The organism is Saccharopolyspora erythraea, assembly GCF_018141105.1.
GTDB classification, from domain to species: Bacteria; Actinomycetota; Actinomycetes; order Mycobacteriales; family Pseudonocardiaceae; genus Saccharopolyspora_D; species Saccharopolyspora_D erythraea_A.
Genome location: NZ_CP054839.1, coordinates 3,309,749 through 3,763,715, shown reverse-complemented (window position 1 = coordinate 3,763,715; position 453,967 = coordinate 3,309,749). Strand labels below are relative to the sequence as shown.

Annotated in this window: 428 protein-coding genes, 10 pseudogenes and 1 riboswitch (2 of these 439 cut by a window edge); of the genes and pseudogenes, 210 read left to right on the top strand and 228 right to left on the bottom strand. The window is 70.1% G+C overall.

From position 1 onward, the window contains the following. The 5 genes from HUO13_RS17265 to HUO13_RS17245 form a co-directional block, all read right to left on the bottom strand. Positions 1–966 carry the 5' portion of a sugar porter family MFS transporter gene (locus tag HUO13_RS17265; RefSeq protein WP_211902334.1) on the bottom strand. Its footprint begins 474 nt before the window's first position, so 966 of the gene's 1,440 nt are visible here — the first part of the coding sequence; the start codon lies at positions 964–966; the stop codon falls past the left edge of the window. 142 nt (positions 967–1,108) lie between these two features. Continuing rightward, positions 1,109–2,098: a TIM barrel protein gene (locus HUO13_RS17260; RefSeq protein WP_211902333.1), complete on the bottom strand. Its 990-nt coding sequence runs from the start codon at positions 2,096–2,098 to the stop codon at positions 1,109–1,111. A 91-nt stretch (positions 2,099–2,189) separates the two neighbouring features. After that, complete coding sequence (locus tag HUO13_RS17255; protein WP_249124948.1) at positions 2,190–3,389, bottom strand: Gfo/Idh/MocA family protein; 1,200 nt, start codon at positions 3,387–3,389, stop codon at positions 2,190–2,192. A gap of 589 nt (positions 3,390–3,978) precedes the next feature. Continuing rightward, the gene (locus HUO13_RS17250) at positions 3,979–4,956 is read right to left on the bottom strand and encodes a LacI family DNA-binding transcriptional regulator (RefSeq protein ID WP_211902332.1); all 978 of its coding nucleotides are present in this window, start codon (positions 4,954–4,956) and stop codon (positions 3,979–3,981) included. A 319-nt stretch (positions 4,957–5,275) separates the two neighbouring features. After that, entirely contained in the window at positions 5,276–6,388 is a 1,113-nt protein-coding gene (locus HUO13_RS17245; protein WP_211902331.1) for an NADH:flavin oxidoreductase/NADH oxidase, read from the bottom strand. 144 nt (positions 6,389–6,532) lie between these two features. Between HUO13_RS17245 and HUO13_RS17240 the strand changes: the two genes are divergently transcribed. Beyond that, positions 6,533–6,886 (top strand): ArsR/SmtB family transcription factor, encoded by a 354-nt coding sequence (locus HUO13_RS17240; RefSeq protein ID WP_211902330.1) that lies wholly within the window; start codon positions 6,533–6,535, stop codon positions 6,884–6,886. A 96-nt stretch (positions 6,887–6,982) separates the two neighbouring features. Here the strand turns inward: HUO13_RS17240 and ilvA are convergent, their stop codons facing one another. Beyond that, complete coding sequence (gene ilvA / locus HUO13_RS17235) at positions 6,983–8,248, bottom strand: threonine ammonia-lyase IlvA (protein ID WP_211902329.1); 1,266 nt, start codon at positions 8,246–8,248, stop codon at positions 6,983–6,985. 29 nt (positions 8,249–8,277) lie between these two features. Here ilvA and HUO13_RS17230 point away from each other — a divergent pair, with 29 nt between their 5' ends. The 5 genes from HUO13_RS17230 to HUO13_RS17210 all read left to right on the top strand — a co-directional run bounded on the left by HUO13_RS17230 (position 8,278) and on the right by HUO13_RS17210 (position 13,348). Next, positions 8,278–9,087: an IclR family transcriptional regulator gene (locus tag HUO13_RS17230; RefSeq protein ID WP_249124947.1), complete on the top strand. Its 810-nt coding sequence runs from the start codon at positions 8,278–8,280 to the stop codon at positions 9,085–9,087. Positions 9,088–9,284: 197 nt separating this feature from the next. Then, a complete protein-coding gene (locus HUO13_RS17225; RefSeq protein WP_211902328.1) occupies positions 9,285–10,655 on the top strand; it encodes a GntP family permease in 1,371 nt (456 codons plus the stop codon). Between the two features lie 38 nt (positions 10,656–10,693). Then, positions 10,694–11,935 carry a CaiB/BaiF CoA transferase family protein gene (locus HUO13_RS17220; protein ID WP_211902327.1) on the top strand — a complete coding sequence of 414 codons (1,242 nt, stop codon included), beginning with the start codon at positions 10,694–10,696 and terminating at the stop codon, positions 11,933–11,935. After that, a complete protein-coding gene (locus HUO13_RS17215; RefSeq protein ID WP_211902326.1) occupies positions 11,932–12,885 on the top strand; it encodes a hydroxymethylglutaryl-CoA lyase in 954 nt (317 codons plus the stop codon). Before HUO13_RS17220 ends, HUO13_RS17215 begins: the two co-directional genes overlap by 4 nt. 106 nt (positions 12,886–12,991) lie before the next feature. After that, positions 12,992–13,348 (top strand): DUF4186 domain-containing protein, encoded by a 357-nt coding sequence (locus HUO13_RS17210; protein WP_211902325.1) that lies wholly within the window; start codon positions 12,992–12,994, stop codon positions 13,346–13,348. Between the two features lie 22 nt (positions 13,349–13,370). Here HUO13_RS17210 and HUO13_RS17205 read toward each other — a convergent pair whose 3' ends face one another. Together HUO13_RS17205 and HUO13_RS17200 are read right to left on the bottom strand one after the other, a co-directional pair. After that, positions 13,371–14,165, bottom strand: a complete 795-nt coding sequence (locus tag HUO13_RS17205) for a pectate lyase (protein ID WP_211902324.1) — start codon at positions 14,163–14,165, stop codon at positions 13,371–13,373. Between the two features lie 179 nt (positions 14,166–14,344). Then, positions 14,345–14,902, bottom strand: a complete 558-nt coding sequence (locus HUO13_RS17200; RefSeq protein ID WP_249124946.1) for a CGNR zinc finger domain-containing protein — start codon at positions 14,900–14,902, stop codon at positions 14,345–14,347. 82 nt (positions 14,903–14,984) lie between these two features. On the opposite strand from HUO13_RS17200, the gene HUO13_RS17195 reads away from it, so the two are divergent. The 5 genes from HUO13_RS17195 to HUO13_RS17175 all read left to right on the top strand — a co-directional run bounded on the left by HUO13_RS17195 (position 14,985) and on the right by HUO13_RS17175 (position 20,847). Beyond that, positions 14,985–15,677, top strand: coding sequence for a haloacid dehalogenase type II (locus tag HUO13_RS17195; protein ID WP_211902323.1), 693 nt, complete (start codon positions 14,985–14,987; stop codon positions 15,675–15,677). Between the two features lie 358 nt (positions 15,678–16,035). Beyond that, on the top strand, positions 16,036–17,268 hold the full coding sequence (locus HUO13_RS17190; RefSeq protein ID WP_211902322.1) for a diguanylate cyclase domain-containing protein: 1,233 nt from the start codon (positions 16,036–16,038) through the stop codon (positions 17,266–17,268). Positions 17,269–17,455: 187 nt separating this feature from the next. Next, positions 17,456–19,588, top strand: a complete 2,133-nt coding sequence (locus HUO13_RS17185; protein WP_211902321.1) for a putative bifunctional diguanylate cyclase/phosphodiesterase — start codon at positions 17,456–17,458, stop codon at positions 19,586–19,588. A gap of 149 nt (positions 19,589–19,737) precedes the next feature. Further along, positions 19,738–20,250, top strand: a complete 513-nt coding sequence (locus HUO13_RS17180; protein WP_249124945.1) for a hypothetical protein — start codon at positions 19,738–19,740, stop codon at positions 20,248–20,250. 78 nt (positions 20,251–20,328) lie between these two features. Further along, on the top strand, positions 20,329–20,847 hold the full coding sequence (locus tag HUO13_RS17175; protein WP_249124944.1) for a hypothetical protein: 519 nt from the start codon (positions 20,329–20,331) through the stop codon (positions 20,845–20,847). Between the two features lie 16 nt (positions 20,848–20,863). Here HUO13_RS17175 and HUO13_RS17170 read toward each other — a convergent pair whose 3' ends face one another. The 7 genes from HUO13_RS17170 to benA all read right to left on the bottom strand — a co-directional run bounded on the left by HUO13_RS17170 (position 20,864) and on the right by benA (position 31,594). After that, complete coding sequence (locus HUO13_RS17170; RefSeq protein ID WP_211902318.1) at positions 20,864–21,640, bottom strand: ABC transporter ATP-binding protein; 777 nt, start codon at positions 21,638–21,640, stop codon at positions 20,864–20,866. Next, complete coding sequence (locus HUO13_RS17165) at positions 21,637–22,653, bottom strand: FecCD family ABC transporter permease (RefSeq protein ID WP_249124943.1); 1,017 nt, start codon at positions 22,651–22,653, stop codon at positions 21,637–21,639. Before HUO13_RS17165 ends, HUO13_RS17170 begins: the two co-directional genes overlap by 4 nt. Further along, entirely contained in the window at positions 22,650–23,549 is a 900-nt protein-coding gene (locus HUO13_RS17160) for an ABC transporter substrate-binding protein (RefSeq protein WP_211902317.1), read from the bottom strand. Before HUO13_RS17160 ends, HUO13_RS17165 begins: the two co-directional genes overlap by 4 nt. Before the next feature lie 205 nt (positions 23,550–23,754). Next, a riboswitch (cobalamin riboswitch) is annotated at positions 23,755–23,950 on the bottom strand. Positions 23,951–24,014: 64 nt separating this feature from the next. Continuing rightward, positions 24,015–26,717: a helix-turn-helix transcriptional regulator gene (locus tag HUO13_RS17155; RefSeq protein ID WP_211902316.1), complete on the bottom strand. Its 2,703-nt coding sequence runs from the start codon at positions 26,715–26,717 to the stop codon at positions 24,015–24,017. Between the two features lie 88 nt (positions 26,718–26,805). Further along, on the bottom strand, positions 26,806–29,544 hold the full coding sequence (gene benC / locus HUO13_RS17150) for a benzoate 1,2-dioxygenase electron transfer component BenC (RefSeq protein WP_211902315.1): 2,739 nt from the start codon (positions 29,542–29,544) through the stop codon (positions 26,806–26,808). A 125-nt stretch (positions 29,545–29,669) separates the two neighbouring features. Next, positions 29,670–30,188, bottom strand: a complete 519-nt coding sequence (benB, locus tag HUO13_RS17145) for a benzoate 1,2-dioxygenase small subunit (protein WP_211902314.1) — start codon at positions 30,186–30,188, stop codon at positions 29,670–29,672. An 11-nt stretch (positions 30,189–30,199) separates the two neighbouring features. Beyond that, positions 30,200–31,594: a benzoate 1,2-dioxygenase large subunit gene (gene benA / locus HUO13_RS17140; RefSeq protein WP_211902313.1), complete on the bottom strand. Its 1,395-nt coding sequence runs from the start codon at positions 31,592–31,594 to the stop codon at positions 30,200–30,202. Positions 31,595–31,849: 255 nt separating this feature from the next. Here benA and HUO13_RS17135 point away from each other — a divergent pair, with 255 nt between their 5' ends. The 4 genes from HUO13_RS17135 to catC are packed head-to-tail and all read left to right on the top strand — an operon-like array spanning position 31,850 to position 35,069. After that, entirely contained in the window at positions 31,850–32,752 is a 903-nt protein-coding gene (locus HUO13_RS17135; RefSeq protein WP_211902312.1) for a LysR substrate-binding domain-containing protein, read from the top strand. Positions 32,753–32,754: 2 nt separating this feature from the next. Further along, positions 32,755–33,858, top strand: coding sequence for a mandelate racemase/muconate lactonizing enzyme family protein (locus tag HUO13_RS17130; protein ID WP_211902311.1), 1,104 nt, complete (start codon positions 32,755–32,757; stop codon positions 33,856–33,858). A gap of 31 nt (positions 33,859–33,889) precedes the next feature. After that, on the top strand, positions 33,890–34,747 hold the full coding sequence (gene catA, locus HUO13_RS17125; protein ID WP_211902310.1) for a catechol 1,2-dioxygenase: 858 nt from the start codon (positions 33,890–33,892) through the stop codon (positions 34,745–34,747). A 31-nt stretch (positions 34,748–34,778) separates the two neighbouring features. Further along, on the top strand, positions 34,779–35,069 hold the full coding sequence (gene catC, locus HUO13_RS17120; RefSeq protein ID WP_211902309.1) for a muconolactone Delta-isomerase: 291 nt from the start codon (positions 34,779–34,781) through the stop codon (positions 35,067–35,069). Between the two features lie 36 nt (positions 35,070–35,105). On the opposite strand, the gene HUO13_RS17115 is transcribed toward catC, so the two are convergent. Beyond that, positions 35,106–36,350 (bottom strand): sensor domain-containing diguanylate cyclase, encoded by a 1,245-nt coding sequence (locus HUO13_RS17115; protein ID WP_211902308.1) that lies wholly within the window; start codon positions 36,348–36,350, stop codon positions 35,106–35,108. Positions 36,351–36,549: 199 nt separating this feature from the next. Between HUO13_RS17115 and HUO13_RS17110 the strand changes: the two genes are divergently transcribed. After that, positions 36,550–37,209: an HAD family hydrolase gene (locus HUO13_RS17110; RefSeq protein WP_211902307.1), complete on the top strand. Its 660-nt coding sequence runs from the start codon at positions 36,550–36,552 to the stop codon at positions 37,207–37,209. Between the two features lie 250 nt (positions 37,210–37,459). Here the strand turns inward: HUO13_RS17110 and HUO13_RS17105 are convergent, their stop codons facing one another. The 7 genes from HUO13_RS17105 to HUO13_RS17075 form a co-directional block, all read right to left on the bottom strand. Next, positions 37,460–37,783, bottom strand: coding sequence for a CU044_2847 family protein (locus HUO13_RS17105; RefSeq protein ID WP_211902306.1), 324 nt, complete (start codon positions 37,781–37,783; stop codon positions 37,460–37,462). Between the two features lie 187 nt (positions 37,784–37,970). Next, a complete protein-coding gene (locus HUO13_RS17100; protein WP_211902305.1) occupies positions 37,971–41,099 on the bottom strand; it encodes a type 2 lanthipeptide synthetase LanM family protein in 3,129 nt (1,042 codons plus the stop codon). 67 nt (positions 41,100–41,166) lie between these two features. After that, positions 41,167–41,316, bottom strand: coding sequence for a hypothetical protein (locus HUO13_RS17095; RefSeq protein ID WP_211902304.1), 150 nt, complete (start codon positions 41,314–41,316; stop codon positions 41,167–41,169). A 167-nt stretch (positions 41,317–41,483) separates the two neighbouring features. Further along, the gene (locus HUO13_RS17090; protein ID WP_211902303.1) at positions 41,484–43,010 is read right to left on the bottom strand and encodes an FAD-dependent oxidoreductase; all 1,527 of its coding nucleotides are present in this window, start codon (positions 43,008–43,010) and stop codon (positions 41,484–41,486) included. Between the two features lie 4 nt (positions 43,011–43,014). After that, positions 43,015–43,932 carry an AurF N-oxygenase family protein gene (locus HUO13_RS17085; protein WP_211902302.1) on the bottom strand — a complete coding sequence of 306 codons (918 nt, stop codon included), beginning with the start codon at positions 43,930–43,932 and terminating at the stop codon, positions 43,015–43,017. Positions 43,933–44,093: 161 nt separating this feature from the next. Beyond that, complete coding sequence (locus tag HUO13_RS17080) at positions 44,094–45,257, bottom strand: amidohydrolase (RefSeq protein WP_211902301.1); 1,164 nt, start codon at positions 45,255–45,257, stop codon at positions 44,094–44,096. Then, positions 45,254–46,819 (bottom strand): GMC family oxidoreductase, encoded by a 1,566-nt coding sequence (locus HUO13_RS17075; protein WP_211902300.1) that lies wholly within the window; start codon positions 46,817–46,819, stop codon positions 45,254–45,256. The genes HUO13_RS17080 and HUO13_RS17075 overlap by 4 nt, the downstream gene beginning before the upstream one ends. Before the next feature lie 127 nt (positions 46,820–46,946). On the opposite strand from HUO13_RS17075, the gene HUO13_RS17070 reads away from it, so the two are divergent. Then, complete coding sequence (locus HUO13_RS17070; protein WP_211902299.1) at positions 46,947–47,417, top strand: GbsR/MarR family transcriptional regulator; 471 nt, start codon at positions 46,947–46,949, stop codon at positions 47,415–47,417. A 118-nt stretch (positions 47,418–47,535) separates the two neighbouring features. On the opposite strand, the gene HUO13_RS17065 is transcribed toward HUO13_RS17070, so the two are convergent. The 8 genes from HUO13_RS17065 to HUO13_RS17030 all read right to left on the bottom strand — a co-directional run bounded on the left by HUO13_RS17065 (position 47,536) and on the right by HUO13_RS17030 (position 54,547). After that, positions 47,536–47,943, bottom strand: coding sequence for a hypothetical protein (locus tag HUO13_RS17065; protein WP_249124942.1), 408 nt, complete (start codon positions 47,941–47,943; stop codon positions 47,536–47,538). A 74-nt stretch (positions 47,944–48,017) separates the two neighbouring features. Beyond that, on the bottom strand, positions 48,018–48,689 hold the full coding sequence (locus HUO13_RS37500; RefSeq protein ID WP_249124941.1) for a 4-carboxy-4-hydroxy-2-oxoadipate aldolase/oxaloacetate decarboxylase: 672 nt from the start codon (positions 48,687–48,689) through the stop codon (positions 48,018–48,020). 36 nt (positions 48,690–48,725) lie between these two features. Next, complete coding sequence (locus tag HUO13_RS17055) at positions 48,726–49,934, bottom strand: aspartate transaminase (protein ID WP_211902298.1); 1,209 nt, start codon at positions 49,932–49,934, stop codon at positions 48,726–48,728. A 20-nt stretch (positions 49,935–49,954) separates the two neighbouring features. Then, positions 49,955–50,698: an SDR family oxidoreductase gene (locus HUO13_RS17050; protein WP_211902297.1), complete on the bottom strand. Its 744-nt coding sequence runs from the start codon at positions 50,696–50,698 to the stop codon at positions 49,955–49,957. 44 nt (positions 50,699–50,742) lie between these two features. Further along, complete coding sequence (locus HUO13_RS17045; RefSeq protein WP_211902296.1) at positions 50,743–52,053, bottom strand: MFS transporter; 1,311 nt, start codon at positions 52,051–52,053, stop codon at positions 50,743–50,745. Continuing rightward, positions 52,050–53,057, bottom strand: a complete 1,008-nt coding sequence (locus HUO13_RS17040; protein WP_211902295.1) for a biotin-dependent carboxyltransferase family protein — start codon at positions 53,055–53,057, stop codon at positions 52,050–52,052. The genes HUO13_RS17045 and HUO13_RS17040 overlap by 4 nt, the downstream gene beginning before the upstream one ends. After that, positions 53,050–53,760: a 5-oxoprolinase subunit B family protein gene (locus HUO13_RS17035; RefSeq protein WP_211902294.1), complete on the bottom strand. Its 711-nt coding sequence runs from the start codon at positions 53,758–53,760 to the stop codon at positions 53,050–53,052. The genes HUO13_RS17040 and HUO13_RS17035 overlap by 8 nt, the downstream gene beginning before the upstream one ends. Before the next feature lies 1 nt (position 53,761). Beyond that, the gene (locus HUO13_RS17030; RefSeq protein WP_211902293.1) at positions 53,762–54,547 is read right to left on the bottom strand and encodes a LamB/YcsF family protein; all 786 of its coding nucleotides are present in this window, start codon (positions 54,545–54,547) and stop codon (positions 53,762–53,764) included. A 342-nt stretch (positions 54,548–54,889) separates the two neighbouring features. On the opposite strand from HUO13_RS17030, the gene nac reads away from it, so the two are divergent. The 5 genes from nac to gndA all read left to right on the top strand — a co-directional run bounded on the left by nac (position 54,890) and on the right by gndA (position 60,297). Further along, positions 54,890–55,804: a nitrogen assimilation transcriptional regulator NAC gene (nac, locus tag HUO13_RS17025; RefSeq protein WP_211902292.1), complete on the top strand. Its 915-nt coding sequence runs from the start codon at positions 54,890–54,892 to the stop codon at positions 55,802–55,804. A gap of 141 nt (positions 55,805–55,945) precedes the next feature. Further along, on the top strand, positions 55,946–56,944 hold the full coding sequence (locus HUO13_RS17020) for a 2-hydroxyacid dehydrogenase (protein WP_211902291.1): 999 nt from the start codon (positions 55,946–55,948) through the stop codon (positions 56,942–56,944). Beyond that, positions 56,941–57,711: an SDR family oxidoreductase gene (locus HUO13_RS17015; protein WP_211902290.1), complete on the top strand. Its 771-nt coding sequence runs from the start codon at positions 56,941–56,943 to the stop codon at positions 57,709–57,711. Before HUO13_RS17020 ends, HUO13_RS17015 begins: the two co-directional genes overlap by 4 nt. 29 nt (positions 57,712–57,740) lie before the next feature. Further along, on the top strand, positions 57,741–58,760 hold the full coding sequence (locus HUO13_RS17010) for an L-idonate 5-dehydrogenase (RefSeq protein ID WP_211902289.1): 1,020 nt from the start codon (positions 57,741–57,743) through the stop codon (positions 58,758–58,760). A 97-nt stretch (positions 58,761–58,857) separates the two neighbouring features. Continuing rightward, positions 58,858–60,297 carry an NADP-dependent phosphogluconate dehydrogenase gene (gndA, locus tag HUO13_RS17005; RefSeq protein WP_211902288.1) on the top strand — a complete coding sequence of 480 codons (1,440 nt, stop codon included), beginning with the start codon at positions 58,858–58,860 and terminating at the stop codon, positions 60,295–60,297. Positions 60,298–60,313: 16 nt separating this feature from the next. Here the strand turns inward: gndA and HUO13_RS17000 are convergent, their stop codons facing one another. The 4 genes from HUO13_RS17000 to HUO13_RS16985 all read right to left on the bottom strand — a co-directional run bounded on the left by HUO13_RS17000 (position 60,314) and on the right by HUO13_RS16985 (position 65,583). Then, complete coding sequence (locus tag HUO13_RS17000) at positions 60,314–62,182, bottom strand: FUSC family protein (protein WP_211902287.1); 1,869 nt, start codon at positions 62,180–62,182, stop codon at positions 60,314–60,316. Between the two features lie 176 nt (positions 62,183–62,358). After that, on the bottom strand, positions 62,359–63,312 hold the full coding sequence (locus HUO13_RS16995; protein ID WP_211902286.1) for an HpcH/HpaI aldolase/citrate lyase family protein: 954 nt from the start codon (positions 63,310–63,312) through the stop codon (positions 62,359–62,361). Then, positions 63,302–64,516: a CaiB/BaiF CoA transferase family protein gene (locus HUO13_RS16990; protein WP_211902285.1), complete on the bottom strand. Its 1,215-nt coding sequence runs from the start codon at positions 64,514–64,516 to the stop codon at positions 63,302–63,304. The genes HUO13_RS16995 and HUO13_RS16990 overlap by 11 nt, the downstream gene beginning before the upstream one ends. Positions 64,517–64,659: 143 nt before the next feature. After that, the gene (locus tag HUO13_RS16985; protein ID WP_211902284.1) at positions 64,660–65,583 is read right to left on the bottom strand and encodes a LysR family transcriptional regulator; all 924 of its coding nucleotides are present in this window, start codon (positions 65,581–65,583) and stop codon (positions 64,660–64,662) included. Between the two features lie 65 nt (positions 65,584–65,648). Here HUO13_RS16985 and HUO13_RS16980 point away from each other — a divergent pair, with 65 nt between their 5' ends. Next, on the top strand, positions 65,649–67,094 hold the full coding sequence (locus HUO13_RS16980; protein ID WP_282976723.1) for a CitMHS family transporter: 1,446 nt from the start codon (positions 65,649–65,651) through the stop codon (positions 67,092–67,094). 88 nt (positions 67,095–67,182) lie between these two features. Next, complete coding sequence (locus HUO13_RS16975; RefSeq protein ID WP_249124940.1) at positions 67,183–67,623, top strand: hypothetical protein; 441 nt, start codon at positions 67,183–67,185, stop codon at positions 67,621–67,623. Positions 67,624–67,641: 18 nt separating this feature from the next. Here the strand turns inward: HUO13_RS16975 and HUO13_RS16970 are convergent, their stop codons facing one another. Next, complete coding sequence (locus HUO13_RS16970) at positions 67,642–68,940, bottom strand: PP2C family protein-serine/threonine phosphatase (RefSeq protein WP_249124938.1); 1,299 nt, start codon at positions 68,938–68,940, stop codon at positions 67,642–67,644. A gap of 368 nt (positions 68,941–69,308) precedes the next feature. Here HUO13_RS16970 and HUO13_RS16965 point away from each other — a divergent pair, with 368 nt between their 5' ends. Together HUO13_RS16965 and HUO13_RS16960 are read left to right on the top strand one after the other, a co-directional pair. Beyond that, a complete protein-coding gene (locus HUO13_RS16965; protein WP_211902282.1) occupies positions 69,309–69,737 on the top strand; it encodes an STAS domain-containing protein in 429 nt (142 codons plus the stop codon). Positions 69,738–69,866: 129 nt separating this feature from the next. After that, on the top strand, positions 69,867–70,022 hold the full coding sequence (locus HUO13_RS16960) for a DUF6131 family protein (RefSeq protein ID WP_211902281.1): 156 nt from the start codon (positions 69,867–69,869) through the stop codon (positions 70,020–70,022). 40 nt (positions 70,023–70,062) lie between these two features. Here the strand turns inward: HUO13_RS16960 and HUO13_RS16955 are convergent, their stop codons facing one another. The 4 genes from HUO13_RS16955 to HUO13_RS16940 form a co-directional block, all read right to left on the bottom strand. Further along, positions 70,063–71,220 (bottom strand): VanZ family protein, encoded by a 1,158-nt coding sequence (locus HUO13_RS16955; protein WP_249124936.1) that lies wholly within the window; start codon positions 71,218–71,220, stop codon positions 70,063–70,065. 29 nt (positions 71,221–71,249) lie between these two features. Beyond that, positions 71,250–72,245, bottom strand: coding sequence for a YdcF family protein (locus HUO13_RS16950; protein ID WP_211902280.1), 996 nt, complete (start codon positions 72,243–72,245; stop codon positions 71,250–71,252). Between the two features lie 144 nt (positions 72,246–72,389). Further along, positions 72,390–73,592 (bottom strand): MFS transporter, encoded by a 1,203-nt coding sequence (locus HUO13_RS16945; RefSeq protein ID WP_211902945.1) that lies wholly within the window; start codon positions 73,590–73,592, stop codon positions 72,390–72,392. A gap of 213 nt (positions 73,593–73,805) precedes the next feature. Next, complete coding sequence (locus HUO13_RS16940) at positions 73,806–74,468, bottom strand: ArsR/SmtB family transcription factor (protein WP_211902279.1); 663 nt, start codon at positions 74,466–74,468, stop codon at positions 73,806–73,808. A 131-nt stretch (positions 74,469–74,599) separates the two neighbouring features. Between HUO13_RS16940 and HUO13_RS16935 the strand changes: the two genes are divergently transcribed. Beyond that, positions 74,600–74,941, top strand: coding sequence for a VOC family protein (locus tag HUO13_RS16935; protein ID WP_211902278.1), 342 nt, complete (start codon positions 74,600–74,602; stop codon positions 74,939–74,941). Between the two features lie 34 nt (positions 74,942–74,975). Here HUO13_RS16935 and HUO13_RS16930 read toward each other — a convergent pair whose 3' ends face one another. Together HUO13_RS16930 and HUO13_RS16925 are read right to left on the bottom strand one after the other, a co-directional pair. Then, complete coding sequence (locus tag HUO13_RS16930) at positions 74,976–75,899, bottom strand: hypothetical protein (RefSeq protein WP_249124935.1); 924 nt, start codon at positions 75,897–75,899, stop codon at positions 74,976–74,978. A gap of 92 nt (positions 75,900–75,991) precedes the next feature. Beyond that, complete coding sequence (locus HUO13_RS16925) at positions 75,992–76,234, bottom strand: hypothetical protein (RefSeq protein WP_249124933.1); 243 nt, start codon at positions 76,232–76,234, stop codon at positions 75,992–75,994. A gap of 46 nt (positions 76,235–76,280) precedes the next feature. On the opposite strand from HUO13_RS16925, the gene HUO13_RS16920 reads away from it, so the two are divergent. Then, positions 76,281–77,360, top strand: a complete 1,080-nt coding sequence (locus HUO13_RS16920) for a (Fe-S)-binding protein (RefSeq protein ID WP_249124930.1) — start codon at positions 76,281–76,283, stop codon at positions 77,358–77,360. A 61-nt stretch (positions 77,361–77,421) separates the two neighbouring features. Here HUO13_RS16920 and HUO13_RS16915 read toward each other — a convergent pair whose 3' ends face one another. Continuing rightward, positions 77,422–78,336: a LysR family transcriptional regulator gene (locus tag HUO13_RS16915; RefSeq protein WP_211902275.1), complete on the bottom strand. Its 915-nt coding sequence runs from the start codon at positions 78,334–78,336 to the stop codon at positions 77,422–77,424. A 72-nt stretch (positions 78,337–78,408) separates the two neighbouring features. Between HUO13_RS16915 and HUO13_RS16910 the strand changes: the two genes are divergently transcribed. The 6 genes from HUO13_RS16910 (at position 78,409) to HUO13_RS16890 (ending at position 83,896) form a co-directional block, all read left to right on the top strand. Further along, entirely contained in the window at positions 78,409–79,578 is a 1,170-nt protein-coding gene (locus tag HUO13_RS16910) for a M24 family metallopeptidase (RefSeq protein ID WP_211902274.1), read from the top strand. Between the two features lie 46 nt (positions 79,579–79,624). Continuing rightward, the gene (locus tag HUO13_RS16905; protein WP_211902273.1) at positions 79,625–80,806 is read left to right on the top strand and encodes a mandelate racemase/muconate lactonizing enzyme family protein; all 1,182 of its coding nucleotides are present in this window, start codon (positions 79,625–79,627) and stop codon (positions 80,804–80,806) included. 152 nt (positions 80,807–80,958) lie between these two features. Beyond that, the gene (locus tag HUO13_RS38105) at positions 80,959–81,084 is read left to right on the top strand and encodes a hypothetical protein (RefSeq protein ID WP_282976718.1); all 126 of its coding nucleotides are present in this window, start codon (positions 80,959–80,961) and stop codon (positions 81,082–81,084) included. A gap of 141 nt (positions 81,085–81,225) precedes the next feature. Continuing rightward, the gene (locus tag HUO13_RS16900) at positions 81,226–82,257 is read left to right on the top strand and encodes an ABC transporter substrate-binding protein (protein ID WP_211902272.1); all 1,032 of its coding nucleotides are present in this window, start codon (positions 81,226–81,228) and stop codon (positions 82,255–82,257) included. Positions 82,258–82,287: 30 nt separating this feature from the next. Next, positions 82,288–83,094: an ABC transporter ATP-binding protein gene (locus HUO13_RS16895; protein ID WP_211902271.1), complete on the top strand. Its 807-nt coding sequence runs from the start codon at positions 82,288–82,290 to the stop codon at positions 83,092–83,094. A gap of 67 nt (positions 83,095–83,161) precedes the next feature. Next, positions 83,162–83,896: an ABC transporter permease gene (locus HUO13_RS16890; RefSeq protein ID WP_211902270.1), complete on the top strand. Its 735-nt coding sequence runs from the start codon at positions 83,162–83,164 to the stop codon at positions 83,894–83,896. Positions 83,897–83,957: 61 nt separating this feature from the next. Here HUO13_RS16890 and HUO13_RS16885 read toward each other — a convergent pair whose 3' ends face one another. Genes HUO13_RS16885 through HUO13_RS16875 form a run of 3 tightly spaced genes read right to left on the bottom strand, consistent with a single transcriptional unit; the run spans position 83,958 to position 85,877 of the window. Further along, the gene (locus HUO13_RS16885; protein ID WP_211902269.1) at positions 83,958–84,383 is read right to left on the bottom strand and encodes a TIGR03668 family PPOX class F420-dependent oxidoreductase; all 426 of its coding nucleotides are present in this window, start codon (positions 84,381–84,383) and stop codon (positions 83,958–83,960) included. After that, positions 84,380–85,210, bottom strand: coding sequence for an LLM class F420-dependent oxidoreductase (locus HUO13_RS16880; RefSeq protein ID WP_211902268.1), 831 nt, complete (start codon positions 85,208–85,210; stop codon positions 84,380–84,382). Before HUO13_RS16880 ends, HUO13_RS16885 begins: the two co-directional genes overlap by 4 nt. Before the next feature lie 37 nt (positions 85,211–85,247). Then, a complete protein-coding gene (locus HUO13_RS16875; RefSeq protein WP_211902267.1) occupies positions 85,248–85,877 on the bottom strand; it encodes a TetR/AcrR family transcriptional regulator in 630 nt (209 codons plus the stop codon). A gap of 77 nt (positions 85,878–85,954) precedes the next feature. Here HUO13_RS16875 and HUO13_RS16870 point away from each other — a divergent pair, with 77 nt between their 5' ends. Continuing rightward, the gene (locus HUO13_RS16870) at positions 85,955–86,950 is read left to right on the top strand and encodes a DMT family transporter (protein WP_211902266.1); all 996 of its coding nucleotides are present in this window, start codon (positions 85,955–85,957) and stop codon (positions 86,948–86,950) included. On the opposite strand, the gene HUO13_RS16865 is transcribed toward HUO13_RS16870, so the two are convergent. Together HUO13_RS16865 and HUO13_RS16860 are read right to left on the bottom strand one after the other, a co-directional pair. Further along, the gene (locus HUO13_RS16865; protein ID WP_211902265.1) at positions 86,943–87,536 is read right to left on the bottom strand and encodes a class F sortase; all 594 of its coding nucleotides are present in this window, start codon (positions 87,534–87,536) and stop codon (positions 86,943–86,945) included. The two genes, HUO13_RS16870 and HUO13_RS16865, sit on opposite strands and share 8 nt — an antisense overlap. Next, on the bottom strand, positions 87,533–88,138 hold the full coding sequence (locus tag HUO13_RS16860; protein ID WP_211902264.1) for a hypothetical protein: 606 nt from the start codon (positions 88,136–88,138) through the stop codon (positions 87,533–87,535). Before HUO13_RS16860 ends, HUO13_RS16865 begins: the two co-directional genes overlap by 4 nt. Before the next feature lie 573 nt (positions 88,139–88,711). Between HUO13_RS16860 and HUO13_RS16855 the strand changes: the two genes are divergently transcribed. Genes HUO13_RS16855 through pqqE form a run of 4 tightly spaced genes read left to right on the top strand, consistent with a single transcriptional unit; the run spans position 88,712 to position 90,813 of the window. Beyond that, positions 88,712–89,110 carry a DoxX family protein gene (locus HUO13_RS16855; RefSeq protein WP_211902263.1) on the top strand — a complete coding sequence of 133 codons (399 nt, stop codon included), beginning with the start codon at positions 88,712–88,714 and terminating at the stop codon, positions 89,108–89,110. 39 nt (positions 89,111–89,149) lie between these two features. Further along, positions 89,150–89,347 carry a pyrroloquinoline quinone precursor peptide PqqA gene (gene pqqA, locus HUO13_RS38100; RefSeq protein ID WP_349253377.1) on the top strand — a complete coding sequence of 66 codons (198 nt, stop codon included), beginning with the start codon at positions 89,150–89,152 and terminating at the stop codon, positions 89,345–89,347. Positions 89,348–89,366: 19 nt separating this feature from the next. Continuing rightward, the gene (gene pqqD / locus HUO13_RS16845) at positions 89,367–89,729 is read left to right on the top strand and encodes a pyrroloquinoline quinone biosynthesis peptide chaperone PqqD (protein WP_249124926.1); all 363 of its coding nucleotides are present in this window, start codon (positions 89,367–89,369) and stop codon (positions 89,727–89,729) included. Continuing rightward, positions 89,722–90,813 carry a pyrroloquinoline quinone biosynthesis protein PqqE gene (gene pqqE / locus HUO13_RS16840; RefSeq protein WP_211902261.1) on the top strand — a complete coding sequence of 364 codons (1,092 nt, stop codon included), beginning with the start codon at positions 89,722–89,724 and terminating at the stop codon, positions 90,811–90,813. The genes pqqD and pqqE overlap by 8 nt, the downstream gene beginning before the upstream one ends. Before the next feature lie 107 nt (positions 90,814–90,920). Here the strand turns inward: pqqE and HUO13_RS16835 are convergent, their stop codons facing one another. Both HUO13_RS16835 and HUO13_RS16830 read right to left on the bottom strand, forming a co-directional pair. Continuing rightward, positions 90,921–91,982: a tetratricopeptide repeat protein gene (locus HUO13_RS16835; protein ID WP_211902260.1), complete on the bottom strand. Its 1,062-nt coding sequence runs from the start codon at positions 91,980–91,982 to the stop codon at positions 90,921–90,923. A 56-nt stretch (positions 91,983–92,038) separates the two neighbouring features. Next, entirely contained in the window at positions 92,039–92,530 is a 492-nt protein-coding gene (locus HUO13_RS16830; RefSeq protein WP_249124924.1) for a YceI family protein, read from the bottom strand. Between the two features lie 131 nt (positions 92,531–92,661). Here HUO13_RS16830 and mug point away from each other — a divergent pair, with 131 nt between their 5' ends. Then, entirely contained in the window at positions 92,662–93,213 is a 552-nt protein-coding gene (gene mug / locus HUO13_RS16825; protein ID WP_211902258.1) for a G/U mismatch-specific DNA glycosylase, read from the top strand. Positions 93,214–93,260: 47 nt separating this feature from the next. On the opposite strand, the gene HUO13_RS16820 is transcribed toward mug, so the two are convergent. The 9 genes and pseudogenes from HUO13_RS16820 to HUO13_RS38370 all read right to left on the bottom strand — a co-directional run. After that, positions 93,261–93,683 carry an SseB family protein gene (locus HUO13_RS16820; RefSeq protein WP_211902257.1) on the bottom strand — a complete coding sequence of 141 codons (423 nt, stop codon included), beginning with the start codon at positions 93,681–93,683 and terminating at the stop codon, positions 93,261–93,263. Positions 93,684–94,048: 365 nt separating this feature from the next. Beyond that, positions 94,049–94,891 carry a formylglycine-generating enzyme family protein gene (locus HUO13_RS16815; RefSeq protein ID WP_211902256.1) on the bottom strand — a complete coding sequence of 281 codons (843 nt, stop codon included), beginning with the start codon at positions 94,889–94,891 and terminating at the stop codon, positions 94,049–94,051. A 170-nt stretch (positions 94,892–95,061) separates the two neighbouring features. Then, on the bottom strand, positions 95,062–97,422 hold the full coding sequence (locus HUO13_RS16810; RefSeq protein ID WP_249124922.1) for a family 43 glycosylhydrolase: 2,361 nt from the start codon (positions 97,420–97,422) through the stop codon (positions 95,062–95,064). 54 nt (positions 97,423–97,476) lie between these two features. After that, a complete protein-coding gene (locus HUO13_RS16805; RefSeq protein ID WP_211902255.1) occupies positions 97,477–98,985 on the bottom strand; it encodes a sulfatase-like hydrolase/transferase in 1,509 nt (502 codons plus the stop codon). Beyond that, positions 98,982–99,977, bottom strand: coding sequence for an aliphatic sulfonate ABC transporter substrate-binding protein (locus HUO13_RS16800; RefSeq protein ID WP_211902254.1), 996 nt, complete (start codon positions 99,975–99,977; stop codon positions 98,982–98,984). The genes HUO13_RS16805 and HUO13_RS16800 overlap by 4 nt, the downstream gene beginning before the upstream one ends. Positions 99,978–99,994: 17 nt before the next feature. After that, complete coding sequence (locus tag HUO13_RS16795; protein WP_211902253.1) at positions 99,995–100,822, bottom strand: ABC transporter ATP-binding protein; 828 nt, start codon at positions 100,820–100,822, stop codon at positions 99,995–99,997. Then, positions 100,819–101,628, bottom strand: a complete 810-nt coding sequence (locus HUO13_RS16790; RefSeq protein WP_211902252.1) for an ABC transporter permease — start codon at positions 101,626–101,628, stop codon at positions 100,819–100,821. The genes HUO13_RS16795 and HUO13_RS16790 overlap by 4 nt, the downstream gene beginning before the upstream one ends. A gap of 12 nt (positions 101,629–101,640) precedes the next feature. After that, positions 101,641–102,867: an ROK family transcriptional regulator gene (locus HUO13_RS16785; RefSeq protein WP_249124920.1), complete on the bottom strand. Its 1,227-nt coding sequence runs from the start codon at positions 102,865–102,867 to the stop codon at positions 101,641–101,643. 672 nt (positions 102,868–103,539) lie between these two features. Continuing rightward, positions 103,540–103,689, bottom strand: a pseudogene (locus tag HUO13_RS38370) (SDR family oxidoreductase); the annotation flags it as partial. On the opposite strand from HUO13_RS38370, the pseudogene HUO13_RS38365 reads away from it, so the two are divergent. Beyond that, positions 103,626–103,904, top strand: a pseudogene (locus HUO13_RS38365) (SDR family NAD(P)-dependent oxidoreductase); the annotation flags it as partial. The pseudogenes HUO13_RS38370 and HUO13_RS38365 sit on opposite strands and share 64 nt — an antisense overlap. Before the next feature lie 72 nt (positions 103,905–103,976). Here the strand turns inward: HUO13_RS38365 and HUO13_RS16770 are convergent. Next, positions 103,977–104,720: a dienelactone hydrolase family protein gene (locus HUO13_RS16770; protein ID WP_211902250.1), complete on the bottom strand. Its 744-nt coding sequence runs from the start codon at positions 104,718–104,720 to the stop codon at positions 103,977–103,979. 242 nt (positions 104,721–104,962) lie between these two features. Beyond that, positions 104,963–106,153, bottom strand: a complete 1,191-nt coding sequence (locus HUO13_RS16765; RefSeq protein WP_249124918.1) for an MFS transporter — start codon at positions 106,151–106,153, stop codon at positions 104,963–104,965. 95 nt (positions 106,154–106,248) lie between these two features. Between HUO13_RS16765 and HUO13_RS16760 the strand changes: the two genes are divergently transcribed. Then, entirely contained in the window at positions 106,249–107,334 is a 1,086-nt protein-coding gene (locus HUO13_RS16760) for a LacI family DNA-binding transcriptional regulator (RefSeq protein ID WP_211902248.1), read from the top strand. A gap of 136 nt (positions 107,335–107,470) precedes the next feature. After that, on the top strand, positions 107,471–108,343 hold the full coding sequence (locus tag HUO13_RS16755) for an SAM-dependent methyltransferase (RefSeq protein ID WP_211902247.1): 873 nt from the start codon (positions 107,471–107,473) through the stop codon (positions 108,341–108,343). A 23-nt stretch (positions 108,344–108,366) separates the two neighbouring features. Here HUO13_RS16755 and HUO13_RS16750 read toward each other — a convergent pair whose 3' ends face one another. The 4 genes from HUO13_RS16750 to HUO13_RS16735 form a co-directional block, all read right to left on the bottom strand. Beyond that, a complete protein-coding gene (locus tag HUO13_RS16750) occupies positions 108,367–108,741 on the bottom strand; it encodes a nuclear transport factor 2 family protein (RefSeq protein WP_211902246.1) in 375 nt (124 codons plus the stop codon). 86 nt (positions 108,742–108,827) lie between these two features. Then, a complete protein-coding gene (locus tag HUO13_RS16745) occupies positions 108,828–109,457 on the bottom strand; it encodes an MBL fold metallo-hydrolase (RefSeq protein ID WP_211902245.1) in 630 nt (209 codons plus the stop codon). Next, complete coding sequence (locus tag HUO13_RS16740) at positions 109,457–110,539, bottom strand: S-(hydroxymethyl)mycothiol dehydrogenase (RefSeq protein WP_211902244.1); 1,083 nt, start codon at positions 110,537–110,539, stop codon at positions 109,457–109,459. Before HUO13_RS16740 ends, HUO13_RS16745 begins: the two co-directional genes overlap by 1 nt. A 144-nt stretch (positions 110,540–110,683) precedes the next feature. Next, positions 110,684–111,136, bottom strand: coding sequence for a YkvA family protein (locus HUO13_RS16735; protein ID WP_211902243.1), 453 nt, complete (start codon positions 111,134–111,136; stop codon positions 110,684–110,686). Positions 111,137–111,371: 235 nt separating this feature from the next. Between HUO13_RS16735 and HUO13_RS16730 the strand changes: the two genes are divergently transcribed. Then, positions 111,372–112,400: a sodium:calcium antiporter gene (locus HUO13_RS16730; protein ID WP_211902242.1), complete on the top strand. Its 1,029-nt coding sequence runs from the start codon at positions 111,372–111,374 to the stop codon at positions 112,398–112,400. A 47-nt stretch (positions 112,401–112,447) separates the two neighbouring features. On the opposite strand, the gene pqqC is transcribed toward HUO13_RS16730, so the two are convergent. From pqqC to HUO13_RS16700, 6 genes are all read right to left on the bottom strand, one after another. Then, positions 112,448–113,134: a pyrroloquinoline-quinone synthase PqqC gene (pqqC, locus tag HUO13_RS16725; protein ID WP_211902241.1), complete on the bottom strand. Its 687-nt coding sequence runs from the start codon at positions 113,132–113,134 to the stop codon at positions 112,448–112,450. Positions 113,135–113,136: 2 nt separating this feature from the next. After that, positions 113,137–114,030, bottom strand: a complete 894-nt coding sequence (gene pqqB, locus HUO13_RS16720) for a pyrroloquinoline quinone biosynthesis protein PqqB (RefSeq protein WP_211902240.1) — start codon at positions 114,028–114,030, stop codon at positions 113,137–113,139. Positions 114,031–114,117: 87 nt separating this feature from the next. Then, complete coding sequence (gene pqqA, locus HUO13_RS16715; protein WP_009942740.1) at positions 114,118–114,228, bottom strand: pyrroloquinoline quinone precursor peptide PqqA; 111 nt, start codon at positions 114,226–114,228, stop codon at positions 114,118–114,120. A gap of 85 nt (positions 114,229–114,313) precedes the next feature. After that, complete coding sequence (locus HUO13_RS16710; RefSeq protein WP_211902239.1) at positions 114,314–115,999, bottom strand: PQQ-dependent dehydrogenase, methanol/ethanol family; 1,686 nt, start codon at positions 115,997–115,999, stop codon at positions 114,314–114,316. 13 nt (positions 116,000–116,012) lie between these two features. Continuing rightward, positions 116,013–116,477: an MSMEG_3727 family PQQ-associated protein gene (locus HUO13_RS16705; protein ID WP_211902238.1), complete on the bottom strand. Its 465-nt coding sequence runs from the start codon at positions 116,475–116,477 to the stop codon at positions 116,013–116,015. A gap of 731 nt (positions 116,478–117,208) precedes the next feature. Next, a complete protein-coding gene (locus tag HUO13_RS16700; RefSeq protein ID WP_211902237.1) occupies positions 117,209–117,913 on the bottom strand; it encodes an Rv0361 family membrane protein in 705 nt (234 codons plus the stop codon). Positions 117,914–118,093: 180 nt separating this feature from the next. Between HUO13_RS16700 and HUO13_RS16695 the strand changes: the two genes are divergently transcribed. Then, positions 118,094–118,822 (top strand): hypothetical protein, encoded by a 729-nt coding sequence (locus tag HUO13_RS16695; protein ID WP_211902236.1) that lies wholly within the window; start codon positions 118,094–118,096, stop codon positions 118,820–118,822. A gap of 42 nt (positions 118,823–118,864) precedes the next feature. Here the strand turns inward: HUO13_RS16695 and HUO13_RS16690 are convergent, their stop codons facing one another. From HUO13_RS16690 to HUO13_RS37490, 3 genes are all read right to left on the bottom strand, one after another. Continuing rightward, positions 118,865–119,107 carry a hypothetical protein gene (locus HUO13_RS16690; RefSeq protein ID WP_432757842.1) on the bottom strand — a complete coding sequence of 81 codons (243 nt, stop codon included), beginning with the start codon at positions 119,105–119,107 and terminating at the stop codon, positions 118,865–118,867. A 49-nt stretch (positions 119,108–119,156) separates the two neighbouring features. Continuing rightward, positions 119,157–119,456 (bottom strand): hypothetical protein, encoded by a 300-nt coding sequence (locus HUO13_RS16685; RefSeq protein WP_211902235.1) that lies wholly within the window; start codon positions 119,454–119,456, stop codon positions 119,157–119,159. 376 nt (positions 119,457–119,832) lie between these two features. Then, positions 119,833–120,345, bottom strand: a complete 513-nt coding sequence (locus tag HUO13_RS37490) for a hypothetical protein (protein ID WP_249124916.1) — start codon at positions 120,343–120,345, stop codon at positions 119,833–119,835. Between the two features lie 433 nt (positions 120,346–120,778). Here HUO13_RS37490 and HUO13_RS37485 point away from each other — a divergent pair. The 3 genes and pseudogenes from HUO13_RS37485 to HUO13_RS16670 all read left to right on the top strand — a co-directional run. Continuing rightward, positions 120,779–121,093: pseudogene (locus tag HUO13_RS37485) on the top strand (RNA polymerase sigma factor); the annotation flags it as partial. Positions 121,094–121,376: 283 nt separating this feature from the next. Beyond that, entirely contained in the window at positions 121,377–121,757 is a 381-nt protein-coding gene (locus HUO13_RS37480; protein WP_249125248.1) for a zf-HC2 domain-containing protein, read from the top strand. A 214-nt stretch (positions 121,758–121,971) separates the two neighbouring features. Then, positions 121,972–122,427, top strand: a complete 456-nt coding sequence (locus tag HUO13_RS16670) for a VOC family protein (protein WP_211902234.1) — start codon at positions 121,972–121,974, stop codon at positions 122,425–122,427. Here HUO13_RS16670 and HUO13_RS16665 read toward each other — a convergent pair. Beyond that, positions 122,388–122,732: a hypothetical protein gene (locus tag HUO13_RS16665; protein WP_211902233.1), complete on the bottom strand. Its 345-nt coding sequence runs from the start codon at positions 122,730–122,732 to the stop codon at positions 122,388–122,390. The two genes, HUO13_RS16670 and HUO13_RS16665, sit on opposite strands and share 40 nt — an antisense overlap. A 227-nt stretch (positions 122,733–122,959) precedes the next feature. On the opposite strand from HUO13_RS16665, the gene HUO13_RS16660 reads away from it, so the two are divergent. Both HUO13_RS16660 and HUO13_RS16655 read left to right on the top strand, forming a co-directional pair. Beyond that, the gene (locus HUO13_RS16660) at positions 122,960–124,174 is read left to right on the top strand and encodes an IS110 family transposase (RefSeq protein ID WP_211896904.1); all 1,215 of its coding nucleotides are present in this window, start codon (positions 122,960–122,962) and stop codon (positions 124,172–124,174) included. Positions 124,175–124,400: 226 nt separating this feature from the next. Further along, positions 124,401–124,934, top strand: a complete 534-nt coding sequence (locus HUO13_RS16655) for a GAF domain-containing protein (RefSeq protein ID WP_211902232.1) — start codon at positions 124,401–124,403, stop codon at positions 124,932–124,934. 22 nt (positions 124,935–124,956) lie between these two features. Here HUO13_RS16655 and HUO13_RS16650 read toward each other — a convergent pair whose 3' ends face one another. After that, positions 124,957–125,514 (bottom strand): DinB family protein, encoded by a 558-nt coding sequence (locus HUO13_RS16650; protein WP_211902231.1) that lies wholly within the window; start codon positions 125,512–125,514, stop codon positions 124,957–124,959. A gap of 288 nt (positions 125,515–125,802) precedes the next feature. Here HUO13_RS16650 and HUO13_RS16645 point away from each other — a divergent pair, with 288 nt between their 5' ends. Then, positions 125,803–126,006, top strand: coding sequence for a three-helix bundle dimerization domain-containing protein (locus HUO13_RS16645; protein ID WP_211902230.1), 204 nt, complete (start codon positions 125,803–125,805; stop codon positions 126,004–126,006). Positions 126,007–126,053: 47 nt separating this feature from the next. Here HUO13_RS16645 and HUO13_RS16640 read toward each other — a convergent pair whose 3' ends face one another. Continuing rightward, a complete protein-coding gene (locus tag HUO13_RS16640; protein WP_211902229.1) occupies positions 126,054–126,377 on the bottom strand; it encodes a hypothetical protein in 324 nt (107 codons plus the stop codon). Positions 126,378–126,797: 420 nt separating this feature from the next. On the opposite strand from HUO13_RS16640, the gene HUO13_RS16635 reads away from it, so the two are divergent. The 5 genes from HUO13_RS16635 to HUO13_RS16615 all read left to right on the top strand — a co-directional run bounded on the left by HUO13_RS16635 (position 126,798) and on the right by HUO13_RS16615 (position 132,691). Continuing rightward, positions 126,798–127,403, top strand: coding sequence for a 2Fe-2S iron-sulfur cluster-binding protein (locus HUO13_RS16635; protein ID WP_211902228.1), 606 nt, complete (start codon positions 126,798–126,800; stop codon positions 127,401–127,403). Next, entirely contained in the window at positions 127,400–128,383 is a 984-nt protein-coding gene (locus HUO13_RS16630; RefSeq protein ID WP_211902227.1) for an FAD binding domain-containing protein, read from the top strand. The genes HUO13_RS16635 and HUO13_RS16630 overlap by 4 nt, the downstream gene beginning before the upstream one ends. 10 nt (positions 128,384–128,393) lie before the next feature. Beyond that, a complete protein-coding gene (locus tag HUO13_RS16625; RefSeq protein WP_211902226.1) occupies positions 128,394–130,619 on the top strand; it encodes a xanthine dehydrogenase family protein molybdopterin-binding subunit in 2,226 nt (741 codons plus the stop codon). Positions 130,620–130,767: 148 nt separating this feature from the next. Then, positions 130,768–131,400, top strand: coding sequence for a TetR/AcrR family transcriptional regulator (locus tag HUO13_RS16620; RefSeq protein ID WP_211902225.1), 633 nt, complete (start codon positions 130,768–130,770; stop codon positions 131,398–131,400). Then, positions 131,393–132,691: a macrolide family glycosyltransferase gene (locus HUO13_RS16615; RefSeq protein WP_249124914.1), complete on the top strand. Its 1,299-nt coding sequence runs from the start codon at positions 131,393–131,395 to the stop codon at positions 132,689–132,691. The genes HUO13_RS16620 and HUO13_RS16615 overlap by 8 nt, the downstream gene beginning before the upstream one ends. Positions 132,692–132,709: 18 nt before the next feature. Here HUO13_RS16615 and HUO13_RS16610 read toward each other — a convergent pair whose 3' ends face one another. The 4 genes from HUO13_RS16610 to HUO13_RS16595 all read right to left on the bottom strand — a co-directional run bounded on the left by HUO13_RS16610 (position 132,710) and on the right by HUO13_RS16595 (position 137,544). After that, positions 132,710–133,330, bottom strand: a complete 621-nt coding sequence (locus HUO13_RS16610) for a PaaI family thioesterase (RefSeq protein ID WP_211902224.1) — start codon at positions 133,328–133,330, stop codon at positions 132,710–132,712. A 39-nt stretch (positions 133,331–133,369) separates the two neighbouring features. Continuing rightward, the gene (locus tag HUO13_RS16605; protein ID WP_211902223.1) at positions 133,370–134,323 is read right to left on the bottom strand and encodes an NAD-dependent epimerase/dehydratase family protein; all 954 of its coding nucleotides are present in this window, start codon (positions 134,321–134,323) and stop codon (positions 133,370–133,372) included. Between the two features lie 82 nt (positions 134,324–134,405). Continuing rightward, a complete protein-coding gene (serA, locus tag HUO13_RS16600) occupies positions 134,406–136,016 on the bottom strand; it encodes a phosphoglycerate dehydrogenase (protein ID WP_211902222.1) in 1,611 nt (536 codons plus the stop codon). Positions 136,017–136,128: 112 nt separating this feature from the next. Then, positions 136,129–137,544 (bottom strand): phosphopantetheine-binding protein, encoded by a 1,416-nt coding sequence (locus HUO13_RS16595; protein ID WP_249125133.1) that lies wholly within the window; start codon positions 137,542–137,544, stop codon positions 136,129–136,131. 437 nt (positions 137,545–137,981) lie between these two features. Here HUO13_RS16595 and HUO13_RS16590 point away from each other — a divergent pair, with 437 nt between their 5' ends. After that, positions 137,982–138,278 carry an ArsR/SmtB family transcription factor gene (locus tag HUO13_RS16590; RefSeq protein ID WP_211902938.1) on the top strand — a complete coding sequence of 99 codons (297 nt, stop codon included), beginning with the start codon at positions 137,982–137,984 and terminating at the stop codon, positions 138,276–138,278. Next, a complete protein-coding gene (locus tag HUO13_RS16585) occupies positions 138,275–138,664 on the top strand; it encodes a VOC family protein (protein ID WP_282976689.1) in 390 nt (129 codons plus the stop codon). Before HUO13_RS16590 ends, HUO13_RS16585 begins: the two co-directional genes overlap by 4 nt. A gap of 93 nt (positions 138,665–138,757) precedes the next feature. On the opposite strand, the gene HUO13_RS16580 is transcribed toward HUO13_RS16585, so the two are convergent. From HUO13_RS16580 to HUO13_RS16570, 3 genes are all read right to left on the bottom strand, one after another. Then, positions 138,758–139,090, bottom strand: coding sequence for a hypothetical protein (locus HUO13_RS16580; protein WP_211902220.1), 333 nt, complete (start codon positions 139,088–139,090; stop codon positions 138,758–138,760). A 152-nt stretch (positions 139,091–139,242) separates the two neighbouring features. Beyond that, positions 139,243–140,667 (bottom strand): GGDEF domain-containing protein, encoded by a 1,425-nt coding sequence (locus tag HUO13_RS16575; protein ID WP_211902219.1) that lies wholly within the window; start codon positions 140,665–140,667, stop codon positions 139,243–139,245. Between the two features lie 345 nt (positions 140,668–141,012). Continuing rightward, positions 141,013–141,642, bottom strand: coding sequence for an MBL fold metallo-hydrolase (locus HUO13_RS16570; RefSeq protein WP_211902936.1), 630 nt, complete (start codon positions 141,640–141,642; stop codon positions 141,013–141,015). A 397-nt stretch (positions 141,643–142,039) separates the two neighbouring features. On the opposite strand from HUO13_RS16570, the gene HUO13_RS16565 reads away from it, so the two are divergent. Then, positions 142,040–142,387 carry a bifunctional 3-phenylpropionate/cinnamic acid dioxygenase ferredoxin subunit gene (locus HUO13_RS16565; RefSeq protein WP_211902935.1) on the top strand — a complete coding sequence of 116 codons (348 nt, stop codon included), beginning with the start codon at positions 142,040–142,042 and terminating at the stop codon, positions 142,385–142,387. A 461-nt stretch (positions 142,388–142,848) separates the two neighbouring features. After that, positions 142,849–144,690 carry a BCCT family transporter gene (locus tag HUO13_RS16560; protein ID WP_211902218.1) on the top strand — a complete coding sequence of 614 codons (1,842 nt, stop codon included), beginning with the start codon at positions 142,849–142,851 and terminating at the stop codon, positions 144,688–144,690. Between the two features lie 128 nt (positions 144,691–144,818). On the opposite strand, the gene HUO13_RS16555 is transcribed toward HUO13_RS16560, so the two are convergent. The 8 genes from HUO13_RS16555 to glyA all read right to left on the bottom strand — a co-directional run bounded on the left by HUO13_RS16555 (position 144,819) and on the right by glyA (position 153,656). Then, positions 144,819–145,355: a putative immunity protein gene (locus HUO13_RS16555; protein ID WP_211902217.1), complete on the bottom strand. Its 537-nt coding sequence runs from the start codon at positions 145,353–145,355 to the stop codon at positions 144,819–144,821. A gap of 180 nt (positions 145,356–145,535) precedes the next feature. Further along, a complete protein-coding gene (locus tag HUO13_RS16550; RefSeq protein WP_211902216.1) occupies positions 145,536–146,162 on the bottom strand; it encodes an MBL fold metallo-hydrolase in 627 nt (208 codons plus the stop codon). Beyond that, entirely contained in the window at positions 146,162–147,244 is a 1,083-nt protein-coding gene (locus HUO13_RS16545; protein ID WP_211902215.1) for an S-(hydroxymethyl)mycothiol dehydrogenase, read from the bottom strand. Before HUO13_RS16545 ends, HUO13_RS16550 begins: the two co-directional genes overlap by 1 nt. Before the next feature lie 151 nt (positions 147,245–147,395). Next, positions 147,396–147,995, bottom strand: a complete 600-nt coding sequence (locus HUO13_RS16540) for a sarcosine oxidase subunit gamma (protein WP_211902214.1) — start codon at positions 147,993–147,995, stop codon at positions 147,396–147,398. Continuing rightward, the gene (locus HUO13_RS16535) at positions 147,988–150,831 is read right to left on the bottom strand and encodes a sarcosine oxidase subunit alpha family protein (protein WP_211902213.1); all 2,844 of its coding nucleotides are present in this window, start codon (positions 150,829–150,831) and stop codon (positions 147,988–147,990) included. Before HUO13_RS16535 ends, HUO13_RS16540 begins: the two co-directional genes overlap by 8 nt. Next, positions 150,828–151,103 (bottom strand): sarcosine oxidase subunit delta, encoded by a 276-nt coding sequence (locus HUO13_RS16530; protein ID WP_211902212.1) that lies wholly within the window; start codon positions 151,101–151,103, stop codon positions 150,828–150,830. Before HUO13_RS16530 ends, HUO13_RS16535 begins: the two co-directional genes overlap by 4 nt. Positions 151,104–151,113: 10 nt before the next feature. Further along, complete coding sequence (locus HUO13_RS16525) at positions 151,114–152,346, bottom strand: sarcosine oxidase subunit beta family protein (RefSeq protein WP_211902211.1); 1,233 nt, start codon at positions 152,344–152,346, stop codon at positions 151,114–151,116. Beyond that, positions 152,346–153,656: a serine hydroxymethyltransferase gene (glyA, locus tag HUO13_RS16520; protein ID WP_211902210.1), complete on the bottom strand. Its 1,311-nt coding sequence runs from the start codon at positions 153,654–153,656 to the stop codon at positions 152,346–152,348. The genes HUO13_RS16525 and glyA overlap by 1 nt, the downstream gene beginning before the upstream one ends. A gap of 399 nt (positions 153,657–154,055) precedes the next feature. On the opposite strand from glyA, the gene HUO13_RS16515 reads away from it, so the two are divergent. The 4 genes from HUO13_RS16515 to folP all read left to right on the top strand — a co-directional run bounded on the left by HUO13_RS16515 (position 154,056) and on the right by folP (position 159,034). After that, positions 154,056–156,527 carry a GcvT family protein gene (locus HUO13_RS16515; RefSeq protein ID WP_211902209.1) on the top strand — a complete coding sequence of 824 codons (2,472 nt, stop codon included), beginning with the start codon at positions 154,056–154,058 and terminating at the stop codon, positions 156,525–156,527. 101 nt (positions 156,528–156,628) lie between these two features. Beyond that, complete coding sequence (locus HUO13_RS16510) at positions 156,629–157,249, top strand: cyclodeaminase/cyclohydrolase family protein (RefSeq protein ID WP_211902208.1); 621 nt, start codon at positions 156,629–156,631, stop codon at positions 157,247–157,249. Beyond that, positions 157,246–158,127 carry a bifunctional 5,10-methylenetetrahydrofolate dehydrogenase/5,10-methenyltetrahydrofolate cyclohydrolase gene (locus tag HUO13_RS16505; RefSeq protein ID WP_211902207.1) on the top strand — a complete coding sequence of 294 codons (882 nt, stop codon included), beginning with the start codon at positions 157,246–157,248 and terminating at the stop codon, positions 158,125–158,127. The genes HUO13_RS16510 and HUO13_RS16505 overlap by 4 nt, the downstream gene beginning before the upstream one ends. A gap of 7 nt (positions 158,128–158,134) precedes the next feature. Beyond that, on the top strand, positions 158,135–159,034 hold the full coding sequence (gene folP / locus HUO13_RS16500) for a dihydropteroate synthase (protein ID WP_211902206.1): 900 nt from the start codon (positions 158,135–158,137) through the stop codon (positions 159,032–159,034). A gap of 11 nt (positions 159,035–159,045) precedes the next feature. On the opposite strand, the gene HUO13_RS16495 is transcribed toward folP, so the two are convergent. Next, positions 159,046–159,720, bottom strand: a complete 675-nt coding sequence (locus HUO13_RS16495; protein WP_211902205.1) for a GntR family transcriptional regulator — start codon at positions 159,718–159,720, stop codon at positions 159,046–159,048. Between the two features lie 135 nt (positions 159,721–159,855). Between HUO13_RS16495 and HUO13_RS16490 the strand changes: the two genes are divergently transcribed. Together HUO13_RS16490 and purU are read left to right on the top strand one after the other, a co-directional pair. Next, a complete protein-coding gene (locus tag HUO13_RS16490) occupies positions 159,856–161,229 on the top strand; it encodes an L-serine ammonia-lyase (protein WP_211902204.1) in 1,374 nt (457 codons plus the stop codon). A 10-nt stretch (positions 161,230–161,239) separates the two neighbouring features. Beyond that, entirely contained in the window at positions 161,240–162,088 is an 849-nt protein-coding gene (gene purU / locus HUO13_RS16485) for a formyltetrahydrofolate deformylase (protein WP_211902203.1), read from the top strand. 102 nt (positions 162,089–162,190) lie between these two features. On the opposite strand, the gene HUO13_RS16480 is transcribed toward purU, so the two are convergent. Then, entirely contained in the window at positions 162,191–162,400 is a 210-nt protein-coding gene (locus HUO13_RS16480) for a PDZ domain-containing protein (protein ID WP_211902202.1), read from the bottom strand. A gap of 115 nt (positions 162,401–162,515) precedes the next feature. Between HUO13_RS16480 and HUO13_RS16475 the strand changes: the two genes are divergently transcribed. Beyond that, entirely contained in the window at positions 162,516–163,064 is a 549-nt protein-coding gene (locus HUO13_RS16475) for a DM13 domain-containing protein (protein WP_211902201.1), read from the top strand. On the opposite strand, the gene HUO13_RS16470 is transcribed toward HUO13_RS16475, so the two are convergent. The 6 genes from HUO13_RS16470 to HUO13_RS16445 all read right to left on the bottom strand — a co-directional run bounded on the left by HUO13_RS16470 (position 163,024) and on the right by HUO13_RS16445 (position 170,455). Further along, complete coding sequence (locus HUO13_RS16470) at positions 163,024–164,238, bottom strand: DUF2332 domain-containing protein (protein ID WP_211902200.1); 1,215 nt, start codon at positions 164,236–164,238, stop codon at positions 163,024–163,026. The genes HUO13_RS16475 and HUO13_RS16470 overlap by 41 nt on opposite strands. A 249-nt stretch (positions 164,239–164,487) precedes the next feature. Further along, on the bottom strand, positions 164,488–165,324 hold the full coding sequence (gene fdhD / locus HUO13_RS16465) for a formate dehydrogenase accessory sulfurtransferase FdhD (RefSeq protein ID WP_211902199.1): 837 nt from the start codon (positions 165,322–165,324) through the stop codon (positions 164,488–164,490). A 67-nt stretch (positions 165,325–165,391) separates the two neighbouring features. Continuing rightward, entirely contained in the window at positions 165,392–167,674 is a 2,283-nt protein-coding gene (locus HUO13_RS16460) for an FdhF/YdeP family oxidoreductase (RefSeq protein ID WP_211902198.1), read from the bottom strand. A gap of 307 nt (positions 167,675–167,981) precedes the next feature. After that, positions 167,982–168,884, bottom strand: a complete 903-nt coding sequence (locus HUO13_RS16455) for a LysR family transcriptional regulator (RefSeq protein ID WP_211902197.1) — start codon at positions 168,882–168,884, stop codon at positions 167,982–167,984. A gap of 45 nt (positions 168,885–168,929) precedes the next feature. Further along, entirely contained in the window at positions 168,930–170,108 is a 1,179-nt protein-coding gene (locus HUO13_RS16450; RefSeq protein ID WP_211902196.1) for an NAD(P)/FAD-dependent oxidoreductase, read from the bottom strand. Continuing rightward, complete coding sequence (locus tag HUO13_RS16445; protein WP_211902195.1) at positions 170,105–170,455, bottom strand: bifunctional 3-phenylpropionate/cinnamic acid dioxygenase ferredoxin subunit; 351 nt, start codon at positions 170,453–170,455, stop codon at positions 170,105–170,107. Before HUO13_RS16445 ends, HUO13_RS16450 begins: the two co-directional genes overlap by 4 nt. A 328-nt stretch (positions 170,456–170,783) precedes the next feature. Between HUO13_RS16445 and HUO13_RS16440 the strand changes: the two genes are divergently transcribed. The 3 genes from HUO13_RS16440 (at position 170,784) to HUO13_RS16430 (ending at position 174,390) form a co-directional block, all read left to right on the top strand. Next, complete coding sequence (locus HUO13_RS16440) at positions 170,784–171,869, top strand: S-(hydroxymethyl)mycothiol dehydrogenase (RefSeq protein WP_211902194.1); 1,086 nt, start codon at positions 170,784–170,786, stop codon at positions 171,867–171,869. Positions 171,870–172,066: 197 nt separating this feature from the next. Further along, positions 172,067–173,185: an aromatic ring-hydroxylating oxygenase subunit alpha gene (locus HUO13_RS16435; protein WP_211902193.1), complete on the top strand. Its 1,119-nt coding sequence runs from the start codon at positions 172,067–172,069 to the stop codon at positions 173,183–173,185. A gap of 305 nt (positions 173,186–173,490) precedes the next feature. Beyond that, a complete protein-coding gene (locus tag HUO13_RS16430) occupies positions 173,491–174,390 on the top strand; it encodes an aldo/keto reductase (RefSeq protein ID WP_211902192.1) in 900 nt (299 codons plus the stop codon). Here the strand turns inward: HUO13_RS16430 and HUO13_RS16425 are convergent. The 11 genes from HUO13_RS16425 to HUO13_RS16375 form a co-directional block, all read right to left on the bottom strand. Beyond that, positions 174,341–175,486, bottom strand: a complete 1,146-nt coding sequence (locus tag HUO13_RS16425) for an IS701 family transposase (protein WP_211902191.1) — start codon at positions 175,484–175,486, stop codon at positions 174,341–174,343. The genes HUO13_RS16430 and HUO13_RS16425 overlap by 50 nt on opposite strands. 287 nt (positions 175,487–175,773) lie before the next feature. Beyond that, complete coding sequence (locus HUO13_RS16420; protein ID WP_211902190.1) at positions 175,774–176,112, bottom strand: hypothetical protein; 339 nt, start codon at positions 176,110–176,112, stop codon at positions 175,774–175,776. Next, positions 176,109–178,139 carry a glycogen debranching protein gene (locus HUO13_RS16415; protein ID WP_211902189.1) on the bottom strand — a complete coding sequence of 677 codons (2,031 nt, stop codon included), beginning with the start codon at positions 178,137–178,139 and terminating at the stop codon, positions 176,109–176,111. The genes HUO13_RS16420 and HUO13_RS16415 overlap by 4 nt, the downstream gene beginning before the upstream one ends. Next, on the bottom strand, positions 178,136–179,965 hold the full coding sequence (locus HUO13_RS16410) for an AGE family epimerase/isomerase (protein ID WP_249124912.1): 1,830 nt from the start codon (positions 179,963–179,965) through the stop codon (positions 178,136–178,138). Before HUO13_RS16410 ends, HUO13_RS16415 begins: the two co-directional genes overlap by 4 nt. Before the next feature lie 5 nt (positions 179,966–179,970). Beyond that, positions 179,971–180,573, bottom strand: a complete 603-nt coding sequence (locus HUO13_RS16405; protein WP_211902187.1) for a DJ-1/PfpI family protein — start codon at positions 180,571–180,573, stop codon at positions 179,971–179,973. 95 nt (positions 180,574–180,668) lie between these two features. Further along, on the bottom strand, positions 180,669–181,121 hold the full coding sequence (locus HUO13_RS16400; RefSeq protein ID WP_211902186.1) for a hypothetical protein: 453 nt from the start codon (positions 181,119–181,121) through the stop codon (positions 180,669–180,671). Between the two features lie 10 nt (positions 181,122–181,131). Then, positions 181,132–182,754 carry a thiamine pyrophosphate-binding protein gene (locus HUO13_RS16395; protein WP_211902185.1) on the bottom strand — a complete coding sequence of 541 codons (1,623 nt, stop codon included), beginning with the start codon at positions 182,752–182,754 and terminating at the stop codon, positions 181,132–181,134. 21 nt (positions 182,755–182,775) lie between these two features. After that, on the bottom strand, positions 182,776–183,603 hold the full coding sequence (locus HUO13_RS16390) for a type 1 glutamine amidotransferase domain-containing protein (RefSeq protein ID WP_211902184.1): 828 nt from the start codon (positions 183,601–183,603) through the stop codon (positions 182,776–182,778). A 45-nt stretch (positions 183,604–183,648) separates the two neighbouring features. Then, on the bottom strand, positions 183,649–184,338 hold the full coding sequence (locus tag HUO13_RS16385; protein WP_211902183.1) for an EthD domain-containing protein: 690 nt from the start codon (positions 184,336–184,338) through the stop codon (positions 183,649–183,651). A gap of 28 nt (positions 184,339–184,366) precedes the next feature. Next, on the bottom strand, positions 184,367–184,675 hold the full coding sequence (locus tag HUO13_RS16380) for a muconolactone Delta-isomerase family protein (protein WP_211902182.1): 309 nt from the start codon (positions 184,673–184,675) through the stop codon (positions 184,367–184,369). Positions 184,676–184,697: 22 nt separating this feature from the next. After that, the gene (locus HUO13_RS16375) at positions 184,698–186,131 is read right to left on the bottom strand and encodes an ankyrin repeat domain-containing protein (RefSeq protein WP_211902181.1); all 1,434 of its coding nucleotides are present in this window, start codon (positions 186,129–186,131) and stop codon (positions 184,698–184,700) included. A 349-nt stretch (positions 186,132–186,480) separates the two neighbouring features. On the opposite strand from HUO13_RS16375, the gene HUO13_RS16370 reads away from it, so the two are divergent. Next, positions 186,481–187,350, top strand: a complete 870-nt coding sequence (locus HUO13_RS16370; protein ID WP_249124911.1) for an oxidoreductase — start codon at positions 186,481–186,483, stop codon at positions 187,348–187,350. Positions 187,351–187,407: 57 nt separating this feature from the next. Here HUO13_RS16370 and HUO13_RS16365 read toward each other — a convergent pair whose 3' ends face one another. From HUO13_RS16365 to HUO13_RS16350, 4 genes are read right to left on the bottom strand one after another with little or no spacing between them, the layout of a single operon-like run. Next, positions 187,408–188,271, bottom strand: coding sequence for a helix-turn-helix transcriptional regulator (locus HUO13_RS16365; RefSeq protein ID WP_211902180.1), 864 nt, complete (start codon positions 188,269–188,271; stop codon positions 187,408–187,410). 58 nt (positions 188,272–188,329) lie between these two features. After that, positions 188,330–188,617, bottom strand: coding sequence for a putative quinol monooxygenase (locus tag HUO13_RS16360; protein ID WP_211902179.1), 288 nt, complete (start codon positions 188,615–188,617; stop codon positions 188,330–188,332). 17 nt (positions 188,618–188,634) lie between these two features. Continuing rightward, positions 188,635–189,501: an LLM class F420-dependent oxidoreductase gene (locus HUO13_RS16355; protein WP_211902178.1), complete on the bottom strand. Its 867-nt coding sequence runs from the start codon at positions 189,499–189,501 to the stop codon at positions 188,635–188,637. Positions 189,502–189,549: 48 nt separating this feature from the next. Further along, on the bottom strand, positions 189,550–190,989 hold the full coding sequence (locus HUO13_RS16350) for an MFS transporter (RefSeq protein ID WP_211902177.1): 1,440 nt from the start codon (positions 190,987–190,989) through the stop codon (positions 189,550–189,552). Between the two features lie 357 nt (positions 190,990–191,346). Between HUO13_RS16350 and HUO13_RS16345 the strand changes: the two genes are divergently transcribed. The 10 genes from HUO13_RS16345 to HUO13_RS16300 all read left to right on the top strand — a co-directional run bounded on the left by HUO13_RS16345 (position 191,347) and on the right by HUO13_RS16300 (position 204,606). Next, positions 191,347–193,308 carry a maltotransferase domain-containing protein gene (locus HUO13_RS16345; RefSeq protein ID WP_211902933.1) on the top strand — a complete coding sequence of 654 codons (1,962 nt, stop codon included), beginning with the start codon at positions 191,347–191,349 and terminating at the stop codon, positions 193,306–193,308. Next, positions 193,301–195,040: a maltose alpha-D-glucosyltransferase gene (treS, locus tag HUO13_RS16340; RefSeq protein ID WP_211902176.1), complete on the top strand. Its 1,740-nt coding sequence runs from the start codon at positions 193,301–193,303 to the stop codon at positions 195,038–195,040. Before HUO13_RS16345 ends, treS begins: the two co-directional genes overlap by 8 nt. Further along, positions 195,037–196,404 carry a maltokinase N-terminal cap-like domain-containing protein gene (locus HUO13_RS16335; protein WP_211902175.1) on the top strand — a complete coding sequence of 456 codons (1,368 nt, stop codon included), beginning with the start codon at positions 195,037–195,039 and terminating at the stop codon, positions 196,402–196,404. Before treS ends, HUO13_RS16335 begins: the two co-directional genes overlap by 4 nt. Next, the gene (gene glgB, locus HUO13_RS16330) at positions 196,394–198,268 is read left to right on the top strand and encodes a 1,4-alpha-glucan branching protein GlgB (RefSeq protein ID WP_211902174.1); all 1,875 of its coding nucleotides are present in this window, start codon (positions 196,394–196,396) and stop codon (positions 198,266–198,268) included. Before HUO13_RS16335 ends, glgB begins: the two co-directional genes overlap by 11 nt. A 24-nt stretch (positions 198,269–198,292) precedes the next feature. Next, positions 198,293–198,481 (top strand): hypothetical protein, encoded by a 189-nt coding sequence (locus HUO13_RS16325; protein ID WP_211902173.1) that lies wholly within the window; start codon positions 198,293–198,295, stop codon positions 198,479–198,481. A 404-nt stretch (positions 198,482–198,885) separates the two neighbouring features. Next, the gene (locus tag HUO13_RS38360) at positions 198,886–200,841 is read left to right on the top strand and encodes a toxin glutamine deamidase domain-containing protein (RefSeq protein ID WP_211902172.1); all 1,956 of its coding nucleotides are present in this window, start codon (positions 198,886–198,888) and stop codon (positions 200,839–200,841) included. A 61-nt stretch (positions 200,842–200,902) separates the two neighbouring features. Next, positions 200,903–202,213, top strand: a complete 1,311-nt coding sequence (locus HUO13_RS16315; RefSeq protein ID WP_211902171.1) for a YrhB domain-containing protein — start codon at positions 200,903–200,905, stop codon at positions 202,211–202,213. A 159-nt stretch (positions 202,214–202,372) separates the two neighbouring features. Then, the gene (locus HUO13_RS16310; RefSeq protein ID WP_211902170.1) at positions 202,373–202,807 is read left to right on the top strand and encodes a universal stress protein; all 435 of its coding nucleotides are present in this window, start codon (positions 202,373–202,375) and stop codon (positions 202,805–202,807) included. A gap of 138 nt (positions 202,808–202,945) precedes the next feature. After that, positions 202,946–203,770: a universal stress protein gene (locus HUO13_RS16305; RefSeq protein WP_211902169.1), complete on the top strand. Its 825-nt coding sequence runs from the start codon at positions 202,946–202,948 to the stop codon at positions 203,768–203,770. Positions 203,771–203,781: 11 nt separating this feature from the next. Then, the gene (locus HUO13_RS16300) at positions 203,782–204,606 is read left to right on the top strand and encodes a universal stress protein (protein ID WP_211902168.1); all 825 of its coding nucleotides are present in this window, start codon (positions 203,782–203,784) and stop codon (positions 204,604–204,606) included. A 56-nt stretch (positions 204,607–204,662) separates the two neighbouring features. On the opposite strand, the gene HUO13_RS16295 is transcribed toward HUO13_RS16300, so the two are convergent. Together HUO13_RS16295 and HUO13_RS16290 are read right to left on the bottom strand one after the other, a co-directional pair. After that, positions 204,663–205,673 (bottom strand): Acg family FMN-binding oxidoreductase, encoded by a 1,011-nt coding sequence (locus tag HUO13_RS16295; RefSeq protein WP_211902167.1) that lies wholly within the window; start codon positions 205,671–205,673, stop codon positions 204,663–204,665. A gap of 61 nt (positions 205,674–205,734) precedes the next feature. Continuing rightward, positions 205,735–206,739: a zinc-binding alcohol dehydrogenase family protein gene (locus HUO13_RS16290; RefSeq protein WP_211902932.1), complete on the bottom strand. Its 1,005-nt coding sequence runs from the start codon at positions 206,737–206,739 to the stop codon at positions 205,735–205,737. A gap of 200 nt (positions 206,740–206,939) precedes the next feature. Here HUO13_RS16290 and HUO13_RS16285 point away from each other — a divergent pair, with 200 nt between their 5' ends. The 9 genes from HUO13_RS16285 to HUO13_RS16245 all read left to right on the top strand — a co-directional run bounded on the left by HUO13_RS16285 (position 206,940) and on the right by HUO13_RS16245 (position 217,031). Beyond that, the gene (locus HUO13_RS16285; protein ID WP_211902166.1) at positions 206,940–207,365 is read left to right on the top strand and encodes a universal stress protein; all 426 of its coding nucleotides are present in this window, start codon (positions 206,940–206,942) and stop codon (positions 207,363–207,365) included. A 342-nt stretch (positions 207,366–207,707) separates the two neighbouring features. Then, complete coding sequence (locus HUO13_RS16280; RefSeq protein ID WP_211902165.1) at positions 207,708–207,917, top strand: hypothetical protein; 210 nt, start codon at positions 207,708–207,710, stop codon at positions 207,915–207,917. Between the two features lie 284 nt (positions 207,918–208,201). Beyond that, complete coding sequence (locus HUO13_RS16275; protein WP_249124909.1) at positions 208,202–209,020, top strand: SAM-dependent methyltransferase; 819 nt, start codon at positions 208,202–208,204, stop codon at positions 209,018–209,020. Positions 209,021–209,299: 279 nt separating this feature from the next. Continuing rightward, complete coding sequence (locus HUO13_RS16270) at positions 209,300–210,622, top strand: purine-cytosine permease family protein (RefSeq protein WP_211902164.1); 1,323 nt, start codon at positions 209,300–209,302, stop codon at positions 210,620–210,622. A gap of 22 nt (positions 210,623–210,644) precedes the next feature. Next, positions 210,645–212,195, top strand: coding sequence for a hydantoinase/oxoprolinase N-terminal domain-containing protein (locus tag HUO13_RS16265; RefSeq protein ID WP_211902163.1), 1,551 nt, complete (start codon positions 210,645–210,647; stop codon positions 212,193–212,195). Next, positions 212,195–213,265: a DUF917 domain-containing protein gene (locus HUO13_RS16260; RefSeq protein WP_211902162.1), complete on the top strand. Its 1,071-nt coding sequence runs from the start codon at positions 212,195–212,197 to the stop codon at positions 213,263–213,265. Before HUO13_RS16265 ends, HUO13_RS16260 begins: the two co-directional genes overlap by 1 nt. A 10-nt stretch (positions 213,266–213,275) precedes the next feature. Then, on the top strand, positions 213,276–214,382 hold the full coding sequence (locus HUO13_RS16255; protein ID WP_211902161.1) for a DUF917 domain-containing protein: 1,107 nt from the start codon (positions 213,276–213,278) through the stop codon (positions 214,380–214,382). A gap of 61 nt (positions 214,383–214,443) precedes the next feature. Next, a complete protein-coding gene (locus tag HUO13_RS16250) occupies positions 214,444–215,523 on the top strand; it encodes a DUF917 domain-containing protein (RefSeq protein WP_211902160.1) in 1,080 nt (359 codons plus the stop codon). Continuing rightward, positions 215,520–217,031: a PucR family transcriptional regulator gene (locus tag HUO13_RS16245; protein ID WP_211902159.1), complete on the top strand. Its 1,512-nt coding sequence runs from the start codon at positions 215,520–215,522 to the stop codon at positions 217,029–217,031. Before HUO13_RS16250 ends, HUO13_RS16245 begins: the two co-directional genes overlap by 4 nt. Positions 217,032–217,109: 78 nt before the next feature. On the opposite strand, the gene HUO13_RS16240 is transcribed toward HUO13_RS16245, so the two are convergent. Then, positions 217,110–217,628, bottom strand: coding sequence for a DsbA family protein (locus HUO13_RS16240; RefSeq protein WP_249124907.1), 519 nt, complete (start codon positions 217,626–217,628; stop codon positions 217,110–217,112). 155 nt (positions 217,629–217,783) lie between these two features. Between HUO13_RS16240 and HUO13_RS16235 the strand changes: the two genes are divergently transcribed. Both HUO13_RS16235 and HUO13_RS16230 read left to right on the top strand, forming a co-directional pair. After that, entirely contained in the window at positions 217,784–218,185 is a 402-nt protein-coding gene (locus HUO13_RS16235; protein ID WP_211902157.1) for an ArsR/SmtB family transcription factor, read from the top strand. Beyond that, complete coding sequence (locus HUO13_RS16230) at positions 218,175–220,175, top strand: heavy metal translocating P-type ATPase (RefSeq protein WP_211902156.1); 2,001 nt, start codon at positions 218,175–218,177, stop codon at positions 220,173–220,175. Before HUO13_RS16235 ends, HUO13_RS16230 begins: the two co-directional genes overlap by 11 nt. Before the next feature lie 90 nt (positions 220,176–220,265). On the opposite strand, the gene HUO13_RS16225 is transcribed toward HUO13_RS16230, so the two are convergent. Beyond that, positions 220,266–220,406, bottom strand: a complete 141-nt coding sequence (locus HUO13_RS16225) for a hypothetical protein (RefSeq protein ID WP_211902155.1) — start codon at positions 220,404–220,406, stop codon at positions 220,266–220,268. Between the two features lie 71 nt (positions 220,407–220,477). Between HUO13_RS16225 and HUO13_RS16220 the strand changes: the two genes are divergently transcribed. Further along, on the top strand, positions 220,478–221,374 hold the full coding sequence (locus HUO13_RS16220) for a LysR family transcriptional regulator (protein WP_211902154.1): 897 nt from the start codon (positions 220,478–220,480) through the stop codon (positions 221,372–221,374). A 7-nt stretch (positions 221,375–221,381) separates the two neighbouring features. On the opposite strand, the gene HUO13_RS16215 is transcribed toward HUO13_RS16220, so the two are convergent. The 4 genes from HUO13_RS16215 to HUO13_RS16200 are packed head-to-tail and all read right to left on the bottom strand — an operon-like array spanning position 221,382 to position 224,968. After that, complete coding sequence (locus HUO13_RS16215) at positions 221,382–222,230, bottom strand: carbohydrate ABC transporter permease (RefSeq protein WP_211902153.1); 849 nt, start codon at positions 222,228–222,230, stop codon at positions 221,382–221,384. Continuing rightward, positions 222,220–223,173: a carbohydrate ABC transporter permease gene (locus HUO13_RS16210; protein WP_211902152.1), complete on the bottom strand. Its 954-nt coding sequence runs from the start codon at positions 223,171–223,173 to the stop codon at positions 222,220–222,222. The genes HUO13_RS16215 and HUO13_RS16210 overlap by 11 nt, the downstream gene beginning before the upstream one ends. After that, positions 223,170–224,018 carry a metallophosphoesterase gene (locus HUO13_RS16205; protein WP_211902151.1) on the bottom strand — a complete coding sequence of 283 codons (849 nt, stop codon included), beginning with the start codon at positions 224,016–224,018 and terminating at the stop codon, positions 223,170–223,172. Before HUO13_RS16205 ends, HUO13_RS16210 begins: the two co-directional genes overlap by 4 nt. Next, the gene (locus HUO13_RS16200; protein ID WP_249124906.1) at positions 224,015–224,968 is read right to left on the bottom strand and encodes an ABC transporter substrate-binding protein; all 954 of its coding nucleotides are present in this window, start codon (positions 224,966–224,968) and stop codon (positions 224,015–224,017) included. The genes HUO13_RS16205 and HUO13_RS16200 overlap by 4 nt, the downstream gene beginning before the upstream one ends. Before the next feature lie 162 nt (positions 224,969–225,130). Between HUO13_RS16200 and istA the strand changes: the two genes are divergently transcribed. Then, positions 225,131–226,777, top strand: coding sequence for an IS21 family transposase (gene istA, locus HUO13_RS16195; protein ID WP_211902930.1), 1,647 nt, complete (start codon positions 225,131–225,133; stop codon positions 226,775–226,777). Next, positions 226,774–227,571, top strand: coding sequence for an IS21-like element helper ATPase IstB (gene istB, locus HUO13_RS16190; protein WP_249124905.1), 798 nt, complete (start codon positions 226,774–226,776; stop codon positions 227,569–227,571). The genes istA and istB overlap by 4 nt, the downstream gene beginning before the upstream one ends. A gap of 74 nt (positions 227,572–227,645) precedes the next feature. Here istB and HUO13_RS16185 read toward each other — a convergent pair whose 3' ends face one another. The 6 genes from HUO13_RS16185 to HUO13_RS37465 form a co-directional block, all read right to left on the bottom strand. Next, a complete protein-coding gene (locus HUO13_RS16185) occupies positions 227,646–228,170 on the bottom strand; it encodes a GNAT family N-acetyltransferase (protein WP_211902150.1) in 525 nt (174 codons plus the stop codon). A 66-nt stretch (positions 228,171–228,236) separates the two neighbouring features. Further along, positions 228,237–228,782: an extracellular solute-binding protein gene (locus tag HUO13_RS16180; protein ID WP_249124904.1), complete on the bottom strand. Its 546-nt coding sequence runs from the start codon at positions 228,780–228,782 to the stop codon at positions 228,237–228,239. A gap of 26 nt (positions 228,783–228,808) precedes the next feature. Next, the gene (locus tag HUO13_RS16175) at positions 228,809–229,909 is read right to left on the bottom strand and encodes an ABC transporter ATP-binding protein (RefSeq protein ID WP_211902149.1); all 1,101 of its coding nucleotides are present in this window, start codon (positions 229,907–229,909) and stop codon (positions 228,809–228,811) included. Positions 229,910–230,168: 259 nt separating this feature from the next. Continuing rightward, positions 230,169–231,086: a hypothetical protein gene (locus tag HUO13_RS16170; RefSeq protein WP_211902148.1), complete on the bottom strand. Its 918-nt coding sequence runs from the start codon at positions 231,084–231,086 to the stop codon at positions 230,169–230,171. A gap of 9 nt (positions 231,087–231,095) precedes the next feature. After that, complete coding sequence (locus HUO13_RS16165; RefSeq protein ID WP_211902147.1) at positions 231,096–231,572, bottom strand: glycine-rich domain-containing protein; 477 nt, start codon at positions 231,570–231,572, stop codon at positions 231,096–231,098. Positions 231,573–231,702: 130 nt separating this feature from the next. Further along, positions 231,703–232,044, bottom strand: a complete 342-nt coding sequence (locus HUO13_RS37465) for a hypothetical protein (RefSeq protein WP_249124903.1) — start codon at positions 232,042–232,044, stop codon at positions 231,703–231,705. Between the two features lie 338 nt (positions 232,045–232,382). Between HUO13_RS37465 and HUO13_RS16155 the strand changes: the two genes are divergently transcribed. The 3 genes from HUO13_RS16155 to HUO13_RS16145 all read left to right on the top strand — a co-directional run bounded on the left by HUO13_RS16155 (position 232,383) and on the right by HUO13_RS16145 (position 234,769). Beyond that, positions 232,383–233,765 (top strand): helix-turn-helix domain-containing protein, encoded by a 1,383-nt coding sequence (locus HUO13_RS16155; protein ID WP_211902146.1) that lies wholly within the window; start codon positions 232,383–232,385, stop codon positions 233,763–233,765. Positions 233,766–233,776: 11 nt separating this feature from the next. Further along, positions 233,777–234,151 carry a hypothetical protein gene (locus tag HUO13_RS16150; RefSeq protein ID WP_211902145.1) on the top strand — a complete coding sequence of 125 codons (375 nt, stop codon included), beginning with the start codon at positions 233,777–233,779 and terminating at the stop codon, positions 234,149–234,151. Between the two features lie 195 nt (positions 234,152–234,346). After that, positions 234,347–234,769 (top strand): hypothetical protein, encoded by a 423-nt coding sequence (locus HUO13_RS16145; RefSeq protein WP_249124902.1) that lies wholly within the window; start codon positions 234,347–234,349, stop codon positions 234,767–234,769. 2 nt (positions 234,770–234,771) lie between these two features. Here the strand turns inward: HUO13_RS16145 and HUO13_RS16140 are convergent, their stop codons facing one another. Further along, positions 234,772–235,140 carry a substrate-binding domain-containing protein gene (locus HUO13_RS16140; protein WP_249124901.1) on the bottom strand — a complete coding sequence of 123 codons (369 nt, stop codon included), beginning with the start codon at positions 235,138–235,140 and terminating at the stop codon, positions 234,772–234,774. A gap of 34 nt (positions 235,141–235,174) precedes the next feature. Then, positions 235,175–238,948 carry a helix-turn-helix domain-containing protein gene (locus HUO13_RS16135; RefSeq protein ID WP_211902144.1) on the bottom strand — a complete coding sequence of 1,258 codons (3,774 nt, stop codon included), beginning with the start codon at positions 238,946–238,948 and terminating at the stop codon, positions 235,175–235,177. Positions 238,949–239,296: 348 nt separating this feature from the next. Here HUO13_RS16135 and HUO13_RS16130 point away from each other — a divergent pair, with 348 nt between their 5' ends. Together HUO13_RS16130 and HUO13_RS16125 are read left to right on the top strand one after the other, a co-directional pair. Further along, positions 239,297–239,647, top strand: coding sequence for a PadR family transcriptional regulator (locus HUO13_RS16130; protein WP_249124899.1), 351 nt, complete (start codon positions 239,297–239,299; stop codon positions 239,645–239,647). Beyond that, on the top strand, positions 239,647–240,378 hold the full coding sequence (locus tag HUO13_RS16125) for a hypothetical protein (RefSeq protein WP_211902143.1): 732 nt from the start codon (positions 239,647–239,649) through the stop codon (positions 240,376–240,378). The genes HUO13_RS16130 and HUO13_RS16125 overlap by 1 nt, the downstream gene beginning before the upstream one ends. Here HUO13_RS16125 and HUO13_RS16120 read toward each other — a convergent pair. Beyond that, positions 240,327–240,584 (bottom strand): annotated as a pseudogene (locus HUO13_RS16120) (integrase core domain-containing protein); the annotation flags it as partial. The gene HUO13_RS16125 and the pseudogene HUO13_RS16120 sit on opposite strands and share 52 nt — an antisense overlap. Positions 240,585–240,804: 220 nt before the next feature. Between HUO13_RS16120 and HUO13_RS16115 the strand changes: the two are divergent. The 10 genes from HUO13_RS16115 to HUO13_RS16070 all read left to right on the top strand — a co-directional run bounded on the left by HUO13_RS16115 (position 240,805) and on the right by HUO13_RS16070 (position 248,632). Then, positions 240,805–241,530 (top strand): IclR family transcriptional regulator, encoded by a 726-nt coding sequence (locus HUO13_RS16115; RefSeq protein WP_249124897.1) that lies wholly within the window; start codon positions 240,805–240,807, stop codon positions 241,528–241,530. A 207-nt stretch (positions 241,531–241,737) separates the two neighbouring features. Next, positions 241,738–243,093 carry an MFS transporter gene (locus HUO13_RS16110; protein WP_211902141.1) on the top strand — a complete coding sequence of 452 codons (1,356 nt, stop codon included), beginning with the start codon at positions 241,738–241,740 and terminating at the stop codon, positions 243,091–243,093. Beyond that, entirely contained in the window at positions 243,090–244,154 is a 1,065-nt protein-coding gene (locus HUO13_RS16105) for an aromatic ring-hydroxylating dioxygenase subunit alpha (RefSeq protein WP_211902140.1), read from the top strand. The genes HUO13_RS16110 and HUO13_RS16105 overlap by 4 nt, the downstream gene beginning before the upstream one ends. Next, positions 244,151–244,402, top strand: coding sequence for a hypothetical protein (locus HUO13_RS16100; protein WP_211902139.1), 252 nt, complete (start codon positions 244,151–244,153; stop codon positions 244,400–244,402). The genes HUO13_RS16105 and HUO13_RS16100 overlap by 4 nt, the downstream gene beginning before the upstream one ends. A gap of 16 nt (positions 244,403–244,418) precedes the next feature. Further along, the gene (locus HUO13_RS16095) at positions 244,419–245,387 is read left to right on the top strand and encodes a PDR/VanB family oxidoreductase (protein ID WP_211902138.1); all 969 of its coding nucleotides are present in this window, start codon (positions 244,419–244,421) and stop codon (positions 245,385–245,387) included. A 74-nt stretch (positions 245,388–245,461) separates the two neighbouring features. Then, on the top strand, positions 245,462–245,767 hold the full coding sequence (locus HUO13_RS16090; protein WP_249124896.1) for a hypothetical protein: 306 nt from the start codon (positions 245,462–245,464) through the stop codon (positions 245,765–245,767). A gap of 95 nt (positions 245,768–245,862) precedes the next feature. Then, complete coding sequence (locus HUO13_RS37460) at positions 245,863–246,537, top strand: YbhB/YbcL family Raf kinase inhibitor-like protein (protein WP_249124893.1); 675 nt, start codon at positions 245,863–245,865, stop codon at positions 246,535–246,537. Between the two features lie 126 nt (positions 246,538–246,663). Then, entirely contained in the window at positions 246,664–246,804 is a 141-nt protein-coding gene (locus HUO13_RS16080; RefSeq protein ID WP_211903429.1) for a hypothetical protein, read from the top strand. A 437-nt stretch (positions 246,805–247,241) separates the two neighbouring features. Beyond that, a complete protein-coding gene (locus HUO13_RS16075; RefSeq protein WP_349253375.1) occupies positions 247,242–247,634 on the top strand; it encodes an STAS domain-containing protein in 393 nt (130 codons plus the stop codon). Positions 247,635–248,140: 506 nt separating this feature from the next. Further along, positions 248,141–248,632, top strand: a complete 492-nt coding sequence (locus tag HUO13_RS16070; protein ID WP_211902135.1) for a GtrA family protein — start codon at positions 248,141–248,143, stop codon at positions 248,630–248,632. Between the two features lie 58 nt (positions 248,633–248,690). Here HUO13_RS16070 and HUO13_RS16065 read toward each other — a convergent pair whose 3' ends face one another. Continuing rightward, positions 248,691–249,320, bottom strand: a complete 630-nt coding sequence (locus tag HUO13_RS16065) for a hypothetical protein (RefSeq protein WP_211902134.1) — start codon at positions 249,318–249,320, stop codon at positions 248,691–248,693. Between the two features lie 137 nt (positions 249,321–249,457). Between HUO13_RS16065 and ribA the strand changes: the two genes are divergently transcribed. Beyond that, entirely contained in the window at positions 249,458–250,147 is a 690-nt protein-coding gene (gene ribA, locus HUO13_RS16060; protein ID WP_249124889.1) for a GTP cyclohydrolase II, read from the top strand. A gap of 25 nt (positions 250,148–250,172) precedes the next feature. On the opposite strand, the pseudogene HUO13_RS16055 reads toward ribA, so the two are convergent. Both HUO13_RS16055 and HUO13_RS16050 read right to left on the bottom strand, forming a co-directional pair. Further along, positions 250,173–250,463 (bottom strand): annotated as a pseudogene (locus tag HUO13_RS16055) (3,4-dihydroxy-2-butanone-4-phosphate synthase); the annotation flags it as partial. 12 nt (positions 250,464–250,475) lie between these two features. Then, on the bottom strand, positions 250,476–250,997 hold the full coding sequence (locus HUO13_RS16050) for a MarR family winged helix-turn-helix transcriptional regulator (protein WP_211902133.1): 522 nt from the start codon (positions 250,995–250,997) through the stop codon (positions 250,476–250,478). Between the two features lie 55 nt (positions 250,998–251,052). Between HUO13_RS16050 and HUO13_RS16045 the strand changes: the two genes are divergently transcribed. The 7 genes from HUO13_RS16045 (at position 251,053) to HUO13_RS38095 (ending at position 255,080) form a co-directional block, all read left to right on the top strand. Beyond that, positions 251,053–251,538 (top strand): flavin reductase family protein, encoded by a 486-nt coding sequence (locus tag HUO13_RS16045; RefSeq protein ID WP_211902132.1) that lies wholly within the window; start codon positions 251,053–251,055, stop codon positions 251,536–251,538. 32 nt (positions 251,539–251,570) lie between these two features. Continuing rightward, positions 251,571–251,711, top strand: a complete 141-nt coding sequence (locus HUO13_RS16040; protein ID WP_211902131.1) for a hypothetical protein — start codon at positions 251,571–251,573, stop codon at positions 251,709–251,711. Then, the gene (locus HUO13_RS16035) at positions 251,708–252,697 is read left to right on the top strand and encodes an Ldh family oxidoreductase (RefSeq protein WP_211902130.1); all 990 of its coding nucleotides are present in this window, start codon (positions 251,708–251,710) and stop codon (positions 252,695–252,697) included. The genes HUO13_RS16040 and HUO13_RS16035 overlap by 4 nt, the downstream gene beginning before the upstream one ends. Continuing rightward, positions 252,690–252,974 (top strand): hypothetical protein, encoded by a 285-nt coding sequence (locus tag HUO13_RS16030; protein ID WP_211902129.1) that lies wholly within the window; start codon positions 252,690–252,692, stop codon positions 252,972–252,974. The genes HUO13_RS16035 and HUO13_RS16030 overlap by 8 nt, the downstream gene beginning before the upstream one ends. Positions 252,975–253,125: 151 nt before the next feature. Next, positions 253,126–254,025 carry an FAD-binding protein gene (locus HUO13_RS16025; RefSeq protein ID WP_249124886.1) on the top strand — a complete coding sequence of 300 codons (900 nt, stop codon included), beginning with the start codon at positions 253,126–253,128 and terminating at the stop codon, positions 254,023–254,025. A 65-nt stretch (positions 254,026–254,090) separates the two neighbouring features. Beyond that, entirely contained in the window at positions 254,091–254,705 is a 615-nt protein-coding gene (locus HUO13_RS16020; protein WP_211902128.1) for an NIPSNAP family protein, read from the top strand. Between the two features lie 252 nt (positions 254,706–254,957). Then, positions 254,958–255,080, top strand: a complete 123-nt coding sequence (locus HUO13_RS38095; RefSeq protein ID WP_282976659.1) for a hypothetical protein — start codon at positions 254,958–254,960, stop codon at positions 255,078–255,080. Positions 255,081–255,107: 27 nt separating this feature from the next. Here HUO13_RS38095 and HUO13_RS16015 read toward each other — a convergent pair whose 3' ends face one another. After that, positions 255,108–255,815 (bottom strand): alpha/beta fold hydrolase, encoded by a 708-nt coding sequence (locus HUO13_RS16015; RefSeq protein WP_249124884.1) that lies wholly within the window; start codon positions 255,813–255,815, stop codon positions 255,108–255,110. A gap of 295 nt (positions 255,816–256,110) precedes the next feature. Here HUO13_RS16015 and HUO13_RS16010 point away from each other — a divergent pair, with 295 nt between their 5' ends. The 5 genes from HUO13_RS16010 to HUO13_RS15990 all read left to right on the top strand — a co-directional run bounded on the left by HUO13_RS16010 (position 256,111) and on the right by HUO13_RS15990 (position 262,079). Beyond that, entirely contained in the window at positions 256,111–257,190 is a 1,080-nt protein-coding gene (locus HUO13_RS16010; protein ID WP_211902127.1) for a WD40 repeat domain-containing protein, read from the top strand. Between the two features lie 89 nt (positions 257,191–257,279). Further along, the gene (locus HUO13_RS16005; protein WP_249124882.1) at positions 257,280–257,885 is read left to right on the top strand and encodes a TetR/AcrR family transcriptional regulator; all 606 of its coding nucleotides are present in this window, start codon (positions 257,280–257,282) and stop codon (positions 257,883–257,885) included. Continuing rightward, the gene (locus HUO13_RS16000) at positions 257,882–259,534 is read left to right on the top strand and encodes a CocE/NonD family hydrolase (protein WP_211902125.1); all 1,653 of its coding nucleotides are present in this window, start codon (positions 257,882–257,884) and stop codon (positions 259,532–259,534) included. Before HUO13_RS16005 ends, HUO13_RS16000 begins: the two co-directional genes overlap by 4 nt. Before the next feature lie 319 nt (positions 259,535–259,853). Continuing rightward, positions 259,854–261,149, top strand: coding sequence for a cytochrome P450 (locus HUO13_RS15995; protein WP_211902124.1), 1,296 nt, complete (start codon positions 259,854–259,856; stop codon positions 261,147–261,149). Positions 261,150–261,392: 243 nt separating this feature from the next. Continuing rightward, complete coding sequence (locus HUO13_RS15990; RefSeq protein ID WP_211902123.1) at positions 261,393–262,079, top strand: DUF3159 domain-containing protein; 687 nt, start codon at positions 261,393–261,395, stop codon at positions 262,077–262,079. 26 nt (positions 262,080–262,105) lie between these two features. On the opposite strand, the gene HUO13_RS15985 is transcribed toward HUO13_RS15990, so the two are convergent. Then, positions 262,106–262,996 carry an NAD(P)-dependent oxidoreductase gene (locus tag HUO13_RS15985; RefSeq protein ID WP_211902122.1) on the bottom strand — a complete coding sequence of 297 codons (891 nt, stop codon included), beginning with the start codon at positions 262,994–262,996 and terminating at the stop codon, positions 262,106–262,108. Between the two features lie 157 nt (positions 262,997–263,153). On the opposite strand from HUO13_RS15985, the gene HUO13_RS15980 reads away from it, so the two are divergent. From HUO13_RS15980 to HUO13_RS15970, 3 genes are all read left to right on the top strand, one after another. Then, positions 263,154–263,483: a winged helix-turn-helix transcriptional regulator gene (locus HUO13_RS15980; protein WP_211902121.1), complete on the top strand. Its 330-nt coding sequence runs from the start codon at positions 263,154–263,156 to the stop codon at positions 263,481–263,483. Positions 263,484–263,604: 121 nt separating this feature from the next. Then, entirely contained in the window at positions 263,605–263,982 is a 378-nt protein-coding gene (locus HUO13_RS15975; protein ID WP_211902120.1) for a PH domain-containing protein, read from the top strand. A 49-nt stretch (positions 263,983–264,031) separates the two neighbouring features. Beyond that, the gene (locus HUO13_RS15970) at positions 264,032–264,631 is read left to right on the top strand and encodes a WD40 repeat domain-containing protein (protein WP_211902119.1); all 600 of its coding nucleotides are present in this window, start codon (positions 264,032–264,034) and stop codon (positions 264,629–264,631) included. A 29-nt stretch (positions 264,632–264,660) separates the two neighbouring features. On the opposite strand, the gene HUO13_RS15965 is transcribed toward HUO13_RS15970, so the two are convergent. Genes HUO13_RS15965 through HUO13_RS15955 form a run of 3 tightly spaced genes read right to left on the bottom strand, consistent with a single transcriptional unit; the run spans position 264,661 to position 267,538 of the window. Then, on the bottom strand, positions 264,661–265,122 hold the full coding sequence (locus tag HUO13_RS15965; protein ID WP_211902923.1) for a MarR family winged helix-turn-helix transcriptional regulator: 462 nt from the start codon (positions 265,120–265,122) through the stop codon (positions 264,661–264,663). A gap of 41 nt (positions 265,123–265,163) precedes the next feature. After that, a complete protein-coding gene (locus tag HUO13_RS15960; RefSeq protein ID WP_211902118.1) occupies positions 265,164–266,657 on the bottom strand; it encodes an acyl-CoA synthetase in 1,494 nt (497 codons plus the stop codon). A gap of 20 nt (positions 266,658–266,677) precedes the next feature. Further along, on the bottom strand, positions 266,678–267,538 hold the full coding sequence (locus HUO13_RS15955) for a p-hydroxycinnamoyl CoA hydratase/lyase (protein ID WP_211902117.1): 861 nt from the start codon (positions 267,536–267,538) through the stop codon (positions 266,678–266,680). Between the two features lie 252 nt (positions 267,539–267,790). On the opposite strand from HUO13_RS15955, the gene HUO13_RS15950 reads away from it, so the two are divergent. Then, positions 267,791–268,513 carry a MerR family transcriptional regulator gene (locus HUO13_RS15950; RefSeq protein WP_432757841.1) on the top strand — a complete coding sequence of 241 codons (723 nt, stop codon included), beginning with the start codon at positions 267,791–267,793 and terminating at the stop codon, positions 268,511–268,513. 27 nt (positions 268,514–268,540) lie between these two features. Here the strand turns inward: HUO13_RS15950 and HUO13_RS15945 are convergent, their stop codons facing one another. The 3 genes from HUO13_RS15945 to HUO13_RS15935 all read right to left on the bottom strand — a co-directional run bounded on the left by HUO13_RS15945 (position 268,541) and on the right by HUO13_RS15935 (position 272,766). After that, positions 268,541–269,002 (bottom strand): NUDIX hydrolase, encoded by a 462-nt coding sequence (locus tag HUO13_RS15945; RefSeq protein ID WP_249124881.1) that lies wholly within the window; start codon positions 269,000–269,002, stop codon positions 268,541–268,543. Between the two features lie 111 nt (positions 269,003–269,113). After that, the gene (locus HUO13_RS15940) at positions 269,114–271,036 is read right to left on the bottom strand and encodes a S9 family peptidase (protein WP_211902114.1); all 1,923 of its coding nucleotides are present in this window, start codon (positions 271,034–271,036) and stop codon (positions 269,114–269,116) included. Between the two features lie 107 nt (positions 271,037–271,143). Beyond that, positions 271,144–272,766 carry an alpha/beta hydrolase gene (locus HUO13_RS15935; RefSeq protein ID WP_249124880.1) on the bottom strand — a complete coding sequence of 541 codons (1,623 nt, stop codon included), beginning with the start codon at positions 272,764–272,766 and terminating at the stop codon, positions 271,144–271,146. A 455-nt stretch (positions 272,767–273,221) separates the two neighbouring features. Between HUO13_RS15935 and HUO13_RS15930 the strand changes: the two genes are divergently transcribed. Next, entirely contained in the window at positions 273,222–274,679 is a 1,458-nt protein-coding gene (locus HUO13_RS15930) for an aspartate aminotransferase family protein (RefSeq protein WP_211902113.1), read from the top strand. A 59-nt stretch (positions 274,680–274,738) separates the two neighbouring features. Here the strand turns inward: HUO13_RS15930 and HUO13_RS15925 are convergent, their stop codons facing one another. The 5 genes from HUO13_RS15925 to HUO13_RS15905 form a co-directional block, all read right to left on the bottom strand. After that, the gene (locus HUO13_RS15925) at positions 274,739–275,845 is read right to left on the bottom strand and encodes a mandelate racemase/muconate lactonizing enzyme family protein (protein WP_211902112.1); all 1,107 of its coding nucleotides are present in this window, start codon (positions 275,843–275,845) and stop codon (positions 274,739–274,741) included. 153 nt (positions 275,846–275,998) lie between these two features. Continuing rightward, positions 275,999–278,422, bottom strand: a complete 2,424-nt coding sequence (locus HUO13_RS15920; RefSeq protein WP_211902111.1) for an aldehyde dehydrogenase family protein — start codon at positions 278,420–278,422, stop codon at positions 275,999–276,001. 144 nt (positions 278,423–278,566) lie between these two features. After that, positions 278,567–279,655: a mandelate racemase/muconate lactonizing enzyme family protein gene (locus tag HUO13_RS15915; protein WP_211902110.1), complete on the bottom strand. Its 1,089-nt coding sequence runs from the start codon at positions 279,653–279,655 to the stop codon at positions 278,567–278,569. An 83-nt stretch (positions 279,656–279,738) separates the two neighbouring features. Next, positions 279,739–280,830, bottom strand: a complete 1,092-nt coding sequence (locus HUO13_RS15910; protein WP_249124879.1) for an alcohol dehydrogenase family protein — start codon at positions 280,828–280,830, stop codon at positions 279,739–279,741. Positions 280,831–280,869: 39 nt separating this feature from the next. After that, a complete protein-coding gene (locus HUO13_RS15905; RefSeq protein ID WP_211902109.1) occupies positions 280,870–282,285 on the bottom strand; it encodes an LLM class flavin-dependent oxidoreductase in 1,416 nt (471 codons plus the stop codon). 388 nt (positions 282,286–282,673) lie between these two features. On the opposite strand from HUO13_RS15905, the gene HUO13_RS37455 reads away from it, so the two are divergent. Beyond that, positions 282,674–283,447, top strand: coding sequence for an ATP-binding cassette domain-containing protein (locus HUO13_RS37455; RefSeq protein ID WP_282976652.1), 774 nt, complete (start codon positions 282,674–282,676; stop codon positions 283,445–283,447). Here the strand turns inward: HUO13_RS37455 and HUO13_RS15895 are convergent. Continuing rightward, a complete protein-coding gene (locus tag HUO13_RS15895) occupies positions 283,344–284,558 on the bottom strand; it encodes a bifunctional 3,4-dihydroxy-2-butanone-4-phosphate synthase/GTP cyclohydrolase II (RefSeq protein ID WP_211902108.1) in 1,215 nt (404 codons plus the stop codon). The two genes, HUO13_RS37455 and HUO13_RS15895, sit on opposite strands and share 104 nt — an antisense overlap. A 384-nt stretch (positions 284,559–284,942) precedes the next feature. Here HUO13_RS15895 and HUO13_RS15890 point away from each other — a divergent pair, with 384 nt between their 5' ends. Genes HUO13_RS15890 through HUO13_RS15875 form a run of 4 tightly spaced genes read left to right on the top strand, consistent with a single transcriptional unit; the run spans position 284,943 to position 289,154 of the window. Beyond that, entirely contained in the window at positions 284,943–286,244 is a 1,302-nt protein-coding gene (locus tag HUO13_RS15890) for a flavin monoamine oxidase family protein (RefSeq protein WP_211902107.1), read from the top strand. Between the two features lie 54 nt (positions 286,245–286,298). Beyond that, on the top strand, positions 286,299–286,802 hold the full coding sequence (locus tag HUO13_RS15885; protein ID WP_211902106.1) for a flavin reductase family protein: 504 nt from the start codon (positions 286,299–286,301) through the stop codon (positions 286,800–286,802). 44 nt (positions 286,803–286,846) lie between these two features. Beyond that, positions 286,847–288,376, top strand: a complete 1,530-nt coding sequence (locus tag HUO13_RS15880; protein WP_211902105.1) for an aldehyde dehydrogenase (NADP(+)) — start codon at positions 286,847–286,849, stop codon at positions 288,374–288,376. 7 nt (positions 288,377–288,383) lie between these two features. Then, positions 288,384–289,154 (top strand): 2-keto-4-pentenoate hydratase, encoded by a 771-nt coding sequence (locus HUO13_RS15875; protein ID WP_349253384.1) that lies wholly within the window; start codon positions 288,384–288,386, stop codon positions 289,152–289,154. A 112-nt stretch (positions 289,155–289,266) separates the two neighbouring features. Here the strand turns inward: HUO13_RS15875 and HUO13_RS15870 are convergent, their stop codons facing one another. After that, positions 289,267–291,582 (bottom strand): transketolase-like TK C-terminal-containing protein, encoded by a 2,316-nt coding sequence (locus HUO13_RS15870; protein WP_211902103.1) that lies wholly within the window; start codon positions 291,580–291,582, stop codon positions 289,267–289,269. 132 nt (positions 291,583–291,714) lie between these two features. On the opposite strand from HUO13_RS15870, the gene HUO13_RS15865 reads away from it, so the two are divergent. Then, entirely contained in the window at positions 291,715–292,191 is a 477-nt protein-coding gene (locus tag HUO13_RS15865) for an Lrp/AsnC family transcriptional regulator (RefSeq protein ID WP_211902920.1), read from the top strand. A gap of 48 nt (positions 292,192–292,239) precedes the next feature. On the opposite strand, the gene HUO13_RS15860 is transcribed toward HUO13_RS15865, so the two are convergent. After that, the gene (locus tag HUO13_RS15860) at positions 292,240–293,310 is read right to left on the bottom strand and encodes a LysR substrate-binding domain-containing protein (protein WP_249124878.1); all 1,071 of its coding nucleotides are present in this window, start codon (positions 293,308–293,310) and stop codon (positions 292,240–292,242) included. A 31-nt stretch (positions 293,311–293,341) separates the two neighbouring features. Between HUO13_RS15860 and HUO13_RS15855 the strand changes: the two genes are divergently transcribed. Genes HUO13_RS15855 through HUO13_RS15845 form a run of 3 tightly spaced genes read left to right on the top strand, consistent with a single transcriptional unit; the run spans position 293,342 to position 297,028 of the window. Further along, the gene (locus HUO13_RS15855) at positions 293,342–294,733 is read left to right on the top strand and encodes a M20 family metallopeptidase (RefSeq protein WP_211902102.1); all 1,392 of its coding nucleotides are present in this window, start codon (positions 293,342–293,344) and stop codon (positions 294,731–294,733) included. Further along, positions 294,730–296,004 carry an MFS transporter gene (locus HUO13_RS15850; RefSeq protein ID WP_211902101.1) on the top strand — a complete coding sequence of 425 codons (1,275 nt, stop codon included), beginning with the start codon at positions 294,730–294,732 and terminating at the stop codon, positions 296,002–296,004. Before HUO13_RS15855 ends, HUO13_RS15850 begins: the two co-directional genes overlap by 4 nt. A 13-nt stretch (positions 296,005–296,017) precedes the next feature. Further along, a complete protein-coding gene (locus tag HUO13_RS15845; RefSeq protein ID WP_211902100.1) occupies positions 296,018–297,028 on the top strand; it encodes a 1-aminocyclopropane-1-carboxylate deaminase in 1,011 nt (336 codons plus the stop codon). 78 nt (positions 297,029–297,106) lie between these two features. Here HUO13_RS15845 and HUO13_RS15840 read toward each other — a convergent pair whose 3' ends face one another. Then, on the bottom strand, positions 297,107–298,438 hold the full coding sequence (locus HUO13_RS15840; protein WP_211902099.1) for an MFS transporter: 1,332 nt from the start codon (positions 298,436–298,438) through the stop codon (positions 297,107–297,109). Between the two features lie 502 nt (positions 298,439–298,940). Here HUO13_RS15840 and HUO13_RS15835 point away from each other — a divergent pair. Then, on the top strand, positions 298,941–299,735 hold the full coding sequence (locus HUO13_RS15835) for an IclR family transcriptional regulator (RefSeq protein ID WP_211902098.1): 795 nt from the start codon (positions 298,941–298,943) through the stop codon (positions 299,733–299,735). Between the two features lie 112 nt (positions 299,736–299,847). Next, positions 299,848–300,798, top strand: a complete 951-nt coding sequence (locus HUO13_RS15830; protein ID WP_211902918.1) for an alpha/beta hydrolase — start codon at positions 299,848–299,850, stop codon at positions 300,796–300,798. A gap of 39 nt (positions 300,799–300,837) precedes the next feature. On the opposite strand, the gene HUO13_RS15825 is transcribed toward HUO13_RS15830, so the two are convergent. Then, on the bottom strand, positions 300,838–302,097 hold the full coding sequence (locus HUO13_RS15825) for an ATP-binding protein (RefSeq protein ID WP_249124877.1): 1,260 nt from the start codon (positions 302,095–302,097) through the stop codon (positions 300,838–300,840). Between the two features lie 332 nt (positions 302,098–302,429). Here HUO13_RS15825 and HUO13_RS15820 point away from each other — a divergent pair, with 332 nt between their 5' ends. Further along, positions 302,430–303,560, top strand: coding sequence for a 2-methylaconitate cis-trans isomerase PrpF family protein (locus HUO13_RS15820; RefSeq protein WP_211902096.1), 1,131 nt, complete (start codon positions 302,430–302,432; stop codon positions 303,558–303,560). 67 nt (positions 303,561–303,627) lie between these two features. On the opposite strand, the gene HUO13_RS15815 is transcribed toward HUO13_RS15820, so the two are convergent. Continuing rightward, positions 303,628–303,948: an EthD family reductase gene (locus HUO13_RS15815; protein WP_211902095.1), complete on the bottom strand. Its 321-nt coding sequence runs from the start codon at positions 303,946–303,948 to the stop codon at positions 303,628–303,630. A gap of 79 nt (positions 303,949–304,027) precedes the next feature. Further along, the gene (locus HUO13_RS15810) at positions 304,028–305,152 is read right to left on the bottom strand and encodes an acyl-CoA dehydrogenase family protein (protein WP_211902094.1); all 1,125 of its coding nucleotides are present in this window, start codon (positions 305,150–305,152) and stop codon (positions 304,028–304,030) included. A gap of 292 nt (positions 305,153–305,444) precedes the next feature. On the opposite strand from HUO13_RS15810, the gene HUO13_RS15805 reads away from it, so the two are divergent. Both HUO13_RS15805 and HUO13_RS15800 read left to right on the top strand, forming a co-directional pair. After that, positions 305,445–307,463: an FAD-dependent oxidoreductase gene (locus HUO13_RS15805; RefSeq protein ID WP_211902093.1), complete on the top strand. Its 2,019-nt coding sequence runs from the start codon at positions 305,445–305,447 to the stop codon at positions 307,461–307,463. Positions 307,464–307,537: 74 nt separating this feature from the next. Further along, positions 307,538–308,296 (top strand): SDR family NAD(P)-dependent oxidoreductase, encoded by a 759-nt coding sequence (locus HUO13_RS15800; protein ID WP_211902092.1) that lies wholly within the window; start codon positions 307,538–307,540, stop codon positions 308,294–308,296. 121 nt (positions 308,297–308,417) lie between these two features. Here the strand turns inward: HUO13_RS15800 and HUO13_RS15795 are convergent, their stop codons facing one another. The 14 genes and pseudogenes from HUO13_RS15795 to HUO13_RS15735 form a co-directional block, all read right to left on the bottom strand. Further along, positions 308,418–309,446 (bottom strand): MBL fold metallo-hydrolase, encoded by a 1,029-nt coding sequence (locus tag HUO13_RS15795; protein WP_211902091.1) that lies wholly within the window; start codon positions 309,444–309,446, stop codon positions 308,418–308,420. 20 nt (positions 309,447–309,466) lie between these two features. Next, positions 309,467–310,969 carry a class I adenylate-forming enzyme family protein gene (locus HUO13_RS15790; protein ID WP_249124876.1) on the bottom strand — a complete coding sequence of 501 codons (1,503 nt, stop codon included), beginning with the start codon at positions 310,967–310,969 and terminating at the stop codon, positions 309,467–309,469. A gap of 131 nt (positions 310,970–311,100) precedes the next feature. Further along, positions 311,101–311,499: a hypothetical protein gene (locus HUO13_RS15785; protein ID WP_211902090.1), complete on the bottom strand. Its 399-nt coding sequence runs from the start codon at positions 311,497–311,499 to the stop codon at positions 311,101–311,103. Positions 311,500–311,519: 20 nt separating this feature from the next. Further along, entirely contained in the window at positions 311,520–312,335 is an 816-nt protein-coding gene (locus tag HUO13_RS15780; RefSeq protein ID WP_211902089.1) for an enoyl-CoA hydratase/isomerase family protein, read from the bottom strand. Beyond that, on the bottom strand, positions 312,332–313,129 hold the full coding sequence (locus HUO13_RS15775; RefSeq protein ID WP_211902088.1) for an SDR family NAD(P)-dependent oxidoreductase: 798 nt from the start codon (positions 313,127–313,129) through the stop codon (positions 312,332–312,334). The genes HUO13_RS15780 and HUO13_RS15775 overlap by 4 nt, the downstream gene beginning before the upstream one ends. After that, positions 313,126–313,902 (bottom strand): SDR family oxidoreductase, encoded by a 777-nt coding sequence (locus HUO13_RS15770; protein WP_211902087.1) that lies wholly within the window; start codon positions 313,900–313,902, stop codon positions 313,126–313,128. The genes HUO13_RS15775 and HUO13_RS15770 overlap by 4 nt, the downstream gene beginning before the upstream one ends. Beyond that, on the bottom strand, positions 313,899–315,116 hold the full coding sequence (locus HUO13_RS15765) for an acyl-CoA dehydrogenase family protein (RefSeq protein ID WP_211902086.1): 1,218 nt from the start codon (positions 315,114–315,116) through the stop codon (positions 313,899–313,901). The genes HUO13_RS15770 and HUO13_RS15765 overlap by 4 nt, the downstream gene beginning before the upstream one ends. A gap of 59 nt (positions 315,117–315,175) precedes the next feature. Beyond that, positions 315,176–316,135 (bottom strand): phosphotransferase family protein, encoded by a 960-nt coding sequence (locus tag HUO13_RS15760; protein WP_211902085.1) that lies wholly within the window; start codon positions 316,133–316,135, stop codon positions 315,176–315,178. After that, positions 316,132–317,349, bottom strand: coding sequence for an acyl-CoA dehydrogenase family protein (locus HUO13_RS15755; protein WP_211902084.1), 1,218 nt, complete (start codon positions 317,347–317,349; stop codon positions 316,132–316,134). Before HUO13_RS15755 ends, HUO13_RS15760 begins: the two co-directional genes overlap by 4 nt. An 11-nt stretch (positions 317,350–317,360) precedes the next feature. Then, positions 317,361–318,503 (bottom strand): thiolase family protein, encoded by a 1,143-nt coding sequence (locus HUO13_RS15750; protein WP_211902083.1) that lies wholly within the window; start codon positions 318,501–318,503, stop codon positions 317,361–317,363. Further along, entirely contained in the window at positions 318,496–318,783 is a 288-nt protein-coding gene (locus HUO13_RS15745; RefSeq protein ID WP_249125130.1) for a Zn-ribbon domain-containing OB-fold protein, read from the bottom strand. The genes HUO13_RS15750 and HUO13_RS15745 overlap by 8 nt, the downstream gene beginning before the upstream one ends. A 15-nt stretch (positions 318,784–318,798) precedes the next feature. Continuing rightward, positions 318,799–318,885: pseudogene (locus tag HUO13_RS37450) on the bottom strand (zinc ribbon domain-containing protein); the annotation flags it as partial. Between the two features lie 4 nt (positions 318,886–318,889). Beyond that, positions 318,890–319,678 carry an enoyl-CoA hydratase/isomerase family protein gene (locus HUO13_RS15740; RefSeq protein WP_211902081.1) on the bottom strand — a complete coding sequence of 263 codons (789 nt, stop codon included), beginning with the start codon at positions 319,676–319,678 and terminating at the stop codon, positions 318,890–318,892. 83 nt (positions 319,679–319,761) lie between these two features. Next, positions 319,762–321,066, bottom strand: coding sequence for an MFS transporter (locus HUO13_RS15735; protein WP_211902080.1), 1,305 nt, complete (start codon positions 321,064–321,066; stop codon positions 319,762–319,764). Between the two features lie 130 nt (positions 321,067–321,196). On the opposite strand from HUO13_RS15735, the gene HUO13_RS15730 reads away from it, so the two are divergent. Beyond that, positions 321,197–322,234: an NAD(P)-dependent alcohol dehydrogenase gene (locus HUO13_RS15730; RefSeq protein ID WP_211902079.1), complete on the top strand. Its 1,038-nt coding sequence runs from the start codon at positions 321,197–321,199 to the stop codon at positions 322,232–322,234. Between the two features lie 12 nt (positions 322,235–322,246). On the opposite strand, the gene HUO13_RS15725 is transcribed toward HUO13_RS15730, so the two are convergent. The 3 genes from HUO13_RS15725 to HUO13_RS15715 are packed head-to-tail and all read right to left on the bottom strand — an operon-like array spanning position 322,247 to position 324,707. After that, complete coding sequence (locus tag HUO13_RS15725) at positions 322,247–322,618, bottom strand: nuclear transport factor 2 family protein (RefSeq protein WP_211902078.1); 372 nt, start codon at positions 322,616–322,618, stop codon at positions 322,247–322,249. Between the two features lie 59 nt (positions 322,619–322,677). Beyond that, positions 322,678–323,826, bottom strand: coding sequence for an acetyl-CoA C-acetyltransferase (locus HUO13_RS15720; protein WP_211902077.1), 1,149 nt, complete (start codon positions 323,824–323,826; stop codon positions 322,678–322,680). Between the two features lie 47 nt (positions 323,827–323,873). Further along, the gene (locus tag HUO13_RS15715; RefSeq protein WP_249124874.1) at positions 323,874–324,707 is read right to left on the bottom strand and encodes an SDR family NAD(P)-dependent oxidoreductase; all 834 of its coding nucleotides are present in this window, start codon (positions 324,705–324,707) and stop codon (positions 323,874–323,876) included. Between the two features lie 227 nt (positions 324,708–324,934). Here HUO13_RS15715 and HUO13_RS15710 point away from each other — a divergent pair, with 227 nt between their 5' ends. After that, entirely contained in the window at positions 324,935–325,969 is a 1,035-nt protein-coding gene (locus HUO13_RS15710) for an NAD(P)-dependent alcohol dehydrogenase (RefSeq protein WP_211902076.1), read from the top strand. A 44-nt stretch (positions 325,970–326,013) separates the two neighbouring features. Here the strand turns inward: HUO13_RS15710 and HUO13_RS15705 are convergent, their stop codons facing one another. The 3 genes from HUO13_RS15705 to HUO13_RS15695 form a co-directional block, all read right to left on the bottom strand. Further along, positions 326,014–326,667 (bottom strand): TetR family transcriptional regulator, encoded by a 654-nt coding sequence (locus HUO13_RS15705; RefSeq protein ID WP_211902075.1) that lies wholly within the window; start codon positions 326,665–326,667, stop codon positions 326,014–326,016. Positions 326,668–326,825: 158 nt separating this feature from the next. After that, the gene (locus tag HUO13_RS15700; protein WP_211902074.1) at positions 326,826–328,169 is read right to left on the bottom strand and encodes an MFS transporter; all 1,344 of its coding nucleotides are present in this window, start codon (positions 328,167–328,169) and stop codon (positions 326,826–326,828) included. Positions 328,170–328,340: 171 nt separating this feature from the next. Next, a complete protein-coding gene (locus HUO13_RS15695; protein WP_211902073.1) occupies positions 328,341–329,090 on the bottom strand; it encodes an IclR family transcriptional regulator in 750 nt (249 codons plus the stop codon). Positions 329,091–329,233: 143 nt separating this feature from the next. Here HUO13_RS15695 and mhpD point away from each other — a divergent pair, with 143 nt between their 5' ends. The 5 genes from mhpD to HUO13_RS15670 all read left to right on the top strand — a co-directional run bounded on the left by mhpD (position 329,234) and on the right by HUO13_RS15670 (position 335,130). Then, entirely contained in the window at positions 329,234–330,046 is an 813-nt protein-coding gene (mhpD, locus tag HUO13_RS15690; protein WP_249124873.1) for a 2-keto-4-pentenoate hydratase, read from the top strand. Further along, positions 330,043–331,008, top strand: coding sequence for an acetaldehyde dehydrogenase (acetylating) (locus HUO13_RS15685; protein ID WP_211902072.1), 966 nt, complete (start codon positions 330,043–330,045; stop codon positions 331,006–331,008). Before mhpD ends, HUO13_RS15685 begins: the two co-directional genes overlap by 4 nt. After that, positions 331,005–332,039, top strand: coding sequence for a 4-hydroxy-2-oxovalerate aldolase (gene dmpG, locus HUO13_RS15680; RefSeq protein WP_211902071.1), 1,035 nt, complete (start codon positions 331,005–331,007; stop codon positions 332,037–332,039). Before HUO13_RS15685 ends, dmpG begins: the two co-directional genes overlap by 4 nt. A 309-nt stretch (positions 332,040–332,348) precedes the next feature. Further along, positions 332,349–333,878, top strand: coding sequence for an AbgT family transporter (locus HUO13_RS15675; RefSeq protein ID WP_211902070.1), 1,530 nt, complete (start codon positions 332,349–332,351; stop codon positions 333,876–333,878). A 25-nt stretch (positions 333,879–333,903) separates the two neighbouring features. Continuing rightward, positions 333,904–335,130, top strand: coding sequence for a M20 family metallopeptidase (locus tag HUO13_RS15670; RefSeq protein ID WP_211902069.1), 1,227 nt, complete (start codon positions 333,904–333,906; stop codon positions 335,128–335,130). 57 nt (positions 335,131–335,187) lie between these two features. Here the strand turns inward: HUO13_RS15670 and HUO13_RS15665 are convergent, their stop codons facing one another. Both HUO13_RS15665 and HUO13_RS15660 read right to left on the bottom strand, forming a co-directional pair. After that, the gene (locus HUO13_RS15665) at positions 335,188–336,075 is read right to left on the bottom strand and encodes a sugar phosphate isomerase/epimerase family protein (RefSeq protein ID WP_211902068.1); all 888 of its coding nucleotides are present in this window, start codon (positions 336,073–336,075) and stop codon (positions 335,188–335,190) included. 37 nt (positions 336,076–336,112) lie between these two features. Continuing rightward, positions 336,113–336,301, bottom strand: coding sequence for a hypothetical protein (locus HUO13_RS15660; RefSeq protein ID WP_211902067.1), 189 nt, complete (start codon positions 336,299–336,301; stop codon positions 336,113–336,115). Between the two features lie 60 nt (positions 336,302–336,361). Here HUO13_RS15660 and HUO13_RS15655 point away from each other — a divergent pair. Next, positions 336,362–337,126, top strand: a pseudogene (locus HUO13_RS15655) (IclR family transcriptional regulator); the annotation flags it as partial. A gap of 31 nt (positions 337,127–337,157) precedes the next feature. Here HUO13_RS15655 and HUO13_RS37445 read toward each other — a convergent pair. Beyond that, positions 337,158–337,826 (bottom strand): TetR/AcrR family transcriptional regulator, encoded by a 669-nt coding sequence (locus HUO13_RS37445; protein ID WP_249124871.1) that lies wholly within the window; start codon positions 337,824–337,826, stop codon positions 337,158–337,160. A gap of 140 nt (positions 337,827–337,966) precedes the next feature. On the opposite strand from HUO13_RS37445, the gene HUO13_RS15650 reads away from it, so the two are divergent. The 3 genes from HUO13_RS15650 to HUO13_RS15640 all read left to right on the top strand — a co-directional run bounded on the left by HUO13_RS15650 (position 337,967) and on the right by HUO13_RS15640 (position 342,798). Next, positions 337,967–339,547 carry an AMP-binding protein gene (locus HUO13_RS15650; protein ID WP_349253383.1) on the top strand — a complete coding sequence of 527 codons (1,581 nt, stop codon included), beginning with the start codon at positions 337,967–337,969 and terminating at the stop codon, positions 339,545–339,547. A 121-nt stretch (positions 339,548–339,668) separates the two neighbouring features. Then, entirely contained in the window at positions 339,669–341,999 is a 2,331-nt protein-coding gene (locus HUO13_RS15645; RefSeq protein WP_211902064.1) for a CaiB/BaiF CoA-transferase family protein, read from the top strand. Positions 342,000–342,012: 13 nt separating this feature from the next. Beyond that, a complete protein-coding gene (locus tag HUO13_RS15640) occupies positions 342,013–342,798 on the top strand; it encodes an enoyl-CoA hydratase/isomerase family protein (RefSeq protein ID WP_211902063.1) in 786 nt (261 codons plus the stop codon). Between the two features lie 53 nt (positions 342,799–342,851). Here HUO13_RS15640 and HUO13_RS15635 read toward each other — a convergent pair whose 3' ends face one another. Together HUO13_RS15635 and HUO13_RS15630 are read right to left on the bottom strand one after the other, a co-directional pair. After that, a complete protein-coding gene (locus tag HUO13_RS15635) occupies positions 342,852–343,187 on the bottom strand; it encodes an indolepyruvate ferredoxin oxidoreductase subunit alpha (RefSeq protein ID WP_211902062.1) in 336 nt (111 codons plus the stop codon). A 21-nt stretch (positions 343,188–343,208) separates the two neighbouring features. Next, a complete protein-coding gene (locus tag HUO13_RS15630; RefSeq protein WP_211902061.1) occupies positions 343,209–344,195 on the bottom strand; it encodes an NAD(P)/FAD-dependent oxidoreductase in 987 nt (328 codons plus the stop codon). 261 nt (positions 344,196–344,456) lie between these two features. Between HUO13_RS15630 and HUO13_RS15625 the strand changes: the two genes are divergently transcribed. From HUO13_RS15625 to HUO13_RS15585, 10 genes are all read left to right on the top strand, one after another. Then, positions 344,457–345,683, top strand: coding sequence for a Rieske 2Fe-2S domain-containing protein (locus tag HUO13_RS15625; protein WP_211902060.1), 1,227 nt, complete (start codon positions 344,457–344,459; stop codon positions 345,681–345,683). Positions 345,684–345,724: 41 nt separating this feature from the next. Beyond that, on the top strand, positions 345,725–346,681 hold the full coding sequence (locus HUO13_RS15620) for a hypothetical protein (RefSeq protein ID WP_211902059.1): 957 nt from the start codon (positions 345,725–345,727) through the stop codon (positions 346,679–346,681). Continuing rightward, the gene (locus HUO13_RS15615; RefSeq protein WP_211902058.1) at positions 346,678–347,994 is read left to right on the top strand and encodes a M20 family metallopeptidase; all 1,317 of its coding nucleotides are present in this window, start codon (positions 346,678–346,680) and stop codon (positions 347,992–347,994) included. Before HUO13_RS15620 ends, HUO13_RS15615 begins: the two co-directional genes overlap by 4 nt. Positions 347,995–348,007: 13 nt before the next feature. Next, positions 348,008–348,895 (top strand): alpha/beta fold hydrolase, encoded by an 888-nt coding sequence (locus HUO13_RS15610; protein ID WP_211902057.1) that lies wholly within the window; start codon positions 348,008–348,010, stop codon positions 348,893–348,895. Beyond that, positions 348,892–349,020 (top strand): hypothetical protein, encoded by a 129-nt coding sequence (locus HUO13_RS38090; RefSeq protein ID WP_282976631.1) that lies wholly within the window; start codon positions 348,892–348,894, stop codon positions 349,018–349,020. Before HUO13_RS15610 ends, HUO13_RS38090 begins: the two co-directional genes overlap by 4 nt. Before the next feature lie 29 nt (positions 349,021–349,049). After that, positions 349,050–349,904, top strand: coding sequence for an alpha/beta fold hydrolase (locus HUO13_RS15605; RefSeq protein WP_211902056.1), 855 nt, complete (start codon positions 349,050–349,052; stop codon positions 349,902–349,904). Then, positions 349,904–350,869, top strand: a complete 966-nt coding sequence (locus HUO13_RS15600) for a quinone oxidoreductase family protein (protein ID WP_211902055.1) — start codon at positions 349,904–349,906, stop codon at positions 350,867–350,869. The genes HUO13_RS15605 and HUO13_RS15600 overlap by 1 nt, the downstream gene beginning before the upstream one ends. 76 nt (positions 350,870–350,945) lie before the next feature. Beyond that, on the top strand, positions 350,946–351,740 hold the full coding sequence (locus HUO13_RS15595; protein WP_211902054.1) for an IclR family transcriptional regulator: 795 nt from the start codon (positions 350,946–350,948) through the stop codon (positions 351,738–351,740). Between the two features lie 211 nt (positions 351,741–351,951). Next, positions 351,952–352,680, top strand: a complete 729-nt coding sequence (locus HUO13_RS15590) for a GAF and ANTAR domain-containing protein (RefSeq protein WP_211902053.1) — start codon at positions 351,952–351,954, stop codon at positions 352,678–352,680. A gap of 306 nt (positions 352,681–352,986) precedes the next feature. Further along, positions 352,987–354,546, top strand: coding sequence for an alanine/glycine:cation symporter family protein (locus tag HUO13_RS15585; RefSeq protein WP_211902052.1), 1,560 nt, complete (start codon positions 352,987–352,989; stop codon positions 354,544–354,546). A gap of 92 nt (positions 354,547–354,638) precedes the next feature. Here HUO13_RS15585 and HUO13_RS15580 read toward each other — a convergent pair whose 3' ends face one another. The 5 genes from HUO13_RS15580 to HUO13_RS15560 form a co-directional block, all read right to left on the bottom strand. Further along, positions 354,639–357,182: a PEP/pyruvate-binding domain-containing protein gene (locus HUO13_RS15580; protein ID WP_249124868.1), complete on the bottom strand. Its 2,544-nt coding sequence runs from the start codon at positions 357,180–357,182 to the stop codon at positions 354,639–354,641. Between the two features lie 213 nt (positions 357,183–357,395). Beyond that, entirely contained in the window at positions 357,396–358,187 is a 792-nt protein-coding gene (locus HUO13_RS15575; RefSeq protein ID WP_211902051.1) for an SDR family NAD(P)-dependent oxidoreductase, read from the bottom strand. Positions 358,188–358,206: 19 nt separating this feature from the next. Then, on the bottom strand, positions 358,207–358,587 hold the full coding sequence (locus tag HUO13_RS15570; RefSeq protein ID WP_211902050.1) for a hypothetical protein: 381 nt from the start codon (positions 358,585–358,587) through the stop codon (positions 358,207–358,209). Between the two features lie 33 nt (positions 358,588–358,620). Beyond that, complete coding sequence (locus HUO13_RS15565) at positions 358,621–359,790, bottom strand: acyl-CoA dehydrogenase family protein (protein WP_211902049.1); 1,170 nt, start codon at positions 359,788–359,790, stop codon at positions 358,621–358,623. A gap of 421 nt (positions 359,791–360,211) precedes the next feature. Next, on the bottom strand, positions 360,212–361,516 hold the full coding sequence (locus HUO13_RS15560) for an aspartate aminotransferase family protein (protein WP_211902048.1): 1,305 nt from the start codon (positions 361,514–361,516) through the stop codon (positions 360,212–360,214). An 84-nt stretch (positions 361,517–361,600) separates the two neighbouring features. Between HUO13_RS15560 and HUO13_RS15555 the strand changes: the two genes are divergently transcribed. Next, entirely contained in the window at positions 361,601–362,527 is a 927-nt protein-coding gene (locus tag HUO13_RS15555) for a LysR substrate-binding domain-containing protein (protein WP_211902047.1), read from the top strand. Positions 362,528–362,536: 9 nt separating this feature from the next. Here HUO13_RS15555 and HUO13_RS15550 read toward each other — a convergent pair whose 3' ends face one another. After that, positions 362,537–364,207, bottom strand: a complete 1,671-nt coding sequence (locus HUO13_RS15550; RefSeq protein WP_211902046.1) for a tetratricopeptide repeat protein — start codon at positions 364,205–364,207, stop codon at positions 362,537–362,539. A gap of 353 nt (positions 364,208–364,560) precedes the next feature. Between HUO13_RS15550 and HUO13_RS37440 the strand changes: the two genes are divergently transcribed. Then, on the top strand, positions 364,561–364,893 hold the full coding sequence (locus tag HUO13_RS37440; protein WP_349253382.1) for a citrate/2-methylcitrate synthase: 333 nt from the start codon (positions 364,561–364,563) through the stop codon (positions 364,891–364,893). Between the two features lie 46 nt (positions 364,894–364,939). Here HUO13_RS37440 and HUO13_RS15540 read toward each other — a convergent pair whose 3' ends face one another. Beyond that, on the bottom strand, positions 364,940–365,887 hold the full coding sequence (locus HUO13_RS15540; protein ID WP_211902045.1) for a LysR family transcriptional regulator: 948 nt from the start codon (positions 365,885–365,887) through the stop codon (positions 364,940–364,942). Between the two features lie 118 nt (positions 365,888–366,005). On the opposite strand from HUO13_RS15540, the gene HUO13_RS15535 reads away from it, so the two are divergent. After that, positions 366,006–366,875, top strand: coding sequence for an alpha/beta fold hydrolase (locus HUO13_RS15535; protein ID WP_211902044.1), 870 nt, complete (start codon positions 366,006–366,008; stop codon positions 366,873–366,875). Beyond that, positions 366,872–368,293, top strand: coding sequence for an MFS transporter (locus HUO13_RS15530; RefSeq protein ID WP_211902043.1), 1,422 nt, complete (start codon positions 366,872–366,874; stop codon positions 368,291–368,293). The genes HUO13_RS15535 and HUO13_RS15530 overlap by 4 nt, the downstream gene beginning before the upstream one ends. Here HUO13_RS15530 and HUO13_RS15525 read toward each other — a convergent pair. Both HUO13_RS15525 and HUO13_RS15520 read right to left on the bottom strand, forming a co-directional pair. Continuing rightward, a complete protein-coding gene (locus HUO13_RS15525; protein ID WP_211902042.1) occupies positions 368,290–370,122 on the bottom strand; it encodes a CocE/NonD family hydrolase in 1,833 nt (610 codons plus the stop codon). The two genes, HUO13_RS15530 and HUO13_RS15525, sit on opposite strands and share 4 nt — an antisense overlap. A 29-nt stretch (positions 370,123–370,151) precedes the next feature. Next, entirely contained in the window at positions 370,152–371,012 is an 861-nt protein-coding gene (locus HUO13_RS15520; protein WP_211902041.1) for a MurR/RpiR family transcriptional regulator, read from the bottom strand. Between the two features lie 177 nt (positions 371,013–371,189). Between HUO13_RS15520 and HUO13_RS15515 the strand changes: the two genes are divergently transcribed. Together HUO13_RS15515 and HUO13_RS15510 are read left to right on the top strand one after the other, a co-directional pair. After that, positions 371,190–372,731, top strand: a complete 1,542-nt coding sequence (locus HUO13_RS15515) for an AbgT family transporter (RefSeq protein ID WP_211902040.1) — start codon at positions 371,190–371,192, stop codon at positions 372,729–372,731. A gap of 23 nt (positions 372,732–372,754) precedes the next feature. Continuing rightward, positions 372,755–373,972 (top strand): metal-dependent hydrolase family protein, encoded by a 1,218-nt coding sequence (locus HUO13_RS15510; RefSeq protein WP_211902913.1) that lies wholly within the window; start codon positions 372,755–372,757, stop codon positions 373,970–373,972. Positions 373,973–374,130: 158 nt separating this feature from the next. Here HUO13_RS15510 and HUO13_RS15505 read toward each other — a convergent pair whose 3' ends face one another. After that, the gene (locus HUO13_RS15505; RefSeq protein WP_211902039.1) at positions 374,131–374,712 is read right to left on the bottom strand and encodes a hypothetical protein; all 582 of its coding nucleotides are present in this window, start codon (positions 374,710–374,712) and stop codon (positions 374,131–374,133) included. Positions 374,713–375,063: 351 nt separating this feature from the next. On the opposite strand from HUO13_RS15505, the gene HUO13_RS15500 reads away from it, so the two are divergent. Then, on the top strand, positions 375,064–375,741 hold the full coding sequence (locus tag HUO13_RS15500) for a GOLPH3/VPS74 family protein (protein WP_211902038.1): 678 nt from the start codon (positions 375,064–375,066) through the stop codon (positions 375,739–375,741). 79 nt (positions 375,742–375,820) lie between these two features. On the opposite strand, the gene HUO13_RS15495 is transcribed toward HUO13_RS15500, so the two are convergent. After that, complete coding sequence (locus HUO13_RS15495; protein WP_211902037.1) at positions 375,821–377,794, bottom strand: FAD-dependent oxidoreductase; 1,974 nt, start codon at positions 377,792–377,794, stop codon at positions 375,821–375,823. A gap of 116 nt (positions 377,795–377,910) precedes the next feature. Between HUO13_RS15495 and HUO13_RS15490 the strand changes: the two genes are divergently transcribed. Continuing rightward, entirely contained in the window at positions 377,911–378,840 is a 930-nt protein-coding gene (locus tag HUO13_RS15490) for a LysR family transcriptional regulator (RefSeq protein WP_211902036.1), read from the top strand. A 484-nt stretch (positions 378,841–379,324) separates the two neighbouring features. Here the strand turns inward: HUO13_RS15490 and HUO13_RS15485 are convergent, their stop codons facing one another. The 5 genes and pseudogenes from HUO13_RS15485 to HUO13_RS15465 all read right to left on the bottom strand — a co-directional run bounded on the left by HUO13_RS15485 (position 379,325) and on the right by HUO13_RS15465 (position 383,369). Beyond that, positions 379,325–379,744, bottom strand: coding sequence for a VOC family protein (locus HUO13_RS15485; RefSeq protein WP_211902035.1), 420 nt, complete (start codon positions 379,742–379,744; stop codon positions 379,325–379,327). Positions 379,745–379,900: 156 nt separating this feature from the next. Then, positions 379,901–380,362 carry a PEP-utilizing enzyme gene (locus tag HUO13_RS15480; protein WP_249124865.1) on the bottom strand — a complete coding sequence of 154 codons (462 nt, stop codon included), beginning with the start codon at positions 380,360–380,362 and terminating at the stop codon, positions 379,901–379,903. Between the two features lie 53 nt (positions 380,363–380,415). Continuing rightward, positions 380,416–380,622: pseudogene (locus tag HUO13_RS38355) on the bottom strand (PEP/pyruvate-binding domain-containing protein); the annotation flags it as partial. A gap of 453 nt (positions 380,623–381,075) precedes the next feature. Next, positions 381,076–381,534: a hypothetical protein gene (locus HUO13_RS15470; protein ID WP_211902034.1), complete on the bottom strand. Its 459-nt coding sequence runs from the start codon at positions 381,532–381,534 to the stop codon at positions 381,076–381,078. A 563-nt stretch (positions 381,535–382,097) separates the two neighbouring features. Then, positions 382,098–383,369 carry a hypothetical protein gene (locus HUO13_RS15465; protein WP_211902033.1) on the bottom strand — a complete coding sequence of 424 codons (1,272 nt, stop codon included), beginning with the start codon at positions 383,367–383,369 and terminating at the stop codon, positions 382,098–382,100. A gap of 467 nt (positions 383,370–383,836) precedes the next feature. On the opposite strand from HUO13_RS15465, the gene HUO13_RS15460 reads away from it, so the two are divergent. Then, a complete protein-coding gene (locus tag HUO13_RS15460; protein WP_249124862.1) occupies positions 383,837–385,450 on the top strand; it encodes an FAD-dependent oxidoreductase in 1,614 nt (537 codons plus the stop codon). 152 nt (positions 385,451–385,602) lie between these two features. On the opposite strand, the gene HUO13_RS15455 is transcribed toward HUO13_RS15460, so the two are convergent. Further along, positions 385,603–387,003 (bottom strand): DUF1254 domain-containing protein, encoded by a 1,401-nt coding sequence (locus tag HUO13_RS15455; RefSeq protein WP_211902032.1) that lies wholly within the window; start codon positions 387,001–387,003, stop codon positions 385,603–385,605. A gap of 110 nt (positions 387,004–387,113) precedes the next feature. Between HUO13_RS15455 and HUO13_RS15450 the strand changes: the two genes are divergently transcribed. The 4 genes from HUO13_RS15450 (at position 387,114) to HUO13_RS15435 (ending at position 391,290) form a co-directional block, all read left to right on the top strand. Beyond that, entirely contained in the window at positions 387,114–388,430 is a 1,317-nt protein-coding gene (locus HUO13_RS15450) for a DUF1254 domain-containing protein (protein WP_211902031.1), read from the top strand. 290 nt (positions 388,431–388,720) lie between these two features. After that, entirely contained in the window at positions 388,721–390,067 is a 1,347-nt protein-coding gene (locus HUO13_RS15445; RefSeq protein WP_249124861.1) for an MFS transporter, read from the top strand. A 355-nt stretch (positions 390,068–390,422) separates the two neighbouring features. Then, entirely contained in the window at positions 390,423–390,932 is a 510-nt protein-coding gene (locus HUO13_RS15440) for an SRPBCC family protein (RefSeq protein ID WP_211902029.1), read from the top strand. A 184-nt stretch (positions 390,933–391,116) separates the two neighbouring features. Then, positions 391,117–391,290: a hypothetical protein gene (locus HUO13_RS15435; RefSeq protein ID WP_211902028.1), complete on the top strand. Its 174-nt coding sequence runs from the start codon at positions 391,117–391,119 to the stop codon at positions 391,288–391,290. Between the two features lie 209 nt (positions 391,291–391,499). Here HUO13_RS15435 and HUO13_RS15430 read toward each other — a convergent pair whose 3' ends face one another. After that, positions 391,500–391,808 carry a tetratricopeptide repeat protein gene (locus HUO13_RS15430; RefSeq protein WP_249124860.1) on the bottom strand — a complete coding sequence of 103 codons (309 nt, stop codon included), beginning with the start codon at positions 391,806–391,808 and terminating at the stop codon, positions 391,500–391,502. A gap of 284 nt (positions 391,809–392,092) precedes the next feature. On the opposite strand from HUO13_RS15430, the gene HUO13_RS15425 reads away from it, so the two are divergent. Then, the gene (locus HUO13_RS15425; protein WP_249124859.1) at positions 392,093–392,761 is read left to right on the top strand and encodes a class I SAM-dependent DNA methyltransferase; all 669 of its coding nucleotides are present in this window, start codon (positions 392,093–392,095) and stop codon (positions 392,759–392,761) included. A 91-nt stretch (positions 392,762–392,852) separates the two neighbouring features. Here HUO13_RS15425 and HUO13_RS15420 read toward each other — a convergent pair whose 3' ends face one another. Next, entirely contained in the window at positions 392,853–393,929 is a 1,077-nt protein-coding gene (locus tag HUO13_RS15420) for an ArsR/SmtB family transcription factor (RefSeq protein WP_211902027.1), read from the bottom strand. A gap of 117 nt (positions 393,930–394,046) precedes the next feature. Here HUO13_RS15420 and HUO13_RS15415 point away from each other — a divergent pair, with 117 nt between their 5' ends. From HUO13_RS15415 to HUO13_RS15385, 7 genes are all read left to right on the top strand, one after another. Continuing rightward, entirely contained in the window at positions 394,047–394,889 is an 843-nt protein-coding gene (locus HUO13_RS15415; RefSeq protein ID WP_211902026.1) for an alpha/beta hydrolase, read from the top strand. Further along, positions 394,886–395,872, top strand: a complete 987-nt coding sequence (locus HUO13_RS15410; protein ID WP_211902025.1) for a Bug family tripartite tricarboxylate transporter substrate binding protein — start codon at positions 394,886–394,888, stop codon at positions 395,870–395,872. The genes HUO13_RS15415 and HUO13_RS15410 overlap by 4 nt, the downstream gene beginning before the upstream one ends. Further along, the gene (locus HUO13_RS15405) at positions 395,869–396,390 is read left to right on the top strand and encodes a tripartite tricarboxylate transporter TctB family protein (RefSeq protein WP_211902024.1); all 522 of its coding nucleotides are present in this window, start codon (positions 395,869–395,871) and stop codon (positions 396,388–396,390) included. The genes HUO13_RS15410 and HUO13_RS15405 overlap by 4 nt, the downstream gene beginning before the upstream one ends. 2 nt (positions 396,391–396,392) lie before the next feature. Further along, positions 396,393–397,898 (top strand): tripartite tricarboxylate transporter permease, encoded by a 1,506-nt coding sequence (locus HUO13_RS15400; RefSeq protein ID WP_211902023.1) that lies wholly within the window; start codon positions 396,393–396,395, stop codon positions 397,896–397,898. A gap of 435 nt (positions 397,899–398,333) precedes the next feature. Further along, a complete protein-coding gene (locus tag HUO13_RS15395; RefSeq protein WP_211902022.1) occupies positions 398,334–398,825 on the top strand; it encodes a DUF2975 domain-containing protein in 492 nt (163 codons plus the stop codon). Beyond that, positions 398,825–399,046, top strand: coding sequence for a helix-turn-helix domain-containing protein (locus tag HUO13_RS15390; RefSeq protein WP_211902021.1), 222 nt, complete (start codon positions 398,825–398,827; stop codon positions 399,044–399,046). The genes HUO13_RS15395 and HUO13_RS15390 overlap by 1 nt, the downstream gene beginning before the upstream one ends. Positions 399,047–399,466: 420 nt before the next feature. After that, positions 399,467–399,811 carry a hypothetical protein gene (locus HUO13_RS15385; protein ID WP_211902020.1) on the top strand — a complete coding sequence of 115 codons (345 nt, stop codon included), beginning with the start codon at positions 399,467–399,469 and terminating at the stop codon, positions 399,809–399,811. A 104-nt stretch (positions 399,812–399,915) separates the two neighbouring features. On the opposite strand, the gene HUO13_RS15380 is transcribed toward HUO13_RS15385, so the two are convergent. Further along, positions 399,916–401,112: a Gfo/Idh/MocA family protein gene (locus HUO13_RS15380; protein ID WP_249124858.1), complete on the bottom strand. Its 1,197-nt coding sequence runs from the start codon at positions 401,110–401,112 to the stop codon at positions 399,916–399,918. Between the two features lie 189 nt (positions 401,113–401,301). Here HUO13_RS15380 and HUO13_RS15375 point away from each other — a divergent pair, with 189 nt between their 5' ends. Continuing rightward, positions 401,302–402,081: a helix-turn-helix domain-containing protein gene (locus HUO13_RS15375; RefSeq protein ID WP_211902018.1), complete on the top strand. Its 780-nt coding sequence runs from the start codon at positions 401,302–401,304 to the stop codon at positions 402,079–402,081. A 44-nt stretch (positions 402,082–402,125) separates the two neighbouring features. Here HUO13_RS15375 and HUO13_RS15370 read toward each other — a convergent pair whose 3' ends face one another. The 5 genes from HUO13_RS15370 to HUO13_RS15350 are packed head-to-tail and all read right to left on the bottom strand — an operon-like array spanning position 402,126 to position 408,711. Then, positions 402,126–403,214: an ABC transporter ATP-binding protein gene (locus HUO13_RS15370; RefSeq protein WP_211902017.1), complete on the bottom strand. Its 1,089-nt coding sequence runs from the start codon at positions 403,212–403,214 to the stop codon at positions 402,126–402,128. 13 nt (positions 403,215–403,227) lie between these two features. Continuing rightward, positions 403,228–405,366: an alpha-galactosidase gene (locus tag HUO13_RS15365; RefSeq protein WP_211902016.1), complete on the bottom strand. Its 2,139-nt coding sequence runs from the start codon at positions 405,364–405,366 to the stop codon at positions 403,228–403,230. Between the two features lie 46 nt (positions 405,367–405,412). Continuing rightward, complete coding sequence (locus tag HUO13_RS15360; RefSeq protein WP_211902015.1) at positions 405,413–406,774, bottom strand: ABC transporter substrate-binding protein; 1,362 nt, start codon at positions 406,772–406,774, stop codon at positions 405,413–405,415. A gap of 51 nt (positions 406,775–406,825) precedes the next feature. Continuing rightward, entirely contained in the window at positions 406,826–407,782 is a 957-nt protein-coding gene (locus tag HUO13_RS15355; protein WP_249124857.1) for a carbohydrate ABC transporter permease, read from the bottom strand. A gap of 11 nt (positions 407,783–407,793) precedes the next feature. After that, positions 407,794–408,711, bottom strand: a complete 918-nt coding sequence (locus HUO13_RS15350) for a carbohydrate ABC transporter permease (RefSeq protein WP_249124855.1) — start codon at positions 408,709–408,711, stop codon at positions 407,794–407,796. Positions 408,712–409,116: 405 nt separating this feature from the next. Here HUO13_RS15350 and galT point away from each other — a divergent pair, with 405 nt between their 5' ends. Continuing rightward, positions 409,117–410,193 (top strand): galactose-1-phosphate uridylyltransferase, encoded by a 1,077-nt coding sequence (gene galT / locus HUO13_RS15345; RefSeq protein ID WP_211902014.1) that lies wholly within the window; start codon positions 409,117–409,119, stop codon positions 410,191–410,193. A 23-nt stretch (positions 410,194–410,216) separates the two neighbouring features. After that, positions 410,217–411,359, top strand: coding sequence for a galactokinase (gene galK / locus HUO13_RS15340; RefSeq protein ID WP_249124853.1), 1,143 nt, complete (start codon positions 410,217–410,219; stop codon positions 411,357–411,359). 164 nt (positions 411,360–411,523) lie between these two features. Here the strand turns inward: galK and HUO13_RS15335 are convergent, their stop codons facing one another. Next, on the bottom strand, positions 411,524–412,705 hold the full coding sequence (locus HUO13_RS15335) for an epoxide hydrolase family protein (protein WP_211902012.1): 1,182 nt from the start codon (positions 412,703–412,705) through the stop codon (positions 411,524–411,526). 193 nt (positions 412,706–412,898) lie between these two features. Here HUO13_RS15335 and HUO13_RS15330 point away from each other — a divergent pair, with 193 nt between their 5' ends. The 3 genes and pseudogenes from HUO13_RS15330 to HUO13_RS15325 all read left to right on the top strand — a co-directional run bounded on the left by HUO13_RS15330 (position 412,899) and on the right by HUO13_RS15325 (position 414,184). Beyond that, a complete protein-coding gene (locus tag HUO13_RS15330) occupies positions 412,899–413,474 on the top strand; it encodes a CGNR zinc finger domain-containing protein (RefSeq protein WP_211902011.1) in 576 nt (191 codons plus the stop codon). A 25-nt stretch (positions 413,475–413,499) separates the two neighbouring features. Beyond that, positions 413,500–413,629 (top strand): annotated as a pseudogene (locus HUO13_RS37435) (NAD-dependent epimerase/dehydratase family protein); the annotation flags it as partial. A 69-nt stretch (positions 413,630–413,698) separates the two neighbouring features. Continuing rightward, the gene (locus HUO13_RS15325) at positions 413,699–414,184 is read left to right on the top strand and encodes a GNAT family N-acetyltransferase (protein ID WP_211902010.1); all 486 of its coding nucleotides are present in this window, start codon (positions 413,699–413,701) and stop codon (positions 414,182–414,184) included. Positions 414,185–414,244: 60 nt separating this feature from the next. Here the strand turns inward: HUO13_RS15325 and HUO13_RS15320 are convergent, their stop codons facing one another. Further along, positions 414,245–415,261: an Lrp/AsnC family transcriptional regulator gene (locus HUO13_RS15320; RefSeq protein WP_211902009.1), complete on the bottom strand. Its 1,017-nt coding sequence runs from the start codon at positions 415,259–415,261 to the stop codon at positions 414,245–414,247. 120 nt (positions 415,262–415,381) lie between these two features. On the opposite strand from HUO13_RS15320, the gene HUO13_RS15315 reads away from it, so the two are divergent. Together HUO13_RS15315 and HUO13_RS15310 are read left to right on the top strand one after the other, a co-directional pair. Continuing rightward, on the top strand, positions 415,382–416,578 hold the full coding sequence (locus tag HUO13_RS15315; RefSeq protein WP_211902008.1) for a M20 metallopeptidase family protein: 1,197 nt from the start codon (positions 415,382–415,384) through the stop codon (positions 416,576–416,578). After that, on the top strand, positions 416,571–417,845 hold the full coding sequence (locus tag HUO13_RS15310; RefSeq protein WP_211902007.1) for an MFS transporter: 1,275 nt from the start codon (positions 416,571–416,573) through the stop codon (positions 417,843–417,845). The genes HUO13_RS15315 and HUO13_RS15310 overlap by 8 nt, the downstream gene beginning before the upstream one ends. Before the next feature lie 109 nt (positions 417,846–417,954). On the opposite strand, the gene HUO13_RS15305 is transcribed toward HUO13_RS15310, so the two are convergent. Together HUO13_RS15305 and HUO13_RS15300 are read right to left on the bottom strand one after the other, a co-directional pair. After that, positions 417,955–418,272: an NAD(P)H-dependent oxidoreductase gene (locus tag HUO13_RS15305; protein ID WP_282976613.1), complete on the bottom strand. Its 318-nt coding sequence runs from the start codon at positions 418,270–418,272 to the stop codon at positions 417,955–417,957. Positions 418,273–418,361: 89 nt separating this feature from the next. Continuing rightward, complete coding sequence (locus HUO13_RS15300; RefSeq protein WP_249124852.1) at positions 418,362–419,165, bottom strand: TetR/AcrR family transcriptional regulator; 804 nt, start codon at positions 419,163–419,165, stop codon at positions 418,362–418,364. Between the two features lie 92 nt (positions 419,166–419,257). On the opposite strand from HUO13_RS15300, the gene HUO13_RS15295 reads away from it, so the two are divergent. Further along, the gene (locus tag HUO13_RS15295; RefSeq protein ID WP_249124850.1) at positions 419,258–421,009 is read left to right on the top strand and encodes a right-handed parallel beta-helix repeat-containing protein; all 1,752 of its coding nucleotides are present in this window, start codon (positions 419,258–419,260) and stop codon (positions 421,007–421,009) included. On the opposite strand, the pseudogene HUO13_RS15290 reads toward HUO13_RS15295, so the two are convergent. The 3 genes and pseudogenes from HUO13_RS15290 to HUO13_RS15280 form a co-directional block, all read right to left on the bottom strand. Next, positions 420,982–421,404 (bottom strand): annotated as a pseudogene (locus HUO13_RS15290) (helix-turn-helix domain-containing protein); the annotation flags it as partial. The gene HUO13_RS15295 and the pseudogene HUO13_RS15290 sit on opposite strands and share 28 nt — an antisense overlap. A 110-nt stretch (positions 421,405–421,514) precedes the next feature. Further along, a complete protein-coding gene (locus HUO13_RS15285; RefSeq protein ID WP_249124848.1) occupies positions 421,515–422,375 on the bottom strand; it encodes a spermidine synthase in 861 nt (286 codons plus the stop codon). 41 nt (positions 422,376–422,416) lie between these two features. Beyond that, positions 422,417–423,337 (bottom strand): MBL fold metallo-hydrolase, encoded by a 921-nt coding sequence (locus tag HUO13_RS15280; protein ID WP_211902004.1) that lies wholly within the window; start codon positions 423,335–423,337, stop codon positions 422,417–422,419. 207 nt (positions 423,338–423,544) lie between these two features. Between HUO13_RS15280 and HUO13_RS15275 the strand changes: the two genes are divergently transcribed. From HUO13_RS15275 to HUO13_RS15255, 5 genes are all read left to right on the top strand, one after another. Further along, a complete protein-coding gene (locus tag HUO13_RS15275; RefSeq protein ID WP_211902003.1) occupies positions 423,545–423,784 on the top strand; it encodes a hypothetical protein in 240 nt (79 codons plus the stop codon). Continuing rightward, positions 423,771–425,174, top strand: coding sequence for an amidase (locus HUO13_RS15270; protein ID WP_211902002.1), 1,404 nt, complete (start codon positions 423,771–423,773; stop codon positions 425,172–425,174). Before HUO13_RS15275 ends, HUO13_RS15270 begins: the two co-directional genes overlap by 14 nt. 28 nt (positions 425,175–425,202) lie before the next feature. After that, positions 425,203–425,778, top strand: coding sequence for a TetR/AcrR family transcriptional regulator (locus HUO13_RS15265; protein ID WP_211902001.1), 576 nt, complete (start codon positions 425,203–425,205; stop codon positions 425,776–425,778). Positions 425,779–425,913: 135 nt separating this feature from the next. Then, on the top strand, positions 425,914–426,417 hold the full coding sequence (locus HUO13_RS15260) for a TetR/AcrR family transcriptional regulator (RefSeq protein ID WP_211902000.1): 504 nt from the start codon (positions 425,914–425,916) through the stop codon (positions 426,415–426,417). 106 nt (positions 426,418–426,523) lie between these two features. After that, on the top strand, positions 426,524–427,474 hold the full coding sequence (locus HUO13_RS15255; protein ID WP_249124846.1) for an NAD-dependent epimerase/dehydratase family protein: 951 nt from the start codon (positions 426,524–426,526) through the stop codon (positions 427,472–427,474). A gap of 88 nt (positions 427,475–427,562) precedes the next feature. Here the strand turns inward: HUO13_RS15255 and HUO13_RS15250 are convergent, their stop codons facing one another. After that, complete coding sequence (locus tag HUO13_RS15250; RefSeq protein WP_211903428.1) at positions 427,563–427,772, bottom strand: hypothetical protein; 210 nt, start codon at positions 427,770–427,772, stop codon at positions 427,563–427,565. A gap of 249 nt (positions 427,773–428,021) precedes the next feature. Here HUO13_RS15250 and HUO13_RS15245 point away from each other — a divergent pair, with 249 nt between their 5' ends. Then, positions 428,022–428,648: an alpha/beta fold hydrolase gene (locus HUO13_RS15245; protein ID WP_211901998.1), complete on the top strand. Its 627-nt coding sequence runs from the start codon at positions 428,022–428,024 to the stop codon at positions 428,646–428,648. 86 nt (positions 428,649–428,734) lie between these two features. Here the strand turns inward: HUO13_RS15245 and HUO13_RS15240 are convergent, their stop codons facing one another. Further along, on the bottom strand, positions 428,735–429,220 hold the full coding sequence (locus tag HUO13_RS15240) for an NAD-dependent epimerase/dehydratase family protein (protein ID WP_349253381.1): 486 nt from the start codon (positions 429,218–429,220) through the stop codon (positions 428,735–428,737). A 105-nt stretch (positions 429,221–429,325) separates the two neighbouring features. Here HUO13_RS15240 and HUO13_RS15235 point away from each other — a divergent pair, with 105 nt between their 5' ends. Both HUO13_RS15235 and HUO13_RS15230 read left to right on the top strand, forming a co-directional pair. Beyond that, on the top strand, positions 429,326–430,810 hold the full coding sequence (locus HUO13_RS15235; protein WP_211901997.1) for a WD40 repeat domain-containing protein: 1,485 nt from the start codon (positions 429,326–429,328) through the stop codon (positions 430,808–430,810). A gap of 76 nt (positions 430,811–430,886) precedes the next feature. After that, on the top strand, positions 430,887–431,648 hold the full coding sequence (locus tag HUO13_RS15230; RefSeq protein WP_211901996.1) for a VOC family protein: 762 nt from the start codon (positions 430,887–430,889) through the stop codon (positions 431,646–431,648). Positions 431,649–432,079: 431 nt separating this feature from the next. On the opposite strand, the gene HUO13_RS15225 is transcribed toward HUO13_RS15230, so the two are convergent. Together HUO13_RS15225 and HUO13_RS15220 are read right to left on the bottom strand one after the other, a co-directional pair. After that, positions 432,080–432,742 (bottom strand): response regulator, encoded by a 663-nt coding sequence (locus HUO13_RS15225; RefSeq protein ID WP_211901995.1) that lies wholly within the window; start codon positions 432,740–432,742, stop codon positions 432,080–432,082. Then, a complete protein-coding gene (locus HUO13_RS15220; RefSeq protein ID WP_249124843.1) occupies positions 432,730–433,869 on the bottom strand; it encodes a sensor histidine kinase in 1,140 nt (379 codons plus the stop codon). The genes HUO13_RS15225 and HUO13_RS15220 overlap by 13 nt, the downstream gene beginning before the upstream one ends. A gap of 296 nt (positions 433,870–434,165) precedes the next feature. Between HUO13_RS15220 and HUO13_RS15215 the strand changes: the two genes are divergently transcribed. Next, positions 434,166–434,804: a GOLPH3/VPS74 family protein gene (locus HUO13_RS15215; RefSeq protein ID WP_211901994.1), complete on the top strand. Its 639-nt coding sequence runs from the start codon at positions 434,166–434,168 to the stop codon at positions 434,802–434,804. A gap of 461 nt (positions 434,805–435,265) precedes the next feature. Here the strand turns inward: HUO13_RS15215 and HUO13_RS15210 are convergent, their stop codons facing one another. From HUO13_RS15210 to HUO13_RS15200, 3 genes are all read right to left on the bottom strand, one after another. Then, on the bottom strand, positions 435,266–436,030 hold the full coding sequence (locus HUO13_RS15210; protein ID WP_211901993.1) for a hypothetical protein: 765 nt from the start codon (positions 436,028–436,030) through the stop codon (positions 435,266–435,268). A gap of 522 nt (positions 436,031–436,552) precedes the next feature. Further along, on the bottom strand, positions 436,553–437,422 hold the full coding sequence (locus HUO13_RS15205) for an AraC family transcriptional regulator (RefSeq protein ID WP_211901992.1): 870 nt from the start codon (positions 437,420–437,422) through the stop codon (positions 436,553–436,555). A 394-nt stretch (positions 437,423–437,816) separates the two neighbouring features. Beyond that, positions 437,817–438,311, bottom strand: a complete 495-nt coding sequence (locus HUO13_RS15200; protein WP_249124841.1) for a DUF1772 domain-containing protein — start codon at positions 438,309–438,311, stop codon at positions 437,817–437,819. 8 nt (positions 438,312–438,319) lie between these two features. Between HUO13_RS15200 and HUO13_RS38085 the strand changes: the two genes are divergently transcribed. The 3 genes from HUO13_RS38085 (at position 438,320) to HUO13_RS15185 (ending at position 440,234) form a co-directional block, all read left to right on the top strand. After that, on the top strand, positions 438,320–438,658 hold the full coding sequence (locus HUO13_RS38085) for an alpha/beta hydrolase fold domain-containing protein (protein ID WP_211901991.1): 339 nt from the start codon (positions 438,320–438,322) through the stop codon (positions 438,656–438,658). A 112-nt stretch (positions 438,659–438,770) separates the two neighbouring features. After that, positions 438,771–439,577, top strand: coding sequence for an alpha/beta fold hydrolase (locus HUO13_RS15190; protein WP_211901990.1), 807 nt, complete (start codon positions 438,771–438,773; stop codon positions 439,575–439,577). Positions 439,578–439,670: 93 nt separating this feature from the next. Then, positions 439,671–440,234: a dihydrofolate reductase family protein gene (locus HUO13_RS15185; protein WP_211901989.1), complete on the top strand. Its 564-nt coding sequence runs from the start codon at positions 439,671–439,673 to the stop codon at positions 440,232–440,234. Between the two features lie 482 nt (positions 440,235–440,716). Here the strand turns inward: HUO13_RS15185 and HUO13_RS15180 are convergent, their stop codons facing one another. Further along, positions 440,717–441,490, bottom strand: a complete 774-nt coding sequence (locus tag HUO13_RS15180) for an alpha/beta hydrolase (RefSeq protein ID WP_249124839.1) — start codon at positions 441,488–441,490, stop codon at positions 440,717–440,719. A 325-nt stretch (positions 441,491–441,815) separates the two neighbouring features. Further along, positions 441,816–442,445, bottom strand: coding sequence for a TetR/AcrR family transcriptional regulator (locus HUO13_RS15175; protein WP_211901987.1), 630 nt, complete (start codon positions 442,443–442,445; stop codon positions 441,816–441,818). Positions 442,446–442,501: 56 nt separating this feature from the next. On the opposite strand from HUO13_RS15175, the gene HUO13_RS15170 reads away from it, so the two are divergent. After that, a complete protein-coding gene (locus HUO13_RS15170) occupies positions 442,502–443,587 on the top strand; it encodes a DUF2855 family protein (RefSeq protein WP_211901986.1) in 1,086 nt (361 codons plus the stop codon). A gap of 313 nt (positions 443,588–443,900) precedes the next feature. On the opposite strand, the gene HUO13_RS15165 is transcribed toward HUO13_RS15170, so the two are convergent. The 3 genes from HUO13_RS15165 to HUO13_RS15155 all read right to left on the bottom strand — a co-directional run bounded on the left by HUO13_RS15165 (position 443,901) and on the right by HUO13_RS15155 (position 445,935). Then, entirely contained in the window at positions 443,901–444,116 is a 216-nt protein-coding gene (locus HUO13_RS15165) for a hypothetical protein (RefSeq protein ID WP_211901985.1), read from the bottom strand. A gap of 5 nt (positions 444,117–444,121) precedes the next feature. Continuing rightward, positions 444,122–445,051, bottom strand: coding sequence for an SPFH domain-containing protein (locus tag HUO13_RS15160; protein WP_211901984.1), 930 nt, complete (start codon positions 445,049–445,051; stop codon positions 444,122–444,124). A gap of 113 nt (positions 445,052–445,164) precedes the next feature. Continuing rightward, entirely contained in the window at positions 445,165–445,935 is a 771-nt protein-coding gene (locus HUO13_RS15155) for an IclR family transcriptional regulator (protein ID WP_211901983.1), read from the bottom strand. Positions 445,936–446,000: 65 nt separating this feature from the next. On the opposite strand from HUO13_RS15155, the gene HUO13_RS15150 reads away from it, so the two are divergent. Genes HUO13_RS15150 through HUO13_RS15135 form a run of 4 tightly spaced genes read left to right on the top strand, consistent with a single transcriptional unit; the run spans position 446,001 to position 450,091 of the window. Continuing rightward, entirely contained in the window at positions 446,001–446,987 is a 987-nt protein-coding gene (locus tag HUO13_RS15150; protein WP_211901982.1) for a 2-dehydro-3-deoxygalactonokinase, read from the top strand. Then, the gene (locus HUO13_RS15145; protein WP_211901981.1) at positions 446,978–447,592 is read left to right on the top strand and encodes a 2-dehydro-3-deoxy-6-phosphogalactonate aldolase; all 615 of its coding nucleotides are present in this window, start codon (positions 446,978–446,980) and stop codon (positions 447,590–447,592) included. The genes HUO13_RS15150 and HUO13_RS15145 overlap by 10 nt, the downstream gene beginning before the upstream one ends. Before the next feature lie 40 nt (positions 447,593–447,632). Beyond that, complete coding sequence (dgoD, locus tag HUO13_RS15140; RefSeq protein WP_211901980.1) at positions 447,633–448,781, top strand: galactonate dehydratase; 1,149 nt, start codon at positions 447,633–447,635, stop codon at positions 448,779–448,781. Positions 448,782–448,786: 5 nt separating this feature from the next. Next, complete coding sequence (locus HUO13_RS15135; protein WP_211901979.1) at positions 448,787–450,091, top strand: MFS transporter; 1,305 nt, start codon at positions 448,787–448,789, stop codon at positions 450,089–450,091. A 277-nt stretch (positions 450,092–450,368) separates the two neighbouring features. Here the strand turns inward: HUO13_RS15135 and HUO13_RS15130 are convergent, their stop codons facing one another. From HUO13_RS15130 to HUO13_RS15115, 4 genes are all read right to left on the bottom strand, one after another. Continuing rightward, positions 450,369–451,340, bottom strand: a complete 972-nt coding sequence (locus tag HUO13_RS15130) for a sugar kinase (protein ID WP_211901978.1) — start codon at positions 451,338–451,340, stop codon at positions 450,369–450,371. After that, the gene (locus tag HUO13_RS15125) at positions 451,337–451,984 is read right to left on the bottom strand and encodes a bifunctional 4-hydroxy-2-oxoglutarate aldolase/2-dehydro-3-deoxy-phosphogluconate aldolase (RefSeq protein WP_211901977.1); all 648 of its coding nucleotides are present in this window, start codon (positions 451,982–451,984) and stop codon (positions 451,337–451,339) included. Before HUO13_RS15125 ends, HUO13_RS15130 begins: the two co-directional genes overlap by 4 nt. 20 nt (positions 451,985–452,004) lie before the next feature. After that, positions 452,005–453,249 carry a D-mannonate dehydratase ManD gene (manD, locus tag HUO13_RS15120; protein ID WP_211901976.1) on the bottom strand — a complete coding sequence of 415 codons (1,245 nt, stop codon included), beginning with the start codon at positions 453,247–453,249 and terminating at the stop codon, positions 452,005–452,007. Positions 453,250–453,343: 94 nt separating this feature from the next. Further along, positions 453,344–453,967 carry the 3' portion of an MFS transporter gene (locus HUO13_RS15115; protein WP_211901975.1) on the bottom strand. The gene runs 777 nt beyond the window's last position, so 624 of the gene's 1,401 nt are visible here — the last part of the coding sequence; its start codon lies beyond the right edge, outside the window; it ends in the stop codon at positions 453,344–453,346.

Sequence of the window (453,967 nt, the reverse complement as noted above, 5' to 3'; positions counted from 1 at the left end):
GACGACCGACACCACCGACACGACACCGTTGGCGATCGTCGCGGTGATCGACGCCTCGGTGCCCAGCCCGGTCGCCCGCAGGATGGTCGGCGCGAAGTACATGATCGAGTTCACGCCGGTGAGCTGCACCGCGATGCCGAAGACCACGCCGACGACGACGAGCTTGCGGATCCACGGGACGCGCAGGTCGCCCCATCCGCCTTTCTCCTGCGTCGCCGCCTGCTGCGCCCGCTGCTTGATCTCGGCGAACTCCGCCTGCGCCGCCTCGGCCCGCCGGATGCGCTGCAGCACGGCCAGCGCCTCGCCGAAGCGCTGCTTGGAGGCGTACCAGCGCGGGCTTTCGGGCATGAACAGCATGCCCAGGAACAGCAGCACGGCGGGCAGCGAGGCGAGGCCGAGCATGTAGCGCCACGCGTGCTCACCCGGCCAGAGGTTGGCGATCACCGCGTTCGAAGTGTACGCCAGCAGCTGACCCGTGACGATCATGAGCTCGTTGTGGGTCACCAGCTGCCCTCGCCGGGCCGCCGGAGCGATCTCCGCGATGAACATCGGAACGGTCGCCGAGGCGCCGCCGACGGCGAAACCGAGCACGAGGCGGAAGACCACCATGATCGCGGTGGTGGGCGCCAGGGCGGTGCCCAGCGCACCGGCGAAGAAGATCACGGCGAGCAGGAGGACGGTTCGCCGCCGCCCCTGCCAGTCCGACAGCCGGCCACCGAACAGGGCGCCGAAGGCCGCCCCGAACACCAGCGAGGACGTCACCAGCCCCTCGGTGACCGGTGTGAGGCCGAGACCTCCCTGCTCCGGGCCCAGTTCCATGAACGGCAGCGCCCCGGAGATCACGCCGGTGTCGTAGCCGAACAGCAGCGCGCCCAGCGTCGCCACCGCCGCGATGACGCGGACGAACCGCGTTGGCGTGTCCGCGGCAGGAGAGTCCGGCGTGGCGAATGAGGTTCGCGGTGTCATCGTGGCCCCGCCCCTCTCCCCGCGACGCGCGGTGGGTCCGGCGGCGAGCCCACGGCGCCCCGGTCGGCAACGGCGTTCGGCCCGGCGGCGGAGCGCTCCGCCGCCCGAGCACGCGGTGCGTGTTGCGCGTTCGCCGCTGTCCTCATCGCTGACTCTCCTGGCCGAGCGGGCTCACCACCGGCCTGCCCGCCGCCGGGCGCTCGCTCCCGCTGAGGCCGCACCCGGCCAGATACTCGCGCGTGCGGACGGCGATGGGAAGCGGCACGTCCGGAGCGCACGGGTAGAGGTCCTGCTCCACGATCACGAACAGCTCCGCGTCCAGGGACGACAACGCGTCGACGACCTCCGCGGGGTTCGGCACACCGGCCGGGGGCTCGACGCAGACGCCCCGCTTGACCGCCTCGCCGAAGGAGAGGTCCTCGGCGGCGACCTGCGCGAGGACGTCCGGGTCGACCTGCTTGATGTGCACGTACCCGATGCGCTCGGAAAAGCGGCGGATGAGGTCGAGGTTGTCGCCACCGCCGTAGGACACATGGCCGGTGTCCAGGCACAGGTTCGCGTACCGGGAGTCGGTCTCGTTGAGGAACCGCTCGATCTCGGGCTGGGTCTGGATGTGGCTGTCGGCGTGCGGGTGCACGCACAGCCGCACGTCGTAGTCCTCCAGCAGGATCTTGCCGAGCTCGTCGGCCGCCTTGCCCACCGTGGCCCACTGCTCCGCGGACAGCTCGGGGTTCTCGGTGTAGCCACCGGTCTCCTCGTCGCGGTATCCGGGCGGGATGAACACCAGGTGGTGCGCGCCGACGGCGGCGGTCAGCTCGGCGACCTTGCGGGTGGTCGCCAGCATCTCTTCCCACTCGTGCGGCCGGTGCAGCGCACCGAACGTCGTACCACCGGAGACCTTCAGTCCCCGCGAACCGACCTCCTCGGCAAGCCGCTTCGAGTCGGTCGGCAGGAAGCCGTGCGGTCCGAGCTCCAGCCACCGGTATCCGGCCTGGGCGAGCTCGTCGAGGAACTGCGTGAAGTGGACCTGCTGCTCGTCTTCCGGGAACCACACGCCCCAGGAGTCGGGTGCGGTGCCGAGGCAGAGGTTGCCCGCCACGGTGCGGGCGGCGGGCCGGGACGGCGTTGTCATGGGATGAGCCCTTTCGATCGGCATGGGGGTTGAAGAACGCGTCGGTCTGGTCAGGGGAACCGGCTCCGCGCCGGGCGGAGCCGGCCGGGCCTCAGGAGACTTCTGCGGAGATCGAGGCGGCGGCGACCTCGGCGGTCGAGCCCGTCTCGGCGGCCTCGACGACCGCCTGCTGGATCCGCAGGTTGTGCAGGCCGTGGTCGAGCGGCATGCACGCCGGGAGCTCCGACCGGCCCTGCACCTCGTCCAGGAACGCTCGCGCCTGGAAGACGAACGAGTCGTTGTGGCCGAAGCCGATGCTCGCGCCGTCGAAGGGCATACCGCCACCTACCAGCGGGTGCGCGGGCCCCAGGTGCACGCGCCGGAAACCGTTGTTCTCACCGGAAACCCGGTCGTCGGCGACCCAGATCTCCGACGGCGTGCGCGCGTCGAACACCACCGTTCCGCGCTCGCAGAACAGCTGGAAGCCGGGCGTGTTCGGGTGGCCGAACGCCACGCGGGAGACGGCGATGGCACCGGTCGCCCCCGAGGCGAACCGGACGGAGTAGTTCGCCTCGTCGTCGTTCTCGACGGCGGCGACCTCGTCGCCGACCTCGGTCTGCTGGTGACCGGTCACGTGACCGAGCGGCACCGGGCGGGTCGCGACGCGGGTGGTCAGGTTCGCCCCGCCGACCGAGGCCATCGGCCCGCACACGAACTCCGCCATGTCCGCGATGTGCGACCCGACGTCGGCCAGCGCACCGGAGCCCGGCCCACCGCGGTAGCGCCAGGCCATCGGAGCCTTGGGGTCGCTGCCGTAGTCGGCCCAGTAGTGACCGTTGAAGTGCAGCGGAGCACCCAGGTCTCCCGACCGCACCATCTCGGCGATGGCCCGCACGCCAGGCGCGAACCGGAAGGTGAAGCCGACCCGCGCGAGCGCGGAGGACCGCTCGGCGGCCTTGATCATCGCGACGGCGTCCTCGGTGCTGGGCGCCAGCGGCTTCTCGCACAGCACGTGCTTGCCGCGCGCCAGCAGCTCCTCGACGATCTCGCGGTGCAGGTGGTTGGCCACCACCACGCTCACCACGTCGATGTCGGACGCCTCGGCGACCGCCTGCCACGACGTCTCGGCGCGCTCGAAGCCGTAGCGGCGAGCGGTGTCGGCCGCGACCTCGCCGTTGAGGTCCGCGATGGCGACCAGCCGCACGCCTGCGAGTCCGGCGCCGAAAACCGTCTGCGCCGACCTGTACCCGTACGCGTGCGCCCGACCGGCCATGCCCGCGCCGATCACCGCGACGCCCACCGTGTCCTGCACTCGTCTGTCCTCCCGTAGACCGTGCCGCACATCAGCGGCAGCGGGTCTTTGAATCGTGCTATTAACTCGTGCTAAGTCAGCGTGAACTGCGCCACGGTGATTTGTCAAGACATACTTGGCCGGGCGTGCACGAGCGGCGGTCTCCGGCCGTCGGCGGATTCCGGCTCGACGACAGCCCTGCCCCTTGCGATCGGCGGATTCAAGCTCGCTGACAGCCCTACCCCTTGCGAACGGCGGACTCAGGCTCGATGACAGCCCTACCCCTTGCGATCGGCGGACTCAGGCTCGATGAAAGCTCCTCCGTGCCGAATGGTTCATCGCCTACGAGGGACGACGGATCTCGCCACTGGGGCGCCCGGGCTCGGGGGCACCGGACGGCGCGGATGCCGCACGAGAGGGAGCGCTCTCGCGCTCCGCCGTGCAGGACAGGAGGGGCGTTCCCGTTAGGCCGGAGTCACCGACAGAGCGGATTGCTCCGCCAGACCGATCCGCCGCCAGACCGATCCGCCTCCAGACCAGATCCGCGACCGCCGCCAGACCAGATCCGGGACCGCTGCCAAACCCCGATCCGCCGTCCGGGCGGTTCCCGTCAGGCCGGAGGGGCCGTCGTGCCGCGCACGACCAGCCGCGGAGCCAGGGTCACCTTCCTGGCTTCGGTACGTCCCGCTTCCAGCCGGTCGAGCACCGCATCGACCGCGAGCTCGGCGAGCCGGGCCGCGTCCTGGCGAACAGTGGTGAGGTTGAGGAACGGCAGCCGGGCCACGCTGCTGTCGTCGTAGCCGACGACCGAGAGGTCGCCCGGAACGTCGACCCCGGCACGCACCAGCGAGTCGATCAGCCCGAGTGCGCAGTCGTCGTTGGCGGTGATCACCGCGGTCGGGCGGCCGGTGCGCTCCAGGAGTTGCTGCGCGGCCGCGGCGCCCGCTTCGCGGGTGTAGTCGCCGGGGATGATGTCGGCGTGTCCGGCGAGCCCGTGGCGCTTCATTCCCGCCCGGTAGCCGCGGCGGCGCTCGGCCGCGCCCGGCCGGTTGCCCGCGTCGACGTGGGCGATGGCGCGGTGGCCGAGCTCCACGAGGTGGTCGACGGCCTGGCGGATGCCCTTCGCGTCGTCGCTGCGGACCACGTCGAGGGACTTGTCGGCGACGGGGCAGGCGAGCTGGACGGCCGGGAGGTGGGCGGCAACGGCGCCCAGCGGGGCGGTGCCGCTCTCGGTGTCCAGCAGGATCAGCCCCTCGCAGCGGTGGCTGACCAGCTCCTCGACCACGCGGTCCTGCTCGCGGGTCGGCGTGAGCGCGCCGAGCGCGAGGTCGTAGCCGCGCGCAGCGGCGCACGAGTAGAGGTGCTCCACCAGCTCCACGTGGAACGGCTCGCGCATCGTGAACACGACACCGAGCTGGAGGCTGCGCTGACGCCGCAGCAGGCGAGCGGAGGTGTCGGGCGCGTAGCCCAGCTCGTCGGCCGCGAGCAGGACTTTCCGCCGGGTCTCCTCGCTGGGCCCCTCCAGTCCCCGCATCACCATCGAGACCGTGGGCCGCGACACGCCCACGCGCGCGGCGACGTCGCTCATCGTCGGCCGCCTCGACCCGCCCGCGCCGTTCGAGGCGATCTCCTGGCTCGTGATGGCCCCGCTCCTCTCCCCCACCGCACATCGCGGGCCCGGCAACCGGCAGGGGCCCGCACGGAGGCCATCATATCGTCCTGACTCGTACTAATAGCTCGAGCTAACGAAGTGCTGGCAGTGCAGGGCGGCACCACGAGCCGGCGCCGAACCGGGAATCGCCTGGTCGCACGGCTCGGCACGGTGCGAGAGAGGGATGACGCACCTTCCGGCCCGCCGGTCGGCCGGTGCCCGCGCGGACCCGGCCGACCGGCATGGCCGACGGTTTTCAGCCTGCCTTGCGGCGGCCGACGGCGTAGCCGTACTGGTCGGGCCACCGCGGCTGCTCGCCGAGCTCCTCGGCGGCCCGGTGCGCCCAGTAGGGCTCGCGCAGCAGCTGGCGGCCGAGCATGACCGCGTCCGCCCGCCCGGAGGAGACGATCTCCTCCGCCTGCGCGGGCTCCAGGATCAGGCCGACCGCCGCCGTGGAGATGCCGGCCCCGTCGCGGACCTGGGCGGCGAAGGGAACCTGGTACCCGGGCGCGGGCTTGATCTCGGCATCGGGCACCAGGCCGCCGCTGGACACGTCCAGCAGGTCCACCCCTCGCGCCTGCAGCTCCTTGGCCAGGCGGACGGTGTCCTCGCCCGTCCAGCCCTCGCGCGGGTCCGAGGGGTTCTCGGTCAGCCAGTCCGTGGCGGAGGTGCGGAAGAAGACCGGCAGCTCGTCCGGCCACACCGCCCGCACCGCGTCGACGACCTCCAGCGCGAAGCGCAGCCGGTTCTCCAGCGAGCCGCCGTAGGCGTCGGTGCGCTTGTTGGACACCGGCGACAGGAACGAGTGGATCAGGTAGCCGTGGGCGCCGTGCAGCTCGACCACCTGGAAGCCCGCGGCCAGCGCACGCCTGGCCGACTCGGCAAAGTCGCGCACCAGCTGCTGGATCTCCTCCGCGGTGAGCTCGTGCGGGACGAGGTGGTGGGCGAAGGGCTCCGCGCTGGGCGCGACGGGCTGCCAGCCTCCGTCGGCGGAAGCCAGCGGCTGGTTGCCGCGCCACGGCTTGTCGACTGAAGCCTTGCGGCCGGCGTGCGCGAGCTGGATGGCCGGCACCGAGCCGTGGGCGCGGATCGCCTCGGTGACACGGGTGAACGCCTGCTGCTGGCGGTCGTTCCAGAGGCCGAGGTCCCACGGGCTGATGCGGCCGTCGGCTCGCACCCCGGTGGCCTCCACCATCACCAGCCCCGCTCCGCCCACGGCCCGGGTGGCCAGGTGGGCGAGGTGGAAGTCCGTCGGAGCACCGACGTCCTCCCCGTCGGCGGCGGCGGAGTACATGCACATCGGCGACATCCACACGCGGTTCGGAATCTCCAGCGACCGCAGCGCGAGAGGCGCGAACAGAGCACTCACCAGTAGTTCTCCTCGTAGTCGGGGTGTGACTCGCGGGGCCTCGAGGCGACCAACGGCTTGTACGCTACTCGCCGTACTACGAGGCTTGTCAAACTACGAAGGTGTTCGTACTTTGTGGGATGAGTCGCAAGTACGGAGGTCCCGATGTCCGCCACCGAGCGAGCCACCGCGTCCGGTCGCCGGCTGGCCCACCCCGAGCGGGAGGAGATCCGCCTGGAGGCCGTCCTGCACGCGCTGGCCGACCCCGTGCGCCTGCGGATCGTGCGCGAGCTGGCCGACGGGCACAGCGAGATGGCCTGCATCGCCTTCGGCCTGCCGGTGAGCAAGTCCACCTCGACCCACCACTTCCGGGTGCTGCGCGAGGCCGGCGTCATCCGCCAGCACTACGAGGGGACCTCGCGGATGAGCCGGCTGCGCCAGGACGACCTCGACGCGCTCTTCCCCGGCCTCCTCACCGCCGTCCTGCAAGCGCACCGGCGGTCGCCGCACCTGGCATGAGCTGCCAAGGTCCGGCCGCGCCAAGGCATCGCGCGGCACGGACCCCGGCGGCGATCGAGGAACACCCGCTGAAGGGGCCGGCTCTCCCGCGTGGGATCAGACGAGGAAGGTGAACAGCGGGCTGTCCGGTGGCACGCGCTCGACGCGGTGCGGGACCTTCTCCATCCGCCGCATGAGGGGCTCGAGATCCTCGGGCGCGCCGAGCTCGATGCCGACCAGCGCCGGACCGGTTTCGCGGTTGTTGCGCTTGACGTACTCGAACAGGGTGATGTCGTCGTCCGGCCCGAGCACGTCGTCGAGGAACCCGCGCAGGGCACCCGGCTCCTGGGGGAACTCCACCAGGAAGTAGTGCTTGCGGCCCTGGAACACCAGCGCCCGTTCGACGATCTCGGCGTAGCGGCTGACGTCGTTGTTGCCGCCGGACAGCACGCAGACCACCGTCGCGCCCGGTTCGAGACCGAGGCCGGAGTCCAGCGCCGCCGCGGCCAGCGCGCCCGCGGGTTCGCTGATGATGCCGTCGGACTGGTACAGGTCGAGCATCTCCACGCAGATGCGGCCCTCGGGCACGGCGACCATCCGAGGCGTCCGCGACGCCGTGATCGCGTAGGTGTGGGTGCCGACCGTGCGCACCGCGGCGCCGTCGACGAACGGGTCGATGTCGGTCATCGTCTCCGGCCGCCCGGCGTCCAGCGCGAGCGCCATGCTGGCCGCGCCGGCGGGTTCCGCGCCGATGATCCGCACCTCCGGGTGGGTCTCGCGCAGCCAGGCGATGGTGCCCGCGAGCAGCCCGCCGCCGCCCACCGGGACCACCACCGCGTCCGGGGTGCGGCCGAGCTGATCGACGACCTCCCGGACCACGGTGCCCTGGCCCGCGATCGTGCGCGGATCGTCGAAAGCGGGGATCAACGTCGCGCCCGTCGAGTAGGAGTACTCCTTGGCCGCCGCCGCGGCGTCGTCGTAGGTCTCGCCCTCCACGATCATCCGCACGTGCTCGCCGCCGAACGAGCGGACCTTGTCGCGCTTCTGCCGCGGCGTCGTCCTCGGCAGGTAGACCCGGGCGCGCACGCCCAGCGAAGCGCACGCCAGGGCCACCCCCTGACCGTGGTTGCCCGCGCTCGCGCAGACCACGCCGCGCTCGCGCTCCTCGGCAGAGAGCTGGGCGATGAGGTTGTAGGCGCCGCGCGCCTTGTAGGAACGCACGGCGAGCTGGTCCTCGCGCTTGAGCCAGACGTTCAGTCCGTACCGCCCGGACAGCCGCTCGCTGCGGTGCAGCGGGCTCGGCCCGATCACGCCCGCGAACCGGCCGGCCGCCGCCTCCACGTCCGGAGCGCCCACCACACCGGACTCGCTGACCTCGCTCACCAGATCTCCTCCTGCCGTATCTTCGGGACATGGCTGCCCGAGACGAGCCCGCGCCGCACGCTACCGAGACGGGTACCGGTACCAAGCAGGCCCCGTTGCTCGTCCTGGGCAAGATCGCGGAGATCCTCAACGCGTTCACCCTCGCCCGGTCGTCGATGACCCTTCGTGAGATCCAGCAACGGACCGGGCTGCCCGCGTCCACCGTACAGCGCCTGGTCACGAACATGGTCGCCCACGGGTTCCTCGACCGCGCGGGGGACAAGATCCGGATCGGTGTCCGGATGGCCTACTGGGCGGGCGCCGCCGCCAAGGACCTCGACGTGCTCGAGGTCGTCAACCCGGTGCTGAAGAACCTGCGCGACCAGACCGGCGAGACGGCGTGCTTCTTCCGCGCCGAAGGCACCCAGCGGGTGTGCGTCGCGGTCGCCGAGACCCACCACGCCCTGCGCCGGGAGATGTCGGTGGGCAAGATCGCGCCGATTCCCGTCGGCTCGTCCGGGCGTGTGCTGCTGGCGTGGAACCCCGAGCTGGCCGAGCGGGTGCTGCAGGAGGAGCTGCCGCAGCTGACCGACAGCACGGTCACCGACCGCGACGAGCTCCGCAGGCTGCTCAAGCAGACCCGCGCCGAGGGGTACGCCATCACCGTCGGCGAGCGCATCGACGGAGCCTCCGGGCTGGCGGCCCCGGTGTTCGACTCCGCGGGCGACCTGCTCGGGGCGCTGATGATCCAGGGACCGACCCTGCGCATGCCCGCGGAGAAGTGCGTCGAGTGGGTGGACACGCTGGTGGAGCACGCCGAGCAGATCACCCGCGCGATCGGTGGCCGCTACCCCTCCTGAGCCCCGCGCTCGGCTCGTCGGACGAGATGGCCGCGATGCCTGACACGCGCCCCTTCCCGCTCCCCTGACCGCATGCGCATCGGATACTTCCGATCTTGTATTGACTCACATCGTGGGCAAGTGCTCATAATGCGGGTAATATTGCTGCTGAATGCGCGCAGCGAAGTGCAACGGAGCACGGAAGAACGGACGCGCGAATGTCTGACACGGCAATCCTGATCAACACCGCGGTCGCGGTAGCGGCCATCGTGGTGCTGATCGTCAGGTTCAGGTTCAACCCGGTCGTAGCCCTGGTCCTGGGCTCCTGCTACCTCGGGCTCTCCGCCGGCCTCGGAGCCGAGGAGACGGTCACCGCGATCACCAAGGGTTTCGGCGACATCATGGCCGAGATCGGCCTGCTCATCGCGTTCGGCGTGCTCATGGGCGCCGTCCTGCGCGACCTGCGCGCCATCGAGCGGCTGGTGGACGCGCTGCTGCGCGCCGTGGGGCCCCGGCGCATCCCGCACGCCATGGCCCTGACCGTCGCGACCTTCCTGCAGTCGATCTTCCTCGACGTGCTGCTGGTGATCTCGGCACCGCTGGCCAGGGCCATCGCGCCGAAGCTCGGCCGCTACGGGACCGCGCGGATGGCCACCGCGCTGGCCATCGGCCTGGAATGCGGAATCGTGTTCACCGTGCCCGGTGTCGGCGCGCTGGCGCTGGCCGCGCTGCTGCACGTCCCGCTCGGCACCTACCTGTTCTACGGGCTCGTCGTGGTGATCCCGACCGTGGCGATCTCGATCTCGGTGACGACGTTCGCGCTCACCCGCGGCTGGTGGAAGCCGGAGGTCGACGAACTGCCGCTCCCCGACACCGCCGCCGCTCCCGCCGCACAGGTCCGCAGCGAGGGGCCCGGCACCCTGGCCGCACCCAGCACGCGCAGGCAGGCCCCTCTCCTGCTGTTGTTCACGCCGCTGCTCGTCTCGCTCGTGCTGATCGCCGCGGGAGCGCTGGCCGACGTGCTCGAATGGAAGAACCCGGTGGTCTCCTTCCTGTCGAGCCCGGTCGTGGCCCTGATGCTCGGCCTGGTCGGCACCTGCTTCATCGGCAGGCGGTTCATCGGCCAGCCCGCCGTCGAGGAGTCGCTCGGCCGCGGGCTGCGCGACAGCGGCCAGATCCTGCTGCTCAACGGTGTCGGCGGCTGCCTCGCCGGAGTCATCCAGCAGACCGGGCTCGGCGACATCCTCGGAAAGCACTTCGCCGCCGACACCTGGGCCCCGCTGGTCCTGGTCTGGCTGATGGCGGCCGTCCTGCACGTGGCGGTCGGGTCGGTGACGATCTCGGCGATCACCTCGGCCGGCCTGCTGGCACCGCTGGCACCGGTGCTCGGCCTCGACCCGGTGCTGATCGCGCTGGCCGCGGGCGCCGGATCGCTGTTCATGGTGCACCTGACCAGCAACACCTTCTGGCTCCTGCAGTCGCTGCTGGGCCAGACCACCCGCGGCACCCTCAAGACCTGTTCCGCAGGCGTCTCCGTCGCCTCGGTCGTCGCGATGGGCCCGGTCCTGGCACTCAGCCTGGTCCTGTGACCGGCGGCGCCCGGACCCCGATCGAAGAAGGGGGAACAATGCGCAACGACAGCACCCCGCTCCCGCTGGAAGGCGTGCGCGTCCTCGAACTCGGCAACTACATCGCCGCTCCCACGGCCGGGCGGATGCTGGCCGACTTCGGTGCCGAGGTGATCAAGGTGGAGCGCCCGGAAACCGGTGACGAACTGCGGAACTGGCGGCTCTACGCCGGGTCGGTCTCGATGCTGTTCCACACCGTCAACCGCAACAAGAAATCCGTCGCGCTGGACCTGAAGGAGCCACGCGGGCGCGACATCGTGCTGGAGCTGGTGCGCCACTGCGACGTCGTCATCGAGAACTTCCGTCCAGGCACGCTGGAGAGGTGGGGGCTGGGCCCCGAGACGTTGGAGGGGGTCAACCCCGACCTGGTCCTCGCGCGCATCTCGGGCTTCGGCCAGACCGGTCCGCTGGCCGGCCGGCCCGGCTTCGCCGCGGTGGCCGAAGCGATGGGCGGGATGCGCGACCTGGTGGGTGAGCCCGACCGTCCGCCGTCACGCGTCGGAGTGTCCATAGGGGACTCGATCGCGGGCCTGCACGCCGCCTTCGGCATCGTGGTCTCGCTCCTTCGGCGGTCGACGGCGCCCGGCACCGAGCGGCGACCGCTGGCCGAACGCGTCGTCGACATCGCGCTGCACGAAGCGGTCTTCTCCGTGATGGAGTCCCTCGTGCCGGACCACCTGGCCTACGGCGTGCAACGACGGCGGGCCGGCGGCCGGATGGAGGGCATCGCCCCCACCAACGCCTACCCCTGCCTCGACGGCACCAGCGTGGTCATCGCCGGGAACGGGGACTCCATCTTCCGCCGGTACATGCACGCGATCGGCAGGCCCGACCTCGCCGACGAACCCGACCTGCAGACCAACGCGGGGCGGTGGGCGCGGCGCGACGAGCTCGACAGCGCGATCGAGGCGTGGACCGGCGCGCACACCCGCGCGGAGGTGCTGGAGGCGCTGGAGACCGCCGGAGTCCCCGCCGGGCCGATCTACACCGCCGCCGACATCTGCGCCGACGAGCAGTACCGGGCGCGCGGGATGATCCAGACCCTCGAGGTCGACACCGGCTCCGCGCAGCCCGCCGAAATCGGGTTCCCCGGTGTCGTGCCGGTCATCGGCCGCTCATCGCTGCCGCTGCGCTCACCCGGACCGGGAATCGGCGAGCACACCGGCGAAGTCCTCCGCTCGCTGCTGGGGCTGGACCCCGAGGAGATCGCGGACGCAGTCCACCAGGAGGTGCGCAAGTGACCACCGGCCACACCTTCCAGCCCAGTGCCGCCCTCCGCGACGTGACGTTGCGAGACGGCCTGCAACTCACCGGCAAGCAACTGTCCACCGAACGCAAGGTGGCGGTCGTCCGCGAACTGCTGCGGCTCGGCGTCCCCAGCGTCGAGATCGGCTCCCTGGCGCGCCCCGACCTGGTGCCCTCAATGGCCAACACCCTCGAAGTCGTCGAGGAGCTCACCGCCGACGAACTGGCCCGCTGCTGGGTCTGGGTGGCCACTCCGCGCCACGTGCAACTCGCGGCGCAGGCCGGCGCGGTCGGTTTCCAGTACTGCCTGTCCGCCTCCGACAAGCACAACCAGGCCAACATCGGACGGTCCACAGAGGACAGCCTCGCCGCAATGCCGCGAGCGGTCGAGCACGCCCTCGACGCGGGCGGCCGCATCCAGCTCTGCATCGCCACCGCGTTCACCTGCCCCTTCGACGGCCTCGTACCCGAGCAGCGGGTGTTCGACATCGCCACCGACCCCCGCACCACCGGTGCCGCCGACATCGTCGTCTGCGACACCCTCGGGCAGGCCGTCCCGGCGCAGGTCACCGACCTGATCAGCAGGATCGCCCAGCACTCGCCCCCGCGCCGGATCGTCTACCACGGACACGACACGTGGGGCCTCGGCACCGCCAACTCGCTGGCCGCCGCCGCGGCCGGGGCAGACGAGGTCGACGGCGCGCTCGGCGGCCTCGGGGGCTGTCCGTTCGCGCCGGGCGCCGGCGGCAACGCGGCCACCGAGGACCTCCTCTTCGCCCTGCGCCCGGACTGGCTCACACCCGCCGCCTTCGCACGGCTCGTCGAGCTGTCCGGCGAGCTGCTCGACGAGCTCGGCGAACCCAACCGGTCCCGCGCCGCCCAAGGCGCCCGCTCCAGCGCCACCGCCTTCCCTTGGGCGCTCGCCGAACGGGAAGCCCGCCGCTGACCGGTCACCGTGGCCCGGGGCAATGCGCGACGAACGTCTGGCGCCGGCGGCCGGCAGTCCGACAATCGGGAGTGCCTGAGCACCCGACAAGGGCGGTGGGAACCCGATGGACGACATCGACGACCGGATCGACGTGATCGCCCGGCACCCGTTCCGGGCGAAGTTCCACCTGCGCGGGCGGGAACGGGCGACCGCCGAGCTGCGCGACATGCGCACGTTGCGCCTGCACGCGCGGGAGTTGATCTTCAAGCGGCTGGCGCCCGCGGCGCCGTACAAAGACGGGAAGCAAACGCCCTACCGGGGTCATCCGGTGTTCGTCGCACAGCACGCGACGGCGACCTGCTGCCGTACGTGCCTGCAACGCTGGCACGACGTCCCGAAGGGACGCGAGCTGACCAGGGAAGAGCAGACCTACGTCGTCGACGTCATCTGCCGCTGGATCGAACGGGAACTCGCGGCCTGAAGTGTTGCGCGCCGGCGATCACTCACTCGTACCTGATGTCGTCCGGGTCGTACTTGCACTGGTCGCTCGGCCCGCTGCCGACGTGGTCGGGTTCGCCGTCGGTGACACCTTCGTACCAGCCGCAGATCTCCATCTCACGGTCGCCTGCCACGGTGATACCGCTGAACGTCGCGGTGTCGCCGTAGTTGACGTTGATGCCGGCGAGGCTGCCGCCCGGAGCGGTCGCGGTGACGTTCTCCAGCCGGACGTGCCGCTCCTGCGGGTTGTTGCCGCAGTTCCCACAGGCCCGGTACAGCTTGCCGAAGCCGGAGACCGCGAAGTTCCGGATGATCACCGTGCCCGCGCCGTTGTGCTGGAACACCTTGTCCTCGGCGCGGGCCGCGCTGCCGCCTTCGATCGTCATCGTCGCGCCCGCGTCCTCGCCCTTGAAGGTGGCCGCGTCCTCGCCGACGTCCTCCCAGACCACGTTGCGCAGGGTGCAGGCACCCAGGCAGTGCACCCCGTCGGCGGCGGGTGCGCCGATCACCACGTCGGAGAGCGTGGCGCCGTCGGCCAGCTCGAACATCGCGGGCTGGTCCTCGCCCTGGCCGCCGTCGCCGAGGTCGCCCACCCCGAAGTAGCGGTCGTTGTTGCCGTCGAAGACCTCACCGGCCCCGACCTCGATGGTGGCGTCCACCGGCACGTCGGCGCGGGGCGGAGGAGCGTCGGCGGCACCGCCGGCGGCCGTCGCGGCCATCGTCGCCGCGGCGAGCGCGGACACCGCCAAGGCGGAAAGCAGTTTGCGGGGTCGCACGAACCTGATCGCGGGAAGCGTCATCGTCACCTTCTCCAATACGCGAGAACTGTTCGCGTAAATAGTAGAAAGTTTGACGACCCCACCCGGTGCTACTTCCGTGCGGATCACTTCGCGGATTTCCCAACCCGGGCAGCAGTCCGCGCCCCAGCGCGATGGCGAACACCGGGACGCAGACGCCGATGCTGTCCCCGCCGTTGGCGTCAGGACTGCCCCTCGGCCGTGGTCGCAGCCCGCCTGCGAGCCCGGTAAGCCGCGGCCTTGACGCGGTTGCCGCACTCCTCCATCCCGCACCAGGCGCGCCGGGCGCCGCGCGAGCGGTCGAGGTAGATGCGAGTGCAGCCGGCGCGACCGCACTCCTTCAAACAGGCATGCGGATCGGCGAGCACACCGATACCGCTTCTGGCTATCTGCGAGAGAACTGCGGGCAGGTCCCCCGACATGCGCAGACCGGCGTCGCTGAGCTCGATCGCGGGCACCGGACCGGCGGCCGCGTCGTTGACGATCTCGAGACCGCCCGGATCGAACGGCCGATCAAGCACCCGATCAAGAGCGAGCCGGTAGATCGCCTCTCGCAGCGACAGAGCGGACTCGAAGGTGGCGAGGTCGGCGGTCACGCGGCTCGGAAGCTCCTCGCATTCGGCCACCCACCGCTCGAGGTCCGCGGGCACGGCCAGGGCGTCTACGGGCTCGCCCCGACGAGACCCCACGGTCCCGGCCAGGTCCAGGGCGGGGTTGCCGCTCACGAACGCGAAATCCACGTCACCATCTTGACTGGTGACGATTCACGAGGCAAGAATCGTCACCAGTCAAGGTGGTGACGCGAGCCGAAACGGAGAACACATGGCCGAGATCCGCGATATCGAGGTCGTGGTCTTCGACGTCCTCGGAACACTGGTCGACGAACCCAGCGGCCTTCGAGCGGCGATCCGCGACGCATTGCCCGCTTCCGGCGATGCGTACGTAGACGAGCTTCTCACCGCTTGGCAGGAGCACGTCGAGTCCGAGCAGCAACGCATCGGGCAAGGGGACCGCGCGTACGCGAACAGCGAGGTCATCGACGAAGAGGCCGCTCGGCGGGTGGCCGACCACGCCGGACTCACCGATCCGGCGACCATCGCGCGGCTTGCCTCAGCAGGTCAGCGCCTTCCGGCCTGGGGCGACTCCGCCGCCGCTCTCGAACGACTCGCGCGGCACTTCCCCGTGCTGGGCCTCTCCAACGCCAGCCGCACCGCGCTGCCGCGACTCAACGCACACGCCGGGCTGCGCTGGCACCAAGCCCTCTCCGCCGAAGCCGTCAGCGCCTACAAGCCGGCACCGGAGGTGTACCGGCTCGCCGTCGACACCGCCGGATGCGCCGCAGAGCGCGTGCTCATGGTGGCGGCTCACGCCTGGGACCTCCGCGGAGCGCAGGCGACCGGCATGCGCACCGCCTACGTCCGTCGGCCGGTCGGCGACCCGCCGACGAGTTCCGATGTCTTCGACTGGCAGTTCGGCGGACTCGACGAACTGGTGACCGCACTGACAGCGACGTAGGCAGCGGCTGCTGCGAACTCGCGCGGCGGTCACCGTCCTTTGTGGTCTGATCGGCCCGCGCGAGCTTCCGCGGGCACCTCGCCGGAGGTCGGGTCGTCCGCACCGAGCCGATAGACCTTGAACGGCACGCGGAGCACGTGGTTGGCGACATTGCGCACGGGCACACCGCCTGCCGTGGTGCCGTGCTCGCTGCCGTGGTGGGCGCGTCCGTGCACCGCCCGGTCGACCCGGCTGCTGTCGATCGACCGGGCCGCTGCCGGGCATCGAACCCGAAAACCGTGCGCACGTCGGCCTGCACGTAACCCACAAGAGTTAACCAGCAGATGCCGTCCGTGGTAGCGGGCCTACCGTCGGTGCCATGCCGTTACCGCGCCCAACCGGCACCGACGCGGTTCCGTGGCGCGCCGTCTGCGACCAGGCCGCGTCGCCGATGACCGTGCTCGACATGCAGGGGCGCTTCCTCTACGTCAACCAGGCTCTGTGCCGGCTGCTGCGTTGCGACCGCGAGGAGCTCGTGCGCAACCACCGGAAGTACTTCATCCACCCGGACGACCGGGCCGCCGCGGAACTGTTCAACGAGGTGGTCGCGGCCCCGTCGGGCGAGGTCTGCCGCGAGTTCCGTTGCGTGCGCTCCGACGGCGCGGTGATCTGGTTGCTGTTGTGCGCGTCGCTGGTCCGCGACGACGGCGGCAGGCCGGTCTGCGTGACGACGCACGCCCAGGACATCACGGAGCGGCGCGAGTCGGAGGCGCGGTGGCAGCAGACGTTCACCCGCGCACCCATCGGCATGGCCCTGCTCGACACACGGGGGCGCTGGACGGAGGTCAACGCGGCGCTGTGCAGGCAGCTCGGATACAGCTGCGAGGAACTGCTGGCCGTGGAGCCGTCCGACCTGACCTATCCCGGCGACGACCCGACCGCCGCGGTCGCCGACGTCGTCGAGGGCCTGAAGGACACCGCTTCCCTGGAGACCTGCTTCCGGCACAAGCTCGGCTACCCCGTCTGGCTGTTCGTCCGCATCAGCGCCGTGCAGGGGCCCGACGGCCACGCCGCGTACCTCGTCGGCCAGTACGAGGAGATCGGCGACGGGCGGATGACCGACGACCACCTGGCCCACCTGGCGTTGCACGACCCGCTCACCGGGCTGGCCAACCGCGTCCTGCTCACCGACCGGCTGGACCAGAGCCTGGCGGAGCTGCCGCGCACCGGCGGTGTGCTGGCCGTGCTGCTGGTGGATCTGGACGAGCTGAAGCTGGTCAACGACCGGCACGGGCACCTCGTCGGTGACCAGTTGTTGATGTCCGCCGCAGACGCGCTGTTGCGCGCCGCCCGTCCCGGCGACACCGTTGCCCGCTTCGGGGGTGACGAGTTCGTCGTCGTCAGCCGGGTGGTCGACCAGCAGGCGGCGGAAGCGCTCCGCCGCCACGTCGAAGGGTTCCTGCACGACGAGATCGACGCGTCCGGCATCCGGCTGCCGCTGCGCGCGAGCGTCGGGCTCGCGAGCACCGCAGACCCGTCGACCTCGAGGAGCGACCTGCTGCACGCCGCCGACCAGAGCATGTACAGCCGCAAGCACCAGTCCCAAATCTGAGTGCGGCCGGGTAACCGAGCCGTGGCTGGTCGACGGCGCCTGGAGTTGCCGGTGTTGCGCGACGTAGCACTGTGGACATGAGTGGTATACGTGCCGAGCCGACCCCGGGCGTAGCGGCGCCGCCGGAATCGACAAGGTTCAAACCGGGCAGTCCTGGGGTACAAAAGGTGCCTCCCGGGAGGTAAGGGTGAATCCGGAACAGTCAGGTGGTTCCCACGACCACGGCGTGCAGGCCAGCGTGGCCAAGGTCCTCGCCGCCGAGGACATGCGCGAGTACGCGATCTTCTCGCTGGACGCCCGCGGCCGCGTGGCGAGCTGGAACGCCGGTGCGCAGCGGGTGAAGGGCTACCGCAGCGAGGAGATCATCGGCAAGGACTTCTCGGTGTTCTACCCGCGCGAGCTGGCCGAGTCCGGCTACCCGCGGTGGGAGCTCGAGCAGGCCGCGCAGGACGGCTTCTTCATCGACCGCGGGTGGCGGGTACGCAAGGACGGCAGCCGCTTCTGGGCGCACGTGGTGATCACCGCCCAGCGCAGCCCCGACGGTGTGCTGGACGGCTTCATCAAGGTGACCAGGGACGAAAGCACCGCGCAGGTCCGGGAGCACTCGTCCCGGCGGCAGTTCACCGACCTGTTCGAGCTCGCCTCGACCGGGATCGGCCTCTTCGACGACGCGGGGCGGCTCCTCGACGCCAACGTGGCGCTCACCGACCTGCTCGGACTCCCGTTGCCGCAGTTGCGCGACAAGATGGACCGCGACTTCCTGCACCCGAGCGACGAAGGGAACGGCGGCCTGCTGCCCAGCACCTCGCCGCTGCGTTCTCCGGGTGGTGTCGGTGGACCGATCCCGCACCGGGTGCTCACGACGTCCGAAGGCGAACCGGTCCTGTGCCAGGTGCACAGCAAGGCGTCGGTCGACGCGGAAGGCGGCCGCTCGTGGCTGGCGATCTTCCACGACGTCACCGAGCAGGTCCGCCGCACGGAGGTCCTGAGCTTCCAGGCCACCCACGACGAGACGACCGGACTGCTCAACCGCCGGGGATTCGAGGAAGCGCTGTCCTCGCTGCTGGCCCCGGACGCAGACGGCGACGTCGCGGTGCTGTTCTGCGATCTGGACAACTTCAAGCGCGTGAACGACGCCCTGGGGCACGAGGCGGGCGACGAGCTGCTCGCGGCGGTGGCCGATCGCTTGACCACCGAGCTACCGCCGAAGTGCACGGCCGCCCGCTTCTACGCCGACCAGTTCGTCGTCGTCTGCCCCGACGTGGACGCGGTCGGCGGGCGCGAGGCCCTCACCAAACACGTCGGGAACGTGTTCCGCATGGTGGTGCCGCTGCGGGAATGGCGGGTGCACGTGTCGGCATCGGTGGGCTCCACCGTGGTGCAGGACCACGGCACGCCCATCACCGAAATCCTGCGCCGCGCCGAGGCCGCGATGATCGAGAACCGCTTTCGCAGCCACGGGCGCCTGCAGCTCGTGCGGCGCGACGGCAGGCCCGCCGAGCCCCACACCGATCAGCTCACCCTCGAACACCACCTGCGCGAGGCACTGGCCGACGACCGCATCGACCTGCACTACCAGCCCGTCATCGACAACGACGGAGCGGTCGTCATGGCCGAGGCGCTGCTGCGCTGGTCGGATCCCGAGCTCGGACCGGTCACGCCGGACGTGGCGCTGGGGGTCGCCGAACGCGGCGGCCTGCTCACCGACCTGGACCGCTGCGTCCTGCGGAAAGCGCTGCACACGTCCGTCGGCCTGCGGCGTCCCGACGGGCGTCCCATCGCCGTGAGCGTCAACCTCAGCGGCCTGCACCCCGACCGACCGGAGTTCGTCGAGGAGGTCCTCGCCGCCGTCGACGAAGCGGGTGCCGACCCCGCGAACCTGGTCCTGGAGATGGTCGAGACCGTCCTGGCGGAGCTGGGGCCGAAACCGCAGCGAGCCGTGCGCGAGCTCGTCGACGCCGGCGTCCGGTTCGCCATGGACGACTTCGGCACGGGGTACTCGTCGCTCGCCCGCCTACGCGACCTGCCCACGCAGATCCTCAAGCTGGACCGGATGTTCGTCGGCCAGGTCTGCTTCGACCCCGCGAACCTGGGCATCACCCGAGCCGTTGCCGAGCTGGCCCGGACCATGCGGCGCCAGTGCATCGCCGAGGGAGTGGAGAACGCCACCCAGCACCACCTGCTCCGCGCGATCGGGATCGATGCCTACCAGGGCTTCTACTTCTCCCCGCCGTTGCCGGCAGGCGAGTTCCGCGACTTCCTCGCCACCACACCGATGCAGACGCCCCCGCACCTGGACCCGCACGGTCCGGAGAGCTGATCAGCGCGCGGGAACCGGCAACTGCCGCTCGGCGTTCCGGGAGCGCCGGTATCTCGGTAGGCTCCTGCACGCCCACGAGGTTCGGGCCGGAACGGGAGCCGATTGTGCACAGCAACGCAGGACGCCGTTGTGGTTCTCTGGTCGCGCTCTTGGGCGCGTTGGCGCTGACCGCCTGCCAGTCCGCCGGACAGGAGCACGCACCCACCCCGACCGGCGCCACCGACGCGCAGCCCGCACCCGCGCTCGCCGCCGCCGACGGCCGCGACTACGCGGCTTGCGCGGACGGAAACTGCGAGGTGCTCGTACCGGGCCCGGTCACGCTCCCGCTCGACGGGCGTGCCGGTTTCAACGAGCTCGTCATCCACCGCGTGGAGGGCACGGCAATCCACTTCGATCTGAGAGGCGCCGAAAGCGGCGCATCGGGCTCGCTGTCCATGGGCTGCATCTCGACTTTCCACTCCGGCGGGAACGGCTCTTCCTGCAGCACCGCACCACGGCCCGCGCCCGAGCCGGTGGACGGAACCCTCGCCATGCAGCTCGCCGACGCGCGCGACGGTCAGGTGGTGCTCCGGCTCGTGTCCGGCGAGCCCGGCCCGCCCCCGGCATCGCTGTTTCCCCGCATCCCCGTCTTCCGCCCGCACATGCCCTTCGGTGACAGCTGACGTTCCCCGCCATGCACCCGGAAGATCGACCGCTTGGCCGGTATCCGGCGTGAGGCACGGCGGATAGTGTTCGTCCACGTGGGCGGGGAAACCGGACTGGGTGCACTGGTCGACCGCTTCGCCGTGGACGGCGTGCGTCGCGGCCGCATCGCCGCGACCCTCCTTCTGCTCGGACTCGTCACCACCGTTCTCTTCGTGGTGCTGGCGATCCCCACGTACGCGAACTCGGTCACGGGTGACGACGTCGTGCCGAGCGTGGGCCTCGGCGCCGGTGTCGGCCTGCTTCTCCTGGGCGGCTGGCAGGGATGGTTGTCCCTGGCCCGCCGCGGTGAGTCCTTCCAGCTCCACGAGGGCGGCCTCGTCCACTCCTACCGCGGGAGAGAGGTCCGCGCCGTGCGGTGGGACGACATCGCCGACATCACCGACCACGCCAAGGACACCGCGCTCGCACGGCTGCTGGGTGGCGACGTGAACTGCCGGATCAAGCCCACCGAAGGAAAGGCCGTGGTCATCACCGGCCTAGTCGACGGCGCCGAGTACCTCGTCGCGGCCGTCCGGCGGGCGGTGCAAGACCGTCCGCCGCACACCCAGGCTTGACGAGAGGCGCGCGGCTTCAGCAGGACGGCGCCGAAGCCGTTCCCACGAAGCGGATGTGCGGACGCCCGTCCGGGCGGCTGATCTCGCAGTCCATGCCGTAGACCGAGCGGACCAGGTCCTCGGTGAGCACCTCGGCCGGGCTCCCCGCGGCGACGACCTCACCTCGCCGGAGGACCACCAGCGCGTCGCAGAACGACGCGGCCAGGTTCAGGTCGTGCAGTGCGACGACAGCGGTCACCGGCAGCCGCCGCACCAGTTCCAGCAGCGCGAACTGGTGGGCGATGTCGAGGTGATTCGTCGGCTCGTCCAGCAGCAGTTCCGACGGCTGCTGGGCCAGCGCGCGGGCGATCTGGACGCGTTGCCGCTCCCCACCGGAGAGGGTGTGCCAGCGCCGTTGCGCCAGCGCGGTGGCGTCGGTGCGCGCGAGAGCGTCGTTCACCGCCTCCACGTCGGCGGCCCTCGCGGGCGCCCACGCACCGCGGTGCGGTGTGCGGCCCAGCGCGACGACCTCGGCGACGGTGAGATCGAGCTCGGTGCTCGTCTCCTGCTCGACCAGCGCTATCCGGCGAGCGAGCGAACGACGGCCGATACCCCCGATCTCGTCGCCGTCGAGTAGAACGCCGCCCGACGACCGCCGCCGCAGACCCGCGAGCAACCGCAGCAGGGAGGACTTGCCGGAGCCGTTGGGGCCGAGCAGCCCGAGGGTCGACCCGGACTCGACCTCGACGGTGATCCCGTCCAGGATGACGGTCCCGCCGAGGCGCCACGACACGTCACGGGTCTCGAGTGTCACGACATCCCCCGTTTCCGCACCAGCAGGAAGGCGAAGGCCGGCACGCCGACCAACGCGGTGATGACTCCCACCGGAACCTCCTGCGGCGCGGCGACGGCACCGGCCAGCGAGTCCACCCACACCAGCAGGATCGCGCCCAGCACGGCGGTGGCCGGCAGCAACGCGCGGTGCCGGGTACCCACCAGGAACCGGGCGGCCTGCGGCAGCACGAGTCCGACGAAGCCGATGGCGCCCGAGGATGCCACCAGGGTCGCGGTCACCAGCGCGGTGCCCGCGAGCAGGAGCCCTCGTACGCGTTGCACGGCCACTCCCAGCGAGGCGGCCGAGTCGTGACCGAAAGCGAAGGCGTCCAGCGCACCCGCCTGCGACTGGCACAGCAGCAGGCCCAGCGCGCACACCGCGCCCGCGAGCGCGACGTCGTCCCATCGGGCCCCGGACAGGGAACCGAGCAGCCAGAACAGCACGCCCTGGGTCTGCTGGGCGTCGGCGGAGGTCATGACGATGTATGAGGTCAGCGCGGAGAACAGCTGGCTGCCCGCGACGCCGGCGAGGATGACGCGGCTCGTGCCGCCGCCCGCGAGCGCGGCCAGCGCCATCACCAGGGCGAAGGCGACCAGCGCGCCGGCGAACGCACCGACGGCCAGCCCGATCGCGCCCGCGCCCGCGCCGAGCACGGCGACCACCACCGCACCGGTGGACGCCCCCGACGAGATCCCCAGCAGGTACGGGTCCGCCAGCGGATTGCGCAGCAGCGACTGCAACACCGCACCGCAGACGCCCAGGCCCGCGCCGCAGATCGCCGCCAGCAGCGCCCTGGGCAGGCGCAGCTCCCACACGATGCCCTGCGCGATGCGGGAAACGTCGGTGGTGCCCAGCCCGAGCCGCGCCCGGACCACCTCGGTGACGTCACCGACCGAGATGTCGGCCGGTCCCACGGTGAGCACGACCGCGACCGACATCACCAGCACGGGCAAGCCACCCGCGACAAGCCAACGGGCCCGCGTGCGGATCACCCGTGCCGCTCCATGGCGACGAGCTTGTCGGCCAGCGCCTCGATTCCGTCGACGGTGCGCATGCTGACGTTCAGCGCGGTGCCGCTCATCGGGATCCAGTCCTGCCGCCGCACTGCCTCGAGCTGCGACACCGCGGGGTCGCCGCGCAGGAAGTCCACCTTGGACCTGAGGCTGTCGCCCTCCTGGTCCCTGGTGAGGTCGCCGAGCACCAGAACCGTCGGCTCGCGGCTCAGCACGTCCTCCCAACCGACCTGGGGCCACATCGATGCCACGTCCCCGTAGGCGTTGCGCACGCCCAACGCGCGGGCCATGATCCCCGGAGAACCGGTTCCACCGGCCACGTAAGGCGATTCGGTCCTGGCGAACCAGAACAGCACCGACTGCTCGTCGCGCGACCGCAACCCGGCCACGCGGGCTTGAGCGGCCGCGACCCGCCCCCGCAACTGGGCGACGAGGGCATCACCGCGCTCCGGCACTCCGAAGATCGTGGCGATCTCGTGGACCTCGCGGTAGATGTCGTCCAGCTCGGTCGGCCTGCCCAGCGGCGCCTCCTCCGGCAGGCAGTTGCTAGGCGAGAGGTAGGTCGGCACGCCCAACTGCGCGAACCGGTCCCGCGAGGCAACGCGCTGGTCGGTGAAGATGGCGTGGTACGCGCCCAGCACGATGTCGGGCTCGGTCGCCAGCACGCCCTCGAACGACGGGGTGTTCTCCGCCAACCGGGGCACTCGCGCGTTGGCCGCGGCCAGGTGCGGCGCGACGGGTTCGGTCCAGGTCGCGGTCCCGACCATCCGGTCCTGCAGTCCCAGCGAGAGCATGATCTCGGTCGTGCTCTGGTTGAGGCTCACCGCACGCCGCGGCGGTGTCTCGACGACGACATCGCGATCGCAGTTGCGCATGGCAGTGGACTGCCCTGGCGGGGCACTTCCCGTGGGCGGCGCTGAACATCCGCAGAGGGCGACCGCGACCACACCGGCGAGCAGGGTCTTGCGCCCTGGCCGGGCAAGACGACGCCGGCGCGCGAAAAGAGAGAACAGCAGCATCCGTGTCCTTCGCTCGGGCTCGTACGCGAAGCCGCAAGGGGCGAGTCCCCGCACGCCCGGGCGGGCGCGCGGGGAACCAGCAGGTCTTCGGACTCGGGCGCAATCCGGAACGGGGAGCCTTCCCGGGAACCGCTCCCAGTGGCGGGCCGCACGCGGCCCTTCCCCGTCCGCCGCCCCTACCGCTGCGCGTCAGTTCCGGCTTCCGACCGGATTCCCTGACCCGTTCACCGGGTACGGCTGGCTCGCAGGCACCCTAACCGACACGATCACGTCCGCCCAACCAACGTGAGCCTTCTCGCAGCGGCGCGAACCGGCCGGTGCTCATTCCCGGTTCGGTTCCTCCGAAGCGCCGCGCAGGGCCGCGAGCTCGGCCCGGGAGCGGATGCCGAGCTTGGTGTAGATGCGGGTCAGGTGGTACTGGACCGTCTTGGTGGACAGGAACAGTTCCGCGGCGGCCTCCCGGTTGGACAGTCCGCGTGCGACGAGCCGGGCGACGGCCTCCTCCTGCGGGGTGAGCTCGTTGAAGGCCCGCTCCGCGCGCAACGCGTGCACGCCGCCTGCTTTGAGCTCGCGGTCGCACCGCTCCACGTAGGTCGCGGCGCCCATGGTGGCGAAGCCGTCGCGGGCGGTGGTGAGGACCGCGTCCGCCTCGCGGCGCTTCCCGGCCCGCCGCAACGTCTGGCCGTAGGCGAAGGCGACGCGCGCGTGGTCGTAGCGCAGCGGAAGCCCTTCGAGCAGTTCCAGGGCCTGCTCGAAGGCGGCCGCGGCCGCGGCCGGATCGCCCTGCGCGCCCAGCAGCCGGCCACGGGCCGCCGCGAGCCGAGCCCGGGCGGAGGCGTGCTCGCGCGCGGCCGCCAGCCGCTCGTGCGGCAGCAGGAACGCGTCGGCCTCCTCGTGGCGTCCTTCCAGCACGAGGGCGTGGGCGTACATGTCGTGCCACGGCCAGTGGCCGGGTTCGTCGATGCCGGCGGCGGCCCAGGACTGGGTGAGCGGATGCAGGGCTCGCAGCACGCCTGCGGAGTCGGCGCGCGCCTCGGCGACCTGCGCCCGGGCCAGGTAGGTGGGGACCCGCATGATCTCGTAGTCCTGCGGTCCGGCGTCGCAGCGCAGCAACGCCTGCTCGGCCTGCTCCCACTCACCGCGCAACGCGTGCACGGTCACCTCGGTCCAGTGCAGCAGCGGACCGGTGAGGACGATGCCGCTGCGTTCGAGCAGAGGCGCCGCGTCGCGCACGGTGCGCATCGCGTCGTCCCACGCCCCGGCGAGGAACTGCGCGCGTGCGAGCCAGGCCCGCGCCCACAGCGAGATCCGGGTCGAACCGCCGAGGAAGGTCGTCGGCACGGCGCTTTCCAGCTCGGCGCGCGCGTCGTCGACCGCGTCGGTGAGCAGGTTGAGCCAGCCGCGGGCCATCATCACCCGCTGGGCCTGCGCTCCGTGGCGAACCCGCTCCCCCAGGCGCGCGTAGTCGCGGCGCGCCTGGCGAGCCCGTCCCGTCGCGGCCAGCCCCAGCCCGCGGATCGCGGCGGCCTCGACCGCGGCTGGCGCCTCCGGCCCCGCCAGCGAGATCGCCCGGTCGGCCCAGGTCACGAGATCGTCGGCGCGGCAGCGGACGAGCGCGTGCAGCACGTAGCGCTGGCAGATCAGCGCGGCGACGTCCGGGTCGCGCTCGGCGTTGACCAGCCGCCAGGCCCGGCCGAGCCGGGACTCCGCCTCGGCCACCCGCCCGCGGACGACGGCCAGGTAGCCCAGCACCGCGTTGCGCAGCGGCGTCTCGCGCAGGCTCTCCACCTCGGGAACGAGGGCGGCGGCCGCGAACACGTCTCCGGCCCCGATCAGCGCGTCGACGGCGCGGCTGATGCGGCTTTCCCGCTCCAGCCGGTCCTCGGTGAGCCGGCTCGCGTCGATGAGCAGTGACGCGGCCTCCGCCCACGCCCCTTCCGATGCCCGCTCGGTGGCCAGCGCGTCGAGGCGATCGGCGACGGCGGGGTCCGGCACGGGACTCGCGGCGACGAGGAGCCGCAGTTTGCGGGCCGGGTCGTCGACCAGGCCGGCCGCCCGGCGGTGCAGGCCGGACCTGCGGCCCGGTGCCAGTGCGGCCAGCACGGCGGCGCGCACCATGGGGTCCGCGGGACCGACCTCGGTCAGCCCACGAGCTGCGAGGCAGACCAGCCCCGTGGCGCAGGCTTCGTCGAGAACGGTCAGCAGGCCGTCCTCGACACCCGCCAGCAGCGCGGCGTCGCGGACCGCTGTGCCCGGTCCCAGCACGGCAGTCGCCTCCACGAAACCCCGAACGGCCGGCGAGCAGCCCGCGAGCAGTTCGCGCACCCGTGCGGCCACCGCGGCGGGGGCCGGAAGCCCGGGGTCGAAACGCGTCCACGTCGCAGCGGGAACCTCGTCCAGCAACTGCGCGATGTGGCGTGCGACGCCCTGGGTGTGGTGGCAGAGCCGTTCCGCGATCGACGGGTGCAACACGACCCCGCGCGCCGCCGCGAACTCGTTGACCTGCGCGGCGGTGAGCGGGCTCAGCCGGATCTCGGCGGTGGCGATGCGCGGCAGCAGCTCCAGGGTCGCCGCCCGGGCGCGCGGGTCGCCGGTGACCGCGAACGCGACGACGAGCAGCCGGGCCCGCGGATGGTGCCGGACGACCGACGCCAACGCCTGGAGGGATTCCTCGTCAGCCCAGTGCCCGTCGTCCACGACGGCGACGGTCGTGCCGTCCGACGCGGCGAGCCGGTCCGCCACGCGCTCGGCGACGGCCACCGGGCCGGCCCCGACGTCGAGGTCCGGCTGCATCTGCGCGACGACCCCGTAGGGCTGGCGCGACTCCCACGGCGCCGCCGTGGCCCACCACGCGGGTCCCTCGTGCCGGGCCAGCAGCCGCCTGCCGAGCGTGCTCTTGCCCGTGCCCGCCGCGCCGCTCACCACGACGAAGCCGCAATGGTGCTCGCCGGCCCGGAGCACCAGGCCCTCCAGATCGGCGAGGGCGTCGCCCTGGCCGATCAGCGGCTGCGCGGGTCCGGTCACACGCTCACAGTAGATCGGCCGGCATCGAGGTGCCCCCTTCGGCGACGGGGTCGTCCCCGCACTGCTGGGCCGCCGTCCGTGCCCGGCGTCAGCCCGGATCCCCTCCGGCTACGGGCAGCACCGTGCCGGTGATGTAGGAGGCTTCGTCGGAGGCCAGGAACGTGATCGCCGCGGCCTGCTCGTCCAGGGACCCGTACCGCTTCATCAGCGAGGAGCTCACCGTCTGGTCGATGTGCGCCTGGAACCACGCCTTCTGCTGATCGCCGACCAGCGGCGGCCCACCGCGGGAGACGCGGCGCGGCGGCGCGTCCGTCCCTCCCGGCGCGGTCGCGACGACCCTGATTCCCGCGTCGGCGTACTCGAACGCCAACGACGCGGTGATGGCGTTGACGCCGCCCTTGGCCGCCGAGTACGGGATCCGGTGGATTCCGCGCGTCGCGGCCGAGGAGACGTTCACGACGACCCCGCTTCCCTGCTCGGCCATCGACGGCAGCACGGCCCGGCAGCACCACAGCGCGGTCATCAGGGAACGATCGATCTCCGCCCGGATCTCCTGCTCGGTGAACTCGGTGAACGGCTTGAAGCAGATGGCCCCGCCGACGTTGTTGACCAGCACGTCGATCCGGCCGAAGCGGGCGAGCGCACGCTCGGCCACCGTGGCCGCACCTTCCCAGCTCTCCAGGTCCGCGACGACCGCCAGCGACTCGCGACCGTCGGCGCGCAACTCCTCGGCCAGGCCGGTGACCAGGTCGGACCGGTCGGCGAGGACGACCGTGCCGCCTTCGGCACCGATCCGGCGGGCCGTGCGTTCCCCGATGCCCTGGGCCGCGCCGGTGACCACGACGACCTTGCCGTCGAACCGGCCGGGGCTGACGAACGCGGGCCGCCGCGCCTGCTTGGCGTCGTCCATCGCCCGGCGGGTGGTGATCTTGGAGCGCTCGGCGTGCTCGGCGACGAGGCGGCGCGCGGTCTGCCGGTCGCCCTCCTCGAACGCGGTGACGATGTCCAGGTGGTCCTGCGTGCACCGCGGGTGGCACCAGCTCGCCCCGCGCAGGGTCTCGGCCATGTGCCCCTTCACCCCGAGCGCCTGGTACGCCTGCAGCAGGTGCTCGTTGCCGGTGAGGGTGAACAGGTAGTCGTGGAACGCGGCGTTGGCCTCGGTGAACGCCGCGGCGTCGACGAACCGGTCGCCTTGCACGTAGGGCTCGGTCGCCTCCGCCAGCAGCCGGTAGCCCGCGAGCTGCTGGGAGGTGAGCCTGCCGATGGTGATCTCCAGGGCGCCCAGCTCGAGCGCCTGCCTCGCTTCGAAGACCGCGTCGGACTCGTGCACGGACGGGTGCTCCTCGCCGATCTCGTAGCCGCCGGGCGTCGCCCGCGGTGCCGACAGCGGCGCGATGTCGTCGCGCGCGGGCAGCATCTCCTGTCCCGCGACCGCCCGCGCGGCGCCCGCCGGTCGCAGCGGTTCCCCGGCGTCCGGCGCGCGTACACCTGCACTCTCACCCGGCCAGATGGCCTGGCCTGCCACGGCGCGCATCGTGGCGTCCTCGTCGGCCTGCGGCCGACCGCCGCCAGGGCCGGACGGTCGCATGTGCGCGGGCGGGAAGACCTTTTGCCCCGCCAGCGCACGCCCCTCCGCGGCCCCGACACCGACGGGCTCCCGCATGTCGACCTGCGACGCCTCGACCTCCGGGGCACCGCATTCCGCAGCGGCCGCGGCCACCGGAGTGGCCTCCTTCGCCTGAACAGGCTGGGTTTCCGGCACGGCTTCCGGTTCGGGCGCGGCGGATGTCTCCGCGGCGACGGGCTCGGGCGCGGCCGGAGCGCTGGAGAGCGCGAACTTCTCGAAGTAGAAGCCCGTCGGTTCGACACCGCGCTCCGCGAAGTGCTCGCGCACCGCCTCCACCATGGCCGGTGGGCCGCACAGGTACACGGCCACGTCGCCGCCGTGCAGGTGCTCGTCGCGGATCAGTCCGGTCACGTACCCCTTGTTGGGTGCCGAGCTGCCCGGGTCGGCGACGCAGTAGTCCCACGTCAGCCCCGGCACCTGGTCGGCCAGCTCGGCGAGGGTGTCCATCTCCACGAGGTCGTCGTCGGTCGTCACCCCGTAGACCAGATGAGCCGGGCGGGTGGAACCGGTGGCCCGCATGGTGCGCAGGATCGACAGGACCGGGGCCAGCCCGGTGCCACCGGCCAGCAGCAGCACCGGACGCTCGGTCTCCCGCAGGAAGAAGCTGCCGTTCGGGCCGGTGAATGCGAGCTCGTCCCCGACCGCGGCCCGCTCGGTCAGATACCGCGACATCACGCCACCGGGCGTGAGCTTCACCAGGAAGGTCAGTTCCTTGTCGTCCGGGGCGTTGCTGAAGGAGTAGGAGCGGGTCTCTCCGGTACCGGGCACGGCGATGTTGACGTACTGGCCGGGCAGGAACGCCAGCTCCTCCCGCTCCGGCGTCTCCACCGCCAGCGCCACGGTCGTCGGCGACAGCCGCTCCAGCCCCGTCAACCTGGCGCCGTAGGTGGCCGCCCGGGTCTTGGCGACCTCCGAGGTGCTCGCGATCCTCAGCACCAGGTCGGACTTCGGCCTCATGCTGCACGGCAGCACGTACCCGGCGGCTGCCTCGCCGGCGGTCAGCGCGTCGTCGATGTAGGTCCCGCCGTCGTAGCTGCCGGACTCGCAGAACGCCTTGCAGGTACCGCACGCGCCGTCGCGGCAGTCCAGCGGGATGTTGATGCGCTGCCGGTAGGAGGCGTCGGCGACCGTCTGGTCCTCGGCGCAGGTGATGAAGCGCGTGACACCGTCCTCGAAGGACATCGCGATCTGGTGGCTCATGGAAACACTCCCCGCCGGCTCAGTGCCTGATTTCGATCTTCGAAGCGGCGTAACCGCTTGGCCCACCCCCGCAGCCAAGGTTCCGCCACCGGAACCGCTGCGCGATCCGAGTTCAAGACCGCCTCTCAGAAGTGGTAGACGTCGACGACGTGGTGGATGTAGTCGTTCTTCAGCACCACGGTCTTGCGGCGGATCAGCGGCGCCTCGCCGGAGAAGTCGATCGTGTAGAACGAGGTTCCGTAGTAGGGGTCTACGGTCTTGTACCGGAAGTACATGGTGTGCCAGTTGAACCGCACGTCCACCAGGTCGCCCCGGCGTTCGATGACCTCGACGTTGCTGATGTTGTGGCTGGTTCGCGGTTCGGGGATGGACGTGGCGCTGGAGCGCTCGGTGCGGATGCGGAAGACCCGGTCCTCCAGGCCGCCCTTGTTGGGGTAGTAGACCAACGAGATGTCGGTCTGCGGGTTCTCGGTCAGCAGGTCGTCGTCGCCCCAGGACGGCATCCAGTAGACGACGTCGTCGGCGTAGCAGTCGAGCCACTTCTCGAACTCGCGGTCGTCGAGGTAGCGGGCCTCGCGGTAGAGGAACTGCTCGATGTCGTTCTGGGTGATGCTGCTGGTCGCGGCGTCGGCGGTGGCGGTCATCGCGGTACTCCTCACGCGTTGTCGGGGACGAGGGCTTCGGCGTCCTGGCCGGACCGGCGCTCCTCCCGGTCGACCGCCTCTCGCATGGTCTGCAGCCAGTAGCCGTGCTGCACCGGGTAGAGGCCCTCGTCCTCGTTCTTCTGCCCGGCCGAGAGCACGTCGTGCATGCCGAGCGACTCGGCCACCTCGTCCGGCCCGCTCAGCCAGTGCCGCGCACCGCGGCTCATGTCGTTCCAGGGTGCTGCGCCCGCGCGGAAGGTGAGCTGACAGGAGCGGAACTCCTCGAGGTCGTCCGGGGTGGCCATGCCCGAGGCGTTGAAGAAGTCCTCGTACTGCCGGATCCGGTGCGCCCGCGCCGCCGCGCTCTCGCCCTTCGGGGCGATGCAGTAGATGGTCACCTCGGTCTTGTCCGGCGCGATCGGGCGGAAGTGCCGGATCTGCGTGCTGAACTGGTCCATCAGGTACACGTTGGGGTACAGGCAGAGGTTGCGGGAGCCCTTCACCATGAACTCGCCCTTGGCCTCGCCGAACTCGCGCCTGAGCTCGTCCATCTGGTTCCACAGTGGACGGTCCTGCGGGTTCGCCGCCCACGTCCACAGGCACAGGTGCCCGCGGGGGAACGACCAGTAGCCGCCGCCGGACTTGCCCCAGCCGCCCGCGTCGAGGGCCTTGGTGTCGTTCTTGGACTCGCCCGTGCCGCGTCGCGCGGTGGTGGCCGCGTAGTTCCAGTGCGTGGCGGTGACGTGGTAGCCGTCGGCACCGTTCTCGGCCTGCACCTTCCAGTTCCCGTCGTAGGTGTAGGTCGATGCGCCGCGCACCACCTCCAGGCCCTCCGGGGACTGGTCGACGAGCATGTCGATGACCTTGGTGGTGTCGCCGAGGTGCTCGCCCAGGCTCGGCACGTCCGGGTTCAGGCTGGCGAACAGGAAACCGCGGTAGCCGTCGAACCGGGCGACCCTGGTCATGTCGTGCGAGCCGGCGGTGTCGAACGAGTCCGGATACCCGGCGCCGTCGGGGTCCTTGACCTTGAGCAGCTTGCCGTCGTTGCGGAACGTCCAGCCGTGGAACGGGCACGTGAGGGTCAGCCGGTTGTCGGTCTTGCGGCGGCAGACCATCGCGCCGCGGTGCGCGCAGGCGTTGATCAGGCAGTGCAGCTCGCCGTCGCGGTCCCGGGTGACGACCACCGGCTGACGTCCCATGTAGGTCGTGAAGTAGTCACCCGGATTCGGGATCTGGCTCTCGTGCGCGAGGTAGATCCAGTTGCCCTCGAAGATGTGCTTCATCTCCAGCTCGAAGATCTCCTCGTCGGTGAAGATCCGGCGGTTCGCCCGGTGCACGCCTGCGTCGCGGTCATCGACCACGGCGTCGGCGAGGACGGCCCGGAGATGGTCCAGCGTCTCGGTCATGGGTCCTCCAACGGCCTCGATCGGCTCTGATCGGCCTGGCGGCGGCACGTGGCCGCCCGGCATGACCGCAGACCATGGCAGCAGGTGGCGGCGGTCACACCAGGCGAATGCCTAGTCCTGACCCAGGGTGTAATTAATCGATGTCATTTATCAATCACGCGAAAACAGCTCCTTGTCCTGACTCAATTCCGGTGCCTACCGTGCATTCAGCGAGGGCACCGGCACGTCGGCGTGGAGCTGGAGGGAGGTCCGACGATGGAACTGCGACACCTGCGCTACTTCACCGCGGTGGCCGAGACCTGCCACTTCGGCCGGGCCGCCGAGCGGCTGCACGTGGCGCAACCCGCCCTCTCGCACGCCATCCGGCAGTTGGAGGCCGAGCTCGGCGCACCCCTGTTCACCCGCACCACGCGCCAGGTGCGGCTCACGCCGGCAGGCGAGTTCCTCCTCGGCGAGGCGCGGCGGGTGCTGGGCGCGGTCGACGACAGCGTGCGGGGCGTGCGCCGCATCGCCGACGGCCGTGGCGGCCTGCTCCGGGTCGGCTTCACCGGTACCGCGGCGTTCTCCCAGCTGCCCCGGATCGCCCGCGTGGTCAGGCGTGAGCTGCCCGGCGTCGCGCTGGAGATCCACCCGGACCTGCTCACCCCGGCCCAGTGCGACGGGTTGCGCGACGGCGACCTCGACCTCGGCGTGCTGCGCCCGCCGTCCCGGGGCGACGGCATCGAGCTGCACACGATCGAGGTGGAACCGCTGATCCTGGCCGTGCCCGCCGACCACCGGCTCGCGGTCGAACCGGAGCTGTCGGTGGCCGACCTCAGAGCCGAGGACTTCATCGTCTACGCGGGCAAGGACTCGGTGGTCAACGACGCGGTGCTGCGCAGCTGCCAGGCGGCGGGCTTCAGCCCGCACCGCGAGCACGAGGCGGCGGGCACCGCCGTGCTGCTCGCGCTCGTCGCAGGCGGCCTCGGCGTCGCGGTCCTGCCCGCGTCGGCCCGCGCGCTGCCGCTGGCCGGTGTCGTGTTCCGCGACCTGGCCGACGCCGGCAGCGTCGAGCTCGCACTCGCCTGGCGGCGCGACGACGACTCCGCACTCCTGCGGTCGGTCCTCGAAGTCCTCGAGACCGCCCTGCCCGCCGAACCGCACCCCAGCGAGGTCTGACGTTGAAGATCACCAGTATCGAGGCGATCCCCTTCGCCATCCCCTACCGCAAGCCGCTCCGGTTCGCCTCGGGCGAGGTGCACGCCGCCGAGCACGTGCTCGTCCGGGTGCACACCGACGACGGGATCGTGGGGGTGGCCGAGGCGCCGCCCCGGCCGTTCACCTACGGCGAGACCCAGGCCGGGGTGGTCGCGGTGATCGAGAAGATCTTCGCGCCCCAGGTCGTGGGCCTGAGCCTGCTCGAACGCGAGACCGCCGCGGCCCGGCTGGGCCGCACCGTGGGCAACCCGGCGGCCAAGGCCGCGATCGACATGGCCGTGTGGGACGCGCTGGGCCGCACCCTGGACGTGCAGGTCACCGAACTTCTCGGCGGCTACACCGACCGGATGCGCGTCTCGCACATGCTCGGCTTCGACGAGCCCGCCGCCATGGTGGCCGAGGCGGAGCGGATGCGCGCCCGGCACGGCATCACCACGTTCAAGGTGAAGGTCGGACGCCGCCCGGTCGCCCTGGACACCGCGGTGGTGCGGGCCCTGCGCGACGGGCTCGGCGACGACGTCGAGCTCTACGTCGACGGCAACCGCGGCTGGACCGCCTCGGAGTCGGCGGTGGCGATGAAGGAGATGGCCGACCTCGGCCTGCTCTTCGCCGAGGAGCTGTGCCCGGCGGACGACGTGCTGGGACGGCGCTGGCTGGTGTCCCAGCTCGACGTGCCGTTCATCGCCGACGAGTCCGCCGTCACCCCGGCCGACGTGACGCGGGAGGTGCTGGCCGGCTCGGCGACCGCGGTCAGCGTCAAGACCGCGCGCACCGGCTTCACGCACTCGCAGCGCGTGCACCACCTCGCCGAGGGCCTGGGCCTGGAAGTCGTGATGGGCAACCAGATCGACGGCCAGCTGGGATCGGTCTGCACGGTCGCGTTCGGGGCGGCCTACCGGCTCACGTCCCGCCGCGCGGGCGAGCTGTCCAACTTCCTCGACATGAGCGACGACCTGCTCACCGAACCACTGGACATCCGCAACGGCGAGCTGGCCATCCGCCCGGGCGCCGGCCTCGGGGTCGAGATCGACCCCGCGAAGCTCCGGCACTACCGCCAGGACACCTGACCCGCACGAAAAAGGAACCGAGGAGGACCCCATGTCCACCACCCACGACGCACCCACCGCGGCCGCCTCCGGCGCAAACGCCACCGAGCGGTTCAAGTCCGACAAGACCTCGGGCGCCGCCGCCACGCCGTCCGAGCGCGTGGACCTGCTGGCCCGCGAGGTGCTGGAGGCGGTCCACACGACCATCCGCGAGCACAAGGTCACCTACGACGAGTTCAACGCACTGAAGGCGTGGCTGATCAGCGTCGGTGAGGACGGCGAGTGGCCGCTGTTCCTGGACGTGTGGGTCGAGCACGTCGTCGAGGAGGTCGCCACCGAGCACCGGGAGGGCAACAAGGGCACCATCGAGGGCCCCTACTACGTGCCCGGCGCACCGGAGCGGGGCGCGCGCGGCGCGGTGCCGATGCGCGACGGCGAACCCGGCACGCCGCTGGTCTGGAGCGGCCGTGTCACCTCGACCGACGGCAGCGCCCTCGGGCAGGCGTCGATCGAGCTGTGGCACGCCGACGCCCACGGCCTGTACTCGCAGTTCGCCCCAGGCATCCCGGAGTGGAACCTGCGCGGCACGTTCTCGGCGGACTCCGACGGCTCCTTCCAGATCACCACCGTCCGGCCCGCGCCCTACCAGATCCCGACCGACGGCGCGTGCGGCAAGCTGATCGCCGCCGCGGGCTGGCACGCATGGCGCCCGGCGCACCTGCACGTCAAGGTGTCCGCGCCGGGGCACGAGCAGCTCACCGCGCAGCTGTACTTCCTGGGAGACCAGCACAACGACGACGACATCGCCTCCGCGGTCAAGCCGGAACTGGTGCTCGCGCCGAAGCCCGCGGACGACGGCCGCAGCGAAACCGTGTCCTACGACTTCGTGCTCGACCCGGTGCGGAACTGACGAACTCGGTCCCCTGATTGGAGACTCACCCATGCTGTTCCACGTCCGGATGGATGTGCACCTCCCCCACGACCTCGACCCCGACATCCGCGCCGACACCGTGGCCCGCGAGAAGGCCTACAGCCAGCGGTTGCAGCGCGCCGGGAAGTGGCCGCACCTGTGGCGCATCGCGGGTGAGTACTCCAACATCTCGGTCTTCGACGTCGAGTCGACCGACGAGCTGCACGAGCTGCTCTCGGCCCTGCCGCTGTTCCCGCACATGACGATCAAGGTCACGCCGCTGGCCACCCACCCCTCCAAGGTCACCGACGTACCCACCTGAGGCGCGGAAGTCGGCGCCCGGCCGGAAGCCGCTGCTCTACCCGGAGCGCTGCTTGCGCGCGTACATGTCGCGGTCGGCGCCTGCCAGCAGGTCGCGGGAGGCGGCCGAGGCGCTGCGGGTGGTCGCCAGTCCCACGCTGGCGGCCAGGTCGATGCGATGACCACCAGCGGTGGCGGTCCGGTTCAGCCGGTCGGTGATCCGGGCGTGCAGCGCCTCGGCCTCGCTGTCGTCGGCGACGCTGGCGAGCACGACGAACTCGTCACCCCCGGTGCGGGCCACGGTGTCGCTGGGGCGCACGCTGCCCTGCAGCTCGCGCGCCGCGGCCTGCAGGACCTGGTCACCGGCCTGGTGCCCGTAGCCGTCGTTGATCTCCTTGAACCGGTCGAGGTCGACCAGGAACACCGAGAGCACGCCTCCCCGTTCGCCGAGCTCGGCGAGCTCGTGCTGGAACCGGTCGATGAGCAGGGCGCGGTTGGCCAGGCCGGTCAGCGGGTCGTGCAACGCCATGCGCGTCAGCTCGGCCAGGCGTTCCTCGCTCACCCGCCCGTCGTCTCCAAGCGCCTCGTACTGCCCGACCATGTAGACCGGCCGCTCCTGGACCCCGCGCACCACGCTGACGCGGGCCAGCATCCAGAACGGGTGCCCGTCGTGGTGGCGCAGGCAGACGTCCACGCTGCCGGTGTCGGCGCGGCCCTCCCGGAGCTCGGCGTTCAGCTCCTCCACCTGCCTCCGGTAACCGTGGTAGATCAGGTCGATCACGCGTCGTCCCACCAGCTCCTCGCGGGGATAGCCGACCATCTCGCAGAACCTGCCGTTGACCTCCACGAAGTGCGTCCGCATGTCCAGCAGCGCCATGCCGATCGGGGCGTGGGCGAGGGTGCGCCGCCAGAGCAGCTCGGACTCCTTGCGCGCGGTGATCTCCTGGATCTGGCACAGCAGGAACACGGGGCGGCCGTCGCGGTGCCGGATGAGGGAGCTGGTCACCAGCACCCAGATGACCGTGCCGTCGGCACGCACGAGGCGCTTCTCCACCTCCGCGGACCGCTGGGATCCGGCCAGCATGCGCTCGATCGCCTGCCGGTCCAGCATCGGGTCGCCCGGGTGGGTGACATCGCGCGGAGCGCGGCGCAGCAGGTGCTCGGCGTCGTAGCCGAGCAGGCGGCACAGAGCCGGGTTGACGTAGACCAGACGGCCCTGCAGATCGACGATCGACACGGGGCCCGCCGCCTGGTGCAGAACGGTTCGCCACGGGACTTCGGCGGCCAGCGTGGAACTCTCCATCGGCTACCTGCAAACAGTAGTGCTCGTGCCCTTCCATCCCCGGGTACCCGCTACCGGCGAGTACACGCCGGTGCCGCCTGTGAGTCTTCGCGCTGCCATGGCGACCCGGAAGACTCGCACCACGTACCCGCGCAGGCCGTTTCACCCGCGACCACACCGGGTACGCCCCGAGGAACGCGCATCGGAGGTGGGTCTTTTCGTGCCTGACACGGCGGTGTTCGACATCGACGGGACGCTGGTGGACTCGAACTACCAGCACGCGCTGGCCTGGTTCCGCGCCTTCCGCCGGTTCGACCTGACCATGCCCGTGTGGCGCCTGCACCGGGCCATCGGCATGGGCGGCGACCAGTTCGTGCAGCACGTCGCCGGGGCGCGGGCCGAACGCGAACACGGCGACGACCTCCGCAAGGCGCACGGGGATGAGTTCGACCAGCTGGTCGACGAGGTCCGACCCCTCGAAGGGGCACGAGACCTGCTCGAGGAGATCCGGCGCCGGGGCTTCCGGCTGGCGCTGGCAACCTCGGCCGAACGCGCCCACGCAGAACACTTCCTCGACCTCCTCGGCGGCAGCACCATCACCGACGACTGGGTGACCTCCGCGGAAGTCCAGCGGACGAAACCCGCGCCCGACCTCATAGACGCCGCCATGCAAGCCGTCGACGGCCGCAACGCGGTCTTCGTCGGCGACTCGGCGTGGGACTGCTACGCCGCGCGCCGCCTCGGCATCCCCACCCTGGGCGTTCGCACCGGCGGATGGGCCGAAGCCGAACTGTTCGACGCCGGCGCCGTCGCCGTGTACGACTCCCTACCGCAGCTGCGATCCGCACTGGACCACACCCCTCTCGCGGCAGCCGACTGACGGGTGGTCCGAGCGATGAGGCCGCCGGAGCGCGCAGCACTGCTCATCCGGCGCACGGGCGCTTGTGGTCGGCGTCCGGGAACATCTGCTTCTCCTGCTCGGTGAACTCGCGATCGGCGAACCGGCACGGTCGCGGAGCCACATCTCGGGATCGAGCGGGATCGGCGCCGCAGCCGGGTCCGCGATCACGGTCTCCTCGAACTGGTCGAGCACCAGCACCGCGCCCGCGCCAACGTCCGGGATCTCGTCGTCATGAGTCCTCGACGACCCCGTTCCACTCCAGGGTGACGTTGAAGTTCGCCTCGCCCGCGGACTTCGCCACCGCCAGGCTCGCCTCACCGGTGACCTTGATGCCGAACTGCACGTTGACCTTCGACGGCGGCTGCTCCATCGCCCGCAGCTCGCCGAGCACGGCCTCGGCCGCCGAGCGGATGCTGCCCATGGCCTTCTGCACCGTCTCCGACGCCTGCACGACCCTGCCGCCCGCGCCGACCGGGATGGCACCGTGGCCATCGGCCGACTCGACGAGGATCTCGCCGCCGTCCTCCAACGGCATGCTGACCAGCTGTGCCATTTCTGCGCTCCCGTGCTCGGGAAATGGGGACCTGATCGCAGGGCGAGGTGTTCACCTGCGTCGCTCGCGGTCTCCTCAAATCGCTCCTGAAGAGCGCGTCCGGCGCAGCGGGCCGCCGACCACATCCGGCGGGCGGGCGATTCCCCGGCTGGTGCTGGTCGGCGGACTCCCGGACACCTGCCGACGTTCAGGCAGTGCGCTCCAGCGTGAGGATCGAGGGAACCCGTTCGGGGCGGGCGAGCCGCAACAGCTCGTACCCGACACCCGCGGCACCGCCCAGCAGCCCGGGAGAGAGCACGTCTCCCGCGTCCGTTTCGGCAATCCGGCCATCGGAGTTCCTCGCCCAGGTCGCCGCATCGGCACCGATGCGCATCGCCGCGTCCCGCCAGTCCTGGCGACCGGTCACCCGTGCGCCTTGCAGCAGTGCCTCCGCCACGCCGAGATCACCGTGGCAGAGGGTGTAGCGGCGGCCGAGCTCGGCGCTCAGGCAGGACCCCACCGCCTCTTCCAGGTCCCGGACGAGATTCGCGCGCTCGTTCTTGCGCAGCACCGCGGCGCGAGCCAGGGCCAGTCCCGCGGCACCGTTGCACCACGTCGGCCACTTCACGGCCGCCGGACCGCAGGCACGCTCCCACTCGCAGGCACGATCGAACACGGCACGGCATCGGTCCACCAACTCCGGCCAGCACCCGAGGTCGTGCGCGACATCGGCGAACTCGTGCAACGCATAGGCGATTCCCGACGTGCCGTGGGCGAACCCCGTCGTCGAACGCTTCTCGCCGTCGAGGTCCCACACGCATCCGTCCGAGTCGCCGCGCACATCTCGCAGCAGCCGCTGAACGTGCCGTGCGGCCGTAGCCGCAGCGCGGTGCCGGAGCGGGTTTCCCTGGTCAGCGGCGACGCGGGAGAGCACCAGCACGATCCCGGCTGCTCCGGTCAGCAGGTCCAGCCCTTCGACCTCGTCTCCGAGCTGGTCGAGCACGGCCTCGGCCCGGGTGCGAAGCCGCTGGTCACCGCTGTGGTGGCCGAACAGCCGCGTGACGTGCAGGTCGCCTGCGAGTCCGATCAAGGCACCTCGGTTGCCCTCGTGCAGTTCGGCGGGATCACTGCCGATCCAGCTCTCCCACAGCTTCTCCCGCACCCGCACGACTTCGGAGGTGCCACCGGTCTCCCGGCAGAGCGTGTCGAGGAAGAGCAGGACGCCCGCGGTGCCGAGATACAGCGAACCCCCGGCCGGAAGGACCTTCCACCGCTCGTTCTCGTCCAGGGTCACGCTCAGCCACGAATGCCCGTCGCAGCTCATCCGCGCGATCCACTCCGCGAGCGCCGTGGCCCCCGCCACCAGGTGCGACTCACCGCCCGGTGCGTCGTCGCGGCGGGCATGGTGCTCCACCTTCCCCGCCGAGTGCGCGCGCCGGCCGTGCGCGTTGAGCTTCCCGCAGTACACGGCGGCCTCTGCCGCCCATCCCAGCGCTTCGTCTCCGACCGCGAGCCGGCTTGCCCGCTCGCGGAAGTGGTCGATGGGGGAGGCCGCGTAGAAGTCCTCGATCACGCTGCCGTCGCATCCGATCAGGTCGCGCCGGTCCGCGTGGACCTCGAAGTACGGGATGTCGCCGCGGAGCAGAGCCGCCCGCTCAGCGGCGTAGACGGTGCGCTGGTGCACCGCATCGGCGTGCACCGGTTCCTGGAGCAGGCATTCGAAAGCGCCCTCGGCGAGGAAGGCGTTGTGCAGGACCGCCGGATGCCGCAACGCCTGGATGACCTGGACGTACTCGGCGGTGGGACGCAACAGGACCCGTACCGGTGTCCCCGAGAGCAGCGATTCGACCGCCGGGTCGGCCGCGAGGTCACCGGCGATCCGGGCGAGCGCGGCGGAGGTCCCGGCCATGCCCGAGAGGAACTGCCGGTCGTGTTCGTACGGGTCGACATCCACGCCGTCGTCCCGTCTGGGAAGGCTCGCCGCGGCGGGAAGTCGCACGACGCGGGTGGTCGCGCGCATGTCACCGGTGCCGGGGAACGCCCAGCCGGGCGCCCGCCACTCGGCTCCTCCGGCTCCGCCGCCGAAGGCCGAGATGTCGCGCACGTGGTCGACGTCGAGCGTCGCGTCGACGGGCAGCACACCCGTCGACATCGGTGACTCGCGAAGGATTTCCGGGCGCGTCCGCCCGGTTGCCCCGTTCACGGGTGAGAGCAGCGTCTCGCAGTCGACCAGGAAGGGCCTGCCGCCCGAGGCCACGATGTTCGCCGAGTGCAGGTCTGTGGCACCGAGCAGCCACACCACCGCTTGCAGCTCGCCCAGCCGCCGGTAGTGGTCGGCGACGTCATCCGCGGTGCGGCAGGGCTTGGGGTCGATCCACTCGGTCCAGCCGTATTCCCCCTGGTCGATCACCTCGGGCAGGAACACCTCGGCGGACACGCCGTATCGCTCTTCGAGCACGCACAGCAGGTCGCGCAGCACCCGCATCGCGCGCAACGACCGTGGTTTGTAGGCGACGGCCCCTTCCTCGAAGACCACTCGGGCGACCCCGCGGCCGCCGTTGTGCGCGTCGCCGAGCCCGGTCTCCACCCACGTGACCGTGAGCCGGTCAGCGCCCAGCAGCCCGGCGAGCGCGTCGTGGTCGCGGTCCAGGCGGAGCGCGAACTCAACCGCCGCGGCCGCCCAGTTGCGCAGCCGGACGCGCAGGAACCGGGTCAGCAGCGGGTAGCGGGCGAAGAAAGCCAAGCGGCTGCCCGAATCCGCGCATACAGCGGCCAGATGATGCGCGAACCAGTTCAGCTCGGACGGCGCCTCACCGGCGAGCCGCTGCGCGGCCCGCATGTCCACGACGAACGCGCCGACCACCGTCTGCAGCAGGGATGGCGGTGGCCTGCGGAGCCATTCCCGGCAGGCAACGCGCGCCATGTCGGCGGACCGGACTCCCGGATGCCGGGCGACCTCCCGCAAGGCGTGCTCGCGCGCGGCTTCGACGAGCGGGGCGATGACGTCGTGGACCGCGCTTTCCCAGTCCTCAGCATCGTGTTCGGCGGTCCGCTTCCATGCCCGCAGCACGTCGTCGAGCTCGCCGAGCACCTCGGCGAGCGGATGTCCTGGGCCGATGCGCCGCTCTCCCACGAGACGACGCAACTCGGCCCCTGACCGGCCGTCGAGCGAAGCGGGCACCGCCGCGGTGAGCCCGTCATCGGCGTGCCAGAAGGCCATCGCCGCGTCGAACCTCTTCAGGACCTCGGGCCGGGCCGGACCCCCGGGCGGAAGATCCAGGTACTCGCCGAGCGTGAGTGCGTCCTCGCCGAGCGTGAGTGCGTCCTCGCCGATCATCGGTGCCTCCACCCGAGTTGGTGCGGTGGATGGCCGCACGACGGCGGCCATCCACCGGACAGGTCGGTCAGGTGCAGCAGATCGGGTAGTCGGTGAAGCTGGCGTCCGCCGGCGTCGTGCTCCGGTCCTCGAGCCGCTGGGTGAGCCCCGGCGCCTGCCCCACCGGAGAATCGACACCTGCGAGCAGTTCACCAACAGCGTTGGAGAGATCTTCCATAACGGCCTCCAATCACGTTGTCGTCACGCCCCGGGATCGGGGTTGACACGATCGTAGGTTCCGCCAGGAGGCATTGATCAACATTGGCGACAAGGTGCCAAATACGGGTTGACGGCGAGCGCAAGCACCGTTTGCCACTCAAGCGCGGGTCTCGGCGAGGTCGAGGGTCAGGAGTGGCCGCGAAGGCGTCGGGCCAACGACGTGGCCGGGCTCGCGGAAACCCGTCGGCGCGCCGCCGGGAGCCGGCCGGCGATGGCGTCGTCGAGCAGTGCGCCGACCGTTTCCTGCGCGCACGTCCTGTTGGCGCCGATGCCGCCCGAGGGGCCGCGTTTGATCCATCCGACGACGTAGGTGCCCGGCTGGCCGTCCACGCGGCCGCCGGTGTGCGGGATGGTGCCGCTGCCCTGGTCGAAAGGCAGCCCGGGCAGCTCGGTTCCCCGGTAGCCGATCGCGCGCACGACCAGGCCGGAGCTGATCTCCACGTCGTCGTTCCGCCCCGAGACGCGGAGCCCGCGAACCTGTTCGTCGCCCAGGAACTCCCGCGGCGCGGAATGGAAGCGGAACACGATGCGGCGCTGTCCCCGCGGCGGCGGAGCGGACCAGTCGACGGCCTCCCGGGTGGCACCCCGCAGCAAGCTCGCCTTGCTGCCCGCGGGTGCGCCGTCGATGGCCTCCGCGATACGCGGATCGTGGGTGTCCACGACGAGTTCGATGTCTTCGCCCTGGGTGAGGGCGAGCAGTTCCGGCATCGTGCAGGCGGATTCCCGCGGACCGCAGCGTGCCAGGAGCACGACCTCGCGCACCTCGCTCGAACGCAGCCGCGCCAACGCGGCGCGGGAGATCGTCGTGCTCTCCAGCGCGTCCGGCTCCGCGGTGAGGATTCTGGCGATGTCGAGGGCGACGTTGCCGTTGCCGACCACGACCGCTCTGCCTGCCGAGAGGCCGACCGCGTCGGCGGAGACGTCCGGGTGCCCGTTGTACCAGGCCACGAGGGTGGTGGCGGCGATGCTGCCGGGCAGATCCTCCCCCGGAACGCCGAGCCGTCGCGCGGAGGAGGCGCCGACCGCGTAGATCACGGCATCGTGCCGCGCGGCCAGCTCGCCGGCGGTGACGTCCTTGCCGACCTCGACGCCCAGTCGCATCCGCAGCCGGGGGTGGGTGTGGAAACGGGTGAAGGTCTCGCCGATCTTCTTGGTCGACGGGTGGTCGGGCGCCACGCCGTACCGCACGAGCCCGCCCGCGACGGGCAGCCGGTCGATCAGAGTGACCCGCGCGTTGGTGTGCAGCAGCAGGTCCTCCACGGCGTACATGCCCGCCGGGCCGGTGCCGACGACCGCGACGTCCAGCTGTGGGAAGTCGCCGGGAATGGTGCGGGTGAAGCGCGGCGGCCCCCAGCTGTGGAAGTTCGGGGCCACGTCCGCCGCCTTCGGCGAGGGAGTCCTCGCCGCGTAGTAGGCCGCGTTGACCTCGGCGTAGGGCTTGAGCGGCCCGGTCAGGTCCTCCACCGGGAAGATCGCCTCGACCGGGCAGGCGTCCGCGCAGGCACCGCAGTCGATGCAGGTGGCCGGATCGATGTGGAGCATCTCGGCGGCGCCGAAGTCCGGCTCGTCGGGCGTGGGGTGGATGCAGTTGACGGGGCAGACCTTCACGCAGGACGCGTCGTTGCAGCAGGTCTGGGTGATCGCGTACGCCATCGGCTCAGATGAGGTTCGCGCGCTTGTAGAACCACAGCGACGCCCTGGTCAGCAGGCCCGCCGAGCCGAGGAACTCCATCAGTCCCGAGCAGCTGGATCGCAGCATCGACTTGTGGTGCTCGTTGTGCCTGGCCTCGCGGATGGCGCGCTCGGGCTCGAGACCGGCGTTCTCGTACACCTTCCTGCTCACCATGCTGGTCACGATGAAGTACGAAGCGCCCGCGACCACGACGGCGTTGATCTGCCGCCGCAGCCAGCTCGCCCCCTCCAGCCTGGCCCTGGTCTCCTCGCGGGCGAACTTCATGTGCCGCGACTCCTCGACGACGTGGATGTTGTTCACGGTCCGCACGAACGGGACGACCCGTTCGTCGCGCATCCAGTCCCGCTGCATGACGTCGAGGACCTCCTCGGCGACCAGGATCGCGGCGTAGGCGGCCTCCCCGAATGCGACGGTCTTGAACACCCGGCCGAGCTCGACCACCAGCCGCCTCGGCCGGTACGCGGGCGCCCGCAGCTTCTCGGCGCCCCTGGCGAACATGATGGAGTGCCTGCACTCGTCGGCGATCTCGGTCAGCGCCCACTGGAACGCGGGATCGGTCGGGTCCTTGGCGTAGAAGTCCCGGAGCACCATCTGCTGCAGGATCATCTCGAACCAGATGCCGGTGCTGGCCACCGATGCGGCTTCCTGCCGGGTCAGCTCGCGCTGCTGCTCCGGCGTCATCTCGTCCCAGTACGCCGTCCCGAACAGCGTGCTCCACTCGGGACTCGCGCCGTGGTACGAGGTGTCCAGCGGGGTCTCCCAGTCCACTTCCCGGACCGGGTCGTAGGACAGCATCTCCGATGAGCGCAGCAGCCGGTCCGCGACCTCCTGGCGGTCGGGCTGCGACGGGGCGGCGTGGTCCCGGGCGGTGCTGCTCGTCATGGGTACTCCTCCGAGGACGGCGGCTGGTCTCGTCGAGCGGTGACTGCTCGGAGCGACCGCACCAGCATCGATGACATTCACAACTGTGTCAATGGTCATTGTCACCAAGCTGGCGACCCGTTCACCAGGAGCCGCACCGGTTCCGCGGTTGGTGAGCGCCGTCAACCGCCGGCGCGGTGGAGATTGCCGACGTCGGCGGCGGTCCACGCGAGCGCAACTGCCCCGTCGAGGACGGCACGGTCGGCTGCCGGCGTGGCACAGGCGGCGGCGAACTCGGGCTGGTGGTTGACGGCGGGCAGGCAGTCCAGGCCGAGCATCGGGTGGATCGACGGGACGCGGTGCGACACGTTGCCCATGTCCGTGGCCGCTCCGACGAGCGGCCCCTCGCCCGGCTCGGGGAACCGGCGTCCCAACGCGGTGGCGTTGGCCTGGTAGAGCGCCACCATGTCGCGGTCGTGCACGAGGTCGGCGTAGTCCGGACAGCTGGGCCGGATCTCCAGCTCGCACCCGGACCCCACCGCCCCGGCCTCGAAGCAGGCGAGCACCCGGCCCTTGAGCGCGCTCAGGTGCTCGGACGAGTCCGAACGCACGATCCAGTTTCCGGTGCTGCAGTCCGGGATCACGTTCGCCGCGAGACCTCCGCCGGTGACGACGCCGTGGATCCGCTCGACCTCGCGGGTCTGCTGGCGCAGCAGGCCGATCGCCACCTGCGCGATCGTCATCGCGTCGGCGGCGTTGACTCCAAGTTCCGGATGCGCGCCCGCGTGGGCCGGCCGGCCCCGGTACTCGACGTCGAAGACCGACACCGCCGACCCGCGCAACGCCGCCGCCTCCTGCGCGGCCGGGTGCACCATCATGGCGGCGTGAGCCCCGTCGAAGGCTCCCCGTTCGAGCATCAGGACCTTCCCGCCACCACCCTCTTCGGCGGGCGTGCCCAGCACGGTGACGGTGAGTCCCAGGTCGTCGGCCACGCGGGCGAGACCGAGCCCCGCGCCGACGGCCGCGGCGGCGATGATGTTGTGCCCGCAGGCGTGCCCCATCCCCGGGAGCGCGTCGTACTCGGCGCACACCACGACGTGACACGGCCCGGTCCCGGCGATGGCGCGCACCGCGGTGGGCAGGCCGTAGCAACCGTGCTCGACGTCGAAGCCGCCGCCGGCCAGCGCTTCGGCGACCCAGCGGCTGGCCCGCACCTCCTCGAAGGCCAGCTCCGGGTTTGCGTGGATGCGACGTGACAGGCCGACCAGCTCCGCTTCCGCGGCCCGGACCCGTGAGGCGATGTCGCGCTTGACGGTGTCGGGAGCCGTCGGCGGGATGGCGGTCATGCGAGGCGGTCCGCCATCAGCTCACCGGCCATGATCGCGGTCAGGTTGGTGTTGGCGCGCGGCACGGACGGGAAGACCGAGGCGTCGACGACGCGCAGCCCGCCGACGCCGAGGACCCGGCATCCCGGGTCGACCACGGTGGCCGGGTCGTCCGGGTCTCCCATGCGGCAGGTGCTGGTCGCGTGCTGCGCGTCGGACGCGGTGGCGAGCAGGTGGTCGTCGAGCTCGGCGTCGTCGTCGAGCACGGACAGCAGCGCCGTGTTGACCCGCTCGAACGAACCGTCCGAGATGGCAGAGACGGCATCGCCCCGGGCCATGTCGACCAGCGCCCGGATGCCCGCGCGCAGCCGGGCGCGGTCGCGTTCGTCGGAGAGCATGGCCAAGCGGACTTCGGGCTGAACGCGCGGGTCGGCCGAGGTCAGGGTGACCGATCCGCGCGACCACGCCTGGTTGACCCACACCCCGAACGCGCCGGCGCCGAAGCGCAGGTCGGCGCTTTCCATCGACAGCACGTCCTGGTTGAGCGACACGAACATCATGTCGTGCGGCTGGGCATCGGGGTGGTCACTGGTGTAGCGGACGCAGACGTTGGTGTGGCGGTCGTCGGGCGTGCGGATGGCCGACGCCTCGCTGAGCGGGATCGCCACACCCACCAGGGGATGGTCCTGCAGGCCATGCCCGACCGGCAGGTCCGCGACGACGTCGATGCCCAGTGGTCGCAGGTGCCGGGCCGGGCCGATTCCCGAGCGCATCAGCACGGCAGGCGAGTGCACGGCCCCCGCGCTGAGCACGACGAGGTCCGCTCGTTCCTCGACCGGGACCCCACCGGCGAGGTAGCGCACGCCCGTCGCCCGGCCGCCGCTGGTCACGACCCGATCGACGAGGGCGCCACCGCGGATGGTCAGCGCCCCGGCCTCTCGCGCGGACTCGAGGTAGCCGTCGTTGACCGTGACCCTGCGACCGCCACGGGAGTTGACCGGATACGGGGAGACCCCGCGCGCACCCGGCGCGTTGACGTCCTCGGCCCAGCCGTGGCCTGCCGAAAGCGCCGCGGAGCACAGCGCGGTGTCGACGGAACCCCAGTCCTCCCGCGGAATCCGGTGGATCGGGGTCGGCCCGCCCCTGCCGTGGTAGGAGGCGTCGCCGAACTCCTCGTCGTCCTCGGAGCGGCAGAAGTAGGGCAGCACGTCCTCCGGGGACCAACCCGCGCAGCCCCACCGCGCCCAGTCCTCGAAGTCCTCCACCGGCGGCCTGATCGCGATCTGCCCGTTGATCGAGGAACTGCCGCCGGTGCCGCGGCCCCGCCAGTACAGGGCGGCCTCCTGCTTGTCGGTCCTGGTCGCGAGCAGGTCGGTCCACACCAGCTCCCGGGCCGCCTCCGGGTCGGTCAGCGCGCGGACGGGGTTCGGCGAGCGCCACACCTCCGGCATCCGGGCCGAGCGGTAGTCCGGGCCCGCCTCGAGCAGCAGAACCCGCCTGCCCGCCGCGGCCAGCCGGCTCGCCAGCGGCGCACCTGAGGACCCGGCACCGACCACGATCACGTCCCAGCCGTTCTTCGTCATGCAGGACCTCCGGAGGATTCACCGGCGACATCCGAGGAGTGGGCCACCGCTGTCCGGGTACTATGAGCCCGCCAGCAACTCTCAGTCAACGGTGAATTCTCACTTTGAAGTGAAACCAGGAGCTCGCGTGTCCGACACCAGCTCTCGTCCCAGCGGCAACGAACTGCTGCTCGACGACTTCGCCAACGTCATCGGGCCGACGATGGGCTGGCCCCCGATGGCGGGCCGGATCGCGGGCGTGCTGCTGCTCAGCGAGGAGCCCATGACCGTCCAGCAGTTGCAGGACGAGCTCGGGGCCAGCGCCGGGTCCGTGTCGGAGACGACCCGCCTGCTGATCACCAACGGCGTGGTCCGGCGGTTCAAGCCGCCCGGAACACGGCACTACGTCTACGAATGGCGCCCGGACGCGTGGTCGGCGTGCCTCGGCCACCAGCTCCGGCAGACGGAGCAACTCCGCGACCTGGCCCATCGCGCCCAGCAGGAGGCGCGGACGCTCCCGTCCCTCCAACGGCGCCGACTGCGCGAGATGGCCGCCTACTACGACTTCATGGTCGCGCGGCTGAACTCGTTGCTCGAGGAATACGGCGCGCTCACCTGAGCGCACAAGCCGCTCGAGCGCGGGTACTTCCGTGCATGGGCGGACGCGTCATAAGGCACGCCTGCGATCAACTGATCGTCCCGGAATGCCACCGACCCTGGAGCCGGGCGGAGTCCGGTCATCGGCCGCCGGTGAACTGGTCGTCGGGAACGAAGATCCGGCCGGCGTCGGCGAAAACCAAACCGACGCCATCAGGAAGCCAGTCGACGCGCATGTTCTGCGCATCCCATCCGTCGGGGACCTCCACGACGTGCCCGTACGGGGTGTCGCTGTTCACCGCCCGGCCCAGCCACACCTCGTAGCCCTGGACGTCGCCGAGGTGGTTGTCGATCCGGGCGAGCACGACCCCGTGCCCCGATTCGCCCGCGTAGACCAGACCAGCAGGAGCCGCGTGGGCCTGCAGCCGCACCAGAACACGCGCGTCGTCAAGCCACCACCAGCCGATGGCCAGGACGATGCCGAGCACCGCGCCGACGAGTACGAAGACGACGTTCATGGGAAGGCCGGAGGCGCGACGCTCGTTCATGCCGAGATTGTGCAGCGCCGCGCCACGGCGGTGTACGTTGCCCTGCGATGCGGTGCCTTCCGCCGCGCGGCAGATCACTCTTCCAGGATCAGGCCCTTCGCTTCGAGTTTGGCCGCAAGGCCGCTGACCTCGATGACGCTCCTGCCCGAGCGGTAGGCCGCGATGTAGCCCGCCTCGGCCTCCTCCCTTTCCCGGGACTTGCGGATCGCCTCGGCGAGGTCTTCTCGCCGGACCACCACGATTCCGTCCGCGTCACCGCGAACCACGTCGCCGGGCCGGACGATCTCGCCACCGATCAGCACCGGTTCGTTCAGCGGGCCGACCGTCTCCTTGACGGTGCCCTTGATCGACACGCTGTAGGAGAACACCGGGAACCCGAGCCTGCGCAACTCCTGCGTATCGCGGACACCGGTGTCGGTGACCAACCCGGCGATCCCCTTCGCCTGGCAGGCATTGGCCAGCACGTCGCCGAAAGACCCCGCCTCGGCGTACTCCCCTGCCGACACCACGATGACGTCGCCGGGGCGCGCGTGGGCGATCGCGACCTGGAGCATGATGTTGTCGCGCGGCGCGCAGGACACCGTGAACGCCGGTCCGCAGCAGGACATGTTCCGGTCGACCGGTTTGATGGTCGAGCTCAGCGCGCCTAGCCTGCCTTGCGCCTCGTGGATCGTGGCCGACGAGTACTCGCCCAGCTGAGCCACCAGTTCGGGATTCGGGCGGTCGATCTTGGTGGTGACGCGCATTTCTGGCGCTCCTCTTCTGGTCTGCTCTCGGCGTGGTCAGGACAGCTCGGCGCAAGCCCGGCCGATGCGTGCTGCCGCCTCGGCGAGCACGGCGCTCGACGTGGCGAAGGAGATGCGGAAGTAGCCCGGTGACCCGTAAGCCGCACCGTGGATCACGGCGACCTGCTGCGTTTCCAGCAGATACCGCGAGAAATCCTCGTCCGTGCCGATCACGCCACCCTGCGGAGTGCGTTTGCCGAGCAGCCCGGTGCAGTTGACGAACAGGTAGAAGCCCCCTCGGGGGGTGGTGCAGGAGATCCCCGGGATGCCGCCGAGCGCATGCAGCACCTCGTCCCGGCGGCTCCGGTAGGTTGCGACCATCTCGCCGACGAAGTCCTGCTTCCCGCCGAGCGCGGCGACCGCGGCCGCCTGGCTCACCGAGGACGGGCACGACGAGATCTGCGACTGGAGCTTGTTGATCGCCGCCACCAGGTCCGCGGCGCCCGCGCCGTAGCCGATCCGCCAGCCGGTCATCGCGTAGGTCTTCGAGACGCCGTTGGTCACCAGCACCCGGTCCCGCAGCCGCGGCTCCACGCCGACGAGGGTGGGCGCCTGGCCCGCTCCGTACCAGATCTCGTCGTAGATCTCGTCGGTCAGCACCCGGACGTGCGGGTGGGCCAGCAGGACGTCGGCCAGTGACCGGAGTTCCGCGGTGTCGTACGCGGCGCCGGTGGGGTTGCCCGGCGCGTTGAGGACCACCCAGCGCGTCCTCTCGGTGATCGCGTCCGCCAACTGCCGCGCGGTGAGCTTGAACCCGTTCGACTCGGCGCACTCCACGATCGACGGAGTGCCGTCGTTGGCGAGCACCATGTCCGGGTAGGAAACCCAGTACGGGGCAGGGATGACGACTTCGTCACCGCTGTCCACAGTGGCCATCAGAGCCAGGAAGATGACCTGCTTGGCCCCACCTCCGACCGTGATCTGCTCGTCGGGGTAGTGCGTGCCGTGGCGCTGGGCGAGCTTGGCCGAGATCGCCGCGCGGAGCTCGGGCGTGCCGTTGACCGGTGTGTACTTGGTGTCCCCGCGCCGGATCGCCTCGATCGCGGCGAGCTTCACGTGCTCGGGGGTGTCGAAGTCGGGCTCGCCCACCGTGAGGTCCAGGATCTCGTGCCCCTGGGCCTTGAGTTCGCGCACCCGTTGCGCGGCGGCGGTGCTCGGTGAGGGTTTGATCCGCCGCACCCGCCGGGCTGTCGGTGTTCCGCTCATCGTTCGTCGTCTCCTCGCGCTCAGTCGGCGCGCCGCTCGAAGCTGAGTCCGCCTGGCACCTGGAAGGTCGGCAGGATTTCCACGTGCCCGATGTTCACGTGCCGCGGCGAGTCGATCGCGAAGTCGATCGCGTCGGCGATGTCCTCCGGCTTGAGCGACTCGTAACCGTCGTAGAACCGCCGCCGCGCCTCCTCCATGTCCCCCAGCAGACGGCCGAAGATCTCGGTTTCCACGCGCCCCGGGCAGATTTCGGTGACGCGGACCCGGCGGCCGTACCCGTCGACGCGGAGCTGGCGCGACAGCGTGTGCACGGCCGACTTCGTCGCGTGGTAGATGGTGTTGCCGCCGAAGTTGTAGACCGCGGCGATCGAGGAGATGTTGACGATGTGCCCGAGGTCGCGTTCGATCATGCCGGGCATGACCAGGCGCACCAGGTGCAGCACGGCCTGGATGTTGACCGCGATCTGCTCGTCGACGGCGAACTCGTCGGCGTCGAGGATGTTGCCCGACCGGGACACGCCGGCGTTGTTGACCAGGACGTCGATCTCCAGCCCCGCCAGCACCCTGGTCAGCTCGGCGGTGTCGGTGATGTCGACCGCGTGCGGCGTGCAGCCGGTGCGCCGGGCCAGTTCGCCGAGCCGCTCGGCGTTGCGGGCCACGGCGTGCACCTGCAGCCCCTGCTTCGCCAGCCGCTCGACGACCACCGCGCCGATCCCGGTCGAGGCACCGGTGACCAGGGCGGTCCTGTAGTCGGAAAAGGGCATGTCGGATAGCTCCTCACGAGTTGGTGGTCGAAGTGCCGGTCGGACTAGGCGTCCTGGAGCGGGAGGTGTGCCCGGTCGGACACCATGGAAACCGCGATGAGAGTGCCGATGGCGGTGATCACCGCGTAGAAAGCGGGCATGTAGGTGTTCCCGGTCTGTCCGATGAGGAATGTCATCAGCAGCGGGGCGGTGCCGCCGAAGATGGCGGAAGAGACGTTGTAGCCCAGGCCGTAGGCGGAGTAGCGGACGCGGGTGGGAAACAGCTCCACCAGGAGGATGTGGATGACGCCGGTGTGCCCGGCGAACACGACGGCCATGACGCAGGCACCCAGGGCCGCGAGTCCCACGTCGCCGGAGCTGATCAGCGCGTAGCAGGGAACTCCCGCGATCGCCATGGCCACCGCCGCGCCCCCGATGACCTTCTTGCGGCCGATGCGGTCCGAAAGCGCACCCATGAAGGGGATCGCGACGGAGATCGCCACCAGGCTGGCCGCGGTGACGAGCAGACCCTGGACGGTGCTGAACTCCAGCTCCTTGGTCATGAACGTCGGCATGTAGGCGAACAGCACGTAGTAGCCGGAGCCGTTCATCAACGGGATGAACAGCGCCAACCACATCGCCCGGCGGTGCTCCGCGGAGGTGAACGCCTCCTTGAGCGGGTTCCTCGACAGCTCCCCCTCTTCCTTCAGGCGGGTGAAGTTGGGGGTGTCGGTGATGCGCCTGCGGATGTAGATGCCGGTGATGCCCAGCGGGATGGCCAGCAGGAACGGGATCCGCCAGCCGAACGACTCCATGCGCTCCGGCCCGAGACCGCTGGTCATGGCCGCGGCGATCAGCGTTCCGGTCAGCAGCGAGAGGAACGAGGCGATCTGGGCGTAGCTGGTGTAGAGGCCGCGTTTGCCCTCCGGCGCGTGCTCGGCGAGGAACGTCATCGCCCCGGCCGCCTCACCGCCGACCGAGAAGCCCTGCAACACCCGCATCAGGATGAGCAGGCACGGGGCCGCGATCCCGATGGCGGCGTAGGTCGGCAGCAGGCCGATGACCGCCGTGGCGACGCTGATCAGCATGATGACGAAGACGAGCATCCGCTGCCTGCCGATGCGGTCCCCGAGGTGGCCGCAGATGATGCCGCCGAGCGGGCGGAAGAAGAACGAGATCGCATACCCCACGAAGACCAGCAGCACCGCGTTCTGCGAGTCCGGGAAGAACACCAGGGCCAGCGTTCCCGCCATGAAGCCGAAGATGCCGTTGTCGTAGAGCTCGGCGAAGATCCCGATGCAGCCGGCGAGGGTGATCCGCCGCGCGGTTCGGGAGTCGACCTTGTTGGGTACGGCCTTCGGGGCCACGGCAGTCATGGTGTCTCCCTTGCTGGTGCGTGCGGGGTGAGCGTTGGGATCCGGAGCGCGTCGAACACGTTCGACACGCGTTTTCGCAGAGCGCGCAGGGCGTCGCGCCGGGCCCGGCAGGCGGCCACGGCCTCGCCGATGCCGCGTCTGCGGAACCGGACGCGCTGGCCGGGCCGGACCTGGCCGAGAGCGCAGAGACCGGTCGCGGTGACCACGGCGAGCACCGGGTAGCCGGCCGTGACACCGCGACCGCGGTGCAGCACCAGCAGTTCCTCGCCCGCGGGCACTTCGACGGCTCCGACCGGGACGCCGCGCGAGAGCACCTCGCCGCGGGCCACCCGCTGCGGCACCTCGCCGCGCATGCGCAGACCGATGTGGTTGCTCTGCGGGCTCACGGTGTACTCGGCGCTGAACAGCCTCGCCGCCGAAGCACCGAACTCCGCGATGTCCGGGCCTTCGGTGACGTCGATGGTCCAAGATTCCCCGAACAACGGGACCGGTGCACCGAGCTGGAAGACCGGGTGGCGCAGGACCGGGTGGTCGATCGGCGCGAGGCAGCCGCTGATCGCGAGCTCGTCGTCGTCGCGCAGCGAGCGGCCGAACCCGAGGATCGTGTCGGGTGCGCAGCTCCCCAGCAGCGACGGCGCCTCCAGCGAGCCGCGCAGCGCGAGGTAGACCCGCGCGCCGAGCCGGATGCCCGCGACGCGCACGGTCTGGCCGGGACCGACCGCGACCGGCTCCCACTGCGGTCGCCGGAACCCGTCGACGGTGACATCGGCGGGTGCCCCGGTGACGGCGATGAGCACATCCGTGCCGGGGGTGCAGCTGAAGTCCAGCATCGTGATCTCGACCAACGGCGCGCCCTCGTCGTTGCCCACCAGCACGTTCGCGACGCGTGCCGAGTACTGGTCGAGAGCGCCGTTGACCGGCAGCCCGTGCCTGGAGCGCCCGAACCGGCCGAGATCCTGCACCGTCGAGATGCCCGCCTGGTGGATCACGAGGTTGTCAGCCATCGACGGCCGCCAACGGTGCACCGGCGTGCTCGTCCCACTGCTCCGGGCGGATCGGGACGAAGCGGAAGCGGTCTCCCGGCCGGTACGGGGTGAGGCGCTCGGAGCCGAGGTCGAGCACCCGCAGCGGAGTCCGCCCCAGCAGCGGCCACCCTCCGGGAGAGCGCAGCGGGCAGATCACCGCTTGCTTGCCGGCCACCGCCACCGAGCCCGGTGGGACGCTCGTCCTGGGCGAAGCCAGCCGTGCGACCGGCGCGGGGAACGGCGGGCCGTCCATCATAGGTGCGCCGACAGGCGCGCCGAGGCACCGGACGGTCAGGGCGGTGCCGGAGTGCAGCTCGATCACCTTCTGCTCGGTCAGCCCGAGTTGCGCGGCGACCTCCGGCAGGTCGGGCCCGTGCTCGCCGCCGTAGACCACGGGAACGACGAACAGCTTCGACGCCCGCTCGACCGGGCCCTCGGCCAGCCGGGCGAGGGCGTCCGCCAGTCCCCGTCGGACGGCCTGGTGGTCGGTGTCGGTGCAGTCGAACTCCACGAGCAGGGAGTCGTAGGTGGGCACCAGCCCGTGCACGCCCGCCAGGCGCGCCTCCTCGAGCACATCGGCCAGGTTGTGCACGACCTGCCAGCGCAGGTTCGCATCGCCGTGCACCGCCTTGACCACCACGGCCGAATCGCCGCAGTCGCTGATCGTCACGCGGTGTCCCACGTCAGGCTCCCCTCCTGGCGCGCAGCACCTCGGGCAGCGGTGCGGTCACCACACCCGCCGACAGCAGTTCCGCGCGCACCTTGCGCGCCACTGCCACCGCGCCGGGGGTGTCGCCGTGCAGCAGCACCGTGTCGCACTCCACCGGGATGGCATTCCCGCCGACGCTGTGCACGACGCCCTCGGTCACCATCCGCACCGTGCGCTCGGCGATCTCGGCCTCGTCGTGGATCACCGCACCGGGACGCGTCCGGGGCACCAGGGTGCCGTCGTCGGAGTAGGCCCGGTCGGCGATCCCGACGATGGCGACCCGCAGGCCGCGGGCCCGTGCGGCCTCCGCGAGCGCACCGTCCTGCGCCAGCACGATCAACGACGGGTCGAGGGCGGCGACGGCGTCGGCCACCGCACCGGCGTAGTCGGGCCGCGTGGCCACCAGGTTGCCCAGCCGGCCGTGCGGCGCGACGTGGTTGACCCGGGTGCCGTGCGCGGCGGCGAACGCCTGGAGCGCGCCGACCTGGTAGAGCACGTCGGTGCGGACCTCGTCGGGCGCCAGCTCCATCGCGCGCCTGCCGAAACCGACGAGGTCGGGGAAGCTGGGGTGCGCCCCCGCGGAGATACCGCGCTCGACGCACGAGCGGATCGTGGAATCCATGGTGCGGGGGTCGCCCGCGTGGAAGCCGCAGGCGATGTTCGCCGAGGTCAGAACCTCCAGCAGCGCCTCGTCGTCACCCATGGTGTAGGCGCCGAACCCCTCTCCGAGGTCGGCGACGAGATCGACCATGTGCGTCATTTCGTCCTCCGGGGGAACGAATTCCCAATCGCATTCTTCGTTCGCGGCGAGCGCCTGCTGAATTCGGCCGCCGGCAAATCAACTCGCGGCAACAATTCTTCGCCGAGATTGCCGGGAACTCCGCCTCGCCGAACGGTTCGCTTCGCGTTTCAGTGAACGTAATCCGACTCCTCGGGACCGACAAATACGGGTTGCGCGTGACGTGATCGGTGTTGCTTATGACGGCGGTCGCCGCTGGCCAGGCGGCCGCCGCGACCACCCGCGCGAGCAGCGTATCCACAGCTCAGAGCGCCGAACACCCCGCACGTATGATGTGCTGCACTCCAGTGAGAAGGGCTGCGGATGGACACCAGGCGCCTGTATTCGTTCATCAAGATCGTCGATGCCGGGAGCATCACCCGCGCCGCCGACATCCTGCGCATCGCCCAACCCGCGCTGAGCCAGCAGGTTTCGGCGCTGGAAACCCAGTTCAAGCAGAAACTGCTGATCCGCAGCAAGCGCGGGGTGGCCCCGACCGAGGCGGGCCGCGCGCTCTACCGCCACGCCCAGCTCATCCTGCGCCAGGTCGACCAGGCCCACGCCGCGGTCTCGGTGTCCGGGAACGCTCCGGCGGGCAGCGTGTCGGTGGGCCTCGCCCCCTACAGCACCGGCGCGGCACTCGCCCTGCCGCTGCTGCGGGCCGCGCGGGAGCGCTACCCGAACATCCTGCTGCACATCAACGAGAACTTCGGCGGGGTCATCAGCGAGGCGATCATGACCGGGCGGATGGACATGGCGTTCATCTACGGCGCGGGTCCCATCCGAGGCGTCCGGTTCGAGCCGATGCGCACCGAGGATCTGTTCCTCATCGCCACCCCCTCCATCGCCCCGGCCGCGACGGCCGGCGAGGTGGCCGTGGCCGAGCTGCGCGACGTCGGCCTGCTGCTGCCCAGCCGCATCCACACCATCCGCCAGGTCGTCGACGCCGCGTTCCACAAGGCCGGCCTCGAACCGGCCGTCGTCGGGGAGATCGAGTCCGTGCTGACGCTGGTCAGCGCCGTCCGCGCCGGTGTCGGCGCGACCGTGCTGCCGTGGTCGGCGGCCAGCGCGATCATCGACGTGCAGAACCTCGCGGTGCGGCGGATCGTCGACCCCGAGATCGAGGTCGAGCTCTCCCTGTGCACCTCCGACCACCAACCGCTGTCCGAACCCGCCCTGGCGGTGCACGACCTGTTCCACGAACTGATCGAGGAGTTCGACCGCCCCGGCGACGAGTGAACGGGCAACCATGCCCGGCACCGATAGCGTCACGCAAAACCGGTATTTGTCGCTCCCCCTCCGCGCTGCCTAGTTTCCTTCACACGCGTTCCACTGCCGTGGATCACGCCCATGCGCACCGGCCTCGATGAGGAGTTGACCATGACGCAGCGCGTGCTCAGCACCCGCCAGGAACTTCCCGGCGGCGGCCTGGCTCGCCTCGGGACCCACGTCGATGTCGTCCCCTGGACAGGAGCGGGCAAGCCGGAACCGGCCGAGCTGGCCGGGCTCGCGAGCGGCGCCGACGGCATCCTCGCCCTGGGCAACGACCGCATCGACGCCGAACTGCTGGACGCTGCGGGGCCGTCGCTGCGCGTGGTCGCCCTCGCGAGCATGGGATTCGACGCGGTCGACCGCCAGGCCGCCGCCGAACGGGGCGTCGTGGTCACCCACACGCCCGGGGTGCTGGCCGAAACCACCGCCGACCTCGCGTTCGCCCTGTTCCTGATGGCGCGGCGCAGGCTCGGTTCGGCCCGCGACCGCCTGCACGCGGGCGGGTGGGACCTGTTCAGGATGGACGACTACCTGGGCCTGGACGTGTTCGGCGCGACGCTGGGCCTGGTCGGCTACGGCCAGATCGGTCGAGCGGTGGCCCGGCGCGCGGCCGGTTTCGGCATGCGAGTGCTCCACCACGACCCGTTCGCCCCGGAGGACGACGACCTGTCCCACGCGGTCGGCTTCCCCACGCTGCTCGCCGGGTCCGACATCGTCTCGCTGCACGTTCCGCTGACCGAGTCCACCCGCGGCCTCATCGGCGCGGACGAGCTCCGTGCCATGAAGCCGACCGCGACGCTGGTCAACACCTCGCGCGGCGGTGTCGTCGACGAAGCGGCGCTGCTGGCCGCGCTGCGCGACGGGGTGATCCACTCGGCGGGGCTGGACGTCTTCGAACGAGAGCCGCGCGGGGCGGACGTGGCCGATCTCGTCGAGCAGTCCCGGCTGGTCGCCCTGCCGCACGTCGGATCGGCCACCGAGGCGACCCGGGCGGCGATGGTCGACCTTGCCGTGGACAACCTCTTCGACGTGCTCTCCGGCCGCCCCGCCCGCACCCCGGTCCCCGGCTCCGCCGCGGTGCCGGCCGCGGAAGGGGTCGTGCGGTGAGCCACCCCGTTTTCGACGTCAGCGGAAGGGTCGCCGTCGTCACCGGATCCAGCAAGGGCATCGGCCGCGCACTCGCGCGGGGCCTGCTCGAAGCCGGCTGCACGGTCGTCCTCAACGGTCGCGACGAGCCCAGGCTGGAGCGGGCCCGGGAGGAGCTGGCCGAGCTCACCGGCGCGACCGTGCACGCGAGCGCGTTCGACGTGACCGATCCGGCAGCGGTCTCCGACGGCGTCGCCGGCATCGAGGAGCGCGTGGGCCCGGTCGACATCCTGGTGAACAACACCGGAGCGCAGCACCGCACGCCGTTCACCGAGTTCGCCGATGCCGACTGGTACCGGCTGCTCGACACCAACCTCACCAGCGCCTTCCTCGCCGGACGCGAGGTCGCGCGGCGGATGGTGCCGCGCGGCAACGGCAAGATCATCAACGTCTGCTCGGTCCAGAGCGAGCTCGTGCGGCCCGGCATCGCCCCGTACTCGGCCACCAAGGGCGGCCTCAAGCAGCTGACCAGGGGCATGTGCGCCGACCTCGGCCCATCGGGGATCCAGGTCAACGGGCTCGCCCCGGGCTACTTCGAGACCGAGCTGACCGCCGCCCTCGTCGCCGACGAGGAGTTCAGCGCCTGGGTGCGCGGCCGCACGCCGGCCGCCAGGTGGGGGCGGGTCGAGGACCTCGTCGGCGCCCTGCTCTTCCTGGCCTCACCCGCCTCCGACTTCGTCAACGGCCAGCTGCTGTACGTCGACGGCGGCATGACTTCCGTTCTCTGACCGTCGATCCCTGTGGAGGAGCGATGTCCATGCGTGCATGTGTCGTACACGGTGCGGGTGACCTCCGCGTCGAGGACCGGGACCCGGTGCCACCGGGCCACGGGGAAATCGCGGTCTCGACCGCGTTCGGCGGCATCTGCGGTTCGGACCTGCACTACTACCACCGCGGTTCGGTCGGCGATTTCCGCCTGCGCGAGCCCATGGTGCTCGGCCACGAGGTCGTCGGGCACGTCGCCGCCACCGGGCCGGACGTGGACGGGCCCGGCGTCGGCACGCCCGTGGCGATCCATCCGGCGACTCCGTGCGGCGCATGCCCCGAATGCGCCGGGAACCGGCGCAACGTCTGCGCCCGGAGCCGCTATCTCGGCAGCGCCGCCCGGACGCCGCACGTGCAGGGTGGTTTCATCCAGCACCTCGTCGTGCCTGCCGACCAGGTCCGCCCGCTGCCCACCGGGCTGGACCTGCGCCGAGCGGTCGTCGCGGAACCGCTCGCGGTCGCCCTGCACGCGGTGCACCGCGCAGGCGATGTGGCAGGCCGGCGGGTCCTGGTCACCGGCGCGGGGCCGATCGGCTGCCTCACCGTGGCCGCGCTGAAGAACGCCGGCGCGGCCGAGATCGTCGTGACCGACCTGCTCGACGAGCCGTTGGCCATCGCCGCGGCCGTCGGGGCCACCTCGACGGTCCGGGCGGACGGAGCGGATCCAGACCAGCCCGACATCGCCATCGAGGCGTCCGGGTCGGCGGCGGGCCTGAGCACGTGCGTGCGGACCGTTGCGCGCCGCGGCACGGTCGTCCTGCTCGGCCTGCTGCCTCCGGGCGAGACGGGCTTCCTCGGAAACATCGTGGTCACCCGGGAGATCGAGATGCTCGGCGCGTTCCGCTTCGACCGGGAGTTCGACGAGGCGCTGTCGCTGCTGGGCGAAGGTCTGCACGTCGATCCCGTGCTGACCCACACCTTCCCGCTGGCCGAAGCGGCCGCCGCGTTCGACATCGCCGGGAACCGGGCCCTCGCCTCGAAGGTCCTGCTGGACCTCACCGACCCGCGGTGATCCCTCCGAGCCTGAGTCCGGCCACCGGCCCCACGGGCGCCGCGGCGCGCCGGGACGCAGACTGGCGGGCGTCGCCCAACCCCACGGGAGCAACCGCATGAGCACTTCAGCCCAGATCGGCGTCACCGGGCTGGCGGTCATGGGCCGCAACCTCGCCCGCAACTTCGCACGCAACGGCTACGCGGTCGCCGTGCACAACCGCACCGCGGCGAAGACCCGCGAGCTCATGGACGAGTTCGGCCACGAGGGCGAGTTCGTCGCGACCGAGTCGGCCGAGGACTTCGTCGCCGCGATGGAGCGCCCCCGCAGGCTCGTCGTCATGGTGAAGGCCGGCGACCCCACCGACGCGGTGATCCGGGAGTTCGCCCCGCTGCTGGAGCCGGGCGACCTGATCATCGACGGCGGCAACGCCCACTTCGCCGACACCCGGCGCCGTGAGCGCGAGCTGCGCGAGCACGGCATCCACTTCGTGGGCACCGGCATCTCCGGCGGCGAGGAGGGCGCCCTGCACGGCCCCAGCATCATGCCGGGCGGCTCGGACGAGTCCTACGCCTCGCTCGGCCCGATGCTGGAGAAGATCGCCGCCAAGGCCGCCGACGGTGCACCGTGCGTGACCCACGTCGGCGCGGACGGCGCCGGGCACTTCGTCAAGATGGTGCACAACGGCATCGAGTACGCCGACATGCAGCTGATCGCCGAGGCCTACCAGCTGCTGCGCGAGGTCGCGGGCTTCTCCCCGGCCCGGATCGCCGAGATCTTCCGCACCTGGAACACCGGCCGCCTGGACTCCTACCTCATCGAGATCACCGCAGAGGTGCTGTCCCATGTGGACGCCGCGACCGGCGAACCGTTCGTCGACGTCGTCGCCGACGAGGCCGAGCAGAAGGGCACCGGCCGCTGGACCGTGCAGATCGCGCTCGAGCTGGGGGTGCCGGTGTCGGGCATCGCCGAGGCGGTGTTCGCCCGCTCGCTGTCGGGCCACACCGCACTGCGCGAAGCCTCCCGCGGGCTCGCGGGGCCCGCTCCCGCAACGCTGGGCGAGTCCGAGGCCGCGGCGTTCGCCGACCAGGTGGAGCAGGCGCTCTACGCGTCGAAGATCGTGTCCTACACGCAGGGCTTCCACGAGATCGCCGCCGGAAGCGCCGAGTACGGCTGGAACATCGACCTGGGCGCGGTCGCCGCGATCTGGCGCGCCGGCTGCATCATCCGCGCCGCGTTCCTCGACCGCGTCCGCGCCGCCTACGACGCGCGCCCCGACCTGCCGAGCCTGCTCTCCGACGAAACCTTCGCCCAGGAGATCGGGGCAGCCCAGGACGACTGGCGGTCGGTCCTGGTCGCCGCCACCCGCCAGGGCGTACCGACACCGGGTTTCTCGGCGGCGCTGGCCTACTACGACACCCTGCGCGCCGGCCGGCTGCCGGCGGCACTCACCCAGGGGCAGCGGGACTACTTCGGCGCCCACACCTACCGGCGCACCGACCGGGAAGGCGTGTTCCACACCCTCTGGAGCGGCGACCGATCCGAGGTACCGGTCTGAACCGTCACCCCCACACCTACGCCGCGCAGACCTCGGTGTAGACGCGCTCCAGATGCGCGCGCAGGACCTCCGGCGAAGCCCCGCCGTCACGGACCTGTCGCGTGGCGCTGCGCATGCCGGAGACCAACCGCTGCGCGTGCTGCAGGCGGTCGTCGCCGATGTGCCCGCCCAGCAGCGCGCGTTCGGTCGCGGCGTCGACGACGCGTTCCAGCAGGATGACCGTCGGCCACCAGCGTTCCGCCCGGCCCGCGGCCGGTTCCATCAGCTGCTGTTGCAACGCCGCCCGCAGATCCGACAGGTCGCGGTAGGTGCGGCGCCGCAGGGCGGAACGGCCCTGCGCGACCCCCGCCAGCGACAGCGACACGTACTCCGACACGGTCTCGGTCACCGCCGCGATCCGGTCCGCGAGATCGGCACGTGGTTGCAACGGGCGTAGCAGCGCCACGACGCCGAGCACGATCGCGCAGCCCGCGAGCGAGTCGACCAGCCGGACGGTGGGCAGGGCGTCGGCGAACAGCTCCGACTGGCTCATCTGCAGCAGCACCAGCGCGGTGACGACCGCGGTGAAGACACCGTAATGGCGGCTCAGGGCCACCGGGAGCGCGGCGGCCAGCGCGGCGGTGAACACCACGAGCACCCAGCCCGGCGGCACCAGCGCGAGCAGCACCAGCGCGAGCAACACGCCCACGACGCTGCCGAGCGCGCGCAGCACGGTGCGCGCGAAGACCGAGCCCGAGTTCGGTTTGAGCACCAGCGCGACCGTCAGCGCGATCCAGTGCCCCTGGTCGAGGCCGCCGACCAGGCCGATGCACTCGGCCACCGCCAGGCACAGCGACATGCGCAGCGCGAGCAGCCAGGTGGTGCGGCCGAAGGTCACGCTGCCGCGCCACACCCGCAGCCTCTCCCTCACGCTCCGGCTGCCTCCGCGCACCCGCACCGGCTTCGCCCGACGCCATGCGGCGATCAGGTCCGCGATTCCCGCGTCCAACGCCCGCACCGTCGCGGCATCGGCCGCGGGGGGCCGGTGCGGCGCGGGGAGGTCACCGCTGCGGACGCTGCGCGCGAGCTCCCGCAGGGCGGCCACCACCCGCTCCGGCGGCCGGTCTCCGGAGTGCGTCAACGCGACCGCGGCCTCGACGATGGGCGTGACGCGGGTGAGGACGACGTAGAGCCGGTCGTGGACCCGGCTGCGGGACGTCGACGCGCCGCCGAGCAGGATGTCGTGCGCGGTGTTGAGCGCCCGGGTCAGGTCCTGGCGGATACCGATCGCCCGGTCGGTCCCGGCGGCGTCGAACATCCGCACCGTCGTGTCGAACACCCTCGCCACCGCCTCCCTGGCCGGGGCGGTGCGGCGAAACGGCCATGTCGCCGCGACCATCGCCACCAACAGCACTTCCCCGCAGAGGAACCACAGGACCTGCGCGCCGAGCCCGAGCGACTGGGAGTGCTGACCGGTCGCGACCACGCAGAAGGTGAGCATCTGCGCACCCGCCGCGGCCCAGAGGTCCCCCATCCGGCTCGACAGCACCGACACCAGCGACACCGCGACCACGGTCGCCGCGGCCCACCACGGGCCTGCGGCCCCGGCCCCCGCGGTGAAGCCGATCGCACCGAGCACCGCGGTCAGCCCGACGCGGCGCAACCGGTGCCGGTAGGAGGTCGTCAGGTCCGAGAAGCTCACGCACAGCGCGCCGACCGAGGCGAGCACGGCCTCCTCCACCCGGCCGGTCGCCAACCCGGCGATCTGCGGTCCCCCGATGCCGACGGTCGCCGCGCACACCCGCGTCCAGTCCCGCGAGTACGGGGCCGGGCGCAGCATGCGCACCAACCACGCCGGCAGCAGGCCGCGCGGGCGCCTGGTGGCGGGGAGCGCATCGGTGATCACACGCACGTCCCTTCGGGCCGGGATACGCGCTCCACGCCGAGCGGCGTCTGTGGACTGTGCGTCCGATTCTGACCGCGACCGGCGCCGGAAAGCCGCCCAACGCCACGGGCATCACAAGTTGCCGTCGATCACACCGCAGCAGCTACCGGGACCGAGCCCGAAAGGTCACCGTGCTCTCAGTGCTCAGGCGCACCCGGCGAGTCAGGGCCGCGTTCGCGGGCGTGTCGCCGCAGGGTCAGCCGGGCCGTGGCGACCATGGCTTCGTCGACCATCTCCCCCTCGAACGACACCGCGCCGACCCCGTGCGCCTGGGCTTGCTCCACAGTCGCGACCAGGCGAGCGCAGCGGTCGAGCTCCTCGGGGCCGGGCGAGAAGACCTCGTTGATCACGGGGACGTGCGAGGGGTGGATCGCCATCATGCCCTCGTAGCCGAGATCCCGGTTCTGCTCGGCGAAGGCGCGTAGTCCGCCGAGGTCGTCGATCCGGGTCCACAGCCCGGTGACCGGATGCGGCACCTCCTCCGCCCGGGCATCGAGCAGGACACGGGCACGCAGCGCCAGCGTTCCGGTCCCCTCCGGAGTCCAGCGGTAACCGACGGCGCGCTCGACGTCACCGCCGGGGGCGGTGAGCGCGCCCAGGTACGCCACGCGCGGAGCCGCCGCGGCGATGTCCCGCGCGTCCCGCAGACCTCGAGCGGTCTCCAGCAGCGGGACCAGGGCGATCCGGCCGGCGGGGAGGCCCGCCTCGCGTTCGCACCAGCCGAGCAGCCGGTCGGCCAGCCACACGTCTCGCACGCTGCTCACCTTGGGAAGCACGATCCCGGAAAGACCGGGACGCGCGATCGCGCGCAGTTCGCCGACCGCCTCCCAGCCGTCGAGCGCGTTGATGCGGACGAAGACAGCCATGTTCCCGAACGCGTTCGCCTCGGCCTGCGCGACGGCTTCGGCGACCTGGCCGCGGGCGTGCGGCTTCCGCGACTCGGGAACCGCGTCCTCCAGATCGAGGATGACCGCGTCGGCGCCGGACTCCCCCGCCTTGCCCAGCCATTCCACCTTGGTCCCCGGCACGAACAGCAGCGAGCGCAGGGCGGGACGCGCCTGCGGCGCTCGGGCGCCGGTCTCAGATGGCACCGTTGTTCTCCAGATCCGCGACGTCCTCATCACCCAGCCCGAGCCACTCCCGGTACACGAGGTCGTTGTCCTGCCCCAGATCCGGGCCGGTCCGCCAGATCCGGCCCGGGTTCCGCCTGAAGTGCGGGAGGACCGCCTGCATCCGCACCGGGCCGAGTTCGGGATCTTCGACGGTGACGATGTCCTCGCGCTCGGCGTAGACCGGGTCGGTGGCGATGTCGGCGGCGCTGAAGACCCGCGAGGCCACCACCTCGTTGCGCACGAACTCCGCCAGGCACTCGTCGGTCGAGCGCTGCGCGATCCAGTCCCGCAGACCCTCGTCGAGCCGTTGCCGACCGGCGTGCTGCTGCTCCGTAGTGGCGAACTCGTCCTCCGGCAACCCGAGCAACCGGGCCACGTTGCGCACCGAGCGCGGCGTCGCGGAGGTCACCGTGATCCACTCGCCCTCGCGGGACTGGTAGGTGTTGATGACCGCGGCGGGGGCGACCGCGAGCTGGTTTCCGGCTCGCTGCGGCACCGCGCCGAGCTGGTCGTGCATGATGACCTGCCACTCGACGAGCCGGAACAGGGGCTCGAACAGCGCGAGGTCGATCCACTCGCCGTCGAAGTCCGGGTCGTGGTCGCGGCGGTGGAGGGCGGCGAGCACCGCGTAGGCACCCATCAGCCCGGTCACCGCGTCGCCGTGGGAGAAACCGGTGTGGACGGGCGGGCCGTCCGGGTGGCCGGTCAGGTGCACCACGCCACTGCGCGCCTCGCCCATCTTGCCGAAGCCGGGCTCGTCGGCGTGCGAGGAAGTGGCTCCATAGCCGGAGATCTGCAGCAGCACGGCCCTCGGGTTGATGCGGTGCACGGAATCCCAGTCGAGCCCCCAGGTGCGCAGCCGCCCCGGGCGGAAGGTGACGATCACGACGTCGGCCCACGCGACGAGCCGGTGGGCCACGGCCCGGCCGGCTTCCTGGCGCAGGTCGAGCGTGACCGACCGCTTGTTGCGCCCGGCGACCTTGAACCACAGGGGAACACCGTCGCGCTTCGGCCCCATGCCGCGGGCCGCGTCTCCCGTTCCGGGCGGCTCGACGTGCACGACGTCCGCGCCTTGGTCGGCGAGCATCGACCCGGCCATCGGCCCGGCCACGACGTGCGCGAACTCGACGACCTTCAGCCCGCGAAGCTGCCCGTGCCCGGTCGTGTGCTGCTGTGAGGCCATGGCCGCTCCTCGCCGTCCGCGGTTGCCCACCACCCGGCGGACTTCCGGGTGGATCGGCTGCAAGCCTGCCCAACCGCGGAAATGCTTGTCGAGCAAAGGAAGACCATAAATCCATGCGATCTCGGCATGGATCGCCGTCCGGATCAAGCCCAGGAAACCCCGGCGGGCAGGTCGCGCCCCTCCTGCCGGAACTCGTCGAGCATCTCCAGGAACCGGTCCGCGGCAAGCGGACGGGTCCGCTGCGCGCGCAGCGCGATGTCCAGGCGCCGGTCGACATCCGGCTCCACGAGCGGCCGGGTCACGACGGGCCCGGCTCCCATGAGGGGCAGGACCAGCGCGGGCAGCGCCGATACGCCGAGGCCCGCGGCGACGAGCCCGCCCACCGTCGCCACGCTCGACGCCTCGGCCGCCGGAGCCGCATGCGCGTCGATCTGGGCGAACGCCGCGTCGGTGAGCCGCCGCACGCTCGAGTCCCGCCCGACCGCGAGGAACGGCTCACCCGCGAGGTCAGCCCAGGCCACCTCCGGTGCCTCGGCGAAGGGGTGGTCGGGCGGCAGCACCGCGACGAAGCGGTCCCGGACCAGGGGCCGCTGCTCCAGCTGGTCCGAGGGCTCGCCGACCGTGGTGATCGCGAAGTCGGCGTCACCGGAGAGCACGCGGCCGAGCACCGACCGCTCCAGGCCGTCCATGATGTGCACCGCCACCCGCGGCCGTTGCGCGCGGAAGGCGGAGATCACCTGCGGCAGCAACACCGCCGCGACCGAGGGCAGGGTCGCCACCGCGACCGCACCGGACTCGCCGAGCAGGAACCGCCGCAGGTCCTGCATGCCTGCCCGGTGGGCGTTGACGATCCGCTCCGCCACGCGCAGGGCCTCGGCCCCGGCGGCGGTGAGCTGGACGTTGCGGGTGTCGCGTTCCAGCAGCCGCGCGCCCAGCAGCCGCTCCAGGTCCGCGACCGCGCGGCTCAGCGACGACTGCGACACGTGCAGCTCCTCCGCGGCTGCGGTGAAGCTCGCCGCGCGGGCGACCGCGGCGTAGGCGGCGAGCTGGCGCAGGGTGGCCTCCATGGCCGCGCAGCATAGGCCGGAATCCGGCGATTGATGCCCGGATCGCATGGATAAATGCGAATCCGATGCTGGACATCGATCTGTCGCCGCGCGGAAACTCTTCGGCAACGCACGGCGCCCCACCGCCCACACCGCTCGCCGTCCCGCACGAGCCGCTCTACGAGAAAGCGAGCGAGACCATGCTGGCAGCCCTCGGCTTCACCACGGTCGGCCTCTTCCTGCTGCTCACCATGACCAGGCGAGTCTCGGTCCTGGTGGCGCTGGTCCTGCTCCCGGTCCTGGCCGCGCTGGCGGGCGGGTTCGGAGCAGAGCTGGGGCCCGTGGTCCTGGAAGGGCTGTCCACGGTCGCCCCGACCGGCATCATGATCGCCTTCGCGGTGCTCTACTTCAGCCTGATGGTCGACGCCGGCCTTTTCGACCCCCTGATCCGCGTCATCCTGCGCATCGCCGGGAACGACCCGCGGTGGGTCGCCGTCGGCACCGCCGTCCTCACGATGTGCGTAGCCCTCGACGGCGACGGCGCCTCGACGTTCCTCATCACCGTTTCCGCGCTGCTGCCCGTCTACAAGCGACTGGGCATGCGCCCGCTGGTGCTGACCGGCGTCGTCTGCCTGGGCGCGGGCGTGATGAACATGGTCCCCTGGGGTGGCCCGACCATGCGCGCGATCGCGGCGCTGAAGCTCGACAGCTCCGAGATCTTCACGCCGGTCCTGCCCGCGATGGGCCTGGGCATCGCCTGGGTGCTGGTGGCTTCCTACCTGATCGGTCGCCGCGAACGGCACCGCCTCGGCGCGCTCGGAGTTCCTGTTCCGCGGGACGAGGCGGAACGAGACACGTCCGCCCAGGTCAGCGGCGACGGTCCCGGGACGATGCGGGCGCCCGCATCGCGGCGGACCTGGCTGACCGCGTTCAACCTGACCCTGACCGCCGTCCTGCTCGTCAGCCTGGTCCTGGAGCTGATGCCGCTGCCGGTGCTGTTCGTGCTCGGGTTCGCGATCGCGCTGCTGGTCAACCACCCCACCTGGGAACAGCAGCAGGCAGTGCTGGACCGGCACGCCAAGAGCGTCGTCCTGGTCACCACCATGATCTTCGCCGCGGGCGTGTTCACCGGAGTCCTCTCCGAGACCGGGATGATCAGCGAGATGGCCAGGGCACTGGTGTCGGTCGTGCCCGCCTCCCTCGGCGGTCACCTGCCGGTGCTGGTCGCCGTCACCGGCATGCCCCTGAGCCTGGTGTTCACCCCGGACGCCTATTATTACGGCATCCTCCCCGTACTCGCCGAGACCGCAGGCGCGTACGGACTCGCGCCTGCCGAAGTCGCCCGAGCCGCCGTTCTCGGCCAGATGACCACCGGGTTCCCGCTGAGCCCGCTGACCGCGTCCACCTTCATCCTGGTCGGGATGAGCGGGGTGCAGCTCGGCCGTCACCAGCGCTTCATCTTCGGATGGGCCTTCGCCACCACCCTCGTCATGACCGCAGGCGCACTCCTGACCGGCGCGTTCACCCTCTGATCAACAGTGGCGACGGGCTTGTTGCCGAACTCCGTTCGCCCTTCTGGAGGCTGGTCGTCTCGTCGAGCCGCTGCGAAACTGCTCGGCTATGACAACACGGCGGCGGGCCGCGGTCGCCCTGACGTGGTGCGCCTTGGCCGCCTTCCTGAGCGGATGCTCCGCAGGCGACGAACCGGCCCCGCCCGGCGAGCCCACCGTGTCGCCGAGCACCGCCGTGACGAGCGCGGCCGCATCGAGCGAAGCCACGCCCTCGCCCACGGTCGACAGCGCGGGACAGGCGTGCGACGGTGTGAAAGCGATCGAAGCCAACGGGTTCCGGACCAACCCGCAAGAGCTGTACGACGCGGCCGAGGCGGGCACCAGGTCGTCGGTCCCGGCCATCAGCGACAAGGCGCGACTGCTCGCCGCGTACTCGGCGATGGCGTCGGCGTCCATCCAGACCGGCGGTGACCCGGCACAGCACATGCGGCAGCTGGGCGGGATGGTGCTCGACCTGCTGGCGGCGTGCCGGGAGAACGGCCACGGGTAGCGGGACTGCGCCTCGGCGTCAGCTCGCTGTTGACTTCACGCTCAGCGCCAGGAGTGCCACGTCGTCCGTCGGTCCCGGGTCGAACCCGGCGAGCAGGCCGGTCAGCTCGCTGATCTGCTCGCTCGCCGAGGCGCCGGGGTTCGACGCGAGGAACGCCTTCAGGCCCTCCTCGCCGAAGAACTCGCCCCCGGGCCGGGCCTCGGTGAGGCCGTCGGTGTAGAGCAGCAGGGTTTGGCCTTCCCGCAGGTGCAGGCGGCAGGACTCGAACTCCGCATCCGGCAGTGCTCCGACCAGCATCCCGCCCGGGAAGACCTCCTCGACGACACCGCTGGCCGAATGTGTGCGCAGAGCAGGCGGATGGCCCCCGCCTGCCAGGGTGATCTCGAACCCTCCTGTGGACTCGGGCCGCAGGAGTCCGAACAGCACGGTGCAATGCTGCGGCACGTTCGGGTCCAGCAGCAGCGCGGCGTTCAGCTCGGCCAGCACCGCGGCCGGGTCCTGGCTGTGCAGCGCGGCCGCACGCAGGGTGTAGCGGGTGAGCGAGGTCACCGCGGCGGCCGGTGCACCGTGGCCGGTGACATCACCGAGGAAGAACGCCCACCGGCCACCGCCCAGGGCGAACACGTCGTAGAAGTCGCCGGTCACCTCGGCGGGAGACGCGGCGTGGTAGTGGCAGGCCACCTCCAGGCCGGGCACCGGAGGCAGCGACGGCGGCAGCAGGCTGCGCTGCAGGGCGGAGGTGATGCGCTCCATCTGGGAGCGTGCCCGCCGTTCCTTGCGCAGGGTCAGCTGTGCCGAGCGGCGCAGCTCCAAGGCGTCCACGACCACCCCGGCCAGCTCGCGGAGCGTGTCCAGATCGTCCTGACCGATCTGGCGGGGACGGGTGTCGAGGACGTCGACGGTGCCCAGGCGATACCCGTCGGAGGTCGTGATCGGCGCGGCGGCGTAGAACCGCACCCCCATCTCGCCGTGCACCAACGGGTTCTCAGCCGTGCGCGGGTCGGTCAGGGCATCGGTGACCACGTACGGCTCGTCCTGCTGGATCGCCGAGGCGCACAGGCCGGGAGCGCGCTCGATCTCGGCCACCCCGTCCATGCCGTGGGTGGCCTTGAACCAGATCCGGTCGGCATCCACGATCGAGACCGTTGCCACCGGTGCCCGCAGGAGCTTCGCCGCGAGCGCCACGACACGGTCGAAGGCCCCGTCGGATGGGGTGTCGAGGATGTCGTAGCGGGCCACCGCCGCCAGCCGCGCGGCCTCGGTCGTTCCCGCGGCACGGGCCGCTGCGTCGCTGACCGCGGCGTTGTCCGATAGCACCTGAGCTCGCTCCACCTTCACAGACGTGGTCGCTGTCCGACCGGATGCAGGCACGCTGCACCGCGACCGGACAGGCGGACCGCTGACCGGAAGGCGCGACGGTCCCGACTCTGTTCCTCGGCTGGCTGCTCAACCGGCCCCGAGCCTAACCGACCGCAGATCATCCACGGCATCCGAGCGGGCCTCCGGCGCGACGACCGAGGACGGACGCCACAGGATCGCTGGTGGCGGCCGGTGGCCCGGTAGGTTTGATCCGCGGCTGTCGGGGTACTAGATCTTCGGCGCGAGCAGCGGTGCTCGGCGTCCAGGCCGCGGCCGGCGTGCTGGTCCGGGCCGCGGAGCAGTGCGGAAGAGGAAGGGCGGCAACGATGACCGTTCAGCAGCTGGGCTCGCAACTCCCGGAACCCGTGGTGCCCTCGCCGAATCCGGTGCCGGGCGTTGTGTTGCGGGGCAACGTGTTCCGGCCGCAGCCGGATGCGCTCGTCATGGCCGTGGAAGGCGAGGTGTCGCAACGCTGCGCGGACGAGCTGGAGGCGGTGCTGCGGCCGAGACCGGACGCGGCGGTCCGCTACCTCGTGGTGGATCTGAGCCGTGTCCACCGGTTGGGCATCGCCGGGCTGCAGTTGCTCACCCGCGCCTACATGACCACCCGGAGCGGCGGTATCGGCCTACGAGTCGTGGTCGCCACCGAGGAGGTCCGGGACGCCCTGCGGACAGCCGGGCTCGACGTCGTCCTCGACTGCCGCCCGAACGTCGCGGCGGCCCTGGTCGACGATCAGCGCCGCGATGAGTGGTGAGGCCGGGGAAAGAACGTCGAATTTCCTTCTCCAGAACCGCATTTTTCATCCGGCAGCATGATTCCCGAGGGCCGTTTCCGGGTACTCCGGGGAAGACAGCCTTCCGCCAGCCAACTCCGGGGAGAAGACGTGATCACTCTTGGTCTGATCTTGCTGATTCTGGGCGTCGTGCTCAACATTTCCATCCTCTACACGATCGGCGGCATCCTGCTCGCGGTGGGGCTCGTGCTGTTCGTGCTGGGACGGACGGGAACCAAGGTCGGCGGACGGAACCACTGGTTCTGACCGGCGCTGCGGGGCCGGATACCGGGGTCGGCTTCTGACGTCAGACGCTCACGGCCTCCGGCTGCCGGATCGGCGCTCGGGCGTCCGTCAGCCGCAGTCCTGCGACGGAGCAGGAAAGACCCCGGTATCCGGCCGTGGTGAACAGTCCGACGAACGAGGTCACCGCGAAGACGATCCCCACCAGGCCGAACACGATCAGCACGGGCGGCCCGCCGGGTATGTCGGCGATCCGCACCGACAGGAGATATCCGCCGGTACCCGCGAGACTGCGCACCAATCGCGCCGCAGCGCCCGGCGAACTCCCGTAACCGGTGATCACCCGCAAGTGCACGGCTCGCTGACCAAGGCTGGTCGCGCTGCCCGCCATGGGAAGCACGATGACGAGCACGAACCACGGCAACCAGAGGCCGACCAGTTGCGCCGCCTGGTAGCCGGGGAGGCGGTCGATCGGACCGAGCTCGGTGAGCAGCCCACCGTGCACCGTGATCACCAGCGCGCTGCCGATCCCGCTGACCAGAACACCGGCGAGGTGGAGGATCAGCAGGTCGCACAGGGAAGCCAGGAGCCGCCTGGACCTGGTCACCGGACGCGGCGTCCCCGGCTCCTCGGTGATCCGCTGCCCGGGCACCGCGCGGAGGACGGGTGCCGCCAACGCACCGGCCAGTCCCCCGAGCCCGTTCGCCATCAGATCGTCCACATCGAACAACCGGTAGGGGCACGGGTACAGGAACCAGATTCCGGTCACCTGCGTGACTTCGATCAGCAACGACACACCCAGCGCGATGAGCGCGGTGACCGGCACGCTGCGCCGGAACATGTGCCGGACGAACATGCCCAGCGGCGCGAAGAGCGCAACGTTCAGCACGACCTGCGTCAGCGCCGGGTTGCGCAGGGTCGCCACCAGGCCGCTTCCGGATGCCTCCTTCTGCATGTCGCGCAGGAAGTTGAACGGAATCCACTGCGGCGCGCCGGCACTGGAGGTGGCGCAGAAATCCGGTGTCACCGCGGGGAAAGGGACCAACACGTATGCGATGAGACCCAGGCCGTACAGCAGACCGGCGAAGGCCAGTCCGGCGTGGCCCGGGCCGAGCTCACCACGTCGCCGGTACTGCCGCGCGACGTACGGAACGAACAGCGCAATCGCCAGCACCAGACCGATGGCGACCGCCAGTACCCCAGGCACCAGTCGCGTACTCACAACACTTTCCCCTCTGTACGCAGGTCCGCTCAGAGCGCGGAGACGACGCTGGTGCTGGCCAGGAGCAGGCAGACACCGATATTGACCACCCGGTGCGCCAGGAACACCGCCACGAACTCCCGGATCGTCGCGCTGGGCAGGAAGTAGCGCGCCGTGCGCGAGCCGATCACCTGCGCGTTGACCTTCTCGCCACGGGCGATGCGGGCCGCCCGCATGACGTGGAAGCTGTTGGTGACGACCAGGCAGCGGTAGTCCGGACGACGCTCCTGCATGAGCGCCTTGCTGAACCGCAGGTTCTCCTCGGTGCTCCGCGACTGGTCCTCGACCAGGATCCGGTCCTCCGGGACGCCGTGGGAGATGAGGTAGTCGGCCATCGCGCGCGCTTCGGGAAGGTCCTCGCCGGGCCCCTGACCGCCCGAGGTCACCAGCACGGGATGGCGGCCCTTGGACTCTTCGGCCTCGAACGCGGTGCGTCCCCGGTCGAGCCGGCTGGCCAGCAGCGGCGGCACCCGCGAACCGATCAGCCCCGAACCGAGAACCACGATGAAGTCGACGTCGTGGCGATGCCGGATCCTGCCGTAGACGAACGAGTACAGCAGGAAGCAGACGAACAGCAGCGACACGTACGCGAGCACGTCGCTCACCGCCTCCACCGCGACCTGCAGCGGTAGCCAGCGGGTGATGTTGGCCAGTGCCTTGACGGCCACGATGCCGATGATGCCCAGACCGGCGGCCAGCGACAGCAGGTTCGCCGGCCGCCTGCCCTCGCGGCGCATCATCGTCACGCCGTTGACGATCAGGAACCCCGCCAGCACCAGGGTGATCAACGGAATCGTAAGCAGCAGCATCAGGAGCAGGACGGACGCCGCCCACTCCGAGTACGAGCTGAGCTCCACCAACACTCCTCCGGCCAGGAAGACGAGCGCGAGGAAGAGATAGAGACCGTTGCGCACGAGCCGCCGGTCGTAGAGGAAGGTGACCAGGAAAAGCAGCAGGAATACCCCGGCGACCCCGAAGAAGAGCATGATCCGCAGGCTATCCGATCGGGCTCGGGCCGATCCGCGCACTCGACCACTTGTGATCTTGGTACTGATCGCGGGCGCGGCTTGACACCACCCGGACCCCGCCACGTCGAGCCCACGGCTGGGAAGATCGGCGCGCGCTCGCCGCTACGCACTCGACGTGGACGGGCGCGGGCGAGCGGTCCACGCGACGGCCGGGATGATGGCCAGGCCCAGGATGCCGCCTGCGACGGCCAGCGCGCTGAAGCCGCTGGCCGCCACGACCAGACCCGAGGCCATGCCGCCTCCCGCCCCGGCGAGGGCGATCGCGACGTCGACGGTGCCCTGCGTCTTGGCGCGGGTGGCCAGCGGAACGGTGTCGGTGATGATCGCGGTGCCGCTGACCAGACCGAAGTTCCAGCCGAGCCCGAGCAGGGCGAGCGCGAGCGCCAGCAGCCCCACCGAGTGGGGCGGCGCCAGTGCGGCGAGCAGGCCCGAACCCAGCAGGGTGAGCCCGGAGGCGGCGGCCACCGCCAGGCGCCCGAAGCGGTCGACGAGCATCCCGCTGAACGGCGACGGCAGGTACATCGCGCCCACGTGCACGGCGATGACCAGGCCTGCGGCGCCGACACCCTGGCCGTGGTGCTGCATGTGGATGGGCGTCATCGTCATGACGGCGACCATGATGAGCTGGGTCAGCACCATGACGGCCGTGCCCAGCAGCAGGAGCCCGCTGCGTCCGGCGGGGTCGGCCGGTTCGTCCGCACCCCCGTTGGCGGCGCTCGTGCGCTCCGCGGCGAGCGAACGCGCAGTGAGCAGCGGATCAGGCCGGAGCATGATCCACAGCACGATCCCGGCCGCGGCGTAGGCGAAGGCGGCCAGGATGAACGGCCCGGCCAGCGACGGGATGCCCACGGCGTCGGCCACCGAGCCCATCACCGTGACCAGGTTCGGTCCCGCGACGGCACCCGCCGTGGTCGCCACCAGCACGGTGCTCACCGCCCGGCCGCGATGGTCCGGTTCGGCCAGATCGGCTCCCGCGTAGCGGGCCTGGAGGTTGGTGGCGGTCCCCGCGCCGTAGACGAAGAGCGAGAGGAAGAGCAGGAGCACGCTGCCGGTCGCGGCGGCGATGACGACCCCGAGGCTGCCCACGGCACCCACGACGTAGCCGGCGGCGAGCCCGGTGCGACGGCCCAGGCGCTGCGACGTGCGACCGATGACGATCGCGGCGACGGCGGAACCGATGGTGAACAGCCCGCTGGGCAGGCCTGCCAGGCCGGTGCTGCCGAGCATGTCCTCGGCGAGCAGGGCGCCGACGGTGATACCGGCGGCGAGCCCCGCTCCACTGAGGACCTGAGCGCCCACGAGCACGGCGAGGATGCGCCTTTGGTCCGGGTGAACAGCGGCGGTCACAGGTCTGCCTTTCGGTGGCGGGGATGAGCTGACGCGGCCGGGGGCAGCGGAGTCGGAAACCCGGCCGTGCGCGAGCGCCGCCGGCGCAGCGGGCTCGCCCCCGGGGGCGACGCGGCCGTCATCATGCTCGCTGCCGGGAGGTCGCTGCCGTGGTCGCGCGCGTACCGGTGGTCACGCCGTCTCCACCGGCAGTTCGGCGAGCCGCCATTCGAGCATCCCGTCCGCCAGGCGGCGCGCGGTGCGGCCGCGCGCGGTGAGCAGGCGCACGGCGTCGTGGGCGAGCACGCAGTAGCTCCCGCGGCAGTAGGCGACGACCTCCTGGTCGGCGGGGATCTCGCCGAGCCTGCCGGCCAGCTCGTCCAGCGGGATCGACACCGCCCCCGGGACGTGGCCCGCCTGGTACTCCTCGCGCGGCCGCACGTCGAGCACGACCACGTCGCCGAGCCCCACCCGCCGCAGCAGCTCCTCGCGGCTGACGCGCTCGGCGCCGTCACCCACGCCGAAGTAGCTGGCGCGGGCGGCTTCCACGTCGGGCAGGTGCGCATCGGCCACGGCGCGGACCAGCGCGTACAGCGCGGCCACGTCGGTCCCCGCCAGCCGGTAGTGCACCTTGGTGCCCTCCCGGCGAGTGGCGACGAGGTTCGCCTGCTTGAGGGTCTGCAGGTGCGCCGAGGTGGTCGTCATCCCCAGCTGGGCCGCGCGCGCCAGCGACTCGACCGTGCGCTCGCCCTGCGCGAGCAGGTCCAGCAGTTCGAGCCGCTTCCCGCTGGCCAGCGCCTTGCCGACACGCGCGAACTGATCGAAGAGAGCCGCCTTCGCGCCCTGTTCCCCCATCGCTGCTCCAATCTTCCGTGGAATAGCGTACAAGAGATCGATGCCCAGGACAGCGGGCCGAAATCAGGGCGTTCCGCGTCGGCGTCGCGCTCGATTGCCCACCGAGAACCGGCAGTCCCTAACCTGACCTGATGACCGTAGACCTGTTCGCGGGCGTCCCCGTCCGCGACTTCGCCACGGCGGCGGCCTGGTACGAGCGGCTCCTCAGCGCCCCGCCGGCCTTCCTGCCCAACGACACCGAGGCGGTGTGGGAGCTCGCCGAGCACCGGTACGTGTTCATCGAAGTGCGTCCCGACCACGCCGGGCACGCCATGCACACCGTGTTCGTCAGCGACTTCGACGCCCGCATCTCCCAGATCGCCGAGCGCGGTCTGGAACCGGCCGAGCTCGAGACCTACTCCAACGGCGTCCGCAAGGCCACCTTCCGCGACCCGGACGGCAACGAGATCGGTTTCGGCGGCGCGCCGGTCTGACCGGGACGGCCCTCGCCGAAGAACCGGTCCGCCTTCAGCGGGCGGGGTGGGCTTTCCACGCCTTCTTCCCGGGATTCGCCACGAAGAGCCAGCCGATCATGCCGACGGTGACGATCAGCAACGTCCACGGCTGAACGAGGTCGACCATCTCCCGTGCCCAGCCTTCCACGACGACCTCAGCGGGTTGTGCCCCGGACAGGTCGGCGCCGGTGGCGAAGCGGTACAGCAACTCCATCCGCCACCCGACAAGAGCCAGCAACGACACCTGCATCCCGATCCCGAGCCCCAGCACCACACGCGCGCTGCGGTTGCGCAACGCGCGGTCCAGCTCGGCATCGGCGCTGGACGAACGAGTCCGCGCCGACCAGAGCACGAACGCGACGAGCAGCACCACCAAAGCGGTACCTGCGAACGGAACCGCGATGGGCGCACCGGTGTGTTGCTTGTTCTGCGCCGCCAGGAGAAGCACGTTCGGCGTGATGTGCGGCTGCGCCTGGAGGTCGACCAGCCCGAACGCGAATGTCGCCAGCACGAGTGCGCTGAACAAGCCCACGCCCCAACGCGGGGCGACATCGGCGAGGTGGAGCCGCAACGGCTGCAACTCCCGAGTGCGCGCAACGGTGAGCAGCTCCGCGATTACAGCGCCGAAGAAGAACATCGCCACCAGGGCGAGGTAGCCACCTTGGCCGGTCTTGTCCGCCTGTTCCGGCTCCGGCGGCAAGAGCAGTCCGCAGCAGACTCCAGCCACCACGTACAGCAGGGGGTAGCAGGCCAACCTGAGCCGCCGGTAGTGCAGGACCGCCTCGACCTGGTCAGCGCTGGGTTCGGGAACTCCCCACCTCCGCGCGAGCTTGCGGGCGCGTGCGCGGTCCGACCACAACGCGACCGCGAACCCGAGCACGAACACCGTCGGCAGTGCCAGACGGCCGAGTCCGTCGGTCAATGCTTCCCAATCCACTGCGGAACTCCCTCGGCGCGGCTGCGACTCGGCCCGGACCGTATCCATCAGCGCGACGCCGTGGTCCCGTCTTGACCGTGTCGTGATGCCCGTCACGAGGCCGAGCCCCAATTCAGACCACTGTGGACCGTCGACGGAAACACACCGACGCTGCTTTCCGTTCGCACTTGCGCGCCTTGGACGACTTCGGTGAACAGCTCCGTCACGGCCCTGACGGCTGCCGGTTGCGTGGGTTGCGCTCGCCGGACGAGGACGATGTGCCGCTCGATGCGTTCCACGAGCTCGATCTTGCACAAGCCGTCGGGGCGCAGGAGCTCACCCATGAGGTCGGTCATGGGCGCGACGCCGAGGCCCTGTGCCGCCAGGGCGAGCGAGGTTCGGGTGTCCCCGGGCGTTGTCGTGCGTCCGCGCCCCGTCGACGCCGACCTCCGCGTCCGGCCACGCCGGGAGCTGGACATCACGCCCGTGTTCTCCTACGAGAACGACGGTGGTGACCTCGCCGCCACCCTGCGCCGATGCGTCGGCGTCGGCAAGTGCCGCACGCGGGACTCCGCGGGGGTGATGTGCCCGAGCTTCCAGGTCACCCACGACGAGAAGGACTCCACCCGCGGGCGCGCCAGGGTGCTCGACGAGATGCTCAACGGTGGCGTGATCGAGGACGGCTGGAGGTCGGCCGAGGTCTCGTTCTCGAGCTGGTTCCGCAGACGCACGGCACCGGCTGGCGCCGGCACGCGCGGGACCATGCTCCTGTGGGTGGACTCCTTCGGCAACGCCCTCAACCCCGGTCCTCTGCGCGCGGCCACGGAGGTCCTCGAGGAGATCGGCTTCCGGGTGATCGTCCCTCCCGGAACCCAGTGCTGCGGACTCACCTGGATCACCACCGGTCAGCTCGGCGTGGCCCGCCGCGTGCAGCGCCGGACGCTGAACGCCATCGCGCCCCAGCTCGAGGAGGTGTCCGCCGTCGTCGGTATCGAACCGAGCTGCACCGCCACCCTGCGCACCGACCTGCCGGACCTCCTCGCCGGCCACCCGGCGGCCGCACGGCTCGCGCGCAAGACGAAGACCTTCGCCGGCACCATCCGCGATCTCGCACCCGACTGGGACCCGCCGGAACTCCCGGTCGAGACGTTGCGCCAGACGCACTGCCACCAGCACGCGGTCATGGGCGACCAAGCCGACTCGTGGCTGTTGGAACGCATGGGAGTCGACGACACCAAGCTCGGCTCCGGCTGCTGCGGGCTGGCCGGGAACTTCGGCTTCGAGAGGGAGCACTACGCGCTCTCCGTCGCCGCCGGGAACGGGTGCTGCTGCCGGCCGTGCGGGCCGCCGCGGACTCGGTGCGCGTGCTGGCCGACGGCTTCAGCTGCCACACCCAGATCGGACAGGGAGCGCACCGGCACGCGCAGCACCTGGCCGAACTGGTTCGTGACGCCCAGACCGCAACTCTCGCCAAGCCGCTGAGCCCCAGCCTGGAACTCCCACAGGCCGGAGAACAACCGCGGGAGTAGCGCGAGGCCGACGGTCAGGACGTGTGCTCGCCCAACCCGCGGGCGGCTTCGCGCAGCGCCGCGATGAGCACCGCGATGCGCGGCGCGGAGGCGCTGCCGGAGCGGACCGCGACCGAGACCGAGCGGGTGAGTTCGGGCTCGGTGATCGACAGCAGCCGCACGTCCGGGGTCAGCCCCTCGGTGGCCAGCCTGGGTACGACCGAGACGCCGAGACCGGCGCGGACCAGCGCGAGGATCACCGTGTAGTCGTCGCTGGTGTAGTCCAGCCGCGGCGCGAAACCCGCCAGGCCGCAGGCCCTGTCCAGCGCCCTGCGCAGCGCTATGTCGCTGGCGGGGGCGATCCACGGGTGCTCGCTGAGCGAGTCGAGCCGCAGCGGCCCGCGAGGCAGGTCGAGCGCGGGAGGGACCGCGGCGTGCAGCGGCTCGGTCAGCAGCGGGGTGAGCTCGACGCCCGCGTCGTCGATCCGGGGCAGCAGGTCGAACTCGTAGACCAGCAGCAGGTCGAGCCGGCCCGCCTTGAGCGCGGCGATCCCGTCCGCGGTCTCCCGCTCCTCCAGCAGCACGCGGAGTTCGCGGTGCTCGGCCCGGCAGGCGACGATTGCCGGTGGCACCAGGGAACTGGCGGCGGTGGGGAACGCGCCGAGCCGCACCACGCCGCTCACCCCGCCCGACACCTGCGCGACGCCGGCCCGGGCGTCCTCCATCGCGGCCAGGATTCGCTCGGTGTGCGCGACGAGCACGCGGGCGGCCTCGGTGAGCACGAGCGTCCGGCCGTCGCGGTGGTACAGCGGTGCGCCGACCTCGCGCTGGAGGATGGCGAGCTGCTGGGACACCGCCGACGGGGTCAACGCGCACGCGCGTGCCGTGGCGGCGATCGTCCCCCGCGAGGCCAGCTCGCGCAGCAGGCGCAGCCGGTGCACATCCAGCATTTAGTCATTCTAATCGTGACCGCCAAAAAGAATTGATTGTGCTAACCACAGCGCCGGCCGCACGCTGCTGCTGTGACTGCTTGCGCTACCTCCTCCACCCCGGCGACCACCGCTGGCCGGCGTGTGCACGAGCAGCGGATCCGCGCGCTGCGCCACCAGATGCGAGCCGGAGGTCTCGGTGCCGTGGCCCTCACCCGGCCGGAAGACATCTACTACCTCACCGGCCTGGACCACCTCGGCTATTTCGCCTTCACGCTGCTCGTCGTGCCGCTCGCCGGTGAGCCGACCCTGGTCACCCGCCGGATGGAAGGTCCGACGGTCCGCGCGAAGGTCCCGTGGTGCCGCCACGCGACCTTCGGCGAGGACGAGTCACCGGCGAGCGCGTCGGCCGCGGTGCTCGCCGAGGCGTGCGGAACGTACGGGGACGGAATCGCGCTGGACGAGGAGTCCATGTTCTTCCCGCCCTCGGTCGCGGGGGCGATCCGCGCGCGGCTCCCGCACGTGCGCTGGAGCTGCGCGTCCTCGCTGCTGGCCGCCCAGCGGGCGCGCAAGTCGCCGGAGGAAATCGACTGCATCCGCCGGGCGGCGGCCATCTCCGACCTCGCGCTCTCCCGGGCGACCGCCATGCTGCGCCCCGGTGTCGCCGAGCGCGACGTCGCCGCGGAGATCTACCGCTGCATGATCGAGGAAGGCGGCCAGCCGCCGGGGTTCCCGCCGCTCATCCGACCGGCGTCGGTGCTGGAGCAGGAACACGTCTCCTGGTCCGATGGTGCGCTCGCATCGGGGCAGGGGCTGTTCTTCGAGCTGTCGGCCAGCGTGCGGCGCTACCACGCGCCGCAGAGCCGCACCATCTACATCGGACAAGCGCCGGCCGCTGCCGCCGAGGCCGCGGAGGTCGCGCTGGCCGGGCTGCTCGCCGCACTCGATGCGTTGGAACCCGGAGCGCGCACCAGAGAGGTCTACGCGGCGTGGCAGCGCGCGGTGGCCGGCCACGCCGACCCGCGGCGCCACCACTGCGGCTACCTCGTGGGCATCGGGTTCCCGCCGAGCTGGGTGGGCGGTGCGAACGTGCTCGGCATCCGCCCCGGAGGCGACGTGGTGCTCCGCGCGGGGATGACCTTCCACCTGATGTCGTGGGTGAACCGGCCGGTCGGGCACGTCATCTCCGACACCGCCCTGGTCACGGATTCGGGCGCCGAACTGCTCACCACCACGCCTCGCGAACTGATCACCATCCGCTGACACCGCGGCGCGGCCCTGCGCGGGTCCGGGCGAAAGGAAGGCCAACGTGCGCATCACCGGATTCAAGACCACTCCCGTCGCCGTGCCGTACCGCACCGAGGAGGTGTGGGCCTTCGGCAGGCGGACAGGTCAGATCAGCGTACTGCTGGAGCTGCGCACCGATGAAGGCGTCGTCGGGCTCGGTGAGGCCGCCGCCTACCCCAGCGCCGGGATCGTGCAGGCGGTGTTCGACAGCATCGAGCCCCTCGTCGTCGGTGCCGACCCGCTGGAGATCGAACGACTGATCCACCGCATCGACCTGGTGGGCACCTGGCACCACGTGAAGGCCAGCAGTCCGGCGATTTCCGCGGTGGAGATGGCGTGCTGGGACGTCCTCGGCAAGACCTGCGGGCAGCCGCTGGTGAACCTGCTCGGCGGGCGCTTCCGGGACAGCGTGGAGTACTTCTACTACGTCGCGCGCACCACGCCCGGCGAAGTGGCGGCGGAGGGCCGTCGCGCCGTCGAGGCCGGGTTCGGCACGTGCTACCTCAAGTGCGTCCACGACGACCCGCGCACCGACGTCGAGCGCGTCGCCGCGCTGCGCGACGGCGCGGGCCCGGACGCGCGCATCCGCCTCGACGCCAACGAAGCCTGGTCACCGGGAACGGCGGTCCGCGTCGCCCGCGCCCTGCGGCCCTACGACCTGGAGTTCCTCGAGCAACCGGTCTCGGGCCGCAACCTCGACGAGATGGCCTACGTCCGCGGCCGCAGCGACATCCCCCTGCTGGCCAACGAGGCGAGTTGGACCCGCCACGACCAGTTGGCCGTGATCCGGGCGGGTGCGGCGGACGCGATCTCGGCCGACAACCAGGCCGACGGCGGTCTGCTCAACCTCAAGCGCTCGGCCGGGCTGTGCGAGGCCGCCGGCCTCCCGGTGGTGAAGCACAGCCTCGGCGAGCTCGGCGTGGCGCTGGCGGCGGCGACGCACCTGATCGCCGCGACGCCCAACTTCCGCCACGCCAACCAGGCATACGGCGCGCTGCTTTCCGACGACGTCACCGCCGGGTTCGGCGGGCCTGCCGGCAACTACCGCCACGGCCACCTCGACGTACCCACCGGCCACGGGCTCGGGGTCGAGCTCGACGAGGAGAAGGTCGCCCGCTACGCCGAGCTGTATGTGCACGAGGGCAAGGACTTCTCCTTCACCGACGACCGCCACGCGTCCTGGCCCGCACTGCCGAAGGCGTGAACGCCGCTTCCCAACCCCGGCGTCCGAACACAGTGGACACATGGTCCCGCGACCGCCGTCCTATTCCGTGGGACCCGATGTTCAACCCCGGTGCCGGGCGGTAGCTTTCGGGTGACCAGGGACAGGCGGTACGAGCTCTGCGGGAACGACTGATGCGGACGATGACAGGACCCGGCGGGGTTCCGCACGCGATGCGTGCCGCCCGCGGTTTCCTGCTGACCGCCAGGCTGTACCTCGACCTGATCCTCCTCGCCGGTGCGGTCTGTCGCACCCGCTGATCTGCTCCACGCACCCACTCCAGGCATCCGCTCCACACGCACCGCCGCGGGCGGCCGCACCGCCTGCGGCCACTGCGGCCGGCTGGAGCTGCCTGTTCCCCACTCCGAAGCAGTCCGGACACCCTCGAGGATGAAGTGCAGATGGTGAACGTCGCACGCCTGAAACCCGTCGGCAGGCGAAGTCTGCTGCGCGGCGGAATCGCCGCCGCCGCAACAGGAACCGTCCTGAGCGGCTGCTCGGCCGGCTCCGCGTCGCCGTCACGCGGCGAGAGCGGGGTGGTGCGCTACCAGGGCTGGTCCGGTGAGGTGCTATACCCGGAGCTGGCCGCCGACCTGGGCCTGCTCGCAGATGTGCGGCTGGAGTGGATCGGCAACACCACCAGCGGTCCGCAGGACATCCAGGCCACCGTCACCGGCGACATCGACATGGGCGGTGCTTTCAACGGCGCGATCATCCGGTTGATCGCCGCTGGCGCTCCGATCAAGGCGGTCGTCGGCTACTACGGCGCCGACGCCGACACCCTCGCCGGCTACTACGTGCGGGAGGGGAGCCCGATCCGCGGTCCCCGCGACTTCATCGGCAGGAAGGTCGGGGTGAACACCCTCGGCGCGCACCACGAGGACGTACTAGCCATCTACCTCGAACGGGGCGGTCTCAGCGAGGAGGAGATCCGCTCCGTGCAGCTGGTGGTGGTGCCGCCCGTCAGCGCCGAGCAGGCGCTGCACTCCGGGCAGCTCGACGTGTCGGTGCTGTCGGACATCAAGCGGGACAAGGCCGTCGCACGCGGCGGGATCCAGCCCGTGTTCACCGACTTCGACCTCCTGGGAGCGTTCACCGGCGGTTGCTACGTGCTGCGGGACGACTTCATCGCGGCCAACCCGGCGACGACCCGGACCGTGGTCGCGGCGACGGCCCGGGCCGTGCGGTGGGCGCAGACCCGCCCGCGCGAGGAGGTCGTGGCCCGGTTCACCGACATCATCCGGCGCCGCGGCCGCAACGAGGACACCTCGTCGGTGCGGTACTGGAAGTCCACCGGTGTCTCCGGCCCCGGCGGCCGCATCGCCGACCGCGAGTTCGGCATCTGGCTGGACCGCTCGGTCGAGGACGGCCGGGTGGATGCCGGGCAGCTCGAGGTCGACCGGCTCTACACCAACGAGTTCAACCCCTTCTGACACCGACGAGGCGGGGAAATCGGAGCGCCCATGACCACCATCACCTTCGACGACGTGACCAAGAAGTTCCCGGCCAGAGGGCGGAACAGCACCGAGGTCACCGCGCTGAGCGGAGTGGACCTGCGGATCGAGTCCGGTGAACTGGCCGTGATCGTCGGCCCGAGCGGCTCCGGGAAGTCGACCATGCTGGACCTGCTGGCCGGGCTCGACCTGCCGACCAGCGGGGAGATCCGGCTCGACGGCCGGCCCATCACCGGGCCGGGTCTGGACCGCGGTGTGGTCTTCCAGCAGTACGCGCTGCTGCCTTGGCGCACCGCGCAGGGCAATGTCGAGCTCGGACTCGAGGCCAAGCAGGTTCCCAAGCCGACGCGGCGCGACCGCGCGCGGGAGTACCTGGACCTGGTCGGCCTGTCCGGGTTCGAGAACCACTACCCGCACCAGCTCTCCGGCGGGATGAAGCAGCGCGTGGCCATCGCCCGCAGCCTCGCCTTCGACCCCGAGGTGCTGCTCATGGACGAACCCTTCGCCGCGCTCGACGCGCAAACCCGCGACCTGCTCCAGGAGGAGCTGCTGCGGATCTGGGAAAGCACTCGCAAGACGATCGTGTTCATCACCCACGGCATCGACGAGGCGGTGTTCCTGGGGCAGCGGATCGCGGTGCTGACCTCGCGGCCGGGGACGGTCAAGGACGTCGTCGAGGTCGAGCTTACCCACCGCCGCGAGCGCGACGACCTCCGGTCGGAACCGGAGTTCGCCCACTACCGGCACGAGATCTGGAACCTGCTGCGCTCCGAGGTGCGGCACGCCGGCGCCGAGGCGGTGGCTGAGGTTGGCTGACACCGGAGTCCGTCGCGTACCGGGGAAGGCCGCCCCCGGCACGAGCACGCGGGCAGGAGCCGACCGCGTGTTCAGGTCGGCGGCGGGGATCGTGCTGTTCCTGCTCGTCTGGGAGCTCACGCCCAGGCTCGGCGTGGTCGACAGCATCTTCCTGCCGCCTTTCAGCCAGGTCGTGCAGACCTGGTGGGAGCTGGCCGCGGGCGGTCAGCTGTGGGGGCACCTGGGCGCCAGCCTCGCGCGGTCGCTGGCCGGGTTCCTGATCGCGGTCGCCATCGCGGTTCCGCTCGGAGTGGTCATCGGCTGGTACGAGGTCGTCAGCGATCTGCTCAACCCGCTGCTGGAACTGTTCCGCAACACCGCCGCCCTGGCGTTGCTGCCGGTGTTCGTGCTGCTGCTCGGGCTGGGCGAGACGTCGAAGGTGTCGTTGATCGTGTTCGCGTGCACCTGGCCGATCCTGCTGAACACGATCAGCGGGGTCCGCACGGTGGACCCGCTGCTGGTCAAGTCGGCCCGTTCGATGGGCTTCCCGCCGTTTCCCTTGTTCTACAAGGTGGTTCTGCCCGCCGTGGTGCCGACGGTCTTCACCGGTATCCGGTTGGCGGGGGCCAACTCCATCCTGGTTCTGGTCGCCGCCGAGATGGCCGGGGCCCGGGCGGGGCTGGGCTACCTGATCAACGCCTCGCAGTTCAACTTCCAGGTGCCGCAGATGTACGCCGGGATCATCACGATCTCCCTGCTCGGCCTCGGTTTCAACCAGGCGCTGGTCACCGCCGAGCGCCGCCTGTCGCGGTGGCGGTACTGACCCGTCGGTCCACCGGACCGCGCGGCAGCCGATGTCGCCGAACGCTCGGGCCGGGCCTCCGTCACCGGCCCGGGCTCGCCGACCAGCCCGTCCAGCGCTGCACGTCGACGGCGAGCACCGGGCCCGCCGGCGGCTCGTCGCGGTGCTGCGGATAGCGCTCGGCGAGCAGCTCGACCGCCCGGCGGGCCTCCGCGTCCGCCGGGTCGAGCACGCGGCCGGTGCCGTCCGCGCGCACCCACCACAGTGCGCTCCAGTCGGCGTCGTCGTAGTGATCGGCGAGCACGGCGACCCGCGGGTTGGCCTCGACGTTGGCGAGTCTGCGCAACGCCGTGGTGCGCTTGGGCTTGGCGTCGACCGCGCTGTAGATCGTGTCGCCCTCGGTCGCGAAGACGATCGGCACGACGTGCGGTCTGCCCGACGCGTCCGCGGTGGCCAGGTGCGCCAGCCTCGCGGCGGCGAGCCTTTCGCGCGCCTCCGCGGGAGTCATTCGCCGTGCACCTGACGGATCGCGTCCTCGTAGGTGTCCAGCGCCCGCTGCACCGGACCGAGCTGGGTGGACGGCAACCAGTGCAGCACGCGCCGGAAACCGGCCTTGTCGAACTGCTCGAGAACGTGAGGATCCGCCGGCACGCCCATCACCATCAGCTCGATCGGTCGCTCGGCCCTCGAGCGCAGCTCCTCGGCGCGGTCGAGGATGCCCTCGTTGGTGTAGTTGGGCATCCAGGCGTCGCCGAAGGCGAGCACCCGGTCGAGGACCGTCGGCCCGTTGCCGCCCACGATCACCGGTGGATGGGGGCGTTGCAGCGGCTTCGGCGACGACCAGATGCGGTCGAAGGCGACGTGCTCACCCGAGTAGCTGGCCTCGTCCTGCGTCCAGATGGCCTTCATAGCCTCGACCCGCTCGCGCAGGATTCCCATGCGTCGCCGCGGGTCGGTGCCGTGGTTGGCCATCTCCTCGCGGTTCCAGCCCGCGCCGACGCCGAACTCGAGCCGGCCGCCCGACAACCTGTCGATGCTGGCGACCTCGTTGGCGGTGATGATCGGGTCGCGCTGGATCACCAGGCAGATTCCACTGCCGACCCGCAGCCGCGACGTGGTGGTGGCCGCGGCCGTCAGCGTGACGAAGAGGTCGTGGGTGTGCACGTACTTCCAGGGAAGCTCCCCGCCGCCCGGGTACGGGGAGTTCCGGCTGGCGGGTATGTGCGTGTGCTCTGCGAAGAAGAGGGACTCGAATCCCCGCTGTTCCACCACCCGCGCCAGCGAGCCGGGGTCGACGGCGCTGGGGGTGGCGAAGAACGCCACTCCTGTGTCCATCTCTTCCACGCTACCCAGGGGCCGCCGGACCCGCCTCTCAGTCGCGCTCGGTGAGCACCTGGTGCGCGAGCTTCTCCAGCGATGCGGTGATCTCCGCGGTCGAGTGGCCCAGTTCGTGCCGCCGGAACTGGAAAAGCTCGGGAGACAGCGGGGCCAGCAGCACATCGATCATGTGGTCCGCATCGGGCGCCCCCGCCTCGATGAGCAGCGTGCGCACGTGGACCCGCCAGAAGCCGTAGGCACCGGTGCGGAAGCGGGCGCTGCCCGTCTCCGCGCCCAGCGCCAGCGGCAGGTGCCGCTCGAGCAGGCCGGTCATGGCCGCGTAGAACGCGGCGAGGCGGTCGGCCGGGGCGGCGCCGGGGCCGAGCGGCGGCTCACCGCGGAGCAGGTCGTCCTGCAACCGCCGTTCGTGCTCGTCGAGCAGGGCGGTCGCGACGGACGCCGGGGTCGGGTAGCTCCGGTACAGGGTCGCCCGGCCGACACCCGCGGCGCGGGCGATGTCGCCCATCGTCACCTGCCGCGGGTCTTCGGCGGCGAACAGCCGCTCCGCGGCCTGGAGCACTCGCGCGCGGTTGCGGGCGGCATCGGCCCGCAACCGGTTCGGCTCCGACGCACCGGGAATCGCTCCCGGCGGTCGGCTCTCCGTCCTCTTGTCGACCACCAGCACATGGTAAGGGCCATCGGGGAATAACCGGACACTGCGACCGGTTAAGCGGACACCATGTCCAGTTGCGGAGGTGTCCCGTGTACCTAGTGCTCCTCGCGACCGCCCTGCTCGCCGGTTGCCTCCTGGCGGTGCAGGCGTCGGCGAACCTCCAGCTCAACTCGGCGGTGGGCACGCCGTACGGCGCATCGACCCTGCAGCTGGGCGTGGCCGCCGGCCTGCTCGCGGTCCTCGCCGCCGCCGTCGGTGCGATCGGTGCGACCCGGCTCGCCCCCGGCGTGCCGGCCTGGCACCTGCTGGGCGGCCTGGCCAGCCCGCTCTACATCACCAGCGGAATCCTGCTGTTCCCCCGGCTCGGCGCGCTCGCCGCGGTCGGCCTGTTCGTGACCGGGCAGATGTTCGCCTCGCTCGGCCTGGACCTGTTCGGGCTGCTCGGCGTTCCGCGCCAGCCGCTCACCGCAGGCATCGTCGTGGGCGCGGTCGCTGTGCTCACCGGCATCACGGTGATCATCCGCGGTCCGCGACCGGCGCGGCCCGCCATCGATCCGCGGCCGGCTCGAGCCGTTGACACGCAACCGGCTCGCGTTGTTACCGCACCACACCGGTCCGGTGGTCGAGCAGTCCGCGCCGGGTGGGTGGCGCTCGGTATCGCCGCCGGCGCGGTGCTACCGGTCCAGGGCGCGGTGAACGCAGCGCTGCGCGCCGACCTCGGCCACGCGCTCACCGCCGGCCTGATCAGCTTCGTCGTCGCGACTCTCACCATCGCCGTCGTGCTGCTGGTCCTGCTGACGCTCGGACGGACACCGCGGCCGAGGCTGGCGCCGCTCGGCCGGATGCCGTGGTGGGGCTGGCTGGGCGGTGCCTGCGCCGCCGCCTACGTCACCGCCACCTTCACGCTGATCCCCGTCATCGGCGCCGCCACCACGATCGCCCTGACCGTCACCGGTCAGCAGCTGGCCTCGGCGACCATCGACAACTACGGCCTGTTCCGGCTCCCCCGGCGACCTCTGACGCCGCGGCGGTCCGCCGGTCTCGCCCTGCTCGTCCTCGGGTCCGCACTGGTGCAGCTCACCTGAGCCACCCGGTCAGCGTCGCGTAGGCGATGATGTTGTCGGTGTAGCTCCCGCGCTTCCTGTCGAAATCGCCACCGCAGGTGATCAAGCGGAGTTCCGCGGCATCGGTGTTCCCGTAGACCGAATCAGTCGGAAAGCCGAGTTTGGACACCTGCACGACTCCGGTGACGGTGAAAACCGCCGTCCTGCCGTCGTTTCTGGCCACCAGGACCTCAGAACCGGGGGTCAACTCGTGGAGGCGCGCGAAAATCCCCTCCTCGCCTGCGCCGTTGACGTGCCCGAGCACCACCGCCGGACCCCGCTCGCCCGGCGCCGGACCGTATTGGTACCAGCCCGCCTGCATCGGCGTCTCCACCGGCGGCACCGCGACGGTGTCGTCCGGGTTGAGCCCGAGGGCGACCAACGTCGACGTGGCGTCGATCGCCGGAATCCGGATTTCCACCGGGACCGCGGGCGGCGGCGGTGTGCGCTGTTCCGCCGTCGATGCGACCGGGGGTGGTGTGGTGGTGCCGGGAACGTGCCCGGCCCCACCGCACCCGGCCAGCAGCCCCGCCAGCGCCACGGTCAGCAGCGCACGGACGTGCTTCACCGGCCGACCGCCCTCCTGGCCATGACCGAACCGAGGCCGAGCAGGCCCACCAGACCCGCGCCCCAGAACCACGGAGCCAGGTCGGCACCCGGGTCGCCACCGGTCTCGGGGGCGCCCTTGGGCGTGCGGGCGACCTGGGGCGGCTCGGTGCCGTCATCGCCGGCGTCGTCATCGGTACCCGGCGCCGGGGCGGGGGTGTCGTCGCTGCCGTCGTCATCAGCGGGATAGACGGTGAACGTGGTGCTCACGCCGTTCTTCCCGCAGCCGGCCGAGAGCGGGTAGTCGCCGGGCTCGGTGCCCGGCCCGATGGTCGCCGGTGCGACGTAGGTGTCGATGCCCGCGGGCGTGTCGACCTTCTCGAACTCACCGATCTCGAGGACCGGCGACCGCGCTCCCCCCGGCTCGCCGTAGGGGCAGCGGACCACGACGCCGATGTCGTCGCCGGGCTGGGGCCGGCCGTCGGCGGTGATGTGGATCTGCGGAGACGGCGGCGGATAGGGGGAGGTCGACTCGGTCGTGGGCTCGGCGGCGGCCACCGGCCCCACCGACATCGCGGCGACGACGCCGAGCAGGGTCAGCATCGGAAAAGTGCGTTGAGGCATGGCGTTTCTCCCTCACTCCCACCCGCGCGGCGGAGCGCCCGCGGGTGTTGCACGGGAAACCGCCCGTGAGCCGAAACGGTTGGCCCCCGATACACACCTGTGACGAGGAGTCCGCTCATCGAGCGGATTTCACGTGCGCGGGGCAACCGCCACCCGGGTCAGAACGTCCGGCCCAGACGCACGGCGGCGGTGAACGCAACGCCACTGCGAATCCGGGCCGCACATGCCCCGGCACTTGAGAATCGTTCGAACTTGTAATCATTACGCACGCACGAACTGTCCGAGAAGACGCCGACCCCCGGCGTCACAGCCGTTTCGTTGTTGCGCACCCGCCACTCACGGCACCGATAACCGCGATAACCACAGCCGCACTCCGCTGCTCGAACAATTCGGCCGCCGCAGGACCACGAAAGGGACGTTCTCCTCTTAACTTGATCCCGATCGGTCTGAGAGCTTGTCGTCGGCACATGCATGCGAGTTCCAACCCTGAAGGGCAGGAGAGCTCCACACCACTAGGGGGCGACGGATGTGACGTGGGAGCCTCCGGAACGCCTCCGCGGAATCGTTCTGTCCGTGGTGCGCATCGTCGTGTCGTTCATGTTCCTCCTGCACGGGGTGGCAACCCTCTTCGGCCCGTTCACCCCGTACGGCGAGCCGACGCCCGTGGGCCAGTGGCCGTCCTGGTGGGCCGGGCTGATCCAGTTCGTCGGGGGTGGGCTGGTGCTGTTCGGGCTGTTCACCCGGCCGGCCGCGCTCGTGTGCTCCGGGGCGATGGCGTTCGCCTACTTCAAGGTGCACCAGCCACGCGGGCTGTTCCCGATCCAGAACGCCGGCGAGCTGGCCGCCATGTACTCCTGGACGTTCCTCCTGATCGCGGCACTCGGGGCCGGGCCGTTCGCCCTCGACGCGCTGCTCCGGCAACGGCGTGGAGCGCCTGAGCGCGGATCCGCGGCCGGCGCCCGCGAAAGATGAAGAATACTCACGCGGCTCGGGCGTTCGGGGACGCGCACCATGGAGGTATCCCGAGCCACCGAGGGAGTCGCCGGAATTCGAAGAGAGGAGGTGCAGCCAATGGAATCCGACGCCACTCGTTCCGTTCTCACGTGGGAACCCCCCGAGTTCGAAGAGGCCGAGTGGGAGGCCCCTGAGTTCGAAGAGCTCATGTGCGCATCCGAGGTCACGATGTACATCGCGCGCATGGAGGCCTGACACGACGAGGAGCCGGCAGTTGTACGAACGGGCGCCGGAAGTGGAGTCCGGCGCCCTGCCATGGCCGGCGCCGAGCAACAACCAGGGAATCGAGACGGCGATGACTACGGCACTGCGATCGTCGAGCCGGCCCAGGCTGGCATCGCACGTGCGCCTGGGCATGGACCGGGTGCGCAAGCAGTACATGCTGCTGGGCCCCGAGTCGGTCATGCTCCTGAACCCGACGGGCGCGTCGGTGCTGGACCTGTGCGACGGGCGGCGGACGGTCGGCGAGATCGCCGAGGAGCTGCGCCGCCGCTACGACCGCGTGGCCGAGGACGAGGTGACGAGCTTCCTCGGGCGCCTGGTCACCAAGCGGTGGGTGGAGCTCGACGATGACTAGGCCCTTCGGGCTGCTGGCCGAGCTCACCTACGCGTGCCCGCTGCACTGCCCGTACTGCTCCAACCCGCTCAACCTCGGCGACTACCGCGAGGAGCTGACCACGCAGCAGTGGCGACGCGTGATCTCCGAGGCCTGCGAGCTGGGCGTCGTGCAGCTCCACCTGTCCGGCGGTGAACCCCTCCAGCGCCGCGACCTGGTGGACATCGTGCGCAGCGCCGCCGAACGGGGCCTTTACACCAACCTCATCACCAGCGCGCTGGGCCTCTCGCCCCGCCGCGCGGAGCAGCTGCGCGAGGCCGGGCTCGACCACGTGCAGATCAGCATCCAGTCCGACGAGCCGGCCGCGTCCGACCGCATCGCGGGCACACCGTCGTTCGACCGCAAGATCGCGGCGGCCCGGCTGGTCAAGCGCCTGGGCTGGCCGCTCACGCTCAACTTCGTCCTGCACCGCGGCAACATCGACCGGATAGCGGGCGTCCTGGCCCTGGCCGAGGAACTGGACGCCGACCGCGTCGAGCTGGCCAACACCCAGTACTACGGCTGGGCCTGGCACAACCGCGCCGCCCTCCTTCCCAGCAGGCAACAGCTCGAACGAGCCGAGACGATCGTGCGCACCGAACGCGAACGCCTCGAGGGACGGATCGAGATCACCTACGTCCTGCCCGACTACTACAGCAAGTACCCCAAGCCCTGCATGGGCGGCTGGGCCCACCACCAGTTCACCGTGTCTCCCAACGGGGACGCCCTGCCCTGCCCTGCCGCCCAGCCGCTCCCGCTACCCCGCGCGAACGTGCGTGAGCACTCCCTCGACTGGATCTGGAACGAGTCGCCCCTCTTCCAGCGCTTCCGCGGAACCGACTGGATGCCCGAACCGTGCCGCAGCTGCCCCCGCCGCGAGATCGACTTCGGCGGATGCCGCTGCCAGGCCTTCCTGCTCACCGGAGACGCGGCCCGCACCGACCCGGTCTGCGTCCTCTCCCCCGACCACGACATCGTCGCCGAAGCGGTGCGAGCGGCGAACGAGCCGAGGAGGCCGGTCGCAGCGGCGCTCACCCCACGGCCGCATCCACGGGATGCCGGGTAGGAAACGACCCCACCGCCGACGACCGGGACGCTGGAGCGGGAAGCAACGTGGACGGCCCTTTCACGCCCGGCTCGGAAAGGGCCTCCCACTTCTCGTCCGTGGCGCGCTCAGCGGGGCCGGGGAAGGTCGAGCTTCTCCCGCAGCTCCGCCAACCCCCGTGAGCATTGCTCGTTGCGGCTGTCCTCGACGTAGGTGTGGAGCGCGAGCACGAGCCTGCGGCCGCGCTCGTACCGCTCGCCGCTCCAGGTCTTCAGGCGTTCCAGTCCCGCGTGCACCGGTCCGAATTCCGCGGTGTAGGGGAACAGGTGGAAACCGACGTCGACGAGCGCGGGGCGGCTGACCTCCTTGCGGTCCAGGGCGGACTCGAAGGGCTCCCGCACCACCTCGCCCTCGCTCACCCCGCTTTCCTCCATCTGGTCGTAGACGAGGTCCAGCGCGAACGTGTCACCTGCCAGCAGCTCTCCGAACCTGACGGCGACCCACGGGTGCAGGCCCTCACTCCCACTCCTGGCCGGATGGGACTCCCGGTGCGCGTGCTGGAGCACCTGGCCCGCCCGGTTCTTCTGGTCCTGCCCGATGAGCACGTGCCCTTCGAGGTAACCCGCATAGCCCGCGAACACGCCGCCGGACATCTCACGCGCGTACCTCAGCGGCTCGAGCGCCGCGGCCGGTTCGCCGCTCTGGAGCAGGAGGTTGCCGAGCAGCAGACTGGCCAGGTCCCCGGTCTCCGTGTCGTTGTGGACGACGGCGGCCTGCTCGAACCCCTTGCGGGCCGTGTCCACGTCGCCGGTGAGTTGCGCCGCGAGGCCGCGCGGGAGCGGGTCGGAGTCCTGGGACATGAACGGCTCGATGTCCGGGGCGAGCATCACCGCCGCCAACGGACCCAGCCACGGGTCCTCTCCCGCGGCCACCTGCTTCAGCCATCTCCGGCAGGAGTCGCCGAGCCCGTTCTCGTCGAGTTCGATGCCCGCCAGCGCCATGGCCGCGTGCCCGGCCGTGGCGGTTCGTCCCGCACCGGCGATCGTGGTCAGCATCGCCTTCGCCTCCGCCGCACCACCCGCCCTGTACCGCGCCAGCTCGCGCTCGACCTCCTCCGGCACCGGGCTCAGCGGATCAGGAGGCAGCGGAAGCGCGATTCGATCGGCGTCCAAGAGGGTGTCATCGGTCATGTCGCTGCTTTCTCGCGGGAGTGATCGCACGAGAGCATGCCACGAGCGGCCGACATCTAGTCGCTCAGCGCGACATCGAACTCGACGGTGACCTCGTCCTTCACCCGCAGCGCGCCGAAAAACGCGGAGTAGGGCCTGATCCCCCACTCGCTCTGGACGACTTCCGCCGCTCCCCGGACGCGGTTGCCGTCACGGTGGCACACGAGCCGAACCGGCCGCGCCACGCCCACTATGGACAGCGTCCCGGACACGGCGAGCGCGTCGCCTTCCTCAGCCACACCGGTGGAGGCGAACTCGATTTCCGGATGACGCTCGGCCGCGAGCAGGCCGCGGATGCTGCCTTCGATGCTGCGCTTGTCCGAGTCGGTGAGCGGCTTCGCTCCCCCTTCGCCGCTACGCACTTCTAGCCCGTCGACATCGACGCGCACGCGCACGGAGCAGGCGGCGAGATCCGACGGATCAACCTCGGCGCGACCTCGCCACCGGGTGGCGACGATCGTGAGGTCGTGACCGACCGCCGCACCCACGCCCGCGCGGAACGTCCGCACGAGCAGAGTGCCTGCGCCCGGTCCGAGCTCGAAACCGCCCGCACGCAGAGCCACCAGCTCATGGTATGACCGGACTGGCGGAAAGGTAACGTGCGCGAGGAGCGTCCGCGGCGCGGGAAGGACGGTGCGAGGTGAGCGCGAAGCCCAGCGCCCGGGAACTGGCGGCAGCCGACGGCGCCACGGTGCCCGACGTGCTCGCGCCGGGGCTGCGGGTGCTGTTCTGCGGCATCAACCCCGGCCTGTACTCGGCGGCCACCGGCCACCACTTCGCCCGACCCGGCAACCGGTTCTGGCCCGCCCTGCACGTTTCCGGCTTCACACCACGGCAATTCCGCCCGGACGAGCAGGAATGCCTGCTCGACCACGGGCTCGGCATCACCAATCTCGTCGCCCGCGCCAGCGCCCGCGCCGACCAGCTCGGCAGCGAGGAACTGCGCGCCGGCGGAGCGCGGCTGCGGGAGGCGGTGCGCCGAACGCACCCTGCCTGGTTGGCGGTCGTCGGCGTCACCGCCTACCGCACCGCCTTCGACGAGCGCCGCGCCGCGGTCGGCCCCCAGCAACGCGCGATAGGTACTACCCGGCTGTGGGTCCTGCCGAACCCGAGCGGGCTCAACGCGCACTACAACCTCGAGCGGCTGTCCGAGGAGTTCGCCCGGCTACGCAACGCCGTGGAAGGTCCGTAGCCGCAAGACCACCCGCACAGTCCCCTTGGGACCGCGAGTCACGTGGTTCAGGCCTCGCCGTCGGCTCCGCTCAGGCCGCCCGCGAAAACGGGCAGCATCCGCACCACGTCCGGTGGCAGGCCGATGCCGTCCTCGCTGGCCGGGTTCACCGCCAGCCACATGTCCTCCGACGGCCAGTTCGCGGCCAGCTCGGCGAGCGGAACGCGGATCGCGGTACTGACGTCCGCCCCGGCCTCCTCCAGCGCTTCTTCGGAGGTGAAGACCGGGATGTACTTCTGGCCTTCCTGTTCGATGACAGGCAGCGCGACCGTCCCCTCCGGCTGCTCCTCGTCGTCCGCGGACGGGGCTTGCGGCAGCAGGGCGGAACTGGTCGCGAGCTCCTGCAGGACGGACTGGGTCTCGTCCGCGTCCGCGCCCGCGGCCACCGCGTCTTCGGCCGACGTGCGATCGTCGGGAGCTGAAGATGTCATGACTGGGTCCTTTCCTCGACGGGTGCTCCTGGCGACCTGCCAACGCTCTCACACCAGCACGCGCACCGGCACACGAGGCACGGGTTCCGGGCGACTGCTCCGAGCCGGTCGGGGCGCCCGCTATGCGGTTGATCGCGGGACGTGCGCAGGAGCCACCGCCGGTGTCCGATGCCACCTTCACCGGTACCGGCATCGACCGAACACGCACCCGTCGCCAACGGTACGGCGCTGCGAGCACGAATGCGAACGCCGTGCGCCACCAGACGGGGTTTCCGAGCCTGTCTCCGATCTTCGAAGCGGCGAAGCCGCTCGGCCCACCCCCACAACCGGAGCCGTCACGCAAGGTGAGTTCCGAAGACACGCGCTCAGGCGTCGCGAGCACAGCGGAAACCGGTGTTGCCGCTGGTGCTCTCGGGCGTGTTGTGCGTACGGGCGGCGACCCGGTACCGGTTGCAGTAGCTCTCGTGGCAGAGGTAGGACCCGCCGCGCAACACCTTGCCGACCATGGTGTCCGGGCCCGTGCGGTTGCCCTGGGGCGCGGCGTCGGAACGCTCGACGGTCCACCAGTCCGCGCACCACTCCCAGACGTTGCCGGCCATGTTGTAGAGCCCGAAACCGTTGGGCCTGTAGGCGTCGGCCGGTGCGGTGCCGCGAAAACCGTCCTCGGCGGTGTTCCTGGTGGGAAAATGTCCCTGCCAGATGTTGCAACGGTGCTCACCACCGGGGGTGAGCTCGTCGCCCCACGCATAGCGGCGTTGCACCAGTCCCCCTCGAGCCGCGTATTCCCATTCGACCTCTGTGGGCAGGCGCAGACCCGTCCAGTCGCAGTAGGCGGCAGCGTCGTTCCAGGACACGTGCACCACCGGATGGTCCTCACGGCCGCGCGTCGAACTGCCGGGCCCTTCCGGTGCCGCCCAGCACGCGCCCTCGACACCGCACCACCACGGTGCGCTTTCGGGCCGTGGCGACACTCGGCGGAGCGCGCCGGGGAGGAACGCGGCGAACACGTACGACCAGCCGAACCGCTCGGCCTCGGTGCGGTAGCCGGTGCCCTTCGCGAACCGGGCGAACTGCTCGTTGGTCACGACCCGCCGAGCCAGCCGGAACGGGGCGACCCGCACCTGCCGGACCGGGCCCTCACCGTCGGCGGGATCCCCTTCGGCGTCGTCGGTTCCCATCAGGAACTCGCCACCGTCCAACGTCACCATGCCGGCTACCGCACCGTCGTACCGCCCTGCCGGAGCCGTTCTGGTCCGTGCTGCGACGACGCCTCGGGCGGGAGTGCAGCATTGCCCGCCGGACCGGTTCGACATCGACATGGGAGAACTCCTGCGACTGTCGTCTCGTTGGCGACCCCGCAACCCGGGCACGGGGCTCATCAGCCGCCGTTGGCGGTCCGGAATGTGTGCAGGTGGTCGAACGCGGCCGTGGCACCGGTCGCGTTCATCGACACCAGGCCGATCCTGAGCGGGCCCCTGCGCGGCATCGACCAGGTGCCGCCCCAGGTCCAGTGCACGCCGTCGGTGCTGGACCCCGCGCGAACGTCGTGGGCACCGGTGGCGGAGTTGTAGTGGTACGCCAGCCGCAGCCAGGTCACCGCGGCGGGCGGGCCGCCGAACATCGGTCCGTAGAAGACCGGGGTGGGCGGCGTCGTCGTCGGTCGTTCCCCTTCCTTGGCGAACTCGGTCTGGTGGAAGACCGCGCCGTCGCCCTCGGTGACCGGCAGGACGGAGTGGACCAGTTTGAAGTAGCGGTCGTCGTTCTCGTACAACAGGATTCCCGCCTGCTGGGCCGGTTTCGTCCCGTCGAAGGCGAGCTTGGTCTCGACGATGAAGTCCCCGGGCGGCGCGTCGCGCAGCAGGACCGGAGCCGTGTTGGTGCCGTTGAACAGCTCCGCCCCCTGGGTTGGCCAGGTGAGCCTGCCCTCGCCCTCGGTGGCCGATCCTGCGCCACCGCGGATCCAGCTCCACGCGGGGTCGGTCTCCTCTGGACTGCCGGTTCCACTGAAGTCGTCGGAGTGGGCGGGCAGCGGAGCTCCGGGGAGCGGGTCGGGAACCCGGGTGGTGACAGGCTTGTGGAGCGGTGCCGCGCCGAGGTTGTCGGCCACGGCCGGTGCGCCCCTCGACGCCACCCCGACCCTGCCTTCCTGGAGCTTGGAGTCGTGCAGCGGCACGGACACGGTCGCCTGCGCATCACCCCGACTGTCTTCGGACACCTCGGCGGTCAGCGCCGAGCCCCGCACTTCCACAGCGAGGTCGTGCCACGCCCGGTGGTCGAAGGTGGACGGCAGCGCCGCGCGTCTCGTCGTGGTGGCACCGTCATCCGTGACCGACACCGTCAGCGCGTGGTCCGCCCGGTCGATCCACGCGGTGATGGAGTCGCGAGGGTCGCGGGCCGAGATGACGAGACCGACCGCGCCGCCGGAACCCGCATCGGCGAGCTTCAGCCTCACCCCGGCCCGGATGTCGCCACCGATGCGGCCAGGGGCCAGGAGGACCGATGTCCCGGCGGGCGATCCGGACTGGGTGAGGACCCCGCCGGACGCGGGTTCCTCGGTCAGGGACCACCGCGCGGCCGGATCCCCTCCTGGCGTCCAGCCCCCGAGTCGTGCGGGACCGTTGAAGGTGCTGCCGACCGCCGCCCTGGTGACCGGCGCCCGCTGCGGGCCGCTCGACGGGCCCGCCCCGCCCCGCAGCACCGGCCAGCCGTCGACCCAGTCCAGCCGGTCGATCAGCATCGGCCTCTTGCTGAGGGCCGGCTTCGTCCCGTCGGCGGTGTCGACCGGCGGGAAGTCCGGGTCCGCGGCGGGAATGGCGTGGTACACCAGCCAGTCCTGGCCCGACAGGTCGGTCTGGACGGCGTTGTGGCCGGGGCCGACGAACCCGTTCCCGTTGGCCGCAGCCACGATGCCGCCCTTGCTCGAGTAGTCGGTCAGCGACTGGCCGTCCTGGGTGACGAACGGGCCGAGCGGGTTGTCGGCGCGCCCGACCTTGACCGAGTACCCGCTGAACGCGCCCTGGCAACAGCCACCGTCGGAGAAGAACAGGTAGTAGAAGTCCCCGCGCCGCACCGGGAAAGCGCCCTCCGCTCGGCGGCCGCGGGCGACGATCGTGGTGGGGCCGGCCAGCCGGGTCGCGTCGGCGTTCATGGGCGCGACGCACATGGTGTCGTAGCTGCCCCAGTACAGGTGGTGGGTGCCGTCGCCGTCGGTCACCATCGCCTGGTCGATCGTGCCGATGGGGTTGGTGGGGCAGCCGTCGGCGAGGGTGACGACCAGGCCGCGGTCGGTCCACGGCCCGGTGGGCGTCGGGGCGGTGGCGAGCGCGACCCCGCCGCCGGACAGGCCGTAGGTCAGGTGGTAGGAGCCCGCGACGTAGCGGATGTCGGGCGCGAACGGCCTGGTCCCCGCCGGCCACCACGCCGGGCGCCCGCCCGCGGTGTAGACGTCGCCCGCGTACGTCCAGCGGACCATGTCGGCGGACCTCAGCACGGGGAGGATGTGCTCACCGGACTCCCCACGGCTGTTGAAGATGGGGTTGGTCGTGCCGTAGGCGTACCAGTCGCCGTCACCACCGCGGATCACCGTCGGATCCGGGAACGTGTCGACGGTCCCTTCGGTGACCGGGTTGGTGTAGGTGCCGGTGGCCGTCGGCACGGCCGGAGCGGCTTCGGGTGCGGTGATCAGCAGCGGCACGATGACGACAGCCGCCAGCAAGCGGGCCGCGCGCGGGGATCTCACGGTCGTACCTCCCGGGTGAAGGGCGGATGCCGCCCGGCATGCACTGCGGACCGCTCAGGACTTGGTGTTCTGGTAGGTCGACTCGTCCAGCCCGCTCAGCGTCGGGTCGTACTCGACGTCCCCGACGTCGTACATCGATGTCATCCAGTGGTAGAAGTTGTCGCCGCGCCGGCGCAGGATCTCGTAGAGCCTGCGCATCAGCCGCGTCCGCACCGGCTCCAGCTCGGGGTGCGGGTAGCGGTTGACCAGCTCGTCCGGGTCGTCGTCCAGGTCGTACAGCTCGTTCACCGAGTCCGGGTTGACCACGAGCTTGTACCGGTCGGTGCGCAGCATCCGTTGCGGGTACGGGAAGTGGTGGCCGTGGAACTCGCAGACGATGTCCTCGTCCCAACCCCCGCCCTCGTCCGAACCGGACACCAGGGGCAGCAGGCTGCGCGAGTCCACCGCGGGCGCGGGGTCGATCCCCGCGAGATCGAGGATCGTCGCGGTGCAGTCGAGGAGGCTGACGAACTCCGAGCGCACCACTCCCCCGGGCCGGCCCGGCACCCTGACGATCCCCGGTGTCCGGTAGATGTCCTCGTACATGGCGGGACCCTTGTCGTGCAGGCGGTGTGCGCCGGTGAACTCGCCGTGGTCGCAGGTGAAGAAGACCGCCGTCTCGTCGGCGAGGCCCAGGCGCCGCATCGCGGCCATGACCCGGCCGATCTCGTGGTCGATGAGCGCGACGTAGCCCCAGTAGACCGCGATCAGCTTGCGGGTCGTCTCGATCGGCATCGTGTCGAACGTCCAGTGCGCGCTGTAGTTCCGCTGCACCGGCGGCTTGCCGTGGAAGGTCTCGGCGACCGAGCGCGGCAACGGCACGTCCGCGGGATCGAACAGGTCGAAGTAGGAGTCGGGGAGGACGTAGGGCAGATGCGGGCCGAAGAAGTGCAGGGCGAGGAAGAACGGCTTGTCCCGTTCGCGCACGTCCGCGGCGTAGCGCTCCATCATCTCGATGGCCCGGGTCGCGAGGTAGTGCTCGAAGGTCGCTTCGACCGGCTGGTGGAGCCGGGCGGCGAGCAGGTTGCCGGGACCGCCGTTGGGCAGCGTGCCGCGGATCCGGTCGCTGATCTCGTACGGCGGGAAGCCGTTGCCTGCCAGGTAGGCGAGGTAGTCCGGGTGGTCGACGGGGTTGTGCCACCCCGGCAGGTCGGGGCCGTCGAACCCGAAGTCGCCCGCGGTCCTGGCCGTCCCGACGTGCCACTTGCCGACCAGCCCGCAGTTGTACCCGTTGTCGCGCAACGCTTCGGAGAAGGTGAACTGCCCGTCCGGGAGATCCTCGATGTAGCCGACGTTGCGCTCGTAGTTGGCGAGCAGCTTGTGCCGGAACGGTGCTTTCCCGGTGAGCAGGCTCGCTCTGGCGGGCGTGCAGATGGCGGTCGGGGTGTACCAGCGGTCGAACCTGGTCCCGGTGCTCGCGAGCTCGTCGAGGTTGGGTGTGCGGGCCTGGGTGTTGCCGTACGCGCCGAGCGTGTCCGCGCGGTGCTGGTCGGTCATCAGGAACAGGATGTTCGGCTGTTTCATGGCCGGCCCGCCGAGGTGAACAGGTCGCCGGTGTAGTAGTTCGCGGGCCCGACGCTCTGCTTGAGCTGGCCGGTCCCGGTGAAGTAGCCGTCCATCCCGGACATCCACCGCTCGATGGTCCCGTCGCCGGTCATCCGGTCGAGGTCCTCGACGCCGAGGACCTTCACGTTGGCCGCGTCCGCTCTCACCTGGGCCTCGTCGACCTTGAGCAGTTTCGCGGTGAGCCTGATGGTCTGGTCGGGGTTGGCCGACCGGTACGCCATCGCGTCGCGGAGCACGGCGATCACCTTCCTGGCCTTGTCCGCCTGCCCGGCCACGACGTCGTTGCCCGCGACGAACGCCGTCGGGAACTCGACCTGGCCGGCGAAGTCGGAGTTCTTCGCCAGTTCGACCAGGTCGGGCACCTGCTTCTTGATCGTGGCGATCGCGGGGTACCAGAACCCGGCCGCGTCGATCCTCCTCGCGGAGAACGCCGACACGATCGTCGAGGCGTCCATGGGAACCACCCTGACGTCGTTCTTCGTCAGCCCCGCCTGCCGGAGTGCGAGGTCGAGGATCATCTCCCCGGACGTGCCCTGGGGAACGCCGATCGTCTTGCCCCTGAGATCGGCGATGGTGGCCGTGCCGGGCTGGGCGATGACCCGGTCCGCGTTGCCGAGGGTGTTGAGCGCGACCACCTTGGCCTGGCCGGAGGCCGGCAGCCACATCGCCCCCGGGCCGATGTAGCCGAAGTCGAGGTCGCCGCTGCCCAGCGCCTGGATCTGCAGCGGGCCGTTGGTGAACACGCTGGTCTCGGCCTCCAGCCCGTGCTTCGCCCACAGGCCCTGGTCCTCGGCGACGGCGAGCAGGCTCGCGCCGTTGAAGTCGCCGATGTAGCCGAACCGGACCTCGTCGGCCGCCGCCGGGCCGGATCCGCTGCCGCACCCGGTCAGCGCGGCGGCGCCCACGAGCCCGGCGAACAGCGCGCCGAGCAGCCGCTTCCTGATGGCCATGGTGTCCCTTTCCTGGGTCAGTCCGCCGTCGACGGCGCGGTGGCGCTCGCGGGGCCGGGTTCCTGGTGGTAGACCGAGTTCCACACGCGGTTGCGCAGGGCGGTGAACTCCGGGCTGAGCCGGACCTCCTCGGTGCGCGGGTAGGGCAGGTCGACCTCGACGACGTCGAAGATGCGTCCCGGCCGGGACGCCATGACGACCACCCGGTTGGCCAGGAACACGGCCTCGTCGACGTCATGGGTGATGAACAGGACCGTGCGCCGTTCCCTGCCCCACGCCCGCAGCAACTGCTCCTGGAGCTTGACCCTGGTGAGGGCGTCCAGCGCGCCGAAAGGCTCGTCCATCAGCAGGATCTCGGGGTCCACGGCGTAGGCGCGGGCGATCGCGCACCGCTGGCGCATGCCACCGGAGAGGGCTTTCGGCAGCACGTCGGCGAAGTCGGTGAGCCCGACGACGTCGATGAAGTAGTCCGCCCGCTCGCGCCGCTCCCTCTTCGGCACGCCGGCGATCTTCAGGCCGAACTCGACGTTCCTGCGCACGCTCAGCCAGGGGAACAGGGCGTACTGCTGGAAGATCACCCCGCGGTCCGGGCCGGGGCCGTCGACCGGGACACCGTCGACGAGTGCGCTGCCCGCGGTCGGCTCCTCCAGCCCGGCGAGGATGTTCATCAGGGTGCTCTTGCCGCACCCGGACGGGCCGACGACCGTGACGAACTCGTTGTCGGCGATGTCCAGCGAGACGTCGTCGAGCGCGACGAACCGGTCCCGCCCGAGGGTGAAGGTCTTGGTCACGCCGGTCACCGCGATCTTCGCGGGCCGCGAGGTGTGGGTGGTCCGGGCGTTCACGGCCGCTCCTGCCATCCGGTCAGCTTGCGTTCGGCGAGCAGGAGCAGCCGGTCCATGACCAGGCCGAGGATCCCGATCGTGATCAGGCTGACGAAAATCGTCGGGAGGTCGTAGTAGAGCTGGGCGTTCTGCATGCGGTAGCCGAGGCCTTCCTGCGCCGCGATGAGCTCCGCGGCCACCAGCGTCGCCCACGCCGAGCCGAGCCCGACGCGCATTCCGACCAGGATGAACGGTGACGACGCCGGAACGACCACCCGGCGGAAGATCGTCGCGTCGCCCGCGCCGAGCACCCGCGCGGCGTTGATCAGCGTCCGGTCCACGGTGACCACCCCCTGCAGCGTCGAGATGACGCAGGCGAGGAAGGCGGCCAGGAAGATCACGAAGATCTTCGGCACCTCGCCGATGCCCATCAGCACGATCGCGAGGGGGATGATCGCCAGCGGCGGAATGGTGCGGAAGAACTGCACCCACGGCTCGGTCAGGCTTCGCACGAGCCCGTACCAGCCCATGAGGAAGCCGAGCACGATGGCCAGCGCCGTGCCCAGCGCGAAGCCCGCGAGGACCCGGGCGAGGCTGGCCGAGGTGTCCTGCAACAGCGTGCCGTCCGCGATCATCTCCCCGGCCTTGCCCGCCACTTCCGGTGGCGCCGGGATCCCGACCCCCAGCGCCGCCAGCGCCCACCACAGCCCGACGCCGAGCAGGACCGACACCGCGTTGAGCGCCAACGGCACCGCGAACCGGCGGCGTCGCGGTGAAGGGGCGCGTTCGGCTTCCAGCACCGCGCTGCGCTCGCTGAGGACGGCCATGGTGGGAGCTCCTTACGCCGGCAGTGCGCTGATCCGCGTGGTTGCCGGCTCCGGATAGCCGGCGAACAGCGGCGAGCTGTGGAAGAGCGCGGCGAGCGCACCGAGGGCACCGTCGTCGTCGGACAGCTGGGCGCACCGGATCGCCGGCTTCGCCGCGGCCCACGGGAACAGCTCGGTGGCGACGGTCGCGGTGACCTGGGCGACGATCACCGGCGCCAGGTGGGCGATCTCGCCACCGATCACGACCTCGGCCGGGTTGAACGCCATGGCCACCATGCCGACGACCCTGCCGAGCGCCGAGGCGGCCTCGCGCAGTACCTGCTCGACCACCGCGTCCCCGCGCTCGACCGCCGACCGCAGCTCGACCAGGGAGCCGACATCGGCGCCGCGCACGCGGCAGGCCGCCAGGATCGCCGGAACCGACGCGACCGTTTCGAGGCACCCGGCCTTGCCGCACCGGCACGGCGTGCCTGCGGGCTCGATCGTCACGTGGCCCAGCTCGCCTGCCAGTCCCGTCGCGCCGCCGACCAGGCGGCCACCGACCACGAGGGCGCCGCCGACTCCGTCGGACAGGCGGACGTAGAGCAGGTCCTCGACCGTGCCGCCGCCGGTGATCGCCTCGGCGAGAGCGGCGAACCGGGTGTTGTTGTCCACGATCACCGAGGCGCCGAAGCGCTGCGCGAAGGAGACGTCCACGTCGTCGCGCGCGGCGGCGAACCCCGGCCCGAACGCGCCTTCCGGGGCGTGCGGAGCGGAGGATCTCGGGTACGGCCCGGTGACCCCGATGCCGATGCCCTGCAGGGCGTGGAAGTGCACCCCGCACTCGTCGCCGAGCCGGTCGATGAGCCCGAAGGCAGCCGAGACCCGCTCCGGCCAGCCCGCATCCTCCTGGTAGCGCTCGCGACCCGACGCGACGATCTCGTGCGAGGCGTCGGCGACGGCCACCCGCACCCGGCGGTGCCCGAAGTCCACGCCCATGAACTGCCCGGACCTCGGATCGAGCGCGAGCCGCTCGGCGGGCCTGCCGCTGCCCGCGCGGACCGCCGCGTCGGTGTCGACGACCACGATCGCGCCACGCCGCAGGAGCTCCCGCGTGATCTCCGAGACCGTGGTGCGCGACAGCCCGACGATCCTGGCGATCTCGCCCCGGCTCAGCGCGCCCCGCTCGCGGAGCGCACGCAGCACGCGCTCCTCGTGCGTGCGGCGCACGAACGCGTGCACCTCGGTGGGCGTTTCCATGCTGACCATGCTCGGCACGCCCAATTATTCAGGCAAGGCTCCGACAGAATTCGCTCGCGATGTGATCCTGTCAGCCGCACCGGGCAGGTGGGCGCGTCCGTCGCGGGCAGCCCTGCGGTGACGCGCCTCGCACGGGCCGGCCGCGGGATCAGGTCAAACGCCCTCGAGCGCTGTTCCTACCCCGGTCGTTGCTTTCCGCCCCTGTTCCGGGGCTCGGGCATTCTGGGAATTCAGAACGGCCCGCGATGTTTCCGCTGGTCGGCTCAGCCCGTCTCCACCAGGTCGGTACGAGAGACGAGTTCGGTGAAGGTGCAACGCTGTCCAGTGCTTTCCTCGCGATAGAGCTCGCCGGACAGGTGAACCCACGTGCGGGCGTGGTTGTCGGTTACGTGCGGGTGGTCGGCGGGAACGGAAGCGTGCGCTCCGGCCAACCAGCAACGTCGTGCAGACATGAGCCGTTCGTCTTCCTCCTGGGCGTAGTGGAGTTCGTCCAGTGCGATTCGCCGATGTCCGGGCCTCGCGTGAACTCAAGCACAGTTCCGAAAAACGTACGCCGTCGCATCGACCGCCGACGTTGTCGCATCAGACGACATCTGGCGACTTCGGTCGTGGAGCCGCACAACGAGGAGCCGCCGCGCCGGGCGAGCCAGGACACCCGGCCGGAAGACTCGCTCACCGCAGAACGTCACCGCCGGAGAGCACGATCGACTCGCCGGTCATGAATCCCGCGTCGGGACCGGCGAGCCGCAGAACCCAGCGTGCGATCTCCTCGGCCGCCCCGACGCGGCCCAGCGGAACCGACGCGGCGGCAGCGGCCCGGAGCCTTCCTTGGGCTGCGCACGATGGTTCCCCTGCTGCGCAAGGGAACGCGCAGCGCCGTCGTCAACACCTCCTCCATCTTCGGGCCCTCAGGAGCGATCGGCTACGCCTACGCCGCGAGCAAATCCGGGCTGCCGGGCCTGAGGCGCACGGCGGCTCTCGAACTCCCTCCCGAAAGCATCCGCATCAACGCCCGGGTACCGGGAGGTGTCAGCACACCGCTGAACGAGCTCGAGCCCGAAGGCGGCGTCCTACCCACCGGAACCGCCGCGCGAGGCGAAGGCAAGTACTCAGGACAGCGTGCGGTCGAGGAGGGAGAGCAGGCGGTCCCAGTGGCGCCGCAGTGCGGAGGGGTTGAAGGCGGCGGTGTCGGACATGGTGAAGCCGTGCATCGTGCCGGGGTAGATCTCGGTGCTGTAGCCGACACCCGCGGCATCCAGGGCCTGGTTGAGCTCGCTGATGGCCTCGGGCGACAGGTCGCCCTCGGCGAGGCCGAGGTGGACCTGGGCAGTGAGCTCGGGGACGCGGCGGTGCGGGCTGTCGGGCTCGTCGGTGACCAGGAACCCGGGGTGGAATCCGGCGACGGCGGCCACCTGGCCGGGGTGGGCCGTCGCGGTGCGCATCGCCAGGGCTGCGCCTATGCAGTAGCCGATCACGCCGACCGGTCCGGCGCCGACCTCGGACCGGGTGGCGAGGAACCCGAGGTAGGCGTCGGCGTCGCGCAGGGCGTCCTCGGTGGTCTGCGCCTCGAGCAAGGGCAACAGCCGGGCGATGACCGCGGGCCGGATCTCTTCTCCGATGTGCTCGGGAAGTTCGACCACCGGTGCCGGGCCGTGCCGGTAGTAGAGGTTGGGAACGAGCACGTAGTAGCCGTGCTCGGCCAGTTCGCGGGCCCTCGCCTCCAGCTCGGGCCGCAGGCCGAAGGCGTCCGTGTACAGCAACACCCCGGGGTGCCGCTCGCCATCGTCGGGGAACGCGGCGAAAGCGTCGGCCTGGCCGTCCGCGGTGGGAATCCGCAGCGTCTTGGTGGGCATGAACTCTCCTGTCGTGGTTGATGTGTCGAGCCTGTGATCAACACGACGGAGGCGGAGCCCGCGCGGCAGCGCGAGATCCTCGATCGAACAGCGGGCCCGCTCCGGCCCGTACGGCGCTCAGAAGAGCACCGGGTCACCAATCCGTGCGTGGCGCGATGCCGTCCCGGTAGTCATCGCCGCACAACATAGCCCAGCGGACGAAGCCGACGACAGCACTCCGGACAACCTCTGCGCACGGCCCGTCATCGGCACGTGGCGTGAGCGCGAGGCCGGGCGGCCGGGACGGCCATGGCCGAGGGCACCAGCAGCACGGCGACGACGAGCAGCGCGTGCAGCGTGCCGACCTGGTCGCCCAGGTAGCCCAGCAGCGGGGGTCCCGCCAGGAACGCGGCATAGCCGATCGTGGACACCACGCTGACCCGTGCCGCGGCGTGCTCGGGGTCGTCGGCCGCCGCGCTCATCCCGACGGGGAAGCCGAGCGAGGCACCCAGTCCCCACAGCACCGCGCCGAGCAGCGCGATCGGCAGCCACGTTCCGAAGACCAGGAGCACGACCCCGAGGCCGGCGGTGGCCATGGTCGCCCACAGCACCCGCAGCCGGCCGAACCGGTCGAGCAGTGCCGTGCCCGCGACGCGGCCCGCAGTCATCGCGGTGAGGAACACCGCGAACCCGGCGGCACCGAGCCAGGCGGGCACGCCGTAGCCGTCGACCAGGGCCACCGCGAGCCAGTCGTTGGCGGTGCCCTCGGTGAGCGCCAGGGCCAGCACCATCAGTCCGATGACCAGGGTCCTGGGATCGGTCCAGGCCCGCCACGGATTCGGGCTCTTGCCGCCGCCTCCGTCGTCGGCCTCCTCGCGGATGAACGCCCGTGCGGCGAACGCCGGCAGCACCGTGACGATGACCGCGGCCGCGACCAGGTGCGTCGTCACCGGCACCGCCCACGCCGCGGCGACCGCGCCCACCCCGGCAGCCACGACGGTGCCCAGGCTGAACGCAGCGTGGAAGCGAGGCATGATCGTGCGTTCGAGAGCGTGTTCGACCGCTGCGCCCTCGACGTTCATCGCCACGTCCCAGACGCCAGACCCCAGGCCCATGCAGACCAGGCCCAGCGCGGTCAGCCAGTAGTCGCCGAGCGCCGCCGCTCCTACGCCGCTGCACGCCAACCCCGCCGCGTCGAGCACGGCGGCGCCGGTGATGACGGCCCGCGCGCCGAAGCGGTGGACCAGGCTGCCCGCCAGCGGCAGGGCGGCCATCGCACCCACCGAGATCGACAGGAGCAGCGCTCCCAGCTGACCGGGCGTGATGCTCAGCGCGTCCCGGGCTTCGGGGATGCGCGACATCCAGCTGGCGATGGCGAAGCCGTTGACGGCGAACACCGCGGTGACGGCGTTGCGCGCGCGCAACACGGCCGGTCGGGAAGTGCGCGACTCCACGGCCACGAGCTGGCCCCCCAGTGTCGAATCGATTCGATCGCGTCGGGTCGGTAGTCTTCCGGCAGCCCGTCGAGACGTCAAGGAAGTACTCGCGCATGCCCCGATCACGGACCGGCACGGCCGCCCGCCCGACGCTGTCCAAGGTCGCCGACGCGGCCGGGGTGGCGGTGTCCACGGCGTCGCTGGTCTTCTCCGGATCGGGCCCGGTCTCCGACGCGACCCGCAAACGCGTCCTCGACGCCGCCGACAGGCTCGGCTACGCGGGCCCGGACCCGGTCGCCCGGTCGCTGCGGCAGGGCAGGTCCGGGATCGTCGGCGTGGTGATCGGCGAGCGGTTGCTCTACGCGTTCCGCGACCCCGTGGCGGTCGCGCTGCTCGACGGACTCACCGAGGAGCTCGCACCGGCCGGGTTCGGGTTGCTGCTGCTGTCGGGCAGCAGCGGGCGAACAGGACCGACGCCGGCGCAGGTCGAGCGGGCCCCGCTGGACGCCGTGGTGGTGGAGAGCTGCGGCGGGGACGACGCGCCGGCGGTGGCCACCCTGCAACACCGAGGGGTGCCGATCATCGGGGTGGAGGGCACTCGCCTGCCGGACGTGCCGATGGTGCGCATCGACAACCACGGCGCCACCGTCGAGCTGACCCGGCACCTCGTGGAGCTGGGGCACCACAGGATCAGCGTGGTCACGCTGCCGATGCGCCTGCCCGGAACGCACCGCGGCCCGCTGACCGGCCCCCGCCGAGCCACGGCCACCTCGACCACCGGCATCGACCGGCTCCGCGGGGTCGAAGACGCTCTCGGCAACGCCGTCGCGGCCTGGGAGACGAGCGACGGGCTGATCGAGGAAGGCCACCGCGCCGGGCTCGAGCTGCTGGCAGGCGCCCCGCACCGGCGCCCCACCGCCGTCGTGGCGCAGAGCGACCTGCTCGCGGTCGGAGTCGTCCACGCCGCACGCGAGCTCGGCCTGCGGATCCCGGAGGACCTCAGCGTCGTCGGCTTCGACGGGATCGACACCCCGTGGCTGGGAGACCTGCGCTTGACCACGGTGGAGCAGCCGATGACCGAGAAGGGCCGCGCGGCCGGGAGGATGGTCGTCGACGTGCTCGCCGGCACCCGCCCGGACACGGTCCTGCTGCCGACCACACTGCGAGTGGGGTCCAGCACCGGGCCCGCACCGGAGTAGCCCGCATCCCTGCTGTCGCGAGTGACATGACCCACTGCGGCAGACGCGGGACCCCCGCTCCGATGGGTTGTTTGTCGCAAACCGTGCGGTAACCTGCCGGGGGCATCATGATCATGGATTCGCGGAGGGCTCGCGCATGCACACCCCGGAGACGTCGAGCTCGCAGCACTCCGGACCGCCCGGCACCGCGGTGGACCACAGCGTGCCGAGCGTCGCCCGCATCTACGACTACGCCATCGGGGGCAAGGACAACTTCAAGGTGGACCGGGACGTCGCCCAGGCGCTGGTCGCCGAGGTCCCGGAGGCGTTGCTGTTCGCGCGGGAGAACCGGTCCTTCCTGCGCAGGGCGGTGCGCTTCCTGGCCGCCGAGTGCGGAGTCCGCCAGTTCATCGACAACGGCAGCGGCCTGCCGACCGCGGACAACGTGCACCAGATCGCCCAGCGCTGCGAGGCGGGCGCGCGGGTGGTCTACATCGACAACGACCCGGTGGTGCTGGCCTACGGGCGGGCGCTGCTCGCCGACGACGGCAACACCGCGGTGCTGCAGGCGGACATGACCGCGCCGGACAAGATCATCGCCGACGCCCGGACCAGGCAGCTCATCGACTTCACCGAGCAGACCGCCGTTCTCTACGTGTCGGTCCTGCACTGCGTTCCCGACGAGGCCGCACCCCGCGACGTGGTCGCGCGGATGCTCGACGCTGTTCCCTCCGGCAGCTACCTCGTGCTCTCGCACATCGTCAGCGACGACCGGGAAGCCGCGGAGCGTTTCACCAAGTTCATGACCAGCAGCACGGCCTGGGGCCGCGTGCGCAGCCCGCAGGAGGTCGCCGAGATCTTCGACGGGCTGGAGCTCCTGGAACCGGGGCTGGTCGACGTGGTGGACTGGCGTCCCGACTCCTCCGAGCCCGTCTGGTCGGTGACCGACTCGCCGTTCGGCGAGTTCCCGGCCGACCCGGAGGGTCCCAAGAAGCTCTGGGAGCTGGGCGGGATCGCCCGCAAGCCCTGAGCCCGGGGCCCACCGGGCCGCGGTCAGCGGATGTCCGAGGGACCCCAGTAGGCCCACATGCGCGTGATCCGGCACGCGTCGTTGACCTCGAACACGTCGACGGAGTTGACGACGCTGGCCTTCCCGCCGATCGTCGCGGTCACGACGATCGGTAACGCCACGAAGGTGTCCTCGTGGCTGCCCCGGGGCTCGCCGGTCTCGATGCGGGACTGGTAGTTGTCGGCGATGTTGCGGTAGTACTCGCGCAGCGCGTCGTGACCGGCGACGGGCCCCGTGCCGACCGGGTCCTCGATCACCGCGTCCGGTTCGAACAGCTCCAGGATGCCCTCGACGTCTCCGGCTGTGACTCGCTCGCAATAGGCGATCGCGACTTTCTTGCGCTCTTGCTCACTGGGCATGCGGTGAGTGTGTCCGATCTTGATCACGAGAAGATCGCCGGGACCTCAACGGCCGATGCCGAACGCGGCGACCGGGGGCTTGGCGGTCAGTGCCCTCGGTCGATCCACTCCCGCAAGTGCGGCTTCTCCGCGGCGATGGTCGTCGTGTCCCCGTGGCCGGGGTGCACGGTGGTCTCGCCGGGCAGGGACAGCAGCCGCTCGCGGATCGAGTCGATGATGGTCGGGAAGTCGGAGTAGGAGCGCCCGGTCGCCCCCGGACCTCCGGCGAACAGGGTGTCGCCGGTGAAGACCACGTGCAGCTCGGGGAGGTGGAAGCACACCGCGCCCGGCGCATGCCCCGGGGTGTGCAGCACCTCGACCTCGGTGCCCGCGACGGTCAGCCGCTGGCCGTCGGCGAGCTCCCCGTCCGGATCGCGCTGCGGATGGGTCATGCGCCAGAGCACCATGTCGTCCGGGTGCAGCCACACCGGGGCGCGCAGGGCGTCGGCGAGCTCGGGTGCGACCCGGACGTGGTCGTCGTGGGCGTGCGTGGCCAGGATCGCTCGCACCCGGCGGCCTCCGACGAGGTCGCGGATCGCCTCGGCGTCGTGCGGAGCGTCGATCACGAAGCATTCGTCGTCGTCGCCGACGACCCAGACGTTGTTGTCGACGTCGAAGGTCTGACCGTCCAGGGAGAACGTGCCGGAGGTGGTCGCGTGGTCGATGCGGGCGGTCATCACAGCACCACCACCGATCGCAGCACCTCGCCCCGCTCCATCCTGGCGAAGGCCTCCTCGACGTGGTCGAGCCCGATCTCCTCGGTGACGAACTTCTCCAGCGGCAGCCTGCCCTGCAGGTACAGGTCGACCAGCACGGGGAAGTCCCGGGTGGGCAGGCAGTCGCCGTACCAGCTGGACTTCAGCGCGCCGCCGCGCGCGAAGACGTCCAGCAGCGGCAGCTCCAGGCGCATGTCCGGCGTCGGGACCCCCACCAGCACGACTCTGCCGGCCAGGTCCCGCGCGTAGAAGGCCTGCTTGTAGGTCTCGGGACGTCCCACGGCCTCGACGACCACATCGGCACCGTGGCCCCCGGTCAGGGCGCGGATGGCCTCGACCGGGTCGGTCTCGGCCGCGTTCACGGTGTCGGTCGCGCCGAAGTCGACGGCCCAGTCCAGCTTCTTGGGGTCGACGTCGACGGCGATGATGCGGGCGGCCCCGGCCAGGCGCGCCCCGGCCACCGCCCCGGCCCCGACGCCGCCGCAGCCGATCACGGCCACCGACTCGCCGCGGCGGACCTCACCGGTGTTGACGGCGGCTCCGATGCCGGCCATGACTCCGCACCCCAGCAGGCCCGCCACGGCCGGGCGGGCGGCGGGGTCGACCTTGGTGCACTGGCCGGAATGCACCAGCGTGCGCTCGGTGAAGGCGCCGATGCCCAGTGCCGGCGACAGCGCGGTGCCGTCCTCGAGCGTCATCGGACGCGACGCGTTGCGGGTGTCGAAGCAGTACCACGGACGCCCCCTGCGGCACGCGCGGCACACCCCGCAGACCGCGCGCCAGTTCAGCACGACGAAGTCGCCCTCGGCGAGCTCCTCCACCCCGGCGCCGACCGCCTCGACGATCCCGGCCGCCTCGTGCCCCAGCAGGAACGGGAACTCGTCGTTGATGCCGCCTTCGCGGTAGTGCAGATCCGTGTGGCACACCCCGCACGCCTGCACCCGCACCACGGCCTCCCCCGGGCCGGGGTCCGGTACCTCGATGGTCACCACCTCGACCGGCACGCCCTTCGCCGGTGCGATCACGGCACGACTCGAAGTCATCGTTCTCCTCACTGGATCAGCGGTTGGTCCGATGTCGAGGCTTCGAAGCGCGCACCGCCCCGGCTCCCCCAGTATCCGAGCGGCGGTCCCTCCTCGCCAGAGCGTCGATCGTGTCCGGAGCCGGCGGGACCGCGGGCCCGGTGATCAGTCCGGGCCGGTTTTACGAGGCCGGGGCCGGTCCTCGCGGTCGGCCGGGGAGTACCCGGCGAGGCGTTGGACCGCGGCGAGCCCGTCGGGGCTGCCCGGCCACCGCCGGCGGACGATGTCGATCCCGGCCCTGCGCACGACCATGCGCAGCACGCAGGCGACGATGATGGCGTCGTCCACGTGGCCCACCACCGGGATGAAGTCGGGCACGAGGTCGAACGGGATCGCCAGGTACACCAGCAGCACAGCCAGCCATACACGCGCGCCACGCGGCAGCGAACGGTCCCGGGCCAGCCGGGTCAGCAGCCGGACCAGGTCGGGGGCCAGCCGGATCGCTTCCTTCAGCAGGCCGCCCTTGGGGCGCGCGATCAGCAACACCACGACCAGCGCAAGCCACAACACGAGCACGCCGAGGCCGACCCCGATGAGCACTCGACCCACTGTTGGCATCTCCGGGCCTGTCCGCTGACGCGCGTTTTCGGCCAAGCACTGCTGCCCCGCCGGGCGGCGTGCTCGGCCTCGTCGACACCCCGATGCTACCGACCCGGCGTGAACGTGCCAGGGGACGAACCCTCAGTCACCATTTCAAAGCCCTGCACTGAACAACCGCGGAGAAGGTGATCGGAGAACGACCGCGGGCGAACCGCCGCCCGGCTGCCGGGTGGGACGAGGAGGGGCCTCCGGCATGACCTCGATCTTCATCTTCATCTCCGGCGCGGTGCTGTTGATCTACAGCGCCGAGAAGCTGGTCGGCTACCTCGTGGGGGCGGCGAGCGGGCTCAGGATCCCGGTGTTCCTCCTCGCCATCGTCTTCACCGGGATCGAGTTCGACGACGTCGTCCTCGGTACGGTCCTCAACCGCGAGGAGCTCCAGGACGTCGCACTCGGACTCGTGTTCGGGACCGCGATCTCGTTCACCGGGCTCGTTCTAGCGCTCGCGGCGATCCTCACGCCCACCCGGATCCGCGTTCCGCGCGACTACCTCGCCATCTTCGCCGCCGCACCGCTCGTGATGGTCGTGTTCACCCTGACCTCCCCGATCACCGTCATCGACGGCGCGCTGATGCTGGGGCTCTTCGCGTTGTTCGTCGCCTACATCGCCACCCGGGAGCTCAGACGCGACGTCGCGACCTTCCGGAATGCGGATTTCTACGAGGAGATGCGGGGGTCAGACGACGGAAGCGATCCGGCCGCGGGGAAGACGTCGCACGCCGAGATGCCGTTCGCCAAGACCCGCGGGCTGCCCGGCTGGGCCTGTCTGGGGCTGGCGGTTCTCGCGCTCGCCGGGCTCGTCATCGGTGCCTCGGCCACCAGCACCGGAACCAGCGGCATCCTGGAGGACTTCGGGATCGAGGGCACCGTTTTCGGCGCCACCATCGTCACCCTCGCGCTGACCGTCGAGGACTTCCTCCTGACCGTGGAACCGGTCCGCAAAGGCGTGCCCGCGATCGGGATCGGCAACGTCATCGGCAGCCTCGTCTTCTCGGTCACGGGCAAGCTCGGCATCATCGTCCTGGCAGGCGGCAGCATCGTGGTCGAGCCGGAAGTGCTGACCTGGCACCTGCCGGTGCTCATCGTGCTGACCGCCCTAGCCGCGTACTTCCTCCACACCGGATCGCTGAGGCGCTGGCACGGGTACACGCTGCTCGGCCTCTACGTCATCTACTGGGTGGTCAGCTTCGTCGTGTTCGGAGCCGCTCCGGTCGAGTCGTGACGCCCGCCGCCAACGACACCGCTACGCAAGCCACTTCTGGATGATCTCTATTCCCCGTACGCCTGGTCGATGGCGTCGAGAATGCTCCAGAGGACATCGCACTTGAACGAGAGCGCCGCCACCGCTCGCGCCTGCTGGTCGGCCGACCGGCAGTGTTCGGTCACCACCCCCAGGGCGTGCTCGGAGTCGCGGGGAGCCTGGTCCAGCCGGGCGCGGAAGTAGCCGAGGCCGCCGGGGTCGATCCACGGGTAGCAGCGCTCGAACGCGGCGAGGCGCTGCGCCATCAGGTCCGGTGCGAACAGCTCGGTCAAGGACGACGCCACCGCCTCGGTCCACGGCCGGGTGCGGGCGAAGGTGACGTAGGCGTCGACCGCGAACCGCACACCGGGGACTAGATGCCGTTCGTCGAGCACTTCCTCGCGGGTCAGGCCGACCGCCTCCGCCAGGTGCAGCCAGGCGTCGATGCCGCCTTGCCCGCCCGGCGCGCCGTCGTGGTCGATGATCCGACGCACCCAGCGCCTGCGCACCTCGCGGTCGGGGCAGTTGGAGAGGATCGCGGCGTCCTTGAGCGGGATGCTCTCCTGGTAGTGGAAGCGGTTGGCCACCCACCCCTGGATCTGGCGGCGGCTCAGCAGTCCCTCGTTCATCCTGACGTGGAACGGGTGCTGGTCGTGGTAGCGCTGCGACTGCGCGCGCAACGCCGCGACGAAGCCGTCGGTGCCGGTCAGCGTCATGGCTAGATCCGCACCTCCAGCCCGTCCTCGGCTACTTCCATGCCGCGCTCCTCCACGACGTCCCGCTCGGGAGCGTCGTCCATCAGGATCGGGTTGCTGTTGTTGATGTGCACGTAGATCTTGCGCTCGATGGGAAGCGGGGACAGCTGTTCGAGGCTGCCGCCGGTACCTCCGATCGGCAGGTGCCCCATGTCGCGCGCCGTCTTCCCGGCCAGGCCGAGCCTGACCAGTTCGTCGTCGTGCCAGCAGGTCCCGTCGACGAACAGGCACGCGCAGCCGTCCAGCTCCGCACGCACGTCCGCGGTGAGCTCCTGCACGCCCGGCAGGTACACGGCCGCACGGCCGGTGGCCTCGTCGGTCAGGCGGTAGCCCACGACCCGCCCCCGCTGCCCGCCGTGCCCGAAGCGGGCCGCCTTGCTGGTGGGGACGTCGAAGGCCCGGTAGGACAGCCCGGCTCCCAGCGGCACGTCAGCGCCGGGAACGACCGGCCGCCACTCGACCCGGCAGTAGGCCTCGAGCGTCCGGAGTATCGCCGTCCCGTCGCACAACGTCTCCCGCACCGCGGGGGTCGCGTGCAGCTCGATCGCCTGCCCCTCCCGCAACAGCAGCAGGCCGAGCGTGTGGTCGATCTCGGCGTCGGTGAGCAGCACCGCCCGCAGCGGCGTCGCCCTTCCCGCACCCGGTTGCAGAGCGGGAAAGGACTCGATCTGGGCACGGATGTCCGGAGAGGCGTTGAGCAGGAACCAGCGCTGGCGGTCGGCGCTCACCGCGAGCGCCGACTGCGTGCGCGGGCGGCAGGGCCGGGAGCCGTCGCGGACGGCCCGGCAGCCGGGGCAGGCGCAGTTCCACTGCGGAAACCCTCCTCCGGCGGCCGATCCGAGCACCCGCAACCACATACCGGCTCCCCCGTCCCACGCAGTCGGTACCCGCGGCCGAAGACCGACAGGCGCCGGATCGCACATCCGGCGCCCGTGCGGCAGCCGCTAGTCTTCCAACTGCGCGACGTACATCGTCACCTCCGAAGCGCACCCGATCTCCTCGAACTCGGGAGGCTCCCACTCGAGACGCTCGGGTCCAGCGGCAGCGGACTCCATGACCGACACCTCCTCTCCGCCGATCTTCCACAAGCCGCGTCAGCTGCTTGCCGCACCGCTGCGCAGGCCACTCCTGCAACCTCTCCTAGTCCTGCGGCAGTGCGAAGGCGAACAGGGCGTCGCCGTGCGGCGCGCCGAGCATCCCGGGCAGGAACCCCTCGACCCAGCTGCCCCATCCGACCGGCACGGCGATGTACTGCCTCCCGTCGACGCTGTAGGTCGTCGGGCTGCTGTGGTGGCCGCAGCCCGTCTGGAACTGCCACAGCAGCTTCCCGGTCCGCGCGTCGTAGGCGTTGAACTCCCCGGTGGGTTCACCGGTGAACACCAGGTCGCCGCCCGTTGCCAGCACCGAGGCGCACATCGGCACGTCGTTGCTCCAGCGCCACACCTCGCGGCCCGTGGACGGGTCGAAGGCCGACACCGAGCCCGCCATGTCGTCGGAGTCCACGGTCACGCTCGCTCCCCAATAGGGAATGCTCTCCTTGAACTCCCTGCGCCGCCGGGTGACCATCGCGCCGACGTCCTGCACCGGCGCGTAGAACAGCTGCGTCCGCGGGCTGTAGGCCGCGTGCGTCCACTCCTTGCCCCCGGCGGGCCCCGGCCAGAAGTGGACCTCGTCCCCCTCCTTGTCGGGGAACACCTTGGGCGTCACCTTCCCGTTGGAGTCGATCTCGCCCCAGGTGACCCGGTCGACGAAGGGGACCACCCGCACCAGCTCGCCGTTCGTGCGGTCGAGGACGAAGAAGTACCCGTTCTTGTCGAAGTGCCCGAGCAGCTTGCGGCCGTCCTGTTCGAACAGGATGTTCTCCATCGTGCTGTCGTAATCCCACAGGTCGTGCGGGTTGTACTGGTAGTGCCAGCGGATCTCGCCGTTGTCCGGGTCCACGGCGATGACGCTGTCGGTGTAGAGGTTGTCGCCCTCCCGCACACCTCCGTCGAAGTCGGGCGCCGGGTTCCCGGTGCCCCAGTACATGAGGTTCAGCTCCGGGTCGAAGGTGCCCGTGACCCAGCAGTTCCCACCGCCCCGCGTCCAGGCCGGGCCTTCCGGCCAGGTCTCGGACCCGGGCTCGCCGGGCTTGGGGATCGTGTAGGTCCGCCAGACGTGCCGCCCGGTCTCCAGGTCGAAGGCGTCGAGGTGGCCGCGCACCCCGAACTCCCCGCCGGAGCTGCCCACGATGACCATGTCCTTCACGACCAGCGGAGCGACCGTGGCGCTCTCACCGGCCCGCACGTCGCCGTAGATCGAGTCCCACAGGCACTTCCCGGTGACCGCGTCGAGCGCGATCACGTGGGCGTTGAGGGTGACGACGAAGACCTTCCCCTTCGCCACCGCGACCCCGCGGTTCACGTTGCCGCAGCACAGCGACGTGTCGTACGGGACCTCGTGCTTGTACCGCCACAGCTCCTGCCCCGTCCGGGCGTCGATGGCCCAGACCCAGCCGTCCCAGCCGGAGACGTACATGACTCCGTCCACCACGATCGGGGCGGCTTCGAAGGAGTACGTCGAAGGGCCCGCGTGCATACCGGCCGAGCCTGCCTGGAAGACCCAGGCGGGAACGAGGCGATGCACGTTCTCCGTGTTGATCTGGTCCAGCGGGCTGTAGCGCTGCCCGTCGTAGGCACCGTAGTAGGTGAGCCAGTTCTGCGGTTCCGAGCGGGCGTCGAGAATGCGCTCGTAGGTGACGTCCTGTGCCACTGGAGGCGCGCTCCCGGCCACGCCGCTCAACGATGACTGGCTGACGGCGTGCCCGGCCTGTACGTATTCAGTCATCTTCGGCTCCTTCCTAGGGTCGCGGCTGGGCCGGACGGTCGAGCCGGGCCTGCTCCGGGACGTCGCCCAGCACGACGATCGCCCCGACCATGCCCCGCCCCTCGTCGTTGCCGATGGGAGAGCTGAACCAGTAGTAGCCAGGGCCGTCCAGGTTCAGGCTGGCCGTTGCGCGGGACTGGACCGGCAGCCATACGAACTGGCGGTCGCCGTTGCTCGGCAGCAGCGCGCAGTGGGTGTTCTGATCATCGTTGAAGATCTCGAGCTCGAGATCGCCCGAGTGCGGCATCACGAGGATCGACGGGTCCCACACCAGTTCGTCGACCGGGATCCGGATCTGGGCGTGCAGGCGCCCGTCCGCCCCCTCCTCGGCGTACGTGAGATTTCCGTGGGCGAGAATCCGCCCCAGCGTCGCCTGGTTCTGCTTGTCCAACCCGAGCTCGCTCACCAGCGCCGACAGCTCCCCTGCTGTGGTCGCCATCGGCCTCACCTCCTCATTCGTCTCCACCGCGTGCGCATCGGCGGCATCGCCGCCGCAGGCGTGGCAGGAGAATCTTGTTCGCCTCGTCCGCGCCCGTCGACGGGCCGGACGAACTGGGGTCGAACCGCTTCACGGCGCCCGGTCGGAGCGAGCGGGCGTTGTCCGCGGGAGTGCGGCCCCCCGGCCGGCGTGCACACACGCCGGCCGCACAGGGTGCTCATCCGTCATATCGCCCCCGTTCCCGGGGAAAGTCCCCTTGCGGTGGGAGCTCAGGACCGGAAGCCTGCAAGCTGGCACCGGTCTTGATCGAGGTGGGTGCGGGGCCCGTTCGAGCGCACTCGCGCGGATGCCCGGGGCTCCCCGGCCGTGCCGATGCACGGTGCTCGGTGCTGGAACCGTGGCGGGCGCGCGGCGCCTCGCTCACCTCGGCCAGCAAGGCGGGCTCGCTGAAGATCGCAAGACTCCCCGTGCCGGTCGCGCCCTGCACGGCCGGTATCTCCCAGAGCCTTGCCCGGGCCACCCGACGCCTCCTGCGCGTGTTCCCACCGCAGGTGGAGCGTAACTCTCGCGTCACGCTTACGTAAGTCGAACTTCCTGGCGGATGGCCGGAATGAAAAGGGCGGAAAAAGGGGCCGGGGACGGACGTGCGAAGCGGCTGCACCGGTCGCGCACCCGGCGCACCATCGCTCACATCGGCAACGTCCGCAACACCCGGCCCCTGGGAGGAGCCGTCAGGCGCAGAGCTTCCAGTCTCCGTCTTCCTTGGTCAGCTTCAGGTTCGTGCTCTGCGGCGGCTGGCCCGGAATCGTCGACTCCAGAGCGACGGTCCCCGAGTCACCGCTCTCCTGAACGCTCTTCACCGACGTCTTCACCGTCTTGAGCTGCTCCAGGTCCTGCGGCCGGGCCACCTTGAGGAACTCGCCCTTCTCCTGCTGGAGCTGTTCGATCTGCGGCATGGCCTGCGAGCACACGAAGGGCCGGTAGCTCTCGGCCGTCACGCTTCGCGGGTCCTGCGTCTCCTGCGTCGTGAGCGCCGCGTAGTCCTCGGCGACCGACTGCGCCGAGGCACCCCAGAGGTAGACGTAGCCCGCGGCCGCGCCGCCGGCGATCACCAGAACCGCCGCGGCGATGCCGACGACCAAGCCGGTCTTGCGCTTCTTGGCCGGAACCGCCTCGGCTTCCCCTGCCTGGCCCGCCGCCTGCTGATCAACCGCCTGCTCGTCAGCCTCCTGCTGATCCGCCGCCTGCTCGTCAGCATCCTGCTGGTCCACAGCCTGCTGATCGGCCTCCTGCAGCTTCTCGGACTCAGCGGGCGTGGCGTGCTCCTCCGAGCCGGCTGCCTGGTTGTCGGACAGCTCGCCCGAGTTGTCGGGACCGCCCGAGTTGTCGGGCTCGTCCGAACTGCTGCGGCCGGGCTCTTGCGGTGCAGGTGTCATGCAAATCCTTCCTGGTCGGACTGGAACTGCCTCTCCCCACTTGTACTTGACCAGACACCGCGCGTTCCAAGTGGCCGGTGCGCAACCCCGCGTACGTCAAGCGGCGCCCTGGGTGACGGTGCCCGTGAGATTGCGCTCAGCGGTACCAGTGGGTTGACCGGATGTGCCAGGGTCTCGCGCATGCGGATCGAGGAGGTGGCCACGTGGGTCGCGGCCGGTCTGGCGCTCATCGCCGTCGGACTCGCCTGGTGGCAGTTCTGGCTGGCCCGCCAGGAGTCCCGGCAGGCGAAGCAGCGAACGGAGGCGATGCGCCGCCTGGCGGCCGCCGCCGAGCGCGACGCCGCCAAGGCGGCGGAGGCCGCCCGGAAAGCGCATGAGCAGGCCGAACGCGCCTGGGAACAGGTCAAGCTGTCCAGGAGCCAGCTCGAGGAGGCCCGGCAGGAACACCGGGCCAGCACGCAGACCGAACAGTGGGAGTGGGCCTACGCGGTGACCAAGGCCGCCCGCGAGATCGTCGACACCAGCCAGGAGCTCATCCGCATCGCGCTGGACCCCCAGGTGGCCCCGCACTACCGGACGGCCGCGGACCGCCACTACCGGCACGCCGCCCACCGCTGGCAGGACACCATGATCAAGGCGGTGGCGCGCACGTCACCTCCGCTGGAGATGCAGCAGCAGGTCGTCACGTTCGCCGACGTCCAGCAGCGCCTGCACGGCACCCTCGGCGTACTGCTGCGCGCCGTCGAGACGAACACGCTGGCCGACGGCGACGCGCTGACCAAGCAGGTCCACGGCCTGCGCCACGAGCTCAACAACGCGAACCGGCACCTGCAGCGGATCGTCAGCGCGAACCTGACCACTCCGGACACCCCGACCCAGCAGATCACCGGCGACCTGCCATCCGCCTGATCGACCGCGCGGCCCCGGCGGGCCAGTGGCGCGGGCTGCCGGTCAGCCCCGCCTGGGCCGGCGGTGCATCAGGCCGAAGCGCGCCCACTGCGCCTCGGCCGCCTCGATCGACCGCCCGGTCCGCTCGTGGTCCACTGTGGACAGATGTGCGACGATGGCCTGCGCGACGGCCATGCCCGGCGCGAGCGACGGGAAGAACGCCACGCCCTCGGCGGGGATGAGCACAACCTGCTCGGCGGCCTCGGCCAGCGCCGGGCTGTATAGCCCCGAGGGCCTGACGAACATCGCCCCGGCCCGCTCGTGGCGGACCGGGGCGATGTTGCCGTGCCGCGGCTCAGTCGCCGATGGACTCGCCGCCGCCTGCCGGCCGCGTCGTCGGTTCGCGGTCGCCCTGCTCCTGCTGTCCGTCGCTGCTCTGCGAGGTGGTGTCCTGCTGCTGGTCGTCCTTGGTCGACGTGCGCTCGCCGTTCGAGTGCGAAACGCTCGTCTCGGCCTTGCCCGGTTCGCTCTTGCCGGGCTGGCCTTCCTGGAGCTTGGACAGGTTGGACAGGCCCGGGATCACAGGGGCCTCATCGGCGAAGGCGGCGCCTCCGGCCAGGCCCAGTCCGAGGGCGAGGGTGGTGGCCACGGTCATCCGAACTACGGTGCGCGACACGGTTCCTCCTGATCAGGTCGGTTGATCGGTTGCGCCTCGACCCTCGGACAGCACGGCACCGCGCGCATCCGGAACCAGGCGATCTCCGCCGAACGAGATCACCCGGTACCTCGAAGGTGCCAATCGCGTGCTGGTCGACCGGTACCGCCGGCCTCCCTCAGCGCGCTGCGTTCAAAAGCCACTGCCACAACAGAACCCCGACCGGTCAATCCTTGCCCGACTGGCGACAAAAGCAGCCTTTGCTTGGCGCGCAACCATATTCGCCAGGACACTCCGAAGTCAGCCCTCCCCCTGTCACGCCGAGAAGGCACTTCCCGCCCTCTCACAACGGGAAAGTCCCGTTCCGTCGTCCGGGTCAGCTGACCCCGGTCGTGAAGTTGCCGGCCCGCAGCGGACCATCGACACCACCGCGGACCCACTCCGTCCGGATCGGGGCGTCGTCGCCGGGCAAGGTGAAGCTGACAGAGGCGGCTCTGGCAGGCCCCTCGGTCTTGGGCCCGCCGAGGTAGGCAACAGCCCGCTGCCCCTCGGCCACGACGACCTGTTCTCCGCTACCCGGCGGAGGCAGCTCGACGTTGATGGGCAGCGCGCCGCTCTGACCGTAGAAGGTCAGGTTCTCCGGCGCACCGCTCACCAGGCACTGCACGCCGGGCTTGGCCTGCACGGTGAGCATGTAGAGCCGTTCCTGGTCATTCGGCGCGGGTTGCTCGGCCGTCGAGACGATCACGTCGCCCGCACCGCAGTGAGGCGGCGTTGGCGGAGGCGGCGTGGCCTGCGCGGCGCTCACCCCGAGCATGCCGAGCCCGGCCACCGCCGCCGCGACGAGGGCGACCGTGTACCCGCTGCGCTTCGTCGGCCTGATCCCCATTGTCCTTGCTCCCTCCAGTCGGCCTTTCCCGCACTGGAAGACGCCCCGGGCTGCCGAGGGATGCCCCACGAGCACGAGGAGTGCGATTGATCTCCGCCACGCAACCAAGGGAACGCCCAGACGTCCACGGCAACGCCCGGTTCGCGTGCTCGCTACCGGGACGCCGATTCGCGGCGCGAGGCGCGCCTCCGCCGGATTCCTGGGCTTCCGCGCCGGAATGACGCGTCGATCAGGCGTTCCACGTCGCGCACGGGGATGCGCCAGCGGTGGTGCGCGAGCACGGCGAGCAGGAACAACGCCGGCCGGCCCAAGCCGAGGACCGAACTCGCCAGCATGATGCCGATAAGCTGCCAGGGGTCTGTCACACCTTCCGAACACGTGACGGAGCGTCATGTGACGGCATCAGGCCCACCTCCGACACAAGATCACCCGAATGGGCGTACAGCTCTCGCGTCATGGCATGGAGGCAGCGGTGTTCCGTTGTCAACCACTGCTGTCACCACAGGAGCGAAGCGGTATGGCCACGCACGAGTACGTTCCGGGGCCCTGCGACCGGGACCTGATCATCGCGGTCCGCGCGGGCGGCGCCGACGCGTACGAGTTGCTCTACGAGCGGCACAGGACCGCCGCCCGCAACCTCGCGCGACAGCTTGCCCGGTCCGCGCACGAAGCCGACGACCACGTCGCCGAGGCGTTCGCCCGGGTGCTGGACGCGCTGCGCGCCGGCCGCGGTCCTGACGAGGCGTTCCGCCCTTACCTGCTGGTCACCGTCGAGCACGTCGCCTACAACCGGGCCCGCAAGGACCGGCCGCTGCGGCTGGCCGAGGACGTGACCACGACGCTGGGCGTCCGGCTGGAGACCATCAGCGAGCCGTTCGAGGACTCCGCGGTCGTCGAACTGGACCGTTCGCTGGCCTTGCGCGCCTTCGCCCGCCTGCCGGAGCGCTGGCAGACCGTGCTGTGGCACACCGTGGGTCGAGGGCGAGTCGCCCCAGCAGCTCGCGCCGCTGCTCGGTCTCACTCCCAACGGCGTGGCCGCGCTGGCCTACCGCGCCAGACAGGGCCTCCGCATGGCCTACCTCCAGGTACACGTGGCCGGGAACCCACCGGACGGCTGCCGCCCCACCGTGGACCGGCTCGGCGGCTGGACCCGCGGCAGCCTGTCCGGCCGGGAAACCGATCAGGTCCGCGAGCATCTGGACAACTGCGAGCGCTGCCGTGGGCTGGCCGACGAACTGGCCGACGTGAACCGGTCGCTGCGCGTGTTCCTGGCCCCGCTCGTGCTCGGTGTCCCCGCGGGCACCTACCTGGCCGGCTACCACGGACACGCCCCGGCCAAGGCAACCGAGACGTCCGAGACGACCGCAGCACCGGCCCAGCAGGGGCTGCTCCGACCGGCCTACGGAGTTTGAGCCAGGGCCGCCACGCCTCGCCCGGCTCAGGCGCTCGATTCCTGGGCGCCGGCTTCGAAAAGTTCGTCGACGGGTCCGCAGAGGTGTGCCCAGTGCTCGGCGGAATCCTTGCTAATCGTTTGCCCCTCGGTCCGGCGGGGAAGCCGGAGTTGCCGGCACCCACCTGGCGCCGACTCCGTGCACGTCGCGCCCGAACGATCGCCAGGAGGCACCCGTGACCGACCACGACGACTTCCCCGCACCGCAGCAAGGACTTGTCGTCACGCACTTCCTGACCGTGCGTGACGTCAGGGTCTCGCGGGAGTTCTACGCCGACATCTTCGGCGGGCAGGTCGTGTTGGCCGAGAACCCCACCACCGTCCGGAGCGCCAACAGCTGGATCATCATGAACCCCGGGGGCGGACCCACACCCGACAAGCCGGACATCGTGCTGACCCCGCCTCAGCCCGGGGACCCGGTGTCGGCGTTCCTCAACATCCGGGTCGCCGACATCGCCGCGTTCTACGCGGACGCCCGCGCGAAAGGCGCGCACTTCCTCACCGAACCCAAGGACCGCAAGGCCGAGCTGCGGTGCTACCTCCGCGACCCGGACGGCTACCTCATCGAGATCGGGGAAGCCACCGGGATGCTTCACGGTGTGTTCGCAGACCGACCGGCCACTCCAAGCTGATTCCGGTGATGAAAGACCAGTTCGCCGGTTCGCGCGCTACTGGATCGTCGTGCCACAGCGGCGCCCAGGCCGATCGCGGCCACCACGGGCCACTCGATCACCTCCAGAACGGCCAGTGCTCCCAGACCGCCGTAGAAGGCCATCATCCTGGGGGAAGGCAGATATCCCCGAACGATGTTGAACACGAACACGAGCTCATCGCGCGTGGGAATGCAGCGATCGGGCTGGTCGAGCACGGCGGCGACCTCCCGGAGGTTCCCGGTCGTCGCCTCACGCCCCGTTGGCCTCCGCTGCTTCGTAGTCATGTTCTCTCCATAAGATCGTTGGTGTTCAGGACGTGGTGTTCTGGATGCCCAGGGCGGCGGGGTGTGGCTGATGTTGTCTTGCCGTTGGGTGGCTCCCGAGGAGTGGCCGCCTCGCTGTTCTGGACGCCCTGACCGCTGATTGAGATCTGTGCGCGTGGTCGCTGTTTATGGAGCTGCCGGCGGGGTCGTCCACGGGGTTGAGCTGGGATGACGGGAGGACGGGCTCGGTGAAGGTCCGCGAGATCGTCTGGGTCGGCATCGACGTCGGCAAGCACACCCACCACGCGTGTGTGGTGGACGAGACCGGCAAGGTCGTATTCAGCCAGAAGGTCACCAACGGCCAAGTTGCGATCGAGGCGTTGATCGCCCGGGCCGGCAAGAAGGCAGGCGAGGTGGTCTGGGCGGTGGACATGACCTCCGGCGCCGCCGGCCTGCTGATCACGTTGTTGCTGGGCACCGGGCAGCCGGTGGTCTACGTGCCCGGGCGGCTGGTCAACCGGATGGCCGGAGCGTTCGCCGGCGAGGGCAAGACCGACGCCAAAGACGCCCGCACCATCGCCGAAACCGCCCGCATGCGCGGGGACCTGACCCCGGTGACCAGCCCAAACGACATCGTCTCCGATCTGGGTGTGCTCACCGCCCGCCGCGAGGACCTCATGGCCGACTGGGTGCGCGGAATCAACCGGATCCGCGAACTGCTCGCCTCGATCTTTCCGTCGTTGGAGCGGGCGTTCGACTTCTCCACCCGCTCCGCGCTGATCCTGGTGACCGGGTTCCAGACCCCCGACGGCGTCCGCGCCGCCGGAGAGGACGGGCTGCGGTCCTATCTGACCGAACACCAGGCCCACACCCGCAGCGTCCCGTCCATCGTGGACAAAGCACTGGCTGCCGCGAGCGAGCAAACCGTGGCGCTGCCCACGGAAACGATCACCGCGCCGCTGATCGCCCGGCTGGCCCGCCAACTGCTCGAGCTCGACCGGGAAATCAAAGACCTCGACAAACAACTCGGCGAACGCTTCGAAACCCACCCCGAGGCCGAACGCATCACCAGCGTCGACGGTTTCGGCACGATCCTGGGGGCCCAGCTGCTTGCCGACACCGGAGGCGACCTGCTGACCACCTTCGGCAACCCTGGCCGCCTGGCCGCCTACGCCGGCCTGGCCCCCGTCCCCCGTGACTCCGGGCGCGTCCGCGGCAACCTGCACCGCCCGAAGCGCTACCACCGCGGCCTGCGGCGGGTGTTCTACCTCGCCGCGCTGTCGAGCATCAAACGCCCCGACAGCCCCTCCCGTTCCTTCTACCAGCGCAAACGCGGCGAGGGGAAACGGCACACCCAGGCATTGATCGCGCTCGCCCGCCGCCTGGTCGACGTGATCTGGGCACTGCTGCGCGACGGCCGCACCTTCCAGATCACGCCACCGCCCCAGACCGACGCGGCTTGACACGATCATTGAGACTCCTCGAAGCTCCCCGGCGGGCAACGCCCGGTGCCCGGATGCCGGCCGACAACCGGGTACCACCCTGAGGGCCGCGGCAACCCTCCTACCTCTCCCCTCCCGACTACTTGCCGGGAGGGGTTCTCGTGCTGGAGTTCGGGGTACTGCCTTGGGACGCCCCGAGGCCGCGTTCCGTGGCGCTCGTGGGGCTCGGACAGACGGTAGGGGGCACATGGGACGGCTCCAGGACAGCGCCGACGAGTTCGCGCTCACGATGGCCGAGGTCGCACGCGAGCTGATGCAGGTGCGGACGGTGACCGAAACCCTCGTCCGCGTCTCGCGGTTGGCCGTCGACACCGTGCCCGGGTGCGACCACGCCGGCGTGCTGCTCGTCCGCGGCGAGCAGGTGCGGACGTTGGCCGCGACGAGTCAGCTCGTGGCCGATTCCGACAGCGCCCAGGGCGAGTTGCGGGAGGGACCGTGCTACGACGCCGCCCGCGACGCGACGTGGTTCCGCGTCGTGCACATGGGCGCCGAGAAGCGTTGGCCGCGCTACGCGCCCAGGGCTCGCGAACTGGGAATCGGGGCCATGATGGGCTTCCAGCTCTTCACCGACTCCGACCAGCTCGGCGCCCTGGACCTGTATGCGAACCAGCCTTACGGCTTCACCGCGCTGAGCGAGCAACTCGCCTGGATCTTCGCCTCGCACGCGGCCGTGGCGGTCGCGGCCTCACGCGCCGGAGACCAGCTACGGCTCGGCGAATGAGCGCTCCCGAGCGCGCCCGCCGTCAGCCCATGCTCTTGGCGCCGTCCAGGGACTCGCGGATGATGTCGGCGTGGCCGGCGTGCTGGGCGGTCTCGGTGATGACGTGCAGCAGCACCCGGCGAGCCGACCACCGTTCGCCGGACTCGAACCAGGGGGCCTTCGGCAGCGGCTGGGTGACGTCCAGGTCGGGCAGGGTGGCGACCAGTTCGTCGGTCCGGCGAGCCGCCTCGGCGTAGTCGGCCAGCACGGCGGCCAGGGTCTCACCCGGCAGCAGGCGGAACCCGTCGACCCACCGGGCCTGGTCGGCCTCGGTCATGGTGTCGACGTCCCCGATCGCCGACGGACCATGCAGGATGAACTCCACCCAGTTCCGCTCGACCGCGGTCACGTGCTTGATCAGACCGCCCAGGCACAGCTCGCTGACGGTGGTCCGCCGCCCGGCCTGCTCGTCGGTGAGCTCACGGGTGGTGAAGCGCAGGAAGTGCCGGTGCTTGGCCAGCATCGCCAGCAGGTCGGCGCGCTCGCCGGTGATCTCCGGCGCATCGGCCTGGTCGCGGGTGGTCAGCTCGTTGTAGGTCATGATCTCCGCCCTCCGTTGTTCCACTTGCTTCGATCAAGGGCAACGCTAGAGGCCATATCGGTCAGTTCCTGACCTAGTCGCCGAGGAATCGGTGACGAGCACGCACGGCCTCGGTGGCTTGATCCCCGACGACGCCGGGTGCGGTAGCGGATGCTGTAGACGCCTGCTCTTATGGTCCGAAGGATCGGACCATCCGGTCCGTTCCGTTTCGCTCCGATGTTCGAAGCACCGGCGGTGACCCGTCGCGGGTCCACCGGGAGCTCTGTCGCCCGACAGCGAGGTGCGGCCATGATCGATCACGAGTGGCTCGAACGAGAACTCGCGCTGGTCAACGACGAGCTCGCCCGCAAGTTCCCGGCAGTACCCAGGGAGCGCGTGTCATCGGCGGTCGACATCGCGGCATCCGAGTACGTGCCCACAGCCCGGATCGCGAACTACCTTCCGATCCTCATCGAACGCCGCGCGCGGCGCTATCTGTCCGACGCGTCGTGACCACCGCAAACCGGGCCGCCGAGCGCCGGCTCGACGACCCGCACGCCTCAGCTCGACTGCTCAGCCGACCGCCGGCCACCCGCGGAACCAGACCCGCCCTCGGCCGCGGCCTGCTGGGCCAACGCGGTGCCCACTCCGATCGCCGCGGCCACGGGCCACGCGAGCACGTCGAATGCCGCCAGCGCTCCCAGCCCGCCGTAGAAGACCATCGCCTTGCCGGACGGAAGATAGCTCCGCACGGTGCTCACCGCGCCCGCGAGGTCATCGCGCGTGGGGATGTAGTGATCGGGCTGGTGGAACTGGGCGGTCACGCCCGGCAGGTTCACCGTCGTCCCCTCACGACCTCCCGATCTCCGTTGCTTGGTAGCCATGACTCCTCCTCCGTGCACCCGGCCAACACCAGAGCAGCATCAGCGAATCTTCGCGTGGTCGCCACTCTTGCCACCCCGGAGCGCCGAACAGCCCACTGACCTGCGGTTGTGCACACGCCGGCGGGCTGTCACGACGGCGTGCTCCGCGCCCAACGGACTTAAGCCCCTGTCTCCACCAGCGACCCCGCGTCCAGCCTGTGTGCGGTAGGCGAAAGCCCAGCGCCTCCGCCACGGGGGAACGCCGTCGCGGAGGCGCCGGTCCGTCCGGCGCCGCGCCGCGGCGGGGTCCGGGGATGCCAGGCGATCTTGACGATGGGGCCTCAGCGCCCTCGAAGACGCCCGGTCGCGCCGCGGCGGCCGAGCGCACCCGGCGGAGACCTCACATCGGCGGCAGCCTCACAAGCGCGAAGGAGAGCCGCAATGGGCGAGTCAGCGACCGACACCCGCCAGTCGTCCGGCCCGGCCGGCACGTCAACCGCAGTGGGGCCGGGGCAGCAGGAGGCGATTCCGCTCTCGGCGATCACGCTGAACGTCAACGGCCGTGAGCGCCGCCTCGAGCTGGATCCGCGCACGTCGCTGCTCGACGCGCTGCGCGAGCACCTGCGCATGGGCGGGACGAAGAAGGGATGCGACCACGGGCAGTGCGGCGCCTGCACGGTGCTCGTCAACGGCCGGCGCATCAACTCCTGCCTGACGCTCGCCGTCATGCACGAAGGCGACGAGATCGTGACGATCGAAGGTCTCGGCTCGCCCGGCGCCCTGCACCCCATGCAGTCCGCCTTCCTCGAGCGCGACGGCTTCCAGTGCGGCTACTGCACACCCGGTCAGATCTGTTCGGCCGTCGGCATGCTCGCCGAAGCGGAGGCGGGCTGGCCCAGCCACGTCACCGCCGACGTGGCGTCCGCCCGGATCGCGTTGACCGACGAGGAGATCCGCGAGCGGATGAGCGGCAACATCTGCCGTTGCGCCGCCTACCCGAACATCGTCGCCGCCATCCGCGGCGTCGCCGAGGGAGGCCGGGAATGAGGCCCTTCACCTACGAGCGAGTGACGGACGCGCGCGCCGCGGTCGCCGCGGTGTCCCAGCCCGGCGCGAAGTTCATCAGCGGCGGCACGAACCTGCTCGACCTCATGAAGATCGATGTCGAGCATCCCAGCCATCTGGTCGACATCAGCCATCTGCCCCTGACCGACATCGAGGAGCAGCCCGACCGCGGACTGCGCATCGGTGCCCAGGTCTCGAACTCCGGCCTCGCCGCCGACACCCGGGTACGCGAGCGGTATCCGGTGCTGTCGCAGGCGCTGCTCGCCGGCGCCTCGGGCCAGCTGCGCAACAAGGCGTCTGTCGGCGGGAACCTGTTGCAGCGCACCCGATGCCCGTACTTCTACTACGCGGCCGCGGGTTGCAACAAGCGCGACCCCGGTTCCGGATGCTCGGCGATCGGCGGTTACAACCGCATCCACGCGATCCTCGGCGCGAGCGACGCCTGCATCGCCACCCACCCCTCCGACATGGCCGTCGCGATGGCGGTGCTGGAGGCGCAGATCGAGCTGCTCGACGCCGAAGGGTCCGTACGCCTCGTCGCCATCGCGGACTTCCACCGCTTGCCCGGCGACACACCGCACATCGAGACCGTCCTGCGACCGGGCGAGATGATCACGGCGGTGATCCTGCCCGCGCCCCCGCCGGGCCGTCAGCTCTACCGCAAGGTGCGGGACCGGGCGTCCTACGAGTTCGCCCTGGTCTCCGTGGCGGTCATCGTCTCGACCGATGACGGGACGGTCAACAGCGCCCGGGTCGTGTTCGGCAGCGTGGCGCACAAGCCCTGGAGATCGATCGAGGCGGAGGCCGCGCTGATAGGCAACCCCGCCACGTCGGCCACCTATCGCGCCGCCGCCGAGGCGGCGATGCGCGACGCCGTGGGGCAGGGCGGCAACGACTTCAAGATCGAGCTGGCCAAGCGCACCCTGTGCCGCACGCTGGCGCAGGCGGCCGGGGCCAGCTGAGGAGGCGACGATGATCGGGCAAGGGCTCAACCGCGTCGACGGCCAGTTGAAGGTTTCCGGTCGCGCCCCCTACGCCTACGAGCAGTGGGACGGACAACCGCTGTACGGGTTCATCGTCGGCGCGACGATCGGCAAGGGCCGCATCACCCGCATCGACACCGAAGCCGCCGAGCGCGCGCCCGGCGTGCGCATGGTGATGACGCACCACAACGCTCCGGCGCAGGGCGTGCCCGACCTGTCCGTCTCCTTCGAGTACTGGCGCGCCTATCCGGCGCTGGCCGACCCCGACGTCCACCACTACGGCGAGCCCGTGGCGCTGGTCGTGGCCTCCACCTTCGAGCAGGCACGCGCCGCGGCCCGCCTCGTCGACGTCGAATACGCCGAGGAACCGGGCCGCTTCGACTTCGCCGCGCACGAGGACGAGGCCTACGCCCCGGATGCGGTGAACGCCGGACTGCCGACCGACACCGCGGTGGGCGACTTCGACGCGGCGTTCGACACCGCAGCGGTCAGAGTCGATCAGCGCTACACGACGCCGTACATGTTCTCCCAGCCGATGGAACCGCAAGCGTGCCTCGCGGTGCCGCAGGGCGAGCACCTGACGGTCTACGTGAGCTGCCAGATCGTCGACTCGGCGCACTCCTCGCTCGCCGCGACGCTCCAGCTCGACGGCGATCGGATCCACGTCGTCACCCCGTACATCGGCGGCGGGTTCGGGTCCAAGCTGCGCGTCCACCAGGAGACGACCCTGGCCGCGCTCGCCGCCCGCACGCTGGGCATGCCGGTCAAGGTCGCGCAGACCCGGCAGCAGATCTTCGAGCTCGTCGGCCTGCGGCCCACATCGGACCAGCGGGTCCGGCTGGGCGCGGGACGGGACGGGCGGCTGGTCGCCCTCGCCCACGAATCCACGATGTTCACCAGCCCGCGCATCGAGTACGCCGAGCAGAGCGCCGCCACGACCCGGCCCCTCTACGCCGCGCCCAATCGGTTGACGCGCCACCGCCTGGTGGCACTCGACCTGCCGCGCGGCGAGGACGTCCGCGCGCCAGGGGAAGCGACGGGCATGCTGGCGGTCGAGTCGGCCATGGACGAGCTGGCCCACGTGCTCGGCATGGACCCGGTCGAGCTGCGGATCCGCAACGAACCCGAGGTCGACCCCGAGCGGGGCGTGCCGTTCAGCGACCGGCGCGCGGTCGACTGCCTGCGCGAAGGGGCCCGCCGCTTCGGCTGGGAACAGCGGCCCACCACGCCCGGGAGCCGGCGCGACGGACGCAGGCTGATCGGATACGGCATGTCCACCGCCATCCGCGGGCACTTCCAGCTGCCGATGAGGGCGCGGGTCCGGTTGGAGGCGGACGGAACCGCCGTCGTCCAGTCGGACATGACCGACATCGGCACCGGTACCTACACGATCCTCAGCCAGGTCGCGGCCGACGGGCTCGGACTGCCGGTCGATCGCGTGCGTGTCGAGCTCGGCTCGTCGGAGTTCCCGACCAGCTCCGGCTCCGGGGGTTCATGGGGCGCGGGCGGCGCGGGCACCGCGGTCCACCGCGCGTGCGAGTCCCTGCGCGAGACGCTGCTGGATCAGGCGCGTGACGACGCGCGTTCCCCACTGCACGGCGTGAACACCGCGGACGCGGTGTTCGCCGATGGCAGCGTGCGCGTCGGCAGCGCTTCCGAGGAGCTGCGCGAGCTCGTCGCACGACACCACCCGGAAGGTCTGGAGGCGGAGGGCGAGACCCAGTCCATGGCCGATGACCCGAACTACAAGGAATACTCGATCAACACCTACGGTGCACACTTCGCCGAAGTCGCTGTGGACGCCGACACCGCCGAGATCCGCCTGCGCAGGATGCTGGGCGTGTTCACGGCCGGTCGCGTCCTCAACGCCAAGACCGCCCGCTCGCAGCTGATCGGCGGGATGATCTGGGGACTGAGCTCGGCCCTGGACGAGGACGCCGTCGTCGACACGCGGTCCGGCGCCTTCGTCAACCGGGATCTCGCGCACTACCTGGTGCCCGTCCACGCCGACGTCCCCGAAGTCGAGGCCGTCATCATCGAGAGCTTCGACGACAAGGCCAACGTCCTCGGCGCCAAGGGGCTCGGCGAGCTGGGCATCTGCGGGGCCGGTGCGGCGGTGGCCAACGCGGTGTTCAACGCGACCGGCATACGCGTGCGCGACTTCCCCATCACACTCGACAAACTGCTGCCCGAGCTGCCACTGGCGGACAGCTGACCCCTCCCCCGCCCTGCCGGGGAGCGGGTCAGGGCATGCCGGGGCTCGGTGTTCAGTCGCCCGACGGTGATCACCGGGGTTCGAATTGCCGGGATCTTGATGTCGTCCGGGTAGATACAATACAGGTCTGCTCTGTATTGTATCTAGCGTGAAGTCTGACGACGGCGCGCTGCGTGGCCGGCCTCCCGGTCGGCCACGCAGCGCCGAGGCGGACGAGGCGATCCTCGCCGCCGCGACGGAACTGCTGATCGAGCGCGGTGTCGGCCAGGTCAGCGTCGAAGGGGTGGCGCGGCGCGCCGGGGTCACCCGCGCCACCGTGTACCGGCGGTTCCCGAACCTGACCGCACTGCTGGTGAGCGCGGTCGAGTGGGAGTACCGCGACGCGGACACCGGCGGGCTGGAGTGGCCCGGCGTCGACGCGATGGTCGCGCACTGGGCCGCACTGCTGGCGCATCCCCGCGACCGCAAGCTGATGCGCCGCCTGTACGCCGCGGCCGATGACTACCCCGAACTGCTGAAGGCATACGCGGACGCGCACGGCCGCCGCGGTGTCGATCCGGTGCGCGCCACCCTGGACCGGGCACGTGAGGCCGGCGAGCTGCCGCCGCACGTGGACTCCGCCGTCCTGCAACAGATGTTCGCCGGCGCGGCGCTGCTGTACGTGAGCGTGCATCCGGACGACAGCGGCGAAGACGCGATCAAGAGCTGTTTCACCGACATCCTCCGGCAGGTCGGCTACCGGCCCGCCACATCGCGCGAAGGAGCGCACGACGATGAATGACAGCGCAACCGGTTCGCCCGGCGTCCGCCCGGCGAACCAGGAAAAGGCGGACGGTGCGAGTCGGGTGGTCGTGGTGGGCATGCCGGCTGCCGGCCACGTCAACCCGAGCCTGCCGATCGTGCGTGAACTGACGAGTCGCGGTGTGGAGGTCATCTACTACAGCAGCGACGAGTTCCGAGCAGCGGTCGAGGACACCGGCTGCGAGTTCCGCGCCTACCCGGCGGACGCACTCGGTTCGGCCGACATCGCGAAGGCCACGCAGACCGGCGGCCCGGTCCGGGTCGTCGCCCGGATACTGAAGGCCACCGAGACGCTGCTGCCGTTCCTGCTCTCAGAGCTGAAGTCGGAACGTCCCGCCGCAGTCGTGTTCGACTCCAACGCGATCTGGGGCCGCATGGCCGCGGCGAGCCTCGGCCTGCCCATGATCTCGCTGATGACGACGATCATGGTCGGCGGCAAGGACTTCTCCTGCCTGACCGCACGCGAGTGGCTGCACTTCCTCCGCGAGGCCCTCCCCGGTGTTCCTGCCGCGCGGTCGGCGAAGCGCCGCGTGGTGCAACGGTTCGGCAAGCAGTCCTACCCGCCGGCGCCGAGCCTGCCGATGCGCGGCGACCTGACGATCTTCCCGGTACCGAGCCGGATGCAGTCGCCGAACCCCCGTCTCGACGAGCACTGCCGGTTCGTCGGGCCCACGATCTCCGCGGAGCGCCGCGACGACCGGCTCGACCCCGAGCTCGCCGCCTTCGTCGACGGCCCCGAACCGCTGACCCTGGTGTCCCTGGGCACGCTGCACACCGGCAGCGATGCGTTCTTCCGCGCCTGCTTCGAAGCACTGGCGGAACTGCCGGCACGTGTCCTGCTCACGATCGGCTCGCACACCGATCCGGCGAAGCTGGGCCCGCCGCCGTCGAACACGCTGATCCGCGCCTCGGTGCCGCAGCTCGACGTACTGCGGCGCGCGGACGTGTTCGTCACGCACGGCGGGATGAACAGCGCGCTGGAAGGGCTGGCGTGCGGGGTGCCGCTCGTCGTCGTCCCGCAGCAGGCCGAGCAACTGGTCATCGGCCGGGCTGTGGCCGATCGCGGCGCCGGCGTCGTACTCCGCCACAACCTGTCGAACCGGCCGGTTCCCGCCGCTGAAGTGCGCGCCGCCGTCGACCGCGCCCTGACCGACCCGTCGCTGCGCGCAGCGGCACGGGAGGCGGGCGCGTCCATCAGCGAGGAAGGCGGAGCGGTCGCGGCGGCCGACGCCATCCAGAACCACCTGCGTTCCCGGAGCACGCACCGGTGATCCGCCCCGGAACTCGAGCTAACGGAGTTTCACGCCGAGGAACCGCCCCTCGGCGGACACGAGAGCCGTGTCCGGCGCGGCGGCCGTGGCGATCGTGGCGCGCCCGATCGGGTAGTCACCGGACTCGTCCAGCCACGCGGTGAGCCGCAGGGGTGTCTCAAGCGGCACCGGCCGCCGGTACCGCACGGACAACGTCACCGTCACCCCCGGGCGTCCGTTCGCCGCGTGGGCACGGCCGAGCATCTGGTCCAGCAGCAGTGCGCTGATCCCGCCGTGGGCGTATCGGGCCGGGCCCTCGTAGGCCAGCCCGAGCGTGCACGTGCCCACCGCGACGCCGTCGACGACCTCCACGGTCATGGGCGGAGCCATCGGGTTCCCCGGCCCGACGACCGGGTTGTACATGTACGGCCCCGACCTGACCGCGTCGACGGATGCGGGCTCCCCCGGGGTTCTCCGCGCCGTGTTCAACTCCGGGACCAGTGCACGTGCACGCTCGGCGACTCGGAGCAGGACATCCTCTCCGGCCTCCGTGGAGACCGCCGCATCGGCCAGTTCCCGCAGTGCCGCGCCCAGTTCGGCCGCGGCCAGCCGTCGCCTCTGCACCTGCGCGGCCTGCGCCTGCGGGCTCCGATCTTCCATTCGTCTGCTCCCCGGATCGGGCTGCTCGCGAGTTGCCGGTCAGGAACGCGCGGCGAGCCGTTCCCGCCACCACGTGACCGTCGCGGCGAGCGCGTCCTTCGCCGGCGTCGCCTGCTCCCCGAACGTGTCGGTGTAGGCACTGGTATCCACCACGAACGGCTCGTCGAACTGGTAGCGGATCTCGACCAGCTCGCGCAGCAGCGGCGACACCAGACCACCGAGGCGCACCATCGCCCACGGCGTCGCGGCCACCCGGACCGGTGCGACGTCGGCGATCCGGCACATGGACTCGATCGCGCTCCGCGCCGAGTACGGCGGCGGCGTGGGGACGTGCCACACCCGTCCCCACGCCCGCTCCTCCTCGGCCAGGCGGACCAGCGTGCGCGCGATGTCGGGCACGTAGGTCCAGCTGTGCTGCGCGTCCGGATCGCCGAGAACGCGGACCGGGCGGCCCTTGAGCAGCGCGGGCAGCGCCCGCTCGGCCAGGTGCCCGCCCGCCGTCACACCGGGGCCGACGAAGTCCGAGGCACGGGCTTCGGTGACCCGGACGCGTCCGGCCTCGTGGCGTTGCAGCGCGTCCTGCCAGACACGGGCGCGGACCTGTCCCTTGCGGGTGTTCGCCGCGGCGGGCAGGTCCTCGGTCAGCACCGCCTCGGTCGGACCGTAGGCGTAGAGGTTTCCCGCGAGGACCAGCACCGCGCCGCTGCGCTCGGCCGCGTCGAGCAGCGCCGCCGACAGCGGAGGCCAGTCCTCGACCCACCGGTGGTAGGGCGGCGCCGCGCAACCGTAGACGGCCACCGCGCCCTCGCACGCCTCGGCGAGCCTGGCGCTGTCGGAGGCGTCGAGCGCGACCTGCTCGATCGAGCCGTCGGCCCGGCTGGTGGCGGGGCCGCCGGACCGGCTGATCACGCGGACCGCGTGGCCGCGGTCGGCGAGGAGTTCGGCGGTGGCAGTGCCGACCGGCCCCTTGCCGACGACGACGTGGAGGGACATTGCGTCTCCTGGAGTTGGTGTTCGGCGGGATTCCATCAGGAACAACCGACAGCCATCACCGCTCGCGAAGGATGCTGTCAGCTCATTTGCCGTTGTGGTCGGAGAAGCTCACCGCGCGGACGATGCGTGCGTCGACGGCCTTGCCGATCGGTTCGAGCGCCTGCTCCTGCACCGGGCGGTCCACGCGCAGCAGCATGATCGCGTCCGACCCTCCGGAGGTCTGGCTCACCGCGGCCGCGTGGATGTTGGCACCGGTCTCGCCGAGCAGGGTGCCGACTCGGCCCATCACGCCCGGGCGGTCCGGGCACTCCAGCAGCAGCACGTCGCCCTCGATCCGGAAGTCGAAGTGCCTGCCGTCGACCTCGACCAGCTTCTCCACCTGGTTCGGACCGGTCAGCGCACCGGAGACCACGGCGGTGCGGCCGTCGGCCCCGACCGCGCGCAACGAGACGGCGCTGCGGTGGTCCGGGCTCTCCTGCGACACCTTCACCTCGACGTCCACTCCGAACTCCTCGGCCAGTCGCGGCGCGTTGACGAAGGTGACCTGGCTGTCGACCACACCGGTGAACAGCCCGCGCAGCGCCGCCAGACCCAGGACGGACACGTCCTCGCTCGCCAGCTCGCCCACGGCTTCGACCACCAGCGAGCTCGGAGTGCCGGCCGACAGAGCCGACAGCAGCGAGCCGAGCTTCTCGGTCAGCGGCAGGTACGGCAGGACCTCCTCGCCGACCGCACCGCCCCGCACGTTCACCGCGTCCGGCACGAAGTCGCCGGCCAGCGCCAGCAGCACCGAGCGCGCGACATCGGTTCCCGCGCGGTCCTGCGCCTCCGCGGTCGACGCCCCCAGGTGCGGGGTGGCCACCACGTTGGCGAGCTCGAACAGCGGGCTGGACGTGGTCGGTTCGGTCTCGTAGACGTCGATCCCCGCCCCGCCGATGTGACCGTTGCGGAGTGCGTCGGCGAGGGCGCCCTCGTCGATCAGACCGCCACGCGCGGCGTTGACGACCAGCATCGCCTTCCTGGCCTTCTTCAGCTCCTCCGCGCCGATCAGGCCCACGGTCTCGGCGGTCTTGGGCAGGTGGACCGAGATCGCGTCGGCACGCTCCAGCAGCTCCTCCAGGCCGACCAGCTCGATGCCCAACCGGGCCGCGCGGGCGGCGGGCAGGTAGGGGTCGTAGGCGATCAGGTCGGTGCCGAAGGCGGCGACGCGCTGCGCGAACAGCTGGCCGATCTTTCCCAGTCCGACCACGCCGATCGTCTTGCCGTGCAGCTCCACTCCCGTGTAGGAGCTGCGCTTCCACTCCCCCGCCCGCAGGCTCGCGTCGGCCGCGGCCACGTTGCGCGCGACCGCCAGCAGCAGGGCGACCGCGTGCTCGGCGGCCGAGACGATGTTGGACGTGGGGGCGTTGACCACCAGCACGCCACGCTCGGTCGCCGCCGGGACGTCGACGTTGTCCAGGCCGACCCCTGCGCGGCCCACCACCTTCAACCGGCTCGAGGCGCCCAGCACCTCGGAATCGACCTGCGTCGACGAACGGACCAGCAGCGCATCGGCCTCGGCCACGGCGTCGAGCAGCGCTTCGCGGTCGGTCCCGTCCACGTGGCGGATCTCGACATCGGTGCCGAACTCCTCCGCCACCGACGGCGCGAGCTTCTCGGCGATCAGGACAACAGCACGGCTTGCGTTGGTCACGGGTACCTCCGGACGCGGGGGAGCAGAAGCGGGCACGCCGTTGTGCCGGGCCGGGCACCGCCGTTGCGGCCGACGATGCCCGGCCTTGACGAAGGCGTTGACGCCGGCGGCGTCACATGCCCAGGTGTTGCTTGAGGAAGCTGGTGGTCACCTCGCCGGCCCGGAAGCTCGGGTGGGCCAGCACCTCCTCGTGGAACGGGATCGTGGTGCGCACCCCCTTGCCCTCGACGCGGAACTCGCCGAGTGCGCGTTGCATCCGGTCCAGCGCCGCCTCGCGGTGCGGGGCCCAGGTGATCAGCTTGGCGATCATCGAGTCGTAGTACGGCGAGACCGTCGCTCCCGGAACGCAGTGGGAGTCGACCCGCGTCCACGGTCCGTCCGGCGGGACGTAGGCGTCGAGCCGTCCCGGGGTCGGCACGAACCCGCGGTCCGGGTCCTCGGCGTTGATCCGGCACTCGATGGCGTGGCCGCGGATCTCGACGTCGGCCTGCTCGACCGACAGCCGTTCCCCCGCCGCGACCCGGATCTGCTCGGCGATCAGGTCGACTCCGGTCACCAGCTCGGTGACCGGGTGCTCCACCTGGATGCGCGCGTTCATCTCCATGAACCAGAACTCGCCCGCGTCGTCGACGAGGAACTCCATGGTGCCGGCGCCCCGGTAGCCCACCGCCTTGGCGCCTCGCAGCGACGCCTCGCCGAGCGCCTCGCGCAGCGCGGAGTCCACGTACGGCGAAGGCGCCTCCTCGATGAGCTTCTGGTGCCGCCGTTGCACCGAGCAGTCCCGCTCGCCCAGGTGCACCGCCGCGCCGTAGTCGTCGCACACGACCTGCACCTCTGTCAGCAGCTCCACGGCCATCCGGGTGTCGACCTCGCTCGTCCAGCGCTCGACCGGGGCGTCCAGGGTCGACTCGCCCTCCGAGGCGCCCGCGAGCTGATACAGGTTGATCACCACCTGCACCTGCTCCAGTTCGTCGCGGGCGGCGGCGAGCGCGTCCTCCAGCCGCTGCGGGTCGGAGAGGTCGACCTCGGCCGCACCGTCGATCCCGGCGCCGGCAGGGCTGACCACCCGGACCCCGGCACCGGCGTCGGTGAGCCGGGGCAGTAGCTCGCCGCAGACCTGACCGTTCCGGTCGGCGATGACCACGACTCCCTTGCCGGACAGGGAGAAATCCGCGCTCGCGGACAGCGGCCGCTCGACCGCCACCGGCAGGTAGCGGTGCGTGACGGTTTCCAGCTCGCGCTCGAGGACCGGTGTGTAAGCCGGACGCGCCGGCGTCACCGACACCGCGGACGGCGTCTCGCCCGGCTCGGGCAGGTCCGCCACGACGATGAAGTCGATCACCTTGCGCAGGGTGTTGACCTCCGAAAGATCAACCTCCACATCACCGGAAATCCCGAAATGCCCCCGCACCGCGGTCAAAACCTCAACCTGCTTCACCGAGTCAATACCCAGATCAGCCTCAAGCTCCAGATCCAGCTCCAACAACTCCAACGGATAACCCGTCTTCGCCTGAGCCGTATCCAACACCACACCACTGACCTCGGACACATCCCGACCGGCCACCGGCGCCGCCTCCGCGGGGGCCGCCTCCTCGACGGTGTCCTCGGCCGGCGCGACAACGGCAGCGGGGCAGGGTAGAACAGCACGTGAAGCCTCTGCGTATTCAGGTTGATCTTGGTCGACAACCCTTTTACCAGGGGCTTCGCCTATGCGCGGACCCGCCCTACCCAAGATCAACCGGTATCGCCGCAGAAACCCCTACGTCCCAACGCATCCAGAGCAGGATGAAAAGCGCTCACTGAACCGAGACGACTGGTGACAAAACTTGGCTCCACCACGGGTACGGAAATCATCGGCCGAGCGCGCGAAATCCGAGATCACCTCGCCAAACGGCCCGCTCCACTGGGATGCTGTCGGCGCCCTCACCTTGACAGGCAAGTGGCGACTTGCCTATAACTGTGTCCGTGGACGCGGACCCCGACCTGTTCAAGGCCATCGGCGACGCGACGCGGCGCACCATCCTGGACGAGCTGACCGACAAGGACGGCCAGACGCTGTTCGAGATCTGCGGCCGGCTGACGATGAAGCACGGCCTGGCCTCCTCGCGCCAGGCCATCTCGCAGCACCTCGCGGTGCTCGAACAGGCCGGCCTGGTGCGCACAAGGCGGCAGGGCCGCTACAAGTTCCACCACATCGACACGAGCCCGCTGCGCTCGATCGTCGAGCGGTGGCCCATCGACCGAGAGGAACCGAACCCGTGATCCGCGTCAACATCACCAGCGTGTTCGTCGACGACCAGGCCAAGGCGCTCGCCTTCTACACCGAGAAGCTGGGGTTCATCAAGAAGACCGACGAGCCCGCGGGCGGAGCCCGCTGGCTCACCGTGGTCTCCCCCGCCGACCCGGACGGTGTCGAGCTGCTGCTGGAGCCCGACGGCCACCCCGCGGCCGGCCCGTTCAAGCAGGCGCTGGTCGCCGACGGCATCCCGTTCACCCAGTTCGCCGTCGACGACGTGTTCGCCGAGGTCGAGCGGCTCAAGGGGCTCGGCGTCGAGTTCACCCAGGACGCGACCGACCTGGGACCGGTGGTCACCGCCGTATTCGACGACACCTGCGGCAACCTGATCCAGCTCGCCACCATGAAGTAGTCGCTCACCCCGCGCCACCGGGCATCAGCCGGTTCGCCGCCTCAGGAGTTCCGAGACCAGGTCCTGATGCGGCCGCCGGCGCTCGCCGGCCGGTCAGCCGACCTTGAACGAACCTGCCGGACGTCCGTCCTGGTTCCTGGCCGAGCCGTCCTGGCCCGGCAGGACCGTCGCGTGCGAGCTGCCCGAGCAGTCGGTCGAGTTGTAGAACACGACCTTCTTGTCGGTCGAGTTGATCGCGCCGACGACTCGGCCGCTCTCGTACGGGCTGCTGTAGCAGCGACCGTCGGACGGGTCCCAGATCACCGCCGTTCTCTGGCTGATCAGGTCCAGCTGCAGCGGACCTGTCGAGGCGACCGCGGATCCCGCGGCCATGGCCAGACATCCCGCACCGACAACCACGGACAAGCTCATACGGCGCATGTGCATGAAGCTCTCCTCGATCGGTTCCAACGGAGCTGCAACGAGCACACCTGCGCACGAAGGGGGCCGCGGCGCCGAGCCCACCATCCGGCGACGCCGGTGGCTCGGCGAGCCACGGTCCGCTCCACCCGCCCGGCCACGCTGACGGCACCGGAGACCTAGAGGTTGATCCTGATCCCATGCCGGCCGGCGGCCTTCGCCTGGTACATGGCTTCGTCCGCTCGAGCGAGGGCCCTGTCCGGGCTGTCGTGGTCGTTGAGTCCGACATAGCCCAAGCTGGCGCTGACCACACAGGGGGAGCCGCAGACGAAGACGGGTTCGTCGAACGCCGACTGGATGCGCCTGCCGAATTCACAGGGATCGTCGGGCGCGGGGTCGAGGAGGATGACGAACTCGTCGCCGCCCATGCGGGCAAGCGTGTCCGTGGGCCTGATGCGGGCGTTCAGCCGGGCCGCGACCGTGCACAGCACGGCGTCTCCGGCCTCGTGCCCCAGGACGTCGTTGATCTGCTTGAAGTGGTCCAGGTCGGCGTACAGGAGCCCGAGACGCCGGGGCAGCCGGTCGCGCGCGAGAGCCTTGTCGAGCTGGAACAGCAGGAGGTTCCGGTTGGACGCGCCGGTGAGAGGATCATGGGTGGCCTGGTACGCCAGCTGCCGCCGGGCCGCCGACAGCTGGCGCAGGGTGAGGACCTGGCGCAGGACGACCAGCGCCACGACGGCTATGAGCGCGTACACCTCGCCGACATGCGGATCACCGGTGGTGAGCGTCGTGAACAGGGTGAATCCACACACCGCGGCGAACGGAACATACGGCAGGAACAACAAGGGCGTGCGGGGCGCCATTCGCGGGAACTGGCGATTCGGAGCGAGCGCGGCCAACAAGAACAGCATTGGCCCGACCATGTAACCGACATCCGCAGCAAGCGGTGCCGTCAACGAACTGCTGATCGTGTAGACGTAGACCGCATCGGAAAGACCGATGGCGAGAAGACCCAGTACGAGCCATATCATGGGAAGCCGCAGCATCCCGTACAACGCGATGGCGAACAGGATCGCGACGACGATCAGAATCAGGTCCGCCAGGGTGTAGGAAGTCACCACGAGAAGCCGGTCGACACGCACTCCGTCGGCATGCCGGACCGCGTTGACGGTGAGCTTCCAACTCAACGCCACCAGGCTTCCCACGATGATCAGCCCGTCAAGCACGACGACCGCGTGCGGCGGCACCACGTCGTGTTCTTCGACCTTGCCGCGGTCCTCCCTCGCCATGCTGAGCACAGCGAAGAAGGCGAAGAAAGGAAGACCGAGGTAGAGGGCGTTCGCAGCGTTCGGGAAGGCCCACGGGTCGATGCCGCGGTACCAGGTCCACAGCGCGTGGGCAGCGGCGAACCAGGCGAGCGCCACGACCATCAGCCATCGCCACCGCCGCTCGGCACCGGACTGGCACCACCCCGTCCACGCGAAGGCGGCGGCCGCGGCCACGGCACCCACGACGCCGGTCAGGTCACCGATGAGCTCACTGGCCGCGGGCTCCAGCGAGCCCGATATCACCACGCCGACGACAGCGATGCCCACGACGGCCACACCGGCCGCCGTTCGACACCAAGCCTGTCCTTCGCGCATGTTGGACCTGGTCTCACCGGTCGTGACGTCGCCGACGCCAGAACGGGTGGTTGGACGAGTCATCCGGCCCGCGAGTTCACGATAGCGCCTTCCTGACGCGCGACACCCTGACCGGCGGTGACGCCGGTCCAGGACCTCGCCCGGGCTCACCCGAGGCCGCGGCGACAGCGGCCAGGACGTGGATCTCCATGCCAGGGCGAAGCGCCCGCGCCGGCGGCTCACTCGCCGGTATCGCCGATGCTCTCCGCCCTGGCGGGAGAAAAGGCCGTCACCAGCGTCGCCACCCCTTCTCCGATCACTGCGCCCTCAAGCGCTTCGGACGAGCAACTCCTCCAAGCGCGGCGACTCGGCACCGATCGTTGTTGCGGGGCCGTGGCCTGGGTACACCGTCGTGTCCGGGTCAAGCCCCAGCAGCCTGGTGGAGATCGACCTGGTGATCGCCGGGAAGTCCGAGCAGCGGCTCCCGGTGGCGCCAGGGTCGTCGGCACCGAGCGTGTCACCGGAGAACAACCAGCCTTGCTCGACCGCATGCAGGCAGACACTTCCCCACGTGTGGCCGGGCGTGTGCAGGATTTCCAGGTCGATCCCGGCGACCGTGAGCACCTCCCCGTCGGACAGCGTCCAGTCCGGGGCGCGGTCCGGGTTGACCTGGTCCCAGAGCGCGCGGTCCTCCGCGTGGATCAGCACCGGGGCACCGACCTCGTCCGCCAGCGGCACGGAGGCGTTGATGTGGTCGTTGTGCCCATGGGTGCACGCGATCGCGGTGACCCTCCGGTCACCGATCGCGTCCATGACCAGTTCGTGGTCGTGCGCGGCATCGACAACGATCACCTCACGGTCGTCGCCGACCAGCCAGACGTTGTTGTCCACGGCCGTCGTCGCGCCGTCGAGGATGTGAAGTCCCGACGTCAGAACCTTGTGCACACGCGCGGCCATCACCGGACGACCACCGTGCGCAGCACGTTCCAGGACAGAGCCGGCACCTCGGCAGGCGCACCTCCGTCGCGTGCCAGGACACCACCGACCTCAAGACGCACGAAAACTCCTCGCGAGCAGAACAAGCGCATCTGTTGCGCATAAGTCAACAAGTTCCTTAATGCGAGACATGCTGCGGACGCGGCGGCTCCCTGTCAAGGGCCACGGCAGCTCCACTCCAGGGCTACCGCCAGGTAGCGGCGCGCAGCTCGCCCAGTGGTCGAACCAACTGCGGCAAGCAGGCGAAACCCGCCCAGGAGAGCCCGAGGAACCCCTTGACGGCCACACGTCGTTCAGCGATCCTTGTTGCTCATTACGCCACCTGTTCTGTTATCCGCAACGCTTGGAGAGGGTGCTCATGGTCGCCGTGTGCCGTGTCGAGGAGCTGCCGCCGGGGGAGTCGACCCGGGTCTGGGCGGACGTGGCCGTGGCCGTGTTCAACGCCGACGGTGAGTTCTACGCGGTCGACGACACCTGCACGCACCAGGACGCGTCGTTGTCGGAGGGGTTCCTGGAGGGCTGTTTCGTCGAATGCCCGCTGCACGCGGCGTTCTTCGACCTGCGCACCGGGATGCCGACCTGTCTGCCCGCCAAACGGCCGGTGCGCACCCACCCCGTGACCATCGAAGACGGCGTGATCCACGTACACGTCACCGCAAACACCAGCCAGTCGACCCACGAGCGGGAGCAGCAGGTCGTCGCATGAAAACAACCGGGGCGGCAGGCGCCTCCCCCGCCGGGTTCTCCGCGGCGCGGCACCCGCACCGACAACTCGCACACGAAAAGCACGGCGACTGACGCAAGACATTCATAAAACCCCGACTCCGATCATCGAAACCCTCGAAAATCGCATCTCGCTGCGACGGTATCCCGCTGCCACGGCAGGACGGGATACCGTCGCAGCCTGTTTTCCACGTTACCTCCGAAGAACATTCCATTGTGGATCCGGATGAATTCTTGACAGCTCGCCCGATGCGCGTCAGGGTTCATACGCACTCGATATGCCGCCCACTTTCCCGACATTGGTAGGGCTTTTGTCCCGGTACTCATCTTCGCGGTGTGCCGAGAGATCCAGTTCCACCCGACTTCAGTCCGCGATCGGACACCTGAATCCTGTCCTCTTCGACGAAACGAGAGGAGGCGGCGTCCACCGGGACGCCGAACGGCATGACTCCGCCCAATCCCACCACTTCCCCGGATCACTGTCCTGATCCCCCTGAATCCCGCCCAGAAGCCGACGAACCGGCTCGGGTCGACCGGACCGTCTTCGGCGTCGCCGCCTTCCTCGCCCTGGCCTTCGTCGCATGGGGCCTGTGGCGAACCGACTCGCTGAGCTCACTGTCGTCCGCCGTGCTCGACTGGTTGATCGTCAACGGTGGCTGGGCGTTCATCCTCGTCGCCAGCGGCGTGGTGATCTTCGCGCTGTGGCTGGCCGGCAGCCGCTACGGGCGCATCCCGCTCGGCGCCGACGGCGAGCCCGCCGAGTTCAAGACGGTGTCCTGGGTGGCGATGATGTTCAGCGCCGGCATGGGCATCGGGCTGATGTTCTACGGCGTGAGCGAGCCCCTCGCGCACTTCACCGCCCCACCGCCCGGGACCGCCCCTCCCGGCAGCGACGCGGCGATCGAGACCGCCATGGCCACCTCGCTGTTCCACTGGACTCTGCACCCGTGGGCGATCTACGCGGTCGTGGGACTGGCCATCGCCTACAGCAGCTTCCGCCGCGGCCGCAGCCAGCTGATCAGCTCGGTCTTCGCGCCGCTGCTCGGGCGAAGGACCGCGAGCGGCCCCATCGGCAAGCTGATCGACGTACTGGCGATCTTCGCGACCCTGTTCGGCTCCGCCGCCTCGCTGGGGCTGGGCACGCTGCAGATCGGCAGCGGGCTCCAGGCCAGCGGCTGGCTGTCCGGCTCCCCCGCGGTGGGACTGCTGGTGGCCGTGATCGGGGTCCTGACCGTCGCGTTCATCGCCTCGGCGGTCTCGGGCGTGGCCAAGGGCATCCAGTGGCTGTCCAACATCAACATGGTCCTGGCCGCGGTCCTCGCGGTGTTCCTGCTCGCGGTGGGGCCGACCGTGTTCATCCTCGACCTCGTGCCGTCGGCGATCGGGAACTACTTCCGCGACGCCGGCGAGATGACCGCGCGCACCGGTGCGACCGGCGGAGCGGCCATGCAGCAGTGGTTGTCGTCGTGGACGATCTTCTACTGGGCGTGGTGGATCTCCTGGACGCCGTTCGTGGGGATGTTCATCGCCCGGATCAGCCGCGGCCGCACCATCCGCCAGTTCGTCCTGGGAGCGGTGCTCGTGCCCGCCACGGTGAGCGTGGCGTGGTTCGCCATCTTCGGCGGGACCGCGATCGACGTGCAGCGCCACGGCACCGACCTGGCCGGCGCGGGCGCGGCCGAGGCGCAGCTCTTCGACGTGCTGGCGCACTTCCCCCTGGGTGCGGTCACCGGTGTCCTGGTCATGGTCCTCGTGGCGATCTTCTTCGTCTCGGGCGCCGACGCCGCGTCGGTGGTGATGGGCACGCTGTCGCAGCGCGGCTCGATCAACCCGCGCAGCTCGGTGGTCGTCTTCTGGGGTGTGGCCACCGGAGGAGTCGCCGCGGTGATGCTGATGGTCGGCGGTGGCACCGACAACGCGCTCACCGGTTTGCAGAACCTGACAATCATCGTGGCGGCGCCGTTCACCGTGGTCATGGTGCTGCTCTGCGTGGCACTGGCGAGGGACCTGCGCAGCGATCCCCTGATCCTGCGCGCCGAGAAGGGCGCCGAGATCATCGAAGCCGCCGTCGTCACGGGCGACGACCGCTATGACGGCGACTTCCAGCTCCAGGTGGCCGGAACCAACGGCGACACCGACGACTTCGATCCGGCGGAGACGGACCAGGAAGCACCGGCAGCGGACGGAGCCCCTCCGGACACTGTGGACGATATTGGCCCCGACGTCGTTCGAGACGCGTTCGAAATTCACTGGATCGAGGAGCGGAACGCAACCACGCCGCAATAGTGGAGGCGGCTTCTACCCGGACACCGTCGTCTGCCGAGATCGGAGGCCCCCGTACGCCGCACGGAGGCCTCCGATCTCGATCGGGTCAGCACAATGGTGATGAGCGCCGGCTCTCGCGCAGGACTCCACTACGGCGCCCGCAGTGCGCTGTCCAATGCCTTCATCAGGTGCGCGACACGGCTCTTTCCCGTGGGAGCCAGGGGATATCGACCGAGAACGTCGATCAGAACAGGCGTAGCGCGCTGACGCGCTTGCCGGATCAGCTCGTCTCCCACGACGGGGTCACCGCCGGCGCGGAGCTCGGCTGCCCGCGCCGCGCCCGCGGTCGCGCGCAGGATGTGGCCGACCTGGGTCGCCTTGGCAAGGGGGTGCAGGTACGCAGCGGATGCCGCGTCGCCCGCAGCCCGCGCGGCATGGCCTGCGGCCTCGTCGGCGGCAGCTTTCGCCGCGCGGTGCGCATCCAGCGAGGCGACGCGCTGCAGCTTCGTTCGTGGAGCGCCGTTGGCGAAGGTCCATGCGGCCTCGACGGCGGCGCGGGGCCGCGGGTCTTCGGGATGCGCGTCCTCGAAGATCGCCAGGACTTCTTGCGCGCTCTCGACCGCGTAGCGGGCCACGGCTCGCAGCTCGTCCATGGTCAGCTCGAAATCGCCTGGTCCGACGGGCATGCCCGCCATTCTGGCCCGGTGCGACGACGCCCGTTCACCAGCCCGCCGTTCTCCGGCTCGGCCTCCGCCGGCAGTGGGTCCGCACAACAGCGGCGGCTCCCCCGGCCGGATCAGCCGGGGGAGCCGCTTTCAGTTGTGGGACTTCCTGTCAGCCGCGCGCAGACACGCGCGAGGCACCGCTCAACCGCGCGCGACCCACTCCTCGAACTGGGACCGGACCGCGCCGATGGTGGTCGACTCGCCGTGCCCGGGCCGCACCTCCGTCTCCTCCGGCAGCGGCAGCAGCCGGTCGCGGATGGAGGACACGATCACGTCGTAATCCGAATACGACCGGCCGGTCGCGCCAGGGCCGCCTGCGAAGAGCGTGTCGCCGGTGAAGACTGTGGCAAGAGCCGGGACGTGCAGGCAGACCGCGCCGGGCGCGTGGCCCGGGGTGTGCAGCACCCGCACCTCGATCCCGGCGACCTGGAAGACCTGGCCGTCGGCCAGCTCCCCGTCAGGCTTGCGGTCCGGGTGCGTGAGGTCCCACAGCACCTGGTCCTCGGGGTGCAGCAACACCGGCGCGCCGACCTGCTCGGCCAGAGCCGGGGCCACGCGCACGTGGTCGTCGTGGGCGTGGGTGCACAGCAACGCCCGCACGTGGCGTCCGCCCACGAGCTCGCGGATCGCGGCCGCGTCGTGCGGGGCGTCGATGACCACGCATTCCTGGTCATCACCCACCACCCACACGTTGTTGTCCACGTCGTAGGTTCCGCCGTCCAGCGAGAAGGTGCCCGAGGTGACGGTGTGATCGATGCGAGCGGTCATCAGAGCGTCACCACCGAACGCAGCACCTCGCCGCGGTGCATCTTCTCGAACGCCTGCTCCACCTGGTCCAGGGCGATCTCCTCGGTGACGAACTTCTCCAGCGGCAGGCGTCCCTGCTGGTACATCTCGACCAGCATCGGGAAGTCCCTGCTGGGCAGGCAGTCTCCGTACCAGCTCGACTTGAGGGCGCCGCCGCGGGCGAACACGTCGATCAGCGGCAGCTCCAGCTGCATCTCCGGCGAGGGAACACCGACGAGCACGACCGTGCCCGCCAGGTCCCGGGCGTAGAACGCCTGGGTGTAGGTCTTCGGGATGCCCACCGCGTCCACCACCAGGTCGGCGCCGTTGCCGCCGGTCAGCTCGCGAATGGCCTCCACCGTGTCGCTCTCGCCGGCATTGACCGTGTGGGTCGCACCGAACTGGCGGGCCCAGTCCAGCTTCACCGGGTCGGTGTCGACGGCGATGATCTGGCGCGCTCCGGCCAGGTTCGCGCCGGCGACCGAACCGGCGCCGACGCCGCCGCAGCCGATGACGGCCACCGAGTCACCGGGACCGGCCTGCCCGGTGTTGACCGCCGCGCCGATCCCGGCCATCACGCCGCAGCCCAGCAGGCCCGCCACCGCGGGCCGGGCGGACGGGTCCACCTTCGTGCACTGCCCGGAGTGGACGAGCGTCTTCTCCGCGAAAGCGCCGATCCCGAGCGCGGGCGACAGCGGGGTGCCGTCCTCCAGCGTCATGGGCTGAGCGGCGTTGTGGGTGTCGAAGCAGTACTGCGGCTTGCCGCGCCTGCACGCACGGCACAGACCGCAGACCGCGCGCCAGTTCAGCACGACGAAGTCCCCGGGTTCGAGGTCGTGCACGCCCTCTCCGACGGCGTCGACCACACCCGCGGCCTCGTGGCCGAGCAGGAACGGGTAGTCGTCGCTGATCCCGCCCTCGCGGTAGTGCAGGTCGGTGTGGCAGACACCGCACGCCTGCACCCGCACCACCGCCTCACCCGGCCCGGGATCGGGGACGTTGATCGTCACCACCTCGACCGGCTTTCCCTTCCCGGCGGCGACGACCCCACGCACTTCGGTCATGAGGTACTCCTTTCGGTTTCGCTGTGGCACGGCTACGCGGCGGACGAGGGAACGTCCGCCGCGTAGCCGTTGTCAGGTAGGTCGTGTTCGACGACCGTCAGGGCTCTTCGACAAGCGGCGGAGCCGCCTGCGGTACTTCCCGGAACCCTCTTCAGGCAGCGCTGGGCCGCCTGTACTCGGTGGCCGCGTCGGCCAGCCAGTCCGCGAGGTAGCGGGAGAACGACGAACGCACGAAGACCCAGAAGCCCGGCACCGCGGCGTGCCGGCGCACCAGGACCACCTCGGCGCGGGCGAGCATCGTCTGCGCGCACCGCCCCGTCTCGAAGCTGCGGGGGTGCAGGTCGAGAGCGCAGCCCTTGTTCAGCAGCTCCTCGGCCTTCGACCCCGCCACGTCCACGATGGTGCGGTGGGCCGAGACGTCCACGATCGCGGCGTGCTCCGCGCCCACGGCGTCGGCCAGCGTGCTCTGGAGCGCCTCGGCGGCACCCTCCTGGCCGACCAGGAGCCACTCGTCCGGCCCCATCCACAGGACCAGGACGCTCCCGGAGACCGCGACCTCGCCGGGCTGCTTGGGAAGCGTCGTTCCCAGTGCGGTCCCCACCCGTTCCGCCGCGGCACCCTTGGGGTCGAGGCGAAGCGTGATCTGGGCCTTGAAAGGCACCTCGCTGATCTCCAGGACACCGGGAACCGAAGCCTGGGCCAGCAGCTCCGCCCGGGAGGCCAAGGGAGATGCGCCGTGGATCTCAGCCATCGCGGCGTGCTCCTTCCTTGTCGTAGAAGACGGGCTCGGTGATCGTGACCGCGGCGAGCCCGTCACCCGCGGTGGAGTAGATCGTCTCGCCGATGCGGTCGCGGCCGCCCTTGACCAGGGCGAGGGCGAATCCGCGCCGCAGCGCGGCACTGCGGTAGCTGGAGGTGACGTGGCCGAGCATCGGCACCGGCGGTTGCGGCAGCTCGGAGTGCTCCACCAGCTGGGCTCCCTCCTCGAGCACCAGGTCCTCGTCGGCGGGCAGCAGCCCGACCAGGTGCTTGCGGTCCGTGCGCGAGGTGTCGGCACGGGTGAAGGAGCGCATGCCCAGGAAGTCGTCCTTCTTCTTCGACACCGCCCAGCTCATGCCGAGGTCGTGCGGAGTGATGGTTCCGTCGGTGTCCTGGCCGACGATCGGGAAGCCCTTCTCCGCGCGCAGGACGTGCATCGTCTCGGTGCCGTAAGGCGTGATGCCGAACGGGGCGCCCGCGTCGACGAGCGCGTCCCAGACCCCGCGACCGTGCCACCAGGGCACGTTGATCTCGAAGGCGAGCTCGCCGGAGAAGCTGATCCGGCACACCCGCGCCCGCTGTCCCGCGACGGTCCCGTCCTGCCAGGCCATGAACGGGAAGTCGTCGTTGTCCAGGTCCATGTCGGACGCGACGCGGGCCAGCACCTCGCGAGAACGCGGACCCACGAGGGCGATCGTGGCCCACTGCTCGGTGACCGAGGTGAGGTGCACCTCCAGGTGCGGCCACTCGGTCTGCAGCCAGTCCTCCAGCCACTGCAGCACCCCGGCGGCACCGCCGGAGGTGGTGGAGATCAGGTAGCGGTTCTCCCCGGTGCGCGTCACCGTGCCGTCGTCGAACACCATGCCGTCGGCGTGGCACATCAGGCCGTAGCGGATGCGGCCGACCTTGAGGGTGCTCATCTTGTTCGTGTAGACGAGGTCGAGGAACTCGGCCGCGTCCGGACCCTGCACGTCGATCTTGCCCAGGGTCGAGACGTCCTGGATGCCGACGCCCTCCCGGACGGCCTGGCACTCGCGCAGGACGGCGGTCTCCATGTCCTCGCCGGGACGCGGGTAGTACCAGGGCCGCTTCCACTGACCCACGTTCTCGAACGGGGCGCCCTGCTCGACGTGCCAGTCGTGCATGGCGGTGACCCGCACCGGGTCGTAGAGGTCGCCGCGGTCCCGGCCCGCCAGCGCCGCGAAGGTCACCGGCGCGTAGGGAGCGCGGAACGTGGTCGTACCGACATCGGCGATGTCACGCCCGAGCGCCTCGGTGATGATGCCCGTCGACAGGATTCCCGAGGTCTTGCCCTGGTCGTGGGCGGTGCCGATCGTGGTGTAGCGCTTGACGTGCTCGACCGAGTGCAGACCCGCCCCGACCGCCCTGCGGATGTCGGCGACGGTGGCATCGCGCGCCAGGTCGACGTACTGCGTGTTGCCCGCCGAGTCGGCGGGGCTGGGCACCAGCCACACGTTGCGGCCCGCCAGGACCGGCGGGTTCGCCGCTCGCGGAACCGGACCGGCCTCGGCGTCGAAACCGGCGGCGACGGCGGCGTCCCGGCCGGCGACGGCGCCGGTGCGCAGGCAGTCGGCGGTGGCGAATACGCCTGCCGCCGCACCGGCCGAGCGCACCGACCGCGCGGACCGGTCGGGCACGAACGCACCGATCTGCTCGGCGAACCGCAGCGTGCCCCTGGACTGGCTGTGCAGGTGGACCGCGGGGTTCCAGCCGCCGGACACCAGCAGGACGTCGCAGTCGATCACCTGACGCACGTTGGTCATGCGGTCGGTCGGGGTCTCCCAGCGGGCCACGTGCACGTGGGAGATCCGGCCGGTGCCCGAGGTGCTGACCACGGCGGCTTCGGGGTGGATCGGGATGCCGCGCTCGATGCAGTGGGAGGCCCAGCGGGTCGACACCACGTCGCGCACGTCGATGATCGCCGCGATCGCCACTCCGGCGTCGTGCAGGTCCACCGCCGCCGCGTAGGCACTGTCGTTGGCGGTGAACACCACCGCGCGACGCCCCGGCACGACTCCGTAGCGGTGCAGGTAGGTCCTGGCGGAGCCGGCCAGCATCGTGCCCGGACGGTCGTTGCCCGCGAACACCAGCGGCCGCTCGTGCGAACCGGTCGCGAGCACGACCTCGCGGGCCCGGATGCGCCAGATCCGCTGCCTGCTGGGCGCGTCCTCCCCGCGGTTCTCCACCGCGACGAGGTAGTTGTCGTCGTAGTGCCCGAACACGGTGGTGCTCGGCAGTTGCCGCACCTCCGGATAGGTGGCCAGCTCGGCAACGGCCCGCCGCACCCACTCCGTGGCGGGGGCGTCGTCGAGGCGCTCACCGATGCCCAGCAGGCTGCCGCCGAACTCCGTGTCGGCGTCGGCGACGATCACCCGCGCACCGCTGCGCGCCGCGCTCAGCGCGGCGGAGAGCCCGGCGGGTCCCGCGCCGACGACGAGCACGTCGCAGTGGGCGTGCATGGTGTCGTAGCGGGCGGGGTCCCCTTCCTCGGCCAGACGTCCCTGACCGGGCAGGCCGGTGGCTTCGAGGCCGTCGCGCAGCGGAACCGTGGTCGCGGTCAGCATCGGTTCCGGGAACGGCTTCTCGATCTGGACCAGCGCGTTGGGTTCCTCGACCCCGGCGGCCATGATCCCGCGCGGCCGGCCGTGCTTGATGCTGGTGCCGACCTGGTGGACACCGTTGGCCAGCAGCGCCGAGGCGAGCGTGTCGCCCTCGTAGCCGACGTACTCGCGGCCGTCGAAGCGGAAGCGCAGCGGACGGTCGCGGTCGATCCGGCCGCCTTCGGCAAGCCTGAACTCGTTGCTCACCTGGTCACCGTCCTCGTGGTCGCGTCGTGTGCGGGGCGGATCTCGTTGGTCAAGGTGTCGCGCTCGACGTTGAACCACCGGCGGCACCCGGCCGCGTGGACCCAGCGCTCGGCGAACACACCCTTGGGGTTGTCGCGGTAGAACAGGAACCGGCCCCATTCCTCATCCGACACCGTCCCCGGGTTCTCCGGATACCGGACATCGGCCTGACCGCCGTAGTGGAACTCGCTCTCATCACGCGGCCCGCACCACGGGCAAGGGATCAGCATCATCGGGAAACTCCTAGTGGGCCACGCCGGCCGCGCCGTGCTCGTCGATCAGGGCGCCGGTGGTGAAGCGGTCGAGGGAGAACGGGGCGTTGAGCGGATGCGGCTCGTCGTGGGCGATGGTGTGCGCGAAGCACCACCCGACTCCGGGCGTGGCCTTGAACCCGCCGGTGCCCCAGCCGCAGTTGACGTACAAGCCCTCGAACGGCGTCAACCCCATGATCGCCGAGGCATCCGGCGTCACGTCGACAACACCGCCCCAGGTGCGCAGGACGTGGGCGCGCGCGAACATCGGGAACAGCTCGACCGCGGCGGCCATCTGGCGTTCGATGGTGTGGAACGCACCCCGCTGCGAATACGAGTTGTAGGCGTCGATTCCCGCGCCGAGGACGAGTTCGCCCTTGTGCGCCTGGGAAACGTAGACGTGCACCGCGTTGGACATGACGACCGTGGGGTGCACCGGCTCCAGCAGCTCGGAGACCAGCGCCTGCAACGGGTGGCTCTGGATCGGCAACCGCAGGCCGAGCGAGTCGGCCAGCACCGAGGTGTGCCCCGCCGCCGCGAGCGCGACCTTGCCCGCCCGGATGTCGCCGCGGGTCGTCTCGACGCCCACGATCCGGTCGCCGACCCGCTCGAACCCGGTCACCTCGCAGTTCTGCACCAGGTCCACGCCCATGCGGTCCAGCGCGCGGGCGAAGCCCCAGGCGACGTAGTCGTGCTTGGCGATACCCGCCCGCGGCTGCCACGTCGCACCCAGCACCGGGTAGCGGATGTCGTCGGAGACGTTGAGGATCGGGCAGATCTCCTTGACCTGCGCCGGGTCCAGGAACTCGGCGTCGATGCCGTTGAGCCGGTTGGCGTTGACCCGCCGGACGCTGTCGCGCACCTCCTGCAGCGAGTGCGCCAGGTTCAGCACCCCGCGCTGGGAGAACAGCAGCGGGTAGTCGAGCTCGTCCTCCAGCCCCTCCCACAGCTTCAGCGCGTGCTCGTAGAGCCCGGCGCTCTCGTCCCACAGGTAGTTCGAGCGGATGATCGTGGTGTTGCGGGCCATGTTCCCGCCCGCCAGCCATCCCCGCTCCACCACGGCCATGTTCGTGATGCCGTGGTTCTTCGCCAGGTAGTAGGCGGTGGCCAGACCATGTCCCCCGCCACCCACGATGACCACGTCGTAGGACGGCTTCGGGTCGGGGTTGCGCCAGAGCCAGTCCGGGTGGTCGGGCAGGTCGGCGCCGGGAGTGCGCGGCGTCATCAGAACCCTCCGTTCAGGTGCGGGTAGAGGGGGAACTCGGTGGCCAGCGCCTCGACCCGGGCGCGCAGGGCCTTGGACTCGGTGTCGCCGAGGCCGGGCGAGAGTGCTTCGGCGATGATGTCGGCGACCTCGGTGAACTCGGTCTTGCCGAAGCCGCGGGTGGCCAGCGCCGGGGTGCCGATGCGCAGGCCGGAGGTCACCATCGGCGGGCGCGGGTCGTTGGGCACCGCGTTGCGGTTGACCGTGATCCCGATCTCGTGCAGCCGGTCCTCGGCCTGCTTGCCGTCCAGCTCCGAGTCCCGCAGGTCCACCAGCACCAGGTGCACGTCGGTGCCACCGGAGACCAGCCGGACCCCGGCCTTGGCCGCGTCGTCGGCCAGCAGCCGCTCGGCCAGGATCTTCGCGCCTTCCAGGGTGCGCCGCTGCCGGTCGCGGAACTCCTCACCGGCGGCGAGCTTGAACAGCACCGCCTTGCCCGCGATCACGTGCTCCAGCGGACCGCCCTGCTGGCCGGGGAACACCGCCGAGTTGAACTTCTTGGTGAACTCCTCGTCGCCGGACAGGATGACCCCGCCGCGCGGGCCGCCGAGGGTCTTGTGCGTGGTGGTGGTGACCACGTGCGCGTGCGGCACCGGGTTCGGGTGCAGCCCCGCGGCCACCAGCCCGGCGAAGTGGGCCATGTCGACCATCAGGTAGGCCCCGACCTCGTCGGCGATCTCGCGGAACCGTGCGAAGTCCAGCTGACGCGGGTAGGCCGACCAGCCCGCGATGATCATCCGCGGCTGGTGCTCGCGGGCCAGCCGGGCGACCTCGTCCATGTCGACGCGGTGGTCGTCGTCGCGGACGTGGTAGGGCACCACGTTGTAGAGCTTGCCGGAGAAGTTGATCCGCATCCCGTGGGTGAGGTGCCCGCCGTGGGCCAGGTCCAGGCCCATGATCGTGTCACCGGGCTTGAGCAGCGCGAACATCGCCGCGGCGTTGGCCTGCGCACCCGAGTGCGGCTGCACGTTGGCGAACGAGGCGCCGAACAGCTCCTTGACCCGGTCGATGGCCAGCTGCTCGACGACGTCGACGTGCTCGCAGCCACCGTAGTAGCGCTTGCCCGGATACCCCTCGGCGTACTTGTTGGTCAGAACCGACCCCTGCGCCTGCAACACCGCCTGCGGCGCGAAGTTCTCCGAAGCGATCATCTCCAGCGTCGTCTGCTGACGACCCAGCTCAGCCCCCACCGCCGCAGCCACCTCCGGGTCGACCGCCGACAGCGCGTTGTTGAAGGTGCCGCTGGCACCATCGTTGCTGGACAGACTCATGCGATTCCTTCCGCGGACGGAGCCGGGCGACGACCGGGCCGCCCTGGAGAACAACAGACATCCGGCTGACATATCAGTTGTCGGCCACACTAGGGACGGCCTGCCGCCGGGTCAAGACCGAGCGGGCCAACGATCACCGACGCACCCCTGAAGAGGGACCCGGCGCGCGGTCCGCGAACAGCGCCCGGCCGGTTTCGATCCGATGTGTTGACCTCGCCCGTCGCGCCTGCTTACTCTGATGTCCAGTTGATATATCAGATCGGCGCTATAGGTATACCTGGCCGGTCGCACGTCGTCGCAGGCCCTCGATCTCCACCCCACGTTGCCCGCATGCGGAGGCCACGTCCGCCGCGCCCGCGCAACGTGCGTCGTCGATGGCAACCAGTTAGGAGACCAGTCATGAGCACGACACCTCGCGTGGTCATCATCGGAGCCGGGATCGTCGGGGCGAACCTGGCCGACGAGCTGACCGGACGCGGATGGGACCGCGTCACCGTCGTCGACCAGGGCCCGCTGCCGCTCACCGGAGGCTCGACCTCTCACGCGCCGGGGCTCGTCTACCAGACCGCCGGGTCGAAGACGATGAGCGGTTTCGCCACGTACACGGTGGCCAAGCTCAAGAGCCTCGACGTCGACGGCGCGTGGTGCTTCAACCAGGTCGGCGGACTGGAGATCGCCACCACGCCGGAACGTCTCGCCGAACTGCACCGCAGGCAGGGCTGGGCCACCTCGTGGGGCATCCCCGGCGAGGTCGTCGATCCGGAGGAGTGCGCCCGGCTGCACCCGCTGCTCGACCGCGACGAGGTCCTCGGCGGCTTCCACACCCCGACCGACGGGCTCGCCAAGGCTTCCCGCGCGGTGGTGGCGCTGGCCAGGCGTGCCGAGTCCCGCGGGGCCGAGTTCCGGGGCTCGACCCGGGTCACCGGGATCAGCCAGCAGGGCGGACGCGTCACCGGTGTGCAGACCGACCAGGGCGAGATCCCTGCCGACATCGTCGTGTCCTGCGCCGGATTCTGGGGCCAGGCCATCGGGGACATGGTGGGCATGAGGGTGCCGCTGCTTCCGCTGGCGCACCAGTACGCGCACACCGGCCAGATCGCCGAGCTCGTCGGCCGCAACGACGAGCAGGTCGAGGCGCGGCTGCCGATCCTGCGCCACCAGGACCACGACCTGTACTACCGCGAGCACAACGACCACCTCGGCATCGGCACCTACGCCCACCGCCCGATGCCGGTCCGCCTCAGCGAGCTGCCCGAAACCGAGGACGGTTCCACCACCGAAGCGGCGATGCCGTCAGTGATGCCGTTCACCGAGGAGGACTTCACCCCGTCCTGGGAGCAGAGCAAGCGCCTGCTGCCCGCGCTGCGGTCGGCGAAGGTCGAGACCGGTTTCAACGGGATCATGTCCTTCACCCCCGATGGCGGCCCGTTGATCGGCGAGTCGCCCGAGGTCGCCGGTTTCTGGATCGCCGAGGCCGTGTGGGTCACCCACTCCTCCGGCGTCGCCCGCGCCGTCGCACAGCTGCTCGTCGACGGCCGCAGCGAGCTCGAGCTGCACGGGTGCGACGTGCACAGGTTCGACGAGATCGAGACTACCGAGGACTACGTCACCGAGACCGGCAAGCAGAACTTCGTCGAGGTCTACGACGTCCTCCACCCGCTGCAGCCCAAGCTCTCACCCCGCGACCTGCGCGTCAGCCCGTTCCACGCACGGCAGAAGGAGCTCGGCGCGTTCTTCCTGACGGCCCACGGCTGGGAGCGGCCGCACTGGTACGAGGCCAATGCCCACCTGGTCAAGGACCTGCCCCCCGAGTGGCAGCCGCGGCCTCGCGACGCCTGGTCGGCGATGTACCACTCCCCCATCGCCGCCGCCGAGGCGTACAAGACCCGCAACGCCGTGGCCATGTACGACATGACCCCGCTGAAGCGGCTCGAGATCAGCGGTCCGGGGGCGCTCGCCCTCCTCGACCGGCTGACCACCGGCAAGATGGACAAGTCGGTCGGCTCGGTCACCTACACGCTGATGCTCGACGAGGCCGGCGGAGTCCGCAGTGACATCACCGTCGCCCGGCTCGGCGAGCAGCTGTTCCAGGTCGGCGCCAACGGCAACCTCGACCTCGACCACTTCCGCCGCGAGGCCCCTGCCGACCACAGCGTGCAGATCCGCGACATCACCGGCGGCACCTGCTGCATCGGCGTGTGGGGCCCGCGGGCCCGCGACCTGGTGCAGCCGCTGAGCCACGACGACTTCTCCCACGAGGGCCTGAAGTTCTTCCGCTGCAAGTCCGCGCACATCGCAGGCATCCCGGTCACCGCGATGCGGGTGTCCTACGTCGGTGAGCTCGGCTGGGAGATCTACACCAGCGCCGAGTACGGCCAGCGGCTCTGGGACGTGCTCTTCGAGGCCGGGCGGGAGCTCGGGGTCGTGGCCGCCGGCCGTGCGGCGTTCAACAGCCTGCGCCTGGAGAAGGGCTACCGCGCGTGGGGAACCGACATGACCACCGAGCACAACCCCTACGAAGCCGAAGTCGGGTTCGCGGTGCGCAAGCAGAAGGAGGACTTCGTCGGCCACGACGCGCTGGCCGGGATCGACGCCGAGTCGGTGTCCCGGCGCCTGGCGTGCCTGACCATCGACGACGGCCGCAGCGTCGTGCTCGGCTCCGAGCCGGTGTTCCTCGACGGGGAGCCCGCGGGCTACGTCACCTCCGCCGCCTTCGCCCACACCATCGGCACCCCGATCGCCTACGCCTGGCTCCCCGCCTCGGCGACCGTGGGCACCCGGGTCGAGATCCAGTACTTCGACCGCAAGGTCCGCGCCACCGTCGCCGCCGAACCGCTGGTCGACCCGGACATGCACCGCATCCGCCGCTGACGCCGACGGTTTCCGCCGAGAGAGACCCAGAACCAAAGGACTCTCCGCAGCCCCGCATCGCCACGCAAAGCCCCTTCTGCAACCACTCCTGAAGGACTTCCATGCGCTCAGACACCATCGACAGCTTCTTGTCCGGCCTCGCCGCCCGGATCCCCGCTCCGGGCGGCGGCGCCACCGCCGGCCTGCACGCGGCCCAGGGCGCGGCGCTGGTCGCGATGGTCGCCCGCTACAGCAACGGCCCGAAGTACGCCGAGCACGCCGCGACCATCGACCGCGTGCGCGAAACCGCGGACGACCTGCGCGAACGCTCGCTGGAGCTGGCCGAGCAGGACATCGCCGCGTTCAGCGCGGTCGGCCACGCCTACGGGCTGCCCCGGTCGACCCCCGAGGAGAAGACCGCGCGCTCGCAGGCGATCGCCTCGGCGCTGGCCGAGGCCGGGCGGGTACCCGCCCACGTCCTCGCGGTCGCCGAGCGGATCATCGCGCTGGCCGAGGAGCTGCGTCCGGTGGGCAACCCGAACGTGATCAGCGACATCGCCGCGGCCGCGGACGCCGCCCGCGCCGCGGCGTCCACCGCCCGGGTCAACGTCGAGATCAACCTCTGCGCCTCCACCGAGCTGGAGAACCGCGCGGAGCTGGTCGAAGCGATCGCCTCGACCGACGAGATCCTCCTGCAAGCCGACAAGACCACCGCCGCAGTCCGGGAGCAGATCCTGCCATGACCACCATCCCCACCTCGGCGCCTTCGGCGACGAAGACCCTCGGCGGCACCCAGCTCGCCCGCGACATCCGCGCCGGGGTCACCTCCGCGGCCGCCGAGCTCACCCTGCTCGGCCTCCCCCCGCGCCTGGCCGTCGTGGCCGCCACCGACGACGAGTCCAGCGCCTGGTACGTCAGCTCGATCGCCAAGGCCGCGGCGAAGTCCGGCATCGTGTGCGACGTCGTCGACCTCGGCGCGGGGGCCACCCCGCAGGGCATCCGCGCCGAGCTGGAGAAGCTCAGCGCCGACCCCGCGGTGCACGGGATCATCCTGCAGACGCCGCTGCCCGCGGGCGCGAACTTCGAGGACCTGGCCGCCTCGATCGCCCCGGACAAGGACGTCGACGGTGCCAACCCCGTGTCACTGGGCCGACTCGCCGCCGGGCTGCCCGCCTACGCGCCCGCCACCGCCGCGGCGGTCCTCGCGCTGCTCGACCACCACGAGGTACCGCTGGCAGGGCGCACCGGCGTGGTGGTCGGGCGCTCCAACGTCGTCGGCAAACCCGCGGCCCAACTGCTGCTGCAACGCGATGCCACGGTCACCATCTGCCACCGCCACACCCGGAACCTCGACCACTACACCCGGACCGCCGACGTCCTCGTGGTGGCGGTCGGCCGTCCGGGGCTCATCACCGCTCAGCACGTCGCCGAGCACACCGTGGTCATCGACGTCGGCACGAACCCCACCGACGATGGCGGTCTCGTCGGTGACGTCGACGAGACCTCCGTCAGCGGCCGGGTCGCCGGCCTGACGCCGGTGCCGGGCGGAGTCGGCCCCGTCACCACGGCGCTGCTGCTCCACCACACGATCCAGAGCGCATCGCGGTCGCAGCACTCCTAGGGAACCCATGACGATCACCTCCGAACTCCTCACCCGCGAGCCGAATCCGCCACCCAGTGGTGGAGTCGCCGAGGGCGCGCCGCTGCTCCAGCGGCTGCGCGCCCCTCGGCCGCTGCTGTGCGGCATCGTCAACGTGACCCCGGATTCCTTCTCCGACGGCGGTTCCTACCTCGACCACGGCGCGGCGGTCGCCCACGGCCTGCAACTGGCCGAGGAAGGCGCCGACATCATCGACGTCGGCGGCGAGTCCACGCGCCCCGGCTCGCGGCAACCCGGCGTCGCCGAGGAGCTGGAGCGCGTGGTTCCGGTCGTCGAGCGGCTTTCGCGCGCGACCTCGGTGCCGGTGTCCGTGGACACCTCGCGCGCGGAGGTGATGCGCGCGGCCGTCGCCGCCGGAGCCGGCATGATCAACGATGTGCGGGCCCTGCGAGAGCCGGGTGCGCTCTCGGCCGCGGCGGAGTCGGGCGTGCCGGTCTGCCTGATGCACATGCAGGGCTCACCCGGCGTCATGCAACGCGACCCGCGCTACGTCGACGTCGTCGGCGAGGTCGTGTCCTTCCTCCGCCGGCGCGTCGACGAGTGCTCCGCGGCAGGCATCCCGCCCGGGCGTCTCGTCGTCGACCCCGGTTTCGGGTTCGGCAAGACGCTGGAGCACAACCTGGACCTGCTGGCGTCGCTGCCTGCCCTGGGGCAGCTCGGCCTGCCCGTCATGGTCGGGCTGTCGCGCAAGAGCATGCTCGGTCAGATCACCGGCCGCCCGGTGCGGCACCGCCAGGCGGCCTCGGTCACCGCGGCGGTGCTGGCGGCCCAGCGCGGGGCGAGGATCCTCAGAGTCCACGACGTCGCGGCGACCCGCGACGCGCTCAAGCTGCTCGGCGCGGTGGCCGCCGCGGAGGTGCCGCGATGAACCGGCGCGGCTCAGGTGGCCGACCGGATCGCTTTCTCGAAGCCGAGGACGTGCTCGCGCGCGAGCTTGCCCACCTTGGCCACGTCGCCCTCGGCGATCCCGCGCAGCAGCGCGACGTGCTCGCCCACGTGCTGGTCGAAGTGCGTCATGCGGTCCAGGAACAGGCAGAAGATCCGCGTGGCGAGGTTGTTGTAGCGGATCAGGGTGTCCTCGAGGTGCGGGTTGCCCGCGGCGCGGTAGATCCCCCGGTGCACGCGCAGGTCCCACCGCATCAGGTCGGCGCGGTCGATGGTCGTGACGTCGAGGGCCTCGATCTCGTCGGCGAGCTCGGCGAGCTTGCTCCTGATACCGCGGTCGGCGGTCTGCGCGGCGCGGCGCGCCGCCAACGGCTCCAACTGCACGCGGATCTCGGAGATGTAGGCCAGGTCGGTGATGTCCACGCCGGTGGCGAAGGTGCCGCGACGCGGGTAGGAGACCACCAGCCGCTCGGCCTGCAACCGCTTGAGGGCCTCCCGGACCGGGGTGCGGCCGATGCCCAGCGACTCGCTCAGCGCGCCGTCGTCGATCGGCGCCATCGGCGGGATGTCCAGCATGATCAGCAGATCCTGGATGGCGGCGTAGGCCCTGTCGGCCAGCGAGACCGGGGCGGGTTCGAGCTCCTGCGAGGTGGCGGTCACGGCTCTCATCTTAGGGCCTGACAACCGCAGACCCATTCCAAGGGCACAACATAGCTATACAACTTACATGTTACTGATATATTAGTCGCGTATCTGCTGGTTCCCGTCGCGGTGACCACAGCCCAGACCCACCCGGGGACGCTTATGACCATCTCAGTGTTCGACCTGTTCAAGGTAGGAATCGGACCGTCGAGCTCGCACACCGTCGGCCCCATGCGGGCGGCCTACCTCTTCGCCACGCGACTCGAGGAGTCCGGCGCGCTCTCGCGGACCGCGTCGGTGCGCTGCGAGCTGTTCGGCTCCCTCGGCGCGACCGGGCATGGCCACGGCAGCGTCAAGGCCGTCGTCCTCGGACTGACCGGTGAGCAACCCCACCTCGTGGACCCGGTCGCCGCCGATCCGGTGGTGCACGCGGTGCGCGAGGAGGGCTGGATCAGGCTCGGCGGTGCCCACAAGGTCGTGTTCTCGGTCGACGAGGACATCGTCCTGCACCGCACCAAGCGCCTGGACTTCCACAGCAACGGCATGGTGTTCGAGGCGCACGACGCCGAGGGCGCCCTGATCGACCGGCGCGAGTACTACTCGGTCGGCGGCGGCTTCGTCCTCGACGAGGACGAGACCGGTGAACAGGTTCTCGTCGAGGACGCCACGCCTGTCCGCTACCCGTTCAGCACCGGTGACCAACTGCTCGCCCACGCCCACGAGACCGGGCTGCGGATCAGCGACATCATGCTGGCCAACGAGCTCTCCTGGCGCGGCGAGGAAGAAACCCGCGCGGGGCTGCTGCGGATCTGGTCCGTCATGCAGGAGTGCGTCGAGCGCGGTTCCCACACCACCGGGGTCCTGCCCGGCGGGCTCAAGGTCCGCAGGCGGGCCAGCGAGCTGCGCGAGCGGCTGGAGGGCGAGTCCGACGAGGCCGACGCCCTGCACGCCATGGAATGGGTCACGCTCTACGCGCTGGCCGTCAACGAGGAGAACGCGGCAGGCGGACGGGTGGTGACCGCCCCGACCAACGGTGCCGCCGGAATCGTGCCGGCGGTGCTGCACTACGGTCGGCGGTTCCTGCCCGCGTTCGACGACGACACCGCGGTGCGGTTCCTGCTCACCGCGGGCGCGATCGGGTTGCTGTTCAAGGAGAACGCCTCGATCTCCGGCGCCGAGGTCGGCTGCCAGGGCGAGGTCGGCTCGGCCTGCTCGATGGCGGCCGGGGGACTCGCCGAGATCATCGGCGGAACCGTGGAGCAGGTCGAGAACGCCGCCGAGATCGGCATCGAGCACAACCTCGGGCTGACCTGCGACCCGGTCGGCGGCCTGGTGCAGATCCCCTGCATCGAGCGCAACGCCGTCGCCTCGATCAAGGCGATCACCGCGGCCCGGATGGCCGTGCGCGGTGACGGCAGGCACCACGTCTCGCTGGACAAGGCCATCAAGACGATGCGCGAGACCGGCGCCGACATGAAGGACAAGTACAAGGAGACCGCCCGCGGAGGGCTGGCTCTCAACATCGTGGAATGCTGAGGAGAAATTCGTGACCCGTTCGTTCGTCCTCACCCTGAGCTGCCCGAACCGCACCGGCATCGTGCGCGCCGTGAGCGCCTACCTATTCGAGCACGGCTGCGACATCGGCGAGTACCAGCAGTTCGACGACTCGGTTCGCGACCGGCTGTTCCTGCGCACCCAGGTCAACGCCGGACGCGAGATCGACCTCGACGAGATGGCCCGCGGTTTCGAACCGATCGCCGCGGACTTCGAGATGACCTTCACCTTCTCCGACACCCGCAACGCGCGGATGCTGGTGATGGTCTCCAAGCTCGGGCACTGCCTCAACGACCTGATCTTCCGCTGGCGCGCGGGCAGCCTCGGCGCCGACATCGTGGCCGTGGTGTCCAACCACGAGGACCTCCGGCCGATGGCGGAGGGCGCGGGCCTGCCGTTCATCCACGTCCCGGTCACCCCGGAGACCAAACCCGAGGCCGAGGCCCGGTTGCTGCAGCTCGTCGACGAGTACGACGCGGAGCTGGTGGTCCTCGCCCGCTACATGCAGGTGCTGTCCGACCAGGCGTGCAAGGCGCTGCACGGCCGGGCGATCAACATCCACCACTCGTTCCTGCCCGGCTTCAAGGGAGCCAAGCCCTACCACCAGGCCTACGACCGCGGGGTCAAGCTCGTCGGCGCCACCGCGCACTACGTCACCTCGGACCTCGACGAAGGCCCGATCATCGAGCAGGAGGTGATCCGGATCGACCACACCTACCACCCCACGGCGTTGCAGACGGTCGGCCGCGACGCCGAGGCCCTCGCCCTGTCCCGCGCGGTGCGCTGGCACTGCGAGCGCCGCGTGCTGCTCAACGGCCACAGCACCGTGGTCTTCCACTGACGCAGCCACGCGTGCCCTCTTCCTCCCGGAAGGGGGCACGTGGGCTTGGGCGGGGCGGGACTGGGCTTCCGGCCGCAGGCCCGCCCATCGGAGTCGCCGGGGTCAGGCGGGCCGGTCGAGGCGCACGTTGAAGGTGAAGACCCTGCCGTCGCGGTTGACCGTGGTCGCGACGGGGTTGCCCGGTCGAACGCCCTCGATCGCCTTGGTCAGGTCCTCCTTGTAGTAGACCGGCCTGCCGTTGGCCTCGACGATCACGTCACCCGCCTTCAGCCCGGACTCGGCGGTGTTGCTGCCCCGCTTGACCGACGCCACCTTCGAGCCCTGACCTAGCCGCCCGCTCCACCCTCACCAGCGAGCACCTCGCGGGCCCACGCCGTAAGCAGTCCGTAATGCCCGAACCACCCCGTTCCGGGTTAGCGTCGACGGCATGGCACGGCGATCGGTCTTCCTTGTGGTGACGGTGGTTCTGGTGGTACTGCTGGGAATCGGGGCGTGGGCGTTTCAGCCGTGGCGCCTGTGGACGCAGCGGACCGTCGACGAGGCACTGCCGCCACGGCCCGCCCCGACCGCGCCCGCGAACCCCAGCAGCACGGGCACACCGCCCCCACCTCCCCCAGCCGAGCCGGCTGGGCCGGTCGAACTCGCAACGGGGGCCTTCGTCACCCAGGAGCACAAGACCACCGGCACCGCCAGAGTGCTCTCGCTCCCGGACGGCACCCGGCTGCTGCGGCTGGAGAACCTGGCCACTTCGGACGGACCTGACCTTCACGTGTGGTTGACCGACCAGACCGCCGGCGGCACGTGGGGCAAGTACGACGACGGACGCCACGTCACGCTCGGTCCTCTCAAGGGCACCCATGGCAACCAGAACTACCCCCTGCCGCCCGACGCCGACCTGCACGGCCTGACCAGCGTGGTCGTCTGGTGTGACCGGTTCAACGTCGCCTTCGGCTCCGCTCCGCTGGCTCTGGGCTGAGCCCGGCGGCGAGGTCGCCTGGGATGCCCGGCCCGGAACGGAGATCAACCGCCGACTCCCAGAACGCGGGCGAGGCGGTGCCCTGCTCCACTCCTGCGTCGCGTCCCCGGTCTCCGCAAGCCGAACGCTGCTTCGGCCAGGAGTCCGCCAGCCACGCCAGAAAACGGCCCCGCGACCAGCAGCGGCCGATGGCCTCGACGCGCGGAGCCGACCGGTCGAACACCGCCAGACCGATGATGCTGTGGCCGGAGGCGGGGCGATCACCGAGTGTCGGGATCGTCGGCGCGACCCCAACCCCCTCCACGGACACCCACGCCACCGCCCGGCCGGCCGCCGCTTCCCTGAGCCGGTGCAGGAAGCGCAGGCGGTCCTCGAGCGGGAGGCGCGACAGCATCCACGTCGTGGTGACGACAGGCAGGGCGTCCTCGGGCACACGGGCGAAGGCATCGGGCACCAGCTCGACGGCGTCACCTTTCAGCAGCAGCGGAGGGGCCTTCGCCACCAACGCCATCTCCGCCTCGAGCCTCGCGACCCGCTCCGGCTGATCCGGCCACAGGCAGGCGCGCAGCCATCGGGCGTCATCCGCGTCGGTCACGTCGACCGGATCGAGGTCGACGCCGATCCGGGCGACGACCTCGGGCATGGCCCGCATCGGGATGGGCCGGTCTCCCACGGGCGAAGACGACATCTGCACGGGAGAGGACGGGTCGCCCAGCGACTGTCCGTCGCCATACGTGATGCCGACGCGATCGACATTGAGACTGAGCCCGGCCGAACAACCCACGTCGATCAGCCCGACGGTGTTCGCGCCTACCCGGCGCGCCGCCTCGGCAATGGCCGGATAAAGCACGGCGCAGCGTCCGGTCTCGTTGCTCCGCGTCGGCCGGCGCACGGCGATGGCAACGACCGAGTCGGTCATTCGCAGAAGCGTGTCGATCGCCGCGTCGGCGGCGGCGTCGCCGTCCTTGGCGGCATAGGCCGCGGCAAGCGCCGGGGCGCGTCCGGCGAGGGCGAGGTCGTGCAGCGCAGCGAGGATCACCGTCGGGTGCCGCTTGCGCGCCGGGGCCGCCTCGATGGCACGCAGCGCCTCGCCGGACTCACTCACGGCGACGGCGACACGCTCGTACAGCGGCGATGTTTCGGCGGCGTCGACCTCACCGAAGTGCCGGTACATCTGAGCGAGTGTGCGAGCCCTACGCCCGGTGGCCGTTTCCCGTTCACGCGGCGGGGTTGCGAAGTCTCGAACGTCCTGGCTCATGCGACTGAATCGTATCGTTGAAAGACCGGTTGAGACTTCGGTCGCCGTCACCACGCGGCAACGTCGCAAAGTTCCAAATCAGTGGAAACCTTGCGACCATCCGGCCTCGCCCGCGGGCAGGCCGTCTCGCCGCAGCGCTCCGCGCCTACCGGACCGCGGGTCTTTTCACGCGGGCTGGCGTTCGACGAGGCGCTCGGCTCCGGTGTAGACGTTCATCGAGCGGCCGCGCAGGAACCCGACCAGCGTCAGGCCGCTCTCCTCCGCCAGCTCTGCGGCCAGCGACGAGGGCGCGGAAACGGCCGCCAGCACCGGAATTCCCGCCATGACGGCCTTCTGCACCAGCTCGAACGAGGCCCTTCCGCTCACCAGCAGCACCGAATCCCGCAGCGGCAGCAGGCCCGACCGCAGTGCGTGGCCGACGACCTTGTCCACCGCGTTGTGCCGCCCCACGTCCTCCCGCAGGCACAGCAGTTCGCCCGCGGTCGAGAACAGACCCGCGGCGTGGAGCCCTCCCGTGGTGTCGAAGACCCGCTGTGCCTCGCGCAGCCGGCCGGGAAGGGACTCCAGCACCTCCTGCTCCACGCGGGCCGGGTCCTCGGCCACGGTCCAGGCCGCGGTGGTGCGCACCGCGTCCAGACTCGCCTTCCCGCAGAGGCCGCAGGAGGAGGTCGTGTAGAAGTTGCGCTCCAGCGACGCATCCGGGGCCGCGACGTCCGAAGCCAGGACGACGTCGACGACGTTGTAGGTGTTGCCGCCATCGGCTGTGGCGCCCGCGCAGTACCGGATGCCGCGCACGTCGCCGGCCGCGCGCACCACGCCCTCGCTCACCAGGAACCCGACCGCCAGGTCGAAGTCCGAGCCGGGCGTCCGCATCGTCACCGTGAGCGGACGCCCGCCGACGCGGATCTCCATCGGCTCCTCGGCCGCAAGCGTGTCGGGCCGCTGCGAACGCACCGACTCGCGGATGCGCAACACCCTCCTGCGCACGGTCGCCCGGCCCATGTCGTCCTCCTCGGAGTCGGAGTGATCTTCGAAAGCGGCGTCAGCCGCCTGGCCCGCCCGAGAGCTCTCAGCCGACCGGCTCCAGCCGGACCACGACTCCCTTGGACGTCGGCGTGTTGCTGATGTCGGCCACGCTGTCCAGGGGGACCAGGACGTTGGTTTCCGGATAGTAAGCGGCGGCCGAGCCCGGCGTGGTCGGATACGACACGACCCGGAAGCCGGGCGCCCGGCGCTCCTCTCCCCCGCGCCACACGCTCACCAGGTCGACCTCGCTGCGGTCTGCGATCCCGAGGGCGTCCAGGTCCACCTGGTTGACCAGCACCACCCGGCGGGCGTTGTGGATGCCCCGGTACCGGTCGTTCATCGCGTACGGGATGGTGTTCCACTGGTCGTGCGAGCGCAGGGTCTGGAGCACGAGGTGCCCCGCGGGGACCTCGAGGTTCACGAACTCGTTGCGGGTGAAGTTCGCCTTGCCGGTCGCGGTGCGGAACTTCCCGTGGTTGGCCGGGTTAGGAAGCCGGAACCCGCCCGGTTCGGCCACGCGGGCGTTGAAGTCCTCGAAGCCCGGCACCACGCGGGAGATCCGGTCGCGGATCGTGCCGTAGTCGGCCTCGAACTCCTCCCACGGGATCGCCACGTCCTCGCTGAGGGTGCGGCGGGCCAGCCTGCACACGATCGCGACCTCGCTGAGCAGCGCCTCCGAGGCCGGCTCCAGCCGGCCGCGCGAGGCGTGCACCTCGCTCATCGAGTCCTCGACCGTCACGAACTGCTCACCGCCGGACTGGACGTCGCGATCGCTGCGGCCCAGCGTGGGCAGGATCAGCGCGGTCTGCCCGCACACCGCGTGCGAGCGGTTGAGCTTGGTCGAGATGTGCGCGGTGAGCCGGCAGTTGCGCATCGCCTGCTCGGTGCGGTCGCTGTCGGGACTGGCGCGCACGAAGTTGCCCGCGACACCGAGGAAGAACTTCGCTCGGCCGTCGAGCATGGCCCGGATCGAGTCCACCGAGTCCCAGCCGTGCTCGGTGGGCGGGGTGAAGCCGAACTCGCGCTCCAGCGCGTCGAGGAACGCCTGCGGCATCCGCTCCCAGATGCCCATCGTGCGGTCGCCCTGCACGTTGCTGTGGCCGCGCACCGGGCACGCGCCCGCGCCGGGCTTGCCGATGTTCCCGCGCAGCAGCAGGAAGTTGACGACCTCGCGGATCGTGGGTACGCCGTGCTTGTGCTGGGTCAGGCCCATGGCCCAGCAGACGATGATCCGTTCGCTGCGCAGGACTCGGTCGCGGACCTCCTCGATCTCCTCGCGTCGCAGTCCGGTGGCGGCCAGGACGTGCGCCCAGCCGACCGCGCGGACGTGTTCGGCGAACTCGTCGAACCCGCTGGTGTGCTCGTCGATGAACGCGCGGTCGAGCACGGTGCCCGGCGCGGCGTCCTCGGCCTCCAGCAGCATCGAGTTCAGCGCCTGGAACAGCGCGAGATCGCCGCCGGGGCGGATCTGCAGGAACTGGTCGGCGATGGCGGTGCCGCGGCCGAGCACGCCGCGGATCTTCTGCGGATGCTTGAACCGCATCAGCCCGGCTTCCGGCAGCGGGTTCACCGCGATGACCTGGCCGCCGTTGCGCTTGGTCTCCTCCAGCGCGGACAGCATCCGCGGGTGGTTGGTGCCCGGGTTCTGGCCCACCACGAAGACCAGGTCGGCCCGGTGCAGGTCGTCGAGGCTCACGGTGCCCTTACCCACGCCCAGCGTCTCGCTCATCGCCGAACCGCTGGACTCGTGGCACATGTTGCTGCAGTCGGGCAGGTTGTTGGTGCCGAAGGCGCGGGCGAACAGCTGCAGCAGGAACGCGGCCTCGTTGTTGAGCCGGCCGGAGGTGTAGAACAGGGCTTCGTCGGGCGAGTCCAGCCCGCGCAGCTCCTCGGCGAGCAGGCCGAACGCCTCGTCCCAGCCGATCGGCTCGTAGTGCTGCGAGCCGGGGCGCTTGACCATCGGCTCGGTCAGCCTGCCCTGCTGGTTGAGCCAGTAGTCGGACTTGGCCGCCAGCTCGGAAACGCTGTGCTGGGCGAAGAAGTCGGCGGTGACCCGGCGCGTGGTCGCCTCGTCGTTGATGTGCTTTGCGCCGTTCTCGCAGTACTCGTTGAGCGCGCGCTCCCGCGGGCCCCCTTCGGGCCAGGCGCAGCCGGGGCAGTCGATCCCCTTGGCCTGGTTCACGTTGAGCAGGGTCAGGGCGGTCCGGCGGACCGAGGTCTGGCTCAGCGAGTACTGCAGGGCGTGGGCCACCGCGGGGACGCCGGTCGCCCAGGTCTTGGGCGGTGTCACCGAAAGGTCGTCAGTCGGGTCTTCGATGGAGCTCATCCTCGCCTCTGTTCCTCCACTGGGTACTTCCGACGCGAGCCGTCCCGGACGCCCAGGGAAAGACGTCCGGGCCGGCCCGGCGACCGCCCTCGCACAGGACTCACCCGTCGAAGGCAGAACGTGCGGTCATCGGACGACCGGAACGGACGCGGTGCCCGCCGAGGCGCCCCAGGTCCTCCACCGCTTCCCCCTCGACCGGGCGCTCCGAATTCCGCGCCAGACAGTTATCGGCGACCCCCGCTGAATTGTCAAAGAGACGTTCCCGATCGCTTGATAGCCGCCGTCTATCCCGAATTGCCGTGCGGAGTCACTCCAGTGACGCGGCGAGGTCGATCGACCGCGCCACGTCGACGAACGCGCGCCCGACCACCGATCCGGGTTCCCGGGAGGACAGCACCAACGCGACGCGTGCGGCGTCGTCGGACTCCTCGATGGCCACGGCGCGCACACCCGCCATGTCGTCGAGCGCGCGGGCGAACGGTGCGGGAACGATGGTGGACCAGCTCCCGGTGGCGACGTGGGAGCACAACGACGAGATCGAGTCGGTCTCCAGCTGCGGCGAAGGCGCGACGCCGGCCTTGCCGAAGAGGGCGTCCAGCCTGCGCCGCCCCTGCATCGACGGGGTCAGCAGGCACAGCGGCACGCGGGCGGCCTCGGCCCAGGTCACCGACTCGCGCCGCCCGAACTCGCCGTCCGACGGTGTCAGGAACACGTAGTGCTCCCGGTACAGCGGAACCGAGGTCAGCCCGTTCACCTCAGCGCCGTGGTCGTAGGTCAGCGCGACGTCGATCTCGAAGGTGCGCAGCCTGCGGGAGATCTCGTCGGTGGAAAGATCGGCCACGACGTGCACCTGCGCGAGCGGGTGCTTCGCGCAGAACGCGGAGGTGAGCAGGGGCACCGCGGGCGCGGCCGTCGGGATGACCCCCAGGGTGAGTCGTCCGTTCAGGCCGGTGCGCAGGGCACCGACCTCCTGTCGCATCGACTCGCGGTCGGCCAGGATCCGCTCCGCCCACCGGACGATGCGCTCGCCTTCCTGCGTCAGGCCCTGGAAGCGCCTTTCGCGGCGGATCAGCGCAACGCCGAGCTCGTCCTCCAGCTTGCGGACGGCCGCCGACAGCGTCGGCTGCGAGACGTGGCACGCCTGGGCCGCGCGGGCGAAGTGCTGCTCTCTCGACAACGCGACGAGGTACTCGAGCTGCCGGAATAGCATTGCCCCACCTTACGGCCCAGTACACGTGTCAGGCGTCCCCAGTGGTCAAGCCGCGACGAGACCGGGTTTGGCGATCTGGCGCCGGGCCCGCCCGAATGCCTTGGGCTGGTTGAAGGCCAGCACGGCTACGAGTCGGCCCTCGTGCTCGTAGTGGGTGAGGAAGCTGCGGTCCTCGACGTCGCCCTCGACGACGCGCGCCTGGGCTCCGGGAGTCACCGATCCGGCGAACTGGATCCGGCTGCCGTACTGGTCGGACCAGAAGTACGGGGTGTCGTCGTGGTGCTCGACGGTGGTGCCCGCCAGCAGGTTGCGCACCGCCGCGCGCGGCTGGGCGGTGGCCGCCGCCCAGTGCTCGGTGCGGGTGGCGTAGCCGAGGTGGGGGCGGTGCACCTGGGCGACGTCGCCGACCGCGGCGATGTTGGGCAGGTCGGTGATGCCGCCCGCGTCGCAGCGGACGCCGTCCTCGATGGTCAGGCCCGAGTCGGCCAGCCACCCGGTGTTGGGGCGGACGCCGATACCGACCACCACGACGTCGGCGGGCAGTTCCTCTCCGGAGGCCAGCCGGACCCCGGTCACCTGGCCGGCTGCCGAGAGGATGCCGGCGACACCGACACCGAACCGCGTCCGCACCCCGTGGTCGCCGTGCAGTTCCGCACACGCCGCGGCCATGCTCCGGCCCAGTGCGTGGACGAGGGGGAGCTCGGCGGCTTCGACCACGGTCACGTCGGCGCCGAGGTAGGAGCACGAGGACGCCACCTCGGCCCCGATGAAACCGGCACCGATGACCACGACCCGTGAGGCGCTCGTCAGCTGCTCGCGCAACCTCGCAGCGTCGTCGAGCGTGCGCAGGGTGTGAATGCCGGCGATCCCCTCGGTGCCCGGCAGCCGCCGGGGAGTGGCGCCGGTGGCGATGACGACGCCGTCCACGCCGACCCGCTCGCCGCTGAGCAGCTCCACCGCGCCGTCGGTGCGGCTCAGCCGCACCGCGGGGTCGCCGACGAGCCACTGCGCCTCGAGGTCGTCGAGGTCGGACTTCTCGCCGAGCGCGAGAGCATCCGCGTCGACCTTGCCCAGCAGGAAGTCCTTCGACAGCGGCGGACGGTCGTACGGCGGGTGCACCTCGTCTCCGACGAGCACCAACCGCCCGCCGAAGCCCTGTGCGCGCAGTTGCTGGGCGGCGGAGTACCCGGCCAGCGACGCCCCGATCACCGCGATGCTCCTCATGCGACGGCCTCCTGCTCCTGTGCGTTCTCGGACTGCTGGCTGGTGTTTGCGGTGACGTGCACGTGGATCACGCCGTCTTCGATGGTCACGGGGTGGGTGCGCACCGGCCGTTTGGCGGGCAGGCAGGTCGGCATCCCCGTGCGCAGGTCGAAGAACGCCGCGTGCAGCGGGCATTCGACGAAACAGCCCTCCAGGAACCCCTCCGACAACGACGCGTCCTGGTGCGTGCAGGTGTCGTCGACCGCGTAGAACTCACCGTCGGCGTTGAACACGGCCACGGCCACGTCCGCCCAGACCCGGGTCGACTCCCCCGGCGGCAGCTCCTCGACACGGCACACGGCGACCATGAGCACCCCCTCCAAACGTTGCGCATAACAGAACATGTCGCTCTATACGCAACAAGGATCCACAGCGACCGGGTCACCGTCAAGAGATCCACTGGCGGCTCTTCGGGCGACTTCTCCGCCTCCAACAGGGGTTTCGGCCGCCGGGCACCACGCGACCCCCGGCTACCGATCGGTAGCGGCAAACGTTGGCAAGTGCCTCTTGACAGGAAGACCACCCAGCCTCATCGTTGTCTCAAATTGAGCAACGCTGTGCGCTATGCGCAACATGCTTCTCCGTGGCTTTCGCCCTCCACCACTCTCAGCGCTCGTGCGAAGAGGAGATCTGCCCGTGCGACACAAGGCCCGAGGCGTCGTGGCACGCAAGAAAGGCGCCCCCGTCGAGGTACTCGACATCCTTGTGCCCGACCCCGGCCCAGGCGAGGCACTCGTCGCGGTGCAGGCGTGCGGGGTCTGCCACACCGACCTGCACTACCGCGAGGGCGGCATCGGCACCGAGTTCCCGTACCTGCTCGGACACGAAGCGGCGGGAGTCGTCGAGGCCGTGGGCCCCGGCGTCAGGAACGTGCGACCCGGTGACTTCGTCGTGCTGAACTGGCGCGCCGTGTGCGGACAGTGCCGGTCCTGCCGCCGTGGCCGCTCGCAGTACTGCTTCGACACCCACAACGCGCGCCAGCCCATGACGCTGGAAGACGGCACACCGCTGACCACGGCCCTGGGCATCGGCGCGTTCGCCGAGAAGACCCTGGTCGCCGCCGGCCAGTGCACCAAGGTGGACCCCGAGTCCGATCCCGCGGTGGCCGGACTGCTCGGCTGCGGCGTCATGGCCGGAATCGGCGCGGCGGTCAACACCGCACCGGTCCGGCTCGGTGACACCGTCGCGGTCATCGGCTGCGGTGGTGTCGGCTGCGCGGCCGTCGCCGGAGCCGACTTCTCCGGCGCACGGCAGGTGATCGCCGTCGACCTGGACTCGCGCAAGCTCGCGTGGGCCGAGCAGCTGGGAGCGACCGACCTCGTCAACGCCCGCCACGCCGACCCGGTCGAGGCGATCCGGACGCTCACCGGTGGAGTCGGGGCCGACGTCGTGATCGACGCGGTCGGGCGTCCGGAGACGTTCCAGCAGGCCTTCTACGCCCGCGACCTCGCCGGAACCGTCGTCCTGGTGGGAGTACCGGGCCCGGAGATGGATCTCGACCTGCCGCTGATCGACGTGTTCTCCCGCGGTGGCGCCATCAAGTCCTCGTGGTACGGCGACTGCCTGCCCGAACGCGACTTCCCCGCGCTGGTCGAACTGCACCAGCAGGGGGGCATCGACCTGGACGCGTTCGTCACCGAACGGATCGCGCTCGAGGAGGTCGAGACGGCCTTCGACCGGATGCACAACGGCGAAGTGCTGCGCTCCGTGGTGGTGCTGTGATCCCGGCTCGCGCCGGAGGAACAGGTGCCTGAGGCGAACCGCCGCCGCACCGCGACAACGAATTCTCGTACACGCTCACCGACTTGGCCGGGAGCTCGATGCCGCCTGCCCTCGTCGAGGCCGCAACGGTGCGGTCACCACCGGTTTTTGTCAGTCCCGAACAAGACCAGTTGTCCCACTACACGAGTGAGGTTGAGATGACCACGACCGGACCGACGGAAAGCCTGATGGCGACGCTGCCGGGCCAGTACTACACCGACCCGGCGATTTTTTCTCTTGAGCAGTCGCGGATTTTGGAGGCGCAGTGGTTTTGTGCGGTGCGCTGTGATGATCTGGACAAGCCCGGTGCGTTCCGCACGGTGCAGGTCGGGCGGGAGAGCGTGTTGATCGCCCGCGGCCGGGACGGCGGGATCAATGCGTTTCTCAACATCTGCCGTCACCGGGGTGCCCGGTTGTGCACCGAAGACAAGGGCGAGGTGCGTCGTTCTTTCCAGTGCCCGTACCACGCCTGGACCTACGGGCTGGACGGCAAGCTGATCGCCGCGCCCAACCTCAACGACATGCCCGACATCGACCGCACCGAGTTCGGGCTCAACCGGGTGCACGTGCGGGAGTGGCTGGGGTATGCGTGGGTGTGCCTGGCCGAGCAGCCGCCGTCGTTCGACGAGACCGTGGTCTCGGATGTCACCGCGCGGCTGGGTGATGCCGGGGCGATCAACTCCTACGACATCGCCGCGCTGAAGCTGGGCAAGCGCATCACCTACGACGTGAAGGCGAACTGGAAGCAGATCATCGAGAACTTCATGGAGTGCTACCACTGCGCCACGATCCATCCCGAGCTCACCGAGGTGCTACCGGAGTTCGCCGACGGCTTCGCCGCGCAGTACTACGTCGGCCACGGCGCGGAGTTCGGTGAGGACGTGCAGGGCTTCACCGTCGACGGCAGCCAGGGCCTGGACCGGCTGCCCGGCGTGTCCGACGAGCAGGACCGGCGCTACTACGCGATCACCGTGCGCCCGCAGGTGTTCATCAACCTGGTGCCCGACCACGTGATCTTGCACCGCATGTTCCCCGTCGCTGCGGACCGCACGCTGATCGAGTGCGACTGGCTGTACCTGCCCGAGGTCGTCGACTCCGGCCGCGACCTGTCGCACTCGGTGGAGCTGTTCGACCGCGTCAACCGCCAGGACTTCGACGCCTGCGAACGCTGCCAGCTCGCCATGGACTCCCGCGGCTACGCACGCGGCGGAGTCTTCGTCCCCAGCGAACACCACATCGCCGAATTCCACGACTGGGTCCAGAAGCAGATCTCCTGACGGCGAACTCCCTTCCAGCAACGGATCAGGCGGTGGCGCGGGACGCCCGGACCGCGTCGCCGCTGTTCGGCCGCGAGACAACACTCCCTGGTGCTTCTGCCTCTGTCACTCTTGGACGAGAGCGACAGAGGGCCATCCGAGTGACGGAATCTCGCGGTGGCCGAACGTCGGGTAGTCCTGCGCTGACTACCCGGCGTTCGGCCTGGCGACCTTCGGCCCGGTAGCGACATGCTGTACCCGCCCGACGGACACGAGGGATTCGGGAACAGATGCGATACCGGAAACTGGGACGAAACGGTCCCGAGATGTCGGCACTCGGCGTGGAGGTCGCGGACCCGATACCCGGCGAACGCGACGAAAGCGATATCGCGGCAGCCGTGGCCGCGGCCGCGGACGGATCGATCACGTTCATCGACATCACCGGCCCGCACCGCAGCGAGACCGTCGTGCGACGAGTGCTGTCCCGGCGCCGCGAACAACTGGTCCTGAGCGCAGGCTTCGGTGAGCGGACCGACCGGCTCGGACGGACGATTCCCGGGCAGGCGCGCCCCGACGCGTGCATGCGCGCGGTCGACCGCAGCCTTCGCCGGCTCGGCACCGACCACATCGACCTGTACTCACTGCGCCGGCACGACCCGTCGACCCCCGTCGAGGAAACCGTCAGCACCCTCGGCGAGCTGGCGCAGGCGGGCAAGATCCGCTGGATCGGCCTGCCCGGTACATCCGGGAAGATGATCCTGCGGGCCCAGACCGTGCACGCCGTCACCGCGGTGTCCTCGAGCTACTCCCCGATGCAGCGCCAACCGGAGCACGAGGTGCTGCCGGTCTGCCGGCGACTCGGCATCGCGTTCCTCGCGCGCCATCCGCTCGGCGAGCATCACGGTCCCCGCGGCTACGCCCCGGCCCACGAGCAGCTCCTCCAGGCGGTGCTGGGTCCGATGGCCGCCGCGCTCGGCATCACCACCACGCAGCTCGCCCTCGCCTGGCTGCTGGACAAGGGGCTCATCCCGATGCCGACCGCGCTGAACCTGGAGGACGTGCGCAACCACGCCAGGGCGACGGATCTCGACATCGCCCCCGGGCCCCTGCGCGAGATCGACGCGCTCTTGGCGCCCCGCACCGCTGGGCCGCAACGCTCTCCTGGCGCACCAGATGTCAGCGGACTCCGGCCAGATGCGTGCGGTGGTACGCGTAGGCGGCGCTGACCAGCGTCATGTGGTGGTGCCACCCCCGGAACGAACGGCCCTCGAAGTCGTGCAGCCCGAAGTCGAGCCGCAGTTCACGCAGATCGCGGCGGGTCTGGTCGACCAGCCTGCCGAGACCGACCACCTCGCCTCCCATGCGGTGCGGGAAGTTGGTCAGCCAGTACCGCACCGGCAGCTCCTCGTTCGGCGACCGCTCGACGATCAGCCGGAACGAACGGCCCGCATCCGCGGGCGCGCTGACCTTTCCGGACGGCTCGAACTGGACCGGAACGGACAGGAAGTACGTCCCGAAAGCGCTGCCACCGTCGCCCCGCCACACCACGGCGGGCCGCCGGTTCCGGATCACATCCTGCGCGCAGTCCAGTGCCGTGCGAACTCGGCCGTCGTCCTGGACCAAGGGTAATCGCGCGCCGACCTGAAATACGAATCCAATTCGCGACTGGTGCAGGCGATGGCCGAGATCCGCGGCGCCGGACATGTTCCGGACGTCGCTCACGACCGGCAACGAATCTCCCGCCCAGCGATTCCGCTGTTGGTCGACCAGGTCGAGGGCATACCGCCATTCGGGCTCGCTTCGCTCCTCCGCCGGAATGCGAGCGCGTTTGCGCAGGTGCGCGTCCGAACCCCACTTTTCCGGCAGCACGATCCGCCAGTCCACCGGTACGCCCGCCCCGTCACCGGCAAGGAAGAGCGCTTTACCCACCTGGCAATTCAGGGTGCGCCGTTCGGCCTCCACGTACCGCCGCGCGACGCCGACCGAATAACGGCCGCTTTTCGGGATCACCGTGTTGTCCAGCACCCATGCCTTCGGTCGCAGGTGCTCGACGGCGTGCGCGGCGAGGTACTGGCGCACCGGCTGCCAGTCCCAGGGGCTCTGGTTCACGAACTGCTGCAACGACTGCGCCACCGGAAGTCCGAGGATGGCATCGGCGATCTTGCGCGCGGACTTTCTTCCCTCCCGCTCCAGCAGGCCGCGCACGTACACCTCGGCCCATCGACGCTGGTCCAATCGGGACAGAGAAGCAAACGCCTCCTGGACAAACCGCGAAAATCCGACAGTTCCCGCGATTAACACATCAGAATCGGAAAGTAGCATATTGGATACCCCAGATAGATCAAGCACGTTCCTTCGCGCGACACACCGGCTGCTCGTCAGCATTAATTAATAGCGCAAACAACCGACGTTCCGCCCTCTGCTCCGGCCGCTAGTGAGGTATGTCATACAAACTTTCGAGCCACGAAGTGCCGCATATCCCCACCCGAAACGACTATTGACAGCGCGAACCCGATCACCGTGGGTGCATATTTGCTGCCGAAACGAACCAGACTACAACCATCGGAGTCGCGCCGTTTTGCGAAATCAATTCTCCGGGCCGAGGAGAATCAGGAATCCGGAACCAGCGCGATCGCCGAATCAAGGCTCGCCCGTCGCAGTGCACCGCGCAGGTCCGCGTCGGCACCGGCCAGCATCAACCAGGTGCTGGGACCGAACCGCTGCTGGGCGTGGGCCAGGCAGCGCACCGCCGCCGCGGACACCACGCCGACGTTTGCGACGTTGAGCACGATCCGGTCCACATCAGCGTCCCCGGCACGCTCCAGGTAGGCGGCCAGGATCTCGGCGCCGCACTCGTCGAGCGCTCCGACCAGATCGATCCTCGCTGTTCCCGCGCTGAAACCGAGGTGGCACTCCAGCACGGTCTCCGACTGCCTCTGCGCGGTCATCCTCCTGCCTCCTCACCAGCCACCAACACGACCACCGAGTGCGCTGCGACGACGATCCGCGCTTGGTCGGGTAGCTGCTCTTCGGATCCGATCGGTGTGGCAGCGGGCTCCCGGCAGGTATCCAGGAAGCGGTGCCAACCGGTGCCCGGAGGCACCTCGGGCAAGGCGATCTCCTCCGCCTCCGCATGCGCATTGGCGATCACCAGCACGGTGTCGCCAGGAACCTCCTGGTGCAGCAGCGCCACCAGCAGTCCCGACGCCGTCGACCAGTCGGGGTCGCCCGGCCTGCGTCCGTGCCAGCTCACCGGTGGGTACGCCGCACCCTCGTCGGCCTCCCCGCTGGGATGCGCGGTCCGCCGCAGGACGGGGTGTGCCCGCCGGAACGCCAGGCAGCGGCGAACGAACTCGACGAGGCCGGCGTTGCGGTCGGCCATGTCCCAGTCCAGCCAGGTCAGCGAGCCGTCGTGGCAGTAGGCGTTGCTGTTGCCGAGCTGCGTGCGGCCGAACTCGTCGCCGCCGAGCAGCATGGGCACGCCGTGGCTCAACAGCAGCAGCGCGAGCGCGTTGCGGACCTGGCGCTCGCGCAGCCGCAGCACCCCCTCGTCGTCGGTCCGTCCCTCGACGCCGCAGTTCCAGCTCGCCTCGTCGCCCGGCCCGTCCTGGCCGTCTTCACCGTTGGCCTCGTTGTGCTTGTGGTCGAAGGCGGCCCAGTCGGCGAGAGTGAAACCGTCGTGGCAGGTCACGAAGTTCACCGATGCCGTGGTGCCGCGCTCGCCGTAGAGATCGGGCGAGCCGACCAACCGGGTGGCCAGTTCCCCTGCGCTGTCGGGGCGCCCGACGAGGAACCGCCGGACCGCGTCGCGATAGCGGCCGTTCCACTCCATCCACCGCTGGTGGTGCGGGAACCTGCCGACCTGGTAGAGGCCGGCGGCATCCCACGGTTCGGCGATGAGCCTGCAGTCGGCCAGCACGGGGTCGTGCGCGATCTGCTCCAGCAGCGGCGGGTTCTCCAGCGCATGCCCGTCACCACCCCTGGTCAGCGCCGACGTCAGGTCGAACCGGAAACCGTCCACCCGGTACTCGGTCGCCCAGTACCGCAGGCAGTCCACGACGTAGGAGCGGACCACGGGGTCGTTGGCGTTGACGGTGTTGCCGGTGCCGCTGTAGTTGCAGTCCTCACCGCCGGGGCCGAGCAGGTAGTACGTCGCGTTGTCCACACCCCGCCACGACAGGGTCGGCCCCCGGTGGTCGCCCTCGGCGGTGTGGTTGAAGACCACGTCCAGCACGACCTCGATGCCGTGTGCGTGCAGGTCCCGCACCAGTTCCTTGAGCTCGCGGGCCGGTGCCTGCGGGTCGGCGGCGTAGGCCGCCTTCGGCGCCAGGAAGCTGACCGGGTCGTAGCCCCAGTAGTTCACCAGCCCCTCGCCCGCGGAGTTGTCCGTGTCGTCGAACTCGAAGACGGGCATGAGCTCCACGCAGTTGACCCCGAGCCGAGCGAGGTGGGGGATCTTGTCCCGGAAACCCGCGTAGGTTCCCGGAACCCGCGTCCCCGATGACGGATGCCGGGTGAACCCGCGCACGTGGGCTTCGTAGATCACCAGGTCCTCGGGTGGGATCCGCGGCTTCCGGTCGGCTCCCCAGTCGAAGTCGTCGACCAGGACGCGGGAGCGGTAGGTGCGGGCCCGCCCCCAGATCTCCCCGCCCGCGACGGCGGTCCCGTGCGGGTCGAGCAGCAGGGCATCGGGGGCGAACCGGTTGCCGGTCCCGTCCGGGCCGTCGACGCGGTAGGCGTAGTCCACCTCCGCGGGGAGACCGACGACCGTCATGGCCCACACCGCGCCGAACCGGTACTCCCCGGGGAACGGGATGGTGGCGATCTCGGTGCCGTCCCGGGGCGAGAGCAGCACCAGCCACACCCGCTCCGCGGTGCGGGACACGACCGCGAAGTTCACACCGTCGTCGACCGCTACCGCACCCAGCGGCGCCGTCCGCCCTGGGCGCACCGCGAACCCGTTCGTCGTGGTCATCGGCCCTCCTCCACGGTCGGCCGCAGGCGAACGCGCACCCGCACGGGATGCTCGCTGTCGGGCAGCGGCACGGTCATCGCCACCGGATCGAAGTCGTCGCTGGGCTCGCCGTCGAGATGCACCTGGTCCAGGACCACCTGTCCCGGCGGCAGCGCGTCGGGCGCGACGCGCAACACCCGGCCCGGGAAGTCGGCGTCGGGACGCGGCCGGAACCACAGCTCCAGCGGCTCCCGCCGAACCAGGAGTCTGGTGTAGACGGTCGCCAGATAGCACAGTTCCGCCGCGTGGTACATGCTCATCGAGTGGCTGCCCTTGCCGCGCTCGGTGCCGAGCAGGTACGGCAGCCCGCCCGAGAGAACGGCGAAATACACCGCGCCGTCATCGTGGTCCAGGAAGAAGGCGTTGTAGAACGCCGAAGCTTCACGGGCATGCCGCGCGTACTCCGCGGCGCCAGTGGTGCCGGCCAGCAGCAGGTAGGCCAGGATAGCCTGCTCCTGCTGCCACCACGTCTTGCGGTCGTGCCAGGCGAAGCGGTGCCTGCCGTCCTCGGCGGCCCGGTCCACCACGTCGTACCACCCGCCGCGCTGCGGGTCCCGGCCCACGTCGGGCATCCGGCTCGCGATGAGTTCGGCCAGTGCGCGGTAGTCGTGCTTGGGCACCAGCGAATGCATCCGCGCCAGGTTCCAGGCGATCTTCAGGTTGTGCCCGACGACGGCCCCGTTCTGCTGCCAGCCCCACTCCAGGTCCGGCGTCCAGTCGCGGTGGAACCGCTCCCGCACGAACGGCTCGCCCGCCAGGTCCCGGTCCGCGGGGAAGTGCGAGACGACGAGGTCGAAGGTGCTCTCCAGCATCCGCAGGTACCGCTCCTGGCCGGTGGCCAGGTAGAGGTTGAACAGGTAGGCGGGAGCGTGGTCTCCGATGGAGTTCCAGTTCTTGCGCGACCGGTTGCGTCCCAGCGACCGCGCGCGGGGGCTCAGCTCCAACGGGTCCAGGTGCGAGAAGTAGCCGCCGTACTGGGGGTCGGCGTAGAAGCGTTCGAACAGCCGCACGGTGCCCTCGATGTCGGCGCGGAGCGACGGGTCACCGGTGACGCGGTAGGTGTGCACCGGGCCGGCGAGCGCGTAGATCTGTTCGTAGGCCGGCAGCGCCTGCTCTTCGTCGCCGAACTCGGAGGCGAACAGCTTGCGCTCGCGCACCCCGTCCAGCTCGACGCCGTGGTACCAGTAGGTCACCTGTTCATCGTCGTCGGCGAAGCGCAGGTTGTCCTGCATGTAGGCGGAACCGCGCTCGGCGACCTCGAGCGCGTCCTCGTCGCCTGTCAGCAGGTAGGAGGCAGCCATCCCGTATACCAGGCGGGAGATCGTGTCGGTCTCCTGCACCCGCCGACCGGCCTTCGCGCCGCTGAGCCCGAGATCTGTGCGGTAGCCGGTGAAATCGGGCGGGCCGCTGCCGAACTGCGCCTCCCGGTAGAAGGCCGCCAGTTGCGTGAGCTGCTCGACCCACCAGCGCGGGTGCTCGTGGACGGGCCGTGTCGGGCACTCGCCGACGAAGGTAAGTTGCGCGCAGTGGAACCGCAGTCCGTCCGGTTCCGGGTAGACCGGCCCGTAGCTGAAGACCAGCTGTCCCGGCACCAGCAACTCCGCGATCCGCTCCGTGACGTCGGAGTAGGGTTCGCCGAGGTTGCGCAGCAGGCGTGCATGGGTGCGCGAAGTGAACCGCACGGTGACCGCGCGACCATCCACAGTGTTCAGACGTGCCCAGGAGTCGCCGCTGTGCACGACGTAGCCGGCGACGGTGTCGGAGAAGGTGAAGTCGACCGCAGCCACCGCCATCACCGCCCAGCCGCGGCCAGCCGGCCGATCAGCGTCCTGGCGAGCTGAGGTGCGACCTCCACCGAGCGCCCGGTGATCAGATCCCCGTCGACCACGACGTCCTCGTCGACGTGGTGCGCACCCATGTTGCGCACGTCGCCGACCAGGTTGTTGTGGCAGGTGACCGAGCGCCCGGCCACCAGCTCGGGCGCCGCCGACACCAGCCACAACCCGTGGCAGGAGAACACCTTGAGCAGGCGTGGCATCCGGAAAGCGCGCTGCAGCAGCCGCAGCGCGGGCGGGACCACGTCGAGGTCCTCGGTGTAGCGCAGCCGATCGGCGACCATCCCGGAGGGCACGATCAGCGCCGACAGCCGCGACAGCTCGCCGTAGTCGAGTTGTTCGAGGTCACGGTCCACGGTCAGCGGCACACCGTGCTCGTGGCCGGTGAAGACCAGCGACTGGTTTCCCCACAGCCGCGTCAGCAGCGCCACCTCGGCGCCTTCCTCGGCGAACCGCATCCGGTAGTAGGAGATCTCCTCCTCGACGTAGTCGCTCTCCAGCAGGATTCCGATGCGCGCGCCCTCGAGCGCGGGCGGCGCCGGTCGTTTCGGGGTGTCCACTGTGCTACTCCTCGCTAGCGATGTGGGGAAGAGGTGGTGGTCGGTGGTGCTCGCACCACCGACCACCACCGCGGCCGCGCCTTCGGCGGCAGGTGTCAGCTCACCTCGTACAGCCGCGGCGAACCCGGCATCGGTTCGGGCTCGCGGAGCCTGCGGGTCCGGATCTTCGGCGCGCCGTCCTGCAGCACGACCGACAGCTCCTCGACCCAGTCGCAGCCGATCCACTGACTGCGCGGGGCAGGCGGGTCCCAGGTGCGGGCCTGCCAGTTGACCCGGGCCCGCACTTCCGCGTGCAGCGGGGAGGTGAGCTCCACCTCGATCCCACGCACTTCGCGGACCTCGTCGAAGAAAACGGTGGTCACTTCGTCGTACCACTGCTCGAACTCGTCGCGGTCGCGCACCAGCCGATGCGGGAAGCCGAACACCAGCCCCGCGCTGGCCAGGAACTCACCGAGCTCCGCGCTTTCCATGTGCATGTCCAGCGCCGCGCACCACCGGAGCACGAAGCCGCGCGCACCTTCGACGTTCAGCGGCGAATCGGTGGCCATGGTCCTCCTCTCACTCGACGGCCAGGTCGATCAGCAGTGGCCCGTCTCCGGAGAGCGCGGCCGTCACCGCAGGTTCGACCTCCCCTGGCTCGGTGACCCGGCGCGACGCGACACCGAGCCCGGCGGCGAGCTCGCCGAATCCGATCTCCGGCCGCGTCAGGTCGAACGCGTCCGGGTAGTCGTGCGGCGCGATGCCCTGCGCCGACCAGTACTGCTCGATGTTGCGGTCCAGCAACCGGTACCGGCCGTTGTTGCAGACCACGATCGTGACGTCGATGCCGTACCTGGCCGCCGTCCACAGCGCCTGGATGGTGTACATGCCGGCGCCGTCACCGGTGAAGGCGACGACAGGAGCGTCCGGCCTGGCCAGCTTGATCCCCATCGCCCCCGGTGCCCCGACCCCGAGCGAACCGCCTCGGGTCTGGAAGAACCGCCCCGGCTCACGCGGCGGCAGATGCCGCAGCACCTGCGGTGACGCGGTCAGCGCCTCGTCGAAGACCACCAGGTCGCTCGGCGCTCGCTCGGCGAGCTCCCGGGAGAAGCTCCCGAGCAAGCTCTCCGGTGCGTCGGTCACCTCGGTCCGGCTCGGCTCGGCGCCTTCCGGGAAGTGATCGGGGCCGGGGCCCACCGGACGCTGGCGGGTCAGCTCCGCATCCAACGCCGCCAGCGTCAACTTCGGATCTGCCGCCACACCGAGATCGACGGGGTGGTTCTTCGCGATCTCGTAGCGGTCCAGGTCCACGTGCACGATGTGCGCGTCCTCCCGGAACGGTCCGTCCAGCAACGGGAACACCTCGGGGAAGACGTAGGTGCCGACGATGAGCACCGAATCGGCGTTGCGCACCACCCGTTCGCTGTCGGTACCGAACATGTGCCCCAACTCGCCGCCGTAGAGGCGGTGCGTGGTGTCGAAGTTGACCTCCGAGGAGTTGACGCCCCACACCGGTGCGTTCAACCGCTCGGCCACCGCCGTGAGCTCGCGCTGGGCGCCGCTGGCTGCGACGCCGTCGCCCATGAGCACCAGCCGCCGCTGCCCGGCCAGCAACCGGCTGGCCATGTCGGCCACCGTCGCCGGCGCGGGCGTCACCCGCGTCGACGGCACCGGGCTCGGCCGCACCGGCTCGTGGTTGGGTTCGTCGAGCACGTCGGCGGGCAGGACCACCACCACCGGACCGCACGGCGGAGTCATCGCGATCTTCGTCGCCCGCCGCAGCACCCGCAGCACCGAGCTCTCGTCGGTCACCCGCGTCGCGTACTTGGTGACCGGTTGGGCGATCGACACCAGGTCCGCGGCCATCTGGGCGTCCATGGCGTCGTAGCGCACGCCCGCGTCACCGACCACCACCACCAGCGGCGCCCCGCCCCGCCTGGCTTGGTAGAGCATGCCGACGGCGTTGCCCAGGCCGACGCTGCTGTGCAGTTGCACCAGTGCCGGCCCTCCCGATGCCCGGGCATAGCCGTCGGCCATGCCCACCGACACCGACTCGTGCAGTCCCAGCACGTACTCCAGCTCGGAGCTGCCCGCGACGTCGAGGAAACCCTGTTCCACTGTGCCGGGATTGCCGAACATGTACTCGAAACCATCGGTGGCGAACTGCTCGTGGATCGCCACCCTGCCTGGTCTGGTCGACATCTTCTTCCTCTCCGTCCGCGCTCACCAGCCGGAGCGCTCGAGGCCGTTCTCGAGCACCTGCACCAGCTTCTGCCCGGACTCGACGGAGTCCGGTGTGGACCGTGCGGTGATGAACGGGTAGTCGACGACGACGGAGATGTCCTTGCCGACGTTGCCGTGGAAACCGCCGTCCGGACCGGTCGCGTCGCGCAGGATGTACTCCAGCGGATACGGCGGCGGCCCCATGTTGAAGTCGACGCCGACGAAGCCCGTCCCGTCCTTGTAGTCGTACTCCTTGGGATGGCCGGTGACGTGCTTGCCCCACAGGATGCTCTCCCGCGATTCCATGTCGCGGGCGAAGGCCAGCACCGCGACGCCGTAGCACTCCGCGACGATGGGCTTGTCCGCGGCCACGAAGGCCAGCACGATTTCGTGCAGGCGCTCGTTGTTGGCCAGGTCGACGATCGGGCCGCTGCCGCCGACGATGACCAGGGCGTCGAAGCCCTCCACGAGCTCGGCCGTCGCCGAGTCGAGCTTGCGGTTGTACTCCTCCAGCGCACGCAGGTGGTTGACCGCGCTGTAGTAGGGCCGCTCGGGCACCAGGTCGGCCAGGCTCAACGGGTTGTCCAGCCGCGACGACTCGTCGAGCTCACGGGCACGACGGGCCATGGAGGCCGTGGTGACCGGCCGTCCCAGCGGCGGGTCGACGTACTCCGGGTCGAGGCTCGGCGGCAGCGCCTGCGGCCGGGCACCCGTCGGGGTGGCGAAGGCGATCCGGTAACCGGCCCGGTCCATCTCCTCCACCGGGCCGACCAGTTCCTCACCCCAGTACCCGTACTCCGACAGCACGACGAGAACGCGCTTGCTCATCCTTAACTCCACTTCTTTTCGATCTGACGTCTGCGCGGGAGGCTGTCACCGGGCTTCGGGCCCGATGACCCAGTTCTGCTCGACGGCGAGGGTGTGCACGTACCGCGGCTCGACGAACTCCCGCAGTTCGGACTCGAAGGCGCGGTACTCGGCGGTGTTGCGGGCGTCGACGAGTGCCTCCGGGCCGGCGAAGTGCAGTTGGAAAGCGGCATCCAACGGCGCCTCGCCAACGCCGTACATGCCGTCCCGGGAGTGCCCCTGGACGTAGCGGACCAGCCCCGGAATGCTCGTGGCGCTCCGGGTTCGCAGGGCGCGCCGGCGGAAGTCGTCCAGGCTGATCCCCTGCTTGCGCTTGACCAGCACGAACAGCTTCGCCTCGTGCTGGTCGGCGCGCTGCGGCGGCCCCTCGACCAGCACGTGCGCATCGGTGTCGAGGACGACGGTGCGCCAGAACGCCGCCCAGCGCGGCTCGTCGGCGCGGGCGCCGTCGAGGAACTCCGGAGTCTGCAGCGAGGCCAGCTGCTCCTCGGCGTTGCGCAGCCAGATCTCCCCGACCCCGCTCCACAGCGGTTCACCGCCGTCGTCGGGCAGCTCGAGCCTTCGGTCGACGGCGTAACGGCGGATCTGCGGGATCTTGCTCGCGTAGCGCACCGCGTGCACGTCGATCCAGTAGTCCTGGAACTGCCGCTCGGTCATCCCCGGTTTCGGGGCGGCGAAGATGAGTTGGTGGATCACGGTCTCTCCTCTTCCTTCCCTGGTTCGGTCACACGTCCCGGTACCTGCGCTCGACGTCGTCGGCGAAGCTCAGGTAGTCGCGCAGGGCCCAGATCTCCTCGAACTCGAGGTACTCGCGCATCGGGAGGCGGAACACCGACCGGTCGAGCTCGTCGGCCGAGGGCGCGTCGACGATCGCGATCACCCGCTTCTGCCCGGCCACCTTCCAGATGCCCACGCAGAAGCCGGAGTCCAGCGTCTCCTGCGCGTGCTTGGTCTCCTCGTACTCGATGTCGAGCAGCTCGTCGATCGTGATGCGCCCCTCGTGGTTCCAGCGCATCTGGCAGTAGAAGAGCATGATCAGTCCTTTCTGGTCGGACTCAGGAAAGCTCGGTCGTCAGGGCGTGGCCGGCACCGAAGACCTCCGCGGCGAGCGCGGCCGGGGTCTTGCCGTCGTGGCCGACGAGATCGGTACGCGCGCCGGCGGCGAGCAGGATCCGGCTGCATTCCTCGTAGCCGTGCCAGATCGCGTCCAGGAGCGGGGTGTAGCCGTTGGTCGGCCCCCGGAAGTCCAGATCCACTCCGGCGGTGTGCACCAGGATCTGGGTGATCTCGGCGTGTCCGTTGTAGACGGCTTTGTGCAACGGGACGGCACCGAAGGTGGGCTCGGTGGCGTTGACGTCGGCTCCCGCGGCCAGCAGTTCGCGCACGATCTCCACGTGACCGTCACGCGCGGCGACCAGCAGCGGGGTGTGGGCGTCGTTGAACCCGTTGAGCACCGGCGAGCGTTCGTCCACGGCCACGCCCTGCGCCAGCAACTCCCGCACGCGCTCCAGGTCGCCCGCGACCACAGCGCTCATCAGGGCCTGCTCGGCGGCCTGGCGCTCGTCCCTCTCCAGCCGGGCACGCAGGGCGTGTTCCGCGGCGGCGAGCTTCTCGGTGCCCAGCGCGTTGGCCTGCAACGCGTACTCGATGTGGTCCCGCATCGAGAAGCCGTAGTGCGTGGTCAGGTTCAGGCCCGCGTCCTGCGCGAGCAGGAACTCCGCGATGTCCGGCATCTTGTACCAGAAAGCGTCCAGCAGCGGGGTGTGCCCCGTCGTGGGCACCACGGCGTCGATCTGCGCGCCGGCGTCGACGAGCAGCCGCACCGATTCCAGGTCACCGCCCTGCACCGCCTTGTGCAGCGGGGTCCCGCCCGCCGCCGCATCCATCGCGTGCACGTCGGCGCCGCCTTCCAGCAGCAGCCGGACCGACGTGGCATCCCCTCGGCCCGCGGCGATCATCAGCGCGGTCAGCCCGGTGTCCTGGTCACGTGCGTCGACCTGTGCTCCGACCGAGATCAGCTGCGCGACCTCCTGGCTCTCGCCGGCGCGCACAGCGGCCAGCAGCCGCTGGTCGAGGTCGTCGTCGAAAGCCGCGACCTCCGGGGTCGGGTCGAAGTAGACCTTCCAGTAGCTGATCTGGCCGCCGGCGTCGACGGTCAGCCGGTGGGTGGCCTCGATCCCGAACTCCACGCCGGTGCGGCGGTGGCGCATCCGCGCCCAGGTCACCACGTATGCCTTGTCCCCCTCCACGACGACGTCGCGGGTCACGTACTCCACGTCGGCGGACGCCTCGCCGCGCATCCGGAAGGACTCGGCGACGGCGTCGCGCCCGATGTGCACCCCGAGGTTCGGGATCACCGCATTGCGCTCGTGGCGCGGGAGTTCGTGGTACACCGAGGGGGACAGGGTGGCGAGGACCCTTTCCAGGTTGCCCGAACCGATGTCGGCGAACCAGGTTTCGACGATTTGCCGAGTACGGCCGCTGTCCATGCTGCACTCCTTGGAAATATTGCTTGACCGGCGCGTGCACCGGTGATTCCGCGGCGCACGCGGAGGCACTCGAAGAGTTCACGGGGAAACTGCCGTGCCCCGAATCCGAGTGAACCGACAAAGGAGTTCCCACGCAAGGAAAACGGGAGACGCGGATCGAAAGTCGGTAACTTCGCGAAGTACTGGCGCATTGCGTGACTACCGTCCGGATGCGCGCAAGTATTCACTGCAGGGAGTTAACGAAGTCCTGACCGAATCCTGACGGATAAAGGGCACGAGCGACGAACAATGGGGAGCATCGTTTCCCGACACAGCACGCGGAAAAAGTTCATGTTCACGAGAACGAGAGGTGATCGCCATCAACGCGCAAACCCACGCGTCCCGCGAGTCGCGCGTCTGGTTCGTCACGGGTGCGACGTCGGGCTTCGGAGCCGCCATCACCCGAGCCGCCAGCGCGGCCGGGCACACCGTATTCGCCACGGGGCGCCGGGTGCGGGCGCTGGAACAGCTCGCGGCGGAGGCGCCAGGTGAGTCGGTGCATCCCCTTCAGCTCGACGTCACGCGGCAGGACCAGATCTCCCAGGCCGTCAGCACCGCCATCAGCCGCACCGGGCGCATCGACGTGCTGGTCAACAACGCGGGCAACGGCCACGTCGGCGCGGTGGAGGAAACCTCGGAGGAGGAACTGCGCGACATGCTCGACGTGCTGTTCTTCGGCCCGATGGCGTTGACCAGAGCCGTGCTGCCGCACATGCGGCGCGCGCGAACCGGCACGATCGTGCAGATCTCCAGCGTCAACGGGCAGGTCGGCTACCAGGGGTTCTCCTCCTACGTCGCCGCCAAGTTCGCCCTCGAAGGCGCATCCGAATGCCTGGCTGCGGAAGTGGCGCCGTTCGGCATCGACGTGCGGGTGGTCGAGCCCGGACTGTTCCGGACCGACTTCACCGGCTCCAGCCTGCGGCACAGCGACCGCATCGACGACTACGCCGAGGTCATGGACCCGGTGCGGGAGCTGGTGCGCGGCTTCCACGGGACCCAGCCCGGCGATCCGGACAAGGCCGCGGCGAGGATCCTCGAGGTGGTCGACGACGGCCCGTTCCGCCTGCCCCTGGGCGTGGACTCGCTGGAGGCGGTGCTCGGGAAGCTGACCTCGACCCAGCGCGAGATCGAGCAGTGGAGCCGCGTCTCCGCGAGCACCGACCTCGACGACCTGCTCTGAGCCGGCACGCGGACGAGGGCCGCCTGCTTCCCGGCGGCCCTCGCCGTGCTGCCCGGGTCAGGCGGAGCCGACGTCGCTGGCGTCGCCGAACTTCTCGCTGCCGATCACCGCGAGCAGGTCCAGCGCGTTCTGCGACGTGCTGCCCTCCGGCGCGGTGTACATCACCAGCTGCTGGTCCCCGCCGCCCGGCAGCAGCAGGGCGTTGTAGTTCAGCGTCATGCGCCCGACCAGCGGGTGGCGGAACTCCTTGACCCCGCTGCCGGGACCGCGGACCTCGTGCCTGCTCCACCAGTCGCGGAACTGCTTGCTGCGAGCCGAGATGTCCTCGATCAGCGCATTGGTGTCCGGATCGTCGGGCGCGCGGCCCAGAGCGGCCCGCAGGTGGGCGATGCCCTGCATCGCCATCCGCTCCCAGTGCACGTAGAAGTCCCGCGCCCGGTCCTCGCAGAACGCGAACCAGACCAGGTTGCGGCGGCCGGCCGGGAGCTCGGCGAAGTCCATGACCAGCGCCGCCGCCATCCGGTTCCAGGCCAGCACGTCGAGCCGTGCGTTGAGGACGTAGGCGGGCACCGGATCCACCGACTCCAGCAGCCGCTGCACGCCGTCGTCCACGCCGCCGGCACCTCCGGAGCGGGCCACGACCTCCGACCTGGCGATCAGGTACAGGTGTTCGCGCTCGTCCTCGTCGAGCCGGAACACCTCGGCCAGCGCGTCGACCACCGAACGGGACGGACGGTTGCTGCGCCCCTGTTCCAGCCGCATGTAGTACTCGGGGCTGATCCCGGCGAGCTGCGCCACCTCCGCACGGCGCAGCCCCCGCACCCGGCGGCGCCCGTGCACCGACAGTCCCACGTCCTCGGGCCGGATCCGGTCCCGCCTCGACTTCAAGAAATCGGCCAGTTCCACGTTGCCGTCCCGCATTCTTCCCAGCCTACCCAGCGACTGCGCGTCCCGTGTTTCATCACATGGCGCAGCGGTGCTACTCGATCAGTTCGTACTCGGTCACCACCGGATCGGCCGCCAGCATCCGGGCCAGCCGCTGCCCCTGTTCCACGACGAAGTCGCTCTTGCCGTGCTGGTCGAACGATTCCCGGTCGTCCCAGCGCTCGTAGAGCAGGAATCGGGTTTCCACCGCCGTGTCCTGCTGCACGGAATAGAACACGCATCCTGGGTCGTGGGAACACGTCCGCACTGCCGAACGCAGCTCGGCAGCGAGGTCCTCCACTGCGTCCGGAAGCGACACCAGCGCTACGGTCACGACGTACATGAAGTTCTCCTCCTGGTTCAGAAGTCGTTGTGCCCGGCCATGAACTCGGCGAGCTCGTCGAGCCTGCGCAGGGCGTCGTCACGCACCATCGGGCTGAGCGAGAACAGGATTCGCCGCGGCCGGATCTCCGCGGCTTTCTCCAGGTCGCCCGAGTCGAGGGAGTTGAGGAAGAAGTTGATCTGCGGTTCCGGCAGTCCACGCTCGGCGGCCTGCTCCCGCAGCCTGCCTGCCGGGCCGGTGACCTCCTCCACGCCCCACTCCGGCGGCGACAGCCAGCCGTCGGCGTAGTCCAGCACGCGGCCGTAGACGTTCTCGCTCCAGCCGCCGAGCAGGATCGGGGGGTGCGGCCGTTGCACCGGCTTGGGGAACGAGTACATCGCGTCGAAGTCGACGTGCTCGCCGTGGAACTCGGGCAGTTCTTCGGTCCAGATCCGCCGCAGGACCCGAGCGCGTTCGCGCATCACCCCGAAGCGCCGCTTGGGATCGACGCCGTGATTGCGCACCTCGATGCGGTGCCAACCGGCGCCGATGCCGAGGATGAGCCGGCCGCCGGAGAGCACGTCCAGCGTTGCCGCCTCCTTCGCGAGCAGGATCGGATCCCGCTGCGTCAGCACAGTCACTCCGGTGCCGACCCGCAGCCTGCGGGTGGCCGCCGCGGCCATCGAGAGCGCGACGAAAGGGTCGTAGGTGTAACGGAAGAACGCGGGGATCGGAGCGTCGCCACCCGGCCACGGCGTGGGCCGGGCGGGCATGTGGGTGTGCTCGGCGGTCAGCAGCGACTCGAACCCGCGTTCCTCGACCGCTTTGGCGAGTTCGGCGGGCCGCACGGCGGGTTCGCCGGTCTCGGTCACGTCGGTGAGGAAGGTGGAGATCCCGAACAACATGTGCGCTCCTCTCGGCGGATCGCCGCCCGCCTGTGTCGGTCCTTGCATTCAGCTCGGCTGGCGGATCTCGTCCGCGCCGTACCGGAAAGCGGGGAGCAGAGCGATCAGCGCGACCCCGGCGGCGACACCGGCCACCGCGGCCACGTACGCCGCGTGGTAGCCCGACAGCGTTCCCGCGGGGCCGGCATCGGGCCGTGCGGCGGCGGCGATCACGACCAGTGACGCGGTCGCCAGACCGGAGCCGACCTGCTGGGTGGTGATGTTGAACGCCCCGGCCACACCGTGCTGCTCCTGCGGAAGCCCGCTGAGCGCGGCCGCGGTGAGACCGGTGTAGGCCAGGCCCTGACCGGTGCTCATCACGACCAGCCCCGGCAGCATGTGCCACCAGTAGACGCCGTCGAGCGGGGTGGGGATCCACAGCGCCACACCGCAACCGATCATCGCCAACCCCACCAGCATGAGGCGCCGCTGGCCCACCCGGTCGAGGATTCGGCCTGCGAAGTTGGACGAGATGATGACCACCACGCTCATCGGCAGCATCGCCAGCGCCGAAAGCAGCGGCTCCCAGCCGAGCAGGCCCTGCATGTACAGCGGCGCGAAAAACAGCAGACCGTTGACCGCGCCGAAGAACAACAGGCCCGCGAACGCTCCCGCGCGTACCGGCCGCCTGGACAGCAGTTCCGCAGGCAACAGCGGCACCGCCACCCTGCGCTCCCACACCACGAACGCGACCAGCAGCGCCAGGCCGAAGCACAGCGCTCCTGCCGTGGACAGCGACGTCCAGCCGACCTGGCCGCCCCGGGTGATCGCGAACACGACCAGCAGCAGACCGCCGGTGATCAGGACCGCGCCGGGCACGTCCAGCGGACGGTGGTGGCGCGTGCCCTTCGCCAGCAGCACCTGGGCACCGGCGACGACGGCGATCCCGAGCACGACGTTGACCGCGAACACCGAACGCCATCCGAACAGGTCGGCGAGAATGCCTCCGAGCACCAGCCCCGCACCGAAGCTCGCCGCACCCACCGAGGCGTAGATGCCCAGCGCCTTGTTGCGCGCGGGCCCCTCCGGGAACGTCTGGGTCAGCAGGGTCATCGCCGCGGGTACCGAGATGGCCGCACCCACGCCCTGCGCCCCGCGGGCCACCATCAGCACCGCGGCGTTCGGCGCCACGGTGATGACCAGCGCCGACGCCGCGAACAGCCCGACCCCGCAGGTGAAGACCAGCCGCTGGTCGAACACGTCGGCGAGCCGCCCGCCGAAGAGCAGGAAACCCGCGAAGGTGACGGCGTAGGAAGTCATCACCCACTGCAGCGTGTCCGGTCCGATGTCCAGCTTCGCGCCGATGTCGGGCAGCGCCGCGTTGACGATCGCGACGCTGCTGACATCCAGGCCGACGGCGCTGGCGATGACGATGAGCGCGCCCCACAGCCTGGCGTCGAACACGCCAGACGACAGGCCGGCACCCGCCTGACTTTCGGTGGAAACCACGAATGATCTTCCTTCTGAACAGCCCGGCCGCTGGGACCGGAGAACGGGCGGTTGACCACTTCCGAAGCTAGGAAACAACCGAGGACCGGGCCAGATCCCGGATGTGCCTAGCCCTGGCAGTACTACCCTCCCGGTTTCCACCACGGCCTCCCGCTGACTGAATCCGACAGCCGTTCTTGCGCATTCATCGTCACCCCGGCCCGGAAGCGCAGGCACGCAATTCACCCGGACAACGTCCATTTCTCGCAAGCAGCCGTGCTTTTCGTGAAGTCCGCGGAATGGCGACGGCCTCCTCGCCTCCTTCCTCCCGGTTCACCAGGCTCGAACACGATGACCCATTCGATTGCGGAGGCGGCGGTGAGCGGTCGGTTCAGCATTGAAGACGTCTCGCCCGATGACAGGGGTGGCGCGCACGCCACGAAAGCCGTCGTCGGGGAGCACATTCCTGTGGCGGCGACGGTATGGCGGGAAGGGCACGAAGCGGTGGCGGCCTCGGTCGTCTGGCGCGGTCCCGATGCGGTGTCGCGCAGCACCCGGATGCGGGAGGAGCCGGGCACGGACCGGTGGTCGGCCGCGGTCGTGCCGGATGCCGAAGGCATGTGGACGTTGCGGGTCGACGCCTGGGGCGATCCGTGGACGAGCTGGCTGCGGCGGGTCGACGCGCGGGTGTCGGCTGCCCAGCCACTGCACAACGACCTGGAGATCGGCGCCCGCCTGCTCGACCAGGTGCGGCAGCACATCGCCAACGACCAGGACGACGCGCTGCTCGACCTGGCGGCGCAACGACTTCGCGACCACGAATCCGCGCCGAAGGACCGGCTTTCGCTCGCGACGTCCGAACCGGTGCTGAGGCTGGTCTCCGAGCACCCGGTGCGCGAGCTGGTCACCGAAGGCCGCACCCAGCAGCTCTGGGTGGACCGTCCGCGAGCGCTGTTCAGCGCCTGGTACGAGCTTTTCCCCCGTTCGACCGGCGGCCTCGACCCCGACGGCGCGCCCGTGCACGGCACGTTCGCGACCGCCACCGCCGAACTCGACCGCATCGCGGACCTGGGCTTCGACGTGGTCTACCTGCCGCCGATCCACCCGATCGGCGAGGTCAACCGCAAGGGCCGGAACAACTCCCTGACCACGGAGCCGGAGGACGTGGGCTCACCGTGGGCGATCGGCTCCGCCGCCGGAGGACACGACGCGGTCCACCCGGAGCTCGGCGACCTCGCCGGCTTCGACGCCTTCGTCGGACGAGCCCGTGCACTCGGCATGGAGGTGGCGCTCGACCTCGCGTTGCAGTGCGCACCCGACCACCCCTGGCTGCGCGAGCACCCGGAATGGTTCAGCACCCTGCCCGACGGGACCATCGCGCACGCCGAGAACCCGCCGAAGCAGTACCAGGACATCCACCCGCTGAACTTCGACAACGACCGCGACGGGCTCCACGCCGAGATCCTGCGGATCGTGCTGCACTGGGCCGCCCACGGCGTGCGCATCTTCCGGGTGGACAACCCGCACACGAAACCGCCGGACTTCTGGCACCGGCTGATCGTCGCGGCCAAGGAGCGCCACCCCGACCTGCTCTTCCTCGCCGAGGCCTTCACCCGGCCCGCACGCCTGTGGGGACTGGCGCGGCTCGGGTTCAGCCAGAGCTACACCTACTTCACCTGGCGCACGAGCAAGGAGGAGCTCACGAGGTTCGGGCGGGAGCTCCTCGAGCACCAGGACGAGGCGCGGCCGAACCTGTTCGTCAACACACCGGACATCCTGCACGAGTCGCTGCAAGACGGTGTACCCGCGATGTTCGCGCTGAGGGCCGCGCTCGCCGCCACCCTCTCCCCCTCCTGGGGCATGTACGCCGGTTACGAGCTCTACGAGCACGAACCGGTGCGCCCCGGCAGCGAGGAGTACCTCGATTCGGAGAAGTACCAGTTGCGACCACGTGACTTCGCAGGCGCCGCCGCGGCGGGCCGGTCGCTGGAGCCCTGGCTCCGCCGACTGAACGAGATCCGCAGACGGCACCCCGCGCTGCAGCAGTTGCGCACCCTGCACTTCCACCACATCGACAACGACTCGCTGATCGCCTACTCCAAGACCGACCCCGCCACCGGCGACGCGGTCGTGTGCGTGGTCAACCTCGAGCCGCACCGCCCGCAGGAAGGAACGCTCCGGCTGGATCCGGCCGTGCTCGGCCGGGAGCCGGGTGAGCGGCTCGCCGTCCGCGACGAGGTCAGCGGCCGGCGATGGGAGTGGGACCAAAGCACCCGCGTCCGCCTGGAGCCGTGGCACGCGGTCGCGCACATCGTCGCAGTGGAGGACCGTCATGAGTGAGCGCATCGCCCCCGGAGTGATCGTCGAGCCGGGATCCGAGCAGTTCGGACAGGCGCAACCGGCTCCCGACCAGCCCGAGTGGTTCAAGACCGCCGTGTTCTACGAGGTGCTGGTGCGCGCCTTCGGCGACCGCGACGACAACGGCACCGGGGACCTGCTCGGCCTCGCCGACCGGCTGGACTACCTGCAGTGGCTCGGCGTCGACTGCCTGTGGCTGCCCCCGTTCTACGACTCCCCGCTGCGCGACGGCGGATACGACATCCGCAACTTCCGCGCAGTGCTGCCGGAGTTCGGCACCGTCGAGGACTTCGTCCACCTGCTCGACGAAGCCCACCGCCGGGGAATCCGGGTCATCACCGACCTCGTGCTCAACCACACCTCGGACACGCACCCGTGGTTCGTGGAGTCGCGGAACAACCCGGACGGCCCGTACGGGGACTTCTACGTCTGGAGCGACCACGGCACCGAGTACCCGGACGCCAGGATCATCTTCGTCGACACCGAGTCCTCCAACTGGACCTACGACCCGGTGCGCGGCCAGTACTACTGGCACCGGTTCTTCTCCCACCAGCCGGACCTCAACTTCGACAACCCGCACGTCCAGGACGCGATGCTCGACGTGATGCGGTTCTGGCTCGACCTGGGCATCGACGGATTCCGGATGGACGCGGTGCCCTACCTCTACGAGCGCGAGGGCACCAACGGGGAGAACCTGCCGGAGACCCACGACTTCCTCAAGCGGTGCCGCAAGATCGTCGACGACGAGTACCACGACCGCGTCCTGCTGGCCGAGGCCAACCAGTGGCCGACCGAGGTCGTCGACTACTTCGGCGACCCGTCCTCCGGCGGCGACGAGATGCACATGGCCTTCCACTTCCCGCTGATGCCGCGGATCTTCATGGCCGCGCGGCAGCAGACCCGCGGCCCCGTCTCGGAGGTCCTGCGACGCACGCCGGAGATCCCGTCCGGCGCGCAGTGGGCGATCTTCCTGCGCAACCACGACGAGCTGACCCTGGAGATGGTCAGTGACGACGAACGGTCGTTCATGTACCGGGAGTACGCCCCGGATCCCCGCATGAAGGCCAACATAGGCATCCGGCGCAGGCTGGCGCCGCTGCTCGACAACGACTACAACCAGCTCGAGCTGTTCACCGCACTGCTGCTGAGCCTGCCCGGCTCGCCGTTCCTGTACTACGGCGACGAGATCGGGATGGGTGACAACATCTGGTTGCGCGACCGGGACGCGGTCCGGACGCCCATGCAGTGGACACCGGACCGCAACGCCGGGTTCTCCCGAGCCGACCCCGAGCGCCTGTACCTGCCGCCGGTCATGGACCCCGTGTACGGCTTCCACCGGGTCAACGTCGAGTCCCAGCAACGCAACAGCGCGTCGTTCCTGCACTGGACGCGTCGCATGCTGCGGATCCGCAAGCGTCACTCGGCGTTCGGCCTCGGTTCGTTCCACGAGATCGACCCGTCCAACCAGACCGTCCTGGCCTTCCTGCGCAAGCACCGGTCCGCCACCGGGGACGACGTGATGCTGTGCGTGAACAACATGTCGGGTTCTCCGCAGCCGATCGAGCTCGACCTCGCCGACTGGTCCGGGCACACCGTCCGGGAGGTCACCGGTGGGGCCGCCTTCCCCGCCATCGGTGACCAGCCCTACCAGCTGAGCGTTCCTGGCCACGGCTTCTTCTGGTTCGCGATCAGCCCCGCCGAGGAGACGAAATGAACACGCCGATGCGAGGTCCGGCCGCTGCGGACCTGCACCGCCAGATCGCCACGTGGCTTCCCGCCCAGCCCTGGTTCGCCGACAAGAACCGGCGGATCGACGAAGTCGGGATCGTCCGCGCCGTCGCGCTGGACAGCGGCACCGGCCCCAGAGCGGTGCTGTCGGTCATCCGGCTCACCTTCGACGACGGCGGGCGCGACTACTACCAGGTCCCCCTCGGTTTCCGGTCGACGGTGCCGCCCGCGCTGGGCAGCGCGGTCCTGGGCGAGTCAGACGGCAGCGTCGTCTACGACGCCCTCGCCGACCCGGAGCTGGTGCGCCGGCTGGTGGCCGCGTTCGCCGCCGAACGGGGTCCCGGCAGCATGCGATTCCGCCTGACGGCCGACGCCAGAGGCCTGGAACCCGGTCGCGGCGGAGTCCGGGCTGTCGCGCAGGAGCAGTCCAACAGCTCGGTCGTCGTGGACGAACGGCTGGTGCTCAAGGTCTTCCGCAGACTGGTCCCCGGGATCAATCCGGACGTGGAGCTCAACCGCGCGCTGGTAGCCGCGCACAACGCACATGTGCCGGTCCTGCGCGGATTCATGGACACCGACGTGGGCGGCGTCACCACCTCGATGATGACGTTGCAGGAATTCGTTCCCTGCTCGACCACCGGTTGGGACATGGCACTGCACGACCTGGCCGGAGAGCTCGAAGGCCGCGACTTCTCCGCGTTCCCCGCGGCCGCGGTGGAAGTGGGCGTCGCCGTCGCACGGGTCCACCGCGATCTCGCCCGCTCCTTCGGGACATCACCGTTCGAGCAGAAGCACAGCATTCGGCAGCTCAACTCCACTTTGGACTCGGCACTGCCGCTGTCACCCCGGCTCGCAGAGCACGAAGCCGCTCTGCGTGAGACCGTGCTCTCCCTTGGGGAGGAGATCGTGCGAACACCGCAAATTCCCTCCCAGCGAGTGCACGGGGACCTCCATCTCGGCCAGGTGCTGCACTCGCTCCGCGGCTGGCTCGTGCTCGACTTCGAAGGGGAGCCCGACCGTTCCCTCGCCTCGCGATTGCTTCCGGCGTCCCCGCTGCGCGACGTGGCCGGCATGCTGCGTTCCTTCGACTACGCCGCCGACCGCACCGCCCTCGCGCGGCAGGCCGGCGAAGGCCCGCGCGCCTGGGCGGAGCGCGCCAGGTCCGCGTTCCTCGACGGTTACGCCGAAGCCGCCGGCTTCGACCCGCGGGAGCAACGAGCGCTCCTGGACGCCTACGTGTTGGACAAGGCCCTGTACGAGACCGCCTACGAGGTCCGGCACCGGCCGTCGTGGTCGGAGATCCCGATCCGGGGGGTGCTCCGGCTGCTGGAGGAATCCGATGCCGGCTAGGAGCGCGCTGGGAGACCTCGACCTGCACCTGCTCGCGGAGGGCAGGCACGAACGGCTGTGGGACGTGCTGGGAGCGCACCACCGCGTCCAGCCCTCGTCCGGCGGTTCGGTCCAGGGTGTGTCCTTCGCGGTGTGGGCGCCGCGCGCCCGGCAGGTCCAGGTGCGCGGTGACTTCCACAGCCGCGGCAGCGGAGCCACTCCCCTGCGCCGGTTGGGGGCCTCCGGCATCTGGGAGACCTTCGTCCCTGGGGTACCGGACGGGGCGACGTACCGCTTCGACATCCTCGGGGCCGACGGCCGCTGGCGGGAGAAAGTGGATCCGCTGGCGTTCGCCGTGCAGCCACCACCGGAGAACGCCGCCGTCGTCCACACCTCCGATCACGCCTGGAACGACGCGGACTGGCTCGCACGCCGCACCGCACGCGAGCGGCCGATGAGCGTGTACGAAGTGCACGCCGGTTCGTGGCGACGCGGCCTCGGATACCGCGAGCTCGCCCACGAACTGGCCGACCACGTCGTGGAAGCCGGGTTCACGCACGTCGAGCTGCTCCCGGTGACCAGCCATCCGTTCGGCGGGTCGTGGGGATACCAGGTCACCTCCTACTACGCCCCCGCACCGATGTTCGGATCACCCGACGACCTCCGGTACCTCGTGGACCACATGCACTCCCGGGGCATCGGTGTCGTGCTGGACTGGGTTCCGGCGCACTTCCCCCGCGACCACTGGGCGCTGGCGAGCTTCGACGGGGCACCGCTGTACGAGCACCCCGACCCGCGACGGGCCGACCACCCCGAGTGGGGCACCCTGCAGTTCGACCTCGGTCGGCCCGAAGTGCGCAACTTCCTGCTCGCCAGCGCCCTGTACTGGATCGAGCAGTTCCACGCCGACGGCCTCCGGGTCGACGCCGTGACCTCGATGCTCTATCTGGACTACGCGCGGCAGGACGGCGAATGGCTTCCCAACGAACACGGGGGCCGCGAGAACCTGGACGCGGTCCGGTTCCTGCAGGAGCTCACCGACACCGTCCACCGGCTGCACCCCGGCGTGCTCGTCATCGCGGAGGAAGCGACCGCGTGGCCGGGCGTCACCGCATCCACGTGCGATGGCGGACTCGGGTTCGACCTCAAGTGGAACCTGGGCTGGATGCACGACACCCTCGGCTACCTCGGCCAGCAGCCCGGGCAGCGCGCCGCGCACCGCGCCGACGTCGTGCGGCCGCTGTCCTACGCCTGGAGCGAGCGGTTCCTGCTGCCCTTGTCCCACGACGAGGTCGTGCACGGGAAGGGTTCGCTGTGGACGCGGATGCCCGGCGACGACGCGCTCAGGGCGGCCGGGACGCGTTGCCTGCTGGCCCACACGTGGGCCCATCCCGGCGATCAGCTCCTGTTCATGGGCGGAGAGTTCGGGCAGGTGCGCGAGTGGTCGGAACAGCGCTCACTCGACTGGGAACTGCTGGCCGATCCGCTGCACGCCGGCATCCTGCGCCTCACGGCCGACCTCAACGCCGTCTACCGCTCGACACCGGCACTGCACGACCACGGTCCTGCCGGTTTCGCGTGGATCGATGGGCAGGGCGCGGTCTCGGACGTCGTCTCGTTCCTCCGCGTCGGCCACACCGGTCCTCCGCTGGCCTGCGTCGTCAACTTCGCGCCCGAGGCGCGTTGGCACCGGCTCGGGCTGCCGCTGTCCGGACGCTGGCGGGAGGTGATCAACACCGACGCGGCGGTCTACTGCGGAACCGGCGTCGGCAACGCCGGCTCGGTCTCGGCAGCGCCCGAACCCTGGCAGGAACACCCCGCGTCCGCCTGCGTGCGCCTACCGCCGACCGGCGCGCTCTGGCTCAGCCACGCAGGTCCGGCCTGATCCGGATGTTCAGGAGGTCGCGCAATGTCCCCGAAAGCCCGCTACGAGATGCAGTTCCCCACCAAACCGATCCTAACGGCCATCCTCGTGGCGTTGCTGATCGGCTATCTGGCCGGGATCAACCGCTTCGGCATGACACCGCTACCAGCACCCACGGCCCCGGCGGTCGTCACCGGCGAACGCGGGCCACTCGGGTGTCCGGTTCCTCGGTGAAGCGGGCTCAGCCGAGCCGATCGCCGATACCATCGCTGTGAAGGCGGGCACGCCTGAGGCCGGTGACCTGGGCGAGTGCCGACAGCGGCCGTGGTCCTCCGCGCTCCCGGGCTCGGCGTTGGCGCGACGTTGGCGCAGCATTGGCGCTTCCCGTGATCATGTGAGCGACACGTGCGTGTTCGGCGTGGACTCGTGGGCCTGATCACCGGTGATCACTCCTGGATCAGGCATCGCGCCCGCGGAGAACGCTCGCAGCGCAGCGTCGGCATTCTGTCCGAATTATCTCGAAAGGCGGAGCATGCCCTGCGGGGTCGTGACCGAGGAAACCACACACTGATCCGCTGAGCAGTTCCGCCGAGCAGTTCCCCTTTCCGCATCGACACATCCCGGGGGTGGGCCCCGCCATGACCAATCCGTTGGTGGCGCAACGGCAGGACTCGACGCAGGGGTTCAGCGGGGTTCCGATCCTGGAGTCGGTGGACGAGACGCGCAAGGCGATCGAGTCCGGTGACTGGGCGGCCGGGGTGCTGGGTGCGGTGGGGACCGGTCTGGATGCGCTGGGGATGGCGTTGGATCCGTTCGGGGCGATCCTGGCTGCCGGGGTGGGGTGGCTGATGGAGCACGTCGGCCCGGTCTCGGACGCGCTGGACTCGCTGACTGGGGATCCGGACGAGATCAAGGCGCATTCGGAGACGTGGAAGAACATCGGCGCCGAACTGGCCGCGATCGCCGCGGACATGACCGATTTGGTGGACAAGGACACCGCCGGCTGGACCGGGCAGGCCGGCGATGCCTACCGGGCCCGCAGCGCCGACACCGGCAAGCTGATCACCGCCGCGCAGAGCGCGGCCGAGGGGGCTTCCAGTGGGATCGCCACCGCCGGTGAGGTGGTGGCCGCGGTGCGCACGTTGGTGCGCGACATCATCGCCGAGCTGGTCGGTCATCTGGTGAGCTGGGCGTTGCAGGTGGTGGCCACGCTGGGGATCGGGTTGACCTGGGTGGTGCCGCAGGTGGTGGCCGAGGTCGCCAAGGTCGCCGCCAAGATCGCCGACATCACCACGAAGCTGGTCAAGGCGATGAAGTCGTTGATGCCCATGCTCACAAAGCTGGGCGGTTCCTTCGACGAGGCGGCCGACGCACTCAAGAAGATCAAGAACGACAGCAGCACCGCCCCACCGCCCGTGAAGACCCCGCCACCGCCCAAGCAGGGCATCACCGACCGTCCGGCGGACACCTCTCCGACCGGCGCCGACAACTCCGGCCCCGCGGGCGGCAAGGGCCCCGGCACCGGCCCGGACACGACCACGCCTGCCGGCGCGAGCACTCCACCTCCCCCGAAGGACGTCGGAGCGCCCAAGAGCGGGCCCGGGGGCGGTGCGACGCCCCCGCCGTTGTTCGGGGCACCCCGCCCGCCGACGCCGCCAACGACGCGCACGGGCAGGCCGATCGTCCGGCCTCCCAGGCCCGCGCCGAGCACCGCCCCGCAGAGCGCTCCGCCGCCGCGGAACGTCCAGCCGCAGGCCGCTCCACCGCAGAACGCCCAGCCCCAGAACGTTCCGCCGCACAACGCCCCGGCCCAGAAGCCGAACGTGATCGACGCGAGCAGCTTCAAGACCAAGGAAGAAGCTGACGCCTTCATGAAGGCGCACTTCGAGCCGGTGCAGAAGATCAACAAGGACAAGTTCGACAGCAAGACCGCGGGACACGACACCAACTGCGGCAACTGCACGGTCGCCACCGCGCACACCATCAAGACCGGGCAGTCGTACCAGGTGGACCCGGCCAAGCCCATGAGTATGGACAACGTGGCGAGCGGTTCGGTGGCGCACGGTTCCAGCGGGAAGTTCCAGCCGGTCCCGGGTGGCTACGACCAGCTCAGCCATGACGTCGCCAACCAACCGCCCGGGTTCGTGGCGTCCGTTGCGGCGAGGTGGCCCAACGAGGAGGTCGGGCACTTCTTCAACGTGGTCAAGCAGCCCGACGGCACGGTCGTCTACCTCGACGGGCAGAGCGGAATGCCCGCCGACATCAGCAAGAAACCCAGCGAGCTGTACGCGATGGACTACCCGAACGCCCCGGCGGTCGATACGAACGCTCCCGCGGCCAAACCGGACACGCCGCCCGCCCAGCCGCAGGCACCGCCCACAAGCCAGCAGGCACCGGCGAGCCATCACGACCAGGACGTCCAGATGGCGGACGCGGACTCTCCAGCGTCCCGGCCGGATACCCCGCCTGCGGTTGACCAGGACACCCCGATGCCCGATGCCGGCCATGCGCGCACGAGCTCGGATGGGGATGTCGAGATGGAGGACGTGGGTAGTCCGCGACCGAGCTCGGACGAGGACGACATGATCGAATAGGCACCCGCCACGCACCCTGCTCGTCCTTGATCCGATGCCACAGAATCGAGAAGCCCGCGACATGATCGATCCGATCCGCAGCGCAGCCACTTGGCTGGAGCAGGTCTACGGCGGAAGCGTCGGCGTCACCGACCCGGCGCCGGTCGCCGAGGGACGGCACAGCTGGCTGGTCCGGTGCGGCCACCGGGACGCCGCCGCGCAGCCCATGCTGGCCGGCACCGTCGCCGTCCCGAAGGACGGACGCGCCCCCTTCCCCGTCGCGAACGCCGCGCCGATCGACGAAGCCCTCAACCTCGCGCCGCCTCCGGCGCCCGTCTTCCCCGGGCGCGAACCGTGGCGCTGGCGGGTCAACGCGCGCAACTGCGTGGTCGCGGTCGACGCCGTCCTGCGAGGCGCGCAGGCGAGCGCGCTGCCGTGGAAGCCGGCCGACGAGCGCCCGGACTGGTGGAGCCGCCTGCTGGCCGAGCACTTCCCGGACGCGACCACCACCGCGCACCGCACCTGGGCGACGGCGCTGGACGTGATCGCGGCGGGAGGACCGAACACCTGCGCGGTGGTCTGGCTGCGCCGCCGGTTCCGCGGCACCGAGGTCACCGGACACCTGCTGTACGCCAAGTACGCCGACGGCGCCGTGCTGGTGCTCGACCCCCAGCGCGGGATGCCCGCCGAACTCCGCGACGAGGAGGTCCACGAGCTGACCGTCGCCACGTTCCGCCGGGAGCCCGCGACCGCCGAGCCCATCCCGGTGCCCTGGCGGAGCGCCGCTCCCGACCTCGACTCCGCGGTGGCCAAGGCGACGGCGTGGCTGGAGGCCACCTACGGCGGCGAGGTCGTCCTCGTCGCCCCCGCGGCCGAGGACGAGCTGCGCCGCGGCTGGCTGTTCGCCTGCACCACCGAGACCTTCGTGCGCACCGGTGACTGGCGCGACCAGCTGCTGGACTCCGCGCTCGTCGTCCCCAAGGACGCCGAGGAAGACCCATTCGGCCTGCCCAACGAGGACCCGTGGGAATACCTGCGGCACTGGGACGCGCACGCGCAGAACCTGCCGGAGCCCCCGGACCCGGGCGCCGCCGCCTGGTTCGAGCCGACGATGCGCGACCTGGGACCGGTGCTCGGCACGAGCCACCACACCGCTTGGCCAGAGGTGATCTCCCAGGTGCAGACGCTGCCGCCGGACACCGGCGCCGTGGTGTGGTTGCGGCGCAAGGACCGGAGAGGCCGCGAGACCGTCGGGAACCTCCTGGTGGCCACCAACGACGGCGGCAAGGCCCGCATCGCGGACCCGCGCAACCCGACCGCCGTGCCCCGGCTGGAGGACAGCCCGTTCGGACTGCTGCTCGTCACCTACCGCGACACCCGCGCCCGGCTCTGACCTGCTCGGTCCGCAGCATCGCGGCGTAGGCATCGTCGTGCCCAGCACCGAGCACGGCGACCGCGACGCCTGGGGTGCCTTCGCCGTCGTGCGAGACCGGCTCGCTGGGCGCACCGCCGGTGCGCGTCGCATCCTTGATGCACACCAGCGGAGGTGACCATGACCGAGGAACGCGTCTACACGATCGTGGTCGGCGTTGACGGCTCACCAGCCTCCAGGGAAGCGCTGCGGTGGGCGCTGTGGCACGCCGGCCTCACCCACGGTTCCGTCACGGCGCTGATGGCCTGGGACACGCCGCTGATCTACAACTGGGAAGTGCCCGGTCTGGAGGATTTCGGCACGACCACCGCCCGGTACCTCGACGAGGTGATCAACGAGGTGGGCGGCCGGACCTCGGTTCCCGTCAGCAAGGAGGTCGCCCAGGCCCATCCGGCCAGGGCGCTGCTCGATGCCGCGCGGGACAAGGGCGCTGACCTGCTCGTCGTGGGCAACCGCGGGCACGGCGGACTGACCGGGGCACTGCTGGGCTCGGTCAGCCAGTACTGCGTGCACCACGCCCACTGCCCGGTCGTCATCGTTCGGGGCCCGCAGTAGCAGGGGTGGCACCGGAGCACGAGTCGCTGGTCAACGTCCCGAACCGCACTGGATCAGCGGACCGGTGACCATGCGAGCCGTCTGCGCCTGACCCATCCTGAGTGCGGCACCGCCTGGCCAGGCGGAGGGGGAAGCACCATGGAGACGCAGGCGCCCGTGGTCGTGGGGGTGGACGGTTCCGAGCAGTCGCTGGCCGCGGCGACGTGGGCGGCCGACGACGCCGCGCTGCGGCGCGCGCCGTTGCGGCCGGTGCTGGTCACAGACCTGCCCCCGTACGGGGGCGAGCCCGAGAAGGTGCTGCACTCAGCCGTGCTGCGCGCTACGGGGCACCACCCCGACCTGGCCACCGAGTCCGAGGTCCGGCGCGGTAACCCCGCCCGCGAACTGGTGGCCGAGTCCGGAGGTGCCCAGCTGCTCGTCGTCGGCTCCCGCGGGCGCAGCCCGGTGCGGGCGAGACTGCTCGGTTCGGTCAGCACCAAGGTCGCCACCCACGCCCACTGCCCGACCGTCGTGGTCCGCGACCACCCCGCCGACAGCGGCCCCGTGGTCGTCGGGCTGGACAACTCGCCCCACAGCCGAGCGGCCCTGCGGTTCGCCTTCGGCGAGGCGGCCGCACGCGGCAGCGAGCTCGTGGCCGTGCAGGTCTGGGAAGAAGACGAGTACGCCCCCGTCGTGCCGCTGCTCGACATCGAGGTCGCCGAGCGAACCGACGAGACCCGGCGAGCCCTGTCCGAACAGCTGGCCGGGTGGTCGCAGGACTACCCCACCGTGGCAGTGCGCGAGATCGCCCGGCGCGGGAACCCCGTGGTCGCGTTGACGACCTTGGGAAAGGACGCGCAACTGGTCGTCGTGGGACACCGCGGGCGTGGTGGCTTCGCGGGGATGCTGCTGGGGTCGGTGGCCACGGGCGTACTGGACCACGCCCCGTGTCCCGTCGCCGTCGTGCGAGACCGGACGAAGTGAGGAGCGCGGCCATGGTCAACGCCGGCAACCCGGTCGTCGCGGCCGTCGACGGATCCGAGCACGCCCTCGACGCGGCCGTCTGGGCCGCCGACGAAGCCCAGCGGCGTGGGGCCGCCCTGCAGGTGGTGATCGCCAACGACGACCCGGCGCGGGCCGACTACGCCGGAAAGGCGCTCCGCCAGGCCGCCGACCGCTGCCGCGAGCACGCACCCGGCCTGCGCGTCACCGAGGAAGCGCTCACCGGCTACCCGGCCGGAGAACTGATCAAGCGCAGCGACCACGCCCAAGTGCTCGTCACCGGCTCGCACGGGCGCGGCGGCTTCCCCGGCGCCCTGCTCGGTTCGGTGAGCAAGGACGTGGCCACCCACGCCCACTGCCCGGTGATCGTCATCCGCTCCGACCACACGTCCGCCACCGGTCCCGTCGTGGTCGGTGTGGACGACTCGCCCGGCAGCCGTGCCGCTCTGCGCTTCGCCTTCGACGCCGCGACCCAGCGCGGCTGCGAGCTGCTCGTGATGCAGATGTGGCGGGAGGAGGGCCTGCTCGCGGTGCCCCTGCCACCCGAGGACGCCCAGCGGGTCGAGGACGCGATCGAGCGCTCGCTGATCGAGCAGACCGCCGAGCTGCGGCAGAACTACCCCGACGTGCCCGTGCGTCACGTCGCCGAACGCGCGCACCCCGTCGCCGCGCTGGCCAACGCCTCCGGTGATGCCCGGCTCGTGGTGGTCGGCCATCGCGGACGCGGCGGCTTCCGGGAGCTGCTCCTCGGCTCGGTAGCCAGCGGCGTGCTGCACCACGCGCGGTGCCCGGTGGCCGTCGTCCGCGAAGCGCGGTGAACCCACAACCGGGAAGGTTCACACCGGCACAGCACCGACAGCCGCGTTCGTGCAGGTCAGTCCGGGCTGTTCACCGGCGAGCCGGAGTCCATCACCAGTTCCCACGGCTCGCGCCGCGGAGTGCGCGGCATCGGCGAGCCATAGCCGACGCGGACCACCGCCTGCGGCCACAGTCCTTCCCCGAGCAGCCGCCGCAACTCCGCGTGCGCCTGCGCGACCTCCACCACCTGGGACAGCAAGGACGCCGACAGGCCCTGCGACGTCGCCGTCAGCAGCATCCGCTGCAACGCCTGGCCCGCCTCCAGATCCTCGATCTTGCCCGCGCGGTACGAACACAGCACCACGAGCAGCGGTTCATCCTCGAAGTCCTTGCCCGCCACGCGCTGCCGCGCCTGACCGCCCGAGAAGTCGCGCACCACCCACTGGTCCTGCGGTTCGGGCTCCGGTCCCGCGCTCGCCACCGGAACGCCCTCGGCCGTCCCCTGCGGTACTCCGGTCCAGCGGGCCAGCTCCTCGCGGAACGCCGGATCGTTCATCTGCTCCCGGTGAGCACGCTGCACCAGCCGTTCCAGCCCGGCCCGCTCATGCCTTTCGATCACGTGCAACCGGCAGTGCTCCTCGCGCACCGCCTTCTCCAACTGGTGGCGATCGCCCGCGGGTACGGCGGTGTCGAGGAACGGACGCCGGTTGCTGCGCCGCGCCGGGATCGCCCGGTACAGCATCTCGTCGGCGGGCGCGGGCGCCCCGCGGCCCTGGACGCGGACCTCGGCCAGCGCCAACGGACCCGCCAGTCGCGGCAGCAGGGTCACCACCGGCCGCACACCGGCGTGCGTGAGGGCCAGCCGCAGGTTCATCAGCGCCGCACCACAGGCCAGCCGCAGTTCCCGGTCGGCCGGGTCGGCCGCGGGGAGCCGGCGCCGCGGGTCGCCGTGCAACTCGATCACGTTCGGCGAGAGCCGGAACCGCCACGGCTGGCTGTTGTGCAGCGACGGTGCTGCAGCGGCCGCCCGGACCACGTCCTCGGTCTGCTGCGGGGACAACCCCAACGCGGAGGGAAACGAGCTCATCCTCCCCACCCCCTCGGGCCGCTACTCACCCGGCCGCATGCCCAGCGTGCCCCACCGGGGCTCAGGCGGCGACCCTGATCACCGCCGCACCGTGCACCCGGTCTCGGGCGAGGTCTTCCAGCGCCCGGTCGGCCTCCGCGAACGGGTAAGCGGTCGTGGTGACCCGCATCCGGTGGCGCGCGGCGAACCGGAGGAACTCCTGACCGTCCTGGCGCGTGTTGGCCGTGACGCTGCACAGGTTCCGTTCGGAGAACAGGTGCCGCTGGTAGTTCAGCGGCGGCACGTCGGTGAGGTGGATGCCCGCGACCGCCAGGGTCCCGCCCCGGTCCAGCGCCTCCAGCGCGACGGGAACGAGCTCTCCGACCGGCGCGAACAGCACCGCCGAGTCCAACGGCTCCGGCGGACGGTCGGCCGCCCCGCGCGCCGAGGCCGCGCCCAGTCCGAGCGCCAGCTCCCGGGCCTGCTCCGAGCGCGTCAGCACGTGCACCGTCGCGCCGCAGGCCATGGCGACCTGGGCGGTGAGATGCGCGCTGGCGCCGAAGCCGTAGATACCCAGGCGGCCGCCTTCGGGCAGTTGCGCCCGCAGCCACGCCCGATAGCCGATCAGCCCCGCGCACAGCAACGGCGCGGCTTCCTCGTCGGAGTAGCCGTCCGGCAAGTGGTAGGCGTAATCGGCGGGCACGGTGGTGTACTCAGCGTAGCCGCCGTCAGCGTCCCATCCGGTGTAGCGGGAGTTCGGGCACAGGTTCTCCCGGCCCCGGCGGCAGTACGCGCACTGCTGGCAGGTGCGGCGCAACCAGGCGATGCCGACGCGGTCCCCCTCGCCGAACCCCGTCGTCGCCCCACCCGCCGCCACGACGCGCCCGACCACCTCGTGGCCGGGTACCACCGCCGGCCTGTGCGGCGGAAGATCACCTTCAGCGACGTGCAGGTCCGTACGGCAGACCCCGCAGACCGACACGCGCACGAGCAGCTCGTCATCCGCGGCTCGCGGCAGCGGGAGGTCCCTCGGGCTGAGCGGCCCGCGCTCCACCGGGCCGGGCGCCTCCACCACCCACGCCCCCATCGTCTCGCCCGGAGCCATCGTGTCCCCCCTTGCCAGCACTTCGCCCCCGCGTATCCGACTCGGCCGCCGATCCGCGGGTACCGCAGCCCACCCCCACGGCATACCCGCGGTTTCCGCCGCTTCACGCTGCGGCCAGGCGCCCGGTCGGCCACCGTGGATCCACGTCCTGTGCCTGCTCGGCCGCAACGGGAGTGTTCGAGGTGACCAACGCCGAGAAGCAGTACGTGGTCGTCGTCGGGGTCGACGGGTCCCCGTCGTCCAAAGCGGCCCTGCGCTGGGCCGCGTGGCACGCGCGCCTCGTCGGTGGCGGCCTCGTGGCGTTGACGGCGTGGAACACCTCGACCGTCTACAGCGACCGGATCGCTGCTGGAGCCGACTACGAGCGCCTGCTCGCCGGCGCCCTGTCCGAACTGGTCGGCGAAATCGTCGGCGAGGAACCGGTGAACGTTCAGCAGCGCGTCGTGCGGGACCATCCGGCGCATGCGCTGCTCAGCGTGGTCGCGGACCCCGATCTGCTGGTGGTGGGCAACCGCGGTCACGGTGGCTTCACCGAAGCGATGCTCGGCTCCGTCGGCCAGTACTGCGTCCACCACGCCACCTGCCCCGTCGTGGTGGTCCGCGAGTAGCTCCGAGCACGTGACCTGTCCTGGCAGCGGCAGCAGTCGAGCCCAGGTGGCTGCCGAGTGGCATCGGATTACGCCGTGCAGTGCTGAAGCTGCGACGAGAGGGGTGTCCTCCTCCCGCGGGTGTGGACTTCCCCTGCTACGACTACCGACTCGCCGAGTCTTGGCCGTGAGGGAGGTGTGGGATGAACAGTCGCAGTCCCGGTCCCAGTACCGGTGAGTCGTTCACCCGTCCCCACCCGACCACGGCCGGTCCTTCGCTGCACTGAGCTCATTCCCATCGGGACGCCACATGCGGCCGCAAGCACCAGTCGCGTTGTCGGGCTGCCCGCAGGGAGGTCCGCGATGTTCCTGGAACTGTCCTGGCAACTGCCCGGCGGCACCGGACCGCGGTTGGTGCTGGCGTTCTCGGCCGGGTCACCGATCGTTCCTTCACCAACCGGACCAGGAGAACGCCCGCGCGAATCCGGAGCGTGGCACCGCGTGCTGGACTGCGCCGAGCCCGTGGCCGTGGCATTGGCGGAAATCGTCGGCGCGGGCCTGCTCCGGCGGTAGGTGGCGCCCCCGGCCGCGCGGCTTCTGCACACGCTGCTCGGGCCGGCAGAAGCAGATCAGCGGTCGACCTCGGCCCCTGAGCCGGCTGATCGCAATGGCTGACGGTGCCGACTGTGCGACGCGCACGGCGTGGGTGGCGCGGCTGTGCAATCAGACCGGTGACAGCGGCGTGATCAGCCCCTACGCTGCGCATGCGCAGCCCCCTACGCGCCGCACTCATCGCCGGTTCCGGAGCGATGACGCGAGCAGGTAGGGCTCGGCGCCCGCTTGCTACGGAAGGCCTCATGGTGGTGATCTCGGCGAAGACCTGCTTCCTCGCACCGAGCGTCGCGCGCGTCTACGACTTCCTCCTCGGCGGCAAGGACCATTACGCCGTCGACCGCGAGGTGGCCCAGCAGGTCCTGGCCATCGCGCCGGACGCCGGCCGGGCGGCCCGGGCCAACCGGGCCTTCCTGCGGCGAGCAGTGCGCCACCTGGTCGCCGACGCCGGGATTCGGCAGTTCATCGACCTCGGTTCGGGGCTGCCTGCGCGGGGCAACGTGCACGAGATCGCGCACTCCGTCGATCCGGGCGCCCGCGTCGTCTACGTCGACAACGACCCCATGGTCGTCGCCCACAACCGTGCGCTGCTCGCCGACGATGCCACCACCACGGCCGTCCACGCCGATGTCGTGCGCCTCGAGGAGATCGTGGGCGACCCGGAGGTCCGCAGGTTCATCGACTTCGACGAACCCGTGGGCGTCCTGCTGTTCGCGGTCCTCCACCACGTGCGGGAAGAGGACGACCCGGCGGGCATCGCCGCCACCCTGCGCCGCGCCCTCCCCTCCGGGAGCCACCTCGCGCTGTCGCACTTCCACAACCCCGCGGAGGCCAACCCGGAAGTCGCCAGGCAGGCCGAGACCAGCGAGAAGCTGTTCGTCGACGCCTTCGGGGGCGGATGCTGGCGCTCGCGCGCGGAGATCCTCGACCTCCTCGGCGGCTTCGACGTCCTCGAACCCGGCGTGGTGCCGCTGGCCGAATGGCGTCCCGACCCGGCCGACCCGTCGCCGTCGCTGGACCTGATGCACCACCAGTTCCTCGGCGCCGTCGCCCGCAAACCCTGACACGAGCCCGCGGTCGAGCGGACTTCGGCCTCGATGGCCGAGCGCGGTCACCGGACGGTGGAGTCCGCCGTCGTCCCTGCGAGCGGATCCCGGTGCGCTGATCAGGCATCAGACGAGCGCAATCTTCCACGCTGCGCCGGCGAATCGGACACAAACCACCCGCCTATGCAGCGTGCACGTCGCCAGCGGTCCGGGTGTGCAGTCCGACCACTGACATGTCGTGATCAAGCCCTTACGGTGTGCGGTGACTGCACAGCCCCAGCCGAGAGGGAACTCGTCATGGCTTCGTCGGTCGGTGTCGACGACTACGCGCTGACGCGGGTCCCGGACCGCGCCCGCTACTCGTGGTGGTCGGTCGCCGTGCAGCGGTTCGGCCAGGTCTCGGCGCTCAGCCAGTTCCTGCTCGGCGCCACGCTCGGTTTCGGCATGGACTTCTGGCAGGCGTTGCTGGCGCTGACGCTCGGCGCGGTGGTCCTGGAACTCGTCGCGATCCTCGTCGGAGTCATCGGGGTCCGCGAGGGCCTGTCGACCTCGATGCTGGCCCGGTGGACCGGGTTCGGCCGGGCGGGATCGGCGCTGATCGGCCTGGCCATCGCGATCAGCCTGATCGGCTGGTTCGGCATCCAGTCCGCGGTGTCGGCACGCGGGCTCGTGACACTGGTCGGCGGACTTCCCGAATGGGCGTGGTCGCTGGCGTTCGGGCTGCTGGTGACCGCGATCGTGCTGCGCGGATTCCGGTCGATGGCCTGGACCGCCTACCTGACGGTGCCCGCGTTCCTGGCGCTGATCGCCTGGTCGATCGGTTCCGAGCTGCTGCATCACGACCTCGGCGCGCTGATGACCTCCGCACCGCCCGGCCCGCGGCTTTCGCTGCTGGAGGGGACAACGCTCGTCGCGGGCGGGTTCATGGTCGGCGCGCTGATCACGCCCGACATGACGCGGTTCAACCGCACCACCTCCGACGTGGTCAAGCAGACACTGATCGGCATCACGCTCGGCGAGTACGTCATCGGGCTGTCCGGCGTGCTGCTGGCGCACGCGGCGGGCACCGACGACGTCACCGCGATCATCACCTCGTCGGTCGGCTGGGTCGGAATCCTGGTGATCCTCCTCGGCACCGTGAAGGTCAACGACTGGAACCTGTACTCGTCCGGGCTGGGCCTGGTGAACTTCGTCGGCACGGTGTTCGGCAAGCAGCTCAACCGGGGCGTGGCCACGGCCGTGTTCGGCGTCATCGGCAGCGCGCTGGCCGCCGCCGGAATCCTGGAGCAGTTCAGCGGGTTCCTCACCGTGCTCGGCGTGGTGTTCCCGCCCATCGGCGGAATCATGGTCGCCGAGTACTTCGTGGTGCGGCGCTGGCGCCGCGAGCTGGACGAGTCCCGGTCGCGGCAAACCGTGCCCGAGGAGGCACCGAACTGGGTTCCCGCGACGCTGGTGATCTGGGTGGTGTCCGCCCTGGTCGGTGGTCTCGTCGGAATCGGGCTGCCGAGCCTGAACTCGCTGCTGCTCGCGTTCGTGCTCTACGCGGTCGCCGGGAAGCTCGGGCTGGTCCACGGCGTTGGGGGCAAGCCGTCGGCCACCGACCTGGCCCGCACCACCTGATCGAGACAAGGGGAGACCAGAAGTGCGTATCGGCATCGACGTCGGGGGGACCAACACCGACGCGGTCCTGCTCGACGAGGCCCGGGTGTTGGCAGCGGTCAAGGTGAACACCACGGAGGACGTCACCTCCGGCATCGTGTCCGCGATCGACGGACTGCAGCGGCAACACGCGTTCGACCCGGCCGGGGTGCAGGCCGTGATGATCGGTACCACCCACTTCATCAACGCCCTGGTCGAGGCCCGGCGGCTCGCGCCGACCGCGGCAGTGCGGCTCAGCCTGCCCGCCGGCCGATCGCTGCCGCCGATGGTGAGCTGGCCCGAGCGGCTGGTGGACGCGGTGGCCGGGCGCAGCTACCTGTGCCACGGCGGGCACGAGTTCGACGGCAGGCACATCTCCGACCTCGACGAGGACGAGCTGCGCAAGGCCGCCGACGACATGGGCCGCGCCGGAACCCGCAGCGTCGCGATCACTTCGGTGTTCTCCCCGGTGAACCACGAGTTCGAGCAGCGTGCGGCGGAGCTCATCGCCGCCGAGCTGCCGGACGTGGCGATCTCGCTGTCCCACGAGATCGGCCGGATCGGGTTGCTGGAGCGGGAGAACGCCACGATCATCAACGCGGCGCTGCGGGAGCTGGCGGCCGGCATCGTGGACGGCCTGGCCCAGTCGGTCACGGGCGCGGGCATCACAGCCCCGCTGTACCTCAGCCAGAACGACGGCACGCTCATGGACGTCGACTTCGCCCGCCGCTACCCGGTGGCCACCTTCGCTTCCGGGCCTACCAACTCGATGCGCGGGGCGGCGGTCCTGTCCGGTTTGGACACCTGCGCGGTGGTCGACGTCGGCGGCACCACCAGCGACGTGGGCGTGCTCAACCAGGGCTTCCCGCGGGAGGCGACCACCGCGGTCAGCGTCGCGGGGATCCGCACGAACTTCCGGATGCCCGACGTGCTGTCGATCGGCATCGGCGGCGGCAGCCTCGTGCAGGGCGAGCCGGCCGAGGTGGCGGTAGGGCCGGAGTCGGTGGGCTACCAGCTCACGTCGCGGGCGTTGGTGTTCGGCGGCGACACGCTGACCGCGACCGACATCGCCGTGGCCGCCGGACGTGCCGAGATCGGCGACGCGGACCGCGTCCGCCACCTCGCACCCGCGCTGGTCCGCGCCGCGATGGAGCGCATCGCCGCGGACGCCACCGACGCCGTCGAGCGGATGCGCACCTCGGCCGAGCCGTTGCCCGTCGTCGCGGTCGGCGGCGGTTCCATGCTGCTGCCCGACGAGATGTTCGAGCCCGGGGACGTGCGCCGCCCGGAGCACTACGCGGTGGCCAACGCGATCGGGGCGGCGATCGCCCAGATCGGCGGCGAGGTAGACCGGGTCTACGCGATCGAGCCGGGACAGCGGGACTCCGTCGTCGACGAGGCCAAGCAGGAGGCGCTGGACCGCGCGGTGGCCGCCGGGGCGTCCCCGTCGACCGTGGAGATCGTCGACTTCGACGAGGTGCCGATCCCCTACCTGCCGGGCAACGCGACCCGGATCCGCGCCAAAGCCGTCGGCGACCTGCAACTGGGCCGCTGATGCGTGAGATCACTCCGGACGTCCTCGGTGACATCGCGCTCGGCGCGGCGATCCTGGGCACCGGCGGGGGCGGCGACCCGCACATCGGCCGGCTGCTGGCCGAAGAGTCGCTGCGCGAGTACGGCCCGGTCCGGCTGACACCGCTGGACGAGCTGCCGCCGGATGCCGCGGTGCTGCCGGTGGCGCTGATGGGCGCACCGACGGTGATGGTGGAGAAGCTGCCCTCGATCGAGGAGATCGGGCTCGCGGCGCGCACCCTCGCCGACTACCTCGGCCGGGAGCTGACGCACATCGCGTGCGCCGAGGCGGGCGGCGTCAACTCGCTGATCCCGGTGGCCGCCGCCGCTCAGCTGGGGCTCCCGCTGGTCGACGCCGACGGGATGGGCCGGGCGTTCCCGGAAATCCAGATGACCTTGCCGACGCTGTACGACGTCCGGGCGACCCCGATGGCGATCGCGGACGAGAAGGGCAACCGGGCCGTGCTGGACACGGTGGACAACAGGTGGGCCGAACGGCTCGCACGCAGCGCGACCGTGGACATGGGTTGCTCGGCGAGCATCAGCTCCTACGCGATGACCGGGCAGCAGGCCCGGGAGGCGCTGGTTCCCGGGACGCTGAGCCTGTGCGCCGAGCTCGGTCGCCTGGTGCGCGACGCGCGGGCCGAGCACACCGATCCGGTGGACGCGGTCGTGTCCCGGCTGACCGGACGGCGGTTGTTCACCGGCAAGGTCGTCGACGTCTCGCGGCGCACCGTCACCGGGTTCGCCCGCGGCGACGCCCGGTTGGCCGGGACCGACGCGCACTCCGGGACGGAACTGCTGCTGCGGTTCCAGAACGAACACCTCGTCGCCGAACGGGACGGCACCGTGCTCGTGTCCGTACCCGACCTGATCTGCGTCCTGGAGAACGACTCCGGCGAAGCGGTGACCACCGAATCCCTGCGCTACGGCCAGCGGGTCGCGGTCATCGCCGCACCCGCCGACCCGCGCTGGCACAGCCCGGCCGGACTGGAGGTCGCGGGGCCGCGCTACTTCGGCTACGACATCGATCCGGTGCGGGCGACCCAGTGAGGATGACGCAGTGAGCTGGTTGCTGACCGAGGAACACCTGGAGGACCTCGCCCGTGGTGCCGCGGTGCTGGGCACCGGGGGTGGAGGCGACCCGTACGTCGGGCGGCTGCTGGTGCAGCAGGCGATCCGCGAGTGCGGGCCGGTCACCGTCCTCGACCCGGCCGAGTTGGACGACGAGGCACTGGTCATCCCGACCGCGCAGATGGGCGCGCCGACCGTGGTGTTCGAGAAGATCCCGAGCGGCGACGAGGCGCTGACGGCCCTGCGCGCGCTGGAACGGCACCTCGGGACGCCGGCGGCGGCGACGATGCCGATCGAGTGCGGGGGCATCAACTCGATGATCCCGCTGGTCGTGGCCGCGCGCAGCGGGCTGCCGGTGGTCGACGCCGACGGGATGGGCCGGGCGTTCCCGGAACTGCAGATGGAGACCTTCGGCGTCTACGGCGTGACCGGGTCGCCGATGGCGGTCGCCGGAGAACGCGGCGAGACGGCGGTCATCGACACCGGTGCGGACAACAAGCGCATGGAGTGGCTGGCGCGCGGGATCACCATCCGGCTCGGCGGAGTCGCGCACATCGCCGAGTACTCGATGCGCGGCGCGGAGGTCAAGCGCACCGCCGTCCCGCGCACCCTCACGCTTGCGCACACCGTCGGCAGGGCGCTGCGCGAGGCGCGGGAACGCCAGGACGACCCGATCGCCCACCTCGGCGAGGTGCTGGGTGACAGCCTCTACCAGCATGTGCGGGTGCTGTTCCGCGGCAAGATCTCCGACGTCGAACGGCGCACCGAAGCCGGGTTCGCCCGCGGCCGGGCCACGGCGATGTCCTTCGACCGGCGGCACGAGCTGGAGCTGGTGTTCCAGAACGAGCACCTGGTGGCACTCGTGGACGGCGAAGTGCGGTGCCTCGTGCCGGACCTGGTGTGCGTGCTGGAGTCCGAACAGGCCGAGCCGATCACCACCGAATCGCTGCGCTACGGCCAGCGCGTCACGGTGGTCGGCATCTCCACACCGGAGCTGATGCGGACCCCGCAGGCCCTGGCGGTCTTCGGGCCCGCGGCCTTCGGCCTCCGGCACGACTTCCGGCCAGTGGAGACCCTGACCACCGCGGAGTCGTGAGACGGACTCGATCCGGCAACCCCGCGTCGCGGGCCACGACGGATGCGGCAGGCTGTCCGGCATGCGCATCGGGTTACCGGACGTGACCGCATTGGAACGCGGCGTGTCGCTGCTGGGTTCCGGCGGCGGTGGCGACACGGTCACCGCCGCCGCGCTGCTGCGGGAGCAGCTCACCACCCAGCCCGGCGCGGTGCTCACCCCGGTCTGCGACCTGCCCGCCGACGCGCTGGTGGCGCCGGTCGGAGTGATGGGAGCGACCCCGGTGTTCTCCGAGAAACTGCCCGACGGCACCGAGATCCGCGCCGCCGTCCGCGCGATCGAGCACTGGACCAGAGCCTCCATCGACGCGCTCGTCTCCATCGAGGTCGGTGGCCTGAACGGGATCATGCCGCTGGTCGCGGCACTCGACCTCGAACTTCCCCTCGTCGACGCGGACCTGTGCGGCCGAGCCCTGCCGCGCCTGAACCAGTTCTCGGTGGCCGCCGCGGGCAGCGGCCTCGCCCCGGCCGCGCTCGCCGAGCCCAGCGGCCAGACCCTCGTCATCGCCGAGGCGTCCTCGGCCGACGTCGAACGAACCGCCCGCTCCGTGCTTTCCTCCGCCGGCGGCTGGGCGGCGCTGGCGCTGGCGCCCATCCCGGCGCGGGAGCTGCCGGACTGCGCGATCGTCGGCACGATGAGCGCCGCGCTCGCGCTGGGCGAGCACGCGCTCGGCATCGGGGAAAGCCCGCACGGCGACGCGCTGGCCGCCGCCACGGGCGGCCGGGTGCTCGGACTCGGCCGTGTCGTGGAGGTCTCCCGGCGCCCCGGCCCCGGCGAACACGGCCGCGCCGGTTTCGGCCGGGGCAGTGCGACCATCCGGGACCACCACACCGGATCGTTGCTGCGACTGGAGATGGAGAACGAGTACCTCCTGGCGATGCACGACGGCGCTCCGGTTGCGTCCACACCGGACGTCCTGGCCGTCCTGGATCGCCGGACGTGCGTGCCGATCCCGTGCGACACCATCCGCGCCGGCGCCGACGTGGCGGTCCTGCAACTGCCCGCACCCGGCTTCTGGACCGACCCGCGGAGGTTGCCGCTGCTGGCGCCGCGCGCGTTCGGCATCGACTGCGATCCGATCCTGCTGGAGGGGACACGATGAGCAGCCTGCGCGACCTGCTGGCCCTGCCGGAGTGGCGCGAGTCCGTGCGGGTGCTGGCCGGGACCGACGAGCTCGACGCGGCGGTCCGCGCGGTGCGGCCGATGCGAGCGGAGCGGTCGATCGAGCCCGGCGAGCTCGCGGTCGTCGTGGAGCCGATCTCCGCGGGCGACTGGCGCGTCGACGCCCTGCTGCGCCAGGTCGCCGACGCCGGTGGAGTCGGCGTCCTGCTCCCGGACACCGGAGTGCTGGCAGGCACGCGCCTGCTCGGCGACCGCCTCGGCGTCCCGCTGCTGGGCGCCGAGGCGCCACCGCTCGACCTGCTGATCGCGGCCCGGCTGCTGCTGGCCGCACCCGGACTCGATCGCGCGAACCTGCTGATGGCCATCCACGACGCGGTCGGCGACCAGGTCCGTCCGCCGGAGGACGTGGTCGCCGCGCTGCGCGACGTGTTCGCCGCGCCGGTCGCGCTGCTCGACGATCTCGGAGTGCCGCTCTCGGGGGATCTCATGGCAACCGACAAGGTGCGAGTGCACGAACCGGTGCCGCAGCGGATCGCGTTCGACGGCGGCGTGCTGCTCGCGCACCCGGTGCGGATGCCCGACACCCCGCGGCCGGCGTTGTGGCTGGCCACCGAGCTGCGCGGCACGAGCACCGCGCGGGCCGCGGCGATGCCGCCCGCGCTCGCGGTGGCCGCGGGCACGGTGCAGCGGTGGATGCTTGCGAACCGGGTGCGGCTGGAGCGCGACGCCCGGTCCCGCGCCGCACTGCTGAGCGACATCCTGCGGCACGACGCCGAACCGACCGCCGACCTGCGCCGACGCGCCGCGGACGCGGGCTGGCGGCTCGGCGGCTGGCACGTCGGCGTCCGCATCGGCACCCAGTCCGCCGTCGACACCGTGGCCCGGGGCCAGGAGGCCCAGCGGGCGCTGCGGATGGGAGGCAACGACGCCGTCGTGGTGGAGCACGGCGACGGCTGGACCGCGTGGTTCACCTTCGACCAGGAGCCGACCGCCGAGCACGTGCGCACGCTGGCCGCCCAGCTCCGCGACGCGCACCGCGACCTGCAGCGCACCATGGACGCGCACATGGGCGTCGGCCGGCCGCATCCCCATGCCGACGGCCTGGCGGACACCATCGCGGAGGCGACCGACGCCGCCCGGATGGCCCTGACCCGCCCGGAGTCGGGCCGGTTCCTGCACGTCGACCAGCTCGGCATGGCGCAGCTGCTGCTGGAGTGGACCCGCACCGACACCTTCGAGCCCGCGGCTCGCGCGCTGATCGGCCCGCTGCGCGACCAGCCGGGCGACCTGGTGCGCACGCTGATGGCCTATCTGGACTCGGAGTCGTCGATCGCCGAGACCGCCGCGGTGCTGGGCGTGCACCGCAACACGATCGCGCCGCGCATCGAGCGGATCGAGCGCCTGCTCTCGGTGGACCTCAAGCACCGCGACGAACGTCTCGCACTGCACCTGGCGTGCCGCGCCGTGACGCTCGCCGACAGTCCCTGACACCGGGGCCAGTCCACATCGGACACGCCGGGTCAGCTGCGCCACCGAGATCTTGGCGACTTCGCCCGGACCGCCGGCTCAGCGCTTGAGCTCGGCCTCGATCGCCGCCCGCAGTCCCTCGTAGGTGGCCGAGCTCTGGCGACCGTTGACGAACAGCGTCGGCGTGCCCCGCACTCCCGCGGCGATGCCGTCGCGGAAGTCCGACTCGACCCGAGCCGCGGTGGCCGGATCGTCGAGCGCGGCGACGAAGGCGGACATGTCCAGGCCGAGCCCGCGGGCGAAGCCGAGGAAGGTCTCGCGGTGGTCGGCCTGCTGATCGCCCCACTGCGGCTGCGTCTCGTACATCGTGCGGTACATCGCTTCCAACCTGCCCTGCTGCCCCGCCGCCTCGATGGCCCGCGCGGCGAGCTGGGCGTTGCGGTGGCTGGGGATCGGGAAGTAGCGCATGACGAAGGTGACCCGCCCGTCGTACTCCTGGCGAAGCCTCTCGACCGCCGGGAACGCCGCCCGGCACGCCTCGCACTCGAGGTCGAGGAACTCCACCACGGTGACCTCGCCGTCGGGCGCGGTCGACAGGCGGTGGCTGTCGGAGCGCACGAGGAGCTCGGCCGGAACCGGGGCGGGGTTCGGCGCCGCCGCGGAGCCCGCCTCGAACTCAGGGTCACGACAACATACTAACCAACGTTGAAATGGGACATGCACGACGGTATCGCCCATCTTGCCCACAGTTCAATGAGCGTTAGTATGTTGATGTGACCGTGGAACGTGACAGCTGCGACCTGCTCTGCCTCGACCTCCCGCACGCCGAGGAGATCAGGACCGGCCTGCCGGCGCCCGCGACCGTGGAGCCGGCAGCGGCGGCCGCGCGAGCCCTGGGCGACCCGACACGCCTGACCATCGCCGCCGCCCTGCACACCGGCGGCGAGCTGTGCGTGTGCGACGTCTCCTGGGTCGCGGGGCACGCCAAGAACCTGGTGTCGCACCACCTGCGGCAGCTCAAGACCGCGGGGCTCGTGACGTCCCGCAGGGACGGGAAGCTGGTGATGTACCAGCTGACCGCGCAGGGGCGCGCGCTGACGACCGCCGTGCTCGGGCTGTCCGCGGACGCGACTACCGCCGATCCGGCGTTGGAAGGCCGAGCCGATGAGCGGTGAGTGCTGCGGACCCGCCGAAGGCGGTCCGTCCCAGGACCGCAGCCGCGGCGAGCAGAGCGCGGAGCGGCTGTGGCAGGTTCGCGAGTTGCGCCTGGCCGCCGTGGCGGCCGTGCTGCTCGCCGCGGGGTGGCTGGTCGGGCTGGCGGGCGCCGAACTGGTCGGCCTCGGTTTCGAGCTGGCCGCCGCCGTGGCCGGCGCCGCGACGTTCGTTCCCGGCGCGCTGCGCAACCTGCTGCGTCGCCGGGTCGGCGTCGGCACATTGATGACCATCGCGGCCGTCGGCGCGGTGGCGCTCGGCCAGTTCGCCGAGGCGGCCCTGCTCGGAGTGCTGTTCTCCATCGCCGAAGGGCTGGAGCACTACGCGATCGCCCGCACCCGCCGCGGACTTCGGGCACTGCTGGCCCTGGTCCCACCCACCGCCACGGTCCTGCGGGACGGAGGCGAACAGCAGGTCGCCCCCGACGATCTCGCGGTGGGCGACCGGATGGTGCTGCGTCCCGGTGAACGCGCCGCCACCGACGGTGTGCTCCACTCGGGCCGCACCAGCCTCGACCTCTCGGCGATCACCGGCGAATCCGTGCCGGTCGAGGCCGGCCCCGGGGACACCGTGCACGCCGGTGCGATCAACGGCGGGGGCGCCATCGAGGTCGACGTGACCGCACCGGCCTCGGATTCCTCGCTGGCGCGGATCGTGCACATCGTCGAGGAGGCCCAGGACCGCAAGGGCCGCGGGCAGCGGCTCGCCGACCGCATCGCGCGCCCTCTGGTGCCCGGCATCATGGTGCTCGCGCTGCTGATCGCCGCACTCGGACTGGTCCTGGGCGAGCCGCTGGTCTGGATCGAACGCGCGCTCGTCGTGCTCGTGGCCGCGTCCCCCTGCGCGCTGGCGATCGCCGTCCCGCTGACGGTCGTCGCGGCCGTCGGCGCCGCCAGCCGCACCGGCGCGCTGGTCAAGGGCGGAGCGGCGCTGGAAGAACTCGGACGCGTCAGCACCGTGGCGGTGGACAAGACCGGCACCCTCACCCGCAACGAGCCGCAGGTCGTGGCCACCATCGCGGCCGACGGCACCACCGAGGCCGAGGTGCTGCACATCGCCGCCGCGCTGGAAGCGCGCAGCGAACACCCGCTGGCCCGGGCGATCCTGTCCGCCGCCGGCTCCCCCAGCCCCGCCGACGAGGTCACCGCCGTGCCCGGCCACGGACTGCGCGGGCACCTCGACGGGGTTGCGCTTCGGCTCGGCAAACCCGGCTGGATCAGCCCCGGACCGCTCACCGACGACGTCACCCACTGGCAACAGCTAGGCGCGACGGTCGTGCTCGTCGAAAGCGACGACACAGTGCTCGGAGCGGTCGCGGTCCGCGACGAACTCCGCGACGAAGCACCCGAAACCATCCGGCGGCTGCGCGCACTGGGAATCGACACCGCGATGCTCACCGGCGACAACACCCGCACCGCCACCGCACTGGCGCAGCAGGCCGGGATCGACACCGTCCACGCCGAACTGCTCCCCGAGGACAAGGCCGGACTGCTCGAGAAGCTGAGCAACGGCCGCAGGATCGCCATGGTCGGCGACGGCATCAACGACGCACCCGCCCTGGCCACCGCCGACGTCGGCATCGCGATGGGCGCGATGGGCACCGACGTCGCGATCGAGACGGCCGATGTCGCGCTGATGGGCGAAGACCTGCGCCACCTCCCGCAGGTCCTCTCCCACGCCCGTCACGCGCGCGCCGTGATGCTGCAGAACGTCGGGCTGTCGATGGCGATCATCGCCGTGCTGATCCCCCTGGCCGCCGCCGGCGTGCTGGGCCTGGCCACCGTCGTGTTCGTGCACGAACTCGCCGAAGTCCTCGTCATCGCCAACGCCATCCGCGCCGCCCGCACCCGGCCGCTGCCCGACACCACGCCAGTGTCGCCGAACCACGACCGCCGACCGTCCATTGTGGGCAAGCCTGGTCCGGAAAGCGGCGGGTGCTGCGACGCCTGCTGAGCACCGGCGTGCTCGTTGCGCGGGCGGTCCTGCGGGGCAAGGCATCCCGCCGGAATCCGAGACTTCTGCGCGGATGCTCGGCAAGTGTGCTCACCGTGCGGCGATGCCCGCACCGGTGCGCACCGCGTCGGCGACCCGGTCGGCCTCGTCGAGGGCGCCGTGGGTGCCGGCGGTGGGCGGCCGCACGGCATGGCCCTCGCTGGTCAGGGCCGTCTGGAGTGCGAACAGCACGACCGTCGTCCGCCGTTCACCTGTTGCTCCCCTGACCCCGCTAGCGTTTGCCGCGCCGAGGGAGGTCAATCGTGGAGCTGCGGCATCTGGTCTCGTTCCTCGCGATCGCGGAGGAACTGCACTTCGGCCGGGCCGCGTCCCGGCTGCACCTGGCGCAGCCGTCGCTGAGCCAGCACCTGCAGCGGCTGGAGCGCTCGGTGGGGGTGACGCTGGTCGCCCGCAGCTCCCACGAGGTCCGCCTCACCCCGGCCGGGGAGACCTTCCTCGACCTCGCCCGCGACATCGTGGCCAGGGCGGACCGCGCGGCCCAGGCCGCCCGCGCGGCTGCCGCCGGGCGGTCCGGCACCGTCCGCGTCGGCTACAACTTCCCCGCCGGACAACGGATCCTGCCTGCGACCCTGGCCGCGCTGAACCGCCGCCACCCAGCCGTCGACGTGAGCATGGTCGAGCTGCGGACCGGCCCGCAGCTCGCGGCACTCGCCGACGGCCGGCTCGACGTCGCGATGGTCTACGGCAGGGGCGCCGCCACCGACCTCTCCAGCAGGCTGCTGCTGCGCGTGCCGCTGGTCGCGGTGGTCGGCCAGGGACACCGGTGGGCCGGTCTGGACCGGCTGCCGTTCGGCGAGCTCGCGGGCGAGCCCTGCGTGCTGTTCAGCCGGGCGCAGTCCTCGGCGATGTACGACACGATCTTCTCCGCCGCGCAGACCAGCGGGATCCGGCTCAACGTCGCCGAAGAGGTCGACGACCCGGGTGCGACGGCGATCCTCGCCGCGGTCAAGCCCGTGGTCGGCTTCGCGTCGGCCCTGCGCGGCCGTCTGACCGACAGCCGCTTCCCCGGCCCTCGCACCGCCGCCGTCCCGCTGGTCGACCCGGTGCCCATCCTCGACCTCCACGCGGTCTGGGCCACCGAGCACGGCCCGCTCGTGGACGCGTTCCTGGAATGCCTTCCCGACCACGTCGAGGAGTGAGGGCCCCTCACTTCAGACCCGACCGGACGAACGCGTTCACGATGTGCCGTTGCAGCACCAGGTAGAGCACGAACACCGGCAGGCACGTCAGTCCCGCGGTCGCCATCAGCGGACCCCACTCGTTCCCCTCCGTGCCGAGGAAACTGCGCAGTCCCAGCTGCACCACCGCGTTGCTGCGTTGCAGCACCATGGCCGGCCAGAAGTACTCGTTCCACGCCGTGATCGCCAGCAGGATGCCCAACGCCGCCAGCACCGGGCGAAGCGCGGGCACCACGACCGTCCACAACGTGCTCCACGACGACCGGCCGTCCATCCTGGCCGCGTCGAGCAGCTCCTTGGGGAAGCCCTTGAGGTGCTCGCGCAGCAAGAGCACGCCCATCGCCGAGCACAGCGTCGGGATGATCACGCCGGCCAGCGTCTCCAGCAGGCCGAGCCGGGACAGCAGCACGTAGTTGGGCAGCATCGTCACCTGGAACGGCACCAGCCAGGTGCCCACGAACATCAGGTGCAGCAACCGCGAGAACCGGAACGACCACGCGGCGAAGGCGTAGGCGGCCAGCAGTGCGACCAGCAACTGCCCCGCCGCGCTGAGCACCGCCACGATGCCCGTGTTGAGCAGCATCCCCGCGAGGTCGATCTTGCCCAGCGCGTCGGTGTAGTTGCCGGTGGACAGCGGCCACGGCAGCACCGACAGCTCGAAGACGTCTCCTGGCGCCCGCAACGACGTGGCGTAAAGCCAGTAGATCGGGAAGGCGCAGAAGAGCCCGAGCACTCCCAGGACGACGTGTCCCGCGATCCGCCGGGCGGGACCGCGCGCACCGACCGGCTCGTCATGCCCACCGCGCTCAGTCGTCATGATGGCTCAACCGATCCGCCAGGCCCGCCAGCAACGCGGCGAGCAGGATGAAACCCAGGAAGAAGATGACCCCGGCGGCAGCGGCCAATCCGGCGTCGTGGCTGCGGAACCCGTACTCCCACAGCAGGTAGTAGACGTTGGTGGTGGAGCCGACCGGGCCGCCCTGGGTGAGGGTGTCGATCAGCGGGAAGGTCCACTGCGCCGACAGCAAGACCGTCATCAGGATCAGGAACGCCAGCGTCGGCGAGAGCAACGGCAGCGTGACCCACCGCCTGATCTGCCCTCGCGACGCCCCGTCGACCTGGGCCGCCGCGGCGTAGTCGGGGTTGATGCCGGCCAGTCCCGCCGAGACGACGAGCGTGGCGAAGCCGACCAGGTGCCACCCGGTGATCACGATGATCACCAGCTGGGCCGTCCCAGTGGTGTTGATCCAGTTGAGCTCGGTGCCGAGCAGCCGGTTGACCACCCCGGACGCCGGGTCGAGCAGCCACTGCCAGACCGCGGCCCCGGCGACCGGTGCGACGAGCATCGGCGCGAACACCAGGGCCCGGTAGACGGCCGCCGCCCGGCCGCGCACCCGGCGGGTCAGCAGGCCGACGACCACCGGGATCAGCACGGTGAACGGGAGCATCCCGGCGATCACCACGAACGTGCGCAGCACCGACTCGCCCAGCTCCGGCGTGGTCAGCAGGCGGACGTAGTTGCCGAACCCGGCCTCCCGCATGGGCGAGGTCGGCACCAGGTTCCAGGAATGCAACGACAGGTAGAAGGTCTGCGTCAGCGGCCGGTAGGTCCACACCACGAGCAGCACGACGGCGGGAACGAGGTAGAGGTAGGGCGGCGCGATCCGCCGCACCCTGCTCCACACCGACCGGCGCGCGGCGGGCGCGGCGACCGCGCCCGCCCGGCTCGGGAGCGGGACCTCCACGAAGGACCCGGTCACCGTGCTCCCACCACCTCGTGCACCAGCCGCATCCGCTCGACCGCGTCCACGTCGTACACCTGCTCGGCGGTGGACAACGGGACCGCGGTCGCCACGACGTGGTCGCCGAAGACGTCGATCCGGCTGAATCCGGCGTCCGCGCGAGCGCGCAGCCGGCCCCGGGGCGGGACCGCGGCCACGCCGTAGGCCAGGGCCGGGCCGACCCACACCGGGATCCCGGCCAGCACGCCGCACCCCGTGTGATGGGCATGCCCGCTCACGATCAGCCGCACGTCGGTTCCCCCGACCACCTCCGCCAGCCGCTCCGCTCCGCGCAGCCGGAGCAGGTGCACGGTCGGCACCGGCGAAGGCAGTGGCGGGTGGTGGCTGACCAGGACGGTGCCGCGCGGCGCGGCGGTGGCCAGCACGTCGCCCAGCCACTCCAGTTGCGCCTCCGACAGGTGACCTTCGTGCCTGCCGGGCTCGCTGCTGTCCAGCGTCACCACCCGCAGGCCGTCCACGGTGACCACCGAGTCGCAGGTGCGGGTCTCCGGCTGCGCGTCGAACAGCTCGGCTCGGAACGCCCCGCGGTCGTCGTGGTTGCCCATCGCGTAGACGACTTCGGCGCCGAGGCGGCGCGCGGCCGGCTCGACGATGCCGCGGAGCTGCCGGTAGGCGGCCGGGTCACCGTTGTCGGCCAGATCGCCGGTGAGCAGCAGCGCCGCCACATCGGTTCCGGAGCTCTCGACCATCGCCACCGCCGCGGTCAGGTTCGCCGCGGTGTCGACGACGCCGTGCATCAGGCCGTCCGACGGCCGCAGGTGGGTGTCGCTGAGCTGGACCAGCGTGAGATCGGGACGGATCACCGGCCACCGCCCGGCAGCAGCGCGGACACCTCGCCCTGCTTGGCGCGCAGCGTCGCCGCCGGATCCGCGCCCTGGAACACCGAGCTCTCGACCGCCTCCATCATGCCGTCGCGGATCTGCAGGTAGCTGGGGCCGGGCATGGACACCCACGGCTCCAGGTGGGCCAGCTGCTCGAGGTTCGGCTTCAGGTAGGGGTTCTTCTCGGCCCAGCTCCGCAGCCCGTTCGGGTCCTCGACCAACCCCGTGCGCAACGGCAGGTAGCCGATCTTGCTCGCGATCCTGGTGTAGGCCTGCTCGCTGCTCAGGAACTTCATCAGCTCCCAGCCGGCGCGCTGCTTCTCCGGGGACCGTGAGAACACGAACAGCGCCGCACCCGAGTTGGTCGACACCGTCGGTTTGCCGTCGAACCCGGGCATCGGGGCCGCGCCCAGCCGCCACTTGCCGTTGGCTCCCTTGAGGAAGTTCCCCTGCATCGCACTGGACTCGAGGATCATGCCGAGCTCGCCGCGGGCGAACGCGTCCACCGCCTGCATCTGGGTGCGGTTGGGCATGGCGCCGGTGCGGACCATGCCCTGCATGCTCTGCACGACCTCGACCGCGGGAGCCTCGGCGAAGGTCAGGGACCGGCGGTCCTCGGAGATCACCCGGCCGCCGTTGGAGCGCACCAGCGCCTGGAAGCACCAGTCCTTGGCGGCCTTGGTCAGGCAGTCGACGTAGGCGCCGTCCTTGCCGGTGCTGTCCTTGATCGCCTGCGCCGCCCGTGCCACCTCGGCCCAGGTCGACGGCGGCTTGGCCGGGTCGAGCCCGGCGGCGGCGAACAGGCCCTCGTTGAGGTAGAGCGTCGGCGTGGAGAAGACGAACGGCAGACCGTAGGTCTTGCCGTTCCAGTCGCCCAGAGCCCGCGCGGTGGGGGCGAACGCGTGGGGCGCGCCGTCGAAGTTGCGTTGCACCTCGTCTGGCTTTGTTCGCGAGCCGTGACGTCGGTTGTGCACGAGTTTGGGAGTCACCCGGTTTCACGGTCGGGTGGTGTTCACGAGATTTGATGTCAGTGGTGGGCTTGCCAGGACAAGATCGGGTCTTACCCCGGGTGGAAGGTCCTGGTCATGCCGAAGATGTCCAAGGTCGAGCTGTACGCGGCGATCCGGCGTGACCATCGTGCCGGGATGTCGATGCGGGCGCTGCAACGTGCCTACGGGGTGACGTGGCGGACGGTGCGCAAGGCGGTGGATGCAGCGTGGCCGGAGCCGCGGAAGTCGCTGCCGCCCCGGCCGTCGGCTCTGGATCCGTACAAGCCGGTGATCGATGCGATCTTGCGGGAGGATCTGGATGCGCCGCGCAAGCAGCGGCATACGGTGACCCGGATCTTCCACCGGCTGGTCGAGGAGCACGGTGCCGAGGTCTCCTATCCGATGGTTCGGCGCTATGTTGCCGACCGGAAGCCGCAGATCCTGGTTGAGTCGGGCAAGGCGCCGGTGGAGGCGTTCGTGCCGCAGACCCACCAGCCCGGTATGGAGGCCGAGGTCGACTTCGGAGACGTGTCGGTCTGGCTCGCCGGCGAGCTGGTGGTCTGCTACCTGTTCTCTTTTCGCCTGTCGTATTCGGGCAAGGCCGTCCACCGGGTGTTCGCCTCGTGCGGGCAGGAGGCGTTCTTCGAGGGCCACGTGCATGCGTTGCGGACGCTTGGCGGGGTTCCGCGGGGCCGGGTCCGCTACGACAATCTCAAGGCCGCCGTCGCCCAGGTGCTGGGGCTGAGCAGGGCGAGGGTGGAGACCGACCGGTGGATCGCGTTCCGGTCGCACTTCGGGATCGAGAGCTTCTACTGCCGGCCCGGTGTCCACGGCGCCCACGAGAAGGGCGGGGTGGAAGGCCAGATCGGCTACTTCCGTCGCAACCACTTCACACCGGTGCCGGAGGTCGCCTCGCTTGCCGAGCTCAACGAGATGGTCGAGCAGTGGGACCGGCACGACGGGCGGCGCCGGATCGGCGCGCGGCCGCGGACCATCGACGAGTACTTCGCCATCGAGCGGCCGCTGTTGTTGCCATTGCCGGAGGAGCCGTTCGAAACCGGCCGGGTGTTCACTCCTCGGGTCGACCGCTACAGCCAGATCACGGTCCGCACCAACCGCTACTCGGTGCCCGTGCGACTGATCGGGAAACGGGTCCGCGTGGTGCTGCACGCCTCTCACCTCGTGGTTTACGACCAGAACGTGGAAGTGGCCCGGCATGAGCGTCTGATCGCCAAGGGCGGCTGCCGCCTGGAGCTGGACCACTACCTGGAGGCCCTGATCCGCAAACCGGGTGCGTTCCCGGGGGCCACCGCACTGGAACAAGCTCGTTCGGCGGGCAAGTTCACCCCGGTCCACGACGACTGGTGGGCCCGGGCCCGCAAGGTCCACGGCGAGCGAGACGGCACCCGGGCACTGATCGAGGTGCTGCTGCTGGGCCGGCACATCGCCCACGAGCACTTGGTCGCCGGTCTGGCTGCGGCGTTGCGGGCCGGAGCGCTGACCGCGGACGCGGTCGCGCTGGAAGCCCGCAAGGCCGCTCAGACCGAGGACGAGCCACTGCCGGCACCCCCTCGGCCGACGGGCGATCGCGGCGGTCAGGCGGGAGCGACTGTGACGTTCCTGCACGACTGGAAACTGGCTCACCTGCCTCCCGACACCAGACCGCTGCCGTCAGTGACCCCTTATGACCAGTTACTCCGACGCCGTCGCGCCAGCGATGGTGACCACCGAGAAGGAGTAGAAGCACAGTGACCCTGCCCCGCCAGCGAGGCTTGACCGAGCAGGCCGCCGACGCCGCCATCGACACCGCCTGCCGCATGCTGCGGCTGCCGTCGATCCGCAACGAGTTCACCGAGATCGCCGACCGGGCGGTGAAAGACCAGCTGACCTACCGCGGCTTTCTGGCCGAGCTACTCATGGCCGAATGCGACGACCGAGCCCGCCGCCGATCAGAACGGCGGATCAAGGCCGCGAACTTCCCCCGTGAGAAGTCTCTGCGGACCTTCGACTTCGATGCCAACCCGAACATCGACCCGGCTACCGTCCACACCCTCGCCAGCTGCGACTGGATCAAGAAGAGCCAGCCGCTCTGCCTGATCGGCGACTCGGGCACCGGCAAGTCACACATGCTGATCGCCCTGGGCACCGAGGCCGCCATGAAAGGCTTCCGCGTCCGCTACACACTGGCCACCAAGCTAGTCAACGAGCTGGTCGAGGCCGCCGACGAGAAGCAGCTGAACAAGACCATCGCCCGCTACGGCCGCGTCGACCTGCTCTGCATCGACGAACTCGGCTACATGGAACTCGACCGGCACGGCGCCGAGCTGCTGTTTCAGGTCCTGACCGAACGCGAGGAGAAAAACAGCGTCGCGATCGCCTCCAACGAGTCCTTCGGCGGCTGGACCAAGACCTTCACCGATCCCCGCCTCTGCGCGGCCATCGTCGACCGGCTGACCTTCAACGGCACCATTATCGAGACTGGCACCGACTCCTACCGCCTGGCCAGGACCCGCGCCCGAGCCGAGGAACCGGCCAAAGCCGGCTGACGGCCACAGACTCACCTCGACGGCCCGTCGCCCGTCCCCGGCAGCGGGCCGTCGCTGCAGTGGCGGCGGGCGTTTCACCCTGCGGAGTTACCTACCGGTCGTCCGACGAAGACGACGTCGTGGATCACTCCGCCACCCAGATCGGCAACCCCCGGCAGTCGTCCCCACTCACGGAAGCCATGCGACTGGAAGAGTCGGAGGCTAGCGGTGTTGCTGGCGAAGATGGACGCGGCCAGGGTTCGCGCGCCCAGTTTCGGGGCGTGCGCGACCGCTTCGTCCAGCAGATAGGTGCCTTGCCCACGGCCACGGTGCTCGGGGTGCAGATACACGGCGATGTCTGAGGTCACGTCGTATCCGGGGCGGCCGTTGAGGAAGGGATCGAAGGTCAGGTACCCGGTTACGGTCTGCGGGGCGTGCGAGTCATAGCCGACCCAGATGGGGTGGCGGTCCGGATGCGAAGCATCGAACCACGCTTGCCGGGAAGCGACGCTGACCGGTTCCACATCGCAAGTGCTCGCCTTCTCCAGGATCGCGTGGTTATAGATGTCGACGATCGCGGCCAGGTCCTTACGAGTCGCCAGACGGTGGCAGTAGCGCAACGGAACTCCTGTTCTGCGACGAACGCGGTCAAAGGGCCATCACTCTCATGATCGCCTACGTTGGCCTCAAGGCAGCTTCGGCGTCCAGCGCCACGCAGTGACGTCATTTTCCACGCACATCCCCGACCTCCGGACCTCCTCATACGCCTCCCGAACCGATGCACAAACGCTGTCGCCGAACATGAACGAGGCCACCTCGTCCTTGCCGACCAGGTCGTCGAGCGGCGCGGCGCCGAGCTGGTTGACCACGAAGTCCAGGTCGCTGAAGCCGAGCTGCACCACGTCCGGCGGACTGCCCGCGGTGAGCTGGCTCTGCAGGCTGGGAATCGTGTCGGTGGCCGGGTTCGCGCTGTTGCCCTGCGGCTTCTGCGCGGTGACCGTGATGCCGGGGTGGGTCCTCTCGAACTCGTCGATGAGCTCGTTGAAGGTGTCGGTCCACGCACCTGCCTGACCGAAGTTGTAGCTCTCGAAGACGATCGAGATCTGCTGGCCCGGGGCCAGCTCCGGGGCTCTGGTGACCGGCGCCGGGGTGTCGGTCGTGCCGAACCCGCAGCTCGCGGCGGTCAGCGCGACGGCCATCGCCGCGGAGACCGCGGCCAGGGACCTTCTCATGGGACTCTCCTCGATGTGATGGGGAATCAGACGCCGGCGGCGACGGGGGCGGACTGCCAGGTCAGCCTGCGGCCGCTGCCGGGGTCGAACAGGTGCAGGTGCCGGGCGTCGGCGGTCAGGGCGACCCGGTCGCCGGGGCGCAGATCGAGCGGGCGGGGACCGCGGACGCAGATCGCGGAGGCGCCCACCTCGCAGTGGGCGACCTCTTCGTGACCGAGGTTCTCCACCGCCGTCACCAGCGCGCGGATACCTGCCTCCGCGTCCGCGGCAGGACGCAGGTGCTCGGGCCGCACTCCGAGCACCACCTCGCGTTCGGGGAGCTCGCCCTCGATGCCGAGGTCCAGTGAGACCTCGGCGGCACGCGCGGTGAGCCCGCCGCCCTCGGCGCGCACGGTGGCATCGAGCAGGTTCATCGCCGGGGAACCCAGGAACCGGGCGGCGAACGTGGTCGCCGGTTGGTCGTAGACCTCGGCGGGCGTACCGACCTGCTCGAGCTTGCCCGCGTTGAGCAGGGCGATCCGGGTCGCCATCGTCATGGCCTCGACCTGGTCGTGGGTGACGTAGACCATCGTCGCCCCCAGCCGCCGGTGCAGAGCCGAGATCTCCGCACGGGTACCGGCCCGCAGCTTCGCATCCAGGTTGGACAGCGGTTCGTCCATCAGGAACGCGCCGGGATCGCGCACCAGCGCCCGCCCCAACGCGACCCGCTGCCGCTGACCACCCGACAGCTCGCGCGGTTTGCGGTCGAGCAGCTCCACCAGGTCGAGCTGGGCTGCCACCTCGGCGACCTTCGCCCGGATGCGGGCGCGCGGCCAACGCCGCGCCCGCAGCGGGAAACCGAGGTTGCGAGCGACGGACAGGTGCGGGTAGAGCGCGTAGCTCTGGAACACCATGGCGAGGTCGCGACCCTGCGGCGGAACATCGGTGATGTCGGCACCCGCCAGCCGCACCCGGCCTCCGGTCGGCGGCAGCAGCCCGGCGACCATCCGCAGCAGCGTGGACTTCCCGCAACCGCTGGGCCCCAGCAGCACCAGGAACTCGCCGTCGGCGATGTCCAGCCACACGTCGTCCACCGCTGCGACCGAACCGAATCGACGGCTCACACCCTGTAGCTCGATACCGCTCACCGCGCACCTTCCACCCTCCCCGGCGGACTTCCGCCGAACAGAGCCGAGTGCAACAGCGGTCCTTGTACTCCAGGTGAACGGCCGAGGTCGCCCGCAGCACCGGAGCAATGCGGAACAGCGGTGAGCACCGCAAACACGTCACCGCTGGTTGTCGGCGCGATCGGAAAGCGCAATCAGCCGAGAAGCTTTGCCTCTTCGCGCGGCCTCAACGTCCCGGACCCACCACGTGTCAGTGCTCCATCGCCGTACCCGCGGCCGACTACCGCGTCGCATCCAGCAGCGGCGGCGTCACCTCGCCGAGCCGGTACGCGACCCATCGGCGCGCGACGTCCACCAGCGGGACGCGGTGAAGGCCGGGGTCGGTGCGGGCCATGTGCTGCCACACCCCGAGCACAGCGACGGCGAAGTCGGTGCGGACCTCCTCGTTCACCGCCGACCACGCGGGCACGGCTTCGGCAACCCAGCGTTCGGCGGCCTCGGGGGCGTGGCCGGAATCGATGAGCCGCAACACCAACAGTGCGGCATCCACCCACGGCGCCGCACGACGCGACCACGCCCAGTCGATCACCCGAGCCCGATCGGATACCAGCACGTTCAGCGGGTGGAGGTCGGTGTGGACCAGGGAGTCGCCGTCGACGGCCTCGAACGCGCGAAGTTCCCGGTCGACGAACTCGGCAAGCCGGTTCCGCAGCCACCCTGCGGGCTCGGTCTCCCGGTCGTGCGCCAGCCGCCGCCACGCGGCCAGCCGCGCCCATTGCTCAGCCAGTCGCGGAGCCTCGACAGGTGCAGGCGTCAACGCCGAACCGAGCATGCGCAGCGTGTCAGCCAGCAGCGGCAGGTCCGGGGAGCCGGGGGTGAGATCGGCATGCCGCCCCGGCGCGTGCTCGAACCCGAGCAGCAACCACCCGTCGACCTCGACCTGCCACAGCACACCCGGCGCCACCCCGAACGGCAGGTACGGGTTCACCTGTGCCTCGTGCCGGTGCATCCTCGCGCGCGGGCTGTCGAGGCGGACGCCTTTGCAGAACAGGACGTGTCCGCCACCGGTGTGCAGGGTGGCGGACACGTCCGAATTCCGTCCGGCGGCCGGGAGCACCACCCGCGTCACGTTGCCGCACTGGTCCTCGATCGCGGCACGCACGCCTGCGGGCAGTTCGTCCCAGTCACGTCGGATCATCGGCGGTGCTCACTTCTTCGGCGGCGGGTCCGGCGGCGGGTCGTCGTAGCAGCCGTTGTGGCACTGGCTGCACGAGATCGAGCCGGTGAGGAACCATAGCTGGCGGTCGACGACGTACCCGGCCTGTTCGATCGCCGCGACGGTGCGGTGTCGCACCGCGATCGGGTCACCCGCGGGCGACGACCCGGCGACGTCTTCCGGCACGTGGTGCAGGAAACGGCCGGCGACGCGGTCGCAGAACTCGGCGTATTCGCAGGTGTACATCAGGAACTCGTGCCACCCGATGTCCACCAGTGGGCTTGGAGCCAGCGGCTGACCGTGGTTTCGAGCGCATGCCCCCAGGAAGGCAAGCGCCTGGTCCATGATGCGCGCGGCAATGGCCCTGCCCAGTTCGGTGTGCTCGCGTGCGATGCGCTCGACCAGCCGCGAGAAGAGATCATCGGGTATCAAGGCTCGTGCTGCTGTCTGTTCGAAGACAGCGGTCATGTTTCCTCCTGACGTGTACTTGACTTGGAAGTTCTTGCGGAATGGGCCGCGAGTTCCGGCCAGTGCTGGACTGCGCCGATTCGTCAAGGCCCATCCCGCCTGCAGCGGTCTTTCCTCCTTCCTGATGTGCTCATGTGTGGATGTGGCTGGGCGGTGCGCTCCGGTTATGCACCGCCCAGCCGCGCGGCTCGATACCGAGGTTCGGAGGCAACGACACCGAGCCGGGCCTATGGACGCCGAATCCCGGCGAGTTGGTGTGGGCAGGAGCTCCGGCGAGCGAAGTCGGTCGCACGGTGATGGGTCGGCCGAGGTCGGCAGGCAATAAGCACAGCGGGTCGGGCTTCAGCACCGCTATCGGTGCCTGGGCGTGCCCAGGGGGTGGCAGGGTGAGCGCCGCACGCAGCGTCCAGACGGCAGACGAGTGGTACTGCCACGACACCAGTTCGGGCGCGAACACGTCCGCACCCGCCATCGTCGGAGCGCGGAACGCGGTGGCGTCGTCCTCCCCGCGCAGGTCGGCCGTCTCAGCACGGTGGCCAAGACTTCCGGTTCCTCCTTCGGCCCGAAGACGTAGAGCACCCACGCTTGTCGGCGCAGCTCGGTCAACAGCGCGTCAACCTCGGACAAGCTCATTCGTTGCCGCGTCCTTCCGCCAACTGTTGCTCTCTGCGATCACCACGTAACCGTGTGGAGCTGCCGTGGGCGACGATGTGGACGCAACTCCCACACCGAGATCCGCCTCGGTGATCACGCGGCTGGCTACGCTGGATGCGAACCGGACAGGTGCTCAGCACACGACTGGAGACCTCCATGGCCCGTACGCCGGACGCGGTCCTCGAACTGCGGCGGGGACTGGGCGCTGCGCTCAAGGGCTGGCGCCAGGCGTCTCTGCTCGATCAGAGCGCCCTCGGCCGGATCACCAACTACTCCCGCACGTCGATCGCACACATCGAGGCGGGCCGCCAGTGCCCCGGCCGCGAGTTCTGGCAGGCCGTCGACCAGGCACTGCACGCACGCGGCGAGCTGCTCGCCCACTTCGACCGAATCCGGCAGCAGGAGAACCAGCTCAAGATTGCCGAACTGCAGTGCCCAGAGGTACCAAGGAGCGCCACAACAGCACCCATTCCGCGGTCATCCGGCTCGCCGCATGAGCACGATTGGCAACGTGACGACGTGAATCGCCGTGAACTACTCCGCCTCGTGACGGTCACAGGCAGCCTGCTCTCGATTCCCTCGATCGACATCGACCGACTCGTCCACGGCATCGAGAAGCCCCGCCAGCTCGACTCCGCGACAGTCGACACCTACGAACGCCTCAACGCAGAGCTGTGGACCAAGTTCTCCTCGGCGCGGTCGAAGCGCGAGATCCTTCCGGCGGCACGCCGGCATCTCGCCATCCTGCACAACAGCTTGAACGAGCCGCAGGAGGCCGGACTGCGTCGCCGGCTGTGCGCACTGGCTGGGGACCTGTTCCAGCTTTGCGGTGAGATCTTCTTCGACAGCGACCACTACGCCGACGCGGCGTACTGCTACTCCGAAGCCGCCCACGCCAGCAAGGAAGCCCGCGAGTTCGACCTGTGGGCCTGCGCCATGACGCGGCACGCGTTCATCGGCATCACCGAACGACAGTACGACCACGCCGCGCCACTGCTGGACGCAGCCGCGCACCTGGCCGTCCGCGGTAATCCAGACCGGTCCACCCGTTACTGGGTCGCCGCCGTCCAGGCCCAAACCCACGCCGGCGTCGGAGACCTCGGGGCATGTCGGCGTGCACTGGACAAGGCCCAGCACGTCAACGAACTCAGCGCACAGGCACTGACCACGGGCTGGCTGCGCTTCGAGGGCTCGCGCCTCGACGAAGAACGCGGCTCCTGCTACGTCACGCTCCGCCGCCCGGACCTCGCCGAACCGATCCTTATCGAGGCTCTGAAATCGGGCGTCTCCACCCGCCGACGCAGCAGCGTGCTCGCCGACCTCGCCACCGTCGGAGCACAACGCGGCGATGTCGACCAACTGCTCATGCACGGTGCCGCCGCACTCGACATCGCGCGCCAGACGTCCTCGGCCGGCTACCTCGGCCGCAAGCTCGGCGACCTACGCACCCAACTCGTGCCCTACCTGGCCGACCGGCACGTCCGCTACCTGGACTCACAACTCAAAACCGCTGCAACCGCACCCGCCCCACGGCAGTAAGGAGAACCGCAGTGTCCGACGAGCAGGGACGGATCTTCCGCGAGGCCTGGATCGCCGGAGTGACCAAGCACTACCCCGGCGAACCCAAGCCCGGCTACATCGCCTCCTGGGATGACACACCCGACTGGGAACGCGCCAGTGCCGCGGCCGTGTACCAGCAGGTGCACGACTTCATCGTGGCCACCGACGGCAACACCGCCAAGCTCACCCGCGAACAGAAGGGCCGCTTCGTCGCCACCTGCTGGATCGGGCAGATCTACCGCCACATCCCCGACCCCAAGCCCGCCTACATCGCCGACTGGGCCGACATGCCCGAATGGCAGAAGGAAACCGAGGTCGACATCTTCGAACGCATCGAAGCGGAAGTGGCAGCCAGCACATCCTGAGCCCGGCAATCGCCCGGCCAGGGGCCACCGAGGAATTGCACGACGAGGGGACGATCCACCTCGAGCTGGTCGTGTTCGATGAGCCAGCGAATGGACTCAGGCATGTCGATTGATCGGGCTCTACGACGAGGAGCAATGGTGAGCCGACTTGCCGTGACAGGCCACCGAGGTCTCGCACCGCCGACGGCCGGGCTGGTGAGCTGGGCGCTCTACGCAGACCTCGGGCAATATGACGAAGACTTCCTGGTCGGCTTGAGCTGCCTCGCCGACGGCGCGGACGCGCTCTTCGCCCGGGCGGTGCTCGACCGCGGTGGCTCACTGGTCGTCATCGTCCCGGCAACCAACTACCGCGACAAACTGCCCGAAGAGCACCACGTTGAATACGACGACCTGTTCAGCCGCGCCTCCGACGTCGTCCGGCTCGACTTCCCCGACTCCACCTCCGAAGCGCACATGGCCGCCAGCATCAAAATGCTTGAAATGGCCGACAGGCTGTTCGCGGTCTGGGACGGCGAACCCGCACGCGGCTACGGCGGCACCGCCGACGTGGTCGCCGCCGCCCGCGAACGCGGCACACCCGTGAGCATCATCTGGCCAGACGGAGCCCGACGCGACTAGCTTCACGAAGCGCGCGGCGGCCCGGTGCTTCCCCGCACGACAAGGGTGGGGTTGAGGACGATGTCGCGGTCGGCGGCGCGCCCGCCGTCGAGTCGTTCAACGGCGGCCTGGACGGCTAGCTCGGCCACTTCGGCTGCGTCCTGGCGCACGGAGGTCAGATCGATGAACGACAGGCGCGCGAGCTGGCTGTCGTCATAGCCGACGATGGACACGTCCTCGGGCACGTGGACCCCGGCGCGCAGGAGCGTGGTGAGCAGGCCGTGTGCACTGCGGTCGTTGCCTGCGACGACCGCTGTGGGGAGCTCGTCCTGCGCGAGCAGTTCCCGGGCGCAACCGCCGCGCGGAGGCGTTGCGAAAGGGCGCCTTGTCAATAGCCATGGACGCTGCGTTCCTGCTGCTTCGGAACTACCGAAGCGCGGCTGCGTGAGTCATGACCTCCCTTGATGCGCAATCCGAGGGCAGGGGTTGGGCTTCATCGGGGAAGTCACGAGTCAGGGTGTCGCAGAGTGCCGTCGTGGCCTGCTCGATGTCGGTGCTCCAGAGCATGAGGGAGTTGCCTGCGGCGGCGAGCCGCGTTCCGTCCGGGGACCACGTCAAGGTCGAGATCGCGTCAGGTCTGTCGGCCACTGTGCCGGTCAGGGTTGCCCACTCGGCGCGGGATGGGAGGTCGCGGATGACGATTGCGTTGTCCGGGGTGGCCAGGGCGAGGCGTTGGGAGTCGGGGCTGAAGGCGAGGGCGTGGCCGTAGTGGCCGGGGATGGTTCCCAGCGGGGTGCGGGTGATCGCGTTCCACAGTGTCACGCCGGTGGCGGTGCGCACTGCCAGAATGCGGCCGTTCGGTGAGTACCGGGGCACGAGGTCGTCTGCCGGGCCGGCGGCTATCGGCAGTGTGATGGAGCGTCCGGTGGTCAGATCCCACACGCCGAACGATCCATCCACACGCGTGGTTGCCAAATGCTGCGAGTCGGGGCTGAACGCGACCGTGGCATCGGGGTGGACGTCGGAGAACGTGTGGACCAACCGAGCCGCCGGACCCTGGACGTTCCAGACGTGGAGACCGTCGGGTCCGGTGGTGGCCAGCAGCGTGCCCTGGGCGTTGACCGCCCGGTAAGTGTGGGGCCCGCTGACGACAGCGATGGGTGTGCGAGTAGCCACATCGCCGACCGTGATCGTGCGGTGTGGTGGATCGTCGGCACTGGTGACGGCGACGAACCGCCTGCCCCCAGCGCTGAAACCGGCCAGCGTCGCCCCCGGAGCCCCCGGCAGCACAGGTGCCGAGTCGACGCGGTGAAGCTGCTCGGCGGCCCAGGTCGTGAGTTCACCGGACTTGTACGCGCCGAGCAGGTGCCTGCCCTCCGCACTGAAGGTGAGAGCTTCGGGATAAGGGCCGCTGTCCCGCCGGGTGGGAAGCCGGTTCGTATCCCACAGCGTGATGGCGTCGCCGAAGGTCCACGTCGTCATGGCGATGATGCCGGTCCGGCTGACGCTCATGCTCGCCACCCGATCCCCGGGGCGGGCGGGCACCAGCCGCACGGGTGGCCCGCTGCCGTTGTGATCGCGCCGGTCGACGCTGCCGTCGGAGTTGGCGATGACCAGTGACTGATCCGCAGGCGAGAACGCGAATTCCCAGATCGCGCTGTCCTGGTGGATGCTCATCTCCGCGGTGCGGCCGGCGACGTCCCAGATGGTCGGCCCCGTGCCGCTGGTGCCCATCGTGACCAGCTTGCGACCGTCAGGGCTGAACCTCGGCTCGAAGTGCCCGTACGAGCCCGGTAACGCGGACGCGGGGCCTCGCGTGTCACGGTCCCAGATCATGACGTCCCCCGGATATCCGGAGTAGGCAAGCAGCCGGCCATCGGGGGAGAACGACACCGAATAACCATTGATGATGGGAAAAGCTTCGAGAAGGTGGCCCGTGTCGAGGTCCCAGAGCTCGATGCGCGGGCCACCGGCGGTCGCGAGCACGCGGCCGTCCGGGCTGAACTCGAGATCGTTGCCCGTGGTGGTCGACGGCAGGCTGATGAAGGGCCGGCCGGGTTCGTCCAGCCGCCACACGTCGATGCGTCCGGTGACCCGGGTGGTACTGGCAGCAACGCGGGTTCCATCGGGAGAAAACGCCGCGGCCCCGTACGGGGCGGGACGGTCCGACCTGTTCGCGGCGGGGGCGGTGAGCCGGGTGCGCAAGCGACGGGTGGCGACGTCCCAGACGGATACCTGCTCGGGGTCGGCGGAGGCGAGCAGACCTCCGTCGGGACTGAACGCCAGCTTCCCCACCCCGTTGACGCGTTCACCGTTGCTGGGCAGCGTGCCGTGGTGATCGAGGTGTCCCGCGGTGCTCAGTAGCGCGCTGCGTCCTTCGGCAGTGGTGGAGCCGTCGAGCGTGGTGGTTCCGTGGGCTTGGAGGCCGAGGCGGATCGCCGCGGCGGGGTCGGTGGCCTGCGCGTCCCGCGCCTGCTGGGCAAGCTGCCGCGACATGGACTGCTGACCGCCGTTGTAGACGCTGACCGCGGTCACCGACGCCACGACCAGCAGCAGCGCGAGGCTGACGCACGCCCCGTGGAGCACACGGGTGCGGAGCACGCGAGCGCGGTGTTCGCGCCGCTCGGCGGCAGTGCTGGCATGGAGGAACTGCCGTTCTCTACCGGTAAGAGCCGGCTCCGCGCGGGTGACCCAGTCACGGGTGATGGTCAGCTGCGCGCCCCGATACAGAGCGCCGGGATCGTGGGCGAGACGTTCCCAGGTGGTGGTGGCGGCGGTGAGCTCGCGGTGCAGCCGAACACCCTCGCGGTCCGCGTCGATCCACTGCCGCAGCCGGGACCAAGAACGGATCAGGGCTTCGTGGGTGATCTCGATACCGTCGTCATCAACGGTGACCAACCTGGCCCGCGCCAAGGCATCGAGCACCGCGTCGGTGTCCGCGTCGGGATCGAGCTCGCCGCGGCTGATACGACGCTTCGTGTCCTCCGTCCCCTCCCCCAGCGCCACCAGCCGCACCAGCAAATCCCGAGCCCGACGCTGCTGCGCCTCGGTAAACCCGGTGTAGAGGTGCTCCGCCGTGTGGGCCAATGCGTGGCGAATACCGCCGCTGGCTTCGTAGCCCACCAACGTCAGAGTGTTGCCCCGACGACGCTGCCAGGTCTCCCGCAGCACGTGCGAAACCAGCGGCAGCATCCCAACCTGCCCCGACGCCTGCGCCGTGATCTCCGCCAGCAACGCACCCTCAACCGTGCAGCCCTGACTCACCGCCGGCTGAGTGATCGCCCGCCGCAACTCCTCAGTCGACATCGCCTCGATGATCTCCGGCGCCCGCATGAGCGGCACCAGCTCAGGATGTTGCAGGCATCGCGCGAAGAAGTCCGAGCGGATCCCCAGCACAACCCGCAGACGGGAGTTGTCGGCGTGGACCGCGGTGGCCAGCTGCACGAGGAAAGCGGCGCGCACGGTGGTGTCGGGGCAGAGGGTGAAGATCTCCTCGAACTGGTCCACCACCAGCACCAGCTCGGACTCCGCCGGCTCGTCGGCCAGGGCCTGCAGCACCGCCAGATGCAGGGCCTGCGGGTCCTCGGCCAGCTCACGATGCAGCCGTGTGGCCGACTCGCCGGTCAGGTGTCCCAGGTGCGCGGCCAGGGCCTCCAGCGGGCGGTGGGTCGGCGTCAGGACCGCGGTCCGCGCGCCGCTCGCACGCAACTTCGGCACCACACCCGCACGCAGCAACGACGACTTGCCCGCACCCGAAGCGCCCGTCACCGCGAGGAAGCGGTCCTCGCGGATGCGGGCGAGCACATCCCCGATCGCCCGGTCGCGGCCGAAGAACCGCTCCGCGTCCTCGGGCCCGAACGCGGCCAACCCGACATAGGGGCACTCGAGCTCGGGTGCCTCACCGTTGGCCGCCGCGGCGGTGTTGTCCTGGACGGCGAGCCGTGCGGTCACCTCCTGCCACCGCTGCTCCCACTCCCGCCGATCGCCGCCGCACGCCTGCACGTAGGCCAGCGTCACCGCAAGCGTCGGCAACTTCTTCCCGCCCGCCGCGTCGGACAACGTCGTCACCGAATAATGCGCCCGACGCGACAGCTCGCGATACCGCGGACTACCCGCCTTCTCCCGCAGAAGCCGCAGCTCAGCCGCGAACTCCGCAACCGGCCCGTTGTCCGCATCCAGCGGACGCTCCGGTCGAGGCACCTCCGGAACACCCCCTCCGATCAACGGCCGATTGTCCTGAAGATCTTTGTCCGGAGTCCAGCCACCGACCCCGGACAACTTATCCGGACTACAACAGATCACGGCGGGCACCGACGCCTGGGGGTCGTCGGAAGCCCGCACCTAGGGGAACCGGCTACGGGCAGCACATCCGGGAGCTGCCCGTAGCCACCTCCCCCGGCAGTTCCCGCGCGTCGTCCTCGGCGGCTGGCAACGGCGCTCCCGGCGCACTCGCGCGACCGCGGCACCTGTCCCCGCATCGGCGGAGGAAGACAGTCGGCTTCGTCCCTGCAGGCGCTATATATCGCAAAGTGATATATAGCGGCGGCCATGCGAAGGCAGACGATGTCGGAGCAGACGTTCCTGGTACTGACAGTGCTGGCGGAGGGCCCGCTGCACGGCTACGGGATCGTGCGCGCGGTCAGCGAACTCTCCGATGAGCAGGTGGTGTTGCGGGTCGGGACCCTCTACGGCGTGCTGGACCGCCTCAGCGCCGATGGTCTCGTCGGACTCGACCGGGAAGAGGTGCACAACGGTCGGCTCCGGCGCTACTACCGCCTGACCGAGGACGGGATGACCGCGCTTTCCCGGGAAGCCGCCCATCGGGCGGAAACCGCTCAGGTCGCGACCCAACGCCTGCGCGCCCGGGGATTTCGGCCCGCGCCCGGAGGTGGTGCGTGATGATGACGCCGTTGGACTCCCGCTACCGGTTCCTGCTGCGGCTGTTGCCGCGCTGGTACCGCACCGAGCGCGAGGAGGAGCTCGTGGCGGTGTTCCTGGCCGGCGAAGCGGCCGGCGAGAACGGCCGCGGCGATCCCACTCCCGACAGCCCCGGATCACGTGCCGAACCAGGCGACGAGGAGGAGATCGACCAGCTCAGGGGCGAGTACGGCTGGCCTGACCGGGGCGAGGTCGCATCGATCGCCGCGCTCGCTGTGCGGACGCGTTTCGGCGGTGTACACGCCCCGGCCCACGCCCGCCGCATGGGCGACGCGGTGCGGCTTATCGCCCTGCTGGGACTACTCGCACAAGCCGCGACCGCGACCGTCTCGGTGGCAGGTCTGGCGATCGCCAGCCGGATGCACCGCTTCGACTGGAGCCCTTCCCCTGTCGCGCCGTGGGAGGAGTGGACGAGGGTCGTGGGCATCCTCCTGCAACTGGCGTGGGTTCCCGCCTACCTGCTGCTGGCCGCCGGCCGCCGTTCCGCCGCCCGGACCGCGACCGCCATCGCGCTGCTGCCCTCGCTGCTATCGGTCGCAAGCGCAGCGCCCTATGGCGAGCCGATGCTGGCCGCAGTCGTACTGTCCGGATTCACGGTGTGGCTGCCGGCGGGCCTTGCCCCCGGGTGTCGGACACGGGGTTATGCGGCTTCGGGCAGCGTAGTCGATGACGGGATCAGGCTGTCCTCGTAGGCGATCGGGGATCGCTGACCGAGGTGGGAATGACGACGGCGGGTGTTGTAGCGGTGCAGCCGGCCGAACGCGGCTAGCCGCGCGTGGCGTTCACTGTCCCAGCACCGGGTGCCCTGGAGGGTCTCACGCTTGAAGGCCGCGTTCAGGCTTTCGGCGGCGGCGTTGTCCGCGGAGCTTCCCACCGCACCCATGGACTGGATCACTCCAGCCCCGGATGCGAACTCGTCCACCCGGTGCCGCCCGAACGACGGGCGCCGGCGGCCTCGGTGCCCTGGCGGCACGCGGAAACGGCGGAATAGGCTCGCCTCCGACGTCCATGCCGGCGGTCGTCGCGGGACAGACGCGGCAACGTCTGAGACCGGACGACGAGCGGACGGGAAAGTGACAGTGCGGCAGCGAGGCCACCCCACCGGCGCCACCGGGCCCGTGACGACACGAGCCCTGACCTTGCTGGACTGCTTCGGTCCTACCAGGCCGTCGCTGACGTTGAGCCAGCTCGCGCTGCACGCCGGGATGCCGCTGTCGACAGCGCACCGGCTGGTCCGCGAGCTCGTCGACTGGGGTGCCCTTGAGCGCGACGCCGACGGCGCCTACTGCATCGGGCTGCGGCTCTGGGAGCTCGGGGCGTTGGCGCCTCGCGGCGCGGGCCTGCGCGAACGGGCGCTGCCGTTCCTGGAGGACCTGTCCCAGATCACGCGCGAGAACGTGCAACTGGCCGTTCGCGAGGGCACCGAGGTCGTCTACGTCGAACGCATCGCCGGGTCGGGCGCGGTGCCGGTGTTGACCAGGGTCGGGGGCCGGTTCGCCCTCACCGCCACCGGCGTCGGGCTGGTGCTGCTCGCCCACGCCCCGGCCGAACTCCAGGACGAAGTCCTGGCCGGACACATCGACCGCTACACCGAACTGACCGTCGCCGACCCCGCCCGGTTGCGACGGATGCTCGCCGACGTGCGGTCCAACGGCTTCTCCATCAGCGACCGGCAGGTCACGATGGACGCGATCTCGGTCGCCGCGCCGATCGTGGACTCCCGGGGACAGGTCGTCGCCGCGGTTTCCCTCGTCGTGCGCCATGGCACCTCGCCCCACGCCCTTGCTCCGCTGGTACGCACCAGCGCACGTGCGATCAGCCGCGCCTTGACCACGTCCTACTGACGAAGCCGCTGACCAGTTCCGCCGACTCCTTCCATTTTCCGGAAGTGCTGTTCAGTCCGGGTTCGTGCACGCGCATGCTCTCCGCACCGCGCTGAGCCGAGACGGCCGGACCCCACCGGCCACCGGATGCGCGGTCACCGAAAGCAGTCGACAACGGAGTGCTGCTATGCGTTCGCCGAACCGTCCGCGTCCCGAGGACCGGCTCCGATGAGCCCGCCGCTGAGGGATCTCATCGACGACAGGCCCATGTCCGGCTTCCAGTGGTCCGTGGTCGCCGTGTGCGTGCTGCTGAACATGCTGGACGGCTTCGACGTTCTCGTCATGGCCTTCACCGGCAAGGCCGTCTCCGCCGACTGGGGGCTCACCGGCGCCGAACTCGGCCTCCTGCTGTCCGCCGGCCTCGTCGGCATGGCCGCAGGGTCGATGTTCATCGCTCCGTGGGCCGACCGCTTGGGCCGCCGCCCGGTCGTGCTCGGCTGCCTCGCCCTGGCGAGCGCGGCGATGCTGCTCTCCGCGGCCAGCCAGTCCGCCGCTCAGCTCGGCGTGCTGCGGGCCTTCACCGGCCTGGGCATCGGCGGCATCCTCGCCACGAGCAACGTCATCGCCGCCGAGTACGCGTCCCGGCGCTGGCGCGGCCTGGCCGTCAGCCTCAACTCCACCGGCTACGCCCTGGGCGCGACGATCGGTGGCCTGCTCGCCGCGCTGCTGATCGGCCAGTACGGCTGGCGGTCGGTTTTCCTGGCAGGTGGCCTGGCCACCGCGGCATCGATCCCGCTGGTGTGGTGGCGGCTGCCCGAATCGCTGGACTTCCTGCTGGTCCGGCGGCCACCGCGGGCCGTGGAACGGATCAACGCGGTGCTCGCCCGCATGGGCAAGCCCCGGCTGGGCGAACTCCCGGAGCGGGAACCGGCTCCGAAGGGGGTCGGATACCGCGAACTGCTCACCCCGCGCCTGCGCCGGACCACGCTCGTGCTCTGGGCCGCGTTCTTCTGCGTCATGGCGGGGTTCTACTTCGTGACCAGCTGGACGCCCGCACTCCTGGTCGAGGCGGGCCTCTCGCCCACCGCCGGCATCACCGGCGGCACGCTGCTCAACGTCGGCGGCATCTTCGGCGCGGCGCTGCTGGGACTCCTCGCCGCGCGGTTCGCGCTGCGGGCGGTGCTGGCCGCCTACCTCGTGGTGACCGGCGTCCTGCTCGCCGTGTTCATCGCCTCGACCGCCTCGCTGGCCGTCGCGTTCGCCGTGGCCGCGCTGATCGGGGTGTTCGCCAACGGCTGCGTGGCCGGTCTCTACACGCTGACCCCGATCGTCTACGCCCCGGCGGTGCGCACCACGGGCGTCGGGACGGGACTCGCCATCGGCCGCGCCGGTGCGATCCTCGCGCCCGCGCTCGCGGGCGCGCTGCTCGACGGCGGCTGGACTCCGCAGCACCTGTACGTCCTGTTCTGCGCGGTCTTCGTCGTGACCGCCGCCCTCCTCGTCCTGCTCCGCGTTCGCGCCCCCGTCGACACGGGTGCGACCCGCCTGTCCACCCACGCACGAACCCAGGGAACTTCCTCATGAACACCATTCCCCGCAACCAGTGGTACGTCGCCGCCTACAGCACCGAGATCGGTCGCGACCTGTTCTCACGCACGATCTGCGGTGAGCCGATCCTGTTCTGGCGCACCGAGTCCGGGGCGGTGACCGCCAACTCCGACCGCTGCGTCCACCGCCGCTTCCCGCTCTCGCAGGCGCCCAGCCGCCTGGTCGGCGACCAGGTGGTCTGCGGCTACCACGGCTTCACCTACGGACCCGACGGCAAGTGCGTCGCCGTGCCCGGCCAGAACCGCGTGCCGCGCACCGCACGGCTCACCCCGTACCCCGTCGTGGAGCAGGACTCGTTCGTCTGGGTGTGGATCGGAGACCCGGCGCAGGCCGACCCGGCCCGCATCCCGCGCGCGCCCTACCTGGACTCCGCCGGCTACACCACGGTGTGCGGCCTGGAACCGCTGCGCGCCCGGTTCTCCCTGCTCGTGGACAACCTGCTCGACCTGTCCCACGAGACCTACCTGCACGGCGGCTACATCGGCACCCCCGAGGTCGCCGACACCCCCATCAGCACCGAGGTCGACGACGACGCCGGCATCGTCTACGTGTCCAGGCACATGGACGACGCCGAGTGCCCGCCGTTCTACGCCAAGTCCACCGGACTGTCGGGGCGGATCTCGCGCTGGCAGGACATCGAGTACACCCCGCCGTGCCTCTACAAGCTGCACAGCCGGATCGCGCCGGTCGGCTCGGTCCCGAACCCCGACGGCACCGACCCGGACGCCTTCCACGTCGAGGTTGTCTACGCGATCACCCCCGAGACCGAGCACTCCACGCACGACTTCTGGGCCGTGGCCCGCGACTTCGCCCTCGACGACCGGGAGGTCTCGGAGTTCCTCGCCGAGAACAACCGCACCGTCGTGCTGCAGGACGTCGAGGCGCTCGACGTCCTCGAGCAAGTCGTCCAGACCGAGCCCGCGGGCTACCAGGAGCTGTCGATCAACATCGACACCGGCGGGCTCGCAGCCCGCCGGATGCTCGCCCGCATGGCCGGCCAGGCCCCGCGCAACGCCCCCGCGGAGCGGGCCCGATGACCGAGCGCACCGGCATCCCGGGCGCACCTCCGGTCCTCGGCGGCGAACGCGTCTACCGAATCCACTGGGTGCTCGGCACCGACCGGCTCCGCGCGGTCTGCCACTGCGGCGCCGAGCGCGTCTTCGAGGACCCGGTCGAACTGTGGGAATGGCTCCTCGCCCATCCCGACGGCCACCGGGCGGACGAAGGCGACCCGGCCGAACCAGCCCAGCTCCCGCCACGCGAGCCGGCGCACGAGTCGGCATGAGAGCAGACGAGGAACGATGACGACGCGCGAACCCCACCCGGAGCACGAGCTCGCTCTGGTCGTGGAGAAGAAGGAATCACTCGCCGACGGCGTCGTGCAGCTGACGCTGCGCGGCACCGACGGCGCCGAGCTGCCCGACTGGACACCTGGCGCCCACATCGATCTCGTGCTCGGCGACGACCTCACCCGTCAGTACTCGCTGTGCGGCGATCCAGCCGAACGATCGGTCTGGCAGGTCGCCGTCCTGCGGGAAGAGGCCGGTCGCGGCGGGTCCGCGCACGTGCACGACACCCTCACCGAGGGCGACACCGTGCACGTGCGGGGGCCCCGCAACAACTTCCGGCTCGTCGACGCGAACCGGTACCTGTTCATCGCCGGCGGGATCGGCATCACCCCGATCGTGCCGATGATCGCTCAAGCCGACGCGGCCGGCGCGGACTGGCAACTGGTCTACGGCGGCCGGACCCGCGCCTCGATGGCGTTCCGGGACCGCCTCGAACAGCGGCACCGGGACCGGGTCAGCATCCGGCCGCAAGACGAAACCGGGCTGCTCGACCTGGCGACGCTGCTCACCGAACCCGATGGTGAGACCGTCATCTACTGCTGCGGGCCAGAGCCATTGCTGGACGCGGTGGCGGCGCAGTGCGCACAACGGCAGCACGGCTGTCTGCACGTCGAGCGGTTCACACCCAAAGTCGGCGCCGGTGAAGGCCCGCGGCAGTCGTTCGAGATCGAGCTCGCCCGGACCGGGACGACGCTCACCGTGCCGGATGACCGGTCCGTTCTGGAGGTCGTCGAGGAGTCCGGTGTCCCGGTGCTGTCCTCGTGCCAGGAAGGCACCTGCGGCACCTGCGAGACCACCGTGCTCACAGGCGTACCCGACCACCGCGACTCCGTGCTGACCACCGACGAACAGGCCGCCAACGACACGATGATGATCTGCGTGTCCCGGGCCTGTTCCACCCGGCTGGTCCTGGACCTGTGAGGAAGAGCAGCGCGGCTCGCCACCGAGCTTGCACGCCCGTGGTCCAGACCTGACCGATGAGCGACAATGCCGGCGTGGCTTCTGATGAACTGCTCGCGGCCGCCCATGCGCTGGAACGACTGGCCGCGGCGTCGACCGGCGGCGAGTGGCGGCTCACCGGGCTGCTGGCAACGCGCCCGGAGGTCATCACCCACCACGACGACGGCACGACCGAACACATCGCCGAAGCCCGCACGCGCAGCGCCCGCTGGATCGCGGCGCTGTCGCCACAGCTGGCGGCTCCTCTCGCCGAATGGCTGCGCTCCGCGGCGCGGCAGGAGAGAGTCGACCCGGCGGCCGTCGAGGTCGCGCGAGTTCTGCGGCGGCGCATACCGAGCTGACCATCGGCAAGGGCTCCCCACGCTCGCGGGCGCTGTTACGGGGTCCGCGCATCTGGGCACCCCAGAGCCACACGCCCCGACGCGGGAGGTGAGCCATGCCCCAGCCTGGCAGCCACAAGTACGACGTCAAGCGCACCAGGCGCCGCGTCGAACCCGAAGACGCAGGCGTGCCCGACCAGCGAGCCGATGAAGCCGCCGCCGAAGACCTCCAGCACACACACCCCGCGCAGCGCCCTGATGACGACCGCGCGGGAGGCCCGCGCGGGGAACGCCCCCGTGGACCAGCCGGCGGGCAGGGACACGAGCGCGACAGCGAAGGCGGCGACCTCCGGCTGAGCAGCAGTGCCTTCAACGACCACGCGATGCTTCCACACCGCTGCAGCCGGGACGGGGGCAACATCGCTCCGGCCCTCGAGTGGTCCCCGGCCCCCGACGGCACCGCGGAGCTGGCCGTGCTCTGCGAAGACCCCGACGCACCGAACGGCACTTTCGTGCACTGGATGGTCTCCAACATCCCGCCCACGGTGACCGGCATCGGCAATGGCGACGTCCCGGACGAAGCGGTCGAATCCCGAAACGATTTCGGCAACAGCGGGTGGGACGGGCCCCAGCCGCCGGCCGGGGACGAACCCCACCGCTACTTCTTCCGGGTCTTCGCCGCCGAGCAGCCCCTCCGGCTTGGTGCGGATGCGACGGCTGACGACCTGCGCGACGCCCTTGCCGGGCACGAACTCGCACGCGGCGACATCGTCGGCCTGTACCAGCGCTGACACACCGCTGCCCGGCGAGGATGCGTCCAATGACCTTCCGGGCCGTCGGACCGCGGTTCCGGCGGCTGGAGGCGTCGAGCGGGCCGAGCAGGTACGACCGCGCCGACCGAGGAGGGTGCCGCAGGCATGCGTGAGAGTGCGGCAGAGGACGGGCCTGGAAACCTGGTTCTTGCCGCCAAAGCCGGGCTGTTCCCGCTCGTGTTGCTGACGTTGATGACCTACGTGGTCATGCCGACCGTGACCCGGTTGCTTCGCCGCTGGCTGTAGGCGCTCGGCAAACGAGTCGCGGCCGGGCATCAGCCTCGTGCACGAGTGCTCCGACGCTGCCTGCCCTGGCTTTCTCGACGGTCGGACCGACCTGGCGCGACTGTGAGTGAGGACACCGTTGCGCTGGGTGGACGGTCGTGCACGCGCTGCGGTTATCGTGGGTTGCAGCTGGTTGAGCGCACAGCCATCGCCTCACGGGGCGGGTGCACGCGGTTGTTCCAGAACCGTGCGAACCCGGTGGGGCTTCCGCTGGATCAAGACGGTCCCGCCCCTGCGTGGTCCGATGAGCGACTCGAATTGAGTGATTCATGACGACTGGGCCTTCACGTGCGTCTGCGAACGAGAACCTGATTGGGTCCTCGCGCTCTTCCGACGAGCGGCAGTCCGGGAGTGCCGTTCCGGCACCGCGACCGCCGCAGTCGGGGCCGCACCGGCCGGTGCGGCTGCGGTGCAGGCGGATTGCCGGAGGCGCGTTGGTGCTGCGTGCCGATGGCGCGCTGGACGGTGTCGGGGAGGCGGACTTCGCCGAGCTGATGCGCCAGCTCCTGCACGAATCCGAACGGCTGGTGGTGCTGGACCTCTCGGCGGTGTCGTTCATGACGACCGCCGGTGCGGTGGCGCTGCTGGAGGCCGACTGCCGCGCCCGGATCCAGGGCGTGGCGCTGGTGATCGTCACCAGTCCCGCGGTGGATCGCCTCCTCGGGCTGATCGAGGTCGCCGACCGGTTCACCTACGCCCCGTCAGTGGCCGCCGGCCTGACGCGGCTGGAGGCGGCTGGGGCCTGGGTGCCGCAACCCCGCCCCGGCTCCGGCGACGACGAGGAGGCGTGAGCTGTGAATCGCTCCGTTCAGAACGCGGGCATGGCGCGCCACCTGCTGCGGGCGGTATGGGGCCACGCCCGCACGGTTGCCCTGGCACGCGCCCGCTTCCTGCCCGGCGGGCGCTGACGGCGTCCCGGAACTCTCCAGCGAGCACAAGTCACGCTGCGCCGAGCGGGTGACGGCGCATGGAGGGATGCAGTGCCGCGCCTCGTCTCCCGCGCGGCATTCCTGAAGCGGTGAACTCTCCGCGACGTTTCTTCCAACACCGGTTCTCGTTTCCGCTACCTCTTGCCGTCGCGGGGCGGGGCGGGGCATCCCATCCGGATTCCGCCAGCCCGGACCGATCGCGCTGACCTGGCCTTATGCAGCCGGATCAGCACTGGGGGCCAGTGGTTCCACGGCCGCGGTCCGCGCCGGAAGCGCCTCGCGCACCCCATTAGGATGCGCGACGAGATCACGACGGCGCTCGCGGCAGCGGGCCGCCGTCGCCTGCCAGCATGAGTTTGGCGTGTTGAGTGAGTATCGACGAGAACACCACGACCAGAGTCCCCGCGGTTGAGCGAGCCGGCGACGTGCTCACCCGGCTCCTGGACCGGCTCCCCCGCCCGCTTCGGCGGTTTCTTCCCCGCGAGCTCGTCGGCTTCGCGATCCTGGGGTGGTTCACCTTCCTCGTCGATCTCGCGATCCTGGCGTCGCTGCGAGCCTGGACCGCCCTGCCGCTGCCCGTCGCGGTGACCGTCGCCTACCTGCTCGCCTTCGCGTTGAACTTCATCCTCAACCGCACGCTCAACTTCCGGTCACACGCGCCGGTCGCGGGCCAGGCCGTCCGCTACGCGGTGGTGATCGTCGTCGACTACGGGCTCACCGTCGGCGTCACCACGGGGCTCTCGACGCTGGGCGTGGACTTCCGCCTGGCCAGACTGCTCGCGGGGGCCTGCGTCGCGGCGTTCACCTACAGCGCGTCCCGCTGGTGGGTCTTCCGCGAGAAGTCCCCCTCCAGGGGCTGACGCGCTGCCGGCCGACCATGGAGATCGGCATCGGCCGAACCCACGCGACTGGCGCGTCCTACGCCGCTCCAGTGCGAAGGCGACGTCCGGAGGTGATCGGGCGCAGACCCAGGTCACCAAGGCGCAACGACGCCAGCTGCTCGATGATCTCCCGGTCGTTGTCGCGCCAGGCCGCGGCGGGATCGGCGCTGACCCCCATCAAGCGGGAGGGCGGCAACTCGGCCAAGGCACGTAACGCGAGCAGGTCCGGGGCGGTGGCACGCATGTTCACGGCCGCGGTCGCCGCCCGCGCGTAACGCACTCGTGGCAGCAACCAGCATCGCAACGCGACGAGCAGGGCGACCGCGATCACCACTGCCGCCGTGGCGCTCGCGGCCCAGGCCACCGCGTCGATCTGGTTCTGCCCGGCTTCCGTCACGACCTTGCCCGCGTCCCTGCCGAGGTTGAGCGCTCCAGCCAGCTCGGCGCCGACGAAGGGCACCTCGCCGGCGCTGGTCGATGCTTGCCCGAACGTGCGCTCCAGGTTCGCCCCGGCGTCGATCAGCTTCCGACCCGGTGCGCCCAGCTCCAGAACCGAGTCGCGCAGGGCGGAAGCCCACCAGATGCCGCCCGCGATCCAGGCGATGGCGAGCAGGTCGAACACCACCTGGCGCGCCGCCCGCAGTTGGCGTTCCGCGTAGATCCGCACCGTGGGTCCTTCCGGTCGATCGTGTCCTTCCCACAGCCAACCACTGAGTGTTCTCCGGCAATAGAGGTCGACTGCGTCGGACGATCCGCGCCGACCTCAGATGGGATGCCAGGCGGTGCGCGGGCAGCCATGCGCGGATGCTGCGCACCGTCGGCGACGCTGAGCCGACGTTGACCATCGCGGAGCTGGTCTCCTACCGGCGGCGGCACCCACTGCCGGCCGTCGAGGAGCCCCGTGTGGTGCGGACCGCGGAGACCGAGCTGCCGACCCGGCACGGTCGCCTCCGCGCGCTGGGCTACCTCGACCTGCACACCGGCGCCGACCACCTCGTGCTGGTCCGCGGTGAGCCGCACGGCGAGGTGACCGTGCGCGTGCACTCCGAGTGCCTCACCGGTGAGTCGCTCGGCTCCCTGCGCTGCGACTGCGGCCCGCAGCTCGACGCCGCGCTCGAGCGGATCGGCCGGGACGGCGGCGTGCTGGTGTACCTGCGGGGGCACGAGGGCCGGGCCATCGGGCTCCGGAAGAAGCTGGCGGCCTATGAACTGCAGGACGCTGGTCTGGACACCGTGGACGCGAACCTCGGCATCGGTCAACCTGGCGACGCCCGGGATTACGGAGCCGCCGCCGCCATCCTGCGCGACCTCGACGCCACTCGCGTCCGGCTGCTGACCAACAACCCCGACAAGATCCGGGACCTGGAAGCCGGTGGGGTTTCCGTCGTGCTGCGGCTCCCGCTCACGGTCGGCGCCGCGCCCGCGAATCTCGGCTACCTGGCCACCAAACAGCACCGCATGGGCCATCTTTTCGAGGGCCGTGAGGTTTCCTGACCGGCCTCCGGTCGAACCGGCGAGCGAGCTCGTCGACGCCGGGGCCTCGCAGCATCGACCCGTCGTCGTCGACCAGTTCCGCGATGACCGCGACCGGCGGCAGACCCGCGAGCCGGCACAGGTCGACCGACGCCTCGGTGTGCCCCGACCGCTCCAGCACGAGGCCGGCTCGCGCGCGCAGCGGCAGGACGTGCCCGGGGCGGACGAAGTGCGCGGCCGCGGCCGACGGATCGGCGAGCAGCCGCAGCGTTCGGGCGCGATCGGCGGCACTGATCCCGGTGGTCACACCGGCTTTCGCGTCCACGGTCACGGTGTAACATCCGCATGCTTACTTTCCTGGGCGCTCCGCCTCCCGCAGTTCGCCCTCCACCACAAGCGCGGCCTCCCGCAGCTGGCGGTCCGCGGCCACGATCCCGTCCCGCCCCAGCACCGCGTTGAGCGTGTCGCTGATCTTGAGCACCGCCGCGCCCATCTCGTCGAGCGCGGCGAGACCGGCCTCGGTGACCTCGAGCGAGAGCGCCCGCTCGCTCTCCGGATGCGCACCGCGGGCGACGAAACCGCGGGTCTCCAACTGGGTCACGATGCGCGTCATCGTCTGCGGCCGGGCGTAGCACCGCCTGGACAGCTGGGCGAGCGTGAGATGCGGCCGGTTGGCGAGGATTCGCAGCGCCGTGTAGCTGGACAGCGTCATGTTCCACGGCCGCAGCCGCGCGTTGCCGATCCTCGAAACCGCGCGCTCGAACCGGAACACGGCATCGATCAGCGAGGACGCCTCGTCCATGTCCGTCGCCGCGACCGAAGGCGAGCGACCGTCGTCGAACGGATCCACATAGGGCAGTTCACCTGTCACGCCTGCAGCGTAGTGGGACAGTCAGCATGCTTGCATCAATGTCCGCACGCTTATAATGTGTCAGCATGCTTATTCCCCGTTCCGCTCCGTACTGGGGCACTTCCCCAGCGGTGTCGTGGCGATCACCGGGCACGACCTGAACGGCGGGCCGGTGGGCATGGCCGTCTCCTCGTTCACGTCGGTCTCACTGGAACCGCCCCTGGTGGGGTTCCTGCCCGGCAAGTCGTCGACGACGTTCCCGGCCATCGCCCGCAGCGGCACGTTCTGCGCCAACGTCCTCGCCTCCGGGCAGGAAGACGTGTGCCGGGCGCTGGCGTCGTCCGGCGGAGACAACTTCGCCGAGGTGAGCTGGCACCCCGGACCGCACGGCGATCCCGTGCTGGACGGAATCGTGGCCTGGATCGGCTGCACGATCGAGGCCGTGCACGACGCCGGCGACCACCACCTCGTCATCGGCCGCGTCGACGACCTGGCCGCCGACACCACGGCGGACCCGCTGCTGTTCTTCCGCAGCCGGTACCACCGCCTCGCGGCCGCCTGAGCCGCGGCCGCACCTCGACGGAGAGGTATGCCATGACCACACCGGGCGAAGCGAGACGCACGACCCGCGCCACCGCCATCGGCAACATGGCCGAGACCTGCGACCACGCCGTCCGCGGACCCCTCACGACCTCGTCGCCCACGACGCCCGTTCCCGCGGAGGCCGGTTCATGAACACGCTGACGCTGTCCGAAGCCCGCGCCCTCGTCACGGCCGCGATGGCCGGGGCCGGCCACGGCCCGGCCGAGGCCGATCTGATCGCGGACCACCTGATCGACTGCGAACTGCGCGGGCTGCCGTTCGGCGGTCTCGCCCGCGCCGTGTCCATCGTGGAACGTGTGCGCACCACTGCTGAGGCGCCGCAGCCGATGCGGGTCACCGCCGAGACACCGGTGTCGGCGACCCTGGACGGTGGCGACCAGGTCGGCTACCTCGTCGGCATGCGCGCGCTGGAGCTGGCGGTGGCGAAGGCCCGCGCGCACGGGATGGCCGCCGTCGCCGCCCGCAACACCTGGTACACCGGCATGTTCTCCTACTACCTGGAGAAGGCCACGGCCGCCGGGTTCGCCGGGATGATCGCGGGCAGCGGGCCCGCGGTGGTCGCACCGCACGGCGGTACCGAAGGACGGTTCGGCACCAACCCGATCGCGTTCGGCTTCCCCGCCACGCCGACGCCGGTCATCTGGGACATCGGCACGTCCACGGTGATGTACGGCGAAGTGGTGCTCAAGGCGCGGCTCGGCGAGAAGCTGCAACCAGGCCAGGCCTACGACGCCACCGGGAACTCGACGCTCGACCCCGCCGCCGCGCTGCAAGGCGCGTTCGGCGTGTGGGGCGGGCACAAGGGCTCCGGACTGGCCGTGGTCGTGCAGTTGCTCGGGATGCTGAGCGGCGCTGCCGCCGACCCACCGGGCATCTCCGACTGCGGGTTCTTCGTGCTGCTACTCGATCCGGCGGCTCTCACCGACGCCGACGACTACCGGCGGCGCGTCACCACGTTCACCGAGTCGATCCGGGCGACCAGGCCGGTGGAGGGCGGTTCGGGTGTGCGGGTGCCGTTCGACCGTTCCGCGGCATGCCGGGCCGAGGCCTTGCGGCGCGGCACGATCGACGTGTCCGAGCCGGTGATCGCCGCACTGCGGAAGGCCGCCCATGCGTGACCACACCGATGACCTCGCGATCGAACCGTCCCCGTCGCTCCGGCTGCTCCGCGGTAGCCGCGCCCCGGACGACCGGTGCCCGGACAGCGTCGGAATCGCCGACGCGGGCGCGCGCACCACGACGTTGGACGTCGTCGGAGTCGACCTGCCGCGCCTGATCGGCGCCGCGAACTGGCTGGCCACCGAAGCCGGCGCCCCGTGCAAGGGCTTCGTCCGGCACACGGGCCCCGTGCCCCGGAACGGACGGACCACCCGACCACTCGCCTTCAACTGGTGACAGAGCCCAGGAGCTGACCCATGCCGGAAACCACGATCAGCGACGGAGCCAGGCCGCACCACCGAGGACCAGCACCGAAAGTCGTCGCCGCCGGAGCGGGTCGACCGGGCTCGCCGCGGCGATCTCCGCCCGCGAGGCCGGGGCGGACGTCGTGCTGCTGGAGAAGGGCAGCCGCGAGGACGTGGGCGGCAACGCCGCCTTCTCGGGCGGGTTGTTCCTGTTCCGGTACGACGGACCGGACGACCTCACGTCGATCACCCAGGACTTCGAACCCGGCATGCGGGCGGAGCGGATCGAAGCACCGGCGTACACCGGCGCGGCCTACGCGGCCGAGCTGATGGCGATGAGCGACGACCGCGCCGACCCGCGACTAGTGGAAGCGCTCGCGGAACGGTCGCTGGACACCATGCGGTGGCTCGCATCGAACGGCGTGCGCTTCACCTTCAACCGCTCTGTCGGCGCACACGTACGCGACGGGGCCCTGCGCATCCCGCCCGGGCAGATCCTGACCAGCACGGGAGAAGGCATGTCGCGCGGGTTCGAGGTGATCAAACCGCTGCTGCGCCACGCCGAACGGATCGGCGTCGAGATCCGCTGGTCCACGCCACTCACCGACGTGGTTCGCGACAACGCGCGCGTCACGGGCGTTGTGTCCGGTCACAGCACGGTGCCCGCCGACGCGGTGGCGATCGCCAGCGGCGGATTCCAGGCCAGCCGCGAGCTGCGGCACCGTCATCTGGGGCCCGAGTGGGAGAACGCCAAGCTGCGCGGCAAGTCCCACTGGGCCACACCGCTGGAACGGCCGCCGTTCGTCGCTTACCACACGGTCGCCGGGCTGACGTTCACGTTCTGCGGCGTGCGAATCGATCCCGACGGGCGGGCACTCGGCGCCGACGGCATGCCCGTGCCCGCCCTGTACGCGGCGGGCGAGGCCACCGGCGGGCTGTTCTACGGCGACTACCCCGGCGGTGCCGCCCTCATGCGGGCAGCGGTGTTCGGCCGCGCGGCGGGCCACACCGCCGCGACCGAGACCACGCCTCATCCCGGGTGAAGGGCCCGCGGCAGACGTCGTCGCCCATGATTGCAATTGATTCGCATGCTTATGGAGGTCTTGCAGTGCTGTACGAACTCACCCAGCTCGCGCTGAAGCTCTACACGGTGCCCAAAGCGCTTTCCGCCCTCGAGGACTACACCACGGGCGCACTGGCGCGCGGAAAACTGCTCGGCTGCTGGGAAACGGAGCACGGCGTCATCGTCGGCCGGGTGCTCCTGCTCCGGGAATTCGAGGACGCCGAGACACTCGCCGAGGAACGGCAGCGGGTCCTCACCAGTTCCGATCCGTTCGGGGTCGGCGAGTACCTGGAGTCATTCACCGTCGAGAGCTATGCCCCGTTTCCCTTCGTCCCTCCCGTCCAGGTCGGACGCTACGGCGACGTCTACGAGTTCCGGACCTACGAGCTCAAGGTCGGCGGACTGCTACCCACCATGGCCGGCTGGGAGGCCGCGCTCCCCGAACGCACCAAGCTGTTTCCGCTCACCACGGCGATGTACGGACTGGACGGCGTCCCCCGCATCACGCACATCTGGCCGTTCCCCAGCCTCGACGAGCGGCTGGCCATCCGCCGGGCGTCCTACGAAAGCGGGATCTGGCCACCCGAGAACGGCCCGGAGAACATCGCCCACGCGACCTCCACCATCGCCATTCCCACCGCGTTCTCCCCACTGCACTGAGCGGAGCCAGAGGAGGCGGCTCTGAGGCGCCCCGCCCGCGTTTCGTGGTCCTCAACGACGAACCCGTCGAGGACCACGACTGCGACCTCCTCGGCGACTTGAACAACCGCGCCTGCGGTTCTTCGTCGGATCGAACAACCGCCCCGGGCCGCGCGGACCGTAGCGTACGTCACAGCAGCCAACCCGGCGGCGATCCTGCCGGGTTCGGGCAGCGCCAAGAACCCAGGGGCTCGAGGAGGAAGGAGGAGGACCATGTCGCTCGCCGGGACGTTGAACCGGTCCGCAGCGGAAGATCAGGAACCCGCCGAAGACGTACTCCTGCCGTCGAACGCGGCCAACGAGGACGAGCCTCATATCGTCCGTGGCTACAACTGAGGCCAGGCGCGCGGCTCCGGTGTTGGTTCACCACTCGACGGCAACGCGGTCGAGCCACTCCAGCATCATTGCCCCGAACAGTTCCGGCTGCTCGATCTGGAGGTTGTGCCCGGCCACGTCGAGTACCGCGAAGCTCGCTCGCGGGTAGTGCGGCAACAGGGCGAACTGGTCGAAATAGCCCGTGATGCCGTCCTGCCTACCGGTCAGTATCAGGGTCGGTCGCTCGAACCGCGCACCGCTCTCGGGACCCTCGGAAAGCTGGTAGCGCTGCTGGATTCTGCTCAGCGCCTCCGTGTCGGCGAGATCGAGACCCACCATGATCTCGTCGCGGAACCGCCGCAGGGTTTCCGGAGTCTGCACCACCGACATCGCCTCGAACTCCACTGCGAGCCGCCCGTCCAGCGAGTCGACGAGTTCGGGGTCGGGACGCAGCACCTGACACTCGGGAACGGTGCGCCCGGCGTTGAGCACCTCGGTGCCCACCGGGCAGATCAACGCCAGCCCGCGCACCTGCTCGGGCCGGGCCCCGGTGAGCGCGCGGGCGAGGTAGCCACCGTAGGAGTTGCCGACCAGCAGGAACGGTGCGTCGCCGATGGTGTCGTCCACGAAGTCCTGCACGGCATCGAGCACATCGTCGGCGCCGGCGATGGACGACGGTGCCTGCGACTTACCCATTCCGGGCAGGTCGGGGTACAACCGGCGGTACCCCGGGCGCCCGGCGAAAACGGGCTCCATGCAGCCCAGCACCAGACGGTGGTCGGGAGTCCACCCGTGCAGCCAGCACCGGAACCCCATCCCCTGCCTCGACGAAGTGCAGGTTCGCAGACGTACGCCGAGACATCGCAGCTCCTCGCTCCACGCGTTCCCGTTGTCGCGGACATGCTGCCGCAGGGCACCGACAACGCGCGCCACGTCCGTCTGGCCGCCCTCACACGATGTTCCAGTAACGACGCCCGGCGAAGCCGCCCGACGGGACCTCGCTCGGAGGACGATCACGTCGGCGTCGGCATCGGCGTCTACTCTCCTGCACATGTCTGATCACCGAATCTCGCGCACCTTTCCCGACTCGGAGGGCGACGCCGTCCACACTCTTGCTCCGCTCGTCCTGGACGGCACCCCGGCGGTGATCGGCACGCACGGCGACGGCTCCCTGTGGACCTGCGACCTGACCACGGGTGAACGCCTCCCCCGCGACATCGATCTCGACGACGCCGCGCCCGAAGAGCCGGTTCCCGATGCCGAAGGGACCATCTGGGACGACGAGGACGAGGATTTCGAGGACGAGAAAGGCAAGCCGGATGCCTACGAGGTCCTCCACCAACTGACCGCGACGCGGCTCGACGGGCGTCCGGTGCTGGTGACCGGCGGCGGCCGGTTCGACCTGACCGCCCTGCTCGGCGAGGACTACCTGGGCGGCGCGGTCCGCTGCTGGGACCTGACCACCGGCGAGAAGATCGGCAAGACCGTCACCGGGCACGGCCTCGGCGTCACCGCCCTCACCACCGTCCCATCCGCGCGCGGGCCGCTGGTGCTCAGCAGCAGCGAAGAAGGCCTGCTACTGGTCTCGGCGCTCGCATCCGGCGAACGCATCGCCGAAATCCGGGGTAGCTACAACGGCGTGATGACCGCCTCCGTGGTGGACGGCCGGCCAGTTGCCGTCACCGGCGGGCACGACCCCCGCGTCGAGGTGTGGGACGCGCTCACCGGCGAGGCCGTCGGGGGCCATCGGACCACCGGCACCCACGTCGACGCCATCGCGGTGACCGAGCTGGCCGGCCGCGCGGTAATGCTCACCGCCGGCGACGACAACGAGCTGAGGATGTGGGACCTGATCACCGGCGAGCCCCTCGGCGCACCACTGTCCGGGCATGCCGGCAGCATCCAGGCGATCACCCTGGCCGGCGAGCGGCCGATCGCCGTCACCGAAGCCGCGGACGAACCGCCCCTGGTCTGGGACCTCACCCGTTCCGAACAGCTCGGCGGTGCGCTGACCGCCCCCGATGAGCACAGCCCGACGGCCGTGACAGCAACCGAGATCAACGGCGAGCCCGTCGCCGTGACCGGCCACGCAGACGGCACCATCCGCATCTGGAACATCGCGACTTCGTGACCAGCGGCCGCGACGCAGCGCAGCGGGCTCGGCTCTTGACGCGATGAGGAACACTTGATCGTTTAGTTACACCTGTGCATTATTTCGGCGTGGACCTGAACGTGGCTGAACCCGCCCGGGATCGCCGGGTGCGCCGCTCGCGCGCCGCGCTGATGCGCGCAGCGGTCGAGCTGGTCACCGAGCGCGGCACGGCGGCCGTCACGCTCTCCGACATCGCCGAGGCCGCGGACGTGAGCCGCAGGGTGGTGTACCAGCACTTCGGCGACCGCGACGCGCTGCTGCTGGAAGCCGGCCTCGATCTCGTCAGGCGGGAGCTGCTGCCGCACCTCGCGGACGACCCGCGGGTGGCGGCCGGACGTGAACAGGCGCTCGCCGTGGCCCGGCATTTCGCCGGTCACCGGGCCTTCTACCGCGCCCTGCTGACCGGATCCTGCGCGTTCGCACTGGATCGCGGGCTGATCGGGGTGCTCCTGCCGATCAACCGGCAGGCGATCCAGCGGCTGCACGGAGACCGGCTCACCCGGGAGGCCATCGACGATCTCGCCGCCTTCCTGACGGGCGGCGCGGGTTCCTTCGTCACGAGCTGGGTGGTCGACGGCGCCGACCCGCTTGATCCCGAGGCGTTCACCGACCGGCTGATGGGCGTGATGTCCGTCCTGACGACAAGCCACTTGACCGGGGAGGAACCGCGGTGAACCTGATCAGCCGCCTCATCGAGCACCGCCTGAAACTGTCCCCGCCGCTGACGCGGGACGTGGTGGTCCAGCGGGATCTCCGCGTACCGATGCCCGACGGGGTCGAACTCCTGGCGGACCGGTGGGCACCACGAGCAGGCGGTGAGGGCCTGCCGACCGCACTGATCCGCACCCCGTACGGCCGGCGCGGCCCGTTCGGCGCGGTACTGGCCCGGCCGCTGGCCGAGCGCGGCTACCAGGTGCTGATCCAGAGCGTGCGCGGCGGGTTCGGCTCCGGAGGCACCTTCGACCCGATGCGGCAGGAGCGCGCGGACGGTCTGGCGACCCTCGACTGGCTCGTGGGACAGCCCTGGTCCGGCGAGGCGATCGTGCTCTACGGCATGAGCTACCTGGGACACGTGCAGTGGGCGGTCGCCGACCGGTTGCCACCCCAGGTCAAGGCGATCATCCCGATCGTGACGGAGTCGGCCCTGACGCTGGAGTTCCTGCGCTCCGACGGCATGTCGCTGGAGACGCCCTTCGGGTGGGGCGTGCTGGTCGGCACCCAGCAACGCCGCCTGGCGATGCTGCGCCAGCCGATCCAGGCGAGGAAGACGGCGCGGGCGCTGTGGACGCTTCCGCTCAACCGCGCCGACATCGCCGCGTTCGGCCGGCGCTCCGAGTACGTCCAGGACATCCTCGCCCACGACGCGGACGACCCGCGTTGGGCCGAGCTGGACCACACCGGCCGAGTGGCCGACGTGACCGTGCCGGTCAGCTCCATCGGCGGCTGGTACGACATCTTCCTTCCCGGCCAGCTCCGCGACTTCCGAATTCTGCAGGACGAAGGGCGCCCGGCACGGCTGACCATCGGCCCCTGGACCCACGCGGAGTTCACCAGCACACCGGTCGACGAGGCACTCGAGTTCGGACTCGCCCACGCGCGCGGCGAGCAACCGCCGCGACGCGCACCGGTCCGGCTCTATGTCATGGGCGAGGAAACCTGGCGCGACTTCGAGTCCTGGCCGCCCACCGGCTACCCACCGCAGCGCTTCCACCTGCATTCCGGCGGCGTGCTGACGACTGAGCCGCCGGCCGAGTCCGAGCCGGACCAGTACCGCTACGACCCGGCCGACCCGACGCCCGCAGTCGGCGGCGTGCGCCTGGTCCGGGACAGCGGCCGCGCCGACAACACCGCGCTGCAGGCCCGGCCCGACGTGCTCACCTACACCACGCCCACCCTCGACGAGGACGTCGAGATCATCGGCGAGGTCGGCGCCGAGATCTGGTTCCGGTCCAGTCTGCCCCACGCCGACGTGTTCGTCCGGCTCTGCGACGTCGACCCCGCCGGGCGCTCCTGGAACGTCTGCGACGGCCTCGTCAGCCTCACCGGCGCCGACGAACCACGCTGCGCCACCGTCCGGCTCTGGCCGACCGCGCACCGCTTCAAGCGCGGGCACCGTATCCTCGTCCAGGTCTCCAGCGGCGCCTTCCCCCGCTACGCGCGCAACCCGGGCACCGGAGAAGCACGTGCCACCGCCACCACCCTCCTGGCCGCCGACCAGACCGTGTACCACGATCCGGCACGCCAGTCCGCGATCATCCTCCCGGTTCGGGCAATCGCCGAAAACGCGTCATCGGGGCAATCCGAGATCGAACATTCGATGTAGATGGCCGAATACCCGGTGAGCGACGCGATGCTTTTCGACACCGAGGCGGAGCTGGAATGAGCTGCGCGGCCTCAATTTCGCGCCCGCAAGTTAGACCGTTGGGGCGCTGGAAGTCCCGGCTCGAATGGTCAGACTGAACCGTCGAGCAATCGCACGGATCAAGGAGGACGGAATGAAGAGCTACCTCCGGCACATCACTGCCCGGCTTTTCGGCAAGACCCGGATGGGCGGCTTCTACACCTACTGGATCAGCACGAACTGAGGCGGTCGCGGGGGCGGTGGTCGTCCGACCGCCGCCCCGCGCGCGGAGGAGCAGGGCATGCTCGGCACACGCACGGCGCGGCCACCCGGACCGAAAGGTCGCTGGCTGGTCGGCAACACGCTGGACTACGACCGCGACCGGATGGCGTTCCTCATCCGCTGCCGGCGGGAGTACGGCGACGTCTTCTCCTTCGACGAGCGCACGATCGTGGTGCTCGACCCCGACCTGGTGCACGACCTGCTCACCCGCACCAACGACGACTTCCACAGCGAGAGCGTCCCGCTGGCGACCCGCATCGACCCCGAACGCGCCGCGGCGGACGCCCAGGCGTGGATGACGGCCCGGCGCAAGGGCTGGCACGGGCTCAACCGGGCTGTCGCCCAGGCCCACGCCGGCCGTCTGCGGCTGCTGTTCGAGCAGACCCTGGCCGAAACCGGCGGGGAGCCGGTGGACGTCCTGCCCGTCATGGAGCGGTTCGCGGGCCTCGCGACCGCCGACTTCTGCCTCGGCGCAGACGCCGACGGCATGGCCGAGGTCCTCACCGAGAACGTGCGGGCGATCGAGCCGCTGGGCGGCAGCTCCCAGCTGTTCCCGGCCTGGTGGCCGTCCCGCCACATCCGCCGCTTCCTGCGGGCTCGCGAGGGCACGCTGACCGCGGTGACGGAGCGGATCCACCGGCGCCGCGCCCAGCCGCCTGCCGACCACCCGCAGGACCTGATGGACGTGCTGCTCGCGGCGCGCGATCCGGAGCTGACCGAACAACAGGTGCAGCTCCTGCTCCGCGGCATCATGCTGGCCGCGTTCGGGGTGCCGGCCACCGCGCTGACCTGGCTGGTGTGGACGCTGGCGACCCGGCCCGACCTGCACCACCGCGTCGCCTCGGAAGCAGCGGCCTGGACGGGCGAGGAACCGCCGCCACTGCAGGCCCTGCCGCAGACCGAGGCGGTGGTCAAGGAAGTCCTGCGCCTGTGGCCGCCGACCTGGCTGATCGGCCGCACGGCCCGCCGCGCGACGACCCTCGGCGAGTGGCACCTGCGCCCGGACGACCACGTGATGTTCAGCCCCTACCTGATGCACCGCGACCCCCGCTGGTGGGACCACCCGGACGAGGTGACCCCGGACCGCTGGCTGGACCCGGCGAGAACCCCGAAGCGCCACACCTACATCCCCTTCGGAGCGGGCCCCCGCGTCTGCGTGGGCACCCAACTCGGCATGATCCAGCTGTGCCTGACCGCCCACTGGCTCACCCGGAACCACGAAGTACGCCCCACGACGGAAACCTGTGTACCGAAGTTCCACGACCTCCTGCTCCCGCAAGGCTTCCGCGCCCGCTTCACGCCCCGGACCCCCTGACCGTCCGGAGACAAGCAGCACCTCCAGCGCTGGACCTGTACTGGGCATGGCGGAAACCCCGCAGCGCGAGGCCGCCATGCTGTGCCTCTGGGATCAGCGCGGCGAGCTTGTCCCAGTTGTTCCTTCCCTGAGCGGACGACCCGACCCGCATGTGGTCCGCGTCACGACGGGCTTGAGTGTGCCGCTGCGGCACAGCTTTTCCTGATCTCACGCCCGCACACCGTTTGGAAGGACGGCACAACCATGACGGAACACCACCGCCGGGTTGACCTGGACGACGAGACCCCGACCGCGACCCTTCCGGCCACCGAGCCCGCAGCCGCCGAGAAGAAGCCCACGATGCTCGACCAGATGGGCGGCCCCATGGGGTTCGTCTACTCGACGGTCCCGGTCGTCGTCTTCGTGGTGGCCAACGCGTTCCTCCCGCTGCCGATGACGATCGGGGTCTCCATCTCCGTCGGGCTGGCGCTGACCGGGTACCGGTTGCTGCGCGGAGAGCGCTTCACCTCGGCGATCGGAGGGCTGCTCGGTCTCGCGGTCGCCGTGGGCATCGTCGCCCTGACCGGGTCGGCGAAGGACTTCTTCGTGATCGGGATCTGGGCGTCGCTCGCCGGTTTCGCCTGCACGCTCGGCTCGGTGCTGGTCCGCCGCCCGCTGACCGGCGTCGTGTGGAACCTGATGCACGGCGGCACGCACGACTGGCGTTCCGACCGCCTCGCGCTGCGCGCGCACGACGTCGCGACGCTGTTCGCGGCGGCGGTCTTCGGCGCCCGGTTCGTGGTCAAGCAGTGGCTCTACCTCGCCGACTCCACCACCTGGCTGGCCGTGGCCAAGATCTCGATGGGCACCCCGCTGACCGTGCTGGCCGCGCTCGTCGTGGTCTGGGCGTTCCGGCGGACCACCAAGCGGCTCGCCCCGCAGCGGACGTAACCGCGGCGGGCGAGCCGAGTGTGCTGTTACGCCTTCTGCGCGGAGTTCCTGAGCACTTCGGTCAGGGCCGAGACGCTGTGGTCGCCGTGACCCACCGCAGCCGCCCGCTTCAGCAGTTCGTGCAGTGGAGCCAGCCAGGCTGTGTCGACGTTGGTCTCCTCGGTCAGATCCCGGTCGTGGGCCACGCCCGCGAGGAACAGGTTCACCGAGGAGGCATCATCGGTGTAGTCACCGCTGTCGATCTCCTCGGCGTAGACCGGCAGCAGAGATTTGATCATGTCCAGCCACTTGCCGGCGAACCGCACCATGCTGCCGGCTTCCAGCCCACGGGCCTGCACAGCCGCGGCACCCTGGAAGAAGCCGACGAGCGCGGGCAGCAGCATGGCGCCCACCGCCATCTCGTACAGGGCCGCGAGGTCGGTCTCGTCTCCGAGATGGACGGTGTCGCCGCCCAGAGCCTTCAGCGCCGTCTCGTACTCGTCGAAGACCGTCTTGTCACCGCCGTAGTACAGCAGCGTGTCCGGCGCTCCCACAGCCGCCGGCACGTTCTTGACCGCTCCGGCCAGAAACCGCGCGCCGCGGCCGGTCGCCCAGTCGGCCATGGCACGGGCATCGGCGGGTGAGCCGCTGTTCAACGTGACGAGGGCACGTCCGGACAGCGCGGCCGCAGCCGGCTCCAGTGCGGTGCGGGTGTCCTCGAAGGTGGTCAGGCACGTGATGACCAGCGGGCTCGCCTCGACTGCGGTCCCCACCGACCCGGCCTGGACGGCCCCCTTGGCCACCAATGCCGCGGCCTTGGCCGGCGTGCGGTTCCACACCGTCGTCGAGTGCCCGGCGGCGATGAACGCCGCGGCCAGCGCCCGGCCCATCGAACCCAGCCCGATGACGGTCACAGGTGTGCGGTTGTCCCTGGTCATGCGTCACTCCGGTCAGCAGTCGGATTGTCGGGCGGCCACGGGAATCACGAACAGAGGCGTTCCGCGTGGCGCTTGTTTCATCCTGAAAGCCCGCACACATCTGATCAAGTACCTACAATTCTGTTCGGTACCCACATCCTTGTCAGTAGGAGCGTCGATGACCAAGCGGTCCTATACCTGCGGACTCGACGCCGCCATCGCCGTCATGGGCGGCAAGTGGAAGGGCCTGATCCTGTTCTCGCTCGGCGAAGGCCCGGTGCGCTTCGGGGAACTGCGGCGGGCGGTGCCCGGCATCAGCGAGCGGATGCTGATCCTGCAGCTCCGGGAGATGGAGTCCAGCGGCCTGGTGCACCGCGAGATCTACCACCAGGTTCCGCCCAAGGTGGAGTACTCGCTCACCGAGTTCGGCCACTCCCTCAACACCGCACTCGCACCCCTCGGCGAATGGGGCGAGGAACACATGGAGCGCATCGAGGCCCTTCCCTGAGCGCGGTTGAACGGCCTCGGCATCAGCCCGTTGGCGTCGATCCGCGGAGGGACGAGGTCGGGCATCCAGCGGTCCGTTACCGTGATCGCAGGGCATCAGAACTTCGGTAAGGAATGTGTGCATGGGACTTTTCGACGGAATGATGGGCAACGCTTCCCGCATCGAACCTCAAGCGGCAGCGCAGGAGTTCGGGCGCCTGCTGTCGCCGAGGGAGGAGGTCCACGCCGCCTACCAGTTGATCCGCGACTCGTTCCTCTTCACCGACCGGCGCCTGATCCTCGTCGACAAGCAGGGCATGACCGGCCGCAAGGTCGAGTACCACTCGATCCCCTACCGCAGCATCACGCACTTCTCCGTGGAGACCGCCGGAACCTTCGACCTCGACGCCGAGCTGAAGATCTGGCTCTCCGGCCAAGCCGAGCCGATCACGAAGCAGTTCGGCAAGGGCGTCGACGTCTACGAGGTCCAAGCCCTCATGAGCGCCTACGTAGCGCGCTGACCAGGCGCGGAGCACCGCAGCCGCCGATGGGAAACCACCCGAGCAGCGAATGGGCATCCGCGTCTACCCAGCCGAGAACCGGCTCGCGGTGACCATCTTCGGTGACCCGACCATCCGCATCGTCGACCTGACCACCGGACGCGTCACCGAAACCGTGACCGCCGCGGATCACGTCGGCGTCCAGTTCGACCGCAGTGGCCGCGCTTTCGCCCTGCTCCGCCAAGGGAGCGTCGTCGAGCTGTGGCGACGCGACCCGCCCCGCAGAGACATCGGCCCGCTCTACAGCCTCACCGACATCCGCGGAACCCCGTGGTACGCGGGGTTCATGCCGGACGGCCGCTACCTGATCGCGGCCAACAACGCCGTCCGCATATACGAGATCGGGACTCCGACGCCCGTCGACTCCTACGAGTTCGGCCGCCCCGACGGCAGCGGGGAGGCCACCCCGTACTCGTTCATCAGCGCCTCCAGGGACGGCAGCACCGTCCTCTACGCCGACGAGGACGGCGTCGGCGGCCCCCTGGCGCTGGACCCCGCGGTGTGGCAACGCGGCCTCTGCGAAGCCATCGGCAACCGCAGCTTCACCGACGCCGAACGCGCGAGTCTGCCCGTTCCCGCCCCGACCCGTCCGGTCTGCCCAGCGAACTGACCCCAGCAGCCACCTGGGCTCGGGCTTGGTCAGGTACTGGTTGGTTCCTCCCGGTCCACCGCGCTCAGGGCGGTGTAGCCGAGTTCGAGGCTCTGCCGCAACAGCGGATGCTGGACCTCGGGTATCGCCCCCAGCATCTCCGCCTCGATCGCCCCGACCAGCGGATCGCACCGCCGCAGCAACGACCGCCCGGACTCGGTGAGCGTGATCAGCAGGACGCGCCGGTTGTCGGGGTCGCGCCGGCGTTCGATGTGCCCGTGCTTCTCCAGCCAGCGCACCATCTCGTTCATCGTCTGGGGAGTCACGAACGAGCGCCGGGCGAGCTGGGCCGAGGAGAGCCCGTCCCGGCGGCGCAGCGCGGTGAGGGCGGTGAACTGCAGCGTCGTCAGGCCGTGCGGGCGCAACGCCTCGTCCATCCGCGCCCGGATCACCTGCTCCAGGCGCTTGACCAAGTAGAGGGTGAGCGGCTCCGTCAGGCCATCGCGCGACACCGCCCGATCATCCCGCACCGGCTCCGCGGCGAGTCCGGGTGTCACGCCAACCTCCTGCGCACGTCCGACTTCCGGACCTTCCCGGCCCCGGTGCGCGGCAGGTCGTCCCAGAAGTCGACCTGCTTGGGCACCTTGTAGGCGGCGAGGTGGCGGCGCAGGTGGTCGCGGAGCTCATCGGCAGTGGCGCTTACCCCCGGGCGCAGCACCACGACCGCACGCGGGACCTCCCCCCATTTCGGGTCGGGTACCCCGACGACCGCGCACAACTCCACAGCCGGGTGCTCGTGCAGAGCGGACTCCACCTCGGCCGGGTAGACGTTCTCCCCACCCGAGATGATCAGGTCCTTGATCCGGTCGACGATGGTGATGTACCCGTCCTCGTCCACGGTGGCGACGTCCCCGGAGTGCATCCACCCGCCCGAGAGCGCCTCGTCGGTGGCGTCGGGCTGGTTCCAGTAGCCGAGCATGACGTTCGGGCCCCGCACCACGATCTCGCCGCGCTCCCCCGCGGCCACGGGGTTCCCGGACGGATCGACCACCGACACGTCGGTGAAGAAGGACGGGACACCGGCGGTGCCCGCCTTCGTCCGCACCGCGTCGGGGTCGAGGATGAGCACACCCGGCGAGGTCTCGGTCATCCCGTAGCCCTGGACGAACACCAGGCCGCGGTCCAGGTAGCGGCGGATCGTCGCATCCGGTACCGGAGACCCGCCGCAGAGCATCGCGCGCACGCTGGACAGATCCGCGCTCTCCCAGCTCGGATGCGCGGCGATCGCGTCGTACATCGCCGGAACCCCGAACAGCAGGGTGACGCGATGCCGGGCGACCAGCTCGAGCGCCGCGGCCGGGTCGAAGGACTCCATGAGCACCGCGGTGCCGCCCTTGAGCAGTGTCGGCAGGCAGGTCATGCCGAGGGCGGCGGTGTGGAACAGCGGGGCCGCCACGAGGGCGACCTCCGAGCCGGAGAGATCCGACTCCACCAGGACGTTGACGCAGTTCCACGTCAGGTTGCCGTGGCTGAGCACCACGCCCTTCGGCCGCCCGGTGCTCCCCGACGTGTACATGATCAGGCAGGGGTCGTCGAGGCCGACGGGCTCGGCGACCGGCTCGCCCACCCCGCCTGCCACGTCCTCGTAGCTGTCCTCGTCGACCACGAGGCGCTCGCGGAGCACCGGCGACGCCGCGGCGTCGACCAGGTGCCCCGTCGCGGCGGTGTGGACGAGGACCGACACCCCTGCGTCGGCCAGGACGTAGGTCAGCTCCGGCGCCGCCAGCCGGGTGTTGACCGGCACGAACACCGCCCCGAGCGAGGCCGAGGCGAACAGCGTCTCCAGGTAGGCCGGGTGGTTCGGGCCCAGGTAGCCGATCCGGTCGCCGCGTCGCACCCCGCGCTCGCGGAGCCCCCGCGCGAGCGCGGCGGTGCGGCGGGCCAGCTCGGCGTAGGTGTCGCGGCGTTCGCCGTGCACCAGTGCCACCCGGCCCGGGGTCATCCGCGCCCGCCGCGCCGGCCAGGAGCCCAGTCCCTCGTCACGCATCGTCGCGCCTCCCGCGCAGGTCAGTCGGTCGAGTAGGCCGAGAGCCCCGGCCGGTAGGACTTGTCGTCCAGGAACTGCGCCATGCCCTTCTCCCGGCCGCGCTCGGCGTCGAGGAACTGCGACTGCTCCAGCTTGGCGTAGAGGTAGTCCTCGGCCTGCTCCCAGGGCATCTCCTGGGCGAGCTTGTAGCCGACCTTCGCCGCACGGAGCACGACCGGGTTCGTCGAGGCGAGTTTGAGCGCCAGCTCGCGGGTGCGCTCGCGCAGCCGCTCGGCCGGCACCGCCTCGTTGACCAGCCGCATCCGCTCGGCCCGGCGCCCGTCGAAGGTATCGCCGGTCATGATGAAGTACAGCGCGTCGCGCTGGCTGACGACCGCGGCGAGCGCGCGGCTGACGACACCGCCCGGCGGAATCCCCCAGTTGATCTCCGACAGCCCGTAGCGCGCTTCCTCGTCGGAGATCGCCAGGTCGCAGGCCACGAGCGGGGTGAAGGCACCGCCGAAGCACCAGCCGTTGACCATCGCGACCGTCGGCTTGGACCAGTGCGCCAGCCGCTTCCACTGCCACTCGGCGCTGGCCCGGCGGACGCGGACCTGGACCGACGGGTCGGCGTTCTGGTCGACCTCGCGGAAGTACTCCTTGAGGTCCATGCCCGCGGAGAAGGACTCGCCCGCGCCGGTCAGCACCATGACCCGGCAGCGGGGGTCGGCCTCGAGTGCGTCGAGGGTGCGCACCATCTCGTCGTTCATGGCCGGGTTCATGGCGTTGCGCTTCTCGGGCCGGTTCAGCGTGACCCAGGCGATGCCGTCGTCGAAGTCGACGAGCACCGCGTTGCCCCACGGTGTGGCGGTGGTCCCGGAGTCGGTGGTCGGTGTGGACATGAGCGGTCCTTCCTCGTCCGGAAGTCGCGGCGGCCGGACTCGGTACGTGGCGACAATCATCAGGAACCCTGATGAACTTGGCGCGAGCATGAAGGAGAAGCGAGCTGACAATCAAGGAGAAGCAGCACTTGTCACCCGAACAGACTCAGGAAACCTGATAATGAGCTGTCTCGGGCACTATCGTCGCGAGCGCCGGAAGCGGGTAGCACGCCGAGGTTGGGGGGGTGTCCGGTGGCGTGGAGTACGCGTCAGTTGGCTGAACTTGCAGGCACGACGCTGAAAACCGTCCGCCACTACCACAAGATCGGACTGCTGGAGGAACCGGAGAGAGCGGCGAACGGGTACAAGCAGTACCGGATCAGGCATCTGATCCGGCTGCTGCGGGTCCGCCGGCTCGTCGACCTGGGCGTGCCGCTGTCCGACATCGCCGCGATGGAGGAGTCGGACGAGAACGCCGAACAGGTGCTCCGCACTCTCGATGCCGAGCTGGCGGCGAGCATCGAACGTCAGCAGCGGATGCGAGAGGAACTGGCCTTGATCATCAGGTGCCGGGCCTTGGCCGACCTGCCGCCGGGTTTCGACCGGATCGATGCCGGGACCCCGGATGCCGACCGGTCGCTCCTCCTGCTCTTCTCCCGGGTCTTCGGGCCCTCGACGATGGCGGCTCTGCAGGAGGTGAACTCGGTTCCCCGCACACCGGTCGCGGCGGAGTTCGACGCTCTGCCCGCGGATGCGGGCGAGGAAACCCGGCAACAGCTGGCCGAACGCACCGTCCCCGAGATCCTCGAGCAGTACCGGGACCACCCGTCGCTGGAGGACCCGGCGGCAGAAACCACACGGGGAGAGGCGCTCACCATGTCGGTCATCGGCCAGGGGTTGGCCGAGTTGTACAACCCCGCCCAGCTCGATGTCCTGCAGCGCGTCAACGCCCTCCTCGAGGAGAACCGCAGGGCGGCGCCGGGTGATCCGGCGTAGGCGCGGACAGGCGTCGTGGTTCCGGCCTCAATGCTGAATCAGGCCACCGACCGGAACGGGAGCGACATGGCCGGTTGCCGGGACGGTCCGTCCCAGGGTGAGACCGACGTCGACCAGTGATGACCGGCGGAGGTGAGCGACGTCGGGGATCGGCGTCCACACCGGCTCGGCGGTCTCGCCGTTCGGCTCGGGCCGTAGCTCGCCGCCGGTGATCCGGACCCGGTAGAAGACACCGACGTTCTGGTGCGGAAGCGGGCCGGGCACGCGGCGCTCGGCCACGGGGATCATCCTCGAGTCCACGCCCAGCAGGCGCTCGACCGCCGCTTCGCAGCCGGTCTCCTCGGCGACCTCCCGGATCACCGCGTCGAAGGGGTCCTCCCCGTGCTCGACCCCGCCGCCCGGAAGGGTCCAGTTGCTCTCGCCGGTCGGTGATGCGCAGCGGGCGAGCAGCACCCGCCCGTCTTCGATGCACACAGCGTATGCAGCCAACCGGAAGCTCACCCCCGGACCGTATCCGAACATCCGTGATCCGAGGGAGACGACGACCTGGTTCCGCGGCGGTCCGGCGAGGCCCTTCGCCGGACCGCCGCACGCCGGCCTCTACGCCTGGGGCGCGGTGTCTCGGCGGCCACCGAGATGCTCGGCGAGGTGCTGCTCGATCGCGCGATGCAGCCTGATCTGGTTCTCAGGGTTCTCGAAGCCGTGGCCCTCGTCGTCGGCGACGAGGTACTCGACGGGCACGCCACGCGCGCGCAGGGGTTCGACGATGTTGTCGGACTCCTCCTGGACCACGCGGACGTCGTTGGCGCCCTGGGCGACCAGCAGCGGGGTGCGGATCCGGTCGACCATGGTGATGGGCGAGCGGGCCAGCATGTCGGCTTCCTGGGCCGGGTCCTCGGGGTCGCCGACGTAGCGGTACCAGCTGTTGGCCATGGCGGGCCTGGTGAACGGCGGCAGGGTGCGCATGAAGTTCGCCAGGTCCGAGATGCCCACGTAGTCCACCGCGGCGGCGAAGCGGTCCGGGGTGACCGTGACGCCGACGAGCGCCGCGTAGCCGCCGTAGGAGCCGCCGCTGATACCTATGCGGGCGGGGTCGGCGTATCCCTGCGCCACCGCCCAGTCCGCGGCGTCGATGAGGTCGTCGTGCATCTTCCCGGCGAACTCGCCGATCGCACTCGTTATGTGCCGCTTCCCGTAGCCCGAGGAGCCGCGGAAGTTCACCTGCAGCACCGCGTAGCCGCGGTTGGCGAGGAACTGCACCGTCGGGTTGTAGGCCCACGAGTCATGGTGCCACGGCCCGCCGTGCACCAGCAGCACCAACGGCAGCCCTTCCGGCTCGACGCCGACCGGCAGCGTCAGGAACGCGTGCAGCGGCAGCCCGTCGCGGGCCGGGAAGCGGACCGCCTTCATGGGGGCCAGGCCGGCCGGGTCCAGGTGCGGGCTGGACAGCAGCCGGCTCTCACCGGTGCCGTGATCGTAGAACCAGGTCGCTTTCGGTTCGCGGTCGCGGATGAAGGACGCGACCCAGCGACGCTCCGACTCGTCGGACGACACCGTGTGCAGCACACCGTCGGAAAGCTTCTCCAGTTCGGCGTAGACCTCGGCGAAGTGCGGGTCCAGCACCTCGATCCCGGGCCGGTCGCCGACGAAGCGGGCCGCGATGACCTCCCCGGTCCGCCGGCTGATGAACAGGGTCGGAGGAAGCCGGGGGTCCGCCAGACCAATGGTGCACAGACTGCTCCCCTCCACAGCCGCGACCACGGTCTCCTCGCCGGTCTCCCGGTCGATGCGGACGAGCCGCAGGTCGTCGGAGTCCTGGTAGGCGCCGACCAGCAGGCCCTTCCCGTCGGGCGTCACCACCTGCAGAGGCACCCCCAACGGGTACTCCGGGCCGCCCATCCGGCGCAGGAAGCGCTTCTCCCCGGTCCCGGGGTCGACCGCGTGGAACTCGTAGGTGCCGTCATCGGCCAGCACCGAATGGAACGCCACCTCGCCGTCGCGGCCGACCAGCATGTTGTCGCCCAGCTCGGGCTGCTCCACATGCGGTGTCGTCTCGCCGGTGGCGACGTCGATCCGGAACAGGTCGATGAACATCGGCCTGCGGTTCATCCAGACGAGCACGCTCCCGGGAACCGACTTCATCGGCTCCGCGGCGAACACGCGCGATCCCGGCGCCAGCGGTGTCAGGTCGAGCGCGGGCTCGCCAGGTGCGTCGAGGTCGACCCGGTGCAGGTGCCAGTCCTCGTTGCCGTCGGTGTCCTGCAGGTACAGCAGCCAGCGGGGGTCGTCGGTCCAGTAGTAGGTCCTGATGCCGCGCCGTGCGTCGTGCGTGACGCACACCGCGTCCTCGTGCTCCTCGTCGATCCCCCGGACCCACACGTTCGTCCGGCCGTACTTCGGCGCCAGGTAGGCGATCCTCGTCCCGTCCGGCGAGATCGACGCACCGGAGAACACCGGATCAGCGAAGAACTCCTCGACGTCGATCAACTTCGGGAGGGTGCCTCGGCTCGGTACCTCGGTCATCCAGTTCTCCAATCAAGGGTGGCAGCGTCGCATGTGGACGGTGCGCTCATCGTCGAGTGTGGATGGCGGCTCCGTCCCGGGGACGGAGCCGCCGCGCGAATCCGCGTTCAGGGTGTGTGCTGTCGCCGGTCGAGGACTTCGGCTCGCCGCTGCTGGGCATCGTGGTCGAGTGCCGGACCGGAGTTCGGCGAGGCACCGCAGAAGGTGTCCCGCGCCGGCAGCTCGCCGTCGACCAGGTAGTCCGTGGTGACGTTCAGCGCGCAGGGGTTGTCGCCGTAGACGTAGACACCGTGCCCGCTCCCATCGACGCTCACCAACCGGGACCGCTGCCCGAACTTCTCCCGGAGCATCTCTCCGCCGCGGTGCGGCGTGACCGGATCGCGCTGGTTCTGCACGACCAGGACGTTGCTCGGCCCGTCGTCGCTGATCCGCACCGGCGGCTCGGCGGGCTCCTGATGCCAGTAGGCGCAGGGCAGGATGTTGGCACTGGCCGCGCCGTACAGCGGGTACTTCTCCCGGTCTTCGGCGACGGCGCGCCGGTAGGTCTCGACATCTTCGGACCAGTCGACGTCGTTGCAGGTCACCGAGAGAAACACCGACCAGGCGTTGTCGGTCTCCGCCAGTTCCGCCCTCGGTGCCGGCGTGCCGCCGCCGGACCGCGTGCCGGCAGGCCCGTTCTCGGCCAGTTGCCGCCGGACCGCCGCCTCGTCGGAGTTGAGCAGCGACTGCCAGAGCTGCGCCGTCTTCCCGTAGCTCACCTCCTTGTAGAGCCCCGCGAAGGTGGCCAACCGGAAGATGGGACCGTCGACTCCGGCCACCGGAGTCCCATCGAGTCGCTCGGCGAGCGCGAAGTAGGTGCTCCGCACCTCCTCCGGCGAGCGCCCCAAGCCGTAGCCGCCGTGTCGCGCCGCGGCCCATTTCGCGAAGTCCGGGAACGTCTGCTCGGCCCCCATGCCGAACCTGCGCATTCCGTCGCGATCGAGGAAGGTGTCGCCGACGTTGCTGTCGAGCACGACCCGGTCGGAGCGCTCCGGGAACATCGAGGCGTACGCGGCACCCAACGCCGTCCCATAGGACAAGCCGAAGTAGTTGACCTTCTCCTCGCCGAGCGCGGCCCGGATCCGGTCCAGGTCCCGAGCCATGTTCGCAGTCGACAGGTGGCGCATCCGCCCGTCGCGATCGTTGGCAGCGCACTGGTCGGCGACCGCCTTGGCCCTCCTGGCCTGCTCGGCGAACGCCGCGTCGTCGGCCGCGTACGGCGGGATGTTGCCGAAATAGTCCTGACCGGCGGTGAAACCGCAGCTCACGGGCGACGAATGCCCGACGCCGCGGGTGTCCATGCCGATCAGGTCGTAGCTGTCCAGGACGCTGGCCGGCGCGCCCAGGGAAACCAGGTCCGCCGGCTGCGACAACCCGGATCCGCCCGGACCACCCGGATTGAGCAGCAACACCCCGCGCCGCTCGCTCTGATTCTTGCTTGCCAGCCGGGACACCATGATCTCGATCCGGGTGCCCTCGGAATGCGCGTAATCCAGGGGCACCGGCACGGTGGCGCACTGCAACTCGGGCGCGTCGTCCGCGACATCCGCGGGGCAGGCGCCCCACTGCACTTGCATCGCAGGCTCGTTGCTCCGGTCGTCGGCCACGGCCGGCGCCCCCGCCAACGAACCGGCCAGGCCGATCACGACCACCAGAGCCGAACTTCGGCCCGCGCTACGACTTCGATCCACTTCCGGTCCTCCCGGCTACTGGTCTCCCCCATTGCTCCTGGCCACCCACTCCACTCCATGCCCTTGGGGCATGGTCAAGGGCGCCAGGTGACCGGTCCGCGAGGCCACCGCGGATGTGAGCCGATGTGCAGGCGGCGCAGCCCCGTTCGGCCGCGTTCGCACAGGTCGTCGACGAACCGGCCGCCAGTCCTCTCCCCAGCCGGACGTGGTCGGCGAACAGGCAGTCGAGTACGCCACCACCGGGCGGCATTCGTGCTGGTAAGCGGCACTGGAACGAGCCAATGCGGTCAGCGACGGGAGGTCGTCGCCGAGATCGTCGTAAACGGACGTTAACTCTCCGGCCGAGTCGGGTAACCGTGCGGAGACGACACGCCCGCGAGTCGTGTGTGGGGGCAACGCCAGCGGGACCGAGGTGCGTGTACCGAACGACGGCGCGCCCACCCTCGGAGGTCACCGTGTCCATCACCCAGCAGCCGAGTCCCGCGCACCCGAAGCTGCTCAGCGTCGACGAGGCGACGTGGCTCGGTCAGGACGCGGTCGCCGAGATCTACCGGCAGCACATCAGCCCGGGCCAGTGGACGGCGTTCGGGCTGCTGGGATTCGACCGGATCGCCATCGACCACGCCGAGGACGTGTACTACGTGGACCGGTCGGGCCGCCGCATCCTCGACTTCTTCGGCGGGTTCGGCGCGATGGCACTCGGGCACAACCATCCGCGCGTGTTGGCGGTCCGCAGGCGCTTCCAGGAGCAGCAGCGCCACGAGCTCGCGCTGGCCCTGCCGTCGCAGTACGTCGCCGCCCTGTCGCGCAACCTCGCCACGCTGGCGCCGGAGGGCCTGGACCGCGTGATGCTCTACTGCACCGGTTCGGAGGCGGTGGAGGCCGCGCTCAAGCTCGCCGAGCGGGCACAGGGTCCGCGCCGCGCCAATGTGGCATACGCGCGCAACTCCCTCCACGGCAAGACGATCGGCGCGTTGTCGGTCACCGACTCGGAGTTCTACCGGGGACACTTCGAAGTCCTGCCGCGCCGCCAGGCCGTGCCCTTCGGCGATGCCGCGGCGCTGGAGGACCTGCTGCGCCGCGACCGCGGCATCGGCGTGCTGATCCTGGAAACCGTGCAGGGCGGCGCCGGAGTCGTGCTGCCGCCGCCGGGCTACCTGGAACAGGTGCGGCGGCTGTGCGACCGCTACGGGGTGCTGTGGATCGCCGACGAAGTACAGTGCGGTGTCGGCAGAACAGGCCGGTTCTTCGCCTTCGAGCACGCCGGGGTCACTCCCGACATCGTCACGCTGGCCAAGGCCCTCGGCGGCGGCAAGACGGCGATCTCGGCCGTGCTCGCGGGCCACGAGATCCACGAACGCGCGTACGGCGGTGCCCGCAACGCGCTCGTGCACGGGCCGGCGACCTTCAGCGGCATGGGCGAAGCCTGCTGCACGGCGATCGAAACACTGCACGTCCTGCACGACGAGAACCTGCTGGCCAACGCCGCTGAGCAGGGCGAGCACCTGATCAGCGGCCTGCACCGGCTGCACCGCCGCCACCCGAAGCTGATCCGCGACGTCCGGGGCAGCGGGCTGATGGCCGCCGTCGAGTTCGCCGACCTCAGCGGATGCCTGCCGGGACTGACCGGACGCGTGGCGGGGGTGTTCGACCGGCCGCTGCGGGGCAGCGTGGCGATGCTCGCCGGCAGCCAGCTGCTCTCGGAGTCCGGCATCCTCGTGGCCTTCACCGACTACAACCGCAACGTCGTGCGCCTGGAACCGCCGCTGACCATCGGCCCGCAGCACGTCGACATGCTGGTGGAAGGCTTCGACGCCCTGCTGTCACAAGGTCTCAAGGGCCTGGCCACCGGATACCTCCACCGCCGGTACCGGTCGCAGATCACCCAGTCGACTCGAGCCGGCATCCCGTAGTGGCTCAGCGCGACGTAGCCGCCGTGGGCCGGGCGCGGCTTCACCCGCGCCCGGGCCCGTCAACCGCCGTAGGTGGCGAGGCGCTCCAGGAGGTCCGCGTCGGGGCGGACACCCAGTCCTGGACCCTGCGGGACCGCGATGTGCCCGTCCTTCACCACGACCGGGTTGACAGGGTCGTAGTGGCCTTCGAGGTGCTCCTGCGCGATCCAGACACCCTCCAGCAGACGCGGATCGACGGTCGCACCCAGGTGGACACAGGCCGCGGCGATGACGTCGCCACCCCACGCGTCGTCGCAGGTGTGAGGCAGCGAGCGCAACGCGCACAGATCGCGGGCGAGCGCGGCCTTCGTCAGGCCGCCCAACCGGGTCACCTTGAAGGAGAACCCGTCGGCGATCCCGGAACCGATGGCCCGCAGCACGGTGTTCACGTCCACGGTGTTCTCATCCAACAGGACCGGGTGGTGCAGGCGACCGCGAAGCAACTCCATCTCCTCGATGGTGTTGCAGGGCTGCTCGAGCACGAACGGAACCTCGGCGCACAGCCGGTCGAACTGCAGCGCGTGCGCCACCGTCATCGCCCGGTTCGCATCGATGCTGATGCGCGCGCGGTGGCCGATCGCCTCCCACACCTTGCGGACCGTCTCGACGTCCTCGGCGAGATCACGACCGGCGACCTTGACCTGAATGCGGCGATAGCCGCTGCGCACCTTCTCCGCTGCGACCCGGGCGCTCTCGTCGGGCTCTCCGACGGTGACCGAGTAGTACGACGGCACGCTGTCGACCACCGCCCCACCCAGCAGCGTCGAGACCGGCACTCCGAGCCGTTGCCCGATGACGTCGAGCACCGCGATGTCGACGGCGGCCTTGACGTACTCGTGGCCGGTGAGCAGGCCGTCCATCCGGCGGGCCACGGCACGGGTCGATGAGGTGTCGGTGCCGATCAGGCCCGGGCCCATCTCCTCCAGGCCCGCCCGCGCGCCGAGTGCGTGGTGGGGCTGGTAAACCGGCCCGATCGGGCAGGTCTCGCCCCACCCCGACAGGCCGTCGTCGGTCGTCACCTCGACCAGCGTGCTGTCCAGCGCCTCGACCGACGTGTGCGACATCCGGTACACACCGTCGACGACTGGCAGTCGAGCCTGGTAGACGTGGATCCGGTCGATCCTCATGGGAGCCTTCCCCTCTCACACAGCAATGTGGACGGAGCCCGAACACGTGCCTCGTGGCCGGCTTGGCACAGCGGACTTGTGCCGGAGGCAGGGCGGTGCGGCCGGGGCTCGTCAAGCGAGGACAGCCCCGGCCGGCGACCGAAGTGGACGCGGTCAGCGCCCGTGGTTGTGCATCACGTGCTTGGTGCGGGAGTAGTCGTCAAGCGCGTAGATCGACAGGTCCCGGCCGTAGCCGGAGCCCTTGAACCCGCCCCACGGAACCTCGTTGGACAGCACCAGGTGGGAGTTGACCCAGACGGTGCCGAAGTCGAGCTTGCCCGCCACCGCGTGGCTGCGCCGGGCGTTCTCGGTCCACACCGAGGCAGCCAGGCCGTACTGCGTGCTGTTGGCCCGCCGCACGACCTCCTCCTCGTCCCGGAACGTCTCGACGGTCACGACCGGGCCGAAGATCTCCTCCCGGGCCACCTCGGCGCCCTCCGGGACGTCCACGAGCACGGTCGGTGGCACGAAGTAGCCGGCACCCGCCGACGGTGCCCCGCCGATCGCGGACCGGATTCCCTGCTGAGCGGCACGCTGCAGGTAGCCGGTGACCCGGTCGTAGTGCGCCTTGGACACCAGCGGCCCGATCTCGACGTCCTCGCCCGCACCGGGTTCGCCGACGACGAGGGTGCCGACCTCGCGCACCAGGTGCTCGACGAACGCCTCGGCCACCGACTCGTGCACCAGCACACGACACCCAGCCCCGCACTCCTGGCCGGAGTTCCAGTACCCGGCGGCGCGCAGCGACTCCGCCGCTTCCGCGAGGTTCGCGTCCTCGAACAGGATGACCGGCGCCTTGCCCCCGAGTTCGAGGTGCACCCGCTTGAGAGACTCCGCGGCCCCCCGGGCGACGGCGCGTCCGCTGTTCACCGACCCGGTGAGCGCGATCATCGCGATGTCCGGGTGGTCCGACAGCCGGCCGCCCACCTCGGGGCCGTAGCCGGTGACCACGTTCACCACGCCTGCCGGAAGCAGGTCCGCGGTGAGCTCGGCGAACCGCAGCGTCGTCAGCGGGGTCTGCTCAGAGGGCTTGATCACCAGGCTGTTGCCCGCCGCCAGGATCGGCGCGATCTTCCAGGCGGCCATCATCAGCGGGTAGTTCCACGGCGTGACCACCCCGACGACGCCGAGGGGCTCGCGGAGGATGACCGAGAGGTGGTCCTCGACGTAGTTTCCGGCGCCCTGGGTGGTGAAACCGCGCAGCGCACCGGCCATGTACCGGAAGGTGTCGACGGTTCCGGCGATGTCGTCGCGGGAGACCATCAGCGGCTTGCCGGTGTTGACCGACTCCAGGACCGCGAGGTCCTCGCCGTGCTCCTCGATCCGGTCCGCGATGCGGTGCAGGATCTCCGAGCGTTCCTTGGGCACCTTGGCCGCCCACTCCCCCTGCGCGCGCCGCGCCGCGGCGACGGCGCGGTTGACATCCGCGGCGGACCCCTCGACCACCGAGGTGAACGAGGTCTCCGTGCAGGGGTCGACGACGTCGATCGTGCGGGCGGAGGTGCCATCGCTGGACCGGCCGTCGATGAAGTGCCCGTGTGCCGGCAGCAGCCGCGGCTCGAGCAGCGACCGCCCGCCACGCCGGACGTCCTGTCCGCCCACGGCGGCCGGAATGTTCGGGGTGGACGTCCTGGTGGCGCCCGCACCCACCGTGGCACCGGCCGCACGCAGCAGCTCGGCGAAACGGGCCCGGTTCGCGGGATCCAGCGGCTGGACCGGGCGGCGGGGCGGCCCGGCCTCGACCCCGACGAGCTCCAGACCGGCCTTGATCGCCGCCACGTAGTTGACGGTGTCCAGGAACTCGCAGATCGGGAACAGGCCGGCCCAGATCGCACGTCCCCTGGCGAGGTCCCCCCGGACCACGACGGCGTCGTACAGGTCCGCGCTCTGGCGGGGCAGGACGCTGGCCAGCCCCCACACCGAGGCGGGCGAGCCGGCGGCGAACGCCGACATGGTCAGGCTGTCCCAGCCGTTCAGGGCAGCGGACACCTCGGGATGCTGGTGCAGGTGCGTGAACGCGGTGAAGTCACCGCCGGAGTCCTTGACCGAGGTGACCCCGGTGCGGCGGACGAGGTCGACGAGCTGGTCACCGCTCAGCTCGACGCCGGTCAGAGCGGGCATGTGGTAGTACATCACCGGGACGTCGACGGCCTCGACAACCGCCCGCAGGTGCGCGACCAGCTCCTCGAAGGACGGCCGCTCATAGTAGGGCGGAGCGACCATCACGCTCGTGGCGCCCGCCTTGGCGGCGTGCGCGCTGAGCTCGATGGTCTCCGCCGTCGTCAGGGCACCGGTTCCGGCGATCACGGGGACTCGGCCGCCTGCGGCCGCCACGAACGCCTCGGTGGAGAACTTCCGCTCGTCGAGGCTCAGCGCCGTGAACTCGCCCGTGCTCCCGCCCACGACGAGGCCGTGGGCGTTGCCGTCGATGATGTGTCGGGTCACGCGGTCGATGCCGAGCCGGTCGACGGTGGATCCGTCGAGGCTCAGCGGCGTGGGAACGGCCGCGAAGACCCCGGAGAACGAGGTGGTGGGCATGGGTCTCCCATCGTTGTTCGGCTCTGTGGGCAGGTTCGGCGTGGCAGCCTCGTCGTGCGCCAGGAGAGCTCTGAGTCCCCGGCGCAGGGCGGGAAGTGGCGAGTTCGTCAGGCGCAGGGGTTCCGCTCCAGTTCGTTCACCTCTCTAGTCACCCCAAGTCATCACCGGGTCGCCGAGAACCGCCTCGTCGACCGCGATTCCCAGCCCAGGTGAGCTGCCGGGCAGAATTCCGTCCCCGGTGACCAGGCGGTCGAATTCCGCGGTCTTCAGCGCGACCATGTCCTCGCAGTTCAGAACGCACCGGAGCAGCCGCGCGGGAACGGTCGCACCCAGGTGGACGATCGCGGCGAAAGCGATGGACGATCCGACTGTGTCCTGCACGCTGACGGTGAGTCCGGCGGCCCGGCAGATGTCCCGGTGGCGGCGTCCCGGGGTCAGCCCGCCGGCTTTGGAGATCTTCAGTCCGATCCCGTCGGCCACGTCCCCAGCCACGGCGAACGCGATGTCCCCGTCGAGTTGGGCGAGTTCGTCGATCACGATGGGATACCGACACCTGCCGCGAAGCGACATCGTCTCGCGCCAAGTCGCACAGGGCGCTTCGAGAACGAAGTCCAGCCCGTTCGGCAGCATCTGGATCATGCGCAGAGCCGTCTCCGGAAGCAGCCCGCCGTTGGCGTCGACGACGAAGAACTCACCTGGGCGCCGGTCAGCCAGGCAGGCGGTGATGCGTTCGGCGTCGAGTGCCGGTCCACCTTCGCTGTCGAGGGCGCCGATCTTGATCGAGTGACCGCAGTAGCCCTTGGCCCGGTGTTCGGCCACTCGTGAACGCATCTCTTCCGGATCGCCCGCGTGGATCGAGGAGATCATGGGCATGGGAATGCCCGTGGAGCCACCGAGAAGCTCGCACACCGGGAGGTCCACCGACTTGCCGAACGCGTCCCAGCACGCGATGTCGAGAGGGGTCTTGGCATGGTTGTGACCGGCCAGGGTGCTGTCCATCGCGTCGGTGATCCTGTCGGCCTGACGGGGGTCCAGCCCCAGAAGCGCCGGGGCCAGCTCTGCGATGCCTGCTCGGGCGCCCGCGGGGTGCGCGGCGATGTAGGTCGACCCGAACGGCGTGCTCTCGCCCCAGCCTTCGGTGCCGTCGTCGCAGGTGATGCGGACGATGGATGCCTCGAACGACTCGTAGGTCCGGCCGCCGGAGAGCCGGTAGACCCCACCCGCGTAAGGCAATTCGGCACTGTAGAGATCAATGCGCGAAATCTTCATGCTTCCTCCTGCATTGGCGGCCGACGGATGTCATTCGTGTTCACGACTCAGGAGGCAGGCGGCGGGATGAGCACCAGCTTTCCCAGGTGCTTCTTCCGGAGGAAGTCCTCCTGCGCGCGGCCGATCTCTTCCAGGGGGTACGTGCGGGAGACGACCGGTCGCACTTCGTCCCGTTCGATGTACTCGATGAGGTTCTCGAACACTTCATCTTCCTGGAACGTGCAGCCGAGCACCGAAAGGTCCTTGAGGTACAGCGTGCGCAGGTCGATCTCCGCGACGGGCCCTGCGATGGCACCCGAGATCGCGTATCGGCCACCTCGGCGCAACAGGTCCAGCAACTGCGAGCTCTGAGGGCCGCCGACGAGATCGATCACCACGTCGACGGACCCTTCTCCGAGGGAGCTGATCAGGTCCGCGCCGCGATCAACGGTCCGATCAGCGCCCTGCGCCGCGACATCGCCGGCCTTCTCGGCCGAGCACACCGCGATGACCGTCGCACCGCGCCGTTTCGCGAGCTGGACGGCAGCGAGTCCGACTCCGCCGGAGGCGCCTGTGACGAGCACCCGCTCCGCCCCCACGGCGGCCCGGTGCATCATGTTCTCCGCCGTCGAGTAGGCGCACGGCACCGCCGCGAGTTCCTCGTCGCTCCAGTCGCAACGAACGGCATGCGCCTCCTGTGAGGGCGCGACCGCGAACTGCGCGAACCCACCGTCGCATTCGCTGCCGAAGGTCCAGCACTCGAACGGCCGGTAGCCGACCGGCGTGCGCAACATGTTCCGCACGAGCACCCGTTCGCCGACGCGATCGCGCGAGACCCCCTCGCCCACGTCGACGACACGACCGCAGACGTCGGCACCCTGGATGCGCGGGAACTCGAGAGCGGCACCCGACCAAGTGGCATCCACGTCGTCGACGGCCTCGAACCCGGCCGCCCCTCCTTGACCGGTGTCAGCGGTGATGGCTTTCGAGTACCACCCGATCCGCGTGTTCACGTCGGTGTTGTTGATTCCGGCGGCAGCGACCTGGACCAGCACCTCCCCGCGCTTCGGGTGAGGAACCCGCACGTCCGTCCGGTACTCGAGTCTTTCCAGTCCGCCATGTCCGGTGAGCAGAACGGCGGCCATCGTGCTGGGCAACAAGATCTCGGTTCCCTCCGCTCTTTCCCGCGCAGCCGGTGATCAGGCGAGCGCACTCGCCGCGGGCTGAGCGGCGTCGTCGGGCAGGCCGCGCAGCGCGGAGGCGGGGTGGTCGGGACGGGTCAGGTTCTGGCCCGCGCCGAACAGCTTTTCCCGCAGGGTGACGGCGCTGCGGTCGTAGTCCTCGTTGACGAGCTCCTGGCGGCGAAGCTCGGGCAGCGCGAGGTCGATGAACTCGACCCAGCTCGCCGGCTTGCTGGTGTAGCTGAGGTTGAAGCCGTCGATGTCGGCGACCTCCTGCCAGCGGCGCAGCTCGGCTGCCACGGTCTGCGGCGACCCGACGACGACCGCACCGGTGCCGCCGATGCCAAGGAACTCGGCGATCTGGCGCGGAGTCCAGGTCCGGCTCGGGTCGGCCTTGGAGAACATCTCGATGAGCGACCGCGAGGCGTCGGTCTCGACGTAGCGCAGCGGCATGTCCGGGTCGTAGCTGGAAAGATCGATGCCGGTCCAGCCGGCGAACCGCGCCAGCGCCCCCTCGTAGCTGACCGACCGCAGGTAGGCCTCGTACTTCTCCTGCGCCTGCTCGTCGGTCGGGGCGACGACCACGGTGATCAACGCGGTGATCAAGACGCTGCGCGGGTCACGGCCCGCATCCGCGGCGGCCTTGCGTACCTTGTCCACGCTGCGCCGGGTCAGCTCGGGGGTCATCGTGTTGATGAACACCGCCTCGGCATGCGTTCCCGCGAAAGCGACCCCTCGCGACGAGGCACCCGCCTGGAACAGCACCGGGGTGCGCTGCGGCGAGGGCTCGCAGAGGTGGAACCCCGGGACCTGGAAGTACTCCCCCTGGTGGTTGATCGGGCGGATGCGGCCGGGCTCGGCATAGGTCGCCGAGTCGCGGTCCAGGACGACCGCGTCGTCCTGCCAGGAGTACTCCCACAGGCCGTAGCAGACCTGCATGTACTCCTCGGCCATGTCGTAGCGCCGGTCGTGGGGGATCTGCTTGCCCAGACCGAGGTTGCGCGCGGCCGACTCCGAGTAGGACGTCACGATGTTCCACCCGACCCGGCCACCGGTCAGGTGGTCCAGGGTGCTGAACTTCCGCGCCAGCGAGTACGGCTGCTCGTAGGTCAGCGAGCTGGTGACCCCGAAGCCCAGGTGCTCGGTGACCGCGGCCATCCCCGACACCAGCAAAGCCGGGTCGTTGATCGGGAACTGCGCGGCGTCGCGGATCGCGGCGTCCGGCCCTCCCGCGTAGACGTCGTGGTAGCCGACGGTGTCGGCGAGGAAGATCCCGTCGAAGCACGCCTGCTCCAGCAGCTTCGCCGTCTCGGTCCAGTAGCCCAGTTCCGCGTAGCGGTACCCCTGGTCGTCCCCGTTGCGCCAGGAACCGGCGGTCAGGTGCGCCGGCGCCTGAACATCGAACGCGAACAGCTTGAACGGACGGTCGCTCATCGCGCCTCCCTGGTGAGGACCCGGCCTGCAGAACGGATCGAGGCCAAACGGTCTGAATGAACAGATTGTTCAATAAGTGAACGCGATGATTGTGTCTCTGGTTACCCGGCACGTCAAGGGGGTGGCCGTGGAGAACCCTCGCCTGGCCTACGCAATCTCGCGAGCCTGGGCCATCCCAAGGCACTTCGCTGCCCAGGGCGACGAGGACGCGTTGACAGGCTGATACCGCGGCCGCAGTATTTCGGACTACATCTCCACTAAGTGAACGCAGTCACAAGCAGTCCTGCGCCTCGTCCGCCCCAGGAGCACGCGGACCGGCCCCGGTGCGGCCCGCCTTCCCGCCGACGACGGCCACGAGGCGGCCGCGCCCGAACCAGCACGGTTCGGCATGACCGCGCACATCGCGGATCCATCGCTGTCATCTCGATCCATCAGCCATGAACGGCCGAGATGGTGGCGAGCAACGACGATCGGAGAAGGAAGCGTGTCCGAGATACGCGTCGAGAGTTTGCACAAGATCTTCGGGCCGAATCCCGAAGACGCCACCCGAAGGCCGCGAAATGGTTCGATCACGACGGAGGACTTGCGGTCGGAAGGCGTGACCGCCGCTGTGATCGATGCGAGCTCCGAGGTGCGGCAGGGCGAGACCTTCGTGGTCATGGGCCTCTCCGGCTCCGGCAAGTCCACATTGATCCGGATGCTCAACGGACTGCTCAGTCCGACCTCGGGCCACGTCCACTTGGACGGCCGCGACATCACCGCGATGTCCCGCAAGGAACTCCGGCTGGTCCGGCAGCGGTTCATGAGCATGGTGTTCCAGCATTTCGCGCTGCTGCCGCACCGCACGGTGCTCGACAACGCGGCGTACGCGCTTGCGGTGCAGGAGCTCCCCACGGTCGAGCGGCTGGAAAAGGCACCGGCGTCGCGGGCGAGACAGCGGGCTTTGAGCGCAGGAGACGCCCCTGCGCAGGCCGGCGCCTACGCAGGGGCGGACCCTTCCGCACTGGCTCGATCCCGGTCCTCGCCCGCGCGATCGAACCAACCCCCCGCGCGGAGGGTCAGGCGAGCTGCTGGAGCAGATGTCCCATGCGATCGCGCTTGGCGGCCAGGTAGTGGGTGTTGTGCTCGTTCGGCTCGGCCTCCAGCGGGAGGCGCTCGCTGATGGCGATCCCGCACTCGGTGAGCGCGCGGCACTTGTCCGGGTTGTTGGTCATCAGGCGCACCGAGGTGATGCCGAGCCCGGCGAGGATGCGGGCCGCGGGGATGTAGTCGCGGCTGTCGACCGGCAGCCCGAGCGCCCGGTTCGCCTCGATGGTGTCCATGCCCTGGTACTGCTGGAGCTGGTAGGCGCGGAGCTTGTGCCCGAGGCCGATTCCTCGTCCTTCGTGGCCCCGCATGTACACGACGACTCCCCGGCCGACGGCGGCGATGGTTTCCATGGCCATGCGCAGCTGCGCACCGCAGTCGCAGCGCAGCGATCCGATGAGGTCGCCGGTGAGGCACTCGCTGTGCAGCCGGACGAGAACGTCGTCGGCACCCTCGATGTCGCCCATCGCCAGCGCGAGGTGTTCGACGCCGTCGGGCTCGGACTGGTAGGTGATCGCCTGGAAGGCTCCGAGATCGGTGGGGATCGTGGCCTGACCGGTTCGCCGGACGTCGCCACCGTGCTCGCGCATCCACTCGACGAGCGCGGCGATCGAGATCATCGGGATGTCGTGCCGCGCGGCAAGGCCGTCCAGCTCCGGGCGGCGCATCATGTGCCGCCGGTCGGGGGTCACGATCTCGCACAGCAGTGCGGCTCCGCTCAACCCGGCCATGCGGCACAGGTCCACGCCCGCCTCGGTGTGCCCGGTGCGGCGCAGGACCCCTCCGCGCTTGGCCCGCAGGGGCATGACGTGGCCGGGGCGGGCCAGGTCGGCGGGCCTGAGCCGCGGGTCGGCGAGCGCGCGGATGGTCTTCGCGCGGTCTCCCGCACTGATGCCCGTGGTCGTGCCGTGCCGGTAGTCGACGCTGACCAGGAAGGCGGTGCCCTGGCTCTCGGTGTTGGCCGCGACCATCAGGTCCAGCTCGAGGGCGTCGGCGCGGTCCTCGTCGATGGCCACGCACAGGAAGCCCGAGGTGTGTTCGAGGAAGAACGCGACGTCGTCGGTGGTCGCATGCTCGGCGGCCATGATCAGGTCGCCTTCGTTCTCCCGGTCCTCGTCGTCGACGACGAGGACTTTCCCGCCGGCCGAGAGCGCGGCGACGGCTTCAGCAATGCTCGACGAGGGCATCGGTCTCTCCTGCACACGTGTATCGCGCGGGGCTGAGCGCTCAGCACGTCGCGGTGTGAGACCGGGCCTTCGCACTCGATGTCTCTACCCACACGACGTACGCATCCAACCTCGGCGTTCAGAATACGAACGTTACGTTCATCGAGGATGACATTCGGGTAGACCGCCGTCAAGAAGAGTCCGCAGCACTCGCAAAACCATGCCTGAGACGGCGCTTGACGCGCCTGGCGATCGGGGTCACAATATCGGCGTCGCGTTCGTATATTGAACGTATCGTTCGAAAAAACTACCTGATGTCGCTCTGCAGCGGCCGGGCCGCGGTGAGCAACCGATCCGAACTGCGATATCCGCACGCGAAGCCGACTACGAGGGGAGCACTGCACCGTGACCGAGGAAACCGACGTCGTCGTGGTCGGTGGCGGGGTCGCCGGCCTGATCACGGCCCGCGAGCTCAGCCGGCACGACCTGCGCGTCACCGTGCTCGAGGCCAGGGACCGGCTCGGCGGCCGGGTGTGGACCGACCACCGGCTCGGCCGCGACCTGGAGATCGGCGGCACCTGGCTGCACTGGGTGCAGCCGCACGTCTGGGCCGAGCTCACCCGCTACGGCCTGGAGGTCACCCGCGGACCGCGCCCCGAGGAGGCCTACTGGCTGGCGGGCGACGAGGTCCGCAAGGGCTCGCTCGACGGCTTCATGGAGCTGATCGACCCGGGCATGCGCCGGCTCCTGGACGAGACGATGCGCTGGATCCCCCGGCCGGACGCCCCCGCCTCGGGTCCGGGCCTGGCGTCCGTCGACGCCTTCAGCGTCCGCGACAAGCTCGACGAGCTGGACCTGCCGGTGGAGGAGTACCGAGCCAACGAGGCCGCCTGGGTGGGGCACTTCAACGCCCCGCTCGAGGACGGGGCGTTCACGAGCGCACTGCGCTGGACCTCCGCCACCGCCGGTTCCTGGCACCTCATGCACGAGGCCTCGGCGGTGTTCCGCATCGCCTCCGGCACCAGGTCGCTGGTCGAGGCGATCGTCGCCGACACCAGGGCCGACATCCGCACCTCCACCGAGGTGCGCCGGGTCGAGCACGATGCCGTCGGTGCCGTGGTGACCACCGCCGCCGGCGACCGGATCAAGGCGCGCCGGGTCGTGCTGACCCTGCCGCAGAACATCATCGGCGAGCTGGACGTCTCCCCCGGGCTCTGCGAGCAGAAGCGCGCCGCGAGCAAGGAGAAGACGGCGTCGAGGGGTGTGAAGGTCTGGATCCGGGTCCGCGGCCCGATCAAGCCGTTCTTCGCCTACTCGTCGGCCGACCACCCGCTGTCGGTCGCGCGCACCGAGTTCGTCGGCGACGACGACGCCGTGCTGGTCTCCTTCGGGGCCGACTCGCGCCGGATCTCGCCGCACGACATCGACGCCGTCCGCGACGCGCTGCGGGTCTGGCGCGACGACCTCGAGGTCCTGGAGGTCACCGGGCACGACTGGATGGCCGACCCGCTCTCGCAGGAGACCTGGCTGATGCAGCGGCCGCACCAGCTCACCCGGTACTTCGAAGCCCAGCAGCGGCCCGAAGGCGTCCTGCACTTCGCGGGCAGCGACTACGCCAACGTCTGGGCCGGGTTCATCGACGGGGCCGTCGAAAGCGGCCTGCGCGTCGCCCGAGAGATCAGCACCGGCCTCGGCACCTCGCACTGACCACCGACGACCGACGACCGACGACCGACGACCGACCAGGAGGGAACACCGACCATGACCCTGTCGTCGCAAACGATCGAGCCGCGTCACTTCCGGGACGTGATGGGACATCTGCCGACCGGCGTCGTCGTCGTGGCCGGCCGCGAGCCCGGTAGCGGGAATCCCGCCGGACTCATCGTCGGGACGTTCCAGTCGCTGTCGCTGGACCCGCCGCTGGTCACCTTCAGCGTTGCGAGGACGTCGAGCAGCTGGCCGAAGATCCGCCCGGCGGAGTACTTCAGCGCCAGCGTCCTCGCCGACGGGCAGAACGACGTCTGCCGTGCGATGTCGAGCAAGACCGACGACAAGTTCGCCGCCGTGGACTGGCACGAATCCGCCGACGGCACCCCCAAGATCTCCGGCGCGCACGCCTGGATCGACTGCAGGACCGTTCAGGAGCTGGAAGGCGGCGACCACGTCATCGTGATCGCCGAGGTGCTGCGCCTGGACGCAGGCGGAGGCGAGCCCCTGGTCTTCCACCGCGGCAGGCTCGGCGGATACCGCGCCCTCCAGCTGTGATCATCTCCCCGCCCCGCAAGACGACGAAGTGAGAGCACACAGCCATGATCAACACTTTCGAGCAGGCTGAGCCCGAGGAGTCCCAGGAAGAGGTCGAGCGGTGCCTGACCGCGGCGGCCACGGCGGCCGCGCTCTGGGGGCAGTGGTCCCCGCGCCAGCGGGCGGACGCGCTGTCCGCGATCGCCGACTCGCTCGATGCCGAGGGGGCGTCCCTGATCGCCGAGGCCATGCGGGAGACCGGGCTCGCCGAAGGCAGGCTCACCGGTGAGCTGAAGCGCACGACGGTGCAGCTGCGCATGTTCGCCGACGTCCTGCGCGACGGCTCCTACCTGCGGGTCGTCCTGGACCGGCAGGACCCCGACTTCGTCCTCGGTCCCCGGCCCGACCTCCGCCGCGGCCTGATGCCGATCGGCCCGGTGCTCGTGTACGCGGCGAGCAACTTCCCGTTCGCGTTCTCGGTCGCCGGCGGCGACACCGCATCCGCACTCGCCGCGGGGTGCCCGGTGGTGCTCAAGGCACACCCCGGCCACCCGCGCACCTCGCGGAAGACGGCCGACGTCGTGCGTTCGGCACTGGCAGCCACCGGCGCGCCGGAAGGGACCTTCGCGATGATCGCCGGCCGGCAGGCCGGGGTGCGGGCACTGCAGGACCCCCGGGTGGCCGCCGGGGCGTTCACCGGGTCGGTGTCCGGCGGGCGGGCTCTGTTCGACATCGCCGCATCCCGTCCCGCTCCGATCCCCTTCTACGGCGAGCTCGGCAGCATCAACCCCGCGGTCGTCACGGCCGGGGCCGAGCGCGAACGCGCCGACCAGGTCGCCTCGGGTTTCGTCGGATCGTTCACCCTCGGAGCCGGGCAGTTCTGCACCAAGCCGGGAATCCTGCTGCTACCGCGCGGAACGGGCCTGCCGTCGCAGATCGCGAAGCTGACCGGTGAGGTGCCGCCTGCCAGGCTGCTGACCTCCGGGATCGCCGAGCGGTACCGGGAGCGGACCGAGGAGCTCGCGGCAGTGCCCGGGGTCGAGGTGCTCGCGCGCGGAGCCGAACACGAGGACCCGTCCGGGGTTCCCGCGTTCACCCCGACCCTCTTCCACGCGGGGTCGGTGGAGAACCTGCGCGAGCACCCCGTTCTCCTCGAGGAGAACTTCGGGCCCTCCGCCGTGATCGCCGAGTACGGCTCGGACGGCGAACTGCACGCGGTGCTGGCCGCCGTGGAGGGCAGCCTGACGGTCACCGTCCACACCGCCGACGAACCCGACGACGCCGAGCGGCACCGGGTCACCGGCCTGGTAACACTGGCGGCACGGCGCTCCGGGCGGATCGTGTTCAACGACTGGCCGACGGGGGTCGCGGTGACGGCCGCGCAGCAGCACGGCGGCCCGTATCCGTCCACCACCGCGGTTTCGCACACCTCCGTGGGCACCGCGGCGATCGACCGCTTCCTGCGCCCGGTGGCCTACCAGAACGCACCGGACTTCGCCCTGCCTCCCGCGCTGCGCGAATCCAACCCGTTGGGCCTGCCCAGAACCGTGGGCGAAGCGGGCGACTCGCGTCGGTGGAGCGCACCTCAGGGGTGAGCGCGTTCTGGCGGGAGGGTCTCCGACGGCACTGCACGCAGCGGCGGCCCTCCCCCGCCAGCGCGCCTGGCGCGGGGCAGCCGCACGGCGCCCGGGCCGTGCGGCCACCCGGGCTACTCAGTTCGGCCACCACATCTCTCTCGACGACGGACCGCGTTGTCGGCTACAAGCTGGGCAACGTCGCCAAGGTCATGCAGGACGCGTTCGGCCTCGACCAGCCCGATACGGGTACCTGCCGGCCTCAGCGTTCGCCTACGAAGGCACCCCGGTGGACCGTGAGCGGTTCATCGCGCCGTTCGTCGAGCTCGAACCGGCCTTCATCCTCAAGCGCCCCCTTCGCGGGCCGAACATCACCGTCGCCGACGTCATCAACGCGATCGAGTACGCGGTCCCCGCGATCGAGATCATCGACTCCCGCGTCCAGAACTGGGCGATCGAGCTTCCGGACACCCTTTCGGACAACGGTTCGACCGGCGCGGTCATCCTCGGTGGAACCCCTCGGCGGGTCGACGAGCTGACGTTGAGCGACACCCGCGGCACCCTCCACTTCAACGGCCACCACATGATGGACGGGAACACCAGGAACATCCTGCGCAATCCGTTCGCCGCCACCGCGTGGTTGTGCAACCGGCTGGCGACCTACGGCGTCGAGTTCGAGCCGGGCCAGGTCATCCTCCCCGGCAGCTGCCTGGAAGCGGTGCCGATGAACGAAGCCGGGCACTGGTCGGGCACCTTCGCCGGCTGGGGGGCGGTGGAGTTCGAGGTGTCCGCTCCCTGAGGGCGCGGGCGAGGGCGTCCAGCGGACCCCGTCGGCGAACGCGCCGGCGGGGTCCGTACTACGGCAGGACGGGCATCAGCCCGTGATCCTCTTTCCCGACCGTGTCAGGTGGTCAGGTGGTCAGGTCGAGCGCGGCGCGGACGATGCTGTCGGTGTCGATGCCGTGGTGGCGGTAGACGTCGTCGAGGCTGCCGGACTGCCCGAACCCGGTGACACCGAGCGCGATGCCGGGGACCTGGTTGACCGATGCGAGGAACGCGAGGGTGTGGGGGTGGCCGTCGAGGACGGTGACCAGCGGGGTCGCCCGCGCGGACGGGAACACCTGCTCGAGGATCCAGCTCGGACCGTCCGTGCGGCCCTGTTTCGCTTGCAGTGCTTGGAAGAGCAGGCCGGGGCTGGTCACGCAGACCACATCCGCCGGGATGCCGGCTTGCGCCAGCCGGTCGGCCGCTTCGAGTGCTTCGGGGATCAGCGCGCCCATCGCGGCGATCGTCACGGCCGGATCATCCGCGCGGTGCAGCGTGTAGGCGCCGGCGACGGCATGCCGTCGCCGGCGCTCCCGCGCCGCCGGATCGGCGGGCACGGCCGCGAGCTTCTGATCGACGGGGCGGGTGGAGAGCCGGAGGTAAGCGGAGGTGCCGCCGGGTTGGCCGAGCCTGGCCAGGCAGGAGAGCAGGATCCACTCGACGTCTTGCGCGAACGCGGGTTCGTAGGTGAGGCAGCCGGGCTGTTCGAGGCCGACCGAGGGAGTGGTGATGGACTGGTGGGCGCCGCCTTCGGAGGCGAGTGTGACACCGGAAGGTGTGCCGACCAGGATGGACTGTCCGCCCGCGTAGATGCCGAACGACCAGGGTTCGAGGGCTCGCTCGACGAAGGGGTCGTAGAGCACGCCGATGGGCAGCAGCGGCTGTCCCCAGCGGCTCCAGGTGGCGCCGAGTTCCCCCAACAGCCCGACCAGGTTGGTTTCGGCGATGCCGAGCTCGATGTGCTGCCCAGTGGGTTTCTCCCGCCAGTGCAGGATGGTTTCGGTGTCGTCGGCGAACCAGTCGACGCGTTCGGTCACCGACCACACGCCGACCTTGTTCATCCAGCCGCCGAGGTTGGTGGTGGAGCTGACGTCGGGGCTGACGGTCACGATCCGGCTCGCCGCGTCGGGTGCGTCCCGGGTCAGGTCGACCAGGACTCGGCCGAGTGCGGCTTGGGTGGTCGTGGTGCCCGAGGGGGTGCGGCCGATGTCGGTGGGCAGCGCGGGCGGCGCTGTGTGCGCGACCTCGGGGCGGCGCAGGCGGTTGGCGGCGGCCGCGCACAGGTCGCCTTCGGGGGTGCCGGCCGCGAACCGGTCCCACGGCGTGCCGGGGTCGATGCCCAGCCGCACGGCCAGGTCGGCCATCTGTTCCGCGGTCAGCAGGGACGAGTGGTTCTGCGGGTGGCCCTCGGTCGGTAGCCCGTTCCCTTTGACGGTGTAGGCGAAGATGACCGTCGGGCGGGTGTCCTCGATGGCGTGGAACGCGGCGTCGAGCGCGGCGAGGTCGTGGCCGCCGAGGTTGCGGATCGCCCGGCACAGCATGTCATCGTCCACACCGGACAGCAGGTCGCCGATCTCGCGGTCGCCGCCGGGCAGGCGCTCACGGATCTGCCGCGCGTCGCAGCGCAGCAGGCGCTGGTATTCGGGGTTGGGCATGGTGTCGATGCGCGCGCGCAGCGCCGCGCCACCGGGGCGGGCGAACAGCTCGTCGAGCAGGCGCCCGTACTTCAGCGTGAGCACCTGCCACCCGGCGGCGGCGAACATGCCCTGGAGGCGGCCTGCGGCGATGTTGGGCACGACCCGGTCCAGCGACTGGCGGTTGAGGTCGACGATCCAGACGATCTCGCCGAGCTCGGCAACACCGGGGTCGAGGACCGCCTCCCAGATGGCGCCCTCGTCCAGTTCGGCGTCGCCGAGCAGCGAGTACTGCCGTCCCGTGCCCGCGCCGCCCACCGCGTTCTCGACATAGCGGCGGGCGACGGCGCCCCAGATCGACGCGGTCGCACCGATGCCGACCGAGCCGGTGGAGTAGTCGACCGGGTCCGGGTCCTTAACCCGGCTCGGGTAGCTCTGCAGGCCCCCGAACTCGCGCAGCCGCGGCAGATAGGACTCGTCCAGCTCGCCGAGCAGGTAGTTGATCGCGTGCAGCGCCGGGGAGGCGTGCGGCTTGACCGACACGCGGTCCTGCGGGCGCAGGTGGCGGAACCACAGCGAGGTCATGATCGAGGTCATCGAGGCGCTGGAGGCCTGATGTCCCCCCACCTTGAGGCCCGAAGGATTGGGGCGCACCCGGTTGGCGTGGTGGACGATCGCGGTCGACAGCCACAGCACGCGGCGCTCGATCTCGCTCACAACCTCGAACTCCGCGGATGCCGTTGGCTGCGCGGGGGCGGTGCTGGTCATGTCGCTACCTCATCCCGATGTGCAGAATGAGAAAACATGACAGCAGCGATCGCCGCACTGCACAATATGCGACGTTGGTATTGAGCAGAATGCTCAACACTGCCGTCCGCGACCCGACTGAAGGCGAGCATGATGCCCAGCTCCGACCGCATCGACGCCACCGACGCGAGGCTGCTGCTCGCGCTCATCGAGGAACCACGCGCGACCACCGTCGCGCTGGCGGAGCAGACCGGGCTCTCCCGCAACACCGTGCAGACCCGCCTGGCCAGGCTCGAGGAGCGGCTCGACTCGTTCGAGCGCCGCGTGTCCCCTGCGCTGCTCGGCTATCCGCTGACCGCGTTCGTCACGACGACGGTGCGGCAACGCCTGCTCGACGAGGTCGCCGCCGCGCTCGACGGTATCCCCGAGGTGCTGCAGGTCCAGGGCATCAGCGGCCAGAGCGACCTGCTGGTGCGGGTCGTCGCCACCGATGCCGACGACCTGTACCGCATCGCAGGCCAGATCCTGGCCATCCCGGGTGTCGAACGCACCAGCACCGCGCTCGTCATGCGCGAGCTCGTCGACTACCGCGTCGCCCCGCTGCTCCTCCGCCGGGCCGAGGGCGGGTGAGTCCCGCATCGGGAGGTCCCGCAACAGTGCGTCGTCCCCAAGATCTGCCTACATGGCAACGTCATCGCCGACCTGCTCGATCAGGTGCGCGAGGAAGGCCCGCACCGCCGCGGGCAACGCGCGCCGCGCCATCGACTGGATCTGCATGCTCCGGCGGCTCAGCTCCGGGTTGCGGATGGGGACGATCGCCAGGCCGTCGGCACCGAGCCGCCGGCGCACCGTCAGCGGGCCGACCAGGGTGACCCCACCGCGGAGCTGCGCGAAACTCTGCAGCGCACCCGAGTAGTTGCTCACGAGAGCGGGCTCGAAGCTCAGCCCTTCCAGCGCGACGCAGACGTCGAAGAGCTGCCGGATCGTGGTGCCCTCCTCCATCAGCGCGAGCGGGTACTTCAGCAGGTCCGCGAGCTCGACGTCCTCCCGATGCGCCAGCGGATGATCGTCGGGCATCAGCGCGTAGACCGGCTGCTGCTGCGAATACTCGACCTTGATTCCCTCTTCCGGCCCGAGGCTGTAAGTGATGCTGAGGTCAACCGTGCCGTCTTTCACCTGCTGCGTCGCCACCGCCGGGCCGGTGACGTTCAGCCGGAAACGCACCCCCGGATGCCTTTCCCGAAAAGCGGTGATGGCCGCCGGCAGGAAATCGCGCGCGAAACCCTCGGAACTCGCGAGTTTGACGGTACTGCGGTGCAGGGCCTCGACGCCGTGCACGTCGGCGAGCACCTGCTCGGCCTCGAGCGCGCTGCGCCGGGCGTAGGCGGCGAGGATCCCGCCCGCCTCCGACAGCACCATCCCCCGCGGCTGGCGCTCGAACAGCGGCGCCCCGACCTCCTGCTCCAGCTTCGTGATCTGCCTGCTGATCGCCGAGGTGGCCACGTGCAGGCGCTCCGAGGCCTCGCTGATCGAACCGGTGCGCGCGACCTCGAGGAAGTAGCGCAGCGACGTGGGCACGAGGTGCATCCTGGGAATGTACTGCCGCGCGAAGCGCCGCCGCTGGGCGTGGTGGCGGCGAGCGGGTGGCCGCAGCCGTTGCCGCCAGGGCAATACACCCTTCGAAAACGTGTAGTTGTGCCTTCCGTCACCGATCCATAAACTCGACGCACCCGGCCGGCCGAATTGCAAATTCGCACGTTCTCGATGTTAAGAGGAAATAATGAACCGTGCTGCCGTTGTAGAGCGTGCCGCGGAATACTTCGATTCCGGGGAATTCCTCACCGAACTCGGCCGCCGGATCGCGTTCGCGACCGAAAGCCAGGACCGGGCGCGGGCGCGGTCACTGCGTTCCTACCTCACCGACGAGCTGGCCCCGGCGCTCACCGGCCGGCTGGGCTGCACCGCGCGCGTCGTCGACAACCCCGCGGGCGACTACCCGCTGCTCGTGGCGAACCGGCACGAGGGCGACGAGCTGCCCACGGTGCTCGTCTACGGCCACGGCGACGTCGTCCTCGGCGAGCCGCGGCGGTGGCGGCACGGCCTCGATCCGTGGCAGGTCGTGGTCGAGGGCGACCGCTGGTACGGCCGCGGCACCGCCGACAACAAGGGCCAGCACACCATCAACTTCGCGGCGCTGGAGCAGGTGCTCCGCGTGCGCGGCCGGCTCGGCTTCAACCTCAAGGTGCTGGTGGAGACCGGGGAGGAGTCCGGCTCGCCGGGCCTGCGCACGGTCTGCGCCCAGTTGCGCGACGAGCTCGCCGCCGACGTGCTGATCGCCTCCGACGGGCCGCGCGTGGCCGCCGAGCGGCCCACGCTGTTCCTCGGTTCACGCGGCTCCACCCCGTTCACCCTGCGGGTCGACCTGCGCGCGGGCGCCCACCACTCCGGCAACTGGGGCGGCCTGCTGCGCAACCCGGCGACGGTGCTGGCCGGCGCGCTCGCCACCCTCGTCGACGCGCGGGGCCGAATCCTCCTCCCCGGTCTGCGGCCGCAGGAGATCCCCGCCAACGTCCGGGACGCCCTGCGCGACATCGCGGTCGGCGGCGGACCGGACGATCCGCCCGTGGACGAAGGCTGGGGCGAACCCGGTCTCACCCCGGCCGAGCGACTCGTCGGCTGGAACACCCTCGAGGTCCTCTCGCTCGCCGCGGGCAACCCGGACAACCCGGTCAACGCCATTCCCGGCAGCGCACACGCGCACTGCCAGCTCCGGTCCGTGGTCGGCACCGAGGTGGACAAGCTCGCCGTCATCCTCCGCGAGCACCTGGACGAGCACGGATTCGCCATGGTCGACGTCGAGGTCGGCCCGACCATGCCGCCGACCCGGTCGGACCCGGACGACCCCTGGGTGCGCTGGGCGCTCGGCTCGATCAGCCGCACCACCGGCGCGCAACCCGCGCTGCTGCCCAACCTCGGCGGCAGCATTCCCAACGACGCCTTCGCCGACGAGCTCGGGTTGTGCACGCTCTGGATCCCGCACTCCTACCCCGCCTGCGCCCAGCACGCCCCGGACGAGCACTTGCTGGCCCCCGTGGCACGCGAGGGCCTGCGCATCATGGCCGGCCTGTTCTGGGACCTCGGCGAGGACTCTCCCGTGAGGAGTCACCCGTGACCGCGCAGACAGCCTCCCCCGAAGCACCGGTGAAGGTGCGCCGCGTCATCGTCGCGGCGTCGATCGGGAACGCGCTGGAATGGTTCGACATCCTCGTCTACGGCTTCTTCGCCGCGACGATCTCGAAGCTGTTCTTCCCCGCCAGCGACGAGACCGTGTCGCTCGTGCTGACGCTCGGCACGTTCGCGGTGTCCTATGTGGTCCGTCCAATCGGGGCACTCGTGCTCGGAGCGTATGCCGACCGGGCCGGGCGCAAGAGCGCTCTGATGCTGTCGATCCGGCTCATGATGGCCGCGACGCTGGTCATCGCGATCATGCCGCCGTACGCGCAGATCGGGCTCGTCGCGCCGATCGCGATCCTGCTCGCCCGGCTGGTCCAGGGCTTCTCCGCGGGCGGGGAGTTCGGCAGCGCCACCGCGTTCCTCGTCGAGCACGCACCCGAGAAGCGCGGTTTCATGGCGAGCTGGCAGTTCGCGAGCCAGGGACTCGCGACGCTGCTCGCGTCGGCGTTCGGCACGGTGCTGACCGCCACGCTGTCCGACGCGCAGCTGGAGTCGTGGGGCTGGCGCATCCCGTTCGTCTTCGGTCTGCTGATCGGCCCGGTCGGCTACTACATCCGGCGCTACGTCGGCGAGGCCGGTGAGTTCGTCAAGACCGCGGACCTGGAGCGCGCGCCCGTGCAGGAGACGTTCCGCTCCCAGAAGGGCCGCATGCTCGTGGCGATGGGCGCGCTCGCGGTGTCCACCGCGATCAGCTACCTCATCACCTACATGCCCACTTTCGCGGTGAAGGAACTGGGCCTGCCCGCGTCGACCGGATTCGCGTCCACCCTGGTCACCGGGATCGTGCTGACCGGGCTGACTCCCCTGGTGGGTCACCTGTCGGACCGGTTCGGACGCACCCGGATCATGCTGATCTTCGCGGCGCTGATCCTCGCGCTGGTGTACCCGAGCTTCGCGTTCCTGATCGCAAGCCCGGGCTTCGCGGTGATCCTCGTCGTGATGTTCCTGGTCGGTGTGCTCAAGGCCGGCTACTTCGCTCCGCTGCCCGCGATGATGGCGGAGCTGTTCCCGGTCACCAGCCGCGCCACCGGGATGGCGGTGAGCTACAACATCGGCGTGATGACCTTCGGAGGCACCACACCGCTGGTCATCGTCTGGCTCGTCGACGCGACGGGCAGCAAGCTCTCGCTGACCTTCTACCTGATGTTGCTGGCCGTGCTGAGCCTGGTCAGCGTCGTGTTCGCACGCCGCAGGCTCCACATTCCCTGATCGGAGGATCACCTTGTCACTCGATGACTTCGACCGCTTTCCGCTGCTGTTCGGCCCGTCGCCGGTGCACCGGCTGGACCGGCTGACCGCGCACCTGGGCGGCGCCGAGATCTGGGCCAAGCGCGAGGACTGCAACTCCGGCATCGCCTACGGCGGCAACAAGACCCGCAAGCTGGAGTACCTCGTGGCCGATGCCCTGGCCCAGGGCTGCGACACCCTCGTGTCGATCGGCGGCGTGCAGTCCAACCACACGCGCCAGGTCGCGGCGGTCGCGGCCAGGGCGGGGCTCAAGTGCGTGCTGATCCAGGAGAGCTGGGTCGACTGGCCGGACGCGGTCTACGACAAGGTCGGCAACATCCTGGTCTCCCGGCTCGCCGGAGCGGACGTGCGACTGGTGCAGGCCGGGTTCGGCATCGGGTTCAAGGAGAGCTGGGAGCAGGCGATCGCGGAGATCGAGGCGGCGGGCGGCAAGCCCTACGCGATCCCGGCCGGCGCCTCGGACCACCGGCTCGGCGGCCTGGGCTTCGCGAACTGGGCGTTGGAGGTGGCGGAGCAGGAAAGGCAGCTCGGGGTCTTCTTCGACACCATCGTGGTGTGCTCGGTGACCGGCAGCACCCAGGCCGGCATGATCGCCGGGTTCGCCGCGCTGGACGGGCAGCCGCGGCGGGTCCTCGGCATCGACGCCTCGGCCAAGCCGAAGGAGACCTGGAACCAGGTCGCGCGGATCGCCCGCAACACCGTGTCGCTCCTCGAGCCCGGCCGCGAGCTGGCCGACGACGAGATCCTGCTCGACGAGCGGTACCACGCGGGCATCTACGGCATCCCGGACGAGTCCACACTGGACGCGATGCGACTCGCGGCGCGGACCGAGGGCATGGTCACCGACCCGGTGTACGAGGGCAAGTCCATGGCGGGCCTCATCGACCTGGTCACCCGGGGCGAGATCGCCAAGGACGCCAAGGTGCTGTACGCCCACCTCGGCGGGCAGCCGGCGCTGAACGGCTACAGCGCCCTGTTCGGGTAGACGCAACCCGTCGACTGAACGTCGGACGACGGCACCCGAGTTGCCAAAGCCTCCTCGGGTGCCGTCGCTCGACAACCGCTACCGCGTGCCCGCGGAGCTGATCTCGTTCAGGTTGCGGCCGACCGTTTCCGGAGCCAGGACCTGGGAGACCGCGCCTCCGACCACGCAGACCCCGGCGGCGATGAGCATCGTGGTCCCGGCACCGAGCTCCTGCATGGACCAGGGGAACAGGAACGTTCCCAGGCCGGCACCCACACGGCTGACCGCCGTCGCGAACCCGGTTCCGATCCCCCGGACCTCGGTGGGCAGCACTTCACCGGGGTAGACGCCCGTGAGAGCCGTGCACATGGCGTTGGCGAAGGCGAAGATCAGGAAGCAGGCCAGCACCACCAGCGGCGGCGCCGACGCCCACAGCCCGATGACCACCAGCACCACCGCACAAACCCACTGCTGGGGAATGGTGAGCGCGCGGCGCCCGATGCGGTCGATGAGCAGGCACGAGACGACGACGCCGACGAGGGCCACGCCGTTGACCCCGATGGCACCCGCCAGACCGTCCTCCCCGAGGCCGTACTGCGACAGCACGCTGGCCGAGAACGTCGCGATGGCGAAGTAGGGCGTCACGGTGCAGAACCAGAACACCGAGATGAACGCGGTGGCGCGCCAGTGCTGCGGCGAGAAGAGCATGCCGAACGTGCCCTGGCGCTCCTGCTCGCCGGTGATGTCGGCGCGATCCGCGACGTCCTCGATGTAGGTGTCGGCGATCTGCCGGGCCTCCTCGACGCGGCCCTTGTTCATCAGCCAGCGCGGTGACTCCGGTACGCCCAGCCGACCGAGGAACAGCAGCACGGCCGGCAGGGTGCTCGTCCCGAGGATGACCCGCCAGTCGGTGTCGACCGCCATCAGCACGTAGCCGACGACGAAGGCCGCCACGAACCCGATGTACCAGGCCACCTCGGCGAAGGACATGCACCTGCCGCGCAGGCGCGCCGGCGCGAACTCCGCCATGAGGGGCCAGCCGATGGAGTACTCGGCGCCGATCGCGACACCCATCAGCAGCCGCACGAGGAACAGCTGCCAGCTCGAGTCGACGAAGAACTGCAGAACCGACCCGGCCACGAATATGGCGAGGTCGGCGGTGAACATCGGTTTGCGGCCGAGCTTGTCCGCCAGCCAGCCGCCGAGCGGTCCACCCGCGAAAATGCCGATCAGTGCGGCGGCGCCGATCAGCCCCTCCCCGTACACCGACATGTTCAGGTCGGCGGTGATCGCGGCGATCACGGGACCGACGATGCCGAGGACGTAGCCGTCGATGAACATGCCGCCGGAGGCGACGATGGTCAGCCTGACCAGGAACCGCTTCCTGTCGACCGATCTGGGCGCGGTGTCCTCAACTGCGGTGTTGGTCACCAGCTTGTTCCCTCCCTGGCGAAGCGCCCGCGGTATGGGTGCGCACGCTGACGGCGCCCCATGCCCCGACCGCGGGCGACGTGTTTTGAGACGTGCTGCCACACGGTGACGACCAAGCTCGTACCGGGTACCCGAACTCGATCTATCCGTTCATCATGTGAACGTAATGACCAAAGACTGTGTCAGAGACCATCCAAACCCGTCAAGACTTCTTCTGAGACAACGAAGATTGACAGCCTAGCCTCCTCGCTGCACACTGGATCGCAACGAACATATCGTTCACTATGCAAACACCAGGTATCGGGTTGTGCATCACCGGCACGAACGCCGACCGACATGCAGCCACATGGAGGGACCGCAAGCTCCTCTGGACAACAGCCAACTGGAAACGGCTCGAGCTGCCATCCGCCCGCTGCGTCCACTAAGTGAACGCAGCCTGTTAGCCTGGATGCGGGGCACGAGGTGCCCTCATGCGTTCCGAGGCGGCAGGAGGCAGAGAGGAATGGCTGACGAGCCCGAGCACGCGACGATGGCCAACAAGTCGGTGTCGAAGGCCGTCCGCCTGCTCCGCGAGCTGGGCGCCCAGCCGCGCACCGGAGCCACCGTCACCACACTCGCGAAAGCAACCGGCCTGAGCAGGCCGACCGCCTTCCGCCTGCTCTACAGCCTCGAGCAGGCCGGACTCGTCGACCGCATCGACACCAACTACGTCCTCGGCTGGGAACTCGCCCGGCTCGGCCGGCGCGCCGACCCGTACACGGGCCTGGTGGCCCATGCACAGCCGCTGCTGCAGGAACTGGCCGACAAGTTCAACGAGTCGGTCACGCTGTCCGTCCCGAATTCCCACGACGGGCTCGACCTGGTCGCCGAGGCCGCCGGGTCCCACGTGGTCGGCATCGTGTCCCGGAACATGGTCGGCGAGCAGTACCCCATGCACGCCAGCTCCACGGGCAAGGTGCTGCTGGCCTCGCAACCGCCCGAGAAGCTGCGCGCGATGCTTCCCGAGAAGCTCGATGCGTTCACCCCGTACACCATCACCGACCGGTCGGCCCTCATCAAGGAGCTCGAGCAGGTCCGGGAGCAGGGCTTCGCCATCATCGACAACGAGCTCGAGCACGAGCTCCTCTCGCTGTCCCGCCCGATCCGCGACAGCGCGGGCACCCTCGTGGCCATCCTGACCCTCAACAGTCCGCGCAGCCGGTTCGGCCGGGCCCGCATCCCCGAGGCCCTCCAGCAGATGCAAAGCACCGCCGACCGGCTGACCGCGTTGTTCTGGCGCGACGCGACCGCAGGCTGAGCGCCACACCGGCACCAAGGGCATCAGCGGTCACTCTTGGCCAGGATCGCGACAGGACTCCAGCGGAGGCCCAGGTCTCATCGACTTCCAGGAGCATTCAGTGACAAGTGGGATGCCACGGCCGCCGTTCGATCCCGAGCTCGCCGCCGCGCTAACGGCGCTCGACGACCGGGTTCCGGTCGGCATGACGGCCGAACAGCTGGAGCAGTACCGCGCGATTCCGTTTCCAGGGATCGAGGAACAGATCGGTGACCGGCCGGTCAAGTGCGTCCACCACACGGTCACCGGCTACGGCGGAGCAGAGATCGCGGTATCGGTCATCGCGCGCGAGGATCACCGAACCCGAGGCCCGGGGATCTACCACATCCATGGCGGTGGCATGGTCATGGGCGACCGGTTCTCCTCGGTCCATCCGCTGATCGACTGGGCGATGAAGTTTGACGCCGTCGCCGTCACGGTCGAGTTCCGGCTCGCGCCAGAGCACCCCGACCCCGTCCCCGTCGAGGACTGCTACGCGGGGCTGGAATGGATGGACGCCCACGCCGACGATCTGCTGTTCGACCGCGACCGCCTGGTCATCTTCGGCGGTAGCGGCGGAGGCGGCCTCGCTGCCGGAACCACACTGCTGGCTCGCGACCGCAACGGACCGAAGCTGTTCGGCCAACTGCTCCAGTGCCCGATGATCGACGACCGGAACGAGACAGCATCGTCGCATCAGTACGACGGAATCGGCGTCTGGGACCGGACGAGCAATCTGACGGCGTGGACGGCGGTCCTGGGCGATCGGCGGGGAACAGCCGACGTCTCGCCCTATGCGGCGGCGGCTCGGGCGACCGACCTCGGCGGGCTTCCACCGACGTTCATCGATGCCGGTGCAGCAGAGGTTTTCCGTGACGAGGCCGTCGCCTTCGCGAGCGCGATCTGGGCGGCCGGCGGCGATGCGGAGCTCCATGTCTGGGGCGGCGCGTTCCACGGTTTCTACGACATCGCACCGGAATCCGCGGTCGGCCGGGCGTGCGTCGCCGCCCGCGAATCCTGGCTCGAGCGCTTGCTCAGTCGCTAGTCGTCGCGCCCACGTAGCTCATACCGTCCCGCTCCCTGGTCAGAGTCGGGTGTAGTCCTCGATGTCCTGCTCGAACTCCTCGATCGCCTGGGCGGTCAGCGTCGGCCGGGCGTCGGCGACGGCCCGCAGGTAGTCCTGCGTCGTGGCCAGGGCGCCGTCATCGTGCAGCACGTCGCGCTCGAAGGCGGTCTGGGCGCCCTGGCGAGCCGCGAACTCGATGTCGGCCGGGGTGAACAGGTCGGTGCGCTCCACCAGCAGATCCAGGTCCACGTTGTCCCGCGCCGGCCCCAGGTAGCGCGACCAGATCGCGCGGCGGGCGGGTGGATCCGGCGGACCCACCGGGATGATGTAGTCGAAACGACCGGGCCGCAGGAACGCGGAGTCCAGCGAGCTGACCGAGTTGGTGGCGCAGACCAGCAGTCGGTGGTCGTGCTCGCGGAAGCCCGGGATGAGCTTGAGCAGCTCGTTGGTGACCCCGTGCGCCGGCCCGGCCGCGGGCGTGGAGCGCATGCCCGCGATCTCCTCGACCTCGTCGATGAACAACACCAGGTCGTCGAGATCCTCGAGCTCGGCGAACACCGCGCGCAACGAGGCCGCCAGCCCGTCCGGGGACGACCCGGCCAGCCGGGACGGGAACAGCTCGACGAACGGCCAGTTCAGCCGGGAGGCGATCGCCTTGGCGAAGCTGGTCTTGCCGGTGCCCGGCGGCCCGAACAGCACGATCGCCTTCGGCGGCAGCACGCCATGCCGCTCGGCCTGCTCGGAGTGGGAGATCGGCAGCACCACGCGGCGCTCGATGACGTCCTTCTCCCGCGTCATCCCGGCCAGAGCGTCCCACCGGCCAGGCGGCAGCAACTGCCCGCCGAGTTCCTCCAGCACGCCGAAGTCGGCGGGGTCGAGGTCTTCGACCTTCTCGAAGTAGGTCAGGTCGGTCCGCGGCCGATATCCGGAGTTGACCATCGCCTTGAACCCGGCCGCACCCTCGGGCACCAGGCTCGTGATGCGGTGCACACCCTGACCGCGCAGCTTCTTCTCCAGCTCGCCCAGCAGCGCGCTGCCGATGCCGCGGTTGCGCCACCGCGCGTCGAGGGCGAACATCGCCAGCCAGGCGCGCTCGCCCTCCACCTTGGCGGCCGCCATGCCGACCACGTCCTGCTGCACGACCGCCACCATCGCCGGATGACCGGCCCGAGCGATCGAGACCACCTCGGCGGCCGAGAACACCGGCTCTCCACCCTCTCGGCTCTGGTCCCAGATGTGGATCGCCTGGTCGAGGTCGTCATCGTGAAAATCGCGCACCCGCCACGACGGCATGGCCACCTCCCGCTGTTCACGCCCACACCGCTGGACAACCGCCGTGAGCTGGCATTGCGCGGAAGCTATCCGCAGCTCTCCCGCCCGGCAATGAGCTGGCGCACACCCCCGCGCATGGATCGGTCACTGAATCGATACCTGGCTCGTCCACACCGGGCCCGTGCTGACCCTGGGTATCGGCGACAGCACCGCGCGGTTCCGGAACGCCATGGGACACAGCGGCGCCGCAGACGAGACCGTCGAGCCCGCGTGGCGCGAGCGAACTGCAACACTCGGCCCCGGATCGACGGCACCTGCCCAACCCAGACGGAGGGTTCATGAGCCAGCGTTGGATTCCGGCCGCGTTCGCCCGGGGCGGCACGAGCAAGGGGCTGTTCTTCCACGACCGCGACCTGCCTGCCGCCGGCCCCGAACGCGACGCCGTGTTCCTGTCGGCACTGGGCAGCCCGGACCCTTACGGACGGCAGCTCGACGGCATGGGTGGTGGCATCTCCTCGCTGTCGAAGGTGATCGTCGTGCGCACCACGGACCATCCCGACGCCGAGGTCGAGTACACCTTCGGGCAGGTCGACGTGCGCACCGCGGTGGTGGACCACTCGGCCAACTGCGGCAACCTGTCCGCGGCCGTCGGACCGTTCGCCGTGGACGAAGGACTCGTCGACGTATCGGATGGCCCGGTGACGATCCGGATCTTCAACACCAACACCGGAAAGCTGCTGCACGCGGCGTTCACCGTCCGCGACGGCGCGGCCGAAGTCGACGGCCCGATGAAGTTGCCCGGAGTGACCGGAACCGGTTCGCCGATCGAGCTGAAGTACCTCGACCCGGCGGGTTCGCGGACCGGGCGCCTGCTGCCCACGGGGTCGGCTGCCGAGCACCTGCGTACCGCGTCCGGCGACTACCGCGTCTCGCTGGTCGATGCCGCCAACCCGATGGTGTTCGTGGCCGCGGGTGATGTCGGCCTGGTGGCCACCGAGACCCCTGACGAGATCGAGGCCCGAGCGGAGATCATGGCCCGGCTGGACGACATCCGCCGCGCCGCCGCGGTGGCGATGGGGATGTGCGAGTCGGCCTCGTCCGCTCCGCTGGCCGCTCCCAAGGTCGCCGCCGTCGGGCCGCCGGCGGCGTACTCGACGCTCGACGGCGAGGTGATCGCCGAGGACGCGACCGACCTGCTGATCCGGGTCGTTTCGATGGGTCAGCTACACCGCGCGCTGCCGGGTACAGCGGCGCTGTGCTGTGCGGTCGCCTGCCAGGTTCCGGGCAGCGTGCTCGGCGAACTCGTTCCGGCCCCGCACTCCGGAACCGTGCGCCTTGGGAGCCCCTCCGGACCGGTCACAGCGGCTGCCGAAGTCGCGCAGGATGGCGACTCCGGTGTGCAGGCACGCAGCGCGTCGCTGTACCGCACCGCGCGAATGCTCATGCGCGGTGCGGTGGCGGTGCGTTGAGGTCGTCCGCACCGGCACCAGCGCCGAGACCATGAGCGCCACCGCCCCGGCGACCACGGCACACCGATCACCCGGTGTACATCTCCCGCTCGTGACCCATCACCGCGATGCGCCGGCCGCGCATGTCCCCGACCTGGGCCACGGCAGCCGCCCACTCCGGACTGGCCAACGCCGTGCGCAGGTCTTCCTCGCTGTCGAAGCTGAGCACGGACACCCCGTCCCACCCCTGCGACCGCGACTCCAGCGCCGAGTCGACGTCGGTGTGCCGCCACGCTCGCAACCCGGGCAGGCGGTAGGTCAGCTCGGCGTGTTCACCGCGCCACCATTCGATGAACTGCTCGTGCGTCCAGTCCGGCGGGCGTGAAGCAAGAAGGACGAGGTTGTACATGGCACCTCCGAGCTGGTGAAGGAGAACCGGCCGGGCAACGACCTGCCCTCGCGAATCTGTCGATGAACACGGCCCGGGGTCACGCCAGGGCGAGATGATCGCCGAGGTACCCCAGGTGATCGTCGGCGGTGCCGAGCAGGACCTCCGACGAACGCGCCCGCCTGAGGTACAGGTGAGCCGGGTGCTCCCAGGTGAAACCGATCCCGCCGTGCAACTGGACGTATTCGGCTGCCGCTCTCCGGAACGCCTGGGAGCACACCACCTTCGCCGCGCTCGCGGCGCACGTCGTCTCCGTTGACGCGGCGGTCACGCACGCGGTCGCGTAGGCGGCGGCCGAACGCGCGGCCTCCACCTCCACCAGCAGGTCGGCCAGCCGGTGCTTCACGGCCTGGAACGAACCGATCGCCCGCCCGAACTGCTTGCGTTGCAGGACGTAAGACACGGTGGCATCGAGCGCGTGCCCGCAGCCACCCGCCTGTTCGGCCGCCAGCGCCACGCGCCCGATGTCCAGCACCGTTCGCATCACCTCGACCGCACGGTCGCCCGGCCCACCGACCGCCGTTGCCGCGGCGCCGGTGAACTCGATCCGCGCCTGTCGCCGGGTGGGGTCGAGTACCTCACGCGGCGTCCGGGTGCACCCGCCCGCGGTCGCCTCCCACAGCAGCAGCCGCGGGCCCTGGGGCGAGCGGGCGTGCACCACGACCAGGTCGGCCCCGTGCCCGTCGAGCACGAAATCCGCGCCCCCGCGAAGCATCCACCCGGTCCGCGTCGACTCCGCGACGATGTCCGCACCATCGCCGAATCCGGCCACGGTCGCGGTAGTCGTACCGTCCGCGATGCCCGGCAGGTAGCGCGCGCGGGCGTCCTGGTCGTCGCTCAACAGCAGCGCCTGAGCGGCGAGCGCGAGCGTGGGCAGCAACGGTGCGCAGCACAGTGCACGCCCCGCCTCGCTCAGCACCGCCGCGAGCTCGGCGAAGGAGTACCCGGCACCGCCGTACTCCTCGGGGATCACCAGTCCCTGCACGCCGATCTCGGTGGCCAGCCGCCGCCACTGCAACTCGTCGTGTCCGCGCACGGATTCCGCGTGCTTGCCGACGTCGTCGGGCGACGAGGTCTCGGCGAAGAACTCCCGCAGCAGCTTCCGCAGCTCCGACTGTTCGGGGGTCTCCAGCAGCAGAGCAGGGTCGATGTTCAGGTCCCGCATCGAGCCTCCCGGCGGTGGGACCGTCCTCCCACCTCAAGTGAACTGAGTTGACTTCAGTTTAGGCGGGCCGGCTCCCCACGGCAAGGCGGACACCCTGTCGACCTTGACACGCCCACCGAGCCTTCCTATGTTCCAACTGAAGTTGGTTCACCTCGAGGTGCGGACTCCCCGCTGGATCGGTCTTTGGCGAACCTCAGAGAAGAAAGCCCTCAGCACGGCCACGATGCGCGTCCCGCGGCCCTCGGGCGCTGCCGCGCCGAGGCCTTCACCCTTCCACGCGAAGGAGGTAGCGATGGCCCATGCCGCGCAGCCGAACTCCGGGCACAGCACCGCGATGAGCGCGCCGCTGGCCGCGGCAAGACCTTTCGAGATCGCAGACCTACGTCTCCGGAACCGGCTGGTCGCCGTTGCGCACGCCACCGCAGCTGTCCTGGACGGCGCCCCGATGACGGCGGACACCGAGTACTGGCAGCGCCTCGGCCGAGGAGGCGCGAGCATGGTCATCACCGGCGGAACGGTCGTCGCACCAGAGTCGACGATCCGCCAGCGGTATCTGACCGAGGCGTGGCGCCCGGAGATCCGGGACGCACTGCGAGAACGCGCCGAGGCCATCACCTCGGCCGGAGCGGTCGCCCTCGCACAACTGGTGCACCTGGGCCGGGAAACGCTCGGAGCGGCGAGCCACTACGCACCCGTGTCCGCCGGCAGCGTCCGCTCGCCACGCGAACCCACCGCCCCCTCACCATTGACGGCGGGCGAAATCCGTCGCGTGGTGGACTGCTTCCGGATCTCCGCGTCCAACGTGGTCAGCGCCGGGTTCCACGGAGTGGAGCTCTCCGCCGGACACGGGTACCTGCTGGCCCAGTTCCTGTCCCGGGCGACCAACACACGCGCGGATGAGTACGGCGGGAGCCCCGACCGGCGCATCGCTCTGCTGTCGCAGGTGATCGACGCGGTGCGGGCCGAGATCGGTCCCGCGCCGATCGGGGTCCGGGTCTCGGTCGAGGGCGATGCCGAATCCGGCCTTGGGATCGACGATCTGCTCGACCTGATGCCGCGCCTGCTGAGCGCATCCCGTTTCGACTACCTCAACGTCACCACGGGAGTCCGCAACAACTACGTCCGGGACATGGCCACGCACACTCCGCCGCTGCTGGCGTGCGTGGACCGGCTGCGGTCAGCGCTCGCCGTGCCGCTGCTGGTGAGCCAGTCGTTCCGGACAACGGCCGACATCGAGTCCGCGTTGCACTCGGGAGCGGACCTGGTCGGTGTGGCGCGGGCGCTGATCGCCGATCCGGACTTCCCGCACAAGGTGTTGGCTGGCGCTGAGAGATCCGTCCGCCCGTGCACGGGGTGCAACGAGGACTGCCGCACGTTCGAGCCGACCGCGCTGTGCACCGTGAACCCCGAGTTGGCGCCTCCCGGCCTGACGCTTCGACCGGCCACACCGCACCTGCGAGCGCGGGCGCGGGCATCCGGGGGTACCGGAGTCGCCGTGGTGGGGGCCGGACCGGCGGGGATGGAGTGCGCGCTGACCCTCGGCCGGCGCGGCGTGCCGGTGGTGGTCTTCGACCACGCCGACGAGGTCGGCGGGCAGGCGCGCATCGCAGGCTCAGCTCCCTGGAGATCCGGATGGCAGCGCTTCCTCGACTACCAACGCGAGCAGCTCCACGACACCGGCGCCCGGCTCCTGCTCGGGCGTTCGCCAACCGCGTCCGCTCTGGCCGCGCACAGCCATGTCGTCGTCGCCACGGGTGCCGAGGAGGCCGCCGCCGACATTCCCGGCGAGGTCCCACCAGTGTCCAGCACCGAGTTCATCGCTCGGGCCGAGCAACTCACCAAGCGGGCTGACACCGTCGCGGTACTGGACGACGGATTCGGGTGGTGGCCCGGAATCAGCGCCGTGGAGGCCGCGCTCGCAGCCGGTGCGCGCGAGGTCGTGCTGATCACGCCCGGCCCCGGGTTCGCGTCCGGTCTGTCGCTGGAGAACCGGACACAGCTCCTGCAACGGCTCGAAAGGGCCCCGTTGCGGGTCATTCCCCTCACCACGGTCGTCGCGAGCACGAAACACCGGCTCACCCTCAAAGGCCTTCTGGACGACCGAAGGTCCTACGTCGAAGCGGACACGTTGGTCGTGGCCGGTGAACGCCGGCCGCGGGAGTTCGACCACATCGCCGCACAACACCAAACCGTGCGCGCCATCGGCGACTGCGTCGTCCCCCGCCGAGTCTCGCACGCCGTCGCAGAGGGCCGGGCGGCCGCCGAGGCGGTCCTCGCCGAGCTCGGCGTCACGGCATCCGGGCGGAGCTGACTCCTGCACCAGCCCGGGTGAGGAAACGTCCCGCTTTCCCCGAACATGAGCGAACACAACAGGAAGAGGCTGCCGTGGACGATCGACTGGCTCAGCACGTCGCACTGGTGACCGGAGCGACCGGAGGCATCGGCGCGGCCATCTCGCACCGGCTGGCCACCGAGGGTGCGACCGTGGTGGTCACCGACGTGGACCAGGACGCGTGCGACCGGCTCACCGCGCGGCTGGCCGACACCGGCGCACGGGTGGTGGGCATGCGGCTCGACGTCACCGACGAGGCCGCCTGGCAGCAGGTCGTCTCCAGGGTGCTCGAGGATCTCGGCTCCCTGGCCGTGCTGGTGAACAACGCCGGCATCGGCGAGGCGACCACGGTCGAGAGCGAGACCGCGGAGACCTGGGATCAGGTGACCGCGGTGACACAACGGGGCGTGTGGCTCGGCATGAAGTACGCGGGTCCGGCGATCGAACGCTGCGGGGGCGGATCGATCGTGAACATCGCGTCGATCTTCGGCACCGTCGGCGGGTTCGGGACGCACTTCTCCTACCACGCGGCCAAGGGCGCGGTCCGCCTGATGACCAAGAACGCCGCGCTGCACTGGGCATCCCGCGGCGTGCGGGTGAACTCGGTGCATCCGGGCTTCATCGAGACGGACCGGGCGCGCGGACTCTGGCACGGCACCCGGCGGCACACCGCCATGGTGGAGGGAACCCCGATGGGCCGTCTGGGGCAGACCCACGAGGTCGCCGCCGCCGTGGCGTTCCTGGCTTCCGCCGACGCCGGCTTCGTCACCGGCTCCGAGCTCTACGTGGACGGTGGGTGGACAGCGCGGTAGAAGCCAGGCACCTCGTTCCGGTGGAGGGTCCGGAACGAGGTGCTCGCCGCGCCGGCCGGAGCCTTCCGGCCATGCACTGCCACATCACCCGGTGCTCGGGCCGGGAACAGGTGTCACAGCCTCATGTCCTCGTGTACCGCGTCACCCCGGCGACGACCTCGGCCACCACCTGCCCACGTTGGACCAGCACGTCGAGGTGAGCGGCGGTCTCGTTGACCGCGAGCATCTGGTTGAAGGCGTTGAGGTCGGCGAACGGGATCTCGCGCCTGGTCCACCTCAGCCCCTGCGCGACGCCGTACGCATCACTGGTGCTCCGGCCGAGCACGTCCGCGGTGCTTGCGAACCGCGTCTCGTGGTGCGCCAGCAGCTCAGCGACTCGGGCGTGCACGCTGCCACCCGCAGGTCCGTGCGCGGGAAGCAGATCCACGTCGGCGAACGTGGTGAGCAAGCGCAGCGAATCCAGGTAATCCGCGAGCGGCGTACCGGGCCCGGCGAGCTCGAAGCCGATCGACGGGGTGATGTGCGGAAGCACGTGGTCTCCGGAGAACAGCAGGCCGCGCTGCTCGTCGAGGTACACGACGTGGCCCCTGGTGTGGCCGGGCGTCGGTATGACGCGCAGAGCACGTCCCGCAACCCGGATGGTCCCCGGCCCCAACCACCGATCCGGCGGCTCCCAGACACTCGCGTCGAAGGGGGTGCACTCCATGTCGCGCAACAGGCGCTCAGCCAGATCCTCGGCTCCGGAACGCCGCAACGTGTCGAGGGAGCTGACCGGCACGTCCGTGCGCAGCTCGTCGAGCATCTCCAGGCCCGGCCGCTCACCGGCGCCGAGGCAGACCCTCGCCCCGACCGACCTGCGCAGCTCGACGGCCTGGGTGTAGTGGTCGCGATGGACGTGGGTGACCAGGACGTGGCTGATCTCGCCGAGGTCGCGCCCGAGCGTCGCCAGACCGTCCTCGAGGACTCGGCGCGACTCCGGAAGCGCCCAGCCACCGTCGATCAGGACGAGGGCGTCCTCCTCTTCCAGCACGTACACGTTGACCGCACGCAGGCCGTCGTTGGGCAGCGGCAGCGGAATCCGGTGCACCCCGGGCCGGACCGTTTCGACGCCTGCGCGGGCCCACAACCCCCGGTCCAGGTTCGTTGCCACGTTGTTCCCTCCGCTGGTGTTCAACCGCTGCCCGGTAGCCGGGAGTGCAGTTCGTGTGCGAGGTCGCGTGCGGACCGCCGGTCCAGCTTGCCCACAGCGGTCTGCGGCAAGTCATCGACGGTGAACACGAACTCGGGCCACTTCGTCTTGGACAGCCCGACCTCGTGCAGGTGCCGGGTCGCGTCCTCGAGCTCGAAGCGCCCGCCGTCGGCGGTCACGACCAGGGCTGCGACCCGCTCACCGAGAACCGCGTCGGGCACCGGGATGACGCAGACCCCGGCCACGCGCGGGTGGGTCGCAACCGCCCGCTCGATCTCGGTGATGTCGATGTTGCGCCCACCGCGGATGATCACGTCCTTCTCCCGGCCCATCACGCTGATGGCGCCGTCGTCGTGCACCCGCACCAGGTCCCCGGTCGGGAAGAACCCGTCCGCGGTGAGCGCCGGAGGATCGAGCTTGCCCTCGCGGGCGTATCCGAGGAACAGCGAAGGCCCGCGGACCTGCGCTCGCCCGACCTCGCCCCGAGCGACCGGAGTGCCTGTTTCGTCCACAGCGCGCACCTCCGTGCCTGGGAAGGGAGTACCGTCCCTGCCCAGCCTGGTCTCCTCCGGGTCGTTCGGACGCGGCGACGTGTGCCCCAGGCATTCGGACATGCCGAAGACCCGCAGGATCCGCGTGCCCAGCGACTGCTCCGCGCGCGCGAGCACCCCGGCCTCCATCGGCCCTCCGCCCACCGTGATCGACCGCATCCCCTCCAGCGCGCGTGAGCCCGCCGCGGCGGCTCCGAGCTGCAGTGCCATGGTCGGCACGCACATGGTCCACCGCACGTTCGCCTCGGCCATGCGAGCCAGCACCGAAGTGGGCTCCCACTTCCCGCAGAGCACGAGCGGGCCTGCGAGCATCAGGCTGAGGTAGACGCCGAAGCAGTAGGCCGCGGCCGAGGACAACGGCACGATCGCACCCACCGCGTCACCTCGCCGCAGTCCGTTGATGTCGATGCTGTGGCCGCAGGCGTACCGCAGCGCCTCCTCGGACTGCACCACGCCCTTGGCGCGTCCGGTCGAGCCCGAGGTCAGCCCGATCAACGCGCCGCCTGACCACCGGGAGACGTCCGGGGTCCCGCCGGAAGACAGGCACACCCAGCCATCCAGCACGGCGTGTGCTTCCCACGCCGGGAACGACGCGGGCACCCCCCACTCCCGCATCGCCGAGGGTTCGGCGACCACGGCATCGGGCTGGAGGTCCTCGATGACGGCGGCGAACTCGCTGTGCGTCGTGTGGCGGTTGACCACGGCGACGACTCCCCCACCCGTTCCCACGGCGAGCGTCGCCGCGACCGTGCGCCACGAGTTGTCCGCCTGGACGACCACGGTCCCGGCACCTCGCTCACCGCCCAGGGCGCCGGCGAGCTCGTCGGCCCGCGCGAGCAACTGCCGTGCCGTGTGCTCGCGCGAGTCGTCGATCACCGTGACGAAGTCGGACTCCTCGGCCCGTTGCCGGAACTCGCGCACTAGTCGTCGCACGTCGCACCCCTCACATTCTTCTGCGCACCACCACGCAGCAACACGAGTTCCAAGACGCCTCCTTGCGTCGGTCGTGTCCGTCTGCAGCCGAGGCCATGCCCCGGGCTCGCAGCGAGGCCGGGAACGCGGAACTAGTGTGCGCTCCGAATCGCCTGTTCTCCCGGCTCGAAGCGCACGCCTGGTGACCGGCCGACGAGGAAGCGCTCCAGGCGTCCGGAGGGCCCGACCCTGCCTGCGGCGACGAAGCTCGCCACCGGCACGCCGCCGCGCCGGACCTCGCCGAGGAACAGTTCGTCGCTTCCCGTGGAGCTGGCCGCCACCAGGTGGTGGGTGAGCACTCCCCGCTCCCGTTGCTCCAGGTAGTGCTCGAGAGCCGGACGGCCTCCGGAGAAGTCCGTCGCGCCGTCGTCGGTGGAGAACAGGATGGAGAACTGGAAGTCGTCGCTGATCAGGTCGAGAATCCTGGCTGGTTCGTCGCTGTCCATGATCTCGAACCAGGCGGTCAGGAACGGTGCTGGTCTCTCGGACATGTCGGCCTTCCTGTCATCGCTCACCGCTGCGGTTCCCGCCGCGGTCGGTCCGCGCCCTGGCGGTGGAAGCGGGGTGGGCGCTTGGTGAGGAACGCATCGACCCCCTCGACGCCCTCGGGGGACACCGCCGCCGCGGACAGCGCCCGCGCCTCCCGGTCCAGGTGGACGCCGAGCGCGCTCGAAAGCCCCTGGGCGACCAGCCGTTTCGTGACGCCGAACGAGTTCGTGGCACCCTCCGCGAGCTGACCGGCGAGCTGCTGCGCGTCGTCGACCAGCGTCGCACCATCCAGCACGCGGGTCACCAGTCCCATCGCCGCCGCCTCGCCTGCCGAGATCCGCGGGTTGGTCAGCAGCAGCTCCATGGCGCGTTTCGGCCCGACCAGGCGTGGTAGCGACCAGGTCACCCCCGCGTCCGGCGAGTAGCCGATGCCGGTGTAGGCGAGCACGAACGTCGCGTCCTCGGCTGCGAGCAGGATGTCCGCGGCGGCGGCCAGACCGACTCCGGCACCGGCGACCGCTCCGTGCACCGCGGCGATGACCGGAGCGTCCATCGAAGCGAACACCAGCAGCGCCTCGTGCAGGGCATCGGTCACCGCCATCAGGTGATCGTGGCGCTCCTGCCCTTCCATCGCGGCGAACTCGCGCAGGTCCCCACCGACGCAGAAGGAGCGACCCTCGCCCCGCAGCAGCACCACGCGGACATCCGCGTCGCAACACGTCGTCGCCGCGCCCAGCAGCGCCCGCGCCATCGCGAGGTCGATCGCGTTGCCTGCTTCGCCGCGACACATCACGACGTGTGCGACGGAGTCCCGAACCTCCACCTGGACCCGGCTCATCGGGCCGTCCAGCCGCCGTCGACGGCCAGCACCTGGCCCGTGCAGTAGGACGAGGCGTCCGAGGCGAGGAACAGCAGTGCTCCGTCGAGCTCAGCACCGTCGCCGCCCCGGCCGAGCATGGTGTTGCGCGTTACCCACCGGTTCGAACGCTCGTCGGCGAACAGCGCCTCGGTCATCTCCGAGCGGAACCATCCGGGCGCCAACGCGTTGACCCGCACCCCGGCGCCACCCCACTGGCCGGCGAGCTCCCGCGTCAGGCCGATCAGACCGGCCTTGGACGCCGCGTAGCTCGCTCCGCCGAGCGGTGCCGCGGACACCAGGCCGAGGATGGAGGAGACGTTCACGATGCTCTTGCCTGCCGCCGGCGCTCCGGCTTCGGCCATCAGGCGGGCGAGGTGGAAGGGCGCGACGAGGTTGACCGCGAGCACGTCGGTGAAGTCCCGCGCCGACTCCTCGGCCGCCCGGGTGGAGCCCGACATCCCCGCGTTGTTCACCAGCACGTCCAACCGGCCCGTCTCCTCGTGCACGGCGTCGACGAGGCGTGCCCGGTCGTCCTCCCGGCTCACGTCGCAGGAGACCGGCCGGATCCGGTCATCGCCGGCGGCCAGCGCACTCAGCCGGTCGAGCCTGCGGGCCGCGGCGAACACGGTGGCACCGGCAGCCGCGAGCACGGCGGCGAAACGGGCCCCCAGACCCGACGACGCTCCGGTCACGACCGCCGTCTTACCGCGCAGGGTGAACAGCTCACCGGTCGGGCGGATCGGGGGCAGCCCGTCACCCGTCGTCGGGCTCATCCCTCCACCCCGATCGGCAGGGCCAGCGCGCCGCCGTCCAGGACCAGGGTCTGCCCGGTCATCCAGGAGGACGCGTCGGAGGCCAGGAACAGCGCCGCGTCGGCCACGTCTTCAGGCGTACCCAGCCTGCGCAGCGGAAGCTTCTCGGTCAGGATCGGCTCGCGCACCTCCCACACCGCACGGGCCAGCTCCGTCTTGATCAGGCCGGGGGCGATGGCGTTGACGCGGGCGGCCGGTCCCAGCTCGTAGGCGAGCTGGCGGGTGAGGTGCAGCATCGCGGCCTTGGTGGCGTTGTAGTAACCGATGTGCGGGTCGACGACCAGGCCGCCGACCGAGGCGATGTTGATGACGGCCCCGCCGTGCTCGGCCATCCACGCGTGCCACGCGCAGCGCGTCCAGGCGATCATCCCGTACTGGTTGACCCGCACCGTCTTCTCGGCCCGCGACAGGTCCAGGTCGATCAGGTCGCCGTTGTACGGGTTGGTCGCCGCGTTGTTGACCAGGACGTCGAGCCGGCCGAAACGCTCCATGGTCTCGTCGGCGCACCGCTGCGCCTGGTCCGGTTCGCCCGCGTTGGCCACGACCGTGTGCACGTCACCGGCGGCCGCCACGCCCAGCAGCTCGCTGCGCGCTTCGGCAAGACCGTCGGCCTTGCGCGCGGCGAGCACCACGTGCGCACCCGCGGCCCGGTAGGCGTGTCCGATCGCCAGCCCGATACCGCGGGAACCGCCGGTGATCACCGCGACCCTGCCGTCCAGAACCCCTCCGGTCATGCCGTGTCCGCCTTCCGGTACTTGTCGAGCTCGTGCCTGGCCACCGTGCGCAGGTGCACCTCGTCTGGACCGTCGGCGATGCGCAGTGCGCGACTGATCGCGAACAGCCGCGCCAGGACGGTGTCGTCGCTGACCCCGGCCGCGCCGTGCGCCTGCACCGCGCGGTCGACGACGTCGTGGGCGACTTCCAGGGCGGCGACCTTGATCGCGGCGACCTCCGTTCTGGCCGCCGAGTTGCCCGCGGTGTCCATCAGCCAGGCCGACTTGAGCACCAGCAGGCGCAGCTGCTCGACCTCGATCCGGCTGCGCGCGATCCATTCGCGCACGACGCCCTGGTCGGCGAGCGGTCTCCCGAACGCCACGCGGTCCAGCACGCGCCGGCACATCAGCTCCAGTGCCCGTTCGGCGAAACCGACCGCGCGCATCGCGTAGTGCATCCGGCCGGGCCCAAGCCGTCCCTGCGCGAGCGCGAAGCCCTCCCCCTCGCCGCCGAGGATGCTCGTCGCGGGCACGCGGACGTCCTCGAAGAGCACTTCGCCGTGTCCGAGCCGGTCCGTGTAGCCGAACATCGGGAGGTCTCGCAGCACCGTCACCCCGGGGGTGTCCCTCGGGACGAGGAGCATGCTCTGCTGCCGGTAGGCCGGTGCCTCGGGATCGGTCACGCCCATCAGGATGATCAGCTTGCAGTCCGGGTCGAGGATGCCGGAGGTGTACCACTTGCGGCCGTTGACCACGTAGTCGTCGCCATCGCGGGTGATGCGGGTGCGGATGTTGCGCGCGTCCGAGCTCGCCACGTCCGGTTCGGTCATCGCGAAGCAGGAGCGGATCCCGGCGTCCAGCAGCGGCCGCAGCCACCGTTCCTGCTGTTCCGGTGTTCCGTACAGGGACAGCAGCTCCATGTTCCCGGTGTCGGGTGCCGAGCAGTTGAAGACCTCCGGCCCGATGATGGACCTGCCTGCGAGCTCGGCCAGCGGCGCGTAGTCGAGGTTGGTGAGACCCGCTCCCCAGTCGCCGTGCGTGAGGAACAGGTTCCAGAGCCCTTCCGCACGGGCTTTCTCCTTCAGCTCCCGCATCACCGGGGGCAGTGCGTGCGGATCGGCGGCTTCGGCGAGCTGCCGGTCGTACACCGCCTCGCCGGGGAAGACGTGCTCCTGCATGAACGACCGCATGCGCTCGATGAGATCCTGCGCACGCGGGGAGAACTCGAAGTCCACCGTCGCCTCGTTTCGGTCGGGCCTGCTTGCACTGCCTGGCTGCCGTGTCGCGGACCGGCTCACCCGAGGATGTCCCGGGCCGTTCGGATCAACGCCGAGATCGTGGGCGGCAGGCGCTCCTGATCCGGGTCGTGGCGCCTGCCTTCCCGGTGGCGGCGCAGGTTGTGGCCCATGATCGCGGCCATCTTCATCCGGCACAGCGCCCGGAACCAGTCCATCGCCGGGAGCTCCGGTGCCCCGTCGAGGTAGGCTGCGAGCAGCTCGGGCTCGGTGGGCAACCCCCTGGTTTCCCTTCCCACACCGGGAAAGTTGCGATGGTCGCCGAAGAGCAGGAACCAGCCGAGGTCGGTACGCGGATCGCCCAGGCTCCAGATCTCCCAGTCCAGCACGGCCACGGCTCGCTCACCGCGACACAGGACGTTGCCGAGCCGGAAGTCTCCGTGCACCAGCACCGGTGGCAGATCCGCCGGCACGTTCTCCCCGAGGCGGCGCAGGAGCTCCTCGGCCCCGGGTCGCAGTTCGCGCGGAACCGCGTGCATGGTGCGGCTCCACCGCTCCACCTCCCCGGCCGCGCTCAGCGGTTCCGGCACATCGGGGCCGAGGCGGGCCGGATCGACGCCGTGCAGTCGCCGCAGCACCCCGGCCAGCTCGAGCATGCGCATACGTGCCACGTCCGCAGGCACGTGCTCGTCGTCGAGCACCGGTTCGATCGCCTCGCCCGCGACGAACTCCATGGCGAACCAGGCCGGAACCCTCTCGTCGACGGCGACGACGGCGGGCACCGGGACCGCGGAGCCGTCCAACGCGCGCAACACCCGAGCCTGGCGGAGCATGTCGTTGCGGCCGACCGGCCGCTCGCGGGGCGGGACCGCTTTGACGACGTAGCGGTTCGGCCCGGCCGTGACCTGGTAGGTCAATCCCGAGTGTCCCCCGGCGAGCGGCTTGAGATCCCCCACCGGCTGCCCGAACGCCTCCCGGACCCGGGCGGCCAGTTCCGCTTCCTCGGCGCCGACCGTCATCGCGCCTCCTTGGGGAGTCCGAGGACGCGCTCGGCGAGGATGTTTCGCTGGATCTCGTCGGTACCGCCGGCGATGCTGTACCCGGGTGCGCCGAGCAGGTGCTCGGTCCAGGCGTAGGTCCCCCACTGACCCGTGTCGGCGACCAGGCTCGGACCGAGGAGTTGCAGCGCGAGATCGCTCGTCCTGCGCATCGTCTCGGTGGCGTAGAGCTTGCCCACCGACGCCTCTGCGCCCGGCTCCCGGCCCGCGACCAGGGCGGCGGTCACCCGCAGTCCGATGATCCGCTGCACCAGCGTCCGCACGAACAGATCCGCGGCCCGGTGCCGCTCGGCTCCGGTGAGCGGGCGGGGCAGGTGGCGTGCCAGCTCGACGGCGCGGTCGGCGTTGCCGAGCCCGAGGGAACCCGAGTCCAGCCGCTCGGCCGCCAGCACGGTCAGGGTGACCCGCCACCCCTGGCCCACCTCACCGAGGCGGTCGGTGTCGGGTACCACCACGTCGTCGAGGTAGACCTCGTTGAAGCTGCTGCCGCCGGTCATCTGCCGGATCGGTCGCACCGTCACCCCGGGGGCGTCCATGCGCACCAGGAACACCGTGATCCCGGCGTGCTTGGGCACCTCGGCATCAGTGCGGCACACCGCGACTCCCCAGGTGGCGACGCCGGCACCGGAGGTCCACACCTTGTGCCCGTTGAGCACCCACCGGTCGCCGTCGCGCACCGCGCGGGTCCGCACCGCGGCCAGGTCCGATCCGGCCTCGGTCTCGGAGAACAGCTGGCAGGCCAGCTCGTCCGTGCGCAGCATCGGGCGGATCCACCGGGCCTTCTGCTCCGGCGTGCCCCAGATGCCGATGGCGGGGGCGACGAGCTGCCGGGTGACCGGGAAGAGCTCGGTGCGGCGCGGCACCTCGAACCCGGACTCCTCGGCGAGGTAGAGCTGCTCGTAGGACCCGGGCAGCCCGCGCCCGTTGAACTCCTCGGGCCAGCTCAACGCTCCCCAACCGTGGTCGAACCTCGTCCGCTCCCAGCAGCGGATGCGCTCGGTGTGCTCCCGCTCCTGCTCGGCGCTCCAGTTCTCGAACACCGCCACGGAGTCGTCACCGGTGCCCCACTCGCCCTCCGGCGGTCGCGGCCGGGCCACGGTCGCCAGCCACGCGCGGGCCTCGGCGCGGAACTCGTCCGGATCCGGGATGCCGTTCATGCTCTCCACACCCTCCATGTGCCACCCCGTCAACGGGCCAGGACCGTGCAGGCGCTCACGCCGGGCGCCCCGTAGACGTGGGTGAACCCGACGCTCGGCCGCCCGGGCACCTGGCGGTCGCCTGCCCGGCCCCGCAACTGCTGCACGACCTCGTGGACCTGGCGCAGACCCGAGGCGCCGATGGGCTCCCCGTTGGCGATGCACCCGCCGTCGGTGTTGACCGGCAGCGCACCACCGATCTCGGTGGCGCCCGACCGGATCCACTGCTCCTGCTCGCCGTCGGCGCAGAACCCGCACTCGGCCATGTGCATCACCTCGGCCCCGCTCTCGGTGTCCTGCAACTGGCAGACGCCGACCTCGTCCGGGCCGATCCCGGCCGCCTCGAACGCCGCGGTCGCCGCGTCCCGGCTGACGCTGGTGAGAGCACCGGCCGGGATCCACGGGCTGAACACCTCGAAGGAGCCGAACCGCCTCGACCGCACCACCGCGGCTCGCAGCGTGACCGGGTCGCCACCGATGCTCCTGGCCAGCCGCGGCGAACACAGCACGAGCGCGGCGGCGCCCTCCCCCGGCGAGCAGAACATGTAGCGGGTCAGCGGATCGTTGACCATCCCCGAGTCCAGGATCTCGTCCGCGCTCAGCTTCGTCCGCCGCCAGGCGCCGGGGTTGAGGCTGCCGTTGCGGTAGGCCTTCTCCGCCACCAGCGCCAGGGTTCTCGGCGTGATGCCGTGGTCGTGCACGTAGCGCTGGATCTTCATGCCGAAGAACTGGGTCGTGACCATCAGCCCGTCGCGCCCGTAGGCTTCGTCGAGGCCCCAGTCCTGCGGTCTCGGGTCGAACGCGCCTCTCGGGTGCTTGTCGAAGCCCACGACCACGGCCACGTCGGTCATCCCGGAACGGATGGCGTTGACCGCCGACACCAGCGCGCTTCCGCCGGTGGCGCAACCGTTCTTGACGTTCACGAACGGCACACCGGTCAGTCCCAGTTCGGCCACCAGGGTGTCGGCCAGTCCGGCGGCGTCGCTGCCGCCGAACGCCGCACCCACCCGCGACCACGGAACTCCGGCATCGGCCAGGGCAGTGCGCACCGCGTCCACGGCGTGCCTGCGACCAGTGGCGTCCGACCGGCCGAACCGGGAGATGCCGGCACCGACGATCAGCACCTCATCCATGATCTCCTCCACTGGCGGTGCCTGCGGTCCGCTCGACCGCACTGGCTCGCGGTACACCGTCGGCCACCCCGATCCGCAACGGCATCCCGATCCGGAGCGAGGCGAGATCCGGCACGTCGAGCACCGCCATGACGCGCACGCCCTCCGGCAGCTCCACGTAGCCGACCGCGAACGGCTCGAACCCGCCCTCAGGTGCCACGAACGGCGGCGACTTCGGGGCGACGCGCTGGACCGTCCAGGTCCACAAGGTGCCCGAAGTGGACAGGACGGTCCCGGACATCGACTCTCCGCAGCGGGGACATGTGTCCACCGCCGGGTACACCACTACCGCGCACGCGGCGCAGGAGGCGCCGCGCAGCTCCTGGGATGGCCGCACCGACATCGGCTCAGCGACCCGTCCACTTGGGGTCGCGCTTCTCCAGGAACGCCGACACTCCCTCGGCGGCGTCCTGCGAGTTCAGCGTGACCCCGACCGCGAGGTGCTCCATGACCATCAACGAGTGGACGTCGGCGTCCAGGCTGCGGTCGATGGTCATCTTGGTGATCCGCATCTGGAACGGGCTCTTGTCGGTCAGGTGGCCGATGAACTCCTCGACCGCGGCGTCCAGTTCCTCGGCGGGCGCCGAGGAGTTGATCAGGTTGAAGTCGGCGGCCTCGACGCCGGAGAGCAGCTTGCCGGTGAGCATCAGCTCCTTGGTCTTGCGAATGCCGATCATCCGCGGCACCCGGTAGATCGGGCCCGCGCCGCCGAACAGCGCGCGGCGGATGTGGAAGTCGCCGATCTTGGCGTCGTCGGCCGCGATCGCGAAGTCGCACGAGATCATCAGCTCGAAGCCGCCCGCGGTGACGTGCCCCTCCAGCACCGCCACCGACGGAGTGTTCATGGAGTACAGCCGGTCGCAGATCTTGGCGGAGATGACCGCGACCTCCATCGCCGTGCTGCTGCCGATGTACTCCTCCTGCAGCGCGTCGAGGTCGAAGCCCGAGCAGAACGTCCCGCCACGACCGCGCAGCACCAGCACGCGCAACTCGGGGTCGGCGTCGACCTCGGTGATGATCTGGTCGAGCCGCTCGAGGATCGGCACGGTGACGCAGTTCTTCTTCCACGGCCGGTTGAGCCAGACCCGGGCGACGTGGCCGTCGCGCTCGAACTGGATCTCCTCGTTGTCCGCCACGGTGTCCTCCAAGAGTTGAACTGAATTCAGTACAAGTCTGCTGGGCCGCCACGGCCCTGTCAAGCAGGACCGCGGGCCCGCTGCTAGCGGTACTTCCGGATGCCGAGCAGGGTGGCGATCCCGATGACGCAGACGGTCATCACGAAGAACGACGGGGAAAGCACGTTCCCCGTCCGGTCGATGAGGTAGGCCGCCGCGTAGGGCGCCGTGCCGCCGGCGACGATGTTGCCGAGGTTGTAGCCGACGGCCATCCCGGTGTAGCGCACCCTGCGCTCGAACAACCGCGGGAACAGGCTCGCCGCGGGCGACTGGATCAACGCTCCCCACCCCATGTACAACAGGTAGGCGACCCCGGCCAGGGCGAGGCTCTGTTGCCCCATGAGCATCAGCGCGGGGTAAGTGGTCACCAGCAGGCCCACGAACCCGACGAGCATCACGTTGCGCGAGCCGAAGCGTCCGGCCAGCCAACCGGCGGGCAGCATGAGCAGCACACCGGCGAGCACCACCAGCGCCGACAGCCAGTGCACCTGCGTCGCGTCGTAGCCCAGGTTCGCCGACAGGTAGATGTTCATGTAGGTCAGCCCCAGGAAGAGGCAACCGGTCTGCGCCACGGTCACGCCGAGGGTCTGCAACATGGCCACGCGGTGGGTGGCGAACGCCTCTCGCATCGGCGCGGTGGGCAGGTCCGCGCGGCGGGACGCGGCCGCGAACTCGGGCGTGTCCTCGATCCGCAGCCGCGCCCACAGGCACAGCAAGGTCAGCGGGATGGCGAGCAGGAACGGCACCCGCCATCCCCACTCGGCCATCTGCGGCTCGGTGGTGAGCGCCGACACCGCACCGGCCACGACGGCGGCGACCGCGAACCCGAGGTTCGACCCGATGTAGTTGAAGGAACCGAGGAAGGCACGGCGCTTCATCGGCACCGACTCGTAGACGTAGGTGATCGAACCGACGGCCTCGCCCCCGGCCGAGAAGCCCTGGGCCAGCCGCGCGACGAACAGCAGCACCGCGGCCGCGATACCGATCTGGTCGTAGGTCGGCAGCAGCCCGGTCGCGCTGGCGGCGACCCCCATGCACACCACCGACGAGATGAGCGCCGTGCGCCGGCCCATGCGGTCACCGAGCAGGCCGAAGAAGATCCCGCCCACGGGCCGCGCCAGGAACGCGGTTGCGAACACCGCGAGCGCCGCGAGCAGGGAGGTGGTCGAGTTGCCCGCCGGGAAGAACTGCGGTGCGATCACCACCGCGAGATAGCCGTAGAGGCTGAAGTCGTAGTACTCGATGAGATTCCCGAGAGCACCGGCCGTCGCCGCCCGGCGCACGGCCTGCGGCTTGAAGACGACGGCGGGATCGGCCTCCGAAGACCCTGATTGCTGAGCAGAGCGCATGGCCTGACTCCCTTGGCCGGCTTGGACACGCGTCTTGGCGATGGGCGGAAAAGCTACAGAACTGAACTCAGTTGGTCAACGAGTACTCGAACTGAGTTCAGCTTGGTAGATTGGTGCCGTGCCTTCACCCATGACAGCGGTACGCCTGCCCGGCTGGGGACGTTCGCCGGTCGTCACCGAGCTGCCCCGGCCGGTTCCCCGCGACGGCCAGGTCCTCGTGCGCGTGGAAGCAGTCGGCCTGTGCCACTCGGACCTGCACGTCATCGACGCGGCACGCGGGGCCATGCCGTTCCGCCCACCGTTCACCCTCGGGCACGAGGTCGCCGGACGGATCGCCGCGGGCGGGCCCTCGGCGGCGGTGACCGTCGGCGAGCGAGTCGTCGTCCACGGCCCCTGGGGCTGCGGGAGTTGCCCCCGGTGCGCGCGAGGGCGCGACAACTACTGCGACCGCAGATCCGAGCTGTCCTGGGCCGGCATGGGCCTGGGCGTCGATGGCGGGATGGCCGACCACGTTCTCGTGCCGTCCACCAAGCACCTGGTCCCCATCGGTGAGCTGGACGCCGGCGAGGCCGCTCCGCTGACCGACGCGGGGCTGACCTCCTACCACGCGATCGCGGGCATTCGTCCCCGTCTCGACGAGGACTCGACCGTCGCGGTGATCGGAATCGGCGGTCTCGGACACCTGGCGGTCCAGCTGATCCGCGCGCTGACTCCCTGCCGGGTGATCGCCGTCGACGTGCGCGACGAAGCCCTCGCCCTCGCCGAACGTTCGGGAGCGCATCTCAGCACCAAGGCGACGGCGGACACGAGCCGCGTTCTGCGCGCCACGACCGGGGGCGCCGGCGTCGACGCGGTGCTCGACTTCGTCGGCAGCCGCTCGACACTCGACCTGGGCGCCCGCGGTCTGCGCTCCGACGGCGACCTCGTCCTGGTCGGCAGCAGCGGCGGAGAGCTCACCGTGCGCAAGCCCGGCTCGCTGCCTCCGGGATGCAGGATCTCGCTGCCGTTCTGGGGCAGCCGGGACGAGCTCGCCGACGTCGTCGCCCTCAGCCGCGCGGGAGCGCTCAGCGCCGAGGTGCAACGGTTCCCGCTCACGGCTGTCCATGAAGCGATATCCGCCCTGCGCAACGGAAACCTCGCCGGTCGCGCGGTGCTCATCCCCGGCTGAGCGGAGCGGTTCTCACTCGCCGGGCCGCTGAACCTCGTCCGCGCCGAAAAGCCGGAACTCCTGGTCGAAGTGCACCAGGTAGCGCTGCATGCGACCGGACTGGGAAAGCCGTGCCGACGCCAGGAACGCGCCGGTCTCCACGTCGTCGTCGGTGACCACTCCGTAGACCGCTTCGAAGTCGGCGTGCGAGCTCGCCTCGATGATGTGGTGCCGCCTGGTGACGTCGGGACGACGGGACACATATCCCCACAGCTCGTCCTTGGACGTCCCGCTGACCGGCCCGGACGGCAACGCCAGCAGGAAGCCGACGTCGGCCTCGACGAGGTCCATGGCCGTGCGCGGGTCGTCGCTGTCGAGCCGAGCCATGTACTCGGGAATCAGCATGAGTGCTCCAGGATGCCGACGGGCGGGGATCTTCGTTCAGCGGCGAGCGTAAGGGGTGGTCAAAGACGCTCCACCAGCGTCGCGTTCGCCATGCCGCCCCCTTCGCACATGGTCTGCAAGCCGTACCTCCCGCCGGTGCGACCGAGGTTGTGGATCATCGTGGTCATGAGCCTGGCCCCGGTCGCGCCGAGCGGGTGACCCAACGCGATGGCACCGCCCAGGACGTTCGTCCTCGACCAAGGCGCTCCGGTCTCCTTCTGCCAGGCGAGCACGACGGAGGCGAACGCCTCGTTCACCTCGAACAGGTCGATGTCGTCGATCTTCAGCCCAGCCTTCGCCAGCACCGCCTCCGTCGCGGGGATCGGGCCGGTGAGCATGAACACCGGGTCGGACCCGACGACCGCCATCGTGTGGATCCTGGCCAACGGCGTCAGCCCATGAGTCCGGACCGCCTCCTCCGAGGCGAGCAGCAGTGCTGCCGCACCGTCGGAGATCTGGCTCGACACCGCGGGTGTGACCCGGCCGCCCTCCCGGAGCGGCTTGAGACCGGCCATCTTCTCCAGGGAGGTGTCCGGCCGCGGCCCCTCGTCGGCGACGACACCGCCCACCGGCACGATCTCAGCCGTGAACGAGCCGTCCTCGACCGCGGCGAGGGCGCGCTGGTGGCTGTCCAGTGCCATCCGCTCCATGTCCTCGCGCGAGATGCCCCACTTGCCCGCGATGAGCTCCGCACCGCGGAACTGGGAGATCTCCTGGTCGCCGTAGCGTTCGCGCCAGCCGTCGCCGGCGTAGGGGAACCCCATGCCCTCCCGCTGCCCGACGACGGCAGGGCTTGCGATCGGCACGCGGCTCATCACCTCGACGCCACCGGCGACGACGAGGTCCTGGGTCCCGGACAGCACCGCCTGCGCCGCGAAGTGGATCGCCTGCTGAGCGGAGCCGCACTGGCGGTCGACGGTGGTGGCCGGGACGGACTCGGGCAGCCCCGCGGTCAGCCACGCGTTGCGGGCGACGTTGGCGCTCTGCGCACCCATCTGGCCGACGCACCCGAAGATCACGTCGTCGACCGCGGCCGGGTCGATCCCGGTCCGCTCCACCAGTGCGGCCAGAACCCGGCCGCCGAGGTCGTTCGGGTGAACAGCGCCGAGCCCACCACCGCGACGACCGACCGGTGAGCGAAGCGCCTCGACGACGTAGGCCTCAGGCATGGGAGTCTCCGAATCTAGCGAGAGGGGAACCTGGAAGGGTGCTTGTGTCAGGCGGTGAACCGGCCGCCGTTGGCCAGCAGGACTCCGCCGACGACGTTGACCGCTTCGTCACCGGCCAGGAAGAGCGCGAGCGCGGCCATCTCGTCCGCCGTGGCGTAGCGCGAGAACGGCGATCCGGGTGCGACCTGCTTGAGGATCTCCGGCGTGCGCCGGGCCATCCCCGTATCCGTCGGCCCGGGAGCGAGCACGTTGACCCGCACATCGTGGGCGATGACCTCTTTGGCGACCGACTGCGCCAAGGCGTGCACGCCTGCTTTCGCGGCCGCGTAGTGGGGATGGGACACGGGGGCGTCGAAGGACGACGAAGAACCGACGAGCACCACGCTGCCCGACTTCCGCGCGCACATGTGCCGGACGGCTGCGCGCAGCACGTGGAACGCGCCGGTGAGGTTGACCGCGATCATCCGCTGCCAGACCTCGTCCGACAATCCGCCGATGAGCTCGAAGGGGTGGCCGCCTTCGAGGGCATCGGCCAGCTTCTGCTTGGCGGCGGGGTCGTCCACCCCTGCGGCGTGGATCACCACGTCGAGCCTGCCGTGTTCACCGGCGAGCGCGTTCACCACGTCGTCGACGCTCGCCGAGTCGGCGACGTCGAGCGCGGCCGGGTGCGCCTGCGCGACACCCTCGGCGGCTGAGGCCGCGGCCTCGGCATCGATGTCGGCGAACACGACGTGGGCCGCCCCTCTACTGGCGAGCAGCCGGGCCGCGGCACGGCCGATCCCACTCCCCGCACCGGTCACCAGCGCGACTTTTCCCGCGAAAGCGTCGAGGTCGTGGTTCACGGTCGCCTCCTCCACGTACACGTCAGCAGTGGTTGCCATGACACGGAATCCGCGGCTGACCGGCTGCCGCTGTCCGCCCCAGCGCCTCACGCCCCGACAGCCACCGCGGCTCCGGTGGAAACTAACAGAAGTGAATTCAGTTGTATAGCGTCCGGCGCCGCGCCTTGACAGCGCCCAGGGGACCTGGTTCTCTCCGTCCGAACCGAACTCGGCTCAGCGCAGATCGTCCTGGTGCCGACGACCACTCCGCCGGACAAGGAAAAGCCATGCCGGAGTTGATGACGGCCTATCGCGCTCTCGGTCCGGGGCGCGCTCCCGAACTGGTCTCGATCCCCAGGCCCGTACCCGGCCCGGGGCAGGTGCTGCTGCGGGTCGGCGGTGCCGGCCTGTGCGGGACGGACCTGGAAGTCGTGCACGCGGGCGTGGGCAGCCTGCCCTTCACCCGCCCCTTCACGCTCGGCCACGAGAACGCGGGCTGGGTCGCGGACCTGGGCGCCGGCGTCGAGGACCTGGAGCCCGGCCAGGCCGTCGTCGTGTCGGCCATCCAGTTCTGCGGTGCGTGCGACCACTGCACGGCCGGGCACGAGAACCACTGCCGGAGCCTCAGTTGCCGCGGGCTGGCCGAAGACGGCGGGTTCGCTCCGTACATGGTCGCCGACCGCCGCCAGGTCGTGGAACTCGCGACATTGCTCCCCAAGCACGCCGCTCCCCTCGCGGACGCGGGGCTCTCCGCGTACCACGCGGTGTCCAACGCCGTTCGCCACTCGGACCGCGCTGAGACCATCGCGTTGATCGGCGTCGGCGGACTCGGCGGCTTCGCCGTCCAGTACGCCAAAGCCCTGACACAGGCCCAAGTGATCGCCGTCGACCGCAGCGAGCAGCGCCTGCGCGTCGCGCGTGATCTCGGAGCAGACCACGCGCTCGAGTCCGACGACCACTGGGGTGACCGGATCACCGAGCTCACGCGTGGACGTGGTGTCGACGCCGTCGTGGATTTCGTCGGGTCCGACGAGACGCTGCGCACCGCGGTCGAGATCACCCGGGGCCGCGGCGCGGTCGTCGTGTGCGGCCGAAGCGGGGGCGTGCTGCCTTTCAGCCGCGCCCTGGTCGAACCCGGGATCGCGGTCATGAGCTCACGCGGGGGCTCCATGCGGGATCTGGAGCACGTCGTGCGGATGGCGGAGTCAGGCGTGTCCCGCGTGGAGATCGAGGAGTTCGCGCTCAGCGACATCCCGCAGGCGATCGACCGCCTGCGGGAGGGCCGGCTCACCGGTCGTGCCGTGGTGACGTTCCCGGCCTAGCATTCGGTCCCACGATCCCGGGCCGGAAGCGGCCACCGGGGAACTCAGCTCTTCCTGGTGCTCCTGGGCGCCCGCACCCGCACCATCCGCAAGCAGGAGTCGGTGATCACCTCGGTGATCTCCTCCAGGCTCGTCGAGCCGTCGGACCGGTACCACCGCCACACGCTCACCACCAGTCCGAGCACGAGCCGTGCGGTGATGACCGGGTCGCGTTCGAGGAAGACGCCCTTGTCGATCCCGCGCTGGACCAGCTCCGCCCATTCCGCCTCGATGTCGCGCACGAGCTCGCGGCACGCCTGCCGCTCGGCCTCCTCGCGCTTGGACTGGCGCGGCGTGGACAACAGGTCCATGTGGTTGTGCAGGATCCGCCGCTGCAACGCCTCGCGCTCGGTGGCCTCGTAGGCCGAGGCGATCGCGGCCTTGAGAGCCCGGGTGGGGTCGGCGACAACGGAGGTGGCCTCGCGGAATCCCACGAGGCTGCTGTCGAGCTGCATGCGCATGATCGTGAGCAGGCAGTGCGACTTCGACTCGAAGTAGTGGTACAGCGCGGTCTGCCCGATTCCGACCTGGTCGGCGACGGTCGCCCACTTCGTGTGCTCGAAACCCACCGCGCCGAAGTGGTCGATCGCCGCGTCGAGGATGACCTTGCGCTTCGACCGCGAACTCTCCCGGCTCGCCACTGACCCTGCCTTCGACATCCCGCGTCCTCACCCGTCCGAGCTCTGCCACATCACGACCGCGGGTACCGATGCTAGTCGATCTGACCTGAACTCGGCTCGGCTGGGATGGCCGACGCCGTGTGGGCTCCCGAGCGCCTGCGGAGCCCCGGGCGGCCCTCGGCGACCCGGGACACCCGTCAGGACTGCCTGGAAGGGGCCGCCGCGACTCCCTCGCCCGCGTCCGCCGACGGTACCGCCCTGATGTCCTTCGCCCTGGTTTCCGGGGCGGCGACCACCGCGACGGCCGTGACGACACCCATCCCGACCAGCAGCAGTGCCACCGGCCAGGAAGCACCGGTCCACGCGAGCAGGGCGGTGGCGATGACCGGCGAGAACCCGCCGGCGACCATCGAGGCCAGCTCGTGCCCGATGGCGACACCGCTGTAGCGCACCCTGGCGTCGAAGAGCTCGGAGAACAACGCGGGCTGGGGCCCGATCATGGCTCCGTGGCAGAAGACCACCGCCACGAACACAGCGGCGAAGACCAGCACCGGGTCGCGCGAGTCGAACATCGCGAAGAACGGGAACGCCCACAACACCAACCCGATCGCTCCTCCCAGGTAGACCGGGCGGCGCCCGATCCGGTCGGAGAGCGCCCCGAACATCGGCATCACGAACGACTCGCACAACATGCCCACCACGACCGCGGCCAGCACGACATCCCGGTCCAGGCCGATCTCGGACGCGTAGGAGAGGCTGAAGGTGAGGAACACGTAGGACGCACCGTTCTCGGCGATGCGTGCCCCGAAGGTGATCAGCACCGACCTGGGATGCGCGCGGACCGCTTCGAGAACCGGCAGCCGGGCCTTCTCCGGAGCACGGTCCGCCTGCTGGAACGCCGGTGTCTCCATGATCCGGAGCCGGATCAGCAGTCCGACGGCGGTGAGCACGATGCCGACGAGGAAGGGGATCCGCCAGCCCCACGCGAAGAAGGACGCCTCCGTGGTCGCGGCCGAGACCAGGGCGTATGCCGATGCCGAGAGCACGAACCCGAGCCCCACACCGGTCTGGCTCCAGGCCGAGTAGAAGCCGCGGCGGTGGTCCGGCGCGTGTTCGCTCACGATCAGCACGCCGCCGCCCCACTCGCCGCCGACCGCGATGCCCTGCACGATCCGCAGCGCCACCAGCAGCACCGCCGCCCACACCCCGATGTCGCCGTAGGTGGGCAGCACCCCGATGAGGAACGTCGCGATACCCATGATCACCAACGTGATCACCAGCATCGACTTGCGCCCGAGCCGGTCACCGAAGTGTCCGAAGATGACACCGCCCAACGGCCGGGCGAGGAAACCCACGGCGTTGGTGCCGAAGGCGGCGATCGTGCCCACCAGCGGATCGAACGTGGGGAAGAACAACGTGTTGAACACGAGTGCCGCGGCCGTGCCGTAGAGGAAGAAGTCGTACCACTCCAGCGCACTGCCGACCAGGCTCGCGATCGCCGCCTTGCGCACCTCGCGGGTGTCCCGGCTCGTCCCTGTCATGCTGGCCCTCCGCTTGTCCGTGTCGGAGCAGATCGACAGCTGCACCCTGGAATGTTCACGGATTGTTCGCCGCCGCCGGACGCGGAGGAAAACGCGACGGTTCGCTCAACGGACCGGCCTCCCAGCTCGCCATGACGACCCGAAGCCGATGTCGATCTCCTTTGGACTCCTTCAGCCACTGGTGCGAAGAACTCGCGACAGCCCCAGGGCCGCGGTCCGCACGGCGGGGGCCAGCTGTGCCGGCCGGAACTGCTCCCGGGGCACGGCGACCGACAGCGCGGCGACCGCCACGGCGCCGTCGAACACCGGGGCCGCGATGCAGCTCACGCCCAGCGCCGCCTCCTGTTCCTCGTAGGCCAGCCCGGAGACCTGCGCCTGTTCGATCGCCGTGCGCATCCGCTCCGGGTCGGTGACCGAGAACCGGGTCAGCTTCGGCAGCGGTAGCGCCAGCAGCTCCTCGGCGAGCGCGGCGTCGGAGAAGGCCAGCAGGGCCTTGCCCACGCCGGTGCAGGTGAGCGGGAGGCGACCACCGATGCGGGAGGGCAGCGGCAACGGGTCGTGGCCGTGGATGCGTTCGACGTAGACGACCTCGCTTCCCTCCCGGATGCCCAGGTGGACCGTCTGCCTCGTGGTCTCGAAGAGGTCCTGGAGGAACGGCAGCGCGGCTTCGCGCAGGTCCTGGCGGCGTGGGACGAGCGAGCCGAGCTCGAACAGCTTGCCGCCGAGGCGGTAGACGTCCCCGCTGCGTTCGAGCAGGCCCAGCCTCACCAGCTCGCCCGCCAGCCGGAATGTCGTGGTCTTGGTCAACCCAGTACGCGCCGCCAGTTCCGCCAGACGGTACGCACCGCCCGAGGGACGGAAGGAGTCCAGGATGAACACCGCTTTGTCGAGCATGTTGCCGGTGGAGCTGTTCCGCGACATGGAACGAACCTTGGCACACGTCGTCCGCCTCGCCTATACCAAGCCCGTGCGGCACGGCCTGCGATCGCCCGCCGCAACCACTCGACGTACTCCCCGTTGCCCTGGAGGTTCCCCATGCTCTCCCGTCCTGCCCGCAGGCTGCCGTGAGCGCCGCCGCCACCCCCGCGGCGGTGGTCAAGGCCGCCGACCTGCTGGCCGAGGCCGCCGAGACCGGCCAGGCGTGCCAGCCGGTGCGCACCCTGTTCGCCGACGGCGACGTCGAGGCCGCCTACTCGGTGCAACGGCTCACCGTCGAACGCGCCCTCGCGGCAGGGCGCAGGCTGGTCGGCCGCAAGATCGGGCTCACCTCCCCCGCCGTCCAGCGGCAGCTCGGGGTCGGACAGCCCGATTTCGGCGCCCTGTTCGCCGACATGGCCGTGGTCAAGGCAGGCGTGGTGCCCTCGGGACGCCTGCTGCAACCGAAGGTGGAAGCCGAGGTCGCCCTCGTCCTGGGCACCGACCTGCCGCACCCCGACTGCACCGCGGCGGAACTGCTGCGCGCCGCGGAGTTCGCGCTGCCCGCGCTGGAGATCGTGGACAGCCGCATCGCGGGCTGGGACATCACCATCGTCGACACCGTCGCGGACAACGCCTCGTCCGGGCTGTTCGTACTCGGCGGCACTCCGGTGCCGCTCGACCGGGTGGACCTGCGCTCGGTGCAGATGGCGTTGTCCCGCAACGATCAGGTCGTGTCGGAGGGCAGCGGGGCCGACTGCCTCGGCAGTCCTCTCAACGCGGCCCTGTGGCTGGCCTCGACGCTGGCCAGGATGGGCGACCCCCTGCGAGCCGGTGACGTCGTGCTGACCGGCGCGCTCGGACCGATGGCGGTGGCCACGCCGGGTGACGCCTTCGACGCCCACGTGTCCGGGCTGGGGTCGGTACAGGTGCGTTTCGCCGCGGAAGGAGAGGACCTGTGAGCAGCAGCTCGGCCGGCCACCGGACGAAGGTGGCGGTCATCGGCTCGGGCAACATCGGCACCGATCTCATGATCAAGGTGCTCCGGTTGTCCGAGAACCTGGAGATCGTCGCGATGGCGGGCATCGACCCGGACTCCGACGGCCTGGCCCGCGCCCGGCGCCTGAAGGTGGCGACCACCCACGAAGGCGTCGACGGCCTGGTCCGGATGCCGGAGTTCGACGACGTCCGGTTCGTCCTCGACGCCACCTCCGCAGGCGCACACCGCCACCACGACGAAGTGCTGCGCGCCCTGGGCAGGACCGTCGTCGACCTCACGCCGGCCGCGCTGGGCCCCTACGTCGTGCCCCCGGTGAACCTGGACGCCCATCTCGACGCCTCCAACGTCAACATGGTCACCTGCGGGGGCCAGGCCACCATTCCCGTCGTCGCCGCCGTCTCCGCGGTGACCACCGTGCACTACGCGGAGATCATCGCCTCCATCTCGTCCCGGTCCGCGGGCCCCGGCACCCGGGCCAACATCGACGAGTTCACCGAGACCACCTCCCGCGCGATCGAGGAGGTCGGCGGCGCCGCGCGCGGCAAGGCGATCATCGTCCTCAACCCCGCCGAGCCGCCGCTCATCATGCGCGACACCGTGCACTGCCTGGTCTCGGACTGCGACACCGAGGCGGTCACCGCCTCCGTCGAGGCGATGGTCGGCCGGGTGCAGGCATACGTCCCCGGATACCGCCTCAAGCAGAAGGTGCAGTTCGACCGGGTCTCCCGTGCCGACCCGCTGCGCGCGCTGCTGCCGGGAGGTGGCGGCGGGGACGCGCTGAAGGTGTCGGTGTTCCTCGAGGTGGAGGGAGCCGCCCACTACCTGCCCGCGTACGCGGGCAACCTCGACATCATGACCTCCGCGGCGATGCGCACCGCGGAACGCATCGCCGCCCACCGCGCACACGAGGGAACACACCGATGACCACGAGCACTCCCTCCCCCTTGTACATCCAGGACGTCACGCTGCGCGACGGCATGCACGCCATCCGGCACCGCTACACGGTCGAACAGGCCCGTGCCATCGCCGCCGCTCTCGACGCGGCCGGGGTCGCGGCGATCGAGATCGCGCACGGTGACGGGTTGTCCGGCTCCAGCATCACCTACGGCGTCGGCGCCCACACGGACTGGGAATGGATCGAGGCCGTCTGCGACGTCACCCGTCACGCCGTGCCGACCACCCTGCTGCTGCCCGGCATCGGTACGTTGACCGACCTGCGGCAGGCCCACGCGCTGGGCATCCGCTCGGTGCGCGTGGCCACCCACTGCACCGAGGCCGACATCTCCGCGCAGCACATCGCGGCCGCCCGCGAGATGGACATGGACGTCGCCGGCTTCCTGATGATGTCCCACATGGCCGAGCCCGCCGAACTCGCCCGGCAGGCCAAGCTGATGGAGTCCTACGGCGCCACCTGCGTTTACGTCACCGACTCGGGCGGCAGGCTCACCATGGACGGCGTGCGGGACCGCTTCCGCGCCTATCGCGACGTGCTGGAACCCAGCACGGAACTCGGCATCCACGCCCACCACAACCTGGCCCTGGGCGTGGCCAACAGCGTCGTCGCGGTGGAGAACGGCGCGATCCGCGTCGACGCGTCACTGGCCGGGCAGGGCGCCGGGGCGGGCAACTGCCCGCTGGAGGCGTTCGTCGCGGTGGCCGACCTCATGGGCTTCGAGCACGGCTGCGACCTGTTCCCACTCATGGACGCCGCCGACGACCTCGTCCGGCCCCTGCAGGACCGCGAGGTCCGCGTGGACCGCGAAACGCTGAGCCTGGGCTATGCCGGGGTGTACTCCAGCTTCCTCCGCCACGCCGAGGCGGCGGCCGTCCGGTACGGCCTGGACACCAGGGCGATCCTCGTGGAGGTCGGCCGCCGCGGCATGGTCGGCGGGCAGGAGGACATGATCACCGACATCGCACTGGACCTGGCCGCCGCCGGCGGCACCACCGCCTGAACACCAGGAGCGGCCGCGCACCGACCAGGCGGAAGGCGCTCGGTCGGTGCGTTCGCCTCGGCAGTCGCAGGGCGGTCTTCGAGGGGACTTCCTTGCATGACCGACGCGTACGCTCCTCGTTGCACGCCGGTCCACTCGGCGGACCGGTTCTGTTGGCGGCGGGTTGCGCCGCTGTGAGACTCCCGGAACTGCTCGTCAGGCACTGACGGCACCGGAGCGGTGAACGCCTGGGAACTGGTCTCGGATCCGCCGCTCCGCTCCTCGGATCGCGCTTTGCTCGTCGCGAGCGCGCAGCCGGAAGGAACGCACATGCGCACCACGCTCGCACGTCGCAGGTTTCGCGTATTCGGTCACCTGCTCACAGGCATCGAGAAGGTGGGGAACAAGCTTCCGCATCCGTTCATGCTGTTCGTCTACATCGGCTTGGTCATCGCCCTGATCTCCTGGGTGGTCAGCTGGTTCGGAGTCCGCGTAGCCGATCCGGAAAGCGGCGAGCTGGTCGCGGTGCGCAGCCTGGTCTCCGGCGAAGGGCTGGTCTACGCCCTGACGTCGATGCTGGAGAACTTCGTTTCGTTCCCGCCCCTGGGCCTGGTCATCGTGATGATGTTCGGCATCGGGCTCGCCCAGCGGGTCGGGCTGTTGAGCACGCTGTTCTCGCGAGCGATCCTCTCCGCGCCGCGGAGGCTGGTGACCGCCGCGGTGGTGCTGATCGGGATTTGCAGCAATGTCGCGTCGGAAGCCGCGATGATCGTGGTGCCACCGCTGGCCGCGGTCGTCTTCCTCGCCGTGGGACGCCACCCGATCGCCGGCCTGGCTGCCGCCTTCGGTGCAGTGGGAGCCGGATTCACCGCGAACTTCGTCATCGCCGGTACCGACGTCCTGCTGTCCGGGATCTCCACCGAAGCGGCCGCGATCGTCGATGGGCGACACACCGTTTCCCCGCTGTCGAACTGGTACTTCATGTCGGCGTCGACCGTCCTGCTCACAGTGGTCGGTGTCGTCATCACGGAGAAGGTCGTGGAACCGAGGCTGGGCGAGTACTCGGGCCCGACGGAGGAGGCCCCCGACAAGGAGGTTTCGCCGGAGCAGCGACGCGGCCTGCGCTACGCGGGGCTCACCGCGGCCGGGTTCATCGCCGCGGTGGCGGTTCTGTCGATCCTGCCCGGTGCTCCGCTGCGCGGCGACGGCTCGTTCCTCGACTCGCCGCTGCTGCAGGCGATCGTCCCACTGCTCTTCATGCTGTTCGTGCTGACCGGTAGCGCATACGGCGTCGCGGTCGGTGAAGTCCGCTCGGCCAACGACCTGCCCAAGATCATGATCGAGTCGGTGCGGGACATCGGTGGCTTCCTGCTCATGGTTTTCGCCGCCGCGCAGGCGATCGCCTGGTTCAACTGGTCCAAGCTGGGGTTGCTGCTCGCCGTGGCCGGGTCGGATCTGATGAAGGCGGCGGGCGTCAGCGGACTCACCGGACTGCTGCTGTTCAGCGTGGCCACCGTGCTGTTCAGCCTCATCCTCTCCAGCGGATCCGCGCTGTGGGCCATCGAGGCCCCGGTGTTCATCCCGATGTTCGTGCTGCACGACGTCAACCCGGCTTTCGTGCAGGTCGCCTATCGCATCGCCGACTCGTCGACCAACATGCTGGCCCCGTTGAGCCCCGCCTTGGCCGTCGCGATGGGCTTCCTGCAGAAGTACAAGAAGGACGCGGGCATCGGGACGCTGTTCGCCCTGATGGTGCCCTACGCAGTCGCCTTCTACCTCGTCTGGGTCGTGTTCTTCGTGGCTTGGACGCTGCTGGGACTGCCCGTCGGCCCCGGGGAATCGTTGTACCTGAACCGCTGACACCAGAACGACGATCGGAGCAAGCATGACCCAACAGCCGACGGAACCCGGCACGGCATCGGGCGGGGACCTACTCCCCGAGCTGCGCGCACGTGTGCACGAGATCGAGGACCTGGTACTGGACACCAGCCACCAGATCCACGCGAAACCGGAGATCCGGTTCCAGGAGCACTTCGCCTCGGATCTTCTCGCGCGTCGGCTGCGGGAGCACGGTTTCACGGTGACCAGCGGGATCGCCGGCCTCCCCACGGCATTCGTCGGCAGGCACCGGGAACCGGCGGGCCCCGGACCGACGATCGCTTTCCTCTGCGAGTACGACGCACTGGAGGAGATCGGACACGGCTGCGGGCACAACGTGATCGCCGCAGCGGGTCTTGGTGCCGCGCTCGCGACGAAGCGATGGCTCGACGACAATCCCGGCGTGGCGGGGTCCGCGGTAGTGCTCGGCACGCCCGCGGAAGAAGGCGGCGGCGGCAAGATCCCACTCATCGAGAGCGGCTACCTCGACGGCATCGACGCGGCTCTCATGCTGCACCCGGCGGGAGAGAACCTCTCCCAGATGACGACGCTGGCACGCGCGGCGTTCGACGTGGTGTTCACCGGGCGCGCCGCGCACGCCGCCGTCAGCCCGGAGGAGGGTGTGAACGCGTTGGACGCGGCGACCCTGACGCTGTCGGCGATCGGCCTGCTGCGCCAGCAGCTCCCGCCGGATGCGCGAGTGCACGGGATCGTCACCGACGGTGGGCAGGCACCCAACATCATCCCCGAACGCACGTCGCTGCGGTTCTACGTGCGTTCACCCGACACGCGGTACCTGCGCGACCGGCTGCTGCCGGCGGTGGAGAACTGCGCACGGGGAGCGGCGCTGGCGACAGGAGCCGAGGTCACGATCAGCCAGCAGGCGCCCACCTATGCCGCGCTGCGACCGAACCCGGTGCTCGGCCGGATGATCGAGGACAACTTCGCGTTGCTGGGTCGCGAGACCGTTCCGCTCCTCGACTCGGCCTTTCCCGGGTCGACGGACATGGGAAACGTCAGCGAGGTCGTGCCTGCCGCGCACCCGAACATCGAGTTCGTCCCGGGGCTCACCATGCACAGCCACAACGCGGCTGAGCTCGCAGGCGGCGAGGTCGGTGACCGCGCAGCCCTGGACGGTGCGACGCTGCTCGCGCTGACCGCGGCACAGCTGTTCAGCAGCGAAGAGCTCGTATCCGACGTGCGCGCCGCATTCGTTCCGGCAGCCACGGAGTAGAACGTGGGGGGCGGCAGCAGCGGTGACACGGCAGCCCGCTGCTGCCGACCACCGACATCAGTGCTGCTCTTGCGCCCACTGCCCGCACAGCCGGACGCTGTCCTCGGGAGTCGCCTGCGCGCCCCGGTCGACCTCGATGACCAGCCAGCCGTCGAAGTCGTCCGGCAATGCCCGCAACGTCGCCGGGATGTCCACCGAAGCGTGCCCGGGTTCGGCCCACAGACCGGCGAGGACCGTCCTGCGGTAGTCCCACCCCGCTGCCTTGCCCTCTTCGGCCACATCGGCGCGGAAATCCTTGACGTGCAGGCTGGCGACCCTGTCACCGTAGTCGCGGATCAGGCCGATGCAGTCGGCTCCCGCCCAGCCGAGGTGGCCGATGTCCGGGCCGAAGGAGAGCACGTCTGCGGGCACGGTGTCGAGGATGAACCGGGTCTCCTCCTCGGTTTCCGCCCACGTCCCCACGTGCGGGTGGAAGGCGGCCGCCACGCCGTTGGCCCGGGTGACCTCCCCCATCCGCGCGAACACGTCTCGCACCCGCTCGAGCCGTTCGCGGCTGAACTCCGCACCCGCCGCCGGCCGTTGCACGCGAGGAGCTTCCTTCGACATGCCCGTCGCCACGAAGACGGTGGGCAGGCCGAGCTCGGCCTGCTCCTCGCTGATCCGCGCGGTCTTGTCCAGCAACTCCCGCAGGCTTTCCTCGTCGGTGGGGAGCTGCCCGGAGATGTAGCCGGGGGCCGGCGACAGCCCGTGGTCTTCGAGCAGCCGCCGGTACTCGGAAGTGCTCATGTCCGCGGGCACATCGGCGTGCAGCGATCCGATGCCCGAATCGTGGATGACCTTGAGCTGCTCGGGCAGCGGCGGCGCCAGTGCGGGGTCGATCCAGCCGTCGGAGGTGGCCACCCACTGCAGCGGGTTGATCGCGATCCGGTCAGGGCTGATGGTCACGTTTCGTCCTTTGCTCTGAGTGTGCCTGTCTCTGAACTCATCGAGGTTCCGGGCGTTGGCAGCTGCTGCCCAGCCGCACGACGCGGGTCTGCTGAGAGGCTTCTTCCAGCGCGCACATCGCCTCGAGCACGTGGAACGCGAACTCGGCGTTGGCACGGTGGGGCCGGCCTTCGACCGCGTCCGCGAGGTCGCGCACGCCAAGGCCGCGACGGAGCTGCTCGAGCACTGGACTTCAGGTTATCCACGTGGATAATCAGCATCCTGGTCGCGGTCGTGAGGAGGCCCGATGCCGACGCAGGATTCCCCGGTCGAAGGCGGGCAGCGCGACGACGACCAGGCATGCCCCAGCTCGGTGCTGGGCAAGGCGCAGCTCCTGCTGGGCGCGTTCGAGTCCGGCGCGTTCCAGCTGCGCCTCACCGAGCTGAGCCGCCGGTCGGGAGTCCCCAAGGCATCGGCCTACCGGCTCGCGCAGGAGCTGGTGCGATGGGGGTTGCTGGAGCGCAGGGGCGACTCCTACCAGCTCGGAATGCGGATCTTCGAGCTAGGCCAGCGGGTGCCCGCCTCAGCCGTGCTGCGCGCCGTCGCCCGGCCGCCCCTCACCGACCTCTTCGCGGCCACGCGCGCGACGATCCACCTCGCCGTGCTCGACGGCAGCCACGTGCTCTACCTGGAGAAGCTCGCGGGGGAAGCCAACATCCACAGCCACTCCCGGATCGGTGGCAGGTTGCCCGCGTTCTGCACCGCCACCGGCAAGCTGCTGCTGGCGACGTCCCCGGACCTCGACGAGCACCTCGATCGTCTCGCGCGGACCGGACTGCCGCACCTGACCTCGCGCACGGTGTCGTCGGTCGAAGCGCTCAGACGCCAGCTCGGCTCCGTCCGTGCCCGCGGTTTCGCGATCGAGATCGAGGAAATGCTTGCGGGATTCGGCAGCGTCGCCGTTCCCGTGACCGGTTCCGACGGCACGGTCCACGCCGCCGTGTCGGCCACCGCGGCGGCCACCCGGCTCGTGCCGCGGCGGCTGCTGCCCGAACTGCACTCGGCCGCCGCCGTGATCGCGAGGGCGATGGACCGCGCGATGCTCACGGCCGCGGATGTCCGACCGCATCTGCGCGGTGCTGACGGCTCGCCAGCAAGTCGAGCAGTTCCCGGACCCGGCGAAGGACTCCCTCGGTGCGCTGCGGCGAGTCGTAGAGCAGGTGCTGCAGGATGAGACCGTCCAGGGCCGACTCCACGAGCGCGGCCCAGTGCCCGTGGGGGTCGGCGATGCCGAGATCCCGGAGCGTGCCTGCGATCTCGGAGATGGACCGCTCGTAGCCGTCCACGGCCGCGCGCCGGTCCCCGAGACCGCGGATCGCGTTGAGCTTCACGTCGAACCGCAGGACATGCCGGGGCCGGTTCTCCCGCAGGGTCTCGATCATGCCGCGGGCGAAGTCGGCGGAATGCAGGGCGGAGCGCATGAGGTCGTCGGCGCTCCTGCTCGCCGCGACGCGCATCGCCTCGGCCAGCATGGCTTCGCGGGTGCCGAAGTAGTGCCGGACCAGCCCGTGGGTGACCGACGCCTCGGCAGCGACCGAGCGGTAGGTCACCATGTGCGTGCCGTGCCGCGCGGCGATGTCGATGGCGGCGTCGAGCAGCCGTTCGCGGGTGGACTTCGCCGCGCCGGTCGGTTGAGACGCGGTCGGCGCCGTCGCGCTCACCCGTTCGCCTCCTACCGGCTCGGGGCTGGAGGGCCGACGGTCCTCGATCATCTCGGGGAGCTTAGTCCGAGGCGCCGGGAACGGGCATGCCAACTCAGGCACGAGTCCGCTGAGCGAAACGCCCCCGTGGTCAGGGCCCGGCCCCGAAGCGAAGGTGGAGCAGACCATCCGCGGACCGGTGGAGGGCAGCTCTGAACGAGCACGACGTTCTGCCCGCAGACACGGCGGAAACGCTCATCGACGTCCTGGATCGCCGAGCCCAGGCCACCCCGGACGCCGAACTCGTACGTTTCGAGGACGGCTCCCGGCTGCGGGTGGGAGAGGTCCACGCCGGTGCGCGGAGGGTCGCGGCGCGGATCGCGCGGATCGCGTCCCCGGGAACCCCGATCGCCACCTGCGTGCGCCCTGGGCGCGCGGCCGTGGACCTGATCTTCGGCCTCGCCCGGTGCGGGGCAGTGGAGGTACCGCTCGCGCTCGACGTGAGCGCGCCGGCCGCCGAGGCGGTGCTGCGGGCTACGCACGCAGACGTGCTCGTCGTCGGTACGGCCGCGCTCGCGGCGAACGAGGCGCTGGCGGAACTGTTCGTCGCAGTACCGCGCGTCGTGCTGGTCCAGGACTCGGAGCTGCCCGGACCAGCAGGGGTGCCCTTCCTCGACGAGCTGCCGAGCGCGCCGGGTGGCGGTGACCGGCGGCCACGTCCCGGTGACCCGCTGGCCGTCCTTTCCACCTCGGGCACGACCGGCAGGCCGAAAGCCGCCGTCCTCCCCCACTTCGCGGCGGTCCGCCACGCGAGCCGGGTCCGCGCGACCATGCGTTACGGGCCAGGCGACGTGTTGTTCAACGTGTTCCCGTGGAACCACATCAACGTTCGCCACGCCGCGCTGCTGCCCGCCTTGCTGTCCGGCGCGCGGTTGGTGGCGCACACGCGGTTCTCGGCCTCCCGCTTCTGGGAAGTCTGCCGCGCCGAGCGGGTTTCGGCGTTCAACTTCATGGGCGCGATGCTGGCGATCCTCGATCGCCGGCCGCCCGCACCCGCGGACGACGACCACGCCGTGCGGCTGGCCTACGGCGCTCCGGCGCCGGTGGAGCTCGCGCGCCGGTTCCACGACCGGTTCGGCGTGCGCGCGCTGGAGGCCTACGCCTGCACCGAACTCGGCGACGTCGCCGCCAACACCCCGGAATCCTGGCGCCCCGGTACTGCCGGACGTGCCGTACCGGAGTACGAGGTCGCCATCGTCGACGAGGAAGGCCGCACCCTTGCACCGGGCGAGGTCGGCCAGATCGCGGCGCGCCCACGCTTGCCGCACATGATGTTCGGCGGCTACGCGGGTGATCCGTCGGCAACCGCGGCGGTCCTGCGGGACGGCTGGTTCCGAACCGGAGACCGCGGACTCCTCGACGAGCACGGCTACCTGACCTTCGCGGGCAGACGGGCCGACGTGGTGCGCAGGCGCGGGGAGAACATCGCGGCATGGGACGTCGAGCAGGTCCTGCTCACCATGCCCGGCGTGGTCGACGCGGCGGCGCTGGGCGTGGTGTCCGAGCTGACGGAGGAAGAGCTGCTCGTGGTCCTCGTCGCGCCCGGCACCGGAGTCGACGGCCCGGCCGTGCGCGACTGGTGCCGGGCACGGCTACCCCGGCACGCGGTGCCGCGTTACGTGCGGATAGCGCCGGAGCTGCCCCGCAACCCCAACGGCAAGGTGGTCAAGTCGGCGCTCGTCGCGCGTGGTGTCGACCGGTCGACGTGGGACGCCGAAGCCGCCACGTCCTGACGCCGTACCGGCCTCTCCGCGGTCGTCGGTGGTCCGCTGGGCAGACCGGAGATCTCGGAAGCGCGTCCACCCCGGCCTAACGTGAGGGCCCCCACCCACCTGTCGTCGATTGGGAGAACACGTGGCTTCTCCGTCCCCGGACGCCCCTTTGCGCGTCCTCGACCTCACCGACGAGCTGGCCTTCCAGGGAGCGCGGCTGCTGGTCGGGCTCGGCGCCGATGTCGTGCGCGTCGATCCGGACGAGGCGCTGGACCCCGCGGCTCGTGTCCACTGGCACGCCGGGAAGCGGTGGGCGAGGCTTCCGGACGACCCGTCGGCCGCGGGTGCGCTCGACTCGCTCGCCGAGGCGGCGGACGTCGTGCTGGAGAGCGGTCCGCAGGCGCAGCTGCGCGGTGTGCGCGAGGACGGCACGTCCCGCTGGCCGCACGCGGTCCACGTCGTCGTCACGCCGTTCGGGCTGACCGGACCGCGCCGCGACTGGCTGGGCGACGACCTGGTGCTGGCCTCCGCCGGCGGAATGACCTGGCTGGGCGGCCACGCGAGCGGGCAGCCCAAACCACCGCCCCGCGAGCAGGCCGTGCAGCTCGCCGGAGCGCACGCCGCGATCGCCGCGCAACTGGGCGTGCTCGCCCGCGACCGAACGGGGACGGGGCAGCTGGTGGACGTGTCGGCGCAGGAGGCCGTCGCCGCGACGCTGGAGACCGCGGCGATCGCCTGGATCCACGCCGGCCGCTACCCGGTGCGCAACGGCGGGGTCTACGAGCACGTCGCGCACCGGATCTTCGCCGCGTCCGACGGCTACGTGGCGGGTGGCTACTCGGGCAGCGAGCGCATGTGGACCGACCTGCTGGCCTGGCTCGCGGAGGAAGGCGAAGCCGGCGACCTCCTCGAAGAACGCTGGAGCGACCCGGTGCTGCGCTGGGAAGGCCGTCCGCACGTGGACGAGTTGGTAGCCCGGTTCGTCGCCAAGCGAACCGCCCGCGAGATCGCCGAACAGGGCCGGGCACGGGCGCTGCCCTGGGCGGAAGTGGCTCCGCCCGCCCGGCTGGCCGACAACGCGCAACTGCGGGACCGGCGGTTCTTCGCCACGGTGACCGGGGCCGGGGAACACGTCGAGAACGCCGGATTCCCTTGGGACGCACCAGGTCTTCCGCGCCCGGTCGCACTCGGCACCCTGCGGGAAGTCCCGGCGTCCTCGGCGTGGGCCACGCCGGGCCCGCGCGGTCGGCAAGACCGGCCGGGTCCGGCCACCTCTTCCCGCGCGCTCGACGGGCTCCGCGTTCTGGACCTCACCTGGGTCCTCGCCGGTCCGTACGCCACCAAACTGCTCGCCGAGCACGGCGCCGAGGTCATCAAGGTCGAGTCGAGGCACCGGCACGATCCGACCCGGTTCTCGCCGTCGATGCGGTTGCGGCCGGGCACCGGACCGGACGACAGCGGGTACTTCCTGAACTTCAACCGCAACAAGCGAAGCGTCGCGCTCAACCTGCGCACCCCGGACGGGCAGCGGCTGCTGCGCGACCTGGCGGCGCGCTGCGACATCGTCGTGGAGAACTTCAGCCCAGGGGTGCTGGCGAAGTGGGGCGTGGACTACGACTCGCTGCGGCGGACCAACCCGGGCGTGATCCTGGTGTCGATGTCCGGGGTGGGTCACACCGGGCCGTGGCGTCACGCGGTGACCTTCGCCGACACACTCGCCGCGATGTCGGGCTTGTCGAGCGAGACGCGCGACCCCGGTGAGCCACCGCAGGGCCTGGTCTTCGGCCTCGGCGACATGGTCGCGGCCAACGCGGCGGTGGTGGCGACCCTGGAGCTGCTCACCCGGCAGCAGGGCGGGCACATCGACCTGTCGCAGCTGGAGGCGATGGCCTCGACCATGGGACCGGCCGTCGTCGAGCCGACGCTCGCGCAATCGCCGCCCGCCACACGCACCACCGAGCACCCGAACCGCTCCCCACTCGCCGTACCGCACGGCGTCTACCCCGCCGCCGGCGAGGATCGCTGGGTCGCGATCTCAGTGCGCGATGACGCGCAGTGGCGCGCACTGCGGGACCTGGCACAGCTCCCGGGCGACGGCGACCTCGAACACCGCCGTGCCGCCGAGGACGAGATCGACGCCGCGCTGGCCGCGTGGACCCGACGCCGGCGAGCCGAGGAGTTGGCCACGCGACTCCAAGAGCTGGGAGTACCGGCAGCGGTGGTTGCCACCGGCCGAGATCTGGTCGAAGCCGACGAGCAGCTAAGAGCCCGCGGTTTCTACCAGACGCTCGAGCATCCGATCGCCGGCGCGGTCCGCCACGAAGGCATCGTCGCGCGGCTGTCGGCGACACCCGGAGCGCTCACGTCCCCGGCACCGCTGCTGGGCCAGGACACGGCCGCGATCCTGGGCGAGCTGCTGGGCCTGGGAGACGAGCAGCTGGCGGCTCTCGACGCCGCCGGGGTCACCGAGTGAACGAGGAGTGCGCGTGAGTGATCGACTCTCAGCCCCGGTCCTGGAGGTCACCCGGGAAGGTGGCGTGGCCACCGTCCGGATCGACCGTCCACCGGCCAACGCCGTCGACCCGGCGGTGATCGCCGAGTTCCTCGCGGTGCTGCCGCCACTGGTGTCCGACCCCGAGGTCCGGTGCCTCGTCATCACGGGCACGGGCAGGTTCTTCATCGCAGGCGCCGACATCGCGGTGATGCGCGACCTCTCGGCGGCCAACCACGCCGAGATGCGGCGCTGGATCGACGTGCAACGAATTCTGGAGCTGGCCCCCAAACCCGTTGTCGCGGCGATGAACGGCCATGCCCTCGGCGGCGGGGCGGAGCTCTCGCTCGCCTGCGACCTGCGCATCCTGTCGGCTACCGCGAGCTTCGGGTTCCCGGAGATCGCGCTCGGCCTGTTCCCGGGAGCCGGCGGCAGCCAGCGCCTTCCCCGGCTGGTCGGCCCGCACCTGGCCAAACGGCTGATGATCGAGGGCAGCCGTCTCACGCCGCAGCGCGCGCTCGAGCTCGGACTGGTCGACCTGGTCGTGGATTCCGACGAGTTCGACGGCGTCGTGGCGGAGGAGGCACGGCGGCTGGCGGCCAAGCCGACCGCGGCGATCGGGCTGCTCAAGCGCGTCGTCGACGAGGGCTTCGGTCTGCCGGTCGAACAGGCCCTCGCCCACGAGGAGAAAGGTGTGCACGAGCTCATCCGGACCGATGACGCGGCCGAAGGGCTGCAGGCGTTCCTGGACAAGAGGCCACCCGAATTCACCGGCCGCTGACCGGCTCGGGACGTGCGAGGAGGGCGCCGGGTGGCCCGGCGCCCTCCTCGCACTCACAAGGCGCTGACCATCGGCGTGTCGACGCCCACCTCCCCGACGGCTGCGGCACCGCCCGGGTTGCCCAGGGGCGCATCCCGGCCCGGCAGCGCCTGCTCGAAGAACGCGATCGAGTCGGCGACGAACACGGCCTTGCTCTCGTCGGAGCGGGCCTTGCGGTCGGCGAAGATCGCGTCGACCGGGCATTCGGGTTCGCACGCGCCGCAGTCGATGCACTCGGCGGCGTTGATGTAGCTCTTGCGGTCGCCCACGTAGATGCAGTCGACGGGGCAGACGTCCAGGCAGGCGCGGTCGGTCACGTCGACGCAGCCGGCTCCGATGACGTAGGCCATGGTTCTACCTCCGGTGGTTGGTCAGGAGTTCTCGGTGGAGTGACCGGGAAACAGGGACAGCTCCGGGTCGAGCCGCACCGCGGCGTTGTTGACCGCGGTCGCGACCTCCCCGAAGCCGACCGACATCAGGCGGACCTTGCCCTCGTACTCGGTGACGTCCCCGGCCGCGTAGACGCGGTCGAGGCTGGTGCGCATCCGGGTGTCGACCAGGATGGAACGTCCTCGCAGGTCCAGGCCCCAGTCGGCGAGCGGGCCGAGGTTGCTGACGAAGCCCAGGGCCGCGATGACGCTGTCCACGGCGAGCACCTGCGGCCGGTCCTCGCCACGCACCCGGATGCGCGCCTGGCGGACCGCCGCGTCGCCGGTGAGCGCCTCGACCTCGGCATCGGTGATGATCCGTGTGCCCGACGCGGCCACGGCGGTGACGTTCGCGGCGTGCGCGCGGAACGCCGAACGGCGGTGCACCAGGGTTACCGAGCGGGCGATCGCCCGCAGCGCGAGCGCCCAGTCCACCGCGCTGTCACCACCGCCCACGACCAGGACGTCCTGGCCGGCGTGGGCGACCGGGTCGGCGACGAAGTAGCTCAGGCCGCGTCCCAGGAACTCCTCGCCTGCAGGCAGGGGACGCGGGTTGAACGTGCCGATCCCGGCGGTGACGACCATCGCGCCGGCGTCGACGACCTGCCCGTCGGACAGCGTCACCTGAGGCCGCCCCGCCGGGCCGCGGGTCAACGACACCGCCTGCCTGCCGAGCAGGTACTCCGGCTCGTACCTCCCGGCCTGCTCCAGCAACGCGGCGACGAAGTCACGGCCCCGCATCCGCGGGATTCCCGCCACGTCCGCGATCTCCTTCTCCGGGTACAACGCGGAGATCTGCCCACCGGGTTGCGGCAGGCCGTCGACTACGAGCGTGCGCAGCCCGCGGAAACCGGCGCAGTACGCACCGTAGAGGCCCGTCGGGCCCGCGCCGACCAGAAGTATGTCGGTGGTGATGGGCGATGTGGTCATGGTGCCGACCTCCGGCAGTCACTCTGTCTGAAATGGACGGACGTCGTCCGGCGCTCTGCGTCCGCACACTAGGCGCGCCGGCGCCCGCCATCCCCAGATCGCGGACCGGTGAACGGACCACCCGCCCGTTGCACGGTGGCGGTCCGGTCAGCGGACCACCGCCCTTGGGCTCCAACCCCCTCGGTGGTGGACTCCTGGCAGGTTCCGGTCTCGCGCCGAGCAGGCCCCGTTCGTGGGCGTCGAACATCGATTGGAGTTCTCATGGACGCAAGAAACGGGGACAGCGCCACCACACCCCGCCGACGCCCGTCGCGGCTGGGCAAGCTGCCGGGACGGCAGGACTGGTCGAGCTGGCCGCACTACCAGGCGGCAGCCTCGGGTTTCCGGGGTTACTGGTACCCCGTCGGCTATTCGTCGCGCTTCGGCAGCAAGCCGAAGCAGATCACGCTGCTCGGTCGCAAGATCGTGCTGATCCGCGACGGCGGCCGGGTGTACGCGCTGAAGGACCGCTGCCCGCACCGGGGCGTCCCGCTGAGCGAGGGCAACCAGCAGTTCCCGGGCACCATCTCCTGTCCCTACCACGGCTGGACCTTCGACCTGGAAAGCGGTGAGCTCAAGGCCGCCATCACCGACGGCCCGCACTCCCCCATCTGCGGCAAGGTGGTCCAGCCGACCTACGACGTCGCCGAACGGCTCGGCATGGTGTGGGTGTTCGTCGGCGACGGCGAGCAGGCCCCGCCCATCGACGAGCAGCTGCCCGAGGAGCTCGTCGGCAACGCCGCCGTGGTCGGCTCCCGCATCCAGCCGAGAGAGGGGAACTGGCGGTTCGCCTGCGAGAACGGCTACGACGAGGGGCACGCCAAGTACCTGCACCGCACCTCCCTGTGGCGGCTGTTCAAACCGATGCCGGTGTGGAACGAGACCCGGATCATCCAACGTGGACGGTGGATCTACCGCGTGCAGGAAAAGCAGTACTGGGACGCCGATTTCCCCGGGCTGGGCAGGTGGAGCAGCCAGGCCTGGTACAAGATGAAGCCGCCGAGCAAGGTCGGCAACATCGGCAACACCAGCACCCACCGCGAGGTGAACCCGGTGATCGCCGCCCAGGAGTTCCCCGGTTTCGCGTCGGTCAGCATGCCCGGCGTGCTGCGGATCGTGTACCCGACGTTCATCCACTACGAGTTCTACGTCCCGGTCGACAACGACAACCACCTCTACGTCGGTGTGATGGCGAGCTTCGACCGGGGCATCAGGACGATCCCCTTCTACCTCAAGTACCTCGGGTTCGTCCGCTGGCTGTTCCACGGCCAGTTCTCGGCGCAGGACAAGTGGATGGTCGAGGTGACCGACGCGCCGCCGGAGAAGCTCTACCGCCCGGACGACTCCCTGCTCAAGTGGCGCAAGCTCGCCGAGGACACGTGCGAGGAGCGGGCGGAGCGGCTGCGCGGCGAGGGCATCGAACCGGCCGCGGCACCGACCGAGAACTGACCACCCAGCCCACCCGGGCACCGTCGACGGGAGCAAGGCACATGGCACGGATCGTGCTCGGGGTCGGAGCCTCCCACTCCACTCTGATGAACACGCACTGGGACCAGGTCGTGCACACCGACCGCGCGGAGCGCTTCCGCGACGCGCTGGCCACGGCGCGGGACGCAGTCGAGGCCGCACGGCCCGACATCGCGATCATCGTCGGGTCGAACCACTTCCGCGGGTTCTGGCTCGACATGATCCCCGCGTTCACGCTCGGCGTCGGCGAGGTCATCGGCGCCGGCGAGGCCGGGACGCCCTCCGGCCCGCAACACAGCGACCCGGCCTTCGCGCAGGCGCTCGCCGAGGAACTCGTCGAGCGCGGCACCGAGGTCGCGATCTCCGCCCGCCTCCAGATCGACCACGGTCAGACCCACGCCATCCAGTACCTCCTGGACGGGCTCGACGTGCCCGTCGTCCCACTGGTGGTGAACGTGTTCGCGGCCCCGCTGCCGCGGGCCGACCGCAGTGCCGAGCTGGGCCGCAACCTCGCCGCCGCCGTCGAGGCGTTGCCCGAGGACCACCGGGTCGTGGTCATCGCCTCGGGAGGTCTGTCCCACCAGTTGCCGTGGCCCGCCGACTGGCGGGCGCCCGAAGGCGCCGACGAGGAGTTCCTCGTCGAGGCCTGGCTCAACGGCCGGGGCGAGTGGGAGCGCTACGACGCCCGCCGCCGCGAGATCATCACCGCGGCCCAGCCGGTGATCTTCCCGGAGTTCGACGAGCGGTTCCTCGCCGACCTCGAACGCGGCCTGCTGGAGCAGTACGCGGGGATGAGCAGCGACGAGATCGGCAAGGCCGCCGGCAACGGCGGGCAGGAGCTGCGCACCTGGCTCGTCATGGCGGCGGCGCTGGGCTTCGCGCCCGGACGCAGCCTCGCCTACTCGCCGATGCCCGAATGGCTCACCGGGATGGGGGTCGCGGTGATCGATCCGGCGGTCGGTCAGGAGGTGTCGCCATGACCCGCACCGGCCCCGCGGAGCAGCACGAAGCGCTGGCGCGAGTGCTGGAGCACGTCACCGAGGACCGGCTCCGGGAAGCCGCGCGCTCGGTGACCGCGGTGCCGAGCCCGACCGGCCGCGAGGCTCCGCTGGCCGGCCTGCTCTCGCGGCGCCTGGCGGCCGCCGGGTTCCAGGCCACGACCCAGCATCTCGACGAGTTCCAGGCCAACGCGGTCGGCAGGCTCCACGGGCGCGGTGGTGGTGCGGATCTGATGCTCTACGCACCGATCGACACGCTCACCACCGGGACCCCCGAGCTCGACGTGCCGTGGATCGGCCCGCAACTGCGACCCGACATGCTGTCCGAGGCCCGCGACGAGGGGCCGTTCGTGTCGGGTCTCGGCGCCAGCAACCCGAAAGGCCACGCGGCGTGCGTCCTGGTGGTCGCCGAGGCGCTGGGATCCGTCGGCCCGGAGCTGCCCGGCGACGTCGTCGTGGCATTCGGCGCCGGCGGCATGCCCACCAACGCGATCGAGGCCCCGACATACCCGGCACGGGCCAACACCGGCCACGGCGTCGGCTGCTCGTTCCTGCTGGAGCGCGGGTGGCACACCGACCACGCCGTGATCGCCAAGCCCGGCGACTTCGTGGCTCACGAGGAGGTGGGGCTGTGCTGGTTCGAGATCACCGTGCCCGGCATCCACACCTACTCCGGCAGCCGCCACCGGCTGCCCTACCGCAACCCGGTCGTCACCGCCGCCGAGGTGGTGACCAGGCTCGAAGCGTGGCTGGCCGACTACCCCGCCCGGCACCGGACCGCCACGGCCGCGCCGCAGGGTGTGATCGGGTCGATCGCGGGCGGATGGGAACGGATGCCCGCGGTCACGCCCGCGGTGTGCCGGATCCGGCTCGACCTGCGCATCGCCCCCGGGGTCACGCCGTTGGCGGCCAAACGGGAACTCGCGGCGTACGTGGCGCACCTGTCGGCCGAGCTTGAAGCCGACCTGGAAGTCGAGCTCGTGCTGGCGATACCCGGCAGTCACACCCCGCCCACCGCTCCGATCGTGCGCACCGCGGTCTCCGCGTGGGAGCAGACCGCCGGAACACCTCACCAGCCGGTGCCGGACAACAGCGGTGCGACCGACTCGAACATCCTGCGCGCCAGGGGAATTCCCTCTGTCCGCATCGGAATGCCGAAGGTGACCACGGAGGAGTTCGAGGTCGACTTCAGCCGCGGCATGAACACCGTCGACGTCCGTGCCATGCGCCGCCTCTGCGAGGTGCTGGCGCGCATCGCCCTGTCCGCCACCGGCAGCCAGGCCCCCGGCGAATGACGAAGGGACTTCCATGACACCACCGCCCGAAAGCCACTACGCGGACGGAGGCGGAATCCGCTACCACTACCACGACCTCGGTAGCGGCTCCGACACCGTCTTCCTGCACGGTGGCGGCCCCGGCTGCACCGCGTGGAGCGACTTCGGACCGGTCGCGCCGCTGTTCGCCGCCGACCGCCGCTGCCTGCTGGTGGACATCCAGCAGTACGGCAAGTCGGCGAAGTCGCGCATCACCGGCCCGATGTGGGACCACCACGCGGCCAAGACCGTGGCACTGCTCGACACCCTCGGCGTGGAGCGCGCCGACTTCGTCTGCAACTCGTGGGGCGGCACCATCGCGCTCAACCTCGCCGCGAAGTACCCGGACCGGGTCGGCGCCCTGGTGGTGACCGGGAGCATGCCGGTGTTCTACGGCCCTCTCGCGCCGCTTCCCGAAGGCGGACGCCGCGGTCGCAACGCCCGCGACGTCTACTACGGAGGCGAGGGGCCGACGCGCGAGAAGATGCGTCAGCTGATCACCAGGCTCGAATGGTACGACGGTGACGAGCTGCCGGCGGAAACGCTGGATCTCCGGTACCAGCAGAGCCTCGACCCCGGAGAACGGGAACTCGCCGCGATGTCGGACTCACCACGCGGCGAATGGCAGGACCTCACCGGGGAACTCGGGCGGATCCAGGCACCCGTGCTGTTCGTCTGGGGCATGCACGACGCCTTCCTCACCCCGGACTACCCGCTGATGCTGGCCCGCATGGTGCCGCGGGGAAACCTGCACGTCATGGACCGCGTGTCCCACCACCCGCAGGAGGAACGCCCGAACGCCTTCCACGCGGTGGTGACCGGGTTCCTGGACTCACTGCTCCCCACATTCGCTCACGCAGCCGAAAGAGCCACCACACCATGAGCAACGCCAGGAACCGCACGGTCAAACTCCTGATCAAGCTGTCCGTTGTGGCCGCTTCAGCGACGGCGCTGCGCAAGCTCGCGGCCCGCAGCAACACGCAAGTGCACCGCATCAACCAGAAGTGACCACTTCCCACCGCACCGGAGCAGCCGCTATGAGCATCTGGACCGAACTGAGCCCGATCGCCCACCGAGTCGAGTACGTCGACGCGGGCGGCGTCCCGACCCGTTCGCTGCGCGCCGGCAACCCCGACGCCCAGGCCGTGATCTTCCTGCACGGCACCAGCGGGCACCTCGAAGCGTTCGCCCGCAACATCGTCGCCCACGCCGAGTACGACCTGCACGCCATCGACATGCTGGGCCACGGGTACACCGGCAAGCCCGACCGCCCCTACGAGATCGCCGACTACGTCGAGCACCTGCTCGCCTACCTCGACGCGGTCGGCGTCGAGCAGGCCCACATCGTCGGGGAGTCCCTCGGCGGCTGGGTCGGGGCGCGCACCGCGATCGAACACCCGCACCGCGTGCTGAGCCTGCAACTGCTGTGCGCCGGAGGCACCGTCGCCCGCCCGGAGGTCATGGAGCGCATCCGCAACAGCACGAAGCAGGCGGTCTCCAGCGACGACGTGGAGCTGACCCGCAAGCGGATGCGGCTGCTCATGGCCGACGACGCCGACGCCACCGAGGAGCTGGTCGAGGTCCGGCACGCGATCTACCACGAGCCCGACTTCGTCGCCAACGTCGACAACCTGCTGTCCCTGCAGGACATGGAGCGCCGCCAGCGCAACCTGCTCCGGCCGGAGCACCTCGCGCGCATCACCCAGCCGACGCTCATCGTCTGGGGGCGGCAGAACCCGTTCGGCGAGGTGCCGGAGGCGTCGGCGATGCACGAGGCCATCCCGGGCTCGCAACTGGAGCTGTTCGACGAGTGCGGGCACTGGCCCCAGCACGAGCAGGCCGGCCAGTACAACCCGATCAGCCTGGCGTTCCTGCGCAAGGCGGCGGCCTGATGCGGGCCGCCAGGTTCCACGCGTGGGGCGCACCGCCGGCCGTCGACGACGTGCCGGAGCCCGTCCGCGAGCAGGGGCGGGTGCTGGTCGAGGTCCAGGCGGGCGCCGTCGCTCACCTCGACGCCACCATCGCGGGCGGAGACTTCAAGATGCGGCCCGAACTGCCCTACATCGGAGGTGTCGAAGGGGCCGGTGTCGTCCTGGAGTCCGATGACGACTCCGGTTTCGAGCCCGGATGCCAGGTGATGCTGCGCGGCGGTGGTCTGGGCATGCTCCGGGACGGCACCTGGACCGAGCGCGTCAGCGTGTCGCCGAAGGCGTTGACCCGGCTCAACACACCGCTGCCGCCCGAGGTCGCGGCGACCTTCTTCGTCCCGGCCACCACCGCCCACGTGGTGCTGCACGACGTCGCCCGGCTCGAGGCGGGCGAGGAGGTCATCGTCGTGGGCGCGGCAGGCGCGGTCGGCTCGATGGTCGCGCAACAGGCCATGGCGGCCGGCGCCACCGTCATCGGCGTGGTCGGACGTGAGGACCAGCTGGCGGACGTGCCCGACGGCGCCGAGGCGGTGGCCACGACCTCGCCCGACGCCGTGACCCGGCTGGCCGAGGCGCGATCGGCCTCGCTGCTGGTCGACACCCTCGGCGGCGAGGACCTCGTCGGGCGCACCCGCTGGGTGAGCCAGGGCGGCCGCGCGGTGGTGATCGGGTATGTCGCCGGGACCGGGGTCTCCATCGACCTGCCGTCCTGGCTGCTCGACGACGTGGCGTTGCTCCCGGTGAACATGATCAGGCGAGAGCACCGCGCCAGGGAGGTGGCGGGCGAGCTGGTCGAGAAGCTCTCAGCCGGAGAGCTGCACGTCGCGGTCCAGCAGTTCGACCTCGCCGACGCCGCCGCGGCACTCGACGAGCTGAGGGCGGGACGCCTCCGGGGCCGAGCGGTGGTCACCCCGCATGGCCTGGGATAGCAACCGCCCCGTGGCCGGGTTCGGCCAGCGGACCGTTCCGTTGACCGAACCCGGTCCGCTGGCCGAACCTTCGCCGATGCGACGTGACCTCGAGGAACGGGCGGTGCGGCCCGACGCCGGCGCGAACAGCGTGCTCGGCAAGGTGCAGCTCATCCTCGATGCCTTCGGCCCCGACGACGAGCACCTGAGCCTCACCGAGCTCTCGCGGCGCTCCGGGGTCGCCAAGGCATCGGTCCACCGCCTCGCCCAGGAGCTGCTGCAGTGGGGCGTGCTCGAGCGGCGGGGATCGGACTACTGGCTCGGGATGCGGCTGTTCGAGATCGGCCAGCGGGTGCCGCGGCAACGAATCCTGCGCGAGGCCGCCCGGCCCTACATGGAGGACCTCTACCACGCCACGAACGAGACCATCCACCTCGCGGTGCTCGACGGCCTGCACGTGCTGTACCTGGAGAAGGTCTCCGGACACGGGCAGGTAAGCCGCCCGTCCAGGGTCGCGGGCCGGATGCCGCTGCACTGCACCGCCACCGGCAAGGTGTTCCTTGCCTTCGGGCCTCCTTCACTCGTCGACGAGGTGATGGCCACACCGTTCGAGCGGCTCACGCCGCACACCGTCGCCGCGCCGGGAATCCTGGTGCAGGAGCTCACGCGCGCCCGCGCCGCCGGCTACGCCGTCGAGCACGAACAGACCCGCATCGGCTACCTCAGCGTCGCGATCCCCCTCGTCGGCGCCACCGGCGCGACCATGGGCGCGCTGTCGGTGACCGCACCCGTCTTCCGCGCCGACGTGGACAAGTACGCGGGACTGCTCGCCATGGTGAGCCGCCGCGTCACCAAGACCATCACCGCCATGAGCTCCAGCGGCCACTCCTGATCCGCGTCGTGGCGCAGGGCGGCGAGTGATGGACACCGCCCATGGAACGTCTGTCGATCGTCTGTTCTGGACTGCGAGCAGGGGCCGCCTCTGCGCTGTGTATGATCATGCACCGGTAGCCGGTTGAGCCAAAGCCGCTCCGCCGCAGGGGTGACGTGTACCCGTTTCGGGTCATGTTGTCACGCCGCGGCGGTAATCACGAAAGACGCGGATGGCAGACGAGACCGACTACTACGACTTCGCCCGGGCACTGGCTTCGGTAGCACGCCGGCTGGCGGGCACACCCGACGTGGCAGCCGCATTGCGGGCGATCACCCAGGCTGCGGTGACCGAGGCGCCCGGGGTGGACTACGCGGGGATCAGCTGGGTCGAGCGCCGCCGCGAAGTGACTGCGCAGGCCCCGACGCACGAGCTGGTGGCCTATTGCGACCAGCTGCAAACCGAGCTCGGCGAGGGGCCGTGCCTGCAAGCCATCCGCTCGCAGAACACGGTGGTCGTCGACGACCTGGCAAACGATCCCCGGTGGCCGGCGTTCGCCGCGCGTGCGGTCGAGCGAGGGGTGCGCAGCGTGCTCTCGCTTCGGCTGTTCGTCGGACGGGAGACCTTCGGCGCGCTCAACCTCTACTCGCGCAGCCCCGGCCAGTTCGGCGAGCGTGTGCGCATCGTCGGTGAGCTGTTCGCCGCGCTGGCCGCGGTGGTGATCTCCGGCAAGCTCCGGGAGGACCAGCTCAGCCAAGCGCTGCTGAGCCGGGATGTGATCGGCCAGGCCAAGGGCATCCTCATGCAGCGGTACGCGATCACCGCCGAGGAGGCCTTCGACCGGCTCATCGCAACCTCCCAATCGGCCAACATGAAGGTGCGCGAGGTCTCCGCCAAGCTGGTCGGCCGCGACGGCTCGGACCTGTCGGACGACCGCGCCGGACCAGGGGTTGGTTCCTGACAGGTTTCTCCCGCCAGGGGTGGGGTCACCGCCTACCGGCTCTGGACCCTGCTCGTGGCGACCGCACTCACCCTCACGCTCAGCGGCCTCATCGTGATCGTCCAGGTCGCCGTCGTCGCAACCCGACCAGCGGCCTTTCCGGCTGACGCACAAGGAAAAGTCGGGCCAATCCGGCGGATTCGAAGCGCATTCGTCCGACTACACAAAGTAGCGATCAACACTTTCATGCAACGGGACGGACTCGGTTTCACACTTACGAGACATCTCAGACTTATGACACGCAACACGCGGTGCTGAACTCTTCGAATGGCCGAGACATCAGCAGCTGCCGCGCCCGCGCTCACCAGCGAGAGCGGGACGCTTGGGAACATCGAGAGCACCATCAACTCCGCGTTCGAACCGATCAAGGACGCCTTCTACAACGTCGTGTTCGGAGAGGTCACGGTCTTCGGTGTGACCTTCCCCTGGATCGTGGCGTGGCTGGTGATCGCCGCCGCGGTGTTCACGGTGACCTTCGGGTTCATCCAGATCCGCGCGTTCAAACTCGCCGTGGACCTGGTCCGGGGCAAGTACACGAGCAAGGACGAACCCGGCGAGATCAACCACTTCCAAGCGCTGTCCTCGGCGCTGTCGGGCACCGTGGGCCTGGGCAACATCGCCGGCGTCGGCGTCGCCGTGACGATCGGCGGCCCCGGTGCCACGTTCTGGATGATCATGTGCGGCCTGCTGGGCATGGCCACCAAGTTCGTCGAGTGCACCCTCGGCGTGAAGTACCGCGAGATCGACGCGGACGGCACCGTCTCCGGTGGCCCGATGCACTACCTGCGCAAGGGCTTGGCCGAACGCATCCCCGGCCCGGCGGGCGCGGCGATCGGCAAGGTGCTCGCGGTGCTCGCGGCTCTGATGATCCTGTTCTTCGCCATCGCCGGCGGCAACATGTTCCAGGCCAACCAGACCTTCGCCCAGCTCCGGGACGTCACCGGCGGCGAGACCGGCCTGCTGGGCGGGGACGGGGCCGCGCTGGTGTTCGGCGTGGTGCTGGCGATCGTCGTCGGCCTGGTGATCATCGGCGGGATCAAGTCCATCGGTGCGGTGACCAGCAAGCTGGTGCCGGCCATGGCGGTCATCTACATCACCGCGTGCCTGATCGTCATCGGGGTAAACATCACAGCGGTGCCGGGTGCGATCGTCGAGATCATCGCGGGAGCCTTCACCCCGGCCGCCGGGTTCGGCGGCGCGATCGGCGTGCTCATCGTCGGGTTCCAGCGCGCGGCGTTCTCCAACGAGGCCGGGCTCGGGTCGGCCCCGATCGCCCACTCGGCGGTGCGGACGCAGCACCCGGTCACCGAGGGTCTGGTCGCGCTGCTCGAACCGTTCATCGACACGGTGATCATCTGCACGATGACCGCCCTGACGATCGTCATCGCCAAGACCCAGTTCTGGCAGGACGCCCAGGCCACCGTCATCGCGGGCGGCGACACCCCGGACGGCGTCACCGTCACGTCGGAGTCGTTCGCCACGGTGCTGCCGTGGTTCCCCTACGTGCTGACCATCGCCGTCGTGCTGTTCGCGGTGTCCACGATCATCACGTGGGGCTACTACGGCCAGCGCGCGTGGCTGTTCCTGTTCGGCAAGAACAAGGCCAGCGAGCACATCTACAACGTCGTGTTCTGCCTGTTCGTCGTCGTCGGATCCGTGCTGACCCTGACCAGCGTCCTCGACTTCGCCGACGCCGTGCTGTTCGCACTGGCGCTGTTCAACATCATCGGCCTGTACATCATGATCCCCGTCGTCAAGCGGGAACTGGCCGAGTACCGCGCCAAGATCCGCAACGGCGAGGTGCGGAAACTCGAGAAGACCGGCTGACCCTGCAACGGGCGTGGGCCGCGGTCGGTGCCGTCATCCGGGCACCGACCGCGGCAAAGCCGGCGGACTCGTGGACAGCCTTCTTGGGATCGTCACCGATCCTGCTCCGCGCCGGGCTGCGCCGACGACCGTTGCGCCAAGGCCGTGTCCGGAGCGGACTCCCGCTCACCTTCCGGCTGCACGATGCCTGCGGAGCCGTCGACGCTGATCAGGTCTCCGGTCTGGATCCGCTGCGTGGCGTCGCGGACGCAGATGACCGCGGGAATGCCGTACTCGCGGGCGACAGTCGGCCCGTGCGCGGTGGGCGAGCCGGTCTCCGTGACGAGTCCGCCCGCGGACAGGAACAGCGGCGTCCAACCGGGGTCGGTGGTCGGCGCGACCAGGATCTCGCCCGGTTCGATGTGGGCCGTGGCCGGGTCGTGGACGACCCTCGCCCGGCCGGTCGCCCGCCCCGGTGCGGCGCCCATCCCGGTCAACGTGCCGTCCGCGGGCGGCTGGTACGGCGCGACGGCTTCGAGGTCCGTCCCGTCCGACAGCAGCGCGACGGGCACGCGGCGGCGTCTCAGCTCCCGCTCGTGGACCGCCCGCCGCGCCCTCACCAGCTCCCGCTGGTCGGTGCCCCTGACCGCGGCCCCCATCTCCCGGAAGTCCAGGAACATGATGTCGTCGGCGCGGTCCAGCAAGCCGCGCGACATCAGGTCGTCGCCGACCAACAGCACCTGTCGGCGCGTCTCGGCCAGCGGGTACAGCCAGGCGAACTTGCCCAGTTCGCGCAAACCGGTCAGCTCGCGCGTGCGGCGCAGGAAGAACGCGGCGAGCCGTCCTCGAACGGGCCGCGTGCGGCGGGCCCGCCGGACGAGTTCGTCGATCTTGGCTTCCGCGGCGGCCGCCGCCCGCTCGAACCGCCGGTCCGGTGCCTGGTCGGAGTCGGTGATCCGCAGGTAGTTGGCGATGGTGGCGAACAGTGGTGTGGGGTCCTCCGACCAGCGCGGCACCCCGATGTCCACCTCAGCCGCAGCGCGATGCCCGTAGGCGTCCAGGAAAGCGGTCAGACCGATGTCGGCCAGCCTCCCCTCCCGATACATCTCCGCCGCCTCGGCAGGCGACGTGGTGCGTAGCAACTCGCGATGCTCGTCGTCGAGATCGCGGACGAGCCGCCACAGCGCGAGGTCCATTTCCGTCGTGACGTTGTGCGGCAGGCCTCCCAGCACGGTGTTGAGTTCCGCCTCGGTCGCGATGCCCTTCAACAGGCTCCCCGGGATCTGGCTGACGAGGATGCCGGTCATCAACGACCACACGAGGTCCGCCGCCTCACGCCCCAGGAACGTCTTCTGCACGTCCTCGACGAAGCGCAGCCGGTCAGCCGCGGTGGCAAGCCCAGGCGGTGGGCTCGACCGGCGTCTGATCTCCTCGGTGCAGCGGAACGCACGCGCCCTGGCCGCGGCGGGCCGGGCGAGCGTCCGCGCGATCCCGGCCACCACCTCCGGCACCAGGCGCCGCGCCATCCGGAAGGCCGCGGACACGCGGAAAGGCAGGCCGCGCTCCGGGGCGAACCGCGGATCTGCCAGGAGCCGCTCCACGATCTCCACGCACCGCGGACCGTAGACGTGCATCGCCTCCGGCAGCCGCGCGCGGAACCACTTGCTGCGCAACAACTCCGTCAGGTCGAGGTAGAGGCGCCCGCCCGCGTCGACGACGCCCATGGCACCGAGGGAGTCCGCTTCGACGCCGTAGGCTTCGAACCACATGCCGGTGGCCAGGTGCAGCGCCGACATGCCGGCCGGGGTGAACGGACGCAGCATGCCCTGCATGTGGCCGACCTCGAAGTAGGCGCGTGGCTGCGCACTCGCCTCGGCGTTCGCGGGCAGCGGGAAGAGCGTCGTGATCGGCCGCGACTGCAACAGCCACAGCGTGCCGTCGTGGTCGATCGCCCACTCGACGTCCTGCGGGACACCGAACCAGTCCTGCAACCGGCCCCCGACCTCCCGCAGGGCTTGCAGCCTAGGCCGGTCGAGGCAACCGGACTCGGGCGGCACGCCGCCGTCGAGCACGTAATGATCGGCGATCCCGGAGCCGTCGACCACCGCTGTGCCGAGCCCCCGCGTGGCGTCGACGACCATCTCCGTGCGGCAGCCGGTGAGCGGGTTGGCGGTGAACAGCACACCGGCGAACTCCGCATCGACCATCCGCTGCACGACGACGGCCATGCGCACGCCCTCGTCAGCGATCCCGTTCGCGCGGCGGTAGGCCACCGCACGCTCGCTCCACAGCGAGTCCCAGCAGCGCTGAACCGCCTCGACCAGACCGTCGGCGCCCTCCACGTCGAGCAACGTGTCCTGCTGACCGGCGAAACTGGCGTCGGCGAGGTCCTCGGCGGTGCCGCTGGAGCGCACGGCCACGCGCCCGGCCCCCAGCCGCGTGTAGGCATCGACGAGCTGGTCCACCGGTATCGCACCGGACCTGTGCGCCTCGGTCGTCAGGCAGAAACCCGCGGGCACGCGGCGCCCCGCCCTGATCATCTCGCCGAGACCGGCGGCCTTGCCCCCGACCAGCTCCACCATGGACGCATCGATCTCAGCGAGATCGATGACGTGAACCTGCCGACGTGCTTGACCGGCCAGCATGACAGCTCCCATCCGTGGGCTCTTCCGTCACGCCGACCAGACTTCCCGGCACACCTTCGGCTCCAGCGGAGCCGCACTTCCGAGGCTAGCTCACGTTCACCGATTTCTGAAGACCGTGACAACCCGCACTCGGCGACGGCACACCGTCACCGCAACCGGGTCCGGGTGCGACGCACGCTGTACGAGACCGCCTCCGGACCGGGTTCGTCATCGTCGCTCCGGGCATCAGCGCATGTAGAGCCCACCGTTGGCGTCCCAGCAGGCGCCGGTGACCGAAGCGGCGTCCGGAGAGGCGAGCAGGGCGACCATCTCGGCGATGAAAGCCGGGTTGCCGAGCCTGCCGACGGGAATGGTTCTCCGATAGCTCTCGAGGTTCTCCTCGCCGACGATCGAGCGCACCATCGGGCTGTCCTGCGGCCCGGGCGAGACCGCGTTGACGGTGACTCCTCGGGGAGCGAGCTCGCGAGCGAAGACCTTGGTCGCCGAGATGATCGCTCCCTTGGACGACGCGTAGTGGCCGCCGGTCGCGGTGCCACCGTTCTGCCCGGCCAGCGACGCCATGTTGACGATCCGGCCGTAGCCGTGCTCGGCGAGGTACGCGCCGAAGATCTGGCAGGCGTTGAACATGCCGTTGAAGTTCACCGCCATGACGGCGTCGAGCTCGTCGGGCGTGATCTCCAGCAGCGGCTTGGCCTGGGTACGAGCGGCGTTGTTGACCAGGATGTGCACGCCGTGGAAGTCGGCGAGGACGTCGGCCAGCAGTTGCTCCAGAGCGGCGCGGATGCTCACGTCGGCGGCGTATCCCCGTGCCGTGGCGCGGGTGCCGTCGAGTTCCTCGGCCAGCGCCGTAGCGGCATGGCCGTCGAGGTCGGCCACGGCGACGCGGCAGCCGCCGGAGTGAAGGCGGCGCACGATGACCTCGCCCAGTCCGTTGGCGCCACCCGTGACGACGGCGACCTGCCCCTCAGCGGTGCCCCCCGGCGTGTCTCTCACGGCTTCCTGGAAGTCCTGGTTCATCGAGTGCTCTCCGTGCGTGTCAGGAGGGTTGGTGGACGTCCTCGCGGACGGTGAGGGCACGGCCGATGCGGGCCTCGACCTTCGCGAACCTCCAGAGCTTGGACCCGCTGTCACCGACCGGGGTGGTGCGCAAGAGGTTGCACGCCGCCTTGACCGTTTCCGGTGAGTCGACGTCGGCGAGGATGTAGCAGGTCCACGGCCACCCGTCGGACGGTCCGACCATGTGGGAGTCGTCGTCGATGTCGCCGATGAAGCTCACCCCCTGCAGTGCCTTGAGCTGCTCCAGCATGGACACGAACGCCGTCCAGACGTCGCCGGTGCCGATGCCGTCGGTGGGCAGGTCGGAGAAGTTCTGGTTGATGCCGATGCAGAACAGCACTCGGAGTGGCTGCGTGCCCATGCCGGTCTTCCTTTCGTCACCGGGTCGGTCGGCTCAGCGAAAGCCGGGGGTCGTGGGCGGTAGTCCCATGAGCACGGCGCCGGCGGACTCATACATCGACGGCCCGAGGAAGGCGTGCTGTTTGGGGACCAGCGCGTCGCCCAGCAGGAGCTGCAGCGGGTTGCTGCGATAGATCGGTGCGGTGCCGGAGACCTCGACCAGGCGGCTGACGACGTCGGAGGAGGTCTTGGCCAGGTGGGCCGAGGCGAGGCGGAGATGCGCGTTCTGCTCGTCGGTGGCGCTGTCTCCGGCGACGACGGTCTCCCACACCTCGTGGCTGAGCTCGTAGAACCAGGCCCTCGCCGAGCGGAGCGCAGCCTCGGCGGCCGCGATCTCGGCACGGTAGTAGGGCCGTTCGGCCAGCTTGGGCGCACCCGTGACGCCGGCGTAGCCGCTGCCGGCCTCCTCGGCGTGGTTCAGGGCGGCACGCGCGACTCCCGCGCCGACGACCGCGAGAACCTGCGCGGCGTAGGCGATGCCCGGGTAGTGGTAGAGCGGCTCGTCGACGGTGGGCTCTCCCCCGCGGATGAACGTCCACTCCCGCGGCACCTCGACATCGCGGACGACGAGGTCGAAGGAACCCGTCGCGCGCATTCCGACGACATCCCAGTCCTGAACGATCTCGACCTGCTCGGGACGGAGCAGCGCGGTGCGCGGCTTGCCCGCGGTGGAGTCGTCGCCGGGGATGCCGACACCGAGCACGTCCGCGCCCATGCAGCCGCTGGCGAACTTCCAGTGCCCGTTGACCAGGAAGCCGCTTCCGGTGGGCGCGGCCGGCTGGACCGGGAACAGACCGCCCGCGAAGACCACGTCCGGGCCATCCCGATAGAGCTCGGCCTGGGTCGCCAGCGGAAGCGCGGCCAGGTAGATCAGGGAGGAACCGAAGCTGGCCACCCAGCCGGTGGACCCGTCGACCACCGAGATCCGCTCGATCCGGTCCAGGAAGTCGGCGGGCGCCATGGGCTCGCCGCCGAACCTCGCCGGGGTGGCGGCGCGGTAGAGGCCGAGCTGCTCGAGGCGTGCGACGAAGTCCTTCGGAACGAAGCGCTGCTCGGCGAACTCCGCCCGCCGCTCGGCGAGCTCCGCCAGCACGTCGTCGAAGGTGACGGTGTCACCCGTGCGGTGACGCGGCGCCCTGGGACCAACCTCCTGGGTTTGCACCATTGACTGCTCCTCACCGTTTGCGAACTCGTGGCTGACATTACGAAGGAGAGTAGGGCGCGCGGTATTGGTGGTGCCTCTCCCGGAATAGGGGATTTCTTCAGCCCCGCGGCAGTCCCGCCGGTCCTACGCTGGCGGGATGCAGGTCGACCCGCACGCTCCCGAACTCACGGCGGACGACTTCGTGGCGATGACGAACGCCACCCGGATGTGCGTGCTCGTCCACGACGCGGCCACCAAGAACATCCTCTGGGCCAACCCCGCGGCCTGCGCGTTGCTCGGGTGGAGCGTCGCCGAGCTACGACCGCTCAAGGCCAACGACATGAGCAGCTCGGCCCAGCAGTACGACCGGGTGATCGGCCGGCGTCGTTCGCACACTGATCAACTGAAGTCTCCTCGGGAGGCTTGCGGGCCTGACCCGGCATCAACCGGCAGCTTCGGTCAGGGCGGTGTCGAGGATCGCCAAGCCGCGGTCGATCTCGACGTCGGTGGTGGTCAGCGGCGGAGCGATGCGGAACGTCCCGCCCATGCCGGGCAGCTGCACGATGTTCATGTGCAGCCCGAGCTCGGCGCAGCGGCGGGTGACGGCGGCGCCGAGCTTGTCGGCGTCCCCGCCGCTCGGCCCGTCCCCCAGCAGCTCCAGCCCGACCAGCAGGCCGCGCCCGCGGACGTCACCGATCACCGGGTGCTTCCCGGCGAGCTCGTCCAGCCCGCCCCGCAACCGGTCGCCGAGCTCGCGGGCGCGCAGATCGAGGCGATCACGCGTCAGCACGTCCAGGACGGTGTTGCCGACCGCGGCGGGCAGCGGGTCGTTGACGTGCGTGGTGAAGAACAGGAACCCGCGGTCGTGGGCCTCCTGCTCGATCCCGGCACTGGTCAGCACGGCGGCGAGGGGCAGCCCGGCGCCGAGGGTCTTGGACAGGGTGAGGATGTCCGGGACGACGCCGTCGCGCTCGAACGCGTACCAGTCACCGGTGCGGCACAGCCCGGTCTGGGCCTCGTCCACGATCAGCAGCATGCCCCGCTCGTGGCACTTGTCCCGCAGCGCGGCCAGGTAACCCGGCGGGAGGTCGATGACACCTCCGGAACTCAGGATCGGCTCGACCAGGCACGCCGCGAGGCTGCCGACCGACTGGGCGTCGATCAGGTCGAAGCCGAGGTCGAGCTGACGGCGCCAGTCGAGGTTCCCGTCGGCGTCGACGATGTCGGGCCGGAACCGGTCGGGAACCGGCAGGGCGAAGTTGCCGGGCGTAGCGGGCCCGTACCCGGCCCGCCCGGCGCTGTAGGTGGCGTTCGCGGCGGCCTGGGTCATGCCGTGCCAGGACCGGGCGAACGAGACGACCTCGTGCCCACCGGTGACCAGCTTGGCCATCCGCAACGCGGCTTCGTTCGCCTCCGCCCCCGTGGTCAGCAACATGGCCTTCTCCAGCGGCTCCGGCAGCGTCCCCGCGAGCCGCCGGGCGAGATCGACGACCGGGCGGCTCAGCATTCCGCTGTAGAGGTGGTCGAGCCGGCCGACCTGCTCGCGAACGGTCGCGACGATCTCCGGGTGCGCGTGGCCGAGGATGGCGCTCATCTGACCCGAGGTGAAGTCGAGCAGTTCGCGGCCGTCCTCGGTGACCACCGAGCTGCCCTCGGCGCGGTCGATGATCTCGGGGCTGAAGGCCCCGCGGCCCGAGTAGCGGACCAGGTGGCGTTCGGCGGCGGCGCGCACGGTGTCGTCCAGCATGGCTTCGACGCTACGAACGGACCTCGCTACGCGTCCATCACACGATTTCGACGATCCTGTTCGACGGAACCGCACAATGAGTCCATGCTGAACCCGTGGCGCCTGCGCCTGCTCGGCCTGCTCGACACCCTCGGCACCGTCCGAGCCGTGGCCGAGACGCTGCATCTGAGCCCGTCGACCGTGTCGCAGCAGCTCACCGTGCTCGAGAACGAGACCCGCAGCCGGCTGCTGGAACGGTCCGGGCGCCGGGTGCGACTGACCCGGGCCGGAATCGTCCTCGCCCGGCGGGGCCGCGAGATCCTGGACCGCATGGCCGAGGCCGAAGCCGAGCTGCGCGCCATGAACGACGAGCCGATCGGCACCGTCCGGCTCGGGGTCTTCCAGAGCGCGATCCACACCCTCGCCGTCCCGGCCACCACCCGGCTGGCGGAGTCGCACCCGCACCTGAACGTCGAGCTGGTCGAGTCCGAGCCGCACGAGAGCAGCCCCGCGCTGCGCACCGGCGAGCTGGACGTCATCGTCACCACCACCGACTACGTCAAGTTCCCGTGGGACCGCGATCTCGAGATCATCCCGCTCGGGATCGACCCGGTGGTGCTGGTCCTGCCGTCCGACCACCCGCTGACCCGCCGCCGGGTGGTCGACCTCGCCGCGTGCGCGACGGAATCGTGGGCCTGCGACCGTCCAGGCTCGTACATGGCCGAGCTGACCCAGCGGCTGTGCCGCGAGTCAGGCTTCGAGCCCCGCGTGGCCTGCCGGTTCAGCAACTACCTGATGCTGCTCCAGCACGTCGAGGCCGGCCGCTCGGTCACGTTGCTGCCCGCCCTCGCCGTCGCCCCCGACCACGCAGTCGCCACTCGCGAGCTGACCACGCCGGTGCACCGCAACGTCGCGATCGTGCGGCGCCGGCGAACAGCCCTCCGCGCGGCCGTGGACGCCGTCGTCGAGACGCTGCTCGACCACCCGCACATCCCCGCCCTGTCCGCACCCGGCTCCGCGCGACGCCCCTGATCGCGTCGGCTAGCCGCAGCAGCTACTGCTTTCCCGGCAGAAGCAGGAAGCCGAAATCGACGCGTCGGCACGAGCGAGTGCGACATCCAGTTGCGGCTTGATCATCCGCGCCTCGGTCGTGCGCTGCAATCGCGTGTAGCACTCGTGCAGACCCACCAGCGCCCACACGTTGTTCGGGTGCCGGTTCGCACGGATGATCGTGTCGTCGAGGCCCAGGTCGGCTTCGTAGGCCGCGGCAGCCTCCTCGACCTGCCCCTGCTCCAGCAGCAGCGCGCCCAGCGCGTGCCTGCTGGGCATCATCCAGCCCCATGGTTCGTCGTAGGGCAGGTTGTCCTCGTTCTCGACGGCCTTGCGCAGGTGCGCGAAGGCGAGCGCGTGGTTTCCCTTGTGGTACTCGACCTCTCCAGTGAGCATCTCCCTGGCGACGGCGAGGATGTCGTGGCACTCCACGACGTGCAGGCGCCGGGTCTCCGGCACCTTCGCGGCCGCCTCCTCGAACAGCCGCTGCGCCTGGGCCGCCTCGTCGTGCTGCTTGAGGTTGGCGTGCGCGATGGCCTTGCCGTAGTGGTTCATCGCCGTGGTCATGCAGTACAGCTCCGGCTCGTCCGGCAGCGGATCGGCGATGAGCTCCCGCCACCTGCCGAAGCGCACGAGCGCATGCGTCTCGACCGACATGTAGGCCTCGAGCCAGTCGGCCATCGGCGGGCTCTGCAGCCGCACCAGTTCGTCCGGGATGGTCTCCAGCATCGTGCGCGCGGCCTCCATCGCCGGCTCGAACCGGCCGAGCAGCATCGCCCCGTGCATCTTGAAGTGGTAGTTGTGCACCCGGTAGAGCGAGTAGAAGTTCAGCGCTCCCGCGTACTCCCAGTACTTGACGTCCTTCTCGATGCCGATGTGGTTCCAGTCCACGACGTCCTGGTAGTTGCCGCACAGCACGTCGATGTGGGTCGGCATGTGCGCCAGGTGCCCGGAGTCCGGGACCAGCCGGCGCAGTTCGTCGGCGACGCGCAGCGCTGCCTCGGGAGTACCCGACATCTCCATGAGGTGGATGTAGAGGTGCCAGATCCCCGGATGCGGCCGATCGCCGCGACCGCGCACGACCTCGATGCCGTGCTCGAGAAGCGCCTTGCACTCCAGGGTGTCCGCGCCGGGCGCGGGATCGCCGGAGCGCAGGTCCCACATGTTCCACGGCGTGCGGTTCAGCATCGCCTCGGCAGCCAGCGTGATCACGTCAGGATCGTCGGGGAACCGCCGGACGACCTCCCGCATCGCATCGGTGTAGGCATCGCTCCACACGGACAGATCCGGTGCGGGCGTATCGGCCTGATAACGCGCCTCCAAAGCCGTGATCAGCGCCTGCTCGACCTCGGAAGCACCGGCCATCGCGCTCCGCGCCTTCGCGACTGCGTCTCGCGACCGCCGCAGCGTCTCGGTGATCTCCTGCTCGTCGAACAGCTCCCACGGCTTGTTGTAGTTCGGACCGATGGCGTAAGCGATGCCCCAATGCGCCATCGCGCAGTCCGGATCGTGTTCGAGCGCCTTCCGGAAACAGGCGTCGGCCTCTTCGTGGACGTAACCGAACGTCCAGTTCAGGCCCCGGTCGAACCACTTCTGCGCCGCCGGCGAAGAAGTCGTCACCGGGCGGCCGTACGAACCCAGGTCGAAAGCGTACTCACCCATCGCTTCTCCAGCTCCCCAGACGAAGTCCCGCCCCGCGAGGCTACGAAGACCTGGTCTCGGGGACAACGACGTTCCACCCATCGCGTCCCGCCCTGCGGATTCCGTAGTCGGTCAGGTTCGACGTCGGTGGCCACCGTCGCCGTGCGCGACGCCGTCCACGTGCGAGGCGCACAAGTCAAATCGAGTCCACTCCTGGCTCTTGCCAGGACGACGGCACCCCCATACGATCCCGATCCGCCTGACGACAGGGACGGGGCCGCCGAACAGCTCGTCGCCGACCACCGCGCTTCCGGGCGCCACATCCCGGGCTTCGGCCACCGCTTCCACCCACGAACCCGCGTCGCGATCCGCTCCTGACACTGGTCGAAGACGCCGTCGACAACGGCGAGGTACCGGGCTGGGCGCTACGCGCCGGCACCGCCCTCGAACGCGCGCTGGCCCGCGGTCGCAGCCGCCCCGTCCCGATGAACATCGACGGCGCCACCGCGATCGTCTTCAGCGAACTCGGCTTCCCACCCGAACTCGGCCGCGGCCTGTTCGTCCTCTCCCGCAGCATCGGCATCCTCTCCCACGCCTGGGAGGAGAAATCAGCAGGTACCCGCATCAAGGGGCCACTGCCCCGCCCGCTGCTGCCCGACTACAACGGTCCCGCTCACCACGACCTGAGCGACAGAAACTCCACCTGATCGCGGCGGGAAACCGGGCGCTGTCGCTGGTCGTTGCCCCTTGCTGTCAGCCGCCGGCCACATCGGCAACGGCAGACGGGTGCCGAGCGAGCAGTTCGTCGAGGCGTGAACCGACCTCCGCGCAGTTGCGTCGCACGACGGACAGGAACGCCGCCAGCACCGGCGACCGATCGGTCACGCGGAAGGACATCTGCAGATCCGGCAGCCGGAACCGGGGTTCGACGTCGCAGAACCAGATGTCGTCGCGGGCTATCAGCCGCATGCGGTGCGGGCCGAGCCCGACTCCGACGCAGCACGCGGCCAGCCCGGCGATCGTGTGGATGTCGCGCGCCATCGTGGCGCCGTCGAGGACGGCCGGGTGCGGCCCGAACACCGGTCTCAGGTAGGAGCTCGCCGCGTCCGGGCTGACCACGAGCGGCTCCCGGCCCAGCTGCTCGACATCGATGGACGGGCGCCCGGCGAAGGGATGCGCAGCGGATACCACGGCCACCAGATGATCCGCGCCGATCGGCACGGTGACGAGGTCCTCCACTCCGGTACCGCGAGGGCTGCCCCGCCCGACGGCAACGTCCAGCTCGCCGGCGAGAAGGGCCGCCGTCCCCGTGGGGGTGTCGAGTTCCTGGAGCGAGAGCCGGACCTGCGGGTGGGTGCGGCGGAACCGGCCGAGCACTCCCGGCAGCGGGTCGAGCAGCGCGGACCCGATGAACCCGATCCGCAGCCGCCCGGTTTCCCCGCGCGCCGCCCGGCCCGCGTCGACCTGCGCGAGTCTCATCTCGGCGAGTGCGCTGCGCGCCCGGGTGAGGAAGGCTTCTCCGGCGGCGGTCGGCAGCACCCCGCGCGAGGTGCGGTGGAACAGCCGCTCACCCACCTCTCGTTCCAAAGCGGCGATCTGGGTCGACAACGGAGGCTGGGCGATCCCCAGCGACGCCGCCGCGCGGCCGAAATGCTGGTGCTCGGCGAGCGCGAGCGCGTAGCGGAGGTGACGGGCTTCCACTCCCCCACCATATGTCTGAGATATCGCAGAGGCGGTCGTGAGATATATCGATGGATGAGCTGGCGGCAAAGGTGTGACCTGGTGCGGTACGTGATCACCACTCCAGAAGGGCCCCGACGTGACCCGTCCGTCCTCGTCCGAGACCGTCGTCCTGTTCGTCCACGGTGCATGGCATTCCTCGCTGCACTGGGCGGCAACGCTGCGCGCCCTGGCGCGCCACGACCTCGCCGGCATCGCCATCGACCTGCCTGGCAGCGGGCTCGGCGCGCCGGTCCCCACCGGCTATCTCCAGCCCGGGCAGCCGGGACTCGCCAGTGAGAAGTCGGCGCTGGCCGGGGTCACGCCGGCTCAGATCACCGACGTCGTGCTGGACGCGCTGGCCGCGGTCCGCACCCGGTTCCGCAACGTGGTGCTGGTCGCCCACAGCGCAGGCGGGGCCCCTGCCTCCGCCGCCGCCGAGCGGGCCCCCGAACTCGTCGACCACCTCGTGTACCTCTCCTCGTTCGTCCCCGCGGGCCGTCCCCGGTTCTCCGACTACATCGAGGCGGAACAGAACGCGGGCGCGGTCCGGATCCCGCCGCTCGGGGACCCGGCCGAGCTGGGCGCCTTCCGGATCAACCCGCTGTCGCCCGACCCAGCCGATATCGACGTCATCCGCCGAGCCTTCCTGAACGATCTTCCCGCGACCGCTCCCGACACCTGGCGGCAGTTCCTGCACCCGGACCAGCCCTTCACGAGCGTCACCACACCGGTACCGGTCTCGCCCGAACGCTGGGGACGGATCCCCCGCACGTTCATCCGGCTGACCGACGACCTGGCGCTCCCGCTCGTCACCCAGGACTTGATGATCGACGAGGCCAACCAGGTGGTGCCGGACCTCCCGCTGCAGGTCCGCACCCTGCCGGGCGGCCACTCACCGTTCGTTACCCGGCCAGCGGAGCTCGCGGCGGTGCTCGCGAGCGTCGCCTTGCAGAGGGCCGCCCGATGACGCTCCTGCGTGCACCGGCTCCGGCACGACGACTCCTCCTGCCGATCATCCTGTCCGGCACCTTCGTCCAGCTGTTCAGCGTGACGGTCATGCAGGTGGCCGTGGTCGACGTGCAGCGTGATCTCGGCGCCGGCGAAGGCGAGAGCCAGCTCGTTCTCACCGGCTACACGCTCACCTACGCCTGCTCGCTGATCATCTCGGCTCGGCTGGGAGACCGGTACGGCTACCGGAGGATGTTCGTCGCCGGGATGGCGCTGTTCACCGTCGCCTCGGTCGGGTCGGCCGCGGCACCGGAAGCCTGGCTGCTGGTCGCGGGCCGCCTCGTGCAGGGCGTCGGCAGCGGGCTCGTGGCACCCCAGATCCTGTCGATCATCCAGTCGGCGCTGCCCGCGAGCCACCGGCCAGCCGCGCTGAGCGCCTACGGGGCGACCATGGCGGCGGCGTCGCTGGCGGGTCCGGTGCTCGGTGGTGTGCTGATCCAGCTCAACCCGCTGGGCTTGGGCTGGCGGGCCGCGATGCTGGTGGCAGTACCCGTCGGAGTCGCCGCCCTCCTGCTGTCACCGTCGCTGCCCACCAGCCGGAAAGGGCCTGGGGCGAAGCGCATCGATCCGGTCGGCGCGGTCCTGAGCCTTCTGGGACTGGGCCTGCTGGTGCTGCCCCTGTCGGTAGGGCGCGATGCCGGGTGGCCGATGTGGACGTGGGTGAGTTTGGCGTCGGCATTGGTCTTGATGACCGCGTTCGTGTTCTCCCAGCGCAGGGTGGCGGACCCGCTCGTGCACCCCTCCACGCTGGCCGAGCCCGCGACGAGATGGGGCTTGGGGATCGTCTTCGTCTTCAACGCGGGAGTGCCGTCCTTCACGCTGCTGCTGTCGATGCACCTGCAGGGCGCGCAGGGCTGGAGTGCGCTCGGGACCGGGCTGACCATCACGCCGTACGCCATCGGGGCTCTGGTCGGCAGCGGGATCGCGAACGTCCTGGGGAGGCGCTTCGGCCCCGGGATCCTCTCCGCGTCCGCCGTCACGATGGCGTTGGTGTCCCTCGTCGTCGCGGCGATCACGGGTGAGGACAGCCTGCTGTGGGTGCTCTGGCTCGCTCTGTTCCTCGGCGGCACAGGGTTCGGGGTGTTCACCGCCTCGGCGTTCACCCACGTCATCGCCAGGGTTCGCGCCGAGGCCGCCACATCGGTCTCGGGCCTGCTCCCGACAGCGCAGCAGCTCGGCGGGACGCTGGGCGTCACGCTCGCCGGCATCGCCTACTCGGTGCCCGCCACCAGCACCGACGACGCGCTGTGGCACGCCATGACCTACGAGGCCGCGACGTTCGCCCTGGCCGCGGTCTTCACGGTCGGCCTGACCGGCGGAATGGCTGGTCGCGCAACTCGAGCGGCACCAGCACGACCGTGCCCGAAGACCTGCTAGACGGGAAGGTGCAGTGCCGACAGGTGGGTGCCGTCGCGGAGGACGGTGAGCGACGGCGGCCGTCCGTGCGGGACCTGGGCGCAGTGATCGGCATCGATGCCTGCGATGGAAAGCCGGATCCTGCTGCCGGTTGCGAGTTGCCAAGCCGTGGGCAACAGGGGGATGCGGACGTGTTCGGGTTCGCCCGGGGTGAGCGGTTCGGCGTCGTCGCGGCGGAAGGTGCGGTAGGGCCAGGTCGTGCGGTAGTGGGTCGGGGCTGGTGCTTCGCGTCGGTGGAGGAGGCGAAGCAGTCCTTCCGTGACGTACCGGTGAGTGCCGTCGGCTTCGATTTCGGTCAGGTAGACGAACAATGCGGCGTCGGGTTCGGTCGCACTGATCCAGAGGTCGGCGTTGGCGTGTCCAGCGAGTGCGACCGGTGCCGGCAGGGGTTCGGACGTGTAGCTGAGCATCTCGTCGGTCCGGCCCTGCCAGGTGGTGTAGTAACTCCTGGCGTCGACGGCGGCGATGCGTTCGTAGCGGGTGTCGTTTCCCGTTCCGATGCTGAAATCGACCTGATAAGTGTCCGCAGTGGACTCGCTCGGCTCCGGTTCGTCCTGGGAAAGGTGGTGTCCTGCGGCCAGGTAGAGCGTCTGGTGGTGGTCGATCGGTGGCCAGGACTCCGTGGCGTGCCATTGCTCGTCGTGCAACGAGTAGTAGTGGACCGGTGATTCGGCGTCCAGACCGGTGTTGCGGCCGAGGAGGTAATGGTCGAAGAACCGCAGTACATCGCCCCACCACGAGGGATCGGCGGCCTCGCCCTTCCGCCAGGGTGAGATGTCGACACGGGCCCCGTGGTCCCACGGTCCGAGCATCAGGTGACGAGGGTTGTCTGCGAGGGTGAGGTATCGGGAGATCGCGCCGTTCATGTATCCGGCCCCGTCGAACCAGCCGGAGACGGAGTACACGGCGACATCGTCCGGGATCTCGTCGGCCAGCGAGCAGGGGCTGAACGTGGCCGAGCTGAACGTGGGATCGTAGGCAAGGGGCTCTTCCCGGAAGCGGAACTCCGGCATGAAGTCGACTTGCCGGAAGTTCCCGAGGTGCTGGTGGATCGCCTGTGCCAGCTGGGTCCCGTCGGGGTCGTCATCGACCGGTTGCGGACCGCGGAAATCCGGGTGGCTCCAGTAGGCGAAGTTCTTCTGCAGGTCGCGCCGGTCGTGGTCGAGCGCGACCATCAGGTCGTCGTAGCTGCGGGTCAGCGAGGTGAGCTGGATCCCGCCCGGGAAGTAGTTGTCGGTGTAGGTGTCCCACACCGAGAACAGCGGCGCGATCGCTTTGACGGCAGGATGCCCGGTGGCGGCGAGGAAGTCGGAGGCCGCGCCGAGGTAGGAGATGCCGGTGGCACCGATGGTCTCGTCGGACCAGGGCTGCCGGACGATCCAGTCGGCGACTTCGGCACTGTCGGTGCGCTCGCGAGGCGAGCGGAAGCTGTCGCGGGTGCCGAAACTGGCACCGGTGCCCCGGACGTCGACGACGACCAGCGCGTAGCCCCGTGGCACGAACAGGTCGCGGTAGACGGCGATGTTCGGGCAGTTCTCCGCATCGGACCCCGGTGCGGTCCGGATGCGGCGGTAGTACGGGGTGAAGACGACGATGGTGGAAAACGGCCCAGTCGCGACGCTCCCCCGACCGTCGTGCGGCAGGTACACATCGACGGCGAGTCGACAGCCGTCCCGCATGGTCAGGTACTCCGACCACGGTGCAGTGGTCGTGTACTCGACCGGCCGGCTCGCCAGGTACGCGCCGGGGGTGATGTGCCAAGCCGGCCGTGCCGCATCGTCGGTGTCCACGTGCGTACTGCTCCTCTGGTCCGGTCGGGTCACGAATGGTTGCCGCGCCGGAGTTTCTCCACCTGCGCGAAGACCCGGTCGTGACGTTTGATGGCGGCCTTGCCGGTGTCTCCGGCCTGCTCGGTCAGTTCGGCGAGAACCGCATGGACGACCGCGGTGGTGGGGGTCAGCGTCGGGAAGTGCGAGACGCCCTCAGCCGGGACGACGACCTGGTGGTCGGCCAGCCGGGTCAACGGGGTGCTGTGCGAATCGGAGATCACGCACACCGTGCTGCCTTGATCACGGGCGACGGTGGCCGCGGCGAGCACGTCGGCCGTGAGTCGCCAGGGATGCAGGATGACCAGCGCATCCCCTGGCCGCAGCAGGCCCAGGCTCGTGATCAGGTTGCGGCCGCCGTGATCGGCCAGGTCGACGGTGAAGCCCAGCCGGGACGCGACGTGGACGAGCTGGGTCAGCGGTCCCGCGAAGCTTCCGGAACCGACGGCGAGGGTCCGGCCGGCGGTGGCGATCGCGGTCGCGATGGCCCGGCAGGCCGACACGTCGAGGGTGCGTGCGGTCTCGGTCAGGGCATCGAGATCGTTGCGCAACGCGCGGACGATCGGATCGGCGTTGTCGCTGTCCTGGTGCAGATCCAGCAGTGCGGTCGCGTCGAGGGACGACAGGTACCTGCTGCGCAGCTCCGCCTGCAGTTCGGGCCAGCCCGCGAACCCTATCGCCTTCGCGGTGCGCACCACCGTGCTGGCATCGGTGCCGACCCGGGCACCGAGCTGCGATGCCGAGGCGTAGGCGCAGAACTTCGGGTTGCGCGCGAGGAGATCGACGACCTGGCGGGCCTTCGGCCCCATGGTTGTCGTGTCGGCGCGCTCCCGCACCCAGCCTTCCAGGCCCATCCGTGCCCTTCTTCCTCGTCGCGGCCACCGGTTCGGACGTGAGGGTAGGGCCTGCCCGATCGCAATGCAACGATCGTTGCCTCTGGCTGAAATATGCCATACGTTGCATCCTCACATCGCCGGTGAGATCCCCGTCCGCACTCGCCGACCGGACTCCGCTTGCTGAGGAGACTGCCCGTGAGCGACCGCCATGCAGCACCCGCATCGAGATCGTCGGCCACCGGTGTGCTCGGGCTCATCGAACGAGCCGGGAACCTGCTTCCTCATCCCTTCCTGCTGTTCGCGATCCTCAGTGCGCTGCTCGCCGTGGCCAGCTGGGCGTTGTCCGCACTCGGTGTCAGTGCCGTGTCGCCGGCCAGCGGAAAGCTCATCACCGCGCAGAACCTGCTCTCCGACGCCGGCCTCCAGCTGGTCGTCGGCGACCTGATCGAGAACTTCACCTCGTTCCCGCCGCTGGGCACCGCGTTGGTCGTCATGCTCGGGGTGGCGGTCGCGGACAAGAGCGGCCTGCTGCACACGGCCATCCGGGCCAGCCTCTCGCGCGTCTCGCCGCGCTGGGTGACCTTCGTGCTGGCGCTGGTCGCGATGTTCGCCCACGTTGGAGCTGATGCCGCCTACATCGTGCTGATCCCCCTCGGCGGGGTGGTGTTCCGGGCCGCCGGGCGCAGCCCGGTGCTGGGCATCGTCGTGGCGCTGGTCGCGATTTCCGGTGGTAGCGCGGCAAGTCCGATCCTCATCCCCAACGACGCGATCCTCGCCGGCCTCACCGAAGCGGCCGCCCACACCATCGATCCGGCCTACGTCGTCTCGCCCGCGGCGAACTACTTCTTCTCCGCCGTCTCGTCGATCCTGCTGGCAGCGGTGATCACGCTGGTCGTCGAGACCTACCTCGCCAAACGCGTCGACTTGCGGGTCGACGACGACGCCACCGAGCATCCAGAGCACGACACGGCGTTGCAGCTGAGCGCGGTCGAACGGCGTGGCATGCGCAACGCCGGAATCGCCGCCGCCGGGTTCGTCGTCGTCCTGACGGCGGCGGTGATTCCTCCTTGGTCGCCCCTGCGCGGCGAAGGAGGCTCCTTGCTCGAATCCCTCCTGGTCGCCGACATCGCCGTGTTCCTCGCGCTCTTCTTCGCGCTCGTCGGCATCGCCTACGGAGTGACCGTCGGTGAGATCAGGTCTGTTGGTGACGTACCCACCATGATGGCGGGCGGGATACGCGACATGGCACCGATCCTGGTGCTGTTCTTCGTCATCTCGCAGTTCCTGGCCTACTTCAAGTGGACCAGGGTCGGGGAGCTCATCGCGCTGCACGGTGCCGACGTGCTCCGCGCGGCCGGGGCGCACGGCGTGCTGCTCTTCGGCGGACTGCTGGTCGTCATCAGCCTGATCAACCTGTTCATCACGAGCGGGTCGGCGCAGTGGGCACTCGTCGCCCCGGTCTTCGTCCCGATGTTCATGCTGCTCGACATCCCACCGGAAACGACGCTCGCCCTGTACCGGATCGCCGACTCCTGCACCAACGTCGTCACCCCGATGAGCCCGTACTTCATCATGGCGCTCGGCTTCATCCAGCAGCACCGCAAGAAGGCCGGCATCGGCACGCTCGCCGCGATGACCACCCCACTCGCCGCCGCGATGTTCCTCTCCTGGACCGCACTGTTCTTCGGCTGGTGGGCGTTGGACATCCCGTTCGGGTTCGGCGGAACGGCACGCTGACCACTACCGAAAGGATGCTCGAGTTGGCCACCTCGCTGGTTCTGCGCAACGCTCACCTGCTCGACGTCGAATCCGGCACCTACCGGGAAGCCGACCTGGTGTGCGCCGACGGCCGGATCGCCGAATCCGACGGCCGCGCAGCCGGGTTCGCCGCGGCCACCGAAATCGACCTGCGCGGCGCGTACGTGCTGCCAGGGCTGATCGACGCCCACGTGCACGTCGCGGGGATCACCGCTGACACCACCGCCTTGCGCGGCTGGTCGCCGAGCTACATCGCGGCCGGCGCGGTGCGCAACATGGGCGCGATGCTGGACCGCGGCTTCACCACCGTCCGCGACGTCGGCGGCGCGGACTACGGGTTCGCCGCCGCACAGGTCGACGGGTTGATCCGCGGACCACGGCTCATATTCGGTGGCAAGGCGCTGAGCCAGACGGGCGGGCACGGCGACAAGCGCCCCGCCGGGATCCGGGTCTACGACGACCACCCGTTCTGCGGCGGTTCGAGCCGGGTCGCCGACGGCGTCGACGGCGTCCGGCTGGCCGCGCGCGACGAGCTGCGCCGCGGCGCCCACCACATCAAGGTGATGGCCTCCGGAGGAGTCGCTTCTCCGACCGACCACATCGACTCGACGCAGTACTCCATGGACGAACTGCGCGCGATCGTCGACGAGGCAGGGGCCGCCGGACGATATGTGACCGTGCACGCCTACCCACCGGCGGCGATCAACCGTGCGCTGGAGGCCGGAGTGCGCTGCGTCGAGCACGGAAACCTGTTGGACGACCGAGGCGTGCAGCTGCTCGTCGAACGCAACGCCTACCTGGTGCCGACCCTGGTCACCTACTGGGCGTTGCAGCGGGAGGGTATGGACCACGGGCTGCCCCAAAGCAGTTGGGACAAGGTCGCGCAGGTGCTCGAAGGCGGACTCGCCGCGCTCGAGCGCGCCGTGCGCGGCGGAGTCAACGTCGTGTTCGGCACCGACCTGCTCGGCGGGATGCAGCCGTACCAGCGCGAGGAGTTCCGCATCCGGGCCGAGGTGCAGAAGCCACTGGACATCGTCCGCTCCGCCACGACCGTGGCCGCGGACCTGCTCCGGATGCCCGGGGAGATCGGAACTCTCGCCTCCGGCGCCCACGCCGACCTGGTAGTCCTGGACACCGATCCGCTGGCCGACATCACTGCCCTCACCAAACCCCTGCGCTTGGTGGTCCAAGCGGGCGAAATCGTCCACCAGGCCACCTGACGCTGCCGCTCTGCTGAAAGGTCCGTGATCGACTCCGCGATGTCGAACAGCTCGGCGAACCAGGTCACCTGTGCCACCCGCACCAGCGGGCAGATGAGCCCGACGCGCACGACGAACGCAAGGAGTCCTGCGCACCGAACCCGGCCGTCTCGTTCACGCTAATCGGACGTGGCGGCCGCAACCGGCCGGTGCCAGGCACGCCAAGCGAGGAGGCCGAACGCCAGCACCATCAGCAGGTCGGCGATGTAGGCGACCCAGTCGGTCCGGAGAACCCGGGCCAGTGGAAACGCGACTGCGGCGAGGCAGACCAGGACCGCGACCCACCGGGGCGCCATTCGGGTCCAACCGAGGAGTACGCCGAATGCCAGCAGGGCCAGCGGGAAGCTCGGCCCCGGTAGCCACAGCAGGAACAAGCTGTGCGGCGGGTATTCGTCCAGGGCGGCCAGGGACACCCGCTCGGTAATGTCGAACACTCCCTCGAAGAACCCCTGCAGTCCGAAGGCGATACTGCCGAACATCCCGATCACCAGCAGCAACAACCACAGTCCCGCCAGGGTGGGCACACGCTCCCGCAACCGCTCGTACTCGCCGATCAACCCGTACACCCACGGCACCATGGACAACGCGATCAGCGTTCCGCCGGTGATCCCGTAATGGCCGTCGACCCAGAAGAACGGCGACAGCGCAAAGATCAGCGGCCCCAGGAGAAGCGCCGCCGCTTGCAATCGTTGCACCACCATGAGCGGAGGCTATGGACACCTGCGTCGAGCTGCCAGCCAGAACAGATCGCATACCGCCCGCGAGGCGATCCCAAGTGACTGGCGACCACGTTGTGCATCGCGCGTCCCCCGCGGTGGCCGGTGGCCTGGCGACGATGATGACCCGGCTCGATCGTCCTGCCGCGCTCATTCGTACTCGCCATCTGTGATCGCATCCCGGAAAGGCGACGGGGTTGACCATGCCCCAAGGGCATGGTGTCGGCTGGCCTCCACAGGACTGCTCCGACCGGATGACGGTCACTGGTCGCGCCGCACCGGCCGGGCCGGTCTGACGGCTCGAACCCCCGGACACCGATCAAGGAGATAGCGACCATGCAGGACAACACGCTGATCGTCGAGGACGTGCTGCTGCTGATGCTCGACGACAAGTACGGCATCCCGGCCGGAGCCGGGACCCTCCACCAGACCTTGGGTGGTGCCGTGCTCGTCGAGCTCGCCCTCCTCGGCAGGATCCAGCCCGAGGGCAGCAGCGCCTGGTACAAGGGCACGAAGGTCGTCGCCGTGGGAGACGGCGCACTTCCCGACCCGCTGCTCCAATCCAGCTACGACACGATCGCGGCACGTCCCCGGCAGGTCCAGACGTTGCTGGTCACGATCGGTTCCGGGCTCTGGAAGCCGGTGACCGAACGCCTCGTCCAGCGCGGACTGCTCCGTCGGGAGCGCACGCGCTTCCTCGGGCTGTTCCCGACGACGAGCTTGCCCGCCGCGGACACCGGGCACGAACCCGCGCTACGCGAGCAGATGCGCTCAGCCCTGGAACACGGCGAGAGCCCCGATGCCCGCCTCGCAGCGATCACCGCCCTCATCTCGGCCAGCGGCACTCTGCCGAGCCTGGACCCCGTCCCGAAGTGGTCGAGCGCGGTCGCGACCCGCGCGAAGGAACTCGAGCAGGGCAACTGGGGAGCGGCGGCGGTGAACAGCGCGGTGACCCGCATCGCCGCGTCCTTCTCCGCCGCCAGTGCCGCCGCAGTCGTCACGACCCTCTCCTGACTGCTGCATGACGGTTCCCGATCCATCCGAGGACGCGTCCACTCTGGACACCCACGCCTACGATCGAACAGAGGTCGGACTACAGGGCGATCCCGGCCCGCACTCCGTCGGATATGGCGTTCCGGAGCAAGCGAGGCGCCTTGGCATCGCCGACTACGTGGACAGGCATCTCAGGGGCCGTCGCGCTCAGATGTCCGTGGAGCTCGCCGAGCGGGCGCCGGTACCCGACGAACACCACGAGCTGGTACGCCTCGGCCTCGATCGGTTCCTCCGTCCAGGCATCACGCAGCAGCAGCCGGCCGTCCCCGACACCTGCGAGCTGCTGGTCAGGGAGGACCCGCGTGGTCGAAGCACGCAGCCGTTGCTCCAGCTCGGGACGGTTGGGCGGTTCGAGGTGCGTCAACGGGGACTCGTGCGGCGTGGCGAGCGTGACGGCCACTCCCCGGCCGGCGAGGAGGAGTGCGGCGTCGGCACCTCGTCGATGTCCTTCGGCGTCGTAGACCAGAACACGCGCACCGGCCCGCGGCTCCGCGGTGCCGTCGAACAGCTCGAACTCGGTCACCGACGGACAGTCCAGGCCGGCGGCCTCCGGTGGCACGAACGCGGTCGAACCTGCAGCGATGACCACAGCGTCGACGCCATCCTCGACGATCCGGTCGACGTCGGCCGGGGACAGCTCGGACTCCAGGCGGATCTCGACTCCGAGCCGGTGGATCTCGCGTTCCAGCCAGTCGACGTGGCGAGCCAGGTGCGGGCGGTTGCCGACGGTGGAGGCCAACCGCACCTGGCCTCCGAGCCTGCCGGTCCGCTCGTGGATGGTGACCGCGTGGCCCCGCGTGGCGGCGATCCGGGCGGCTTCCAGACCGGCGGGGCCCGCCCCCACCACGACGATCCGTCGCGGGACGGCCGCGGAGGCGAAAGCGTCCAGGCCCTCCTCCCCCACGCTCGGGTTGACCGTGCACGCCAGCGCGTGGCCGACGACAACACGGCGGCAGCCCTCGTTGATCGCGATGCAGGGCCGGACCCGGTCGGCGGCACCGGCGGCCAGCCGTGCCGGCAGGTCGGGGTCCGCGATGAGCGCACGGGTCATACCGACCAGGTCCGCGTCACCCGCGGAAATGGTCCGCTCCCCGAGGTCGGCGTCGAGAACCCGCCCGGCGACGAGAACCGGCTGGCCGACCCGCTCGCGGAAATCGCGGCCGAGGTGGTTGTAGCAGGCCGGGGACATCGCTTCGGTGGGCACGGTCGCGGCGTGGCCGCGGGCGGTCATGCCGCTGCCGCCCGACACGCTGAACAGGTCGATCCCTGGATGGCCGCTCATCGCCCCGGCGATGTCCAGCAGGTCCGCGGGACTGAGCCCGGTAGCCGTGGAAAGCGCGTCGCCGGACATCCGGAAGGAGACGACGAAGTCGTCGGGCACGGCGGAGGCGACCGCATCCAGCACCTCGCGGCCGAAGCGAAGCCGGTTGTCCGGCGATCCGCCGTAGCGGTCGGTGCGCCGGTTGAGCACCGGACTCCAGAACATCTCGATGAGGTGGCTTCCGAAGGCCGTGACCTCGATGCCGTCGAACCCGCAGCGGTGCAGCCGCCGCGCGGCCTCGGCGTAGGCCCGCAGGACGTCCTGGATCTGGGACTCCCCCAACTCGTCCGGCGCGCCATGCCCACCGCCGGCCGCACCGTGCGACGGGGCCACGAGCCACGGGTCACGCCCCATCGGGCTTTCCCGGACCGAGCGGTGCGAAGCCTGGCAGAGCAGGACCGCACCGTGGCGGGTGACCCGGTCGGCCAGATCTGCGAGCAGCGGCTCGTTCTCGGGGGCCCAGAGAGCGATCATGCCGGGGTTCGCGGCGTCCTGGTGCACCGAGGCGGAGCCGCCTGTGACGATCAGGCCCGCGCCGCCTGCGGCACGCCGCTCGTAGTGACCGATGAGCCGCTCCGTGATCCGGCCGTCCCGCGCGAGCTTGTCGCCATGCGCCGTCAGCGCGATCCGGTTCCTGAGAGTGCGGCCCGCGAGGGTGAACGGACTCAGCAGTGCTTCGTGCGAGGTGGACATCGTTGCCCTCCGGTACGGCCTCGGCAAGAAGAGGTGGCTGGTTGCCAGGAACGCTAGGTCGCGCCACGATCGAAGTCACGTCGAAGTATTCGGCTTCAAACATCGAAAGCGTTCATGTGCTGGTTCCCGAAGAGATCGAGACGTTCCTCGCAATCGCCCGCTTCGGCAGCCTCGGCGCGGCCGCCGAAGCGCTGCACGCCTCCCAGTCGACGGTGAGCTACCGGCTGCAGGCGCTGGAGCGCCGCATGGGGCAGCGACTGGTCGAACGCGCCCGCGGCGACAAGCGCACGACCCTCTCCACGGCCGGGGAGAACTTCCTCGCCGTCGCCGAGCGGTGGGAGGACCTGGCCGAGGAGACGCGGCGGATCCGCAACCGGCACCACGTTCCGGTGCGCATCGGGGCAGCGGACGCGATCGCGATCCACGTGCTTCCACCGGTGCTGCGCGAACTGGCGCAGGACCCCACCGCTCCTCGGATCACCGTGGAGACCGCCACCGGGCCCGTCGTGAGCGACCGGGTCGCGCTGAGCCATCTCGACGTCGGTTTCGTCTTCTTCGAACGCGTGCACGCCGACCTGCGCGTGGAGCCGGTCGCGACCAGCGAGATGAGGCTGTTCCTCGCGCGGGGCTTCGAGACCGGTGCCGTCGACGGCCACCCCGTTTCGTTGCAGGACCTGCGACTGGACCGGGAGGTGCGGCTGCCCTGGGGACCCGACCTGCTGGCATGGCGGCAACGTTTCCCGTGGGCCGAGCCGCTGGCCGAGGTCGCCAAGGCGTTCGCGCTCTGGCCTTTCCTCCAGGCACCCGACGTGTGGGCGGTCGCTCCGGCCTTCCTGGCCGCGGACCTGGTGGAACGCACCGGCTGCACGGTCCACCCGGTTGTCGAAGATCCACCCGCTCGCACCATCTACCGGATCACGCACCGCAAGCCCAGAGCGACCATCGCGCACGCCGTCCGAACCGTGGAACGCACCTGGGCGCGGGTCGCGTCGCAGGTCGGCAGGTCCGGAACCGGCCTACACCTGGTCGACGGCCGAGAAGCTTGAAGACCTCGCAACAACTGCGGGTCGCGCCGGGTCAACTCGCCCTGGTACCCGTGGAAACACACCGCAGACCGCGTTTCGCCAACGAACGAAGAGGATTCCATGCACTCGGATGCCAGCAGCGACCACGTCATCGTCGGGGCCGGTTCGGCCGGCAGCGCACTGGCACGCCGGCTCGTCGACGCGGGCCGATCCCTCCATGTCCTGGTGCGTCGACCAGTTCCCCGACCTCGGTGTGCGGCAGCGACCGGGCCGACGTCGGACAGGGTGTGGCAGCGACGGGGCGACGTCGCACAAGCTGATCATGCCGACGAGTCTGAGTGCCGCGATGGCGGCCTGAGCCTGGAACTCGCCCAGCCGGTCGCGGGCGAGGGCCGCCTGCGGCCGAGGGGCACAGCGGGCGGAGGGCCAGCGCTCGCACATTGCTGTCTGCCGACCCGGGGTGGCGAACCGACCGAGTGCAGGATGTGCACGGACCACCTGCGGCTCACGTCGGTGACGGAGCCGCTTCTGTGTGGGCGTTGAACACGAGCTCCCAGACGTGTCCGTCCGGGTCCGTGAAGTACCCGGTGTAGGACCCGTCGTGGTCCCCGGCCGGCTGCGGAGCTGATCCGCCTGCTGCTGCGGCACGAACGAGGATGTCGTCGACCTCCTGTTGGCTGCCGATGGCGCACGAGATGATGCACCCGGCCGCCGCAGACGGATCACGAGGAGCAACGCCGGCGCGGCCGCTGTATTTCGCGAACTCGTCCCGGCCAACGAGGAACAGGGAGAGGTTCGGCAACTCGAACAACATGATGCCGTCGTCGATGCCGTCGGTGGTCAACCCCAGACCGTCTCTGTAAAAGCGCAGTGATCTGTCCAGATCGACGACTGGCAGTGAAACAACGGTGGTCTTGGGTTTCACGCTTTCTCCTCATCTGACGGTGCAGGGCAGTCTAGAAATCCAGTTCGAGTGATCGCCACTCTATGCGTCAAGATTGTCGGCAGGGACGACCTGCGATGACCGAGCGCCGAACACCGCCTACCTCGAATGCTGAAGGCCGGGGTCCGATACGGCGGCTCAGGCGAGAATCTCGACGTACCCGTCGGTGCCGTTGACACGGATCCGCTGCCCGTCCTGGATGAGCCGGGTGGCTCGCTCCACGCCCACGACGGCCGGCAGCCCGTACTCCCGCGCGATCACCGCGCCGTGCGTCATCAGGCCGCCTACCTCCGTCACCAGACCGTCGACGGCGACGAACAAGGGAGTCCAGCTGGGGTCGGTGCAGGCGGTGACCAGGATGTCGTCCGCCTCGAGGTCGGCCTGCGCCATGTCCACGACGACACGGGCCCGGCCCTCGACGGTGCCGGCCGAGACCGGCAGGCCGGCCAGAGCGCCGGGCGGGGCGTCGTCGCGCCGGTACTCGCCGGTGATGGCCTCACCGTCGGATGTGAGGACCCGGGGCGGCGTGAGCGCTTCGTAGGACCGGAACGCTTCCCGCCTCTCCTGGACAAGTTTGTCGTCCACGTTGTTGGTGCGCACGACGTCGTGGAACTCCTGGATCCGGAGGTAGAAGATGTCAGCGTGCGGATCGTCGCGCGGTCGTCCGGCTCCACGCGCGACAGCAGGTCGAGCTGATCGTCGATCGACGACGCCTGGGCCACGACCCGCCGGAAGGCGCCCGTCGTCACGCAGAGGCCGTCCGGCACGCGAACGCCGTCGATCCGCGAGAGCTCGCCCAGGTGCACCCCCTTTCCCCCGACGTCCGCGACGTTCGTCCGGTCGATCTGCTCGAAGGCCATCACGTAGCCCAAGTCCTTCGCTCCATCGTCCGTCGGGTTGGTTCGCGACGGGCAGTATGGAACAGAATCCCGGGCAAGCCACGGGCACGGGCAATGCTGGCCCAAGGGCACTTCGCCTCTACCGTCCACCCGTTGCCGGGCCAATGGTTGCGATTGCCTGCCCGTGTGGACGGAAGGGCCGACCGGTGCCCCCAGTGGTCAGCCCGCGCGTCTGAGAATCGACGATGACCCGCCCACGGGCAGGCCCCGCCCGGATAGGCCCCGATCGATACCAACCCCTCCTCGGCACTATGCCGGGCACGCGCCCCCAGCCAGAGATGGGCCGGGGGCGCTCGGCGGGCAGAGAATGACTTGCGAACGGCGCCGAACTCACGGCGCGCCGGGCTGAACCCTGGCAGCAGTGGTCGTGTCCGCCGTCCCGGTATGGGCCCACCGTGACGCGGCAGCGCGGAATCAGCCGCAATCGGAGTCGATCGTCCCCACGGGCCGGCCGTTCAACTCGACCAGCGAGACGTCGTCGAGTGGATAGCCGTATCCCGCCTCCTGGGTGTCGCCGCCGTAGTGCGGCTCCTCATAGAGCACGGCTATGCAGGCCAGCCCCTCGGGCAGCCCGGGAAGTCGTGCCGACCGGGGGTGGATCAGCGGATCCACGTTCTCCTCGTGGACGAGCGCGACGTTCCCGTTCGGGTGGACAACCACCTCCCTCCTGAACAAGATCTCCCCGGTCTGATGAGCACCGGAGTAAAGGCAGAACTCACGACTGCCGCAGCTGGCCGCCACATCGGGAGCGGCCGCCTGGCCGGCCGTCACCGCCTTCTCGGCGGCGGTGGCGTGACTGGAGCTGCCGACCCCGACGGTGGAGACGAGCGCCGCCAGGACGACGGCAGAGAATCGCATCTTCTGTACGGACATGTGTTCCCCTTCAGTTTTCGCTTCATTACACGGCAGAGCCGGAGCTGACGACGGAGCGCGCATGCTTCACCTGAGTACAGCCCCACATTCCGCTTCACGTCGTCGAGCGGCCGGTTGAAGTTCCAGACCGGCCATTTGGGCAGCAATTGTCTTCCTTCCTGATCCCTGACTCGAAGCCGACAGACGTCATGCAACCACAATCAGTGAAATACGGCATCGAACCCGCGTGCCAGCTCACTTGAATGGGCGACGCAGATAGTTCATACGGGCGCAGACCGAACGGCAATTCCCGCGACCCGAAGACCTGAACGACAGCTCACAATTGCGATCAGTTAGCGGAATATTCCATTCCAGCCAGCGGCTTCCGGCTCCAGAAGAATATGCGACTCGAATTGTTCGCACACCCACTTGGGCGCCTACCGCACTCAACAGGGACAACAGCCAGCCAACCCACTACGCGCCGCGGCGCTGGGACGCCCGCAGCCGCCGATAGTGATCCTGATGCTCGTCGGCGCAATACGCTTGCCGTACCACGCCGTGAATGAATGGTCCACATAGGACATCTAGACGACGGTGACTTTGGGATAGCGACGGATCACGTCACCGGCGCGGTGCCGTGCCTCGGCGCCGATGGCCATGGCCAGTCGCCCGCGGGTCTCGTGCAGGCCCCAATCGTCCTCGCCGTCGCGGTAGAACGCGTACGCGGCACGGAACTGCTCGGGCATTCCGATCACGATGTCGGCCAGGTACTCCGTACTGCGCTGCTCGACCGTCGGCTCGACTGCCAACCTGGCGACGGTGAGGCCGCTGATTTCGGACACCGCGGTGCACATGTCGAAGCATTCGTCGACGATCGCCGGGTCGGGGGCCATGACGTGCACGCCACCGCCATGCCCGGGCTCGCCCGCCGAGGTCCGTGACCTGGTCGCGTAGAGCTGGGCGACCACAAGCGCGGACGCCAGCTTGTCCCGGCCGGACAGCCGCAGAAGCATTCCGCTGTCTCCCATGCTGCACGCCACCGCAGCCGCGAGCTGATCCCTACCGACCTGGATCCCCAGCGTCCGCCGGATCATCTCGCTTATCAGACCGATCAGCTCGATCCGGCTTTTCCTGTCGAAGTCCGAGTCGCCCAGCAGCTGGGCCCGCTCGGTGTAGGTCCGCCTCGCCGCTCCGAGTAGCACCTGCCGTGCGGCGATCAGCGCCCGCAGCGGGTTTTTCCGCAGCCGTTTGCGCAGATCCAGCGCCGTGGTCACGCCGATCGTGTGCCATTCCTTCGCATCCAGCACTTCTCGAGCGGGCGGCGAGATTGGGAAGTGCCAGCCGTGCGCCTTGCCCGCCCCATCGGTGATGTGCGCCGATACGCGATCCTCGTCCACCACGAGCGACAGAGCGGGCCGCGCGATCACCGCGTCGAAACGGTCGGTGCCCATTCCGACCGCAGCGAACCGATCCAGCGTGGCCACCCGCCATCGCGCGTCGTCTCTGCGCAGCGATGCGTATTCGAGGTACGGGTTGATCAGGACTACCAGTGCGTTGGTGATCCGCAAGAGGAATGGGTTCGCCCGCCAGGTGACGTGCGGGAACGCACTGAACTCAGCTTCGGTGGCGGGCGAGTACTCCAGCCAGCGTGGTTTCCGGCAGCCGCGATGGTGCAGCGACACGTCAGCGATGTTGGCCACTTCCTGCACCGCCAGCGCCGGTTTCTCCCATCGCCCGAACGGTCGGCCGCACGTCTGGCAGTCCACCGGCCAGAGGTTGGCGCGCAGCTCGGCAAGCACCTCGGCGCCCAGCCTGGTCTGGGTGCTCGGATCGATCAGAAGCCTGGACACCGCCATCGCACGCCCGCCTCTCGCCTACGGCACGTCGTCGTCACTCCACACCGATAAGCACCCTACGGCTGCGGCTGACCGGTTGAGGTGGTATCCGTGCCTTTCCCGTCGCGACCCGAGTGCCCGGCGAGATACTGGTCTGACATCGAACCTTCACGGGCGACTGATGGGTGCTGACGTCCTGGCGACCTCCTGCACGACACCAGCAATGGCAAGGTTGCGCTCGGTGAGCGTGCCCAAGGCGAGGTTGAAGCTCTTGCGGGTGCCGTCACGAGATGCCGCGCCACCGCCCCGATGGCCCGGAAGTGAGCCGCCAGGCAGACATCCGCTGCACACGAGCACACCTGACGGTTACGTCAGGATGATCACCGACACGCTATTGCGCCGACGTGGGCCGAGCGCTAGGCTCAGCATTTGAACTGAATTCGGTTAATGCGAATTCAGCGATAGCTCGAACTGACGACAGGCCACTGATGCGGGAGTTCTACAAGGCGACGATGTGCATGCGCCGGGCGGCGTTGTACGCGGCCGGAGGAACTCTCGAGCCCGCCGAGCTGACATCCGACGGCTTCTTCCCTGCGAACGCCCCTCTGGCCGTGACCGCCGATGGCGGGCATATCTCACTCGGTCGGATCACCGCGCATCGCGCGGCGGGCCCGCCCGCGACGGGGTGGCCGGAGTTCGTGTTCGCCGTGAAGGAACTACCGCAGACCAGGGTCGGCAAGCTCGATCGTGCCGGCGCAAAGGAACTTTCCGATCGCCGAAGGAGGCGCAGGGTGGTTGACCTGCTCGTGATAGGCGCCGGCATGGCCGGGCTCACCGCAGCGGCTCGCGCTGTCCACCATGGACTATCCGTTGTCGTGGCCGAGGCCGGTGAGGATGTCGGTGGCTCGGCACGCTTCGCGGGGTACGCCTGGACGGCACCGAGCCACGACGTCATGGCCGAGCACAACCCCCGAGGGGACACCGCCCTCAAGCGTGCACTGGTCGATCGGTTCGCCGACGGCATAGAGTGGATCCGATCGACCGGTGTCGAAGCCAAAGACGCACAGCGGATTCTGAGTTTCGGCATGGGGCACCAGTTCGACACGAATCATTACCTCGACACCTGCCGACACCTCGTGACGGCCGCCGGCGGCGAGATACTGCTGCGAACCGAAGCCGATCACCTCCTGGTTGAGGACGGCTCTGTCGTGGGCGCGGAACTGGGGTCCGCGGACGGCGCGCACCGCACCGTGCGGGCCCGATCGACGATGCTCGCCACTGGTGGATTTCAGGGTGACGTCGAGCTTCTCCGCGCCCATGTCCACCCGAACGCTGACCGGATGCAACTTCGTTCGAACCCGCACAGCCGCGGTGGCGGCTACCGCTTGGCCACGGCCGCGGGCGCCGCTACCGGGCCAGACGGCGCCGGGTTCTACGGCCACCTCATCCCCAGCGGAATCGCGTTCGCAGACCCAGCCGACTTCGTGGACTTGTCGTTGTACTACAGCGAACACGCGCTGCTGTTCAATGTGCATGGTTCCCGGTTCGTCGATGAGACACTCGGTGATCACCTCACCACCATGGCGCTGCTCGAGCAGCCGGAGGGCCGGGGCCTGCTGGTGGCCGATTCACGAGTCTTCCGCGACTGGATCACCGGGTCCTATGTCGAGGGTGGGGTTGCGGTCGACAAGTTTTCGCTGGCCAGTAAGCGTGGTGGACGGGTTGGCCTGGCCGAGGAACTGGACGAACTGGCCTACCTTCCCGAAGAGTGGGGCTATCCGGCGGAAGTGATCCGCGACGGGGTGCGCCGGTTCAACGAGCAAGCCGCGGGTGGATACGCACCAGAGCGGGCGTTGGATCCGCTCCCGCTGAACGAGCCGCCTTACTACGTGATCGAAGCGGAACCCGCGATTACGTTCCCATTCCACGGCATCCGCATCGACGATCGCGCCCGCGTACTCGACAGCGCAGGCTCGGTGCTGTCCGGCCTCCTCGCCGCCGGGTCGGACACGGGCGGGTTGTGGCACCGCGCATATGCTGGCGGGCTCGCGTCCGCGCTGGTATTCGGACTCACCGCCGCGGACACGGCGGCCGGCCGGTAGAGGGAGCGCACGACTCAGGCCCGCAGGGGCATAGAAGCGGTAGCGCTTCTACGCCCCTACGGGAGCTCCCAACGTCGCCCTGACGCTGGACGACGTCGGTTTCGGCCATGCGAGCTGCTTTGGCAGCTCTGTAGCCCACGCCCGAGCGTCTATCATCCCCGATTGGGGTTCTGCAGCGTTCCGGAGCTGGCAGTCCCGTACGCCCGCAGCACGGGTGCCGGCAGCCAATCCCCCCGGGTGACGGCGTCACCCGGGGAGTAAATGCGCAGGATCAGGTAAAAGTCGCCGTCTGGGCACGGGAGCCAGTTGGGCACCTTCGGATCGTTCCGGGCGATCACGATCCGGACCGCCCCCGCCGGCCCGGAAGCTTCCAGCTTGGCGCTGCCGACGCAGTAGCGGCCGAGCGGATTGTCAAAGACACGCCCTGTCTCGACGTGGTAGAGGGTCACGCTCCAGAATGCGCCGTGCGGCGGCGGCACGTCGAAGGTCAGGGTGTAGTCGCCCTGACGTCCGGCCAGCTGGTTCCCCTCCGCGTCGACATGGGTGTTGAAGGATGTGTTCTCCTCGGCGACGTTGGCGCCGAGCCCGACGTGGTTCATCACCGCGCGCGCGAGAAAGTTGTGCCCGTGTGCTCCCTTGTCGAGAACGCGTGTCCAACCAGTGCCCGTTTCCACCCCCAACTGGCGTCGAGCCGACCTCAGCATGGCCATCGCCGCATCGAAGCCGGCCGCCATTCCGTCAGCGGTCTCCGGATCGAGGACGGCCGGGTCCCACGGCTCGTGGCCCAGCAGACCGAGCGTGCGGAACTGGTGAACGCAGGCGTGCTCCTCACGGGGGTACATGTTCAGCCGGATCGCCGCGTCGAGCGCACGGAAGTACTCCTGCCAGTCCTTTTCGACCGACTGCGGATCGACGAGCGGCCCGTACGCGGTGTCGGCACCTGGGGTCGGCGCGATCGTGACGGCGTTCTGGAGCTCGTGCACGACGGCCACCTCGCCGCCGACCACCTGGATCCGCATCAGCAACCACATGACGGTGGTCGGGACACGCACGACCGTCACCCCTTCAGGTGCCGCCCCGGTCCACTGCGCCGAGACCAGCCAGTAGCGAGCGGCAGCCGAGCCGACGGTGCGGTTGCTGATGTTGAGGGCGTTGCTGTAGGCATCGACCAGTTGGACCGTGAAGTAGCGGTCTCCGAATTCCGGCGTCCGCAGCTCCACCGCCTGCCCCCGCAAATCCAGCCATGCCGTGGAATAGAGGGTATCCACGTTCGGCGCACGGAACGCGGTGAAGTCCGGTCCAACCGGGGCGCGCTCGTGCCGGAACTTTCCCATCCCGGGAGTCGCTCCCGGGACTAGGGCGTCCGCGCACATCCGCGCGTACTGCAGCGCCGCCGGCAACCCGTACACCACCGCCTGAAGGCTCAGACTCTCCGTCCAGCGCCTTCGCCAAGCCGCCTCGGCCGGCACGATGTCCGGGTGCTCAGCCCTGCCGAGCTGTTCGACATCGGACGTGTCGTAGCCGTGCGAATCCATGCTCACCTGCTCGATCACACTCGACTCCAGCCCGCGTCCGGTGCGCTGGTCGCGACATTCCGTTGGTGTGCGACGACTGCGATGCTACGTTAGTTGAACTGAAGTGACTTCAGCAAGGAGGCTGGGGATTGCAGCGTGCGCCTGAGGCGCCCCTCGAGGCGGCCGTCCGAGATGTCCAGGTGTGGTCGTACCCGCTGATCTTCGCCCAACGGGTACGCCTCAACTTCGTCCAACCTCTCGATCCGTTCGCACCCCGCCAGGAAACCTCCGCGGGCGCGCCCGTGAACACGTTCGGCCACCAGCGACGGCTCTCTGATCCGACACTGACCGTCGGCGTCGCCCCCAACGTCGACACGCTGTACTCGGTCGCCTGGCTGGACGTTCGGCACAACGAGTTCGAACTGCACCTGCCTGATTTCGGCGACCGGTACGCCAGCTTTCAAGTGACGCTTCCGGATACCACCTCACCGATCGTGATCAGTCAGGACGTGCCGGGCGAACCACTGCCCAGCCTCAAGATCGACAAGGGGCGGGCACGCCTGGAGAAAGACACCGAGGAAGTCCGGCTACGCACCAACTGGCGCTACGTCATGATCGTCGGACGTATTCTGGTGGACGGGACCGACGAGCGCGACCTGGCCGCCGTCCACCAGCTCCAGGACGCGATCGCACTCACGGCCACACCGATCGCAGCGTCCGCCGCTCCGAGGCTCCGCGACGCGGAACTCGCACGCTCGACCCGGCAGGCGGAGATCGAGGATCCGGCGACCTTCGCCCTGGCACTCGCCCAGGTACTCGACGACGCCGACCCGGACGCCGTCACCGACGACCTACGCCGTGACATCGACCGATCACGGGTGCAAGACGTCGCCCAGCTACCACCCGCGGCGACGCGTGCGATCGTCGATGGCCTGGCGCAGGGATGGAATGACATCAATCGACACGTGCGCTCGTTCGGCCGTCTCACGAACGGCTGGGCGATCAACGACATCGGAACGGACTTCGGAGACGACCACCTCCTGCGCGCCGCGGTGGCCCATTCCCAGATCTTCATCAACCCGGTCAGCGAGGCCCTGTATCCCGTCTGCGAGGTGGATGCCACCGGCGAGCCGCTCGACGGCGAGCGCCATGACTACGAGATCACCTTCGCCGCCGGGGCGCTCCCACCGGTCCACGCCTTCTGGTCGCTCACCATGTACCACGCGCAGGGCCTGTTGGTCGACAACGAGATCAAGAGGTACGCCATCGGAGACCGCACTCCAGACCTCCGGTTCGGCGACGATGGTTCCTTGACCATCCGCCTCCAGAACTCGCGCCCGCCGGACGACCTCAACTGGCTACCCGCGCCCAGCGCCCCGTTCCGCCTCATGCTCCGCCTTTACCGGCCGGCCACCACGACCTGGGACCCACCCGCGGTGGTTCGAGTTGGCGCGACCGCGCAGTAAGACGCTCCGGCACGCGTAGCGCATGCGGACTCGCTCTGCGACACCCTCTACCCGCCAGAGATCTGGCGCTCCGGCAATCCCAGGCGGGCCAGGAGTCCTCTCGCGACGACGGGCGGAGCGGGCAGGCCCTGTCCCGTCACTGCGGGCAGCACGTGTGACGGATGCAGAACGTCGTTTCGTACTGTCTCGGCCGCCTCAGAACTTGAACTGAGTTTGGTTCTGGTCTATCGTGCAGCGCACAACTTCACGGCCGCGTGATGGCCGTCCACTCGAAGCGCAATGGAGCGCCGATGCCGACACAAGCGCTGCCCGAACGGAACCGAGTAGCCCGCAGAGCGAGCCTGGCCGCCGCCGTCGGCACGGCTATCGAGTACTACGACTATGCGATCTACGGCTACCTCGCAGTCGTGCTGGCTCCCCTGTTCTTCCCCGCTGACGACGGTCTGATCGGAATTCTGAGCACCCTCGGCGTCGTCGCAACCGGATCCTTGATCCGGCCGATCGGCGGGCTGTTCTTCGGCCGCCTGGGCGACCGCCGTGGCCGCAAGGCGGTACTCATGACGACGGTCACGCTCATGGGGGTGGCTACAGTACTCACGGGCCTGTTGCCCACCTATGCGTCGATAGGCGTCGCCGCGCCGATCCTGCTGACCGTCCTGCGACTCTTGCAAGGCTTTTCTGCCGGAGGCGAAGTCGGCGGAGCGGCGTCGCTGTCCACCGAGTCCGCCCCCACCCGGCGGCGTGGCCTGTTCGGCTCGGCGACCTCGATCGGGATCTCCCTCGGCCTCGCCGGCGCAGCCGCCACGGTCGGGACGCTCAGTGCCGTCATGTCCGCCGGCCAGCTGAGCAGCTGGGGCTGGCGAGTCCCCTTTCTCATCGCTGCTCCGCTTCTGGTGGCTGCGGTCCTGTATCGGATGCGGGTGGAGGACTCCCCGCTGTTCGTGCAGATGGCGAAGGACGCGGTTCCCCCCAAGGCTCCAGTGACCGAGGTCCTGCGGGACCACAAGGCCAGCGTCTTCCGGGTCGTGGGGATCGCCTATTCGACGATGACCACGGGCGGGATAGCGTCGGTCTACCTCGTCGTCCACCTCTCGGCGGTACTGCGGTATCCGTTGGCCGGCGCTCTGTGGCTTGTGGTCCTGATCGTGCTGATGCCGCTGGCGGTCATTCCGTGGGCAGGAGCCCTGAGCGACCACTTTGGACGACGCCGTGTTCTGATGGGCGGAATGGTGGGCTTCCTCGTCCTGGCCGTTCCGTGTTTCTGGGTGATGCAACAAGGTTCGCTAGCACTTGCCGTCATCGCCGCGCTGATCCTGAACCTTCCCTTCAGCGTCCAGCAGGGCGTGATCTACACACTCTACTCAGAACTGTTCCCAACACGCGTGCGCTACACCGGCGTCTCGCTCGGCTTCAACATCGGCGGCGTCATCGGAACAGGGCTTGTTTCACTGGTGGCGACCTCGCTGGTCGCACTCACCGGCGCCACCATCGCCCCGGCGTTCTACATCATCTTCGCCGCTGTCATCGGGCTGATCATCATCGGGACCATGCGCGAAACTTCGCAGGACGACATGGAATTCGCCCAGCAACCGAGAGCCGACAGCTCCCCCATTCCGGCGACCGAGACCCAAGCGTGAGCCGGGTTGACGAACGCAGGACCAACGCGGCGTGCGCGCGGATCGACAACGTCGAGGTTCCCCGCATGTTGACTGTCTCGACGAGCACGGCATCACCGGCGATCCAGAGTCCGGAGGCCGGGATGCTCGGGAGGGTCGGCCGAGTCGATCCGCCGGGGCGTGGCGCTCTTCCGCCGGCAGGCTCACTCGCTCCGACACGTACCGGCCGATGTAGTCACCGTGCGGGCGTTCCACTCGGCCCTGCCACATGTTGATCGCGCACACCCAGACAACAGCGAAACCAGACAAAAGTGTAGAGCTTCGCATTTCGGGTATTCAGGTGGTGGGCAACGCACCCTGACTGCTGGAGGTAGCCGTGACGACGCACACCAAGTCGGTCGACGTGGCAGTGCCAGTGCGCACCGCCTACGACCAATGGACGCAGTTCACCGAGTTCCCCGAGTTCATGGAAGGCGTCGAGCGCGTCGATCAGGTCGACGACACGCACACCCACTGGGTCACCACGATCGCCGGCGTACGCCGGGAGTTCGACGCCGAGATCACCGAGCAACACCCCGACGAGCGCGTCGCTTGGAAAGTGACCGCAGGGCCGAAGCAGGCCGGGGTCGTCACCGTGCACCGGCTCGACGACAGCCACACCCGGGTACACCTGCAGATGGACTTCGAGCCGGAGGGCATCGCGGAGAAGGCCGGCGAAGTGACGGGCGCGATCGACTCCCGCATCCAGGCTGATCTCGACCGGTTCAAAGCCTTCATCGAGCGCCGGGGCACCGCCACCGGCCAATGGCGCGGCGACGTCTCGCCACCGCCACAGAACGAACCAGACCCCGGCCAAGCAGGCCCACCTGGGCCCTCAACAGGATGAGTGTGAAACAGACACCTGTTGCCCCGGTGCCGTCATCTGGGCTCCGGACCCGACTGCAGGCGCAAGCGGCGTGGGACTCTCGGACGGACTTTCGCAGCCGAGAGTCCCACGTGGTCGGCACCTATTCTTTCAGCTCGTCGGAGCTGAGAGCCCATACGCCGCCAGGCCTCACGATGAGATCATCATGTCCGGGCTGCCGAGTGTTGGCCGCCTCGTCGATGTGGACGAGAAAAAGCTGGAGTGCACCCACCAGTGGCGCTTCTCCGGGAAAGGCGCGATCACCGTCACTGGACATAGCACGCAGGTGTTCCCCCAAGGAATCCTGAGTGACGTGGAGGCGTACCAACGCCCCGGTTGATGCTCCATCCCCGGCGGGGGAAAACTCGATCACCGGGTCCGAGGACGTGTCCGCAGTGTGAGCTCCTCCCCCGAGGCGTCGTAGTAGTTCTGCGTACAGTTCGCCATCGTTCATGCCTACCTCTTCTGACTCCTGGTGTTCCTGGCGTGCCGCAGAGCAGATCGATGCGATGTGTTCGGTGGCGGATGCGGTCGTCCTGAGCCCGGCACCTAGTCTTCAACCGCGGCGGCGCTGTCGGGGTCGTGGGCTTGCAGGTATGCCTGGCGGGCTTGTTCGGCTGCCTCCCGCGCCTGGTCCGGTTGTCCTGTTTCGCGCAACGCAAAAGCGAGGTTGTGCCACGTCCTGGCTTTCCCATGGCGGTCGCCGAGTTCCTGGTAGGCCTCGAGCGCTTGTTTGCGAGCGGTGATGGCCGACACCGTCCTGCTGGGGCCGGACGCGCCGAAGGTCACCGAGTCGATGCGGCCAGCCTGCACCATGTTCACGGTGCCGCTGCCGTGCACGTTCTCCACCCGGTTCACGGACCCAGCCCCACCGTCGTCGCCCCAGCCACCACGTCAGCCTGCCATCTCCAGCAGCCGCCCGTGACAGACCTGTAGCGTGAATGACTCGCCGACGGCCCTGGGAGGTCAGCGACGAGCGGTGAGGGGCGATTCCTGCCCGAACCTCGCAACCACGACTCCTGACTCGAACCGGGTGCTGGAGATCGTCGGCGATGAGGTCAGGCTCGTCGCTGTACTGGGCCGTCGCCGCGGCCGCCGGTATGTCGCCGCGGATGAACCAGCGTTGTCCTAGAGTCGCGGCTATGACTTCGCGTCCGGTTCCTCAGCCTGCCGATCTTGATGTCGTTCGCGATTCCTACGACCGCGTGGCCGACAACTACGTGGACATGGTGACGACGACTGGCATCGGCGACATTCGCACCCACCCGTGGCTCCGTGCCGCGATGGACGTGTTCGCCGACGCGGTCGGCGGGCTGGGCCCCGTTCTCGACATCGGCTGTGGACCGGGCACGGTCACGGCCTATCTGGCCGAACGCGGCCTCGACGTCGCGGGGGTGGACCTGTCGCCCCGCATGATCGAGCACGCGCGCCGCCTCCATCCGCAGTGCACGTTCAGCGTCGGGTCGTCGACCGACCTCGATCTGGCCGAGGCCTCGTGGGGCGGGCTGCTGGGCTGGTGGTCGTTGTTCAACCTGCCTCGGAACGTCCTGCCGCGGGTGCTGTCGTCCTTCGCCCGGGCCCTGATGCCGGAGGGGCAGCTGATCATCGCGACGCACGTCGGCGATGGCGACGTGCTGCGCACCGAGGCATACGGAGGAGTCCCGGTCAGCTGGACGACCTACCGGTGGCAGCCCGACCAGCTCGCCGCGCTGGTCGAGCAGGCCGGGCTGAGGCCCACGGCCGAGCTCCGGCTTCCCGCCGACGGGCAGAGCGGCCCCACCGTAGTTCTCGTCGCACAGCGCGAGCGCTGACAGGCATCTCACCAACATTGATCACGACCCTCGACGGCCAGTAGTCGACCCGGCCGAGCGCACATGCGTCAGTTCAGAGAAGCTGCACGACTCACCGGTGCAGTGCTTGGAGGAAGTCCAGGCCGAGGCGGTGGACGGCCTCCGTGTCGAGTTGGTAGCGAACCACCGCACCCTCCCGGTGGCCGTGCACGAGACCCGCTTCGCGGAGCCGCCTCAGGTGGCGGGACACCTGCGGGGCGGTCATCTCCAGGCGCATCGCGAGCTCGGTGGTGCTGGCCGCGCGGCGCAGGATGCTCTGACAGAGGTTGATGCGCACAGGGTTGTCGAGCACGGTGAGCCGCTTGCGCATGACGTCCAGGGACAGCTCGTCGCCGCGGCCTGCGCTGATCGGATACTGCACCACGATCGGGAACCCCGGGTAGTGCTTGATCACCGTGTGGGGATTGCCGTGCAATGACGGAACGAGCAGGCACGGCGAGTCGTCCAACGACGCGGTGGCCGGATAGAGCTTGTCGAAGACGACCCTGGGCGGGTCGGGAAGCAGGGTCGCGATCGGGAAGTCGCCCAGAACACCGGCGCCGAGCCGGTTGCGGATGTGGACCTTGGTGCGGACCTCGGCATCGATGATCGGCCGCAACTTCGCCCATTCCGCTTCGTAGGCGGTGTCGACGACCGACCGCAGGAAGGCCAGAAGTTCGCCGCGCACCTGCTCGGCGTCGGTGAGCAGCCGGTGGCCGAGCCGCAGGTGGTGGCTGGAGATGAGCCGGATCCGGGCCAGGAACCGCTTCTGCGCCGCCGCGTCGTCGGGCAGGTGCCGCAGGGGCTCCGAGGTGCTCTTGCCGACCAGCGCCTGCGCGCTCATCGCCACGAACTCCGGCAACGCGAGGTCCGCGATGTCCTGCAGTTCGTCGTCGAGCTCGCGCCGGTGGTGGTCGGTGAGCGGCAGCAGGTAACGAGCCCGGAACGGGCCCCAGAGCGGGAACCAGTTGCGGAGTTCGGAAGCGAGCTGCCCGTCCGCGACCGCTTCGAAGTCGCCGGCCCACGCCCGGCTCGCTGGATGGTGTCCGAGTTCGTCGACCGAATGCAGGCACGAGCACAGCTCGGCCAGCGGCGATGCCCGGATCCCGACCTCGCGGCTGCCGGAGCCCAACATCACCGTGACCGACATGACCAGCAAGTATGCCACCCGGCCCGCGGGATGATTACCGCGTTGCCGTCAATGTTGTTGTCCCCGCCCGAGCCGAGGCCGACGATTCCGTCCCACATGAACGTGAGAGGAGCGTCGATGTCCGGCAGGGAACACCGTCCTCGGGATCCGCGGGGGTTCTACTCGACAGGGTCGACGACCGTCTTCGCCTCGCGCTACGACCAGCGCTTCTCGTACTGCTTGCACGTCCCCCGCCAGCACGATCCGGATGGCGAGGCGCTGCCGCTGGTGGTGGCGCAGCACGGCACCGGCCGCCGCGGGCCGCAGTACCGGGACAACTTCGCCGGCTTCGCCGAGGAACACGGCTGCGTCGTGCTGGCTCCGTTGTTCCCCGCGGGCATCGATGATCCGGACGACCTGCACAACTTCAAGTTCATCCGCTACGGAGACATCCGGTTCGACCTGGTGCTGCTGGCGATGGTCGACGAGGTCGGCGAGCGGTTCAACGTGCACACCCGGCGGTTCCTGCTGCACGGGTTCTCCGGCGGCGGACAGTTCGCGCACCGCTTCTTCTACCTGCACCCGGACCGGCTGGCCGGGGTCTCCATCGGCGCGCCGGGCCGGGTCACGCTGATCGACCACGAGCGGCCGTGGTGGATCGGGCTCAAGGACGTCGAGCGGATCGTCGGTGCCGCACCGAAGCTCGACCAGCTGGCCGAGGTTCCGGTGCAGATGGTGGTCGGCGGCGCGGACGTCGAGACCTGGGAGATCAACAATCCGGGAGATTCCAACTGGATGGACGGCGCGCAGGACGCCGGGCGGACCCGCGTCGAACGGTTGACCACGCTGCGCGAGAACTTCGAGAAGCACGGCATCCGGGTGCGCTTCGACATCGTGGACGGTGTCGGACACGAACCGATGTCGGTACTGGAATCGGTGAAGGATTTCTTCGCCGGAATCCTGAGCGGAGCCGGCCGATGAGAGTCAGAGCACCAGCACTCATCGCAACCGCTCTGCTCACGGCGTCCTGCACGATCGGCCCGATCGATGCCGACCGTGGACCGTATCCGGCGAAGAACATCTCCATACTCGCGCCGGGAAGCACCGGCGGCGGCTGGGACACCCGAGCCCGCGCGATCGACACCGCGCTCGGTGACTGCGACGTGACCGACCGCGCGGTCACGGTGGAGAACGTGCCCGGCGCGGGCGGCACGATCGGCCTGGCGCAGTTCGTCGCCAACGCCGGCGATCCGCACGAGCTGATGGTGATGGACACCCTGACGATGCTCGGCGGGATCGTGCGCAACGACTCGCCGGTGAACCTCACCGAGCTCACCCCGATCGCCGGGCTCACGACGAGCAAAGGCGTGATCGTCGTTCCGGCTGCTTCGCCGCACCGGACACTGGCCGAACTCATCGCCGGCTTCCGAGCCGATCCACGCGGCACGTCGTGGGTGGGCGGTTCACTCGGCGGCCCCGACCACCTGCTGGTCGGGCTGCTGGCCGACGAGAACGGGATCGCCGCGGACCAGCTCAACTACGTCGCCACCGGTGGTGGCGGGGAGATGCTCACCCTGCTGGTCAGCGGCAGCGCGAAAGCCGGGGTGGGCACCGCGAACGAGCTGCGCGCGCAGATCGAGGCCGGCGAACTGCGCGCGCTGGCTGTCACCGGCGGCGACCGCCTGGCCGGCATCGACGCCCCGTCGCTGAAAGAGCTCGGCCTGTCGCAGGTCGATCTCGCGTCGGTCGGCGGAGTGCTCGCCCCGCCCGGCCTGGACCGGTCGAAGCAGCGTGAAGTGATCGATCTGATCGCCCGGATGCGGTCCACGCCCTGCTGGCCGGAACAGGTGGCGCGCAACGACTGGACCGACGCGTGGCTTCCCGGTGACGAGTTCGCCGCGAAGATCGCCCAGCACGAGCAACAAGTGACGAGGGTGCTGGAGGAATTGGGGATGACACCGTGAGCATCGACGAGGCTTCCCGGAGTGACGGCACCCCTGCGGAGGTACGGCCGTGGGCGGCGCGGCTGAGTGCGCTGGTCGTGCTCGTGGTCGGTGTGGTGGTGCTCGTCGGCGCCTTCACCATCGACTCAGGAGGGGCGTACCAGGCGGTGGGGCCGCAGGTGTTTCCGTTGATCGTGGGCGCGGGAACCACGTTGTTCGGCGCGGTCGCGCTGGCCCGCACCTTCTTCGCCCCCGACGCCGACGAGTTGCGGCGGGCACGTGAGGAGGTTGAAGCGACACACTGGCCCGCGGTGGCGAAGCTGGCCGCCGCGCTGACCGGTTACCTCGTGCTGCTGGTCCCGGTCGGATTCTGGCAGGTGAGCACGGTCTTCTTCGCGGCCGTGGCGCGGGTGCTCGGCAGTCGGCGACCGCTGCGCGACGCGGTGGTCGGTCTGGTGCTCTCGCTGGCCGTGTACTTCCTGTTCGACCGCGTGCTGGGCGTCAGCCTGCCGCCCGGAATCGTCAGATTGGCGTTCTGACCATGGATGTCGTGCACAACCTGCTGGACGGCTTCGGTAGCGCTTTGGTGCTGCAGAACCTGTTGCTGGCCCTCGTCGGAGTCACCATCGGCACGATGGTCGGGGTGCTGCCCGGCCTGGGACCGGCGACGACGGTCGCACTGCTGCTGCCGGTCACCTACGTCTTCGACCCGATCGGCGCCTTCGTGCTGTTCGCCGGGATCTACTACGGCGGCATGTACGGAGGGTCGACCACCGCGATCCTGCTGAACATCCCCGGCGAGACGGCTTCGGTACCCACCACGCTCGAAGGCCACCCGATGGCCCTCAAGGGCCGCGGCGGGGCGGCATTGGCGACCGCGGCGATCGGCTCGTTCGTGGCCGGCACGATCTCGACGGTCGGCATCACCTTCCTGGCCCCGTGGATGGCCGAGGTCGGAAAACTGGTCCAACCCGTCGAGTACTTCGCGATCCTGGTGCTGGCCTTCGTCACGGTGACCTCGCTGGTCGGCGACTCGGTGGTGAAGGGACTGGCCGGCCTGTTCCTCGGGCTGGCGATCGGGTTGATCGGCATCGACAACCTCACGGGGCAACCCCGATACACCTTCGGCGTCGCCGACCTCTACGACGGCGTCGAACTCGTCGCGCTCGCCGTCGGCCTGTTCGCGGTGGCCGAAGCGCTGTACTCGGCGAGCCGCATGCGAAACCGCCCCGCCGAAGCCGTGCCCCTGGCGGGCAAGGTGTGGATGACGCGCGACGAATGGCGCCGCTCGTGGAAGCCGTGGCTGCGCGGCACGGCCATCGGCCTGCCGATCGGATCGCTACCCGCCGGGGGCGCGGAGATCCCGACGTTTCTCAGCTACAACCTCGAACGCCGCTTGTCCAAGAACCGCAAGGCTTTCGGGCACGGCGCGATCGAAGGAGTGGCCGGCCCGGAAGCCGCGAACAACGCCGCCTTCTCCGGAACCCTCGCACCGCTGCTGACGCTGGGCATTCCGACGTCCGCGACCGCGGGGGTGCTACTGATCGCGTTCCAGATCTACAACGTGCAGCCCGGACCGCTGCTGTTCGAAACCGAACCAGAGCTCGTCTGGACGCTCATCGCGAGCCTCTACATCGGCAACGTGATGCTGCTGGTCCTGAACCTGCCGCTGGTCAAGGTGTGGGTCAAGCTGCTGGCCGTGCCGCGAGCGCTGCTGACCCCGGCCATCCTCGTGCTCGCCACCCTCGGCGTGTACGCGATCGCGCAGAACGTCACCGACGTCGCGTTCGCATTCCTGTTCGGAGCACTGGGGTTCCTACTGCGCAGAACCGGCTACCCCATCGCGCCGATGGTCCTCGGCGCAGTCCTCGGCCCGCTGCTGGAAACCCAGTTCCGCCGCGCGATGTCCTTCGCCGAAGGCGACTGGACCGTCTTGCTGTCCCGACCCGTTTCCGCATCCATCCTCGCCCTCGCCGCCTTGCTCCTCGTGGGGCCCGTCCTGCTGCGCAGGAGGACCACCGGCAAGAGCGCCGCGAGTCGCACATGACACCGCCGACAGGGTCTGACCCCGGGCGTCGTGGGCCGCTTACCACCCGAAACGGCCCGGCCCGCTGGCATAGGCTCATCCACGACGAGCCCCCGGTAGGCCCTTGGGTGAGATCACGGCGGCGGAGTAGAACGCTGTGACGGTCAGTCCTGGTTGTCACCAAGTTCAAGGTGTTACCTGGCCGTCCGCGGGCGAGTGTCAGCGATAGTTGTCACCAGATGTCAGCTCTACTTGTCACAAAGCGCAGATGTCAGCGTAGTTGTCACAAGATCGGATGGCATCCAACCAGGACCGGCCCTGCGGTGCGCTTCGATGGCGCGGCGCAGGTGATCAAACCCTGGTTACCCGGCCGTGCCGCCCATCCTCCGTCACGACCTTTGCTCAATCTATCGACTTGCGATAGATTATCGCTGTTAATCGATAGGAGAGTGGGTCATGAGGAAGCTGACAGTGCATGCGCTGCGCGCCGTGCTCGTGGCGGTGCTCGCCGGCACCGTGTTCGTACAGGCGTTGATGGTGTGGGTGTTGGTCAGCGGGAGCGACCCGGAGGACGGTTCGCTCCCGCTGACGTCGCTGCGCGTGATCACGATTCTGGGCTTGGTGACGGTCCAGGTCATCGGGGTCTGCGTATGGCGGCTGGTGACGATGGTGCGACGCGGCACCGTGTTCTCCCACGCCGCCTTCCGGTACGTGGACATCATGATCGGCGCGATCGTGGCGGCTGCCCTCGCGTGGTTCGCGGTCACGGCCTTCAACGCGCCGGGCCAGCGGGACGACCCGGGCGTCACCCTCATCATGGGCGGGATCGGCGTGGCCATCCTGGGGGTCGCGCTCATCGTGCACGTACAGCGGATGCTGCTCGCCCAGGCCGTCGCGCGCGACATCGAGGCGTCGCGGATGCGGGCCGAGCTGGACGATGTGATCTGATGCCGATCGTCGTCGACATCGACGTGATGCTGGCCCGGCGGAAGATGTCCGTGGGTGAGCTCGCGGACCGTGTGGGGATCACGCCGGCCAACCTGGCGGTACTCAAGAACGGCCGCGCCAAGGCGGTGCGCTTCGCGACGCTTGCCGCGCTCTGCGAGGTGCTCACGTGCCAGCCGGGCGACCTGCTGCGCTGGGAGGCCGAGGACACCGCCGGCGGATGACGTGGCGCCGAAAGCCAGACCGGGCGATCACGACCGGTCCGACGAGATGGCCGGACGCCGAAGAGTCCGGACGAACAGGAAAACCGCCCCCTGCCTGGGTGGCTCACAGATCTTGGTGACAGATAGCTCCGACATGTGACAGATCGCTCTGACCGCCGAGTCGGTCCGCACCAGGGCCTGCCCGCCCAACCACAGAACACAACGTTCGACTGATCGCCAGCAGTGCGCCGAACTGGCCGATGCTCTCGATCATGTGGCCGTGAAGCTCCGCGATCACCCTGCCCTGTGCGTCGTCATCGAGGCGCAAAGCCACTCTGAGCCGCTACTTGCGGAACACCAGCGTTCTCCGTGACAAGAGGCATCTGGCCTCATTCGTGTGGGTGATACCGGTACGTCCGAACCATTTGTCACGGTGGCGGCATGTTGAGCCACATCGAGTTGTTGTCCCGACCGAACATGCTCATCAGGCTCGACGGGGACCCGATCCAGCCCGTGTGGTCGCTGGGGACGGTAGATCACGATCTTGACGGCGCCTGGCAGAGCGAAGCGACTCGGAACGCGAGCCACTTCCCCCGCGACCCGGAACGGCGGATCGCAGCCGATCAGGTCTCGGAGTGGATCGCCGGAGTTCTCGGAGCATCAGGCGTGCGGCTGTGCGCGGTTCAGGAAGCAGCCCGCCCGACGTGGTGGGTGGTCGCGTGGCAGGAGAGCACAACCGATGCCGTCGCGTGCCTGGTCGATGAGCGGCCCCGCGACAACCCGTAGACCTCGGCGCACGGTCCGCTGACTGCGGGGGCCTTACTGCGCCGGCCACGGGACCGAGCCGTCGGCGGCTTGGGCGCCGACCGCTCGTGCGGTGAGCGGCGTCCTCATGCTTCGGGCGGATTCCCGAAGTCGGGGATCGCCAGCCGGGCCCCGTCCTCGAGCGCCGACTGGTGCGCGACGATCCCGGGCAACGTGTAGCGGGCGGCGACCCAGGCGTTGACCGGAGGCAGTGCGCCGGTGTTGACCGCGGTCACGAAGTCGTCGGCCAGGAAGTGGTGGCTGCCCTCGTGGCCGTTGGAGACGTGGGAGAACTCCACCGGCAACCGCGACCGGTCGTGCACGGGCGCCGAGCCGGAGGTGAAGGCGTCGCGCAGCGCGGGTGCGACGTGCGCCAGCGACGGGTCGTCGGCGGAGAGCTCCGAGAGCGGCTGGAGGCGCTCGGTGACGTCCTCGACACCGTTGCGGTCCTGCCAGAGGCTCACGGTCGCGAGCTGTTCGAAGCTGCCGTCGGTGCCGAAGAACCGGAACCGCGACTCGCGGATGTGCGAGGGGTAGCCGACCCGCCGGAACTCGTTGGTCCGGAACGATCCGCCGCAGGCCACCTCGAACAGGGCGGTGGCGTTGGAGAAGTCGTTGTCGAACTGGCTGATCTCCTTGTCGAAGACGCCGTCGCCGCGGTCGTCGGGGACGCCGATGGCCGACACGCTCACCGCGTGCGTCTGCCACGCGCCGAGCACTCCGCCCACCGAGTGCGTCGGATAGAGCAGCGGCGGGTAGCTGGCGGTGGCCTTCCAGTTCTCACCGCCGCTGTACTGGTATGCCTCGTAGAAGCCGAGATCCATGTCGTGGACGTAGTCGCCCTCGGCGTAGAAGAGCCGGCCGAACGTGCCGCCGGCGACCTGGTCGCGAGCGTAGACGGTGGCCGGGTTGTAGTGGCTGGTCTCGCCCATCATGTAGGTCAGCCCGGTCTCCCGCACCGCGTCGATGATCTCCGCGATCTCCTGCTCGGTCACCGCCATCGGCACGGCCGAGTAGACGTGCTTGCCCGCGCGCAGGGCCTGGACGACCAGCGGCCCGTGCGTCCAGCGCTGGGTGAAGATGGCGACCGCGTCGACGTCGGAGTCGAGCAGGGCCTCGAACGAGGGCGCGGTGCCGGCGAGGTCGTAGTCGGCGGCGAGCTGCGCGGCCCGCTCCGGGAGCAGGTCGGTCGCCACGATGTCACCGACGCCGGGGTGCAGCCGCCAGAGCTTGGCGAACTGCCCGGCGAACTGCCCGGCCCCGACGATGCCGAGAGAGAACACAGCGAACTCCTTTGCGTGGAAGGGAAAACCGCGCTCCGCCTGGCGACGGGCACTGGTGGACGTCCACGACACTAGGCACCTATGATTCGCCATGTCTTCAGCGATGAGAGCGAGAACTTCTTGAATCCTCAGATCCGGCCCCGGGTCGTGCAGCCAAGCCTCACGGGGTGGGCCGGTCGTCCCGAGCTCATGGGCACCGCGCACCAGCACGACGACCTGGAGATCAACCTGGTCGACGAGGGCGGCTCGATGGTCTACCTGTTCGGCGGTGCGCCGGTGGAGGTCGGACCGGGCTGCCTGGCGGCGTTCTGGGCCGCGGTACCGCACCAGCTGGTGGCGAACTCGGCGACCCACGCGCACTGGATCAACGTGCCGTTCGCGACCTTCCTGGGCTGGGGCCTGCCCGACTCCCTGGTCACCCGCCTGCTGTCGGGCGCGCCGCTGGTGTCGGCAGCGGTCGGCACCGATCCGGCGAACTTCGTCCAGTGGTCCGACGATCTCACCGGTGCCGAGCCCGAACGCCACCGGATCACGATGCTCGAGGTCGAGGCCAGGCTCCGCCGCCTGGCGCTGGCCAGCCTGGCCGAGCCCGAGCGCCAGTACACCGGAGGCGACCCAGCGCTGCGCCAGGTCGTGGCGATGGTGCGCCACATCGCCGAGCACTTCCGCGAGCCCGTCACCGTCGCCGACGTCGCCGGCGCCGCCCGGCTGCACCCGAACTACGCGATGGCCCAGTTCCGCCGGGTCGTACGCACCACCGTCGGCGACTACCTCGCGCAGTGCCGTCTAGCCGAGGCGCGCCGGTTGCTGGTCACCACCGGCATGCCGATCAGCAACCTGGCCGCCGCCGCGGGTTTCGGCTCGGTCAGCCGGTTCTACACGGCGTTCTCCGCCGCCTGCGGCACATCACCGGCGCGCTTCCGACGCGAACACCGGGGCCTCGTGGCGCCGCGCAACGGCCACTCGTGACGGCTGTCGACGAGTCCGTGGTCGCGTGCCCGCACCGGGATCGGTCACGCCGCCAGGCGTTGTCCGGTGGCGCTGGAGAACAGGTGGATTCCGTCCGGCCGGACGCCGAGCCGGATCTGCTCCCCCTTGGCCGGTGCCCGGCGGGGGTCGATGCGGGCGATGATGTCCACGTCGCCGTGCGTCGCGTAGTGGCCTGACAGCGTTGCGTAGACGTAGGCTTCCGAGCCGAGTTCCTCGACGAGTGTCACCGTGACGTCGAATCCAGGTTCTCCCGACGCGACGATCTCCAGGGCTTCGGGACGGAAACCCACCGTCACCTCCGGGCTCTCCGCCGAGACGTCTCTGGCGACCGGCAGTCGCGTACCGCAGACGTCGACGCCGCCGTCGACCATGCGCGCGTCGAGCAGGTTCATCCCGGGAGATCCGATGAAGCCTGCCACGAACACGTTCGCCGGCCGCTCGTACAGCTCGCGCGGACTGGTGCACTGCTGCAACAGCCCCTGGTCGAGCACCGCGACGCGGTCGCCCATCGTCATGGCCTCGACCTGGTCGTGGGTGACGTAGACCGTCGTGACCTCCAATCGCCTCTGCAGCGCGGCGATCTGGGTGCGGGTCGACACGCGCAGCTTGGCGTCCAGATTGGACAGCGGCTCGTCCATCAAGAACACCCGCGGTTCACGCACGATCGCCCGGCCCATCGCCACGCGCTGCCGCTGACCACCCGACAGCGCCTTGGGCTTGCGGTCGAGGTAGGGCTCCAGGTCGAGCAGCTTGGCGGCTTCGGCCACCCGCTTGTCGATCTCGTCCTTCGGCCGCCTGGCGATCTTGAGCGCGAAGCCCATGTTCTGCGCCACGGTCATGTGCGGGTACAGGGCGTAGTTCTGGAACACCATCGCGATGTCGCGGTCCTTCGGCGACAAGTGGGTGACGTCTCGGTCGCCGATGCTGATCGCACCCGAATCGACATCCTCCAACCCGGCCAGCATCCGCAGGCTCGTGGATTTGCCGCAGCCCGAGGGCCCGACCAGGACGAGGAACTCGCCGTCGGCGATGTCCAGATCCAACGCGTCCACGGCAGGACGCTCTGAGCCCGGGTACACGCGGGACGCCTCGTTGTAGGTGATCGTTGCCATGCGAAGTCCTTTCTCAGCCAGCCTCGTTCGAAGTGATGCGCAGCAGGAGGGCTTGTTCCGGTTCCAGCACCGGCGGCTGGAGCCCGACCTCGGCGAGTGCCCTGCCGGTCAGCACGATCTCGCCGGCTGCCCACCACTCCTGCGCCGCGCGCTGGGCGAGACGGGCGCTGCCCACGGGGTCCACCACCTCGACCCGGTAGTCGCGGTCGGGTTCCAGGCCCGGCAGCCGCAACGGCGGTGCGACTGCCGAGGTGGAGGTCGCCAGCTGCGCGTAGCAGAACAGCGCTTCGGCCCGGTCCTGCGCGACGACGCCGTGCAGGTACGCCGACGGGTCCGGGTGGTCCACCCGGACCACGTGCCCGCTGTGCAGCAGAGCGCGGAGATCCTTGTGGAGCTCGATCGCCGCGGCGAGGCCGGCCTGCTCCTGCTCGGTGGCCGAGGCGATGTCCCATTCGATGCCGAAGTGGCCGAACAGCGCGGTGGCGACCCGGAACGAGAGGTCGTGGGTGCGGCCGGTGGTGTGCGCGCGGGGCGGGCCGACGTGGGTGCCCATCAGCTCCGGCGGGAGCAGCTGACCGGTCCAGCGCTGGATCGACTGCCGCTCCAGCGCGTCGTTGCAGTCGCTGGTCCAGACCCGGTCGGTGCGCCGCAGGACTTCGAGGTCGATCCGGCCGCCGCCCGACGAGCAGCTCTCGATCTCCACTCCCGGATGGCGCGAGCGCAGTTCGTCGAGCAGCCGGTACAGGGCCAGGGTCTGGGCGCGCACGCCCGGACGGCCGGCGTGACCGGCCGCGACCAGGTCGCGGTTGTGGTCCCACTTCAGGTATCCGATGGCGTACTCGGTGAGCAGCGCGTCGAGGCGTTCGAGGATGTGGGTGTAGGCGTCCGGGATGGCCAGGTCGAGTACCTGCTGGTACCGCGACGGCGGGGGCAGCTCGCCGGTGCCCGGGGCCAGCACCCAGTCCGGATGCGCCCGGTACAGGTCCGAATCCGGGTTGATCATCTCCGGTTCCACCCACAGCCCGAACTCCATGCCCTGGCCGCGCACGTGATCGACCAGCGGGTGCAGCCCCTCCGGCCACACCTGCTCGTCGACGTACCAGTCGCCGAGGCCCGCTTGGTCGTCCCGGCGGTGGCGGAACCAGCCGTCGTCGAGCACGAACCTCTCCACGCCCACTCGGGCGGCCACGTCGGCCAGCTCGCGCAGCCGGTCGAGTTCGTGGTCGAAGTAGACCGCTTCCCAGGTGTTGAGCACGACCGGGCGGCTGGAGCGGGGATGCTCGGGCCGCGAGCGCAGCCAGTGGTGGAAACCGGCGCTGATCCCGTCCAGTCCGCGCGGGCTGTAGGCGGCGTAGAACCAGGGAGAGGCGTACTCCTCCCCCGCGGGCAGTACGACCTCGCCCGGAAGCAGGAGCTCTCCGCCGCCGAGCACGCTGGGCCCCTCCACCAGCCGCTCGGCGTAGGTGACGTGGTTTCCGCTCCACGCCACATGCGCTGCCCACACCTCGCCGTGGGCGAAACCGAATCCCGGTGTCCCGGCCACGAGCTGCAGGCTCGCGTCGTGCCCGGTGCGCCCGCGCCGGTTCTCCCGCACCCATGAGCCGAAGGCGAACGGGTGCCGTTGCGGTGCGCGCTCCCGGCAGTGCCTGCCGGTGAAGTCCAGCAGCTCGCCCGCGCGGGCGGGCACCGGAAGCGACACCTCCAAAGCATCCACTGTGTACTCTTCGGCGGCATCGTTGCGGAGCCGGTGGCGCTGGCGCAGCACACCGGAGTCGGTCAGCTCGATCTCGGTGAACAGGGTCAGCGCGGCCTGCTTGTCCACGGCCTCGAACAGCACCGAGCGGCCGTGGCGGGTGACGTCGGACAGGCAGAACAGTGGAGACCACGCCTGACCGCCGCGGTGCCCGCTGAGACCCGGACGCCCCGGGTGCCCGAGACCGGGCTGGGCGAGCAGGGAGAAGGGCACCGGCTCGTCCAGCGCGTTGTGCGCCACCGGCCGCGCGGTCGCCCGCACCAGGTTCTCCAGGGCGTTCTGGTCGGGTTCGCCCAGCGAGGCGCCCCAGTGCACGACCACCGGAAGGCCGCTGCCGCGTGCGTCGACGACCAGGCTCACCTCGTCGGTGCCCAGGTGCACGATCTGGAAGTTCGTCATGGTTTTCGTCGTCCCGCCTCGAATCGAAAGGGCGTGTGCCGTCGGGTCAGTGCTGGAACAGCTCGTTGACTTGCTCGTTGGCGTCGCGCAGCGTTGGCCCTGCCTGGGTCTTGCCCAGCATCACCGAGTCCATGGCGGGTTCCATGATCTTCTCGATGTCCGCCGCGTGGTCGGTGATCGGATACTGGAACGTGGTGCCGTTGTCCACGTGGTCGGTGAAGGCCTTGAGGTCGATGCCCTGTTCGGCGAACCTGCCCTTGGCGATCTCCAGCGACTCCGGGATCGCCGGCAGGACGACCGCGTGCTTGGCGACGATGTTCTGGCACTCGGCCGAGCCGAGGAACTTCACCCACTGCCAGGCCGCTTCCTTCTTCTTGCTGCCGGCCCACACCGAGTCGGCGAGGCCGTTGAGCATGCTGGCGCGCTTGCCGTTGGGGCCGGTCGGCAGCGGCGCGAGCGCGGTGTCGACCCCGTCGAGTTCGTGGTAGGACTTGGCGGTCCAGGAGCCGTCGGTGGCCATGGCGTGCGATTCAGCGGCGAACTGCTCGGTCATGCCGATGCCGGACTTGGCTTGCTCCACGGTGGGCAGGTAGCCCTTGTCGATGAGGCTGCGCCACCACTGGATGGTTTCGACGAACCGCGGGTCGTCGAGGTTGTAGTGGGTGCCCCACGGATTCCGGTCGAGGTGCTGCCAGCCGTTGGTCACCGCGTAGTGGCTCCACTGCGTCTGGCCGTGCGCCTCGCCGGTTGTGTCGTCGAGTCCCAGTCCATGGGTCTTGACGTGGTTCTTGTCGAATCCCGGCTGGTCCCCGCGCACGCCCTTGTCATCCACCGTCATCCTGGCGATGGCCTTCTCGAAAGTCCCACCGTCCTGGGGATTCCAGGTGAGGTGGGACATGTCCTGATCGGACAGCCCAGCCGCCCGCGCCATCTTCCGGTTGTAGACGAGGGCGACGGTGTCGAAGTCCTTCGGCAGCCCGTAGCGCGAGCCGTCCGGTCCGACCCACGCCTCGGCCAGTCCCGGCAGGTACTGGTCGGTGCGTACCTGGTCGCGCTGGATCAGACCGTTGAGCGGCTCCAGCTGGTCGAGCTTGGCCAACTGCGGATACTTCGACGCATGGTTGGCGAAGGCGTCCGGAGCGGTTCCGGCGACCAGCGCGTTCATCAGGTTGTTCCAGTAGTCGTCGTAGCCGGTCTGCTCGATCGTGATCTGGATGTGCGGATGCTTGCGCTCGAAGACCTGCTCGCACTCCTGGTAAGCAGGCAGCTGATCGGCATCCCACATGGCGTAGCGGACCATGCCCTCTGCGCCGTAGGCGCCTTCGGTGGTGCCCGCGCCCACACAGCCGGTCAGCACCAGCGGCAGCACCGCGGTCCCCAGCACGCTCAGTGCTCTCCCGATTCTCATCCGCGCTCCTCGCGACGCCACACGACGTGTTCGGTTGGTCCTCATCGCCGGTCACTTCAGCCCGGAGAACTGGATGGAGTTCACGATCCTGCGACCGAAGATCAGGAACAGCACGATGACCGGGACCGCAGCCAGGAACGTGCCCGCCATCAGCCCCGCCCAGTCCGGGGCGCCGCCCGCGGGCTCCTGCTGGCGGAACAGGCCCAGCGCGACGGTGAGCACCCGCACGTCCTCGCCGGAGCCGACCATCAGCGGCCACAGGTACTCGTTCCAGGCCAGGATGTAGGTCAGGATCGACAGCGTGGCCAGCGGCGCGGCGCTCATCGGCAGGATGATCCTGGCGAAGATCCGGAAGTGTCCCGCGCCGTCGATCATCGCGGCTTCCTCGACCTCCCGGCTGATGCCGAGGAAGAACTGGCGCAGGAAGAACACCGCGAACGGTGTCATGAACAAGAACGGCGCCACGATCCCGGCGTAGGTGTTGAGCAGTCCGAGCTGCTTGATGAGCACGAAGTTGGGCAGGAAGGTGAAGATCGGCGGGATCATCAGGGCCAACAGGAACAGGAGGAACATCGTCTCCCTGCCGGGCCAGCGCAGCCGCGCGAACGCGTAGGCGGCCATGGCGCTGAAGAAGACCTGCCCGACGGTGATGATCGTGCACACGACCACGGAGTTGCGCAGGTAGCCCCAGAAGTTCAGCGAGGCTCCGGAACCGCCCTGCGCCTGCGCCTCGGCCACCGTCGAGAGCCCGAGCACCCGCCGGAACGCGCCGAGGGTGAAATCGGCTGGTAGCAGCGAGCCGGCCTGGGACGCCAGAGCGTGGTTGTGCGACAAACCGGTGCGCAACACCCACCAGAACGGGAACAACGTCGCCGCCAGGATGGCCAGCAGAGCGGCCCATGCAAATATCCGGCCCCAGTTCGGCCGCCTGCGGGTGACTCCGGGGGAAACCGGGACCTCATCTGACCGCATGCCGGCGTCCGCGTCGTTGTAGGACATCACAGCCATTTGCTTCGCTCCTAGGAAAGATCCGACTCACCGGCGCGCAGCATCCGCAGCTGCAACAACGTGATTCCGCTGAGGATCAGCATCAGCACCACCGACATCGCCGCCGCGTAGCCGAAGTCGAACTGGTCGAAGGCCCGCTCGAAGATGTAGAAGTAGATGACGCGGGTGGCGTTGACCGGGCCGCCCTCGGTGGTCACCGCGATGGTGTCGAAGATCTGGAACGAGCCGATCACGGTCAGCACCAGCACCAGCGCCAGCACCGGCCGCAGCAGCGGGAGCGTGATCCGCCAGAACATCCGCCACTCCGACGCGCCGTCGATCGCACCCGCCTCGTAGAGGTCCTTCGGGATCGTCTGCAGACCGGCGAAGATCAGCAGCGCGGTGTAGCCGAGGTGCCGCCAGATGTTGAGGCCCGCGATCGTCGGGATCGCCCAGAACTCGCTGCCGAAGAACGGGATCCGGTCCAGGCCCAGCCACACCAGCACCTGGTTGCCGATACCCAACTGGTAGTCCAGCATCCAGAAACCGACCAGCGCGACGACGACGTTGGGGATCATGTACGGCAGCAGGATGATCCCGCGCACCACCATGGACTGGGTCAGCCGGTGCAGGAGCACCGCCAGCCCGAGGGCCAAGGCCGTCTGCAGGCCGATGTTGATCGCCACGTACTCCGCGGTGACCGCCAGCGAGTTCCAGAACAGCGGGTCCTGGAGCAGCCGAGCGTAGTTGTCCAGCCCGATGAACTGCGCCGGGGAGAGCACGTTCCAGTCCGTGAAGCTCAGGTAGAGCCCCTGGATGGCAGGCCAGAGGTGGAACGCGACGAAGCCGAACAGGGCCGGCGCCACGAACATCAACGCGACCCCGAGCTGTCTCCTGGGCGGGCGCGCCCTCCGGCCGCTGCTGCGCGCGGCGGCCGCTTGGTAGCTCACACCGATCTCCCTTGATCAATCATCACCAAACACGAACAAGCATGGTGCGACACATTGAACGGCCGCGACGGCCTATGTCAAGGGGCTCAACGCCACCGCTCACCTTCCTCACCCCTGGCCGCGATGCGGTGTCGCAGGTCACCGGCCAATGGCATCCGAAAGTTATCTTCGCAGTTCAAACGACTTTCCCACCTGGAGAGACAGGTCACAGCAGCAACATCCGAGGCGTCCGCCCCGGTTGACACGACCCTGGAAACGTGGCAAGACTTCCGCAAACGAAATCCAACAACAATCACCAGGACCGGTGTAGACCGAGATCGCACCGAACGCACGCCGGGTACTCGCGGAGCGCGTCGGCGCTCCGCTGCTCGCTGACGAGACCGGCTCCCTGAAACAGGCAGGCTGATGAAGAAGACGTACGCCCGGCTCGCAGACGGGCGCGAGATCATCTACTTCGACGAGTCCGACGACGCACGGCGCCGGCTGCTGGACTCCCGCGACCTCGTCTCGACGGCGCCGGCCTCCGAGATCAGGTTCGACCCGCTGCGGCGCGAGTGGGTGGCCATGGCCGCCCACCGGCAGGGGCGCACCCACCTGCCTCCCGCCGATGACTGCCCGCTGTGCCCATCCGATGCGGACAGGCGATCCGAGATCCCATCGGACTCCTACGACGTGGTCACCTTCGAGAACCGCTTCCCCTCCCTGGCCTTCGATCCCGGTGCGGGCGAGGGCGTCACGGACGAGTTGTCGTCCCGGCAGCCGGGAGCGGGCCGGTGCGAGGTGCTGTGCTTCTCCTCCGAACACGACGCCTCGTTCGTCGACCTCAGCCCGAGCCGGGTCCGCACCGTGGTCGAGGCATGGAGCGACCGCACCCAGGCACTGTCCGGGATGCCGCACGTCGAGCAGGTCTTCTGCTTCGAGAACCGCGGCCAGGAGATCGGCGTGACCCTGCACCACCCGCACGGGCAGATCTACGCCTACCCGTTCATCACCCCCAGAACGCAGCGGGAGCTCGACTCGGCGCACCGGCACCGCGAGCGCACCCGGCGCAACCTGTTCGCCGACGTCCTCGCGGCCGAACAGCGCGACGAAGTCCGCGTCGTGCGCCGCACCGAGCACTGGACCGCGTTCGTCCCCGCCGCGGCCCGCTGGCCGCTGGAAGTGCACCTCTACCCCAACCGCCACGTCCCCGACCTGCCCGCGCTGACCGACGCCGAACGCGACGACTTCTGCCACGTCTACCTCGACGTCCTGGGCCGCATGGACGCCGTCTTCGGGCAACGCGTGCCCTACGTCTCGGCCTGGCACCAGGCTCCGGTCCGATTCCAGCGCGACCTGTCCTACCTGCACCTGGAACTGTTCTCGATCCGCCGGGCGGCCGGGAAGCTCAAGTACCTCGCCGGCTCCGAGGCGGCGATGGGCGTGTTCGTCAACGACGTCCTGCCCGAGACCACCGCACACCGCCTCCGGGAGGCGGTGTGAGCTCGACCGCGAGGAGTGCCCCCGTGACCGCTGCCGAAACGGCGTTCCGCCAGATCTTCGACCGCCCCGTCGAAACGGTGTGGGCGTCCCCGGGCCGCGTCAACCTGATCGGCGAACACACCGACTACAACGACGGGTTCGTGCTCCCGATCGCACTCCCCCACACGATCTCGGCCGCGGCAGCGCGCCGCGACGACGGCGTGCTCAGGTTCGTCTCCCGCCAGGCCGCGGACCGGACCGAAACCCACATCGACAAGCTCGAACCCGCGACGATGGCCGGCTGGGCGGCCCACCCCGCCGGGGTCGTCTGGGCCCTGCGGGAGGACGGGCACGACATCGACGGGCTGGACCTGCTCATCGACGGCGACGTGCCGCTCGGTGCCGGGCTGTCGTCCTCGGCGGCACTGGCCTGTGCCACCGCGCTCGCCGTGACCCACATGCACGGCGTCGAACTGGATCGACCCGCGATCGCCCGGCTGGCGCAACGCGCCGAGAACGACTTCGCCGGCATGCCGTGCGGAATCCTGGACCAGTCGGCCTCCCTGCTGCCCCGGGCAGGCCACGCCCTGTTCCTGGACACCCGGACGCTGCGAGCCGAGCACGTTCCCCTCGACCTCGCCGCCCACGACCTGGAACTGCTCGTCATCAACACGCGCACACGACACCGCCACGTCGACGGCGAGTACGCCGACCGGCGACGCACTTGCGAGCACGCGGCATCGACCCTCGGGCTCAATGCGCTGCGCGATCTGGGAAGCAGCGAACTCGACGCCGCCCTGCCCCGCCTGACCGGTGACCGGATGCGGCGCCGTGTCCGCCATGTCGTGACCGAGAACGACCGCGTTCTCGACACGGTGCGGCTACTCCGGGAGAACGCGCTACCCCGCATCGGGCCGCTGCTCACCGCGTCGCACGCATCGCTGCGCGACGACTACGAAGTGACGGTCCCCCAACTCGACCTCGCCGTCGAGACGGCGCTGACCGCGGGCGCGCTCGGCGCGCGCATGACCGGCGGCGGCTTCGGCGGCTGCGTCATCGCCCTGGTCCCCACCGAACTCGCCGACTCCTGCGCCTCGGCGGTGCAGGAAGCTTTCCGCACCCACAACTTCGCCGAACCCGAGCACTACCGGGCCAGGCCCTCGGATGCTGCCCGGCAACTTCTCTAGCGTGTCTCCCATATATGTGGGAGCGCGCAGGAGGGGTCTGAGCGCGAGAATGAGCCCCACGGTAGCCAGGGCCCGACGCCACCTTCAACGGCGAAGCACGGTCCCGGCGTCCTGCATTCGCGATCAGCCTCCGGCCCCACGCCTCTACGCCGGCGTCGGCAACGTCATGACTGACTACCGCTGGCGGCCAGCACGACCGCGAGGCCGTCTTGCAGATCCTTGACGAAATACTCGGGAACTTCCAGCGACGGGAAGTGTCCCCCGGTCTCGGGTTCCCTCCATCGGACGATCTGTCGGTACCGCTCCTGTGCCCAGGCCCGCGGATACTTCTCGATGTCGCGGGGATACATGGTGATCGCTGACGGGACGTCGACCCGAAGTTCGGGGTCGAGCGAGTTGTGGCTTTCGTAGTAGATGCGGGCCGACGATGCGCCGGTCCGTGTCAGCCAATACAGGGTGACGTTGTCAAGAACCCTGTCTCTGGAGATCGTCTCGAACGGGCTGTCGTCGGTGTCTGTCCACTCGGCGAACTTGTCGAGGATCCAGGCAAGAAGCCCGACTGGTGAGTCGACGAGCGAGTAGCCGATGGTCTGGGGCCGGGTCGCCTGCTGCTTCGCGTACGCCGCGCGGTGGTGCCAGAAATCGCGGGTTTCCTCGGTCCACTTGCGCTCGACCGCCGTCAGCCCGTCCGTTGTCAACCCGGGCGGTCCCTCCGCGAACGTCGTGTGGATGCCGAGCACGTGCTCCGGGAACCTGCCGCCGATAACCGTGGTGATATTGCCTCCCCAGTCGCCGCCGTGGGCTGCGAACTTGCCGTAGCCGAGCCTTCCCATCAGTTCCACCCAGGCGGCCGCGATCTTTTCGGTTCCCCACCCGGTGGTGGCCGGCTTGTCGCTGTAACCAAAACCTGGCAGCGACGGGACTACGACGTGGAACGCCGGCGCGTCTGCATCTTCCGGATCTGCCAGTTCGTCTACTACATCGATGAACTCGGCAATACTGCCTGGCCAGCCGTGCGTCAAGATCAGAGGAGTGGCATCTGCGCGGCTGGATCGACGGTGCAGGAAGTGGATTCCCAGATCGTCAATGGTCGTGCGGAACTGGCTGATCTGGTTGAGGCGCGTTTCGAACGACCGCCAGTCGTACCCGGTGCGCCAGTAGTTCACGACATCGACGAGGTCGGCGAGAGGAACGCCCTGATCCCATCGGCGCGGGTCGGGCGCGGCGCGGTAGACCGTCTCAGCTTCCGGCAGCCGTGCTGCGGCCAGTCGCGCGCGCAGGTCGTCGAGGTCGGTGTCGGTCGCGTGGGCTTCGAATGCTTGCACGTCGCTGGTTCGACGGTTCATGAGATGCCCCCGCCGGAGTGAGCTGACGTGGTGACAACGCCACGACCGACAGCGGCCGCAGCGTCGGTGACGCACCGGTGTGTGGACATGAGACCTCCTGGTCATCGGCGGAACCGGCATGGGACATGCCGGAACCGGCTAAGACGGTTCTAGCAGCTCCCGACCTCGGCGCGCAACCAGCTAAGATGGTTCTATGCGTGCTCAGTTCCCCGACTTCCGTCTCGGCAAGGTGCTGGCGACCAGCTTCACTGCGACCCTGACGGAGCGTCGCGGCAACGCTGTGGAACGCATTCCCACGCCGAACCGACTCGTCGACTGGCTGGCGGTGAGTGGCCTCGCCGTGGAGTCCTGCACCACCGCCCAGCTCGAACGCGCTCGGGAGCTGAGGGAATCGATTCACGCCGCCGCGACAGCGGCCGCGCGCCGCGACCCTCTCCCCGTGTCCGCAGTCCAGGTCATCAATGACCGCAGCACTCAAGGTCGGGCCGCGGCCATCTTGACGCCCGAGGGCAATCGGCAATGGCGACTCAGCTCGGCTTCCTCCGTGGAGGATGCCCTAGGCGTCATCGCCGCCGACGCGATCAGCATCATCACAGGCGAACGAGACGGAAAACTGGCCTTGTGCGCATCGCCAACCTGCCAGGCAGCCTTCTTCGACACCAGCCAAAGCCGCACCCGCAGATGGTGTGACATGAACACGTGCGGGAATCGTCAGAAGAAGGCGCGCTTCAATGCCCACAAGCACGAAAACCCCGGATCAGCACAGTAGAACGTAGTCATCTCGCTGCGGCTGCGTGCGCGACTACATTCACGTCACCCGACCTCGCCGACGCCCACCTGCTCGCGCTCGAGCACGCGAGTGCCGGTGAGCACCGGATCTACAAGCTCGGCAACGGCACCGGCTTCTCGGTCAAGCAGGTGATCCGCGTCCGTTGGTGGTGGCGACTGGCAGACTGAGGCGGTTGACCCGCTTCTGCCTGGAGTTGATGTGCAGTGCTGACACCGGCCCCGGTGATCCGCCCCGCCGCCGAGAACGATCTTGCCGCACTTCAAAAACTCGCTCGTCGCACGATCGACGCGCGCTACCGCTCGTTCCTGGGCGATGAGGCCGTCGATTGGTTCATCAGCAGCAGGGCATCGGATGATCACATCGAGTCGCACTTCCAGCAGGGGCACGTCCACTGCATGGAGGCAGAAGGGAACCTTGTGGGCCTCGCGATCCTCGATGGGCCCACGATCGACCTGATGATGATCGACGTCCGCTGCCAGCGTCAGGGCTTCGGCCGAGTTCTTCTCGCGCATGCCGAGGAGATGCTCTTCGCCCGGTACGAGGAACTCCGACTGGAAAGCTTCGCCGACAATCGCACCGCCAACGCGTTCTATGAGGCGTGCGGTTGGTCGGTGGTGGGCCCGTTGGAATCCGACGGACCAGCCAAGATCGAACTTGTGCGGCATCGCGGAGTAGCGGCCGTCTCCTGACGGTCAGCTTCCAGCGCCGGCGACGCCGCTCCGAGCACATGGCCGCCGAGGTCAGACCACTCAGTCCCCGCGGAGGCTGAGGGCGGGGCTGGGTACCACGACCTCGCCGGTCGCCCGCCCATCCTCCCCCAGCAGCCACCCCATCCGCTTGCGGGTCCGCAGCATGATCATGCTCTCGGTGAGGTCGAGCCATGGCAGCTTGTCGGCCAGCAGCCGCTCCAGCCGCACCATGTCGGTGGTCGAGTGCGCCCAGACCACGAACATGAAGTTGGTGTCGCCTGCCAGGGACGCGCACAGGCGCAGCTCCGGCAGGGTGGTCAGCGACCGCACGGTCCGGTCGGCCTCCTGCGGCGGAACGCGGCCGAACCAGGCGCACGCGAGCGGCCAGCGGGACCGGACCTGGGCGATCTCGCAGCGGAACGACAGCAGGTCCGAGGCCAGCAGCCGGGCCACCTGACGCCGCACGGTGGCGGGCTTGCGGCCGGTGATCCGCGCCAGGTCCGCCGCGCTGCGGCGGCCATCGTAGGCCAGCGCTTCCGCCAGGGGCCAGTAGGCGGCCGGCAGTGGAGCCGCCGCGGCGCCGGCCCGCGGCGCGGGCAGGGCGGCCTGCTGCTCGCGGTCGATCGCGTCCAGCCGCCACCGGCTGGCCTCGAAGTGGATCCCGGTCGCCACGCGCATGCGCACCCGCGTGACGCCGGGTACCGCGGGCAGGTCGTCGAGCACGAACCTGGACAGCTCGTCGTGCCCGGCGACCATCGCGGTCACGGTCAGGTCCCGTCCGGAGGCGACCTCTTCGACGGTCACCGCGCGCGGGTCGCGCACCAGCCATCCGATCACGGCTTCCCGTTCCGCGGGCACCACGTCGATGTCGACGAAGGCGACGGTGACCGAGTGCAGCTGGCGTCCCGGGTGGGCGGTGACCCACGCCAGCCCTCCGGAACGCAGCCTCTCCCAGCGGGTGGCCAGGGTGGTCGCGGTGGTGCCGAGCACGCGAGCGGCCTCCGCCCAGCTCACCCGCGGTGCGATCTGCAACGCGTGCAGCAGCGCCAGGTCCTGCTCGTCGATCCGAGAATTCACGAATCACCTCCTGCTGAGGGCCTGGATGCGCGAATCCTGCGATCTGCGCCGCGAATCCGCCCACGATCCCACACTCCCTGTCAATCAACGGCCGATGGCCCAGATCACACGGAGGTGTCGATGTCGGTGCACGAGGACGCGCGGACGATGCAGGGCGACCTGGCCGCGCTGCGCCACGCCCTGCACGCGGAGCCCGAGATCGGTCTGGAACTGCCCCGCACCCAGGAACGGGTCCTGGCCGAGCTCGACGGGCTGCCGCTGGAGCTGACGACCGGCACGCGCACGACGTCGGTGACCGGCGTGCTGCGCGGCGGTGACGGCCCGACCGTGCTGCTGCGCGCCGACATGGACGCGCTGCCGGTCCGAGAGAAGACCGGCCTGGAGTACTCCTCGCGCGTGCCGGACACCATGCACGCCTGCGGGCACGACCTGCACACGACCATGCTCGTCGGCGCCGCACGGCTGCTGTCCCAGCACCGGGAACGGCTCGGCGGCGACGTGGTGTTCATGTTCCAGCCCGGTGAGGAGGGCTGCGACGGCGCCGGAGTGATGCTGGGTGAGGGCGTCCTGCACGCCGCCGGCCGCAAGGTCGACGCCGCGTTCGGGATGCACGTCATGTCGGCGCAGATCCCGCACGGCCGGTTCATGACCCGGACCGGACCGATGCTCTCGGCGGCCGACGCGCTGAACGTGACGGTTCGCGGCGCGGGCGGTCACGGTTCGGCGCCGCACAGCGCGTGCGACCCGGTGACGGCCGTCAGCGAGATGGTCACGTCGTTGCAGACGATGGTGACCCGGCAGTTCGACATCTTCGACCCGGTGGTGATCACGGTCGGCTCGCTGCACGCCGGGACCGCCAACAACGTCATCCCGGACCTGGCCACGTTCGAGGCCACCGTGCGCACGTTCTCGCCGCTCGCGCGGGAGCGGGTCATGGAGTCCGCGCCCCGGCTGCTGCGTGGAATCGCCGCCGCGCACCGGGTCGAGGTGGACGTCGACTACGTGCCGGGTTACCCGCCGACCGTCACCGACGCCGACGAGACGGCATTCGCGGCCCGGACCGTCGAGGAGGTCTTCGGTCCGGAGCGGCACGCGACGCTCGCCGACCCGCTGACGGGTTCGGAGGACTTCTCCCGGGTGCTCGACGCTGTGCCCGGCAGCTTCGTCTGCCTCGGCGCGGTGCCCGCCGGCGTCGATCCGGCGCGGGCGGCGTTCAACCACTCGCCGCACGCGCACTACGACGACGCGGTGCTCGCCGACGGCGCCACCCTCTACGCCGAGCTCGCCCTCGCCCGGACAGGAGCGGCCGATGACTGAGAGCACCATCGTCGTCGCCAAGCCCGCGAGCAGGTCCCGAACCCTGCTCGGCACCGGCGTCGGCAACGCCCTCGAGTGGTACGACTGGGGCATCTACGCGGTGTTCGCCCCGTTCTTCGCGCAGCAGTTCTTCAACGCCGCCGACCCGTTCTCGGCCATCCTGTCGACCCTGGCCGTGTTCGCGGTCGGGTTCCTGGCCCGGCCGGTCGGCGCCTGGCTGTTCGGGCTGATCGCCGACCGCCAGGGGCGGCGGATGGCGATGACGCTGTCGGTGGGCGGTGCCGCGGTGGGCAGCCTGGCGATCGGGTTGTCACCCACCTACGCCGTCGTCGGCGCCGGGGCGTCGCTGATCCTGCTGACCGCGCGCCTGGTGCAGGGCCTGGCCCACGGTGGCGAGATGCCGTCGGCGCAGACCTACATCTCGGAGATGGCCCCGGCTCGCCGCCGCGGCATGTGGGCCAGCCTCATGTACTTCTCCGGAACGCTGGGAACGATCGCGGGAACCGGGGTCGGCGCGGTGCTCACGATGGTGCTGAGCACGCAGCAGATGAACAGCTGGGGATGGCGGCTCCCCTTCGTGCTCGGCGGGATTCTCGGTCTCTACGCGCTGGTGATGCGGCGGCGGATGAGCGAGACGGAGGTGTTCCGCACCGCGCGCACCGCCCGGGAACCGATGTGGGCCGCGATCGTGCGGCACCGCCGCCAGGCGCTGCAGGTGATCGGCATGACGGTCGGACTGACGGTCAGCTACTACGCCTGGGCGGTCTCCGCGCCGCAGTACGCGATCAGCGCGCGGGGCGTCGACCCGACCGGCGCGCTGTGGGCCGGGCTGCTGGCCAACGTCGTGTTCATCGCGGTCCTCCCGCTGTGGGGCGCGCTGGCCGACCGGATCGGGCGCAAACCGGTGATGCTCATCAGCGCCGGCGGGATGGCCTTGGCCATCTTCCCGCTGGACGGCATGATCGGCAGCAGCGCGGTGCGTCTGTTCGTGGCGATGTCGGTCGCGATGGTGCTGATCGCCGCGAGCGCGGCCATCGCCCCCGCGGTGTACTGCGAGATGTTCCCGACCCACATCCGCACCGTGGGAGTCGGCATCCCCTACGCCGTGGCCGTCGCGACGTTCGGCGGCACGGCACCGTACCTGCAGACCTGGGTCGGGCAGTCGTTCGGAGCCACGTGGTTCACCGGCTACATCGCGGCACTACTGCTCATCTCGGCCGTGATCGTGACGACGTTGCCCGAGACGCGCGGGCGCGAGCTCGACTGAACCGCACGGGTAGCCTTCAGCCGTCTTCCCTGGTGGGCAAGCCGTTCCTCGCACCGTCAACCACACCTGGCTGCTGACCGGGGCACGTGTGACCGTCGTCGGCTTCGGGTCAAACGGCAAGCTTCGAATCCGCCGCGATGAGCGCGACGGACTCCCCCACCGCGTCCAGCGCCGCTGCCCTTTCCTCGTCGGTCATGCGGGCCGGCCCCATAGGTGACCACGGGGTCCAGGACCGGAAGCCGACGAACTCGAGCATGCCGCGGTGGATGTGGAACAGGAAGTCGCTCAGCGATCCGAAAGCCCCACCAGGTCGGAACGACTCATTGGGCCCTCCGGTCGTCAGCAGCAGCATTGCTCGCTTCCCGGCCAGCGCCGCGTGGCCGATCGCGCGAACCTGCTCGGCTTGCGGCTTGAACGGGCCATCCACAGCTGCGAACTCATCGCGGTCCAGGAACGGAGCTCATCGTTCGGCATAGAGGTCGAGGACGTCAGGGCGGTGGGAGCGGTATCGCAGGCTCAGCCGGACTTCCGCTTCCGATAGGCCCTCTGTTGGCAGGCCCGCGAGCAGTATGCGCGGGTGCGGCCGGTGGACTGCCGCTCCACCGGCTCACCGCATTCCTGACACATTTCATCACGCATTTCATCACGCTTTCGAACCAGGAGCTCGATGCCGTCGAGCACCCGAGCCAAGCCGAACTCGAAGGGGTCCTCCGGCTCGTCGAAACCGCCCGCCTCCCACAGCGCGGTCAGGGTCGGGTAGCGGTCGAGCCGCGCGTACAGCGAGTCGCGGGCAGCCCACCACTCCTCGTGCCCCACCCCGCTGCTGCGCTCGGCCCGCGCGGCCTCCACCAGGACCGCCGCCTCGGCGTCGACGATGCGACCCACCAGGTTGACCGACGCGACCACCTCGGCCGGCGCGAGACCGGTCCCAGCCAGGATGCCCAGCACATACTCGTAGTGGGCCGTCCCATTGGGCCCCGGCAACTGACGGGTGCCGCGCACCTCCGCCAACCAAGGGTGCCGTTTGCGCAGTTCCCAACCTTTCCGCACCCACCCCTCCAGCCGGCTGCGCCAGCCGCCGCCCACCGGATCCTCCGGCGGGTCACCCAGCACCGCGTCGCACATCAGCTCCACCAGCGCGTCGCGGCCCGGGATGTGCCGGTACAGCGACATGCCGGTGAAACCCAGCCGCTCGGCGACCTTGCGCATGGACAGCCCGGACAGGCCTTCCTCATCGGCCACCTCGACGGCGGCGTGCACGATCCGGTCGAGACTCAGGACCCGCTTGGCGCCCCCGTCCCGCCACAGCAGCTCGACCACGAGATCGGGATCCCTCGGACTGCCTTGCGCCATCAGCCACCTCCGCGCTTATATTACAAGAAGTTTATGCCATAAGCATGGAGGCTGTGATCATGGCTGAGTTCTTCGTCTCCCCGACCGGGGACGATTCCGCTCCAGGCACTCTGGAGCGCCCGTTCGCCACGCTGGGCCGCGCACGGCATGCGGCCCGCGCCGAGGCCGGAGGGGTGGTCGTGCACCTCCGGGAGGGCATCCACGTGCTCACCGAGACCTTCGCACTCGACGAGGACGACTCGGGCCGCGACGGTCACCGGACCGTCTACCAGGCGTTCGGGTACGGTACCGACCAGCAGGAGCAGGCCGTGGTCAGCGGCGGCCGGGAGATCACCGGCTGGCGGGAGCGTGACGGGGTGTGGCTCGCCGAGGTCGGCGACCTCGACACCCGCCAGCTGCACGTCGACGGTCGCCGGGCTGAGCGCGCCGGCCTCGACGACCTCCCCGGCGAGGCGAAAAGGACCCCGACGGGCTACGTCACCGACACCACGGCCCCGCTCTCCTGGCAGGCCCCGACCGGAGTCGAGTTCGTCTACCGGGGCGTCTACCCGTGGACGGAGGCGCGCTGCGGCGTCGCGTCCGTCGTCCGCGACGGTGACTCCACCGCGATCACCATGGCGCAACCCGCCTTCTCCTGGGCCAACGACCTCTACAACTCCGCCTGGGACGGCGAGCTGATGTCGGGCCCATGCCTACCGACCCGGGTGGAGAACGATCCGGCCTTCCTCACCGAGCCCGGCACGTTCGTCCTGGACCGCTCCCGCCCCGGCAGGCACGTCCTGCACTACCGGCCCCGCCCCGGCGAGCATCCGCTGCGCACCCGGGTGGTCGCACCCGTGCTGGAGGTGCTGCTGAACGCGACCGGCACTCGCGACGTCTCCTTCCTCGGCTTGGTCTTCGCCGACGCCACCTGGCTCAGGCCCAGCGGAGAACGCGGCTTCCTGCACTACCACGGCAACGGCTACTACGACGGGGGCGGCGTCGAGAAGGTGGTGGTGGTCGAGGGAGAGGCATGGGTGACCGTGCCGACCGAGGCCGAGACGATCCCGGCCTGCGTGCGGCTCGATGCCACGACCGGAATGCGATTCGAGTGCTGCCGCTTCACCCGAATCGGAGCCACCGGACTCAGCGCGACCGACAGCGCCGGGACCACCGTGCACAGCTGCGACTTCGACAACCTCGCCGCCTCCGCCATCTCGGTCTCCGGCAGCCGCCACGTACTGATCGAGGACAACCTGGTTCAGCACGCCGGCCTGGACTACTCAGGCTCCCCCGGCATTGCCCTGCTGGACACGGAAAACTGCACCGTCTCGCACAACCGGATCTCCGACCTCCCCCACTGCGGCATCGTCGTAGGTCCCGGAAAGGGCGCCCGCATCCTGCGCAACCTCATCACCGACAGCATGATGACTCTGGCCGACGGCGGCGGCATCTACGTTTCCGGCCCGCAAGGAGACTCCCCGGACAACGGAGCGGTGGTCGCGGGCAACGTCATCAAGGACACCCGCACTCCCTACAACTTCGGCCTGTACACCGACTACGGGGCCGCATGGGTCACGGTGGAGGACAACGTGGTCGCCCGAGCCGACAGCACGGCCGTTCTCCAAGTCAGCCCGCCGCTGGAGAATGTGGTGTACCGCAACAACTTCTGGGACGCCGACCCGGTCGGCAGCGACGCCGTACCCGAGGGCGTCACCTACGAGAGCAACACGACCCTCGCCGACGAGACCGAGCTGGACGCGGCGACAGCGGCGACCCAGGCCCGTGCCGGGCTTCTGCGAGCGATGGCGACCTGCAGGTTCGTCGAGTAGCGGTAGTTCTTCGACGGTGCGGCCAGGCGGCGGTCCCGTGTGGGTACCAGGGTCCCGTCGACGATGGCCACCGAGTCGACCCGGCGCTTGCGCACCGGGGCCAACGCCAGCAACGGGCCCAGAGTGTCGACCACACGGTGCGCGGCCGAGTGCGAGACTCCGAACAACGGGCCGATCTGGCGCATCGTCAGGTTCGTCCGCCAGTACACCGCCACCAGCAACACGCGATCCTCCAGCCGCAGCCGCCACTGCCGACCAGGACGACCGTCCGCGATCGTCTCCCCACCCCGTCGGGCCACCACCGTGACCAGCTTCCGGAACTGCCTGGGCTCCAAGCCCGTGAACGGGGAAATCCACTCCGACCGCGCCGCCGAGATCACCTGCACGCCCACCATGATCACCGACGACCTTTCCCACCAAGATCACCGGGTTACGAGACAGCCTTTAGGCGGCACCGCGTCCGAGCCACACATATTCGCGCCCAGGAACGCCGGTTCCGAAGAAGTCAGGTTGTCGCGATGTAGACGGTGTTGGCTGACACGCCGCCGCCGTAAGGATTCGGGAAGGTGACGACATGGGCCTGCGAGGTGGCGAAGACTTCCGCGAGTGCGGAGTTGAACTCTTCGTCAGGAGGATCGTCGGACCAGAGCGCGAACACCCCACCCGGGTGCAGGTGCGCGCCGAGCCGCCGCAGCCCCTCGGTCGTGTAGAAACCGGCGTGGCTCGGATCCAGCACGTGCCGCGGTGAGTGGTCGATGTCGACGAGGATCGCGTGGAACCGCCGACCGGGTTCCACCGGGTCGAACCCGCCAACCGATCCGGCCATGGCGAAGAAATCACCGTGCACGAATCGATTTCGCGGATCTCTCGCCAGCGAAGCCGACAGCGGCAACAGCTCGCGCTGGTGCCACTCGATCACCTCCCCCAGGCCCTCGACGACGACCAGTGAACGCACCCGCGAGTCCTCGAGTACGGATCGCGCGGAATAGCCGAGCCCGAGGCCACCGACCACGACGTCGAAACCGGTACCCGCCAGCTCCGCCAGCCCCAGCCGAGCGAGTTCGACCTCGGCGACCGTGAACAGGCTCGACATCAGGTACTCGTCGTCGAGCTTGACCTCGTAAACATCCACGTCGAGCAACGGATCACGACGTCGTCGCAGACTGATCACGCCGATCGGCGTTTCCCGCCAGTCGATTTCCTCAAACCGCACACCCAATTGGTCCCTCCCATCCCACATCGTCCCAGACGCCGAACAACGTGGCGCGCTCGCTCTGCCCGGCGCGGGGGACCAACGGCCGATGCTTGACCACGCCGGCGACCAGATCGTGATCTCCTCCCAAGTGCGGGCGAACGCACTGCCCATCTCCGAGTACACCTCGGACATCACCGTTGACACGGAGGCTGTCAGGCGGAGGAAACAGGGGACATTCGGTATCCGTCCCCGTGCGAGACCACGCGACCGGCGGTGGGCGGCGGGAAGTGCGTGCCCAAGACGAGGGTGTCGGTGTCGGCGAGCGAGGCCAGCATCCGGCGTCGGGTGGCCTGGGACTGCACGGGGTCGATGTCGACGCATGAGCCGATGCCGGGGTGGGCGAACTGGACGGGGTGGTGGATGCAGTCGCCGGTGATCAGCGCGGTCTCGCCCTTGCTGGTCAGGTGGACGGCGAGGTGGCCGGGTGTGTGCCCCGGCGTGGGCAGCAGTCGCAGTCCCGAGGCGATCTCGATGCCTTCGGCGGGGATGTCGACGAGGTCGAGCAGACCTGCCTCCTCCACCGGGACCACGGAGTCGTCGAACATGTGCCGGCGCGACTCCTCCATGTCGTAGCCGGCCCAGAACTCTCGCTCGGTGCGGGAGGTGAGGTGCCGGGCGTGGCGGAAGGTGGGCACCCATGCCCCGTCCACCTGGCGCGTGTTCCACCCGACGTGGTCGGTGTGCAGGTGGCTGAGCAGGACCAGGTCGACGGTCTCCGGGGAGAACCCCGCCGCGCCCAGGTTGTGCAGGTAGCTGGTGCCGAGGTCGTGCCAGGCCGGGTTCGCCCGCGTCTTGCCGTTGCCGATGCCGGTGTCGACCACGACTCTCACCCCGTCGATCTCGAAGGCGAAGCTGTGGCTGTGCAGGCGCACGATGCCGTCCGGGCCCGCGAAGTCAGGGCGCAGCCACTCCTCGCGGTCCACCAGGTCCGTGGTGGCGTCGGGCAGCAGCCAGGGACCGGTCGCGGGAGGCAGGAGCACCTCGTCGATGCGATGGACGGTGACCTCGCCGACCGTCCAGGAGGGCGGGGTGGAGGCAGAGGCGTCGGCAGCAGTGTTCGGGGCAGTACTCATGGTCGTTGGTTTCCTTTGGTGAGCGTCGCCGCCCGCCGCAGAGGAGGCGCAGGGCATGAGACACCTTCCATAAAAGCTACGTGTTTGCTTTAAGGCACCGTATCCCCTAGGCTCAACTAAAGCAAACGATTAGCTTTAGGGTGCCGTCCCGCGGCGCCACGGCCGATCAGGTCCGCCCGCGTCCAGCCCTGCCACGAAGGGACGACCATGCCCGCTGCCGAACTCACACCCGCGGAGGCGGCCCGCCTGACCGCCCGCGCGGATCTGCCGCTCGACGGTGGCCGCCACGCCGGCGTGGCGGCCACCGCCAACCACATCCACTCCGTCGTGTCCGTCCTGCGGGAACTGGACTTCGGTGACACCCCGCCCGCCTCCGCCTACCGCGCGCAGGAGGAGAACACCGAGGACGAGATCACGCGAAAGGCGGACTCCGATGCCGCTGTCTGACCTGACCCTCGCCGAAGCCTCAGACGCGATCCGGCAACGCCGCTTGTCCCCGGTCGAGCTGGTCGATGCGGTCCTCGACCGCATCGACCAGGTGGAACCCCGTCTGCATGCCTACGTGGCGGTGGAGGCGGGGCAGGCGCGCCGCGCGGCCCGCGCCGCCGAACGCGAGGTCCTCGCCGGCCGGGTCCGCAGTCCGCTGCACGGTGTCCCCATGGGCTTGAAGGACCTCATCGACGTGGCGGGTACGGCGACCACCGCCAGCTCCCACGTCCGCGCCGGTCACCGCGCCGACTCCGACAGCGCGGTGGCCGCACGGCTGAAGACGGCCGGCGCGGTCCTGCTCGGCAAGACCCACACCCACGAGTTCGCGTTCGGCCTCACGACACCGCAGACCAACAACGCCTGGGACCAGGCGCGCGTGGCCGGCGGCTCCAGCGGAGGATCGGCCGTGGCCGTCGCGGCGGGCGCCGCCGTCTTCGCTCTCGGTACCGACACCGGCGGCTCGATCCGCGTACCCGCCTCGCTCAACGGGGTCGTCGGCCTCAAGCCCACCTACGGCCTCGTCCCCCGCCACGGCGTGACGTCGCTGTCCTGGTCGCTCGACCACGTCGGCCCGATCACCCGCACCGTCGAAGACGCCTCCCTCGTCCTGTCCGTCCTGGCCGGACACGATCCGCGGGACCCCGCGTCCCTGCACACCCCCGACACCGACTACCGGCCGAGCCGCGGCAGCGACCTGACCGGGCTGCGCGTCGGGGTGCCGCGCAACTACTACTTCGACCACGTCGATCCGGAGGTGGAGGCCGCGGTCCGCGCCGCCATCGACCGGCTCGCCGAGCTCGGCGCCCGCCTCGTCGACGTCAAGATCCCGATGACCCGCTACATCCAGGCCACCCAGTGGGGCCTGATGGTCCCCGAGGCCACCGCCTACCACGAGCGGAGCCTGCGGACCGTGCCGGACCTCTACAACGCGGACGTCCGCGCACTGCTGGAAGCCGGAGAGCTGACGAGCGCCGGAGACTACCTGCGCGCCCAGCGTGCCCGGACACTGATGCGGCGGGAATGGGCACGCCTGCTCGACGGGGTCGACGTGATCGCCGCCCCGACGGTCCCGACCACCGCGGTGCCGGCCGACCAGGAGATCCTCACCTGGTTCGACGGCACAGCCGAGGCCGTCAGCGACGCCTACGTGCGGCTCAGCGCTCCCGCCAACATCACCGGCATTCCCTCGCTGTCCGTACCGGTGGGCCACGACTCGGCGCACATGCCGATCGGCATGCAACTGCTCGGACGCCCTCGCTCCGAGACCGTGCTCCTGCGCGTCGGACACGCCTACGAGCGGACGCAACCTGCCCCGGTACTCGCACCCGTGGCCTGCTCCCCCGCCTGAAGCAATCGCTTCGCTTTAAGGTGGTGCCATGAGTCGCAAGCCGATGGTTCGCCCGGGTGGGCGCAGTGCCCGGGTCCAGGAATCGGTGCACCGAGCCGTACGCGACCTGATGGCGGAATCGGGCCGGGAGGCCCTGACCGTGCCCCAGGTCGCGGCCCGGGCCGGGGTCACGCCGTCGACGGTATACCGACGATGGGGCGATTTGCAGGAGCTGCTGTCGGACGTGGCCGTGGAACGGCTGCGCCCCGAGGCACCTCCGGAGGACCACGGCTCCCTGGCCGCCGACCTGGCGGCGTGGGCCGAGCTCTTCCTCGACGAGATGGCCTCGCCCGCGGGCCGCTCGTACATCCGCGACGCACTGCTCGGCGACCCGGACGGCAGCAACGCCGGGCAGTGTTCGGCCTACGCCGCCGAACAGATCAGTGCCGTCCTCGCCCGCGCCACCGACCGCGGAGAGGCAGCACCCGAGGTCGAGACGGTCATCGACGGGGTCGTCGCGCCCATCATGTACCGCATCCTGTTCCGCCCGACCGGGATCGACGACGAGTACGCGCGTCTCCTCGTGACGGAAGTCCTCGCCTCGAACGGCGGCGAGGACCGGTAGCGGCCGGTCGCCGGTCCCGCCCCACACAGCACCCCCGGATGCGGGACCGGCTTAGTGAATGTACAGTCACTCACCATGGCGACAGGTTCGAGGTCGACAGCCGAGGAACGCCGACGTGCGGTCATCCGCAGCGCGGTGACCGTGTTCGCGCGCTCGGGATATGCCACCAGTCCGGTCACCCAGGTGGGCGATCACGCCGGCATCTCCTCGGCGTATGTCATGAAGCTGTTCCCGCGCAAGGTCGACCTGTTCGCCGCGGCGATCGACGACTGCTACGACCGCATCGTCGGCACGCTCGAGGAAGCGGCAGATGAGGCCGGACACGCGAAGACCACTGAGATCCTCGACCGCATGGGAGCGCGGTACGCCGAGTTGATCGCCGATCGCGACCTGTTGCTGCTCCAGGTGCAGGCGCTGGCCTCGACCCAGATCCCGGAGGTCGCCACGGCCGTCCGCGACGGCGTCGCGAGGATCACCTCACTGACCATGTCCAGAGCACGAGCCGACGCGGGCCAGGCTCAGGAATTCATCGCACGCGGCCAGTTGTGCCACCTGCTGACCGCAATCGACGCGTTCGACACCGACGCCCACTGGGCAGCCGCACTCACGACCGGCATCCGGCACAGTCCGGCCTCCTGACCCGCGCGGCGGTTCCACGCCCCACCGACGAAATCAACAAAACGGAAACGACCTGCCCTCAAAAGTGAATGACCAGTCACTTACAATCTGCGAAGGATCGATGACCATGACCACCGGTGAACTGCACGTCGTGCTCGGCGCGGGACCCGCAGGAACGACCATTGTGGACGAGCTGCTCGCACGTGGACTCGAGGTACGACACGTCAATCGCAGTCCGGTCAACAACGCCCCCGACGGAGTCGAGACCGTGGAGGCCGACGTGTCCCTCCTCGACCAGGCCGTCGCCGCGACCGAAGGCGCCGCGGCGATCTACCACGCCGTCAACGTGCCGTACCACCTCCAGGTCGACCTGATGCCGGGCATCGGCCAGGCGGTGCTCACCGCCGCCGGCCGACACGATGCCCGGCTCGTGGTGCTCGACACGCTCTACCCGTACGGCGAGGCGGACGGCGCGGCGATCACGGAGGACACCCCCTGGGCGGCGACGAGCCGCAAGGGCCGGATGCGCGCCGCGCTGGACCAGACCTACTTGGATGCGCACCGCGCGGGCGAAGTCCGGGTCGCGCTGGGGCGCTCCGCCGACTTCTACGGTCCGCGCGTGCTGAACTCCACCCTCGGCGCGACGTTCTTTCCCGCCGTGCTGACCGGAGAGCCCGCGCTCGGGTTCGGCGACATCACGCTGCCGCACAGCTACTCCTACCTGCCGGACGTCGCCCGCGGCCTCGTTGATCTCGGCACCACCACCGCCGAAGGCGCGACCGGCCGGGTGTGGCACCTGCCCACGGTGCCCGCGGTCAGCACCGAGCACATCCACGGCCTCGTCGAGCAGATCATCGGCAGGCGCGTCACCGCACACGTACTCGACCGGCCCGCCACCGTCGGCCCGTTCGACGAGCAGTTCATGAACGAGTACGCCGAGATCTTCTACCAGCACCTCATCCCGCAGAACATGGTGTCGGCAGCGTTCGAGCGGTTCTTCGGCCGGCAGCCCACCCCACTCGTGAACGGACTGCGCGCCACCATCGACTGGTATGAAGACTTCCTGTCCGCGCGGTAACCCGGCCTCCCGCGGGAAGGACCCGTCGCGGTGGGGGCGAAGAGCATCGAGAGCGCCCCCGCCCGCCGCCATGACGCGGGCTCGCGGATCAGAAGACCCTGTCGGCGTTCTTGCCGTCGGCAGCCTTCAACCCGAGCATCGCGAGCAGTTCCTCGCAGTCGACGGCGTCGTAAGCGTGGTCGGCGACGGTGCGTGCGGCTCTACCGCTTTGAATGGCTTCGTGAATCAGACCGTTGGAGCGGGCTTCGGCGAAGCTTCCCTGCTCGCGCGCTGCACCGGCCTCTCGTGCCCAGGTCATGCGGTCCCTCCTCTCGTCCCGCCGGCCGCGGAACGGCCAGGCGGGCATCACGATCGGGATCCGTGCGACGCGAATGGCTCGTGAGCGACTCCCGCAGCGCAGACCGTCCGCGGGGAACAATCCCGCGAAGCCTGTTCAGTATCGCACCCCCATCGTCGCCACCACCAGGACGCTCCCTCTAGCCCTGGCACATGGGTGGTCACGACGGCCGGCCTGATCGAGAGGCACCTGTGATCACCACGTCCGACGGTGTCCGCATGGCATCAAGGCGGGGCGCATGCGGTGATGCTGGCGCACGGCATCACCGCTGATCTCGCCGAGCAAGGACTGTTCCCGGATCTGGCCGACCGACTTGCGGCTGCGGGGTTCTCGGTGCTGCGATTCTCCTTCCGCGGGCACGGCCGCAGCGAGGGCAAGCCCTGCGACATGACGATCGCAGGAGAGCGCTTGGACTTGCACACGGCCGTGGAGTCGGTGGGGCGCCCGGTGCCGGTCGTGGCGTCGAGCTTCGGAGCGGTGAGCACCACGCTGTCGCTGGGCGAGTTGCCCATTCGATCGCTGGTGCTGTGGCAGCCGGTGCTCGATCTGCGCCGCACGTTCCTCGAACCGGAGCTTCCACGCGGACGAAAGCTCCACGGCGATCGGACATCCCTGCGGCAGCAGGGCTTCCTCGACATCGAGGGACGATTCGAGCTGGGCACCCGGCTCTTCGAGGAGTTCGCCGAGCTCGACCCGCGGGCCGCCTTCCTCGCGAGCGATGGCCCCGCGCTCGTCGTGCACGGTGATGCGGAGCGACGAGGTTCGCCGGGACGGGAACGGAACAGTGCGGACCCCCGGCCCCTCTCTGTCCCGCGCCCACAGGTCGCGAACCGTTGAGCGATCAGGCCGCCAGCGGACGCGCAACGTCAAACTGACCGCGATCGAAGAGCCGGCGAAGAGACTCGAGTACGGCCTGTTCAGGCTCATACCGCGGCGCGTACCCCAGGAGCGACTTGGCCTTCTCGACCGTGAAACACTGGCTGCGGTGCAGATGCCCCCCAGCTCGCCTCGACGTACTCCGGCGTCGTGATCTCGCGGAACCGACCCCACGTCACCGATTCCACCGTGCCGGTCTGACCGAACCACGCCGCGGCGATGTCCGCGTACCCACGGACGCTGAGCGCGCTCGGCGCGAGGATGTTGAAATCCTCTCCCGCGGCCGCGCCACGACGCCCGATGGCCAACTCGAAGGCTTGGGCGACGTCGTCCGCGTGCACGTGGTGCATCATCTCGCTGCCGCTTCCGGGGACCTGCAGCGGCCGGCCTGCTGAGAGGGTGCGCCAGACGGCGGGGGCGAAGTTCCCGAGCGGGCCGATCGGAAACCAGCCCGGTCCGACGATGTGACCGGGGTGCAGAGAGGTGGTGACCAGCCCACCGGAGGCGGTCTCCTCCTTCAGCATCCGTGCGATGCGTTCCTTCTGGATGCCGTACTCGTCGAACGGGGGCGCGGCCGACTCGGCGCCCTCGGCGATCGGCAGCTTGCGGCTCGGCCCTTACCGCCAGATCGAGCCGCAGTGCAGCAGTTGCCCGACCTGCCCGCGGAGGGCTTCCACCAACGCGGTAGCCGACTCGAAGGTGAAGCAGACCAAGTCAACGACGACATCCGGATTCGACGTGAGCACCGTGTCACCGAAGACGCCGTCGGTGTCCTCCTGCTGCAAGCCGAACTCGCCACGAAAGTGATGCTCAGCCCCGACGGGAAGACGCTCGCCGGCCTGGGCGCCGACAAGTTCCGACCTCTCGTGTGGGACATGACCACACGCACTCGAAGCCCGGACGAAGCCCCCACAGACGTGATCATTGATCTCGCGTTCTCCCCGGTTGACCAGTCGCTTTACCTCGCACACCAAGATGGCAGCATCGCCCGCCGCACTAGGGACATGCTTGGGGAAATCCAGCAGATCCCTGCCGACATGTCGCGGCCGTTCTACACGGTCACGATCAGCAGCACCGGCACCATTGCCACGACCACCATCGACGACTCCATCCTGCTCTGGGACACCAATCGGCTGCCCGCCGCTGCGAACCCCGCTGTCTCCGATCTGGTTTTCACCCACGACGGACGACAGCTCCTCGGATCCACCACGAGCTTCCGACACATCACCAGCTGGCCACAGGACCACCTCCGCCGCAGCAGAACCACACCACTGCTCCCAAGCTTCCCCGCTCTGGAGTTCGCGGGATTCAGCGGAGACGGGCGCCGCGTCATCGCCACCAAAACATCCTGGGAAGAGCAGGAAATCGCCAGGATCGTCGTGGCCGATGCGACGACCCACGCACCACTCACTGACCTCCCCACAAACGACCGGTACCTCGCGGTCAACGGCGGCGCCACGCTCATGGCCACCGATGCGGGAGACTGTCCGGACGTCCACATATGGGACCTCAACGGCGACCAGCCTCGTATGGTCAGGACGATCAGCCACCCCGGCAGCAAGTTCACCAACTCCGCCGCGTTCAGTGCTGACGGACACCATCTGGTAACCACCACCGACACGAGAAACCGTTTATTGTGGAGTCTCGGGGAAGCGGAGACGACGATGGTGCGGTTACCCAGAGACGACAGTTCCACCGGGCTGCCCGCGCCCGCATTCTCCCCGGACGGCCGTCTCCTCACCTTGCCCACACCGACCGGCATCTCCTTGTGGGACACCACGACCAACACCACCATCGGCCAACTGCCCGGCCGAGAGCAGCCCGCCCTCGCCTTCAGCCCCGACGCACAACGCCTCGCCGTCAGCAACCCGGACAACTCGATCACCATCTGGAACGTCCCAGACCAGACCGAGTGGGCCACCCTCACCGCACCAGCGTCCACGAGTCCCAACTCGATCGCGGCACTGGCATGGAACCCCTCCGGAACAAGCCTGGCCGCCGGAAGCGGCACCGTCAGCGTGTGGACCACCGACACCAAACACGCCAACACCACCCTCTGCTACACACTCACCCACAACTTCCCTGACCAAGCCCATCCCCTGCCCGCAGCCTGCTCTTCCTAAAGGACGCAAGCGGGCAGCCGGCACGCAGATTTCGAGCCGTCCGCAACGTTCTGACCATCGAACCGAAGGACACCCGATGACCAAGAACAACCACTACCTGGCTGGAGCGCCGTGCTGGGTCGACACGCTGCAGCCCGACCCGCGCGCAGCGCTGCACTTCTACGGCCCGTTGTTCGGCTGGAGCTTCGACGACGCCACGCCAATGCCAGCTGGGCTCGGCGAAGGCGAGTACTTCACGGCACGCCTGGGCGAGCACCGCGTGGCCGGGATCGGTCAGGCGCCTCCCGCATCCCCGGCAACGTGGATGACGCACGTCGGCGTCGACGACATCGCGTTGGCGATCGTCCGGGCCGAAGCAGCCGGAGGCACGCCCCTCGTCCGGCCGACGGACGCCGGCTCCGACGGGCGCCTCGCGGTGCTCACGGATTCCACCGGCGTCCCGTTCTGCCTGTGGCAGGCCGGCGAGCGCACCGGCGCAGAGCTGGTCGGTGAACCCGGCACCTGGGCGATGAGCTCGTTGCACAGCACCGACCCCGAGCAAGCGCAGGGCTTCTACGGCGCCGCGTTCGGCTGGGAGCCCGAGCCGGTTCCGGGCGCACCGTTTTCCAAGTGGCGACTCGCAGGCCGAGTCGTCGCCGTCCTGACCGCTACCGACGGCGTCGCAGTTCCGCCGCACTGGAGCGTCAACTTCGCCGTCCGCGACGCCGACGCGATCGCCGAGCATGCCACCTCGCTGGGCGGGAAGGTCCTGATGGCACCATTCGACACACCTGGCTTCCGCAACGCGGTCATCACCGACCCGCAGGGCGGAGTTATCGCCGTCAGCGCCCCCGCCTGAGCGCGGCGGGCCCGGCGGCAGTGGGAGGTCGGCCCACTACCCCGGCCGTCGCCATGTGGCCACAGGTGTGACAACCGGGAAGACATTGCGGCCGCGGTAGTCGATCCAGTCGAACGCTCGTGGGCGGCCACCGCGCCAGCCGCACCGTTTTCGGTTTCCCTGCTGGTCTGCAAGCTCAGGCGAACAGCGGTAACTCGCTCACAGACGCACTCATGATCAACAGCATCGGGAGCGGGCGCGGTCGATGTACCCGGAACGTCGTCAAGTTCATCCGCTCAGCCGAGCTACCGCGGCTCTGCGCGCCTGATCCCAGCGGCTCCGGGCTCCTGTGCGATTGCTGGGAGTGGCTGAGTGGCGCCCAACGCGCGGTTACGGGACGCGAGGCTCCGGCGCCGCGTGACTCCGACCGCGCTCGCTGAGGTGAACCTCGGTCAGGCCTGGCCGGCGTCGTGGGCCAGGAGTGCGATCTGGGTGCGATTGCTGAGTTCGAGCTTGGTCAGAACGCGGGAAACGTGCGCCTTCACCGTGGCCACGCTCATGAAGAGTTCCGCCGCGATGTCGGCGTTCGTGTTTCCGCGCGCGATGGCGAGCGCGACCTCGTGCTCCCGATCGGAGAGCCTGGCGAAACTCGTGCGGGCTCGTTCGTAGTCGTCGGCGTGGGTGGCCATCTTGTCCATCAGCTTGCGGGTGATGCGCGGTGACAGGATCGGGTCACCCGCCGCGACCTTTCGGATCGCGTTCACGATCTGCGCGGGCGGGGTGTCCTTGAGCAGGAATCCACCCGCACCTGCCCGCAGCGCATGCAGGATGTTCTCGTCGGTGTCGAAGGTCGTCAGCACGACGACCTCGGGCGGATCCCGCCGGGCGCGCAGTCGCCGGGTGGCGGTGATGCCGTTGACCTTCGGCATCCGGATATCCATCAGGACGATGTCGGGCCCGCGCGCGTCGGCCATGCCGATCGCGGCATCTCCGTCGGCGGCCTCGCCGACCACCGCGATGCCGCCGGCGCCGTCGAGCATCATGGTCAGCCCGGCGCGCACGAGGGCGTCGTCGTCGACGATCAGGACTCGAACCTCGGTGTTCACACCGGCCACGGTAGCGAGGCGCGGAGCTGGAATTCGCCGGAACCCGTCAATTCGTGGTCGAGCCGACCACCGGTGAGGCGGACCCGCTCGGTGAGGCCGATGAGCCCGGTACCGGAGCCGGGAACGGTCGCGGGAGTGTCCGGGACGGGGTTGCGGATCTCGATGCGCAAGCCCGTCCCGGGCCCGCCGCTCACGATGAGCGAAACCGGCTGGCGGGCCGCGTGCTTGCGGGCGTTGGTCAGGCCTTCCTGCACGATCCGGTATCCGGTGCGGCCGGTCGACGCGGGCAGCGATGCCAGTTCGTCGGGCTGGTTCTCGAAGTGGACCGGAGTGCCGGCAGCGCGGTTCTCCTCGACGAGTGCGGTCAGGTCCGCGAGGTCGAGTTGCGGCGGGTCGGCCGACTCCGCGTCGTCCCGCAGCACGCTGATCACGTCCCGCAGTTCGTCGAGCGCCTGGTGGACGCCGTCGCGAACGATCCCCGCGGCGTGCGCGAGCCGTGCGGGTTCGGCGTCCTGGCGGTATTCGAGCGCCCCCGCGTAGGTGGCCACCAGGGAGAGCCGGTGGGCGAGCACATCATGCATCTCCCTCGCGAGTGCGGTGCGTTCGGCTGCTCGCGCTTCCGCGACGCGTCGTCCCTGCTCGGCCTCGGCGCGCCTGGCGCGTTCCTGCAGGGAGCCGATCAGGGCCCGGCGTGCCCTGCCCAACGCGCCCCAGGCGAACAGCCCGGCGTGCACGACCACGTCCAGCACCAGCCACCAGGCGTAGGACAGGCCGGGCATCGGCCGCCACAGGCCGTAGATCGCGTGCCCGACGACTCCGGCCAGTGCCACCCACCCCGCGACGTTGGCACGTTGACCCCTTGCGGTCTGCAAGGTCGCCGCTGTCGACAGCGGGGTGGCGGTCGGAGACAGCGCGGCCAGCGCGGCCAGCGTGATCGCGATCGGTATCGGCCATCGGAACAGGCCGATCAGCAGGGCGCAGCCGAGTGCACCGACGACGACGTCGAGCACCAGTTCGTCTGGACCGGTCTTGCTGTTGACCTCGCTGAAGACCACCGATGCCACCAGCAGGGTCGCCACGATGACGACGGCGGTCACCATGCGCCGTTGGTTCTGGCGCGGAGTCACGGGTTGCACGCGGCGAGCCTAGGTGCACGCGGGTTGATCGGGACATAGACCAAAGTCGATGTCGACCCATGCCGAGGTCTGCTCGTCCGTGGCCGTCGGCCGGACGCGGGATCACGGCGTCGGCGGCCAAGATCTTCCGCGATGACCACTCGCACACCCCGCCGCGCCGGATGTCCAGGCCTCATGGCCCCGGACCAGGCGCGCGTACTTCCCTTGCGGCGAAGGTGTCTCGGGTGGCATCGCGAAAGCTGAGGCGCGCCGCAACACGGAAGCGATTCAGGATCCAGCGAACGAGGAGACAGCTCATGCATTCCGAACTGCCCCTGGCCGCGAAGACCCTACTACTGGCCTACCACCTCGACAAGCAGCGCTTGACCCATCGGCGCTTCCTCGGAATCGTGCTGCGCGGGGCAGTGCTGACCGAGCTCTCGGCGGGCGGTCTGCTGATCGATTCCGACGGAAAGGCCAAGGCGGTCGCCACGTCGCGGCCGGTGGATCCGGTCCTTGCCGGGGCATTCGACGAGATCAGCAGTTCCCGTCCCGCCAGTTGGAAGAATTGGGTGCGGCGAAACGCGCGGGACACGTTCGGCCTGGTGCGTGATGACCTGGCCGCACGCGGTGTCATCGAGGTTGAAAGCCGCCGCACGCTCGGCGTTTTCCAAACGGACCGGATCACGCCGACCGATCCCGCCGCGGTCCAACAGCTGCAACGCCATGTCGTGGATGTGCTGTTCGGTTCCACACCGGTGCACGAGGTCGATCGGGAGGACGCCGCGCTGATCGGTCTCGCCGGCGCGGGCGAGTTGCTGCGCAAGCACGCGTCGATCGGCGAGTTGTGGAAGCAGCGGAAACGCATCAAGGCGTTGGCCGAGCACGGCGGTGACGCGGTACCCGCGACGAAGGTGGTGATCGATCGAATCCGCGCCGCCGCCGCGAACGCGTAGGCAACCGCGAGGCTGAGCCCGCGATCCCGGACATCGGGTCGGCGTCATCGGCGAGGTACCCGCATCGGCGGTCGCCGGGATGGTCACTCCTGCCCACCAGGGCGCTGGCGGAGCGTTGATCATCGAAAAACCTCTCGGCGTGCTGGATTGGAGCGGCGACGTGGACCCGGTGCTGCTCGGCAACGAAGAGAGGCAGCCTGATCAGGCCAGTGATCGCCAACATGACTGCGGCGATCACCGGGGTGAGGCTGTCGCTGCGTGTGGTCGCCGCGGGTGGCGTCGAGCAGCAGCGCCACCACGACGCCGTGGTGGCGCCGGCTGCCGCGAGAAGGCTGGGCGGCACGGCCGAGCCGAGGTCTCACGCCCGCGCTGCTGATCCGGTCACAGTCCCGGCGAAGCGAACGCCCCGACCGTGCTGGTCGGGGCGTTCGTCGTGCCCAGAACGGATCTGATGCGTGGGCTCAGCGGTAGCGCGCCGATGTCCCGTAACCGCCCGGATCCGGCGTCACATCCCACCCCATGGCCGAGAGTCGGCGGATGGCGGCTTCGATGTCGGGGCGGCCCGCACCGTCCTGGTCGATCCACGGCGACCAGTTCAGCGACCAGTCGAGAGACAGGCACCCGGCTTCGTTGGTGACCCTCAGCCCGAACGCAGCCGTGCCGGAGCTCGCCGCGAGCGGGCCGGCCACCCACAGGGCGTCCCCGATTCGCTCGACGGGATAGCGGATCACCCCGGCTCCCTCCGATACCGGCAGCTCGTTGCTACCGCTTTCGACACCGTGGCTCGTCGCTTCGGGCAGACGGGCACGGACCGCTTCGACGATCAGCTCGGTCCAGCTGGTCCTGGTGTCCGACTGCGAGCATTGCTGCTCGGCGAGGAGGGTGCCGAGCCAGTGCAGGAGGGCGGCACGATCGAGTCGTTCGGTCAGCCTCACCAGGAGCTCGCTCCAGATCTCGGGGATCATGACCGTTTCCGGGGACGCGGCGAGGCGGAGCTGGTGAAAGCGTGCAACCGGCCGTGGCTGAATGAGTGGATAGCCGAACTCGGTGTCGCAGCAGGCGACCTCGACGTTCACCGCGAGCGGCTCGAAGAGACCGTCACCCAGGGAAAAGAGCGCGTCCACGGCCATCGTGGCGAACACCAGCTCGTCGTCGACGTCGTCCGGGGCGACCAGCTCCGCGTAGACGTGCGGACGGGCCTTCTCACAGATGCTCACCTCGGTCACCGGCACCTCACTTCTCGTCCAAGTCGATCCCTCCCCCATGTACACGACCCACCGGCCGACCGGGTCGACCTGGGGCACCGCGGGTCGAGCACGCCGTCGCCAACGCTTCGCACCGAGGTGCCGAGCGGGTCGGCAGCGGGTTCCAGCCGATGCCAGTGCACACCACGTACAGGACCAGCACCGACCCTGACGAGAGGTGGGAACGCGGCCCGCCAAAGCGTTTGGCAAGCCAGGTAGATCTGTACAACGCTGACCGGCGATCTGTGGAGCCCGGGCGTCTGAGAACCCGCTCCCAGGTCGTGCCGGTCACCGCCCGTCGAGCGAGGTCCACGCGGCTCGTGCTGCCACGGCTGAACGCGATCAGCGCGTGGGCGCGGCCGGCGGCCCGCATCGTGGCGCCAGTGTGCGGGCCTGGGCCGGCTGCGGGTTCCCGGCCAGCAACGCCGCGAGGTCCGGTGACCGCGCCGAGTCCAGCAGCTCGCCGATCTTGCGCGCCCGCTCAATGCGCTGGGCCAGCGGCTGTCACGCCGGTTCGATGGGCAGCCACAGCTCGCAGGTCGCGGTGCTGAAGTCATCCGCGCGCTCGAGGACCGCAACGATCGAGGGGCCCGGCCGCAGACGCCACGGGTTGGATGGAAACCACTCGGTCGCGGTCGCGGCCCAGGCCTCCTGCAGGGTCTGCGGATGGGGTCCGGCGGTGTGAAAGACCGCCCACCTACCGGCCGGCGCCTCGATCGCGTCGAGGTCACCGGGAGCCGGGGTGCCCTGGGAGACAGCGACCCCGTGCAGGTAGGTCAGTTCGCTGCCCTCGGTGCCGTCGGGGTCGAGGTCATCGCAGACTTGCAGCAGGCCCCCCGGCTCGGTGTCTCCGAGGGCCTTCAGCCGCGCATGTTCCTCCTGCGCCAGCGAGGCGATGTGCCGCTGAATGTGCGGGTTGATGCCCCGGTGGATGAGCGGAACCCGAGCTGCGTGTCCGACGAGCCGGAAGGCGGGGCGCTCGACGATGCGGGTGTCCATGGGGATACTCCCTTCGACTGTCAGGCGGAACCTGAGCTGCGGTTGTGTGCGAAGGGGGCCTCCGTCGCGGCGGACGTCGCTGGGGCGGGCGCCGTGGACTGCCCGGAACGCCCGCCCGAACGCCTCCGTCGAGCCGTATCCGTGCCGAACGGCGATCGTCAGCAGATCGTCCTGGTCCCGGAAGAGGTCGGCGGCGGCGACGGTCATGCGGCGTCGGCGCACGTATTCCGACAGCGGCATCCCGGCCAACGACGAGAACATCCGGCGCAGGTGGTATTCGGTCGTGCCGAGTGTCCTGGCGGCCGCGTCGACATCGAACTCCTCGGCGAGGTGTTCCTCAACAAGATCGACAAGCCGGTTCAGTGCCGAGATCATGAAGCCTCCCTTCGACATCAACCCTGGCCGAAGACACCCCGGCCGCGCCCGACCATTGCGATCCGATCCGATCATCTGATCTTGGACTGATGCGCGCTCACGCCACTGGGCGAGCGTTCTCCAGTCCGGCTATACCGCCTTCACATCTAGATCCAGGCCTTTGTCCATGTCCAGCCGGAACCGTCCGGACGGGTTATCGCACCCGCTCTATGTGGGTGCTCGGCTCCGGGTACCGGTCAGGTACAGGCTTCAGGTGCAGGATGCGCTCGACCAGGAAATGCCTCAGCCACCACGAGCAATCTTGGCGTCCTCCCGGTCGGGTCGATGATGAGAATCCGCGCTCTCTCTGGCATTGATCGCGACGTCGCCAGCGCTCGGGAGGCACGGCACCGGACTACCGTCTGGACGGGCGCAATGCGATCGCGAGCGCAGCGGCAGCGCCGGTCGTGCCGAGCGCTCGCAGGTGGTTCCACCAGAGCCACCGGGTGGAAAGGTCAGCCCAGCTCGCGACCGCCTCGCTGCTGAACGGGGTGAGCGCATCGATAGCGTCGTTGATCGGAACGCTGCACACCACGGTGATCACGATCGCCGCGAGCAGGTAGACCACGGCGCCCCCGAGCATCCACCGGCCCGAAGCCGTGCTCCACGTCATGAACGCTCGGATGATCACCACGACGCACAGCACGGCGGTACCGAGCAGCACCAACATGAACGGTGCGGTGACCGCAGTGCGATTGAACGCCTGCATCGCAGGGATCGCCACACCGGCCGGTAGTTCATGCAAGCCGGGCATGATGAAGGCGGAGAACGCGAAAAACACCCCCGCGTTGACGCCGGCGCCGACGCTGGCTACCACCGTCATCCACCGCTCGCGGTTCCGACTGGTCACCCGAGCGGGTGTCCGGTGCTCTTCACGACCCATGGCGGCGGGCTGATCAGGGCAACAGCCGGTTCGGTCTGCCGGACGTCCTCGACCTCGCCGCAGACCTCGGAGCGGTCCCCGTCTCGGTCGAGTACCGCCTCGCGCCCGAACACCCCTTCCCCGCCGCCCACGACGACGCCTACGCCGCGCTGTTGTGGACCGCCCACCACGCCACGCCACGGACATCGGCGGCGACAACGAGTCGATCATCCTCTACGGTGGCAGCGCTGGGGCCAACACGGACTGAACGTGATCTTTTTCGGAAACGACGATCCGTACCGGGAGTGGGCCGGCAGTTCTGGCGACCCATGTAGCTGGTTCGCGAACCGCCATCTCAGGAACACATGATTGGAGAAGTCCGGACTTTGCCGGTTTCACGGTAAAGTCCGTACCGCATCTGTTCGAAACTATTTGAGGACGACGTAGATGGGTACGGTAACCTCGAAGGACGGTACGTCGCTCTCCTATGGTCGGGCGGGTAGCGGTCCGGCTGTCATCATGGTGGGTGGCGCTGCCGATGATGGTGCGGAACTCGCTCCCGTCGCCGCCGCTCTCTCGGAACATTTCACCGTGTACAACTACGCCCGGCGCGGCCGGGGAAAGAGTGGGGACACGGCACCCTATGCGCTGGAGCGTGAGATCGGGGATCTTGAGGCGGTGATCGCCGAGGCAGGCGGGGCTGCGCACGTCTACGGCGCCTCGTCGGGTGGTGCGCTCGCGCTTGAAGCCGCGGCCGCCGGATTGCCGATCAACAAGCTCGTGGTGTACGAGGTCCCTTACGACATCTCCGATGACGCCCCGCAACGGCACCAGCAGTACAAGGACACCTTGCAGGCGCTTCTCGACGAGGACAACCGCGCGGAGGCCTTCGCGCACGCCATGCGGACCTGGGGTGCACCCGAAGAGGCAATCGAAAGGGCGAAGCAGTCGCCCATGTGGCCAGGCCTGGTGACGCTCGCGCCCACCCTGGCCTACGACGCCGCCTGCATGGGTGACAACCATCCGCCCACCGCTCGCCTGGCGAAGGTCGACCAGCCAACCCTGGTGCTGACAGGCGGAGCAAGCCCGACCGAGTCCGGCATGGATGACCTGCGGCCAGACTTCTTCGGCCGGGCAGCCGACGCGATCGTGGAGAGCCTGCCGCACGGCGAGCGGCAGGTCGTCGGAGGCCAGCAACACGTCGTCGACCCGGCGGCAGTCGTGCCGTTGGTCCAGCGTTTCCTCGCGGATTGACGACTGCAGAAGGAAGGAGATCCCGATGTCAAGCTCAATGGTGAACTTCATCGCGATCATCGTTCGTCGCTCCGGTGCGATGAGCGTGAAGCCATGCTGATCTACTCGATGAGCGTGTCGGTGGACGGCTTCATCGCCGACCGCGAGGGCGCGTTCGGATGGTCAGTCCCTACCGAGGAGCAGTTTCGTTTCCACATCGCGCAGACACGCGAGCTCGGCGGCTTTCTGTGCGGCCGCAGGCTTTACGAGACCATGCTGCCGTGGGAAACCGACCCGTCGATGCGCGACAACGAGCTCGGGGCCGCGTTCGCCGATCTCTGGTGCGCTATCCCGAAGGTCGTCTTCACCCGCACGCTCGACAGCGTTGAGGGCAACGCCCGGCTCGCCGAGGCGTCGGTGGGAGAGGAGGCCGCTGCCGCGCTCGGCGCGACCGACAAGGACGTCGCGATCGGCGGCGCCGGCCTGGCCGCGGCAGCGATCGAGCTCGGCCTCGTCGACGAGCTGCGCATGTTCCGCAATCCGGTCGTCGTCGGTGGCGGCACGCCCTTCCTGCCGCCGGTCACCGAACACGTTCGGCTAGACCTGGTCGAGACCAGGACGTTCGGCTCGCGCGTGATCTACGAGCGCTACAGGCGCGCCAGCGATGAGTCGGACTGACGCCGCCGTCCGGGTCACCAGCGCCTCACCGGACCAGGTATTCGCCACGCTGGCTGACTCCGACGCGCTTGCCGTGTGGCTACCGTCCGACCGATGACCGGCCAGTTCGAGCACTTCGATGCGCGTCCCGGCTGGTCCTACCGGCTGGTCCTGGCGTACGTCGACGCGTCGGCCGTGCGGGAAGTCCGCCATCGACTCCGACGTGGTCGAAGTGGGAGAACCCGTCGACGCCCGATCACGCCTCGACCTCAGGGCCGACCATGTGGCCGACGGGATCAACGTTGAGATCACGCCGCGGGATTGTCGTCTTTGCTGGACAATCCCGCCGCTTCCGTTGAACGCTGAGCCGGCTTCCCCACAGCACGGTGCTCGCCGCTACGGCGACCATCCGATCTGGCGTCGCTGCCGCCTTGTGTCCGGGACCGCCACGACGCAAGATCACGATCTGCTTCGGGAGTACCAGTCTGGACGGCCTCTCCGACTTACAGGCGGTCCGAGTAGAAGTTGACGAGCCGATCGACAGCGGCGTCGACGTACTCGGGCTCGTCATACATCTCGTAGTGACCGGCGCCCTCGATCACCATGAGATCGACCGGGTTGGGCGCCAGTTTCCAGAGCTGCATGCCGGACTCGTAGGAGCCGGTGTTGCCGATGCGTCCGGCGAGGATGACCTGCAGCGGCTGGGTCATGAGCTGATCGACCAGGTGGTACGCGTCGTAGCCGAGCAACAGCGAGTCGCCACGCGAAAGGCGGCGGTTCGCCTGGGTCGTGTCGATATCGGTCAGCCCGGCCGCGGCGGCGTCTTCCAAGGTGTCGGGCAGCCAGTTCACGCGGGTCACCTCACCGGTGCGGGTTTCCTCGATGCGCGCGTCGGCCATCCCGTCGAGCGCGGCCGCCGGGCCGTCGGCCTGGAAGCCGCGGAACGACGTGCCCATGTTGCCCGGGACGACCGTGCCGACCGCCCTGATGCGGTGGTCCGTGCGGGCGGTGTGCACCGCATAGCCTCCGCCGGCGCAGATGCCGAGAACGCCGATGCGCTCCGGGTCGATGTCGGGGAGTGTGCTGAGCGCGTCGATCGCGTAGGAGATGTCTTCGCCCCGGCGGTACGGGTCTTCGAGGTCGCGGGGCTCACCGCCGCTCTGGCCCTGATGGGCGGGGTCGAACACCAGCGTCGCGATGCCCCGCGCGGCGAGGCGGGATGCGTAATTCGCGCCGATCTGCTCCTTCACGCTGCTGCCGGGCGTGGAGAGCACCACGGCGCGCAGCGGCGCGGCTTCATCGCTGTGGTCGGGCAGGTGGAGGTCGGCCGCGAGCTCGATCGGCCCGCGCGGGATCGTGATGTCATGCAACCTTAGGCCACTGTGGACACTGTTGTGGCCCCTTGCTGCCCGCTCCGCGACCAGCGGGGCGGGCAGCGGGCTGAGCTACTAGCTGTGGCCTCCCAACGGTCGCTCTACTCATGTGGCCCGGCCGCAATAACGGTCACGATGCGCGCCCCGGCACGATGCCAGCGTCGCCAAGGTCGGTCTGTTGAGGACCGCAAGCCGGTGGGAGGTCCTGCCGGCGCGCGCCACCTGAGGCTCACTGCTCGGGCATGCGCAGCGCGTTCATCCAGAGCCGGGCGAGGGTGGCCACCAGCGTCTCGAAGGGTACGGGCTGCTCAGTGGCGAAGGTCGCGTACGCCATCCGGCTCACCATGGCGTTGAGTGCCCGTGCGGTGACCTCCGGATCGAGTACCGGATCGGCGAGGCCGGCCTCCTGGAGCCGACTGATCGCAGCGGCGCTTCGCTCGATGAACGCCTGCGACCGCTGTTGCCGCAGACGCAGGAACCGTCGATCCACGGCGGCGGCCTGCTCCATGGCGGCCATCAGCGCCGCGTTGCGGCGGTAAGACTCGAGGTAGGCGCGGTTGGCTTCCTCCACCCCGCGGCGCAGCTCCCTGCTGCTGCCGCCGACTCCCGCGTGCAACATCTCGTCCTGCAACTCGGTCAGGACCGCGGCGAAGACCTCCTCCTTCGAGGCGAAATGCGTGTAGAAGCTGCCGGTGGCGACCCCCGCCTCGGCCGCGATGTCGACGATTCGAGCGTCCAGGTAGCCGTCCTTTTCGACGACCTTGCGTGCAGCGGCAACCAGGGCGTCCCTGGTGCGGATCCCGCGCCGGGTGCGCCTGGGCGCTTCGGGCTCGGCGGGCTGGCGGGCGGAGGAGGACATGCGCGCCATCCTACCCTTCCATTGAATCCGAATCCGGATTCAAGTACGTTCCGGCCATGGACGCCAATGGCACCGCAGGAGCCTGGAACCTGATCGTCGACCGCGACGACGTCTCGACCGCCCAACTGCTCGACGCACCGATCCCGGAGATCCAAGACGGCGAGGCGCTGCTGCGGGTCGACCGGGTCGGCGTCACCGCCAACAACGTCACCTATGCCGCGCTCGGTGATTCCTTCCGCTACTGGGAGTTCTTCCCGACCACGGCAGGCTGGGGCATCGTCCCCGTGTGGGGCTTCGCCGAGGTCGCCGCCTCGCGGGTCGACGGCGTCGAACCGGGCAGCCGTCTCTACGGCTACCTGCCGTCAGGCAGCCACCTGGTGGTGCGCCCCGGGCGGGTGGACGAGCGCGGCTTCCGGGATGCGAGCCCGCACCGGAAGACGCTGCCCTCTCCCTACAACGCCTATGCCCTCATCACGGGCGACCTCGCCTACGAGGCAGACCGCGAGGACCTGCAAATCCTCTACCGGCCGCTGTTCTGGACCTCTTTCATGCTGGCCGACTGGCTCGTCGACAACGCCTGGCTGGGCGCTCGCACCACCGTCTTGTCGTCGGCGTCGAGCAAGACCGCCTACGGAGCCGCCTTCCTGCTCCAGGGGCAGGGGTGCGAGGTGGTGGGCCTGACGTCCCGGCGCAACCTCGCATTCACCGAGAGCCTGGGCTGCTACGACCACGTGCTGGCATACGAGGACCTCACCCGGCTCTCCCCCACCACTCCCACCCTGTACGCCGACTTCGCCGGCGACGAGGCGCTCACCGACGCGCTGCGCGCTCACCTCGGCGATGCCCTGGCGCACTCCGTGGTCGTCGGCATCACCAACCAGCAGCCCGGCCCCGCCGGGACGCTGGCCGAGACCGGACCGGGCATGTTCTTCGCACCCGACCAGATGCGCAAGCGGATCGATGACTGGGGACGCGCCGGACTGGACCGCCGCTTCGCCGACGCCTGGCAACGCTTCGCACCCGTGGTCGAGCAGTGGGTTGACGTCGTCCACGGCCACGGCCCGGAGGCCCTCAAGAAGGTCTGGAGCGAAGTCCAGTCCGGGCGCGCCGCCCCGCGCACCGGGCATGTGGTTGCTCTCTGAACGGGAGCCGGGTTCTTCCGACGAGAAGTCGCCTCGACAAGTCCTGCCCGCGCTGGTCGTCTGCCTTCCCAGCGCGCAGGCAAAAGGACGGGCCGAGCACGTCGCCCTGCCGGCAGACGACCGGCCGCCACTCGGCGAAACGGGCGGCGGCCCGTCACGACACACCAGAGGCCGGGATGAGCGAGCCCGACTACATTCGACCGAGGGCACCACGCTGACCAGGCGTGCTACTGACGTTGACGTGACAGGCCGGGCCTCGTCAGCGCGGCGTCCTCACACATGGTCGGCAACTACAGAAGGTCCACCCGAGCGGCTACGGAGTCTCCCCCTCCGCCTGGTCCTTGCGGGGGCGGCCACGACGAGGAGGCTTTCCCGCCGCGCTGGGCAGCCGGCCCGCCTCGGCCAGCGCCTTGCGCAGGAGGAACTCGACCTGCGCGTTGGTACTGCGCAGCTCGTCATTCGCCCACCTGGTCACAGCGTCGTGGATCGCCGGGTCCAGGCGGAGCAGGAAGCTTTTGCGCGACGCCATCGGAGTCAGTGATACAGCGAACCCGCGTTGACCACCGGCTGGGTCGCACGGTCACCGCAGAGCACGACCAGCAGGTTGCTGATCATGGCCGCCTTGCGCTCCTCGTCCAGTTCCACCACGTCGTGCTCGTCTAGCCGTTGCAGGGCCAGATCGACCATGCCGACCGCGCCCTCGACGATGCGCTGCCGAGCGGCCACCACCGCATTGGCCTGCTGTCGCTGCAACATCGCCTGCGCGATCTCGGGCGCGTAGGCCAGATGCGTCAGCCGGGACTCGACCACGGTGACCCCGGCCGCCTGCACACGCGCGGCGATCTCGGCGGAGAGCTTGCCCGTGATCTCGTCGGCGTTCTCCCGCAGCGACAGCCCCTCTTCCCCATGGCTGTCGTACGGATAGCTGGTCGCGATGTGGCGCACCGCGGTCTCGGTCTGGGTCTCCACGAACGTGATGAAGCTGTCCACCTCGAAGCACGCCTGCGCGGTGTCGGCGACCTGCCACACCACGACCGCGGCGATCTCGATCGGATTGCCGTCAGCGTCGTTGACCTTCATCACCGCGGTCTCATGATTGCGGATCCGGGTGGAGATCTTGCGCTTGGTCGCCAGCGGGTTCACCCAGTGCAGCCCGGCCGGCCGCAGCGTGCCGGTGTAGCGCCCGAGGAACTGCAGCACCCGGGCCTCCCCCGGCGACACCGCCACCAACCCGAAAGCCAACACGAAACCAGCGACGACCACCACGACACCGGCCAGCACCGAGAGACCGGACCCAGCCGCCACGCCCGCGATCACCGTCACCGCGCCGACAACTACCAGTGCCAGGACCAGCGCGAGCATGAGCAGCCCCGGGCCCCTCGTCGCCGGACGCTCCCGCACGCCCAGCTCGGGCATCGCGACCGGCACCTCCGCGGCGATCCGCTCCTGATCAGCATGCAACATCTCGGCCCCTCCCTTGCTGAACCCGTGCCGTGAACATAGCACAGTGATATCACTTTTTTCACTGCATGTCCGGCACCGACGTGAGGCCGAGCGACGTCCACCTCGCCTCGCGCTCAGAGAGTTCGGTGACCCAGGGCTGCGGAGATCCGCTGGGCGCTGCGGCTGACCACTTTGACCAGGCCGCGCATCCGGGCCGCGGGCATGTACGGGCGGGTGGCCGACACGCTGATCGCGCCCACCAGGGCTCCGGCGGCGTCGCGGATCGGGGCGGCCACGCAGCGGATGCCCGGCTCGTTGTCCTCGACGTCCATCGCCACCTGCGACTTCACGTACTCGCGCATCCGGGCGGTGAACGCCTCGAGGTCGTCGTCGGGGGCGAGGTCGGGCTCCACCGCGGTCTCGGCCTGATAGAGCTGCTCCCACTCCTGCGGCGAGTCCAACAGCAGGGCCATGCCGACGCCGGTGCGGGTGAGCGGCATCCGGTGCCCGATCCGGGAGCGCATCTCCGCACCGCGGGAACCAGGCAGCTTGTCGAGGTAGAGCACCGATGAGCCGTCGCGCACCGCGAGGTGGACGGTGTCCTGCAACTGCTCCGAGAGCTCTTCGAGGACGGGTCGGGCCACCACCGGCAGCGGATTCCCGTGCAGCGCCTGGAAACCGAGTTCGATGAGCGTCGGGCCGAGCACGTAGCCGTCCCGCCCGGACCGCAGGTACCCCTCGCGCACCAGCAGCTGCACCAGCCGGTGCGCCGTGCTGCGGCCCAGGCCGGTCCGCTCGACGAGGGCGCGCAGATCGGCGGCGCCGTCGGCGACGGCGCGCACCACCGCGAGGCCTCTGGCCAGCGTCTGGGTGCCCGGAGGAGCGGCGGAGTCGTCGGTGACCATGCCGCGAATCCTACATATAGGGACCGTGTTCGCATTATCGGGAAGCATCTCGCACAGTTCCGCCCATGACCGACGCCCGCCGCACCCCGAGCCTGATCGCGCTCGACTGGGGAACTTCCGCACAGCGCGCGTGGCTGCTCGACCGCGCCGGCGGGATCATCGACGTGCGCCGTCCGGACCAGGGCCTGCTCGCCACCACCGCGGGCATCGACGTCCGCGACGGCCGCGCGCGCGAACTCGCCTACGAGGCGGCGTTCTGGTCGGCCTGCGGCGACTGGGTCACCGCGCACCCGCACCTGCCGGTGATCGCCTGCGGCATGGTCGGCAGCGCACAGGGCTGGGCCGAGGCCGGCTACCGCACCGTCCCCGCCGACCTGCGTTTCGGCGCCGACACGCTCGTCCGGGTGCGGCACCGCCGAGGCGTCGCGCACCTCGTGCCCGGCCTGCGGGTCCCGTCCGCCGACGGCGTGCCCGGCGACGTGATCCGCGGCGAGGAAACCCAGATCATCGGTGCGCTCGAAGCGCTGGGCGATCCCACCGGCGCGGTCACCCTGGTCCTGCCCGGCACGCACGGCAAGTGGGTCCGGGTCGACAACGGCAAGGTGATCACGTTCGCCACGGCGATGTCCGGCGAGCTGTTCGGCCTGCTGACCAGCGACGGGATCCTCGCCCGCACGGCCGCCGAACCGCGCCGCGACGACGAGGCCTTCACCCGCGGCCTGACCGCCGGGCGCTCGCGCGGCCTGGCGGCCGAGCTCTTCGGCGCCCGCCCGCTCGTGCTCGACGGCCTCCTGAACCCGGCATCGGTGGCCGACTACGTCTCCGGCGTGCTCATCGCCGACGAGGTCGCGCACCTGCTGCCGACCACCGGCCGGGGCCGGGTGCTGTTGTGCGGCACCGAGGACCTGTGCCGCCGCTACGAGCGGGCGCTGGCGGCGCACGGCGTCGCGCCGACCGTGCTGACCGAGGACGTCGCGGCGCGCGGGCTCTGGCGGATCGCGCGCTCGACCGGACTCCACCACCCCGAAGCACAGGAGCAGCAATGGCAGTGAACGGCACCGGATTGGTCGCGATCCTGCGCGGCGTCACGCCGGACGAGGTGCTCGCCGTCGGCGAGGCGCTCGCCGAGGCTGGCATCGACGCCATCGAGGTCCCGCTGAACTCACCGGACCCGTTCGCCTCGGTCGAGCGGCTGGCCGCGTCCCTGGGCGAGCGCTGCGCGGTGGGTGTCGGCACCGTGGTCGACGCCGCGGACGTGCCGCGCGCCCGCGCCGCCGGCGCGCGGATCGTCGTCGCGCCCAACACCGATCCCGCGGTCATCGCCGCGGCGGTGGAGGCCGGCATGCGGCCCTACCCCGGGGTGGCGACGCCGACCGAGGCGTTCGCCGCCGTCGCGGCCGGGGCGCGGCACCTGAAGTTGTTCCCCGCCGACGCGGTGGGGATCGCCGGGATGAAGGCCTGGCGGGCGGTCCTGCCGCCGGACGTCGAACTGCTGCCGGTCGGCGGGGTCGACGAGACCAACCTCGCCGCGTGGGCGGCGGCCGGAGCGGGCGGCGCCGGGCTCGGCTCCGCGCTCTACCGGCCCGGGGACACCCCCGAACAGGTCGGCGCCCGGGCCGTCGCGATGCGGCGCGCCTGGGCCGGTGCCACCGGCTGAGCCGGTGGCACCGACAGCACCAGGAGAAGGAAACGCACCAATGAAGATCACGTCAATGACGACATATCAGGTGCCGCCGCGCTGGCTGTTCCTGAAGATCGAGACCGACGAAGGCGTCGTCGGGTGGGGTGAGCCCGTCCTGGAGGGGCGCGCCGACGCGGTGGCCGCCACCGTCGACGAGCTCTCCGACTACCTCGTCGGCCAGGACCCGTCGCGGATCGAGGACCTGTGGACGGTGCTCTACCGCGGCGGTTTCTACCGCGGCGGCGGCATCCACATGAGCGCGCTCGCCGGGATCGACCAGGCGCTGTGGGACATCCGGGGCAAGGCACTCGGGGTGCCGGTGCACGACCTGCTCGGCGGACGGGTGCGCGACCGGATCAAGGTCTACTCGTGGATCGGCGGCGACCGCCCGGCCGAGACCGCGCAGGCCGCCCGCGCCGTGGTCGACCGGGGCTTCACCGCGGTCAAGATGAACGGCACCGAGGAGCTGCAGTACCTCGACACCTGGGCCAAGGTCGACCAGTGCGTGGCCAACGTCGCCGCGGTGCGCGAGGCCGTCGGGCCCGACATCGGCATCGGCGTGGACTTCCACGGCCGCGTGCACCGGCCGATGGCCAAGGTGCTGCTGCGCGAGCTGGAGCCCTACCGGCTGATGTTCGTCGAGGAGCCGGTGCTCTCCGAGCACCTGGACGGCTTCGCCGACGTGCTGCGGAACTCGCCGATCCCGATCGCGCTGGGCGAGCGGCTGTACTCGCGGTGGGACTTCAAGTCGGTGCTGGCTTCGGGTGCGGTGGACATCGTCCAGCCCGACCCGTCGCACTGCGGCGGGATCACCGAGGCCCGCAAGATCGCGCACATGGCCGAGGCCTACGACGTGGCGCTGGCGCTGCACTGCCCGCTCGGGCCGATCGCACTGGCCGCCTGCCTGCAGATCGACGCGGGCTGCCACAACGCCACGATCCAGGAGCAGAGCCTGGGCATCCACTACAACACCTCGAACGACCTGCTCGACTACCTCGTCGACCCGGCGGTGTTCACCTACGACGCCGGGCAGGTGGCGATCCCGACCGGGCCGGGACTGGGCATCGAGATCAACGAGGAGTACGTCGCCGAGCGCGCCGCCGAAGGACACCGCTGGCGCAACCCGGTCTGGCGGCACGCCGACGGTTCCGTGGCGGAGTGGTGAACGCGATGGTCGACACCGCCACCACCACGGCAGCACGAGCCACCGCCTCCCGCGCCCGCGTGGTCATCGCGGTGCTGCTGTTCGGCACCGTCGTGATCAACTACCTCGACCGCTCGAACCTCTCGATCGCGCTTCCGGCCATCGCCGAGGAGCTGGAGCTTTCCAAGGCCCAGCAGGGATTGCTGCTCTCGGCGTTCGGCTGGACCTACGCGGCGATGCAGATCCCCGGCGGATGGCTGGTGGACCGGATCCGGCCGCGCGTGCTCTACCCGCTGTGCCTGGTGCTGTGGTCGCTGGCGACGCTGTTCATGGGCATGGTCGGCGGGTTCGTCGCGCTGATCGTGCTGCGGCTGATGGTCGGCGCGTGCGAGGCGCCCGCGTACCCCATCAACAGCAGGGTCGCCACGGTGTGGTTCCCCGAGCGGGAACGCGCCACCGCCATCGGCTTCTACACCTCCGGGCAGTTCATCGGCCTGGCGCTGCTGACCCCGGTGCTGTCCTGGCTGCAGGCGGCGGTGTCGTGGCACTGGGTCTTCATCCTCACCGGCCTGGTCGGCATCGTCTGGGGCGTGGTCTGGTACCTCGGCTACCGGGAACCGCGCGAGTCGCGGGCCAACGCCGCCGAGGTCGAGCTGATCCGCTCCGGCGGCGGCCTGGTCGACCTGGTCGACGAGCAGCCGAAGCGGGCCCGGATCACCCGCGGCGACCTGGCCACGGTGCTCGGGCGGCGCAAGCTGTGGGGCATCTACCTCGGCCAGTTCTGCCTGACCTCGACGCTGTGGTTCTTCCTCACCTGGTTCCCGACCTACCTGGTGGACTACCGCGGCATGGACTACATCAAGTCCGGGTTCCTGGCCGCGCTGCCGTTCGTCGCAGCGCTGGTCGGCGTGCTGGCATCCGGCCTGGTCTCGGACTTCCTGCTGCGCCGTGGCACCTCGCTCGGAATGGCGCGCAAGGCACCGATCATCATCGGGCTGCTGCTGAGCACCCTGATGGTGGGCGCGAGCTTCACCGACTCCACCGCAATGGTGATCGCGTTCCTGTCGGTGGCGTTCTTCGGCAACGGACTCGCCTCGATCACCTGGTCGCTGGTCTCGGCACTGGCGCCGGAACGGCTGCTCGGGCTCACCGGCGGGACGTTCAACTTCATCGGCAACCTGTCGTCGATCGCGACGCCGATCGTGATCGGCTTCCTGGTCACCGAGGACAGCTTCACCCCGGCCTTCGGCTACATGACCGTGGTGACCCTGCTCGGAATCCTGTCCTACGTCCTGCTGGTCGGCCGGGTGGAACGGGTCTCCGAGCGCTGACCGGGAATCCGGGGCCCCGCCACCCGGGGCCCCGGAACCGCAATCGCGCACGGGTCGCCTCCGAAGCAGCGAAAGCCACCGCCACATCCGACGGGTACGCAGCTACACAATGGTCTGAGCCGCCAAGGAACGCGTGTGTGCGGTCGGACCCACCCAACACAGCACCCCGACCCCGGCTTGTTGCACGCCGCCGACGCATCACGGAAGTACGTGCAGCGGACGCGCCTGCATGATGATGTTGCCGCCGATCGTGGCCAGTCACCCACCGCGGACGGGCTCAGCGCTGGACCGGGTCGCCGTCGGCGCCCAGGAATGCCTCGATCTCGGCGGGGGTCGGGGCGGCCTCCCAGTCGCCGGGGGTCGTGCACATCACGGCGCCACAGGCGTTCGCCCGGGCGAGTTTCTCCTCGACGCTCCAGCCTTGCACGTCGCCACTGAGGTAGCCGGCCACGAACGCATCCCCCGCACCCACCGTGTCGACGACATCGACGGGATGGCCGGGAGCGTGGGCCACGGTGCCCTCGGCGTAGGCCGACGCACCGTCGGCGCCCCGCTTGACGACGATCTCGCGCGCGCCCGTGGGGTCGAGGGCGCGGGCCAGCTCGTCGATCGCCGAAGGATCATCCGCCACGCCACCGGGAACCACGTACGCCAGCTCGTCCGGGGAGCCGAACACGAGGTCGGCCTCCCTGACGAGCTCGCCCAGCACCTTCGCGGCGACGTCGGCAGGAGCGAGCGTCGACCGGTAGTTCACGTCGACGCTCACGCGGACCCCGGCGGCCCGCGCCCGCCGCACGACGGAAAGACACGCCTCGCGCGCGGAGTCCGACAGCAACGGAGTGATACCGGTGAGGTGCACGAGCCCGACGCTCTCGACGAGACCCGCGGGCACGTCGGTGGCTGCCAGCCGCGAACCGGCGGAACCCGCACGGTAGTAGTACACCCGCGACGTCCCCGGCCCCGTGAGCTCCTTGAGCATGAGGCCGGTCGGCGCCTCGGGGTCGACCTGCGCCCGCACGTCGACTCCCTCGCCGCGGACCTCCCGCACGACCCGCCTACCCAGCGAGTCGTCTCCGACCCGGCCGATCCACGTGACCGCAACTCCGAGCCTGCTCAGGCTGACGGCGACGTTCGTCTCCGCGCCACCGATCCCCACATGCGCTTCGGACACGTGCGCGAGCGAGCCGATGCGCCCGCCGGTGAGCAGGCCCATCGTCTCGCCCAGCGTCAGAACCCGAGACGTCGTCATTCGGTTCCACTCCCCGCACACACCTCGACGAACCGCCGCGCCCGTTCCGCGAGCGCACCGAGTTCGCCGCCCTTCAGCGCGTCCCCGAGCAGCGGACCACCGACGCTCACCGCCGCCGCACCGGCCGCCAGCCACGCCCGCGCCGACTCGAGATCCACCCCACCAGACGGGATGGCGGACAGATCCGGGAACGGACCACGCAGATCCTTCAGGTATCCGGGACCCACCTGGCCCGCGGGGAACACCTTCACCGCGGAGACGCCACGGTCCCAGGTGGAGAACAGCTCCGTGGGAGTCAGCCCACCCGGGACGATCGCGATGTCGCGCTCCAGGGCCCGGTCGACGACGGCGAGATCGGAGACCGGTGTGACGAGGTAGTGCGCTCCCCCATCGGCGGCGGCGTCCACGTCGCCGGGCCGCGTCACGGTGCCGACACCGATGTCGGCCGTCTCCGCGTAGCGTTCGACGAGCCCGGGCAGCGCGGCGAACGTCCCGGGAGTCGTGAGCGTGAGCTCGAAACTCCGCACCCCCGCCTCGACCATCGTGTCGATGACCGGCGCGTAGTCCTCGGCGCGCTCGCCGCGGATCACCACGACGAGCCGCGAGGCGGCCGTCCTGCGCGGCAGGGTCTGACGCTGGCTCATGACGTCTGTCCTCTCTCGGCTCACCAGTCGTGCACGGTGCCGTCGAGCAGGCGGTTCACCGGCAGGTAGGCGGCGACGTAGGGATGGCGCGCGGCGAGCTCCTCGTCGAGTTCCACGCCGAGACCGGGGTTGTCGCCGGGATGCAGGAAGCCGCGGTCGAACGTGAACGACGTGCGGAACGTCTCCAGCGTCAGCTCGCTGTGCGGCATGTACTCCTGGATGCCGAAGTTGTGGATCGCCAGGCCGATGTGGAGTGCGGCCGCCATGCCGATCGGCGAGACGTCGGTCGGACCGTGGATGCCGGAGCGGATTCCGTAGATCCCGGCGAAGTCGAGGAGCTTCTTCATCCCCGTGACACCGCCGGTGTGCGTGGGCGCCGACCGCACGTAGTCGATGAGCCGCTCGGTGATGAGCGTCTGGTAGTCGTACACCGAGTTGAAGACCTCACCGGTGGCCAGCGGGGTCGTGCTGTGCTGCCGGACGAGCCGGAACGCCTCCTGGTCCTCGCCGGGTGTGACGTCCTCGAGCCAGAACAAGTCGTACGGTTCGAGCGACTTCGCCAGCCGGGCCGCCTCGATGGGCGACATGCGGTGGTGTCCATCGTGGAGCAGCCGCAGCTCCGGTCCGAACTCCTCGCGCACCTTCGCGAAGATCGACGGAACGTGCCGCAGATACGCGGGCGTGTCCCAGTCCTCCTCCTCGGGACGCGTCGCGGCACCGCCGCCGGCCGCCCGATGCGCGGGCTCGTAGTCGTACCGCTGCCCTGGCTTCGCCGTGTCCGAGACGCCGTACACCCGATCGAGACCGGGAACGCCCGTCTGGATGCGCACCGCGGTGTAGCCCTCGTCCACATACCCGCGGATCGCCTCGGCCAGGGCCTCGTAGTCGTTGCCGGAGGCGTGGGCGTACACGCGGAGCTTGTCGCGGCTCGCTCCGCCGAGCAGCTGGTACAGCGCAACGCCCGCCTTCTTCGCCTTGATGTCCCACAGCGCCATGTCGACGGCGGCGATCGACGCCATCGTCACGGGCCCGCGTCGCCAGTACGCGCCGCGGTACAGGTACTGCCACGTGTCCTCGATGCGGTCCTCGTCCCGGCCGACGAGCGTGCTCGCGAGGTGGTCCCGCAGGTAGGCCGCGACGGAAAGCTCCCGCCCGTTGAGCGTCGCGTCGCCCCACCCCACGACCCCGTCGGACGTGACGATCTTGAGGGTGACGAAGTTGCGTCCGGGGCTCGTGACGATGACCTCGACGGTCGAGATGCTCACGGTGCTCGCTTCCTTCCAGGGCCGCGGTGGTTGATGTCCATAGTGGATGGGGTCCGCCTCGGGTGCGGCTCGCCGCCGGACCCGAGGCGGGTGCTCAGACCGCGTTGCGCGGATCCCTCAGGTCGCGTCCCGCGACCTCGGGCATGAGCAACGTCGCGATGAGCGGACAGACCGTGAAGACGCCGAGCATGATCGCGATCGGGATCCACGATCCCGTCGTCGCCGCAACCCAGGCCGCCACGACGACGGGGCCGATGCCGGTGGCGATCATCGCGGCGATCTCCCTGACGACACCGGTCGCGGCGTAGCGGTGCCGGGAGCCGAAGATCTCCGGCAGCGTGAGGTTCTCCAGCGAGGCCAGCGCCATGACCGACACGTTGTGCATGACGATGTAGCCGACGAACAACTGCGGGACGTGCGCTCCCGCGACCGCCATCATCGTCGGCACGATGAGGATCAGCGAGATCACGCTCATCACCTGGTACATCCGGCGACGGCCGAACTTGTCGCCGAGCGCGCCGACGACCGGCACCGTCAGGAACGCGCACAGCGAGGAGACGATCACGACGCTCGTGCCCACCGAGGCCGACATCGCCAGCGTGACGGTGATGAACGAGACCATGTAGGTCTGCAGGATTCCCGAGTTGCCCGCCTGTCCGAACCGCAGCAGGAACGCGGGTACGAGCGCGCGCCACTTCTTCTGCTCGAGTGCCTCGAG

What these genes read in the sequence shown, in the direction of transcription:
- HUO13_RS17260 (WP_211902333.1), bottom strand. Translation starts at nt 2,098, where the DNA reads ATGACAACGCCGTCCCGGCCCGCCGCCCGCACCGTGGCGGGCAACCTC.
- HUO13_RS17250 (WP_211902332.1), bottom strand. Translation starts at nt 4,956, where the DNA reads ATGAGCGACGTCGCCGCGCGCGTGGGCGTGTCGCGGCCCACGGTCTCG.
- HUO13_RS17240 (WP_211902330.1), top strand. Translation starts at nt 6,533, where the DNA reads ATGTCCGCCACCGAGCGAGCCACCGCGTCCGGTCGCCGGCTGGCCCAC.
- HUO13_RS17230 (WP_249124947.1), top strand. Translation starts at nt 8,278, where the DNA reads ATGGCTGCCCGAGACGAGCCCGCGCCGCACGCTACCGAGACGGGTACC.
- HUO13_RS17225 (WP_211902328.1), top strand. Translation starts at nt 9,285, where the DNA reads ATGTCTGACACGGCAATCCTGATCAACACCGCGGTCGCGGTAGCGGCC.
- HUO13_RS17220 (WP_211902327.1), top strand. Translation starts at nt 10,694, where the DNA reads ATGCGCAACGACAGCACCCCGCTCCCGCTGGAAGGCGTGCGCGTCCTC.
- HUO13_RS17210 (WP_211902325.1), top strand. Translation starts at nt 12,992, where the DNA reads ATGGACGACATCGACGACCGGATCGACGTGATCGCCCGGCACCCGTTC.
- HUO13_RS17205 (WP_211902324.1), bottom strand. Translation starts at nt 14,165, where the DNA reads ATGACGCTTCCCGCGATCAGGTTCGTGCGACCCCGCAAACTGCTTTCC.
- HUO13_RS17195 (WP_211902323.1), top strand. Translation starts at nt 14,985, where the DNA reads ATGGCCGAGATCCGCGATATCGAGGTCGTGGTCTTCGACGTCCTCGGA.
- HUO13_RS17190 (WP_211902322.1), top strand. Translation starts at nt 16,036, where the DNA reads ATGCCGTTACCGCGCCCAACCGGCACCGACGCGGTTCCGTGGCGCGCC.
- HUO13_RS17160 (WP_211902317.1), bottom strand. Translation starts at nt 23,549, where the DNA reads ATGCGCAACTGCGATCGCGATGTCGTCGTCGAGACACCGCCGCGGCGT.
- benC (WP_211902315.1), bottom strand. Translation starts at nt 29,544, where the DNA reads ATGAGCCACCAGATCGCGATGTCCTTCGAGGACGGTGTCACGCGCTTC.
- benB (WP_211902314.1), bottom strand. Translation starts at nt 30,188, where the DNA reads ATGACCGCCACCGCCGACGCCGCGACCAGCAGCATCACCCAGAACGAC.
- benA (WP_211902313.1), bottom strand. Translation starts at nt 31,594, where the DNA reads ATGACCGAGACGCTGGACCATCTCCGGGCCGTCCTCGCCGACGCCGTG.
- HUO13_RS17135 (WP_211902312.1), top strand. Translation starts at nt 31,850, where the DNA reads ATGGAACTGCGACACCTGCGCTACTTCACCGCGGTGGCCGAGACCTGC.
- catA (WP_211902310.1), top strand. Translation starts at nt 33,890, where the DNA reads ATGTCCACCACCCACGACGCACCCACCGCGGCCGCCTCCGGCGCAAAC.
- catC (WP_211902309.1), top strand. Translation starts at nt 34,779, where the DNA reads ATGCTGTTCCACGTCCGGATGGATGTGCACCTCCCCCACGACCTCGAC.
- HUO13_RS17115 (WP_211902308.1), bottom strand. Translation starts at nt 36,350, where the DNA reads ATGGAGAGTTCCACGCTGGCCGCCGAAGTCCCGTGGCGAACCGTTCTG.
- HUO13_RS17105 (WP_211902306.1), bottom strand. Translation starts at nt 37,783, where the DNA reads ATGGCACAGCTGGTCAGCATGCCGTTGGAGGACGGCGGCGAGATCCTC.
- HUO13_RS17100 (WP_211902305.1), bottom strand. Translation starts at nt 41,099, where the DNA reads ATGATCGGCGAGGACGCACTCACGCTCGGCGAGGACGCACTCACGCTC.
- HUO13_RS17095 (WP_211902304.1), bottom strand. Translation starts at nt 41,316, where the DNA reads ATGGAAGATCTCTCCAACGCTGTTGGTGAACTGCTCGCAGGTGTCGAT.
- HUO13_RS17090 (WP_211902303.1), bottom strand. Translation starts at nt 43,010, where the DNA reads ATGGCGTACGCGATCACCCAGACCTGCTGCAACGACGCGTCCTGCGTG.
- HUO13_RS17085 (WP_211902302.1), bottom strand. Translation starts at nt 43,932, where the DNA reads ATGACGAGCAGCACCGCCCGGGACCACGCCGCCCCGTCGCAGCCCGAC.
- HUO13_RS17080 (WP_211902301.1), bottom strand. Translation starts at nt 45,257, where the DNA reads ATGACCGCCATCCCGCCGACGGCTCCCGACACCGTCAAGCGCGACATC.
- HUO13_RS17075 (WP_211902300.1), bottom strand. Translation starts at nt 46,819, where the DNA reads ATGACGAAGAACGGCTGGGACGTGATCGTGGTCGGTGCCGGGTCCTCA.
- HUO13_RS17065 (WP_249124942.1), bottom strand. Translation starts at nt 47,943, where the DNA reads ATGAACGAGCGTCGCGCCTCCGGCCTTCCCATGAACGTCGTCTTCGTA.
- HUO13_RS37500 (WP_249124941.1), bottom strand. Translation starts at nt 48,689, where the DNA reads ATGCGCGTCACCACCAAGATCGACCGCCCGAATCCCGAACTGGTGGCT.
- HUO13_RS17055 (WP_211902298.1), bottom strand. Translation starts at nt 49,934, where the DNA reads ATGAGCGGAACACCGACAGCCCGGCGGGTGCGGCGGATCAAACCCTCA.
- HUO13_RS17050 (WP_211902297.1), bottom strand. Translation starts at nt 50,698, where the DNA reads ATGCCCTTTTCCGACTACAGGACCGCCCTGGTCACCGGTGCCTCGACC.
- HUO13_RS17045 (WP_211902296.1), bottom strand. Translation starts at nt 52,053, where the DNA reads ATGACTGCCGTGGCCCCGAAGGCCGTACCCAACAAGGTCGACTCCCGA.
- HUO13_RS17040 (WP_211902295.1), bottom strand. Translation starts at nt 53,057, where the DNA reads ATGGCTGACAACCTCGTGATCCACCAGGCGGGCATCTCGACGGTGCAG.
- HUO13_RS17030 (WP_211902293.1), bottom strand. Translation starts at nt 54,547, where the DNA reads ATGACGCACATGGTCGATCTCGTCGCCGACCTCGGAGAGGGGTTCGGC.
- nac (WP_211902292.1), top strand. Translation starts at nt 54,890, where the DNA reads ATGGACACCAGGCGCCTGTATTCGTTCATCAAGATCGTCGATGCCGGG.
- HUO13_RS17020 (WP_211902291.1), top strand. Translation starts at nt 55,946, where the DNA reads ATGACGCAGCGCGTGCTCAGCACCCGCCAGGAACTTCCCGGCGGCGGC.
- HUO13_RS17010 (WP_211902289.1), top strand. Translation starts at nt 57,741, where the DNA reads ATGCGTGCATGTGTCGTACACGGTGCGGGTGACCTCCGCGTCGAGGAC.
- gndA (WP_211902288.1), top strand. Translation starts at nt 58,858, where the DNA reads ATGAGCACTTCAGCCCAGATCGGCGTCACCGGGCTGGCGGTCATGGGC.
- HUO13_RS16990 (WP_211902285.1), bottom strand. Translation starts at nt 64,516, where the DNA reads ATGGCCTCACAGCAGCACACGACCGGGCACGGGCAGCTTCGCGGGCTG.
- HUO13_RS16985 (WP_211902284.1), bottom strand. Translation starts at nt 65,583, where the DNA reads ATGGAGGCCACCCTGCGCCAGCTCGCCGCCTACGCCGCGGTCGCCCGC.
- HUO13_RS16980 (WP_282976723.1), top strand. Translation starts at nt 65,649, where the DNA reads ATGCTGGACATCGATCTGTCGCCGCGCGGAAACTCTTCGGCAACGCAC.
- HUO13_RS16975 (WP_249124940.1), top strand. Translation starts at nt 67,183, where the DNA reads ATGACAACACGGCGGCGGGCCGCGGTCGCCCTGACGTGGTGCGCCTTG.
- HUO13_RS16965 (WP_211902282.1), top strand. Translation starts at nt 69,309, where the DNA reads ATGACCGTTCAGCAGCTGGGCTCGCAACTCCCGGAACCCGTGGTGCCC.
- HUO13_RS16950 (WP_211902280.1), bottom strand. Translation starts at nt 72,245, where the DNA reads ATGCTCTTCTTCGGGGTCGCCGGGGTATTCCTGCTGCTTTTCCTGGTC.
- HUO13_RS16940 (WP_211902279.1), bottom strand. Translation starts at nt 74,468, where the DNA reads ATGGGGGAACAGGGCGCGAAGGCGGCTCTCTTCGATCAGTTCGCGCGT.
- HUO13_RS16935 (WP_211902278.1), top strand. Translation starts at nt 74,600, where the DNA reads ATGACCGTAGACCTGTTCGCGGGCGTCCCCGTCCGCGACTTCGCCACG.
- HUO13_RS16925 (WP_249124933.1), bottom strand. Translation starts at nt 76,234, where the DNA reads ATGACCGACCTCATGGGTGAGCTCCTGCGCCCCGACGGCTTGTGCAAG.
- HUO13_RS16915 (WP_211902275.1), bottom strand. Translation starts at nt 78,336, where the DNA reads ATGCTGGATGTGCACCGGCTGCGCCTGCTGCGCGAGCTGGCCTCGCGG.
- HUO13_RS38105 (WP_282976718.1), top strand. Translation starts at nt 80,959, where the DNA reads ATGCGGACGATGACAGGACCCGGCGGGGTTCCGCACGCGATGCGTGCC.
- HUO13_RS16900 (WP_211902272.1), top strand. Translation starts at nt 81,226, where the DNA reads ATGGTGAACGTCGCACGCCTGAAACCCGTCGGCAGGCGAAGTCTGCTG.
- HUO13_RS16895 (WP_211902271.1), top strand. Translation starts at nt 82,288, where the DNA reads ATGACCACCATCACCTTCGACGACGTGACCAAGAAGTTCCCGGCCAGA.
- HUO13_RS16885 (WP_211902269.1), bottom strand. Translation starts at nt 84,383, where the DNA reads ATGACTCCCGCGGAGGCGCGCGAAAGGCTCGCCGCCGCGAGGCTGGCG.
- HUO13_RS16880 (WP_211902268.1), bottom strand. Translation starts at nt 85,210, where the DNA reads ATGGACACAGGAGTGGCGTTCTTCGCCACCCCCAGCGCCGTCGACCCC.
- HUO13_RS16860 (WP_211902264.1), bottom strand. Translation starts at nt 88,138, where the DNA reads ATGCCTCAACGCACTTTTCCGATGCTGACCCTGCTCGGCGTCGTCGCC.
- pqqA (WP_349253377.1), top strand. Translation starts at nt 89,150, where the DNA reads ATGGAGGTATCCCGAGCCACCGAGGGAGTCGCCGGAATTCGAAGAGAG.
- pqqE (WP_211902261.1), top strand. Translation starts at nt 89,722, where the DNA reads ATGACTAGGCCCTTCGGGCTGCTGGCCGAGCTCACCTACGCGTGCCCG.
- HUO13_RS16835 (WP_211902260.1), bottom strand. Translation starts at nt 91,982, where the DNA reads ATGACCGATGACACCCTCTTGGACGCCGATCGAATCGCGCTTCCGCTG.
- HUO13_RS16820 (WP_211902257.1), bottom strand. Translation starts at nt 93,683, where the DNA reads ATGACATCTTCAGCTCCCGACGATCGCACGTCGGCCGAAGACGCGGTG.
- HUO13_RS16815 (WP_211902256.1), bottom strand. Translation starts at nt 94,891, where the DNA reads ATGGTGACGTTGGACGGTGGCGAGTTCCTGATGGGAACCGACGACGCC.
- HUO13_RS16805 (WP_211902255.1), bottom strand. Translation starts at nt 98,985, where the DNA reads ATGAAACAGCCGAACATCCTGTTCCTGATGACCGACCAGCACCGCGCG.
- HUO13_RS16800 (WP_211902254.1), bottom strand. Translation starts at nt 99,977, where the DNA reads ATGGCCATCAGGAAGCGGCTGCTCGGCGCGCTGTTCGCCGGGCTCGTG.
- HUO13_RS16790 (WP_211902252.1), bottom strand. Translation starts at nt 101,628, where the DNA reads ATGGCCGTCCTCAGCGAGCGCAGCGCGGTGCTGGAAGCCGAACGCGCC.
- HUO13_RS16785 (WP_249124920.1), bottom strand. Translation starts at nt 102,867, where the DNA reads ATGGAAACGCCCACCGAGGTGCACGCGTTCGTGCGCCGCACGCACGAG.
- HUO13_RS16770 (WP_211902250.1), bottom strand. Translation starts at nt 104,720, where the DNA reads ATGCCCACCAAGACGCTGCGGATTCCCACCGCGGACGGCCAGGCCGAC.
- HUO13_RS16760 (WP_211902248.1), top strand. Translation starts at nt 106,249, where the DNA reads ATGCCCCGATCACGGACCGGCACGGCCGCCCGCCCGACGCTGTCCAAG.
- HUO13_RS16755 (WP_211902247.1), top strand. Translation starts at nt 107,471, where the DNA reads ATGCACACCCCGGAGACGTCGAGCTCGCAGCACTCCGGACCGCCCGGC.
- HUO13_RS16750 (WP_211902246.1), bottom strand. Translation starts at nt 108,741, where the DNA reads ATGCCCAGTGAGCAAGAGCGCAAGAAAGTCGCGATCGCCTATTGCGAG.
- HUO13_RS16745 (WP_211902245.1), bottom strand. Translation starts at nt 109,457, where the DNA reads ATGACCGCCCGCATCGACCACGCGACCACCTCCGGCACGTTCTCCCTG.
- HUO13_RS16740 (WP_211902244.1), bottom strand. Translation starts at nt 110,539, where the DNA reads ATGACTTCGAGTCGTGCCGTGATCGCACCGGCGAAGGGCGTGCCGGTC.
- HUO13_RS16735 (WP_211902243.1), bottom strand. Translation starts at nt 111,136, where the DNA reads ATGCCAACAGTGGGTCGAGTGCTCATCGGGGTCGGCCTCGGCGTGCTC.
- HUO13_RS16730 (WP_211902242.1), top strand. Translation starts at nt 111,372, where the DNA reads ATGACCTCGATCTTCATCTTCATCTCCGGCGCGGTGCTGTTGATCTAC.
- pqqC (WP_211902241.1), bottom strand. Translation starts at nt 113,134, where the DNA reads ATGACGCTGACCGGCACCGACGGCTTCGTCGCGGCGTTGCGCGCGCAG.
- pqqB (WP_211902240.1), bottom strand. Translation starts at nt 114,030, where the DNA reads ATGTGGTTGCGGGTGCTCGGATCGGCCGCCGGAGGAGGGTTTCCGCAG.
- pqqA (WP_009942740.1), bottom strand. Translation starts at nt 114,228, where the DNA reads ATGGAGTCCGCTGCCGCTGGACCCGAGCGTCTCGAGTGGGAGCCTCCC.
- HUO13_RS16710 (WP_211902239.1), bottom strand. Translation starts at nt 115,999, where the DNA reads ATGACTGAATACGTACAGGCCGGGCACGCCGTCAGCCAGTCATCGTTG.
- HUO13_RS16705 (WP_211902238.1), bottom strand. Translation starts at nt 116,477, where the DNA reads ATGGCGACCACAGCAGGGGAGCTGTCGGCGCTGGTGAGCGAGCTCGGG.
- HUO13_RS16700 (WP_211902237.1), bottom strand. Translation starts at nt 117,913, where the DNA reads ATGACACCTGCACCGCAAGAGCCCGGCCGCAGCAGTTCGGACGAGCCC.
- HUO13_RS16695 (WP_211902236.1), top strand. Translation starts at nt 118,094, where the DNA reads ATGCGGATCGAGGAGGTGGCCACGTGGGTCGCGGCCGGTCTGGCGCTC.
- HUO13_RS16690 (WP_432757842.1), bottom strand. Translation starts at nt 119,107, where the DNA reads ATGTTCGTCAGGCCCTCGGGGCTATACAGCCCGGCGCTGGCCGAGGCC.
- HUO13_RS16685 (WP_211902235.1), bottom strand. Translation starts at nt 119,456, where the DNA reads ATGACCGTGGCCACCACCCTCGCCCTCGGACTGGGCCTGGCCGGAGGC.
- HUO13_RS37490 (WP_249124916.1), bottom strand. Translation starts at nt 120,345, where the DNA reads ATGGGGATCAGGCCGACGAAGCGCAGCGGGTACACGGTCGCCCTCGTC.
- HUO13_RS16665 (WP_211902233.1), bottom strand. Translation starts at nt 122,732, where the DNA reads ATGACTACGAAGCAGCGGAGGCCAACGGGGCGTGAGGCGACGACCGGG.
- HUO13_RS16655 (WP_211902232.1), top strand. Translation starts at nt 124,401, where the DNA reads ATGGGACGGCTCCAGGACAGCGCCGACGAGTTCGCGCTCACGATGGCC.
- HUO13_RS16650 (WP_211902231.1), bottom strand. Translation starts at nt 125,514, where the DNA reads ATGACCTACAACGAGCTGACCACCCGCGACCAGGCCGATGCGCCGGAG.
- HUO13_RS16645 (WP_211902230.1), top strand. Translation starts at nt 125,803, where the DNA reads ATGATCGATCACGAGTGGCTCGAACGAGAACTCGCGCTGGTCAACGAC.
- HUO13_RS16640 (WP_211902229.1), bottom strand. Translation starts at nt 126,377, where the DNA reads ATGGCTACCAAGCAACGGAGATCGGGAGGTCGTGAGGGGACGACGGTG.
- HUO13_RS16635 (WP_211902228.1), top strand. Translation starts at nt 126,798, where the DNA reads ATGGGCGAGTCAGCGACCGACACCCGCCAGTCGTCCGGCCCGGCCGGC.
- HUO13_RS16630 (WP_211902227.1), top strand. Translation starts at nt 127,400, where the DNA reads ATGAGGCCCTTCACCTACGAGCGAGTGACGGACGCGCGCGCCGCGGTC.
- HUO13_RS16625 (WP_211902226.1), top strand. Translation starts at nt 128,394, where the DNA reads ATGATCGGGCAAGGGCTCAACCGCGTCGACGGCCAGTTGAAGGTTTCC.
- HUO13_RS16615 (WP_249124914.1), top strand. Translation starts at nt 131,393, where the DNA reads ATGAATGACAGCGCAACCGGTTCGCCCGGCGTCCGCCCGGCGAACCAG.
- HUO13_RS16610 (WP_211902224.1), bottom strand. Translation starts at nt 133,330, where the DNA reads ATGGAAGATCGGAGCCCGCAGGCGCAGGCCGCGCAGGTGCAGAGGCGA.
- HUO13_RS16605 (WP_211902223.1), bottom strand. Translation starts at nt 134,323, where the DNA reads ATGTCCCTCCACGTCGTCGTCGGCAAGGGGCCGGTCGGCACTGCCACC.
- HUO13_RS16580 (WP_211902220.1), bottom strand. Translation starts at nt 139,090, where the DNA reads ATGCACATGCGCCGTATGAGCTTGTCCGTGGTTGTCGGTGCGGGATGT.
- HUO13_RS16570 (WP_211902936.1), bottom strand. Translation starts at nt 141,642, where the DNA reads ATGGCCGCGCGTGTGCACAAGGTTCTGACGTCGGGACTTCACATCCTC.
- HUO13_RS16565 (WP_211902935.1), top strand. Translation starts at nt 142,040, where the DNA reads ATGGTCGCCGTGTGCCGTGTCGAGGAGCTGCCGCCGGGGGAGTCGACC.
- HUO13_RS16560 (WP_211902218.1), top strand. Translation starts at nt 142,849, where the DNA reads ATGACTCCGCCCAATCCCACCACTTCCCCGGATCACTGTCCTGATCCC.
- HUO13_RS16555 (WP_211902217.1), bottom strand. Translation starts at nt 145,355, where the DNA reads ATGCCCGTCGGACCAGGCGATTTCGAGCTGACCATGGACGAGCTGCGA.
- HUO13_RS16550 (WP_211902216.1), bottom strand. Translation starts at nt 146,162, where the DNA reads ATGACCGCTCGCATCGATCACACCGTCACCTCGGGCACCTTCTCGCTG.
- HUO13_RS16545 (WP_211902215.1), bottom strand. Translation starts at nt 147,244, where the DNA reads ATGACCGAAGTGCGTGGGGTCGTCGCCGCCGGGAAGGGAAAGCCGGTC.
- HUO13_RS16540 (WP_211902214.1), bottom strand. Translation starts at nt 147,995, where the DNA reads ATGGCTGAGATCCACGGCGCATCTCCCTTGGCCTCCCGGGCGGAGCTG.
- HUO13_RS16530 (WP_211902212.1), bottom strand. Translation starts at nt 151,103, where the DNA reads ATGATGCTGATCCCTTGCCCGTGGTGCGGGCCGCGTGATGAGAGCGAG.
- HUO13_RS16525 (WP_211902211.1), bottom strand. Translation starts at nt 152,346, where the DNA reads ATGACGCCGCGCACTCCCGGCGCCGACCTGCCCGACCACCCGGACTGG.
- glyA (WP_211902210.1), bottom strand. Translation starts at nt 153,656, where the DNA reads ATGAGTCTGTCCAGCAACGATGGTGCCAGCGGCACCTTCAACAACGCG.
- HUO13_RS16515 (WP_211902209.1), top strand. Translation starts at nt 154,056, where the DNA reads ATGAGCACGACACCTCGCGTGGTCATCATCGGAGCCGGGATCGTCGGG.
- HUO13_RS16510 (WP_211902208.1), top strand. Translation starts at nt 156,629, where the DNA reads ATGCGCTCAGACACCATCGACAGCTTCTTGTCCGGCCTCGCCGCCCGG.
- HUO13_RS16505 (WP_211902207.1), top strand. Translation starts at nt 157,246, where the DNA reads ATGACCACCATCCCCACCTCGGCGCCTTCGGCGACGAAGACCCTCGGC.
- folP (WP_211902206.1), top strand. Translation starts at nt 158,135, where the DNA reads ATGACGATCACCTCCGAACTCCTCACCCGCGAGCCGAATCCGCCACCC.
- HUO13_RS16495 (WP_211902205.1), bottom strand. Translation starts at nt 159,720, where the DNA reads ATGAGAGCCGTGACCGCCACCTCGCAGGAGCTCGAACCCGCCCCGGTC.
- HUO13_RS16490 (WP_211902204.1), top strand. Translation starts at nt 159,856, where the DNA reads ATGACCATCTCAGTGTTCGACCTGTTCAAGGTAGGAATCGGACCGTCG.
- HUO13_RS16475 (WP_211902201.1), top strand. Translation starts at nt 162,516, where the DNA reads ATGGCACGGCGATCGGTCTTCCTTGTGGTGACGGTGGTTCTGGTGGTA.
- HUO13_RS16470 (WP_211902200.1), bottom strand. Translation starts at nt 164,238, where the DNA reads ATGTACCGGCACTTCGGTGAGGTCGACGCCGCCGAAACATCGCCGCTG.
- fdhD (WP_211902199.1), bottom strand. Translation starts at nt 165,324, where the DNA reads ATGGGCCGGGCGACCGTGCGCAGGAGGGTGTTGCGCATCCGCGAGTCG.
- HUO13_RS16460 (WP_211902198.1), bottom strand. Translation starts at nt 167,674, where the DNA reads ATGAGCTCCATCGAAGACCCGACTGACGACCTTTCGGTGACACCGCCC.
- HUO13_RS16455 (WP_211902197.1), bottom strand. Translation starts at nt 168,884, where the DNA reads ATGCTATTCCGGCAGCTCGAGTACCTCGTCGCGTTGTCGAGAGAGCAG.
- HUO13_RS16450 (WP_211902196.1), bottom strand. Translation starts at nt 170,108, where the DNA reads ATGAGGAGCATCGCGGTGATCGGGGCGTCGCTGGCCGGGTACTCCGCC.
- HUO13_RS16445 (WP_211902195.1), bottom strand. Translation starts at nt 170,455, where the DNA reads ATGGTCGCCGTGTGCCGTGTCGAGGAGCTGCCGCCGGGGGAGTCGACC.
- HUO13_RS16435 (WP_211902193.1), top strand. Translation starts at nt 172,067, where the DNA reads ATGACCACGACCGGACCGACGGAAAGCCTGATGGCGACGCTGCCGGGC.
- HUO13_RS16430 (WP_211902192.1), top strand. Translation starts at nt 173,491, where the DNA reads ATGTCGGCACTCGGCGTGGAGGTCGCGGACCCGATACCCGGCGAACGC.
- HUO13_RS16425 (WP_211902191.1), bottom strand. Translation starts at nt 175,486, where the DNA reads ATGCTACTTTCCGATTCTGATGTGTTAATCGCGGGAACTGTCGGATTT.
- HUO13_RS16420 (WP_211902190.1), bottom strand. Translation starts at nt 176,112, where the DNA reads ATGACCGCGCAGAGGCAGTCGGAGACCGTGCTGGAGTGCCACCTCGGT.
- HUO13_RS16415 (WP_211902189.1), bottom strand. Translation starts at nt 178,139, where the DNA reads ATGACCACGACGAACGGGTTCGCGGTGCGCCCAGGGCGGACGGCGCCG.
- HUO13_RS16400 (WP_211902186.1), bottom strand. Translation starts at nt 181,121, where the DNA reads ATGGCCACCGATTCGCCGCTGAACGTCGAAGGTGCGCGCGGCTTCGTG.
- HUO13_RS16395 (WP_211902185.1), bottom strand. Translation starts at nt 182,754, where the DNA reads ATGTCGACCAGACCAGGCAGGGTGGCGATCCACGAGCAGTTCGCCACC.
- HUO13_RS16390 (WP_211902184.1), bottom strand. Translation starts at nt 183,603, where the DNA reads ATGAGCAAGCGCGTTCTCGTCGTGCTGTCGGAGTACGGGTACTGGGGT.
- HUO13_RS16380 (WP_211902182.1), bottom strand. Translation starts at nt 184,675, where the DNA reads ATGCTCTTCTACTGCCAGATGCGCTGGAACCACGAGGGGCGCATCACG.
- HUO13_RS16375 (WP_211902181.1), bottom strand. Translation starts at nt 186,131, where the DNA reads ATGGACAGCGGCCGTACTCGGCAAATCGTCGAAACCTGGTTCGCCGAC.
- HUO13_RS16365 (WP_211902180.1), bottom strand. Translation starts at nt 188,271, where the DNA reads ATGCGGGACGGCAACGTGGAACTGGCCGATTTCTTGAAGTCGAGGCGG.
- HUO13_RS16360 (WP_211902179.1), bottom strand. Translation starts at nt 188,617, where the DNA reads ATGTACGTCGTGACCGTAGCGCTGGTGTCGCTTCCGGACGCAGTGGAG.
- HUO13_RS16355 (WP_211902178.1), bottom strand. Translation starts at nt 189,501, where the DNA reads ATGTTGTTCGGGATCTCCACCTTCCTCACCGACGTGACCGAGACCGGC.
- treS (WP_211902176.1), top strand. Translation starts at nt 193,301, where the DNA reads ATGAGTGAGCGCATCGCCCCCGGAGTGATCGTCGAGCCGGGATCCGAG.
- HUO13_RS16335 (WP_211902175.1), top strand. Translation starts at nt 195,037, where the DNA reads ATGAACACGCCGATGCGAGGTCCGGCCGCTGCGGACCTGCACCGCCAG.
- glgB (WP_211902174.1), top strand. Translation starts at nt 196,394, where the DNA reads ATGCCGGCTAGGAGCGCGCTGGGAGACCTCGACCTGCACCTGCTCGCG.
- HUO13_RS16325 (WP_211902173.1), top strand. Translation starts at nt 198,293, where the DNA reads ATGTCCCCGAAAGCCCGCTACGAGATGCAGTTCCCCACCAAACCGATC.
- HUO13_RS38360 (WP_211902172.1), top strand. Translation starts at nt 198,886, where the DNA reads ATGACCAATCCGTTGGTGGCGCAACGGCAGGACTCGACGCAGGGGTTC.
- HUO13_RS16315 (WP_211902171.1), top strand. Translation starts at nt 200,903, where the DNA reads ATGATCGATCCGATCCGCAGCGCAGCCACTTGGCTGGAGCAGGTCTAC.
- HUO13_RS16310 (WP_211902170.1), top strand. Translation starts at nt 202,373, where the DNA reads ATGACCGAGGAACGCGTCTACACGATCGTGGTCGGCGTTGACGGCTCA.
- HUO13_RS16305 (WP_211902169.1), top strand. Translation starts at nt 202,946, where the DNA reads ATGGAGACGCAGGCGCCCGTGGTCGTGGGGGTGGACGGTTCCGAGCAG.
- HUO13_RS16300 (WP_211902168.1), top strand. Translation starts at nt 203,782, where the DNA reads ATGGTCAACGCCGGCAACCCGGTCGTCGCGGCCGTCGACGGATCCGAG.
- HUO13_RS16295 (WP_211902167.1), bottom strand. Translation starts at nt 205,673, where the DNA reads ATGAGCTCGTTTCCCTCCGCGTTGGGGTTGTCCCCGCAGCAGACCGAG.
- HUO13_RS16290 (WP_211902932.1), bottom strand. Translation starts at nt 206,739, where the DNA reads ATGGGGGCGTGGGTGGTGGAGGCGCCCGGCCCGGTGGAGCGCGGGCCG.
- HUO13_RS16280 (WP_211902165.1), top strand. Translation starts at nt 207,708, where the DNA reads ATGTTCCTGGAACTGTCCTGGCAACTGCCCGGCGGCACCGGACCGCGG.
- HUO13_RS16275 (WP_249124909.1), top strand. Translation starts at nt 208,202, where the DNA reads ATGGTGGTGATCTCGGCGAAGACCTGCTTCCTCGCACCGAGCGTCGCG.
- HUO13_RS16270 (WP_211902164.1), top strand. Translation starts at nt 209,300, where the DNA reads ATGGCTTCGTCGGTCGGTGTCGACGACTACGCGCTGACGCGGGTCCCG.
- HUO13_RS16260 (WP_211902162.1), top strand. Translation starts at nt 212,195, where the DNA reads ATGCGTGAGATCACTCCGGACGTCCTCGGTGACATCGCGCTCGGCGCG.
- HUO13_RS16250 (WP_211902160.1), top strand. Translation starts at nt 214,444, where the DNA reads ATGCGCATCGGGTTACCGGACGTGACCGCATTGGAACGCGGCGTGTCG.
- HUO13_RS16245 (WP_211902159.1), top strand. Translation starts at nt 215,520, where the DNA reads ATGAGCAGCCTGCGCGACCTGCTGGCCCTGCCGGAGTGGCGCGAGTCC.
- HUO13_RS16230 (WP_211902156.1), top strand. Translation starts at nt 218,175, where the DNA reads ATGAGCGGTGAGTGCTGCGGACCCGCCGAAGGCGGTCCGTCCCAGGAC.
- HUO13_RS16215 (WP_211902153.1), bottom strand. Translation starts at nt 222,230, where the DNA reads ATGACGACTGAGCGCGGTGGGCATGACGAGCCGGTCGGTGCGCGCGGT.
- istA (WP_211902930.1), top strand. Translation starts at nt 225,131, where the DNA reads ATGTCCAAGGTCGAGCTGTACGCGGCGATCCGGCGTGACCATCGTGCC.
- HUO13_RS16180 (WP_249124904.1), bottom strand. Translation starts at nt 228,782, where the DNA reads ATGAGAAGGTCCCTGGCCGCGGTCTCCGCGGCGATGGCCGTCGCGCTG.
- HUO13_RS16170 (WP_211902148.1), bottom strand. Translation starts at nt 231,086, where the DNA reads ATGATCCGACGTGACTGGGACGAACTGCCCGCAGGCGTGCGTGCCGCG.
- HUO13_RS16165 (WP_211902147.1), bottom strand. Translation starts at nt 231,572, where the DNA reads ATGACCGCTGTCTTCGAACAGACAGCAGCACGAGCCTTGATACCCGAT.
- HUO13_RS37465 (WP_249124903.1), bottom strand. Translation starts at nt 232,044, where the DNA reads ATGGCGGGTGCGGACGTGTTCGCGCCCGAACTGGTGTCGTGGCAGTAC.
- HUO13_RS16155 (WP_211902146.1), top strand. Translation starts at nt 232,383, where the DNA reads ATGGCCCGTACGCCGGACGCGGTCCTCGAACTGCGGCGGGGACTGGGC.
- HUO13_RS16130 (WP_249124899.1), top strand. Translation starts at nt 239,297, where the DNA reads ATGCGAAGGCAGACGATGTCGGAGCAGACGTTCCTGGTACTGACAGTG.
- HUO13_RS16125 (WP_211902143.1), top strand. Translation starts at nt 239,647, where the DNA reads ATGATGACGCCGTTGGACTCCCGCTACCGGTTCCTGCTGCGGCTGTTG.
- HUO13_RS16110 (WP_211902141.1), top strand. Translation starts at nt 241,738, where the DNA reads ATGAGCCCGCCGCTGAGGGATCTCATCGACGACAGGCCCATGTCCGGC.
- HUO13_RS16105 (WP_211902140.1), top strand. Translation starts at nt 243,090, where the DNA reads ATGAACACCATTCCCCGCAACCAGTGGTACGTCGCCGCCTACAGCACC.
- HUO13_RS16100 (WP_211902139.1), top strand. Translation starts at nt 244,151, where the DNA reads ATGACCGAGCGCACCGGCATCCCGGGCGCACCTCCGGTCCTCGGCGGC.
- HUO13_RS16095 (WP_211902138.1), top strand. Translation starts at nt 244,419, where the DNA reads ATGACGACGCGCGAACCCCACCCGGAGCACGAGCTCGCTCTGGTCGTG.
- HUO13_RS37460 (WP_249124893.1), top strand. Translation starts at nt 245,863, where the DNA reads ATGCCCCAGCCTGGCAGCCACAAGTACGACGTCAAGCGCACCAGGCGC.
- HUO13_RS16080 (WP_211903429.1), top strand. Translation starts at nt 246,664, where the DNA reads ATGCGTGAGAGTGCGGCAGAGGACGGGCCTGGAAACCTGGTTCTTGCC.
- ribA (WP_249124889.1), top strand. Translation starts at nt 249,458, where the DNA reads ATGCTGCGCACCGTCGGCGACGCTGAGCCGACGTTGACCATCGCGGAG.
- HUO13_RS16045 (WP_211902132.1), top strand. Translation starts at nt 251,053, where the DNA reads ATGTGTCAGCATGCTTATTCCCCGTTCCGCTCCGTACTGGGGCACTTC.
- HUO13_RS16040 (WP_211902131.1), top strand. Translation starts at nt 251,571, where the DNA reads ATGACCACACCGGGCGAAGCGAGACGCACGACCCGCGCCACCGCCATC.
- HUO13_RS16035 (WP_211902130.1), top strand. Translation starts at nt 251,708, where the DNA reads ATGAACACGCTGACGCTGTCCGAAGCCCGCGCCCTCGTCACGGCCGCG.
- HUO13_RS16030 (WP_211902129.1), top strand. Translation starts at nt 252,690, where the DNA reads ATGCGTGACCACACCGATGACCTCGCGATCGAACCGTCCCCGTCGCTC.
- HUO13_RS38095 (WP_282976659.1), top strand. Translation starts at nt 254,958, where the DNA reads ATGTCGCTCGCCGGGACGTTGAACCGGTCCGCAGCGGAAGATCAGGAA.
- HUO13_RS16015 (WP_249124884.1), bottom strand. Translation starts at nt 255,815, where the DNA reads ATGGAGCCCGTTTTCGCCGGGCGCCCGGGGTACCGCCGGTTGTACCCC.
- HUO13_RS16010 (WP_211902127.1), top strand. Translation starts at nt 256,111, where the DNA reads ATGTCTGATCACCGAATCTCGCGCACCTTTCCCGACTCGGAGGGCGAC.
- HUO13_RS15995 (WP_211902124.1), top strand. Translation starts at nt 259,854, where the DNA reads ATGCTCGGCACACGCACGGCGCGGCCACCCGGACCGAAAGGTCGCTGG.
- HUO13_RS15990 (WP_211902123.1), top strand. Translation starts at nt 261,393, where the DNA reads ATGACGGAACACCACCGCCGGGTTGACCTGGACGACGAGACCCCGACC.
- HUO13_RS15985 (WP_211902122.1), bottom strand. Translation starts at nt 262,996, where the DNA reads ATGACCAGGGACAACCGCACACCTGTGACCGTCATCGGGCTGGGTTCG.
- HUO13_RS15980 (WP_211902121.1), top strand. Translation starts at nt 263,154, where the DNA reads ATGACCAAGCGGTCCTATACCTGCGGACTCGACGCCGCCATCGCCGTC.
- HUO13_RS15975 (WP_211902120.1), top strand. Translation starts at nt 263,605, where the DNA reads ATGGGACTTTTCGACGGAATGATGGGCAACGCTTCCCGCATCGAACCT.
- HUO13_RS15970 (WP_211902119.1), top strand. Translation starts at nt 264,032, where the DNA reads ATGGGCATCCGCGTCTACCCAGCCGAGAACCGGCTCGCGGTGACCATC.
- HUO13_RS15960 (WP_211902118.1), bottom strand. Translation starts at nt 266,657, where the DNA reads ATGCGTGACGAGGGACTGGGCTCCTGGCCGGCGCGGCGGGCGCGGATG.
- HUO13_RS15955 (WP_211902117.1), bottom strand. Translation starts at nt 267,538, where the DNA reads ATGTCCACACCGACCACCGACTCCGGGACCACCGCCACACCGTGGGGC.
- HUO13_RS15940 (WP_211902114.1), bottom strand. Translation starts at nt 271,036, where the DNA reads ATGACCGAGGTACCGAGCCGAGGCACCCTCCCGAAGTTGATCGACGTC.
- HUO13_RS15925 (WP_211902112.1), bottom strand. Translation starts at nt 275,845, where the DNA reads ATGAGGATCGACCGGATCCACGTCTACCAGGCTCGACTGCCAGTCGTC.
- HUO13_RS15920 (WP_211902111.1), bottom strand. Translation starts at nt 278,422, where the DNA reads ATGCCCACCACCTCGTTCTCCGGGGTCTTCGCGGCCGTTCCCACGCCG.
- HUO13_RS15905 (WP_211902109.1), bottom strand. Translation starts at nt 282,285, where the DNA reads ATGAGCGACCGTCCGTTCAAGCTGTTCGCGTTCGATGTTCAGGCGCCG.
- HUO13_RS37455 (WP_282976652.1), top strand. Translation starts at nt 282,674, where the DNA reads ATGACCGCGCACATCGCGGATCCATCGCTGTCATCTCGATCCATCAGC.
- HUO13_RS15895 (WP_211902108.1), bottom strand. Translation starts at nt 284,558, where the DNA reads ATGCCCTCGTCGAGCATTGCTGAAGCCGTCGCCGCGCTCTCGGCCGGC.
- HUO13_RS15885 (WP_211902106.1), top strand. Translation starts at nt 286,299, where the DNA reads ATGACCCTGTCGTCGCAAACGATCGAGCCGCGTCACTTCCGGGACGTG.
- HUO13_RS15880 (WP_211902105.1), top strand. Translation starts at nt 286,847, where the DNA reads ATGATCAACACTTTCGAGCAGGCTGAGCCCGAGGAGTCCCAGGAAGAG.
- HUO13_RS15870 (WP_211902103.1), bottom strand. Translation starts at nt 291,582, where the DNA reads ATGACCAGCACCGCCCCCGCGCAGCCAACGGCATCCGCGGAGTTCGAG.
- HUO13_RS15865 (WP_211902920.1), top strand. Translation starts at nt 291,715, where the DNA reads ATGCCCAGCTCCGACCGCATCGACGCCACCGACGCGAGGCTGCTGCTC.
- HUO13_RS15855 (WP_211902102.1), top strand. Translation starts at nt 293,342, where the DNA reads ATGAACCGTGCTGCCGTTGTAGAGCGTGCCGCGGAATACTTCGATTCC.
- HUO13_RS15835 (WP_211902098.1), top strand. Translation starts at nt 298,941, where the DNA reads ATGGCTGACGAGCCCGAGCACGCGACGATGGCCAACAAGTCGGTGTCG.
- HUO13_RS15830 (WP_211902918.1), top strand. Translation starts at nt 299,848, where the DNA reads ATGCCACGGCCGCCGTTCGATCCCGAGCTCGCCGCCGCGCTAACGGCG.
- HUO13_RS15820 (WP_211902096.1), top strand. Translation starts at nt 302,430, where the DNA reads ATGAGCCAGCGTTGGATTCCGGCCGCGTTCGCCCGGGGCGGCACGAGC.
- HUO13_RS15815 (WP_211902095.1), bottom strand. Translation starts at nt 303,948, where the DNA reads ATGTACAACCTCGTCCTTCTTGCTTCACGCCCGCCGGACTGGACGCAC.
- HUO13_RS15810 (WP_211902094.1), bottom strand. Translation starts at nt 305,152, where the DNA reads ATGCGGGACCTGAACATCGACCCTGCTCTGCTGCTGGAGACCCCCGAA.
- HUO13_RS15805 (WP_211902093.1), top strand. Translation starts at nt 305,445, where the DNA reads ATGGCCCATGCCGCGCAGCCGAACTCCGGGCACAGCACCGCGATGAGC.
- HUO13_RS15785 (WP_211902090.1), bottom strand. Translation starts at nt 311,499, where the DNA reads ATGTCCGAGAGACCAGCACCGTTCCTGACCGCCTGGTTCGAGATCATG.
- HUO13_RS15780 (WP_211902089.1), bottom strand. Translation starts at nt 312,335, where the DNA reads ATGAGCCGGGTCCAGGTGGAGGTTCGGGACTCCGTCGCACACGTCGTG.
- HUO13_RS15775 (WP_211902088.1), bottom strand. Translation starts at nt 313,129, where the DNA reads ATGAGCCCGACGACGGGTGACGGGCTGCCCCCGATCCGCCCGACCGGT.
- HUO13_RS15770 (WP_211902087.1), bottom strand. Translation starts at nt 313,902, where the DNA reads ATGACCGGAGGGGTTCTGGACGGCAGGGTCGCGGTGATCACCGGCGGT.
- HUO13_RS15760 (WP_211902085.1), bottom strand. Translation starts at nt 316,135, where the DNA reads ATGACGGTCGGCGCCGAGGAAGCGGAACTGGCCGCCCGGGTCCGGGAG.
- HUO13_RS15755 (WP_211902084.1), bottom strand. Translation starts at nt 317,349, where the DNA reads ATGGAGGGTGTGGAGAGCATGAACGGCATCCCGGATCCGGACGAGTTC.
- HUO13_RS15750 (WP_211902083.1), bottom strand. Translation starts at nt 318,503, where the DNA reads ATGGATGAGGTGCTGATCGTCGGTGCCGGCATCTCCCGGTTCGGCCGG.
- HUO13_RS15745 (WP_249125130.1), bottom strand. Translation starts at nt 318,783, where the DNA reads ATGTCCGGGACCGTCCTGTCCACTTCGGGCACCTTGTGGACCTGGACG.
- HUO13_RS15735 (WP_211902080.1), bottom strand. Translation starts at nt 321,066, where the DNA reads ATGCGCTCTGCTCAGCAATCAGGGTCTTCGGAGGCCGATCCCGCCGTC.
- HUO13_RS15730 (WP_211902079.1), top strand. Translation starts at nt 321,197, where the DNA reads ATGACAGCGGTACGCCTGCCCGGCTGGGGACGTTCGCCGGTCGTCACC.
- HUO13_RS15725 (WP_211902078.1), bottom strand. Translation starts at nt 322,618, where the DNA reads ATGCTGATTCCCGAGTACATGGCTCGGCTCGACAGCGACGACCCGCGC.
- HUO13_RS15720 (WP_211902077.1), bottom strand. Translation starts at nt 323,826, where the DNA reads ATGCCTGAGGCCTACGTCGTCGAGGCGCTTCGCTCACCGGTCGGTCGT.
- HUO13_RS15715 (WP_249124874.1), bottom strand. Translation starts at nt 324,707, where the DNA reads ATGGCAACCACTGCTGACGTGTACGTGGAGGAGGCGACCGTGAACCAC.
- HUO13_RS15710 (WP_211902076.1), top strand. Translation starts at nt 324,935, where the DNA reads ATGCCGGAGTTGATGACGGCCTATCGCGCTCTCGGTCCGGGGCGCGCT.
- HUO13_RS15705 (WP_211902075.1), bottom strand. Translation starts at nt 326,667, where the DNA reads ATGTCGAAGGCAGGGTCAGTGGCGAGCCGGGAGAGTTCGCGGTCGAAG.
- HUO13_RS15700 (WP_211902074.1), bottom strand. Translation starts at nt 328,169, where the DNA reads ATGACAGGGACGAGCCGGGACACCCGCGAGGTGCGCAAGGCGGCGATC.
- HUO13_RS15695 (WP_211902073.1), bottom strand. Translation starts at nt 329,090, where the DNA reads ATGTCGCGGAACAGCTCCACCGGCAACATGCTCGACAAAGCGGTGTTC.
- dmpG (WP_211902071.1), top strand. Translation starts at nt 331,005, where the DNA reads ATGACCACGAGCACTCCCTCCCCCTTGTACATCCAGGACGTCACGCTG.
- HUO13_RS15675 (WP_211902070.1), top strand. Translation starts at nt 332,349, where the DNA reads ATGCGCACCACGCTCGCACGTCGCAGGTTTCGCGTATTCGGTCACCTG.
- HUO13_RS15670 (WP_211902069.1), top strand. Translation starts at nt 333,904, where the DNA reads ATGACCCAACAGCCGACGGAACCCGGCACGGCATCGGGCGGGGACCTA.
- HUO13_RS37445 (WP_249124871.1), bottom strand. Translation starts at nt 337,826, where the DNA reads ATGATCGAGGACCGTCGGCCCTCCAGCCCCGAGCCGGTAGGAGGCGAA.
- HUO13_RS15635 (WP_211902062.1), bottom strand. Translation starts at nt 343,187, where the DNA reads ATGGCCTACGTCATCGGAGCCGGCTGCGTCGACGTGACCGACCGCGCC.
- HUO13_RS15630 (WP_211902061.1), bottom strand. Translation starts at nt 344,195, where the DNA reads ATGACCACATCGCCCATCACCACCGACATACTTCTGGTCGGCGCGGGC.
- HUO13_RS15625 (WP_211902060.1), top strand. Translation starts at nt 344,457, where the DNA reads ATGGACGCAAGAAACGGGGACAGCGCCACCACACCCCGCCGACGCCCG.
- HUO13_RS15620 (WP_211902059.1), top strand. Translation starts at nt 345,725, where the DNA reads ATGGCACGGATCGTGCTCGGGGTCGGAGCCTCCCACTCCACTCTGATG.
- HUO13_RS15615 (WP_211902058.1), top strand. Translation starts at nt 346,678, where the DNA reads ATGACCCGCACCGGCCCCGCGGAGCAGCACGAAGCGCTGGCGCGAGTG.
- HUO13_RS15610 (WP_211902057.1), top strand. Translation starts at nt 348,008, where the DNA reads ATGACACCACCGCCCGAAAGCCACTACGCGGACGGAGGCGGAATCCGC.
- HUO13_RS38090 (WP_282976631.1), top strand. Translation starts at nt 348,892, where the DNA reads ATGAGCAACGCCAGGAACCGCACGGTCAAACTCCTGATCAAGCTGTCC.
- HUO13_RS15605 (WP_211902056.1), top strand. Translation starts at nt 349,050, where the DNA reads ATGAGCATCTGGACCGAACTGAGCCCGATCGCCCACCGAGTCGAGTAC.
- HUO13_RS15600 (WP_211902055.1), top strand. Translation starts at nt 349,904, where the DNA reads ATGCGGGCCGCCAGGTTCCACGCGTGGGGCGCACCGCCGGCCGTCGAC.
- HUO13_RS15595 (WP_211902054.1), top strand. Translation starts at nt 350,946, where the DNA reads ATGCGACGTGACCTCGAGGAACGGGCGGTGCGGCCCGACGCCGGCGCG.
- HUO13_RS15590 (WP_211902053.1), top strand. Translation starts at nt 351,952, where the DNA reads ATGGCAGACGAGACCGACTACTACGACTTCGCCCGGGCACTGGCTTCG.
- HUO13_RS15585 (WP_211902052.1), top strand. Translation starts at nt 352,987, where the DNA reads ATGGCCGAGACATCAGCAGCTGCCGCGCCCGCGCTCACCAGCGAGAGC.
- HUO13_RS15580 (WP_249124868.1), bottom strand. Translation starts at nt 357,182, where the DNA reads ATGGGAGCTGTCATGCTGGCCGGTCAAGCACGTCGGCAGGTTCACGTC.
- HUO13_RS15575 (WP_211902051.1), bottom strand. Translation starts at nt 358,187, where the DNA reads ATGAACCAGGACTTCCAGGAAGCCGTGAGAGACACGCCGGGGGGCACC.
- HUO13_RS15570 (WP_211902050.1), bottom strand. Translation starts at nt 358,587, where the DNA reads ATGGGCACGCAGCCACTCCGAGTGCTGTTCTGCATCGGCATCAACCAG.
- HUO13_RS15565 (WP_211902049.1), bottom strand. Translation starts at nt 359,790, where the DNA reads ATGGTGCAAACCCAGGAGGTTGGTCCCAGGGCGCCGCGTCACCGCACG.
- HUO13_RS15560 (WP_211902048.1), bottom strand. Translation starts at nt 361,516, where the DNA reads ATGCTGGACGACACCGTGCGCGCCGCCGCCGAACGCCACCTGGTCCGC.
- HUO13_RS15555 (WP_211902047.1), top strand. Translation starts at nt 361,601, where the DNA reads ATGCTGAACCCGTGGCGCCTGCGCCTGCTCGGCCTGCTCGACACCCTC.
- HUO13_RS15550 (WP_211902046.1), bottom strand. Translation starts at nt 364,207, where the DNA reads ATGGGTGAGTACGCTTTCGACCTGGGTTCGTACGGCCGCCCGGTGACG.
- HUO13_RS15530 (WP_211902043.1), top strand. Translation starts at nt 366,872, where the DNA reads ATGACGCTCCTGCGTGCACCGGCTCCGGCACGACGACTCCTCCTGCCG.
- HUO13_RS15520 (WP_211902041.1), bottom strand. Translation starts at nt 371,012, where the DNA reads ATGGGCCTGGAAGGCTGGGTGCGGGAGCGCGCCGACACGACAACCATG.
- HUO13_RS15505 (WP_211902039.1), bottom strand. Translation starts at nt 374,712, where the DNA reads ATGGTGGTGCAACGATTGCAAGCGGCGGCGCTTCTCCTGGGGCCGCTG.
- HUO13_RS15500 (WP_211902038.1), top strand. Translation starts at nt 375,064, where the DNA reads ATGCAGGACAACACGCTGATCGTCGAGGACGTGCTGCTGCTGATGCTC.
- HUO13_RS15495 (WP_211902037.1), bottom strand. Translation starts at nt 377,794, where the DNA reads ATGTCCACCTCGCACGAAGCACTGCTGAGTCCGTTCACCCTCGCGGGC.
- HUO13_RS15470 (WP_211902034.1), bottom strand. Translation starts at nt 381,534, where the DNA reads ATGTCCGTACAGAAGATGCGATTCTCTGCCGTCGTCCTGGCGGCGCTC.
- HUO13_RS15465 (WP_211902033.1), bottom strand. Translation starts at nt 383,369, where the DNA reads ATGGCGGTGTCCAGGCTTCTGATCGATCCGAGCACCCAGACCAGGCTG.
- HUO13_RS15460 (WP_249124862.1), top strand. Translation starts at nt 383,837, where the DNA reads ATGCGGGAGTTCTACAAGGCGACGATGTGCATGCGCCGGGCGGCGTTG.
- HUO13_RS15445 (WP_249124861.1), top strand. Translation starts at nt 388,721, where the DNA reads ATGCCGACACAAGCGCTGCCCGAACGGAACCGAGTAGCCCGCAGAGCG.
- HUO13_RS15435 (WP_211902028.1), top strand. Translation starts at nt 391,117, where the DNA reads ATGTCCGGGCTGCCGAGTGTTGGCCGCCTCGTCGATGTGGACGAGAAA.
- HUO13_RS15425 (WP_249124859.1), top strand. Translation starts at nt 392,093, where the DNA reads ATGACTTCGCGTCCGGTTCCTCAGCCTGCCGATCTTGATGTCGTTCGC.
- HUO13_RS15420 (WP_211902027.1), bottom strand. Translation starts at nt 393,929, where the DNA reads ATGTCGGTCACGGTGATGTTGGGCTCCGGCAGCCGCGAGGTCGGGATC.
- HUO13_RS15415 (WP_211902026.1), top strand. Translation starts at nt 394,047, where the DNA reads ATGTCCGGCAGGGAACACCGTCCTCGGGATCCGCGGGGGTTCTACTCG.
- HUO13_RS15410 (WP_211902025.1), top strand. Translation starts at nt 394,886, where the DNA reads ATGAGAGTCAGAGCACCAGCACTCATCGCAACCGCTCTGCTCACGGCG.
- HUO13_RS15400 (WP_211902023.1), top strand. Translation starts at nt 396,393, where the DNA reads ATGGATGTCGTGCACAACCTGCTGGACGGCTTCGGTAGCGCTTTGGTG.
- HUO13_RS15395 (WP_211902022.1), top strand. Translation starts at nt 398,334, where the DNA reads ATGAGGAAGCTGACAGTGCATGCGCTGCGCGCCGTGCTCGTGGCGGTG.
- HUO13_RS15390 (WP_211902021.1), top strand. Translation starts at nt 398,825, where the DNA reads ATGCCGATCGTCGTCGACATCGACGTGATGCTGGCCCGGCGGAAGATG.
- HUO13_RS15385 (WP_211902020.1), top strand. Translation starts at nt 399,467, where the DNA reads ATGTTGAGCCACATCGAGTTGTTGTCCCGACCGAACATGCTCATCAGG.
- HUO13_RS15375 (WP_211902018.1), top strand. Translation starts at nt 401,302, where the DNA reads ATGGGCACCGCGCACCAGCACGACGACCTGGAGATCAACCTGGTCGAC.
- HUO13_RS15370 (WP_211902017.1), bottom strand. Translation starts at nt 403,214, where the DNA reads ATGGCAACGATCACCTACAACGAGGCGTCCCGCGTGTACCCGGGCTCA.
- HUO13_RS15365 (WP_211902016.1), bottom strand. Translation starts at nt 405,366, where the DNA reads ATGACGAACTTCCAGATCGTGCACCTGGGCACCGACGAGGTGAGCCTG.
- HUO13_RS15360 (WP_211902015.1), bottom strand. Translation starts at nt 406,774, where the DNA reads ATGAGAATCGGGAGAGCACTGAGCGTGCTGGGGACCGCGGTGCTGCCG.
- HUO13_RS15355 (WP_249124857.1), bottom strand. Translation starts at nt 407,782, where the DNA reads ATGGCTGTGATGTCCTACAACGACGCGGACGCCGGCATGCGGTCAGAT.
- galT (WP_211902014.1), top strand. Translation starts at nt 409,117, where the DNA reads ATGAAGAAGACGTACGCCCGGCTCGCAGACGGGCGCGAGATCATCTAC.
- HUO13_RS15335 (WP_211902012.1), bottom strand. Translation starts at nt 412,705, where the DNA reads ATGAACCGTCGAACCAGCGACGTGCAAGCATTCGAAGCCCACGCGACC.
- HUO13_RS15330 (WP_211902011.1), top strand. Translation starts at nt 412,899, where the DNA reads ATGCGTGCTCAGTTCCCCGACTTCCGTCTCGGCAAGGTGCTGGCGACC.
- HUO13_RS15315 (WP_211902008.1), top strand. Translation starts at nt 415,382, where the DNA reads ATGTCGGTGCACGAGGACGCGCGGACGATGCAGGGCGACCTGGCCGCG.
- HUO13_RS15310 (WP_211902007.1), top strand. Translation starts at nt 416,571, where the DNA reads ATGACTGAGAGCACCATCGTCGTCGCCAAGCCCGCGAGCAGGTCCCGA.
- HUO13_RS15295 (WP_249124850.1), top strand. Translation starts at nt 419,258, where the DNA reads ATGGCTGAGTTCTTCGTCTCCCCGACCGGGGACGATTCCGCTCCAGGC.
- HUO13_RS15285 (WP_249124848.1), bottom strand. Translation starts at nt 422,375, where the DNA reads ATGGGCAGTGCGTTCGCCCGCACTTGGGAGGAGATCACGATCTGGTCG.
- HUO13_RS15280 (WP_211902004.1), bottom strand. Translation starts at nt 423,337, where the DNA reads ATGAGTACTGCCCCGAACACTGCTGCCGACGCCTCTGCCTCCACCCCG.
- HUO13_RS15275 (WP_211902003.1), top strand. Translation starts at nt 423,545, where the DNA reads ATGCCCGCTGCCGAACTCACACCCGCGGAGGCGGCCCGCCTGACCGCC.
- HUO13_RS15270 (WP_211902002.1), top strand. Translation starts at nt 423,771, where the DNA reads ATGCCGCTGTCTGACCTGACCCTCGCCGAAGCCTCAGACGCGATCCGG.
- HUO13_RS15265 (WP_211902001.1), top strand. Translation starts at nt 425,203, where the DNA reads ATGAGTCGCAAGCCGATGGTTCGCCCGGGTGGGCGCAGTGCCCGGGTC.
- HUO13_RS15255 (WP_249124846.1), top strand. Translation starts at nt 426,524, where the DNA reads ATGACCACCGGTGAACTGCACGTCGTGCTCGGCGCGGGACCCGCAGGA.
- HUO13_RS15250 (WP_211903428.1), bottom strand. Translation starts at nt 427,772, where the DNA reads ATGACCTGGGCACGAGAGGCCGGTGCAGCGCGCGAGCAGGGAAGCTTC.
- HUO13_RS15230 (WP_211901996.1), top strand. Translation starts at nt 430,887, where the DNA reads ATGACCAAGAACAACCACTACCTGGCTGGAGCGCCGTGCTGGGTCGAC.
- HUO13_RS15215 (WP_211901994.1), top strand. Translation starts at nt 434,166, where the DNA reads ATGCATTCCGAACTGCCCCTGGCCGCGAAGACCCTACTACTGGCCTAC.
- HUO13_RS15205 (WP_211901992.1), bottom strand. Translation starts at nt 437,422, where the DNA reads ATGATCTCGGCACTGAACCGGCTTGTCGATCTTGTTGAGGAACACCTC.
- HUO13_RS15190 (WP_211901990.1), top strand. Translation starts at nt 438,771, where the DNA reads ATGGGTACGGTAACCTCGAAGGACGGTACGTCGCTCTCCTATGGTCGG.
- HUO13_RS15185 (WP_211901989.1), top strand. Translation starts at nt 439,671, where the DNA reads ATGCTGATCTACTCGATGAGCGTGTCGGTGGACGGCTTCATCGCCGAC.
- HUO13_RS15175 (WP_211901987.1), bottom strand. Translation starts at nt 442,445, where the DNA reads ATGTCCTCCTCCGCCCGCCAGCCCGCCGAGCCCGAAGCGCCCAGGCGC.
- HUO13_RS15170 (WP_211901986.1), top strand. Translation starts at nt 442,502, where the DNA reads ATGGACGCCAATGGCACCGCAGGAGCCTGGAACCTGATCGTCGACCGC.
- HUO13_RS15165 (WP_211901985.1), bottom strand. Translation starts at nt 444,116, where the DNA reads ATGGCGTCGCGCAAAAGCTTCCTGCTCCGCCTGGACCCGGCGATCCAC.
- HUO13_RS15160 (WP_211901984.1), bottom strand. Translation starts at nt 445,051, where the DNA reads ATGTTGCATGCTGATCAGGAGCGGATCGCCGCGGAGGTGCCGGTCGCG.
- HUO13_RS15155 (WP_211901983.1), bottom strand. Translation starts at nt 445,935, where the DNA reads ATGGTCACCGACGACTCCGCCGCTCCTCCGGGCACCCAGACGCTGGCC.
- HUO13_RS15150 (WP_211901982.1), top strand. Translation starts at nt 446,001, where the DNA reads ATGACCGACGCCCGCCGCACCCCGAGCCTGATCGCGCTCGACTGGGGA.
- HUO13_RS15145 (WP_211901981.1), top strand. Translation starts at nt 446,978, where the DNA reads ATGGCAGTGAACGGCACCGGATTGGTCGCGATCCTGCGCGGCGTCACG.
- dgoD (WP_211901980.1), top strand. Translation starts at nt 447,633, where the DNA reads ATGAAGATCACGTCAATGACGACATATCAGGTGCCGCCGCGCTGGCTG.
- HUO13_RS15135 (WP_211901979.1), top strand. Translation starts at nt 448,787, where the DNA reads ATGGTCGACACCGCCACCACCACGGCAGCACGAGCCACCGCCTCCCGC.
- HUO13_RS15130 (WP_211901978.1), bottom strand. Translation starts at nt 451,340, where the DNA reads ATGACGACGTCTCGGGTTCTGACGCTGGGCGAGACGATGGGCCTGCTC.
- HUO13_RS15125 (WP_211901977.1), bottom strand. Translation starts at nt 451,984, where the DNA reads ATGAGCCAGCGTCAGACCCTGCCGCGCAGGACGGCCGCCTCGCGGCTC.